Annotated in this window: 342 protein-coding genes, 4 tRNA genes, 4 rRNA genes, 2 other RNA genes, 21 pseudogenes, 1 CRISPR repeat array and 1 riboswitch (1 of these 375 only partly in view); of the genes and pseudogenes, 105 read left to right on the forward strand and 268 right to left on the reverse strand. The window is 55.8% G+C overall.

The features are described from left to right. The 5 genes from BBCT_RS05670 to BBCT_RS05690 all read right to left on the reverse strand — a co-directional run. Positions 1-179: the 5' portion of a helix-turn-helix domain-containing protein gene (locus BBCT_RS05670; protein ID WP_003834459.1), read on the reverse strand. It extends 10 nt beyond the left edge of the window; 179 of the gene's 189 nt are visible here — the first part of the coding sequence; its start codon is at positions 177-179; its stop codon lies beyond the left edge, outside the window. 204 nt (positions 180-383) lie between these two features. Beyond that, positions 384-1,592: an MFS transporter gene (locus tag BBCT_RS05675; protein WP_003834457.1), complete on the reverse strand. Its 1,209-nt coding sequence runs from the start codon at positions 1,590-1,592 to the stop codon at positions 384-386. Positions 1,593-1,800: 208 nt separating this feature from the next. Beyond that, on the reverse strand, positions 1,801-4,152 hold the full coding sequence (locus tag BBCT_RS05680) for a DNA gyrase/topoisomerase IV subunit B (protein WP_003834455.1): 2,352 nt from the start codon (positions 4,150-4,152) through the stop codon (positions 1,801-1,803). A 121-nt stretch (positions 4,153-4,273) separates the two neighbouring features. Then, entirely contained in the window at positions 4,274-5,647 is a 1,374-nt protein-coding gene (locus BBCT_RS05685; protein ID WP_034248547.1) for an RNA polymerase sigma factor, read from the reverse strand. Positions 5,648-5,807: 160 nt separating this feature from the next. Beyond that, on the reverse strand, positions 5,808-6,467 hold the full coding sequence (locus tag BBCT_RS05690; protein ID WP_033513090.1) for a DUF4192 family protein: 660 nt from the start codon (positions 6,465-6,467) through the stop codon (positions 5,808-5,810). Between the two features lie 206 nt (positions 6,468-6,673). Here BBCT_RS05690 and BBCT_RS05695 point away from each other — a divergent pair, with 206 nt between their 5' ends. After that, positions 6,674-7,762 carry a polyprenyl synthetase family protein gene (locus tag BBCT_RS05695; protein ID WP_033513092.1) on the forward strand — a complete coding sequence of 363 codons (1,089 nt, stop codon included), beginning with the start codon at positions 6,674-6,676 and terminating at the stop codon, positions 7,760-7,762. A gap of 136 nt (positions 7,763-7,898) precedes the next feature. Further along, the gene (locus BBCT_RS05700) at positions 7,899-10,103 is read left to right on the forward strand and encodes a Stk1 family PASTA domain-containing Ser/Thr kinase (RefSeq protein WP_003834445.1); all 2,205 of its coding nucleotides are present in this window, start codon (positions 7,899-7,901) and stop codon (positions 10,101-10,103) included. 138 nt (positions 10,104-10,241) lie between these two features. Here the strand turns inward: BBCT_RS05700 and BBCT_RS05705 are convergent, their stop codons facing one another. Then, positions 10,242-10,952, reverse strand: a complete 711-nt coding sequence (locus BBCT_RS05705; protein ID WP_003834443.1) for a lysophospholipid acyltransferase family protein — start codon at positions 10,950-10,952, stop codon at positions 10,242-10,244. Between the two features lie 51 nt (positions 10,953-11,003). Here BBCT_RS05705 and BBCT_RS05710 point away from each other — a divergent pair, with 51 nt between their 5' ends. Then, positions 11,004-11,579: a hypothetical protein gene (locus BBCT_RS05710; RefSeq protein ID WP_033513109.1), complete on the forward strand. Its 576-nt coding sequence runs from the start codon at positions 11,004-11,006 to the stop codon at positions 11,577-11,579. Between the two features lie 172 nt (positions 11,580-11,751). Here BBCT_RS05710 and trpD read toward each other — a convergent pair whose 3' ends face one another. Then, positions 11,752-12,807, reverse strand: a complete 1,056-nt coding sequence (trpD, locus tag BBCT_RS05715) for an anthranilate phosphoribosyltransferase (RefSeq protein ID WP_003834440.1) — start codon at positions 12,805-12,807, stop codon at positions 11,752-11,754. A gap of 373 nt (positions 12,808-13,180) precedes the next feature. On the opposite strand from trpD, the gene BBCT_RS05725 reads away from it, so the two are divergent. Further along, on the forward strand, positions 13,181-13,669 hold the full coding sequence (locus BBCT_RS05725; RefSeq protein WP_128805873.1) for a hypothetical protein: 489 nt from the start codon (positions 13,181-13,183) through the stop codon (positions 13,667-13,669). 112 nt (positions 13,670-13,781) lie between these two features. Then, positions 13,782-16,265 carry a glycoside hydrolase domain-containing protein gene (locus BBCT_RS05730; protein ID WP_003834433.1) on the forward strand — a complete coding sequence of 828 codons (2,484 nt, stop codon included), beginning with the start codon at positions 13,782-13,784 and terminating at the stop codon, positions 16,263-16,265. A gap of 72 nt (positions 16,266-16,337) precedes the next feature. Here the strand turns inward: BBCT_RS05730 and BBCT_RS05735 are convergent, their stop codons facing one another. From BBCT_RS05735 to BBCT_RS05755, 4 genes are all read right to left on the reverse strand, one after another. Beyond that, positions 16,338-16,889, reverse strand: a complete 552-nt coding sequence (locus BBCT_RS05735) for a hypothetical protein (RefSeq protein WP_003834429.1) — start codon at positions 16,887-16,889, stop codon at positions 16,338-16,340. A gap of 637 nt (positions 16,890-17,526) precedes the next feature. Next, complete coding sequence (locus BBCT_RS05745) at positions 17,527-19,374, reverse strand: AAA family ATPase (protein ID WP_003834425.1); 1,848 nt, start codon at positions 19,372-19,374, stop codon at positions 17,527-17,529. A 5-nt stretch (positions 19,375-19,379) separates the two neighbouring features. Next, positions 19,380-19,790 carry an ABC-three component system middle component 2 gene (locus BBCT_RS05750; protein ID WP_003834423.1) on the reverse strand — a complete coding sequence of 137 codons (411 nt, stop codon included), beginning with the start codon at positions 19,788-19,790 and terminating at the stop codon, positions 19,380-19,382. Further along, complete coding sequence (locus tag BBCT_RS05755) at positions 19,783-20,829, reverse strand: ABC-three component system protein (protein WP_003834420.1); 1,047 nt, start codon at positions 20,827-20,829, stop codon at positions 19,783-19,785. Before BBCT_RS05755 ends, BBCT_RS05750 begins: the two co-directional genes overlap by 8 nt. Positions 20,830-21,296: 467 nt before the next feature. Here BBCT_RS05755 and BBCT_RS05760 point away from each other — a divergent pair, with 467 nt between their 5' ends. Continuing rightward, entirely contained in the window at positions 21,297-21,887 is a 591-nt protein-coding gene (locus BBCT_RS05760; protein ID WP_003834419.1) for a sigma-70 family RNA polymerase sigma factor, read from the forward strand. Positions 21,888-22,239: 352 nt separating this feature from the next. On the opposite strand, the gene secA is transcribed toward BBCT_RS05760, so the two are convergent. Both secA and hpf read right to left on the reverse strand, forming a co-directional pair. Beyond that, positions 22,240-25,116, reverse strand: a complete 2,877-nt coding sequence (secA, locus tag BBCT_RS05765; protein WP_033513099.1) for a preprotein translocase subunit SecA — start codon at positions 25,114-25,116, stop codon at positions 22,240-22,242. A 213-nt stretch (positions 25,117-25,329) separates the two neighbouring features. After that, complete coding sequence (gene hpf / locus BBCT_RS05770; RefSeq protein WP_003834414.1) at positions 25,330-25,989, reverse strand: ribosome hibernation-promoting factor, HPF/YfiA family; 660 nt, start codon at positions 25,987-25,989, stop codon at positions 25,330-25,332. A gap of 177 nt (positions 25,990-26,166) precedes the next feature. Between hpf and rnpB the strand changes: the two genes are divergently transcribed. Next, an RNA gene (gene rnpB, locus BBCT_RS08695) (RNase P RNA component class A) lies at positions 26,167-26,529 on the forward strand. Between the two features lie 73 nt (positions 26,530-26,602). Here the strand turns inward: rnpB and BBCT_RS05775 are convergent. From BBCT_RS05775 to miaB, 9 genes are all read right to left on the reverse strand, one after another. Continuing rightward, a complete protein-coding gene (locus tag BBCT_RS05775; protein ID WP_003834413.1) occupies positions 26,603-27,283 on the reverse strand; it encodes a regulatory protein RecX in 681 nt (226 codons plus the stop codon). Between the two features lie 3 nt (positions 27,284-27,286). Beyond that, complete coding sequence (gene recA, locus BBCT_RS05780; RefSeq protein WP_003834411.1) at positions 27,287-28,471, reverse strand: recombinase RecA; 1,185 nt, start codon at positions 28,469-28,471, stop codon at positions 27,287-27,289. A 255-nt stretch (positions 28,472-28,726) separates the two neighbouring features. Then, positions 28,727-28,960 (reverse strand): DUF3046 domain-containing protein, encoded by a 234-nt coding sequence (locus tag BBCT_RS05785; RefSeq protein ID WP_034248537.1) that lies wholly within the window; start codon positions 28,958-28,960, stop codon positions 28,727-28,729. A gap of 90 nt (positions 28,961-29,050) precedes the next feature. After that, positions 29,051-29,563: a helix-turn-helix domain-containing protein gene (locus BBCT_RS05790; RefSeq protein WP_003834408.1), complete on the reverse strand. Its 513-nt coding sequence runs from the start codon at positions 29,561-29,563 to the stop codon at positions 29,051-29,053. Between the two features lie 58 nt (positions 29,564-29,621). Next, a complete protein-coding gene (locus tag BBCT_RS05795) occupies positions 29,622-30,188 on the reverse strand; it encodes a CinA family protein (RefSeq protein WP_003834407.1) in 567 nt (188 codons plus the stop codon). A gap of 7 nt (positions 30,189-30,195) precedes the next feature. Beyond that, positions 30,196-30,876 (reverse strand): CDP-diacylglycerol--glycerol-3-phosphate 3-phosphatidyltransferase, encoded by a 681-nt coding sequence (gene pgsA, locus BBCT_RS05800; protein ID WP_047750652.1) that lies wholly within the window; start codon positions 30,874-30,876, stop codon positions 30,196-30,198. A gap of 67 nt (positions 30,877-30,943) precedes the next feature. Next, positions 30,944-33,742, reverse strand: coding sequence for an FtsK/SpoIIIE family DNA translocase (locus BBCT_RS05805; protein WP_033513114.1), 2,799 nt, complete (start codon positions 33,740-33,742; stop codon positions 30,944-30,946). A gap of 197 nt (positions 33,743-33,939) precedes the next feature. Continuing rightward, positions 33,940-34,923 carry a tRNA (adenosine(37)-N6)-dimethylallyltransferase MiaA gene (gene miaA / locus BBCT_RS05810; RefSeq protein WP_033513116.1) on the reverse strand — a complete coding sequence of 328 codons (984 nt, stop codon included), beginning with the start codon at positions 34,921-34,923 and terminating at the stop codon, positions 33,940-33,942. Between the two features lie 46 nt (positions 34,924-34,969). Further along, the gene (miaB, locus tag BBCT_RS05815) at positions 34,970-36,424 is read right to left on the reverse strand and encodes a tRNA (N6-isopentenyl adenosine(37)-C2)-methylthiotransferase MiaB (RefSeq protein ID WP_003834403.1); all 1,455 of its coding nucleotides are present in this window, start codon (positions 36,422-36,424) and stop codon (positions 34,970-34,972) included. A 132-nt stretch (positions 36,425-36,556) separates the two neighbouring features. Between miaB and BBCT_RS05820 the strand changes: the two genes are divergently transcribed. Further along, positions 36,557-37,285 (forward strand): GTP pyrophosphokinase, encoded by a 729-nt coding sequence (locus BBCT_RS05820; protein ID WP_003834402.1) that lies wholly within the window; start codon positions 36,557-36,559, stop codon positions 37,283-37,285. On the opposite strand, the gene BBCT_RS05825 is transcribed toward BBCT_RS05820, so the two are convergent. Beyond that, on the reverse strand, positions 37,272-38,267 hold the full coding sequence (locus BBCT_RS05825) for a DMT family transporter (RefSeq protein ID WP_003834401.1): 996 nt from the start codon (positions 38,265-38,267) through the stop codon (positions 37,272-37,274). The two genes, BBCT_RS05820 and BBCT_RS05825, sit on opposite strands and share 14 nt — an antisense overlap. 118 nt (positions 38,268-38,385) lie before the next feature. Beyond that, the gene (locus tag BBCT_RS05830) at positions 38,386-39,219 is read right to left on the reverse strand and encodes a Bax inhibitor-1/YccA family protein (RefSeq protein WP_033513101.1); all 834 of its coding nucleotides are present in this window, start codon (positions 39,217-39,219) and stop codon (positions 38,386-38,388) included. Positions 39,220-39,472: 253 nt separating this feature from the next. Between BBCT_RS05830 and BBCT_RS05835 the strand changes: the two genes are divergently transcribed. The 4 genes from BBCT_RS05835 to BBCT_RS05850 all read left to right on the forward strand — a co-directional run bounded on the left by BBCT_RS05835 (position 39,473) and on the right by BBCT_RS05850 (position 45,248). After that, on the forward strand, positions 39,473-41,584 hold the full coding sequence (locus BBCT_RS05835) for a GmrSD restriction endonuclease domain-containing protein (RefSeq protein WP_033513103.1): 2,112 nt from the start codon (positions 39,473-39,475) through the stop codon (positions 41,582-41,584). 114 nt (positions 41,585-41,698) lie between these two features. Then, complete coding sequence (locus tag BBCT_RS05840) at positions 41,699-42,697, forward strand: ABC transporter ATP-binding protein (RefSeq protein WP_003834397.1); 999 nt, start codon at positions 41,699-41,701, stop codon at positions 42,695-42,697. A gap of 30 nt (positions 42,698-42,727) precedes the next feature. After that, a complete protein-coding gene (locus BBCT_RS05845) occupies positions 42,728-43,972 on the forward strand; it encodes an ABC transporter permease (protein WP_003834395.1) in 1,245 nt (414 codons plus the stop codon). Further along, complete coding sequence (locus BBCT_RS05850; RefSeq protein ID WP_003834394.1) at positions 43,959-45,248, forward strand: ABC transporter permease; 1,290 nt, start codon at positions 43,959-43,961, stop codon at positions 45,246-45,248. Before BBCT_RS05845 ends, BBCT_RS05850 begins: the two co-directional genes overlap by 14 nt. 70 nt (positions 45,249-45,318) lie before the next feature. Here the strand turns inward: BBCT_RS05850 and BBCT_RS05855 are convergent, their stop codons facing one another. Beyond that, a complete protein-coding gene (locus tag BBCT_RS05855; RefSeq protein ID WP_331709045.1) occupies positions 45,319-46,386 on the reverse strand; it encodes an AraC family transcriptional regulator in 1,068 nt (355 codons plus the stop codon). A 177-nt stretch (positions 46,387-46,563) separates the two neighbouring features. On the opposite strand from BBCT_RS05855, the gene BBCT_RS05860 reads away from it, so the two are divergent. Both BBCT_RS05860 and BBCT_RS05865 read left to right on the forward strand, forming a co-directional pair. Then, the gene (locus tag BBCT_RS05860; protein ID WP_003834392.1) at positions 46,564-47,208 is read left to right on the forward strand and encodes a sugar O-acetyltransferase; all 645 of its coding nucleotides are present in this window, start codon (positions 46,564-46,566) and stop codon (positions 47,206-47,208) included. 117 nt (positions 47,209-47,325) lie between these two features. Beyond that, entirely contained in the window at positions 47,326-48,705 is a 1,380-nt protein-coding gene (locus BBCT_RS05865) for an MATE family efflux transporter (protein ID WP_003834391.1), read from the forward strand. 88 nt (positions 48,706-48,793) lie between these two features. On the opposite strand, the gene acnA is transcribed toward BBCT_RS05865, so the two are convergent. The 12 genes from acnA to BBCT_RS05925 form a co-directional block, all read right to left on the reverse strand. Next, positions 48,794-51,496 (reverse strand): aconitate hydratase AcnA, encoded by a 2,703-nt coding sequence (acnA, locus tag BBCT_RS05870; RefSeq protein WP_047750655.1) that lies wholly within the window; start codon positions 51,494-51,496, stop codon positions 48,794-48,796. 69 nt (positions 51,497-51,565) lie between these two features. Next, positions 51,566-54,052 carry an HAD-IC family P-type ATPase gene (locus BBCT_RS05875; protein ID WP_033513297.1) on the reverse strand — a complete coding sequence of 829 codons (2,487 nt, stop codon included), beginning with the start codon at positions 54,050-54,052 and terminating at the stop codon, positions 51,566-51,568. Between the two features lie 136 nt (positions 54,053-54,188). After that, a complete protein-coding gene (locus tag BBCT_RS05880; protein ID WP_033513299.1) occupies positions 54,189-54,770 on the reverse strand; it encodes a type 1 periplasmic-binding domain-containing protein in 582 nt (193 codons plus the stop codon). A 2-nt stretch (positions 54,771-54,772) separates the two neighbouring features. Further along, positions 54,773-56,038 carry a class I SAM-dependent RNA methyltransferase gene (locus BBCT_RS05885; protein ID WP_003834387.1) on the reverse strand — a complete coding sequence of 422 codons (1,266 nt, stop codon included), beginning with the start codon at positions 56,036-56,038 and terminating at the stop codon, positions 54,773-54,775. After that, on the reverse strand, positions 56,038-56,784 hold the full coding sequence (locus BBCT_RS05890; RefSeq protein ID WP_003834386.1) for a DUF3159 domain-containing protein: 747 nt from the start codon (positions 56,782-56,784) through the stop codon (positions 56,038-56,040). Before BBCT_RS05890 ends, BBCT_RS05885 begins: the two co-directional genes overlap by 1 nt. 26 nt (positions 56,785-56,810) lie before the next feature. Continuing rightward, positions 56,811-57,641, reverse strand: a complete 831-nt coding sequence (locus BBCT_RS05895) for a DUF3710 domain-containing protein (RefSeq protein WP_033513301.1) — start codon at positions 57,639-57,641, stop codon at positions 56,811-56,813. Between the two features lie 117 nt (positions 57,642-57,758). After that, a complete protein-coding gene (locus BBCT_RS05900; protein ID WP_003834384.1) occupies positions 57,759-58,619 on the reverse strand; it encodes an exodeoxyribonuclease III in 861 nt (286 codons plus the stop codon). Between the two features lie 73 nt (positions 58,620-58,692). Next, on the reverse strand, positions 58,693-60,702 hold the full coding sequence (locus BBCT_RS05905) for a dipeptide ABC transporter ATP-binding protein (RefSeq protein WP_003834383.1): 2,010 nt from the start codon (positions 60,700-60,702) through the stop codon (positions 58,693-58,695). Between the two features lie 21 nt (positions 60,703-60,723). Continuing rightward, a complete protein-coding gene (locus BBCT_RS05910; RefSeq protein ID WP_003834382.1) occupies positions 60,724-61,692 on the reverse strand; it encodes an ABC transporter permease in 969 nt (322 codons plus the stop codon). A 20-nt stretch (positions 61,693-61,712) separates the two neighbouring features. Beyond that, positions 61,713-62,639: an ABC transporter permease gene (locus tag BBCT_RS05915; protein WP_003834381.1), complete on the reverse strand. Its 927-nt coding sequence runs from the start codon at positions 62,637-62,639 to the stop codon at positions 61,713-61,715. A 326-nt stretch (positions 62,640-62,965) separates the two neighbouring features. Further along, on the reverse strand, positions 62,966-64,618 hold the full coding sequence (locus BBCT_RS05920) for a peptide ABC transporter substrate-binding protein (RefSeq protein ID WP_033513305.1): 1,653 nt from the start codon (positions 64,616-64,618) through the stop codon (positions 62,966-62,968). Positions 64,619-64,919: 301 nt separating this feature from the next. Then, entirely contained in the window at positions 64,920-65,846 is a 927-nt protein-coding gene (locus BBCT_RS05925) for a tyrosine recombinase XerC (protein WP_003834379.1), read from the reverse strand. 178 nt (positions 65,847-66,024) lie between these two features. Between BBCT_RS05925 and BBCT_RS05930 the strand changes: the two genes are divergently transcribed. Then, positions 66,025-66,282, forward strand: a complete 258-nt coding sequence (locus BBCT_RS05930) for a DUF6725 family protein (RefSeq protein WP_003834378.1) — start codon at positions 66,025-66,027, stop codon at positions 66,280-66,282. A gap of 4 nt (positions 66,283-66,286) precedes the next feature. On the opposite strand, the gene BBCT_RS05935 is transcribed toward BBCT_RS05930, so the two are convergent. From BBCT_RS05935 to infC, 14 genes and pseudogenes are all read right to left on the reverse strand, one after another. Beyond that, entirely contained in the window at positions 66,287-67,327 is a 1,041-nt protein-coding gene (locus BBCT_RS05935) for a prephenate dehydrogenase (RefSeq protein ID WP_003834377.1), read from the reverse strand. Then, entirely contained in the window at positions 67,321-68,301 is a 981-nt protein-coding gene (locus BBCT_RS05940; RefSeq protein WP_003834376.1) for a prephenate dehydratase domain-containing protein, read from the reverse strand. The genes BBCT_RS05935 and BBCT_RS05940 overlap by 7 nt, the downstream gene beginning before the upstream one ends. A gap of 66 nt (positions 68,302-68,367) precedes the next feature. Further along, the gene (locus tag BBCT_RS05945; RefSeq protein ID WP_003834375.1) at positions 68,368-68,934 is read right to left on the reverse strand and encodes a hypothetical protein; all 567 of its coding nucleotides are present in this window, start codon (positions 68,932-68,934) and stop codon (positions 68,368-68,370) included. Between the two features lie 83 nt (positions 68,935-69,017). After that, positions 69,018-70,949 (reverse strand): translational GTPase TypA, encoded by a 1,932-nt coding sequence (gene typA, locus BBCT_RS05950; RefSeq protein ID WP_003834374.1) that lies wholly within the window; start codon positions 70,947-70,949, stop codon positions 69,018-69,020. 137 nt (positions 70,950-71,086) lie between these two features. Beyond that, positions 71,087-72,367: a cysteine desulfurase family protein gene (locus BBCT_RS05955; RefSeq protein ID WP_003834373.1), complete on the reverse strand. Its 1,281-nt coding sequence runs from the start codon at positions 72,365-72,367 to the stop codon at positions 71,087-71,089. Between the two features lie 19 nt (positions 72,368-72,386). Then, the gene (gene nadC, locus BBCT_RS05960) at positions 72,387-73,271 is read right to left on the reverse strand and encodes a carboxylating nicotinate-nucleotide diphosphorylase (RefSeq protein WP_003834372.1); all 885 of its coding nucleotides are present in this window, start codon (positions 73,269-73,271) and stop codon (positions 72,387-72,389) included. A 36-nt stretch (positions 73,272-73,307) separates the two neighbouring features. Further along, positions 73,308-75,032: an L-aspartate oxidase gene (nadB, locus tag BBCT_RS05965; protein ID WP_003834371.1), complete on the reverse strand. Its 1,725-nt coding sequence runs from the start codon at positions 75,030-75,032 to the stop codon at positions 73,308-73,310. Continuing rightward, a pseudogene (gene nadA / locus BBCT_RS05970) lies at positions 75,029-75,907 on the reverse strand (quinolinate synthase NadA); the annotation flags it as partial. The gene nadB and the pseudogene nadA, both read right to left, overlap by 4 nt. Beyond that, a complete protein-coding gene (locus tag BBCT_RS05975; RefSeq protein ID WP_003834369.1) occupies positions 75,903-76,715 on the reverse strand; it encodes an NUDIX hydrolase in 813 nt (270 codons plus the stop codon). The gene BBCT_RS05975 and the pseudogene nadA, both read right to left, overlap by 5 nt. Before the next feature lie 164 nt (positions 76,716-76,879). Beyond that, positions 76,880-77,719: a ParA family protein gene (locus tag BBCT_RS05980; RefSeq protein ID WP_003834368.1), complete on the reverse strand. Its 840-nt coding sequence runs from the start codon at positions 77,717-77,719 to the stop codon at positions 76,880-76,882. A gap of 87 nt (positions 77,720-77,806) precedes the next feature. Next, positions 77,807-78,760: a site-specific tyrosine recombinase XerD gene (xerD, locus tag BBCT_RS05985; protein ID WP_003834367.1), complete on the reverse strand. Its 954-nt coding sequence runs from the start codon at positions 78,758-78,760 to the stop codon at positions 77,807-77,809. A gap of 150 nt (positions 78,761-78,910) precedes the next feature. After that, positions 78,911-79,294, reverse strand: coding sequence for a 50S ribosomal protein L20 (gene rplT, locus BBCT_RS05990; protein WP_003834366.1), 384 nt, complete (start codon positions 79,292-79,294; stop codon positions 78,911-78,913). 50 nt (positions 79,295-79,344) lie between these two features. After that, positions 79,345-79,539 carry a 50S ribosomal protein L35 gene (gene rpmI / locus BBCT_RS05995; protein WP_003834365.1) on the reverse strand — a complete coding sequence of 65 codons (195 nt, stop codon included), beginning with the start codon at positions 79,537-79,539 and terminating at the stop codon, positions 79,345-79,347. Between the two features lie 18 nt (positions 79,540-79,557). Further along, on the reverse strand, positions 79,558-80,256 hold the full coding sequence (gene infC / locus BBCT_RS06000; protein ID WP_003834364.1) for a translation initiation factor IF-3: 699 nt from the start codon (positions 80,254-80,256) through the stop codon (positions 79,558-79,560). Between the two features lie 312 nt (positions 80,257-80,568). Here infC and BBCT_RS06005 point away from each other — a divergent pair, with 312 nt between their 5' ends. From BBCT_RS06005 to ybaK, 3 genes are all read left to right on the forward strand, one after another. Then, positions 80,569-81,324 carry a thiamine diphosphokinase gene (locus tag BBCT_RS06005; RefSeq protein ID WP_003834363.1) on the forward strand — a complete coding sequence of 252 codons (756 nt, stop codon included), beginning with the start codon at positions 80,569-80,571 and terminating at the stop codon, positions 81,322-81,324. A 147-nt stretch (positions 81,325-81,471) separates the two neighbouring features. Beyond that, positions 81,472-82,527, forward strand: coding sequence for a type I glyceraldehyde-3-phosphate dehydrogenase (gene gap / locus BBCT_RS06010; RefSeq protein ID WP_003834362.1), 1,056 nt, complete (start codon positions 81,472-81,474; stop codon positions 82,525-82,527). 129 nt (positions 82,528-82,656) lie between these two features. Further along, positions 82,657-83,163 (forward strand): Cys-tRNA(Pro) deacylase, encoded by a 507-nt coding sequence (gene ybaK, locus BBCT_RS06015; protein WP_003834361.1) that lies wholly within the window; start codon positions 82,657-82,659, stop codon positions 83,161-83,163. Positions 83,164-83,188: 25 nt separating this feature from the next. On the opposite strand, the gene BBCT_RS06020 is transcribed toward ybaK, so the two are convergent. Beyond that, positions 83,189-84,202 (reverse strand): 4-hydroxy-3-methylbut-2-enyl diphosphate reductase, encoded by a 1,014-nt coding sequence (locus tag BBCT_RS06020; protein WP_033513407.1) that lies wholly within the window; start codon positions 84,200-84,202, stop codon positions 83,189-83,191. A 162-nt stretch (positions 84,203-84,364) separates the two neighbouring features. Between BBCT_RS06020 and BBCT_RS06025 the strand changes: the two genes are divergently transcribed. Further along, positions 84,365-85,315, forward strand: coding sequence for an aldose 1-epimerase family protein (locus tag BBCT_RS06025; RefSeq protein WP_003834359.1), 951 nt, complete (start codon positions 84,365-84,367; stop codon positions 85,313-85,315). Positions 85,316-85,489: 174 nt separating this feature from the next. Beyond that, complete coding sequence (locus BBCT_RS09760; RefSeq protein ID WP_003817083.1) at positions 85,490-85,564, forward strand: 50S ribosomal protein bL37; 75 nt, start codon at positions 85,490-85,492, stop codon at positions 85,562-85,564. Positions 85,565-85,699: 135 nt separating this feature from the next. On the opposite strand, the gene BBCT_RS06030 is transcribed toward BBCT_RS09760, so the two are convergent. Further along, entirely contained in the window at positions 85,700-85,945 is a 246-nt protein-coding gene (locus BBCT_RS06030; protein ID WP_003834357.1) for a hypothetical protein, read from the reverse strand. After that, the gene (locus tag BBCT_RS06035; RefSeq protein WP_231858104.1) at positions 85,942-86,487 is read right to left on the reverse strand and encodes a sigma-70 family RNA polymerase sigma factor; all 546 of its coding nucleotides are present in this window, start codon (positions 86,485-86,487) and stop codon (positions 85,942-85,944) included. The genes BBCT_RS06030 and BBCT_RS06035 overlap by 4 nt, the downstream gene beginning before the upstream one ends. 155 nt (positions 86,488-86,642) lie before the next feature. Here BBCT_RS06035 and BBCT_RS06040 point away from each other — a divergent pair, with 155 nt between their 5' ends. Both BBCT_RS06040 and BBCT_RS06045 read left to right on the forward strand, forming a co-directional pair. After that, the gene (locus BBCT_RS06040) at positions 86,643-88,196 is read left to right on the forward strand and encodes a UDP-N-acetylmuramoyl-L-alanyl-D-glutamate--2,6-diaminopimelate ligase (RefSeq protein ID WP_003834355.1); all 1,554 of its coding nucleotides are present in this window, start codon (positions 86,643-86,645) and stop codon (positions 88,194-88,196) included. A 61-nt stretch (positions 88,197-88,257) separates the two neighbouring features. Then, positions 88,258-89,256 carry a lipid II:glycine glycyltransferase FemX gene (locus tag BBCT_RS06045; protein WP_003834354.1) on the forward strand — a complete coding sequence of 333 codons (999 nt, stop codon included), beginning with the start codon at positions 88,258-88,260 and terminating at the stop codon, positions 89,254-89,256. Positions 89,257-89,411: 155 nt separating this feature from the next. On the opposite strand, the gene BBCT_RS06050 is transcribed toward BBCT_RS06045, so the two are convergent. Then, positions 89,412-90,998 carry a bifunctional folylpolyglutamate synthase/dihydrofolate synthase gene (locus BBCT_RS06050; RefSeq protein WP_003834352.1) on the reverse strand — a complete coding sequence of 529 codons (1,587 nt, stop codon included), beginning with the start codon at positions 90,996-90,998 and terminating at the stop codon, positions 89,412-89,414. A 182-nt stretch (positions 90,999-91,180) separates the two neighbouring features. Here BBCT_RS06050 and BBCT_RS06055 point away from each other — a divergent pair, with 182 nt between their 5' ends. Continuing rightward, positions 91,181-92,782, forward strand: coding sequence for an aminopeptidase P family protein (locus tag BBCT_RS06055; RefSeq protein ID WP_003834351.1), 1,602 nt, complete (start codon positions 91,181-91,183; stop codon positions 92,780-92,782). Between the two features lies 1 nt (position 92,783). Continuing rightward, positions 92,784-93,305, forward strand: a complete 522-nt coding sequence (locus tag BBCT_RS06060) for an NUDIX hydrolase (protein WP_003834350.1) — start codon at positions 92,784-92,786, stop codon at positions 93,303-93,305. A 102-nt stretch (positions 93,306-93,407) separates the two neighbouring features. On the opposite strand, the pseudogene BBCT_RS06065 reads toward BBCT_RS06060, so the two are convergent. Continuing rightward, positions 93,408-93,881: pseudogene (locus BBCT_RS06065) on the reverse strand (ABC transporter ATP-binding protein); the annotation flags it as partial. A 110-nt stretch (positions 93,882-93,991) separates the two neighbouring features. On the opposite strand from BBCT_RS06065, the gene BBCT_RS06070 reads away from it, so the two are divergent. The 4 genes and pseudogenes from BBCT_RS06070 to BBCT_RS06080 form a co-directional block, all read left to right on the forward strand. Further along, positions 93,992-95,194 carry an ROK family transcriptional regulator gene (locus BBCT_RS06070; protein WP_033512471.1) on the forward strand — a complete coding sequence of 401 codons (1,203 nt, stop codon included), beginning with the start codon at positions 93,992-93,994 and terminating at the stop codon, positions 95,192-95,194. Positions 95,195-95,221: 27 nt separating this feature from the next. Further along, complete coding sequence (locus BBCT_RS06075) at positions 95,222-96,121, forward strand: carbohydrate kinase family protein (RefSeq protein ID WP_003834347.1); 900 nt, start codon at positions 95,222-95,224, stop codon at positions 96,119-96,121. Between the two features lie 305 nt (positions 96,122-96,426). Further along, positions 96,427-96,823, forward strand: a transfer-messenger RNA (tmRNA) gene (gene ssrA, locus BBCT_RS08710). 316 nt (positions 96,824-97,139) lie between these two features. Then, a pseudogene (locus BBCT_RS06080) lies at positions 97,140-97,337 on the forward strand (AGE family epimerase/isomerase); the annotation flags it as partial. Positions 97,338-97,601: 264 nt separating this feature from the next. Here BBCT_RS06080 and BBCT_RS06085 read toward each other — a convergent pair. The 12 genes from BBCT_RS06085 to mraZ all read right to left on the reverse strand — a co-directional run bounded on the left by BBCT_RS06085 (position 97,602) and on the right by mraZ (position 111,932). Then, entirely contained in the window at positions 97,602-98,696 is a 1,095-nt protein-coding gene (locus BBCT_RS06085) for a cell division protein FtsQ/DivIB (protein ID WP_034248523.1), read from the reverse strand. Next, positions 98,696-100,261, reverse strand: coding sequence for a UDP-N-acetylmuramate--L-alanine ligase (gene murC, locus BBCT_RS06090; protein WP_003834344.1), 1,566 nt, complete (start codon positions 100,259-100,261; stop codon positions 98,696-98,698). The genes BBCT_RS06085 and murC overlap by 1 nt, the downstream gene beginning before the upstream one ends. Positions 100,262-100,393: 132 nt before the next feature. After that, the gene (locus BBCT_RS06095; RefSeq protein ID WP_003834343.1) at positions 100,394-101,569 is read right to left on the reverse strand and encodes a UDP-N-acetylglucosamine--N-acetylmuramyl-(pentapeptide) pyrophosphoryl-undecaprenol N-acetylglucosamine transferase; all 1,176 of its coding nucleotides are present in this window, start codon (positions 101,567-101,569) and stop codon (positions 100,394-100,396) included. A 129-nt stretch (positions 101,570-101,698) separates the two neighbouring features. Then, on the reverse strand, positions 101,699-102,934 hold the full coding sequence (locus tag BBCT_RS06100; protein ID WP_003834342.1) for a peptidoglycan glycosyltransferase FtsW: 1,236 nt from the start codon (positions 102,932-102,934) through the stop codon (positions 101,699-101,701). After that, complete coding sequence (gene murD, locus BBCT_RS06105) at positions 102,921-104,360, reverse strand: UDP-N-acetylmuramoyl-L-alanine--D-glutamate ligase (RefSeq protein ID WP_172620120.1); 1,440 nt, start codon at positions 104,358-104,360, stop codon at positions 102,921-102,923. Before murD ends, BBCT_RS06100 begins: the two co-directional genes overlap by 14 nt. Positions 104,361-104,456: 96 nt before the next feature. Beyond that, a complete protein-coding gene (gene mraY, locus BBCT_RS06110; RefSeq protein ID WP_003834340.1) occupies positions 104,457-105,554 on the reverse strand; it encodes a phospho-N-acetylmuramoyl-pentapeptide-transferase in 1,098 nt (365 codons plus the stop codon). 81 nt (positions 105,555-105,635) lie between these two features. Further along, the gene (locus BBCT_RS06115) at positions 105,636-107,111 is read right to left on the reverse strand and encodes a UDP-N-acetylmuramoyl-tripeptide--D-alanyl-D-alanine ligase (protein WP_003834339.1); all 1,476 of its coding nucleotides are present in this window, start codon (positions 107,109-107,111) and stop codon (positions 105,636-105,638) included. A gap of 106 nt (positions 107,112-107,217) precedes the next feature. Further along, positions 107,218-108,096 (reverse strand): hypothetical protein, encoded by an 879-nt coding sequence (locus BBCT_RS06120; protein ID WP_003834338.1) that lies wholly within the window; start codon positions 108,094-108,096, stop codon positions 107,218-107,220. Positions 108,097-108,128: 32 nt separating this feature from the next. Beyond that, positions 108,129-109,874 (reverse strand): peptidoglycan D,D-transpeptidase FtsI family protein, encoded by a 1,746-nt coding sequence (locus tag BBCT_RS06125; RefSeq protein ID WP_047750749.1) that lies wholly within the window; start codon positions 109,872-109,874, stop codon positions 108,129-108,131. 53 nt (positions 109,875-109,927) lie between these two features. After that, the gene (locus BBCT_RS06130) at positions 109,928-110,383 is read right to left on the reverse strand and encodes a hypothetical protein (RefSeq protein WP_033512476.1); all 456 of its coding nucleotides are present in this window, start codon (positions 110,381-110,383) and stop codon (positions 109,928-109,930) included. Between the two features lie 2 nt (positions 110,384-110,385). Beyond that, entirely contained in the window at positions 110,386-111,417 is a 1,032-nt protein-coding gene (rsmH, locus tag BBCT_RS06135; RefSeq protein ID WP_003834335.1) for a 16S rRNA (cytosine(1402)-N(4))-methyltransferase RsmH, read from the reverse strand. Next, a complete protein-coding gene (gene mraZ / locus BBCT_RS06140) occupies positions 111,417-111,932 on the reverse strand; it encodes a division/cell wall cluster transcriptional repressor MraZ (protein ID WP_003834334.1) in 516 nt (171 codons plus the stop codon). Before mraZ ends, rsmH begins: the two co-directional genes overlap by 1 nt. Positions 111,933-112,194: 262 nt before the next feature. Between mraZ and BBCT_RS06145 the strand changes: the two genes are divergently transcribed. Together BBCT_RS06145 and serA are read left to right on the forward strand one after the other, a co-directional pair. Continuing rightward, positions 112,195-114,474 (forward strand): HelD family protein, encoded by a 2,280-nt coding sequence (locus tag BBCT_RS06145; RefSeq protein WP_003834333.1) that lies wholly within the window; start codon positions 112,195-112,197, stop codon positions 114,472-114,474. Between the two features lie 10 nt (positions 114,475-114,484). Continuing rightward, a complete protein-coding gene (gene serA / locus BBCT_RS06150; protein ID WP_033512478.1) occupies positions 114,485-115,684 on the forward strand; it encodes a phosphoglycerate dehydrogenase in 1,200 nt (399 codons plus the stop codon). 185 nt (positions 115,685-115,869) lie between these two features. On the opposite strand, the gene nrdR is transcribed toward serA, so the two are convergent. Continuing rightward, positions 115,870-116,322: a transcriptional regulator NrdR gene (gene nrdR, locus BBCT_RS06155; protein ID WP_033512499.1), complete on the reverse strand. Its 453-nt coding sequence runs from the start codon at positions 116,320-116,322 to the stop codon at positions 115,870-115,872. Between the two features lie 312 nt (positions 116,323-116,634). Between nrdR and lexA the strand changes: the two genes are divergently transcribed. Further along, positions 116,635-117,348, forward strand: a complete 714-nt coding sequence (gene lexA / locus BBCT_RS06160) for a transcriptional repressor LexA (RefSeq protein ID WP_003834328.1) — start codon at positions 116,635-116,637, stop codon at positions 117,346-117,348. Positions 117,349-117,462: 114 nt separating this feature from the next. Here lexA and BBCT_RS06165 read toward each other — a convergent pair whose 3' ends face one another. The 3 genes from BBCT_RS06165 to hflX all read right to left on the reverse strand — a co-directional run bounded on the left by BBCT_RS06165 (position 117,463) and on the right by hflX (position 121,298). Further along, on the reverse strand, positions 117,463-118,398 hold the full coding sequence (locus tag BBCT_RS06165) for a cation diffusion facilitator family transporter (protein WP_003834327.1): 936 nt from the start codon (positions 118,396-118,398) through the stop codon (positions 117,463-117,465). Positions 118,399-118,672: 274 nt separating this feature from the next. After that, positions 118,673-119,635 (reverse strand): L-lactate dehydrogenase, encoded by a 963-nt coding sequence (locus tag BBCT_RS06170; RefSeq protein ID WP_003834326.1) that lies wholly within the window; start codon positions 119,633-119,635, stop codon positions 118,673-118,675. Positions 119,636-119,837: 202 nt separating this feature from the next. Continuing rightward, complete coding sequence (hflX, locus tag BBCT_RS06175) at positions 119,838-121,298, reverse strand: GTPase HflX (protein ID WP_128805871.1); 1,461 nt, start codon at positions 121,296-121,298, stop codon at positions 119,838-119,840. A 161-nt stretch (positions 121,299-121,459) separates the two neighbouring features. Here hflX and BBCT_RS06180 point away from each other — a divergent pair, with 161 nt between their 5' ends. Together BBCT_RS06180 and hrpA are read left to right on the forward strand one after the other, a co-directional pair. Continuing rightward, a complete protein-coding gene (locus BBCT_RS06180; protein ID WP_051916907.1) occupies positions 121,460-122,071 on the forward strand; it encodes a class I SAM-dependent methyltransferase in 612 nt (203 codons plus the stop codon). Continuing rightward, a complete protein-coding gene (hrpA, locus tag BBCT_RS06185; RefSeq protein ID WP_003834323.1) occupies positions 122,068-126,168 on the forward strand; it encodes an ATP-dependent RNA helicase HrpA in 4,101 nt (1,366 codons plus the stop codon). The genes BBCT_RS06180 and hrpA overlap by 4 nt, the downstream gene beginning before the upstream one ends. A 108-nt stretch (positions 126,169-126,276) precedes the next feature. Here hrpA and BBCT_RS09475 read toward each other — a convergent pair whose 3' ends face one another. Then, on the reverse strand, positions 126,277-127,059 hold the full coding sequence (locus tag BBCT_RS09475) for an MFS transporter (protein ID WP_407921699.1): 783 nt from the start codon (positions 127,057-127,059) through the stop codon (positions 126,277-126,279). On the opposite strand from BBCT_RS09475, the gene BBCT_RS06195 reads away from it, so the two are divergent. Next, positions 127,032-127,961, forward strand: a complete 930-nt coding sequence (locus BBCT_RS06195) for a hypothetical protein (RefSeq protein ID WP_003834321.1) — start codon at positions 127,032-127,034, stop codon at positions 127,959-127,961. The genes BBCT_RS09475 and BBCT_RS06195 overlap by 28 nt on opposite strands. A gap of 107 nt (positions 127,962-128,068) precedes the next feature. Here the strand turns inward: BBCT_RS06195 and glnA are convergent, their stop codons facing one another. The 16 genes from glnA to BBCT_RS06275 all read right to left on the reverse strand — a co-directional run bounded on the left by glnA (position 128,069) and on the right by BBCT_RS06275 (position 147,225). Next, complete coding sequence (gene glnA, locus BBCT_RS06200; protein ID WP_033500473.1) at positions 128,069-129,406, reverse strand: type I glutamate--ammonia ligase; 1,338 nt, start codon at positions 129,404-129,406, stop codon at positions 128,069-128,071. Positions 129,407-129,518: 112 nt separating this feature from the next. Next, positions 129,519-130,244: a bifunctional 1-(5-phosphoribosyl)-5-((5-phosphoribosylamino)methylideneamino)imidazole-4-carboxamide isomerase/phosphoribosylanthranilate isomerase PriA gene (gene priA / locus BBCT_RS06205; RefSeq protein WP_003834319.1), complete on the reverse strand. Its 726-nt coding sequence runs from the start codon at positions 130,242-130,244 to the stop codon at positions 129,519-129,521. A gap of 126 nt (positions 130,245-130,370) precedes the next feature. Further along, positions 130,371-131,018, reverse strand: a complete 648-nt coding sequence (gene hisH, locus BBCT_RS06210) for an imidazole glycerol phosphate synthase subunit HisH (RefSeq protein ID WP_003834318.1) — start codon at positions 131,016-131,018, stop codon at positions 130,371-130,373. Positions 131,019-131,114: 96 nt separating this feature from the next. Beyond that, a complete protein-coding gene (locus BBCT_RS06215) occupies positions 131,115-131,888 on the reverse strand; it encodes a hypothetical protein (protein ID WP_003834317.1) in 774 nt (257 codons plus the stop codon). Continuing rightward, complete coding sequence (gene hisB / locus BBCT_RS06220; RefSeq protein ID WP_003834316.1) at positions 131,888-132,487, reverse strand: imidazoleglycerol-phosphate dehydratase HisB; 600 nt, start codon at positions 132,485-132,487, stop codon at positions 131,888-131,890. Before hisB ends, BBCT_RS06215 begins: the two co-directional genes overlap by 1 nt. A 59-nt stretch (positions 132,488-132,546) precedes the next feature. After that, entirely contained in the window at positions 132,547-133,722 is a 1,176-nt protein-coding gene (locus BBCT_RS06225) for a histidinol-phosphate transaminase (RefSeq protein ID WP_003834314.1), read from the reverse strand. Further along, positions 133,719-135,101, reverse strand: coding sequence for a histidinol dehydrogenase (gene hisD / locus BBCT_RS06230; protein ID WP_172620121.1), 1,383 nt, complete (start codon positions 135,099-135,101; stop codon positions 133,719-133,721). Before hisD ends, BBCT_RS06225 begins: the two co-directional genes overlap by 4 nt. Positions 135,102-135,224: 123 nt before the next feature. After that, the gene (gene dnaE, locus BBCT_RS06235; RefSeq protein ID WP_003834311.1) at positions 135,225-138,815 is read right to left on the reverse strand and encodes a DNA polymerase III subunit alpha; all 3,591 of its coding nucleotides are present in this window, start codon (positions 138,813-138,815) and stop codon (positions 135,225-135,227) included. 34 nt (positions 138,816-138,849) lie between these two features. Beyond that, positions 138,850-139,788, reverse strand: coding sequence for an RluA family pseudouridine synthase (locus tag BBCT_RS06240; RefSeq protein ID WP_003834309.1), 939 nt, complete (start codon positions 139,786-139,788; stop codon positions 138,850-138,852). Continuing rightward, entirely contained in the window at positions 139,785-140,333 is a 549-nt protein-coding gene (locus tag BBCT_RS06245; RefSeq protein WP_003834307.1) for a signal peptidase II, read from the reverse strand. The genes BBCT_RS06240 and BBCT_RS06245 overlap by 4 nt, the downstream gene beginning before the upstream one ends. A 21-nt stretch (positions 140,334-140,354) precedes the next feature. After that, complete coding sequence (locus BBCT_RS06250; RefSeq protein ID WP_003834305.1) at positions 140,355-142,079, reverse strand: DivIVA domain-containing protein; 1,725 nt, start codon at positions 142,077-142,079, stop codon at positions 140,355-140,357. A 108-nt stretch (positions 142,080-142,187) separates the two neighbouring features. Continuing rightward, the gene (locus BBCT_RS06255) at positions 142,188-142,469 is read right to left on the reverse strand and encodes a YggT family protein (RefSeq protein ID WP_003834303.1); all 282 of its coding nucleotides are present in this window, start codon (positions 142,467-142,469) and stop codon (positions 142,188-142,190) included. Between the two features lie 93 nt (positions 142,470-142,562). Next, positions 142,563-143,042 (reverse strand): cell division protein SepF, encoded by a 480-nt coding sequence (locus tag BBCT_RS06260; protein ID WP_003834301.1) that lies wholly within the window; start codon positions 143,040-143,042, stop codon positions 142,563-142,565. Positions 143,043-143,072: 30 nt separating this feature from the next. Then, positions 143,073-144,314, reverse strand: coding sequence for a cell division protein FtsZ (gene ftsZ, locus BBCT_RS06265; protein WP_003834298.1), 1,242 nt, complete (start codon positions 144,312-144,314; stop codon positions 143,073-143,075). 176 nt (positions 144,315-144,490) lie between these two features. After that, positions 144,491-145,720, reverse strand: coding sequence for a tRNA dihydrouridine synthase DusB (gene dusB, locus BBCT_RS06270; RefSeq protein WP_003834296.1), 1,230 nt, complete (start codon positions 145,718-145,720; stop codon positions 144,491-144,493). Between the two features lie 29 nt (positions 145,721-145,749). Then, positions 145,750-147,225, reverse strand: a complete 1,476-nt coding sequence (locus BBCT_RS06275; RefSeq protein ID WP_003834294.1) for a glycine--tRNA ligase — start codon at positions 147,223-147,225, stop codon at positions 145,750-145,752. 292 nt (positions 147,226-147,517) lie between these two features. Continuing rightward, a riboswitch (TPP riboswitch) is annotated at positions 147,518-147,627 on the forward strand. Between BBCT_RS06275 and BBCT_RS06280 the strand changes: the two genes are divergently transcribed. The 10 genes and pseudogenes from BBCT_RS06280 (at position 147,618) to BBCT_RS06325 (ending at position 159,115) form a co-directional block, all read left to right on the forward strand. Further along, positions 147,618-148,487, forward strand: coding sequence for a hydroxyethylthiazole kinase (locus BBCT_RS06280; protein WP_003834289.1), 870 nt, complete (start codon positions 147,618-147,620; stop codon positions 148,485-148,487). Its footprint overlaps the riboswitch before it by 10 nt. A gap of 129 nt (positions 148,488-148,616) precedes the next feature. Further along, positions 148,617-149,360 (forward strand): annotated as a pseudogene (locus BBCT_RS06285) (thiamine phosphate synthase); the annotation flags it as partial. Between the two features lie 77 nt (positions 149,361-149,437). Beyond that, complete coding sequence (thiD, locus tag BBCT_RS06290) at positions 149,438-150,280, forward strand: bifunctional hydroxymethylpyrimidine kinase/phosphomethylpyrimidine kinase (protein WP_003834286.1); 843 nt, start codon at positions 149,438-149,440, stop codon at positions 150,278-150,280. 59 nt (positions 150,281-150,339) lie between these two features. Continuing rightward, positions 150,340-150,705, forward strand: a complete 366-nt coding sequence (locus BBCT_RS06295) for a thiamine-binding protein (RefSeq protein ID WP_004220731.1) — start codon at positions 150,340-150,342, stop codon at positions 150,703-150,705. 97 nt (positions 150,706-150,802) lie between these two features. Next, positions 150,803-151,846 carry a LacI family DNA-binding transcriptional regulator gene (locus tag BBCT_RS06300; RefSeq protein ID WP_047750662.1) on the forward strand — a complete coding sequence of 348 codons (1,044 nt, stop codon included), beginning with the start codon at positions 150,803-150,805 and terminating at the stop codon, positions 151,844-151,846. A gap of 282 nt (positions 151,847-152,128) precedes the next feature. Further along, positions 152,129-153,454 (forward strand): MFS transporter, encoded by a 1,326-nt coding sequence (locus BBCT_RS06305; RefSeq protein WP_047750664.1) that lies wholly within the window; start codon positions 152,129-152,131, stop codon positions 153,452-153,454. A 164-nt stretch (positions 153,455-153,618) separates the two neighbouring features. Continuing rightward, entirely contained in the window at positions 153,619-155,175 is a 1,557-nt protein-coding gene (locus BBCT_RS06310; RefSeq protein WP_003834253.1) for a glycoside hydrolase family 32 protein, read from the forward strand. Between the two features lie 271 nt (positions 155,176-155,446). Further along, positions 155,447-156,295 (forward strand): ABC transporter permease, encoded by an 849-nt coding sequence (locus BBCT_RS06315; RefSeq protein ID WP_003834251.1) that lies wholly within the window; start codon positions 155,447-155,449, stop codon positions 156,293-156,295. 319 nt (positions 156,296-156,614) lie between these two features. Beyond that, positions 156,615-157,682, forward strand: coding sequence for an ABC transporter substrate-binding protein (locus tag BBCT_RS06320; RefSeq protein ID WP_003834249.1), 1,068 nt, complete (start codon positions 156,615-156,617; stop codon positions 157,680-157,682). Positions 157,683-157,870: 188 nt separating this feature from the next. Then, positions 157,871-159,115: a nucleoside hydrolase gene (locus BBCT_RS06325; RefSeq protein ID WP_003834246.1), complete on the forward strand. Its 1,245-nt coding sequence runs from the start codon at positions 157,871-157,873 to the stop codon at positions 159,113-159,115. Between the two features lie 59 nt (positions 159,116-159,174). Here BBCT_RS06325 and BBCT_RS06330 read toward each other — a convergent pair whose 3' ends face one another. From BBCT_RS06330 to BBCT_RS06355, 6 genes are all read right to left on the reverse strand, one after another. Further along, a complete protein-coding gene (locus tag BBCT_RS06330; RefSeq protein WP_003834244.1) occupies positions 159,175-159,966 on the reverse strand; it encodes an isoprenyl transferase in 792 nt (263 codons plus the stop codon). 5 nt (positions 159,967-159,971) lie between these two features. Continuing rightward, positions 159,972-160,700 (reverse strand): DNA repair protein RecO, encoded by a 729-nt coding sequence (recO, locus tag BBCT_RS06335; protein WP_003834243.1) that lies wholly within the window; start codon positions 160,698-160,700, stop codon positions 159,972-159,974. Between the two features lie 90 nt (positions 160,701-160,790). Continuing rightward, a complete protein-coding gene (locus BBCT_RS06340) occupies positions 160,791-162,503 on the reverse strand; it encodes an alpha/beta hydrolase family protein (protein ID WP_003834241.1) in 1,713 nt (570 codons plus the stop codon). A gap of 108 nt (positions 162,504-162,611) precedes the next feature. Continuing rightward, positions 162,612-163,808 (reverse strand): flavodoxin-dependent (E)-4-hydroxy-3-methylbut-2-enyl-diphosphate synthase, encoded by a 1,197-nt coding sequence (gene ispG, locus BBCT_RS06345; protein ID WP_003834239.1) that lies wholly within the window; start codon positions 163,806-163,808, stop codon positions 162,612-162,614. An 87-nt stretch (positions 163,809-163,895) separates the two neighbouring features. Further along, positions 163,896-165,074, reverse strand: coding sequence for a 1-deoxy-D-xylulose-5-phosphate reductoisomerase (gene dxr / locus BBCT_RS06350; RefSeq protein ID WP_003834237.1), 1,179 nt, complete (start codon positions 165,072-165,074; stop codon positions 163,896-163,898). Between the two features lie 90 nt (positions 165,075-165,164). Then, the gene (locus BBCT_RS06355) at positions 165,165-166,730 is read right to left on the reverse strand and encodes a DivIVA domain-containing protein (protein WP_003834235.1); all 1,566 of its coding nucleotides are present in this window, start codon (positions 166,728-166,730) and stop codon (positions 165,165-165,167) included. A 209-nt stretch (positions 166,731-166,939) separates the two neighbouring features. Here BBCT_RS06355 and BBCT_RS06360 point away from each other — a divergent pair. Further along, positions 166,940-167,013 (forward strand) — tRNA-Val (locus BBCT_RS06360). A gap of 266 nt (positions 167,014-167,279) precedes the next feature. Here BBCT_RS06360 and BBCT_RS06365 read toward each other — a convergent pair. After that, entirely contained in the window at positions 167,280-167,705 is a 426-nt protein-coding gene (locus BBCT_RS06365; protein WP_003834234.1) for a DUF3052 domain-containing protein, read from the reverse strand. Positions 167,706-167,792: 87 nt separating this feature from the next. Further along, positions 167,793-168,695 (reverse strand): YlbL family protein, encoded by a 903-nt coding sequence (locus BBCT_RS06370; RefSeq protein WP_003834231.1) that lies wholly within the window; start codon positions 168,693-168,695, stop codon positions 167,793-167,795. A gap of 57 nt (positions 168,696-168,752) precedes the next feature. Here BBCT_RS06370 and BBCT_RS06375 point away from each other — a divergent pair, with 57 nt between their 5' ends. After that, positions 168,753-170,330 (forward strand): zinc-dependent metalloprotease, encoded by a 1,578-nt coding sequence (locus BBCT_RS06375; protein WP_003834229.1) that lies wholly within the window; start codon positions 168,753-168,755, stop codon positions 170,328-170,330. 22 nt (positions 170,331-170,352) lie between these two features. Here BBCT_RS06375 and BBCT_RS06380 read toward each other — a convergent pair whose 3' ends face one another. Continuing rightward, positions 170,353-171,852, reverse strand: a complete 1,500-nt coding sequence (locus tag BBCT_RS06380) for an ATP-dependent helicase (RefSeq protein WP_407921700.1) — start codon at positions 171,850-171,852, stop codon at positions 170,353-170,355. A 217-nt stretch (positions 171,853-172,069) separates the two neighbouring features. Between BBCT_RS06380 and BBCT_RS06385 the strand changes: the two genes are divergently transcribed. Next, a complete protein-coding gene (locus BBCT_RS06385) occupies positions 172,070-173,608 on the forward strand; it encodes a phosphotransferase (protein ID WP_003834224.1) in 1,539 nt (512 codons plus the stop codon). Positions 173,609-173,667: 59 nt separating this feature from the next. Further along, positions 173,668-173,892, forward strand: a complete 225-nt coding sequence (locus tag BBCT_RS06390; RefSeq protein WP_003834221.1) for a DUF3107 domain-containing protein — start codon at positions 173,668-173,670, stop codon at positions 173,890-173,892. A 176-nt stretch (positions 173,893-174,068) separates the two neighbouring features. Here BBCT_RS06390 and BBCT_RS06395 read toward each other — a convergent pair whose 3' ends face one another. Continuing rightward, a complete protein-coding gene (locus tag BBCT_RS06395; RefSeq protein ID WP_003834219.1) occupies positions 174,069-174,947 on the reverse strand; it encodes a PHP domain-containing protein in 879 nt (292 codons plus the stop codon). Positions 174,948-175,040: 93 nt separating this feature from the next. Here BBCT_RS06395 and BBCT_RS06400 point away from each other — a divergent pair, with 93 nt between their 5' ends. Continuing rightward, complete coding sequence (locus BBCT_RS06400; RefSeq protein WP_162014318.1) at positions 175,041-175,706, forward strand: vitamin K epoxide reductase family protein; 666 nt, start codon at positions 175,041-175,043, stop codon at positions 175,704-175,706. A gap of 154 nt (positions 175,707-175,860) precedes the next feature. Here the strand turns inward: BBCT_RS06400 and dapF are convergent, their stop codons facing one another. After that, the gene (gene dapF, locus BBCT_RS06405) at positions 175,861-176,760 is read right to left on the reverse strand and encodes a diaminopimelate epimerase (RefSeq protein WP_003834216.1); all 900 of its coding nucleotides are present in this window, start codon (positions 176,758-176,760) and stop codon (positions 175,861-175,863) included. Between the two features lie 98 nt (positions 176,761-176,858). On the opposite strand from dapF, the gene murI reads away from it, so the two are divergent. From murI to BBCT_RS06415, 3 genes and pseudogenes are all read left to right on the forward strand, one after another. Continuing rightward, positions 176,859-177,635, forward strand: coding sequence for a glutamate racemase (gene murI, locus BBCT_RS06410; RefSeq protein ID WP_033512504.1), 777 nt, complete (start codon positions 176,859-176,861; stop codon positions 177,633-177,635). 43 nt (positions 177,636-177,678) lie between these two features. Further along, positions 177,679-177,882, forward strand: a pseudogene (locus BBCT_RS08910) (DUF6363 domain-containing protein); the annotation flags it as partial. A 143-nt stretch (positions 177,883-178,025) separates the two neighbouring features. Next, complete coding sequence (locus BBCT_RS06415) at positions 178,026-179,675, forward strand: peptide ABC transporter substrate-binding protein (RefSeq protein ID WP_407921701.1); 1,650 nt, start codon at positions 178,026-178,028, stop codon at positions 179,673-179,675. A gap of 128 nt (positions 179,676-179,803) precedes the next feature. Here the strand turns inward: BBCT_RS06415 and BBCT_RS06420 are convergent, their stop codons facing one another. Further along, a complete protein-coding gene (locus BBCT_RS06420) occupies positions 179,804-180,742 on the reverse strand; it encodes an isoaspartyl peptidase/L-asparaginase family protein (RefSeq protein ID WP_003834208.1) in 939 nt (312 codons plus the stop codon). 153 nt (positions 180,743-180,895) lie between these two features. On the opposite strand from BBCT_RS06420, the gene BBCT_RS06425 reads away from it, so the two are divergent. From BBCT_RS06425 to BBCT_RS06440, 4 genes are all read left to right on the forward strand, one after another. Continuing rightward, the gene (locus BBCT_RS06425) at positions 180,896-181,744 is read left to right on the forward strand and encodes a patatin-like phospholipase family protein (protein ID WP_034248505.1); all 849 of its coding nucleotides are present in this window, start codon (positions 180,896-180,898) and stop codon (positions 181,742-181,744) included. Positions 181,745-181,757: 13 nt separating this feature from the next. Beyond that, a complete protein-coding gene (locus BBCT_RS06430; RefSeq protein WP_003834205.1) occupies positions 181,758-182,774 on the forward strand; it encodes a LysR family transcriptional regulator in 1,017 nt (338 codons plus the stop codon). Between the two features lie 184 nt (positions 182,775-182,958). Further along, complete coding sequence (locus BBCT_RS06435; protein ID WP_003834204.1) at positions 182,959-184,185, forward strand: MalY/PatB family protein; 1,227 nt, start codon at positions 182,959-182,961, stop codon at positions 184,183-184,185. A gap of 136 nt (positions 184,186-184,321) precedes the next feature. Next, positions 184,322-184,978 carry an alpha/beta hydrolase gene (locus tag BBCT_RS06440; protein ID WP_033512510.1) on the forward strand — a complete coding sequence of 219 codons (657 nt, stop codon included), beginning with the start codon at positions 184,322-184,324 and terminating at the stop codon, positions 184,976-184,978. 169 nt (positions 184,979-185,147) lie between these two features. Here the strand turns inward: BBCT_RS06440 and BBCT_RS09825 are convergent, their stop codons facing one another. The 12 genes from BBCT_RS09825 to BBCT_RS06490 all read right to left on the reverse strand — a co-directional run bounded on the left by BBCT_RS09825 (position 185,148) and on the right by BBCT_RS06490 (position 202,641). Continuing rightward, entirely contained in the window at positions 185,148-185,459 is a 312-nt protein-coding gene (locus BBCT_RS09825) for a VG15 protein (RefSeq protein WP_003834198.1), read from the reverse strand. Between the two features lie 39 nt (positions 185,460-185,498). Next, the gene (locus BBCT_RS09170) at positions 185,499-185,801 is read right to left on the reverse strand and encodes a hypothetical protein (RefSeq protein WP_128805868.1); all 303 of its coding nucleotides are present in this window, start codon (positions 185,799-185,801) and stop codon (positions 185,499-185,501) included. Positions 185,802-185,857: 56 nt separating this feature from the next. Next, positions 185,858-187,900: direct repeats of the CRISPR family, unit length 29 nt; unit sequence GGGATCATCCCCGCGTATGCGGGGAACAC. Between the two features lie 55 nt (positions 187,901-187,955). Further along, positions 187,956-188,315 carry a type I-E CRISPR-associated endoribonuclease Cas2e gene (cas2e, locus tag BBCT_RS08915; RefSeq protein ID WP_003834183.1) on the reverse strand — a complete coding sequence of 120 codons (360 nt, stop codon included), beginning with the start codon at positions 188,313-188,315 and terminating at the stop codon, positions 187,956-187,958. Next, positions 188,309-189,256, reverse strand: coding sequence for a type I-E CRISPR-associated endonuclease Cas1e (gene cas1e, locus BBCT_RS06450; protein WP_033512546.1), 948 nt, complete (start codon positions 189,254-189,256; stop codon positions 188,309-188,311). The genes cas2e and cas1e overlap by 7 nt, the downstream gene beginning before the upstream one ends. Positions 189,257-189,345: 89 nt before the next feature. Then, positions 189,346-190,047 carry a type I-E CRISPR-associated protein Cas6/Cse3/CasE gene (gene cas6e, locus BBCT_RS06455; RefSeq protein ID WP_003834179.1) on the reverse strand — a complete coding sequence of 234 codons (702 nt, stop codon included), beginning with the start codon at positions 190,045-190,047 and terminating at the stop codon, positions 189,346-189,348. Positions 190,048-190,069: 22 nt separating this feature from the next. Continuing rightward, positions 190,070-190,819 (reverse strand): type I-E CRISPR-associated protein Cas5/CasD, encoded by a 750-nt coding sequence (gene cas5e, locus BBCT_RS06460; RefSeq protein WP_033512520.1) that lies wholly within the window; start codon positions 190,817-190,819, stop codon positions 190,070-190,072. Between the two features lie 18 nt (positions 190,820-190,837). Further along, positions 190,838-191,953, reverse strand: coding sequence for a type I-E CRISPR-associated protein Cas7/Cse4/CasC (gene cas7e, locus BBCT_RS06465; RefSeq protein WP_003834175.1), 1,116 nt, complete (start codon positions 191,951-191,953; stop codon positions 190,838-190,840). Between the two features lie 49 nt (positions 191,954-192,002). Next, the gene (gene casB / locus BBCT_RS06470) at positions 192,003-192,650 is read right to left on the reverse strand and encodes a type I-E CRISPR-associated protein Cse2/CasB (RefSeq protein ID WP_047750756.1); all 648 of its coding nucleotides are present in this window, start codon (positions 192,648-192,650) and stop codon (positions 192,003-192,005) included. Between the two features lie 37 nt (positions 192,651-192,687). Further along, entirely contained in the window at positions 192,688-194,340 is a 1,653-nt protein-coding gene (casA, locus tag BBCT_RS06475) for a type I-E CRISPR-associated protein Cse1/CasA (RefSeq protein ID WP_003834171.1), read from the reverse strand. Between the two features lie 220 nt (positions 194,341-194,560). Next, on the reverse strand, positions 194,561-197,698 hold the full coding sequence (locus BBCT_RS06480; RefSeq protein WP_003834169.1) for a CRISPR-associated helicase/endonuclease Cas3: 3,138 nt from the start codon (positions 197,696-197,698) through the stop codon (positions 194,561-194,563). Between the two features lie 267 nt (positions 197,699-197,965). Further along, complete coding sequence (gene ileS / locus BBCT_RS06485; RefSeq protein WP_003834167.1) at positions 197,966-201,277, reverse strand: mupirocin-resistant isoleucine--tRNA ligase; 3,312 nt, start codon at positions 201,275-201,277, stop codon at positions 197,966-197,968. 353 nt (positions 201,278-201,630) lie between these two features. Further along, the gene (locus tag BBCT_RS06490; protein WP_003834166.1) at positions 201,631-202,641 is read right to left on the reverse strand and encodes a LacI family DNA-binding transcriptional regulator; all 1,011 of its coding nucleotides are present in this window, start codon (positions 202,639-202,641) and stop codon (positions 201,631-201,633) included. Positions 202,642-202,760: 119 nt separating this feature from the next. On the opposite strand from BBCT_RS06490, the gene BBCT_RS06495 reads away from it, so the two are divergent. Further along, on the forward strand, positions 202,761-202,967 hold the full coding sequence (locus BBCT_RS06495) for a hypothetical protein (RefSeq protein WP_156178463.1): 207 nt from the start codon (positions 202,761-202,763) through the stop codon (positions 202,965-202,967). A gap of 47 nt (positions 202,968-203,014) precedes the next feature. Here BBCT_RS06495 and BBCT_RS06500 read toward each other — a convergent pair whose 3' ends face one another. The 4 genes from BBCT_RS06500 to BBCT_RS06515 form a co-directional block, all read right to left on the reverse strand. Beyond that, positions 203,015-205,063, reverse strand: coding sequence for an ABC transporter ATP-binding protein (locus BBCT_RS06500; RefSeq protein ID WP_003834162.1), 2,049 nt, complete (start codon positions 205,061-205,063; stop codon positions 203,015-203,017). 13 nt (positions 205,064-205,076) lie between these two features. Further along, positions 205,077-206,888: an ABC transporter ATP-binding protein gene (locus tag BBCT_RS06505; RefSeq protein WP_003834160.1), complete on the reverse strand. Its 1,812-nt coding sequence runs from the start codon at positions 206,886-206,888 to the stop codon at positions 205,077-205,079. A 38-nt stretch (positions 206,889-206,926) separates the two neighbouring features. Beyond that, positions 206,927-207,640, reverse strand: a complete 714-nt coding sequence (locus tag BBCT_RS06510; protein ID WP_227572412.1) for a MarR family winged helix-turn-helix transcriptional regulator — start codon at positions 207,638-207,640, stop codon at positions 206,927-206,929. 194 nt (positions 207,641-207,834) lie between these two features. Then, positions 207,835-210,081, reverse strand: a complete 2,247-nt coding sequence (locus BBCT_RS06515; RefSeq protein ID WP_003834157.1) for an exo-alpha-(1->6)-L-arabinopyranosidase — start codon at positions 210,079-210,081, stop codon at positions 207,835-207,837. Between the two features lie 254 nt (positions 210,082-210,335). On the opposite strand from BBCT_RS06515, the gene BBCT_RS06520 reads away from it, so the two are divergent. Both BBCT_RS06520 and BBCT_RS06525 read left to right on the forward strand, forming a co-directional pair. Continuing rightward, complete coding sequence (locus tag BBCT_RS06520) at positions 210,336-210,914, forward strand: TetR/AcrR family transcriptional regulator (protein ID WP_033512525.1); 579 nt, start codon at positions 210,336-210,338, stop codon at positions 210,912-210,914. Positions 210,915-210,969: 55 nt separating this feature from the next. Next, on the forward strand, positions 210,970-212,172 hold the full coding sequence (locus BBCT_RS06525; RefSeq protein WP_003834154.1) for a glycerate kinase family protein: 1,203 nt from the start codon (positions 210,970-210,972) through the stop codon (positions 212,170-212,172). On the opposite strand, the gene BBCT_RS06530 is transcribed toward BBCT_RS06525, so the two are convergent. The 3 genes and pseudogenes from BBCT_RS06530 to BBCT_RS06540 all read right to left on the reverse strand — a co-directional run. Further along, positions 212,147-212,425: a hypothetical protein gene (locus BBCT_RS06530; RefSeq protein ID WP_003834153.1), complete on the reverse strand. Its 279-nt coding sequence runs from the start codon at positions 212,423-212,425 to the stop codon at positions 212,147-212,149. The genes BBCT_RS06525 and BBCT_RS06530 overlap by 26 nt on opposite strands. A gap of 72 nt (positions 212,426-212,497) precedes the next feature. Continuing rightward, a complete protein-coding gene (locus BBCT_RS06535; RefSeq protein ID WP_128805826.1) occupies positions 212,498-214,840 on the reverse strand; it encodes a glycoside hydrolase family 3 N-terminal domain-containing protein in 2,343 nt (780 codons plus the stop codon). 174 nt (positions 214,841-215,014) lie between these two features. After that, a pseudogene (locus tag BBCT_RS06540) lies at positions 215,015-215,311 on the reverse strand (TetR family transcriptional regulator); the annotation flags it as partial. A gap of 122 nt (positions 215,312-215,433) precedes the next feature. Between BBCT_RS06540 and BBCT_RS06545 the strand changes: the two are divergent. Then, complete coding sequence (locus BBCT_RS06545; RefSeq protein ID WP_003834150.1) at positions 215,434-216,672, forward strand: MFS transporter; 1,239 nt, start codon at positions 215,434-215,436, stop codon at positions 216,670-216,672. Between the two features lie 39 nt (positions 216,673-216,711). Further along, entirely contained in the window at positions 216,712-217,899 is a 1,188-nt protein-coding gene (locus tag BBCT_RS06550) for an ATP-grasp domain-containing protein (RefSeq protein ID WP_003834148.1), read from the forward strand. A gap of 324 nt (positions 217,900-218,223) precedes the next feature. On the opposite strand, the gene BBCT_RS06555 is transcribed toward BBCT_RS06550, so the two are convergent. The 6 genes from BBCT_RS06555 to BBCT_RS06580 form a co-directional block, all read right to left on the reverse strand. Continuing rightward, positions 218,224-218,859: a TetR/AcrR family transcriptional regulator gene (locus tag BBCT_RS06555; RefSeq protein WP_003834147.1), complete on the reverse strand. Its 636-nt coding sequence runs from the start codon at positions 218,857-218,859 to the stop codon at positions 218,224-218,226. A gap of 47 nt (positions 218,860-218,906) precedes the next feature. Next, positions 218,907-220,106 (reverse strand): glycoside hydrolase family 5 protein, encoded by a 1,200-nt coding sequence (locus BBCT_RS06560; RefSeq protein ID WP_033512529.1) that lies wholly within the window; start codon positions 220,104-220,106, stop codon positions 218,907-218,909. Between the two features lie 222 nt (positions 220,107-220,328). Next, the gene (locus tag BBCT_RS06565; protein ID WP_003834142.1) at positions 220,329-221,975 is read right to left on the reverse strand and encodes a glycoside hydrolase family 43 protein; all 1,647 of its coding nucleotides are present in this window, start codon (positions 221,973-221,975) and stop codon (positions 220,329-220,331) included. A 62-nt stretch (positions 221,976-222,037) separates the two neighbouring features. Then, positions 222,038-223,246, reverse strand: a complete 1,209-nt coding sequence (locus tag BBCT_RS06570) for a glycoside hydrolase family 5 protein (protein ID WP_003834141.1) — start codon at positions 223,244-223,246, stop codon at positions 222,038-222,040. Positions 223,247-223,520: 274 nt separating this feature from the next. Beyond that, positions 223,521-225,077 (reverse strand): alpha-N-arabinofuranosidase, encoded by a 1,557-nt coding sequence (locus BBCT_RS06575; RefSeq protein WP_003834140.1) that lies wholly within the window; start codon positions 225,075-225,077, stop codon positions 223,521-223,523. A gap of 156 nt (positions 225,078-225,233) precedes the next feature. Beyond that, positions 225,234-226,490: an MFS transporter gene (locus tag BBCT_RS06580; protein ID WP_033512531.1), complete on the reverse strand. Its 1,257-nt coding sequence runs from the start codon at positions 226,488-226,490 to the stop codon at positions 225,234-225,236. Positions 226,491-226,717: 227 nt separating this feature from the next. On the opposite strand from BBCT_RS06580, the gene BBCT_RS06585 reads away from it, so the two are divergent. Next, positions 226,718-227,449 carry a TetR/AcrR family transcriptional regulator gene (locus tag BBCT_RS06585; protein WP_003834136.1) on the forward strand — a complete coding sequence of 244 codons (732 nt, stop codon included), beginning with the start codon at positions 226,718-226,720 and terminating at the stop codon, positions 227,447-227,449. A 216-nt stretch (positions 227,450-227,665) separates the two neighbouring features. On the opposite strand, the gene BBCT_RS06590 is transcribed toward BBCT_RS06585, so the two are convergent. Continuing rightward, complete coding sequence (locus BBCT_RS06590; protein ID WP_003834134.1) at positions 227,666-229,009, reverse strand: glycoside hydrolase family 30 protein; 1,344 nt, start codon at positions 229,007-229,009, stop codon at positions 227,666-227,668. A gap of 384 nt (positions 229,010-229,393) precedes the next feature. After that, the gene (locus BBCT_RS06595) at positions 229,394-230,719 is read right to left on the reverse strand and encodes an MFS transporter (protein WP_003834132.1); all 1,326 of its coding nucleotides are present in this window, start codon (positions 230,717-230,719) and stop codon (positions 229,394-229,396) included. A 355-nt stretch (positions 230,720-231,074) separates the two neighbouring features. Between BBCT_RS06595 and BBCT_RS06600 the strand changes: the two genes are divergently transcribed. Next, positions 231,075-231,701 carry a TetR/AcrR family transcriptional regulator gene (locus BBCT_RS06600; RefSeq protein ID WP_003834130.1) on the forward strand — a complete coding sequence of 209 codons (627 nt, stop codon included), beginning with the start codon at positions 231,075-231,077 and terminating at the stop codon, positions 231,699-231,701. Between the two features lie 33 nt (positions 231,702-231,734). On the opposite strand, the gene BBCT_RS06605 is transcribed toward BBCT_RS06600, so the two are convergent. The 6 genes and pseudogenes from BBCT_RS06605 to nrdD form a co-directional block, all read right to left on the reverse strand. Then, entirely contained in the window at positions 231,735-233,861 is a 2,127-nt protein-coding gene (locus BBCT_RS06605) for a beta-galactosidase (RefSeq protein WP_003834127.1), read from the reverse strand. Positions 233,862-234,272: 411 nt separating this feature from the next. Further along, a complete protein-coding gene (locus BBCT_RS06610) occupies positions 234,273-234,902 on the reverse strand; it encodes a TetR/AcrR family transcriptional regulator (RefSeq protein ID WP_003834126.1) in 630 nt (209 codons plus the stop codon). Between the two features lie 180 nt (positions 234,903-235,082). Then, positions 235,083-236,354: a glutamate-cysteine ligase family protein gene (locus BBCT_RS06615; RefSeq protein WP_003834125.1), complete on the reverse strand. Its 1,272-nt coding sequence runs from the start codon at positions 236,352-236,354 to the stop codon at positions 235,083-235,085. A gap of 323 nt (positions 236,355-236,677) precedes the next feature. Next, a pseudogene (locus BBCT_RS06620) lies at positions 236,678-241,400 on the reverse strand (acyl-CoA dehydratase activase-related protein). Positions 241,401-241,647: 247 nt separating this feature from the next. Beyond that, complete coding sequence (gene nrdG, locus BBCT_RS06630) at positions 241,648-242,361, reverse strand: anaerobic ribonucleoside-triphosphate reductase activating protein (RefSeq protein ID WP_003834120.1); 714 nt, start codon at positions 242,359-242,361, stop codon at positions 241,648-241,650. Positions 242,362-242,495: 134 nt separating this feature from the next. Next, the gene (nrdD, locus tag BBCT_RS06635) at positions 242,496-244,895 is read right to left on the reverse strand and encodes an anaerobic ribonucleoside-triphosphate reductase (RefSeq protein ID WP_003834118.1); all 2,400 of its coding nucleotides are present in this window, start codon (positions 244,893-244,895) and stop codon (positions 242,496-242,498) included. A gap of 324 nt (positions 244,896-245,219) precedes the next feature. On the opposite strand from nrdD, the gene xseA reads away from it, so the two are divergent. The 3 genes from xseA (at position 245,220) to BBCT_RS06650 (ending at position 247,010) form a co-directional block, all read left to right on the forward strand. After that, positions 245,220-246,500: an exodeoxyribonuclease VII large subunit gene (gene xseA, locus BBCT_RS06640; protein ID WP_003834116.1), complete on the forward strand. Its 1,281-nt coding sequence runs from the start codon at positions 245,220-245,222 to the stop codon at positions 246,498-246,500. Positions 246,501-246,502: 2 nt separating this feature from the next. Then, positions 246,503-246,787: an exodeoxyribonuclease VII small subunit gene (locus BBCT_RS06645; RefSeq protein WP_003834114.1), complete on the forward strand. Its 285-nt coding sequence runs from the start codon at positions 246,503-246,505 to the stop codon at positions 246,785-246,787. Between the two features lie 150 nt (positions 246,788-246,937). Continuing rightward, positions 246,938-247,010, forward strand: a tRNA-Arg gene (locus BBCT_RS06650). A gap of 51 nt (positions 247,011-247,061) precedes the next feature. On the opposite strand, the gene BBCT_RS06655 is transcribed toward BBCT_RS06650, so the two are convergent. After that, on the reverse strand, positions 247,062-248,159 hold the full coding sequence (locus tag BBCT_RS06655) for an endonuclease/exonuclease/phosphatase family protein (protein WP_003834112.1): 1,098 nt from the start codon (positions 248,157-248,159) through the stop codon (positions 247,062-247,064). Between the two features lie 282 nt (positions 248,160-248,441). Next, a 5S ribosomal RNA gene (gene rrf / locus BBCT_RS06660) occupies positions 248,442-248,558 on the reverse strand. Positions 248,559-249,043: 485 nt separating this feature from the next. On the opposite strand from rrf (BBCT_RS06660), the gene BBCT_RS06665 reads away from it, so the two are divergent. After that, complete coding sequence (locus tag BBCT_RS06665) at positions 249,044-249,778, forward strand: DUF4391 domain-containing protein (RefSeq protein WP_033512536.1); 735 nt, start codon at positions 249,044-249,046, stop codon at positions 249,776-249,778. A gap of 6 nt (positions 249,779-249,784) precedes the next feature. Here the strand turns inward: BBCT_RS06665 and BBCT_RS06670 are convergent, their stop codons facing one another. The 3 genes from BBCT_RS06670 to BBCT_RS06680 all read right to left on the reverse strand — a co-directional run bounded on the left by BBCT_RS06670 (position 249,785) and on the right by BBCT_RS06680 (position 252,624). Further along, positions 249,785-250,756 (reverse strand): Ppx/GppA phosphatase family protein, encoded by a 972-nt coding sequence (locus BBCT_RS06670; protein ID WP_033512558.1) that lies wholly within the window; start codon positions 250,754-250,756, stop codon positions 249,785-249,787. A 147-nt stretch (positions 250,757-250,903) separates the two neighbouring features. Further along, positions 250,904-252,109: an aminotransferase class I/II-fold pyridoxal phosphate-dependent enzyme gene (locus BBCT_RS06675; protein WP_003834105.1), complete on the reverse strand. Its 1,206-nt coding sequence runs from the start codon at positions 252,107-252,109 to the stop codon at positions 250,904-250,906. Between the two features lie 131 nt (positions 252,110-252,240). Then, complete coding sequence (locus BBCT_RS06680; protein WP_033512538.1) at positions 252,241-252,624, reverse strand: very short patch repair endonuclease; 384 nt, start codon at positions 252,622-252,624, stop codon at positions 252,241-252,243. A gap of 274 nt (positions 252,625-252,898) precedes the next feature. Between BBCT_RS06680 and BBCT_RS06685 the strand changes: the two genes are divergently transcribed. Continuing rightward, the gene (locus BBCT_RS06685; RefSeq protein WP_047750671.1) at positions 252,899-253,903 is read left to right on the forward strand and encodes a Gfo/Idh/MocA family protein; all 1,005 of its coding nucleotides are present in this window, start codon (positions 252,899-252,901) and stop codon (positions 253,901-253,903) included. A 459-nt stretch (positions 253,904-254,362) separates the two neighbouring features. Beyond that, positions 254,363-256,078, forward strand: coding sequence for a UvrD-helicase domain-containing protein (locus tag BBCT_RS06690; protein ID WP_231858047.1), 1,716 nt, complete (start codon positions 254,363-254,365; stop codon positions 256,076-256,078). A 366-nt stretch (positions 256,079-256,444) separates the two neighbouring features. On the opposite strand, the gene BBCT_RS09340 is transcribed toward BBCT_RS06690, so the two are convergent. The 3 genes from BBCT_RS09340 to tnpA are packed head-to-tail and all read right to left on the reverse strand — an operon-like array spanning position 256,445 to position 258,057. Beyond that, the gene (locus BBCT_RS09340; protein ID WP_003834096.1) at positions 256,445-256,675 is read right to left on the reverse strand and encodes a zinc ribbon domain-containing protein; all 231 of its coding nucleotides are present in this window, start codon (positions 256,673-256,675) and stop codon (positions 256,445-256,447) included. Positions 256,676-256,684: 9 nt separating this feature from the next. After that, entirely contained in the window at positions 256,685-257,617 is a 933-nt protein-coding gene (locus BBCT_RS06695) for an RNA-guided endonuclease InsQ/TnpB family protein (RefSeq protein WP_003834095.1), read from the reverse strand. After that, a complete protein-coding gene (tnpA, locus tag BBCT_RS06700; RefSeq protein WP_003834094.1) occupies positions 257,614-258,057 on the reverse strand; it encodes an IS200/IS605 family transposase in 444 nt (147 codons plus the stop codon). Before tnpA ends, BBCT_RS06695 begins: the two co-directional genes overlap by 4 nt. Positions 258,058-258,480: 423 nt before the next feature. Here tnpA and BBCT_RS06705 point away from each other — a divergent pair, with 423 nt between their 5' ends. Then, a complete protein-coding gene (locus BBCT_RS06705) occupies positions 258,481-258,903 on the forward strand; it encodes a hypothetical protein (protein ID WP_003834093.1) in 423 nt (140 codons plus the stop codon). Between the two features lie 131 nt (positions 258,904-259,034). On the opposite strand, the gene BBCT_RS06710 is transcribed toward BBCT_RS06705, so the two are convergent. Then, positions 259,035-259,484: a PH domain-containing protein gene (locus BBCT_RS06710; RefSeq protein WP_003834092.1), complete on the reverse strand. Its 450-nt coding sequence runs from the start codon at positions 259,482-259,484 to the stop codon at positions 259,035-259,037. A 349-nt stretch (positions 259,485-259,833) separates the two neighbouring features. On the opposite strand from BBCT_RS06710, the gene BBCT_RS06715 reads away from it, so the two are divergent. Next, on the forward strand, positions 259,834-261,135 hold the full coding sequence (locus tag BBCT_RS06715) for a DUF6880 family protein (protein WP_033512540.1): 1,302 nt from the start codon (positions 259,834-259,836) through the stop codon (positions 261,133-261,135). A 74-nt stretch (positions 261,136-261,209) separates the two neighbouring features. Here BBCT_RS06715 and BBCT_RS06720 read toward each other — a convergent pair whose 3' ends face one another. The 16 genes from BBCT_RS06720 to BBCT_RS06795 all read right to left on the reverse strand — a co-directional run bounded on the left by BBCT_RS06720 (position 261,210) and on the right by BBCT_RS06795 (position 296,552). Next, positions 261,210-262,187 (reverse strand): aldo/keto reductase family protein, encoded by a 978-nt coding sequence (locus BBCT_RS06720; protein WP_033512542.1) that lies wholly within the window; start codon positions 262,185-262,187, stop codon positions 261,210-261,212. A 247-nt stretch (positions 262,188-262,434) separates the two neighbouring features. Next, positions 262,435-265,563, reverse strand: coding sequence for an alpha-mannosidase (locus BBCT_RS06725; protein WP_033512544.1), 3,129 nt, complete (start codon positions 265,561-265,563; stop codon positions 262,435-262,437). 278 nt (positions 265,564-265,841) lie between these two features. After that, a 5S ribosomal RNA gene (rrf, locus tag BBCT_RS06730) occupies positions 265,842-265,958 on the reverse strand. Between the two features lie 222 nt (positions 265,959-266,180). Next, positions 266,181-269,254: ribosomal RNA gene (locus tag BBCT_RS06735) — 23S ribosomal RNA — on the reverse strand. Between the two features lie 453 nt (positions 269,255-269,707). Beyond that, a 16S ribosomal RNA gene (locus BBCT_RS06740) occupies positions 269,708-271,235 on the reverse strand. Together the 16S, 23S and 5S rRNA genes form the textbook arrangement of a ribosomal RNA operon. 629 nt (positions 271,236-271,864) lie before the next feature. Beyond that, on the reverse strand, positions 271,865-273,433 hold the full coding sequence (locus BBCT_RS06745) for a hypothetical protein (protein ID WP_003835373.1): 1,569 nt from the start codon (positions 273,431-273,433) through the stop codon (positions 271,865-271,867). 570 nt (positions 273,434-274,003) lie between these two features. Beyond that, complete coding sequence (locus BBCT_RS06750) at positions 274,004-274,660, reverse strand: peptide deformylase (RefSeq protein ID WP_003835375.1); 657 nt, start codon at positions 274,658-274,660, stop codon at positions 274,004-274,006. Between the two features lie 63 nt (positions 274,661-274,723). Beyond that, positions 274,724-276,106: a phosphoglucosamine mutase gene (glmM, locus tag BBCT_RS06755; protein WP_033501614.1), complete on the reverse strand. Its 1,383-nt coding sequence runs from the start codon at positions 276,104-276,106 to the stop codon at positions 274,724-274,726. Positions 276,107-276,531: 425 nt separating this feature from the next. Then, positions 276,532-279,141, reverse strand: coding sequence for an aminopeptidase N (gene pepN, locus BBCT_RS06760; RefSeq protein WP_003835378.1), 2,610 nt, complete (start codon positions 279,139-279,141; stop codon positions 276,532-276,534). A 194-nt stretch (positions 279,142-279,335) separates the two neighbouring features. Beyond that, entirely contained in the window at positions 279,336-281,390 is a 2,055-nt protein-coding gene (locus BBCT_RS06765; protein WP_003835379.1) for a ribonuclease J, read from the reverse strand. Positions 281,391-281,563: 173 nt separating this feature from the next. After that, the gene (gene dapA, locus BBCT_RS06770; protein ID WP_033512825.1) at positions 281,564-282,469 is read right to left on the reverse strand and encodes a 4-hydroxy-tetrahydrodipicolinate synthase; all 906 of its coding nucleotides are present in this window, start codon (positions 282,467-282,469) and stop codon (positions 281,564-281,566) included. A gap of 275 nt (positions 282,470-282,744) precedes the next feature. Next, positions 282,745-285,624 carry a heavy metal translocating P-type ATPase gene (locus BBCT_RS06775; protein WP_003835382.1) on the reverse strand — a complete coding sequence of 960 codons (2,880 nt, stop codon included), beginning with the start codon at positions 285,622-285,624 and terminating at the stop codon, positions 282,745-282,747. A 200-nt stretch (positions 285,625-285,824) separates the two neighbouring features. Then, positions 285,825-286,577, reverse strand: coding sequence for a 4-hydroxy-tetrahydrodipicolinate reductase (gene dapB / locus BBCT_RS06780; RefSeq protein ID WP_003835383.1), 753 nt, complete (start codon positions 286,575-286,577; stop codon positions 285,825-285,827). A 163-nt stretch (positions 286,578-286,740) separates the two neighbouring features. After that, positions 286,741-288,105 (reverse strand): MFS transporter, encoded by a 1,365-nt coding sequence (locus BBCT_RS06785; protein WP_172620100.1) that lies wholly within the window; start codon positions 288,103-288,105, stop codon positions 286,741-286,743. Positions 288,106-288,294: 189 nt separating this feature from the next. Beyond that, positions 288,295-292,491, reverse strand: a complete 4,197-nt coding sequence (locus BBCT_RS06790; protein WP_003835386.1) for an ATP-dependent DNA helicase — start codon at positions 292,489-292,491, stop codon at positions 288,295-288,297. Further along, positions 292,488-296,552: a PD-(D/E)XK nuclease family protein gene (locus BBCT_RS06795; protein WP_003835387.1), complete on the reverse strand. Its 4,065-nt coding sequence runs from the start codon at positions 296,550-296,552 to the stop codon at positions 292,488-292,490. The genes BBCT_RS06790 and BBCT_RS06795 overlap by 4 nt, the downstream gene beginning before the upstream one ends. 234 nt (positions 296,553-296,786) lie before the next feature. On the opposite strand from BBCT_RS06795, the gene BBCT_RS06800 reads away from it, so the two are divergent. From BBCT_RS06800 to BBCT_RS06830, 7 genes are all read left to right on the forward strand, one after another. Beyond that, the gene (locus BBCT_RS06800) at positions 296,787-298,211 is read left to right on the forward strand and encodes a serine/threonine-protein kinase (protein WP_033512811.1); all 1,425 of its coding nucleotides are present in this window, start codon (positions 296,787-296,789) and stop codon (positions 298,209-298,211) included. Between the two features lie 105 nt (positions 298,212-298,316). Further along, a complete protein-coding gene (locus BBCT_RS06805) occupies positions 298,317-304,346 on the forward strand; it encodes an Ig-like domain-containing protein (protein WP_033512823.1) in 6,030 nt (2,009 codons plus the stop codon). Positions 304,347-304,427: 81 nt separating this feature from the next. Then, on the forward strand, positions 304,428-305,738 hold the full coding sequence (locus BBCT_RS06810) for an AAA family ATPase (RefSeq protein WP_003835390.1): 1,311 nt from the start codon (positions 304,428-304,430) through the stop codon (positions 305,736-305,738). Positions 305,739-305,828: 90 nt separating this feature from the next. Then, positions 305,829-307,049 (forward strand): DUF58 domain-containing protein, encoded by a 1,221-nt coding sequence (locus BBCT_RS06815; protein ID WP_033512809.1) that lies wholly within the window; start codon positions 305,829-305,831, stop codon positions 307,047-307,049. Next, positions 307,046-309,562: a DUF3488 and transglutaminase-like domain-containing protein gene (locus BBCT_RS06820; RefSeq protein ID WP_003835392.1), complete on the forward strand. Its 2,517-nt coding sequence runs from the start codon at positions 307,046-307,048 to the stop codon at positions 309,560-309,562. Before BBCT_RS06815 ends, BBCT_RS06820 begins: the two co-directional genes overlap by 4 nt. After that, positions 309,525-309,734 carry a hypothetical protein gene (locus BBCT_RS06825; RefSeq protein WP_128805903.1) on the forward strand — a complete coding sequence of 70 codons (210 nt, stop codon included), beginning with the start codon at positions 309,525-309,527 and terminating at the stop codon, positions 309,732-309,734. Before BBCT_RS06820 ends, BBCT_RS06825 begins: the two co-directional genes overlap by 38 nt. A gap of 102 nt (positions 309,735-309,836) precedes the next feature. Then, complete coding sequence (locus BBCT_RS06830) at positions 309,837-310,445, forward strand: variant leucine-rich repeat-containing protein (protein WP_050776544.1); 609 nt, start codon at positions 309,837-309,839, stop codon at positions 310,443-310,445. Between the two features lie 190 nt (positions 310,446-310,635). Here BBCT_RS06830 and BBCT_RS06835 read toward each other — a convergent pair whose 3' ends face one another. The 5 genes from BBCT_RS06835 to BBCT_RS06855 form a co-directional block, all read right to left on the reverse strand. Further along, entirely contained in the window at positions 310,636-311,205 is a 570-nt protein-coding gene (locus BBCT_RS06835) for an FHA domain-containing protein (protein ID WP_033512807.1), read from the reverse strand. 209 nt (positions 311,206-311,414) lie between these two features. Further along, complete coding sequence (locus BBCT_RS06840; protein WP_033512805.1) at positions 311,415-315,428, reverse strand: DNA-directed RNA polymerase subunit beta'; 4,014 nt, start codon at positions 315,426-315,428, stop codon at positions 311,415-311,417. Positions 315,429-315,519: 91 nt separating this feature from the next. Further along, positions 315,520-319,080: a DNA-directed RNA polymerase subunit beta gene (gene rpoB / locus BBCT_RS06845; RefSeq protein ID WP_033512821.1), complete on the reverse strand. Its 3,561-nt coding sequence runs from the start codon at positions 319,078-319,080 to the stop codon at positions 315,520-315,522. A gap of 163 nt (positions 319,081-319,243) precedes the next feature. Next, on the reverse strand, positions 319,244-319,888 hold the full coding sequence (locus BBCT_RS06850; protein ID WP_003835399.1) for a hypothetical protein: 645 nt from the start codon (positions 319,886-319,888) through the stop codon (positions 319,244-319,246). Positions 319,889-319,939: 51 nt separating this feature from the next. Next, positions 319,940-320,884 (reverse strand): HhH-GPD family protein, encoded by a 945-nt coding sequence (locus tag BBCT_RS06855; RefSeq protein ID WP_172620101.1) that lies wholly within the window; start codon positions 320,882-320,884, stop codon positions 319,940-319,942. Between the two features lie 19 nt (positions 320,885-320,903). On the opposite strand from BBCT_RS06855, the gene BBCT_RS06860 reads away from it, so the two are divergent. Beyond that, the gene (locus BBCT_RS06860; protein ID WP_003835400.1) at positions 320,904-321,569 is read left to right on the forward strand and encodes a tRNA (cytidine(34)-2'-O)-methyltransferase; all 666 of its coding nucleotides are present in this window, start codon (positions 320,904-320,906) and stop codon (positions 321,567-321,569) included. Between the two features lie 412 nt (positions 321,570-321,981). On the opposite strand, the gene BBCT_RS06865 is transcribed toward BBCT_RS06860, so the two are convergent. The 5 genes from BBCT_RS06865 to BBCT_RS06885 all read right to left on the reverse strand — a co-directional run bounded on the left by BBCT_RS06865 (position 321,982) and on the right by BBCT_RS06885 (position 327,259). Then, the gene (locus BBCT_RS06865) at positions 321,982-323,346 is read right to left on the reverse strand and encodes a PFL family protein (protein WP_003835403.1); all 1,365 of its coding nucleotides are present in this window, start codon (positions 323,344-323,346) and stop codon (positions 321,982-321,984) included. A 66-nt stretch (positions 323,347-323,412) separates the two neighbouring features. Further along, positions 323,413-323,685 (reverse strand): ACT domain-containing protein, encoded by a 273-nt coding sequence (locus tag BBCT_RS06870; RefSeq protein ID WP_003835404.1) that lies wholly within the window; start codon positions 323,683-323,685, stop codon positions 323,413-323,415. A gap of 232 nt (positions 323,686-323,917) precedes the next feature. Further along, positions 323,918-325,168, reverse strand: coding sequence for a galactokinase (gene galK / locus BBCT_RS06875; RefSeq protein WP_003835405.1), 1,251 nt, complete (start codon positions 325,166-325,168; stop codon positions 323,918-323,920). Between the two features lie 31 nt (positions 325,169-325,199). Beyond that, positions 325,200-326,450, reverse strand: coding sequence for a galactose-1-phosphate uridylyltransferase (gene galT / locus BBCT_RS06880; protein WP_003835406.1), 1,251 nt, complete (start codon positions 326,448-326,450; stop codon positions 325,200-325,202). A gap of 5 nt (positions 326,451-326,455) precedes the next feature. Continuing rightward, positions 326,456-327,259 (reverse strand): DeoR/GlpR family DNA-binding transcription regulator, encoded by an 804-nt coding sequence (locus tag BBCT_RS06885; RefSeq protein WP_003835407.1) that lies wholly within the window; start codon positions 327,257-327,259, stop codon positions 326,456-326,458. 189 nt (positions 327,260-327,448) lie between these two features. Between BBCT_RS06885 and BBCT_RS06890 the strand changes: the two genes are divergently transcribed. Next, positions 327,449-328,597: a quinone-dependent dihydroorotate dehydrogenase gene (locus BBCT_RS06890; protein WP_003835410.1), complete on the forward strand. Its 1,149-nt coding sequence runs from the start codon at positions 327,449-327,451 to the stop codon at positions 328,595-328,597. 150 nt (positions 328,598-328,747) lie between these two features. Here BBCT_RS06890 and BBCT_RS06895 read toward each other — a convergent pair whose 3' ends face one another. The 12 genes from BBCT_RS06895 to BBCT_RS06950 all read right to left on the reverse strand — a co-directional run bounded on the left by BBCT_RS06895 (position 328,748) and on the right by BBCT_RS06950 (position 343,641). After that, entirely contained in the window at positions 328,748-329,884 is a 1,137-nt protein-coding gene (locus BBCT_RS06895) for an NADH:flavin oxidoreductase/NADH oxidase (protein ID WP_003835412.1), read from the reverse strand. 220 nt (positions 329,885-330,104) lie between these two features. Beyond that, on the reverse strand, positions 330,105-332,381 hold the full coding sequence (locus tag BBCT_RS06900; RefSeq protein WP_003835415.1) for a transglycosylase domain-containing protein: 2,277 nt from the start codon (positions 332,379-332,381) through the stop codon (positions 330,105-330,107). A 101-nt stretch (positions 332,382-332,482) separates the two neighbouring features. Beyond that, on the reverse strand, positions 332,483-333,208 hold the full coding sequence (locus tag BBCT_RS06905) for a Crp/Fnr family transcriptional regulator (protein ID WP_003835416.1): 726 nt from the start codon (positions 333,206-333,208) through the stop codon (positions 332,483-332,485). 170 nt (positions 333,209-333,378) lie between these two features. Then, entirely contained in the window at positions 333,379-334,521 is a 1,143-nt protein-coding gene (locus BBCT_RS06910) for a lipoate--protein ligase family protein (RefSeq protein WP_003835418.1), read from the reverse strand. Then, positions 334,521-335,114 carry a TM2 domain-containing protein gene (locus tag BBCT_RS06915; RefSeq protein WP_003835419.1) on the reverse strand — a complete coding sequence of 198 codons (594 nt, stop codon included), beginning with the start codon at positions 335,112-335,114 and terminating at the stop codon, positions 334,521-334,523. Before BBCT_RS06915 ends, BBCT_RS06910 begins: the two co-directional genes overlap by 1 nt. A gap of 173 nt (positions 335,115-335,287) precedes the next feature. Further along, complete coding sequence (locus BBCT_RS06920) at positions 335,288-336,328, reverse strand: 3-isopropylmalate dehydrogenase (protein ID WP_003835420.1); 1,041 nt, start codon at positions 336,326-336,328, stop codon at positions 335,288-335,290. A 132-nt stretch (positions 336,329-336,460) separates the two neighbouring features. After that, the gene (locus BBCT_RS06925; protein ID WP_128805911.1) at positions 336,461-338,911 is read right to left on the reverse strand and encodes a S9 family peptidase; all 2,451 of its coding nucleotides are present in this window, start codon (positions 338,909-338,911) and stop codon (positions 336,461-336,463) included. 163 nt (positions 338,912-339,074) lie between these two features. Continuing rightward, positions 339,075-340,310, reverse strand: a complete 1,236-nt coding sequence (locus tag BBCT_RS06930) for an App1 family protein (RefSeq protein ID WP_003835423.1) — start codon at positions 340,308-340,310, stop codon at positions 339,075-339,077. A 145-nt stretch (positions 340,311-340,455) separates the two neighbouring features. Then, positions 340,456-340,860, reverse strand: a complete 405-nt coding sequence (gcvH, locus tag BBCT_RS06935) for a glycine cleavage system protein GcvH (RefSeq protein WP_003835425.1) — start codon at positions 340,858-340,860, stop codon at positions 340,456-340,458. A gap of 56 nt (positions 340,861-340,916) precedes the next feature. Further along, positions 340,917-342,005: an NAD(+) diphosphatase gene (nudC, locus tag BBCT_RS06940; RefSeq protein WP_003835426.1), complete on the reverse strand. Its 1,089-nt coding sequence runs from the start codon at positions 342,003-342,005 to the stop codon at positions 340,917-340,919. A 119-nt stretch (positions 342,006-342,124) separates the two neighbouring features. Further along, positions 342,125-342,973, reverse strand: coding sequence for an alpha/beta fold hydrolase (locus BBCT_RS06945; protein ID WP_003835427.1), 849 nt, complete (start codon positions 342,971-342,973; stop codon positions 342,125-342,127). Positions 342,974-343,020: 47 nt separating this feature from the next. Beyond that, the gene (locus BBCT_RS06950; protein ID WP_033512802.1) at positions 343,021-343,641 is read right to left on the reverse strand and encodes an NUDIX hydrolase family protein; all 621 of its coding nucleotides are present in this window, start codon (positions 343,639-343,641) and stop codon (positions 343,021-343,023) included. 190 nt (positions 343,642-343,831) lie between these two features. On the opposite strand from BBCT_RS06950, the gene trxA reads away from it, so the two are divergent. Together trxA and BBCT_RS06960 are read left to right on the forward strand one after the other, a co-directional pair. Next, positions 343,832-344,197 (forward strand): thioredoxin, encoded by a 366-nt coding sequence (trxA, locus tag BBCT_RS06955; RefSeq protein WP_003835431.1) that lies wholly within the window; start codon positions 343,832-343,834, stop codon positions 344,195-344,197. 245 nt (positions 344,198-344,442) lie between these two features. Beyond that, positions 344,443-345,441, forward strand: a complete 999-nt coding sequence (locus BBCT_RS06960; RefSeq protein WP_033512800.1) for a G5 domain-containing protein — start codon at positions 344,443-344,445, stop codon at positions 345,439-345,441. Positions 345,442-345,627: 186 nt separating this feature from the next. On the opposite strand, the gene BBCT_RS06965 is transcribed toward BBCT_RS06960, so the two are convergent. The 4 genes from BBCT_RS06965 to BBCT_RS09765 form a co-directional block, all read right to left on the reverse strand. Then, the gene (locus BBCT_RS06965) at positions 345,628-346,128 is read right to left on the reverse strand and encodes a hypothetical protein (RefSeq protein WP_003835436.1); all 501 of its coding nucleotides are present in this window, start codon (positions 346,126-346,128) and stop codon (positions 345,628-345,630) included. A gap of 281 nt (positions 346,129-346,409) precedes the next feature. Continuing rightward, positions 346,410-346,688 (reverse strand): hypothetical protein, encoded by a 279-nt coding sequence (locus BBCT_RS09180; RefSeq protein ID WP_155812148.1) that lies wholly within the window; start codon positions 346,686-346,688, stop codon positions 346,410-346,412. A gap of 191 nt (positions 346,689-346,879) precedes the next feature. After that, positions 346,880-349,507, reverse strand: coding sequence for a glycoside hydrolase family 31 protein (locus BBCT_RS06975; protein WP_033512817.1), 2,628 nt, complete (start codon positions 349,505-349,507; stop codon positions 346,880-346,882). Between the two features lie 314 nt (positions 349,508-349,821). After that, complete coding sequence (locus BBCT_RS09765; RefSeq protein WP_157835508.1) at positions 349,822-349,917, reverse strand: excalibur calcium-binding domain-containing protein; 96 nt, start codon at positions 349,915-349,917, stop codon at positions 349,822-349,824. A 111-nt stretch (positions 349,918-350,028) separates the two neighbouring features. Between BBCT_RS09765 and BBCT_RS06980 the strand changes: the two genes are divergently transcribed. Continuing rightward, the gene (locus BBCT_RS06980) at positions 350,029-350,394 is read left to right on the forward strand and encodes a YccF domain-containing protein (RefSeq protein ID WP_003835441.1); all 366 of its coding nucleotides are present in this window, start codon (positions 350,029-350,031) and stop codon (positions 350,392-350,394) included. Between the two features lie 299 nt (positions 350,395-350,693). On the opposite strand, the gene BBCT_RS06985 is transcribed toward BBCT_RS06980, so the two are convergent. The 3 genes from BBCT_RS06985 to BBCT_RS07000 all read right to left on the reverse strand — a co-directional run bounded on the left by BBCT_RS06985 (position 350,694) and on the right by BBCT_RS07000 (position 353,277). Continuing rightward, positions 350,694-352,088: a hypothetical protein gene (locus BBCT_RS06985; protein ID WP_003835443.1), complete on the reverse strand. Its 1,395-nt coding sequence runs from the start codon at positions 352,086-352,088 to the stop codon at positions 350,694-350,696. A 198-nt stretch (positions 352,089-352,286) separates the two neighbouring features. Next, a complete protein-coding gene (locus BBCT_RS06995) occupies positions 352,287-352,778 on the reverse strand; it encodes a type II toxin-antitoxin system death-on-curing family toxin (RefSeq protein WP_003835447.1) in 492 nt (163 codons plus the stop codon). After that, complete coding sequence (locus tag BBCT_RS07000) at positions 352,771-353,277, reverse strand: Panacea domain-containing protein (RefSeq protein ID WP_003835450.1); 507 nt, start codon at positions 353,275-353,277, stop codon at positions 352,771-352,773. The genes BBCT_RS06995 and BBCT_RS07000 overlap by 8 nt, the downstream gene beginning before the upstream one ends. Positions 353,278-353,789: 512 nt before the next feature. On the opposite strand from BBCT_RS07000, the gene BBCT_RS07005 reads away from it, so the two are divergent. The 4 genes and pseudogenes from BBCT_RS07005 (at position 353,790) to BBCT_RS09830 (ending at position 356,172) form a co-directional block, all read left to right on the forward strand. Continuing rightward, positions 353,790-354,191, forward strand: a complete 402-nt coding sequence (locus tag BBCT_RS07005; protein WP_033512795.1) for a DUF2513 domain-containing protein — start codon at positions 353,790-353,792, stop codon at positions 354,189-354,191. A gap of 152 nt (positions 354,192-354,343) precedes the next feature. Continuing rightward, positions 354,344-354,526: a DUF3847 domain-containing protein gene (locus tag BBCT_RS09770; RefSeq protein WP_033512793.1), complete on the forward strand. Its 183-nt coding sequence runs from the start codon at positions 354,344-354,346 to the stop codon at positions 354,524-354,526. 127 nt (positions 354,527-354,653) lie between these two features. After that, positions 354,654-354,856, forward strand: a pseudogene (locus tag BBCT_RS09675) (MobA/MobL family protein). Positions 354,857-355,230: 374 nt separating this feature from the next. Next, positions 355,231-356,172, forward strand: coding sequence for an IS3 family transposase (locus tag BBCT_RS09830; RefSeq protein ID WP_231858048.1), 942 nt, complete (start codon positions 355,231-355,233; stop codon positions 356,170-356,172). 30 nt (positions 356,173-356,202) lie between these two features. Here BBCT_RS09830 and BBCT_RS07020 read toward each other — a convergent pair whose 3' ends face one another. From BBCT_RS07020 to BBCT_RS09515, 10 genes and pseudogenes are all read right to left on the reverse strand, one after another. Further along, the gene (locus BBCT_RS07020) at positions 356,203-357,351 is read right to left on the reverse strand and encodes a glycosyltransferase family 1 protein (RefSeq protein WP_003835459.1); all 1,149 of its coding nucleotides are present in this window, start codon (positions 357,349-357,351) and stop codon (positions 356,203-356,205) included. Between the two features lie 101 nt (positions 357,352-357,452). Next, positions 357,453-358,301 carry a sugar transferase gene (locus BBCT_RS09485; protein ID WP_003835461.1) on the reverse strand — a complete coding sequence of 283 codons (849 nt, stop codon included), beginning with the start codon at positions 358,299-358,301 and terminating at the stop codon, positions 357,453-357,455. A gap of 60 nt (positions 358,302-358,361) precedes the next feature. After that, positions 358,362-358,955: a hypothetical protein gene (locus tag BBCT_RS09490; RefSeq protein ID WP_231858049.1), complete on the reverse strand. Its 594-nt coding sequence runs from the start codon at positions 358,953-358,955 to the stop codon at positions 358,362-358,364. Positions 358,956-359,049: 94 nt separating this feature from the next. After that, on the reverse strand, positions 359,050-359,241 hold the full coding sequence (locus BBCT_RS09495) for a hypothetical protein (protein ID WP_003835466.1): 192 nt from the start codon (positions 359,239-359,241) through the stop codon (positions 359,050-359,052). Positions 359,242-359,270: 29 nt separating this feature from the next. Next, on the reverse strand, positions 359,271-359,900 hold the full coding sequence (locus BBCT_RS09500; RefSeq protein WP_003835467.1) for a DUF4012 domain-containing protein: 630 nt from the start codon (positions 359,898-359,900) through the stop codon (positions 359,271-359,273). Beyond that, positions 359,866-360,341: pseudogene (locus BBCT_RS09775) on the reverse strand (DUF4012 domain-containing protein). Before BBCT_RS09775 ends, BBCT_RS09500 begins: the two are co-directional and overlap by 35 nt. A gap of 204 nt (positions 360,342-360,545) precedes the next feature. After that, positions 360,546-360,731 (reverse strand): hypothetical protein, encoded by a 186-nt coding sequence (locus tag BBCT_RS09510; protein ID WP_229027298.1) that lies wholly within the window; start codon positions 360,729-360,731, stop codon positions 360,546-360,548. A gap of 487 nt (positions 360,732-361,218) precedes the next feature. Continuing rightward, the gene (locus BBCT_RS07035) at positions 361,219-363,012 is read right to left on the reverse strand and encodes a DUF4012 domain-containing protein (RefSeq protein ID WP_128805906.1); all 1,794 of its coding nucleotides are present in this window, start codon (positions 363,010-363,012) and stop codon (positions 361,219-361,221) included. 87 nt (positions 363,013-363,099) lie between these two features. Continuing rightward, positions 363,100-364,440, reverse strand: a complete 1,341-nt coding sequence (locus BBCT_RS07040) for a hypothetical protein (protein ID WP_003835473.1) — start codon at positions 364,438-364,440, stop codon at positions 363,100-363,102. Between the two features lie 87 nt (positions 364,441-364,527). Then, a pseudogene (locus BBCT_RS09515) lies at positions 364,528-365,783 on the reverse strand (ISL3 family transposase). Between the two features lie 177 nt (positions 365,784-365,960). Between BBCT_RS09515 and BBCT_RS07050 the strand changes: the two are divergent. After that, positions 365,961-367,973 carry an arsenate-mycothiol transferase ArsC gene (locus BBCT_RS07050; RefSeq protein ID WP_035136308.1) on the forward strand — a complete coding sequence of 671 codons (2,013 nt, stop codon included), beginning with the start codon at positions 365,961-365,963 and terminating at the stop codon, positions 367,971-367,973. A 128-nt stretch (positions 367,974-368,101) separates the two neighbouring features. Here BBCT_RS07050 and BBCT_RS07055 read toward each other — a convergent pair. After that, positions 368,102-368,592, reverse strand: a pseudogene (locus BBCT_RS07055) (IS3 family transposase); the annotation flags it as partial. 63 nt (positions 368,593-368,655) lie between these two features. Here BBCT_RS07055 and BBCT_RS09780 point away from each other — a divergent pair. Beyond that, a pseudogene (locus BBCT_RS09780) lies at positions 368,656-369,780 on the forward strand (IS3 family transposase). A 13-nt stretch (positions 369,781-369,793) separates the two neighbouring features. Here BBCT_RS09780 and BBCT_RS07070 read toward each other — a convergent pair. From BBCT_RS07070 to BBCT_RS07095, 7 genes and pseudogenes are all read right to left on the reverse strand, one after another. After that, positions 369,794-370,282 (reverse strand): annotated as a pseudogene (locus BBCT_RS07070) (IS256 family transposase); the annotation flags it as partial. 100 nt (positions 370,283-370,382) lie between these two features. Then, positions 370,383-370,769, reverse strand: coding sequence for a hypothetical protein (locus tag BBCT_RS09535; RefSeq protein WP_003835480.1), 387 nt, complete (start codon positions 370,767-370,769; stop codon positions 370,383-370,385). Then, positions 370,766-371,011, reverse strand: a complete 246-nt coding sequence (locus BBCT_RS09540) for a transposase (RefSeq protein WP_231858050.1) — start codon at positions 371,009-371,011, stop codon at positions 370,766-370,768. The genes BBCT_RS09535 and BBCT_RS09540 overlap by 4 nt, the downstream gene beginning before the upstream one ends. Positions 371,012-371,144: 133 nt before the next feature. Further along, the gene (locus BBCT_RS07085) at positions 371,145-372,008 is read right to left on the reverse strand and encodes an SGNH/GDSL hydrolase family protein (protein ID WP_003835482.1); all 864 of its coding nucleotides are present in this window, start codon (positions 372,006-372,008) and stop codon (positions 371,145-371,147) included. 4 nt (positions 372,009-372,012) lie between these two features. Beyond that, positions 372,013-373,095, reverse strand: a complete 1,083-nt coding sequence (locus BBCT_RS07090) for an acyltransferase family protein (RefSeq protein WP_160245613.1) — start codon at positions 373,093-373,095, stop codon at positions 372,013-372,015. Between the two features lie 68 nt (positions 373,096-373,163). Beyond that, a pseudogene (locus tag BBCT_RS09190) lies at positions 373,164-373,322 on the reverse strand (IS256 family transposase); the annotation flags it as partial. 124 nt (positions 373,323-373,446) lie between these two features. Beyond that, complete coding sequence (locus tag BBCT_RS07095) at positions 373,447-373,773, reverse strand: hypothetical protein (protein ID WP_003835485.1); 327 nt, start codon at positions 373,771-373,773, stop codon at positions 373,447-373,449. Positions 373,774-373,881: 108 nt separating this feature from the next. Between BBCT_RS07095 and BBCT_RS09375 the strand changes: the two genes are divergently transcribed. From BBCT_RS09375 to BBCT_RS09790, 3 genes and pseudogenes are all read left to right on the forward strand, one after another. After that, positions 373,882-374,328, forward strand: a complete 447-nt coding sequence (locus tag BBCT_RS09375) for a transposase (protein ID WP_003835486.1) — start codon at positions 373,882-373,884, stop codon at positions 374,326-374,328. Between the two features lie 153 nt (positions 374,329-374,481). Next, positions 374,482-375,549 (forward strand): annotated as a pseudogene (gene istA, locus BBCT_RS09785) (IS21 family transposase); the annotation flags it as partial. 252 nt (positions 375,550-375,801) lie between these two features. Beyond that, a pseudogene (locus BBCT_RS09790) lies at positions 375,802-376,281 on the forward strand (ATP-binding protein); the annotation flags it as partial. Between the two features lie 42 nt (positions 376,282-376,323). Here BBCT_RS09790 and BBCT_RS07110 read toward each other — a convergent pair. Together BBCT_RS07110 and BBCT_RS07115 are read right to left on the reverse strand one after the other, a co-directional pair. Beyond that, positions 376,324-377,217, reverse strand: a complete 894-nt coding sequence (locus BBCT_RS07110; RefSeq protein WP_003835488.1) for a DUF4012 domain-containing protein — start codon at positions 377,215-377,217, stop codon at positions 376,324-376,326. A 26-nt stretch (positions 377,218-377,243) separates the two neighbouring features. Then, on the reverse strand, positions 377,244-378,095 hold the full coding sequence (locus BBCT_RS07115; protein WP_003835489.1) for a hypothetical protein: 852 nt from the start codon (positions 378,093-378,095) through the stop codon (positions 377,244-377,246). Between the two features lie 188 nt (positions 378,096-378,283). Here BBCT_RS07115 and BBCT_RS07120 point away from each other — a divergent pair, with 188 nt between their 5' ends. Both BBCT_RS07120 and BBCT_RS07125 read left to right on the forward strand, forming a co-directional pair. Continuing rightward, on the forward strand, positions 378,284-379,435 hold the full coding sequence (locus BBCT_RS07120) for a glycosyltransferase (protein WP_003835490.1): 1,152 nt from the start codon (positions 378,284-378,286) through the stop codon (positions 379,433-379,435). 517 nt (positions 379,436-379,952) lie between these two features. Beyond that, complete coding sequence (locus tag BBCT_RS07125; protein ID WP_047750677.1) at positions 379,953-380,327, forward strand: glycosyltransferase family 2 protein; 375 nt, start codon at positions 379,953-379,955, stop codon at positions 380,325-380,327. Between the two features lie 902 nt (positions 380,328-381,229). On the opposite strand, the gene BBCT_RS07135 is transcribed toward BBCT_RS07125, so the two are convergent. From BBCT_RS07135 to BBCT_RS09380, 16 genes are all read right to left on the reverse strand, one after another. After that, positions 381,230-382,192, reverse strand: coding sequence for a glycosyltransferase family 2 protein (locus BBCT_RS07135; protein WP_033512963.1), 963 nt, complete (start codon positions 382,190-382,192; stop codon positions 381,230-381,232). A gap of 164 nt (positions 382,193-382,356) precedes the next feature. Continuing rightward, on the reverse strand, positions 382,357-383,892 hold the full coding sequence (locus BBCT_RS07140) for a lipopolysaccharide biosynthesis protein (RefSeq protein ID WP_033512965.1): 1,536 nt from the start codon (positions 383,890-383,892) through the stop codon (positions 382,357-382,359). Positions 383,893-383,965: 73 nt separating this feature from the next. Next, entirely contained in the window at positions 383,966-384,088 is a 123-nt protein-coding gene (locus tag BBCT_RS09645) for a hypothetical protein (RefSeq protein ID WP_003835496.1), read from the reverse strand. An 85-nt stretch (positions 384,089-384,173) separates the two neighbouring features. Continuing rightward, positions 384,174-385,184, reverse strand: coding sequence for a glycosyltransferase family 2 protein (locus tag BBCT_RS07145; protein ID WP_050776546.1), 1,011 nt, complete (start codon positions 385,182-385,184; stop codon positions 384,174-384,176). An 11-nt stretch (positions 385,185-385,195) separates the two neighbouring features. Further along, positions 385,196-386,224: a glycosyltransferase family 2 protein gene (locus BBCT_RS07150; protein WP_003835498.1), complete on the reverse strand. Its 1,029-nt coding sequence runs from the start codon at positions 386,222-386,224 to the stop codon at positions 385,196-385,198. Beyond that, the gene (locus BBCT_RS07155) at positions 386,221-387,366 is read right to left on the reverse strand and encodes a glycosyltransferase (protein WP_003835499.1); all 1,146 of its coding nucleotides are present in this window, start codon (positions 387,364-387,366) and stop codon (positions 386,221-386,223) included. Before BBCT_RS07155 ends, BBCT_RS07150 begins: the two co-directional genes overlap by 4 nt. Next, entirely contained in the window at positions 387,363-388,562 is a 1,200-nt protein-coding gene (locus tag BBCT_RS08965) for a glycosyltransferase (protein ID WP_081450285.1), read from the reverse strand. The genes BBCT_RS07155 and BBCT_RS08965 overlap by 4 nt, the downstream gene beginning before the upstream one ends. Beyond that, positions 388,559-389,545 (reverse strand): glycosyltransferase, encoded by a 987-nt coding sequence (locus BBCT_RS07170; protein WP_003835501.1) that lies wholly within the window; start codon positions 389,543-389,545, stop codon positions 388,559-388,561. Before BBCT_RS07170 ends, BBCT_RS08965 begins: the two co-directional genes overlap by 4 nt. Continuing rightward, the gene (locus BBCT_RS07175) at positions 389,542-390,525 is read right to left on the reverse strand and encodes a glycosyltransferase family 2 protein (protein WP_003835502.1); all 984 of its coding nucleotides are present in this window, start codon (positions 390,523-390,525) and stop codon (positions 389,542-389,544) included. The genes BBCT_RS07170 and BBCT_RS07175 overlap by 4 nt, the downstream gene beginning before the upstream one ends. Continuing rightward, on the reverse strand, positions 390,525-391,628 hold the full coding sequence (locus BBCT_RS07180) for a glycosyltransferase family 4 protein (protein ID WP_003835503.1): 1,104 nt from the start codon (positions 391,626-391,628) through the stop codon (positions 390,525-390,527). Before BBCT_RS07180 ends, BBCT_RS07175 begins: the two co-directional genes overlap by 1 nt. After that, a complete protein-coding gene (locus tag BBCT_RS07185) occupies positions 391,628-392,824 on the reverse strand; it encodes a hypothetical protein (protein WP_003835504.1) in 1,197 nt (398 codons plus the stop codon). Before BBCT_RS07185 ends, BBCT_RS07180 begins: the two co-directional genes overlap by 1 nt. A gap of 14 nt (positions 392,825-392,838) precedes the next feature. Continuing rightward, positions 392,839-393,996, reverse strand: coding sequence for a glycosyltransferase family 1 protein (locus tag BBCT_RS07190; RefSeq protein ID WP_003835505.1), 1,158 nt, complete (start codon positions 393,994-393,996; stop codon positions 392,839-392,841). Next, positions 393,989-394,480 carry an acyltransferase gene (locus tag BBCT_RS07195; protein WP_033512970.1) on the reverse strand — a complete coding sequence of 164 codons (492 nt, stop codon included), beginning with the start codon at positions 394,478-394,480 and terminating at the stop codon, positions 393,989-393,991. Before BBCT_RS07195 ends, BBCT_RS07190 begins: the two co-directional genes overlap by 8 nt. A 51-nt stretch (positions 394,481-394,531) precedes the next feature. Further along, positions 394,532-395,953 (reverse strand): polysaccharide biosynthesis tyrosine autokinase, encoded by a 1,422-nt coding sequence (locus BBCT_RS07200; protein ID WP_033512971.1) that lies wholly within the window; start codon positions 395,951-395,953, stop codon positions 394,532-394,534. A 521-nt stretch (positions 395,954-396,474) separates the two neighbouring features. After that, positions 396,475-396,819: an integrase core domain-containing protein gene (locus tag BBCT_RS08970; protein WP_003835508.1), complete on the reverse strand. Its 345-nt coding sequence runs from the start codon at positions 396,817-396,819 to the stop codon at positions 396,475-396,477. A gap of 132 nt (positions 396,820-396,951) precedes the next feature. Beyond that, positions 396,952-397,521 carry a hypothetical protein gene (locus tag BBCT_RS09380; protein ID WP_192816174.1) on the reverse strand — a complete coding sequence of 190 codons (570 nt, stop codon included), beginning with the start codon at positions 397,519-397,521 and terminating at the stop codon, positions 396,952-396,954. Positions 397,522-397,733: 212 nt separating this feature from the next. On the opposite strand from BBCT_RS09380, the gene BBCT_RS07210 reads away from it, so the two are divergent. The 3 genes and pseudogenes from BBCT_RS07210 to BBCT_RS07220 form a co-directional block, all read left to right on the forward strand. Beyond that, on the forward strand, positions 397,734-398,915 hold the full coding sequence (locus BBCT_RS07210) for an acyltransferase family protein (RefSeq protein ID WP_003835510.1): 1,182 nt from the start codon (positions 397,734-397,736) through the stop codon (positions 398,913-398,915). Positions 398,916-398,946: 31 nt separating this feature from the next. After that, positions 398,947-399,276: pseudogene (locus BBCT_RS07215) on the forward strand (transposase family protein); the annotation flags it as partial. A 63-nt stretch (positions 399,277-399,339) separates the two neighbouring features. Then, a pseudogene (locus BBCT_RS07220) lies at positions 399,340-399,704 on the forward strand (helix-turn-helix domain-containing protein); the annotation flags it as partial. 105 nt (positions 399,705-399,809) lie between these two features. Here BBCT_RS07220 and BBCT_RS07225 read toward each other — a convergent pair. From BBCT_RS07225 to BBCT_RS09550, 8 genes and pseudogenes are all read right to left on the reverse strand, one after another. After that, positions 399,810-400,442: an ATP-binding protein gene (locus tag BBCT_RS07225; protein ID WP_229027290.1), complete on the reverse strand. Its 633-nt coding sequence runs from the start codon at positions 400,440-400,442 to the stop codon at positions 399,810-399,812. A gap of 86 nt (positions 400,443-400,528) precedes the next feature. After that, positions 400,529-402,102, reverse strand: a pseudogene (gene istA / locus BBCT_RS08980) (IS21 family transposase). Positions 402,103-402,656: 554 nt separating this feature from the next. After that, positions 402,657-403,385, reverse strand: coding sequence for a hypothetical protein (locus tag BBCT_RS08985; protein ID WP_160245615.1), 729 nt, complete (start codon positions 403,383-403,385; stop codon positions 402,657-402,659). Further along, complete coding sequence (locus tag BBCT_RS08990) at positions 403,273-403,989, reverse strand: hypothetical protein (protein ID WP_003835516.1); 717 nt, start codon at positions 403,987-403,989, stop codon at positions 403,273-403,275. Before BBCT_RS08990 ends, BBCT_RS08985 begins: the two co-directional genes overlap by 113 nt. A gap of 508 nt (positions 403,990-404,497) precedes the next feature. Further along, on the reverse strand, positions 404,498-406,165 hold the full coding sequence (locus BBCT_RS07235) for a sugar transferase (protein WP_033512973.1): 1,668 nt from the start codon (positions 406,163-406,165) through the stop codon (positions 404,498-404,500). Between the two features lie 337 nt (positions 406,166-406,502). Next, positions 406,503-406,772 carry a hypothetical protein gene (locus BBCT_RS09545; protein WP_003835518.1) on the reverse strand — a complete coding sequence of 90 codons (270 nt, stop codon included), beginning with the start codon at positions 406,770-406,772 and terminating at the stop codon, positions 406,503-406,505. After that, the gene (locus BBCT_RS08995) at positions 406,769-407,662 is read right to left on the reverse strand and encodes a DUF4012 domain-containing protein (RefSeq protein WP_231858052.1); all 894 of its coding nucleotides are present in this window, start codon (positions 407,660-407,662) and stop codon (positions 406,769-406,771) included. Before BBCT_RS08995 ends, BBCT_RS09545 begins: the two co-directional genes overlap by 4 nt. 35 nt (positions 407,663-407,697) lie before the next feature. Beyond that, entirely contained in the window at positions 407,698-408,027 is a 330-nt protein-coding gene (locus BBCT_RS09550) for a hypothetical protein (protein WP_231858053.1), read from the reverse strand. A 181-nt stretch (positions 408,028-408,208) separates the two neighbouring features. On the opposite strand from BBCT_RS09550, the gene BBCT_RS07245 reads away from it, so the two are divergent. After that, on the forward strand, positions 408,209-408,532 hold the full coding sequence (locus tag BBCT_RS07245) for a hypothetical protein (protein WP_003835521.1): 324 nt from the start codon (positions 408,209-408,211) through the stop codon (positions 408,530-408,532). Positions 408,533-408,550: 18 nt separating this feature from the next. Here BBCT_RS07245 and BBCT_RS07250 read toward each other — a convergent pair whose 3' ends face one another. After that, positions 408,551-410,110 carry an MDR family MFS transporter gene (locus BBCT_RS07250; protein ID WP_003835522.1) on the reverse strand — a complete coding sequence of 520 codons (1,560 nt, stop codon included), beginning with the start codon at positions 410,108-410,110 and terminating at the stop codon, positions 408,551-408,553. Between the two features lie 651 nt (positions 410,111-410,761). On the opposite strand from BBCT_RS07250, the gene BBCT_RS07255 reads away from it, so the two are divergent. Continuing rightward, positions 410,762-411,574 carry a GGDEF domain-containing protein gene (locus BBCT_RS07255; protein ID WP_157835509.1) on the forward strand — a complete coding sequence of 271 codons (813 nt, stop codon included), beginning with the start codon at positions 410,762-410,764 and terminating at the stop codon, positions 411,572-411,574. Here BBCT_RS07255 and BBCT_RS07260 read toward each other — a convergent pair. Beyond that, the gene (locus tag BBCT_RS07260) at positions 411,571-412,833 is read right to left on the reverse strand and encodes an Nramp family divalent metal transporter (protein WP_147522594.1); all 1,263 of its coding nucleotides are present in this window, start codon (positions 412,831-412,833) and stop codon (positions 411,571-411,573) included. The two genes, BBCT_RS07255 and BBCT_RS07260, sit on opposite strands and share 4 nt — an antisense overlap. A gap of 122 nt (positions 412,834-412,955) precedes the next feature. Here BBCT_RS07260 and BBCT_RS07265 point away from each other — a divergent pair, with 122 nt between their 5' ends. Together BBCT_RS07265 and BBCT_RS07270 are read left to right on the forward strand one after the other, a co-directional pair. After that, positions 412,956-413,810, forward strand: coding sequence for an aldo/keto reductase (locus tag BBCT_RS07265; RefSeq protein WP_033512999.1), 855 nt, complete (start codon positions 412,956-412,958; stop codon positions 413,808-413,810). Between the two features lie 50 nt (positions 413,811-413,860). After that, positions 413,861-414,667 (forward strand): HNH endonuclease family protein, encoded by an 807-nt coding sequence (locus BBCT_RS07270; RefSeq protein ID WP_003835526.1) that lies wholly within the window; start codon positions 413,861-413,863, stop codon positions 414,665-414,667. Between the two features lie 89 nt (positions 414,668-414,756). On the opposite strand, the gene BBCT_RS07275 is transcribed toward BBCT_RS07270, so the two are convergent. From BBCT_RS07275 to BBCT_RS07310, 8 genes are all read right to left on the reverse strand, one after another. Next, positions 414,757-415,833: a LacI family DNA-binding transcriptional regulator gene (locus BBCT_RS07275; RefSeq protein WP_033512997.1), complete on the reverse strand. Its 1,077-nt coding sequence runs from the start codon at positions 415,831-415,833 to the stop codon at positions 414,757-414,759. A 159-nt stretch (positions 415,834-415,992) separates the two neighbouring features. Next, positions 415,993-418,074 (reverse strand): beta-galactosidase, encoded by a 2,082-nt coding sequence (locus BBCT_RS07280; protein WP_003835528.1) that lies wholly within the window; start codon positions 418,072-418,074, stop codon positions 415,993-415,995. A 245-nt stretch (positions 418,075-418,319) separates the two neighbouring features. Continuing rightward, positions 418,320-419,324 carry a carbohydrate ABC transporter permease gene (locus tag BBCT_RS07285; RefSeq protein WP_047750682.1) on the reverse strand — a complete coding sequence of 335 codons (1,005 nt, stop codon included), beginning with the start codon at positions 419,322-419,324 and terminating at the stop codon, positions 418,320-418,322. Positions 419,325-419,382: 58 nt separating this feature from the next. Beyond that, positions 419,383-420,318: a carbohydrate ABC transporter permease gene (locus BBCT_RS07290; RefSeq protein WP_034248304.1), complete on the reverse strand. Its 936-nt coding sequence runs from the start codon at positions 420,316-420,318 to the stop codon at positions 419,383-419,385. Positions 420,319-420,590: 272 nt separating this feature from the next. Continuing rightward, on the reverse strand, positions 420,591-421,952 hold the full coding sequence (locus BBCT_RS07295; protein WP_033512738.1) for an ABC transporter substrate-binding protein: 1,362 nt from the start codon (positions 421,950-421,952) through the stop codon (positions 420,591-420,593). Between the two features lie 504 nt (positions 421,953-422,456). Next, positions 422,457-423,200, reverse strand: a complete 744-nt coding sequence (pdxT, locus tag BBCT_RS07300) for a pyridoxal 5'-phosphate synthase glutaminase subunit PdxT (protein ID WP_003833790.1) — start codon at positions 423,198-423,200, stop codon at positions 422,457-422,459. A 124-nt stretch (positions 423,201-423,324) separates the two neighbouring features. Next, positions 423,325-424,200, reverse strand: a complete 876-nt coding sequence (gene pdxS, locus BBCT_RS07305) for a pyridoxal 5'-phosphate synthase lyase subunit PdxS (protein WP_003833792.1) — start codon at positions 424,198-424,200, stop codon at positions 423,325-423,327. 405 nt (positions 424,201-424,605) lie between these two features. After that, complete coding sequence (locus tag BBCT_RS07310; RefSeq protein WP_033512739.1) at positions 424,606-428,499, reverse strand: ABC transporter ATP-binding protein/permease; 3,894 nt, start codon at positions 428,497-428,499, stop codon at positions 424,606-424,608. Between the two features lie 634 nt (positions 428,500-429,133). Between BBCT_RS07310 and BBCT_RS07315 the strand changes: the two genes are divergently transcribed. Then, positions 429,134-430,957 (forward strand): AMP-dependent synthetase/ligase, encoded by a 1,824-nt coding sequence (locus BBCT_RS07315; RefSeq protein WP_003833798.1) that lies wholly within the window; start codon positions 429,134-429,136, stop codon positions 430,955-430,957. A 127-nt stretch (positions 430,958-431,084) separates the two neighbouring features. On the opposite strand, the gene araA is transcribed toward BBCT_RS07315, so the two are convergent. The 13 genes and pseudogenes from araA to BBCT_RS07375 all read right to left on the reverse strand — a co-directional run bounded on the left by araA (position 431,085) and on the right by BBCT_RS07375 (position 446,395). Then, positions 431,085-432,599, reverse strand: coding sequence for an L-arabinose isomerase (gene araA, locus BBCT_RS07320; protein ID WP_003833805.1), 1,515 nt, complete (start codon positions 432,597-432,599; stop codon positions 431,085-431,087). Positions 432,600-432,681: 82 nt separating this feature from the next. After that, positions 432,682-433,374: an L-ribulose-5-phosphate 4-epimerase gene (locus BBCT_RS07325; RefSeq protein WP_003833806.1), complete on the reverse strand. Its 693-nt coding sequence runs from the start codon at positions 433,372-433,374 to the stop codon at positions 432,682-432,684. 23 nt (positions 433,375-433,397) lie between these two features. After that, on the reverse strand, positions 433,398-435,035 hold the full coding sequence (locus BBCT_RS07330) for a xylulokinase (RefSeq protein WP_003833807.1): 1,638 nt from the start codon (positions 435,033-435,035) through the stop codon (positions 433,398-433,400). 220 nt (positions 435,036-435,255) lie between these two features. Next, on the reverse strand, positions 435,256-436,374 hold the full coding sequence (locus BBCT_RS07335; RefSeq protein ID WP_033512704.1) for a LacI family DNA-binding transcriptional regulator: 1,119 nt from the start codon (positions 436,372-436,374) through the stop codon (positions 435,256-435,258). Between the two features lie 77 nt (positions 436,375-436,451). Next, positions 436,452-437,519 (reverse strand): annotated as a pseudogene (locus BBCT_RS07340) (Maf family protein); the annotation flags it as partial. 113 nt (positions 437,520-437,632) lie between these two features. Further along, a pseudogene (locus BBCT_RS09795) lies at positions 437,633-437,924 on the reverse strand (Maf family protein); the annotation flags it as partial. After that, the gene (gene thrB, locus BBCT_RS07345) at positions 437,921-438,925 is read right to left on the reverse strand and encodes a homoserine kinase (RefSeq protein ID WP_003833813.1); all 1,005 of its coding nucleotides are present in this window, start codon (positions 438,923-438,925) and stop codon (positions 437,921-437,923) included. The gene thrB and the pseudogene BBCT_RS09795, both read right to left, overlap by 4 nt. A gap of 197 nt (positions 438,926-439,122) precedes the next feature. Next, positions 439,123-440,439, reverse strand: a complete 1,317-nt coding sequence (locus BBCT_RS07350) for a homoserine dehydrogenase (RefSeq protein WP_033512706.1) — start codon at positions 440,437-440,439, stop codon at positions 439,123-439,125. 203 nt (positions 440,440-440,642) lie between these two features. Beyond that, complete coding sequence (locus tag BBCT_RS07355; RefSeq protein WP_033512708.1) at positions 440,643-442,223, reverse strand: diaminopimelate decarboxylase family protein; 1,581 nt, start codon at positions 442,221-442,223, stop codon at positions 440,643-440,645. Positions 442,224-442,228: 5 nt separating this feature from the next. Continuing rightward, entirely contained in the window at positions 442,229-444,019 is a 1,791-nt protein-coding gene (gene argS, locus BBCT_RS07360; protein ID WP_033512710.1) for an arginine--tRNA ligase, read from the reverse strand. A gap of 31 nt (positions 444,020-444,050) precedes the next feature. Further along, the gene (locus tag BBCT_RS07365) at positions 444,051-445,433 is read right to left on the reverse strand and encodes an amino acid permease (protein WP_128805849.1); all 1,383 of its coding nucleotides are present in this window, start codon (positions 445,431-445,433) and stop codon (positions 444,051-444,053) included. 334 nt (positions 445,434-445,767) lie between these two features. Next, on the reverse strand, positions 445,768-446,157 hold the full coding sequence (locus BBCT_RS07370; protein ID WP_003833824.1) for a Rid family detoxifying hydrolase: 390 nt from the start codon (positions 446,155-446,157) through the stop codon (positions 445,768-445,770). Between the two features lie 162 nt (positions 446,158-446,319). Then, a tRNA-Arg gene (locus tag BBCT_RS07375) sits at positions 446,320-446,395 on the reverse strand. A gap of 230 nt (positions 446,396-446,625) precedes the next feature. Between BBCT_RS07375 and BBCT_RS07380 the strand changes: the two genes are divergently transcribed. Then, complete coding sequence (locus tag BBCT_RS07380) at positions 446,626-447,264, forward strand: CYTH domain-containing protein (protein WP_003833827.1); 639 nt, start codon at positions 446,626-446,628, stop codon at positions 447,262-447,264. Between the two features lie 95 nt (positions 447,265-447,359). Here BBCT_RS07380 and BBCT_RS07385 read toward each other — a convergent pair whose 3' ends face one another. The 3 genes from BBCT_RS07385 to BBCT_RS07395 form a co-directional block, all read right to left on the reverse strand. Next, on the reverse strand, positions 447,360-448,322 hold the full coding sequence (locus BBCT_RS07385; RefSeq protein ID WP_003833830.1) for a tetratricopeptide repeat protein: 963 nt from the start codon (positions 448,320-448,322) through the stop codon (positions 447,360-447,362). Between the two features lie 103 nt (positions 448,323-448,425). Beyond that, positions 448,426-449,424, reverse strand: coding sequence for a hypothetical protein (locus tag BBCT_RS07390; protein ID WP_003833832.1), 999 nt, complete (start codon positions 449,422-449,424; stop codon positions 448,426-448,428). After that, positions 449,424-450,659 carry a hypothetical protein gene (locus BBCT_RS07395; protein ID WP_003833834.1) on the reverse strand — a complete coding sequence of 412 codons (1,236 nt, stop codon included), beginning with the start codon at positions 450,657-450,659 and terminating at the stop codon, positions 449,424-449,426. The genes BBCT_RS07390 and BBCT_RS07395 overlap by 1 nt, the downstream gene beginning before the upstream one ends. An 81-nt stretch (positions 450,660-450,740) precedes the next feature. Between BBCT_RS07395 and BBCT_RS07405 the strand changes: the two genes are divergently transcribed. After that, entirely contained in the window at positions 450,741-451,697 is a 957-nt protein-coding gene (locus BBCT_RS07405) for an FKBP-type peptidyl-prolyl cis-trans isomerase (RefSeq protein WP_172620102.1), read from the forward strand. 60 nt (positions 451,698-451,757) lie between these two features. Here BBCT_RS07405 and nucS read toward each other — a convergent pair whose 3' ends face one another. The 10 genes from nucS to BBCT_RS07455 form a co-directional block, all read right to left on the reverse strand. Further along, positions 451,758-452,462 carry an endonuclease NucS gene (gene nucS, locus BBCT_RS07410; protein WP_033512712.1) on the reverse strand — a complete coding sequence of 235 codons (705 nt, stop codon included), beginning with the start codon at positions 452,460-452,462 and terminating at the stop codon, positions 451,758-451,760. 184 nt (positions 452,463-452,646) lie between these two features. Next, positions 452,647-452,925: a F0F1 ATP synthase subunit epsilon gene (locus BBCT_RS07415; protein ID WP_003833843.1), complete on the reverse strand. Its 279-nt coding sequence runs from the start codon at positions 452,923-452,925 to the stop codon at positions 452,647-452,649. Further along, a complete protein-coding gene (gene atpD / locus BBCT_RS07420; protein WP_003833845.1) occupies positions 452,925-454,406 on the reverse strand; it encodes a F0F1 ATP synthase subunit beta in 1,482 nt (493 codons plus the stop codon). Before atpD ends, BBCT_RS07415 begins: the two co-directional genes overlap by 1 nt. 8 nt (positions 454,407-454,414) lie before the next feature. Beyond that, positions 454,415-455,335: a F0F1 ATP synthase subunit gamma gene (locus tag BBCT_RS07425; RefSeq protein ID WP_003833846.1), complete on the reverse strand. Its 921-nt coding sequence runs from the start codon at positions 455,333-455,335 to the stop codon at positions 454,415-454,417. Positions 455,336-455,338: 3 nt separating this feature from the next. Next, positions 455,339-456,967: a F0F1 ATP synthase subunit alpha gene (atpA, locus tag BBCT_RS07430; protein WP_003833848.1), complete on the reverse strand. Its 1,629-nt coding sequence runs from the start codon at positions 456,965-456,967 to the stop codon at positions 455,339-455,341. 71 nt (positions 456,968-457,038) lie between these two features. After that, the gene (locus tag BBCT_RS07435; RefSeq protein WP_003833850.1) at positions 457,039-457,866 is read right to left on the reverse strand and encodes a F0F1 ATP synthase subunit delta; all 828 of its coding nucleotides are present in this window, start codon (positions 457,864-457,866) and stop codon (positions 457,039-457,041) included. Positions 457,867-457,895: 29 nt separating this feature from the next. Further along, a complete protein-coding gene (locus BBCT_RS07440) occupies positions 457,896-458,417 on the reverse strand; it encodes a F0F1 ATP synthase subunit B (protein WP_003833852.1) in 522 nt (173 codons plus the stop codon). Between the two features lie 56 nt (positions 458,418-458,473). After that, complete coding sequence (gene atpE / locus BBCT_RS07445) at positions 458,474-458,701, reverse strand: ATP synthase F0 subunit C (protein ID WP_003809874.1); 228 nt, start codon at positions 458,699-458,701, stop codon at positions 458,474-458,476. Between the two features lie 56 nt (positions 458,702-458,757). Beyond that, complete coding sequence (gene atpB, locus BBCT_RS07450) at positions 458,758-459,567, reverse strand: F0F1 ATP synthase subunit A (protein WP_003833854.1); 810 nt, start codon at positions 459,565-459,567, stop codon at positions 458,758-458,760. A 497-nt stretch (positions 459,568-460,064) separates the two neighbouring features. Continuing rightward, on the reverse strand, positions 460,065-461,099 hold the full coding sequence (locus BBCT_RS07455; RefSeq protein ID WP_003833856.1) for a homoserine O-succinyltransferase: 1,035 nt from the start codon (positions 461,097-461,099) through the stop codon (positions 460,065-460,067). A gap of 191 nt (positions 461,100-461,290) precedes the next feature. Between BBCT_RS07455 and BBCT_RS07460 the strand changes: the two genes are divergently transcribed. After that, a tRNA-Met gene (locus tag BBCT_RS07460) sits at positions 461,291-461,367 on the forward strand. The last annotated feature ends 6 nt before the right edge of the window (positions 461,368-461,373 follow it).

Consider the following 461,373-nt stretch of genomic DNA (forward strand, 5'->3'; position numbering starts at 1 on the left):
TCGCCGTCAACCCATTCGAGCACTTCTCCCGATTGACAATGCAATGTCACGCATATGGCATCAAGCGTGGAAAACCATATCGCCTTGGCCCGTCCGTTCTTCAACACCGAAACATTGACCGGCGTTATGCCTATAGCCTCCGCCAGTTCACTGACGCTCATTTTTCTTTTGGCGAGCATCACGTCAAGTAGTTCAATATGAGGTGTTGAACGCTTTTCGTGATTTCAATCCGATGGCGCTCACTCTTCACATCATGTTCATCGTATTGCCGTGGCCGTACTGCTTATCGCATGGTATGTTGCACTCGGTTTTAGTAACCCTAACCGTATATGCGAAATCTACAATGCTGCTCACGGCATCGCAGACGCAGTGGCGGCAACGCCCTACCAGCCGATGGTCTGACCACCGCACTTTTTACGCAGGCTCTCGTGCATGATCACCATAAGCACCAGGAAAACCAACATGTACAGAGGGAACCACAGTACACTGATATGCTGTGCGATCAAGCCGAATACCGGCGGCATGCACATCGAGCCGACGTATGCGCATGCCATCTGCATGCCGACGATCGCCTGCGATTTGTCTTCGCCGAAATATGCCGGCGTGGAATGAATGACGCACGGATAAATCGGAGCGCAGCCGAGACCGATGATCATCAGCCCCACAATAGTGCCGATATTGTGCGGCAACGGCAACAACATGCTAACGATACCAGTCAGCACGAGCGCCTGGCCTAGGCGAATCATAGTCGGATCGTTGAACTTCATGGTCAGAAATCCACTCGCCAAGCGGCCTACGGTGATGCCGATGCAGAACAGACTGGCCCACATGGCGGCTGTGGTCTTGTCAATACCTTTGCCTAGCACCATGTAGCTACTACCCCACAGCATGGCCGTGGATTCCAACGCACAGTAGCAGAAGAACATCACCAGGATTTCTTTGGCACCGCGAATGGCAAGCACGCCTCGTACACCAAGCGGTTTGCGAGTTTCATCATTGGCCGTTCCGTCGGATTCGCCGGAAACTTCGCCCGTCTTTGCCTCGGAGCGCTTCTTCCACAGTGGCAGGCTGAAAATAAGAATGGCGGTGAGCGCAACCTGCAGTATGGAGATGTAACGGTAGCCCCACGGCCAGCCTTGACCCGCACCCAAGGCAAATCCCATGACGTATGGGCCAGTCAATGCGCCGATGCCCCACATGGCGTGCAGCCAGCTCATATGACGGCTCTCGTAGTGAATGGCCACATAATTGTTGAGGGCCGCGTCAACTCCGCCCGCTCCCAAACCGTACGGGATGGCAAGCAGAATCAGCACCCAATAGTTCGGAGCCACCGAAAAGCCAAACAACGCCAACGCCGTCAATGCCACGGAAACCGCGGTGACTTTGCCCGCTCCAAAATGCAAGGTCATACGGTCGGAAAGCAGCGCAGAGACAATGGTTCCAGCAGAAATCGTCATGGAAATGCCGCCAGCCCAAGAGATGGGTGCACCCAAATCGACACTCATCGTCGGCCATGCGGCACCCAACACAGCATCCGGCAAACCAAGACTGATGAACGCCACATAGATTACGGCAAGCAAAAGATTGACCACGCCCCACTCCCTCTTGACTGATAGCTGCAGAAGACAATATCAGTCGTCATTGTAAACATATCTATCTACCGATCGGTAACTGCTCAATTGCACTACTTACCGCAGAATCTTCAATCCCTATCTCGCGAAACCATATACCGTCTTCGCTAAGAAAACGCCCTCCGCAACGTCTTTGACGCAACGGAAGGCGAACCATCGAAAACACCGATCAGGTATCGATCTTGGAACGGTCGAAGTCATCGGCATTCTCAACAATGAATGCCTTTCGAGGAGGCACATCGTCACCCATCAGCAAGCTGAAGATCCGACTGGCCTGTTCGGCATCTTCCATACGAATACGGCGCAACATGCGCGTACGTGGATCCATGGTGGTGTCAGCCAACTGATCGGCGTCCATCTCACCAAGACCCTTGTAACGCTGGATGTCTTCGTTATAGCCGATGCGCTTCTTGTCAAGCTCCGCCAATTTTCCGGCAAGCTCATCGTCGGAATACGTGTAGATGTACTCCCCCTTGCGAGCTCCGGTCAAGGCGATGCGGTGCAACGGAGGCACAGCCGCATACACATGGCCATGCTCGATAAGCGGCCGCATGTAACGGTAGAACAAGGTGAGCAGCAGAATGCGGATATGCGCACCGTCAACATCTGCATCGGTCATCATAATGACTTTGTTATATCTTGCCTGCTCAATGTCGAAGCTTGCACCGGAGCCAGCACCGACCACCTGAATAATCGCCGCGCATTCCTTGTTCGACAACATCTGCGACAGCGATGCCTTCTGCACGTTAAGGATTTTGCCGCGAATCGGCAACAACGCTTGGAAGCCGGAGTTACGTGCGGCCTTAGCGGTACCGAGTGCGGAATCACCCTCCACGATGAACAGTTCAGCTACATCGTCATTACCCGGCTGGCAGTCAGACAGCTTCGGAGGCATGGACGCCGATTCGAGCGCATTCTTGCGACGGGTCACCTCTTTGGTCTTACGTGCCTGAATGCGGGCATGCATTTCGCCGACAATCTTCTCAAGCACGCGACCGGACTGTTCCTTATAGCCGCGCTTGGATCCGGTGATCATCTCGCCGAACTGCTTGTCGGTCATTTTGCTGACGATCGGCTTGACCTGCGCGGTGCCAAGCACATCCTTGGTCTGGCCTTGGAACTGCGGTTCGGCGATACGCACGGTGATAACGGCCACAAGACCGGACAGAATATCATCACGTTCGACCTTCATGTTGGAATCTTTGAGATTCACCTTGAGCTTGCGCGCATTGTCTTCAATGGCCTTACGAATCTGCTTGGTCATTCCCAACAAGTAGCCGTCCACATGCGTGCCGCCGCCGGGGGTCTCCACCACATTGACGAAACTGCGCATGGTGGTGTCGTAACCGTTGGTCCACCGCATGGCGATGTCAACGGCGCACTTTCTTGTAACCTTCTGCGCATGCAACTCGCCGCCGTCGCCAACGGCCTGGGTTTCTTCAACGTACGTGTCTTCGCCAGTAACGCGCCAAATGTCGGAAACGGCTTCACCCTTGGACAGGTAGTCCACGAAATCCCTCACACCACCGGTATGGCAGAATTCCTCGATACGGGCATGCGTGTATTTCGATTCCTGAGGTTGTGCCACGGCATCGGTTTCCACCGTCTGACCTGCGACGGCATTTCCAGCATCGCCGCTTTCGTCGCTTTTCTGCGTTTGCGCATCGTTATCCGCTACCGGTTCCTGAGATTGCGCAACTTCCTGCGTTCCTTCAAAATCCTGAGATTTGTCGTCCGCAGTATTCGTAATATCGTCGACTTCCAGCATTTCATCGATGGATTCATCGCCGGTTTCCGGAATATTCTCGTCGATGACGGTGATTTTCAATCCCGGCACCAGGAAACTGGTTTGCCTGACACGGTCGATCAGCTGCTCGTAGCTGAATTCTGCGGTATCGTTGAAAATCTCCGGATCAGCCCAGTAACGGATGCGGGTACCGGTGGTCTTCGGACTGACCTTGCCAATGATCTCGAGTTCGGTCGGACGGTTCTTGCGCGTGCGCTTAAACGGCGCGTCCGGCGACGGATGCTCCGAATCGACGTCGGTATATACCCCCGGATGACCCTGATGGAATGACATGTGATGGGTTTTGCCATCACGATCCACTTCCACATCAAGCCTAGAGCTCAACGCGTTCACCACGGACGAGCCTACACCATGCAGGCCGCCAGAGGCGCCGTACGAAGAGTTGCCGAACTTCGCGCCGGCGTGCAGCTTGGTCAACACCACTTCCACGCCGGTAAGCTTGGTCTTCGGCTCAATGTCGACAGGAATACCTCGTCCGTTGTCGGCGACTTCCACGGAACCGTCAGAATGCAGCGTCACGATGATATGGTTGCAGACACCAGCAAGGGCCTCATCGACGGAATTATCGATGATCTCCCATAAACAGTGCATCAAACCTTGGCTATCGGTGGTGCCGATATACATGCCTGGACGCTTGCGCACCGCGTCAAGACCTTCGAGCACAGTAAGACTGCCTGCGCCGTAGTTGTCCTTGTCCTTCGCCATTTCCCTCATTCCGACTTGCTTATTCGCTTCGGTTTTTCAAAAACATAAAAACGTCTTGTAGATGTAAGAAGTCGAGAAATTCGACATTCCCGCCGGATTTCTCGACTTCATTCACACACGTATCGTCTGATCACTGATCAAGGAAGTCACGCAACGTCTGCGAACGAGACGGGTGACGCAGCTTCGACATGGTCTTCGACTCAATCTGGCGAATACGTTCACGGGTTACGCCATACACGCGGCCAATGTCGTCGAGCGTTTTCGGCTGACCATCTTCCAAGCCATAGCGCATTTTGATCACACCGGCCTCGCGCGGAGACAGCGTCTCAAGCACCTGCCTGAACTGTTCCTGCAACAGCGAGAAAGCAACCGCATCGGACGGTGCGATGGCGTCGGTGTCTTCGATCAGATCACCGAACTCGGAATCGCCGTCTTCGCCCAGCGGGGTATGCAGGGAGATAGGCTCACGACCGTACTTCTGCACTTCCTGCACCTTCTCGACTGGCATGTCAAGCTCGCGCGCAAGCTCATCCGGCGTAGGTTCGCGGCCAAGATCCTGAAGCATCTGGCGCTGCACACGGGATAGCTTGTTGATCACTTCGACCATGTGCACAGGCACACGAATGGTACGCGCCTGATCGGCCATGGCTCGGGTAATGGCCTGGCGAATCCACCACGTGGCGTAGGTGGAGAACTTGAAGCCCTTCTTCCAATCGAACTTCTCAACAGCGCGAATCAAACCAAGGTTGCCTTCCTGAATCAAATCCAAGAACAGCATGCCGCGTCCGGTGTAGCGCTTAGCCAGCGACACCACGAGTCGCAGGTTAGCCTCCAACAGGTGGTCCTTGGCACGCCTGCCATCGTTTGCGGCCCACTTAAGCTCGCGCTTGCGCTTGAAGTCCATCTGGTCGGATTCGGTGTCCAGCAGGTGCTGGGCATACAGACCAGCCTCAATACGCTCGGACAGGTCGACTTCCTGCTCCGCGTTCAGCAGGCTCACTCGACCGATCTGCTTCAGGTAATCCTTGACAGGATCGGCGGTCGCTCCTGCTGCGATCACACGACGCTTCGGGTTGCCGGACGGAGTCAGATTCTCATCATCGTCATCGTCTCGAACCACGAAAGCGCCCTTTTCCTTGGGCTCTTCCGGCTTCTTGCGTTCTTCCTCGTCGTCATCATCCTCCGGCTCGGATTCCTCGTCATCATCGAGATCGTCATCATCATCCGAATCGACGTCATCGAGATCGTCATCGAAATCATCGAGATCGGGGTCATCCACCTGAGCGTCCTCATCGTCAAGGACGTCATCCTCAATCTGCTCCTCTTCCTTCTTGGCGGGGGCGCTCTTCTTGGCGGTGGTCTTGCGAGGGGTCTTCGTGGCAGGGGTTTTCTTCGCTGCGCTTTTCTTGGTGGAGGCTTTACGCGTGGCGGCTTTCTTCGTGGAGGTGGTCTTTTCGGTCAGATCAGCCTGTTCCATGCTTGCCGTCGTTTCCTTGGTGGCCAAACTTATCCTCCTATTGATCCTGCCAGAAGCGCATACCACAAGGACCCACTTCTGGCAAGGGCAAATCGTCAACTATGTGAGTAAACCATCTTGCAAGGACGATTATTCCCGCATAATGAGGCCTTCACGCGCAAGTCACGCCACTTTACGGCGTGTTGTTTTAGGTTTCCGATGTCCAGGCAGGCCCGATATGCCGTTCGACCGCCGAACATACGATCGCCGCTAGCGAACACCGATCATCTATCGCGAGCGCGCTGATGGCTGCCGCTATGGCGCCTTCCTGACCCATCCACCACATGATGTAGCTGATTACGGCGAACGGCTGCGCCCGATATGGTTTGGGAATCATATCGATGATGTCAAACAGCATGTTGATCGCTTGGTCGCAACGTTTCATATCGGGCCTGGCTGATGGGTCGCGGAATGCATCGCTGAGCAGCTGTTCCAAACGTTGCGCATTGCTTGGCTGCTTGGGTCGTTCGGCGAAATCCATAAGGAACTCCCGACTGGCGCGTTGCTCATCGACTATGGCGGAGATGAGGAACGCATCGCGTATGGACAGCATTTCGTCCATGCCCACTGTAATTCGTATGACCGTGTCCCTATCGAGGCTGCATTCGGTACGTGTCACGCTTACTCGGCATGACTCGTCATTTTCCGCCGACGCCTGTTCGAGAGCGTCCATCCATATGAGAAACGCCTCTGATATGAGGGAGCGCACCGCTTTGCGCGTGCCATTCGATCGGCGATCTTGTTCGAATTGGTTGATGGTTTCTTTCATTTCCGTTCCGGTGATGCGTACGGTCCTGTCGACTGTCATTGTTCTGTCCTCCTTGGCATGGTTGATCGGCTTCTCTGCGCGCCGCTTGTATGGCACTATGTCTGATGTGCTGAGGCGATGCGCTGTTTTTCGGGGCTTGTGGTCGGAGGATGGGTCTTTCGGCGTTTCGCAAAATGGTTTCGGTACCGCAACTATTGCAATCATTGAGCTTTGGTCTTGTCGAACGCCTGTGGATAACTGTTGGTATGACTAGCTCTTCCGATTTGGAACAGATTGAATCGCGCATTGTTTCGTTAGTGAAGGATTTTGCGTTCCTTCATGTGGACGATTCGGTTGCCTCTTCCTGCAAGCCCATCGCAGACATGGTCGCCATGCAAGCGGTCACTTCAAGTGAGGGCGGCAAGCGACTTCGCGCCTTGCTGACGTTGGATTCGTTCCGCGCGTTCGCTTCGGAGGATGTGCTGGAACGCGATTTCGATGCGCTACTTGATTTGGCGTGTGCCGTAGAGGTTTTTCAGACCGGCGCCCTGGTGCATGATGACATCATCGATGATTCCGATCTGCGTCGCGGCAAGCCATCCGCGCATCGTGCGTTTTCCACCGATACGCATAGCGAGACTATCGGCCATGGTTTGGGCATCATGCTTGGCGATATGTTGGCCACGGCGAGCGTGGATATCGCGGATAAGGCCGCATCCAAGCTTACTTATGGTTCCAATGTGGTTGCGGCGTTGCTTAATATGCACCGCGAGGTCGAGGTTGGCCAGGTACTTGATTTAGCGGTGGAGCTCAACCCGTTGAACGATCCGAACGAGCTGGTGGAGGCTTCGTTGAACGTATTCCGTTGGAAGACCGCCAGCTACACTACCATCGCCCCTCTGGAATTCGGCATGCTTGCCGCTGGTTTAAGCAAGGATGATGCTCGAAGGCACGCATTGGCGGTCGGGTTGCCGCTCGGTTTGGCATTCCAGCTTGCGGATGACCTTTTGGACGTTGTCGGATCAAGCAGGAATACCGGAAAACCTGTTGGCGGAGATATTCGCGAAGGCAAGCGTACCGTGCTTCTCGCCGATGCCATCAACGCTGCGGATGATGGGCAGCGACGTGAGCTTATCGACATGTGGGAAGCCGATTCGCGTTCCGAGACTCAAGTGCAACGCGCCATTGAACTGTTCAGACAGACGGGAGCCATCGCGCAATCCCGCAACAGAATCGCAGATCTGTGGCATGCGTCGAAATCGGCTATCAATGCGCTTGATCTTTCTGAGTATCGCAAATCGCCGCTCGTCAAGGCTTGCGCACGTTTTGTACCTGACGTACGTGCAAATGCGTGACGAGATCCGCGTGTCTTCTGACTGGTATCCAGACAGGACGCGCGTTCGTTGCATAATCCGCAAACCTCTGCTTGTAGACTACAAATGAGAACATTCAGCGTGAAGCGTTTTGAAGAAGGAACCGCAGCAATTAACCATGAGTGAAGCTCCACACGCCCCCGAAGGTCAGGTCATCGAAGGCCGGTATCGGGTCGTCAGCAGAATCGCCGATGGTGGCATGGCCACGGTGTACCAGGCGGTAGACGAGCGCTTGGGGCGCACAGTCGCCATCAAAATCATGCATACGCAGCTGGCTCAGGGACCGCACCGTGACCAATTCGTGGAGCGTTTCCACCGCGAGGCACGCTCCGCGGCCGCCATCGCCAACCCGCATATCGTGCAAGTGTATGATACCGGCGAATTCGACGGTCTTGACTACCTCGTCATGGAGTATGTTCACGGCGTGAATCTGCGCTACGAAATGAACCAGCAAGGCACGTTCAGCGTTCGTGAAACGTTGCGCATCATCGGTGAAACGTTGGATGGCCTTGCTTCCGCACACCGTGCGGGCGTGGTGCATCGCGACATCAAGCCGGAGAACATTCTGCTCAACGACCGCGGCCACGTACAGATTACCGATTTCGGTTTGGCCAAAACGGTTTCGCAGGCGACGCTTTCTTCCACTGGCATCCTGCTTGGAACGGCCGCATATCTGGCGCCGGAAATGATTGAGAGGAACCAGGCCACGCCTCAAGGCGACTTGTACTCCGTAGGCATCATGGCTTGGGAAATGCTCGCAGGCAAGGTGCCGTTCACTTCGAACAATCCGGTGACATTGGTATTTAAGCATGTTCACGAGGATGTGCCAAGCATCGTTACCGTCTGTGAGGGCATCAATGCCAATGTGGCTGCATTCATCGCTCACCTCACGGCGCGCGCGGTCGAAGCACGACCCGCAGACGCTTCCGCTGCACTGGCCGAGTTGCAGCGACTGCAATCCATACTCGCGGTCAGCGATTGGCAGTATCAGCTTCCCGCGGCAAACGTCAACATATCGCCCAATACCACACAAGCGGAAGATGCCGCTGCCCCGATGAATGAGGGTAATCCGGCTCCACCCACTCCCCCGGCCCCGCCAACGCAACAATTCGACGATCGTACACGCAAGCTGGACAGAGTCAAACCGAACATGACGACCGTCATGCCAGTGCAACAACAGAACGTTGATCCCGAGGCGACAACGCGCTTCTCGCTGCCGCTGGATGGAGACGTCAATACCGCAGACGGCAGTACGAGGCCGCAATCCCCTGCCATGCAGAACGGCGATTACGGCAATGCGGGAAAGGACGAATCTTCGAAAAGGCATCGTACGCCGCTGATCGTCGCAGGTGTGGCTGCGTTTCTTCTGACGTGTGGCGCAGGCGGCTGGGCATGGTGGTGTTACCAGGGGCCTGGCAGTTATTGGACCATGCCTCAGCCGGATGGCATGTCGTGCAGCGATTCCGTAGCCTGCCCCATCACTGGTGTGAAATGGAGCGACTACGAGAGTCTGCTAAAGGTTTCTGATATCGAATACGAAGTGTCGGAAAAGTATAGCGATTCCATAACGGAAGGCGATATCATCTCTACCGATCCGGCGAATGTCGGCGATCGTGGCAGCAAGCGTCGCGGTCAAAAGGTCAAGGTCGTGGTTTCCAAGGGAGTCAGGCAGGCGACGGTTCCCGCCGACATTCTCGACGCGACCAGCGCATCCGGCAAGGATCCGATCAATGCGTTGAAGAAGGCCGGATTCGATAATGTCGAGCAGACCACTGCTTCCGATGACACGTATTCCATGGAGGTGCCGCAGGGGGCATTGCTGTCGTTAAGCGTGGATCCCGGTGCCACATTGCCGCATAATACGACGATCACCGTCACCGTGTCGCAGGGACCAAAGCCAGTAACCATGCCTAATATTGTCGGCAAGACGAAGGATGAGGCGCAGCAGACGATGGATGACCTCAAACTCACCGCCAATTGGACGGAATCCTTCGACGATAAGATTCCGCAAGGCCAGGTGATTTCCACTTCCGTCAGCAGCGGCAATACGCTGCATTGGGGAGATAGCGTCGACGTAGTGGTCTCCAAGGGACCGGAAACCATAACCTTACCGAATTATGTGGGTCAGAAAGCCTCTGACGCCAAAGCTGCGTTGGAGAAGCTTGGATTCACGGTCAAAGTGAGTTCGCAGCTCACATTGAACGCCAGCCAAGATAAGAAGGTCGCTTCGCAGGATCCGGTAGGTGGCACCGAAGTACGTATCCGAGACGAAAATGGAACCCCGACCACCATCACATTGAAAATGTATTCCTCACTGTTCTAAAACGTGGGGGAATCGCCGGATCCGACAACGCGTTTCCCCACAACAGAGTGAGCCCGTCCGATTTCCCGGATGGGCTCACTGATGACGTTCCGTCTCCGCTTTCAAACCATCTTTGCAGCTGCGTGACAACGACGAAATTCAGCCCTGCTTCGACTGCTCTTCCGCTTCCTTGGCCGCCTTAAGCTGTTCCTTGACTTTTTGTGCGTATTCGTTCACATATTCCTGACCACTCATCTTCTGAATCTCCATGGTCACACGGTCGGTAAGCGAACGCAGGTCGTCATGCGTGATCTGGTCCAACGGTTTTTTTTCAACCTCGATCGGCTTGCCGTAAATCACCATGGTCTTGCCTTTGTCGGGAATGACCTGCCCTGGCTTCTGCAATTCTCGGGAGCCGATGATAGCGGTCGGAACAATCGGGCATCCGGTTTCGAATGCCAGACGCGCCGCACCGGTGTGGCCTTTATAGAGACGCCCGTCAGGACTGCGGGTGCCTTCGATGTGGATGCCGAACAGGTGGCCGTCCTCAATGATTTCACGGGCATGGTTCAGCGCGCCCAACGACTTGGAGCCACCGGAACGATCCACGGGGAACACGCCAACGGATGTGAACCACCATTTCTTGAACTTGCCTTTGATGCCTTTACCTTCGAAATATTCGGCTTTGCCCATGAAGTGAATCATGCGTGGGCTGGTCAGCGGCAACAGCGCGTCGTCGATGACGGCAAGATGGTTGGCCGCAATAATGGCACCGCCTTCGCGAGGAATGTTTTCAAGCCCTTTTGTGGTCGGTCCCAAACGGTGGATGGCGATCGGTCCTAGGCCTTTAACGAAAAACCAGTAGAGCATTCTTCACGGTCCTCCCAGCGGATGGGCATCCGCTTGATTAAAGTTATCAGTATGACTGACCTCAACAATAGCAATGCCGACGAAGAACGCCCAAATGCCGAGTCGCATGGTGGAGGGAATGTTCCCTCCTCTGATGCGAACGATCTGGATGCCGCTTGGGCAGAGTTCGCCAGTTCCCATGCCGACGATTTGAAGGCCGTGGAACACTCACGGAATGCGAAGCGTTTCGAGAAGCATGCGCAGCGACGTGAAAAAGAGGCGCTGCTATCGATTCAGGATCTGGATCAGGGTACATTCACCGACGATATGCCGCAAGGTCGTGGACCACGCGATTTCACGGGTTCCAGCTGGTTGGACACCGATAGCGTGATGGACCGTTATGGAGATGATTTCGTGCCTCCGAGTCCCGAAATCGGACATGTCAAGCTTTCGAAACTCGTGTTCTGGGCGTTGCTGGTCGCCGGAGTCATCGGCATCATCGCTTCCGCATTCATGCCTGCGTTGGCGGCGATTCTGGGATCGATTTTCGGCTTGTGTGCATTGGTTGGCGCCGCAGGGCTTATTGTGCAGCACAAGGGACACTCGCAGACTCGCTTTGATGAGTTTGATGATGGCGCGAGGGTCTGATTTCGACCTTTTCTTCATCGAGCATATTTTCAGAACATCATAAGAATCCTGGCAACGAGTTTTCCATATCGAAAGCCTCGCATCAAAAAATGCGTGTGCAGCACCGGATATTTCGATGCCGCACACGCATTATTATTCAGTTATTGGCAAATATCGATCAGAAAGTCTTGAATCAGGCATTTTTCTTCGACTGAGCGGTGGCGATCCACTGATCAAGCAACGCGGATGCCTTACCGGAGTCGACGGTCTCTTCGGCGATGGCGTAGGCCGCTTTGAAACGATCGGCGAGGCTGGCTTCCGTTGGCACCAAATGTCCATCGGCGACAATCGCGGATGCCGCATTGAGCAGAGCGGTGGTACGGAACGGTACGTCCTTGCCTGCGAGGAAGTCACGGAATAGTTGGACATTAAGCTCCGGTTCACCACCCTTGAGGTCGGCGACGGTCACTTTGGAGAGACCGAGTTCAACGGTTGGATCAAATTCGTTTTCCGTGACCTTACCGTCCTTGAACTCCCAGATGGATACCGGGCCAGTCGGAGCCATCTCATCCAAGTCTTCGTTGGAGGTGTAGACCATACCGGTCTGACCGTTCGCCGCATATACTTCGGCCATAATCGGGCTCATCTTGCGATTGGCGCAACCGACCGCCATATGCTTCGGAGCGGCAGGATTAGTCAGCGGGCCCAGCACGTTGAACACGCAGGGCACTCCCAGAGCGGCACGAATCGGACCAACGAAGCGCATCGCCGGATGGAAGGTACGTGCGAAAGCAAAAGCGATGCCACACTCATTGCCAACTTGGGCAACCTGCTCCGGCTCCAGATCAAGAGGCAGTCCCAGTGCCTCGAAGCAATCGGCAGTGCCGCACTTGGAAGAGGCTGCGCGATTGCCGTGCTTCACGACCTTCACTCCGGAGGCGGCGGCCACCACCGCACCCATGGAAGATAGGTTCACCGTTGCAGCACCGTCACCGCCAGTGCCGACAATGTCAGTAGTTTCGCCGGAGACATTCAATGGGATGGCGTGCCCCACCATCGCCTTGGCCGCGCCGCGTACCTCATCGGCGGTCAGGCCGAGCTGTTGCTGCGTGGCGAGCACCGCGCCCACGGCGGCGGGATTGGCGTTACCCTGCATCAGATCATCGACGAACCATTCCGATTCTTCCGCGCTCAAATGGTCTCCCCCAACCAGTTTGGTGAGAATCGACTTCCATGTGATCTCGGCCATAGTATCCTCCCCCTGGCTTCACGCCAAGCGCTTCGATTGTGTTTCCGCCGCATATTCTAACCGCCGGATATTGCGTAAACCGTTCCCGTCCGCATGACGGAATGATTCATAACTTCCGCCCACCATCCTGTGGTTGTCCAGAGCGCTTCCCATTAGTTATGCGAGGTAATTATCCAAGATAACCAATATCGAGGCATCATGAGCAAACCCGCGGAGCGCAACGTCCACAACGCCGACACACCGGACTTCAGTGTGCCGAACGACGGCCACGGCACACCGACCTCCAACACGATTGGCATCCTGCTCGACGCCTGCCAGACCGCCAAACGAATCACGGAAGCCTTGCTGCCGCGGTCGCCGGCACCAAGGACCAATGTCCTGGCGCGAGCACGGCGGGAAACCGTCCCATCTTTTAGACATGTCCCACCGCACGACTTTCCGCTCCGCCGAAACGCCGTGCCGGACGACCAGGATTCCATCGTCGCCCGTATCGGTGGCGATGGGGAGCATCACACGAGCAGGAAGAAAGGAACATCATGGCCGCATCATCCACCACATTCGAGCGCACGAACATACGCCGCCGGAATTCGGCATCGACGCGGCGACCGTGCAGTGGCTCACCACCGGCTACATGCTGCTGTTGGTGGCGATCGGCCTGGCATCGCTCATCATGGCGGTGAGTTTCTTCTCCGAATGGAACGGCGACTGGCTCGTATGGGCCTTGCTGGTCGTCTGCGTGGCGGCGTTGGCCGGGTTCGCACGCATGCAGCTGAAGATCAGCCATCCGTTAACCGGCATTTTCCGTCGTTCGCCGCCGTGGCCGATGCACCTATATCCAAGTAATGGCCTCCCTCCGTCATAAACCTCTGATATGGCGATGGGAAGTTAACATTCTGCGATGTCGCGGCAGTACCAGTGAAGGCGAGCAACCGCCCGCCCGAACAAAATCATCGTTTTCCTACAAGGAGAAAATTATGACGGACAAAATGGTACTACGAACGCAGCAATGGCTGAATCAAACCTACGGTGGTGATTCGCGTTTCAACAAGGTCGCCGAGGATGGGCAGACCGGCTGGTCGACGATTTACGGGTTGACCCGTGCATTGCAGATCGAACTGGGTATCCAGAACACGGCGGATAATTTCGGCCCGTCCACGCAACGTCTGTTCGTCCAGCGGTATCCGAATGGTGTGCAGGAGCAGAAATCCGGCGATACCGCCACGTCCAACGTGTATTCCATCATCCAGGGAGCACTCTGGTGTAAGGGATACTCTGCCGGAAGTGACGAAATCACCCAGCATTTCTACGGCGGCACCGGCAAGGCAATCAAGAACCTCAAAACCGATATGGGCATTGGCGGCGATTCCAGCGTTGACGTGGACATCATGGGTGCCCTGTTATCCATGAAACAGTTCGTGCTGCTCGAATCGTATGGCGGCCTCAACGCCATTCGGCAAGCGCAGCAGCAGATCAATGGCAATTACCGTGATTACACGGGCATCATTCCGACCGATGGCCTGTACGGGCGCGAAATGAACACAGCGCTCATCCAGGTGCTTCAGGCCATCGAAGGTTTTACGCCCAGCGAGGCCACCGGCAATTTTGGTAGTGGGACTAAGTCTCGTCTCAAAACCATCAGCGCCAGCAATGGTACCGGCGATAACCCGCAGTGGGTCTGGTTGGCGACTGTGACTTTGGTGTGTAACCGCATCGCGGCGGTCATCAGAACCAGCTGGCACACCGGTCTGTCCGATCAGGTCACGGACTTTCAGCGGCAATATGGGTTGCCACAGAACGGTACCGTCGATCCGACCACGTGGATGAGCCTGCTTACCTCCAAGGGTGATCCGAACCGGCCTTGTGTGGCGTGCGATACCCGTTTTGAAATCACCGATGCGCGACTCGCAACGTTGAAGGCCAACGGATACCAGATCGTGGGACGGTATCTGACCGAGCCTGGGCAAAGCAGCTTGGCACCTGCCGATTATTTCAAGGCGATTCGTCCGGGCGAGCTGGAACGCATCACCAAGGGCGGCATGAAGTTCTTCCCGATCTTTCAGGAATACTCCACCAAGCTGGCACACTTTACGCCCGCGAACGGTGCTGCTCATGCCAAGTCGGCACGTGAAGCGGCGCAGCGGTTGGGCATCCCGCCGACGCATATCTATTTTGCCGTGGACTTCGACGCCACTGACGACCAAGTCACCAGTAACATCCTGCCGTATTTCAGGGCGGTTTTGGCTAATCTCGGAGGTGGATATAAGGTCGGTATTTACGCATCCCGTAACATCTGCACTCGCGTTATCGAGGCCGGTTATGCGGGTTATGCGTTCGTGTCCGACATGTCCACCGGGTTCTCCGGCAATCTGGGGTTCCCGATCCCAGATAATTGGGTATATGACCAGTTCACTGAAATCAGTGGTTATCAGGGACAAGGCTGGGATCTTGACCGCGTTGCCTATTCCGGCAAAATGCCTGCTGTATCCTATGTGAAGCAGACGTCGGCTGGTGGAACGACCATCGATCAGGGAACTAACTACGATCAGATGGGGCCGATTGACCTGATCTGGCATCTTGAGAAACGGTTCGATGAACTGCGCGCTCAAGGAAAGGTGGGGCAGGACTATGTGGCCAGTGGAACCACTGGAACTTGGGTGACGGTCCCGACATGGCGATGCATGCTGAACTACCTGTCCAAGGATTACCTGCGCGACGGAGGAAATGGTTCAACTATCGAATGGTCGGTATCAGCCGAAAGTTTCCGCAAGGCGGATGCCGCAATCCTCGAACAGGATGCTACGGCGTCTGCAATCATCAAGTCGTTGGATCGCTATATCGGTTCGTGGCGGCAGTCCATGATCGATGTCAATGGGGAAAGCGTGGATTTGCCGCATATGTGCGTCACGACGCTGGGATATCTCAATGGACTGGTCGTTCCGGATACGTGGACCGGCTGGGCAGGCGACTTGGGTTCGGCCATGAGTAACATTCAGAAAGCTAAGGATTGGAACCCGCAGGCCAGCATTGATGTCATCGCCGAAGCCTTGGTAGGTGCGGACGACAACTATCGGCAGCAGGGCGCTCTTCAGGGGCTTACGCTTGACAAACAGGTGGATGGAACATGGCAGACCGTCAGCAATACCTGCAATCGTGACGACCTGTGCTGTGATGGCGATGCCATTTACTTCGCCGACACGCTTAAGAACGGTAACGGCAGCGACTCTCACCTGTTGTCCCAGACCATGCGCAGCTACTATAACGCGCCGAACCAGTTGTCTGACCGTTTCAAGCGAATCGCATGGAGCATGGGTGCCAGTGATAAGGCGGCGGCAGTAAGTGCATTCCGCGGTGTCGATTGGCAGCAAATGTTTACATGTTGGCTCTTGACCCATTCATACGATACCCCTGATTCCGTGATTGATGCGGCATGTTCGGCATTGGCGGAGTTCATCTTCTAATCGATACGGTTCCGATGTGGGGCTGGTTTGCGACAATGTGTGCGATAAAGCCAGCCCCACGCCGGTCCTTTGTTACCGATTGTGTCTATTGTCGTATGCGCGGCAGATCAGGTATAAAATGTAGAAGATGGTCGGGATGCTGTATCCGCCCATGGAGACTATGAACAATATTCCATTCGTAAATGAGCCAGTCAGTAGCTCTATGATGGCGGTCCACAAGGTAAGCCTTGATGATATGAGCGTTATTGCCTCCGCTATGCTGACCAGTGTTGTTGCGTAGGTAAGTATAGCGGTGCCGGCGAGCCACAGAGGATTCCACAGAGTTCGGATTTTGCGCGTCAACAGCAGGGCCGCGAAGGGGATGAGTATGCAACCGGGGATGGCGAGTATCACATACGCAAAATAGGTAAATAAACCAATAGCGGTATACAGCACGCATATTGCAGCAAACACAATCGCGTATATCACGGCCGCTATCACTGGATTCCGCATGAGTGGGTTCTTCTGGTCCGGTGAGTTCTGCGCGAACGTCACCTGTACATCCGGGTCGCGCCCGGCCGAATCGTGTTTGTCTGTGGCCATGCAGCCGCTGTTCTTGCTGTCATTCCCGTCGTTCCCTGCCATGATGCCCCTTGTATGTTTTCAATGTATCTGTTCCGCAATGTCTGTGCATGAATTTCGCCTTTACCGTTGCCCGGCGCCGGTTCTTTGTTACCGATTGCGGCTGTTGTGGTATGCGCGGCAGATCAAGCCAAGGATGTAGAAGATAGTCGGAATTGTATACCCGCCCATGAAAAGCTGGAACGATAGTATGTCTGCAAATGAGTTGGTCAGTATTTTTACTATGCTAAACCATAGGGTGGCTTTGGGAGGTATGAGCATTAGCAAGGCTGCCATGCTTACTAGTGTCATCGCGTAGGTGAGCGCGGTGGTGCCGGCAAGCCACAAGAGATTCCATGAGGCGTTGATTTTTCGTGTCAGTAGCAGGGCTATGAAGGGAACGATTGCATAGCCGGGAAGTATTATCAGTAAAAATCCCCAACAGGCGGATAAGATGCTGCTATACAGTGCGCATGTCATGGTAAACACGCCTGCATATATAATGGCTGCCGACACCGGGTGTGGTGCATGTGCGTTGTCCTGTTTCGGTAGTTCGAGTCCGGCTATACACTCGCTGTCGCTCTTACTGGGTTCTGGCATGATGTTCTTCCCGTGTGAACAATCCGGCTGTTTTGTGATGTGTCTGTGCATGGCCTGATGTTTACCGTCGCCCAACGCCGGGCCTTTCCGCTACGTCGACCACGCCGTCCAGATATCCGTAACGCCCGTCAGTCTGGTCTTTGGTGAAGGTGATGACGTTGACGTTTCCGCTGAAATCCAGTTCGCCGATATGATCGGTGTTTTCCAATATGATGATCTGCTGGTTTGCCGCCTGCAGTTTAAGATGCTCGAACAGGCCGCTTCTTAGAGAACCGTTCGCTGTGTACGCGCCTTCGTCGAAGCCCAGCAACGGGGTATCGATGAGCAACCATCCTGGAGCATGAACCGAACGGCGGTTCAAGTAATCATGGAATGCCAGCATCATAACCGTATTGAAGAATGCACAATATCCTTTTCCCTGCTCTTCAGCCTTGCTGTATCCGCCGATTTCGATGTCGAATGTTTCCCGGCTGAAACCGACGTTATCGGTGCCGGAAAAGCCGGAATCCTTGAGGATTCCGCGTATGGTGGCACCCATCGAATAATAGAAATCCTCGTGGAACCATTCTCTTGGCCGATATTTCTTGTAATCGACCTTTTCCTCGTCGGCACCATCAAGAGTAGCTTGAAATCTTTTACGCAAAGCAGTCAGCTCGGCATATTCTGCACGAATTCTTTCTGACTGGGCAAGCCCATCAAGTCGTTGTCGTATTGTTCGGGCCTCCGGCTCAAGATTCCGGTGCAGCTGTTCCATATTGGACTGATGGGCGTTTTGCGCTTCGTCGATGCTCTGTGTCACTTGGATTCTTGCTTGGCGTAAGGATTCCTGATCCTTGGCCACACCATTACGAAGTTCGCGAATGCGGGACATTTCATTTTCCCGAGCACGAATGTCTTCTTCACTCGGTGGATCGATATGGACGGTGCTGTGGCAGAACTGACAAACATCGGGATAAGGTTGTTCCCGGTTATGGCGCATTGCCTGCAACTGCAGATCAAGGCGTGCCAAATCGGAATCGTATTGCCCCAGTAGGGTTTCACGCTGGGCGAGCAATACGTCCAGACGCTCGTTTTCCTGATGCAGTGCGCTGATGTGTTCAACGAGTTCCGCATCTTCATCAATGGTTTTTCGACGCTGTTGTTCCAATTGCTGTAACGTGTTGCGCAGTTTCTCAATATAACTATCGACGGTTTTGCCTTCGGTAGCCGCGTCCCGTTCAAGTTGCTCAAGCTGTTTGATGCGGGGCTCGATGATATCGAGTTGGCTGAAGATGAATCGTTCCACCGCTTGCCTGCGTGCATGGCGCTCGGCGGAACTTTCCTGTCTTGCCTCATCATTGAATGTTTCATCTTGAGCGAGGACCAGCAAAGCGGACAGGTTCTGCGTCATCGTTGTGTTGCTGGTGGTTTTGGGCAATAGAATCGATGGTTCGGGGCGAACGATCTGATCTTCGGGAACAAGCAGCAAATGTCGGATGGCATTCCAAGTAAAGGCCACGGTTCTGTAGGCCTCATTGACTGCGATTCTTCGTGCCTCATCAACGTCCAGCATTGTTAGCAGTACCGAGTTGATTGGTCGTTTGTTTTTGCCTCTGCGTGCAACCGTATAATCTCCCGGTTCCACATCTGAGTCAGTCGAAGAGACCTGAATCGTTTGCGAAGCCAACGAGCGTTGTAATGTCACTTCTCCGTGTTCGGTACTGAAGGTGACGGATGCTCCTGCATATCCGGTGACATCCGTGAATGGTATGACGTTTCCGCCGCATACGAAGCTGATCGTTTTCGCAATCCCGGTTTTGCCGGTATTCGACGGGCCGATGATGCAATTCAATCCCTGCTGCAAATCAATGGTTGAGGCATTGCCATCGTTCCGAATCGCCTTGACTTGACGAATCCACATTTTCCCCATCTTGGTTACCGGCTTTCCAGTATTTGTTCTATTATCGAATCGTAATTCAGCGTCGCCAATGTTTCGATGGCATGACGATAAGCCATGACATATTCTCCATGTAATTCGTTGGCGAATTGCATGCACGTCGGGCTTGCGGAATAACTGGATCCGGCATCTTCGGTGATGGCGAAGCCTATGATTACCAGCCTGTTCAGCCCTCTTCGTACACGTTTGCGCCTGGCATCATACTCTGCTGTGGCATAAGGGTTATCCCCGTGAAGGTTACTATTGCCAAAGCCCATGACCTTCATGTAAGTTGCGGCAAAATCCATGACCGTGATTTCATCCAATGTTGCAGGGTGTGGCAATAAGGACAGGCATAGCGTAAGACGGGTTGCGGTTTCGCTCGGGGTGTTGAACAGGGAATCACTCATCGGCGCTCACCCATTCCAGTCGAGTGTCATTGACCAGCATGTGGCATATGCCTTTCTTCTCCGCGGCTTTGACGATGGTTGAAAAACGGGTGATGACGGAACCGGAAAGGGGAAGAATCGCAGCTTGGTTCAAGGTTGCCAGCATTCTGGCCAGCCCATCGTCATATTCTTCGTTGCATACGTCGCAGACTCCATCGTAGAGGTCGTCTTTCATCGCATGGAACTCGGTTTCACCATCATCGATGACATCTCTCATGTTCCGCCGCAGTCCTTCTGCATTGTAAAAATACCCACGCTGCCGGTCATATTCCTTGCGCTGTCGGTCGGGCAAATCATCTCGGGACCGGATTTGCCTGTGCAAGTGTTCGGCGTAGGCCGATTCCATTTGTGCAAGATACGTTCTTTCCACATTGAAATCCGGTGATTCTGGTGGGGATGGAGATTTCCGCCATGCCACGGCTGAACGACCAAGATGGAGCTTCCCTGATGAGATGTGTCCTTCGGCCAGCGGCAGATCATCCAGCAATTCAAATTCCGGCTGAAATGCGGTGCCGTCCACCAGAAGATCACGATTGTCGGCATTCGCTTCCAAGATCTCGAACAGCCAAGTGCTCACTGCGGATGGGAGTTTGTCAATTGACGGGGCTTTGATGTTCACCTGACCGAGACAACGCTGAAACTGCGATAGCGCGTCAATACCAATATCGTCAAACAGGCTTTCCACTCGGGCCTTATCCAGATGCTGAAAGAATTCAGAGGCCTTCCATTGCGGTAGTTTTCTGCATCCGTTGAAGAACTTCACCAAATCCGTTTGGTTGATACCCGCCCATACGCCTTCATTGATTGCCGTCTTCGCCTTTGAATAGTGCCTTTTGTTTACGTCTGATGTGTCTGTTGCGCTTGATTCAAGGATGACATCGAAGAAATCTTTCATGAACCCTTTTTTCTGTGTGCTGATTCCGCGGCTTTCCCCACTGACGTAGGGCCGAACGAATGTGCAGAACACTCCTAAAGCATATGTGCCGTTGGGCTTATCCATCGTTCGTCTCCTCCTCGCCTTACGTCGTCTTATTTCGTCTTCGGTTCTGATAGGTCAATTTCCTACGATGAAAACAGATGCGGATGAAGCCTTGTCATTACTGGAATTACGGCCAGTATACGACGAATCAGCCGCATTCGTTTCGGAACTCTGCCGAATGGCGAAAGGAGATGGACATGTAAATCAGTTACGACCGTGAATTCTTATTGCTAAGGCTCGTATTCGGAAACGGCCGTTCGAATATCAGTGACTTATGTATGGCGTAATCGCTGTCTGCATTTTTACTCCACGGCGAAGCTGGCTGTGGTTCACAATCCGTTTTGAGACCTGCTTATCGATATCGGGCGAGATGCCGTCTGTCAGTGTGCATATAACTGGCAGACACATCTCGCTTCATTGTTTTCAAGGCTGGTCTCATATTGCGTCAGCAGGTCTTGAGCAACTTTATATGAGCAAGGCCCAAGAACATGAAGCTTGTTTTTAAGCATGAGGCCCCTATTGCGGGCAATGCATCCGTTACTGAAACATATGAACTTACCCAGGAGGAACTGCTTCCGATGATTAGACGCGATCGTGCGCTGCGTGCTGCGGCTGAACACCGCGACGAAGAAGAGCTGGAATTCCGTGCGCCGCAATGCATTTTGCAGGAACTCTGGAATGCCGAAGAGCGTGTGGCGCACTCCTGTCACCGTTCCGATCGCGTTGGTGGAAGCGCATGGTCGTATGAGGAAATAGCCGGCATCAACCGTGAACCGCAAGAGCATTCGTTATCTCCGGAAGAGCTGCTCATCGAATACGAGACGGCACAAGAACGGAAGCAAGCCGTTCGCCGGGTTCTTGAAGCTTTGCGGACGCTTCCCGATGGACAGCGGAAAGCTGTGGAAAATGTGTACTTCCGCAACCTATCCCAATCCGATGTAGCTCGCAGTAGTGGGATTTCACGTGCAGCCGTTTCCAAACAAATCAATGCTGCTATCAAGAAACTGCGGCGAGTCTGCGACGTATCTGTGAAAGTACGATCGCTTCAAGGTGACTCTGACTTGACTGCATCGAAATAATCTGGAGGCAGGCAACGTGGTATTCGTTTCAGCATTCTCCATACTCGGGAAATCGTTTCGGCGGATGCCGAAGCGTCACCCGAAAAAACAGACGATATGACAGCAAATAAGACAGTGGGCAGTGGGTCGTTGCCGTGGACGTATTGGCTATGGAGATGGAGACCTCGGTCCCTTTGTAAAAAGACCTGTTTTCAACTGGATTTGCGGACCGGAGGTGCGCATTCCAGCCACAGAGGCCATGGACGACATCGATTTTGGGGAATGACATCCGCTGTGTGAACCCCTGATATGGCGATGGCCCAGACAGTATGAAACACACCGACGGGGCCATCGCCTTGGCTTATGCGAAGCGTCACGCCTCATTCTGGCCGTGGCACATCTTGTACTTGCGACCGGAGCCACACGGGCACTGGGCGTTCTTGCCAGTTCCCGGGAAGGTACGGCCATCCGCCCATGGGGAGTGCAATTCCGCGCTCTTCGGACGCTTGTTGGCCGGAACTTTGCCTTCGGCGTGGCTGATCGGCTGCATGCCAACGATGCCAGGTTCGTTCTTCTGCTCGTCGGCCAGTTCGTCGATGACGGTCTTTTCGGACTCATCATCGGTTTCCGGCTCGGCAGGAGCAATTTCGCCGGTAGGTTCGGTCTCGCCTTCCAGTCCCATCACCGCTTCAGCCGCGTTCACGGCCTCATCCTCGTCAGATTCGGTGTCGGTGTCTTCGGTAGTGGCGACACGATCGATATCGACATGGAATAGCAACTGGATGGTCTCCTCCTTGATCGCTTCGATCATGGAGTTGTACATCTGATAGCCCTCGCGCTGGTATTCGACCAACGGATCGCGCTGACCCATGCCACGCAGCCCGATGCCATCCTTGAGATAGTCCATCTCATACAGGTGTTCGCGCCACTTGCGGTCAAGAACCGCGAGCACGACACGACGTTCCAGCTGACGCAGACCCTCTTCACCAAGCTTGCCTTCGAAGTCGGCATACTGGTCCTTGGCGTCGGAAACGATAAGCTCCTGCAGGGCCACGACGGCCTTGTCTCCCTTGAGCTTGGAGACAGCATCCTTGGCTGCTTCTGAATCAACGGCAATCGGGTACACGGCGTTCAGAGCCTTGAACAAGCCTTCCCAATCCCAATCCTTCGGCTTGTCAGAGCCCTTGTTGGCACCCTTGATGTAGCTCAATACCGTCTCGTCGATGAACTTGAGGATATCCTCGTGGATGTCCTCGCCCTTCAGTACGGCCTGACGCTCGGCATAGATGACGGTACGCTGCTTGTTCATCACATCGTCGTACTTGAGCACGTTCTTACGGATTTCGAAGTTGCGTGACTCCACAGCCTTCTGTGCGGTGCGTACGCCCTTGGAAACGCTCTTCGCCTCGATCGGCTCGCCTTCCGGCATACCCTTGGCCATAACGCGGGCCACGAGCTGGGTGTTGAACAGACGCATCAGATCGTCTTCGAGCGACAGGTAGAAACGGGACTCGCCCGGATCGCCTTGACGTCCGGAACGTCCACGCAGCTGATTGTCGATACGGCGGGACTCGTGACGCTCGGTACCGAGCACGTACAGACCACCGAGCTCGACGACCTCTTCATGCTCGTCCTTGACCTGCTCCTTGATTTCGGCCAAGGTGCCCGGCCAACGCTTTTCGTACTCGTCCGGAGTGTCATCCGGAGAGTAGCCTTCGGACTTAAGCTTCGCATCGGCGAGGAATTCGACGTTGCCGCCGAGCATGATATCGGTACCACGGCCTGCCATGTTGGTAGCCACGGTGACGGCGCCCTTACGGCCTGCGACGGCCACGACGGCGGCTTCCTTGTCATGCTGCTTCGCGTTCAGCACCTGGTGGGGAATGTTGGCAACGTCAAGCAGGGAAGACACGATTTCGGAGGATTCCACGGAAGCGGTACCCAGCAGCACCGGCTGGCCCTTCTTGTGACGCTTGGCAACATCGCGCACGATGGCGGCAAGCTTCTCCTTCTTGGTACGGAAGATCAGATCGTCCTTGTCTTCACGAATCATCGGCTTGTTGGTCGGAATCGGGAGCACACCCAGCTTGTAGGTGCCCATGAACTCCGCGGCCTCGGTTTCTGCGGTACCGGTCATGCCCGACAGCTTGTCATACATGCGGAAGTAGTTCTGCAAGGTGATGGTGGCAAAGGTCTGATTCTCAGCCTTGACTTCCACGTTTTCCTTGGCTTCGATTGCCTGGTGCAGACCTTCGTTGTAACGACGACCCGGCAGGATACGACCGGTGTGTTCATCGACGATGAGCACCTCGCCGCCGGTCACCACGTAGTCGCGGTCGCGCAGGAACAGTTCCTTGGCCTTGATGGCGTTGTTCAGGTAGCCGATCAGTGCAGTGTTGTTCGGCTCGTACAGGTTGTCGATGCCGAGATAATCCTCGATCTTGTTGATGCCTGGATCGAGAATGCCGACAACCTTCTTCTTCTCATCGACCTCATAGTCCTCGTCACGGGTGAGCTTGAGCACCAAACGAGCGAACTGGCGGTACCAACGGGTCACGTCGCCTTCGGCCGGACCGGAGATGATCAACGGGGTACGAGCCTCGTCGATGAGGATGGAGTCGACCTCATCGACGATGGCGAAGTGGTGGCCGCGCTGTACCAGATCGGACTTCTCCCATGCCATATTGTCGCGCAGGTAGTCGAAACCGAACTCGTTATTAGTGCCATAGGTGATATCGGCGTTGTACTGCTTACGACGCTCCGGCGGCTTCTGGTTGGTGATGATGCAGCCGGTGCTCATGCCGAGGAAGCGGTAAACACGACCCATGAGTTCGGCCTGATAGCTTGCCAGATAGTCGTTGACGGTGACGACGTGCACGCCCTGGCCATCGAGCGCGTTCAGGTATGCCGGCAGAGTCGCCACGAGGGTCTTGCCTTCACCGGTCTTCATTTCGGCGATGTTGCCCCAGTGCAGCGCCGCGCCGCCCATGAGCTGCACGTCGAAGTGACGCAGGCCCAGCGTGCGCTTGGAGGCCTCGCGCACGGTGGCGAAGGCTTCCGGCATCAGCTTGTCGAGGGACTCGCCATTGTCGAGACGCTGCTTGAACTTGGCGGTCTGGCCCTTGAGCTCCTCGTCATTGAGCGCTGCAATCTCGTCTTCCAGCGCATTGGTTGCCTGAGCGACAAGCTCAAGCTTCTTGATCTGTCGGCCTTCGCCCATTCGCAGAGCTTTGTCAACGATATCTACCACAATCACTCCCTTTGTGTATGCGAGTTACCTCGTCCGAGATTAGTCGCTGTTTAACGATTTCTGAAAAACACCGTCCATTTTACGTAACTTTCAGCGTGTTGCGGCTTTCTACCATTCGGCATACCGTCTGCAGTCATGAAAAAGAGGCCCGCACATACACTGTGCGGGCCCCATTCGGTCAGATTATCTCCCTATCCAACCACGTTGCATGTCTTACTTCGCCACATTCTCCGGGGTGTCGATCTCGAAGACGCCATAGCTCCAACCGTGACGATGGTAGACGACGGACGGACGACCGGTCTCCTTGTTCACGAACAGGAAGAAGTCATGTCCGATCAGCTCCATCTCATACAGCGCCTCATCGATGGTCATCGGCTCCGCGATATGCAGCTTGCGACGGATGACAATCGGAGTGTCGCCTACCTGGACCTCGACGGACTCGCCCGGACCCAGCTCAGCGGCGACAGCATCGGCCGGGCTGTTATTCGGCTCTTCGACCGGCTCCTCGACTTCCGGAGTCGGCTCGACGACGCCAAGATCGACCGGGACCGGATCGCTGTAGCCACGACGATGATCCTTGCGACGATCACGGGTGCGACGCAGACGGAGGGTCAGCTTGTCGAGAGCCATGTCCAAGGCGCTGAACTCGTCGGCGCTCGAAGCCTCGGCACGCACCACGGTACGACCTGCGATGACAGTGATCTCAACGCGCTTGGCAGTATCGGCCTGACGCGGATTGCCCTCATGCGACAGCACAATCTGAACACGCTGCGCATCCGGGGCGATAGCGGTCACACGATTCATCTTGCTTTCGACAACGTCACGGAACCTTTGCTTGATCTGCGTATGACGTCCGGTAACGACGATTTCCATGTGGACCTCCCTAGACTCAAGCGGTGTTACCCGCTATATACGGACCAAACAGCTGCTTCGCTGTTCGGTAGTCATCATTGTAGCCGCAACATTGTGATTTCACTGAAAAGTTGATGCAAGAAAAATAAAGTTTTTTTGATTTTCCTTTCGTCCGTTTTCTTGCTATCATAGTGAGTTTGAGACCTCTTGATGGCCGCGACCGATCCGTCGGTTGAGGAACTTCCGGGCTCCATAGAGCACGATGGCGGATAACGTCCGCCCAGGGCGACCTGAGAGATAGCGCAGCAGAGAACAGACCGCCTATCGGTTTCGACCGATAGGTAAGGGTGAAACGGCGGTGTAAGAGACCACCGGGCCGCTGGTAACAGTCGGCCGCATGGCAAGCCTCATCGGGAGCAAGGCCAAGCAGAAGGCGTTTGAGGGCTGCTCGCCCGAAGCCTTCGGGTAGGCTGCTAGAGCCTGGCGGCAACGTCAGGTCGAGATGGATGGCCATCCGTGCCTGAGGCACGACAGAACCCGGGGTATAAGAGGTCTCACTCTCTTACCACACCGACCAACCCCTGTGGCGAAACAGTGTCCGAAAACCGCATAGCCACTACGCGAATCAGCCGTTTCAGACGAACAATTCCTGTGCGATTTCTCGCAGAACTTCAGGATCATGGCCTTTCCGCCCACCAGCACTCCAGAACCGTCTTTTACGCACTTCGACATCCAACCCAGCAGTTTTTCTTGCTGTCCGACGTCCTAGCTCCCATGCAGCTTCGGCGAACACGCCTTGGGATTCGGCCTCATCGCACACATGTCGCGCAAGTTGGCGGTTCACACCTTTTCGTTTAAGCTCCATAACCGCTCCCCTATACCCCATCAGCCGTGATGCGCAGTACCGCACCGCGGACTGAGCGTACGCCTCGTCGTCGATGAGACGAACCCTAATCAGCCTGGCAATCACATCGTCCACTACTTCAGGAGCGTACCCTTTGCCAACGAGTCGCTCTCTCATCGCACCTGACGGACGCGGTGCCGCATCAAGCAACCGGAGGGCGGCCTCCCTGCACGCATCCAGATCATTCGGATCGTCAGGGGTTCGCGACACGCCAGCCACGACACGCCCTGCGTGTCGCGCGTGTCGCGTACGCTTCGGCGTGTCTTCCTCATCATTGCACAAAACCTGTCCGCAGCCGGATTCGATTCGGCCGTCCTGCAGTCGCCTGCCAGAGGAAAGGGCAGAGCCCCCAGCCTCGGACAATACCGGCTGGAGGCCTTGCTGTTCAAGAAATCGCTCGACACTGATCATATGTCATGCCTTGTCGGCAGGCTTGGAAGACTTTGCCGCACCCTTGGCCGTTTCCGGCTTGGCAGTACCAGCTTTCGCCTTTTCCTCGCCTTTCACATCCTTCGCCGACACATCGTCACCATCCTCGGCGAATTGGTCGGTAGGTTCAATGAGTCCAAATTCGGCTTTCACCTTATTCTCGATCTCTTCAGTGAGCTCCGGGTTGTCTTTGAGGAACTGACGCACGTTCTCACGCCCCTGCCCCAGTTGGTCGCCATCATACGTGAACCACGATCCGGACTTCTTCACGACATTGACCTGCAACGCCATGTCAAGCACAGATCCTTCTTTGGAAATCCCCTCGCCGTACAGCACGTCGAACTCAGCAGTCTTGAACGGTGGAGCCATCTTGTTCTTGACGACCTTGACCTTGGTACGGTTGCCCACAGCCTCATCGCCGTTCTTGATGGTCTGGATGCGACGAATATCCATGCGGACGGACGAGTAGAACTTCAACGCCTTGCCACCGGTGGTCGTTTCCGGATTGCCAAAGAATACGCCGATCTTCTCACGGAGCTGGTTGATGAAGATGGCCGTGGTGCCTGCCTGAGCCAAAGCGCCAGTCATCTTACGCAATGCCTGGCTCATCAGTCGCGCCTGCAAACCGACGTGGCTGTCGCCCATTTCACCTTCGATTTCGGCCTTCGGCACCAATGCCGCCACGGAATCGATGACAATCACGTCAAGCGCACCGGAACGAATCAGCATATCCGCGATCTCCAGCGCCTGTTCGCCGTTATCGGGCTGGGAGACGATCAGCGAATCCGTGTCGACGCCAAGCTTGCGCGCATAGACAGGATCAAGCGCATGCTCCGCATCGATGAACGCGGCGACCCCACCGCTTTTCTGGGCATTGGCCACCACATGCAGCGCCAGCGTGGTCTTGCCGGAGGATTCCGGGCCATAGATCTCCACAATACGGCCCTTCGGCAAACCTCCGATGCCCAATGCCATATCCAACGCTAGTGATCCGGTTGGAATCACCTCGACATCCTGCTCGGGACGATCGCCTAATCGCATGGCCGACCCTTTGCCGAAACTCTTCTCGACCTGCGCAAGCGCCGTATCGAGCGCGGCCTGACGACGCGGGTCGATGCCGTTCGCGGACTTGTTCTGTGCGGCTCCCTTTACCGTGCTCGTCTGTGCCATGACTACTCCTTTTGCCGACTATGACGAATGGTGGCTTCACCGTAAGGCCACAGCATTCGTTCTTGCAAATCCAACGACCGCTGTGGTCGGAAGACGTGCGATCCAACGAGCCATAAACCAACATTCCTTGGAAAATCAACGTTCTCACGCGACCTGAAGAATTTGGAGACAGCCCGTTTAGGTTGTTGTCTGTGGATAACTATATCCCAATATGCGAACATCTGTTCGAAGAGGTGTGTTGTGTTCGAAAAAGGCTCAACGAACCGGCATGGGAGGCGCGTTATGATCTTTGCCCCAACGTTGGGAATCCGGGATACCCATCTGGTCGCAGAGCACATTCCACACCACTCGAGGCTCCTCACCTGCACTAAGCGCGTCGACCACCGTCATACCGCCAAGGCGATCAAGCACCTGATCACGCGCCAACGATCGACCGTAGCTGCGTCCGAGCACTTCCTCAAGCAGCTGCCAAAATTCACGTTCCTGCACGCGCCCCAGTGTACACAGACTTGATTTATATGAGAAAAGAGAAACGCCCGGCGAACAATCGCCGGGCGTCATCATGCCATATTTCACGAATCAGGCAGTCACGGAATCAAGATAGTCAGCCACCATGCGAAGCATCTGGGCTGTGGACAGCCCCAAAGACTGCGCGATGGACGACAGCAGTTCGGAACTGGCTTCCTTCTGCCCGCGTTCCACTTCGGAAAGGTATCCCAGCGACACACCGGCCTTTTCGCTGACCTCGCGAAGCGTCTTGTGGTCTCGCGTGCGCAGGTCACGCAGCACATGGCCGATGGCTTCGCGCAACGAAACCTCCTTGGCCTCATCAGACTGCTCTGGAGCATGCTGCACGGCATGCGCGCGCACACGCTCGGAGTCCTCTTCCTGCCACATTCGCGTCAACGCGGCCTGACGCTCGTCCTTGGCTTTCTTGGCCGCACGCGCACGGAGCACCTGCTGCTGCGCGAACATCACCGCGCGCCTCTGAGCCGGCGTGAGCTCCCTGACACGAGCCCCGGTAGCCTGCGCGGTCGCAGGGGCCATAGCCTTGAGTTCCCGCTGTTCTTTGGTGAGTGTCATCATTTCCATTCATCAGCCCCTTTTTCGTGCGTATCTGTCCACTATGGTCAACACTCATCTTTGTGGATTATTCCTGTGAATCCGCTGAAAGCTCCCTCAGTTTTTGCAGAATACAATACACGACGCCACGCCGTATGCTTTCCCTATCTCCCTGCAGGCGAAGTTCGAAAGCCTCCGTTCGCCTAGAGCGAACAGATCCAAACCCGCTTGGTAGGGAACAGCCGACGTAGGCAAGTCCCGCAGGCTTGTCTCCGTCAGGTCTAGGACCTGCCACACCGGTGGTCGACAATCCGACGACACGATCGCCGTCCTCCTGCTGCCGGTACAGCCTCGCCGTTCCGAAAGCCATCTGGCGCGCCACTTCGGGATGAACAGCCCCCTCTCGGCGCAACAGCTCGGCATCCACACCAAGAATCGACGCCTTGGCACGAATGTCGTATGTCACAGCGGAGCCAAGAAACACTTTCGATGCCCCCGGCACACGCACGAAAGCATCGGCCAGCAAGCCTCCCGTCAACGACTCGGCCGCCGCGATTTTGAAACGATTGGTCTCGCAATATGCAAGAACGGCCGCAGCCAATTCATCGCATTGCGATTGGTTGGCGGCAGCCGTCTGGTTCAAGGATTCAATCATGAATACCCTACTTGGTTTCTTTTCCAGTCTTGCCCGCGGGCTTCTTACGACCGCCGAAAGTATTAACCAGATACTCGCCGCCGGAATACAGGCAGAGAATCAGCGCAAGATAAATCAGCGCATACGTGATGATGTAGTAGACGGTCATCCACATCGGGGTGTCGCCTAACCCTTCCGGAGTCAAGCTCCACATAGGCAGCATCAACATGGCCAGACCGATGCACTGGCAGAGCGTCTTGTACTTGCCCGCCTGGGACGCGGCGATGACCTTGCCGCCCGTGTCGATCACAAAGAAGCGCATGACGGTGATGCCGATCTCACGAATCAGGAACAGGGCGGTTACGACCCAGCCCAGCACCGGATTGACGAATTCGTTGAAGATGGCGGCAACCATCAGTGTGCCGCAGGTGAGCAGTTTGTCGGCAATCGGGTCCATCAGCTTGCCAAGTTCCGTGACCTGGTTGTATTTGCGGGCCATCCAACCGTCAAGCTTATCGGTGCAGGCCGCGATGATGAAAATGACCGCGGCAACCCAACGCATGGTGACGTTGTCCATGCCCCACGCGCCGGCTTTGGCGTACAGCGCCAAAAACACGATGACCAAGATGATACGAGAGAAGGTGACAAGGTTCGGCGGCGCGTTCCAACCGTCAAGCAACGATGATTTGCGTTCTTCTTGCTTTTCCATACCGTTCACGTTACCCTGACACTTCTACTTGCTGACCAATTTGTGTTTCATACGGAGCGTTCCCCAGTCACATCGCCACTTCGGAATCCGCTGTCGAAGAAGCTCCCGAATTCAGCGACGAGGTCTCGCCCTTGATGAAGGCGAGCACCTGCGGAAGGTCCTGGGGCTGCACCAACACCTCGCGCGCCTTGGACCCTTCGGACGGCCCCACGACGCCACGCGACTCCAGCAGATCCATGAGACGTCCCGCCTTGGCGAACCCGACGCGCAGCTTGCGCTGCAACATGGACGTCGAGCCGAACTGCGATGTGACCACCAGTTCCGCCGCCTGCAACAGCACGTCCATATCGCCGCCGATATCTTCATCCGGTTCGATGGCCTTCTTGTCGGCTTCCTTAGCCATTTCCTCGATATCCTCACGGTAATGCGGCTTACGTTGGGTGCGCACGAACTCCACCGCACGACGAATTTCCGATTCGTCGACCCATGCACCCTGCACACGCAACGGTTTGGCCTGTCCCATCGGCAGGAACAGCGCATCGCCCTGCCCGATCAGGGTTTCCGCTCCGGTGGAGTCGAGGATGACTCGAGAATCCGTGGCGGACGAGGTCGCAAAAGCAAGTCGTGAAGGAATATTCGCCTTGATCAGACCGGTGACCACATCAACCGACGGACGCTGGGTGGCAAGCACCAGATGCACACCTGCCGCTCGCGCCAGCTGCGTGATGCGCTGAATGGAGCTTTCCACATCATTCTTGGCCACCATCATAAGATCGGCCATCTCGTCGACGACCACCAGGATGTACGGATATGGGGCAACCTTCCTTTTCGACCCGGCCGGCGCATGCACTTTGCCCGCACGCACGGCCGCATTGAAATCCTTGATGTGGCGGAATCCGAAGAATTCAAGATCGCCGTAGCGAGCATCCATCTCCTTGACCACCCATTCAAGCGCCTGCGCGGCCTTCTTCGGATCGGTGATGATCGGCGTGAGTAGATGCGGGATACCCGCGTATGCCGACAGTTCCACTCGTTTCGGATCAACCATGATCATGCGTACTTGGTCAGGCGTCGCCCTCATGATCACAGATGTCAGCATGGAGTTGATGAAACTGGACTTGCCGGAACCGGTGGCGCCTGCCACCAAAAGATGCGGCATCTTGGTAAGGTCAGCCGTTACAAAATGGCCTTCCACATCCTTACCCACGCCTGTGAGCATCGGGTTCGGATCATTCCTTGCCTTGTCCGAGCGAAGCACGTCGCCAAGCACCACGGTTTCACGGTCGGCGTTCGGTATTTCGATGCCGATGGCGGACTTGCCTTCGATCACCGACAGGATGCGCACGTCGGAGCTGGCCACCGCGTAGGCAATGTTTTTCTGCAGATTGGTAACCTTCTCCACTTTCACGCCAGGACCAAGCTCCACCTCGTACATGGTCACGGATGGGCCTCGCAGAAAGCCGATGACTTTGGCATCGACATTGAATTGCTGGAAGGTGACCGTAAGCGCGCGAATCACACGATCGTTCTCCGGCGTGTGCACGGCGTGCGGCGCACCTTGCTTCAGCATGCCGAGGTCAGGTAGATGGTATGGACCTTCCGGAATCCCGTCGGATTCATCGGAAACGCCTTCTTCGCTCAAGCCGCCATTCAGATCGTTTACGACCTCGTTGGTCGCCGCATCGACCATAACCTGCGTTCCGTTGGATGTGCCGTTCTCATCGATGACCGCCCACGGATCGTCCGCGGCCACGCCGACTGACTTGATTTCACTAGATGGTACCGCTCCAACCATCGCGGGGACGGTTTCTGGAATTTGCGGCATGGTGCCGCTTGCCGTTCCGATCGGGTCTGACGAAAGGGAACGCGCCACAGGCATCTGAGGCATGACGACGGTTCCGCCAGAATCCTGAGCGGAATGTTCACTGGATGAAATGCTGCGCGGCTGCGAAACGCTCTGATATGGTTCGTCAAGCATGGTTTCCGCCGTTTCGCCATGTCGTTCGGCGGCATTGCGAAACGCCTCATCGCCGTCATAGTATTCGAGTCCGTCTTGAGCGCCCTGCTTCTTGGTTTTTGATGATATCAACTGCCTTAAGCGAGAAAGCAGCATCGGCTTCTTCTCTTCGGCTGCCGCATTGTCGGTCCCATCATGCGCCGGCACTCCCTCGGCAAAGGACAGCGTGGCATCTCCGATGCGCACCTCATTCGGGAATTGCTCGGTCTCGTCATCGTCCGCCTTATTTGCACTGAAACCAAAACGGGACATCAACGAGCATACCTTGTCGGGAATCTCATCAACCCGCGTATGGGTGATCATCAACAGCGAAAACAGAATGACGACCACGAAAATAACGATGGCGAACGCTTTGGAAAGCCCCCATGCCAACGGGCAACCAAGCACGTAGCCGAGCAATCCTCCCGCTTTCTGCAGCAACGCCATATCGAAACCTTGGATGTCAGACGCAAGCGCCGCGTCAAGTATGGAACAGATGGACCACAAGATCATGAACCATCCCGTAGCCATACGCGCATTGTCGCTTTTGCGCTGGGTCTTATGCATAAGGCTGAACACCACTAGCATTAGGAAAACCGGCAGAATGACGCTCATCAGGCCAAACAGTCCGGAGGCCATGGCATGGAGCACCTGACCGAACGCACCTTGCACCCGGAACCATTCCGAAGCACAGAACAGTACCGCGAGAATCACCAGAACAAAACATGCGATGTCACGCCTGTACTTGGTCAAGACGCCCATCACTGGCGATGGTTCGACCGTGTCCATGACCTTGGTCTCGCCGGAACGGGCTTTGCCCGCGGACCTTTTGCCGCTGGATTTCGTGTTGGAAGATGCTGTTCGTGCCATAACGGTCATGATTTTACCCATGGGATGCGCCATGACATGACATTTCCTCGAATCGCACACATCTTCTAACTTAGGTGAACACGCAATTTCACTGATTGGATTCCGCCAAGATCGTCACCGTCAAGCTGGGTGCCAAGCCGGAGAAGACCGTGGATAAGGCGGAAAGTTTCGACGAATACGGCAGCGGGGTTTTCATTTCAGGCGAGGTCTCCGAGATGATGCTGGGTGTAGGCGTCCGCCTGCGCGTCTATGGCGTCATAGGCACCTGCATCGGCATGTTCGATGATGGCCATCGCATTGTCCAGCAGCGCCGGATTGAGCGCTTGGAGCCAGTGGATGCGCGGATCGCGACCGAACCATCCCATCTGTTTACGTGCCAGACGCTTCGTTTTCTGCGCGATGTCCATGAACGTGTCGTTCAGGTCACGCAACCCGTCCAAATAGTCGACGACCTGCTGGTAACCGAGCGCTTTGGCCGCGGTGATGCCCAGTTTGGGGCGTATGTGCTCCACTTCTTCGATGAATCCGCCTTCAAGCATCTGCTTGGTGCGAATGTCGATACGACGGTCCAGTTCCTCACGGGACAGATCGAGACCGATTTGCACGGTGGGAATGACGTACCGATAGTGCGGAAGGCTTGCCGAATAGGGGCGTCCCGTCACTTCGATGACTTCCAGCGCGCGGATGGTTCGTCTCGGATTGTGCGGATCCATGCGCGCCGCCGCTTCGGGATCCTTAACCTTCAGCTCGTCGAACAGCGCGCCCGCGCCTTCGGCTTTCTCCCGTTCCTCAAGCGCCTTGCGCACTTGCGGGTCGGTGCCGGGGAAGGAGATGTCGTCGATGGCCGCCCGTGCGTACAGGCCGGAACCTCCAACAAGGATCGGACGCACTCCCCTGGCCTGTAGTTCGGCTATTTTCTCGCGGGCGAGCTCTTGGAACCGCGCCACGGACATGGCATCGTCCGGTTCGATTATATCGATGAGATGATGCCTGACCTGCGCCTGCTCCTCCGGGCTCGCTTTGGCCGTGCCGATATCCATGCCCCGATACATCTGGTATGCGTCGGCGTTGATGATTTCCGCCTGTTCGCCTTTGCACGCCAACGCTTTGGCGACGGCAATGCCCAACCCGGTTTTGCCGGATGCGGTTGGTCCGACAATGGATACGACCTTACGCTGCATGGCAGAATAGGCGTCCCCTGTTTCGCCTGTTTTCTCAGAGGTCTGCTCAGTGTCGAACGGCATAGGTCTGCCCCGCCTTCAGATCGGGATCGGCAATGAGGTTGTGGCGCCCCGCATGGGTGATGGTGGCGGTCACGAAATCGCCTACCTGCGGCATCGGCTCGCCTTCGGGCACACCGACGTGCACGAGCACGCCGGTTTTCTCGCGCCCGGTGACGCGATGGGTCGCGGCGTCCTTCTTGCCGGATGCGCCGGTGACCATCACTTCGACGTCACGGCCTTCGAAGGTTTTGAGATTTTCTTCGGTGATGCGTTCCTGCAATGCCACGAGTCGTTCGAACCGGTCTTGGACCACATCGTGCGGCACCTGCTCCATTTCAGCGGCCGGAGTGCCTGGGCGCGGCGAATAGATGAAGGTGAATGCGGACGCGAATCTCGCCTCCTCCACCACGCGCAGGGTTTCTTGGAAGTCCTCTTCGGTTTCACCCGGGAAACCGACGATGATGTCGGTGGAGATCTGCGCATCCGGCATGGCCTCACGTATTTTGCGCAGAATGTCAAGGAACTTCGCGGAACGATACGAACGGCGCATGGCGCGCAGGATTCGGTCGGATCCGGACTGCAGCGGGAAGTGCAGCTGGTGCATGACATTGGGCGTTTCGGCCATGGCTGCGATCACGTCGTCGGTGAAGGCGGCGGGATGCGGCGAAGTGAATCGCACGCGCTCCAATCCTTCGATCTCACCGCATGCGCGTAGTAGCTTGGAGAAGGCGAAACGGTCGCCGATGCCGTAACCGAACGAGTTCACGTTCTGGCCGAGCAGCGTGACTTCCTTGGCTCCTTCGTCCACGCACTGGCGGATTTCGGCAAGAATGTCTCCCGGGCGACGATCATGTTCCTTGCCTCGGGTGGTAGGCACGATGCAGAATGTGCAGGTGTTGTTGCATCCGACGGAGATGGCCACCCAGCTTGAAACCTTCGACGCACGGTCGGTGGGAAGCTGGCTTGGGAAGTAATTGAGTTCCTCTTTGACCTTGACCTGGGCGTGACCTTCGATACGTGCCTGATCGAGCAGCTGCGGCAGTGAACCGATGTTCTTCGTGCCGAACACGGCGTCGACCCATGGCGCTTTTTTTGCGATTTTCTCACGGTCGAGCTGCGCCATACAGCCGCCGACGGCGATCTGCAGGTTCGGGCGCTGGCGCTTCCTTTCGGCCCACAGGCCGATGGTGCCGTACATGCGCTCCGCCGCGTTTTCTCGCACCGCGCACGTGTTCATGACGATGAGATCCACGTCATGGTCAAGGTATTGCTCTTCGGTGGCGGGCACGTAGCCGTCCGCTTCAAGCACGCCTGAGATACGTTCGGAATCGTGCACGTTCATCTGGCATCCGAGGGTGTGCACATAGAACACGCCTTTGCCTCGCGTGGCGGTGTCTCCCGTGGTGGGTTCCGCAAGTTTCGAGGCGCGCTCCGCCTCGGTCATCATGTCTTCGTTCATAATGTTCCATGCTATCGGCAGGGATTCCCAGCACGCGCCGTACTATGCGTGGCATGTTGAAAGATTGAAGGGATAACGTTTTTTCAGCGCTTTTTCAGTTTTCCATGCCCCTTTTGGGTACACTATGGAACCGTGATACTTGATAGACAAAGCCGCATCAATACCAGTGAACTGCAGGCGCGATTGAAATCGGTAAGTTTCGACGACGGTCCGTTGCCATCCGATCAGATCACCGAATTCATCGATCAAATGCAGGTGTACGAAGGTGCGATGTATGAGATTAGCACCAAGTTGGAGATTCTTGATTCCGAATTCCAAGTGCGTTTCTCCCATAACCCCATCCATCATATGGAACGCAGGTTGAAGTCCGTCAATTCCATTCTCGGCAAGTTGAAACGTAAGGAGCTGCCGCTGACGGTGGAGTCGGTCAAAGACAATCTGTTTGACGTGGCCGGCATTCGTGTGATCTGCAATTATCGCGATGACGTGTATTCAGTATCGAATTATCTGTCTGCCCAGAACGATATTCAGGTGTTGCGCGTGAAGGATTACATCAAGAATCCGAAGCAGAATGGTTACCGTTCGCTGCATGTGATTTACGCGGTACCTGTTTTTCTGTCTTCCGGACCGCATTACACGCCTGTGGAAGTGCAGTTCCGCACTATCGCCATGGATTATTGGGCGAGTTTGGAGCACGCGCTGCGCTATAAGACGGATCTGCCTGACACAAAGCTGTCGGAGCATTCGCAAACGCTGCTTGATTGCGCGAGGAGTCTGCAGAATATCGAAACGCAGATGCAAAACATCCACCGCGACATTAATGGCGCGCCTCAGGTTGGCGAGGCTCCTAAGGCCGATTGACGTCCACCTGCCTGCATTTGACCGCGTGCAGAAGCTGATCGATGGGCAGCTGGGCGAGTATGGTGCCCGCGAAGATGAGCGCGCAGCCGATGTAGGCTCGGGTGGTCATGATCTCGCCAAGCAGGAGTGCGCCGCCGACCGCGGAGAAGAACGATTCGAGCGACATGATCACGGACGCTCTGGTCGGAGGCACAAGTCGTTGCCCTATAACCTGAAGCGTATAGGCTACGCCAGCGGAGCAGACGCCCGTATAGACGATGGCGATCCAGCTTTGCGCGGCACCGGCCCAGTCGATGGATCCTTCGATGATAGAGCCAATCCAGCTGAGAATCGCGGTGGTGGTGATCTGCCCGAATGAAAGCAGGATGGGGTCCATGCCTCGCCCGAAGGTGTCTATGACGAGGATATGCCCTGCGAAGAGGACCGCGGTGAACAGCAGCACCATGTCCGCCAGGGTGATAGATCCGAATCCATCGGTGACGCACAGTAGGTAGAAGCCGATAACGGAGATGGCGACGCTGATGATGACGCTGAGGTGCACTCGTCGACGCAGTATGACGAAGGCAAGCAGCGGAGTCATAACGATGTATAGCGCGGTGATGAAGCCGGATCGTCCCGCCGACCCAGAGTAAAGAATGCCGTATTGTTGGACGGTACTTGCGGTGAAAAGCACGATTCCGCAGGTGATGCTGACCACGATGGGATTGCCGGTCCATTTCGGCATGGCAACGATTGCGCCGTTGCCGAGGGTGATGGACGGTTTTCCTTGGGTTTCACGGCGTTTACGCTCTTGTTCCGCTATGGTGTTGCGGCGAAACCAAAGCAACGGTATCAACGAGATGGACCCAAGGGTGAATCGGGTAGCTCCGAAGAACAGCGGTGTTGTGGAGTCCATGCCTTGCACTTGCGACACGAATGCGAATCCCCAAATGAGGGCCGCCAGTACGAGGCACGCCATTCCGCCAATCTCTTTTCTTTGCATGATCACCCACCGTAAAGCATGTCTTTTACCAACGGATAAAGCCTGACCACATTCTGGTCAGGCTTTATCCGTTACGTCGACTGAGGAGCAATGCCGGGAACGCTCCGTCATTTGGATTTCAGTCGCGATTGCCAAGGAGCTGGAGAATATACATGAACATGTTCACGAAATCCAAATACAGATTCAGCGCGCAAAGGATGGAAACCTTCTTGATCATTTCGGGTCCTTGGGCGGAATACTGTTCAAGCATGGCGCGGGTGGCTTGGGCGTCGTAGACGGTCATACCAGCGAAAAGCAGGAGGCCGATGGCGGAGACGATCATGAGGGTGGTGTTGCCGGGAGCGAAGATCATGAGAATCACTTCGGCGAAGATAAGCATGATGAGGCCGACGAAAAGGATGGGGCCGGCCTTGAGCATATTGATCTTGGTGGTGCGTCCGAGCATGGTAAGCGCGAAGAAGAAGCCGGCACACAATGCGAGGGAAATGCCGATGGTACCAAGATCGTAGGCCATGAAGATGGTGCTAAGGGTGAAGCCCATGAGCGCCGCATACACGTAGAACATGACGTATGCGGTGGAGACCTTCATCTTATGGATGCGCGCGCCAAGGTATATGGCAAGCACGATTTCAATGATGGCGGGGGCGAAGATGCCGATGATGCCCGTGGTTTGGATGAGTGCCAGGTACGCGCCGCTCATTTGGGTGATAATGGCGACCACGGCGGTGACGATCAAACCGAGAGTCATGTGCGTGTATGCGCTGTTGACGGAACTGCGTTCGGCCTGCTCGTAGGAATAGCTGGCCTGCACGTTGACTGCGGCGGTACCGTTGGGCGCGTAGGCATATTGCGGCTGCGCATTGTACTGGTTGTACTGTTGGTTGTACTGGTATTGATTGTTGAAGCCGTTATTCTGGGCGTTGTTGCCCTGGGGCTGCTGACCGAATGCCATAATCGCTCCTTTTTTGCTCGATTGCGCATCACGATACGGCATTTTCCTGACGATTTCATGAATATTGGCTTAATCTCGTATTTTCTTCAAAGCCTGCATAGGTTTCGCATTCGACACGGGGAGTGCGCCGAACGCGAAAGACTGGGATCGAAATGAAGCTCAGCACCAAACCGAGCGCGCCGACCTGCCGCCACGACTATGACATCACACACTCGTACACTTGAACACAGAGCAACGCAACGAGGGGAACGCCATGTCAATCAACGCAACGGAAAAACCATTAGGCAAGATTTTCACTTCGGATTACCGATTCGTCATCCCATCATTCCAACGCGCGTACACCTGGCAAACGGAAAACATCGCGCAACTGGTCACCGATCTGCAGGATGCATGTCACAATCCAGGCACACCGTATTTCCTCGGATCGCTAATCCTCGTCTGTGATGGGCAAACCAAATACCAGGTCATCGACGGACAACAACGCCTCATCTCACTTTCCATCATCATTTCCGTACTGCGCGAACTGGAAGACGACCCCGAACTCATCGAAAGCCTCAACGACCTCATCGTCGAACCAGGAGACAAACTACGCGGCATCAAAGCCGAGCCACGCCTCAAATTACGCGAACGCGACACCAATTTCTTCCGCATGTACGTACAGGAAGGTGATCTGGAGGGACTGTTCGACCTGCGCGACAACGACATCGAATCGCACGCGCAACGCAACATCGCCATCAACACCAGACAAGTATTCGACGAACTCGCGAAAATGCCAACCCAAGACCGCCGCGCATTTGCCTCATATCTCGTCAACGAAGTCACCCTCGTCATCGTAACCACCGATGACCTCGCCGGCGCGCACCGCATCTTCGACGTCATGAACATGCGCGGAGTACCCCTCACCGCATCCGACGTATTCAAAGCAAGAACCATCGCGGAAATCTCCCCAGCCGCACGCAACGCCTACGCCTCCCGCTGGGACGACATCATGGACCCGCTCGGCGATGACGCACAAACACTTGAAGCGTTCTTCAGCGACATCCACCTCATCATCTCGCATAAAGCCGTCTGCACGCAACTGCTTGAGGAATTCCACAAAGACGTGCTCAAACCATACGCCAAGAAACAGAACGTCATCTCCTTCATCGACGATCTGCTAGCCCCCTACGCTAACGCCTGGCGCATCATCGACCACCCGACCGACGCCAACCTGCCAGATGACATCATCGGCCAACTCGTCGCACTCAACGACTATCAGACCACCGACTGGAAACCGGTGGCCATGTGGGCGCTCGTCAACTCCATCCGCAACCTCGGCAACCCCGGCACACGCATATTCTCCACTCCAGGCACACACGCGCCAACAGCCACACGCACCTCGAAAAAAGACCTCGAAGAACCACAGCTGCACGACCTCGAACGACTCCACGACGTACTCGTGGCCCTGGAACGCGCAACCGGCGTAGATAGTCTCAACAGACAAACCCCACTCAGCCGCCGCACACGCTCAGCCAGCACCATCCGCGACCTCGACAAAAACCACACCATCCAACAAATCCGAGGACTGCTCATCACCGACGAAGACCGTCGCAGCGCGCTCGCCCACCTGCGTGGCGAGTTGCAGACCAGTCCCGCCATGAGGAAACTGCTGCTGGTACGTGCCAACGAGCAGCGGGCCGGGCATCGTATCATCCGTCCACGTAGCCTCAATGCTTTGCCGATCATGCCGGAGCAGGTAGTTTCCGATTCATCGTTCGCCACATGGCCTGAAGCGACGCGCGACCATTGGGCCAACCGCATCGGCAATCTTGCGCTCAGCCAAGCCAACGACAAGCAGATTGCAGAATTGGTCTCTTATGAGGACCGTCGTGACCGCATGCTGCTGTCTCCGAGTTCCAAACGATTCCCACTCACCGCGGAGCTGGCCGACATCGCGGACTGCACGCCCCAAACCTTGCAGTATCGACAGGATGAGACCGTTCGTCTGATCGCCGACTATTGGAATATCCGCTATGATGCCGAACGCAATGATCTGTCCACGCTCAGCGAGGAATCGTTGAGCGTTAAGGATACGTCCACCTCGCCGACGTCCAAACGTGTGTCCATCGCGCAGGTGCTTGAGGCAGGTCTGCTTATTCCCGGCGAGACGCTGGTGTGGGATCGGCCTCGCAAGGGCGAACGTTGGGTGGCGACCGTCACCGCGGAAGGCAAGCTGCGCATGGATGACGGCAACGAATATTCCACGCCGACCGCGGCCGCACGCGCCGTCGGCGGCAGTTCGGCGGGATTGACCGTATGGAAACGCACGTCGAACGGCCAAAAGCTCAGCGACGTGTGGAAGACCTATCGTCTGCGCACACGCTGAGGCCGGTGTCCGTTGGCCGCTTGCGTGGGTTTGCCATTGGCCATCGGAGAGAATGGAATCATCATCGAACAACGACCGCCATCGTCGGTGGAACATGTGAGGTAAGGAGTTGCTATGAACGGGCATATGGAACGCGTCACTGATGAGCGTTTCGGCAGCGCGGTCAAGGTGTCGAAGCTGGTCAAACGGTATGGAGATATGCTTGCGCTTGACTATTTCGACCTTGACGTGCGTGAAGATGAGATTTTCGGTTTGCTTGGCCCGAATGGTTCAGGCAAGACCACTGCGATCAATTGCATTCTCGCGTTGCTCACGTTCGATGAGGGCACGGTGCGCGTGTTCGGCGAACCGATAGGCCCGACCAGTTATGCGCTGAAACGTCGCATTGGCATTGTGCCTCAGAATGTTGCCGTGTTCAACGAGCTGACTGTTGAGGAGAATATCGATTATTTCTGCTCATTGTATGTTCCCGACAGGGCTCGTCGCCATGCGATGGTTGAGGATGCGCTGGATTTCGTGGGCTTGCGCGATTACCGCAAGTTCCGTCCGTCGAAACTGTCGGGAGGTTTGCTTCGCCGATTGAACATCGCATGCGGTGTGGCGCATAAGCCGGATCTGATTTTCTTCGACGAGCCGACCGTTGCCGTCGACCCGCAAAGCCGCAATGCGATTCTGGAAGGCATTCAGCGGCTTAACCGCGAAGGCGCGACGGTGATTTACACGAGCCACTACATGGAGGAGGTCGAACAGATCTGCGACCGCATCCTCATCATGGACCACGGCAGGCATCTGGCATTAGGCACTGCCGACGAGTTGAAGACGATGATTGACACCGGCGAACGTATCAACGTGGAAACCGATGACTTGGGCGGTACTCACGATGAGCCCGGCACAAGGAAGACGTTGGAAGAGCTGAGAGCGCTGCCATGTGTGGTCGGCGCCGATTATGACGGTCACGAATTGACGGTGCGTTGCCGCAGAGGCGATCACAATCTTCTTGACGTACTGACGTTGCTGAAAACCAACGGCACGAATATCGGACATCTTTCCTCCCGGCAACCGACGCTGAACGACGTGTTCCTCGAGCTGACCGGCACCGCGTTGCGCGACTAATGGAAACCATAATCTGAAAGGTCTGTCATTATGCTGCAGACACTGCTGGTCAATCTGAAACTTCATTTCAGGGAAAAGTCGCAACTATTCTGGCTGTTCGCTTTTCCCATCATTCTGGCGACCATGTTCAACGGCATGTTCGGCAATATCGCAGAAAGTTACGAATTGCGCACGATCGATGTCGTCGTGGTCGATAATGACGATTGGCGTGCCTCCCCTGGCGCGCAAACGTTAGTTGACGGCATTTCGTCCGACGCCAACGGCGATTATGAAAAGGCCGATAGTGATGATGGTGCCATGCCGAAGCTCATCACGGCCACGAAAACCAGCTCAGTGCAGGCCGCGAATCAGCTGCTTTCCGATGGGAAGGCGCAAGGCGCGCTATCAGTCGACGGCGAAGGGAAACTGCAGTTGGCCATTTCGCAGGCCATGCAATCGTCCGTCACGGATGTGATGGCATCAAGCGGCAGTTTGGACATTTCCCTGACAGTATTGGGCAATATCGTGGACTTGTACAATCGCAACACCAACGTGGTGGTCAATACCGCGCAGCATAATCCGTCGGCTTTGCTGGACGACGCATTCACCGGCAGTATCGGATCGTCAAGCGGGTTCACGAAAGAAATCCAGTTGACGAATTTCAAACCGAGCAGCACCGCACGCTACTATTACGCGCTGCTTGGCATGGCTGCGATGATGGCCATGAGTTTCGCCGTGAATGCGGTGTCGATGGCGCAGGCGAATCTTTCGGCGCTTGGCATCCGACGTTCCGTCGCTCCCCTGCCGAAATTGCAGCAGTTGCTCGCCGGTTTCCTTTCCAGTTGGATCTGCTCGTTCCTGAGTCTGACTATGGCCATGCTGTACATCCGTTTCGGCTGTCAGATCTCCCTTGGCGGCCGTGAATGGGCAGGTTTGTGCGCATGTTTGATGGCATCGTTCGCCACGAGCGCGTTTGGCACGTTAATCGGCGCATTGCCGGGTATTCCCACAGGTGCCAAGCAGGGATTGTGTACGGCCCTGGCTTGCATCCTTTCACTGTTTTCCGGTTTGTATGGTTCGTTCGCCATGGATCTGAGCGATCAGATAGCGCAGCACGCGCCCATATTAAGCACATTAAATCCGGCACAGCAGGTAACGAACCTGTTCTACGACATTCTGTATTACGACAGTTTCCAGCCGTTCCTCACCACGGTGGGCGTGCTGGCTGCAATGAGCTTGGTCTGGCTTGCTGTGACGACCGTTCTGCTGAGGAGGCAGCGTTATGAACACCTGTAAAGCCGCGATGCGCATTCTCAAGGCGCGCAAATTGTATGTGATCATCTACTTGGTGCTGATCGGCACAATGATGTTCTCCCTCAGCTGGCAGATCATGCGAGGCTCCTCAGCTGCCGGAGCATCGACGTATGAGCCGAAACCAGCCCGCATCGCAGTGATCGACCGTGATAATAACGCTGAGCATGTGACGGAATCGTTGCGTTCCTATCTTGCCTTGGATGGTGAGATAGTCGACATTGACGACGATTCCGTATCATTGCAGCAGGCTGTCGCATCGAATTATGTTGATTTGATCGCGATCGTACCAGAAGGTTTCGCCGAACAGTATTTACAGTACGCGGACGGCTGCACGGATACGCAGCCAACCATCGATACTGTGGTCAGCTATGCTTCCGGGGCTGGATCCCTGGCTCAGCTGGAAGTCAACGAATTCCTTTCTTTGACGCGTACCTCCTATCTTGGTCTGCCGCAATCGCAACGTGAACTCGGCACCGCCATGACAACGGTGTTGAATGTTGCCAACGACGATACGAAACAATCGCATATCGCCGTGGTGCCTTCGTCTTCCAAAGATGAAAACACAGCCACGCTGGGTTCGCCGGTATTCGCGAGCACGATCAAAACCGGCCTGTATCCGCTGCTGCTGGTCATGCCGGTATGCACGTTCTTGGTGGTCAGCACGTTCAACGACAGTGAGATCAGGCGCAGACTCTACTCGTCGCCCGCACGCACGGTATCGTTGGAAGCGCAGCAAATGTTGACATGCGGAGCGTTCGGCCTGCTGGTATGCGTGGCCTACACTGCGGTGACGTTCCTGCTGATGATGTTGGCCAGAGTCTCCCTTGACGGGCTCACCATCATGAATGTCGGACTGTCATTCGTGTCGCTGCTGACTTACACGTTCATGGCGATCGCATGCGGCTTTCTGCTGGGATCGGCAGGCTTCAACGAAATGGCGACGAATGGCTTCGTCAACGTGTTCGCTCTGCTGGTCATGTTCACCTCCGGCATGGCATTTCCTGTGGACATGATGCCGGATCCCATGATCACCATCGGTAAGCTGTTGCCTGGATGGTGGTTCTGCACGTCAATCGATCAGGTGTTCGGCATTGGCACCGCAGCATCCACCGGCGTGAATATCGGACTATGGGCATCATCCATTGGCTTGGTGGCACTGTTCGAAGTGACTTTTATCTGTCTTGGCCTCACTTTTGGACGCATTCGACGCACAAGGCCAACACTCGCCTCCCCCGCTACCACACAACTCGCCAAATAACATAGGCAATCACATATGTCTTCAGCATTGCGCTGATCACGTACCCCGTCGGCCTACCGCAAAAACGCGTTTATCTGCGCATGCTTCTGCGGTAGGCCGATGGCGTAACATGCATATATCGTTGAAACACTCGCGCAAAAAACGACGAACGTGAGAATCCCACCCGCACCGCAATCTCCGCAACCGGCAATTGCGTGGTCGCCAGCAATTCAGCGCCAGCGCGAACGCGCACATCATTCACAAACTCAATCGGCGACTGCCCAACCATGTTGTGAAACAACACCGCGCATTGCGTGCGTCCCACACACCCCGCAGCAGCAATCTGCGCCAACGTAACCCGTTGATGATAATGCTGTTGCACATAATCAATCATGCTGCGCAACGCGGCAATTTTCGCCTCATCAACGCCACCAACATGAGAACCATCCCCTTCTCGTTCCTCCGCAAACGCCGTCAATGCTCGTACCATGGCATAGAAACAACTCAGTACAGTCAACGATTCACTATCGGACCACAGCTTTCTATACAGCATGTCAACCGGTTCGGATGAAACGAATTCAGAAGAAACCGGACCAGACAACGCCGGATGTTCGTTGCATGTCGAACAGCCGAATTTCGCGCGATGGATTCGTCTGATGCCGTCAACCAGCGCATTACCATATTCACTGTCGGCATCGAACACGATATATGGCATTGATGAATCCGTCAGAATCGGCGCTATGAATCGTTCGTATACCGCATTGGGCGCGCCCATTCGCGTGGGATTGAGCAATGTGCATGAGAATTCGCATTCCGCATTGTCTTTGGTGAAACCGTAATGCAGTTGTCGCGAGTTAACGAATATGCCTTGCCCTTCATCGAGGCGGATTGTTTCGCCATTCACGAAATACCACATATGGCCGCGCATAATGTAAGTGAATTCGAAATCGATATGCCAATGGCATTCCGCACGCATGTTCGGATATTGGCTCAATAACGAATGCTCGGTGAATGAGAAGAACATCGGAGCGTCGTATTGCACCATTTCCGCACCATTGGGCAAACGTCCCCATCCAGTGATCGGCATGCATACACAAGAAACGTTCAAACCGCCTGTTGCCGCGCTTTCTGCTTGCGTCACGGTCATGTCGCATGCCATATCATTCACCACTGTATTCCACCATTTCGGTAAATAATGCAAATTCTGGGAACGATAATACAGGCAGATACTGTGTTGCCGGGCAATCGTGCCATTGAATGATATGCGTAAGACCATTATTGACCAGAAGGGGCGTGCGGCATGCTGTCGCACGACTCATAACACAGGAGCATTACCATGGCAGATACTGCAAAGCAGCCAGCGGCAGATGAGTGGGAGCGCATGCTCTCCGGTGAACTGTATGTGGCCGATAGTCCACAACAGCATGCGAATATGCGCAAACGTCGCTTGGTGCAGGCCATCAACACATCCAAGTACGACGCGTTCAAGGAACGTGACGAGCTGTTTCACGAATTGTTCGGTGCCTTTGGAGAAGGCGGATTCGTAGAGCCACCGTTCAATTGCGATTATGGATGCAACACGTTCATCGGCAAGAATTTCTATGCCAATATGGATTGCATTTTCCTTGATGTGGCACGCATCACCATCGGCGACCGCGTTTTTTTCGGACCTCGCGTGAGCCTGTACACGCCGTATCATCCGATTGATGCGGCCGTACGTTCCTCTGGGCCGGAAGGTGCACGCCCGATCACCATCGGCAATGATGTCTGGTTCGGCGGCAATGTGGTGGTCGGTCCCGGCATTACCATCGGTGATGATGTAGTGATCGGCGCGGGATCGGTAGTGGTCAAGGATATCCCTTCACATTCGGTGGCAGTCGGCAATCCATGCCACGTGATCCGTGAGATCACCGATGCCGACCGCGAATATTGGGAAGGCAAGGCAGCGGAATATCACGCTTGGAAGGATTCGATTCAGTAAATCGTTAGTTCACGCACCACAATTTCACTCGGGTACGGGCATTGGCTATCATCGCCCACACCCCATCAATGTATTTCTCGTACATTTCCTACACGCACCAACCATCCTCACATCATCATGCAATCTTCCATCACTTTGCGCGAGTTTCTTCGACAGACGTTGACGCTCGCCCTGCCCATCGCGTTTCAACAACTCATGCTGGCGCTGTCATCGTGCGCCGACACTCTTATGCTGACGAACGTTGGTCAAAACGAGCTGTCGGCAGTGTCTCTTGCCACGCAGTTCCAGTTCATTTTCAGTTTGTGTCTTGCCGCGCTCACGCTTGGCATGAGTATTCTGGTGGCCCAGTATTGGGGTGCGGGCAACACGAATGCCGTCGAACGTGTATTGGCGTTCATCATGCTGTATGCCGGCGGATTGTCGCTGGTGTTTTTCGCATTGACGCTACTCATTCCGGAAACGTTGATGTCGATTATGACGAACGACATAACGCTGATTGCCATCGGCTCACAGTATTTGCGGGTTTCGTCGGTTTCGTACCTGTTCATCGGTTTGTCGCAGATGTATTTGTGTCTGATGAAGAATGTGGGTGCGGCGGTCACCGGAATGACGATAAGCACGGTTGGCGTGATCGTGCATGTTGCGCTGAACGCGGTGCTGATCTATGGTTGGTTCGGTTTACCTGCATTAGGTATTTTCGGTGCGGCAATTTCCACGGTGATTTCCCGAGCCATCGAACTGGTGTGGTCTGTGCTTGTAGCCAGCCGCAATGGTCGCCCACGTTTGCGGTTGTCGATGATGCTGCATCCGGATGTGGTGTTGCAGAAGGATTTTTGGAAGTATAGTCTGCCCGTGCTTGGCAATGAGCTGGTTTGGGGTTGCGGTTTCACCATGTACACCGTGATTATGGGTCATCTTGGTACGGATGCGGTGGCGGCCAATTCCATTGCGAATATCGTCAAGGATCTGTTGGTCTGTTTGAGTCTTGGCCTTGGCAATGCGGGCGGCATTCTTGTCGGTAATCTGCTTGGCCGCAATGCTTTCAATCAGGCGAAGGTTATGGGCGATAGGCTCTGTGTACTGGTGGCGGCAGTTGGCGTTGGAACCGGCCTGTTGATTATCGCGGTACGTCCTTTGGCATTGCAATGGGCGGGATTGACGCCGCAGGCCACGCATTATCTGTCAATTATGCTGTTTATCTGCGCCTATTATGCGGCATGCGGGTGCATGACCAATCTGACTATCGCCGGTATTTTCCCTGCCGGAGGCGATTCCCGGTTCGGACTTGTCTGCGATGCGATCGTTATGTGGCTGATTGTCGTACCGGTCGGTCTGTTGGCGGCTTTCGTGTGGAAGCTGCCGATATTGGCGGTCTATGCTTTGCTGAATACCGACGAATGCATCAAGATGATTCCTGCTTTGCTGCATTATCGAAAGTATCGTTGGGTCAATAATGTGACGAGACAGACCAATTCCGCCGTAGTATCAAACGCATGAAAAACCGGTATCAACAAAGCCCGTGTCATACTGCATTGCATAGTGTGACACGGGCTTTGTTATTTGCTGATCTCAATCATGTGATTATTTATTTCATGAGATTGCGCAGCACATACTGGAGGATGCCTCCGTTGCGGTAGTAGTCGGCCTCACCTGGGGTGTCGATGCGCACGACCGCGTCGAATTCGGTTGCGGAACCGTCTTCGTGGGTGGCAGTGACATGCACTGTCTTCGGAATAATGCCATTGTTGAGTTCTTCAACGCCGGCAATATCGTATGTTTCAGTACCGTCAAGGCCGAGGCTCTCATAGGATTCGCCTGCGGGGAACTGTAACGGCAGCACGCCCATGCCGATCAGGTTCGAACGGTGGATACGTTCGAAGCTTTCGGTGATAACGGCTTTGACGCCCAGCATGACGGTTCCCTTGGCGGCCCAATCACGTGAGGAGCCGGTGCCATATTCCTTACCGGCAAGTACCACCAGAGGCACATCGTGTTCGATGTAGTCTCGGGACGCCTCGAAAATGGTGGTCGGCTTCTGGTCGAGGAAATCGTAGGTGAAACCGCCCGGAGTGACCTCTTCTCCCACGGACGCGAGCAACTGGTTGCGCAGTCGGATATTGCCGAACGTGCCACGTACCATGACCTCATGGTTGCCTCGACGGGAACCATAGGAGTTGAAGTTCTTCGGTTCGACGCCGCGGTCGGTCAGGTATTTGCCAGCAGGACTGGAAGCTTTGAACGCGCCGGCCGGAGAAATATGGTCGGTGGTCACGGAATCACCGAGCAGCGCGAGCACGCGGGCGCCATGAATGTCTTCGACGGGATCCGGAGTGGCCTTCATGCCATCGAAGAACGTCTGCTTACGCACGTAGGTGGAATCCTCATTCCATGCGAACAGTTCGCCTTCAGGAACGTCAAGTCCTTTCCAACGACGGTCGCCTTCGAATACGGAAGCGTAATCCTTCAGGAACATCTCACGGCTGACGGTACCATCCACCACGGAGGCGACTTCGCTATTGGTGGGCCAGATATCCTTCAGATACACATCATTGCCGTCCGAATCCTTGCCAAGCGACTGGGTTTCAAAATCAAAATCCATGGTGCCTGCGAGCGCATAGGCGATGACGAGCGGCGGGGATGCCAGATAGTTCATCTTGACGTCCGGGCTGATGCGGCCTTCGAAATTGCTGTTGCCCGACAGCACTGAGGTGACGGTCAGATCGTTGGCATTGATGGCTTCGGAGATTTCCGGCAGCAGCGGGCCGGAGTTGCCAATGCAGGTGGCGCAGCCGAAACCGACCAGCTGGTAACCGAGCGCGTCGAGATCGTCTTGCAAGCCAGCCGCCTTAAGATAGTCGGCCACAACCTGGGAGCCCGGTGCGAGCGAGGTCTTGACCCACGGCTTGGGCTTCAAACCCTTGGCATGAGCGTTGCGTGCAATCAGGCCGGCTGCGATCATCACGGACGGATTGGACGTATTCGTGCACGAGGTGATGGATGCGATCGCCACATCACCGTTCGTGATGTCGAATTCGCCGCGGAAGTCCGTGGAAACGGCAACCGGCTCCTGCACGGTCTTGTCCGTTTCGTACGCGGGCAATGTTTCGGCGAATTTCGCTTTGGATTCAGACAGTTTGATGCGATCCTGCGGGCGCTTCGGGCCTGCGATCGACGGCACGACAGTACCGAGGTCGAGTTCCAGGTATTCGGAATACTGCGGTTCGACGTAGTTCGGATCGGTGGTGTCGCCCCACAGCTTGTTCGCCTTGGCATACGCTTCGACCAATGCGATCTGGTCTTCGGAACGGCCGGTCAAGCGCAGATAGTCGAGAGTGACGCCGTCGATCGGGAAAATGCCACAGGTGGAGCCGAATTCCGGCCCCATGTTGCCGATGGTGGCACGGTTGGCCAGCGGCACCGAGGCGATGCCGTCACCGTAGAATTCCACGAATTTGCCGACCACACCATGCTGACGAAGCATGTCAGTGATGGTCAGCACCACGTCGGTGGCGGTGACGCCTTCGGGAATGGAACCAATGAGTTTGAAACCGACAACACGCGGCACCAGCATGGAGATCGGCTGGCCAAGCATGGCCGCTTCGGCTTCAATGCCGCCAACGCCCCAGCCGAGCACACCCAAGCCATTGACGGTGGTGGTGTGCGAGTCGGTGCCCACGCAGGAATCAAGGTAGGCAAGAGTCTTGTCACTGTTTTCTTCGACCTTGGTCATGATGACCTTGGCGAGATATTCGATATTGACCTGGTGGATGATACCCGTTCCCGGCGGTACCACGCGGAAGTTCTTGAATGCTTGCTGGCCCCAACGCAGGAACTGGTAACGTTCGCCGTTGCGCTGGTATTCGATGTCCATGTTTTGTTCGACCGCGTCGGCGATGCCGTACTTGTCAATCTGTACGGAATGGTCGATGACCATGTCGGACTGCACCTGCGGGTTGATGACCTCGGGGTCTCCCCCAAGATCCTTGACCGCATCACGCATGGTGGCAAGATCCACAATGCAGGGCACGCCGGTGAAATCCTGCATGACCACGCGGGACGGGGTGAACTGGATCTCATGGCTCGGCTGTGCAGCCGGATCCCAATCCAACAGTGCCTTGACATGATCATCCGTAATGTTGGCGCCATCGATGTTACGTACCAGGTTCTCGACGAGAACCTTCAACGAATACGGCAGATGATCGATGCCCGGCAGATCTGCGATGCGGTAATATTCATAATCCTCGCCGTTCACCTTCAAGGTGTCGAGCTGGTCGTCGCGCACAGACATGCTACCTCCGAGCTTCTTGGCTGTATAACACAGCTGATTATTCGTTGCCTACGATACAGCCAAGTTAATTCAGCTCTGGCGTGTCTTCTTAAAGTATGGGACAATACTCAGAATTTTCGGTACCAAACGCAAACACACCAAGAACACGAGCGCCGAAAGCACCATTGCCACCATCGTCGCAGCCAGCATCTGCCCAGTCGGCACCACCAGCGCGAAGAAATCCGCCACCGGTTTTACGAGCATGCCTCCGAATCCAATTGCGGCAAAGGCCAATACCAATATGCCACGCCAAGAATGCAACGGCTTTGCCACACGCGCAAGCACAAACACTCCCATCATGAGCAGAATAATCGCGTTGACTCCACGCAGCATCGCCAACTGCGCACCCGAATCCTGCACATCCCACTTCATGAATATCGGCAGCAGCCACGACGTGGACAAAATCGACAATCCAACCGCCACACCGCAGGGCACAGCAAAATGCAGCACGCGTTTCAGAAATCCTGGAATATAACGACGCGTGTTCGGTGCCAACGCAAGAATGAACGCCGGAATGCCAATCGTCAATCCGCCCACATATGTGATGTGGCGAGGCAGATACGGAAATGGTATCTGCGTCAACACCACACCCAACGAAATCAGTGCGGAATACACGGTTTTCACGAGGAATAGGCTTGCCACACGTTCCATATTGGCCATAACCTGACGCCCTCGCGCCACCACATCGGGCAGATGTGAAAATTTCGAATCGACAAGCACCACCTGCGCCACGGCCTTGGTGGCGGGAGCAGCATTGCCCATAGCAATACCCAGATCGGCCTCTTTGATGGCGAGCGCGTCGTTCACGCCGTCGCCGGTCATCGCTACCACATGCTCACCCGCATGCAATGCCTCCACGATCGCCTTTTTCTGATCGGGCAGCACACGCCCAAGCACATCCACGTTTTCCAGTACTTGTGCCAGCTCCGTAATGTCGGCAGGCAATTCACGCGCGTCCATGAATCGTGGTTCATGTTCGCCAGTCAGATGCACTTTTCTTGCGATCGCGCCGACGGTTACAGGATTGTCGCCGGAGATGACGCGGCAACGCACACCCTGTTCACGGAACCATGCAAGCGTTTCTTCGGCATCGGCGCGAATATGTTCGGAACAGCACACCAATGCGATAGGGCACGATGCCGGATTGAGTTTTGGATTGGTTTCGTAATCGTCGGGCGCTGCACCGTCAATTCGCGCGACCAGCAGCACACGGTTGCCGTCGTTGGCGAAATCATTGACTTGCTTGAGTATGTCGGCATGGTCGCCATCGATTTGGGAAAGAATGACTTCCGGCGCACCCATCGTCCATACTGCGTTGCCGTCATAGATCGAACTCCACTTGCGCGCCGACGAGAACGGTACTCGTGCCTCGACAGTGCCGTCCACAAATCCCTGTTCCCGTAGTCCAGACAGAATCGCTTGCCCTGTACCGTTGGGCTGCCCTTCGTTCGATAGGTCGAATAGAGCCTGTCTGACGTCATGCTCATTCACGTTACCGCACATAATGCCGGAGCTTCGAATATCCAGCAATTTCACGGAATCAAGTCGGATGGTGCCGTCGGTGACAGTACCGGTTTTGTCAAGGTTCAGGCAATCCACACGAGCGAGAGTCTCCACGGATTCCAACTCCTGCACCAGCGTGTTCTTACGTGCCAAACGAATGGCTGCGAGCGCGAAATTCAGCGAGGTGAGCAACACCAGGCCTTCAGGAATCATACCGACCACACCGGCCACTGCGGAAATGACCGCGGAACGCCATTCGCCGGTTGAAATGGCCACATTCCAGCCGCCAACAGTGCGTGCCTGCGACCAGATGAGCAGTACGCAGAGCGGCACCACCAGGAAGGTCATGAATTTCAGAATCGTGTTGATGCCCTTGTTGAGGTCAGATACGGTTTTCTTGTAGACCTTCGCCTGTGCGGTAAGTTTGGCCGCGTAACTGTGCTCTCCTACGGCGATGACTTTCACCAATGCCATGCCGGAGATGGCGGTGGATCCGGAGAAAATGTCGCAGCCTTCGCCTTTGCGTACGGTCCGTGATTCGCCGGTAAGCATGGATTCATCCAGTTCCAGTCCCCAAGTGTGCACGATCTGCGCATCCGCGGGTACCTGTTCGCCGGAGCGAATCCACATGAGATCACCGAGCACGATATCGTTGTGCGGTACTTCAACGTCTTTGCCGTCGCGATGCACAAGGTAATCGGAGGCCACCAGAATCGATAGTTTGTCAAGCGTACGTTTGGCTTTCAGCTCGGTACAGATGCCGATACCGGTATTGATGATGATAATCAGACCGAACACCGCATCTCTCCACGACCCGGTAATCAGCACCATGACCATGGCGGCGAAAATGATGCCGTTGAACAGGGTGAACACGTTGGCTCGCACAATGTCGACAAGAGAACGCGAGGTCGATGCTTTGACTGTGTTATTCAGTCCGCTTTCTCTGAGGGCAATCACTTCGCCTTGTGTGAGCCCCGTCTCTTCGATGGGAGGCATTGTTCGACTTTCGCTCATAACTGCCAGCCTACCGTCACAGTCCTGTTTTCTGGGCAACTTCTTGTGAAACACAGGTAAAATTCAGGGAATTTTCAGGGTACTCGCCGAGCGCTGATTTGACATCCATCTCGCGTAGGCGGGTCACAGAGCCATGTCAGTGGTCGATTGTAGTCACCAGCATCTCACGGTCGTGGGGATCGTTGTTGGCTACGGCCATGACCGCGTCGTCGAGCGGTGTCGCGTCGGCCATGCGGTCGTTGATGGTCATGGTCGCCGCATAGAGTTTGTTGTCTTCCGGCACGGCGATAGGATTGAGAAGCGCCACTGGAACGCCCGCTTTTCTTGCGGTTTCCAAAGCATCATTCCAGTTTTCGGCATTGACTTCGTTCACGTCGATTCCTGCGACGATAATGAGGTCGGCCTTGCGTTGCACCATGTCACGCACGCCTTGCTGCGCGGTGGATTGCGCGTCCACTGTGCCTGAGACGGTAATGTACACCGGCTTGAGTTTACCGGCTTCCATGGCACCCATTGCCATGGAATCGGCGGTGACATCATCCGATCCAATCATGGCTATGGACAGGCTGTCACGATCCTCCATGGAGTGTGCCACCGCAGTATCGGGAGATTGAGTATCCCCCATCGCGGCATTCGACGGCACGCAACCAGATAGCGCCACGCAAGACAACGCAATCGCAGTCATTCCAAAAAACGCATGACGTGCGAATAACGGCATGCTCACTGCTCGTGCTTTCTGAACAGCGCCACAGTCTCCACATGATGGGTCATGGGGTAAATGTCGAACGCGCGAATATCCGCCAATTCGTAGCCAAGTGACACGAGGGTGGCGGTGTCTCTGGCGAGGCTTGCCGGATCGCATGCGATATAGACCGCGCTTTTCGCTTCGACTTCGGCAATCTGCCTGCACACTTTCGCGCGAGCGCCGGCACGAGGTGGATCAAGCACCACCACATCTGGCTTGGCGAGATCATTGCGTACGTTGGCAAGTGTTTTCGCCACATCGCCCACACGCGCATCGACGTTGCCCAGATGAATATGCCTCAAATTACGTTGCGCGTTCCTTACCGCGGTTTTGCCGCCTTCGACGCTCAACATGCGAGTGCGCTCTGCCGTCAGCGTGGCCAACGGCAGCGTGAACAGACCCGAACCGGAATACAAATCCCACAGGCATGCGGATTTGGCACCGTCAAGCTCGCCTCGTACCAAATCAATCACATGGTTGGTCAAAGCGATCGGCGCATGCCTATGCATCTGCCAGAAACCGCCTGCATCCACGTTGTATTCGAATTCATGGCCGGCAACAGTCACCTTTTCCGTGAGCTCACGGCTTCCAGCAACCACCTCGCCGTTCACAAGCACTGCGTAATTGTCTGAAATCGGCGCATTATCGCGAGGTTCCGGAACGGATAGACGAATCTGGGAACCTGGTTCGAAGCTCCCCTCCCACACATGCTCACGTTCGGCCACTTCCAGCAACGTACGGCTGGCCAACGGCATGGTATCAATCGGAACGCGCACATGCGTGCCTCGACGGCGCATCGACGGACGCCCGTCAACATCAGCGATCATCTCGATACGAGTACGCCAATGCAGACCTTGCTCCGCATCGTCTTCCGGCATACGCTCAATGGGCACTTCCACGTCGACGTGGCCGAGTCGTGCCATCTGTTCGGCCACCGACGTGGCTTTCCACTTCAGTTGCCCGGCAAGCGACACATGCACCAAGTCAGCGCCGCCGACACCACCGCCCATGGCAAGGGGGCCGGCCAACGACCATATTGGATCAGTACGGTCTTCGCTCGCTTCGAGCACTTCCACCACTTCGCCTGTCCAGAAGCGGTCCTCACGATCATGCGGCTCGTCCAATGCGACACGGACCAGTTCTCCGGGCAATGCGAATCGCACGAACACAACACGTCCGTCAATATGACCGACGCAACGACCCTGGTCGGCGTACCGTTCAATGCGGATGGTCGATTCCATCAGTGCTCTTCCCTCATTTCAGTGTTTTGTGCTACCTCAGCATCGCCTTCAGAAGTTTTCTGCACCATCTTATGCCGGTGCATTGGCGTCGCCACGATCAGATACGAAACCCAAATCGCGAGTGCCCAGAACGGAATGCCCATCAGCAGACGCGCCGTTCCCAGCCAGCCGACGTGATTGCCGAGATAGAGCGGCACTTGCACGATCAGACGCAGCGCGAACACGCCGATCCACAGCGCGGTGATGATGGTATAGGCGCGATTGAGCGCCTTGTCACCTCGCCAATCGGCAAGCCAGGCACGAAAATGTTCGGTCGGTAACGTTCTGATGAACTCGATAACCAATCCTAAGCCAGGCACTCGGGCCAGCAGTGAAATCGTCAGCAAAACAACGTAAAAGGCGTTGGTGAGGAATCCGAACATGTAATAGTTACGAGCTTCGTGACTGTTCCATGCCCAAATCAGGCAGATACCTACTGCCAGCAGGCCTGACACCGCTCCCATGACGGACTGTCGTTGGCACAGGCGCACGATCACCTGCAACACGGCCAACGCCGCGGACACGCCGATGGTCAGTTGCAAATTGGACGTGATGACGAACAGCACCACGAACACGACGCCCGGCAGCATCGATTCGATGACGCCTCTCGGACCTCCGATGGCGTCGATCACGGAAAAATCGTCAGTATTACCGGCGTCGGCAAGCGCACCAAGACCGGTTCGTTTTTTCGCTTCAGTTTCAGCCATACGTATTAGCTATCGGTTCAAGTGGCTCAGCGCACTTCGGAGAACATCGGTCCACGAGACAGCGTGGTCTTGACCTCAACCTGCTGGTCGGAGTCGAATGGACCCTTCGGCTTGCCTGGAATCTCAGTCTTCTGCTCAGCCTCTTCCGCAGCGGCCTTTGCCGCCTTGCGTTCAGCTGGAGCGACTGGCGGATGCATGGGAATAAGGTCACGCGGCGCCAACGGATTATCGCCTCGTTCCACCACAATATCGGCGAAGAACTGGTTCAATGCCTTTGCTTCCTCACCCTCAGGATCGGTGGCAGCCTTGCCGGAGAAGATGCCACGTAGCATCCAACGCGGACCGTCGACACCTACGATGCGGGTAAGCACCTTGCGTCCGCCCTTGACGGTAACCGGCAATGCCAGTTCGGTGCCGAACACGCCTTCAACTTCCTTCGCGTCCTTATTGGCTTCAATCAGGTCGGCACGAACGTCATCCCACAATCCGAGCGTCTTCGGGGCCGCGAATGCCTCAATCTCCACGCTGGAGGAACCGTAGGTGATGGTGGTGCCAAGAACCTGCTGGGTGGCACGGTTGGCCTTCACGCGCAATTCAATGCCTTTCAGGAACGGCAGATAATACGATCCCATATCGAGGTACTCATCGTAGTCGGGAACGTTCTCATCTTCCACATCCCACGGACCACGCTCGTCACCGCGGCCCTCGTATTCAGCGGAAGACTCCGGAAGCGCCACGACTTCCTGAGCTTCGTCAACGTTTTCAGCTGCGTCAACAGCCTCTTCGTTTTCTTCGGCGGCCGCTTCAAGAGCTTCCTCGCTCTGATGCTTCTTCTTACCGAATCCAAACAATCCCATGATGTTCCTCATTTCATAACGGTTGCAACCGTGACAAGCCTAGCACCCATGCTTAATATGAGCTGGGAATCGGGGCGTGATATTCCAATTCCCAGTCTGTTCACGGTAAAAGATGGCTTAAATGTCATACATAATGCTGAGCGGCGCATGATCGGACCAGCGCAGGTCGTAGGTCGGAGCCTTATCGATCACGAATCCGCAGGCCGTTTCCGCCAGTTCCGGTGTTGCGAACTGATAGTCGATCCTCCAGCCAACATTGTTGTCGAATGCACGACCGCGCTGGCTCCACCATGTGTACGGCCCTTGGATATCTCCGGCAAGATCACGCATCACATCCACAAACTCCAGTTCTCCCAGCCATTTGTCGACGTATGCGCGCTCTTCGGGGAGAAATCCGGCATGCGTTTCGTTGGCTTTGGCGTTTTTGATGTCGAGCGGCGTGTGTGCGATGTTGAAATCACCGCAGAGCACCGCTTGTTTTCCGCCGTGTGCCGCCTCGTCACGCAACTGTTCCATGCGTGCCAGCATGGTGTCGAGAAAACGGTATTTCTGCTTCATTTTTTCCGGATCATCGGTATTTCCCGCATGCACATACACGCAGGTCACGGTAATGACATAGCCTTGCGGAGTTTGCACATCCGCTTCGATCCAGCGTCCGGAATCGACGTCTTCCTCAAGTCCCGGCAAACCATACCGCTTTTCGACAACAGGCAATGTCGACAGTAAACCGACGCCGGCACGCCCTTTGATACGGCAGATTTCGTTCATGCGATTGAGTTCGCTTTGGTCATCGACGCGTCCGGCGGTCGCGTATTCGAAACCGAATTCGTCGAAGATGGGATCGATTTCGTTTTGGGGGGCACGTACCTCCTGCATGCACCATACGTCCGGCGTGTTTTTCGCAGCCCATTGCTCGATGCCTTTGCGTTTCGCCGCGCGGATTCCATTCACATTCGAAGTCGTGATTGTGATCGTCATAACGTCTTAGAGTAGCCGGAATACAAGAAAACCTCCCTCGGAAGGAGGGAGGTTTTCCAGACGGCGGACGCGATCAGTCGAGTCCGAGCTGCAGCTTGCCGCCCGGGATGGCGTCCAGCAAATCGCGAGTGTACTGCTTCTTCGGATGGTCGAAGACCTCGTCGGTGGTGGCGTGTTCCACCAGCTTACCGTGCTGCATCACCACGACTTCGTCGGCGATCTGGCGTACCACCGCCAGATCATGGGTGATGAACAGGTAGCTCAGTCCCTTTTCCGCCTGCAGGTCGTTGAGCAGGCGAAGCACCTGGTCCTGCACCAGCACGTCCAATGCGGAGACGGCTTCGTCGCAGACGATCACATCCGGGTCGAGGGCCATGGCGCGCGCGATGGCGATGCGCTGCCTTTGGCCGCCGGAAAGCTCGTTCGGGTAACGGCTCATCACCGATTCCGGCAGTTCCACCATGTCGATGAGTTCACGCACTCGCTTGGCACGGCTCTTCTTGTCTCCGATGCCGTGGATGCGCAACGGCTCCTCGATAGACCGGTAGATGGAGTACATGGGGTCGAGCGATCCGTACGGGTTCTGGAATACCGGCTGCACGTGACGTCGGAAGTCAAGCAGCTCCTTGCCTTTGAAGCCGGAGATGTCCCTGCCGTCATAGGTGACGGTGCCGGCGGTTGGTTCGAGCAGCTTCAGCACCATGTTGGCCACGGTGGACTTGCCGGAACCGGATTCGCCGACGATGGCCAGCGTGGTGCCCTTCTTGATGGAGAAGCTCACATCGTCGACCGCCTTGAACATCTCCTTCTTGCGCGGCAGCTTGAATTCCTTGGTCAGATGGTCCACCGTGATGATGGCTTCGCCCTTCTTCAGGGAATCCTCGTTCACCGCGTGTTCCATGACCGCGGTGGCATCGCCGCCATGCTCCTTGACAGAGATAATGCGCTGAGAGGCCAAGGACGGCGCCGCGGCGACCAGACGCTTGGTATACGGATGCTGCGGATGCTGCAGCACTTCCAGGGAAGGACCGGATTCCACAACCTGGCCCTTGTACATGACCACGATGTGCTGGGCGCGTTCCGCGGCCAGACCGAGATCGTGGGTGATGAACAGCACCGCGGTTCCCAGGGAATCGGTCAGCATGTGCAGATGGTCGAGGATCTTCTTCTGCACGGTCACGTCGAGCGCGGAGGTCGGCTCGTCGGCGATGAGCAGTTCCGGACGGCAGGCCAGACCGATGGCGATCAACGCGCGCTGGCGCATGCCGCCGGAGAATTCGTGCGGGAACTGGCGGGCACGGGTGGCGGCGTCAGGCAGGCCGGCCTCGGACAGCAGACCGGCGATGCGGTCGTCCATGGTGGAGCCGACCACATACTTCTTGGCGATGTACCATGCGTCATCGTCCTTCACGCCGGCTTTGATCAGGCCATCAGCCACACGCCAGCGGGTTTCGGATCCCGGAACCCATTCCTCGGCGAACCGGGCCATGATCTTGTCAAGTTCGTCACCGCTCTTGCCGATCTTGACAAGAGCTTCCTTGGCTGCGGCGGTCAGATCAGGCAGTTCCTTGGAGCCGAGGAAGGTCTCGTCGTCATTGCCCTTGAGCTCCACTTCGTCGTCGGCCAAAGCCTTGGCGAATTCGGAACGCTTTTCGTGGTCGATGTCCATGTTGTTGGCCACCAACGCTTCCTTGACCTGGGTGCCGATGCGCCACACCGGGTTCAGGTTGCTCATCGGATCCTGCGGGACAAGACCCATCTTGCTGCCACGGAGCTTGTCGAAGTCCTTCTGCTTGAAGCCGGAAATCTCCTGTCCATCAAGCTTGATGGAGCCGCCGACAACATGGCCGGTTCCCGGAAGCAGGCCAAGCACGGCCATGGCGGAGGTGGACTTGCCGGAACCGGATTCGCCAACGATGGCCACCCACTGACCAGGATACACGCTGAAGGACGAGTTGCGCACGGCATGCACGGCCTTGCCTTCATCAGTGGTGAAGTCGACCTGAAGGTTCTTGACCTCCAACAGCGGCCCGTGGGCGCGCTGCATGGCCTCGAGGTTGTTCTCGGTATTCATTTCAGTCATCGAATATCCCTTCACTTACACTCAGGCCGTACGGCTCTTCGGATCGAGCGCGTCCTTGACGGCGTCACCCATCATGATGAATGCCAGCACGGTGATGGCCAGTGCGGCGGACGGGTAGAACAGCACCATCGGGTCGGTACGCAGAATGGACTGCGCGTTGGAGATGTCTCCGCCCCAGCTGACCGTGGTGGTGGGCAGACCAACGCCCAGGAAGCTCAGCGTGGCCTCGAGCACGATGTAGGTGGCCAGCGAGGTGGTGCCGACCACGATGATCGGGGCCAGCGAATTCGGCAGGATGTGACGGAACAGGTTGCGGATCGGGGTGGATCCCAGTGCGGTGGATGCCGTGTTGAATTCGAGGTTCTTGGCTTCCATCACCGCGCCTCGCGCGATTCGTGCCACGGAGGTCCAGCCGAACAGCGTCATCACCAGGATGATCTTCCAGATGGAGCTGCTCGTCTTGAACATCTGGAGCACCACGATGGCGCCAAGCAGAATCGGCAGCGCGAGGAAGATATCAGTCAGTCGGCTCAGCACGGCGTCGACCCATCCTCCGAAGAAGCCTGCGATTGCGCCAATCAGCGTTCCGAGCAGCACCACCAGCAGTGTGGCGAACACGCCGACGCTCAACGAGGTGCGGGTGCCGTAGACCACACGGGAGTAAACATCGCAACCTTGCAGGTCGAAGCCGAACGGATGGCCAGCGGAAGCCGGATCAAGGGAATTGTCGAGCGTGCAGTAGTTCGGGTTCTGCTTGGTCAATACGCTCGGGAACAGCGCCACGAACACGATGAAGATAATCAGCAGTCCGGAGATGATGAACAACGGGTTCTTACGCAGGGTGCGCCACGCATCGGCCCACATGCTTGAGGCCGGAGCGGATTCATCCATCGAGTCGACGGCCTTCAGAGGCGTCTCATCGAGCGGTGCCACATAGCGTTCCTGTCCCGGAAGCACGGTGAAAGGATTGGTCTCATTCATTTCGGTCATTTCTTGTTACCTCCCTCAACTCACGCGTAACGGATTCGCGGATCAAGCGCGGCGTACAGCATGTCGACCAGCAGATTGCAGACCACGAAGATCAGCATGAGCAGCGTCACGATGGACACCACCAGGTTGCCTTCACCCTTGAGGATGCTCTGATAGGTCAGGTAGCCGATGCCATGCACGTTGAAGATGGTTTCGGAAATCATCGCGCCGCTCATCAGTGCGCCAAGATCCTGGCCCAGATAGGTGACGACAGGGATCATGGAGTTGCGCAACACGTGGCGCAGCATGACGGATTTGTTGTTCATGCCTTTGGCGCGCGCGGTGCGCACATAGTCGAGGGCGATGTTGGACGAAATCTCCGTACGGCTCAGACGAATGATGTACGCCATCGATACCGAGCCAAGCACCATGGCCGGCATCAGCAGGTCGAGGAAGCCTGGATTCGATCCGGCGGTAACCGGCAGCAGACGCCATTTCACACCAAGGAAGTACTGGCACAGGAAGCCGGTGACGAAGGTCGGCACGGAGATGAGCAGCAGTGAGAAGATCAGGATGACGGTATCGCACCACTTGCCCTTCTTCAGGCCGGAGATCACACCGAAGATCACACCGAAAACCGCCTCGAACACGAAGGCCATCAGGGCGAGCTTGATGGTTACGGGGAAGGCACGGCCGATCACGTCGATGACAAGCTGCCCAGAGAAGGTCTTGCCGAAGTCGAGGGTCAGCGCGTTCTTCAGGAACAGCAGATACTGGACAATGAACGGCTTGTCCAGATTGTATTCGGCACGGATCTGGGCCGCGACCGCTTCGTTGACCGGCTTATCGCCGAACATCGCCTTGACCGGGTCGCCCGGCAACGCGAACACCAGGGCGTACACCAGAAGCGTCGTGCCGAGAACCACAGGGATCATCTGCAGAATGCGTCGCAGAAGATACTTGCCCATTGGTTTCTCCTTTTGATTACTCACTCGTTCGCCAGCCGTTTGCGGCTTCTCCCCTAACGTTCGCACGTATAGGTCAGGGGCCCGGGGCGGCCGGCGCTTGCCCCGTTACGTATCAGTGATACTGCACCACAGTGCTCTATATTACAGTTTCATGAAAGACAGTTGAAAATATACCCCATGCGCGGACATCTTCTGTTGATGCCGCATGTCCAGCCGTCATCGGACCTCCGATGGAAGTCCTGTTTATTACGCGGAAAGGAAGGAACGGATATTCGAATCCGTCCCTTCCTTCATACCGATCCTACGAAATCAAATCAGAGAACGGCTCACTTGCCAGACTTGGTCATGTTCTCGTAGACCGGCAGGTTCTGCCAGTTCATCTCGAAGCCGGAAACACCGGTCGAGGCCACACCATAGGCATTGGCGTAGTACAGCGGAACGGCCGGCAGGTCGTTGAGCAGCACTTCCTGCGCCTTCTGATACAGCTTGTTGGCATCATCAGTGGTCTTGGAGGCGGCGGCCTGGTTGCACAGATCGTCGAACTTGGAGTTCTTGTAATCACCGTCGTTGGAACCATTGCCATCGGCGGACGAGGACGCGAAGTTCTGCATCAGGTAGTTTTCGGCAGACGGATAATCCGGCTGCCAACCGCTACGGAACGCACCGTTCACCTTACGGTCGGACACGGCGGTGCGGAAATCGTTGAAGGTCGGGTACGGGTTGGTGGCGGCAACACCGTCGCCCAACACGTTGTTGATGGAGTTCACGACAGCGGTGTAAATGACCTCGTGACCGCCATCGGCGTTGTACGCAAAGGTGAGCTTGTCGTCAGCGGTCCACGGGCTGATGGCGTTTGCCTTATCCCACAGTTCCTTGGCCTTCTTCTCGTTGTACTTCAGGTTGTCGGAACCGGTGAGGGAATCGGAATAGCCCGGGGTCAGCGGGGACGTGAAATCGGCGGCCGGAGTGCCCGTGCCGTTGAGCACCTTATCGCAGATGTTCTGGCGGTTGATGGCCATGGAGATGGCCTGTCGGCGCAGGGTGCCTTCTTCGGTACCGGCCTCGAAATGCTTCACATTGGACGGAATAGTGAACTGCTGAATGACGGAACCAGCCTTGTTATAGGCCTGCACGGTGGAGTCCTTTTCGAAGGTCTTGGTGGCAGAGGCGGGAACGGATTCCATCACGTCAAGGGAACCAGACTGGATGTCAGCGTAAGCGGCCTCATCCTTGGTATAAACCTTGAAGGTCACGCCGTCGTTCTTCGGAACGCGATTGCCTTTGTAATCGGGGTTCTTCACCAGCACAATCTGGTTGTCATGGTCCCAAGACTGGAACTTGTACGGACCATTGCCAACCGGCTTCTCGCCGAAGGCCTTCGGATCCTTGAAGAAGGATTCCGGCAGAGGGGCGAACGCGGTATAGCCGACCTTGATGGCGAACACAGAATCGGACTGGTTCAGATCGACGGTGAATTCCTTATCATTGACGACCTTCAGACCCTCGAGCTGTTCATCACCCTTGAGCTTGTCTCCGTCCTGCAGCGCGTCATAGCCCTTGATGGTGGAGAAGAAGGAGGAGCCGAGCTGGGCGTTCTTGGCGTTGGCCGTGTAGCTCCATGCCTTGGTGAAGGATTCGGCGGTCACCGGGGTGCCGTCGGTAAACTTCCAACCATCCTTGAGCTTGATGGTGTACTGGGTGGCGTTATCGTTAGCTTCGATGGATTCCGCAACCTCATTGGAGGCATTGCCTTTGGCATCGAAAGAAATCAGACGAGAGAACAGCAGGTCGAGCGGCTTGCCGCCGCCGGTCTCGTTGCAGTCGCCCGGGATGAGCGGGTTCTGCGGTTCGGAATTGTATGCGGTGATGACGTTGGAACCCTTGTCAGCGGTGGAGTCACCGTTGGAAGAGCCGCACCCGCTGAGCAGCATACCGAATGCGCATGCGGCCGCAGCGAAAGCCAGAGCTTTCTTCTTCATGGAATTCATATTCTCCTTATCCATTATTTCCAGAGCCGTAAGACCCTGTTCAAAAAGAAGGCGGGCGTCAATACCGTGGCATCAACGTCCGTCTTCGTTCTGATGGTGGGTTCATTATCACTCGATTGAGGGACAACCACTCCATATCCGAGGGAGGCCCATGCAAAATAGTCAAATCAAAACTCATCATCTGATAAAACAACCGTTTTTCCCGCTTATCGCCGGAACAACTTATCCGCATCGTGCGTATGGACGGACACGGATATATCTGTTCGCTGTCAGCGTACTTTGCCGATTCGTGTCATGCCCGTGGAAACGCCTGTCCGTAACGGGCTTTCAACTGTTCGATGGAGACATGCGTGTACCGTTGCGTGGTCTTCAGCGAGGAATGTCCCAGGAGCTCCTGCACCTCACGCAAATCAGCTCCCCCGTCAAGCATATGTGTGGCGGCACTGTGCCGCAGAGCATGAGGACTAATGTCGGGAACGCCGGCATCACGCGCGCATGCGTGCACCACACGACGTACCATCCGCTGATCAATGCGTTTGCCTTGTCTCCCAAGAAACAACGCAGCTGCGGACTGCTCCCCCACCAACAGGGGACGCCCATCATCCAACCACCGACGTATCGCTTTTTGCGCCGGAGCGCCAAATGGCATGACTCGTTGTTTGTTGCCTTTGCCGGTCACTTTGACCGTCCGATTGGAAAAGACCACATCCGGTACATCGAGTCCCACCAGTTCAGCCACACGCATGCCCGTCGCATACAACAGTTCCAGCATTGCAGCGTCACGCAGCTCAATGGCCTGCTGCTTCATAGTCCGTTCCTTCGGCTGAGACGTTTCACTGTCCTCGTCCACGCGTTCCATCAGCTGTTCGGCCTGTGATTCGCTGAGCACATCCGGCAACGTATCAGGTATTTTCGGAGTCATGAGCACACAAGCCGGATCCGTCGTCGTCACGCCATGCTCATGCGTCCACGCGAAAAAACCACGTACCGCCACGGTTTTTCGGGCCATGCTGCTTTTCGCATGTTTTTTCGATGATTCCGCCATCCACATGCGAAGATCTTCGATGGTCACCTCGTTAAGGTTCCTGCATCCAAGCCGTTCCAAGGCAAGCAGACATTCTTCGACATCGCCTCGGTATGCCTTCCGTGTGTTTTCGCTCAATCCACGGTTGGCTTTCAGATATGTGTCGAATGCCTCTACGCTCTCATCGAACAGCATGCCGATCAGCCTTTCCCGAGCTCAATAGCAAGCCCAAATCCATGAATTTCTCTCCATTATGTGTCCATTCTCCGATAGAAACCGAAATTCCGGCACAACTTGAAAAGAGACCAACTATGCTGTCCAGTAGCGTTCGCTCAGCGAATCCGTCAATAATCGTCTATTCGAAGGGGAGATTATGCCGATTCCAAACGAAATTCCAGCAGGTGCACGCATTGTGGTGCGCACCTGCGAAGGTGTCGATCCAAAGGACCAGCGCATGAAATTCCGAGATTATGTCGGTCACGTACGTTCTTGGGACGGGCAGACATTGGAAATGACGCGCGATGCGGCAGCTAACGGTTCGCGCCCGGAGCAACGTGTCAGTATTCCCGCCGACACCATCGTCACCGTCAAACCGGTTCCGGAACGTTCCATGACAAGGCCGCGCCTATAACGCGTCACACTGAGGAACGCACCTGTGCCATAGCTTGACGGTAGCCGTCGAATCGCACAATATGCTCTCCCCTACGCGCCGATTCCAGAAGCATCTGCTGCCAACCGGTCTCGGGAATTGCCAGTTCGATCGTTTCGCAATGTTCTGCGAAATCAGGTTCTTTGGTGAGAGCCTTGTACTCACGGAATGGCTGCCCCTGTACGAAGAAACGCGCCATTTCCTTATCATCGCCCGCAGTGGGCGCGCCCTGCTGCGCGGCCATGCCATGCAGCACATTGGCCATAAGCGTCAAGCGATTGGCCATGTTGCGCAATAACGCTTCAACATTGGCCGCATCCTCTTCCACCATTGCACGGGTACGGTTCGGATCGGTCAGCGCAACACGGGTCATGTCTCGCCACGAGCCGGCGGCGAGCGCTGCCGCGATGTTTCGATTGGGATTGGCCACCAGCTCGTTGATCATGGCCGTGGAAATGACGTGTGGCATGTGAGAGATCAGTGCCGCGCAACGATCGTGGGTCGTGTCGTCGAGCACGATGAGACGATTCGCGCAATGGTCGACGATCATTGTCGCAACGGCACGGAAACGCTGATATTCAGTGTTTTCATCCACGGTAATGGCCCAAAGAGCACCGTCGTAAAGCGTTGGATCCGACGATTCCCACCCAGATAGCTCATTGCCGGCCATGGGGTGCGCCCCTACATAGCAGTGTTCCAACCCTACGGCCCTGACCTGTTCCCTAACCATTTCTTTGACGCTGCCTACATCGGTGAGCGTGGTGACGCTCGGATCGATCAGCGGTTTGAGTGCACCCAGAATTTGCGGCATGGCTTTAAGCGGATTGCATAGCACAAGCACGTCAGGCTTTGCATCGGCAAGCACAGCCAGCGTGGGCACGCATCGTATGCCGTCCGCCTCCGCGGTTTCATATGGCCGATCGTTATGGTTCCATGCGACGACCTCGCAGCCCGCATTGACGAGCCTGCGTGCCAGAGACCCTCCAATAAGTCCGAGACCCACGATTGCGATACGTTGCTTCACCACATCAGCTCCTTTTTGACCGTTTCACTGTTCTGCCAATCGTCTGGCAGATGCCGTTCGTCAAGACGTACGCCTCCCTGAGGCAGCATCCATGAGGTGACTGGAGGATTAGGGCGTTCTCTACGCGGATATACGGCCAGAGTTTTGGCCCAGTCGCCATGTTCTGCGATTTCGACCAGAGCATCGTGGAAACGTTGTTCCCACGGCGCCGCATCAAGCGTCGCGATAAAACTGTAGGTGCCTGTACGTCCTTTGATTGGCCGTGAGATGAAGCTTGTCATGTTGAGTCCTGCGTCGCGGAATACGTCCAGCAGGTTCGCAAGTACGCCAGGGCCGGTGACGAGCGGGATAAGCGTCAACACGGACTCGTATTCTATACCGGATTGGGAACGTGGCTGTTCCAACAGTTTCTCTGCTTCCTTGCGCGGGGCGAGCACAAGGAAATCAGTTTGCGCGCCTTGATAATCCTGCACGGCGGTGCCGATGCATGTGACGTTGTAAAGTTCACCGCAGATGCTTGGCCCAAGGGCTATTTCGTTCGCTTTAATGTCTCGACATGCGGCGGCATTGGATGGTGCTGGAACCGGCCGCAAACGATGTTCCGCGATAAAACGTTTGCATTGCGCGAGTCCATGCGAATGCGCGGTGGCTACGGTGGCATCTTCCGGATCGGATCCCGCACGCACGTACGCGTCAAAAGTAACGTCGACGCCCACGCGTGCGAATCCGGCCAGGTCTTTGGCGTCGATCAGCGCGTCCAAATTCGGTACCACGTAGCCTTCGACATTGTTTTCCCATGCCACGACGCCCCAGCCCTTACCCTGCTGCACGGCTTCGAGAATCTGCGGCACATCGTCCAAAGCCACCAATTCGAACCCTTCGGGTTCGAGATGGGCCAGCTCCTGCGATGCATTGACCGCGGCCTGATGGGTGAAGGTGCCTTGCGGACCCAGATAGAACAGCTTGCGTGCGCTCATTCAACCCCATTTCTTTTCTTGGTGTTTCCATGCACCTTATCTCATTGACATGGAATCAGCTGCTAATCATTTCACTGGCTGAGCGCTGCCAGACGTTTCGGGCCCTCTCGTTTGGGGGTAGACAACAAACGCATCATCATGCGTTTTCTTGCGCGGAGGCGTAACGAACCAACATTTCGGTAATACCAGCATCACGATCGGAATGAGCACGACTCCATATAACCAAAAATATCCCGCTTGCTCACTGAAGAACGGCATGGAATCGTCTCCGCCGAATCCAACGGGAATCATGGCATCTCCGCCAGGACCATACCCAGCCATCACCGTCCAGACCGCCAGGGAAGAACCAATCAGATGCAATGCGAGGCCTGAAACGCCGTCACGCGATCGAGCGGACCATGTTGAGATGATTACCATGAGATAGGCGATCAGTAATCCGTAGGGAATGTTCACGGATGCCCCCATACGGTGAGCCATGGTTCCTATCATGCCAACTATGATTCCAGAAGCCAGATCGATCAAGAATCGTCCCCATATCGGTAGTCGGTACGACCATGGCATCAATCGTACATCAGCCACCATCCGTTGATTGGATTCATCCGTACCGTACGATTGCTTCATCTGTTGCGTCATATTTCTACTATCTCTCGCTAACCTGAAAAGAAAAAGAGATACGTGAGAACACGTATCTCTTTTCGCAAAAACAACGCAAAAAATCACTTGTTATTTTGAGCGTTGTTCTGTCGACGCTGCTTGGCGCGCCACTTATACCAGTCCTCACGGCTGAGAATGATCTTGCGCACACGGATAGATTCCGGGGTGACTTCCACACACTCGTCCTCGTTGGCGAAGTCCAAGGACTCTTCGAGGCTCATCTTGATCGGCGGAGTCAGGGTTTCGAGCACGTCTGCGGTGGAGGAACGCATATTGGTCATATGCTTGGCCAATGTGATGTTCACATCAAGCTCGTCCGGCTTGTTATTTACGCCGACGACCTGGCCCTCGTACACCGGAGACTGCGGCTCAACAAAGAAGTTGCCGCGCGCCTGCAGACGCTGCATAGCGTACGGGGTGGCGATACCCTTACGATCGCAGACCATGGAGCCGTTCTGACGCGTCACAATCTGACCGGCCCACGGAGCGTAGCCGGCGGAGATGGAGGATGCGATACCGGTGCCGCGGGTGGCGGACAGCAACGCGGTACGGAAGCCAATCAGGCCACGGGACGGGACGATGAACTGCAGACGGACCCAGCCGGTGCCGTGGTTGGTCATGTTCTCCATACGGCCCTTACGGTCAGCAAGCAGCTGAGTGACGGTGCCCATGTACTCTTCCGGAACGTCGATGGTGGTGTTTTCCATCGGCTCGTTAATCACGCCGTCAATGGTCTTGGTGACCACCTGCGGACGGCCGACGGTCAACTCATAGCCTTCGCGACGCATCTGCTCGGCGAGCACGGCCAGTGCGAGTTCACCACGACCCTGGACCTCCCAAGCATCCGGACGCTCGGTTGGCAGCACCTTGATGGACACGTTGCCGATGAGCTCGCGGTCGAGACGATCCTTGATCATGCGGGCAGTAAGCTTGTGGTCTTTGCCTTCGGTGCCTGCAAGCGGGGAATCATTGATGCCGAAAGTCATGGAGATGGCCGGGTCATCAACGTGAATCAGTGGCAACGGACGCGGATCAGACGGGTCGACGATGGTCTCGCCGATCATGATGTCGTTCACACCTGCGACTGCGACGATGTCGCCAGGACCTGCGGAATCAACCGGAGTACGCTCAAGGCCCTGCGTACGCAACAGTTCGGAAACACGGAAGTTTTCAATGGAACCGTCCACACGGGACAGTCCATAGGTCTTACCCTTTTCAAGGGTGCCATTGTAGATGCGCACCAAGCCGAGTCGTCCAAGGAAGTCGGAGGAATCGATGTTGGCGACGTGTGCCTGAAGAGGAGCGCCTTCCTCATATTCCGGAGCCGGAATGTTCTTGATGATGGCCTCGAATAGCGGTTCGAGATCTTCATTGTCTGGCAGACCGCCATTTTCCGGCTGGTTTTCGGAAGCATAGCCAGCCTTTGCCGCACAGTAGATGACCGGAAGGTCGAACAGTGCGTCTTCATCGAGGTCAATACCTTCCTCGATAACATCCTGGGCCAAGCCGAGCAACAGGTCAGAGGATTCACCCACGACTTCTTCAATACGGGCATCCGGGCGATCAGTCTTATTCACGCACAGGATAACCGGCAGTTTAGCTTCCAGCGCCTTGCGCAGCACGAAGCGGGTCTGTGGCAGCGGACCTTCGGAAGCGTCGACAAGGAGCACAACACCGTCCACCATGGAGATACCGCGCTCGACCTCACCACCGAAATCGGCGTGGCCAGGGGTGTCGATGATGTTCAGGGTGATGCCTTCCGGATGCCCGTACTTGGCGGCCAGCGGACCGGTGTACTGCACAGCAGTGTTCTTGGCGAGAATGGTAATGCCCTTCTCACGCTCCAGATCGTTGGAATCCATCACACGATCCGGGACTTCCTCACGCTCGTTGAACACGTGGGACTGTGCCAGCATGGCATTGACCAGCGTGGTCTTACCATGATCGACGTGTGCCACAATCGCTACATTTCGAATATCGCCGCGAACCGCCATCGAAACCTCTCTTAGTATTGCTGTTCTCTTGCGTAAACGTTCGGTACGTACATGCTGTCGGTACTTGAAAAATCGTACTTACACACAAACCGAACCAATATTAGCGAAGCGTTGCGACACCTTCGCCGGTGCCGCATTCAGGCGAGCGCCTGTTGCGCTTGGACGTTAATCGACGGATCGCTGACCGTCGAAGCCCCACGCAATGAGTTGCAGGATTCCTCCACTACCGAGGCGATCTGGTTGATCTGCTCCAGTGTGAGCGGCTCACGGAAGGTCATGCGAATGGCTGATTTTGCTACTGCCGGATCATATCCCATCGCCAACAATGTGCCAGGCGCTTCGTGACGGCCGACAGCACAGGCCGAGCCGGACGAGCAAGCGATGCCCCGAGCGTCCAAATCGACCAGCAAAGCTTCTCCGGAAAGTCCCGGGAAAACGAACGACGCATGTCCCGGAAGCCGTCGTTGCGAATCCCCCGTAAGCTGTGCTCTGGGTTCCACACGCAGCACCGCATCGATCAGACGATCCCGGGAAGCCACCAGCGCGCGTCCAATCTCATGCATTCGTGTGTTCGAGTCACGCAACGCAACGGCCAATGCGACCGCACCGGCGACATTTTGCGTGCCTGACCGTAGGGAGCGTTCCTGCCCACCGCCGCTCATCAACGGCTCGACAGGAACTCGGGAACGTAGCAGCAGTGCCCCCAGTCCCTTCGGTGTGCCGAATTTGTGTCCGGACAAGCTCAACGCGTCCACATCCCATTCGCGCATACGGATGGGGATGAGTCCCGCCGCCTGCACCGCGTCCACATGCAGTGGCACGCCATGTTCGTGTGCGATGCGTGCTATTTCATTGACGGGCTCCACTGTGCCCACTTCGTTATTGGCAAGCATCGTCGATACCAGCAGCGTGCAGTTACAAGGTTTTCCGGACGTTCCGGAAACGCTGTCGGAGCTGCTGTCAAGATCGCTCTGAGCCAATTCGGCCCTCAACGCGTCCAAATCGATATGCGCTTGATGGTCGACGGGAATCTCCACCACTTCGCAGCCGAACCAACGTTCCATCCAACGGGCCGATTCCAACACCGCCGGATGTTCGATCGACGACACAATGATACGCGGACGCACCTGCTCGCCATACGATTCGCGCAGCAAACGTATGCGGGCCATCGCAATACCTTTAATCGCAAGATTATCCGCTTCGGTGCCGCCTGAAGTGAAGATCACGTCATCCGGACGCGCGCCCAAATCGGCTGCGATAGACCCGCGTGCAGCTTCGAGGGCGCGTGCAGCGGTTTTGCCCGCGCTGTGCACGCTCATCGGATTCGCGTACGCTTCGGTCAGAAACGGCATCATCACGCTGATGACGTTGCCGCCGACCGGCTCTGTGGAGGCGGCGTCCAAATACAGGTGTTCCATCAGTCCTCCCTGCGCTTCTTCAGTTCCAATCCAGTCCAAGGTCGATGCTGCTCACGCTGTGGGTGAGCGCGCCAACGGAAATCACGTCCACACCGGTGGCGGCCACCTGCGGTATACGTTCCAGCGTCATGTTACCGCTGGCTTCCACAATGGCGTTGCCTGCGATAAGGTCAACTCCCTTGCGTGTGTCTTCCAAGGAGAAGTTGTCAAGCATGATGGTATCGGCGCCGCCTTCAAGCGCGGCTTTGATCTGCTCCAAACGGTCTACTTCCACTTCGATATGCGTGGTATGTCCCACTTGTTCGCGGATGTGGCGAATCGCCCCGGCCATATCGATGCCTTGTTCGGCGAGTGCCGCGAGATGGTTGTCTTTGACCATGACGGCATCGGACAATCCGTAGCGATGATTATGTCCGCCGCCGCAGGTGACGGCGTACTTTTCGAACGGACGCAGTCCCGGAGTCGTCTTGCGCGTGTCCACGATACGGGTGCGCGCATAGGTGCGCGGCTTTCGATAGTCCGTAGTTTCTACGGCTTCGTCCGCCGCTTTGACGAAGGCCGCCGTCATGGTGGCAATGCCGCACATACGTTGCGCGAAGTTCAACGCCACACGTTCCGCTGTGAGCAGGTCGCGCACAGAGCCTTCGACTTCGGCAAGCGTCTGTCCAGCTTCGAAACGTTCGCCATCTTTGATGGTGGCGAGCACACGAATCGTAGGGTTCTGCGCGGCGAATGCCGCTTCGAACACGGCGATGCCGCTCATCACACCTTCCTGTCTGGACACGAGTCTTGCAGTGCCGTGGACTTCGGCGGGAATGGTGGTTTCGCAGGTGATGTCACCGTTGGGTGCATCTTCCTCAAGCGCGGCTTCGACGGCCGTGCGAATGACCTGACGGGTCAGCATTTATGGTCCTTTCCGCTGTCTCTCGTCGCGCAGCAGTTATGACATCTGGTAGGCGATGGAATGTGCGATCGTCGGATTGTTGGTCGGATAATCCTGCCGTGTGTGCGCGCCGCGCGATTCGCAACGGTTGCTTGCCGCAACCGCAGCAACGTATCCCACGGTAAGCAGGTTGCGGTTTTCCCACATGATGATTCGTTCCGCATATGTTGTCGGCTGGACGATGGTTTTCGACATATCCGCACTGTCCGCCGCATTCGCCATGGAGAGCGCTTCGCCAAGTTCACGTACGCCTTGGGACAAGCTGTCACCGTCACGAATCACGCCGACGTGCTTCCACATCACGTCTTCAATGCGTGCACGGTCCCATGCTAGCGATTGCGCAACATTCGGCTGCGTTGTGGCATCCGGCATATGCAGCAGCATCGGCTGCTGGCAGACCGGCATGTTTTCGATCGCACTGTTGTCGAAATCCTGCGGTTGCCAAACGGTACCGTCGGTGTCATTCGCAGCGGCAAGGCCGGCGCGATATCCGTAGACCATGCCTTCAAGCAGCGAGTTCGATGCGAGACGATTGGCACCCTGCACACCAGTTCTGGCGCATTCGCCGGCCGCATAGAGGCCGGGGATGCTGGCTCGTCCGAACAGGTCGGTGCGGATGCCGCCCATCCAGTAGTGGGCCGCGGGAGCCACGGGAATGGGTTCCTTGCTCCAATCGAAGCCGAGCGAACGTGTGTAGGCGTCGATGGTCGGGAACCTGTGGCGTAGGAATTCCGCCAGATCAGGGTTCTCTTTGCCCATGGGTGAAACGTCGAGCATGATCGGCTTGCCGCCTTGCGCCTGCATGGTACGGAAGTTGGCTCGCGCCACCACGTCGCGCGGTGCGAGTTCCGCCTTGGGGTCGATGTCGGCCATGAAACGGTGCCCATGTTCGTCGAGCAGTACCGCGCCTTCGCCACGCACGGCTTCGGAGACGAGGAAATGCTCGCCGATAGCCAAAGCCGTGGGATGGAACTGGTAGAACTCCAGGTCGGCGACCTGCGCCCCTGCACGAATCGCAGCGGCCAGGCCGTCGCCAGTCGCCACCGCGGGATTCGTGGTGTACGGGAACAACCGTCCCGCGCCACCGGTGGCAAGAACCACACGGTCCGTATCGACGACACGTGTCTCAACACCGTCTTGAGCGTCACGAACCGCCAGACGCACGCCGGCAACATGACCGTCACGCACCAGCACATCGTTCAGGAACGCATGTTCCAGCACGGTGATATTCGGATTCTCCCGCACCATGGCGGAGACGTCGAGTTCCAAGACCTTTCCGGTGGCATCTCCCCCAGCATGCACCACGCGGGAACGGCAATGCGCGGCTTCGAGCCCACGCAGCACATGTCCTTCGCTGTCGCGATCCACGTGCCATCCATCGCCGATAAGCTCACGTACGCGACGTGCGCCCTCGTCGGTCAGAATGTCGACTGCGGTGCGATCGCACAACCCATGACCGGCAGCCATAGTGTCGGTCGCATGCAACGCAGGCGAATCGTCATTGAAAATCGCAGTGGCCACACCGCCTTGAGCGTGGTATGTGTTCGATTCGACGAACTTATCCTTGCATACCAGCAGCACTTCCTGCGGTCGGTATGTGCCATTCTTCGGAATCGACGCGCGTCCGCCGGCGGACAGTCCTTCGCTGCCAAGACGGCTGTCTCCGGCTGCCGCGAGCGCCGCACACAGTCCGGCGATACCCGCTCCGACTACGACGATCATGGGTGTACCTCCAGCATGCGCTGCAATGCGATTTTGGCGTCACGCGCGGTGTCCTCGTCCACGGTGATGCGGTTAACGATATTGCCTTGCTCGATGTTCTCCAACGCCCACGCCAGATATGCGGGGTGAATGCGGTACATCGTGGAGCATGGGCAGACCACCGGATCGAGGCAGAACACGGTCTTGTCCGGATACTGCGCGGCGAGACGGTTGACGAGGTTGATTTCCGTGCCGACTGCGACGGCCGAACCAGCCGGCGCGTTGGCGATCTCTTTGACGATGTACGCGGTAGAGCCGGTGCCATCCGCCGCGTTGACGACGTCCATCGAGCATTCGGGATGCACGATGACTTTGACGCCCGGATACGCCTTGCGTGCACGCTCAATTTGGTCGACGGTGAAGCGCTGGTGCACAGAGCAGAAGCCTTTCCACAGGATCATCTTCGCGTCGGCGTACACGGACGGGTCTTCGGCACCACCGGCAGGCTTGTACGGATTCCACACTGGCATCTGGTCAAGGCTCATACCCATGGCGAGAGCGGTATTGCGGCCAAGGTGCTGGTCTGGGAAGAACAGCACGCGCTTGCCACGGGCGAAGGCCCATTCGAGCACGGCATGCGCATTGGATGATGTGCAGACGATGCCACCGTGGCGTCCGCAGAATGCTTTCAGTGCCGCGGAGGAGTTCATATATGTGACCGGCACGATCTGCTGCTTGCCGTCGGCATCCGGATTAGTGCCGCAGATTTCTCCGAGCTGTTCCCAGCAGTCCTCAACCTGGTCGATGTTCGCCATGTCGGCCATCGAGCAGCCTGCGGACAGGTTCGGCAGTGTCACGGTCTGTTCGGGCGTGGACAGGATATCGGCGGTTTCAGACGGTTGTCAGTGCGGCGAGCACGTCGTTGCCGGTTGCATGGCTTCCGTGATTAGACTGATTGACGCTGTAATCCCATGATGAAAATTGTCGCAACGCGCTTTGCACGTACCGGTATACGGCGGCCGGACGATTGCGCCCGACGCGCAGTTTTTCGCCGGTATCCTCCAACTGGCCCGATGAGAGCATTTTCCGGCGAAAATTCGCCAAATCGATGGCTTCGCCCGTTACGGCTTCATATACGTCGTGCAGTTGGCTCAGCGTGAATCGTTCACCGACCAGACGCGTGACGACCTGGGGATATTCGATTTTCCCCCGTAGCCGGCTTAAGGCGTAGTCGATGATGGCACGATGGTCGAAAGCAAGTTCCGGCAGATTATCGACGGGAAACCATTTGACGTTGTTGCCTTCGACAGGTTCCGTTTGCGCATCCGCTCCTCCGACCAGCGCCCAGTACACGATGGATACCATCGGCAGCCCGCCATGCGAACGTGCCGGATCGCCAAACGTATACAGCTGCTCGAGATATCTCGGATGAAGCGACGTAGTCGATTCCAGTGCGGCATACGCGGACTGCTCCAACGAATGGTCTGCGCGCAGACCGCCTCCTGGAAGCGCCCATTGGCCAAGAAACGGTTGGCGCACACGCTTGACCAGCGGCATCCACAGCATGGACCCTATACCGTTCGGAGCGGTGTCCATCCCATTTTCATTCCCGGATCTTTGGACCGGCCCTAAAGCAAGAATAACCACGGAAACACCCACCTGCGGCGGCTGTTTGCGCCGTTCCGAGACATTTCCCATGATCATCGCGACCCCACTCTCTCAAATTCTCGTCAATACGAATTGTTCCGAAACCACAGTGTATCACTTATAGTCAACATGACCATAAGTTGGGTGTTCCACCAATCAATCATTAAAATCCAGCGCACATGCGGCTAACAAAAAAGGCCCCACAAGGGAGCCTTGAGCATCTATGCGATAACGCCTTGGAAAATCAGTTCCCGGGCAACCTCACGGTATTCCTTCGCCGTCTTGTGATTCGGCGCATATATGGTGATTGGCGCAGCGGCAACCGTTGAATCCGGCAACTTGATAGACCGCGAGATCACCGAGTGGAAGACCTTGCCTTGGAACGCCTCATAAATGCGCTGCAACACCTCATCGCAATGCAGAGTATGCGTGAACATGGTGACGAGCACTCCATACACTTCCAGACTCGGATTGATACGGGACTGCACCTTTTCTATGGATTGCATCAGCAAAGCCACGCCACGCAACGCGAAGAACTCGGCAGCCACGGGAATGATCACACCATCCGCCGCGGTCAGCGCATTCACCGTGAGCAAGCCCAACGAAGGCTGGCAGTCAATGATGATCACGTCATATTCATCCTTGACCTGTCGCAACACGCCAGCCAGCACCTGTTCACGTCCCACTTCGGTGACCAGCTGCACTTCGGCGGCAGATAGATCGATATTGGACGGCATGATGTCGAGGTTCTCGAAATCGGTATGCTGAATCACAGCATGTACATCCATACGCGGATTGAACAGCGCGGTGTACACCGTATCTTCCACGGCATTGGCGTTGATGCCCAGTCCCACCGTGGCGGCACCCTGCGGGTCGAAATCGACGATAAGCACACGACGACCGTACTGGCTCAACGCACCGGCGATATTAATTGAACTGGTTGTCTTACCAACGCCACCTTTCTGGTTGCACATGGCGATGACCCTTGCCGGACCGTGCGTCTGCAGCGGCTCCGGAGCGGGAAACGTCTCATAATCTCGTCCAAGCAAATCCGTAGGCATACCGTTTACCTTACCAACATCCTTGTGTCAACTTTCACTGTAATCCATGCTAGTCCATTGCCGCCGTTCAAAACGGCAGCAACACCATCATCTGGCGCGGGGATGAGACGTCAGATACGTTTCAATCAGGTTTTCGGGACTGACGTGCGTGTATATCTGCGTGGTGGTGACGCTTGCATGCCCAAGCAGCTCCTGCACGGTACGCACGTCGGCACCGCCTTGGATAAGATGCGTGGCGAAAGAATGACGCAACGTATGAGGATGCAACGGCTTGTCGATGTGCGCACGTTCCCCCGCAACCCTGATGATCTCCCAAACCGACTGTCTCGACAATCTTCGTCCGCGCTTGTTGAGAAACAGGGCGCGACGCTCCTGAGGACCTTTTGACTTCGACTCCAGTATTGGACGCCCCGAACGCACATACCGGCTGATTGCCTCGCATGCGTAGCTGCCGACAGGAACCAGACGTTGTTTTGAACCTTTGCCCATCAGTCTGGCGATTCTGGATTCCGTATCGACATCATCAAGATTCGCTCCGCATGCCTCCGACACTCGCGCGCCGGTCGCATACATGAATTCAAGCAACGCCTTGTCTCGAAGCATCACAGGATCATCCGAGACCTCCAACGAAGCGTCGTCACAAGCTCTGTTCTGGGAAACGGGAATCGCTTCCAACAATCTGGCGACCTCATCAATAGCCAGCACATCGGGAAGAGTACTTGCACCCTTGGGAGCTTTCACCTGCGCGGATACATCGTCGGCGACGCTATGTTCGTCCACGGCGAAACGATGGAACGCGTGGATGCTGGCCAACCGGCGGGCCTTGCTTCGGGCGGATTCCCCGGACTCGTCAAGAAAAGCGACGTAGTTTTCCACATCCTGTGTCGTCACGGACGTAATGTCATTAATCCCCCGATTGGCAAGCCACTGCCGATATTTTTTCAGATCGGCGCCATATGCCGACACCGTTGCTTTTGACAATCCTCTCTCAACATCGATGTGTGCAAGAAACTGTCTGATCATCCGCTCGAAATCGTTCATCGCCCTCCTTCCGCCGAAAGTTGCCTGTTCGCATCGTATACCGCCGTTGCCATGGCTATGAGATAGATGGTTCCTGACGTGCAACACAAGAACCCCCGCCCATTGCTGGAGCGAGGGTTCCCATCAGTCACGCTGAATCAGCGAAGAAGCTCAGGCTTCCTTCGGAGCGTTCACATCAGCCGGAAGAGCAGCCTTGGCCTGCTCGACGATGGCCTTGAAGGTCTCCGGATCGGAGATGGCCAGCTCGGCGAGAGCACGACGATCCAGTTCGATGCCAGCGAGGTGCAGGCCCTGGATGAAACGGTTGTAAGTAATGCCCTCTGCGCGGACGGCAGCATTGATACGCTGGATCCACAGCTTGCGGAAGTCGCCCTTGCGAGCCTTGCGGTCGCGGAAGTTGTAGGTAAAGGAGTGAAGCAGCTGCTCCTTGGCCTTACGGTACAGACGGGAGCGCTGGCCGCGGTAGCCGGAAGCCCTCTCGAGAACGACGCGACGCTTCTTGTGGGCGTTTACTGCGCGCTTGACACGTGCCATATTTGATTCCTCAGCTTTCTATTAAGTCTTCTTATTAGCTCTCGCTATGCTCAGCGACCGAGCAGCTTCTTCATGTTCTTGCTCTGGGAAGTAGCCAGAACGCCGTCGGCCTTCAGTGCGCGACGCTTACGAGCGGACTTGTGCTCGAGGTTGTGGCGCATTGCGGAGCCAGCGTGCATCAGCTTGCCGGAACCGGTCACGCGGACGCGCTTGGAAGCGGCGGAATTAGTTTTCATCTTCGGCATTGCTGCCCTCCTTGTTTGTTACTTCGTTTCGGAAGTCTTCGGTTTGTCGGACGTCACTGCGGCCTTGGCTTCGGCCGCTGCCTGAGCCTGGGCTTCCTGCTTGGCCGCCAAGCGTGCGGCCTGACGAGCCTGACGTTCGGCACGGGACTGATCACCACGACGACGCTGCTCGGACTGGGTGTGAACCTTCTTGCCCTTCGGCGCGAGCGTCATGATGATGTTGCGGCCCTCCTGCTTCGGAGCAAATTCGACAGTACCGTATTCCTCCACTTCGCCAGCAAGACGCTGCAGCAGCTCAACGCCACCAATTGGACGGGACTGCTCGCGACCGCGCAGCATGATGGTGACCTTGACCTTGTCTCCGCCATTCAGGAAGCGCACAACATGGCCCTTCTTGACCTCGAAGTCGTGGTCGTCGATCTTCAGACGGAAGCGAATTTCCTTGATTTCCGCAGTGCTCTGGTTACGACGTGCCTCGCGAGCCTTAATCTTCTCGTTGTACTTATACTTGCCGTAATCGATGAGCTTGGCAACCGGAGGCTTCGCGTTGGGCGCCACCTCGACGAGATCGAGGTTCGCTTCCTTTGCCAGGTTCAGTGCGACGGAAGTCGCGATGACTCCCACCTGTTCGCCGTTCGGGCCGATCAGACGCACCTGGGAGACGCGAATCTCGTCGTTAATGCGTGGTTCGTCGCTGATGATGACTCCAATCCTCATGTTCCATTCAACGGAATGTTCCCAGATTGGCAGTTCTTCAACGTCTCAAAAGTCCATGGCATGCCAAACGCACCTATAAAGGCACACTGAAGAACGTTCTGATACGCTCTCCACTTCACTGTTTCACCACAGTGACAAGGCATTATGCCCGAACCCGAGGCCCTGAAAGGCTTCCAGGTGGGGATATCCCGCTTTCTTGATTTCTCAAGCCTTGTAGATAATACCACACACCACGACTACCGCGTGTCGTATTTGCAACCAGTTAAAGCGCACCTTACAACAACGCCGGCCAGCATACTACACTGACCTTACATGACAAATAATTTCGATACCTGTGTGATTTTCGCGGCAGGTGAATATTACGGAGAAACACCAATAGTTCCAGCGGGCTCGTTCGTCATCGCTGCGGACGGCGGGCTCGATCACGCCCGCGCCCTTGACGTAATGCCCGACGTGGTGGTAGGTGATTTCGATTCGATCACGGGCAAACGCCCCACACCAGACGAGCGCACCGTCGAACTGCCGCCGGAAAAAGACGATCCGGATCTGTTATCCGCCCTCAAAATCGGATGGTTTCACGGTGCGAGGCTTTTCCATATCTACGGCGCGCTCGGAGGGCGAATCGACCATACGATATCCAACATCCAATTGATGGCATTGCTCGCCAATCATGGCGCCATCGGTTTTCTACATGGCAATGATTCCATTGTGACAGCGATATGCGATGGGAATCTTGACTTCGCAGCAAACGATGTCAAACCGGGTCGCATGATCTCCGTCTTCTCGCATTCCAACACTTCCGTCGGCGTTTGCGAAAAAGGCTTGAAATACGAAATAAGCGACGCGCTCATGACCAGCACCAAGGTTAACGGGGTCAGCAATGAGTTCCGGCATGGCCTGCCCGCGCATGTCGGGGTTACCCAAGGCACGCTCATCGTGACATTCCCAGCCGAAGCTCCTTTACCACAGGTCTCCTGGCATCATGCGTTCAAGGGCGATCTCGGCCCATTGGATACCCAAATCTCGTCTGCGCTTGTCGAACGCGGTCTGAAATCACATGCAGCGTGAGCGCTCACAGAAAATACGACGTTTTCTGAAACACACGTGCGAATGCGTTGCCTTAAGTACAGGTGACGCACTAAAGTGGGTGACGTTGGTAAACAATGGCTTCTGTGTGCCCAGCACACGTGTGGCCTACCCTAAAGGGAGAATTACATGACAGTTAAGATTGGTATTAACGGCTTTGGTCGTATCGGTCGTCTGGCTTTCCGCCGCATCTTCGAGCTGCAGGCTCGTGGCGGCCAGGCCGGTGACATTGAGGTCGCTGCAATCAACGATCTGACCACCCCGTCCATGCTGGCCTACCTGCTGAAGTACGACAGCACCCACGGCACCTTCCGTCATGACGATGGCACCCCGGTTGAGGTCACCTCCACCGAAGACTCCATCGTGGTTGACGGCAAGGAATACAAGGTTTACGCCGAGAAGGATGCCAACAACATCCCGTGGGTCAAGAACGATGGCGTTGAGTTCGTGCTCGAGTGCACCGGCTTCTACACCTCCGCTGAGAAGTCCCAGGCTCACATCAACGCTGGCGCCAAGAAGGTCCTGATCTCCGCTCCGGCCAAGGACGAGACCACCCCGACCGTCGTCTTCGGTGTGAACCACAACATCCTGAAGGCTTCCGATGTGATCGTGTCCGCCGGTTCCTGCACCACCAACTCCATGGCCGCTATGGTCAAGCTGCTGGACGAGAACTGGGGCATCAAGGCTGGCTTCATGACCACCATCCACGCCTACACCGGCACCCAGATGATTCTCGACGGCCCGCGCTTCCCGAAGGCTCGCAACAACCGCGCCGCCGCGATCAACACCATTCCTCACTCCACCGGCGCTGCCAAGGCCATCGGCAAGGTCGTTCCGTCCGTGAACGGCAAGCTGCAGGGTCACGCCCAGCGTATCCAGGTTCCGGATGGCTCCGTCACCGAGCTGACCACCGTTCTGAACAAGGAAGTCACCGCTGACGAGATTAACGCCGCATTCAAGGCCGCATTCTCCTCCACCGAATTCTACGGCTACAACGAGGATGGCATCGTGTCTTCCGACATCATCGGCGACACCCATGGTGGCGTGTTCGATCCGACCCAGACCGACGTCAACACCGTTGACGGCGTGACCATGGCTCGTACCGTTTCTTGGTACGACAACGAGTACGGCTTCACCTGCAACATGGTGCGCACCCTGCTGTACTTCGCTGAGATCTCCGAGTGAATCAATAGCGGAACAATCCGCACGATTCTAAGTAGAACTTAGTGCAAGGGCTTTCGCTTCACGGCGGAAGCCCTTTTGTTAACCGACGCAAATACGTACCGATACAAATACGTTTTAGAGTAGAGCAACATGGGTAAGAAAAAGCATGAGAAGGGAGCCGGTTCAACACCGGCAACAGTGCAACTGGAACAAGCGGGAATCCCATTCAAGACTTACGAATACGCACATTCAAACGACCATATGGATGACGGCTATGGGGTCGAAGCCGCCACCAAACTGGGCTTTGACGAGCATCAGGTGTTCAAAACGCTTATGGCCGATACCGGCTCCGAACGCGTGGTAGGCGTGGTTCCTGTAAGCGGACACATGGATCTGAAGGCGCTGGCCGCAGCGGTCGGAGCCAAAAAAGCCTCCATGGCCGATCCAAAGGTCGCCATGCGCGAATCCGGGTATGTGGTTGGAGGCATCTCACCGCTCGGTCAACGCACACACCACAAAACCGTACTCGACGAAAGCGCTTTGCAATATAGCGAGATACTGCTGTCGGGAGGCAAACGCGGCTTCTCAATCGGCATCGATCCCAACGATCTGCTCAAGGTGCTTGACGGCGTAGCCGCGCCTATCGGCACTCGGTAAAGTACTCGACGCTCGTAAAGTCCAATCAGCGGACCGGTTTCTTACGAAGTTCACTGGGAAGCACGAAATGCATGTTTTCCTTAATGGTTTCAATGGTGGCCACATCATTGAAACCTTGGCTTTGCAGCGATTCAATAACACCTGACACCAATTCGTCAGGTACGGATGCGCCCGACGAGATTCCCACGGATTCAACACCATCGAACCATGCGGGATCAAGCTCGGACGCATCATCCACACGGTGGGCCTTTCCGCAAGCACCATCAAGTACACCGCCAAAACGCGTGTTCAGCCCCTCCTGTGCAACCTCCATCAAGCGTACGGAATTTGACGAATTCGCCGAGCCGACGATCACCACGCAATCCGATTGCTCGGCAACGAGTTTGACCGCAGCCTGACGATTCGACGTGGCATAGCAGATGTCGGAATTCGGAGGCATCTCAAGCCATGGGAAACGCTCCTTCAACGCGGCGATAGTGCCTGCCGTCTCATCCACGCTCAGCGTGGTCTGCGAAAGCAACACCAACTTCGTATCCGAAGAAAAATCCAACGAATCGACATCCGACTCATGCTCAATCAGATGCACATGTTCCGGAGATTCGCCGACCACGCCAACGGCCTCATCATGACCCTTATGTCCGATGTAGATGATTTCGTAGCCTTCTTTGACGAAACGTAACACCTCACGATGCACCTTGCTCACCAAAGGGCATGTGGCGTCAACAACATGCATGCCCCGAGCCGCAGCCTCAGCCTTCACCGCAGGAGACACGCCGTGCGCAGAGAAGACAATCGGAATTCCTGCGGAAGCCGCGGAATCGGGAATCTCAGCCAATTCCTGCACGAATACTGCACCCTGAGCCGACAGTTCTTCAACAACATGCTTGTTGTGCACAATCTGACGACGCACATACACCGGCGGCAGATCGTCAGTCCGAGATGGATTGGCAGCCTTGAGAATCGTCTGCACAGTCAGAATCGCCCTGTCGACGCCCGCGCAAAAGCCACGGGGATCCGCCAGTACGATGCGCTTGGTCATGATGGCCGCCTTTCGTTGCTTTGTGAAAACCTCATCAATACTAAGACATGGGCGGCACGCCGAAGAAACAGCATCGTCATACGGCATGAAACAGGTAAACTGTGGTGTTAGCCGGTAACGCTACCGTTACCGGAACCTATCCAACGGCACTATGGAGTGACTATGACCTGCATTAACCTGCCTGCCCGTACCGGACAGCAATTCTCCATCTCCCACGGCGACTATGAAGCCGTCATCACCGAACTTGGCGCAACTATGCGCAAACTGACCTATAAGGGCGAAGATCTGACCGTCGCCCTTGGCCCTGATGATCTGGTGACCTGCTGCCACGGCCAGATCCTCATTCCGTTCCCGAACCGTATCGAGGGCGGCGAGTACACGTTCGAAGGCAAGACCTATTCGCTGCCAATCGACGAACATGACCGCAACACCGCCATCCACGGCTACGGTTACCGCTCATTCTGGAAGCTGATCTCTCTTGCCGAAGACGCAGTGACCCTCGCCTGGCGTTCCCCCAACATGGTCGGTTATCCGTTTGACCTGTATGTCACCGCCACCTACAGCCTCGCCGATGACGGCATGCACTTGACCGTCAGCGCCTACAACAATGGCGACACGAACGCGCCGTGGGCTTTGGCCATTCACCCGTGGCTCGCCAACAGCCTTAACGGCTATGGAGACGAAATCGACGAGCACAACGCCAAGTGCAGCCTGACGCTGCCGGCACGCACACATGTCACCGTGGATGAAAACCTTATTCCGACCGGTACTGAGCCCGTTGACGGCACCAAGTACGACCTACGCAAAGACACACTGCTCACCGAGCAGCCGTTCGATGACGCATGGACCGATCTGGAGCACGCCGAAGACGGTTCCGTCACGGCAGTGTTCACCCGCGCCGATGGTAAGAAGGTCCGCGTCGGTGGCGACGAAACCATCACCTCGTTCCAGGTATGCACAGGCACCAAGTTCCCTGCATTCCAGCATCCCGCCGGCGTTGCCGTGGAGCCGCAGACCGCCTATGCCAACGCATTCAACACGGGCAACGAGCTGATTGTGATCAAGCCGGGCGAAACCACCAGCACCTCGCTATTCCTCGGTATGGCCGAGTGAACATGCGAGTGAACGTGACCGAGTAATCCAATCGGTTAAACCGACTGATTCTGGTCATATAAAAACCGAAGGATAAGCCTGAGTGGCCACCTATCGAACACCGGATTTGGCAAACGTCTCGCTCGTGTGCGATAATCCCGAAGGCTTATTAATCGTAAGTAAAGGAGTCCAATCATGGGCATGCGCGGACGTAAGCGCAAGGATCGTCGTAAGAAGGCCGCCAATCACGGCAAGCGTCCAAACGCCTGATCCCTGCCAGCGTGAATAACGCTACAGAACATTGAAAACCCCGCCGAATCACCATTGATTCGCGGGGTTTTCTCATACTTCTTCAGCCTGCCATAGAGCCTGCCACAAGTCCATTGCCGGGGAACATGCACGGACTTATTCTCCGCAGCAATGGTCAAGCGTAGCTTCAAGACGGTCAATCAGACTCTGCGGGGCATGCTGCGGGCGCAGATACGCACGCATGGCCGCAATCAATGCCCGTTCACGCTCGTCGCAGCAACGTTCGGGGTCGAAACAATCACCGGAGGCGCTAACGCGCACACTGGTATGCGTCACCCGGGTCACAGTGCCGTCCTCGCCGGTGGCGACAGTGGTGGTATGCCGTTCGATCGATTCACTCATGCGCTGTCCTTCCCTGCCGTGGCATAGCCACGTTCCTTCGCATAGTTGGCAAGTTCTCGTTTCAACTGCGTACGCGCACGATTGAGACGACTCATCACCGTGCCGATCTTCACACCCTGTTCGTCAGCCACCTGCTGGTATGACTTGCCATCAATCGCAGCATCGATGAACACCTGACGGCGTTCCGGCGAAAGCTTGGCGAGCGCCGCCATGATTTCCTCGGGCGCATAGGCATCCAAATATTCCTGTTCCGCGGATTTAAGTTCTTCCGAGGAATGCTCCGAAGCCGAATAAATGTCCCAATCGTCATATTCACCGGTGGAATCGTTAGCCCGCTGCGGTCTGCGTTTGGCTTTGGCATACTGGTTGAAATAGGCATTCCGCTCGATGGTCGTCATCCACGCGGCGAAATTCGTTCCCTCCTGAAAGGAGTCGAACGCCTTGAATCCCCGTTCGAAAGTATCCTGCACCAAATCTTGGGCATCATCGGGATTGTTGGTAAGCTTCATCGCCTGCCGGTACAACGCATCGACCACAGGCATGGCGAGTTTTTCAAAACGCGCCCTTTTACCTGCCGTAGTTTCCGTTCGTACTTCAGTCACAGCTTTATTGTAACCACCCAGACTTCCACATGCCATGCACATAGCTGACGGTAGAATGGCTGTTCGGTATCCGAAGAACAGGGAGAACACGAAATATGGCTTTGACTTTGGCATCAGCAGCACGTTTGCTCAGTGAGCATGGATTGTTGCGCGAAATCATCCAAGGAGACGCCTGGACGCTTGACGCGCAAACCATCAACGGATTCGACAAGCCATTCGGTTCAATCACCTATGACACCAGGCAGGTCGTATCTGGCGCGCTCCTGTGCTGCAAAGGCCGTTTCAAAGCGGAATATCTCGATGGCATCGATGATCGTGGACTTGCCGCATACGTTGCGGAAAACGACTTCTCCGCGGCGACGAAAGCTCCGGGACTTATCGTGAATGACGCGCGCAAAGCCATGAGTCTGCTGTCCGCGGCATTTTATGGGTACCCGCAGAACCAACTGAAAGTCATCGGCATTACCGGAACCAAGGGAAAAACCACTACCGCCTACCTCACCCAAGCCATGCTCAACGGCTGTTCCGACGGCAAATGCGCTTTGTTCTCTTCCGCAGACAATTGCCTTGACGGACATACCTATGTCGAGTCCGATTTGACCACACCGGAGTCCATGGATGCGTTCCGTATGATGCGCGAAGCCGCTGATAACGGCATGAAATACCTGGTTATGGAGGTTTCGTCGCAGGCGTACAAAGTCGATCGCGTTTTCGGACTTACTTTTGACGTCGCCGCATTCCTTAATATCAGCCCGGACCATATCAGCCCCATCGAGCATCCGACATTCGAGGATTACTTCCACTGCAAACGGCAGATTGTGAAGAATTGCCGTTCCCTGGTTCTCGGCACGGCATGCGCACATGCCGATCTTATTCGTCAGGATGCTGCAATCGCCGATATTCCCGTCACCACGTTCGCTCTTGGCGAAGCATCGGCCGCGGATGTGACCGCATGGCCGGAATCCGCCGACCATAGCCGTTTCGCCATTGCGGTGGAAGGTGAACAGATCGGCTCGCTCAGCCTGCAATTGGATGGCGATTTCAATTATGCGAACGCCGCCGCGGCCATTGCCATTGCGCATGCCGTTGGATTCGATTTCCACGAAACCGCCGCGAAGGAAGCACTGCGCAATATGGAACCGGTACGTATCGCCGGTCGTATGGAGCATTTCCACGATACGAAGTCGAACACCATCGCCATCGTTGATTATGCGCACAATTATGCTTCCGTAACGGCGTTGCTTGACTATGTCGACCAACGCTACGGCAAGGACGATCCTGAAGTCACGCTGGTCACTGGATCCGCAGGCAATAAAGCGTATGATCGCAGATCGGAAATCGTCAGGGCCGCACAGAATCGCGTCAACCATCTGATTCTCACCTTCGAAGACACGGATGACGAGCCTGTGGAACACGTCTGTCAAAACATGCTCGACAGTGTCACCAATCCTGATCTGGATGCGAGGATCATTCTCGACCGTACGGAAGCAGTGGAGTCGACCGTAGCAATCGACCGCAAGAATCCCAACCGCCTCCATATCATCCTTATCATCGGCAAAGGCAACGAGCGCTGGTTCAAGAACCACGGCAAGCATATTCCCTTCGAAGGCGACGACCACATTGTGGAACGTATTTTTGGGCTTGTCTGACCTGCGGCAACAGCCAACCATCATCGAGTAATCACCAACCATAAGGAACAATCCAACAATCATGATCACTCTTGAATTCACCGACGCAGCCACCATGGAACAGCAGGCCGTGCAGGCGGGTCTTACCCTGCCCATCGAACAGACCGCAGTGTGGGCCAAATATCAGAACACCATTGACGGACGTACGCCGTGGGGTGCGTATGTGGTGAAGCAGGACGGCGCTCCGATCGCATTCATCGCGCTCATCGATTACGAAACCCATGGCTACCACTATTTGAGGTCCGTTCATGGTCCGGCTTGGCTTGACAAGCCTTCCGCGCAGCTGGAAGCACAGGTTCGTGACCTGCTTGTTGAGGACGTACGCAAACGCGATAAAAACGTTGTGTTCCTGCGTATCGACTTGTGGGATTTCGAAGGCTCGTTCCCGGTGCTTTCCACCGTTCCTTACAACGAGACCGTGTATGTGGACCTCACCGGTGGCGATGAGGCGGTTCTTACACGCATGAAGAAGCGTGGCCGCCGCGACGTGCGTAAGGCGTTGAGGGAAAGCCCCGCCGCTTGCGCCGATGAGACCGCGCAGGCTATGGCTGATTTTTCCGAATACTACGAGGTCATGGTTGATACCGCCCACCGTGATGGCTTCTCCCCCGCTCCGATGAGCGACTATGTCGATATGATCAGCAATCTTGGCCCTGATCATGCGCGCGTGTTCGCGGCACGTATCGACGGCAAGGTTGTGGCATGGTCCATCATCACCATCAACGGCGATCACGCGGTCTATTACTATGCGTGCATGCGTACGGAAATCATGCGCCAGCATGTTCCCGACAAACTGATTTACGTTGTATGTTGCGCACTTGGAGAGCGGGGCTGCACTGTTCTCGATTTGATGGGCATCGGCAACGATTTCGCGCCTTCATTGAAGAGTTTGAACGGATTCAAGACGAAATTCTCCGAGAATATCGTACAGGTTTCGGCAGGTCGTGACATTCCGGTCAAGAAGGCGTTCTACCGTTCGCTCACGCTGCTGCAGTCGCTACGTCGCAAACTACGCAAGTAATAATCGCGCCTCACGACGGATAGCGCAAAATATCGTGCAAAGGAGTATGCAGCGAATCGATATCGCTACATACTCCTTTGTATTGCATTACAAGTTGTTGTATCGATGGATCGTCGACAACAACCGACAATCCATCATCGCCATGCATTATGCGATTACTGCACATCTTCAGAAGATGCAGCATCCGCATGCTCAACTTCGGAAGCATCTTCTTCGGAACCATCAGTATCTTCATCTTCAGCAAGATCTGGACCGACACTGCCGAAATCGTTGATATCGAAATCAGGATTGGCGTCAGATTCGAAATCGAGATCCGCCTCGTCCTGATCCTTACGCGGTTCCGGCTCAACAGCCGTCTGGAAGACACGTTCCGACTTCGGCTTCTTCAAATCGGGATTGACTTTCTCTTCCAGCATGAGACGTGCATCGCCAGCCGTGGTGAAGCTACCGCAAATCAGCACGCCGTGACCATAGCCAACACCAAGCTCATCATCGGCGTCAACCATATTAACAGCCTCCTGAATGGCATCCGGCAGCTCAGGAACACACGTAACCCTTTCCGCACCAAACACGCGTTCAGCAACCGTTTTCAGGTCTTCCGCGGGCATCACACGATCACGCCACGAGTTTTCAGTGACAATCACATGGCTCAGTAATGGTTCGAGCACGCCCAAATACTCTTCGACCTGCTTGTCTCCCATCATGGCGATCACGCCGACGAGCTGCTGGAAATCGTAATTTTCCTCAATCGCGGCACGCAACGATTCTGCCGCATTCACATTATGCCCGCCATCCAGAATGATCGTTGGCGATGTACGAATCTGCTCGATGCGGCCTGGAATCCTCACCGTGCTCAACGACTCAGCCACAAGATCACCGTCAAGCGCACCGTTGACGGGAATCACCACTTCCGCCGCGCACAGGGCCGCGAGCGCATTATGCGCCTGATGTTCGCCGAATTTGGCGACCGGCACTTCTGCGTACGTGCCATTCGGCGTACGCAGGGTCACAACCTGACCGCCGACTGCCGGAATGCGGGTCACGACTTCCGCTTCGATGCCGTCTCGCACCAGATTGGCATGGTTTTCCGCCGCCGCTTCCTCGATAATCGGCATGACGGCCTCTTCATGCGGTTGACGCCCAATAACCGCGGTGCAGCCCGGCTTGATAATGCCGACTTTTTCGGATGCGATCTGTTCCACGGTATTGCCAAGCCATGCCATATGGTCCATGTCGATCGGTCCGATAATGGCCGCATCGGCATCGAGCACGTTGGTGGCGTCCCAGCGGCCGCCCATACCGACTTCAACGATGGCCACATCGACCGGAGCGTCGGCGAACTTCCAGATGGCCATGGCGGTAAGCACTTCGAAGAAGCTCATTTTTGGCTTGTCGAGTTCTCCCATCTTCATGTCGACCATGGCTACAAGGTCTTTGATTTGATCCCAGGTATCAACGAAATCATCGTCGGAAAGCTGCTGTCCGTCGATGGCGATGCGCTCGTTGACATGTTCAAGATGCGGTGACGTGTACAAACCGGTTCGCATGCCGTAGGCGCGGCAGATCGCCTCGGTCATGCGCGCGGTAGACCCTTTGCCGTTGGTTCCGGTGATGTGAATCACACGGAACGACTGCTCGGGATGTCCCATGATGTCGAGGATCATCTTCATGCGTTGCAGGTCAAGATTGGTGGTATTGCGCTCTGATGGGCGGCTCATGATGTCGCGTTCGACGTCGATCATGCTTTCATTGTTGCGATTCGGATGTTCGAATGACATATTCTTTCGGATTCCTCCCCTACCTTGGGATTGCTCACTCAATCTCCCTTATTCTATGTGCTTGCATGAACGTTGCGCGGCGCAAAAAGTTATAGGATGGTTTGCGGTAATTGCGTAAGCATGGATAACCATATTCAGGAGATGTGATGAACGAAGTCATTACCGCTAAAGACAAGGAGTATGAAGCCATGGAGCAGTCCAGCGCCCCCGGCCCTGATCAGGCGATGAGCGACCGTGTGAACAATCGTTCGCTGCGCCCGCGTTCCGAGGCGTTCAAGGAGTTCATGACCACCGGTTGGGATGATAATGAGCCGGCTATTGAACCGTTGGAGTCTTCCCATTACATTCAGGCTCGTCTTGACACGCTGGGCAAGGCTTTTCCTGGAGATCGTATTGTGATTCCGGCCGGTCAGCCGAAGGTGCGCAACAATGACTGCGACTATGCGTTCCGTCCGGATACGACGTTTTCGTATTACACCGGTTTGGGTGAAGACTACGAGGCCGGTGCAGTGCTGGTGTTGAATCCAGTTGATCCTGATTCTCCGGAGGCTGCGGCCGGCAAGACGCATGTGCCGGAATTGTTTGTGGCTCCGCGTGCGAACCACTACACGCAGGACTTTTTCATGAATGCCCATTATGGAGAGTATTGGGTTGGACCTCGTGCCGGCTTGCAGGAGATGACTGCAATGACCGGTATTGAGACCAATGACATTGCACAGCTGTCTGACGCATTGAGCAAGGATGTCGGCTCTGAAGCTGGTGCCGTGCGTGTGCGTGTGATTCGCGAGGCTGATCCGCAGATCACCGAAATGGTGGAGGACATTCGCGAGGCGAACGGTTTCGCCGATCCGGATGACAATACCGATGCCGATGACAAGCTTCATGAGTTTGCCGCCGAGGCTCGCATGTGCAAGGACGAATATGAGATTCGTGAAATGCGCAAGGCCGTTGCCGCAACCAAGCATGGTTTCGACAATATTCTGCGCAAGCTGCCGTCGTCGCTCGACAAGCCTCGTTCGGAACGTATGTTGGAAGGCGCGTTCAATGCCATTTCCCGTGAGGAAGGCAATGAGGTCGGCTACGATACGATCATCGCTTCCGGCGCTCATGCGCCGATTCTGCATTGGATGCGTAACACCGGTACCGTGGAGTCCGGCGATCTGCTGCTGATTGATGCCGGTGTGGAAGTCAATAGCCTGTATACGGCCGACATCACGCGCACGTTCCCAACCAACGGTAAGTTCACTGATTTCCAAAAAAAGTTGTATCAGGCGGTTTTGGACTCCCAGCAGGCTGGTTTTGAGGCTGCCAAGCCGGGTGCCACGTATTCCGACATTCATCATGCGTGCATGCGTGTGATCGCTGAACGCCTGCACGAATGGGGCATTCTTCCGGTCGATGTCGAGGAGTCGCTTTCTCCGGAAGGACAACAGCATCGACGTTGGCTCGCCTGTGGTGTGGCCCATCATCTTGGTTTGGATGTGCATGATTGCGCTCAGGCACGTTATGAGTCGTATCAGGGCGCTGCAATTCGTCCAGGCATGATTTTCACGATTGAACCGGGTCTGTATTTCCGTGAGGATGATCTGTTGATTCCACCGGAGTATCGCGGCATCGGCATTCGCGTTGAAGATGATGTGCTGATGACTGAGGATGGTCCGGAATGGATTTCCGCCGGCATTCCAAAGCAGATCGATGAGGTCGAAGAGTGGATGGCCAGCATGGCTGCCGAAGGTGCAAAGGCCTGATATGCCAACGCCTGAATTCATTCTCGAGTTACGCAAGAAAGTCGGTCACGATCTCCTGTGGCTGATGGGCGTCTCCGGCTATGTCGAAGACGAGCGGGGTCGTGTACTTCTTGGCAAGCGTTCCGATACCGGCGAATGGGCCATGGTGTATGGCATTAATGAGCCCGGCGAAGAGCCTGCCGACACGGTGGCACGTGAAGTCAAAGAAGAGACTGGCGTGGATGTCATCGTCACCGATTTGGTGTCGGTGAAGTCCTCCCATAGGGTGCTTACGTATGCGAATGGCGACAACACCATGTATATGGATCACCTGTTTATATGCAGGCCGGATCCAAATGGCAATACCGAACCGTTCGTAGGTGACGAGGAGAGCCTCAACGTAGGCTGGTTCTCCCCCGACGATCTGCCTCAGCCCCTGGCCGACACCACAGTGGAACGCATGGGCTACGTGCGTGAGTACATCAAGAACAAGGCGAACGGCGACGCACACGCGCAATTCTCCTTCAACGGTACGATTCGCTGAACACAGTCACAATTGAATATATACACAAGAGCTGGTGTGACGGTTCATGATCGTCGCACCAGCTCTTGTGTATGTCAGGAAGCCGCGAAACTCACTCCGGCATCAAATTCCTTTGGCGAGCAACTCGTGCAGCTGAGCGCAATGTTCTCGCTGTTCACGCGGATCAGGCACCGGCAGCGATGCCAACAACTTCTGCGTGTAGGGATTCTGCGGGTTATTCATAACCTGATCGGCATCACCATGTTCCACAATCTCACCCTTATGCATCACCATAATGCAATCGGCCAGCATATCGACCACGGCAAGATCATGGGTGATGAACAGGCATGCGAAACCTATTTCCGCCTGCAGTTTCTTGAACAGCTCCAACACCTTCGCCTGTACCGGCACATCCAATGCAGAATTCGGCTCGTCAGCGATAAGCAGGCTCGGCTTAAGAACCAACGCTCGTGCCAAGGAGGCACGCTGACCGCCAGAAAGCTCATGCGGGAAACGGTTCATATATACCATTTCGAGCAGATCTCCCACATAGTCGCTCGCTTCCGACACAGACGAGTACTTTTTATGCACGATCAATCGACATCCTTTATGACACGCCGAAAGACAGAACTTGCGCCAAGTAATTAACTACGTTAATATATCAACAGGTTCAACGAATGGTCCGTGCACTGGCGCAAGGAGGTGTTATGAGTAATTACAGTGCTCAGCAATCATCGATTTCCGAGAATAATCGATCCCGCATCTTGCAATACCTGTATCACAACGGCATCTGCTCACGTGCGCAAATCGCAAAGGCAGTCGGATTGACTCCTGCGGCAATCACCAAAATCACGGCAAAACTGCTCGCACAGAACATCATCGAAGAAACTGGCGACATGGAAGGCGATAAGAATCGTCGTTCCATCGGGTTGAATCTCAACTGCGGAAAATACCATGTGATTGGCTTGAAATTCGCACGCAGTTTGGTGCAAATCGGTCTGTTCGATCTTAAATGCAACCGTATTTCGCTTACCGATCTTCCGACCGTCAGCGAAGAAAACATCAACGAGACAGTCAAACAGATCCACAACACCATTCGTCACCTCATCGCCAAAGACGAGAAAATCGTGGCAGTCGGCATGGCAGTCCCCGGACCATACCTTATCGAAGAAGGGCATACCGCACTCGTCTCCTCCATGCAGGGCTGGCGCAAAGTCAATTTCATCAAGGAATTCAGCGAAGCCTTCGACGTACCTGTGTTTGTAGAGCAAGATGCACGCGCAGGCGCCTTGGCACAGTTCCTGTTCAATCCGGAACTGTCCGAAGGATCCCTCGCCTACTATCTGCTCGGCGAAGGCATCGGTCTTGGCATCATCGACAATGGCACGATCTATTACGGTGCCCACGGCACCGCCACCGAAATCGGACACATCTCCGTTGACGTCAATGGCAAACCCTGCGACTGCGGCAATTACGGATGTCTCGAACGTTACTGCTCGGCCAATGCAATCCACGAAATGCTCAACAAGCAACCGTATATCGTTCCCGGATGCGAAACCATGACGCACGCACAGGCATGTGCCGCGCTATTCGCCAAAAACGCTGCCGGAGACGAAGCAACCGCGGAACTCACCTCTGAAATCGCACGATATATCGGATACGGCGCAGTCAACATCATCAACGCATTCAACCCGACGCATATCGTACTTGGAGACATCGTTTCCCAAGCCGGGCAGCCGCTACTTGACGAAGTCAAGCAGGTCGTTCGAGAACGCACCATTCCCGAAGTCAGCTGCAATACCGAAATCACCTTATCCACACTACCCACTGATGCCACCGTCACCGGTGCCGCCGCCGTGGCCATCACCAATTTTCTAGAACATCCTTCGATGTTCTTTGACGTCGCATAGCACGCCACAACCAAAGAAAGGAACACCATGTCCAAGCCAATCGTCATCTCTCTCGGCGAAATCCTATGGGATATGCTCCCCACCGGCAAACGTGCCGGCGGCGCACCCGTCAATTTCGCATATCATGCGTCTCAGAACGGCGCGGAAAGCTTCGCCATCAGCGCGGTCGGCAACGACGAACTGGGCAATGAGCTGCTTGCAGACGCCCACAAGGCCGGCATCAACACGCTGGTGCAGACCAACGAATACCCGACAGGCACGGTTGACGTGGCTCTGACCAACGGCATTCCGGAATACACCATCGTCGAAAACGTGGCATGGGATCACATCAAGCTCACCGACGAGCTCATTGAAGCCGTATCCAAGGCCGACGCCGTCTGCTTCGGCACCCTCGGCCTGCGCTCCCCTGAATCCCACGACACCATCGTCGAGCTGCTCAAGCACACCAAGGAAGGCGCACTGAAGTTCTTCGACATCAACCTGCGCGCCAACTTCTACTCCAATGAACTCATCGAAGAGCTGCTCAGCTACGCGAACATCTTCAAGATCAACGACGAAGAGCTGATCATGATGCGCGACATGTTCTCCATTCCTGCGTGCAATGACGAAGAGGCATGCAAGTGGTTCATCGACCGCTTCAACCTCGAGTACATCATTCTGACCGGCGGTGCCACGTTCAGTACTATCACCACCAAGGATGGCGAGATTTCCACCCTGCGGACCCCGCATGTCGAGGTTGCAGATACCGTCGGTGCCGGTGATTCCTTCTCCGGCTCCTTCACCGGCAAGCTGCTGACCGGTGCTCCGCTCAAGGAAGCCCATCGTGCCGCCGTGAACACCGCGGCCTACGTGTGCACCAAGGAAGGCGGCTGGCCGACCTACCCGGCGGAAGGCGTTCCGGATTATCTCGCCGAAGCCGGTAAGTAATCCCAGTTTTTCCTTTCATCATCACCAACGAGGCCATGTCTGCCATCATGGCCTCGTTTTTCATACTCATATTCAATCCGCAACTGGTGCAATCTCGGACTCCTATGCCCGCCCATGGTTCAGCTGGGCCAATATGATGTTATGCGAATTGGTCATGGATTATTTCGACATTCGGGTCAGGCAGTAAGCCCATGTTCCGACTTCGCTCACAGCACAAGAAAAGCAGTATATGATTTGCGATTATTGACATTCCGTGATATCTTGAAAAGTCCGGCCTTGTACCGGATGTTTGATAATTCAAGATTGGGGATGATCGGTTTCGACGGTGACCTGTTCGTCGCAGGGAAGCGTGCCGAGAACGTAGGGTCCGCTCGTGGATGCCCCCTACAAAAGAATAAGTGCTAAATCTAACCGCACTGAGTTCGCTCTCGCTGCCTGAGCTTCGCGCCAGGATTAACCAGTGAGCAGCCGCTCCGTTCACTCCTTCTCGTCTTTGGGAGGATGTTGAGCGTCGTTAAGAAGACTTGCTTTGTCGACTGAGCCACAGGGCCGGCAAGGGACTTTTACTGTAGATATGCTCGCCATCAGTTGTCTGCGACATCGATGGGGGCAGAAAAACCGCCGCACGGCCAGCAGACTACGCACGTAGAAGACTGAGGGTTCGGTTATCGGACCGGGGTTCAATTCCCCGCATCTCCACGGATTGAAAGCCGCCAGAAATGGCGGCTTTTCTTTTATTTCCAACGGTTTTCAAAAGATTCCTGAGTTTACCGCACATTACCCCCGATGTATCGGATATTCTAAAAGATGTTGCTGGAAATCCCCTTCTCGTCTTGCTTGGTCTCACACACCCCGCCCCATCACAAATCACATATAATCGCAGCATCAAATTCCGCGTGTCGGCTTGCATTAACCGCTTAAGTAGTTAATAAATCAACCTAGTTATCGCGTCACAGCAGACGACGTCAAGGAAGGACTTGATCGATGACCCGCACTTACTCTCCTGAAGCCTACGTATCATGAAGCAGGCAAGGTCTGTTACGCTCACGCTTTCGTGATTCTTGCTGCCACTTCTGCCAAGCTTATCGTCCGTCCGGGCGCTGACGAGCTGCTCGAAGAGGCTCTGACAACCTACGACAGGCATTTCTGGGATGATGAGATCGGCTTGGCCGTCGATACGTGGAACACGGAATTCACCAAGCTTGACTCCTACCGTTCGACACCGTCTGGCCAGGTAAGCCCGACCTGTACCACGCCACGCAGTGCACACTGATTCCGAGTCTCGATCCGTCGGTTTCCGTCGCTCCGGCGATGAAGGCCAATCCAAACGCCTGACGGCACGCAATAATAAAACTTCTCCTTTTTCTCCTCCTATTCGCGAAGAACCCCGGTCACTGCACGAGGCAACCGGGGTTCTTCGTATATCAAACCAGATTACTCAGCGTATGCAATTCACCTATTTTCAGCCACGTCTTCACCACTATTTGATGATCGGCCGTAGAGGCGCGGACACGTCGACGTTGTGTTTGTCTCCGATCACATTTGGATCGTTGATGATCTTGTCGACAACAGCTTTCTTCAACTTAAGATCGGAAGAGTCACCCCATACGATCACGCGGTCCCCCCCATTGATTTCCGTGGTGATGGAATCCTGAGTTTCAGCCGTCACCTTGGTAATGGAGTTACGCATCGATTCAGGCAACGAGCTCAGAATCTTCAGCGCCTCCTTAATAGAGCGGTTACTCAGACTCGTATCGACATCCTTCACTTCGATGACGGGAATTCCATCCACGGAGGCACCGCTGACGGAATTCAATATACGAGCCTTGCTATCGACCGCGGTCATGCTGTCTTCACCTGTTTTAAGCATCGCAGCCGGCTTTTGCGCTTTGATGGTCACTTCAAGGGAGTTCGGAAGTTGCTTCTTGGATTGCGCGGAAGTGACTCCCGGTATCTCCTTGATTTTCTTCTCCACATCGTTATTTGATACCAGCAGAATCGATTTACCGGCCTGCTGACCGGCAATATCCAATACCTGCGACTCGCTCACCCATTCGTTGGCCCCGACAACGGAAATATTGCCAGGTTCAAGACGAAACACCGACGAGAAGAAAAACAACCATGCCAACGCCACCACGACGGCCGCAACCGCGGCCGACACGAAGGCCCGCATCGCCACAACACGCGTATTCGCCTTACGTCGTTCTTTCAACCGCGCGCTGAAATCAACCACTTTCGGACGGGTGGCCACCCCCAAAGTGCCAGTGGTTTCCTCCAACGTCTTCGCAACGAAATCCTCACCTGCAAGATTGCGCGCATCCACGAAGTCACCCGACCGGGAACGACTTGTCTTGCTCTTGCCTCCATGCTCCATTTCGGCTTCCGCCTGCGCATGGTTCACGGAGGAAGACGAGCGTCCCGTTCCTCCGGCAATGGAACGACCCTTCGGCTGAGGCTGAGCCAAAGAGTCGGAATGATTCCGGCTTTGAATGGTCCTGCCGTGCGACGCATGCTTTTCAGACGTCGTTGCAGAACCATCCGAACCCGTACCAGAGCTGACGACCCTTCGCGCCATCAGCCCTCACAATCCCAACGATGAGCCTGAAGCGCGTGCAATATCACCTCGTCCATCTGCGTGATATCACCCGCGCCAACGGTGAAGATGACATCACCATGATGGGCACGCATCACCATCATCTGCGCCGCGGTGTGCATGTCTTCCACCCCACGGATCCAATCCTCGGCAGGCGTGTGGTCGAGCTTAAGAGCCTCATCCACAATGGTGTCCGGGCCGACCGTCGGATAATCCTCCTGCTTTTCACGTGCGGGGAAAATGCCAGTGACAATCACATCATCCGCCTTGGCCAACGCCTCCGCGAATGCTTCCGCGAAGAACTTGGTGCGAGAGAACAAGTGCGGCTGGAAAATCACACGAATCGCCGATTGCGGATATTTGCGGCGGGCAGCATCCAGTAAAGCCGAAATCTCAGTGGGATGATGCGCGTAATCGTCGACGACGGTCACCTGGCTGACAGTGCCGCGCACTTGGAAGCGACGGGCTGCGCCAAGGAACGACGTGGTCACTTCGGCGGCCTTCTCAATGTCGACTCCCAGCAATGCGGCCGCGATAATCGCCGCGGAAGCATTGCGCGCGTTGTGAATGCCTGGAACGGTGAGCGTCACGGGAACCATACGTTCCTGTCCGTCCAGCAGTCCCGCAGGCACATGCAAGGTGAAATGTTCAGCGCCGCTTTGCGCGCTTTCGCTTTCCGATTCGATATGTACGAACGCCGCACCGTTCAGATCACCCAACGAAGCCTCATCCTGCGTCGCATATACGACCGTATGTGCTGCCGCAGACGCATCAAGAGCGCGCAACACAGCCAGATTCCCTTCGTCATCGCCGCACATCACCACCGATTTGACGGCGTGCTGAACATGATCCACGAAAGCCGCTCGATAGTTTTCCTGCGTTCCATAATGGTCGAGATGATCAGCTTCGGAATTGGTGACAATCGCGATTTCCGGATGATATTTGGCAAAGCTTCCATCGGATTCGTCAGCTTCCGCCACAAGCACATCGCCTTGGCCTGCATGGCCTCCGTCAAGCATCACGCCGTCCTTGCCTTGGATGGATCCACCAATGGCATAGCTTGGATCAGCCAGATTTCCCTCACCGGCATGGGTGAGAATATGGGCGAGCATGGAACTGGTCGTGGTTTTGCCATGGGCTCCCGCAACCGTTACCGCACGTTTCGTATTCATCAGCAATGAAAGAATGTCGCTGCGGTGCACGATGCGTTCGCCCGCCGCATGTGCTGCGACGATTTCCGGATTGTCAGGCTTGATGGCGCTGGAAAAAACGATAGTTTGTTTGCCTTCGACATTTTCCTCGCGCTGCCCGAATTCGACGGCAATACCAAGCCCCTGCAAACGATCGGTTTTGGCGCTGGGCTCACGATCTGAGCCATCCACCTCAACTCCCTGCTCGTGCAGCATCTCGGCAAGTACGCTCATACCTGCGCCTCCGATGCCGATGAAATGGGTGGCTCCCAGATCGTTCACGCCTTCCTGCTGGCTGAATGACACATGGGTTGGATCAAGAATAATGGTACCGGCTTCACGCTGGTTGTCAGTCACGACTGCTCCTCTTGCATATTATGTTTAGCTTGTTCCATTATGGTCTCACCCATAGTCTCGTATTTGGCCAATCATGGGTGAGATTCGGAACGCGACTTCAAATGCGACGGGCGCATCTGCCGTCGCTACGGCTTACCTTTCGTCAATCATGGAAAGCACACGCCTAGCCATGACTTCGGCGGCATCTCTAATACCGTATTTCCAAGCGTTATCGCCATATCTGGCAAGCGCATCCGAATCGGCTAGCAGATTCGGCACATGACGTTTGACCCATTCGGAAGTAAAGTCAGCGTCCGCCACCATCAGGCCACCTTCCGCATCGACAACCGGCTGAGCGTTGAAACGCTGCTCGCCGTTGCCGATCGGTAATGGAACATAAATCGCAGGAAGTCCCAAAGCAGTCAATTCCGAAACGGTACCCGCTCCGGAACGGCAGATAATCAGATCGGCGCAAGCGAACGCAAGATCGATACGTTCCAGATAAGGCGCGACTCGATAATCACCGTCGTTGACATGTTCTGACCCAAGCCCACCAAGCACCTGCTCTCCAGCACTCACCGACACCAACGAACGCACCTCATCGTCTTTGTCTTTTCCCGTCAGGTGAATCACCTGCGCATGTTCCAGCAATTCCTTGGCGGAAGCCGCCACCGCACGGTTCACGTTCACAGCACCCAACGATCCTCCGGTCACCACCACCAGAGGACGGTTCGGATCGACTCCCAGCTGTGCTGCAGCCGTTTGCCTTGTGGCGGCACGGTCATGTTCCATACCTTCGGCTATTGCCGCGATTTCAGCACGCAACGGCAATCCCACACGTTCGGTTTCAACACCCTTGCGTGGTTTCAAACCGGTTTGCGCGTACGCGGTGCCGATCATGGACGCCCAGCGTGCGCCCAGCTTGTTGGCCATGCCAGCACGAGCGTTCTGCTCATGCATCGCAATCGGAATGCCCATCTTGTGCGCAGCCGCATATACGGGAGCCGACGTGTATCCACCGAATCCGACGACCACCTGCGCCTCGTGACGGGTGAGGATGTCCCGGACCTTAGCCGTTTCAGCCTTCCACTGCGCGGGAAACTTCAATGCCGCCATATTGGGCCTACGGGGGAAGGGCACCTTCTCAATGGTTTCCAGCTCGAAGCCCGCTTGCGGAACCAACTCGTGTTCCAAACCGACTGCGGTGCCCACCACCGCGATATCGGCATCCGGTTCAAGCTCGCGAATCACATGTGCCACGGCGAGCAGAGGATTGACATGACCTGCCGTGCCACCGCCGGCTAGAACGATATGCTTCTGATTGCTCATAATGTACGAGCTTAGTCCACGACGTCCCGGCACACCATGCGCCATACCGATGCTCGCAAGGATACTCACATTTCATCTACGTTTGAGTGCCGCCGCATACGACAGCACCCCGCAGGCAACAGTAGCTTTTCAGGCCCGCTGAATCTCCGCTTGAATCTGCGGCTGCTGTTTCATCATGCTGACGGTCACGCCTGCGGCACCCAAACACAGAATCAACGACGAACCACCGGCCGACACGAAAGGCAAAGGCACACCCATCACAGGGAACAGCCCCACCACGACACCAATATTCACAAACGCCTGTCCGACGATCCACACGGTAATATTGGCCAGCACCAAAGTGATATATCTGTCATGTGCCTGGATGGCCACCACCAGCATGCACCATCCAAGCACAAGGAACAGCAGAATCACCAACGAAGCGCCAACGAAACCCGTTTCCTCACCAATGATGGCGAAAATGAAGTCGTTGTGCGCTTCCGGAAGATATCCCCATTTTTCTCCGGAATTGCCGATCCCAACACCCAGCAAGCCTCCGGAAGCCATGGCGTATTTGCCATGCACCGCCTGATAGCAGACACCCTGCATATCGGCTGTGGAACAAGTCTGATATGTAGCCATGATGCGACCAAGTCGATTCGGACTACTGATAACAAGACCGCCAACCAAAGCCACACCGCCACATGCCACAATAGCCAGCCATTTGCCAGGAAAATTTCCCAGTAACAACGCACTTCCCGCAATCGCAAGGAGAATCATGGCCGTACCAAGATCCTTGCCACCCACAACCAACAGCAATGCAAGACCAAGCCACACAATCAACTTGCGATATGCCTTGAATGGCTCCACCTTTTTTATCTGCTTCTGCGCGTCAATCAGCTCCCGAGGCAGCCATACGCATAGCGCAAGCTTGACGACCTCCGCCGGCTGGAAGGTAAATCCAAAAACGCCGATCCAACCTTTATTGCCCTGAACATCAATACCTAACGGAGTAAACGTCAACGATTGCAAGCATAGGGCGACGAACAGAAAAGCGAAACTGACTTTTCTGATAAGCTCCGCCGGAACCATCATGCAGGCCACACCCACAATAAGTCCGAGAACGCAGAATCCACCCTGCTTAATCGCTTGCGACCACGGAGATTGGCCATTGGCGATCATATTCACCGAAGAACTGGAAAACACCATGATCACACCGAAAATGGTGAGGATAATCACAGAGACCCTAAACCCGTGAAAACACCAAATCGGATTAAGCAGACTCCGCAGACCGACATAACCACGAAAATCGTCGACCCGTTCTTCAGCAGCGGTCTGCCTTTTCTGACGGGTACCGTCACTCTGCTTGGTTCTAGGCTTCCCCATACTCATTCACCCAACGCTGAGCCTGCTGCGCGAACTGGTTTCCACGATCGGCATACGACTTGAACTGATCCATAGATGCGCAGGCAGGTGCCATCAGCACCACATCGCCGGATTGGGCATATTCACCCGCAGCATCGACAGCCCGTTCCATAATGACATCATTATTTGCCGGATCGATGATGGTCAACGGAATGTCGGGAGCACTCGCTGCGAATGCGTCCAAGATAGGCTGCTGATCTTTGCCGATGATGACCGCGGCTTTGATGGTGTGCGCCTGTTCTGCCACTAACCGTTCGAAACGGCTGCCCTTGGCCAATCCTCCAGCGATCCACACCACGGATTTGTCTGCAAAACTGTTGAGCGATGCCTTGGCCGCATGCGCATTGGTCGCTTTGGAATCATCCACGAAACGGATGCTGCCCCCATCTTGCGTGGTGGCGGTGGCGACGGTCTGAATGCGGTGCCCGCCTGGCGTGAATCGTTTCAGAGATGCGATGGCTTTCTCTTTGTCTGCGCCAAGCCCCAGTACCAACGCCAATGCGGTCAACGCGTCGGCAAGCAAATGCGGGTACACCGTGCCATCAGGCTCAGTCAGATGCGTGAACTCAGACACCTCGGCAACCTGTTCCGGCGTTCCGGGCTTGCCACCTGCGATGCCGGACATATCGACGATCCAGCCGTCCTTCACACCAATCTGACCATCTTGCGGCTCAGACAGAGTGAATCCGACCTTGCGGCAGCCTTCCGCCGTCTCGGCGGCGAACGCCAGCCTAGTCACACGCTCGTCATCAGCGTTGTATACCAAAGCCTTCTTGACGCGGTGGAAAACCTTTGCCTTATCCGCCGCATAATTATCAATGCCGCCATGCCAGTCAAGATGATCATCCGCGATATTGGTGATCGCAGCGCAATCCAAAGCCAGCGAATCGGTGAAATGCAACTGGAAGGAACTCAGCTCAACGCATAGCACATCATTTGCCGGATCGACTGCGGCATGGGACACCGCCTTGCCGATGTTGCCGACAGCCGGTGCCGTCAGACCGCAAGCCGTCAGCATTTCCGAGGTCATTTCCGTAGTGGAGGTTTTGCCGTTGGTGCCGGTGATGCCGATCCATTGCGCTGGTTCGCCGGTAGAATCGCAATTCACTCGCAGCTGCCAAGCAAGCTCAACCTCACTCATCACAGGAATGCCACGACGTTGCGCCTCAAGAATAAACGGAGTCCTCGGATTGAACACCGGCGAAGTCATAACCAAATCAACATGATCCCAGTCGATGCGATCAAAGGAGTGCAAATCAGCATCGGGCTTCTTTTCATCCACGCCAAGCACTTTTTCGGCGCGGGAACCCAACACTTCCATCATGCTTTGTCCAGAAACTCCAAGACCCGCCACAATCACGGTCTTACCGCTCATATCCATATCCATCATCCTTCGATTGTCGGAACCTCATATGCCTTGATATTCCTTACATGTCACAGTCGTATTGCAGCCGTTCGGCATATTAACGGAACGCAACAGCCGTCACAGACCGGAACGGGCGACCCAATCGCCGTAGAAAATCACCAAAGCAACTAACACAAACAGCAATTCAATCATCCAGAAGCGAATCACAACCTTGACTTCCGGCCACCCCTTCAATTCGAAGTGATGATGGATCGGAGCCATCTTGAACACACGCTTGCGTGTCATCTTGAAATAGCCAACCTGAATAACGTCACTCATAGTTTCAATCACAAACAGGCCACCAAGGATAATCGCCAGAAATTCCGTATGCGTGGCGATGGACATGGCCGCGAACAGGCCGCCAAGCGCCAGAGAACCGGTATCTCCCATGAAAATGGATGCCGGATTGGAGTTGTACCACAGGAATCCGAAGCACGCCATCACCGTACAGGCCGCGATGATGGTCAAGTCAAGGGGATCGGACACCGCGTAGGCGAAGCCTTCATGCCCCGAGCCCTTAAGATGGTAGAACTCCCAAAAAGCAATCACCGCATATCCCATGAATGCAACCATCGAAGAACCAGCGGCCAATCCGTCAAGGCCATCGGTCAGGTTGATGGCATTGGTCCATGCGGTCATCAGGAAGTTCACCCAAATCACGAACAGCACGATGGCCACGGCTTTGCCTGCGAACTCGAAACTGAAAAACGGCTTTTCAATGAAGCTCATGCCGGCCTGTGCGCTGGGGAAACCGGATTTCGTCGGCAGAATCAACGCCAGTACCGCATAGATGGTGGCAAGAATGAACTGGCCGATGAATTTACCTTTGACTGTCAGACCTTCACTCTGCTTTTTGCGAACCTTCGCGAAATCGTCGATGAATCCCAGCATACCCATCGACAGCATGGCGAACAGCACCAGCAGTGCCGACCATGACGGTACCTCTCCCCTAGTGACGAAGCGATACAACGCCGACGAGCCCCAGCCCAACACAACCGCCAGATTGATGACCACGCCACCCAACGTAGGCGTGCCACGCTTGACCAGATGGGACTTCGGACCATCTTGGCGTATGTACTGCCCGTAATTAAGCTTGTGTACCAAACGAATCAGCAGCGGGGTTCCCACAATCGTCACACCCAGCGATACCACAATTCCGATGATGAGCGAAATCACCTGATGTTCTCCGTTTCAGTCAGACATTCTTCAGATAACGTCGATTATTCGATTATTCAAATCTTGCTAAATGCTTTTATTCTATTGTGCGGCCAGGGCCTGCCAACGTTCAGCCAGAGCACTCAATCCGGAAGCGTGGGAACCTTTAAGCAGCACCACGGCACCTGGATGTTCGACGGCGAGTCGAGTCACAAGACGATCGGCCTCATCGATATCGTGGACCCAATCGACATGAGAAGCATCTCCCGCCAAGGATGCGCCGTCAGCCATGGCACCTGCCAGAGCATCCAGAGAGGCATCGGATGCACTGCCAACCGTCAGCAACGCATCAACCCCGCCTTCCAACGCATACCGGCCAATACCAACATGCAAATCCTTTTCATCCGGACCAAGCTCAAGCATGGTGCCCAACACCGCAATACGGAATGGCTGGCTTTCGGAACCAGCCTTCCAACGCAGCAATCCGTCAAGACCAGCTTTCATGGAATCAGGATTGGCGTTGAATGAATCATCAATCAGCGTGAATGACGTTTCCTGCTTGTTCACGGTGGAAACAGCCATACGATGGGGGCTGATGGTCGTCACATCCGACAATGCCGATGCGACCTCGTCAATCGACATTCCCAAACGCATCGCCACCGAAGCGGCGGCAAGCGCATTCATAACATTATGCTGACCGCAGATGCCCAAGGTGACTTCGGCATGCTCGCCATCACCATTTTTCAGAGTGAAAGACGGATGATCCAACTCGTCGCAACGCACATGCTGAGCGGTGATCGCAGGATTGCCACCATCACCATTCGGAAGTCCGAACCACATCACATCGCCCGGAGCGAAGGCGCTCATCGCAGCCACATGCTCGTCGTTCGCATTCAACACGGAAAGACCCCCAGGAACGAGGCCATGAATGATTTCCGACTTGGCCTGCGCGATGCGTTCCGCAGAGCCGAATTCGCCCAAATGCGCGACGCCGACTTTCAGCACAACCGCGATGTCCGGCGGCACCAGCGACGTCAGATTGGCGATTTCCCCAACATGGTTGGCACCCATTTCCGCTACCAGAAAACGAGTTTCGGCATTTACTTTGAGCGAGGTCAGAGGCAGGCCGATTTCGTTATTGAACGATCCGACCGGTGCAACCGTCGATCCCATATGAGACAGCAACGCCTTCATAAGATCCTTGGTGGTGGTCTTGCCGACGGAACCGGTGATGCCGACCACCGTAAACGGAGTTCCCAGCGCGCGACGGCGCTCGATATTGTGTTTGGCCAACAACCCCAAGGCCAGCACCGTATCCTCCACCACAATCTGAGGCACATCGGCGTCGGCGATCTCATGGTCGACTATCGCAGCAACGGCACCTTGAGCGCCCACGTGCGGCACGTAATCGTGACCGTCCACACGCTCTCCGGCAATCGCTATGAAAACCGAGCCTTCAACAATCTGCCGTGAATCGGTGAATGCGCTGGTGGCCACCGGCGTATTCGCCGCCGCAGTTCCGGCAACCAGCCGTCCCTGAACCGCCTGGGCGATCTCCTCCAAGCTCATTGGCATCATGGTCAGGCTGCTCACTGTGATTTCTCCTCTGTATTGCTGTTCCGTTTACTGTTCACGTTGTTTGCGATTATCGCGTGTGTGCTTTACGTATCCGTTCCAATTGAAACTAGTTCAGATCTCGGGATACGCGCAAAGCGCTTTTGATATTGGCCTTGCGTACACCCGCCGCAAGCACCATCGATATGGACAGCGACAATGCGCTGCTGTTCGTCTGCCCGTATGCCGCTGCCGCTTGCGATGCGAGCGCATCGGATTCCTGCGTACGGACGGCGATATGGGTCCGCTTTCCGACAGTGCATCCGAATCGCGCAACCGATTTGACAATCTCGGCTTCGCCTAGACCATTGTCACCGCAACCAAGCACATCGACACTTACCGACTGCAATGCGTCGTCTTTCAACGTCTCCTCGCTCAAAGCGAGAATCACAGCAGCAGCACCGTCTTCAGCGCACACAGCCATCGTACGCTGCACATCAAGAATCGACAATGGATAGTTCAGATCGAGATATCGTTCCAACGATTGCGAGTTGCCCGAGCTGATCACGCCAACCGGATTACCAAGCATATGCAGGAAATCAGCAAGATCCCTCACTCCCTGATCCACCGCCTGCGCATCGTTTCCCGCCACGGCGAACACCGCCAACGAATCGGACGGGCTACCCGCCATTTCGCTGGCAAGCCTACCCAACTGCGGTGCGGTCGGCTCGGCATAGATCACAGGAATCTGTATACCTTCCGTCTTACCACGCAACGCATGAGGCACCACCGCACCATATGCGCCAAGCGTCTGAGCCTGACGCAACTGTTGCACATCCACCGGTGCGGACGGCATGAACAACGATCCCGGCCGCACCGAATCAATATCGTCTGCAATGGACGTGATCGTCACTTCAGTGGCAAACGTAGGATCCAAGTCAAAGCCATATCTGCTGGCAAGCAGACCCAATGTCATTCGTCTGTTCATGGACTCACTGACCGCGCTCATCTTTCCACCCTCCGTTCTTCATACTCGCATACTCACCAAGTTACTGGAATAGCATCAGTTCGCGGACTTGACGCCGGCACTTCATACTTCTGCATAAGGAATTCACCAATCTCCGCGGTTACCGGACCTGCCGTCAGACCACCAAAACCGCCTTGCGGATCCTTCAGCACCACCGTGACGATAAAGCGAGGATTGTCTGCAGGAATAATCGCCGAATAATCACTGATAATCGACGACAGTCTGCCATCGGCACCAGCGACTTCCGCCGTACCGGACTTTGCTGCGACACGATAACCATCCACCTTGACGAACTGGGAGTAATGGTCGGACACGGATTCCATGGCGTTCATCACCTGAGAGGCCACCTGCTCGTCAATCACGCGCGTCGCCTCACCCTCGGGCTTTTGCTCTTCGGAATGTCCCTCGGCATCGCTGATCGTCTTGATGATGCGCTGCGGCTTCTTAACGCCCTTATTGGCAATCACGGCGACCGCATTCGTCAGCTGAAGCGCATTGGTCGTGTAAGCCTGGCCGAACAACACGGTGTTCTGGGTTCGCAGATCCCATTGATCGGACGAATATAGCAAACCATCCGATTCGCCAGGAAATCCGAGCCCATTGTCTTGGCCGACACCGAATTTTCTGATGAAATCGTATCGCTGCTCGTTAGACATCTTCTCCCCTGCGATGATCATGCCAACGTTCGACGATTGCTCGAGAATGCCCGCAAGGGTCCAGTGTTCGTCACCGTGGGTGGTCGCATCGCTGTAGGTCTGCCCGTTCACCGTGATATGGTCCGGCACAGTGAATTTGTCTGACGCCTGATGCAATCCGAGCTGGATCATGCCCGACATCGTGAAGACCTTGCCGATGGAACCAGGCTCAAACGTTTCGCCGACGGCCCTGGAAACCGTCAGCTTCGCCTGATCGCTGCCGGCTTCGATCTCGTCACTGTCGGCAAGCGCAAGAATATCCCCCGTCTGAGTGTCCTGCACCACAGCGATTCCCCATGGCGAGCTGTATTTCTCACAGCTATCTCTCAGTACTTTTTCGACATACCACTGCACGTCGTGATCGATGGTCAATGTGATGTCGGATCCATTGACCGCATCTTTTGATTCGGTCATGGTTCCTGGGATTTCGACGCCGTTGTTGCCTTGTTGGTAGACCTGGTATCCATCTTCGCCGGTCAGCGTCTTGTTTTCCATTTGTTCGATACCGGCGACGCCTTTGCCTTCGCTATCGACGCCTCCCAGCAATGCCCCCATCAAAGTTCCATTGGAATAGATGCGTTCGTTGCTGAGTTCCGCATAGACGATACCACCCAAATTGAGCTTGGAGATTTTGCGTTTAACCGCCGGCGTCACGTCTTTCTTCAGCACCGCGTATTGGCCTGTCCCCGAGAGCATGGCACCCAATTCGGTGGCATCCATGTCCAGCACCGGGGCGAGCAGCCTGGCCACGGCCGCGGCTCCTGTGGCACCTACCGGTTTGCCGTCGATCTGGTGGCAGTTGTCTCCGGTCTGTTTGGTGCAGGTTGTTGGCGTGAAGGCCTGCGCCTCCTCGGGATTGCCGATGATGGTGTATCGTTCCACGCTCTGCGCGAGGATCGAACCGTTCGTATCCATGATTTTACCGCGACTCGCCTTTAATGTCACGGTGATGGTTCGGCTTTGCGCCGCGGCCTGCGCCATGCTTTTGCCGTTGACCAGCTGGACGTTGGCCAATTGGATAAGGCATGCCGTGCCCATCAGCGCCAGAATGACGCCGATGGCCATGGTTTTTGTAAGCAGCTTCTTATGGAAACGCGCGGACGTGCTGCGAAAAGGATTCACTGAACGTCGTCTCCGCTTGGCTGATAGCCATTCAGATCAATCGTCAAGGCACCTTTTTGAGGCACCATACCCATTTCCTCGGCTTTGCTTGGCAACGAGGCTTCAAGCTCGTCAAGCTTGGTCTGGTCATCTTCCACGTCTTGCGTCAAACGGGTGATGTTCGACTCAATCTGGTTCGCTTCGAAGGAATGTTGCACCATTTGGGTACGTAGCATCAAGGATCCCATAAGGCAGACTCCAAGGAAAACGACAGCAATGACCAAATGCAGCAATGGGGTGCTTCTGGTGCGAGTCCATGTGATAAGCTGTTCGACTCCCCGCTTGACACCATTGCCTTCGGCACGTGATCCTTTGACGACATGCAATTCAGGGCGAGTGGTGCCTGCGGTTTCGTTTTGGTCCCGACGTCCTGCGGGAGCCGCGTTTGATGCGATCGTTCTTGATGCGGACACGTTCAGCCCCTCCTTCCTTGTCGTTTCATGCTTGCGTAGTCATTGCCCTGTTCGAATCGTTTTCGCCAGCGTTCGGGAATCGGTCTGGTCAGTTCCACTGCACGCAATCGTACGGAAGCCGACCTCGGATTCATGGCGATTTCCTCGTCGCCAGCTTTGATAGCGCCTCGCGTGAGTTCCTTGAAGAACGGCATCATATCCGGCGGAATTACCGGCATGTCCGCAGGCACGTCAGCTTTCAGACCTTGATTCATGAATGTTTTGACGGTTTTGTCTTCCAGCGAATGGTACGACTCCACCACCAAACGCCCTCCCACCGCGAGATGGTTGGCGATCTGGGGCAATGTCCCCGCCAATTTGTCGAGCTCACCATTGACTTCGATACGCAGCGCTTGGAACACTCGTTTGGCAGGATTTCCTGCAGGACGGTGCGCCTGCGGCACAACCTCATCCACAAGACGGTTAAGCTGCCCTGATGTGGTCAACGGCTCGATCTCACGCCTACGCACGATTGCACGGGCGATCTGCTTGGAGAAACGTTCTTCACCATACGTACGGAAAATGCGCGCCAAATCAGCAAACGAATAATCGGCAAGCACCTGCTCAGCGGTCAATGGCTGGGTCACGTCCATACGCATGTCCAAAGGCGCATCGTGGGAATACGAGAATCCCCGCTCCGTCTCATCGATCTGCAGACTTGACAATCCCAAATCCATGAACACGGCATTCACTTGATCGATTCCCTGATCATCAAGCACTTGCGCGAAATCGTCGAATGCGGCATGCACAGGTATGAAGCGATCGGCAAGTCCTTCCATCTGCATTCGCTGCGTGGCAAGCGCAAGGGCCTCAGTGTCTCGGTCGATGCCAATCAGGCGAGCATGCGGGCTCGCTTTAAGGAATGCCGTGGAATGCCCGGCCAAGCCAAGCGTGCAATCCACGGCGATCGACCCCGGATTCGCCAATGCAGGCGCCACCAGATCCACGCAGTCACGCAGCAACACTGGCTGATGAATCGTTGTCACATCTGTCATCAGAATTCCACCGCCGGTAATACGTCATCGGCAATATCGGAATATCCCTGCTCCTTTTCGGCGAGATAATCCTCCCATGCCTGCTTATTCCAAATCTCCGCTCGGGTTCCCACACCAATCACCACAATGTCGCTTTCCAAATTCGCGTAATCGCGCAACATCTGCGGCACGAGCACACGTCCTTGCTTGTCCGGCTCCTGGTCAACGGCACCGGAAAGAAATACGCGCAAATAGTCGCGCGCGGCCTTGTTGCCCATGGATGTGCGCTGAATCTGCAACGCGATCCGGCGAAATTCCGATTGGGGCAGCAGGTAAACGCAGCGTTCCTGACCTCTGGCCATCACCATGCCCGATCCCAATTGACTGCGAAATTTCGCAGGCAGTGCCATGCGTCCTTTGGCGTCGATTTTTGGAGTGTATGTTCCCAGCAGCAATGGCGGCAATCCCGCCATCATGCTGCCCGCCTGCATTGCATCGTCCTCGGAGAATGGCGTGGTTTCAACGCTTTGAACCATCACCACACCTCCTTATTCAACACACAGAAACACCTCAGGCCCAAGACTCTTTCCCCACTCTACCCCACGGGTCACCATAAATCCCCACATAAATGGAAAAACAGCAAATAAAAGTATGTTTCTCCCCACAATGAACAAACTCCATCGAAATTCATTCGTCATCCTGTCCTAGAAACATCACTTTTTTCGCTTGGCAATAACGTTTTCGTAGAAGCCTCGGGGTACATTGGAGTGCCTAAGTTTTGTGAGGAAGGGATTGTAGATGTCGAGTTATTCCACCCAGTTGCGTGAAGAACAACAGGCCGTCAGCCGTGCGTATGGTCGCTTGGACGACCTACGGGCTCAAGCTCGCGCCCGTCTCGACACCGTGCGCGCAGCTGGCTCGCACGGTTCGCCCACGCAACGCACCGAACGCGACTCTTTCGCCACCATGTACGAGGACCGTCTCACCCAGTTGCGTGCGGTCGAAGACCGTCTGGTGTTCGGCAGGCTTGATGATGTTCACGGCGCGCACCGGTACATCGGTCGCATCGGATTGTCCGACGAGCACCATGAGCCGATCCTCACCGATTGGCGAGCCGACGCGGCACGCCCATTCTATGAGGCGACGCCTTCGCATCATGGCGATATCGTGATGCGTCGCCATATCACGCTGAGTTTCCGTGAAGTGGTCGGCGTCGAAGATGAAGTACTCGATGTGCATTCCGACCAAGTGGGTCAAGCGTCCTCGGACGGCACGCTAACCGGTGAAGGCGCGCTGCTTGCATCATTGAACGCCAAACGCACTGGCAAGATGACCGACATCGTGGCCACCATCCAAGCCGAACAGGACCGTATCATCCGTGCGGACCTCAATCAGGCCGTGGTGGTACAGGGCGGTCCGGGTACCGGCAAAACCGCCGTCGCCCTGCATCGCGCGGCATATCTGCTCTACACTCATCGAAGAATGCTCGAACGTTCCGGTGTGCTGGTAGTCGGCCCGAGCTCCACGTTCCTGCACTACATCGACCAGGTGCTACCCTCCCTTGGCGAGACCGGAGTGGTCAGCCGCACCATCGCCGATCTCATTCCCGGCGTAGTCGCGACAGCGCATGATGATCCGTTCGCGGCAAAACTCAAGGGCGACCGACGCATGGCCAAGGCCATCGCCAACGCCGTCGCAGCAAGGGAACGTGTTCCTTCACAGTTGCCGTCGATTCGCATCAACGGATTCACTGTGCCCATCGTGCGCACGGATATCGAGCAGGCCATCACCGATGCCAAGCGCACGCGACAGCAACACAACAAAGCACGCGAAACCTTCGTACACAGCATGCTGATCGCCATGCGCAACCGTTATGTGGACAAGCTTGATTACGAGCCGGAACAGGCCGAGTTGACGGATGTGATGCAGCAGCTACGCATGAACGATGCACTGCGTAAGACGTTGAATCTCGCCTGGCTGCCGATGACCGGCGAATGGCTGGTCGACCAATTGTTCTGCAAGCCGCAGCAGCTTCGCCGTTTCGCACCTTGGCTTGAGGAACGAGACATCGAAGCGTTAACGCGTCCGAAGGGATCGCCGTTCACAGTCAGCGACGTCCCCTTGCTAGATGAAGCCATGGAGCTGCTTGGTCCCGACCCGAAGGCGATCGCCCGTCAAAAGGAGTTGGACGCCAAACGTGCCGAAGAAGAGCAATTCGCGCAAGACACGTTGGCGCAGGCTGGCATCGGGTCCGGCATCGTCACCTCGCAAATGCTGGTGGACAACATCAATGGTATGGACGCTGAACTCACCGCACAGCGCGCCGCCTCGGACCGCGAATGGACATATGGCCATATCGTCGTCGATGAGGCTCAGGAGCTTACCGCCATGGATTGGCGGATGCTCATCCGCCGTTGCCCATCACGTTCGTTCACCATTGTGGGCGACGTAGCGCAAACGTCCGCGTTGGGCGGCACCCGTTCGTGGCGACGCATGATGGATTCTCTGTTCGGACCTCACAACTGGCAACTCAACGAATTGACGATCAACTACCGTAATCCAAAGGAAGTATCGCAACTCGCCTGCGATTTCGCGGCCGCCGAAGGTTTGTACATCTCCACCGTCAATGCGGTTCGCGGCGTGCCTGATTCAGTCAAGCGTCTTACCTTGGCTGATGAAAGTCTGATTTTCGACGCCGTGGCGCAGCAGACCGTCGATCTGGTTCGTTCGTACATATCCGCCGACGGCACTGGACGTGTGGCCATCATTGCGCCTGATGATATGGTCAAGCCACTGCGTAGGCGCGTGTATGAACAGTTGCGTGAAACATTGCCGGCAAAGGAATTCGACCGTCTTGATGCTCAAAGCTCCTGGGATGAGCAGGTGACCGTCTGCTCCACCCAAATGGTGAAGGGACTGGAGTATGACGCGGTGATGGTGGTACAGCCGGGAATCATCGAGGAGAACGCTCCTTCGCGCATTGTGGCAGCCGCCGATCTGTACGTTGCCATGACCAGACCGACGCAACGTCTGCTTATAGTCCGGACAAATGCTGACGAAAAACTGCTCAAGCTATAAGGTAGGAATCATGCCTAAAGCATTGTTACTTGAAAACATTCATCCCGACGCGGCGCAGTCGCTGCGTGACCACGGCTTCGAAGTCGAGTGCCTCAAGGGCGCCCTCAACGAAGACGAACTCATCGACGCTCTGGAAGGCGTTGACCTTCTGGGTATTCGATCCAAAACCAGCGTGACCCGCAAGGTCATCGATGCCCGTCCGACGCTCACCGCGGTCGGATGCTTCTGCATAGGTACCAATCAGGTCGATCTTGACTATGCGGGCAAGCATGGCATCGCCGTGTTCAATGCCCCATATTCGAACACCCGTTCCGTGGTGGAACTGGTCATCGGCGATATCATCTGCCTGATGCGCCGCATTCCCGCGCACACCCATCACATGAAGCATGGCATGTGGGATAAATCCGCTTCCGGATCCCACGAGGTGCGAGGCAAGACGCTCGGCATCATCGGCTACGGCAATATCGGTTCCCAGCTTTCCGTCATCGCCGAGGCGCTTGGCATGCGTGTGGTGTTCTACGACATCGAAGAGAAGCTTGCCATGGGCAATGCTTACCGTTGCTCCACGCTGAACGAGCTGCTTGAGCAGTCCGATGTGGTCACTTTGCATGTCGATGGCCGCAAATCCAATACCGGTTTCTTCGGTGAGGACCAGTTCGCCCATATGAAGCAGGATTCGATTTTCATCAATCTGTCCCGCGGTTTCGTAGCAGATTTGGACGCGTTGAAGAAGCATTTGGATTCCGGCCATATTTCGGGCGCTGCGGTGGATGTGTTCCCGGTCGAGCCGAAGAAAAGCGGCGATGAATTCTTGACGAACCTTGCGGATGAAGACAATATGATTCTGACCCCGCATATTGGCGGTTCCACGCTTGAAGCACAGAAATCCATCGGCCAGTTCGTTTCACAGCGTCTTGAGGATTATTGGTTCAAGGGTTCCACGATGTTGTCGGTTGATCTTCCGCAGATCACCTTGTCCGATATCCGTTCGAACTTCCGTATCGCGCATCTTCATGCGAATCTGCCTGGCGTCCTCGCCAAGGTGAACCACGTGCTCGGGGAAGAGAACATCAATATCGCAGCCCAGGCGCTTGGCACCGAAGGCGAAATTGGCTATGTGGTCACTGATGTGGCGCAGCGCCCGAGCCAGAAGGCTTTGGACGAGCTTGCAGCCATTGAAGGCACGATCCGCATGCGTGTAATCAGCTGACGGTCTGCAATACGGCATACGTCAATACTGCATTTGTGCATTGTGGGGGTTCCAACCTAAGCGGCTGTAACCCCCACAATGCACATATCTTCATGTCATTGCCGTAATCGCCCAACTTTTGCGTCACCTAGTCCATCCTTGACAAGACAACGCATTGCCGCACGTTTTAATAACGACTGCCTGAACTACTGCAGCGCGTCAGCTTTCAGCTCATTAATCGCGTTCTGAAAATCCCCAAGATTCTCAAAGTTCTGATACACACTGGCGAAACGCATGTAGGCGACCTCGTCGAGATCACGCAACGGTTTCAGAATGGCTTTGCCGACCTCGTCGGACTTGACTTGGGCAAGTCCCCGAGCACGAAGGTCCTCTTCAACCTGCTGACCGAGCGCCTTCAAATCGTCTTCCTTGATTGGGCGACCCTGGCATGCTTTTCGAACGCCGGAAATCACCTTGTTCCTATCGAACTGTTCGACGTTGCCGGAACGCTTCACCACCAACAGCATGGTGGTCTCCAGCGTGGTGAAACGCTTGGAACATTTCGGGCACTCTCGCCTACGGCGAATGGAGTGGCCGTCATCGCTGATGCGGGTATCGACCACCTTGGTATCTGAATTCTGACAAAACGGGCAATGCATGGTGTTAAGAATAGCCTGAGCCATTGAACTAGGCCAACCCCACGTGAGTCACACCTCGCCAGGAACGATAAGCCTATGCCCGGCCCTTAACGAAACAGAGTCCAGATCATTCATCCGCCCAGACCTTGCAATCAATCCAATGAGCCTTCAACACACAAATCATCGCACCACTCCTTCTCGAACAGCCATTCCATCGAACACATGTTCTAAGCGTGGCACATGTGTTCGATAATTGCAAACACACCTCGAACAGATGTTTGATTTTCTCGGCGTTTCGCGTTATGCTTACCTGAGACCTGAAAGGAGCCCACCGTGAGCACCGTCCCATTCATACCCAAAAAGGATGCTGAGCGTCCGGATGAGAGCACGCTGACCGATCGTCAGCGCAAGGTGCTTGGTGCGATTAAAAAGCATCTGGCCGAACAAGGTTTCGCCCCTTCGTTCCGCGAAATCGGCGAAGCCGCAGGGCTGAAAAGTCCGTCATCCGTCAAACACCAGCTGCAGGTGCTTGACGAAAAGGGTTTTATTCGCATGAACGCGAACAAGGGCAGGGCTATTGAAGTCGTAAGCTTTGACGATACATCCTCATCAAGCAAAGCGACACAGGTCATTCCATTCCCAAGCCAATCCGATTCCAGCGGCTCCATCATGGCCTCACGAGATGTCCCTTTGGTGGGGCGCATCGCAGCGGGAGTGCCCATCACCGCCGAACAGCATGTGGATGATGTGATGCGACTGCCCGAACGACTCACCGGTACCGGAAATCTGTTCATGCTTGAGGTGCACGGCGATTCCATGATCGACGCAGCCATTTGCGACGGCGATTTTGTGGTGGTACGCGAGCAGAACACCGCAGAGAACGGGGATATTGTGGCAGCACTGCTCGACGATGAGGCCACGGTGAAGACGTTCCGCAAGGATCATGGTCACGTCTGGCTCATTCCGCACAATCCCGCTTACTCCCCCATTGATGGCACACATGCTGAGATCATGGGCAAGGTGGTTACCGTACTCCGCAAGATCTAAGGCATAGAGATCGCCTCGTCGTTTACGGAACCGCGCTCTTGAACGCGAGAAGTCAAATGTTTGATTTCACATCCAAGAGCGCGGTTTTTCATAACACAGCAGAATCCCCGTTAGTCAGGAATGCATTTCGGATTTGCTCACCGAACTGTATCCCTCCGGTTCGAGCTGGAAGGTAGTGTGCGGCACCGATATGGGGAAATGTTCGCGCAGGCAGTCCTGTAGTTGGGCGAGTATTTCCGCGGCCTCCTTCATGGTGAGGTCTCGTTCGACCACGACATGTGCCATGAGGATCGGCATGCCGGTGGATACTGTGCTGGCGTGAAGGTCGTGCACGGCAATAACATGTGGCACTTGCTCCAAATGGGCCCGTACTTCGTCAAGGTCAAGTCCGTTGGGTGTTTCTTCCAAGAGCACGCGGACCGCGTTGCGCAGGAGCTTGATGGCGCGTGGAATCATCATGAGCGCGATGATGCCGCCGGCAACCGCGTCGAAGCCGACCCATCCAGTGCAGATGAGCACGATTGCCGATACGATTACGGCTACGGATCCCAAGGCATCGTTCATGACTTCGAGGAACGCCGCTTTCATGTTCATGTTGTCTTCGCTTTGCGATGCGAGGATGAAGATTGATCCGACGTTGGCAGCGAGGCCAAGTATGCCCATGAAGAGCAACAGTCGCACGTCGCTTATTTCGTCAGCAGACCCTCCGAAGAGTCTCATGCCTGCTTCCACGAGTGCATAGATGCCGACGATGAGGAGTACGAGGGCTCCGACTGCCGCAGTGAGCACTTCGAGTCGTGCCCATCCCCAAGTGCGTTTGTTGCTGGGTTTGCGTTGCATCAATATTGCGGTGACGGTTGATGCGATGAGTACGGACATGTCAGTGAGCATATGGCCTGCATCTACGAGTAGTGCCAATGATCCGGTGATGATTGCGCTGACGACTTCCGCTATGAATACCGTCGAGGTGAGCCCCAGTGACATCATGAGTCGTTTTTGATGTTCCGCTCCCGTGTTCGCCGTTGTTTCGTACGTGTGGTCGTGTGCCATGCATGTAATCCTTCAACCTAATTGATTGAGGAACTTATTGAAATTGTTTCTCAATACCATTTTCATTGCTTGTAAAACGCAAGAAACCCCAGCCAAAGGCTGGGGTTTCCGTTACTTCTGCTTGCAGTCTAACGACTCATCATCCGTCTGTCAATACCCAAAATCAAACAAAAAACGCGACAACGCGTGCGGCAGCAAGGTACACAAGACGAAGGCGCACAAAAGTACGTCGCATTCCGTGTAACGCAGCTGACACTCCGCTACCGCGTTTTTATCAGAAGCCGAATTGGGCGGCGGTTTCCTTCAGCGTCTCTGCAGAGCGCTTAAGAGCCGCGAGCTCGCGGTCGGACACCGGGGTGTTGATGGCGGTGTTGACGCCGGAGCGGTTGAGGAGGGTCGGCACGGACATGCAGACGTCGGAGATGCCGTGGAAGTCGTGGAGCATGGAGCTCACCGGCAGGATGCGGTTGGAGTCGCGCATGACGGCTTCGATGATGTCGACGCCGGACATGCCGATGGCGTAGTTGGTTGCGCCCTTGCCGTTGATGATCTTGTAGGCGGCGTTCTTGACGTCCTGGTGGATCTGCTCACGGACTTCGGCGTCGAGCGGGGCATGGCCCGGCAGCGGAGTCCAGTCGCACATCGGGACGCCACCGATGGTGGCGGAAGCCCACAGCGGCACTTCGGAGTCGCCGTGTTCGCCGGCGATGTAGGCGTGCACATTCTTGACGTTGACGCCGGTCTGCTGGGCGATCAGGAAGCGCAAACGTGCGGAGTCAAGGTTGGTGCCGGAGCCGAAGACCTGGTTTGCCGGCAGGCCGGAGATCTTCTGGGCAACATGGGTTGCGATGTCGACCGGGTTGGTGATGAGCATGTAGATGGCGTTCGGAGCAACCTTCACAAGACCCGGAATGATGGCCTTGAGGATATTGATGGTGGCACCAACCAGTTCGAGACGAGACTGGCCCGGCTTCTGACGCGGACCTGCGGTGATGACGATCATGTCGGCGTCGCGGCAGATTTCCGGATCGTCGGAGCCTGCGATGGACACGGTCGGATAGAAGCTGGAGCCGTGCTGCATGTCGAGCACTTCGGCTTCGACACGTTCCTTGGCGATGTCTTCGAGCACGATCTCACGTGCGACGCCACGCTGAGCGGCAGCGAAAGCGAGAGTGGAGCCGACTGCACCGGCACCGATGATAGCGAGCTTTGTGGGCTTGATTGGTGAATCCACCATGTGCTTACCTCTCTTACAAGAAAAGAATGTCCCGCTGGTAGCAGGTTTCCTCTTAGGATTTCATCTTTACTCTATCCACACAGCATGACGTTTTGACGCGTTGTAACACGACTTGCAAGTACTGAAAAAGTGATTTGCCTCACAAAGTATGTGAACGCTCACAAACGCTGTGCCAGTTGCGTTGCACTGTTTTGCAAGGTTTTCAGCCGATTGACTGTTCCACGATTTGCGCAGCCAAATGATCGTCCACTTCCGCTTCGAGCATCATGCCGTCGTCACGGTATTCGACGTTGATCACCTTGCCGTATTCACGCACGCGCGACACCAGCGAACCGGCAGTGTATGGCAGCAACGCCTCGACATGCACGTTCGGCGCCGGCAGCATGGATTCCACCTGCATACGCAGCTCGTCGACGCCGTCGCCGGAAAACGCCGACACGATGTACGCTTCCGGCATTAACGCCTCGATACGCTCGCGTGTGGCCTCATCCATACGGTCGGCCTTGTTGAACACGATGATCGTGGGAATGGTTTCGACGCCGTCGATGTCGGCAAGCACATCGTCGACCGCGTCGATTTGCGAGAACGGATCCGGATGCGAGCCGTCCACCACATGCACGATCAGATCGGCTTCAGCGACCTCCTCCAGTGTGGATTTGAACGCTTCAATCAGCTGCGTGGGCAAACGGCGTACGAATCCGACAGTATCGACGTACGCATATCGGCGTCCATCTTTGGCCCGCGCCCTGCGCACCGCGGTGTCCAAGGTGGCGAACAGCGCGTTTTCCACCAGTTCCGCGGAACCGGTCAGCCGATTCGTCAACGATGATTTTCCTGCGTTCGTATATCCGACCACGGCAACGGTGGGCAATCCGAAACGGCGACGAGCGCCACGTTTGACGTCACGCGCGGGAGCCATCTGTTCGATCTGTTTGCGGAGTTTGGCGATTCGGCTGCGAATTACGCGGCGGTCCATTTCGATTTTCGTTTCGCCAGGTCCTCGCGAGCCGATGCCCGCATCCCCCGCGGCTCGTCCGCCTGCCTGGCGTGACAGTGATCCGCCCCAGCCTCGCAGTCGCGGCAGCATGTATTCAAGCTGCGCCAGTTCCACTTGGGCTTTGCCCTCGCGTGAGGTCGCATGTTGGGCGAAAATGTCGAGGATCACGGCAGTGCGGTCCACGACCTTCACTTTGGTGGCATCTTCCAAGGCGCGGCGTTGGCTTGGCGGTAGGTCATCGTCCACAACGATGGTGTCGGCTTCCTCTTGCGCCACGATTCCGGCAAGTTCACGGGCTTTGCCGGAGCCAACATATGTGGCTGCGTCCGGTTTGATACGATGCTGCAGCAGGCCGTCGCATACTACGGCACCGGCGGTTTCGGCGAGCGCAGCAAGTTCTCGCAATGATTCTTCAGCCTGTGCCTGTGTGGTTTCACGACTGGACCACACGCCGACGAGCACGACGCGTTCGAGACGGACTTTTCGGTATTCGACTTCGGTAACGTCTTGCATTTCGCCGAGTCCGGACACATGCTTCAACGCATTGCGGGATTCGCGTTCCTGCCATTGTTCGTCATGGGATTCGTTGAAATGGTTCTCGCCGTTGGTATCAAGCAGCACTTCGGACTGGTCGGCGAGCACGCCTGACACGTCATTGGCACTCATGCTATGCTCGATGTCGTTTTCTTGGCTCAATGGCACCTCTCACGGTTAAACTATGGTGTCTTTATTATCATCATTCTCTAGAGACATGGGTATCGGGCATTCGCCACGTGGACGAGCGTGGCTTGCGTGGTGCCGTAGGCGAGCGTTTGCAAGGAGTGGGTATGGCACAGGCCGAACAGTATTTCACGGCTGATCCGCAGTCGAAGGATGTACGTAAGAGGCTGCATGTTGTGTTGCGCGGCAATGAGGCCGATGTTGAGGTTTCCAATGGCGTGTTTTCCGGCAATCGCGTGGATTTGGGAACGTCCGTGCTGCTTCGTCAGGCTCCGGAGCCTCCTGAGGAGGGTACGTTCCTTGATTTGGGTTGCGGTTGGGGTCCGATTGCGTTGACACTTGGTTTTGCTTCGCCGAAGGCTGATATTTGGGCGTTGGACGTGAATGAACGCGCGTTGGATCTGACTCGTCGCAATGCCGAGCTCAATGGTGTGAGGAACGTTCGTGCGGTCACCGCCGATGAGATCCCTTCTGATGTGACGTTTGATCTAATTTGGTCGAATCCGCCGATTCGTGTTGGCAAGGATGTGCTGCATGAGCTGTTGATGACATGGCTGCCACGTTTGAATGCGGGCGGTGCCGCCTATTTGGTGGTGCAGAAGAATCTGGGGTCGGATTCGTTGATTCCGTGGCTTGCCACGCAGCTTGGCAATGGTTATGAGGTAAGTAAGTACGCGAGTTCGAAGGGCTTCCGCGTTATCGAGGTTATGAAGGCATGAAATTCGAATATCCTTCCCAACTGCCGGTTTCCGCTGCACGTAGTGATATTGCCGAGGCGGTGAAGTCGAGCCAAGTGGTGATTGTATCTGGTCAGACGGGTTCCGGTAAGACCACGCAGCTGCCGAAGATTCTGTTGGAATTGGGCCGTGGATCGCATGGCAGGCAGATTGTGCACACGCAGCCGCGTAGGTTGGCCGCTCGTACCGTGGCCGAACGTATCGCCTCGGAGATGGGCGTGCGTTTGGGCGACGAGGTCGGCTATCAGGTGCGTTTCACCGATGAGAGCTCACCGAAGACCCGTCTTCGCGTGGTGACCGACGGTATTCTGTTGGCGCAGATTCAACGCGATCCAAAACTGATGCAATACGATACGATCGTTATCGACGAAGCGCACGAACGTAGTCTCAATATTGACTTTCTGCTCGGTTATTTGACTGCGCTATTGCCGAAACGCCGTGACCTGAAATTGGTGATCACGTCGGCGACGATCGATTCGGTGAAGTTTCAGGAGCATTTCGAACATGCTTTGCATACGAAAGTGCCGGTTATCGAGGTTTCGGGGCGAACCTACCCCGTGCAGGTCGTGTATGAGCCGCTGGGCACTGCTCCGGCGTTGATGCGTTCCGTACCCGGTTTTGAAACGGGCGCGATGCCGGGCGATGCCGACTATGAGGCGTTGTCGTCCGCTCCCGACGCGAAGGATTCCCGCGAGCCGAACGTTGACATGCCGACGGCTGTGGCGCGTGCCTGTGCCGAGTTGGTGATTCATTCGAGTCATGACCGTGGCCCGCGTGATATTCTCGTGTTCGCTTCGGGCGAGCGCGACATTCATGATTTTGAGAATGCGCTGCGCCATCATTATGGTCCGCGTGCCATTGATATGCGTCGTCCTGATGCGATTGAGATCGTGCCGTTGTTCGCGCGGTTGTCCGCTAAGGAGCAGCATCGCGTGTTTGAGCCGCATGATCATCAGCGTATTGTGATCGCTACGAATGTGGCCGAAACGTCATTGACGGTGCCGGGCATTCGTTATGTGGTCGACCCTGGCACCGCCCGTATTTCACGTTATTCGAAGAGCGCGAAGGTGCAACGGCTTCCGATTGAACCGATCAGTCAGGCGAGCGCGAACCAACGTTCGGGTCGTTGCGGACGTATTGCCGATGGTATTGCGATTCGCTTGTATTCTCGGGAGGATTTCGAGACGCGCCCGGAATTCACGGAACCTGAGATTCTGCGCACGTCGTTGGGTGCGGTCGTGTTGCATATGCTGTCGGTGGGTGTGGCTCGTACCGCGCAGGATGTTACGGATTTCGGCTTTATCGATCCGCCTGACATGAAGGCGGTGTCTGACGGTTTCAACGAGTTGACCGAGTTGAAGGCTGTGGCGCGCAAGCATGGCGAGGTTGTGCTGACGCATACGGGTCGCATGCTTGCACGCATTCCAATCGACGTGCGTTTGGGCCGTATGATTATCGAGGCCGCGAAATCGACTACGCCAAACACGTTGGCCGCGGTGCTGGTGGTGGTCGCGTTCTTGAGTTTGCAGGATCCTCGCGAACGTCCGGATGAGAATCGTGAGGAGGCCGACCGCATTCATAACCGGTATGCTGATCCGTCCAGTGATTTTCTGACCGCGTTGAACTTGTGGGATCGCGTGTTCCAAGCCGATGGCGAGCCAAGCAATTCCGCGCTTCGTAGGATTTGCAAGACTGAGTATTTGAGTTGGCTGCGCATCCGTCAGTGGAAGGATCTGGTCACGCAGTTGCGTGAGATGTGCAAGGAATTCAAGTTCAAGGTTGGCGATCCGATTCCGGCTTCGCGTCCTCCGCTTGAGATTCGTCAGCTTCCGTTGAATCAGCAGGCCGCGCATTCGTTGTGTTGTTCATGGGATGCGCAGGGTATTCATACGTCGATGCTTTCGGGCTTGTTGTCGATGATGGGCATGCAGATCGTGCGTGAGCCGAAGGCATCTGATTTCGCTGGTTTGAAGGGCGCTGCCCGTGCGCGTGCCATGAAGCGTGCGCAGAAGATGGCGAAGAATGATTATCAGGGTGCGCGTGGCACGCATTTCGCATTGTTCCCGGCTTCCGCGGTTGCCAAGTCGACACCACAATGGGTAATGAGCACGGAGTTGGTGGAAACGAGCCGCTTGTGGGCGCGATATTCCGCCCAGATCGATCCTTCTTGGGCTGAACCGTTGGCGGGTTCATTGACGCGAACCACGTATGCGGATCCGCATTGGTCTGGTTCGCGTGGCTCCGCGGTGGCGAGCGCGAAGGTGCTGTTGTATGGTTTGCCGATCGTGCAGGATCGTACGGTGCAGTGGGGTCGTATCAATCCGCTGGAGGCCCGTGATTTTCTGATTCGTCAGGGATTGGTCGAGGGTGATATTCAGCAGCGGTTCTCGTATGACGATTTCATTGCGAAGAATCGCGATGTGTTGGAGGATGCCGCCGACGATGCGAGTCGTACACGTCAGATGGCGCAGACGGTCAGTGATGAGGATCTGTTCGATTTTTATAATTCGGTGATTCCCAATACTGTCACGTCGGTTGCGGATCTTGCGAAATGGTGGAAGTCGACGCGTGATGAGCAGCCGGATTTGTTGGATTTTGATCCGGAGAAGGTGGAGCGTCTTGCTGATGCCGAGTCGGTGTCGTTGGCTGATTATCCGGATCATTGGCATACGTTGGGTACGGACGGCTCCCCTATCGATTTGCGGTTGAGTTATGTGTATGATCCGCATGATCCAAACGATGGCGTGACCGTGCATGTACCGTTGAAGGTGTTGTCTCGTTTGACACCGGAACAGTTCACGTGGAATGTTCCCGGATTGTTGGATGAGTTAATTGTCGGCATGATCAAATCGTTGCCGAAGACGTTGCGCGTGCAGTTTGTTCCCGCTCCTGATACGGCTCGTAAGATTCGTGCGTGGATTGATGAGAGGTATCCGGATCTGCCTGGTTCCGGTAGCCAGCAGAAGCCGAATCTTGCTCCTGCCAATGCGGAGGGTGTGGCCGCGTGGCCGGATTTGCCTCATGTGTTCACGCAGGCAGCCATCAGCATTGTTGGTGCGCAAATACACCCTGAAGTGTTGAATGGTGAATTGTGGAGCAGACTCACGCCGTATTTGCGCGTGACGTTCTCGGTGGAGCAACAGTTGCCTCCGAGTCGCAAAAGTCAGCATGGCAGGCGTCATGCGCGGGGCCCCGTCAAGGTGCTTGGCACGGGCAAATCGTTGGTGGAATTGCAGCGCAAGTTTGCGGAGCAGGCCGAGGCTTCCGCACGGCAGATGGTGAAGAAGCAGGCGGAAAACGCTGGGAATCAGGGCAAGCTTGTGGAGCAGGCCAATCTGCTGCACAAGGCTGGTGCCACTACTGAAGCTCGTTCCACCATGCTGTGGCGCGGTGCGCTTGATGTTTTGCGTATGCCGAGCGAGCGTATTTCGTCGCGTTGGTTGGGTGCGGAGGCGTTGATGTTGGCGTCCGCGCCATATCAGTCCACGAAGGATCTTACTGAGGATCTGCAGTTGGCTGCGGTGAAGCGTTTGCTGCCAAATGTTGACGAAATGCCGGATGATGAGGCGTTGGCGAATGCGGTGCTTGATGTGCGTGAAGTGTTCGAAGATACCGTATATGCGGTTGCGCATGATGTGATCGTTATTTTGAAGCGGTATGCGGAGGTTGATAAAGCCGTGTCAGGCAAGGCTGATCTGCCGATGTTGAGTGTTTTGCAGTCGATTCGTGAGCATATCGCCACGCTGGTGTATCCGGGATTCATTGGTAAGACTCCCCCAGATGCGTTGGCGTCGATTGAACGGTATTTGCATGCTGACGTGCTTCGTTTAAATAAGGCGAAAAACGACAAGAATCGTGATGTACGTTGGGCTTGGGAGGCTGATGAGGCCAAGCAGTTGGCTGACAAGGCCATGGCGAAGGCCGAACGTGAGCCTGCAGGTCCGCGTCATGAGGCGTTGATGAAGCAGGCGGCCACCGCACGTTGGATGCTTGAGGAATTCTACGTATCACTGTGGGCGCAGGAACTCGGCACGCCGAAGCCGATCAGCCTGCAGCGCATCAAGAAAGCGTTGGGCTAACGCATATCATCTTTCGCATTCCATTGCCGTCGATACTTGCAGTTTTCCAGTATCGACGGCAATGGAACCTAACGAAATCATCCTCAACCGAACCATGGTTAGCGATGGCTAGCGTTGCTTGAAGAAACGGAACAACTGCGTTTCACGTATCGTCATACCGACGAGCATGCTTGATACCATCACTCCAGCGAATATCGCACATGGCGTGCGCATCGCACCCAACCATACGGTCATCGCATCGGCGCTGCTCATGCGAACGCAATACGCGCTCAACAGAGCGGCTGAAGAGGCACACGCCAAACCGCTCCAAATCATCGTTTCCGCAGTGATTTCCAGCAATTGAGCACCTTTGGACTGTCCTGAATGCAATGCGCCAGCGTATTCCAATCTACGACGACGTACGCTGAACGCGCCAAACACCACGTCAAGCACGCCCAGCTGAATACGACGATCGAAAAACAGGCGGAATTGCGGCAGAAAACCAATCTTCACAATATGGCTGTTGCGCGGCAGCACCATCACCATGAGCACAATAAGTGCCATCGCAAGCACGTTCACCAAATGGAACGCCCAACGCCAGCCGAACGTGTTCGCAACCCACGTGCCAACCGGCACACCCACCACGGATGCGATAGAGAAGCCGGAAAACACCCATGCGATGAACTTCGTGCGGTACCGTTCAGCTGTCACATCAGGCGCGTACGTCATGGCGATGGCCACCAGCGTGCCAGATACCAACGCGATGAGGATTCGCGCCACCACGAGCACGCTATAATTCGGCGCGAACGCGCACAACACATTGCCAGTAAGAAACACCCCAACCAGCGTCAGATGCGTGGCAAAACGCGATACAATGACGCGCGATGACACGCAAGACAACCACCACAGCAAAAAACAACCGCAAACCCAAGAAAAACAACCAGCCAAGCCTCACTAAACTCCGTAACGCCTGGGAAAAAGCAAACACCCCAAAACGCATCCTCATGGTCGGTGAAACACTGATAGCCAGTATCGTCGCGCTCGCGTTGATCGTTGGATTGGTGCGATTCGTCGGCTGGCGTGTGCAAGTAGATGAAGCGGTCGCATCGCAGGAACAATTGCAGACGAAATACGATTTCAATCCGGGCAACATCATTTCAGATGGTTTGTTCTTCAACGGGAACGCGTTGAGCGAGCAGCAGGTGAACGCCATCATCGAAAAACAGGGTGCCGCATGCAGCGGCGAGAAATGCTTGAAATCCATGACGTTTAGCACCGAATCGCAACCTGCCAACGAATACTGCGAAGCATATGAGGGAGGGCCGAACGAAAGCGCCGCGGCGATCATCTACAAATCGGGAAAGGCGTGCGACATCAGTCAAAAAGTGTTGCTCACCGTGCTGCAAAAGGAGCAGCATCTGCTTACCGCCACCGATCCAAGCGATTTCCAATTCAAGTCGGCCATGGGATTAAGCTGCCCGGACGACGCGAACTGTGACCCGGAATATGCAGGTTTCTTCAAACAGGTGTATGGCGCAGCGAAACGCTACCAGTATTACGTACAGCATGAGGATCGCTACGGATACCATGCGGGCACGCTCAACTATATTCAATACAATCCGGACGCCAGCTGCGGCGGCAGCAACGTGTACATCGAAAACAAGGCGACCGCACTGCTGTACATTTACACGCCTTATCAGCCGAATACAGCCGCATTGGATGCAGGAGTCGGCGAAGGCGACGCCTGTTCGACCTACGGCAATCGTAATTTCGCGATCATCTACAATTCAATGTTCGGTTCCCCACGCGGCTGATCAGCAATTGTAAATACAAGTTTTCAGGCATATAAAAACCCGCTGTGCGATCATTTTCGACCACTTCAGCGGGTTTTTGATATGCGATTTTCGATTATGGAAAGCCGCTACAGCTTCGGCAGGTACTTCTTCAGTTCGAACGGAGTGACCTGCTTGCGATACTCCTCCCATTCCTGACGCTTATTGCGCAGGAAGTATTCGAACGCGTGCTCGCCGAGCACGCTGGCCACGAAGTCGGACTTCTCCATAACCTTCAACGCCTCGTCAAGAGACTCCGGCAGCGGCTGGATGCCCATGGCCTGCCGTTCCGCATCAGTAAGCTCCCAGACGTCATCGCTGGTCGGCTCACCCAACTGCATCTGCTTGTCGATGCCATCGAGCCCCGCGGCCAAAAGCACGGAGTATGCGAGGTACGGATTGGCGACAGGATCGAGCGCACGGAATTCCATGCGGGCGGAATTGCCCTTGCCTGGCTTGTATTGCGGAATACGCAGCAACGCGGAACGGTTGTTGTGTCCCCAGCAAATGTAGCTTGGAGCCTCATTACCGCCCCACAAGCGCTTGTAGGAGTTGACATACTGGTCGGTGACGGCGCAGATTTCAGCCGCATGGTACAGAATGCCGGCGGCGAACTGGCGCGCGGTGACGGACATGTTGAATTCCTGACCCGCCTCATAGAACGCGTTGGAGTCACCTTCGAACAGGCTCAAATGCGTGTGCATGCCTGAACCTGGAGCGTCGGAAAGCGGTTTCGGCATGAAGCTGGCATGAATGCCGCGCTCCAGCGAAATCTCCTTGACAACGGTACGGAAGGTCATGATGTTGTCGGCCGTGGTGAGCGCGTCCGCATAACGCAGATCGATCTCGTTCTGGCCTGGACCCGCCTCATGGTGCGAGTATTCCACCGAAATGCCCATCTGTTCGAGCATGTTGACGGTGGCACGGCGGAAGTCCATGCCAGGGCTGCGCGGTACATGATCGAAATAGCCGCCCTCGTCAATCGGAGTCGGCGTCTGGGACCAATCATCCTGCCTTTCGAACAGATAGAATTCGATTTCCGGATGCACGTAGAAGGTGAAGCCCTTTTCCTTGGCTTTCGACAGAGCCTGCTTCAGCACATGACGCGGATCGCCCAACGACGGCTCGCCATCAGGGGTGAGCACGTCGCAGAACATGCGCGCGGTGCCCTGCGGACCGCCGCGCCACGGCAGAATCTGGAAGGTCGATGGATCGGGTTTGACGATCATATCGTCTTCGGACACACGGGTGAGGCCTTCCACCGCGGAGCCGTCGAATCCGAGCCCTTCCTCGAACGCAGCTTCCAATTCAGCCGGTGCGATAGCCACGGACTTCAATGTTCCCAACACATCCGTGAACCACAAACGAATGAAGCGCACGTCGCGTTCTTCGACTGTGCGCAAAGCAAACTCTTGCTGTTTATCCATAGTGCCCCATCGTTCCATGCGCATGTTACGAAAGTCGTTAACACGCGCCGCAATACGATAGGACCGTCCACGTTGTGGACGGTCCTATCATCATTGTCTTGTCGAGCAATGTTCAGCGTGCGACTTCGAGCGCTTCTTCCAAGGTGAAGGCGCGTGCGTACAACGACTTGCCGAGAATGGCGGAGTCCACGCCTAAGTCGGCAAGCTCCTTGATGGCACGCAGGTCATCGAGCTTGGAAATGCCGCCGGACGCAGTGACCTTCGCATCGGTACGTTCCGCGACTTCACGCAGCAAGTCGATGTTCGGGCCGCTCATCATGCCGTCACGAGCCACGTCGGTGACCACGTAACGAGAACATCCGACGGAATCCAGGAACGCCATGGTTTCGAACAGGTCGCCGCCTTCCTTCACCCATCCGCGTGCCGCGAGGGTGTGGCCGCGCACATCGAGGCCGACTGCCACGCGATCACCGTACTTCTTGATGACGGAAGCGGTCCAATCCGGATTCTCAAGAGCGGCCGTGCCAATGTTCACACGGGCTGCTCCTGCTTCCAAGGCCGCATCGAGCGATGCATCGTCACGCACACCGCCGGACATTTCAATATTGACCTTGTCGCCCAGTTCCTTGACGATGGCACGCAGCTGGTCACGGTTGTTGCCTGTGCCAAACGCGGCGTCAAGATCGACCAGGTGAATCCATTCCGCACCGGACTCAACCCATGTGCGAGCGGCCTCCAATGGCGAACCGTAGTCGGTTTCCGAACCGGATTCACCTTGGCGCAGGCGAACGGCCTTGCCATCACGAACATCGACGGCAGGAAGCAACGTCAAAGACATGTCTGTACCTCTCTGTGATCAACCGATCGCCATTACATGGCAATCGCATGGATGTGCATCAAATAAGCGTGTATCAATCGTATATATGAAGTCATCGTCAAAACGAGCGATGACGATCTCATATCATCAGAATGTCGCAACCCAATTACGCAGCAGCTGCGACCCCGCTTCGGCGGACTTTTCAGGGTGGAACTGCGTGGCGAACAGCGGACCGCGCTCGTAGGCTGCCACGAAACGGCTGCGTCCGTACGTGCACCAGGTCACGCGCTCCTCGGCGTCACCGAAATCAAGCTGGTCGTCGGACGTGTCGGCGGGAGCGGCGCTCATCGCGGCGAAGGAATGCACGAAGTAGAAGCGCTCGTTCTCCACGCCCTTCATGAGCACGGAACCTTCCGGCGCCTCGACGGTGTCCCATCCCATGTGTGGTACCACATCGGCGTCGAGCAGTTCCACGTCGCCCTTGATCAGACCAAGGCCCGGAGTGCCGGTGCCATGCTCCATACCACGTTCGAACATGATTTGCTCGCCCACGCACACGCCAAGCACCGGTCGGCCGGCACGCAGACGATCCTTGATCACGGTGTCTCCGCCCACTGACTTGAGGCCTTCCATGCATGCACCGAAAGCGCCCACGCCGGGCACCACCAGACCGTCGGCTTCCAAGGCCTGCCGATGGTCGGAAGTGAGGGTCACGTCAAGGTCGAGATTGGCCAGCGCACGAACCATGGAACGCACGTTGCCGAAACCATAATCGAAAACCACCACGGAAGTCATGGGCGTTCTCCTTCTTGTGTCATTCGTTGTTCTATGGCGTGAGTCGTCTTGTGTCGCATAACTCATGTTCAGCAGGATGACTCACGTTTGCCGTCGTTAACTGATGCTTGATGTGCCGCGTCCGAACCGCGTATGCTCGGCGATAATGCTCATTGCCGCATCCCGATCGAGGTCGGCGGAATCGAAAATGGTCATATCCGCCTGTTCCAGCGCGTTCATATCGGTGATGCCAAGCATGAGATCCTCAACGAACGGTGCGGTGGAGGTGAATAGCACCGGCGGAGCGAAAGTTTTGCCTGCCTTGCCTTCCACGTACATCGTCGCTTCGAGCTTGTCCGCACGGTTGACGGCAAGAATCGCAGGCATGCCGGCAACGACGATCGTCATGTCTTTGACCGCCGCTTCCGGACCGTCTCCGTCGAGATTGCGCAGCACCGCGACAGCACCTTGCGCCGATCCTATGCATTGCGCGGAAATATCGGACAATTCGCAGAATGCCGACAGCAATCGTGGCGAGGTCAGTCTGGTGATGATCACCGCCACTTTCGCACGATTGCCAAGCAGTCCCTGCAGTTCGTCTTCGAATTTCAACGAATCCTCAGCTGCGTTGAGCATGTCGTCAATTCCCGAGGATTCGGAGGATTCCGCATTGCCGGAAGCTTCAGAAGAATCGGAAGCTTCAGATGACGGATTGTCCGCCCGCTCATTCTTGGTTGCTTCGGCATCTTTGAATTCCTGCTCGAAACCGGCCATGGCCGCTTCCAATTCTTCTTCGCTGAAATGCATGCCGTCAGCGTTGAGGTCACCGAAATCTTTTGATCCGTCGAAGCCTTGGAAATCGTCGAAATCGTTATTTCGATCGTCGCTCATCACAGAGCGCCCTTCGTGCTCGGAATACCGTCGACACGCGGATCCGGCTCGATGGCGAAACGCAGCGCACGCGCCAAGGCCTTGAACTCGGCTTCGGCGATGTGGTGCGGATCACGGCCGGAGATCACCTGCAGATGCAGGCAGATTCCGGCATGCATGGCGATGGATTCCATAACGTGACGCACGAGGGATCCAGTGAAATGGCCGCCGATCATGCAGTATTCGAAACCTTCCGGCTCGCCAGTGCACACACAGTACGGACGTCCGGAAATATCGACTACAGCCTTGGCGAGCGCCTCATCCAACGGCACGGTAGCGTCGGCGAAACGACGGATGCCGCGCTTGTCTCCCAATGCCTGCTTCAACGCTTCGCCGAACACGATGGCGATGTCTTCGACAGTGTGGTGCGCGTCGATGTCGGTGTCACCGGTGGCTTTGATGGTCAAGTCGATCAGCGAATGCTTGCCGAGCGCCGTCATCATATGGTTGTAGAACGGCACCGAAGTGTCGATGTCGGTTTTGCCCGTGCCGTCGAGATTCAGGCTCAGTTCAACTTTGGATTCGCTGGTTTCACGAACGATGGTTGCGGTACGCGCCATGTTGCGACTCCTTTTGGAAAATGTTCGGTCCTGTTGTGTTGGTTCGATCCCGTATGTGCTCAATCTTGTTCCACAATACGCAACACTTCGACCAAGGCTTCACGGAAACGTGCCATTTCCCCGTCGGTGCCCATGCATACGCGCATCCAGCCGTCAGGGCCGACGGTGCGGATGAGCACGCCACGCTGGAGCAGCTCGTCGAAGATACGGTCGCGATTGTCGAAATGCCCGCCGAATAGAATGAAGTTTGACTGTGTTTCGGCCACTTCGAGCGGCTGGCCCTTGTAAGTTTGTTCCTTGAGCCATGCTGCGGTCTGATTGCGGATGTCGCGCAGGTGTGCCACACGGCTGAGCTGCTCGTCGGTATGTTCGAATGCGGCGAGGGCGGCAGCCTGGGTGACGGCCGACAGGTGGTACGGCATACGCACGATGCGTACGCAGTCGATGATGCCCTTGTTGGCGGCCAGGTAGCCGACTCGTGCGCCTGCGAAGGCGAACGCCTTGCTCATGGTTCGACTCACTGCGAGGTTCTCGTACTCGCCGATGAGTTCGAGCGCGGTGGGCGTGCCTGGATCACGGAATTCGATGTAGGCTTCGTCCACCACGACCACCGGATGCACGCCTTCGGCGGCACCTTCGACTTCAGCGGTTTTGGCAGCGTCGAGCACGCGCTTGAGATCGTCCATCTTCAGCGGGGTGCCGGTCGGATTGTTCGGACTGGTGAGCACGATCATGGCAGGCTTGACGTTTTCGATGGCTTTGATGGTGGCGTCGACGTTCAGAGAGAAATCCTCGTTGCGGTGCGCAAGCTTCCATGTGGTGAACGTGTCGCGGGCATATTCCGGATACATCGAATACGTCGGATCGCAGCTGAGCGCAATGCGCCCTGGACCACCGAAAGCTTGGAACAGCTGCAGCATAATCTCGTTGGATCCGTTGGCGCCCCACAGCTGGTCGACTTCCAGCTTGACGCCAGACTCGCGTTCGAGATAGTCGCAGAATGCCTGACGCAACGCGATATGCTCACGATCCGGGTAACGGTTGAGAGTCGGGGCGATTTCCTTGACTCGCTGTGCGATGGTTTCGACCACTGCCGGTTCCGGCGCATACGGATTCTCGTTGACGTTGAGGCATACAGGCACGTCCAATTGCGGCGCACCGTACGGCTCTTCGCCGATCAGATCGTTGCGCAGCGGAAGATATGCCGGAATGGCGTTGCTGGAAGTCTCACTCATCGAAGGCCTGCCTGCTCTTCCTGTTCCTTGATGGTTTCCTTATTGTATGGATCGTCGATGAAGCGGCTTAGCACGCTTTCGCCGTGTGCCGGCAGATCTTCAGAAACGGCGAAAGCATTTACGCGAGCAGCGAGGGTCTTCAGACCCTGCTCGTCGTATTCGATGACTTCGACCGGCTTCATGAAGGTGTGCACGCCCAGACCGGAGGCGAAACGTGCAGTGCCGGAGGTCGGCAGCACGTGGTTGGAACCGGACATGTAGTCGCCCAGCGGCACTGGAGAGTACGGGCCACGGAAGATGGCACCGGCGTTGCGGATCTTGGCGATCACGGCATCCGGGTCGGCGGTCTGGATCTCAAGGTGTTCGGCGGCGTACGCGTTGGCCGCGTCGATGGACTGTTCGATGTCATCGGTGAGGATGATGCCGGACTGACGACCACGCAGCGACGTGTTCACACGCTCGGAATGCTCGGTGCGAGGCACGCGGTACTTGAGATCCTCCTGCACCTGTTCGGCAATCTCTTCGCTGTCGGTGATGAGCACGGAACCGGCGAGTTCGTCATGCTCGGCTTGGCCGATCAGATCGGCGGCCAGCCAGCTCGGGTTAGCGCCCTTGTCTGCGATGATGGCGATTTCGGTCGGTCCTGCCACGGCGTCGATGCCTACAATGCCCGACACCATGCGCTTGGCGGTGGCGACGAAAATGTTGCCCGGACCGGTGATCTTGTCAACCGGATCGCACAGGATCTCGCCGTCCTGCGGTTCGGAACCCTTGGCACCGTAGGCGAACATGGCCACAGCCTGAGCACCGCCGACCGCATACACTTCGTCAACGCCAAGAATGGCGCAGGTGGCGAGAATGGTCTTGTCGGGCAGACCGTCAGCATTGTTACGGCTCGGCGGGGTTGCGATGGCGAGGGATTCCACGCCGGCGGCCTGTGCCGGAACCACGTTCATGATGACGGAGCTTGGGTAGACGGCCTTGCCGCCAGGCACATACAGACCGACACGCTGCACTGGAATCCAACGTTCGGAAACGCGGGCACCCTCAGCCAGATCGGTGTGGAACGGTGCCGGCACCTGGGAAGCGGACACGGCGCGGGAACGACGCACGGACTCTTCGATGGCGGCACGCACTTCCGGATCCAACTCGTCGACGGCGGCCTTCATGGCTGCCACCGGCACGCGCAGATTCTCCGGACGGATATGGTCGAATTTCTCCGCGAAGTCACGCAAGGCCGCAGCACCGCGGGCCTTCACATCGTCAAGAATGGGCTGCACGAGTTCGGTCGCCTCGTTGGTGCCCATCTCGGCACGGGGCATAGCCTCCAGCATTTCAGCTCGGGTCAGCTTCTTACCACGCAGGTCAATGATTCGCATATAGTTTTCTTCGCTCATAACGCCCCATGGTAACAACGTGATGTCACGAGAACGCCCGCACGTCTCAAGTTCAGCCGCATAGTGAGATATTCACCGAACTTTCGGCATCATCCCCACGACCGGTCAGCCCAAAGGCAGCGAACTGGGACCAAAAAGGATTTTGATCTCAGCGAACAGACTCGTGTCGCGGCGCACGCGGAAACGGTCGCCGAACGTCAGCACCTTGGCATTGCCCTTATCGTCCATCAACGCGAGCTTCACTTCGCAAGGTCCAGGATGATTTGAGAGAATCTGCCCCAACTGCTGCACATGCGATTGGTCAAGCGCGATCGGCGGCAGCATAATCGTCACCGGCTTCTCATCCTGCGCCTCTAACGTTGGCACGTTAAATTCCGTGGCACGCATGCTCACCGTCTCATCACGTTTTTCAACCTGTCCACGAATCTGCACCACCGTATCGACCGCCAGTTCGGGAGCGGCGGCCTCATATACCTTGCCGAAGAACATGCACTGGATGGAGCTTTCCAAATCCTCAATCGTCACAATCGCCCAAGGATTGCCCTTCTTCGACACGCGACGATCCACATTCGTGATCAAGCCTGCCACCGTCACCTGCTGGCCGTCAGGCATATTCGCGGCACGATCGATCAGATGCGCGATTGACATTTCACTCAACGACACCAGAATCGACTGCATACCGCTCAACGGATGGTCGGACACATACAAACCAAGCATTTCACGCTCGAAATTCAACTTGGTTTTCTTATCCCACTCCTCCACATCAGGCACACTCACCATGGCATCACCCATGCCGGCATCATCTTCGCCGGAATCCTCCAAATCAGCGAACAAATCAAACTGGCCCTCAGCCTGCTTACGTTTCAAACCGACCACCGAATTAATCGCAGCCTCATGAATCGTAAACAACGCACGACGGTTCGGATCAATCGAATCAAACGCACCAGCCTTGATCAACGATTCAACCAATCGACGATTCAACGCCTCCATCGGCACACGCTTGATGAAATCAGGGAAATTCACATACCTGCCATGACTGCCGTCACGTTCCTTGACAATCGCATCAACCGCAGCCTTGCCAACATTACGAATGGCGCCAAGGCCAAAACGCACCACATCGCCAACAGCGGAATACTCATACACCGACTCGTTCACATCAGGCGACAACACCTGAATGCCCATGCGGCGAGCCTCACCCAAATACAACGCGGTCTTGTCTTTGTTCGTACTCGCACCCTGCAGCAAAGCCGCCATGAACTCCACCGGATAATGCGTCTTCAAATACGCGGTCCAATACGAAATCAAACCGTATGCGGCCGAATGCGCCTTATTGAACGCGTAACCTGAGAACGGCACCAAAATATCCCACACGGCCTGAGCCGCCTCCTGGGAATACCCATGCTCCTTCATGCCCGCGAAGAACGGCACCTTCTCCTTGGCTAGTACCTCAGGCTTCTTCTTACCCATCGCTCGACGAAGCACATCTGCCTTGCCCAACGAATAACCAGCCAAAATACGCGCAGCCGACTGCACCTGCTCCTGGTACACAATCAGACCATACGTCTCATCAAGCACTTCCTTCAGCGGCTCAGCCACCTCAGGATGAATCGGCGTGATCTTCTGCAAACCATTCTTACGCTTCGCATAATTCGTATGCGAATCCATATCCATCGGCCCAGGACGATACAGCGCGATCAATGCGGAAATATCGTTGAAGTTATTCGGCTTCAACGTCTTCAGCAACGAACGCATACCATCGGAATCCAACTGGAACACGCCAAGCGTGTCACCTCGCGACAACAGATCGTACGTGGCACGATCATCCAACGGAATCTTCGTATGGTCGATACGTTCCTTGCCATTCGCCTCGATATTATTCAACGTATCGCGAATAACCGTTAAGTTGGAAAGACCAAGAAAATCCATCTTGACCAAACCAAGCGTTTCACACGTATGATACTCCAACGTGGTCGTAACCGTACCATCGGTACGTTCCAGCAGCGGCGACGTATTCGAAATCGGCTCGCTACCCATGATCGTGGCGCACGCGTGCACGCCGGTCTGACGAATCAGACCCTCAATGCCCATCGCCTCATCCGTAACACGCTTCGCATCCGGATCGGAATCATACAATTCACGGAATTCACGAGCCTCCGCATAACGCTTCGACGTCGGCTCGAAAATATCACGCAACGGAATATCCTTGCCACCCGTCTGCGCCGGCGGCAACGCCTTGGTGATGCGCTCGCCCATGGAGAATTCGTAGCCCATGATTCGCGCTGAATCCTTCAGCGCCTGCTTGGTTTTGATAGTGCCGTAGATCACACATTGCGCGACCTTGTCTCGACCGTACTTGTCGCCAACGTAATCAAGCACACGGCCGCGGCCATCCGGATCGAAATCGACGTCAATATCAGGTAGTGACACACGTTCCGGGTTAAGGAATCGTTCGAAGATCAGGCCATGTTTGATTGGGTCGAGTTCGGTGATGCCCATGGCGTACGCCACCATGGCTCCTGCCGCCGATCCACGGCCCGGTCCCACCATCACGCCATGCGATTTAGCCCAATTGATGTAGTCGGCCACCACGAGAAAGTATCCGCAGAACTGCATCTGGCAGATCACACCGCATTCGTAATCGGCTTGCTTGAGCACTTCGATCGGCGGATGCCCGTCATAGCGCTGTTCCAAGCCTTCCTCGACTTTCCGCAGGAACAGCGAGGTCTCATCCCAGCCTTCCGGGCAGTCGAATTGCGGCATGAACGCGCCATCCTCATGATCGTCGAACATGACGTTGCAGCGTTCGGCAATTTCCAACGTATTGTCACACGCTTCGGGAATGTCTTTGAACAGTTCGCGCATTTCTTCGGCGGATTTCAGATAGTAGCCGGTTCCATCGAATTTGAATCGTCCCGGCTCGTCCAGCGTGGAGCCCGAGTTGATGCATAGCATGGCATCCTGCGAGCCCGCGTCTTCAGCACGCACGTAATGCGAATCGTTGGTGGCAAGCAGCGGCGCGTTCAGTTTTTTCGCGATATCCAGCAGACCGTCGGTCACTTGCTTTTCGATCTTCAGACCGTGGTCCATGAATTCGATATAGAAATTGTCACGTCCGAAAATATCCTGCAATTCCCCCGCGGCGCGCAATGCTTCGTCGAATTGGCCGAGCAGCAGTCGCGTTTGTATGATTCCTGACGGGCATCCGGAAGATGCGATGATGCCTTTGGAATATTTGGCAAGGATCTCCTTATCCATTCGGGGGTATCGCATGACACGGCCCTCAAGATTCGCGTCGGTGGACGCTTTCATAAGATTGACGAGGCCTTCGTCGGTTTCGGCCCACATCGTAAGGTGGGTGATCAGGCCGCCGCCGGATACGTCGTTGGGGTTGCGCCGGCGATGCTGCGGATCGATATCGGGATTCCAATTGGTGTCCCAGCTGACGCGGGTTTGGTCCTGTCGCGCGGTTTCCGGCGTCACATACGCTTCGATGCCGATGATCGGTTTGACACCCTCTTTGACCGCGGTGCTCCACATTTCGTATGCACCATGCATGTTTCCGTGGTCGGTGATGCCGACGGCGGGCATATTGAGTTCTTTGGCGCGCTTGACCAGATCCGGAATTTTCGATGCGCCGTCAAGCAGCGAATAATGCGTATGATTATGCAGTTGTACGAAATTTCCGGAAGTAGCCATGCAGTCCAATCTACCGGTGATTGGTGACGTGTGCTCACGCTTCGGGCTTATCTTGTGTGTCGTGCCTTCCGTGCATCACATCAAGCGCATGTTGCAAATCAGCTGGATAATGCGATTTCACCGTAGTCCAGACACGGGTTCGCGGATGGCGGAATTCGAGTTGCATCGCGTGCAACCACTGCCGTTCCAGTCCCAACGTTTCGCTCAGTTGCGGATTGGCGCCATACATGGCGTCTCCGGCAAGCGGATGCCCGATGGATGAGAAATGCACGCGAATCTGATGCGTGCGCCCGGTTTCAAGGTTCACGGAAACCAGTGTCGCCTCGCCGAAACGTTCCATCACATCCCAATGGGTGACGGCCTCTTTGCCGGCAGGCGTCACACAAAAACGGAAATCGGAGACTTTGGCGCGACCGATCGGCGCTTCGATGGTTGCTTTGTTTTCCCTGAGATTGCCCTGCACGAGCGCATGATAGGTCTTCACGACTTCATGTTCGGCGAATTGCCTGCGCATTTCCACGTAGGCGAGATCGGACTTGCACACGAGCATCAAGCCAGATGTGCCCACGTCGAGACGGGATACGATGCCTTGACGCCCTGCAGCGCCATAAGAGGTGATATGCACTCCCCTGTCAAGCAGACTGCCAAGCACCGTCGGACCGGTCCAGCCGACAGAAGCATGAGCCGCCACGCCCACCGGCTTGTCAACCACCACCACATCGTCGTCTTCATAGACCACGGCCATATCATGCGCGATTGGTTCAGGCTCGGTTCGTTCCTCGACAATATCAAATTCCACGGTTTCGCCTGATTGCAGGGTCGACGATTTGGAAATGTCACGACCAAGCACACGCGCCTGCCCGCCTTCGATGAGTTCCGCTGCCTTGGCACGGGAAATGCCTAGCATTTTGGCAACGGCGACATCGAAACGTTTGCCGACAAGCGCATCGGGTGCGGGAACAAGACGGCTCATGCGCTCTTCTCTCCAGCCGTTCGTTCCATCTGTTCCTTGTTCCGTTCGTCAAGTTCCTTCTGGCTGAACGGTTCTCCTACGAACAGCAGCACGACTGCGGCAACGCCCGCCACCATCAGGAAAATGTCAGCGACATTGCCGACCGACCATCCGTAGTTGAGGAAGTCGACGACTTTGCCGTTGAGGAAACCTTCGGCATATGCCACACGGTCGATGAGATTGCCTAACGCTCCGGCAAACGCAAGAGCGAACACCACCGTCCATTTCATGGAAATGGTACGGATCTCCAGCCCCACAAGTGCCACGCAAGCCACAATGGCAAGCAGAGAAATCAACCACGTCATGTTGGAGCCCATACCTAAGGACGCGCCCGGATTATGCACCAACGTGAATGAAAGAATCCCCGGAATCACACGTACCGTATGCCCATCGGCAAGCGCCGACTGCGCCCATGCCTTGGTGATCTGATCAAGTACCAGCGCCGCAACGGCGATACACGCAAAGACGGCCACGCGAGTGCGCAGCCGTCTTTGATCATTTGTCATGATGTCAGACACAGCCTAATCTCAGTCGTTCTGGGAATCCTGATCATAGTTGTTCGTGTCAGACACCTGCGACACAAGCTGGCCGAGGAATTCGGTAAGACGCGCGCGGTATTCGGTTTCGAACTGCTTGAGACCCTGAATGTTGCCTTCGATGACCTTGGTCTGTGCTTCGAGATTGTCGCGGACCTGCTGGGCATAGTCGTCGGCCGCGGTACGGGTCTTCGAATCGTAGTCGAAGGCACGCTTCTGCACTTCGGACTCGTATTCGTCGGCTTCGTTGTGCTTCGTGGAGAAGTACGTATCACCATCCTGCGTCTTCTGCACAAGGTAGGCGTCACCTTCCTGAGTCTTCTGATCCAAGTAGGTATCGCCCTCCTGCGTCTTCTGCGCAAGATAGGCGTCACCTTCCTGAGTCTTCTGATCCAAGTAGGTATCGCCCTCCTGCGTCTTCTGCGCAAGATAGGCATCGCCATCCTGAGTCTTCTGATCCAAGTAGGTATCGCCCTCCTGCGTCTTCTGCGCAAGATAGGCATCGCCTTCCTGAGTCTTCTGATCCAAGTAGGCGTTACCCTCCTGAGTGCGCTGTGACAGGTAGTCGTCGCCTTCCTGAGCACGCTTGGTCAAGTACGCGTCACCCTCCTGGGCACGCTTGGTCAAGTACGCGTCACCCTCCTGAGTCTTCTGGTTCAGGTAACCATCAGCCTTGGCACGAGTGTCGGCCGAATACTGATCAGCATCGGAACGGGTGCTTTCGGAATAGTTGTCAGCCTCGGAACGAGTACGGTTGGAGTAGTCGTTGGCATTGCCGATGAGCTCGTCGTACTTGCGCTGGGACTCGTCGGTGATTTCCTTGGCCTTGGCTTTGCCCTTGTCGACATACTGGTCGTGCAGCTGCATGGCCAAGGTCAACATGGCAGTGGCGCGCTCCGGCTCCGTATTGGCGCTGGCTGCAGCTCCTGCGATCTTCTGCAGGCTGCCGGTTTCGGTGCTTGGCTCAACCTTGGCGACCTGTTCGCGCAGCTGGGCTTCACGCTGCTGCGATTCCTGCAGCTGCTGGGCAAGCTGCTGAATCTGCATGGCCTGCTGCTGGGCACGCTCATCCTGCTGCTGGGCCTGGGCGACTTGCTCCTGGGCTTCATCAAGCCTTGCATTGAGCTGCTGAATCTCAGCGGCCTGCTGCTGGGCCACCACAACCTGCTGCTGGGCGGAAGCCAGCTGACGGGACAGGTCTTCGGTCTGTGCGCGGAATGCGTCGCGCTCATGCTGCATGGCGGTAAGCTGCTCGCCCAAATCCGCCTGGCCTGCGGCTTCAGCCGCCTGAGCGGTAAGCTGGTCAACCTGGGCGGACAGGCGATCCACCTGACCTTTGAGCTGTTCGTTCTGGGCCGACAGAGCACGGTTGCTTTCCTCAGCCTCGGTGAGTTTGGCTGCTGCGACCTGTGCGGCCTGAGCTGCCTGATCACCAGCGCCGGCTGCCTGCTCGGAGGCGGACTTCAATGTCGCGTTCTCCTGCTGCAGGGACTGAACCTGAGCGCTGAGCTCGGAAATCTTGGAGTTGAGCCCCGCAACATCCGGGCCGAGGGACTGAGTAGCTTGGCCGCTGGCGACCGCCTGCTTGCCTAGAGCCTCCACCGTCTCGGTTACCTGATCGAGAAAATCGTCGACTTCGTCGACATCATACCCCTCTTTGAACCTTACGGTCTGGAAAGTATGCTCTCTGATATCTTTCGGCGTCAACAGAGCCATAAATCTTACACCTCGCTTTGGGCTTGATGCCTTGCTGTTGTTGCTTTCATTTGTTGACTCTAGCACGGAACCACCGATTTTTTGCGAAAAATCGGCATTTGACATGTATTAAATGAGGAAATCAATAACAATGAGAATGAAATAAAGAACAATGAATGCCACATCGAAGTAGATGGGACCCATTGGAATAGGGCGGATATATTGGCGTAGCCAGCGCAGCGGCGGTTCCGTCAGCTGGTAAATGGCGTCGATCAGCGATGCAGCCAACCCCCGTGGACGCCACAACGGAGCCAGCACGGCAACCCAATCGAGAATCATGCGAATGAACAGCACCAGAATGTAGGCATTAACCAGAAAGTGGACGATGCTACCAATCAAAGACAGAATCATGGAGTACCACCATAGCAACAGAACATAACAAAGTCTCCATCATGGCTGATGGAGACTTTGCACAGTCTGCTTTCGCAATGGCTTTCGTCTACGTCAGTCGACGAACAGATCGTGCGACGAGTTATTCGCTTGCGGCTCTTCGACCTTGATGTTCACCTGGGCTGGGCTCAGCAGGAACACGCGCGGAGTGACACGCTCGATGGAGCCACGCACGCCGAAAACCACGCCTGCGGAAAAGTCCACAATGCGATACGCAACGGCCTCGGCAACGCCAGTTAGGTTCAGCACCACCGGAACGCCGTCACGAATGGCACGCCCGACCAGCTGCGCGTCCTCATAGGACTTCGGGTGAATCGTGGTGATCCGGCTCACCCTTCCTCCTTGGAACGGGTTGGCTTTGGTCTGTTCGCGCGGAACGGACGTCGCGGCAGGCGTCGAAGCCATCGGGGTCACGGAATGGTCGGAATCGAACGAGGTTGCACTGCTCTCATCCTCCTCGCTGAAATCCTCGTCACCCTCAGCAACGTCGGTCATGCCCAAATAGGACATCGCGCTTTTCATAAAACCTGCCATAAACGATCCTTTCGCGTCTGCGCGTTGCTTTTAGCGCAGGAAATCCGGAATATCCAAATCGCCGGCGTCGCTCGAAGACACCACCTCATGCTCGGTGGTCTGATCGAATGACGGAACGACGGGTTCCGGAGTGGACGGAATATAAGTGGACAGCGGCTGCACCTTCGGGGCTTCCGGAGTCTGAATGAGCTGAGGCTGAGGCTGAGGCTGAGCCGCCGCTCTCGGAGCCGCGGACAGCGCCGACAGCGGAATCGTGTTTTCCGCAGACTCGGCCTGCTTCTGGGCCTCGGTCTGAGCCGCCTTCTTGGAGTTGGCGTCAAAGCCTGCGGCGATGACGGTGACACGCACTTCGTCGCCATAGGCGTCGTCGAGGGAAAGACCCCAAATGATCTGCGCTTCCGGGTGGATGGCCTTGCCCACCAGCTGGGTGGCGGCGGCCGCTTCCTGCAGCTTCAGATCGGACGGACCTGCGATGTTGATCAAAGCGCCGTGAGCACCCTCGATGCTTTCTTCCAGCAGCGGAGAGCTGATGGCGATTTCGGCGGCCTGGGTAGCGCGATCCTCGCCCCGAGCGGAACCGATGCCGAACAGTGCGGTGCCCGCTCCACGCAGAATGGCGTTGACGTCGTTGAAGTCGACGTGAATGTACGAATTGGAAGAAATCAGGTCCGTGATGCCCTGCACGCCTGCCAGCAACGCGGTGTCGGCGGTCTTGAACGCATCGACGATACCAATGGTGCGATCAGAAAGCTCAAGCAGTCGATCGTTCGGAATCACGATCAACGCATCGACTTCCTTGCGCAGATTCTCAATGCCAAGTGCTGCGGAAGCCGCACGCTGGGGGCCTTCAAAGCTGAACGGACGGGTAACCACCGCAATGGTCAACGCACCCTGCTGGTGTGCGGCACGAGCCACGATCGGGCTTGCGCCAGTACCGGTGCCACCACCCTCACCGCAGGTCACGAACACCATATCGGCGCCCTTGAGCGATTCCTCGATATCAGACTGATGATCCTGCGCGGCCTTGGCGCCCTTCTCCGGGTCAGCACCGGCGCCAAGACCACGGCTAGTGGCATCGTTCAAGGAGATCTTGACATCAGCGTCGGAACGCATCAGATCCTTCGCGTCGGTATTGATCGCAATAAATTCAACACTTTGAAGACCCTCGGCAATCATGCGATTGACGGCATTACCGCCAGCTCCACCAACACCGACAACCTTGATGTTCGTCTTGTCATTGAAATTGTCAGTCTGGGCAATCTCGCTCACCATAGTCTCCTGTCACTCGCGTTTACGCACAACTTTATCGCAGACGCGCCGTAATACGCGCGCTTTTCGTCGTGTGTAACGACGTTTTTTCACTTTTTTACTGCTAACGTGTTCATTTCGCCTGAGATGTATCTTCTTTCGGCGCCCCCACACAATTTAACCACATCAGCATGTCATGTTCAATAACTGGCATCCATAGGATCGTCACCGAACAACGCCTGACGTTCATCGTGCGTCGTTTCCCGTGATTCCAACCACCCGTAAGGCAAATGCACTTTCTTTGCGAAGCGTACGCGCCCCCTTGGCTTGTCGACCACTCGTTCGGGGAAACGGGTGTCTGGATCCAGCTTGCCTATTTCGGTTCTGACATCCTCAAGATTTTCACATTCCATGAACGCGCGACGGGTGGAGCCCCCAACGGGGAATCCCTTGAGATACCACGCGATATGCTTACGCAGATCATGCACGGCCATCTGCTCATCGCCATCATAGAATTCAGTCAACAATTCCGCATGACGTTCAACTACACGGCACACGTCTCCCAGCGTAGGGTCGACACGCTTCTCACTGCCAGCGAACGCGTTCTTAATATCGGCAAACAGCCACGGCCTGCCTTGGCAACCACGGCCGATCGCAACGCCAGCGCAACCGGTTTCGGCAACCATGGCAAGCGCATCGTTCGCACCCCAAATGTCACCGTTACCGAACACTGGAATATCAAGCGCCTCGACCAATTCGCCGATTCTGCTCCAGTCGGAATGCCCACCGTAATATTCGGCGGTAGTACGCGCGTGCAAGGTAACAGCCTTGCAACCTTCCTCCTGCGCGATATGCCCGGCTTCAAGGAACGTCTCATGCTCGTGGTCGATGCCGACACGAATCTTCGCCGTAACGGGCACATTGGCCGCGTCGCAAACCTTGACTACGCGTTGGATGATCTCGCGGAACAGATCCATCTTCCATGGCAACGCCGAACCGCCGCCGCGTCTGGTCACTTTGGGCACGGGACATCCGAAATTCAGGTCGACATGGTCAGCCATGTTTTCATCGATGACGATTTTCGCAGCCTGTTCCACGATTGCTGGATTCACGCCATACAGTTGCAGCGAGCGGATATTCTCGCTGGGAGCGAAATGACATAACCGCAATGCTTTGGGATTGCGGGCAACCAACGCGCGCGCGGTAATCATTTCAGCCACGTACAGACCGTCCGGCCCGTAGCTTTCGCAAATCACGCGGAACGGCCAGTTAGTCACTCCCGCCATAGGCGAAAGAACCACCGGCGTTTCAACATGCACCGGCCCTAAATCAACAGGCTTAATAATCGGAGGAACCGACGGCCTCACCGCGTCGGTACGCGGGTCGAGCACGTCGGATTCCTCGCAAGCAGTCACAATGCTATCTGGCATAAGAACGCTATGGTAACCAGTAACCAGCTTTAGTACAAGCCACCGGCTTCGGCGATTTTAACGGACTCAGGCCAAGCCTCGCCGCCCATCTCAACCGGTAGCTGCGGATAGCGCACATGCTTCTCGCCAATGCGTGCAGCCACATAATCGGCCACTTTGTCGAGTGCGACGCGCTCCTGCTGCATGGTGTCACGTTCACGAATGGTGACGGCCTGATCGTCAAGCGTGTCGAAATCGACAGTGATGCACAGCGGGGTGCCGATTTCGTCTTCACGGCGGTAGCGACGGCCGATCGCACCGGCTTCGTCGTAGTCGATCATCCAGTCATGCTGACGCAGGTCGGCTGCCAGATCATGTGCCACGGTCTGCAGTTCCGGCTTCTTGCTCAACGGCAGCACGGCGGCCTTGACCGGAGCCAGGCGAGGATCAAGGCGAAGCACAGTACGCTTGTCGACGCCGCCCTTGGTGTTCGGTGCCTCGTCAACGTCGTAGGCGTCAACGAGGAAGGCCATGAGAGAGCGGGTCAGGCCTGCGGCCGGCTCGATGACGTACGGCACGTACTTTTCGCCGGTGGCCTGATTGAAGTAGCTCAGATCCTCGCCGGAGTGCTTGGCATGCGCGGAAAGGTCGAAGTCGGTACGGTTGGCTACGCCTTCGAGTTCGCCCCAATCGGATCCCTGGAAGCCGAACTTGTATTCAATGTCGACGGTGCGCTTCGAATAGTGAGCCAGCTTCTCCTTCGGATGCTCATAGTGGCGCAGGTTTTCCGGCTTCACGCCAAGATCGATGTACCACTGGGTACGTGCATCGATCCAGTACTGGTGCCATTCCTCATCCGTGCCCGGAGCCACGAAGAATTCCATTTCCATCTGTTCGAACTCGCGGGTACGGAAGATGAAGTTGCCCGGGGTGATTTCATTACGGAAGGACTTACCCATGTTGGCGATGCCGAACGGCGGCTTGGAACGAGAAGAGGTCATCACGTTCTTGAAGTCCACGAAAATGCCCTGCGCGGTTTCCGGGCGCAGGTAGTGCAGCGAGTTTTCGTCTTCGACCGGTCCGAGGTGGGTACGCAGCATCATGTTGAAGTCGCGCGGTTCGGTCCAGTTGCCACGGGTGCCACAATCCGGGCACACAATATCTTTAAGACCGTTTTCCGGCAGCTTGTCGCCATGCTTTTCGGCATAGGATTCCTCAAGCTTGTCTGCACGGTGGCGCTTGTGGCAGTTGAGGCATTCGATCAGTGGATCGTTGAACACGGACACGTGGCCGGAAGCCACCCACACGGCCGGCGGAAGAATGATGGACGTGTCAACGCCCACCACATCGCCACGGGTGACGACCATGGAACGCCACCATTCACGCTTGATATTGTCTTTCAGCGCGACGCCGAGCGGACCGTAATCCCACGCGGAACGGGTTCCGCCGTAGATTTCACCGGCGGGAAAAACAAAGCCACGACGCTTGGCGAGGGATACGACTTCATCGAGTTTGGATACAGCCACAATGCACCTTCTGGTTTGAACGGTTTGGGGTCTTTACAAGCGCAAAGCCTACCTTTACGCGGTGACAGAACGCCACCCGCGTTACTGTTTCGTGGCGTTCTCGCCTTCAACAGTGTCGTTGTCAAGCAGCAGCGGCCAGATATTGCAGTCAATCATCACGGTTTTCTTATTCAGATTTGCCTATGAGATTTACGTACGCACCTAATATTTACGAGAACGTGCTGCATTCACCTGATCCCGGAATCGACTGGACCGCTCCAGTGTCAGGGCCTTTGTATAGGTTGAGTACGTTATGTACATGCAGGGGGGCTTTCCGACGAAAGTGGAAGCTGAGATAGGCGGATGCCTGACCCTTTGAACCTGTTGGTTAGGACCAACGTAGGGAGCAGACAATGAGCGATGACTCATTTTCGGCAACGCTGCGCAAACAGATTGTGCAGGCAGTCAACAGAGTACGAGAGACCACGCCTTTGGCGCAGTCGTTTACCAATTTCGTTACGATGAATCTTGTGGCCAACGCGCAGCTTGCCGCCGGAGGTACTGCCGCCATGAGCTTTCTGCCGGACGATGTAATCGACACTGCGGAAATCGCCGGATCGAACTACATCAATGTGGGCACGCTGCTGCCGTTCTTCAAAGATGCGCTGCCGGAAATCGCCTACAAACTGCACAAGAACGGCAAGACGTGGGTGCTAGATCCGGTCGCCGCGGGCATCGGCAAAACCCGTACCGCCATTCTTGAATCGTTCCGCACCTATACGCCAACCATCGTGCGTGGCAATGCGAGTGAGATCATCGCACTCGATGCGATGTGGGGCCTTGCTCAAAACGATTCTACCGTTCCCGGCACGCGTCCGGCAGGCGTGGAGGCTGTGGACGAGGTCGATGCAGCCGTTGATGCGGCCAAGAGGCTGGCCCGCCATCTTGTGAAACGCTCCCCCATCGGCGCTGGTGCGGTGGCTGTTTCCGGTGCGGTTGATTTGGTGACCGACGGCGAGCATGTGTTCCGTCTGCCAGGCGGCAGCGCGATGATGACGAAGATCACCGGCGCTGGCTGCTCACTTGGCGGCGTGACCGCAACATATTTAGCCGTAGCGGAACCGTTGGTGGCTACGATTTCCGCTTCGCTGCTGTACAACAGAGCTTCCGAAATCGCCGAAGCCAAATCTTCAGGCCCGGGATCCTTCCAAGTGGCGCTGCTTGATGCGCTTTGGAACGTCACCGCCGAGGAAGTCGCCGCCTCCGAAATCATCATCGACTAGACTTTGCCGCTACTCTGCATACCATGCGGCATGTTATGCAGAGTTCGGCAATTGCGTATGCGGAAAAACGGACGAATGCCGGTTTCACATTGTAGGCTTTCCGAACCACTTACCGAGAAGGGTGATTATATGGACAATTATTCATATGCATCGATGCGCGATACATTCGATATGAGCGCCTACTTTGTGGTCGGCCCGCAGGATTGCAAGGGACGACCGATTACCAGCGTGGTTGAGGACGCGCTGCGCGGGGGCGCAACGTTCATCCAGCTGAGGGCCAAAGATACCGACGCGAAAGATATCACCAGCATGGCACGCGATATCGCACAGGTTATCGAACACAACAGCAAATCCGATTCCGTGGCGTTCGTGATCGACGACCGTGTGGACGTAGTCTGGCAAGCACGGCACAAGGGCATCAAGGTTGACGGCGTGCATATTGGGCAAACTGATTTGGAACCGCAGGAAGCCCGCGCGCTACTTGGGGAAGATGCCATTGTTGGCTTGTCTGCCGAAACGGAAAGCTTGGTGAAGCTCATCAACGAGCTACCTGCCGGCTGCATCGACTACATCGGGGCAGGTCCGTTGCATGTGTCCATCACCAAGCCGGAAGCTTCCGTGGGCGGCAACGACGGTTCCGGACATACGCTCGACGAGGCACAGATCAATGCGATCTGCGATGCGAGCGATTTTCCGGTTGTGGTCGGCGGTGGTGTGAGCGCCGACGATATGGAGATGCTCGCGCATTCGAAGGCAGCCGGTTGGTTCGTTGTGTCGGCAATCGCCGGCGCAAGCGATCCGGAAGAAGCGACCCGCAATATGGTTTCGCGGTGGAAGGCCGTGCGCGGCGACGCAAAGCACGGGCACGTGCCGCACAAGTAAGAATCACGGATCACGAGTATTTCAAAACTTCAGATCATAAGTAAGCAAGAGCAAGTAAGGAGTCATTCATGACCAGCACATTGCCACCGGTATTGAGCATCGCGGGATCGGATTCCTCCGGCGGCGCCGGTATCCAGGCGGACTTGAAAACCATGCTTGCCAATGGCGTATTCGGCATGACCGCCATTGCGGCGCTGACCGCGCAGAACACCACAGGCGTGACGATGGTTACGAACACGCCTGTGGAAATGCTGGCCGCGCAGATCGACGCCGTGTTCGACGATATTCCGCCGGTCGCGGTGAAGATCGGCATGGTGTCGAGCGTTGAGCTCATCAATGTGATTGCCGACCGTTTGACCGCTCATGATGCCGAAAATATTGTGCTTGATCCAGTGATGGTGGCAACGTCCGGTGCGAAGCTCATCGAAGATGACGCGATCGCCGCATTGACTTCCAAGCTGTTCCCGCTCGCCACCGTAATCACACCAAACATGCCGGAAACCCAAGCATTGTGTGAGCTGGCTGTTGAGCAGGGCGCCGATGCGATCGACTATGAGAATGGCGAAAGCATCTCCAGCGAAAACGACATGGTGACGGCAGGCCATCTGCTTGCCGGCCATTTCGGCTGTGCGGTGCTCGTCACTGGCGGCCATGGTACGCAGGACGCCAGTGATGTGCTCGTCGAACCGAGCGGCAAAGTCACTTGGTTCCGCGCGCGCCGCATCGACAATCCGAACACGCATGGCACCGGATGCACGCTGTCGTCGGCGATCGCATCACACCTGGCACTCGGCGAAACGTTGCCGGAAGCCGTCAATAGTGCCAAACTGTATCTGACGGGCGCTTTGGAGGCACAGCTTGACCTCGGACACGGATCCGGACCGATGGACCACGCTTGGAAATGGCGCTGATCGCCGCTCAACAATCCAAGCCATATCAAGCCGATAGGAACGCAACGAAAGGAATGCACATGACCCTTGATCGCAATGCGGAAAAGCAGGAAGTGCCGATCAACCCGGAAACCGGCAAACCGTATATCAACACGCTTGCTGCGGTCGCCATCTCTCCCGCTGGAGCAAGTCCTGAAAAGTCCACGTACGTAGCGCAAGCAGTCGACGTGATCCGCCAATCCGGACTGCCGAGCGAAACCAACGCCATGTTCACCAATATTGAAGGCGACATTGACGACGTGCTCAAGGTGATTCGCGACGCCACCATGAAACTCGCCGGTCAGGGCTATCGCACCGACGTGGTGATCCGTCTCGACATTCGTCCCGGTTTCGAAGGCCAAATCCACGCCAAGCAGGCGCTTGTGGACGAAATCCTGTCGGAATAAATCCGGGATGGACCAATAGAGTATCGAGTAACAAAAAAGCGCGCTATTTACAAAAATAGTGCGCCTTTCTTATTGATTTAGGTATAGTGTAACGGCTATGACTACGATGAAGGAAATTGCCGAAGCGGCAGGGGTGTCCATTTCCACCGTTTCCCTGGTACTTAACGGCAGAGATGCGGGACGTGTGAAAGCCCCGTTGGCCGCGCTCATACGTGAGAAGGCGGACGAACTCGGCTACACGGTCAATCCTTTGGCGCGCAGCCTACGCACCTGCCGCACACCAATTCTCGGTTTCATCAGCGAAGAAGTCGCCACCACCCCGTATGCAGGCGGCATCATTCTGGGTGCGCAGGATGCGGCAAGCACCTACGGATATATGATCATCACGGTCAGCACCGACGGCAAGGCAAGCGAAGAGAATGAAATAGCCACATTGAAACGGTATGGCGTGGACGGTTTCTTCTATTCGAAGATGTCGAACCGCATTGCGACCGTGCCTGCGTCTCTCGGCGATTATCCGGTGGTGATGGTGGATGCCACCGATGCCGACAACCAGATACCCAGCATCGAGCCAGACGAATTCCAAATCGCCTACGATGCCACGAAACGGCTGATCCAAGCCGATTGTAAGAGGATCGCCTATCTCGGATGTTCGGAAAACATGATTGCGCAGGACGGTCGTTTTGCTGGATATCAGGCGGCATTGCAGGATTCCGGTTTTGCCTACGATCCTTCGTTGGTGTGCAATGTACTCCATAATGGCCCGGCGTTGCGCGCCGTCGATAAGCTGTTCGATGAACGCAATCCCGACGGTTTCTTCTGTTTCAACGATGCGCGCGCGTGGTATGTGTATGAATGTGCGGCACGTCGTGGACTGACTGTCGGCAAGGATATTTCCATCGTCGGCGTCGACAACCACCGCGTGTTTGCCGAAACGCTGGAACCGCAGTTGACCACAGTGGAGCTGCCCCACTATGAGATGGGTTATTGGGCCGCTTGTAAGCTGATTTCACTGATCGAACGCAAGCCCGTCGACAGCTCGTCCTGGCCGAGCACCACCGCTCCCCTGCCACCGTTGGATTCGCCGATCCCCGCGAAGATCCATTGCGCGCTGATAGAAAAGGGGTCAGTCCGAAGCTGATTTCCTTGATTTGAGATCATGCAAGAAGGTCTTTTGACATGCCTGTCGCGACACGCCGAAGGCCTTCTTTTTATACCTCATTTCGGCTTAATTACAACGCTTCCGAGAAGTGCTGTAATTATTGACGTCAATCGATTGACGTCAATCGTTTGACACGCTATTATTAAACCATGTTCATTCACTTGGCACGGCAGCTGGGTGAATGACGGCATAACACGGCATCGGCCAAACAATGAAGTGCTGCGCGGCAGTGGCACCAACAAAAAGAAACAGAGAAACAACATGACAAGCAACACTCGATCCGCATGGAAGAATCCTTCCTATCTGCAGAGTTCCTTCGGCATCTTCATGTTCTTCTGCTCGTGGGGCATCTGGTGGTCCTTCTTCTCCCGCTGGCTCACCGACCCGACCCACGGCCTGGGCATGACCTCCGCAGAGCAGGGCCAGATCTACTCCATTAACTCCTTGGCAACCCTGGTCATCATGTTCGCCTATGGTGCCATCCAGGATCAGCTGGGCATCAAGCGCAAGCTCGTGATCTTCGTTTCCGCCATCGCAGCGCTCGTCGGCCCGTTCGTACAGTTCGTGTACGCCCCGATGCTGACTGCCGGCGGCACCACCCGTTTCATCGGCGTGCTCATCGGCTCCATCGTGCTCTCCTCAGGCTTCATGGCCGGCTGCTCCCTGTTCGAAGCGCTCACCGAACGCTACTCCCGTAAGTTCGGCTTCGAATACGGCCAGTCCCGCGCTTGGGGCTCCTTCGGCTACGCCATCGTGGCACTGTGCGCAGGTTTCCTGTTCAACATCAACCCGCTGCTGAACTTCTGGGTCGGCTCCATCTGCGGCCTTGGCATGCTGTGCGTCTACGCTTTCTGGGTTCCGGCCAAGCAAAAGGAAGAGCTCAAGAAAGAAGCCGATCCGAACGCGGCTCCAACCAATCCATCCTTCAAAGAGATGATCTCCGTTCTGAAGATGCCGACTCTGTGGGTGCTCATCGTCTTCATGCTGTTCACCAACACCTTCTATACCGTGTTCGACCAGCAGATGTTCCCTAACTACTACGCTTCCCTCTTCCCGACCACCGAAATCGGCAACGCCACCTACGGCACCCTGAACTCCTTCCAGGTGTTCCTCGAGTCCGCCATGATGGGCGTCGTTCCGATTATCATGAAGAAGATCGGCGTTCGTAACTCCCTGCTGCTCGGCGCAACCGTGATGTTCCTGCGTATCGGCCTGTGCGGCGTGTTCCACGATCCAGTCAGTGTCTCCATCGTCAAGCTGTTCCACTCCATCGAGGTTCCGCTGTTCTGCCTACCGGCATTCCGCTACTTCACCCTGCACTTCGACACCAAACTGTCGGCAACCCTGTACATGGTGGGCTTCCAGATCGCTTCCCAAATCGGTCAGGTGATCTTCTCCACCCCGATGGGCGCCCTGCATGACGCCATGGGCGACCGTCCGACTTTCTTCACCATCTCCGGCATCGTGCTGGCCGCCCTAATCTACGGCTTCTTCGTGATCAAGAAGGACGACCAGGAAGTCGGCGGTGATCCGTTCTACACCGATAAGCAGCTCAAGACCCAAGCCGCAGCTAAAGCAAACGCCTGAGCGTAACCGCCAAAATCGGCAAGAACACAACTAAATCGTGCTGCCCGAAGCGTTTCCCCTTTTTCCGTTTCGGGCAGCATTCTTAAAACTTTTATGTAAAAATTAAATAAGCAACATTTCAACAATCGCAAGATTCAACAATCATTAAGAAAGGCTATTCAACGATGACTGGCTTCACTCCGGACGCACCCGTCCTCCACGAAATCAAGAACCACAGCGAAGCTCTGGCACAGGCGGAAGCAGGCGTTGCAGCCATGGCCGCCAAACGCAACAACCGCTGGTACCCGAAGTTCCACATCGCATCCAACGGCGGTTGGATCAACGATCCGAACGGCCTGTGCTTCTATAAGGGCCGCTGGCACGTGTTCTACCAGCTGCACCCGTACGGCACCCAGTGGGGTCCGATGCACTGGGGACACGTCTCCTCCACCGACATGCTCAACTGGAAACGTGAGCCAATCATGTTCGCCCCGACCCTTGAAGAGGAGAAGGACGGCGTATTCTCCGGTTCCGCAGTAATCGGCGACGATGGCAAGCTCAAGTTCTACTACACCGGCCACCGTTGGGCCAACGGCCACGACAACACCGGCGGCGACTGGCAGGTGCAGATGCTCGCCGAGCCGGACAACGACGAGCTGACCAGCGCCACCAAGCGCGGCATGATCATCGACTGCCCGCTCGACAAGGTCGATCACCACTACCGTGACCCGAAGGTATGGAAGACCGGCGACAAGTGGTACATGACCTTCGGTGTTTCCTCCGCTGAAAAGCGCGGCCAGATGTGGCTGTTCTCCTCCGACGACATGGTTCGTTGGACCTACGAGCGCGTGCTGTTCGAACACCCGGATCCGAACGTCTTCATGCTTGAATGCCCGGACTTCTTCCCGATCAAGAACGCCGAAGGCAACGAGAAGTGGGTTATCGGCTTCTCTGCCATGGGCACCAAGGCTTCCGGCTTTATGAACCGCAACGTTTCCAACGCCGGCTACATGATCGGCACGTGGACTCCAGGGGAGGCGTTCCAGCCGGAAACCGAGTTCCGCCTGTGGGATTGCGGCCACAACTATTATGCTCCGCAGTCGTTCAACGACGGCGAACGCCAGATCGTATACGGCTGGATGAGCCCGTTCGTTGAACCGATTCCGATGCAGAATGACGGCTGGTGCGGCAACCTGACCCTTCCGCGCGAGATCACGCTGGGTGCCGACGGCGATCTGCACACCGCTCCGGTTGCCGAGATGGATGGCTTGCGCGAAAACACCACCGATTTCGGCACAATCTCACTTGGTGTCAATGGCGAGCAGACCATTACTGATGATGCTGAAGCCGTGGAAATCGAAATGACCATCGATCTCAACGCCTCCACTGCGGAACGTGCTGGGCTGAAGATTCATGCGACTGAAGATGGCGCTTACACGTACGTGGCGTTCGACGATCAAATCGGTCGTGTGGTAATCGACCGTCAGGCCGCAGCCCAGGGTGATCGCGGCTACCGTGCCGCCCCGCTTTCCGCCGAGGAACTGGCTTCCGGCGAACTCAAGCTGCGCGTGTTTGTGGATCGCGGCTGCGTGGAAGTGTATGTGAACGACGGCCGCCAGGCCATGAGCTCTTTCAGCTACGCTTCCGAAGGCCCGCGCGCCATCAAGCTTGTTGCCGAATCCGGCACGCTTGAGATCAAGTCCTTGAAGCTCCACACCATGAAGTCCATCGGACTGGAGTGAAGCTGATCCAGGGCAGTAGCAAGGGGTAAATAGTAAGGTGGGTTCCGTGTCAGGCAAGATGCGGAACCCACCTTGCGTTATGCCGCAAGTTGTGACTTACGTTTTGGTTTGAAAAGCGATTTTCGTTTCAGAACGTGGTTTAGGGAGTGCTTTATACTGGCACCCCGGTAATGAACTTTTCTGACCGGAACGCGGACAGGCTCCTCACCTTACTGATTTCTCGCCACCGGTCACGTGCGCGCCCACTATGGCGCAGAAAGCAAGGTGAACGATGGCGGCTTCGCACGTTCAATACGTACACTCTGAGCATGCTCAGTCAGTAATCTCACGATATTTCTCCACTGTTTTGAGCATCTGCAGGCGCAGCATTCCCACAGTCATCGCAGTAGTGTTGCTGTTGGCGGTTTGGGAGACGTGGGTTCGTATCGGCAATGTGCCCAGCACTATGATTGCCGCGCCGAGCGAAATCGCGCAGGCCACCGTCGAAACCTGGTCGACGTTATGGCCCGCCACCCAAGTCACCCTGATTGAAGGCACCATCGGTTTTCTGTTCGCCGTACTGTTCGGCATTCTTATCGGCATATTGTTGTACTGTTCGCGCATTGCGAACGCCGCCTTGTTCCCGTTACTTTCGGCCGCGCAGACCATGCCGTTGATTTCCATCGCTCCCCTGTTCTTGATTTGGTTCGGTTTTGAAATTTCCGGAAAAATCGTGATCGTAACAGTATTCGGCTTATTCCCGATTGCAGTGCAGACGATTCGCGGTCTTGAAGCGGTCCCCCAGTTTTATTCGGATGTTGCGCTGACTTGTGGTGCCACGAAAACATGGACACTGTGGCATGTGAAGTTGCGTGTTGCCGCTCGTCAGATTTATGGCGGTATCCGCGTTTCCGGCGCATACATTTTCGCCACTGCTGCCACCGCAGAATATTTGGGTGCACGCAAGGGTCTTGGCATTTGGCTGCAGGCCGCCTACAACTCGTTCCGTACGCCGTTGATTTTTTCGGCAACGCTTGTCATCATCGTCATCACTGGCATTTTGATGTGCCTAGTGAATCTCAGCGAACGCGTGCTGCTCGGCCCTACCAGCGACGACGAGGATCCAGACGCCCAGCAGTGAGCTCCGCGCCGTGGATGGTTGTCGATTTGGATGGAATCAGGGCGGAGGCCGTCCAAATCGACAGCCATTTGCAGCAAACAGCATCCGAACGTTCGTCCTGCCACGTCAGTGCACACCGTATAATGAAACTCGCTGTTTAGCCAATGCGTGGCAAACCGGCAATGTTCCATGTCTCCCAAACGAGACGCCACAAGGAACGCCGGGGGCATTGGACGAGCGGGGGCCTTAGGCCCTTCGTATCGTTTTCTGCCCGAACCCCGCCCGCAGCGCAATCCCTAGAAAACGGTAGAGAAGCAAGATTCAAGGGAAATCGCAAGGTATGAAGAACAGCATCTTCAGCAAAGCAATCACGATCCTCGGCGCAATCGCCATGCTTGTCGGCGTGACCGCATGCGGGCAAAGCAACGACTCCACGAAGGCCACGACCGACGGCAACGGCCTGAAAAAAGTGACGTTCATGCTCTCTTGGGCGCCCGACACCAATCATATCGGCGTGTACGTAGCCAAAAACAAGGGCTACTTCAAGCAGGCTGGGCTTGACGTGGACATCGTTGCCGTGGCACAGGCCGGCGCCGAACAGGCCGTGAACAACGGCATGGCCGACTTCGCCCTATCCAACCTCACCAATGTGGGCACATACACGCTGAAAGGCGCAAAAATCAAGCAGGTGCTGCAGGTACAGCAGAAACCAAGCGCCATCTGGTGCTCGCTTGCATCGAACACTTCGATCAAGTCTCCGAAGGACTTCGACGGCAAGACTTTCGCCACGTTCGGCTCGAACGAATCTGACGCGGTGATCCGCCGCATGATCCAGACCGATGGCGGCAAGGGCACGTTCGACAAAGTGACGGTCGGCACATCCACGTTCCAGACGCTGTCGAGCGGCAAAGCCGATTTCGGCGGATTCTACGCCACTTGGGAAGGCGTGCAAGCAGATATGTACGGTCCGAAACTCAATTGCTTCACCGAACCCGATTATGGCGTGCCGGGCGATGCGGACACCATCGGCATCATCACCAACACCAAAACCATCTCCTCCAATCCGGATCTGGTGAGGAAGTTCACGCAGGCTGCCAAAAAAGGATACGAATACGCCTACTCGCACCCGGACGATGCCGCTGAAATCCTTGTAAAGGAAGCTCCAGACGCGAATCTCAAGCCGGCTTTCGTCAAGAAGAGCATGAAGACCATCGTGGATGGCCAGTATTGGGGCGATCCAGCCAAGATCAATGATGGCTCGTTCGTGTTCGGCACCAACGACACGAAGGGGGCACAGCAATACTTTGATTTCATCGCCGAAGAAAATGCCTACACCGACTCGCATGGCAAAGTGGTGCATACCGCTCCGCAAGCCAAGGATCTTGCCACCGACGAATTCCTGAAATAATCGGGCTTGAACGAGTAGGTTTGTAACCCGTTTATGTGCGAATAATCGAAATATTGGAATACGGCATCCTGCATTTTTATTTCATGTCCAACACTGCTTGCTCAGTATGGGTTGAACATGGTTTGTGGGATGCCGCACCATTATGCGTTGCATTTGGCTTCATTGCACGAGTTTGATTAAATACAAATATGACACGACTGATTCTTGATGTGGACACCGGTATCGACGATGCGCTGGCGTTGGCATATCTTGCGACGTTCGACACTGTTGACGTGCTCGGCGTGATCGGCACGTACGGCAACGTTTCCGTCGACACTGCGGTTCGCAATACTTCGTATGTGCTGGAACGGTTGGGGTTTCGGCACATTCCAGTGATACGTGGATCGTCGCATCCTTCATGGGCTCGGTGTTTCATTCCGGATGCAGGTTGTGCACAGTTTCACGGCACGGATGGATTGGGAGGATTCGGCCCGGCTCGCGATAGTTCGTCTTCGAATACTGCATTTCCAGATAATTTTTCGGATAATTCCGGTTCCGATACTGTTTTTTCTCGCAATTACCGTAGTCTGATTTCCGTTGGCGGATATGCGTTGGATGATGTTCATGCGAATCCTGCGGTTGATTCGTTTGAATTGTCACTTACTACGGATTCGGCTTCTTCTATTCATGCTGATGATTCTTCCGCCGATTCGGTTTCCGAAGGCGTGCGGTTCATTATTGATCAGGTTCGCGCTTATGGTTTCGACGTCGCTGTGGTTGCGACTGGTCCGCTGACCGATATTGATGCTGCGATCGCGGCCGCACCGGATATTGCCGGCAAACTCAAACTGGTGATGATGGGCGGCACGTTGACGCAGGAAGGCAACTGTTGGGATCTGACTGCGGAAACGAACATCATTCAGGATCCGGAAGCCGCAGATCGCGTGCTCCATTCCGGTGCCGACATCACCATGGTCGGCTTGGACGTAACGCATCAATGCCTGATGGGTTCCGATGCGACCTGTACTTGGCGTGAAGCAGCGAATGCTGACACACTTGGTGGTTCAGCAGGTAATTCGAATGCAGCTTCAGCTCGAACCGCGAGTTCAGACTCAAGCCCATCTGCTTCCGATGTGCGCGTATTCCTCGCTGACATGGCTGATTTCTCCATTGCCGCGAATTATAAAGCCGATGCACGCCTGTTTTCTCAAGGCATGCCTTTGCATGATCCGCTGGCCGCAGCCGTCGCCGTGGATCCGTCACTAGTGACCTGCATTAATCTGCCAATGAAAGTCGAACTCGAAACCGGCGATTTTCACGGCACACGAGGTCGAACCATCGGCGATCCCGCCGGCTTAATCGACCCCAACGCCCCTCGCATCCACGTGGCCCTTCAAGTCGATTCCCACCGTTTCGTCTCCGACTTCACCACCCGCATCAAGTCTCTGCAGTAATACACTGTGGGAAAAGCCTTATACTCTCCCCACAGTGAACGCGATCAATTAGGCAAAAACTACTTTTTGACGCCGCCGAAACGACGGTCGCGGTGAATGTAGTGGTCGATCGAACGCCATAGCACGTCTCGACCGCAATCGGGGAACAGTTCCGGCACGAAATCAAGTTCGGCATATGCTGCTTCCCACGGCAGGAAGTTCGACGTGCGCTGTTCGCCGGAAGTACGAATCACCAAATCGCAATCAGGGATATCGGGATTGTACAGGTGTTCGGCAATCATTTTTTCCGTTACGCGATCGCCGGAGATCTTTCCGTCACGCACTTCTTTTGCGATTGCCGCGCAAGCATCCGCGATTTCGGCACGTCCGCCGTAATTCAGGCAGAACACCACGTCGATGATCGTGTTGTTTTTGGTACGTTCCTGTGCTTTTTCCAATTCGTCGATAACGGATTTCCATAGTTTCGGACGGCGGCCAGACCAGCGCACACGCACGCCCCACTCGTTCATCTGCTCCACACGACGGTGGATAATGTCACGCGAGAAGCCCATCAGGAAGCGCACTTCCTGCGGGCTGCGTTTCCAATTCTCAGTGGAGAACGTATACAGCGACAGGTAGCGCACACCGGCTTCGATGGCACCTGCGATGGTGTCGAACACCACCGGTTCGGCAGCCTGATGCCCGTCGGTGCGAATCAGCCCACGCTGCTGCGCCCAACGACCATTGCCGTCCATAATCACGCCGATATGGCGCGGAACCTTGTTCTTCGGAAAATCAGGAATAATCGACGGGTCAGAAAATGGTGCCGCCGGAATGTCAAGGGACTTGTAATCCACGTTCTCAAAAGCCATACCCGCTAATCTAGCAAGCGCATGGAACGAATCGGACGTTCCAAATAGTATTCGCCCCATTTTTCCACCATTTGGCGGGTTTCCGAAAACAACGCCGTGCCGTCCAGCTCTCCCCAATCGCCATCTACAAGCGCCTGCAACTGGCAGATCGCATTCCACGAAACGTCAAACGATTCACGAATATGATCGGTCGAACACATCAGTCCGCCCGCGGAAATCGAGAAAAACCATGTACGATCAGCAGAAATCGGATCCCCGCACACCACGCAGGCACGCAAACGCGGCGTCCAACCAGCGATCGCAAGAGCACGCATCACGTAGGAATCGCCAATCACAGCAGCCTCATGCGCATGCTTGGAAAGAGCATTCAATGCTCCCAACACCAGCCGATACTGCGCCACGGAACGCTCATGCTCCGTCACCACCAGCTTGTCAGCGGTTTCGCAAATCACATTCGCTGCGGTATACGCCTTGAAATCGGTGCAGATGCCTCTCGCATACGCCGACACCGACTCGGCTTGGGAAATCACATCAAGCGAACGTCCCTCCGCAATAAGCAACGAGACACGCATGAAAGGCTCCAAACGACCTCCGAAACGCGATTTGGTTCGGCGCACGCCTTTGGCGACGGCACGGATTTTGCCATGGTCGCGTGTCAGCAAAGTGACGATACGATCAGCTTCGCCAAGTTTGACGGTGCGCAAGACCACGCCCTCGTCCTGATACAACGGCATTCACACATCTCCTTCGCCTCGCCTTGTTTTCCCAACGGAACTATCTATACTTTCCGCACATTCTCGCGCCAGCCGCACTCTCCCGCGATATCAGTAAATAAACAATCCCCAGAACGCGAATACCAACAGCACATACAGCATGGTGACCGCCGTAATCCAAAACATCACACGTCCGAATCGCGTCGACGCGAGCACCGGCTGGCGACCACTCACAATCGCGCCTATAACCCCCTTACGCGGTGGCCATTGTGCAAGACCACGATTCGTCGCCTCCTCGATAAGACGCATGAACACGCGGGACCACGCCCACACCACAACAACGCACACCATTTGGATAACCGGCCAACTCCAATACATCATGCCTGGATTCTCGGCGGGAGCGCCACCCCACGCTAGCTTGACCACGCCCATAACCACTTCGCCCAATCCTGCACCAAACAGCACAAAAGTGGCCATGGTGGCAACGGCAAGCGTAATCAACGCGTTTTTGAACACAGGTCTCAGCCCCAACACATATCGACGTCGATGCGCACGCGCCCAAATCTTACGTACGAATACAATCAACCACAGTACGCCGATCACCAGTAGCAACAGCACCATGCTGGCATGCAACACCACCAGATAGATGGTCAGCCCACTATTCGCCCGCAATTCCGATGGAACCGCGATCGACTGGTACAGGTTGGTGCCGGCTACACGTTCGCTGGTCTGTTCCAGTCCTTGCGTGGTACCGACGGCCCAACTGATCACATCATCCACGTAGGCATCGGCGAACGGAGTGCCGTTGTTGGACTCGTCGCCGAGCCGGAGCACATGGTTGGCGATCGGATATGTGCGCACGGTCACGTCCCAATTGCCCGCCTTATGCGCCATATCGATGATTTTCTCCGTGCCTTCCACCTGCGCTGTCATCACATCTTTGGTGCCGTACGCCACAAGCGTGGGAATGGAATAGGCTTGAGGATTCAACGTGTCGAGGTCGAGATTGGTCAGGCCGAACAATTCCGCATCGATGTTGAACGCGCGACGCACAATGGACTGGTATCCATCATGCGCTCCGACCAGCGCGAAATCCTGCGCTGCAAGGAATCCCAACGAATATCGTGGCGAATACACCATTGGGCTCAACAGCACTTGGAACGCCACATCAGGATCTCGCCCAAGCAGGTATGAGGAAATCCATGTGCTTTCGGAAGTCGCGTAAATGCCAACATTCGAAGCGTCAACGTTGTCGAAATCACGCAACATGTTGATGACCTGATCGTAGATGGCTGCGGAGCCTGGATAGTCACGAGTCGCATCGTTGGTGGACCACACCGGCTTGTCAGGCACGGCCGTCACGAAACCCGCGGATGAGAGCGCAAGCGCCATGTCTCCGAAGGAGTTGTCGCATGTGCCATAGCCTGCTCCATGCATGAACACCACGCCAGGCCGACTATTTCCTGCGCCTTTCGGCTCACGGATCAGCACTTTGATATGTTGGATTTCACCAGTTGACGGTTGTTTGGCATCGATGGTGACATATCGTTGCGTCACTTCGTAATCACCTTGTTCGGCAGGGGTTTTGCCCGAAGGATTGTCGAAGGTCACGGACGTGTCGGAAGCCAACGTTTCGATGGTTTGCCCGGTCGGCTCGTAATTCCATGATGATGCCGTCAGATTGGATACCGATACCAGAATGCCCAACAATATGATAAAAATGGGCAGACTGACCATCAGTCGTTTGCTTCTCGTCCACTGGCTGGATTGGATTTCCCCGCTGGACATGACTGACTGACGTTCCTGATCTGACACGCCGTTCATTGTACCGGCCCCAGCTGAAATGACAATCAACAGCCAGCGAAAATCAGCAGGCGGTCGATCACAATCTGTAATCGACCGCCTGTAACCAACGAATCAGCACTCAACGAATCAGCAATTACCCTGTGTCACCGGCACCACTACAGGGCCGGTGGCATTGACTGGCACTTGCCCGTCCGCTTCCATCTGTGCGGCAATTTCCTGCGCTTTGGCCAGCAACGTTTCCACAATCTGATCTTCGGGAACGGTCTGAATAACCTTGCCCTTGATGAAAATCTGCCCCTTGCCGTTGCCGGATGCCACACCCAGATCGGCTTCGCGTGCCTCACCTGGACCGTTCACGATACAACCCATCACGGCCACACGAATCGGCGCGGTCACGTCCTTCAATCCTTCGGTCACGGCATTAGCCAGCTGAATCACGTCAACCTGGGAACGGCCGCAGCTCGGGCAGGATATAATATCAAACTTACGCGGGCGCAATCCCATGTATTCCAGCAGTTTGCAGCCGACTTTCACTTCTTCGACGGGCGGTGCGGACAGTGAAACACGAATCGTATCTCCAATACCTTCAGCCAGCAGCGCACCAAATGCAAGACAGCTTTTGATCGTACCCTGCCATGCGGGACCCGCCTCGGTAACGCCGAGATGCAGCGGCCAATCGCCTTTGGACGCGAGCAGACGGTACGTCTCCACCATAGTGATCACATCATGATGTTTGACGGAAATCTTGAAATCATGGAAGCCGACGTCTTCAAACATGCGCGCTTCCTTCATGGCAGACGCAACCAACGCTTCCGGCGTCGGGCCGCCATATTTCGCATACAGTTCCTTATCGAGCGAGCCCGCGTTCACGCCGATGCGTAACGAAATGCCCGCATCAGTGGCGGCCTTGCAGATGGAGGGACCAACCTCATCGAATTTGCGAATGTTGCCCGGATTCACGCGCACCGCGGCACAGCCCGCATCAATAGCCTGAAACACGTATTTGCTTTGAAAATGAATATCGGCGATTACCGGAATCGGCGATTTCTTCACGATTTCCGGCAGTGCGTCGGCATCATCCTGGCTTGGCACGGCCACGCGCACGATGTCGCATCCGGCTGCGGTCAGTTCGGCGATCTGCTGCAATGTTGCGGGCACATTGGCGGTCAGCGTGTTGGTCATGGATTGCACCGAAATTGGGGCTCCCCCACCTACCGGTACCGGTCCGACCATGATGCGGTGGGACTTGCGGCGCGGATGCAATGGGCTTTCGCTGATGGCTGCCTCACCGGTTTTACGGAACGGCTTTTCGATTTCTGGCATACGTCAAATCCTTGCAATAACAAGGCTCCCAACACAGGGAGCCTTGTGTCACTCACGTTTCGTCTGTTTGTCTTGTTTCGTTTTCCGTTACTTGTTTATCAGGTTGTCGGCACGATGGCGAGCTTCCAGCTCGAGTTGGCTCATTTCCTCCACGGAAGCGAAGAGCGGATTGCCACGCAGCTCCGCGTCCATTTCGTCCAACACTTCTCTGACGGTATCGACGATGCCGAGATATGGCAGACGATGTTCAAGGAAGGCATGGACAGCCTGCTCGTTGGCAGCGTTCAACACGGCCGTATGCTTTTCGGAAGCTTCCAGGCAGTGTCGAGCCAAGCTCACCGCGGGGAACGCCTCATCGTCGAGCGGTTCGAACGTCCAAGTCGCGGCTTTTGTCCAATCGCATGCCACCGCGATATTGCCAAGTCGTTCCGGAGCGGACAGTCCAAGCGCGATCGGCAGGCGCATATCAGGCGGCGAAGCCTGCGCAATGGTGGCACCGTCGCGGAATTCCACCATGGAGTGCACGATAGACTGCGGATGCACGGTCACGTCAATGCGGCTCGGAGGCATGTCGAACAGACGACTCGCCTCAATGACTTCAAGTCCCTTGTTCATCAGTGTGGACGAGTTGATGGTCACCACCGGACCCATATTCCAAGTGGGGTGGTTCAACGCCTGTTCCGGTGTGATATCGGTCATCTGCTCGCGTTTCCAACCGCGGAACGGCCCGCCCGAAGCGGTGACAACCAGCTTCGACACTTCACCGTGCGTGCCTGAACGCAACGACTGCCAGATGGCGGAATGTTCGGAATCGACCGGATTGATCTGCTGGGCACGCACTTGCGCGTCGAACAGCAAATGCCCACCGGCCACTACGGATTCCTTGTTGGCGAGTGCCAACTGCGATCCTGCCTGCAGCGCCGCGATGGAAGGTTCAAGTCCAATGGATCCGGTGATGCCGTTCAATACCACGTCGGCTCCGGATCCGGCCATGGCGACCACAGCCTCTGGTCCGGCTGTGATTTCCACATTGCCTGCGCCGGCTTGTTCTAATGCCTCACGTAGTGCTTTTGCCGCACTTTCTTTGAAAACAGCGACTTTTGAGACATGGAATCGTGCCGCCTGCTGGGCCAGAAGTTCCACGTGGGAGCCACCTGCGGCAAGTCCGACCACGTCGAAGCGGTCAAGATGGCGGGAGATGACGTCAAGGCCTTGGGTGCCGATGGATCCGGTGGATCCGAGAATGACTACGGTTGAGGTTTGCATGGGTTATGCGTGTGCTCCGTATTATTTTTGTTTGCTCATGTGAACGTGAAAACAGGCTGACGGTCACGCCAGCCTGTTCAATGCGATTGCTTAGTCAAAAGAGGGGAACGACAGGTCGGGAATGTCGACATCCAGATTGCTGTTGGTCGGTCCGAACATCGGATTGGTTGCCGGCTTGGTTTCGTTCTTCTTCTCTTCCACTGTCGGCTTCGCCGATTCAACGGGAGTTGCCGTTGTCGAGTGATCTGCGGAGGTTGCTGGTTCCGGTGTGAAGGAGGGCGGGACGGTCGGCAAGGTTCCGAGATTGATCGATTCGGTATTAACCTGCGGAAGGTTCGGCGTCGACAGGCTTGGCATGCGCGGGGTAAACGTGTCTTCGACCGGATTGGGAGCGTCGATGTTCTGAGCCATCTGCGCCAAGGCAGCCAACGAAGAATCAGGAGCGATGTTGATGCCGTGAGACTCTTCTGGCTGATGCACGACCGGAGTGTCTGGAATCACAGGAGCCGCAGGCGCGGACGGAGCATCATAGCTCGGCGTGTCATCATCGGAAAGCGGATTGAACGCTTCGGTTTCCGTTCCTGCGGAAGATGGCTCCTCGGCAACCGCATTGGACGCTTTGAACAGGTGTGCCAACGACTGTTCCGGAGCTGCTGGAGCAACCGGAGCAGCCTGAGGTTCCGGCGTTACAGGAGCTGCCGGAGTTACCGGAGCCGGCGGGGTGCTGATGGTTGGCTGGAACACAGGCGGAACCACAGGAGCATGCGTCGGCGCAGCGGTCTGCGCGGCCGGAATGCTCACCGGGGACGTTGCAGGCGTGGTAAAAATTTCACGTTCCGCCTTATTCAAAGCGTCGAAGGAGTCAGTGCTGTTTTGAACCTGAGCGGGCTGCGCAATAGGTTCTGCGGAAACGGCTGGAACGGCGAATAGCGGCGAGACCACCTGCGTCTCTTGGGATGCCAGACTGGTTGCGGACGGATTTACTGCGGCCATCGCGCTTTCGGAGGGCTCGCCCACGAAGTCGGCCACACGCGCATAGGATTCGAGTCTGGTCAGCAGCTGCACGCATTCGTTCAGGTAATAATCCACCTGACGCTCGTCATAGCCGCGCTTGCCCTTGCGTTGGGTGAAGATCACATTCGCCACGGTCTGGGAGTTCAGATCGACGAGCTTCTCGGCATCGTCTTCCGACACTTCCTCCACGCCGAGTTCGCCAGCGGCCTTCGTCAGGCACTGATCGACGATGCGATCCACCTGCTTGCGGTCATAGCTCGGGTCTTTGCCTTCTCCCGGCTTGAAACGTTCGCCGTGCTCACGTTTGGAGTGAGCGTCAAGCTGACTGAACAGGGTTTCGGTCTGTGCCTTCCACGCCACGCGTCCATGCTGCGAAATCTCCCATGTGGTCTGCTTATCTACCACGGCACGCTCCAGCCGGGCAAGGGCCGCGTCTACCTGAGCGATCACGTAACCGCCCTTGACCAAATCGAAAGAAACATTTTGAATATCATGCTGGGTGAGTTGCGCTCCCTCACCTTCGTATAGCATGTGCGCACGCTCAAGAAAAGCGTCCACCTGTTCGGAATCGTACCCCCACTTGCGCTTCGAAGTACGAGCGACCCCCGATGCGTTTCTCTCGGATTCAGGTTCCTGCGCCATTGGCTATCGACCTCCTACTGCACTACTCAACGCAACTACTTTACGTGATTGATTCGACGCTTGCCTTTTTCGTGTAGAAAAATCAGTGAATCGACACTCAAATCGCACCGTTTTTTTCACGCATGCTCCATGGGAGGAACCTCTTACCTGGCAACGCGACACACGTTGAGACTGTCGCTGGCAACGAATACTGTACAGTAGAGCTTTGCGGGCGATTAGCTCAGTTGGTTAGAGCGCCACCTTTACACGGTGGATGTCAGGGGTTCGAGTCCCTTATCGCCCACCTTTTGTTTCCGCAGAAGATAAGCCGTTCCGGCTCTTCTGATATTCCCAATTGTCTCGCGTGCACGTCAGCAAAGTCATGACTTTTGTCAAGGTTTTGCCAAAGCCTCCGTCAACGCTTACCAATTCAATATAGACAATTTCATGGAAACATCTTCTTCGACCGCTTTCGCAAGTAAAAAAGGCTTGGAATCGTGTGATTCCAAGCCTTTATATGAGCGCCCGACCTTGGCCATGCATGCCGCGAGGCGGGCAAAACGAATACGATCAGCGGCCTTTACCGAATGCGCGCAGATGGATGCCGTTCCAGTCACCACTGACGGTCAGCGGCGTGGCTGCATTCATGCCGGCAGTCTTCGCGGCGGACTGTACGGTGCTTGAACTTGCCGCGCCCGGACGTCCCGGCTTCGGGGTGAGCACCCACAATGGACCATCGTCTCCAAGGACCGCATACGCATCGACGATGGTGTCAGACAATTCGTCTTCGTCATCGCCGTCGCGCCACCAGATAATCACGCCATCAACGGCGGAATCATAGTCCTCGTCGACCAGCTCCTCACCGGTCAGATCCTCGATCTTGGCGCGGATCGAGTCGTCCACATCATCGTCCCACAGCCATTCCTGTACCAGGTCGCCGGCGTGGAAACCGAATTCTTCAGCGTTATCAGATGCCGTTTGATTCACGTTCGTCAATATACCAACACTGCTCGAACATATACGTTACGAACCGTAGAATTGCCCACTTTGCGAGATTGTTTTTATATATGCGTTAAGAATGCGTCACTCTTCCGCGGAGCATTGCGGCAAGGATGCACCCTTGCCGTCTCGGATGGCGATCAGCGCATCGTACGCCTCCTGCAAAGTGGACACCTTCACCACGTTCAAGCCTTCCGGAATATGTCCCACAACGCTGGAACAATTGGATTCCGGGGCGAGGAACCAGGTTGCGCCATCGCGTTTCGCTCCTAGCATCTTCAAACGGATGCCTCCGATTTCACCGACTTCACCTTTGTCGTTCATCGTGCCCGTTCCCGCAATGATCTTACCCCCGGAAAGTTTTTCACCAGTCACCTTGTCGATCAGACCAAGCGTGTACATCATGCCCGCCGACGGTCCGCCAATGTCATCCACATGCATGGACACCTTCATGCCGGACACGTCATAACCATGCTCTTCCAGGAACTTTTTCGCCGCCGCGGTGGCAGAATCCTGCGATGACGTCATCTCCTTGTCGCTGGAATCCTTGTATTCCTCTGCGGTCTGCCCAACAGGAACCACCGCCTCCTGAGGTATCACCGTGGATTTCGAATCGGCCCACGCCACCAATGCCTGCGCGTTCGACACCGGGTATCCTGGCACACCTGAAGCATTGACCGTGACCAACAGCAGCTGGCCTGAATCCTTATACGTTTTCACACCGGAAACGGCGACGACCTGCTTGCCGGAAACCTCCCCGAGCACATTCTGCGTCGGACCGGGCATCTGCACCACATATGCGCTGGGCATAATCAACACCAATACGCACAGTACCGCCACTACCGGCCCTGCAAGATAACGCCATGAACGCGCGGACAGCCAACCTTCCGCGTTTATCAGCCATCGTTTGACACGTCCCGGAGCACCGTTACGTGTGTTTTTGCCGTAAATTCGTCGTGTTTCCTTCATCTTGGGCATACCTCCCATAGCATAGTATGGAACCAACCAAACTTGAAAAAACGCTTAGGAAAAGGCAGGGCCGGCATGGACGAGAACGCGATCCGCCAATGGTTTATCGATTGTTTCGGACCAATTCAAGGCGAGATGGCATGGAACCAGTTTTCCAATATGCCGGAAGAGTTGCGCGACCAGCTGATGAGTCAGGATGTAAGCAAGCTTCCCAAACCGGCTGAAGTCAGGTCTATGATGCAGGCGTTCACCGCGGGCGGACTCAACACTTTCGGAGACATTCAGCACATTACCGAAGAAGGTCCAATCAACGTCAAATTGGCGAAATCATTGGCATTGCAGCAGGCCAATGGCGAGGGATCTGAAACCAGCGTGAGCGCGGAATACGGAGAGATGGCCCGCCGTGCCATCAGCGAGGCGAATCTGTGGCTCGATACCGCCTGCGAGTTCAATCCCGCACAGGGCGAGACGCAGGTGCTCACCCGCGCTGGATGGGTGGAAGGCTGTATCGATTCCTGGGCGCAGTTCGCATCTCCCATAGCCGAGTCGATGAGCGACGCACTGGCTTCGATTTTGTCTCAGCGCTTTGGAGATTCGGAGTTTCATACGGAAGTTTCCGGCATTTTCGCTGGTCCGGTGCAGATTCCGATTCCTGATGATATGAAGGATCCGGCAAAGCTGATGCGTTTCGTCGGCAACACGTCGTTTGCCATGCAGCTGGGACGCGCTGCCGGTGATCTGTCGCATGAGGTGCGCGGCAGTTTCGACCAAGGTATTTCGCTGCTGAAGAATCCGGCTGGCGGCCTGATCGTACAGAACATCGTCGAATACGCCAAATCCTTGGAAATCGACGTGACCGAGGTAATGAGCTATCTTGCATTGCAGGAGCTCGCCCATTCGCGCCTGTATGCTTCCGTGCCGTGGCTGATGCCACGCTTCGAAGCGCTGTTGGGCAAGTATGCCCGTGGCACCAGCATCGATTTGGACGCCATGGAGGAGCAGATCCGCGATGCGCAGTCCGTCGATCCGGATTCCATGGCCGACGCAGTGAACATCACCAAGGTGGCGTTCCCCGACACGCCTGAACAACAGCAGGCCATGAAATCGCTGGAGAATCTGCTCGCCTTGGTCGAGGGCTGGGTAGACACCGTAGTGTGGCGCGCCGGCATGGCCCATATTCCGCATATCGAACAGCTTCGTGAGATGCTCCGCCGCGAGCGCGCCATCGGAGGCCCTGCGGAACGCACCTTCGAAAGCCTGATCGGCTTGCAATTACGCCCGAAGCGTATGCGTGAAGCGGCCGCATTGTGGGATAACATCTGCGCTACGGAAGGCGCACAGGCACGAGACGCGAAATGGTCGCATCCCGACCTGCTGCCGCAACTGCCGAATGATGACGATGGCAACGCCTCACAATCGCAGAACAACGGATCATCGGAAAACACGGAAAATACGACGTTCGCCGCTTCCAACGCAACCGGCACGGCACCACAACCCCTTGGCGATGCCGATGGCATGACCATCGATTGGGATGCCGAACTCAGCAAGCTGCTTGACGAAGAAGAGCACAAGGGCGGCGAATCCGATACCAATGGCAGCGACTCTGACGATTCCGCAGAATCTGGCAGCAACAACGAAACTGACGCCGAATAATCACGCTATTCCGTTAGCAGTATCAGCGGAAGAAGCGTGACACCCGTCGTGCCCTTTCGCCCTCATTGCCTTCACGGGTGCGCGCATATGAAACGTCAAGCGTGTCCTCAGCGCGCGTCACAGCCACATACATGAGTCTGCGCTCCTCTTCAAGCACTTCGCCCTCCTGCGGGGCTCCATACGGTATGAGCCCTTCCGAACAGCCGATGAGAAATACGTGTTTGAATTCCAAGCCTTTGGACGCGTGGATGGTGGAAATGGTCACGCCGCTCAAATCCGCGCCGACGCCCAATGCTTCCAACATGGCCAATCTGGTTTGTGCATCGTCGGAAAGCGCGGAATTCTGCCATCCGCTATCCCTGCGCACGCGGTATCTTAGATGCTGTTCGCCCAATGCCTTGCACAGGATTTTCTGCTGTGCGTTGACTCTGGTGAGAATCGCGCAATCGGCCGACGACTCCCCCGCATCCACCAGTTTGCGAATACGTGCCGCTACGCCTTGTGCCTCTTCCCAATCACTGCCGTATATGGTTTCCGCAACCCTTCGCCCTTTGCTCCTTTCAGAGCTGAGCTTCAGATAATCGGCCCGTTGCGGCGATGCCGCAAGCACACGATTGGCATAGTTGACGATCTGCGGCGTGGAACGGTAGTCGTTGTTGAGGTTGATGTCTGCGGTGAGCGGACCGAATTCCGAAGCGAAATTGAGCAGACTGTAACTGCTTGCGCCTGCGAACGAGTAAATGGTTTGTGCGGGATCTCCTACCACGCAGATATTGCGGTTTGAGCCGAGCCATCGGGTGAGCAAGCGGTGTTGCAGTGGCGAAACGTCCTGATATTCGTCGACGGTGAGCCATGCGATATTGGAGCGGATGGCTGAGGCTACGTCTTCATCGCTTTCCATCAAATGGCATACAATCAGCAGAATATCGTCGAAATCGATTTCGTTGCGATTTGTTTTTTCCGCTTCATACGCTTTGTATACGTCTACGAATTGGCTTGGTTCAAGACCTGAAGGCGGTTGACGATGCATTGCCGCGCAAACGCGCGCGTAATCTTCCGGCGAGATCAGCGAGATTTTGCACCAGTTGATTTCCGTCTGCAAGTTGCGTATGGTGTCGTCATCCACCTGAAAGGTGGTGACGCGACGCAGCGAACGCTCCACCAGTTCCCGCGGATTTCGACAGATGAATGGCATAGGCCCTTCGCACACGTCCGGCCAAATCTGGCGAAGCTGGTGGAGGGCCGCGGAGTGGAAGGTCGCGGCTTTGACGTCAGCTGCGACATCAAGCTTCGACAGTCGGCTGCGCATTTCCGCCGCCGCCTTGACGGAGAACGTGACCGCCATCGTGCTTCGTGGATTCCATGCTTTGGTTGCGCACGCATAAGCGATTCTGCGGGTTACGGTTCGCGTTTTGCCAGCGCCCGCGCCCGCGATGATGCGCACCGGACCGTCCACTGCCGTTGCGGCAGCCCGTTGCGCATCATCTAATCCGTCGAGAATTTCTTCCACTGTTGCACTCATGCGTTCCATTGTGGCAGATTGCCGTTATCGGCGCATGCGTTTTCATGAGATGTCATTGCATGTCTTGCCTGGCTGCACCCAATATGCCCGTCATGACGGCGCAATATGATGCAACGTCGATTTACTGGCGGTTGGCCAGCAGTTTTACGGGCAAGTCGGCGCCACTTCGCCCCTACTGTGTATTAAGGTTGGAACTGTGACCGAACGAAGCGAATTTATGATGGCTGCCCTGACCAGCGCGACAATGCCCAATGCCGCCATTGCCGGCGCGCGCGCCAGCGAACAGACCAATCCGACCGACGAAGGGTATGGAGTAGACCATGCCGTGGTTCAGGATGCGGCAGGCAAACTGTATGACGTGTTCGCATCCAACACACCTGAAGGCCGTAAACGTCTTGCCGGTCGCGTGCGCGCTGCGCAGACGCTCGCGCACGCCCGCGAATTAGGCGGATTAGGTTTTGCCGTCGATCGCATAGTGGCTTTTTCCAACGGCGATTTGAAGCATTCCTCCACTGGAGACACGTCCGTGCTCGTAGCCATCCATCATGTGGGTCAGGCGCGGCCGCTGGAGCTGCTGACTTTGGATGATTGTTCCAGCGTAGGCACCGCTTTGGGGGCGATTCATCGCCTTCGCCCCGACTTCTTGCAGGAAGCGGGCTATCCGACGTTTGCCACCGGCCAGATTCGCGCACAGCTGACCGCCTGGATCAAACGGTTGTGCCAAGCCGGGCATGTTCCGCAGGAGATCACCACCAGTTGGGCGAATATTCTTGAGACCGACGGACTATGGTCGTTCTCCACTTGCCCAGTGCACGGCGGATTGCGTGACGGCGATTTACTGTTCTCCGGTTCGTCCATCACCGCGGTCACGAATTGGCAGGACATGCAGGTAAACGATCCTGCCCGCGATTTGGCTTGGATTTTCGCCAAACTTGATGAGAATCACCGTAACGCTCTGCTTTCCGCATATGGTCGCATGTTGGGCAACCGTTTGGATGATCTGATTATGCTGCGCGCCAATCTGTGGCTGCAGATGGAACAGGTCGGCGATTTCATTTCCGCTTTGAACAAGGCGGACAACGCCAAGATTATGCAATTCAAGGCGCAGGTGGAACGTTTGGCACACCAGTTGGGTGTCACCACGGCGAAGAATCGCGCACAAACCAAATCGAAGCAGGAAGCCAAGGATCGTCCCCAGCGCCCGCCGAGCACAATCACCGTAGGCACGTTGCTGAACGAATCGGAGCGTCGCCGTAACGCGGCCGCGCAGCAGAATGATTCCGACACGACCGGTGAACGTCATATCGATGCTGTGAATATGGATGATTCCACTGGAGATTTCGACGTAACCGGCGATTTCGACGCGACCGACTCCCAGCCGGTCCGCAAGACGAAGAAAATCGTCAACGATGCGACGGAAGCGTTTGTACCGGCCGGAACCCAGCAATCACAAGCACCGTCAGACAGTACGAATGAGCGTGAGGCGACCTCGGTCAGCACTTTCATTCCGGAACGTTCCGCAAAAGAACGGCACGAATCCATGCCGTCAAGTTCCACCATGGTAATCAGCAGGCTGGAAACGGCCGACGGCAACGACGATACGAATGAGGAATCGATTCCCGCATCGCACAGCGAGGCCGCGACCGTACTCATTCCTCTGTTGGAGCGAGATGAGGCGACCATGCAGAAAGCGCAGGCGCAGATTAATCGATGGGAGACGGAAGACGCCACCGATGAGAAGCCACGCGTAGAATAGGCGCACATACCCGTACATACACGTGCGCATGCATTGCACATTATTACGAAGGAGCATCCATGGATATTGAACTCGGCATTCAGAATGTGGCCCGCACCGTCACCTTCAGCACCGAACAAAGCGCCGATGAGGTCAACGCGGCCATCGCCAACGCCGTGGAGAACGGCAAGACCATCAATCTGACGGACGACAAGGGTCGTCGCATCGTGGTGCCGGCAGGCTCGCTTGGCTACGCCATCATCGGTTCCGAAACTAAGCACGCTGTAGGTTTCGGCAACCTCTGACCCGTTCGCTTCACCAGATTTCAGCTTCGAGCTGAAACACACGTTTTCGACGTAGCAAGAAAAGCCAGACGTTCGCGCCTGGCTTTTCCATTTTGAGAGATCAACTCGTTCCTGGTTTCATATCGCAATTACGCATCGATGATTGCGTGTCGGTTTTTTATTTTCTCCTTCGACGATTATTTGCTCAAGAGAACGCCTCGATTGATGATTTCTTGAACCGTTTCGTCATCGGTGAGGTTCTCCCCCAGCGCATTCGGTTTGCCTTTACCATGCCAATCGGATCCGCCAGTCACCAGCAGGTCGTGCCGGCGCGCAATGGTGAGCAGCCGTTCGCGTTGTTCTGGCGGATTGCCACGATGCCATACTTCCAAACCATCCAAACCTTCGGTGATGAGAGATTCAATTTGCCGGTCGGTCAGTAATGTCCGATTGCGTCGAGGGTCTCCGGCGTGGGCGATCACCACCACCCCGCCCGCACCCTTGACCGCGGCCACCACATCATGCGTGGTCGGTGATGGCGTGGGAATGTAATATTTCGATGTTGCGCTCACCGCGTCGGAAAACGCGTCGGATCGTGTTTCATACACACCAGCCGCCACCAATGCGTCGGCGATATGCGGCCGGCCGATCGTGGTACGCTTGCCTTCACGCACCTGTGCAAGCACGTCATCCCATGTAATCGGAAAATCCTGCGCCATCAGTTCCACCATGCGTTTGGTGCGCCGCAATCTCGCATCGCGAGTAGACGCGAACATCTCGCTGATATCGGCATTCAGCGGATCGTATTGAAACGCGAGCATATGCACGGATACGTTCTCATCGACGGCAGTGATTTCCGTACCGCGTAACAACGGCAATCCAATCTGCCGCGAAGCATCCAACGCATCCTGCCAGCCGGAGGTCGTATCATGATCGGCAATCGCAACACCATGCAATCGCAATGATCGTGCCTCTTTCAGCAACGTACACGGCGTTTCCGTACCGTCAGAAAAAACGGTATGGCAGTGAATGTCCCAACCTTCAGCGGGCGGTGCCGCAGTACCTACGCGAATCATGTACCCATCGTAAGCCGTTCTTCGCCGCAACGCGGCACAATACCGCGTAAACTAGGCGATGACAACGTTTGTATTTTGATTCAAGGATGCATGATGAGCGATTTTCCCGGCGAACTGGTTGCCGACGCCACTCTCGACGATGCTTATACAAAGCCGCGCGGCTGGCGTCACGGCGCCACTTGGACGTATCTGATCATGCTGGCCGCTTCGGCGGTCGCGCTGGTCGTATCGTTCGTGCTTTCCGCAGAGACACTGAAATTGGCTCGTAATCCCGGTCAGAAGCTCAGCTGTGATGTGAATGCCGTGATGTCGTGTTCCACGGTTGCAGAATCGTGGCAGGCTGAGATTGTGAGGTTCGCCGGTTTGAGTTTCCCGAATGCGTTCTTCGGCATCGCCGCGGAATCAGTGTTCGTAACGATCGCAGTGATCGGCCTGACGAAGGTTGCCGTGCCTCGCTGGTTTGCGTTGTGCACATGGCTGGGTGGACTGGCCGCGCTGGCTTATTCGTATTGGCTGACCTCGCAGTCGCTGTTTGTAATCAACGCGCTATGCCCGTGGTGCCTATGCCTGATGTTCTCCACCACCGTGCAGTTCATGGCGTTGTCTCATGCCACGGCGGTGGTTCAGGAGATTCCGGCCAAAGGTGCGGGCGTGCGCACTTACTACCGTCTTAATTACGATCTAATGGTCGATGCCGTATGGATTGTGGCATTGATCGTGATCATTCTCGTCAAGGATGGCCCGATGCTGTTCAGCTGACGTTAGGTCACGTTCAATCAGCAGTAAGGATTCGCTTGCTTACAGAAGAAGCCGACTGAAAACAGCCGACTTCTTTCTTTATGCTACGTATTCGTGGATTTCAGTTTCGCATATGCGGTTCATGCGCGAGTTCCGCACGAACCGCATGCGCAACTCACAGCAGTTCGATCTTCCCGACGATAGTGGCCGATCCGGTGAGTTTCACATCGTCGTCGGTCACGTCGACGCGCAAAGTACCGCCACGCACGGTGATTGTCCAATGGTCGATGCCTGTTTTGGCACGCAGAGTGATGGCGGTGGCGCACAGGCCCGTGCCGCACGACAATGTCTCACCGCAGCCGCGTTCATTGACGCGCATGGTGGCGCTGCCCTCGTTGTCGCCTTCGCTTTGTTCGTCGATGCGCACGAATTCAACGTTCTGATCGCTTTCGATCTGGGGTGAGACGACCGGCTTGGTCACCAGGTCAAGCTGTTCCACGGTCGGCAGGCTGGAGAACGCGTCTTCGATAACGGCGACCACGTGCGGATTGCCCATGTCCACGAACGTGCCGCGTGCGGAACCGGCCGTGCCGGGAATCGTCACTTCGTATCCATCAAAATCGCCACACTTCCATGAACCCATCTCAACCTGGAACACGTCATTGCCAAGAGCCGGCACATCGCCAAGCGAAGTCAGAACCTTCACACCGGCACGGGTGCCGAGACGGAACGGTTCACCGCCCGGCTGACCGGCAATACCCTGCCGTTGCGCGAACAGGGTGATCGCACGCGTGCCGTTGCCGCACATCTCAGCCAACGAGCCGTCCGCGTTGCGGTAGTCCATGAACCAATCCGCATTGCCAACAGCACAAACAGCAATCTGCTTGTCGTTCAAATCGGACACCGCCTGCGGATGTGTAAGGCGGATCAAACCGTCGCCACCGATACCGAAATGACGGTCGCACAGGAATCGCACTTCATCGGCGGTAGGCTCGTACGTGCCTTCGGCATCTAGATACACCACGAAATCGTTGCCGGTGGCGTGTGCTTTGTAAACAATGCTTGGAATGCTCATACCGATTCACTCTACACGCGGTAGGCTATTGAAGGAGTTAGACGCAACACGTGTGCGTTATGTTGCAGTATGTTTGCGTGCGGAACAAGGGAGGACGTATGACTTCAACGGCACCAATCGGCGTTTTCGATTCCGGTTTGGGCGGGATTTCCGTGGCGCGCGAAATCCGCCGCGATATGCCGAACGAACGCGTGCTGTATTTTGGCGATTCCGCGAACGCTCCGTACGGAACCAAATCACCTGAACAGGTACGCAAGCTGTCCGACGCCATTGTGAAACGTTTCGTGGAGCAAGGAGTGAAAGCGGTTGTCATCGCTTGCAATACCGCCACTTCCGCTGCAGCCAACGAATTGCGCGACAAATACGACATTCCGATCATCGGCATGGAACCAGCGCTGAAGGTGGCATGCGATCGAGGCCATGGCAATCGTCAGCGTGTCATCGTCGCAGCTACTCCCCTGACGTTGCGGGAACGCAAGTTCGCCGTGCTGATGGATCGTTTCAAAACAGACCATACGATCTTTCCGGAACCCTGCCCCGGTTTGGTGGAGATCGTCGAGCACGGCCAACTCGACGATCACGATGTTGTGATGCACACGCTGCACCAGTATTTCGACCAATACGATCTGTCAACAATCGACTCCGTCGTGCTCGGATGCACGCATTTCGTGTTCTATCGCGACTATTTCCGCGAACTGCTGCCCGACACAGCGGCAATCATCGACGGCAACGAAGGCACCGTGCGCCATCTTGGCGTGGTGCTTGAATCGTTGGGCAAGCTCTCTCCGGAAGACGCGGAAGGTGGCATCGAGCTGGCCAATTCCGACACTTCCGCGCAAATCGCGCAATTAGCGCAATCACTGCTTGGTCGCTGATCGCGAATGTTCCGATAGACCGCGCGAAGCCAATTGAAACCCGCAAAAACTGCTCAACCGTTATCAGACGTACAACGACGAAGTGGCGCTGGCCAAGGAATGCGAGCAGGACGGCCGCGTGCTCATCCTCGCGCCGGAAAGCCTGTACGGCCTGAACACGTTGAGCAAGTCGTTCGAAGGTTTGGAATGCATGTACCGCGCGGGCTATGCGGCAGCCGAGGCCATTCCCGCATTCCTAAAAAGTTGAGGATGGCGTCCGTATCCATTACCTGCGAGCGGTTCATGTCCAAATTGAGACATAACGCGAAAATTTTATAAAACTCCTATATTGTGTCCTATTGTTTTTCGTCGACATAATCGACGGAAATGTTGACATTAAAGGAGAATGAAATGAAGAACAACGCGTTCCGTCGCCTGCTGGCCATGGCCGCGGCGGGTGCCATGCTGACGTCGATCGCCGCATGCGGCTCGTCGTCCGGCGATGACACAGCCTCCAACGGTTCCGATAGCACCTCACTGATTTCAGTGAACAACAGCGAACCGCAGAACGGTCTAATTCCAAGCGACACCAATGAAATGGGCGGCGGCAAAGTTATTCGATACCTGTTCGAAGGTCTGGTGAGCTTCGATGCAAAAGGCAAGCAACATCTCGAAGTCGCCGAGAGTATCACCCCGAACGAGGACGCCACCAAGTACACGATCAAGTTGAAGGAAGGCTGGAAGTTCACCAACGGCGAGGCAGTAACCGCCCATTCCTTCGCCGACACCTGGAGTTTCGCCGCCAATGTGAAGAACGCGCAGAAGACCGCAAGCCGATTCTCCACCATCAAGGGATATGACGAGCTGCAGGATCCGAACGTCGATCCGAAGGCCACACTTTCCGGTCTTTCCACCCCGGACGACTACACGCTGGTCGTCGAGCTGAACAAGCCTGATTCCGTATTCCCGACCAAGCTCGCGCACCAATCCATGTTCCCGCTGCCAAGCGTGGCATTTAAGGACATCAAGAAGTTCGGTCAGGCTCCGATTGGCAATGGTCCGTACAAGTTCAAGTCCTGGTCCCACGACAAGAACATCATCATCGTACCAAACAAGGATTATAAGGGCAGCCGCAAGGTATCCAACAAAGGCATCGAATACCGCGTCTATACGAATGAGGATTCCGCTTACTCCGACGTGCTGTCCGGCAACCTCGACGTGATGGATCAGATTCCACAGTCCGCGGTGAAGACCTTCCGTCAGGATTCCGGCGTGATCGCCTACAGCCAGGCAGGATCCTCATTCCAGTCCTTCGTCATTCCGGAACGTCTTGAGCATTTCGGCAACGACGAAGAAGGCCAGTTGCGTCGTCAGGCCATTTCCATGGCCATCAACCGCGACCAGGTCGTCAAGAAGGTTTACAACAACACGAAGACCCCGGCCACCGATTTCACTTCACCGCTCGTCCCCGAATATGTGAAGGAACTGGAGCAGAACGGCGGCAACCTGAAATACAACGCTTCCAAGGCCAAGGAACTCTGGAAGAAAGCCAATGCCATCAAGCCATGGTCCGGCAACTTCCGAATCGCCTATAATGCCGATGGCGGCCATAAGGAATGGGTCGATGCCGTGTGCAACCAGATCAAGAACACGCTCGACATCGACGCCGCTGGCGAGCCGTACGCCACGTTCAGCGACGTGCGTAACCAGGTGACCAACCGCACCATCAAAACCGCGTTCCGTGCTGGCTGGATGCTGGATTACCCGTCCGCTGAAGATTATCTCAATCCGCTATATGCCTCCAGCTCCGCTGACGGTCATGGTTCGAACGATGGTGATTACAAGAGCGCGGAATTCGACGAGCTCCTGAACGCTGCACTTGCCCAGACCGACGTAAAGAAGCGAACCGAGGACTTCACCAAGGCGCAGGAAGTGCTGGCCAAGGATCTTCCGGTGATTCCGCTGTGGAACGACAACGTCGCCGCCGCGTCCGCGACGAACGTGAAGAACGTATCGTTCGATTACACCAATCTGCCTACCTACAACACCATCACTAAGTGATGTTTCCGGCCGGTGGACGAACGATTCGCCGGCCATATAGGGAGCTAAAGTAAGTGGGGTTCGAATCCTTCATGGATTCGAACCCCACTTACTTTTGTGGCCTGTTTTGCCGGTTTGCCACTACAGCATCAACTCTGCACGTAGCTGCCCTTCGGAGACTTCCAACCGCAGTTCATCATCTCGCTATTGAACACCATTGCGCCTTCACCATGAGCCGGAACGACGATCATACCGCCATCGCCATGATGACGGGCGACACCATCCAGCGCCGCCTTCGCGGCCTCGATTGGCTCCTCCTTGGCGTACAGAACACGATCGGAAACCTGATGCGCAGCGACTTCCTTGACGAACGCCTCACCGATGCCGGTGCAGGAGATCGCGACGGAATCGTTGTTAGCATAGGTACCACAGCCCGGCAGAGGCGAATCGCCGACACGTCCCGGCATCTGGTTGGTGATGCCACCGGTGGAGGTGCCGGCAGCGATGTTGCCGGACGAGTCACGGGCGACAGCGCCGATGGTGCCATGCTTCTCCCACTCGTCGCCGTTGGATTGCGCCTCGCGCAAGGATTCCTGACGTGCCGGAGTGATGAAATAATCACTGTCGCACAGTTCGATTCCCCACTCCTTAAGCAAATCATTACCAGGCTTGGCAAACATGACATGCTTAGTCTTTTCCTTGATGGCACGCGCTACGTTGATCGGATTCTTAGACGTGGTCAGACCACATGCGGAACCAACCTCGCCATCGATACCGGTCATCAGGCAGGAATCCATGGATACGATGCCTTCGCTTGTCAGCGCAGCACCACGGCCAGCGTTGAACTCCGGAGCATCCTCCATGACACGGATAGCCGCGCACACGGCATCCTCCGCCGGAGCCCCCTGCTCCAGCAACGCATAGCCAGCTTCAAGAGCCCTGTTCAAATCCTGCTCCACCTGGGCACGACGTTCTGGCGTATCCTTTTTGCCACGATTGCCGGCACCCGCGTGAATCACCAGCAGAATCCCGTCCGGATCAGCTTGGGCGATATGGACCGTCGACTGAGGCAGTGCAGCTTCGTTCATTGATATCTTCTCCACTCCATTTTTATTGATTATTCGCAGATATTTTACGTCGTCCTTCGCTAAGAAATGACCGAATACGCAAAAATACGTCAATTAGACCGCGTAAAGTCAATTGAAACCCGAAAGGACGGACGACGAAAGGACGGGGCGCATATGGCTCATAGAACGGCAATGATCGACGTCGGCGGCGGTTTCCGTGCGATCTACGGTGCGGGCGTGATGGACCGCATGCTTGAGGACGGCATCAGCGTCGACCATTGCTACGGCGTTTCCGCCGGCAGCGCCAACATGGTCTCGTTCATCGCGAAGCAGCACGGGCGCAACCACACGTTCTACACGCAGTACGCGTTCCGCAAGGAATACGCGAGCTTCGACAGCTACGTCAAGAACCATAATTTCGCCAACCTCGACTACGTGTATAGCACGCTCAGCAATCATGATGGTGAAAATCCGGTTGACTACGCGGCTTTCGAAGCCAACCCGACCGATTTCACCGTGGTTGCGTGCAACGCCGAAGACGGCTCCACGAAGTATTTCAGCAAGTCCGACGTGGGCTACGACAATTTCGACATCCTGAAGGCGTCATCAGCGGTGCCGGTGGCTTGCGAACCGTATGAGATCGATGGCGTCCCCTATTACGACGGCGGCATCGCCGATCCGATTCCGGTGCAGAAGGCCATCGATGACGGCTACGACCGTATCGTGGTGATACTCACCCGCCCGAAAGACACCGTACGCGAACAGAAGAGGGACATCGGCCCGGCCAGGATTTTGAAGCGCAGCCACCCCGAAGCCGCGGAAAAACTGCTCAACCGTTATCAGACGTACAACGACGAAGTGGCGCTGTCCAAGGAATACGAGCAGGACGGCCGCGTGCTCATCCTCGCGCCGGAAAGCCTGTACGGCCTGAACACGTTGAGCAAGTCGTTCGAAGGTTTGGAACGCATGTACCGCGCGGGCTATGCGGCAGCCGAGGCCATTCCCGCATTCCTAAAAAGTTGAGCACTACCCTCATATGAACACTCCAGCCGATAGCAACACGCGCGAAAACGCCAACACGAACACCGACATCAGCATCACCGCGAATGCCACGGGATTCAGCACGAAAACACTGAACCCGCAGATTCTCGTGACCTTGTGGAATGTGGAACGTTTGGGCTCGTTCTCCGCGGTCGCGCGCGAAACCGGCTGGTCGCAACCGGCCATCAGCCAACAGATCCGCAAGGTCGAACGCGAACTTGACGCAAAACTCGTGCAGCGCACGTCGCATGGGGTGGGATTAACGCCGATCGGCCGTATTCTGGCACGCCACGGGCAGCTCATCGACAATCGCGTCACACAGGCCGTCAAAGATGTGGAGGAATACCAGCGCAACGGATCGACGCATATTCGCCTAGTCGCTCCCCCATCGGTATGCTCGTCGTTCGTGGCACGCGTACTCGTGCATATCAGCAAAACGTCCGATATTCGCGTGAGCCTCATGCAGATGGAGCCACCTGAGGCCATGGACGCGTTGGAACAGGGGCTTGCCGATTGCGCGATCATTTTCCAATACAATTCACTGCCTGCCTTAGTTGGTCCGGACGATTTGGAAGTCTCCCCCTTCGGCATCGACCCGCTGATGCTGCTGATCAGTGCGAACAACACGATCACACGCCAGTATGAAAGCTCGCATCTGCCGGTCCAGCTGGTTTCGGCACGCGGCGAACAGTGGATCGCCGGCTGCGAGACCTGTCGGGCGAATCTGGTGTCGTTAGCACGTACCGCCGGTTTCACGCCGGAGATTACGCATTCGACCGACGATTATTGGGCCACGCAGAATCTCGTGGAAGTCGGCATGGGCGTCTCGATTGTGTCCCGCTTGGCTACAACCGCCGGAACGCAGCCTGACTTGGCCGCGCTTCCGATTGCCGACGACAACGCGTTCCGCACAGTCTGTTTCGTCACGAGAAAAGCGGATGATCGCCCAGCGGTCGCCCGCGTCAAGGACGAAATCGAAAAAGCGTCGCACCAGTATTTGGAAAGCATCTGATTCACCGATTCCCCGATAGCAGGATGCTGACGCAAGCGAATGTTTCTTATTTTTCAGCATCGACATAATCAGATTAATAATTGAATAGCAAAAGCATCTGATATAAGAAAACTTCATAACCATCTCTGCTTTCAGCACAAGAACACACTGTTCTTTCACCCAACGCGTACGTCATGCTGGAATCATGGAAGAAATCATGGATATCAAGCATCGTACCGATTCCGGCTTTAACGCCGACGCCATCGACCACACCACCGCAGCCGACCTTGCCGAAGTCGGCTCCGACAAGTGGACACGCTACCCCGGCTGCATCGGCGCGTTCATCGCCGAAATGGACTACGGCCTAGCACCCTGCATTCAGGAAGCCATCGACAACGCTTGTGACCATTGCAAACTTGGCTACATTCCCGACCCTTGGAAGCAGCGCGTGGCAGAGGCATGCGCAGGCTGGCAGCGCACACATTACGGCTGGAATGTGGACCCCAGTATCATTCGCGTGGTTCCCGACGTGCTTGAGGCATACGAGATCTTCCTGCGCGAACTGGTCGGCGCAGGCAACAGCGTGATCGTGCCGACACCTGCCTACATGCCGTTCCTAAGCGTGCCGAAACTCTATGACGTCAATGTGATCGAAATCGAAATGCTGCAAAGCGGCGACACTGAAACCGGTGAGGCGCAGTGGCTGTTCGATTTCGACGCCATTGAACGCGCGTTTGCGGCCGGATGCCATGCGTTCGTGCTTTGCAATCCTCATAATCCGATCGGCAAAGTGCTTACTCTGGAGGAAGAGCTGCGCCTAAGCGATTTGGCAGCGCAGTACGATGTGCGCATTTTCAATGATGAGATCCATGCTCCGTTTGTATTCGAAGGCAAGCATATTCCATTCCCCACCATCAGTGAACAGGCAGCATTGCAGTCGATGACCGCCACCAGCGCGTCGAAGTCGTTCAATATTCCAGGCACGAAGTGTGCGCAGGTGCTGCTCACCAATCCTACGGATCGTGACATGTGGGCAGTCAAGGCGGAGTGGAGCGAGCATCAGACCGCCACCATCGGCGCGATTGCCACCACCGCAGCATACAACGAGGGTGACCCGTGGTTCCAAGACGCGCTCGCCTACGTACGCAGGAATCTTGACCTTTTCGACGAACAAATGCGTGAACGGTTCGCTGGCGTCGGCTACATCAAGCCGCAGGGCACCTATATTACATGGCTTGATTTCGGTCCGCTCGGCATCGACGATCCAGCCACATACTTCCTTGAGAAAGCGCAAGTGGCGTTGACCGACGGGCGTTTATGCGGCGAGGCCGGCGCCGGCTGCGTGCGCGTGAATGTGGCGATGCCTTATCCGCTGCTTGTGGATTGCTTGGACCGCATGTATGGCGCGTTGCATGCGGATGGATTGCTGTAAACTTCGCCACATATTCAGTGTTTCCTTCAACCAACGGCAGCATGACGGTGAGCATCGCACCCTTGTCCAATTCGCTATCCACCGTTATGGTGCCGTTGGAAATCCGCATACTATCGACATGCGATGGAAGGTTGATATGCGTTTGAACGTGAGTACCAGCATTGATGTGACAGCCTGCGAAACGGACGGCGATAATCTGCTGTTCTTGGGATTTCATGGATTCAGCAATGATGAAAATGAGATGATCCGCATCATTGATGCGATTTATGATGTTCCGAAGCGAGACGTATCTTCAACGGACAACTCCATTGCTTCTGCCCAGCATCCGAATTATCTGTCGTTCCGAGGCACGTATGAACGTCCTTACATCGGAAGCTACTACTGGTATCCAGATGGATGTTCCGTAGGAGAGCGTCGACGTGAGTGCAGTGCCGTGGGCGATGCCATCGTACGATTGCTGGATTCGCCCGCATATGTGCGGTTTCGTAAAGTATTAATTGGGTTTTCGCAGGGTGGATACCTATCGTATCGCATGATTGCGGAACATCCCGATGTGTTCGATATGGCGATTTTGATGAGTCCGTCATTCAAAGGTGAAACCGCTGATCTCTTGCCCGCGACCGGACGCACGCGATTCGCACTCTGTTACGGCAGCGAAGACCGCACAATTCCACTATCCGACCAACAGTGTGCGCGCAACAAACTCGCGCAAACCGGCAATCTCACCTACTTCGAATATCCAGGAATGGCTCACGACATCTGCAATCAGGAAATTCATGACCTACGCGCCTAGCTAGGATTGTGATATGCGCTGCGTGAGGAGTCCTGCGCATCTGAGACCCCGCATGCGTGCCCATAAACTCGCTTTCACCCCTCGGATTGTCATTGAAACCAACTCGGAACTCTCGATACACCCTAATATTTGTCTCCAGGCATAGCAGCTTCATAATCGCTCAATCGTCTCAACTCGTCTTCTGATGGGCGGATGCGCTCATAATCCCATGAGACATCGGGCTGCGGAACCACGCCATCCCTGAATTCACCGAGATGTAAACGGCGCATCTCCCTGAGGGAGTCGCGATAGGAAGTGCCCCTGCCTCCAGCAGCTCCTTTGTCTCCTCATACCATCGCTCGTATTTGCGCCAGTCGTAGTTCGGCAGTGTCTGCTCGCCCCATGTCGGGATGATGCGGCAATCGCAATCGTGGTGGAATGCGTTGCCCTCGCCGCCTGCGACCTCCTGGCTGGTGTATGCGAATCCTCGCGAGGCGAGCATCGCGCAAAAAGCGCACGTCCTGCCCTGCGGCACTCGGGCTCATCGTGGATTGCTCGGATCCAGCCGAATGTTACGCTGTGTCTGCAGGCGTAGCGCATTGCGCATCATATCGACTATGAATTGTTGGGCGTCGTCCGGATTGGCCAGGTTTGGCCATAAGTCACTCATGGTGATGACGGCCTTGCTGTTTCCGGTTTTCACGTCCCGGTATTTCAGACCGTTCCAGTCGGTGTTGGCCAAGCCGCCCCTCATGGCCCATAGTACCCGGTCGACGTCAGTGAACCCGTATCGTTCGAGTGCCGGAAGGCTCACTCCGGCATGATTGGCCCATGACTGGCGCACACGATGGTAGTAATCATCGGCAAGCTGGATGGCGATATTGGTGTATTCAACTATGAGGGATCATCCCCGCGTATGCGGGGAACACCTTCCGGCGTCGTCGGGTTCGTGTACAAGGCGGGGATCATCCCCGCGTATGCGGGGAACACTGCAAAGGAGTCTTGATATGTGGTATTTTATTGGGATCATCCCCGCGTATGCGGGGAACACCCAGTCAAACACAATGCGCGGCGCGTCCGTCTGGGATCATCCCCGCGTATGCGGGGAACACGGTGACAATAATGAAGAATCCATCGAAGACTTGGGATCATCCCCGCGTATGCGGGGAACACGGTGACAATAATGAAGAATCCATCGAAGACTTGGGATCATCCCCGCGTATGCGGGGAACACCTTACCGGCAACCCGTACTTGCTCATGGTGCAGGGATCATCCCCGCGTATGCGGGGAACACTAGGCTTCAGCGTTACCAACACGAACGATGCCGGGATCATCCCCGCGTATGCGGGGAACACTGTGAGGGCTTGTTCGTTGCGTCTGGTGATGTGGGATCATCCCCGCGTATGCGGGGAACACTTCGACCACAAGGGCGAGACGCTGCCTGCCCAGGGATCATCCCCGCGTATGCGGGGAACACCAGTCCGGTGCCCCAATCCAATTCGTCGGCCTCGGGATCATCCCCGCGTATGCGGGGAACACTTCATTCTCGGAATTTTATAACACAGTTGACCGGGATCATCCCCGCGTATGCGGGGAACACCTCATGATGTCTTCGTCGGTGAGTGCCATATCGGGATCATCCCCGCGTATGCGGGGAACACTTTCCGTCCGGTAATGGTTGGTGTTCGCCCAAGGGATCATCCCCGCGTATGCGGGGAACACGCGCTGTTAGCCAATGCCAACGCTGAGCCGTTGGGATCATCCCCGCGTATGCGGGGAACACAATCCTCAAGCGCAAAATCTGATTATCGCCGTGGGATCATCCCCGCGTATGCGGGGAACACCGAATTCCACCTTACTATCTCGCTCAAGTCGAGGGATCATCCCCGCGTATGCGGGGAACACCGTAAGGAAACCTTCTTCAAAGACATTCAAGAGGGATCATCCCCGCGTATGCGGGGAACACTTGCCATTGTCTCGTACTACGATAGCGACGTGGGGATCATCCCCGCGTATGCGGGGAACACGTTCTTCCTTCCTCCGTCGCGTAGGACGGTTTGGGATCATCCCCGCGTATGCGGGGAACACCCCTGGATGCTGCCGACCTTGCCTATAGTGGCGGGATCATCCCCGCGTATGCGGGGAACACCGCCCTGCCGGCCTCATCAGCGACGGCCAGCAGGGATCATCCCCGCGTATGCGGGGAACACGTAACGTATTTGCCTGACCCTATGCGTGAGGAGGGATCATCCCCGCGTATGCGGGGAACACTTGCGGGTCAGGACACCGGTTTGGCACTCCCTGGGATCATCCCCGCGTATGCGGGGAACACATTGGCGTCACCGACTATGCGGATAATGCGCCGGGATCATCCCCGCGTATGCGGGGAACACCAGCTTCAGCGAGTTTTACAACACTGTTGACCGGGATCATCCCCGCGTATGCGGGGAACACCCAATCATCAGAGGCGGCTTGAGGTCCCGTATAGGATCATCCCCGCGTATGCGGGGAACACATGTGGCGTAGCGTGTTGGCGTGCGTGTGCGCGGGATCATCCCCGCGTATGCGGGGAACACGTACGAAAACGGCTGAACCGTCGTAAAATACCGGGATCATCCCCGCGTATGCGGGGAACACGCAAGCCATCGGAGAAGTATGGCTAAGGTACGGGGATCATCCCCGCGTATGCGGGGAACACTGGCATATCTGAGACATGGTGATAAAACACCTAGGATCATCCCCGCGTATGCGGGGAACACATGGGCATTAACAATGCTTACGCACAGGCTCAAGGATCATCCCCGCGTATGCGGGGAACACTAACCGTTGTCGGGAGTGTGGGTTTTCCGATTGGGATCATCCCCGCGTATGCGGGGAACACAAAAGACTACCGCAAACACACACCATACGTCCGGGATCATCCCCGCGTATGCGGGGAACACTCTAAGAGACTAGCATAATTTCGCGGTTTTTGAATTCATGTCATTCGTTTTTCATTTAGTTTGAATACTTCTTCGCCTGCCGATACTTACTGGCATTACTCCATCCACGGTGAAGAGCACCACCAAACGACACTTCCTTTGGGCCAGAAGGACGTTTTACAAGCTCTAAGCCTTCACAGTCTGTCGGAGACCATTCAGCTCCATGCACTTTAAAAGCAAGATGTTGCTCATTTCGAGCCGAATAAACCATAATGGCACGACCGTTTTTTGAAAGTTCAACGATTCGCTCCCACAGTTTTTCACGAACACGTGCATCCAAATGTCCCACAAACACACCTGGCGATATTTCCAATAGCCACCGAGTAAGGTCACCGCGCAAACCCACCGGGCATGCCGTTAAAACAATAACTACCATTCCTCATATCCCCACTCATCATCGGCATAGGATTTCCCTGCAGACACTTCTCCCAACCGTTCATCCCACAGGCCGACATGATCCTCAGCGCCCCGAACACCATCGGAGGAAGATTCCCCCAGTAACACGCGAATGTCTTTCACCATTCGTCTCAGCAAACTAAGATCGTACACCGCATCGCGAATGCTATGCCGTATTGCCGATCCAATATCTTCTGGATGAGTCGCCGCCGTTTCGAATGCAACCGGAATCGACAAGTCAGCCTTATAAAGATCGGCTATATCGTAGACGAACGACCGCTCATGACCTACATGCACGAAACCTAACCCCGGAGAGCAGCCCAGCGCCACTATTGCGGCATGCGCCAGACCATACAGACACGTATGGGCAGCAGACAAGGCTTTGTTAATCTCCGAGCCAGCCATAAAATCATCATGATCATACGTTCTTTTGTCCCACTCCACCCCGGCACGAGCGGAACACTCACGGTACACCCGTCGTATACGCGCTCCCTCGCGACCCCGAAGCTGCTGCATAGTCAAACCACTCACATCTTCGCCTGGGAAACGCATTTGGTACATCTGACGCGCAACATTCAATCTCTTCCTTGTGTTAGACACGAGAGCCGCCTGCCTTTGCAGCAGCACAGAAGAATGCGTCAATGGTTTACCGAAGGCATACATACGAATACCCCGCTCCCCCACCCAGATCACAGTCGCACCATTCTCCCCTATGACCGTCATCGCCTGATGCGTCACGCGCGTTCCAGGCCCCAGCATCAACACGCTCAGCGTCGCCGCAGGAATGTGAGTAACACCGGTACTATCCGTTGCGGTAATGGCATTGTCATCACGCCCGATGGTGCAATGCTCAAAATACGCAAACGACAAACGGTCTTCCGCACGGACAAGTTCACTGATCTCTGGTGGCGGAGTACCCATATGAGAGTATCCGGTTTTCTTCGGCTGACGCTCCGCTGCCTCAGCATAATCGTCCGTAGGCTTGTCGTCGTCTGTCGTTTGTGTATTCATCATTCGTCCTTATTGTTCAAATCCGGAGCAATTGTCAGCAATCCGCATCCAAAACCTTTCGCTCTTCCTATACCTTGGCAAAGGGCCTTGCGGAACAGTTCCGCATCGGTGACTTCCAAGCGGCCTTCAAAAACCGCAGTGACCAAAGTAACGGTGGCATCGGCACGTTTGAAATTTTCCTTATGCCGCTCCTTCACCACCACGTCAGGCTGATCATTCTGATCGTTCAGAATGGTGAAGCCATGGGATGCCGAACGATCAATCAACCATTGCAGTTGCTGATCAACGGTAATGTGGCCTTGCACCTTGCCGACGATTCCATCGCTTCTATGTCTCCGACCTTTATCCTCCTTTGCCTTTCGAGCGGGATTCGCACGAAGCTTGAAATGCCACTGCTGCCCTTTTGCGATACGCTCAAGCAACGGCTCATAGTTCTTTGTTTCCCATTCCACATGCGTCGGCCAACCAGCTTGTTCGACGATATGCATGAAGTCAGGTTTTTCCGGACTCACCACATAGAGCCAAACAGCGTTATCATTTACGGACGTGTCCAGCCTCCACAGGATACGTCCTTCATCATTGTTCCGAACCGCATTGGGAGGGAACGCGCATTCCACTGCTGCATGCAGCTTATATGGCGAACCGATAAGCTGACGAGCCCCATATCGCGCTTTGTTCAAGGGTATTCTCGAGATAAACATCGCTGTCTTTCCTATCTCCCACCTAGATGAAATTCATCGGATCCGATTCACCGGTAGATTCAAAGGAAGGAGGTCGTATACTATCCTTTGCGCCTTTTTCCACGGGCTTATCAGGGTTAGGAATGCGGTAACGGTGCACCGCACGATTCGCATAACGCCGGCCTTCTCGGCTGAAGCTTAACGGCAAGTCAGATTGCGTCGTTATGTTTTCGCCTTTCTCCGCGTCACAGACAATTTCCAGATCCGGGTACCTGTAACGCCTCCGATACCATTCCGAAGCGTGCCACGTCTCGGAATTCAGAGCCTGACGAATATCCTCATACTCATCATGGATGCCCAACGACAGCGGATAATTCGGCGGGCACGAACGTCGACCTAGATACAACGGCCATTTCGGCGAATGAATCGCCTCATCCAACATTTCCAGAACTGAACGATCGGCACCGAGCGCGACCAGAAAACAAGCATCAGCCAGATAATACCGATAAGTCAGCGGCATCTCCTTGTCGAACTTTCTGGAGTTACGTTTCCTTGTCAAGGATTTTTCGGTCTGCAAATCACGGATTACCCTGCCACGTTGCTCCACACGCACACCAAACGATATGCCTAGCAAATCCTCTATGGGATCCTCCCGGGTACGCCCTTGCGCCGAAGCTAGCATGCCAATCACACCGCTTTTGGTTGGTTCGCTACGAGTCTCGCGCCGAACGAATCGCGAAGAATCGCCCCATGACTGCAATGGGCCGGCCAATTGCAATAACAGAACGCTCATTTCAACTCCTTCCGAGCATCACGCGGAATACGCGGCGCTCAGCGTTTCTCGCAAGCCCTGCTCAAGCTCCGGCAGCGTAACCTGTTCGCTCCATTCATCCAGACTGTGCACAGAACCACCGGACACAACATGCCAAGCCTTCACCGGTTCCTCGCCGTAGTTGATACGAATCTCGTTCAACCTGTCACCCAGTCGTTCGATACCTTGTCTGGAGACCGAAATCCCATCCTTCCTCTTGATGGGGTCCTCAAAGGCGTCAGCTGCGCTAATCGGCTGCGAATCGCGAAGCACGATCACAATATCCTCAGGCAACGTGTGGTTGGCGAACGTGTTCTGCTTGCCGGACGGCATGGATTTGATAAAGGCGTCCACGAAAGCGGCAACTCCCTCCACCGCTGCGTTTGCATCCTGCAGCTGATCCTTCAACGCATCAACATTCACCGTCGCGTAGCGATACAAGGTCGAGGAGTTGAAGCCAATCGTATCAATCATGGCAGCACCGGCATTATCATCCGATGCGCAATCATCAACGGCGGTGAAGTAGTCATATTCAGGCGTGATCTGATCGATGGAGAACGCATGGGCGACCTGAGCCGAGGCATCCGTATTCAGATCCGGAGCATCGGCCAGCATACGACCAAAGCATGCGATATCGATAGCCTGCTCGCCATGGAATACTGCGGCTACTTCCTTCTTCATCTTTGAGGGATCCTTCCCCTCATCGAATGCGGTAATCGCAATATCGGCCAGCTGTTCAACTTCACGGTTGGCGATGAAGATCAGGTACTCCGTGGCAGAGGAACCTTTGTCCGCTCCCGCACGGTCAGACGCCTTAACCTTGACACCCGTAGCAGCCAGCACTTTCTCTGCCAGACTCTTGGATTCTTCCACCAAATCCGGCCTTTTCTCAGCGATAACACTGCTGATCAACGCCACCGCGCTCTTAGTACGCTTCCCCAACTTGCTGCTGTCCAACTTACTGCTGAACATTTCACGCATGGCACGCTTCCAGGACTGGCTGGATACACGAGCTCTCAGCGCCCCACCAACATATGCAGTCTTCGGACTGCCGGTATCGTCTCGATTAATGTTGCTCGGCGGCACCTGCTGAAGGCAATGGATATCTACGAACATAATTTTCCTCCTAATCGGTTTATCGTGAAGTTTTTGAAAAAATAGATAGTTACTTGTCAGTCTTTTGACCGTTTTGCGTTGACGGAAGCTTGGCATAGTAATCCCTGCCCCATCGCTGGAACACAGGTCCACGGCTATCAGAGAACTGCAACAGGTACAGGTCACTGGCCAAGGAACCATAATCAACCTGAATATCGGTGTTGCGCATCAACATAATGAGAGCACGTATACTGCGAACGATTCCATTGAAATCGGGAGCATTCTCCGCGACCCTCAGTCGTCGCAGAATGCCTTTAGCATTATCAGTATCAGGTTCAATCCTTCTGCATGCGCGTCCAAAGGTCATACGTAGGCTTGGATTGCTCTGGAACTTTTGTGCGACTCCCTGTTTTTTCGAACGCTGATGAACTGCGTATAACCCCAACGCGGCTCTGATTGCATTGCTCTGGCGTTCGAATTCAGGCGAATTATCTGCTGGCGCATCAAGCTCAGCCGGCCAATTCGAAAACAGTTCATCACCGATTAGCATCCAAGACGGAGATACCCCGTCCAGGTCTCGGTGCAGCCTCGAGAGTCGGGCCCTACCTCTCGCGCTGCTGCCGCTGCCTGAAACGTACTCGCGTTGCACATCATAAACCAGACTGGCAGCATATTTCCCAACAGCTTTCGCCTTATCGTATCTTGATAACGACGCCATAGTCATTTCCTCCTTTGGTCAAATGCGGTCGAAACCCCTAGTCTGAGATACGACCAAGTTCCTTGTTTAGCGATCCGCGGAACAACAATTGCGCAAGAGCGGCACTCATCACGCCGAACCTTCCGGATTCATGTTCTTCGAAAACCGGTACCGGCGACTGACTCAAGTAATCCCGTCCCATCGTCAACAGCAACCGATGGACCTCATCCAACCATGCATTGGAGTACGTCACGGGGTCTTGAGACTCATCAAAGTTCGCCAATCTGTCACGGAAAAGCAAGTCAAGGTCCGCATACGCGCTCTCACGAATCTGGTCGGCTATCTCTTGGGTTTTTCCACTATGGTCACCCGCCGCCGATCGCAGATTCCGAACGAACATCGTCAAAGCCGTCACTGCTTTATCCGTGCTCTTAACCACATCCACCACAGCGGCGATACCCGCATAATCATGACGGAACATCACCATGCTGAGAGACAGCTTGTCATCGATGCCGGTTTCGAACACACTGCTTTGCGTGCCATAAGTCATGCCTTGAGCATGAATCGTCACCATATTCAGCACATGCTCCTCTGAGTCAAGCACCTCGGTGCGAATTTCCTCCAGCCATCTGATAATTCCAGGACGGAAATCACCATCATCTCCCACACATAGGATGGGTTCCAGACCACGCCACAATGCCTTGCTCGCATCGTGGGTAACAGGCATATGCGGAGGAACCGGAAGTCCTAACTTCTTCTGCTGCGGAATGCTTCTCCTCCAAGCAGTCATCTTTTCGAAACCGTCAGTGTTGTATTGAGTTACGGCATCTCCGTAACAGTTCACAACGCCAATGACTCTCGTGCAGTCTTCATTCGGCACCAGTCGAATACGACGCGACTGCCATGTCATCGCTTGAACGGGACCGGCAAAACTGTTTTGATCATCCATATCCGCAGAAGGAACTTCATTCTTCTCCCATACTGGAATATCGTTCGTGTTGCCGAACAAACGATAATATTCCGAGTCATACCGATCGTCATACAGGACCCAATTGAGCATCAGTGTCTCGAAGAGGTTCGCTCCTTCCGCATACACACCGCCGACGCCACCGAGCCAACCGGTACCCAGAAAGCCCTTGAGAGGGTAAATCTTCCCCTTATTAATATGAGTGTTCCCTTTCACTGGAGTTTTGATGCCCGCCGTATCAAACGACTGCAAATACACCAGCCAACGTGCGGACTCCGGTAGGGAAAGCGTATCTGTAGTCCCCAAACCGCGCATGGCAAACAGGTACTTTTCAGGCTTGGGCATGTCCGCAATCATCTCGGAAACGGGATCATATGGCTTCTGCCCAACATATTCCAGTCCGGAAACTTGGAAGAAGGGCCTGTCCCCAAACAGGAAGAATCTATCGCCCCATTCATCAAAATAGTCCTCCAAGATATCCAAATCGAAGTGCCCTATGCGGAATATGTCATCCCACATGTCTCTCATTTGTTCCTCGCTAGGATTCTCAACGTAATACGCGCGATACAAAATGCCGAGCGCCAACCGAAGTATCGCTATCGCCTGCTGAGGAATATCACCCCGTATTTCCTTGATTTTCCAAGCATCCTCAAAAAGCCGTCGAAGCGACACTTCATCAGGATGCCCATCGACATAGGAAACCGGAATCCAACCATCATCGAGTAACGAGAAGTTTCTATCCATTTCCCCCGACTCCTTTACACATCAGCCTTGATTGCAGGTTCTTTTTTAGAGCATATACCCAAAGATTAAACCTGTCAACATAAAAGAGTTCGTTTTTGTGAATTTCCAGAGACGCAGCGGGAAAGCATGAAATCAGCAATCCCGTTGATCCAACCCCGCAGACGCGGGGAACACTACGAATCCCAAATCTTTTATGGGATCATCCCTAAATGAGGACATTTCAATTATCCTCTTTCTTCGTATATGTCAATCCGTCGCCACGCGAATACGAAATCGTATATCCACACAATTCATCTGAGGACAGATGCTTTTCCGCATCCTCATGAAGGAACAAAGCAAGCTTTCCCGCAAGCCAAGGCGATTCCTGCCAATACGCAGCCTCAGTCCCACAGCCTTCCTCCAGCGCAGCAATCAACGAATCAATCCGCCCGTGCGCACACAACGCCACGGGCAGTCTCACGGAACACTGCGCGGCAACTTTAGCCACATCATCACAAGGAACTGTATCGACAGGAATAACCGCTCCTCGTTCTATACCGTTACGCTTATCACCGATCCAAGGCAGCAAACACACTTCTCCATCGTGTTTGCAGAGCAACATCACTTCCACAGTGTCCTGCGTATCTCTTACGGCACGTTGTCCCTTGTCATCATCAGTCTCATCGATCTGAGGAGAAAACCAGTCCACCAGCGAGCGTTTCCGATTCATGACAGCTACCGATTGAATGAGATAGCTGTGAGCATCCGCTCTCTTCTTCTCTTGCTTGTTCGCCCGCTCCTCGCAGCCTTTGTCATATTGCATATTCCACGCCGTAGGCACGAGGCTCCGAACGTCATTGCCATATGCATTCCTTACGGTACGAGCTATGTCCTTCGGCAAACATTGCGTGCAGAAAGCGGAAGAACCAGTCAATTCCAGAACCGCAAGCGATTCCATCAGAGAGGCCACGTCATATACCGCGTCCACCCCCTTAGCGAACTCGGGGCCATTATCATTCCAGAATGCAATGCCTCGGATGTAGCATGCCGCTTCCCGCAAGAGACTTGGACGGTCGCACTCGTTGTTACCACGCCTGTGACGATGCACCCTTCCAAGACGCTGCATAATCAAATCAACCGGCGCGATATCCGTCACCAGTGTGTCGAAATCAATATCCAACGACTGCTCCAGCACTTGCGTCCCAACTACGATCATACGTTGAGGACGCTCGCCATTCCCAACAGTGCTATCCGGCCCTAGCAACTGACGTAGTTCGGCTTCATTGGACATACGGTCGATATCCATGAACCGCGAATGTGTCAACTTCACATACTCACTGCCGAAATAATCACTTAGCAGTTTCGCCGCATGCTGTGCCCTACCGACCGTATCGCAAATCACTCCTACACAACCGCCATCTTCAAGTAGGCGATCAAGTAAGCTAATCAGCGCTTCATCGCTGTCATCAACAATCTGGCAACGCACGTTCATCGATCTGCCAGAAGGTTTCACATCCATGTGTTTGATTTCCGTATCGGAAGTGTATGTCAACACCGGATACGCAGACGAGACCTTGTGGACAGATGAAATTCCCCTTTCTTGAACCAATTTAGGTTCGTTGACGTATACTTTCTCATTCTTCGCCGCAAGCTGCCTTCTTTTAAGTTCCTGAATTCCTCCACGCTTTGCTTCCGACGGAAGCTCAAGCTTGCTGTTCCTCCATCCTTTCAAATATGCCTTCGCCATTTCCTCGCGCTGGCTCTCCGGCAATGTTGCAGATAACAAAATGACCGGAGTTCTGGTACTACCAAGCCATTCCAGTGCCATCTTGAGATACTCGCGCATATACGCATCGTAAGCATGGCATTCATCGACGATGACGACCTTGTTTGCCATCGCAAGTTGACGCAGCACCACATGCTTCATTTGCAGAGCGCCCATCAACACCTGATCGACCGTGCACACAAGAAAATTGGCGAGCGCTCCTTTCTTGCGTCCCCATATCCAATCGGAGACAACGGTTTCAGGAGAAATCTCACCATGTTTCCTTGAGTACGGTTCATCGGTATCATCCTGACCAACCGAAGAGAAATGTCGACGCGAAGCCGCGATAATGCCTTGGAAATCGTCGTTAAGTTTTGCTTTGCCATGTGCCAGCCAAACCGTTTTCTCATCCGTAGAATCACAGGACGGCAAAGCATCCAGCCACCGATGCACTCGTGAGAACATGGCATCCGTGGTAGCCATCGTCGGCAACGCTACGCATATGCCGCCCCTGCCTGTACGCTGCGCTAGGATTTCCGCAGCGGCGAGGGCGGCCTCAGTCTTCCCCTCGCCCATCGGCGCTTCGATTATCAGCAGTCCCCGAGCGTCTGTATCACGAGCAACACGAACAGCTTGTTCTTGAACAGGACGCGGCTGCGCGCCTTCGGGCAGTCTGAATCTAGTCGAGAAAAGATCTTGGCAGGATGATGGTATATTCGCCGGCTTCCACGCATGTGGCAATTGCACACACGCCCATGCGCGTTCCGCTCTTCTTTGTAGCCCTGACCATGACTGAATATCATCGTATTTTCGCTCTGTCATGCCGAAAGGCTCATCATCGTCCCACAGAGGATGCACCCGCACTAAGGGAAACATATCAGCATCACTGTTACTGGCAATCCAATCGGCTATAATGACCAAGCCCGTTGCAAGCACAGCGGACTGAGCGCTGAATCTCTTCTTGGAGAGCAATTTCCACTCTTCATCCCCTATGCCAACGGTTCCGGCAATGAATTCTATAAGCTCATTCTGAGTTGTCGTCCATACTTCTGAGTCCAGACCGGATTCCGTTTTCCCTAATCTCGCGCTTTCAAGCTTGCTTTTATCCGGCGGAGTTCCGTGATGGCCTCCCACAACGCAAGCGTATTGTCTCGACTCTCTTTCACCCCATTTATGAACCAGTGAAAAATATCTTTCGAGAATGACCTGCCCGGCAATGGGATGAGTGGGATGACTGGTATCCCTAAGTCCCGCGATCATAGGAAGCCCTGCTTGTTCCGGCTTCCAGGCAAGGCTTTCCGCATCAGGACCGAATGAAATGGGTTTAGCCTGAAACACAGGCGTCGCCTTGCCGATGTCATGCACGCCGGCAAGGAAAATCATTAGTTTTCTTGCCAAATCGTCATCATTACCAAGGTCACGAGATATTATTGATTTCGTTCCATAAGGAACCCAAGTATCCCAAATTCTCACTGCCATCGCAGCCGAATCCGCCATGTGCACATATAGGGGCAACCATTCAGTATCATCCACTCGATTCGTTTTGCCCCAGAGCGATTTTGCACGGTCAGATAGCTCTATTTCTCCATCGCACATAACATCCTCGTTTTCCACAGCACGACTCCGCAAACCAGTCGTGCGCGTTTATCATGACATGCAACATACCGCATGCTAGCAAAATAACCTCCTAAGAATTGCTGTATATCCACAAATCACAAAAAGAAACACATGTCTGCATAAAGATCTGCATAAAGACTATTAAAAAGGTCCCGAACCTTCTGGAGTAATCCATCGGATTCGGGACCTGTTATGTTGGCGACCGTTCACCGGCTAACCGGCATTAGTCAGCTTTCAGCCGTCAGTTTTCATCCATTAGCCAGATCAGGCCTTGGCAACCTCAACGTTCAGCTCATCGCCGGCCGTCACTTCGAAAGAGGTGGCAAGCGTTTCGGAAGAGACGAGTTTCTTGAACTGTTCGACCTTGGCCACGTCTTCGGCGGGCACAACGAGCTTCAGGGCGATGCGGTCGGAGATTTGCAGATCGGCGGCCTTACGGGCATCCTGCACAGCGCGAATCACGTCGCGCGCATAGCCTTCGGCGATCAGATCATCGTTCAGCTCGGTGTCGAGGATCACGAAGCCGCCGGTCGGCAGCGCGGCGGAAACGGAGTTGGCGGCCTCTTCGGCGTTCTTCTCCTCCACGCTGTTGATCAGCTCATATTCGCCTTCCTCAAGCACGATCTCACCGTTCGGAGTCTCACATACCGGAGCGCCTTCGGCGTTCACATGCCATGCGCCGGACTTGGAAGCCTTGATGGCGAACTGCACGTCCTTGCGCAGGCGCTTGCCTGCCACGCGAGCGTTCACACGCAGCTCGTTGATGATCTTCAAGCCTTGGGCTTCGGCATCTTCAAGCGTGCACAATTCAACGTTCTTCACGTTCAGTTCGGATTTGAGAATCTCGTCGTATGCGGCCACGGCGGCAGTGTTTTCTACCACAACGGTCAGCTTGGACAGCGGCTGGCGCACGCGAATCTGCTTCGTCTTACGCATAGACAGGGTGCCGGACACGACCTCGCGCACCTTCTCCATCGCATCAACCAGAGCCGGATCGTCAACAAGCACACGGCCCAGTTCGCTCGCTTCGCCAGTCTGCTCGTCGGCAAGGAACGGCCAGTCAGCCAGATGCACGGATTCGCCACCGGTCAGGCCACGCCACACGGCTTCCGCTTCCATCGGAGCAAGCGGTGCGATCACGCGCATGAATGCTTCAAGCACGGTGTACAACGTGTTGAACGCGTTCGCATCCTCGTTCCAGAAACGGTCACGATTGTTGCGGATGTACCAGTTGGTGAGCATGTCGATGAAATCGGACACGGCTTCACATGCGTCGGAAATCAGGAAGTCATCCAGCGAATGCTGCGTCTTCTCGATCAGTCGGCGGGTACGTGCCAGCAGATAACGGTCCATTTCCGGCAGTGCGGCAACCTCATCGGCATGCAGCGCACGAGCATCGAACCCGGCACCATTATTGGCAGCGTTCGCATACAGGGTGAAGAAGTAGTACGAGCTCCACACCGGCAGCATGACCTGACGAACGGTGTCACGAATGCCATCGGCGGTCACGATCAGATTACCGCCGCGCAGAATCGGCGAGCTCATGAGGAACCAACGCATGGCGTCGGAACCGAAATCGTTGAACACGCCGTTCACGTCCGGATAGTTGCGCAGATGCTTCGACATCTTCTGGCCGTCGGAGCCAAGCACGATGCCGTGGCAGATCACGTTCTTGAATGCCGGCTTGTCGAACAGTGCGGTCGCCATGATGTGCTGCACGTAGAACCAGCCACGGGTCTGGCCAATGTATTCCACGATGTAATCGCAAGGGAAATGCTGTTCGAACGTTTCCTTGTTCTCAAACGGGTAATGGTACTGGGCGAAGCTCATGGAACCGGATTCGAACCAGCAGTCCATCACGTCGGTGATGCGGTGCATGTGGCTCTTACCGGTCGGATCGTCCGGGTTGACGCGGGTCAATTCGTCGATGTACGGGCGGTGCATGTTGACATTGCCGTCCTTATCGCGCGGATAGTCGCCGAAGTCGGCCTTCAGCTCGTCCAGCGAACCGTACACGTCAACGCGCGGATACTTCGGATCGTCAGACACCCACACCGGAATCGGCGAACCCCAGAAACGGTTGCGTGAGATCGACCAGTCGCGGGCATTGGCAAGCCACTTGCCGAACTGGCCGTCCTTCACATTGCCCGGAATCCAGTTAATCTCCTGGTTCAGTTCGAGCAGACGGTCCTTGATTTTGGTGACGGACACGAACCACGAGCTCACCGGCTTGTAGATAAGCGGCGTGGCGCAACGCCAGCAATGCGGGTAGGAGTGCACGTAACTCTTCTCTTGGAAGAGAATCGCGCGCTGGTCTTCCGGAATACGCTCCAGCGGGCCGTCGCCGGCACGCAGGTTACGCAGAATCGGCTTGTTCGCATCGAACACGTACATGCCCTCGTAGTCCGGGCACAGCGCGGTGAACTTGCAGCCCGCGTCGAGCACGTCAACGCTCTTGATGCCCTTAGCGTTAAGCGTGTTCATATCGTCCTCGCCGTACGGAGCCTGATGCACGAGGCCGGTACCTTCAACGGTATCGACATAGTCGGCGGTGAAGATCTGGTAGCCTTCCGGACCTGGGACCTTGCCTTCGATGGCGTTCTCGTCGCCTGCGAAGTACGGGAACACCGGGTAGTAGCGCCAGCCTTCCATTTCGGCACCCTTGAGTTCGCGCACGATCTCATAGTTCTCGCCGAGTTCCTTGGCGTAGGAGCCGAGCAGCGGCTTGCCCAGATAGAACTTCTTGCCAGCGAACTTGCCTTCAGTCGGACGCACTTCCACATAGTCGATGTCTGCGCCGACCACAATGGCGAAGTTGGTGGGAACGGTCCACGGTGTAGTGGTCCAGAACACCGCGTAGGCGTCTTCCTCATCGCGCAGCTTCACGGCCACGGACACGGTGGTGTCTTGACGATCCTGATACACGTCGGCATCCATGCGCAGCTCATGCGCGGAAAGCGGCGTCTGATCCTTCGGGCAGTACGGCAGCACGCGGTAGCCCTGATATGCGAGGCCCTTGTCATACAGCTGCTTGAACGCCCACATCACGGATTCCATGTATGGAATGTTCAGCGTCTTGTAGCCATGCTCGAAATCGACCCAACGTGCCTGACGGTGCACGTAGTCCTTCCACTCGTTGGTGTACTTGAGCACGGAGGCACGGCAGGCATCATTGAACTTGTCGATGCCCATTTCCTTAACCTGATCGACCGAATCGATGCCCAGTTCCTTCTGGGCTTCAAGCTCAGCCGGCAGACCGTGCGTATCCCAACCGAACACACGATTGACCTTGTGGCCCTTCATGGTCTGGTAACGCGGAATCACATCTTTGGCGTAACCGGTCAGCAGGTGGCCGTAATGCGGCAGACCGTTGGCGAACGGAGGGCCGTCGAAGAACACGAATTCGTTCTGGCTGTGATCGCCGGAAGGACGGCGTTCAATGGACTTCTGGAAAGTGTCGTCCTTCTCCCAATAATCAAGGACGGATTCTTCCAGCTTCGGGAAACTGGGGTTCGGCGCTACATTGGCGCTCTGCTCACCCGCAGCTGCCTTCGGATACACGTTGTTTTCGCTCACCGTATCTCCTCGTAGGTTCTTACTATTTGTCTCCTACGAGGACGATGACTATAGCGCCTGCTGGACGCCGCCACCGCGGTACCACCTCGTTTGCCATGCTTTTGTTACGCGCACGACCGCTCGTATGTTCGGCTGTTCGGGCCTTCCCGCCGGGTCTAATAAGCCGCTGACACGACCGTTCTTCCGGAAGCTCCCCGCTGATAACGGATCATCGCTCGCATTTCGGTTGTCACTATAGCATGCGGCGCGAACTATTTCGCTTGTTTTTTCATGATTATGGACGATTCTTAAGTAGGATTCACAAGAATGTAAAAGTAAAAAGAATCACTAGACGAGTAACGTTTTAAGCATCACTATTTCGCCGGAACGAAACTGTCACGCACCACCAATGACGTCGACAGATACGCATGCTGGCGAATCGTGCGCTTGCCGGAAATGGCGTCGCCCAATGCCAAGGTCGCCACACGCGCAAGCTCGTTCTGATCGATGGAGAAGGTACTCAACGGCGGTGAGGTCAACTGCGAAATCGTCTGATTGTTGATGCTGATCACGCTGATGTCGCGCGGCACCAGCACGCCGACCGCATTGAACGCCTGCAGCACGCCCACCGCAATCACATCGGCGGCGACAATCACGGCATCCGGCAGCACACCATTATGGTCATGCACGAACCGCTCCCCCAAAGCACGTCCGTTACTCACCGTGAACAGTCCGTCGGAATACACGAGCCCGTCCGACTGAATGCCGAAACGTCTCGTTTCACGGCGGAAATACGTAGCGCGGTTCTCCTCATCGACCTCATAGAAGTTCATCAGGCAGCCCTTGCCGCCAATAAACCCGACACGCTTCATGCCCTTGGCCGCACACGCCGCAACCGCATCATGTATGGTCTGCTGCAAATCAGGTTGCACGGAATCAAACAGATTCGGCGCCGGATTCACATCAATGAACACGCCATATGGCATGGCTTCATGCAACCGCCCCAAGTCCTTTTCACTAATTCGGTCAGCGCCGATCGCCATGAAGCCGTCGAATTTGGAACTGCGCGCAATCATGTCATCAAGGTCGTGGAACACCGTCATTTCCATGCGTTGTTGCTCAGCATTGCGTTCGAGCGCTGAACGCAAATCAGTGTAATAGGAGTCACGCAACGCTTCTTCAGACTCCTCATTATCAAGCAATGCGACCTTGTGAGGAACGACGATGCGTTTGGTCTGCATGCTGTAGCCGAGATCTTCGCTTGCCTGAATGATCTTACGACGCGTCCCCTCACGCACGGAAAGGGTGGGATCCCCATTCAGAAGTCGAGACACCGTAGCTTGAGAAAACCCGGTACGCTGCGCAATTTCTTTAATCGTCGCCATGTCTCGCTCTCCAATTTAGTAAATCGTTTACCTCATGAAAGAATAGCCTATTATTGAAATAACGACAAACCAAGCAAGATTCGCGCAACGATTACGCAAGCCAATTATAATCGTTGTTCGTGCAGCAGTCTCATGAACGTATGATGGAACATCCTTCGCCGAAGGCAGGCTGGCCGCAGCCGAATACCATGCATGCCAAAGGCAATATGAAATCCCTTGCTTCAAAATCGCAATTTCAAAGCAAGGGATTTTCCAGAGGATCCATGCCGTTCAAGGCCACCGGCCATAAGGGCGGTATCAGCCGACAGGGCTCGAAGCGCGGCTAGTGTAGCTAGCGTGTGCTCGCATCGCTCCAATTCAGGAGACTATTCGACTATTCGAGTTCTACGGCACCTGTGTAGAGCTGGTAGTACTCGCCCTTCTGTGCGATGAGCTCGTCATGCGAGCCGCGTTCGATGATGCGGCCATGGTCGAGCACCATGATCACGTCGGAATTGCGCACGGTGGACAGGCGGTGTGCGATCACGAACACGGTACGACCCTTCATGAGGTTATCCATACCGGCCTGCACCACTTCCTCGGTACGGGTGTCGATGGACGAAGTAGCCTCGTCGAGGATCATGGCCGGCGGATCGGCCACGGCTGCACGAGCGATGGAGATCAGCTGACGCTGGCCCTGAGACAGACCAGAACCATCACCTTCGAGCACGGTCTGGTAGCCGTTGGGCAGCATGCGGATGAAGCCGTCGGCGTTCGTAAGCTTCGCAGCGGCAATGCATTCCTCGTCAGTGGCGTCGAGCCGACCGTAACGGATGTTGTCCATCACCGTGCCTGTGAACAGATTCACGTCCTGCAGCACCACACCCAGCGAACGACGCAGATCCGGCTTGCGGATGCCCTTGACGGAAATGCCGTCGTACAGAATCATGCCGTCTTGAATGTCATAGAAACGGTTGATCAGGTTAGTCACCGTGGTCTTACCGGCACCCGTGGCACCGACCAATGCGATCTTCTGCCCGGGCTTGGCGAACCAAGTGATGTCATGCAGCACCGGCTTGTTGGGATTGTAGCCGAAGGTCACGTCGGTGAAGCGCACATCGCCCTGCAGCAGGGTGAGGCGTCCATCCGGCGAAGTGATAGCGGTTTCACGGGCCTTCATCGCTACTTCTGCAGCACGCGGGCTCAAGGACTGCGCGGCCTTGAGCGAACGAGTGCCATCGTCGCCCTCCTCGCGCTTCCACGCCCAGTGACCGGTTTCATGGTCGACTTCGGTCATGGTGCGGCCGTCTTCGCCGAGTTCCACATTCACCAAGGTCACGGAACCGTCGTCATCTTCCGGCTGTTCGTCCATGAGCGCGAAGATACGGGATGCGCCGGCGAGCGCCATCATCACCATGTTGAACTGCATGGACACCTGACCGAGCGGGTTCACGAAGGAACGAGACAGCGTCAGCAGAGAGACGAGCGTGCCCAAGGTGAGCTGTCCGGCCCCGGACAGGCCGAAGTTGCCGAGTCCGGAAATCGCCGCGAATCCGCCAAAGATTGCAAGCAGAATGTAGAGCAGATAGCCCATGTTGCCGACGATCGGCATAGTCACATTGCCCCACGTGTTCGCTTCGGCGGAAGCTTCGAAGAGTTCTTCGTTCTTCTTGTCGAAAGTGGTTTGGGTGGCGTCCTCATGGTTGAAGACCTTGATGACCTTCTGGCCGTTGACCGCTTCTTCCACGAATGCGTTCACATCGCCGATGGCGATCTGCTGCTTGACGAAGTAACGTCCGGAACGGGAAACGACCTTGCGCACCACCACGAACAGAATTACGGTGAATGCGAGCACAAAAATAGTGACAGGCACCGACAGCCACAGCATCGACACGAGCGCCGCAAGCGCGGACACCGCGGACGAGAACATTTGCGGGAACGATTGGCTGATGGCCTGGCGCAATGTGTCGGTGTCGTTGGTGTAACGGCTCATGATGTCACCGTGTTCGTTGGTATCGAAATAACGGATCGGCAAGGTCTGCTGGTGAGCGAACATGTCGTCGCGGATCTTCTTCAATGTGCCCTGTTCCACGGCGACGATGATCCACTGCCATAGCCAGCTGCAGAAAATGCCGGCTGCATACAGGCATGCCATGAGTGTCAGCGCACGCAACAGCGGCATCCAGTCAGGGTTGGTGGCACCAACCATGGGCAGAATGTAGGTGTCGATCAGCGACTGCAGGAACAGTGACGATCCGGCCTGCGCTGCGGCTCCGACAAGAATGCACACTACTACGAGCGCCACGCGCCACTTGTATTGGAAGATGTAGCCGAAAATACGCTTGGTGGTGCCCGGTGCGGCTTTCTGCATTGGTGGCTTCGGCTGTTTGCTGGCCACGTTGTTGTTTTCCTTGGATTTCAATGCGGAAGTTTGTTCAGTCATCTGTTGCCTCCTTTCACTGCAGTTCCTCAGGTTGAGCCTGATTCTTGGTTTGCGATTCGTAGATGGAACGGTATTCGTCGCAGTTTTCGAGCAGTTGTTCATGCGTGCCGGCTGCCATGATGCGACCGTGGTCCATGACGAGAATCATGTCGGATTCCTGCACAGAGGCCACACGCTGGGCGATGATGATCTTCGTGGTGTCGGGAATCTCATGATGGAATGCGGTACGAATCAGCTGATCGGTTTTGGTGTCGACCGCGGATGTAGAATCGTCGAGGATCAGGATTTTCGGCTTTTTCAGCAACGCACGCGCAATGCACAGACGCTGGCGCTGGCCGCCGGAAACGTTGGTACCGCCCTGTTCGATGTACGTATCGTACTTATCGGGGAATTCCTGAATGAAGCCGTCAGCCTGCGCAAGCTGGCACGCGTGGCGAATCTCTTCATCAGTGGCGTTTGGATTGCCCCAACGCAGATTTTCGGCAATGGTTCCGGAGAAGAGCACGTTCTTTTGCAACACCATGGCAACCTGATCACGCAATACTTCCAAATCGTAATCACGCACATCCACGCCGCCGACCTTCAGCGAACCTTCGGTCACGTCATACAAACGTGGCACAAGCTGCACCAGACTGGACTTTGCGGAACCGGTGCCGCCGACGATGCCGATGGTCATGCCGGAACGAATCTTGAAATCAATATCGTCAAGCACCGGCTTTTCGGAAGTGGCGGAATAACGGAAGGTGACATGGTCGAAATCGATATCGCCATTCTTTACTTCCTTGACTGGATTAGCCGGATTCGTAACCGTGCTTTCCTCGTTCAGCACCTGGCAGATACGTTCGGCGGAAGCCTGCGAAATAATGCACATCACGAAAATCATGGAAAGCATCATCATAGCCATGAGGATCTGCATGGCGTAAGTGACCAGTGCGGTCAGATCGCCGGTGGTCAAGCCTAGGGCTGCATTGTTGCCGGACGCCACGATCTGCCGGGCGCCCATCCATGCGATGAGCAGCATGGACACGTACACGCACAGCATCATAAGCGGATTGTTGAAGCTCATAATGCGTTCGGCCTTGGTAAAGTCCTTGAAGATGCGCTGCGAAATGCGGTTGAACTTTTCGGTTTCATGGCTTTCGCGATTGTAGGACTTGACCACGCGGATGCCCTGCAGGTTCTCGTCGACCACGTTATTGAGCTTGTCGTATGTGTGGAACACACGCTCGAACACCGGGTGCACCAGCACCGCCAGGCCACACAAGCCGATGGCGAGCACCGGAATGCAGGCGAGGAACACCAAAGAGATGGATGGGCTGATGCGGAAGGAGAAGATCCACGCCACAATCACCATGATCGGAGCGCGCACACCCATGCGGATAATCATCGAATACGCGTTCTGCAGGTTGGTCACATCGGTGGTCAGTCGTGTGATGATCGAACCGGTGGAGAAACGGTCGATATTGGTGAAGCTGTAACCTTGCACCTTCTCAAACTGATCGTGACGCAGATTCTTCGCGAATCCGGCACCTGCGATAGCCGAGAACTTTCCAGCCAAAAAGCCGGATGTCAGCGAGACTACCGAGCAAATCAACAGAATCAAGCCGAATTTCAAAATCGCCGGCATGCTGCCACCGCTGATGCCCTCATCAATCAGCGATGCCATGACAGTCGGAATAAGGATTTCCAGCACGCTTTCCACGGCTACGAATGCCGGGGAGAGCAGACTGACTTTTTTGTATTCGCGCAGGGATTTGCCCAGTGTGCGAATGACATGCTGCTTTGGTTTCGGCGTTGCGGACGCCGTTGCGTTTGCCGTTGTCACTACTTGCCCTTTCCTTTTATTTTTACCTATGACGTGTGTTACTTGCGATTGCGCGCGATCGCCATTTCCTGCGATATCCGCAGTACGTGCGAGACATACTCATCACGAGCATCGCGATTATTCGAGGCATAGTCATCGCATGTTTTTTGCGGAACCTGCGATTCTTGCGGAACCTGCGATTTGCTTGCGTCCTGTTCCTGTATTTCCAAACTTGGATATCGACTTTCGTCTCCGATCAAACCTGTTTTCACCAGATTCGTCTGCATGACGTCGAGCACGTGCATGAATTGGCGGATCTGATCGTCTTCAAGGCCTTCCAGCAGGATTCGTTCCATGTTTTTCGCATTGTCGCGCAAGACTTCGGCGATATGCCTCGACTTGTCCGTCAACACGATTTTTTTCAGTCGTGCGTCGCGTTTCACCGGTTCGCGCGCGATCAGGCCCTTCTGTTCCATCAGCCCCAGCACCCGGCATGATGTGGATCGGGTCACGCCGAAACGTTGCTCGATGTCTTGAGGAAAGATTTCCTCGTTGTCATGCCGTGCGAGATACACGATGACGTCAACGTTGCCGTTGCTGATGTCTTCCGCCGCTTCAGGGCGGGTGACGCGCAGATACCGGTTGACCACGTTGTGCAGCGAGCGAATGGCCACGCTGGGGGGCTTTGCCAAGCCGCTTTCCCAGACTTCGAAGAGTCGTGAGCCAGTCGGTTCCTTGTATTGTTCGTTCGTCACTTCCGTCACAGCATACATAGTAAACCGTTGTATATACAACTGTTGCATATGCAACAATTGGCATGTCGTACGTATCCGTTTGCCCTGAAAATCGTCATAAAGCAACAATCCCAGAGCAACCTTCCAACAATGCAAAGGCCGAGGAATCAGGTCCGCACCGGTTCAGAGTAACGGATCAGATTCCCCGACCTTAAGTCTTGAATCCCGCGAAACTACTTGGTGAGTTCAGCGTATTCGGCAAGCATGTATTCGAAGATCTGCTTGCCATCGGCACCCATCAGCACCGACATGCTGTTGATCGGCATGGAGTCGAGGAACAGACGGGTCATGTCATTGTCGGGCACGATCGGCATGCGGCCGGCTTCACCTTCGGCACGCAGCTTCTCGAGCACCTTGGAACCGAGCGGATCCTTACGCCATTCCATGAAGTTGGACCACTCGGTGAGCGGCTGGGCCTTACCGTCGCCATCGAGCTCCACTACCGCGGAACCGGCGATGTCACGGCTGGACGTGCCGACTTCGATGGCGTATTCGCCGCTCTCCACATGCCAGTCGTTGAACTTCTCAGACCAGTAGGCGAAGGCGCGATCGTCGAGATCGAAGGAGACTTCGGCGGATTCGCCGGCTTTGAGGAACACCTTCTTGAAGCCTTTGAGCTCGTGCTTCGGGCGGGCCACGTCAGCCTTGCCAGGAGCCACGTACACCTGCACGGTTTCGGCGGCGTCAACGTTCGAGGTGTTCTTGACCACTGCGCTGACGGTTGCGGTGCAGGCACCGGTCTTGACGGCCTTCACGTCGCTCACTTCGAACGTGGCGTAGCTCAAGCCGAAGCCGAACGGGTAGTCGACGGCCTTGTTGTAGGTGTCGTAATAGCGGTAGCCCACAAACACGCCTTCGCCATAATCGACATGCCCCTCTTCACCCGGCCAGTTGATGGTGCTCGGATCGTCGTTGATGTCGAAGGGAATGGTCTGCGCAAGCTTGCCGGACGGGCTCACCTTGCCGAATAGCACGTCGGCGAGCGCCGGACCGCCAGACTGGCCGAGCAGCCAGGATTCGAGGATGCCCTTGGCGTTCTTGGCCCATGGTGCCACGGTGACGACGGAGCCGTTGGAGAGTATGACCACAACGTTCTTGTTTTCGGCTGCGACGGCTTCGAGCAGTGCGATCTGCTTGGCCGGCATGTCGAGGGTCTCACGGTCGAAGCCTTCGGATTCGGCCGCTTCAGGGAGCCCCAGGAACATGAGCACCACGTCGGCGCCCTTGGCAGCTTCGACGGCTTCGGTTTCGAGTGTTGGATCGGCCGGTTCGAGGTCGAGGGTGAATCCTGGGGCGAACTTGGCATCCACGCCGCGTTCGGTGAGGGCGTCAAGGAAGCTGGTCATCTTGGTTGGGGTGATGTGCGAGGAGCCGCCGCCCTGGTAGCGCGGAGTACGTGCGAATTCGCCGATGACGGTGACCTTGGCATCGCCAGCGACTGGCAGAATGGCGTCATCGTTCTTGAGGAGCACCATGGATTCGACGGCGGCCTGATGTGCGACCTCATCGTGGGCTTCGATGTCGAAACGATAGTTTTCGACGCTCATGGCTGCGCGGGTCTTGTTGACCAAGTCGATCATGCCTTGTGCCATGCGGTCGAGCTGTGCCGGCTGGATGCGGCCGTCGCGTGCGGCGTAGACGATTTGGTCGTCGGTGTAGCTTGGCGGCATTTCGAGGTTGAGGCCCGCATTGAGGGAGGCCACGCGGTCGTGGTCGGCGCCCCAGTCGCTCATGACGATACCTTGGAAGCCCCATTCGTCGCGCAGCACGTCGGTGAGTAGCCAGCGATTCTGGGCGGCATGCACGCCGTTGATGCAGTTGTATGCGCACATGATGGTCCACGGCTGGGCTTCCTTGACGATGTGTTCGAATGCCGGGAAGTAGATTTCGCGCAGCGCACGCTGGGAGATGTTGGCGCTGATGCGCAGCCGGTCGGTCTCCTGGCTGTTGGCGGCGAAATGCTTGAGCGAAGTGCCCACGCCCTTGGACTGCACGCCTGCGACGATGCCGACCGCCTCATGACCCGCCAGATACGGGTCTTCGGACCAGTATTCGAAGCAGCGGCCGCCAAGCGGGTTGCGCTTGATGTTCACGCCGGGACCGAGAATTACGGCAACCTTCTCCTGAATGCATTCTTCGGCCATGGCTTCGCCGACCTGGTGGATGAGTTCCGGATTCCACGAGCTGGACAGGCCCGCGGCCGGCGGGAAGCAGGTGGCGGGCACGGAGTTGTTCAGATCGACTTCGCCGGTGGTGGCCGAGTTGGACTTGCGCAGGCCGTGGGGGCCGTCGGTGATCATATAGCCGGGAATGCCCTTGGCTTCAACGCCTTGCAGATGCCAAGCGTCGCCGCCGGAAGTTAGGGATGCCTTTTCTTCAAGCGTCAGGTCATTGACGGAAGGATAGGTGTTTTCGCTCATACGTTCCTCTTTCGCATCGTTTTCTTGAGTTCGTATCGGTTAACCGGCCTGTGGAATCTCAACCCCGAAATCTTTACTAACCGGTCGGTAGGTACTTTATCAAAATCAACATCACAACACGCCAATCATCTTTGAAAAATCAGTTAACCGACCGTAAAGTAACTGCAGTATTTACGACTTGAGAGAAATGACGATTCATAAGCATTGCAGCGCACATGAATCGCCATTCATGGAAGGCAAGAAAGGGAATCATCATGGCCAACGAAGAAGTCGACCGAAGAGCGGCGATTCTCAATGCGGCCGTCGAACTGTTTGGAACGCTCGGCTATTACGGCACTTCCCTGCAGAAAATCGCCGATCGCGTAGGACTCACCAAGGCTGGCGTGCTGCATTATGTCGGCAGTAAGGAAGGACTGCTCACAGCCGCGCTGGACGAAGTCTACGATTCCGAAACGGAAGACATTCTTACCGACATAGTACGTGAGCCACGACCGTTGATCGCTGACATGTGGCGCAGAATCGTGGCGGTGAACGCACGCAGACCGATTCAGGTGCACATGTTTTCCACGTTGAGCGCCGAAGCGATCGACCCGAACCACCCCGCACACGAGTATTTCGCCAACCGCGAACTGCATAATGCCGACACCGCACTCAACATCCGTTGGCAAGTGCCTGAAGGTGTTGATACGCGTCGGCTGCTTAATGCGGGATTCGCCATGATGGACGGCGTGCAGCTGCGTTGGCTGCGCACGCCCGGCCAGGACCTGAACGCCATGTGGGCGGAATGCGAAGACGCCCTGTTCCCCCTGCCCATGTGGGAGGGTTACCGCTAAGCCTCTGCCCCGGCACTGCATTAATGTATAGATGCAGACGTAAAAGGAGGCATGTATGCGGATTCTGCTGGCACCGGACTCGTTCAAGGAAGCCGCTTCGGCTGAAGCAATCGCACAGGCGATGGCTCGCGGCATTAAGCGTGGCAATCCGCAGGCGGAATGCCGGCTCATGCCTCTTTCCGATGGCGGCGAAGGATTAACACAAGCCTTGGTTCATGCCACCGCCGGCACGTTGCACAATGTTGAGACAGTTGATGCGATCGGCCGCCCGATTACCGCTCAGTTTGGCTTTCTTGGCAATAATCGTGCTTCTTGTATTCTCCACACCGCCGTAGTCGAGTTGGCTTCGGCAAGCGGACTTGAACGGGTCTCCCCCGCCGACCGCAATGCGTTGTCTGCTTCCACGTTCGGCACCGGCTTGCTGATTCGTGCTGCGATTGACGCTGGCGCGAATCGTATTGTGCTTGGTTTGGGCGGCAGTGCCACTACGGATGGTGGCACGGGGTTGGCTCGCGCGCTTGGATTTCGTTTTCTTGATACGGCAGGTCATGATATTCCGCTTGGTGGCGGTTCTCTTGTTGATTTGGAGAGGATTGACGATTCGGAAGTTCCCGATTTTGTAAAAAATGTTCCGATTGTTCTCGCCTGCGATGTCAGCAATCCTTTGACCGGACCGGAAGGTGCTGCGCATGTGTTCGCTCCGCAAAAAGGCGCGAACACAGCACAGGTCGAACTCCTCGATCAGGGACTCGCGAATCTCGCACACGCGATCATGCAATACAATGGCCGCGATATTGAGCGCATTCCCGGTACAGGCGCCGCGGGCGGTACCGGCGGCGGGATGCTCGGCCTGTTCAATACAACAGTACGGCCGGGAATCGAACTTGTGCTCGATCTTGCGCATGGTCGAGAAGCATGCGCATGGGCCGACGTCATCATCACCGGCGAAGGTTCCATCGACAGTCAGACACCGTACGGCAAAGTGCCGAGTGGCATTGCGAAACTGGCGCAATCGCAAGGAAAACCAACTATTGCCATTGGCGGAACGGTAACCCGCGATCCACACACCATCGAAGCGTTGAACGAGACCGGCATCGTCGCAACGTTCGGCATTGCGCCCGGGCCGGCTGATCTTGCGACGCTGATCGCCAACACGGAACGCAATGTCGAGATCACGTGTGCCGCAATCGCCGGCACACTGCGCGTTGCTTCGGCTACTGCAGTAGCTGCAACTACTTCACCTTGCGAATCAGCATGATGAACACCGTGCCCAGTAGCACCGCAACCACAGCGATCGGGAACAAAGCCGTATAACCGCCAGTGGCAAGCACAATCGCGCCGGCAAGCTGCTGTATGGCGTTCATCCCCGCGGAACAGTCGGCGTTCATTGACGATGGCAACTGGTTCAACGCATGCGTCTGATCAGGCACCAGTACGAATCCGGAAGCAGCCATAAATAACGCGTATGCCACGGCAATGGTCCATTCATGTGAGCCGCCCACGATCGGCATTTCGTAGGCGGCTCATATCAGACTAGCGTGTCGATTATTGGGTTCTGCGACACGGCTTATTTCGTTTCGCTTTTACGCGACGGTGAAGGTAGTGCGCTTCAAGTGTTCGCGACGGCTGGAATGGCCGATAAGCACTTCGAATTCGCCCGGTTCGACAATTCGGTTAGCTTCCGAATCGACGATGGTGCAATCGGAAACCGGAATGTCGAAGGCAACGGTCTTACTTTTGCCTGGTTCGAGTTCCACGCGCTGGAATGCTTTGAGTTCACGATCAGTCCAGCTGTAGGAGGTCACGATGTCGCCGATGTAGAGCTGCACTACTTCCGTGCCCTTGCGATCGCCCGTATTGGTGAGGGTGATTTCGGCATGCACGGTGTCGGTTTCGGCGAATATGCCGGATTCCGGAACGTTGGTGATGGTCGGATCTCCGTATTCGAACGTGGTGTAGCTCAGACCCTCGCCGAATGCGAATGCCGGATTCTGCGTGAGGTCGGCGTAACGGTTGCCGTGCTGGCCTCGAATCTGGTTGTAGTAGACCGGCAGCTGTCCTGCGTGACGCGGGAAGGTGATCGGCAGGCGTCCGCTCGGTTCGGTTTCGCCAAGAATGATTTCGGCGATGGCCTGGCCGCCCTTCATGCCCGGGCTTGGAGCCCACAGCAGAGCCGAAGTGCCTTCGGCTGGAGTTTCGCCAACAATCACGCCGTTGGTGCCGATCACGGATGCCGGCAGCACTTGCGGCTTGGAGCTGACGAGCACCACCACGAACGGCTTGCCGGTTTCGCGAGCCACGTTCGACAGTGCATCGATCAGCGTATTCTGTCCGCCGAGCAGTTCAAGCGTGGCGGTGGAGCAGCCTTCGCCAATGGCCTGGATCACATCGCCCACCACGGCCACGATCAGGTCGCTTTTGCGTGCGTTTTCCACGGCTTCGTCAAGCAGTGCGCGATCAATCTTGGCGGAAACGCCGATCTTCGGGCGAGGCTGTCCATCCGGGTAGAACTCGCCTTCCGGATCGGGCACCAAATCCACGATGTTGGCACCGCGAGAGTACACGACCTCGCAACCTTCCGGAGCGAGCTGCTTGAAACCATCAAGCACGGTGGTGATCATTTCACGCGGGTGGCCGTCAGGCATCCAGTTGATCTGGCCGGAACTGCCTGCCCAGTCGCCCAGCTGGGTCTGGGCGTCATCGGCGAGCGGACCAACGACCGCGATACGCTTCGCACCGGCTACGTTGAACGGCAGTGAACCGTCGTTCTTCAGCAATGCCACGGCTTCGCGAGCCACTTCAAGGTTGAGCTGCTGATGCTCTTCGGAACCGATCACTGCATCGATACGCTTCTGGTCGGGCAAGCGTGGATCTTCGAACAGTCCAAGACGGAACTTCAGTGCGAGAATACGAGCCACGGCGGCATCGATCAACGATTCGTCAAGCAGACCGGTCTTCACGGCTTCGATCGCACCCTCGTAGAACTTTGGCGTGGTCATCACCAAGTCGTTGCCGGACTTGACCGCATCGGCAGCAGCCTGCACATAGTCAGGCTTGACCTTCTGCTCCCACACGGAACGGCCGACGTTGTCCCAGTCGGTGATGAGCGTGCCCTGATAGTTCCAAGCGCCACGCAGTTTGTCGGAAAGCAGCCACTTGTTGAAGGTGACCGGCACACCTTCGATGGATTCGTAGCCGAGCATGAAGGTGCCGCAGCCTTCCTTGGCCACGCGTTCAAACGGCGGCAGGAACCAGGATTCCAGCTTGCGGTGGCTCAGGTCGGCTTCGGAAGCGTCACGCCCTCCCTGTGTTTCGGAATAGCCTGCGAAATGCTTGGCGCATGCGAGGATCGCGTCTTTGGCGAGCGGCTCGCCCGCCTTGGCTCCACCTTGATAGCCCTTGACAATGGACGATGCCATTTCGCCAATCAGGTACGGATCTTCGCCAAAGGTTTCGCCCACGCGGCCCCAACGGGTGTCTCGCGCGATGCACAGCACCGGGGAGAACGTCCAATGCACGCCGGTGGCTGACACTTCCTCGGCGGTGGCACGGCCCGCGGCCTGTACCTTTTCAGAATCCCACGTGGTTGCCATGCCTAGCTGTTCCGGGAAAATGGTGGCTCCCGGCCAGAAGGAATAGCCGTGAATGCAGTCGTCGCCGATCACCAGCGGAATGCCGAGACGGGTTTTGGCGTTCACCGTTTCCACGGCTTTCGGCAGATCGGACGGCGAGGTGTGCAGAATGGAACCAACGTGCTTGTTGACGATCAGATCGTCCAAATCGCCGCTTCGCGCGTCAAGCTGCATCATCTGTCCGACTTTTTCCTCAAGGGTCATTCGACCAAGCAGATCGGCGATGCGTTCCTCAGTAGGAAGTTCCGGATTCCTATAGGGCAGATTTACAGTATTTTCAGTGGTTTCGGCCATGGATTGCTCACTTTCCTCATTGAAGCGATTTTCTTTAATTACCAATTGGTAGTTTAGTATATCATATGCACATCCGCAACTCGACATAACCCTGTCAACGCAAAAGGCGAGGGACCATCAGACCCTCGCCTTTTCGCACGCGCATGCAATGCCAATCTCAACAAGTATTCAAAATCAACGATATGCATCCCACAACGGGGATGGAAACAGCATGTTTTCCATCTGAGCCCACTCTTTGCATAAATCAACTTCAGGCTCGCGCAACCACCATAATTGCACACCATCCATGATTTCCATGGCTTTACGCACCACCGGTCGCATGCTCGACTTCCATGAACCCAATTGCGGAGGAATCAGCCAAGGATATTGCGAATAGTTCTCCCAAATATCGTCCATACGAGCAGTGAATTCATCATGCAACGGATGTTCAGGATTCAACGATTCCACAGAAAGCACGGTAAACTTTGAAACAGACACCCCCAAGTATGCCAAAACCAAGCGTCACTATATGTGGACGCAGCAATGAACAATTCCCCTATGACAACTAGCATGGGGAGACATTATTTGTAAAGCATAAAAGAAGGTCCATTCAAATGGAGAAGCCGAACGATATTAAAAGAGACTCCATATCAGTGAATTACTTTTTGAATACTGCTGCGTACAGCGGTCTCTTCTCCCTTCTTTCGGTTATTCTCACCGGCCAAGTTTCTGCGGCGTCATCGCTATATGTTGGGCTGGCGCTCGGAATTTTATCTCTTTTTTCTAGAGGCAGTACTGTTTTTATAGGTAGCCTGATTGAGCGTTTCTCAACGGTATCCCTCACCGAGGCCGGTTTCGGATTCATGGTTTTTTCACTTTTGCTGCTACAACCGGCAATGGGTGGTTTTATCGGCTTCCTTTTTGCGGATTTGGCTTTGCTGGGACTCGGTCTTTCATTGGTTAATTTTGCCCTACGAGGGCATATCATCGCTACAGTAAAGGATAAAAAAATTCAGGCTTCTTTGTTTGCTTTAGTGACTATGGCAGCCAATCTTGGATCCGCGATTGGACCTCTGGGCTCGAATTACATATATAAAGCTTTCGGACAAACGCTCTTTATTGCAATCATCGTCGGACTCTATGCTTTTTCTGCTTTACTAGCTCCAATAGCGCTGACTCATCATGTCTTCATACGCAATGAGAAAAGCGGCGAGGAAAACACTTCCTCCATCGTGAAGACCATTACAGACTCGCTGAAAAGTCCCGGTACGGTTCTTGCCATCCTGGCGGTGTTCGTGGGCAGTATAATGAATGGTCAGCTTTTTGCCGGAATGGCATTGGAATTCCACTCGTTATCCGATAGTCCAGTCATAAGAGGATTGTTCTATTCCATTGATGCCATATCGGTCATAGCACTGCAAATGCCGGTAAGTAAGATCATCTCGCGCAATATGACCAAAGAACATAATGCCACCTCATTCATAGTCAAAAGCCTGGGGATTTATGGAATTTCCTTCGCACTATTCGCCTGCGGAGTCTCGTCGTACTGGTGGATATGCATCATTTCCTTGGTTGTGTTCTCCATTGCAGAATGCATCTATGCGCCATTAATCAATATTGCTCTGGTAGAGGCACAGCCAGATAAGCCTTTGGTGGACATTCTGAACTATCGGCTGATAATTGCAGCCATTGGTGAATCGGCAGGCTCATTCCTTGGCGGTTGGATCGTTCCGGCACTACGTCCTGCAGGATTGACGGCTTGGTATTGGTGTGCACTGGCGTTAGTGGGAATAATGCCTGCAGTCGTCACTAATCAAATTAGAAAACGTGGACAAAGAATCATTCGTCATTGAAAGAAAAAGTCTTGGTGAGTACACCGGAAGGGGAATGACATGAAAGTATTATTGCTGCAACAGCCCAAATCTTTCTCAAATTATCCTAAATGGATTGAGGAAATCCAAGAACGTTTCGATTGTTTAGAAGTTATGGTCTTCACCTCGAACGATCGAGCCGCACACCATAGTTGGCCGAGCTCCGTCATCAAGGAAATCGAGGTTTCCGATTATTCCTCTGATAGCGCTACCGCAAAATTCTTTGATATTGTCAGGAAATTTAAACCAGATAGGATAGTTTCCAGCTCAGAGGAAGACGTACTGAGGGTTGCAGAGGCGAGAAGTTTATTTGGAATTCCCGGTTTACAGCATGAACTGGCGTTAAGCTGTCGAGATAAAGTCACGATGAAACAATCGGCCCTTGATGCCGGATTAAAGATTATTCCCTATACCACCTGCCAAGGCTTTGGAGATATTATTTCGGCGTTCGATCGTTGGGAGACGGTTGTTCTCAAACCTCGATGGGGCGCAGGGTCTGCAGGCATTACGATATTGCATTCGAAAGATGACCTGCCTGCTTTAGCTACCAAGCCGGAATTCATACGAAACGTGCATTCAAACCAGTATTACTTAGAGGAATATTGTTCCGGTTCCGTCTACCATGTGGATGTAGTCTATATCAATTCCGGTTCGATTCTGATCTCACCATCACGGTACCTTGTCCCGCCACTGGATTTCGAGAAACAAAACACCGGTTCCGTGATGTTGGATGAGAACGGTGCCGACTATTCCGAGCTGCTCCGACTGACAAAGCAATTAATTGCATCTTTCAACGATCAGACGATTCCGAATGTGATGCATATCGAATTCTATAAGAATGAAACCGGTGATTTCGTATTCGGGGAAATGGCGGCACGCAGAGGAGGCGGTCTCATCAAGCAGGAGCTGGCAGCCGCCTATGACATAGACCAAAGCAAGGCCAACTTCCTATTGGAACTTGGTCTTGTCGATGCGGATGCGAATATTACGCGATCATCTCAGTATGGCATACTGCTGGAAACCGCTGGATTGAACTGGCCAAAGGAAAAAGAAATCCCGGATTGGGCGGTTTTGGAATCTGTGGGCAAGAAAAAAGGTATCGCTCATAACTCTGTTGATTCTGACAGGAAATTTCTTATTTCCGGCAAGAATGAATCTGAGATTATTCAACGTTCTAATTATCTTATAAATAGTCAATATAATGAGTAAAATTAACTTTTTACAGAGGGACAATTGTAACTAATTCTGCAGCAGGTTCTATATATGACGAATTATTATGTAGAATTGGTAATTCTACTGAATCTAGACTCTTCCGTAAAATAATGATACTAGTATCGCTAGGGATGTTGGGAGCCAGCATTGGCGTCTATACGGGAAGCGCAGCAGGTAGTCTGACTGCATCAAAATGGTCGACATCTCAAGAAACCAGCATGTCTCTTTCAGCAAACTTTTCAGGCACTACCACAATAGAAGATAAGCAAAATGAGGGTGGCCGTCAGGTCACCCCCGAACGTATGCGGAACACACATAAAATCAGCGGCATGCATCCCAGAGGGGCGCGGGAAACAGCAGATTCTCCATTTCGGACCATTCCTCACACAAGTCCACTTCCGGTTCGCGCAGCCACCACAGCTGAATGCCATCCATGATTTCCATGGCTTTGCGCACCACTGGCCGCATGCTGCCGGCCCATGCGCCCAATTGCGGCGGAACCACCCACGGGTATTTCGAGTAGTGTTCCCAGATGTCCTCCATGCGTCCCATGAATTCGTCATGCAATGGGTGATCCGGGTTCAGGGATTCCACCGACAGCACGGTGAACAGCTGCACCATCATGCGGCGGCGCGAGTTGTGTTTCACCAGGTAGCGCAGATACGCGGGAAAATGCGGCGCGGACGGGTCGCTGCCCGGCATGCCCGAAGAGAAGAAGTCCTCCGGCGTGCCGGTCTGCCCGTAGTATTCGTCATATACCAGCGCCAGCATTTTGTCTTTGTTGTCGACGTATCGCAACACGCCTTGTTTGGAGATGCCGACCCTGTCGGCCACGTCTTGGATGGAAATGCCATTGAATCCACGCTCACTGATCAGCTGAACAGCCGCATCCAGCACTTCCGCTCGACGCTCCTGCGGTGATTTTCGGATACGTTTCGAAGTCTCTTCCTCTGCCATGATTCCGAGTCTAATGCACCTTGCGTCGATTGCCGTTGATTGACTGCCTATGGCACGTCATCGTGAGAGGTATCCGCCCGAATCCATCCATGACGCCATACGCGAGTCAGATCCCACGCCTCAAGATTGCCGCCGTTGCGAGGATCCCGCGGCGGTTTCCCTTCGCCACTACCCGGTTTCGCGGAGCGCGCAAGCTGGTAGCTCCAATAGATCTGCCCCGCCGACACGTCCCATGCCGCGCGTTGCAATCGTGACACTTGGCGGTATGCAGCCGATCGGTTTTGGCTGTGTAGGGCCCACTGATTCTCCACGCACCACTCGCCCACCAGCACGGGAATACGACGGGCCGCCGAACGGATGGCGATGCCACTCGCGCCCACCAGCATCCGGTACAGCCATGGCAGTCGCCGCGATCGCAGGTACAGCCGGCGTGCCGGTCCCGAAAACAGCGGATCCTCCATCGCGATGAGATACTGATGGGTGTCGAGCATGACGTTGCGCATGCCAGCACGACGGAACCAACCACCCCAGCGGAGCAGTCGGAAACCGTCATGGAATACGATCACGGTTTCCGGACGTAGCACGGCGCGCAACCGGGCGTAAGCGTCGCGGTAGAAGCGCTTCAGAAAACGCAGTGAGACATACGTGCTACCGGAAGCCTCATGAGAGTCTTTCGCCGTGTTCGACGTGCTATGGAACACTGACCAGCTCACTGGTTCGTTGAGTACTTCGATGCCGTGCAGGGCCGGTTCGTCGCGGTATCGGCGAGCCAATCGCTCCAGCACGTTCAGCGTGTACTCCACCAAGTCCGTATTCTGCGCCCATTTGCACACACCCGTCAGACCGCCGTTGTCGAAACCATTCTGCGAGCCGGGCACGGTATGCAGGTCGATCATGATCTTCAGTCCCGTCTCCCGCGCCCAACGGAACGCGCGGTCGAGGTACGTGATGCAGCCCGGATGCCCGGGCCAGTCGCCGAAGATGAAATACGGTATGGGAATGCGTACGAGGTTGATTCCGTGGTCGGCGATGATACGAAAATCCTCCAAGGTGATGTAGGTTTCGCGGTGCCGGCGCAGTTCCTCGGCTAGATTCCGTTCGGACCAGAGGGATACGTGCGTGCGGTGCATCCAGATTTCATCGTCTTCGGCGCTGCGGGTGAACGGTTTCGGATCCATCCATTTCTCCAGCACCAGCCAGTTGCCGAGGTTCACGCCGTCGATTCGCTCGTCGATGCCTAGCACCATGCGTCTCACCGCCCTTACGTTCGGGGGTTGCCCGACTTTTCGTTTCCGCCCATCACAACCCATGGCAAAACCCATTCGGCCCAATGGGCCAAGGAACCGCGCGTCATTCGCAACGTTCCTTGGTCCATTGTATGCGCCCCGCGAGCGGCCACGCGGCCGCTCGGAATCGGATCACAGCCGGATCAGGGTCGTTGAATGATCGTGGTGGCCGGCCGGGCGGGATCAGTCGACGGGCTTCGTCTCGTCCGCCTCGTAGTCGAAGAAGTCGAAGTCGGCGGTCTTCTCGTGCAGAGCGGCGTCGGTGACGGCGATGCCGACCATAGTGCCGGTGAATTCGCCGTACTTGCAGTATTCGTCAGAGAAGGTGGTAGTGTCGAAATCCGGGCCAATCTTGGTCCAGTTCTCGCCATCATAACCCCACTCGAACCAAGTACGACGACCTTCGATATTCAAACGGAAATAGATCGGCTTGTCTTCCACAGCAACGCGAGTGTCAAGCATTTCCGTCTTTTCACCGTTTTCGAGACGCACAATCGAAATCGCGCTGCCGCCAAGCGTCTGTGAATAATACTTGCGCAGGAAAATATTATTCATGTTGTCGTAGTAGATGGTCAAGCCAGCGCTGTGCTGGTAGACTTCCGGCTCGAACTCCATCTTCGTGGTGACGGTGGCGTACACGCTGGTGAGTTTGCGTGCGATCAGGCTCGTGCGGTTGAGCGATGCCAACGATTCCTCGCCGCGGATGCGCAGCCAACCGGGGCGTTCCGTCACGTTGGCGAAGGTGGTCGGCATCTGCCGCGGCGAATAATACCAGTTGCCGATCGCGCCGCCGTCGAAGTCGTCGTGCCCGGGAATCTCCGGCATCGGCGCATCCGGCAGATCCGGCTCTTCGACTTCGAGTTTGGCCAGATTGGAGCCGTCCGCCATGCGCAGCCAGCCGTCATTCGTCCATGTCATCTTCTGAATGGCGGTTTCACGGCCAAGCGTACAACGTAATTCCGGCACAAACGGACGGCTGGTCAGGTGCACAAGATATGTCTCGCCGTTCGGCAGATCCACGTAGGAGCCGTGCCCGGACTTCTGCAGCACGGAATCCGGGTTGAAATAGCGCGGCTTCAAATGATCGTCATCAGCACGCTCGTTTGACTCCTTCGGCTGCGAAGTGACGAGCGGACCATTCGGATCCGGCTCATACGGACCCCACACATTGCGGGAACGGCCCATGGTCACGGCATGGTTGTAGCCAGTGCCACCCTCGGCGCACATAATGTAATACCAGCCGTCACGCTTGGTCAGATGCGGAGCCTCAATGCAGCCACGATCAGTAGCGCCACGCCATATACGCTTCGGATAGCCAACCACATGCTTGGTTTCCGGATCATATTCCACACAGCAGATCACGCCCGGCTTCTCATAGCCTTCACGGGTCTCCCACTCCAAGCTGACGATGTACTTCTTGCCATTGTCATCATGTAAAATGGACGCGTCGAAACCAGAAGATGTCAGATATACCGGCTCGCTCCACGGACCTTCAATGCTCTTTGACTTAATCAGATAATTATTCACGTCGAAATAGCGTGCATTCATGGAGTTCATAACGCCGTAAATCACGTAAAACATGTCCTCTTCCTCACAATACGTGAGACATGGAGCCCAAATGCCCTTAGCGCTCGGCAGCTTGGTGAGGTTCGGCTTCGTATCATCAGTAAGCACGTGGGTGAGCAGCTCCCAATGCTTCATATCCTTCGAATGGTAAATCGGAATACCCGGGAACCATTCGAATGTAGAGACAGCAACATAGTAGTCGTCGCCTTTACGGCAGATGGCCGGATCAGGATTGAAGCCTTTGAAGATCGGATTATGCAGCATTGTCGTTCCTTAATGTTCTTGATATCACGCGTTGCTTTGTACGATTCTTGCGTCCGACGGAATCACTTTTGGACGGGGAACCAGTTTTGGGCGATGCAGCGTCCAAGGTCCCATGCGTCCCAGCCGATCCAGCCGGGAGTGTTGACAGTGTCAGTGAGCAGCTTGTAGTTCCAGTAGTAGAAGCCGCTGCCCTTGCTCCATGCGGCGAGCTGGGATTCGGCTAGGCCCCGGTACAGCGAGCGCTTCTGTTCGGCGGTCAGGGTTTCGACCTGAGCCCCTTCCTCGCCGTTGAGCACGCTTTGGCCGCCGTGGGTGTCCACACCGCAGCCGACGGAGTTGAACAGGCACCACTCCCCCACAATCACCGGGAAGTATTCGCTCATCTCGGCGATCATCGGCGCATAGGTATTCCTCACGAAGTCGTCGTAGCCCTCCGCTGTCTGCGGGCAACCCATCGTTTCGGCGGTCATGAGGTATTGGTGGGTATCGAGGACCACGTTCTTAAACTCGGGCGCGAGCTTGCCGTCGGGGCCGCGCATGAAGTCCTTCCACTGTTCGATGTCGAAACCGTCGTGGAACACCACGACTTTGTCGGTCGGCAACGCGCCCTTGTCAGCGTCGCGCAGACGGTGGTAGGCGGTGATGTAGAAGTTCTTGAGCCAGTCGAATGCGATCGGGCCGGTGCCTTCGGCGAGTTCCGGATCGACCGCCTTGTAGCGTTCGGTCACGTTCGCCATCGGCCAGCAGGTGGTGGTGTTCGGCTCGTTGATGATTTCGATGCCCATCAGCGCCCGACGATGGCCGTACCGCTTGGAGAGGCGTTCGAGCACGGACAGCACGAATTCGACTTCGTCGGGCAGCTGCGCCCACTTGCACACGCCGGAGATGCCGCCGTTGTCGAAGCCGTTTTGGCTCATCGGTGCGGTGTGCAGATCGATAAGGATGGTCAGGCCGTATTTCTCGGCCCAGTTGAAGGCCTTGTCGAGTTCGTCGATGCAGCCGATGAACGGCGCGCGGTCGCCGAAGATGAAGTACGGCACGGGGATGCGCACGGAGTTCAGTCCCCACGATTTGATGGTGGCGAAGTCGCGCTCGTTGATGTATTCGGCGCGGTGGGTCCTGATACGGGCCTCGTAGACGGCCGGATCAAGTTGCGTCGGCAGATAGTATTCGTCATCGGCAGTGGTTCCATCGAATAATGCCGGGTTCATCCACTTTTCCAGAACCAGCCAGTTACCCAGGTTCACGCCCTTGATGTAATTAAGGTCCATATGCACTCCTTCGTACGCTTTCAATCATATTTTTTATTACTTAGTAATTACTAAGTTAGATGATAGTACATTTTTCTCCTCCCCGCAACTCGTCTCGGACATCTCTCCGAACCGCTGTCGCACTATTTCGCATAAAGCACCCTTTGCGAAAATCGTGGGACCGACAATCAAAATCGTGCAGCAATTTCACAGAATCATGCGATTAATCATAAGAAAAAAGCCTCTTTCTTGCGGGAAGAAAGAGGCAACCTGCAGCCGGAGAGACGATTACTGCTTATCGCTGGCGAATCGTTACGTGCAAGGCACTCACCGAGGCAGCGGGCAACGTTACCGTCAGCTCGGCACCGCCGGCAGATTCGTGCACGCTCACGGCACTATCCACGTCCACGGCATGAGTGCGCACCAGATCCGAATGCTCCACTGTGTTGCAATCATGCGGATCTTCGGAAGCAAGCGTTTCCATCGAATCAACCTGAGCGCCGCACGGCAAATGCAGCCGCACTTCGGCACCATCGTTCATATGCGCATTGGTGAGATTAATCAGCAGCTGCGTGCCATCCTCATTACGTGACGCAAACGTATACACGGCAGAATCCTCGGAATCGTTACGCGCCACATCAAGTGCGGTCATGCCACGATGCGCCTTATACATCATGAACACATCGTAGTTAGGCGTAAGGATGGTCCGATCGCCTTCAGTCAAGATCAGTGAGTTAAGCACATTGATGGTCTGCGCGTTACACGCCATGGTCACCTTGTCGCAATTACGCTGCAGCAGATCCAACGTAAGCGCGGTGGTGATGGCGTCACGCATGGTCACCTGCTGCTTGAGCGCAGGGCGTGCGAAGAATGCGGTCTTGTGCCAATTGCCCCATTCGCCGATGATTAGATCGACATGCGCGAGCTTGGAATCCATAGCCACCTCCGGCTCATGAATAAGCGCCAGGCCGTCATTCATCAAACGCCACTGATCACGCAGAATATCTTCAAGTTCGAGGCATCCCTCAATCACCGCATTCCAGCCGTCTTCATCGAACCGGGTGGGAGTGTCGGCATCGTTGTCCACATTCCAATTGTAGAAGTGCAGATCATAGCCGTCGATATTCGGCTGACGATATTCGGCAAGACCACGGAAGAAATCCTGGGTCCACTGCACGCGTTCGCGCGGCTTGTTGCCGTCAGGACCACTCGCAATAGCATACATTGGGGTCGGCGCGAACACATCGGTGGTGAAGCTCGGCATGGCGGATGCGAACCTGCGGTATTCATTGAGGTAGGTCCGCGGAGTCATGGTACCGCCGCCAGCCCACACTTCGTTGCCGATCCCCCAATATTTCACCCCGTAAGGTGCCTTATGGCCGTTAGCCTCACGTTCCTTGGCAAGATCAGTGGGCTGCGCACGATTGCAGTACTCCATCCAATCCTTCATTTCGGCGACTGTGCCGGAAAGCATGTTGATATTGATCCACGGTTCAGCGCCGAGCATTTCACACAAACGCAGGAATTCGTCGGTGCCGAAGCTGTGATCGTCCAGCTCATAGGTGGCGAAATTCTCGTTGAAAGTGGTTTTACGTTCGCTTTGCGGGCCCACACCGTCACGCCAATGGTAGGTATCCGCATAGCATCCGCCCGGCCAGCGAATAACCGGCGGCTGCAATGCACGCAAAGCATCCAATGTGGCCTTGCGGTAGCCACGCTCGTTTTCGATCGGGGAATCCTCTCCCACCCATAGACCTTCATCAATGCATTCGCCAAGGAATTCAATGAATTGGCCATGCAGTTTCGGATCGATACGACCAATCGTACTGTTCGGGTCAATGCAGACAACCATGGTTTGCTCCTTTTGCCGTAGTGCTCACATCTGCAACGTTCGTAATTCGTATGGTTCTTGTAGTTATTGTGCCGCACAATATATGCGAAATGGCCGAAGATTCCAGGAGAGATAATGAAAGAATCTCCGGCCAAGTTATTTCGAAAAGCGCCGACGCTACTTCACCTTTTTAATCATCAGAATGAAGATGCAGGCGAGCGCCACCATAATGATTGCCGTCGGGAACACCAGTCCGTACGAGCCGGTAGCTACCACAATGGCGGAGGTGACAATCGGGCCGACCATCTGACCGAGAGTAGTGGCAATGTTCAAAATGCCCAGATCCTTCCCGGCCTCTTCTTCATTCGGCAGAACGTCAACATTGAGCGCCTGATCGACGGAACCGTACATGCCGTAGCCGAAGCCACCGATGGCGGAGAAGAGAATCATGCCCAACGCGTTGTGCATGAGCCATGGCAGAGCATAACCGATGGCGAGCAGCACGCTTGCGGCCACAACCGGAATCTTACGGCGACCGATTTTGTCGGAAATCGGACCTGCGGAAAGCGCGGAAATCAGGGAGACAACCATCAGCACCAAGCTCATGGTAGAAATGGTGGCCGCGGAATCTTCAACACTTTGACCAATGTAGTCCTGCAGAATATACAGCTGGTAGTTGAGAATCATGTAGTAGCTGAACAGCAGCAGGGAACGGCCGATAAATGCCAGCCAGAAGTCGCGAGCGCCTTTGGTCGGCGGACGGAAGCTCATGATAATACCCTTGAAATCAACCTTTTCCTTAGGCATATCCTTGCTGGACTTTTCCTTCGGCCAGAAGACCACGGCAAGCACACCGGAAAGACCCATAGCCACACCGGACACGATGAAGCCCGGGAGCTGCAGGGTGATGAACTGCGCACCAACAATCTGACCAAGAGCAGAACCGAACAACGTACCTGCAGAGATAAATGCGGACATGGTGCCGCGCATATCTTCAGGAATACGGTCAGACAGAGATGCGATGACCGGTGCGATCATCATGTTCAGACCAACCATGGAAATGCAGTAGCTGATGCCAATGCTCACACCGTCCGGCAGAATGCCGATGAGGAACAGCGAAATGCCCGCAACAATGCCGCCCGATGCGATCCATGGCGTACGACGTCCGAAGATCGAGCGCGTACGGTCAGACATGTTGCCAACCACGAGGTTGGAAATCAGCGAAGCCAATGCCGTGGCCGAATTCAGCACGCCGAAAATGGCGTCTTTGCTGTCGGGCGCGATATCAGCCAAACGCTGCGGCAGCAGCACTGCAGCAACGATCTGTAACGCCAGCATCCATGCGAACGAGAACACGAAGAACGCTACGCAGAAACGCGTTTTGTCGATTTTGGAAAGCTCGTTGGCATGTTCCGCAGGCCGTACGTCAGTCATGCTTGTCTCCTTATCTTTCTTTTTCAAAGTCAGCCCTCTACGTTTTTTGCCGAATCTTCAATGATCATGCAAACAACAGGCAAGAGAGGCGTTGTGTTGAAGTCAACTCTCATCGGCTTCGTCAGTTATCTTATATCTTAAAGATATAAGATAACAAATCGGCGTGTCGAGCAACGACCTACTTTCAAGCACAGCAATCAACCGCATAACCGCAATATCGAAACCACATGAAAACGCATGTGGACAGCGGCAATAGTATTCTTCAAATCAGTATGGAATCACAGGAAAACACATCAGCAAACAGCATCAAGAGCCGTCCAATCAACCAAAGAAAACGACTCTCCCCAGCGCAGCGACGAAAACAAATCACACAAGAAGCGGTAACCCTAATCACGCAATACGGGTCATACGGCTTCCCAATGCAAGCATTAGCCGATGCAGTTGGCATGACCCTGCCCGGACTCAACCATTACGTCAAAAACCGAGAAGAATTACTCTCATTGGTCATCGAAACGTTCTACGACTCCGAAGAAGGCAATGCCCACACGACATTGGGCGCAGCCATCAGCCACTGCGACCAAACAGATTCAGCAACCAAAGAACGCCGACATCTGCCCGGCACATTGCACGAAACCGTGCGCTTCAACGCCAAACGTCCCGAACTTGTCGCACTGTTCATGCGCCTCGCCATCGAAGCGTCCGATCCAGAACACCCAGCCCACGAGTTCTACCAGAACAGACACAATTCGATTTTGATCGACATGACCAGCGTGGACTGGGAACTACCGGAAGAATACCGCGATCCAGAACGCCTGCATGACCTCATCGTCACCGCGTTCTTTGCCATGGACGGCGTGCAAATCCAGTCGTTAACCAATCCCAACGAATCCATGATGCAGCTATGGGAACGCGCAGAACGCATCCTATTCCCCTCCCCCACATGGGACGGCTACCGCTGAACAGAGCGCAAACAAGCAAAGACACCGCAAAAGCAAAAAGGCGTTTGCCTGCGGCGACCAGTAACCGATCACCATAGGCAAACGCCCCGCAACACAACACCGGCTTGCGAAGATGGCAGGAAGAGAAGGGAAACCTGCCATCCGGCATTCAACAAACCGCTGCCACAACCAAGCCGACGCGTTACGCACACATTCGCATCAGCCAGGCAGCTCCCGTCAGTCCAGCACAAACGTGTTGAACGAACGCGGAGCAAGCGTCACCTTGATACCGCGATCGGCATTGCAAGGATCGGCAAATTCAAACGGACGCTCCTCTTCGAGAGCGTTCTGGGCCACCACCACAATGGTGCCATCCGGATTACGGAACGCAATAGCCATCGAATTGAAATGACCCGTAGTGCCAAGCACATGCGCACCCGGCTTAACGAAATGCAAGAAATGACGCATCACATAATATTCCGGATTACGGCGAACCTCATGCGTATCCGCAGTAATGGTGAACAGTGAATTCTGCCACCACCCCCACGTAGAATCCTGATCGTCAAGAATCATATTCCAATAAGTGTAAGCAGTCGCGCCATTACGCAAATAATGGTTGATCAAGTGGAAAATATACTCCGCATATTCCCACGTATTATCGCCCATACCGCATTCGGATTCAGACTGAATCAGCTCGATTTCAGGCCAGGATTCATGCGTACGCGCAATACAGTTCTGGCCGGCCCACTGGTAAGCGATGCCCTTGATGTACTTGCGAGCGCCATCGTCGAACAGAATATTGTCGACAAAACGGTTGTAATTATTCAGCTTCATGCCGTAGCCGCCGGTCCACGCCATATCTTCCGGACCATTCAGCGTACCCAGCCAAATATCGGTGTCAAGACCAGCTTCGTCAAAAGCAGGTCCAAGATAATCGCGGATGAACACCTTGAGCGCTTCGGAATCCCACAATGCACTCGGGAACTTCTGATCGGCAAACACCTCATTCTGCACATGCAGCTGATTCACGGTAATGCCATGCTCGGCATAAGCTTGAATGTACTTGACGAAATACTTCGCATATGCCTTAAGATTCTCAGGCGTCTGCACCAAACGACCATAGTTATAAGCCTTCGGACGCTTCATCCATGTCGGCGGGCTCCACGGGCTGGAGAACAGTTGCATGTTCGGCTGCCATTCCTGCGCGCGATGAATATACGGAATCAGCGTCCGCTCATCATGTTCGACGGAGAAATGCTCCATCTCATAATCGCCGTCGGTCTCGTTATAGCTATACCAATGATCGGCGAAATCATTGGCACCGACCGGCGCACGATTGAAGGTGAAGTTCATCTCATCCGGGCTGAACAGTTCCTTGATGATCTGATCACGTTCCTCTTCAGTAACCGTCTGCAGAGGAAGCCAGCCAAGCTCGTTGAAGCAGCCGCCGAAGCCACGCAATGCCTGATATTCATTGCCATCAAGCTGCAGATCGGAAGCGGAAGTGGCATGCGTGGATTCAATTTCGGATGATTTGTCGGCAAGCTTGTTGTCTTGCGTTGTCGCGATCCAAGTAGCCATGGAAAGTCCTTAGTATTGTCGCTGATTCTTTGGATTTATATTTATTCGTTTTTTTGAGTTGTTTTTATTTGATTATTGGGATTTAGTTATCGATATTTAGTTTTTGAGATTGAATTATTGAGATTGAATTATCGGCAACGCAATTTCATTTCAGTAAGCGCAAAAACCGCAGGACGCCGCGATAATCTATTCACGACACGCTCCAGGCCGCTCTAGCCAAGTCTTTACGGTCTTAAACAGATTATCGCGGCATCCTGCTCGTAACGCTATGACGTTACGTTTGCACTGTTATTTAGTTTTGCATTGTTGTTCAGTTTTGGAAAACTTCCTATTACCTCTCTTCCTCTCCTCTTTCGAAATTGAGGGGAGGGGGAAGGGATGGGGTTACTTGACCTTCTTGATGGCCATGATGAAGAAGCAGCCGATGATGGCCAAGGCGATGGCGGTCGGGAAGGCGAAGTTGTAGCCGAGGGACACCACGATGGTGGACATGATGACCGGGCCGCACATCTGACCAAGGGTGGTGCCCATGTTCAGAATGCCCAGATCCTTGCCAGCCTCTTCCTTGTTCGGCAGCACATCAACGAGCAGAGCCTGATCGACCGCGGAGTAGACAGCGTAGCCGAGGCCAGCGATGCCAGCGAACAGGTACATGCCCAGGGTGGACGGGATCAGCCACGGCATGGCGATACCGATAGCGAAGAGCACGGAAGCCACGACAACCGGAGCCTTACGACGGCCGATGAGATCGGAAACCGGGCCGGAGATGAAGGAGCCGACCAGAGACATGACCATCATGAGCATGGCAACGACGGACACGGTGACAGCGGATTCCTTGACGGACTGACCAATGTAGTTCTGGATGATGTAGAGCTGGTAGACGTTGATCATCTGGTAGCTCATGAGCATGCAGAAACGGCCGGCGAAAGCCTTGTAGAAGTCGTGGGCGCCAGCGAACTTCGGCGGACGGAAGGATACGAGGACGTCCTTGAAGGAGCCCTCTTCCTTCGGCAGGAAGTCAGCGGACTGTTCCTTCGGCAGGATAATCACGGCGACGATACCGCCAAGGAACATGAGCACGCCTGCGACAGCGAAGCCGGCAGTCAGGTTTTCGATGAAGAATGCGCCGATCATGGTGCCGATCGGAGTACCGATGGTGGAGCCTGCGCCATAGAAGGCGGACATGGTGCCGCGGATGCCAGACGGCACGCGGTCAGACAGCACGGCGACCAGCGGGGCAATCATGCAGTTGAGGCCGAACATGCAGGCGCAGTAGAAGATGGTGAGCAGCACCGCGTTGTGCGTGGTGCCGGTCAGGAACAGGGTGACGCCACCAAGCACCGCACCGAAAACGATCCACGGAGTACGACGACCGAACCTGGAGCGGGAACGATCGGAGAAGTTGCCGAACATCAGGTTGGCAACTAGGGATGCCACTGCGGTGAACGCATTGACGATGCCAACGAGAGCATCCGGATCGGCGCCTTCGATGGTCTTGTAATGCATCGGCAGAAGCACGGCGGAGACGATGCCGAGACCCGACATCCACAGCACGCCGAACAGCAGGAAGCCCGCACCGAAACGGATGGTGTTGACCTTGCTCAGTGGCTTGCCGGTTTCAGGAGACAGCTGCGGATCCTTGTCTGCAGCGGCGATGTTGGCGTTATAACGCACCAAACGCTCCTCTTTGCTTGCGATTGCTTCACTCATGAAACTCTCTCCTTCGATTCATGTTTCAGTAGTGTTTTCTGTGATATTCCTGTTTTCCGATAGGGCTTCTCTGCCCAATCAACTAACTACCACTTGGTAACTAGCTGGTTTTCATCATAGATGCCCTTTCGAAAGAACGCAAGTCAGACGCGAATTTTTCCGACGGCAGCGTTTTTCAAATAGCAATCCACAACGATTCGCCCCATACGGCAACTTTAGTTTTTATTCTTAGTAACTACTTAGTTAAAGCATATTACAATCTCTTGTGTCTGTCATTTTCCGGCGTGTCCCAACGTTTCCAACACACTTCCTCTCCCCCTTCTTGTAACTTAGTAAGCACAAGAGAGGAGAACGCATGCGTCGCCGCACCGAAAGCAAAACCAAGAAACGAATGAGCGCAGAAGACCGCAAGAAAGCGATTCTCGAAACCACGGTCTCTTTCATCTCACAATTCGGATTCTGGGGATTTACCATTCGCGACGTGGCACAAGCTCAGAACATCACCGAAGCAGGCCTCCTTTACTACTTCAAATCCAAAGAACAACTCCTTGAAGCGACACTCAAATACGCCGATCGCACTAACCAAATCGCCATTGCAGAGCATCTTGGCGTCGAAGGCGTGACCGGCGAAGTCTTGCAAGACGGCATCGCATACCATTGCGATCTCGGACTCAAGGCCATCTCCACGGGAACCGTGGAAACCAACGCAGGCCGACCCGAAATGGTTCGCCTCTACACCCTGCTCGAAAGCGAGGCCCTAAGCAAAGACCATCCGGTGCACGAGTATTTCGAACAGCGCGAAATCAATCTGCTGAAGGAATACACGTTCGCAGCCAAACGAGATGGCGTCGCCGATCCGGAACGCACCGCACTGCAGGTGCTATCCGCCATGGAAGGCTTGCAATTGCGGTGGCTCAACGGATCTCACGATATCGATTTCGTTGGAGAATGGAAGGCCCTGATCGACCTTCTCATTCCCTAAACGTTCTCTTCTCGAGTTCTCTTATCGCAGATTTCAGCCGGCGATCACCGCAACATTCCAGCGGCCGATCGTCAACGGATCACCCTGCTTAACGGCTGCACCTTCCTTCAGCACGACTTCAGCATTTGCAACCTCATCAATACTGCCGTCGGTGGCGATGACGACCGGAGCGACCACTACTTCACCCTCAATCGGGCTTGCAACAGTAACTTCGTCGGCGGAATAGTTGAGCAGATACGTCACGTTCTCGCCGCGGGCATTCACACCCTGGCGAACCGCGACCTGTCCCGCGAGCGCGGTTCCAGCGCCCTCGACGCCGGCATGCTCCACGGCCTCTCGCATAACCGCACGAATGGAATCGGCGTCAAGCAGTGTGGCGACCCACTCGGCATCGCCCTTGCCGAATGCGTGACGGGTGACTGCGGCGTAATCCTTCCAAGCGTAGTGTCCATAGGATGCGAGCACCTCAGTATCGGCGTCGGCGTTCAACAGTTCGATCAGCGACTGAGCATCGGTGGACGCGGTTTCGGCGAGCGCACCTGCGAATTCCACGGAAACGTGGCCGTTTGGGCGGGTGAACTGGTTGTACGTCATGCCGAACACGTCGGTGAGGTTGTGCGGCGCGCGGTCGTGCCATACGGTCACCTCGTCGTCGGTCACGAAGGAGCGCATGGTGGAGACGAGGTGTCCGCCGTTTTCAACGAACGTACGCAGGCGATCCGTAGTTTCCTGAGATGCGCAGTAGAGCGCCGGGGTCACGATCATCTCGTATCTGGCGAGACGTTCGGCCGGAGCATCGGACGGCACGAAATCGCATTCGACGTTGAGCTCGAACAGCGCGTCGTAGACATTGCGCACCACGTCGTTGTATTTGAGGGTGCCGCCGAATGGGAAGCCGGCTTCGATGAGGAACCAGTCGAGCGCGGTCAGCGATTCGTTGCTGACCATGATGGCTACTTTGTTGTGCTTCTTCAGGTGGACGAGCCGCTCCCCCACTTCCGGTTTGGCGATCTCGCGACCGAATACGCCGGCTTCGCGGTACGTGGGGTTCGGTTCGAGGTCGTGGCTCAGCAGGCCCTTCCAATATGTTTCAAAGGAATTATGGATGGAGTGCCAATGCCAGTATTCCACCATGTCGGCGCCGGAGGCGAGGTGGGAGTAGGCCTGCAGGCGCAACTGGCCAGGGAATGGCACCCAGCCGTGCTGGCCTTGGGCCTCGGTTTCGAGCACCAGGTAGTTCTGGCCGTTCTTGGTGGAGCGGGTCATGTCGCCGCCGAAGGCGATCTCCTTGCCGGTCAGGTCGTCTTCGGTCGGGTGGTAGATGTCCACGCCGGTGATGTCCACTGCGGTCGCGGCCTTGAAGTGGTCGACGGCCGGCTGCACACCGAAGGAATAGCCACGCCATTCGAAATCGAAATTGTGGGTGATGAACTGGTCATCGTGGGCGTATTCGCGCACAATATCAGACTGCCACTGCAGGAAGGCACGCACCTGATCGCGACGGAATTTGTCAAATTCGCCGCCCAGGGACTCGTTGATGGTGGCGGTCACGTTCGGGAAGTCCTCCCAGGAGTCGATGCGGTTGGACCAGTAGTCGAGGCCGAAGTGGTGGTTCAGCTCATTCAGATCGCCATTGAACTTCTCATGCAGATACTTGACGAACAGACGCTGCATGTCGTTGGACACGGAATCGTAGTACTTGGTTTCATTATCGACTTGGTAGCCAATCACCGCCGGATGGTCGGCAACGTGGGAGATCAGCTTGCGGATCACGCGCTCACCGTAGAAACGGTAGGTGGCGTTGACGATGTCCATGATCTGGCGGGCGCCGTACTTGCCTTCGCCGTTCGGGGTGACCGCGAGCACGCTCGGATCGATCTTGACGAGCCAGCTCGGCACCGCGTAGGTTGGAGTGCCGACGATGACATCGATACCGGCACGCTGTGCCGCGTCGAGAGCACGATCCACATAGGTGAAGTCGAACGCACCCGGCTGCGGTTCGCAGGTGCTCCATGTGGATTCGGCAATACGGATAACGTTCAGTCCCGCTTCCTTCATCATCCTCATGTCTTCATCGACACGGTCGATGCCTTTCATCATGAGATATTCGTCGTAATATGCGGCACCGAAAAGAATGTGATCTGCCTCGTAACGACCCATGGATCCTCCATCGTCTTCATTGACTTGTTACTGATTGCTACTGTTTCTGCGTCTAAGGCTGTTCTTCTGCGATATCCCTGGGATATATCCTTGGATGCATCCTCGGAACTCTCATATCTAACAACCATTAGATATGAGAAATATAAATCTTCTAGATTCACTTGTCAAGAACCGCAAAATTTCATGGCGCGTCTTACCTAACAACCATTAGATACAGCGTTTCCCCTTGACCAAAACCAACCAATCACCGCACGCCACACAAAATGCTATCCCAGCAGGCAAATCCATCCAGCCACTGGAGGAATCACCCCGCCCGAAACCTTCCAAAAGCCCTGATTTTCTTCCAGCGAGTGGAAGAATTGGGACGCGAAAGGCTATAGAAACACAGCCCGCAAGAGAGTTGCACACGGCTTAGCGGTAGCTGTCCCAAACAGGTGAGGGGAAGATCATCTTTTCGAAGGCAAGCCATTCATCGTAGAAATCGATGGGCGGCTTACGCGTCCAACGCAGTTGAATGCCATCCATCGCTTCCAAGCTTTGACGCACAATCGCACGCATATTCTCCCAACCACCGATTTCAGGCGGCAATTTCCATGTGTACTGGGAATAGTGTTCCCACACGTATTTCGGACGATTCTCGAAATAGTCGTGCAACGGATGGCCCTCGCTGAAAGATTCGGTTTCCAGCACCATGTATAGCTGCAGCAAGCTACGTCGACTCTCATTGTAACGTACCAAAAAACGCAGGTATGCGGGAAACAACATGCCTTCCGGATCGCTGCCCGGCAATCCGGATTTTGCAAAATCAGCCGGAGTGCCTTCCTGATCATAATTGTCGGTGACTAGCAGCGACAACAACCGTTCCTTATTGCCGATGTAATGCAGCAGTCCAGGCTGGCTCATGCCGATCGCATCAGCAATGTCTTTCAATGACGTTCCGTAATACCCCTTTTCCCCGATAAGACGGCTCGCCGCAGCGATGATTTCCTTCTTACGTTCCTCAGGTGATTTACGAACACGTTTCTTCCCCTCATTACCCATAAGGAACAGTGTACTATCTACCGTTCATTAGACAGGCAAAATCGTATCGGACCGTTGCATTTCCACTCGCCACACAAAAACGAGCCGATCTTCAACAGACCAGCTCGAAATTACATTCAAAACCACTTCGAGATCACATTCAGCCAGCCTCGACCAACCAAAAATATTCGAAAAGCAGTTTTACTTCTGGAACACGTCAGGGTGTTTCGGATCACCCGGTTCGTCGGCGAGGACACCCTCGAGCCCGAGGAACTCCTGCCAGAATTCCAGCGAATTGCCGTACGGAGCTGCCTGATGGCCGCGCGCCTGCAGGTTCGCCTTCGCCTCGAACACATCCTCCTCGCGGATGCCATCGAAATACGATTCGAGACGCTCACGGTTCGTCGGATCATAGAACAGCGATCCGATGATTTCCGTCAGTCGTTCCGCACGCGCTACCGGCAGCGAATCCCAGTGACGGAATTCAATGAAGTTCTTCAGACGGACATCGTTAAAATGCGTGGAAATCACATGATTGATTTCGTATGCGTTGAGTTCTCGATCGGGATACACGTCGTTCGCATTCTCATAGAACGCAGGATGATGCAGATCAGTTCCGGGAGTTTCTAACGCTTCCGGAGTGTGCGTCAGATCAGCGAACATCATCGGCGTGCTCAACACGTCGACCGCATAATCTTCCCAACCGAAGCGAGGATCAAACAATCCCGGAATAACGTTCGTGCGCTGCAAATCCAAATAATCCCACATGCGTTGGCGCAGCAGCGGATACGGATTCTCCTGTCCCTCGAAATACGGGGTGTTACGGAAGAACCATGCGAGAATCGGGCCGACCACCGTACCCAAACGCAGTTTGGAAACCGCGTCCTGTTCGGAAACATAGTCGATGCTGACCTGCGTCGAAGCGGAGCAACGCATCATGCACGGACCGAACTGGCCGACGCGCCCCAAATACGCGGTCATCGCCTTGTAACGGTCCTTCGGATTGACGGGAATGTCGGCATAGCCGGACTTCGGCTGATACCCGTAATTAACCAAGCGGAAGCCGAGATCGTCAAGCACGGGATCGACTTCGCGGCGGAACGCACCGTAAATCGTGCACAGATCTTCCGGCTTGTGCAGTATACCCAGCGAGCATTCCAGCTGACCGCCCGGCTCAAGTGACACGGAAATACCTTCGCGGCCAAGACCAACAAGCCTGCCGTTCTCCCAGTATTCCTTGCTTTCGTCGTAATATGGGCGAATGCGGTTCAGCAACGCCTCGGTACCGTTCTCCTCGTAATAGTTCACGGCGGTATCATCGCTGTTATGCACCGGCAGATGCTCGATTTCCACACCGAAACCACCGGTTCCACGCTCTTGGCAGCCTGATTCGAAGAATTTGACCAGACTTTCCACATGCTTCGGATTCGGCTCGGTAAGCAGGTGCGCATAAGAAATTCGTGGCGTTGTCATGTGGCAATCCTATCGAAACTCGTTGATGAGCACGGCGTGATTGCTATACGAAAAACTGATAGCCAACTCTTGCGTATATCGAATCGAATACACATTTTCGGTTAAAACAGACATGCTCTGCAAAGCCGACCAATAATAATTAACAGCTATTAATAAGGTCAGAAGCAATTACCACTATTTGAAAAATTGTTTGTATAAATCAAATAAAAGTACCGACGCTGAAGATGTTGTCAGCGTCGGTATTTTAGTCAATTCCAGTCAGTGCTTATTGATTTATTCGCCTATGATCAGGCGGCTTTTTCGCTTTGCACCGTCTCACCCTGTTACGCAGCCTTGTGAGCCTTCTTGGCGGCTGCGATCATCAGTTTGATGCGGTTGAGCTGGTTCGCTTCGGATGCGCCCGGATCATAGTCGATGGATACGATGTTGGCTTCCGGATGCAGGCGGCGAATCTTGCCGAACATGCCTCGACCGGTCACGTGGTTCGGCAGGCAGGCGAACGGCTGCGCACAAATCACGTTCGGGCAGCCGGATTCGATGAGCTCAAGGATTTCCGCAGTTAGCAGCCAGCCTTCACCAGCCTGCACGCCCACGGAAGTGACCTCGTCGGCCTTCTTCACGAGTTCCGGCATCGGCAAGTCCTGGGAGAACTTGCCGTGCGCCAAATCGATCGCCTTGCGTACAGGAGCGTTATACAAGTCAAGCGCCTTGCGCATCAGCGCGTAGCCAAGCTTGTTGCCGCCCATGCCGAGGTAATGCTCGTTCCAGTCGGAAATGTACGGGCGGGTGGTCATGAATTCCATGATGCCCGGCACCACAGCCTCGCAATTCTGCGATTCGATCACGTCGACCACATGGTTGTTGGCGTCCGGCTGGTACTTGACGAGAATCTCGCCCACCACGCCGACGCGCACCTTGCGCGGTTCGTCCTTCAACGGCAGTGAATCGAACGATTTGACGATTTCTTTGACGAGCGTCGAATATGGCAGGTATCCCTTGCCAATGAACTTACTTGCCGTCTTCGAGCGACCGTGGTTCTCGAGCGTTTCACGCACGATGGTGTTCCATGTCTTGTACAGCTGATTCGCACTGCCCGGCGTCACCTCGTACGGGCGCACGCGGTACAGGCATTTCATCAGCAGGTCGCCGATGATAAGCGCCTTGATGACGCGATGAAGCAATGCCGGCGTCGCTTTGAAGCCCGGATTGTCTTCAATGCCCTGCGTGGAAATGGCGATCACTGGAATTTGCGGATATCCGGCATCGATCAGCGCCTTGCGAATCAGGCCGAAATAGTTTGTGGCTCGGCACATGCCGCCGGTCTGCGTGATGGCGAGCGCGGTGTGCTCCGGATCGTATTTGCCGTCCAAAATCGCGTCCACGAGCTGGCCGATAACCATGATGGCCGGGTAGCAGGCGTCGTTGTTGACGTATTTGAGGCCGGTTTCCACGTTTTCGCGGCTGGCGTGTTCGAGAATGTCGAACTTGTAGCCGCCGGAGCGGATCACGGATTCCACTAGGGAGAAGTGAATCGGGCTCATCTGCGGAGCCACGATGGTGTAGTCCTTCATGTCTTTGCCGAATGGCACGCGGTTGGCGTATTTCGACATGGTGGCGGAATTGTGTGCGGACTTCTTCGCTTCGCCGACGCCGTTTTCCGCGGCACGCTTGGATGCGGCTTTAACGGCTTCAGTGAGTTTCGGATTGGCTTTCATCACGGTGTCAAGCATGACTTGACGGCCCGGAGTCGGCGCTTCGGTTCCGGTTTTGCGGAATTCGCCCTGCTTGTTGGACACGCTGTCTTGCTTGTTGGGCATGGCTGTGCCGATTTCACGCTGTTTGTTGCGTTCACGCTCTTCGACGGCTGCCTTGAGTGAACGAAGGCGGATTTTCGCTGCACCTAGGTTGGAGACTTCGTCGATTTTCAGCATGGTGTACACGTCGGCCTTGTCGGCGAGGATTTCGCCTACCTGGTCGGTGGTGATGGCGTCAAGACCGCAGCCGAAGGAGTTGAGTTGTACGAGTTCAAGCCCTGGGTAGGAGGCCACGAAGTTGGCTGCCGAGTATAGGCGTGCATGGTAGGCCCACTGGTTGGTGACGCGCAATGGCATTTTGGTGACCTTGCGGTCTTCCACATGGCGGAAGCCGTCTGCATTCTTCTTACGTGGATCGTCTTCATCGGCGGCGAGGAATTCGCTCAGGTTGAGCTTCTCCCCCGGCTGCAGTTCGCAGATCGAATCTTCAGACAATACCACCATACCGAGCGAGCATATGGTTTCCGGAATGCCATGGTTGACTTCCGGATCGATATGGTACGGGCGGCCTGCAAGCACGATGCCTCGGCAGTCGTGTTCCTTCATGTAGGCGAGTGCCCTGAGGCCTTCCATTTGCACGTCGTGTTTGAAGACTTCGTTTTCGGCATATGCCGCTTTGACTGCGGTTTCAGCTTCTTCACGGGTCACGTTGGCCCAAGCGAATTCTTCGACGATACGGTCGACCATGAGTTCATGGTTGGCCATGTTGAAGTATGGGCGCATGTAGCGGATGCCTTCTGCGCGCAGTTCGGGCATGTTCGCGCCGATGACCACGGGATAGTTGGCTACCACCGGGCAGTTGTAGTGGTTGTCGGTGTTGGGTACCAGATTCTCTTCGTAGCTGACGCACGGGTAGAAGATGTTTTTCACACCCTTGTTCAGCAGCCATTTGATGTGTCCGTGCACAAGTTTGGCCGGATAGCAAATGTTTTCGGATGCGATGGATTCAATGCCCGTTTCGAACAGTTCGTGCGAGCTTCGTCCGGAAATCATCACTTTGAAGCCGAGCGAGGTGAGCAGTGTGAACCAGAACGGATAGTTCTCGTACATGTTGAGTACGCGCGGAATGCCGATTTCACCGCGGGTTGCGTTCTTGTCGGTGAGTCTGCGGTAGGCGAAGCAACGCTTGTACTTGTAATCGTAGAGGTTCGGGCGATCGGAACGCTTCTTTTTCGCGTCTCCGCCTCGTTCGCAGCGGTTGCCGGTCACGTAACGGGATCCGTCTTGGAAGGTGGTGATGGTGAGCTTGCAGTGGTTTTGGCACAGCTTGCACACGTCTCGTTCGGAGGTCATCGACAGGTTGTCGAGTTCTTCGCCGCTCAAAATGTTCGATGCGGTATGACGTACGTCTGCGATCACCGCTTCTTTGGTGTCGGTGGTATCGACGTCTTCGTCTTCCGCTTCGTCGGCATAGTGCATGCGTGCGGTCAGTGCGGCACCGTATGCGCCCATGAGTCCTGCGATGTTCGGTCGGGTCACCTCACGTTCCGTGAGCAGTTCGAATGCGCGGAGCACAGCGTCGTTGAGGAACGTGCCACCCTGCACTACCACGGTGTCGCCAAGTTCACCGGAATCACGCAGTTTGATCACCTTGTAGAGGGCATTGCGCACCACGGAATAGCACAGGCCTGCGGCGATGTCTTCGATGGACGCGCCTTCCTTTTGCGCCTGCTTCACGGACGAGTTCATGAACACGGTGCACCGGGAGCCCAAATCGACCGGATGGGTGGAGTTAAGCGCCGCTTGGGTGAATTCCTGAATGGTCAGGCCCATGGAAATGGCGAACGTTTGCAGGAACGATCCGCAGCCGGACGAGCATGCTTCGTTCACTGCGATGGAGTCGATCACACCATCGTTGATGGCGAGATATTTCATGTCTTGGCCGCCGATATCAATGACGGCGGTGACTCCCGGGCTTACCATTTCGGCACCACGATAGTGAGCCATGGTTTCCACTACACCTTCGTCAAGGTGCAGGCCGGTGGTGATGAGGCCTTCGCCGTAGCCGGTCGCACAGGATCGTGCGATCCATGCGCCTTCGGGTAGTTCGGCTTGGATTTTTTTAACGATCTGCACGGCTGCCGTCAACGGACTGCCTTCGTTGGTCGCATAAGAGGACCATACAATTTCTCGATCGTCGTTCACCAATGTCGCTTTGATGGTGGTGGAACCGGCGTCGATGCCCAGGAAGTGCGGTCCTTGGGCCCCTTCGAGCGTGCCTTGATGGATATGCTCGCGATGATGTCGTTCGTTGAATGCGGTGCGATCCGCTTCGGTAGCGAACAGCGGAGGCATGGTCGGAGTGTTGGACGGCAGGTTTTCCAGTTCGTCCAGTCGCGCCAGCAGGTCGGCGCAGGTTCGTGCTTCGTAATGCTTAGTCAAGGTCGTCACCATCCTGATCGGCCTGCAATGCGGCACCGTATGCCACATACAGGTGAGCATCGGTCGGAACAATGAATTCGTCCACTTTGCCGTCGAGCGCCCGCTTGAACGCGGCTCGCAGCTCGGACATGAAGAACAACGGACCCCCCAGGAAGATCACGGTTCCGTGAATCGGGCGTCCGGAGGCAAGGCCTGCAATGGTTTGCGTGGCCACTGCGGTGAAGATCGATGCGGCCAGATCCGGTTTGGCCGCGCCATCGTTGATAAGCGGCTGCAAATCGGTTTTGGCGAACACGCCGCAACGTGATGCGATCGGATACAGGGTTTCGTATTGCGCGGCCATTTCGTTCAGACCAGCGGCGTCGGTGTCGAGCAGTGTTGCCATCTGGTCGATGAATGCGCCGGTACCGCCTGCGCAGGAACCGTTCATGCGCTGTTCCGGAGTCGGCTTGAGATAGGTGATTTTTGCGTCTTCACCACCAAGCTCGATGATCACATCAGCCTGCGGATATTCCTTGTCAATGGCTTCGGTTTCGGCGATGACCTCCTGAACGAAGGGCACGTCGAGGCTGTCTGCAAGAGCAAGACCGCCTGAACCGGTAATGGCCAGACGAATCGGCTCGTCGCCTCGGCCAAGCTTTTCCAATTCTTTGTGGATGTCGGCCAGTAGTCCGGCCACGGTGGCGCGCACATTTGCGTGGTGACGCCGATAATCGGAGAACAGCGCGTCCGCGAGCGCGTCGGACTGATCGAGCACCACCGCCTTCACAGTAGTGGAACCGATATCAAGACCTACACGCAACGGCTTTGTGCCGTGCGTTTCGGTCACGGCTTCTGCTGCTTCAACCATGTATCAACCTCTATCGTTCTATCCGCCGGGCTGCATTCCATGGCAGGCATGGAAGCCCCTACCCCGGTTATCCAATCATGTAATCGTAGTCTGTGCCCACGCCTAAGCGCTTCGTGAGTGCTCGCAATCAGCATAAAAGGCACGAAACAGCGCATAAACTAGACAACCAATCCAGTAAATGTACCTAATTATGCATCCGGACACTCAACGAACGTCGAAATCGCAAAACCACCCAAACATTTCCATGTCAGGATGCGCCGCCTTCCCCAGCAGAACGGTCTTTGCCATATATTTCGGGAATGAATCGTGTTTGATCATGTAATTTCGGCCAAATCACCACTCGCCCGTTTTCCAGTGATTTCGGCACGTCGATGATGCGTTGGTTGCCGCTTCCGCGGAATTGCAGCAGGGAATCATGTAATTCTTTGATATAACGGCCGTCCACTAGAATGTCGATCAGTTCGAGCAACTCGCGCTTGTCGGGGCTTTCGCCTTCGCGCATGAGCTCTTCCCACGTGTAGCCGGTCCAGCACCAAATATCTTTGGTATTACCGAACCGTTCGCGGATTTTTCGCGCGAGAGGCAACAGCACGCCCGTATTGAGCAATGGTTCGCCTCCGAGGAAGGTGATGCCTTGCACATACGATTGGCTTAAGTCATCCATGATTTGCGCTTCGAGCTTGTCGTTGTATTCGTGGCCGGCTTGGAAATCCCAGATTGATGTGTTGTAGCATTCCTCGCAATGGAACGGGCAGCCGGACACGTACAGCGAGCATCGGATGCCTTCTCCGTCGGTCATGAGGAACCGTTTGTAGTCGGCGATCATATTGCGGCTCATGCGATTGGTCCATTGCCCTGCTTTGGGATTGTTGGAACGAGTTGTGGGGATGAAAGGCCCGCGATTGGTTTCGTCCGCCGCAAAGTCACGACGTTGAATTGCTGGATTCGCGCTGCTGATCATACGTTGTCCCTTCACATTTTGCCGTTGCGTCGCGTTTTTGCGATTGCTGCTTGCCTCATGATTGTCACAGAATGAAAGAGGGTGGAAATCCACCCTCTTTCATATTTCGTTTATGTTTGCTGCTAATGCGGCCCTTACTTGGCTTCCTCGAACCATTCACGTTCGGAACCGTCGCTCAAGGTGACATGACCGGTTTCGCCGCTCATATGCTTAACGCGGTGCGCGATCTCCTCGTGACGTCCGTGCACCATCGGGCGCTGCACCGGGTTGCCCAAGTAGCCGCAGGTGCGCTTGGTCACGTTGCAGTGGTCCGGATCGGAGTTGCCGCACTCCGGGCACTTGAAGCCTTCCTCAGTGGGCTCGAAGTCGCCCTGGAATCCGCAATCGTAGCAGCGGTCGATCGGCGTGTTCGTGCCCAGGTAGCCGATGCCGATGTTGTAGGCGTAATCCCACACCGCTTCGAGTGCCTTGGGGTTGGACTGCAGGCACGGGAACTCGCAGTAGTTGATGAAGCCGCCGGACGCGTAGTACGGGAAGTCCTTCTCGTAGTTGAGCTTTTCCATTGGGGTTGGCTGCAGCCAGACCGGGTAGTGGAAGGAGTTGGTGTAGAAGTCGTGGTCGGTCACGCCTTCCACGTCGCCGAACTTCTCGCGATCCATACGGTTGAAGCGATCGGTAAGGGATTCGGCCGGCGTGGAGTACACGGAATAGTGATAGCCTTCCGCATCGCTCCATTCCTTGCACAGCTCGTTCATGCGCTTGACGATGGACAGTGCAAATTCCTTGCCTTGCGGATCCCAGCCGTGGTCGCGCATCCAGTTCTTGCCGTAGAACACGCTGGTCGCCTCATACAGGCCAATGTAGCCTAGGGAAACGGTGGCACGTTCGTTGCGGAACAGCTGGTCGACGCTGTCGTTGGCGCCGAGACGACCGAAGGCTCCGAAACGGAACAGGGTCGGCGCATTGACCGGCGCGGCCTGCTTGCAACGCATGATACGGAATTGCAATGCCTGATGAGCCACGGCCATACGCTCGTCGAAGATCTTCCAGAAGCGATCCTTGTCGCCGTGGGATTCCAGTGCGATACGCGGAACGTTCACGGTAACGACGCCAAGGTTCATGCGTCCGTCTTCCACATCCTTGCCGGTCGCCGGATCAATCCAACCCTGCAAGAAGGAACGGCAGCCCATCGGGGCTTTGAAGGAGCCGGTGATCTTCACGATGTTCTCGTAGAAGATCACGTCCGGATACATGCGCTTGGTGGCGCATTCGAGGGCGAGCTGCTTCAGATCGTAATTCGGATCGCCCGGATCGGCGTTCACACCATGCTTGATGGTGAACACGAGCTTCGGGAAAATGGCGGTGTGGTGTTCGGAACCGAGGCCGCGGATACGGTTCAGGAAGATGGCACGCTGAATCTCGCGGGCGAACCAGTCGGTACCCAAACCGAAGCCAACGGTCACGAACGGGGTCTGGCCGTTCGACACACGATTGGAGTTGATCTGGTATTCCATGGTCTGCATGGCGTCGTAGATGGCCTTGCGGGTCTGGATTTTCGCCCACATCTCACGCAGCTGCTGCAAACGGCTGGCATCCTTGTTGAACGGCTCGTCCATCGGCAGGGCCGGACGGTCCTTTTCGAAATGCAGACGCTTCGGTTCGACATCCTTGGCCAAGCGCACCTGACGTTCGGCGATTTCGATCGGCAGGTCGTCAGGCATGATCTCATGGGCCTGCTCAAGGAATTTATCGTAATCTTTCCTGGCATATTCAACGAAGTGCTCGTCGGCACGGTTGGCGGTCTGGCCGCCGTATTGGCTGGAAGCCACGTCTTTCATGATCTGGGTGATCTGCGTGGCGGCGATGGAAATACTGTTCGGCGATCCCATCGGCGCGTTGCCGAGGGTGAAGCCGTTGGCGAGCATATCCCAATAGTTCGGCAGAGAGCAGTTGGACTGCGCGGTGAACGGCGAGTAATCGGCGTCGTGGAAGTGGATGTCACCCTTCATATGGGCGTTGGAGACCGCATCCGGCAGCATGGAGAAGGCGGACGCCTTGGACACCGCGCCCGCCAGCAGATCGCGCTGGGTGGAGTAGACGTTGGAATCCTTGTTGGCGTTCTCGCGCACCAGAGCCTCGTCACGGTTCACCAGACGCTTGACGGCTTCGTTGATGTCGGTGGCCTTGGCACGTTCGATGTCTTTGTTCAGACGGTAGTTGGTGTACGTGCGCGCCACATCATACAGGTGATCTTCGATCAGGCCGTGTTCAACGAGATTCTGGATGTCTTCGATCTTGGCGGGACCGTTGTAACGATCCTTGATTTCGGCTTCGACCTGATTGGCGATGTCACGGATCAGCTGCTCCTCCTGCGGCCCAATCTTCTTATCAAGGTCAGCGAAGGCTGACTTCACCGCGCTGATGATGTTGATCGGATCGAAGTCGACCACACGACCGTCGCGCTTCTCGACGAGCACCTTACCGGTTCCCGTTTTAACGGTTGCGGAGACGGCATTCAGAGCCTGCGTTTCCATTCATCATCCTTTCCGGGTCGGACCCCATCCGACCAGGTTTTCATGCTTTGTTTCGCATGCCATACGTTTTCTACGTCCATAGACTCTACGCCATAGCCAGCACTAAATGTAGTAGAGGCACGCCGACGTTAAGACTATATATTCCATTTTTGGCTTGATTCCGCCATTCCTTAACCTGTGTGACAAAGGTAACGATTTTGCCACGGAGTGTCGCCTGAGTGTCGATTTGACGCAGGCACCGAAGAGGGACTATACAAGGCGGGGTACCCTCACACGATTCGAACATGTGTTTCATTTGTCCGCAAGATGATGGAATCTTGAACTATGACTTGGAACCAGGATTACACACCCCCGGCAGCGCAGCCGAACAGCAAACCGCTGCCGCGACTGGCCGGCGAAACCACCGCTGACAACCCCTGGCCGGTAAGTCTGCTCAGCGAGAAATTCCATATGGCCGTTGAACGGTGGCCATCGGTTTGGGTGGCCGGGCAGATCACGCAGATCAATACCAGACGCCAGGGCAGTGCCTACATCACGTTGCGCGATGATTATCAGGACATTGCGTTGGAGGTCAACGGTTTCGGACAGTTCGCCGCAGCCGCCACGCCTTTTGTGCAGGGCGATCGTGTCATCATCCACGGCAAACCGAATCTGTGGATGAAACGCACCTCCCTGTCTTTACGCGGTGACGCCATCATCGCCGCAGGCGCGGGCGGCAGCCTGAAAGCCATGATCGACGAATTACGCAAGAAGCTTAAAGGCGAAGGATTGTTCGACGCCGACCGCAAGCAGCCACTACCAGAGTTTCCGCATTGCATCGGTCTGATTTGCGCCCCGCAGGCTCGCGCCGAAGGCGATGTCATCACCAATGTGAGATTGCGTTGGCCTGTCGTTGACTTCAAAGTAACGCATGTGCATGTGCAAGGCGAGCAGTGCCCTTCCGATGTGATCAAGGCAATCGCGCAGATGGATGCCGATCCCGACGTCGATGTAATCATTGTGGCCCGTGGCGGCGGTGCCTTCGAGGATCTGATCGGATTTTCCGACGAAGGCGTGGTACGTGCCGCGGCAGCCGCTCATACGCCTCTGATTTCCGCGATCGGTCATGAAGATGATTGGACATTGCTTGATTTGGTCGCCGACTTGCGCGCATCCACTCCAACGGATGCGGCAAAGAAAGTCGTGCCAGACGTTCGCGAGCAGATGCAACTCATCAATGTGAATATCGAACGCATGCGCATGCGCATCGACGCCACCGTCAACAATGAAACAAGACTGATCGAAGGCTATGCGAACCGTCCAAGCCTCACGCAGCCGCTCACCATGCTGGAACCGCATCAACGTCTCATCGATGACGCAAGAACCCGCATGAGAATCGGCCTGACACGTATTCTTGACGATGCAAGTCTCACCATCGAAAAAGCGCACGCCTCACTGACTGCGCTCAGCCCGCAATCCACCCTCAACCGAGGCTATGCCGTGGTGCAGGGAGCGGACGGTCATGTAATCGACGATGCGAACGCCGTGAACACCGGCGACCAGCTCACCATGACATTGAAGCACGGCGTGATCGTGTCCGAAGTCACCACCGTAACGAAGGAGTAGCAATGACCAACGAAACCACCCCCGCATCCAGCCTGACCGACAAGGAACGCGAAGCCATCGCACAAATGCCTTATGAAGAGGCTCGAGATCAGCTTATTCAGGCTGTGCAGGCACTTGAAGCCGGCGGACTCAACCTTGACCAGTCCATGCGCCAGTGGGAGCTTGGCGAAGCCCTCGCCAAGCGCGCCCAAAGTCTGCTCGGCGAAGTGCGTGCCAAGCTTGACGCAGCACAGGCGGAACAAGCCACTGCGGCCAATACCGCTGGAACGCAAGACAATCTGGCCTGAGCATCCCAAAATACCGTCAATATAGCATTTTCATGACTGTGCGCCACACGTTTTACAAGGCGTTACATGGCGTACAGTCATACCGAAATTTCAGATTTCTTCGTTTCGGCACCATACTCGTCCGGAATGTGTGTAGAATGAAGATTCGTTGCCTCAGTAGCTCAGTGGATAGAGCACTTCTCTCCTAAAGAAGGTGTCGTAGGTTCGATTCCTATCTGGGGCACTTTATTTTATGCGGATACGCAGCCGATACGTAGTTGTGCCAACACTCTTCTCACACGTCGAATTGCACGGTTGCCAGCAACGCCTTGTGATCACTTCCATCGATTTTCAACGATTTGACCCGACCGGCCAACATGCCGGAATCCAATACGATATGGTCAATGCCCGCAAACGTCGGCACATAATCGATATTCGCAGGCCACGTGAACACCAATCCCCCAGCCGCCTGCTTGGCCGCATCCGTAAACCGCGCTCCCAAGAAATTGCGGAACGGCGTATGATCGTCGGTCGCATTGAAATCACCCATGAACACGTACCTGCGAGACGTATCGTATCGAAGCCGTCCAAGCTCATCCAACGAACGCTTCCACTGCTGCCAATACCCATCGGTCGGAGACGTGGTATGCACTGAAACGAAACGAATCTGCGTCTGACCATCATCGAGCGCAACCGTGGCCCCTGGCATGAACGACGCGCTCGAATCAACATCATCATCAGCCGGATCACCAAGCGGGCTTGCCGACCACAAACCATTGCCATACACGCCGTCTGAACTTGCCACCTGCGCATACGGCAGCAAATCGCCAATACCAGCCTTGTTCAACTCATCCACGAAAGCATCGGTCGTTTCCTGCAATGCCAACACTTCCACGCGCTCGCTACGTACCACATCAACGATTTCCTGAGCGTCGGCATGCCCTTTAAATACGTTGCACGTCATCAAACGGGCGTAATCATCCTGAGTATTGGCGGACGCTCCTGAAACCGCCGCGATCGCAGCACGCGGAAGCTTCGTCTCATTGTAGAAAAACGGATACTGCCACCATACTTGCAACGCGATCGCTGCAATCGCAAGCAATACCGACATTGTTCGTTTCGAAACAATACCGCAAACCAACGCGATTACTGCAAGAATCGCAAACCAAGGTACCAATGAAACGATAATGGGAACATACGGCCACGCTTGAATCTCAGCAGGCAGTATGTGCGAAACCGTGCCCAGCAAAGCCGCGATCGACAGAATACCAGCCAGAAAACCGCATATGACATTACGTACGCGATGCGACTTAGCTTTCTTCAACGTGCGAATAGGCTTAACAGCCTTCGCCTGCGCTATACGCGGTTTCACTGGCGCACCCGACCGTGCCATACTTCCTCCAATATGGGCATTGCGTTCAAACAGTCGTCAAGGCCAAGCCCCTAGACGAACGCCATCGATAATAATGCGTTTTACGGTAGCACCGTGCCCATGAGCGCTCTCTCGTAACAGCATCTCCAAAACCGACGGCATTGTTCTGTTGGTGGTTTTCGCTGCCTGAGCGCCGCAATCAGTGATTGCCGGATTCGCCTTCGCACATAATTGGACTTGCACGAATCGAATAATGAAAAATCCCGAGGAGCGGCGCTCAACTCGGGATTCAAAAAAGTTTAAGTGCGGCGACGTGCTACTCTCCCACACCCTCTCGAGTGCAGTACCATCGCCGTGCTAGGCCTTAGCTTCCGGGTTCGGAATGGGACCGGGCGTCTCACCTAGGCTCTGATCACCGCAAGATGAAATAATACGCACACATGCCTCAATCACCAAATCACGGCGTGTCGCAGATTGCAATCGTCTATCGCAGCCGCACGGCATGGCGCACGGGTCCCTCCGGCGTACGCTTGCGCCGATACGCCATCCCACTTGCGTCGCGGATGTCGGATCGGTGGTGGCGGCACGCGTGCAGTCGGCGCCGTTGGCCGCACAGGAGGTGAATTTGGGTGTTCCCCGATCGTCGACCGGATCGCCGCAACCGGCTTTGACCAAAGAGGCGACTTGCACACTGGAGGTGACGGGCTTGACGAACGATCCGCCGATACCGGTTCCCGCGGTGGCCGAAAAAATGCATTCTTTTGCTCAATATATGGAGACATCATCCACGCGCAGTTTTATAGATTCCCACCAGTCACATACCGACGCGCCGTTATCAAAATTTGCGGCTCTTGCGACTACTGTTGCCCCAATAACCGATATGAAAGCACGAAAGAAGGCCAGCAATGACGATCGCCTCCTGCGGTTCCGTTTCCGCACTCACATTGGGTCTGCCGAACTCCTCTGCGGTTCCCGCAGAAAAGGCAACGTTGCCGAAAGGCCTGTTCGTGGCGAGAATACCGGTTTCAGCCAAAACAAAACAACGATTGGCGAACGACATCGAGACGATCACCATGTTATCTCTGCTGCGGCCAAGCAATACACGGCTTGCCGTCGGAACACGCATTCCGGAAGTACTGGCAATCGGATTGCGCCTGCATGCCAAGAACGCTGCCATACCGACGGATATCGTCGAGCTGATTGCCATGCAACGCAAGTCGGGAATCGTATTCGTATGTGTGCGCGACGCCGACTTCGAAGGTACGAAGCGGCAGGAGTGCGCGTTCGCCGTGCGACGCGCGCTGCCGGGACGCGCCGGCCACACACCCACATTCAAAGTGTTCGTCTCAGATTGGAAACCGGCCGGCGAAGCGATGCTGGACATCGGCGATCCTGCGGTCGATTCCATCGACGCGCTGTGGGAGTCGTTGTGCTCGCAGGTGATGCTCGGCAGCGCCTCTCCCACGGCACTGGACGCGCGCATGACACGGCGTATGCAGGCCGCACAGCTTGCCGAGCAAATCGATAAGCTCACGCGCGATCACCAACGGGCGAAGAATCCCGAACAGCGCAACGAAATCTTCACCAAGCTGCACAAGGCGAAGAACCAGTTGGAGGAACTGAGGAAGCTGGAAGCCTAGGAACCGCTAGAAACCAAGGCGCGTGCGGCCAAACTGGTCGAGCCAGCGCAGAATAGCCCCTTCCCGCAACGCCCATGGGCAGATTTCCACTTCCTTGACGTCAAGCGCCTTCATGATCTCGTCGATCACCAAGCCGCCACCGACGATCTGATACGTGCGCTCCGGCGTAACGCCCGGCAATGCGGTACGCTGGTCCGGCGAGATGGCCGCAAGACGGGGAAGCCAATCCTCAAGCTGGTCAATCGTCATGATCGAAGTGTCCACGCGGCCGGGCTGACGCACCACGGCACCGGCGAGACGAGCCAGGGAACGAATGGTCTTCGATGTGCCGACGGCATGCATCGGGTGCTTCGATTTCGGGAACGCCTTGACCATCGGTTCAAGAATCTTACGGATGTTTCTGCGCGCGTCTTCCAAATCCCTATCATTCGCAATACCGTTTTCCGGTAGGAATTCACGGGTCACACGACCGGCACCTGCCGGCACGGACAGCGCCACTGTGGGATCCTCATCCGAACCCATGGCCACCTCGAGAGAGCCACCACCGATATCGATGACCAGCAGCCGACCGGCATCCCAACCATACCAGCGGCGAGCTGCAAGGAAGGTGAGTCTGGCCTCATCCACACCGGACAGCACCGTGACCGGCTGGCCGACGACGTTTTCGATTCGTTTGAGGATCCTGCTACCATTCGGAGCCTCACGCAATGCGGATGTGGCCAGCACGAGCAGTTGGGTAATCTCATATTCTTTGACCAGCCCCATGGCCTTTTCCACAGCTGCGACCACAGCTTCGACTCCGGCCTTTTTGATTGTGCCATCGGCCTTGAGATATTGCATCAATCGAACAGTGCTTTTCGTGCTGGCCTCAGGTTCCGGACGGGCGCCAGGCGCCGCATCGACGATGAGCATGTGAACGGTATTGGATCCAATGTCAAGCACGCCAAGACGAGTGACATGCGAATGTAAACTAACCATGCTTTCAAGCATAGTGACATCGCACTCCCCCTTTCACCTGACATTACATTGACAACCTTTGCAAATATTCGAGTGGCCATCCTATTCACCCAGGATGGCCACGCAACATTCACAGCGCCGACAACGATTGCAAAGCGCTCACAAACATCATCCGTGCAGTTCGGCTACGAAATCTCCGATTCGCCTCAGACCCTCACGAAGCGCCTCACGGGAGGCCGCATACGAAAGCCGCACATGGGTGTCGGCAGTGGCCTCGCCGAAATCACGGCCCGGCGTCAACGCCACGTGCGCTTCCTTTAACGCACGTTCGCAGAACGTCCACGCGTCGAGACCGGTGCCGGAAATGTTGAAGTACGCGTAGAACGCGCCATTCGGCTCAACCTCCAACGGCAGACCGATTTCAGCCAATCCGTCGACCACAATACGGCGACGTTCCAGCAGCTCCTGACGGCGTTCCTCGCACACGGCCAACGTTTCCGGAGTGAAGCACGCGAGCGCCGCATGCTGGGTCGGCGTGTGCGCGCACAGGAAGAAGTTGGTAGCCAGATCATCCATGGCTTCAAGCGCGTATTCAGGCACGACCATCCAGCCGAGGCGCCAGCCGGTCATGCCGAAGAACTTGGAGAAGCTGGAGCAGACGATGGCGTCCGGATCGCAGGCGAGCACGGATTTCACATCGGAGCCGTCTGGTTCACGGTCGGCCAAGTCAAGGTAGGTTTCGTCGACGATGCGCCATGCGCCGCGTTCTTTCGCCAGGTCGCACACGGATTTCAGGGTGTCGAAGGCGATGGTGGTACCGGTCGGGTTCGACGGCGAGGTGATCATCACCGCTTTGGTGCGGTCCGACCAGTATTCGCGGCACAGTTCCGGCGTGAGATGGAAGCGGGTGGCCGCGTTCGTCGGCACGTCCACGACTTTGCCGCCGAACGCGCGGACCAGTTCGCGATTGCACGGGTACGACGGGTCGGCGATCAGCACCTCGTCGCCTTCGTTCACCGTCAATGCGGCGGCAAGCAGCAGTGCTGTGGAACCTCCGGCCGTGATTGCAATACGTTTCGGATCGACGTCCACATGGTGGCGTTCCTTGTAGAAATCGGAAATCGCCTGACGTAATTCCGGCAAGCCCATTGCAGCGGTATATGGCAATGGACGGCCATCATACTGTTCGCGCATTGCATCACGCACTGCGGGTGGAGCACCGAAATCCGGTTCCCCCAAGCTCAACTTGACCACATCGGTGCCTGCGGCGATCATCTCGTCGGCCATCGCACCAAACACCATGGCACGGAACGGATTAGCAATCTGGGCGCGGTGCGACATCTGTGGCAGCGCGCTGTTCTCAGCATTTCCCATAGTTCGTTTGTATTCTTCAGACGCGACAAATCGCGAACACCGTCCCACTGCCGTTACACCTCGTTTCGAAAACAGAAAATCACATGTCACGTAAAGCTGGAACCACGCGCATCATGCGCCAGCGGTAAGAGTCACGATTCGACGATTTCACAGTACAGTCTCTCCAACCGTTTCTCACGCACTTTTTTGGCGAGCTCACATTCCCACACCACAATCACTTTCCAGCCCATCGCTTCAAGTTCGGCATGCTGTCTGACATCTCGTTCATGATTGCGCAGCAGTTTCGCACTCCAGAATTCCACATTCGATTTCGGTACACGTGTGGCTTTCGGACAGTTTTCATGCATATGCCAGAAACATCCGTTGATGAACACCATCGTGCGGTATTTCGGCAACACCACATCGGGATGCCCCGGATACCGCTTGTCGTTTTTACGGAATCGTAGGCCTTTCGAAAAAAGAAAACTGCGTACCATCATTTCGATGGATGTGTCTTTGCCTCGGATATGCGACATGATGTAGCTTCTCGTACCACGCTCGTATTTCTCTATTTTTGCGGATTTCCGAGGTTTTCCGGTCTTCTTAACGTGTTCCTGCGCTGCCACAGCACACCATTATGGCAAGATCCGGCAAAATACGGCAAATCGGAAAAACATCCGGACAAATGCGATGCAAGTGCGATACGAATCAACGCGCGTTGCAATCACGCATGGCGTACGCTGGAACTTGCAACGCAGCAATATAAATGAATAACACTATTCAGACAGTTTACGAAAGATGGGGTTTGATATGGCTCGTATTCGTATCGCGATTCTCGGCGCAGGCCGGATCGCACAACATATGGCTGACACGTTGGTGAAAATGGCCGCGGACAGCCGTTATGCGGATTTGGTTGAACCGTATGCTGTCGCCGCACGAGATGCGGGGCGTGCGGCTGATTTCGCCACGAAATACGGCTTTCCGGTTTCATACGGTTCATATGAGGAACTTGTGTCCGATCCGAACGTGGACTTGGTGTACATCGCTACGCCGCACAATCTGCATGCGGAACAGGCGATATTGTGCATGAAAGCCGGCAAGGGTGTGCTGGTGGAGAAAGCGTTCGGCGCGAATGCGGCACAGACCCGTGAAATGTTAGCCGTTGCAAAAGAAACCGGCATGCTGTGCGCAGAAGCGATTTGGACGCGATACATGCCATCGCGCGGCATGATCGACGACATCATCGCTTCCGGCATCATCGGCGATGTGCAGGCTATCGACGCGAATCTGTGTTACCCCACCACCGCGAAGGCGCGAATCACTGATCCCGCGCTTGCCGGTGGCGCATTGTTGGATGTTGGTGTATATCCAATCAATTTCATCGACATGATCATGCATAATGCACCAATCGCTCGCATTGAATCGTCGATGCGGCCATACGAAACCGGTGTGGATGCGCATAATTCCATGACGTTCTATTACGAGAACGGTGTAATGGCGACCGCGCAAAGTTCGATTCTATGCCATAGCGACCGCATGGGATCCGTATGGGGAACCGATGGTTATATGGTGTGCCAGAACATTAATAATGTTGAGGCGATTGACGTGTATGACGGCAATCATACGATTGTTGCACATTACGATGTTCCCGCCCAGCTCACCGGCTACGAATATGAAGTGGCGTCGGCCGCAAAGGCTCTGCTTGAAGGACATACCGAATGCGCGGAGATGCCGCATGCCGATACGATGCGCATTATGGAACTCATGGATTCCCTACGACGCGACTGGAACCTCACCTACCCCTTCGAACGTTGAGCTCCAATATTAGTTTCAGCGTCGGTGGATTGCGATTCCGTTCAAGCAGCCGACGCTGAAGCATTCATTGGCAGCACATATAATTTCTCCTTGCACTGGTTGAGGAGGAGCATTATGGGATTACTGAGCAAGTTCATGAACGCACTTGGCGGAGAACCGCCTGTCTCCAAACCGGCGACTCAGCCCGTCCTCAGGACCGCGCAGCAAAACGTTCCCAAGCCCACGCAACAGCAGACGACGCAACACAAGTCCACCGCACAATCACGTCAAGCGCAACAGCCTACGCAGCCATCCCAATCATCACAATTGGCGCGATCGTCATACCGCGCGCAAACACAAACCACAGCTCGCAATACTTCCGTCACAACGAATCGTTCGCGAGCGCAATCTCATGCCAATTCACAACCGGCGCAGAAGCTTATGCCGCAACCGTTGCTTCCCACCGATCAGATTGAGCGGATGCAGAATATCATCGGCAAAATCGAAAAGCACGATTTGAGCGACGAGCAAATCAGTGCAATCGCAGGAGCGGGCCACAATACCCTCGTGCTCGCGGGCGCGGGAACAGGCAAAACCACCACCATTATCGGATATATCGCATGGCTGCTCGCCACGAAGCGCGCCGCCCCTGAAGAAATTCTTGTACTGTCGTTCACCAAGGCGTCCGCGGGCGACATGTCGCAACGTATCATGGCAAGCACCGGCAAAACGATCCGCGCATGCACGTTCCACAGTCTCGGCTTGGAAATCTGCCGCGCGGCCACCATCGCCAACCGTCCCATCATCGACGGGCACACGTCGAACACGGTGGTCCGCAACACATTCGAGCAACTGCTTTCGAAAAACATCGGCTACCGTCTGCTGGCATTCAAACTCATGTCGAAGGAACTGCTCGGCAAATACGGCAAAGCCGCGAAAAGCGAGGATTTCCAGCTGCCGACGGATGATTACGGCTTCAACCAGTACAAGCAGAATCTCATCGAAAACGCGCAGACCATCATCCAGCATATGCGTCAGAACAGCATCGGTATCGACGGTATGCGCGAGCTCAACGAACGCAGCGGCGGCAAAAACGTCGGCCGCAATCGCGAGATGTTGCAACTCATCGAGCCCCTCTACAACGCGTACATCAGCAATTTCCGCACGACGCATGGCATTGATTTTCCCGGCATGATCACCGACGCCATCCGCTGCATACAGCGCGGCGCCTACCGTCACCCATACAAGTACGTGCTCATCGACGAATACCAGGACATGTCGCGACCGCGCTACGAACTGATCCGCGCATTGCGCGAGCAGAGCGATTTCACGCTGTTCTGCGTGGGCGACGACTGGCAGTCAATCTACCGTTTCGCCGGCAGCGACATTCATCTCATCCTTGATTTCGCCGAAATTTGGCGCACTTGGGGCCCGACGCGCATGTTCCAGATCACCACCACGCGACGATTCCGACAGAGTCTCATCGACGCGAGCGGCGCGTTTGTCATGCAGGACAAAAGCCTGTATGTCAAGCATTTGCATAATCCATCCGATAAGAAGGATTATTCGCTGAAGGCGCTTGGCGGCGCCACGCAGGAGGAGCGCTTCGACGCGATCATCGAGCAGTTACGCAAGCTGCCGAAAACCGCGTCGGTACTTATGCTGGGACGTTACAAAAGCGATCTGAATCTGCTGTCACGCAACGATCGCGACGGATTGTTCCAGATTGACGAGCACACTGGTGGCATTGTGTTCCTTGAGAAGCCAAAGATGGATATCGAGTTCATGACCGCGCATAAATCCAAGGGTCTGCAACGCGACTTCGTTTTTCTGCTGTGCTGTTCCGGCGGTTTGAAAGGCTTCCCGAGCGCGATTCCCGAAGAGCCGCTGCTCGGTCTGCTGCTGCCGGAAGTGGAACGGATGCCGCATGCGGAGGAACGTCGCCTATTTTATGTGGCGATGACGCGCTGCCGGAAGAAACTGTTTTTCGTGGTCGACCAGTCGCGTCCATCGCGGTTTATGTACGAATTGCATGACAGGATCTGCCCGAACATCTTCCGTGGCGTGAAACTGCCACCGCAGTGCCCAAATTGCGGAGAAGCCTTGCGATTGCGGCATGCCGGCTCCGACCCGTCGCGCAAGTTCTACGGTTGCACCGGTTTTCCAAATTGCCGGTACACGCAGCAGTGCAAGTAGGAGTGACGACAATTCCAGCGAAATCATGCCCCTCTTTCGAAATACGACATGTTTTATGGCCATGTGGTCGTTTTCGCCAACCCGATACCCCCTGTCGTTTTTTGTCCTAGTTTCGCACCCCTCTTCCTTGAGACGCGTTGTATCCTGGATCTGATTCACCAATCAGGAGAAAGCCATGACAGTAGTCGACCAGCCCCACCAACGATCCTCGCATCAAACGCCGAGACGCATCTTGACACTCCCGTGGTTGAAACCACGGGATTCCTGCGAACTGGGCTTGCTTGGATTCAGACGATACGTCTGAATCCAGAGGCTTCCCATTTTTAGCGGGCTATCCCCGGTTGTCGGCCGGTTCCTCTTCTTTTGTCATGCTTTTTCTCGGCTGAGCCGCAATGCCTCGTCGCGAATGTTCAACGCGGCGTTCACGTCCCTGTCGTGTGGGATTCCGCACCGTTCGCACACCCATTCGCGTTCGGACAGCCGCAATCCCTTGTACTTGTGCCCGCAGTCATGGCAGAGTTTCGAGCTTGGATAGAACCTGTCCACTTGGACGAGGATACGACCATACCATTCCGCCTTGTAGGAGAGCTTGTCCACGAGGCCGCTCTACCCGTCGCGGAGTATGGAACGGTTCATCGCGCGTTTGCGCGACTGGCCGTTGCGCATGGGCATGCCGTCCGCGTCCAGCCTCTTGCGTGCCTTCCGCGTCATGTTCCGTACCATCAGGGTCTCCATGCCGATGAATTGGTTCTCTTCTATCAGCCTGTGGGACAGTTGGTGCTGGAAGTTATCGCGGTAGTGGCGGAGCTTGGCGTACGCCTTGGCCACGATCGCCCTCTGTCTGCGGTAGTTGTTCGACCCTTTCGTTCGACGGGACAGTTTGCGCTGCTCCCGTTTGACATCCTCCTCCAATCGGCGTAGCCGGTTCGGATAGTCGATCTTCTCGCCGGTGGACAGCGTGAGGAGATCCTTGACGCCCAAGTCGATGCCGATACGGCCCTCGGCTCGTGTTTTCGGCTGGATGTCCACGTCGAACAGGAGCACGAGACAGTACGTCCGGTTCTCACGTTTCACCGTCCAGCTGGACAGGTTCTCGATTGGATAACGCAGCCGGTCGCGTTTGCGGATGCGCACCGAGCCAAGCTTCCTGGACAACGGGTACCGGTTGCCGTCCATACGGCGTATCGGCATGGTATTGCGGAACGATTGGATGTTGTCGTTCCTTGAGGCGAAACGGGGACGATGCTTCCCGTACTGGGCTTTGCGAAAGTACGCCGACCGCGCCTTGCGGAAGTCCATGATGGCGTTGCTCAACGCGTTCGACGGGATTGGACTGTCCCTGAGCCACCCGTTCGCGTTCTTCATGCCGGTCACGTTCGGATATTCGGGGTTCGGGTTCGTCTCCTTGTCGTACGCGTTGAACGCCTCGACCTGCTGGTTGTAGGCGAAACGCCTGTCGCCGAAACACCGTTCCAGCAACGCGGCCTGAGTCCTGGACGGCGTGAACGGTATGCGCTGCGCCACCTTGCGCATGGTCATTGTGATTCACGCTCCTTCGACCGTTGGTCGTCGATGTATTTGGCCACCGCCCGCTCGTTGACCGAGCCGATGCTTTCCGCGAAATAGCTGGGCGACCACAGGCTCCGTTCGCCCTTGCGTTTCCAGTATTGGCTTTTCAGTTCGGGGTGCATGGCGAACAGTCGGAGACTGGATGTGCCCTTCAACTGTTTGACGATGCTGCTCACGCTGATTTTCGGTGGCGCTGACACGAACAGGTGGATGTGGTCGTCCAAGCCGACCTCCATGCGGGGAATGCGGTAGCCGTGCTCGTCGGCTATCTCCCTAAGAATCGTCTTCAAATCCGAGTCGATTCCGTTCTTAAGCACCTTGCGACGGTATTTCGTGCACCAGATGATGTGGTAGTTCAGATTGTATACCGAAGTCCTACCATGTGCGAACCGTTCATCGCTTGCGCCCATGGGAATAATCGTAGCACATCCGCTACCATACGCAAACTTCGGTACGCCCTAACCCGTCATTGAAATACCGGGTTTGCGGGCTAAAAAATCTCATCAAAATCAGACACATTCACACAGACCATAATCAACTACACATGTTCATATGAACACTAGAGCAACACGAATTTCCAAAATAAAAAGAACACGCTCAATGTTATATTTTTTCATTTCTTTTACTCCATGGCAGATTGCCTATATTGCAACGAATTAACGCACACAACCACAAATATAGCTTATTTTCAGCGATTACAACGCTCATTAATCGTGATATCGTTATTCATGGACAGAAAAACTATCCACCACACATGTTCGCTTTTCATCTAAAGAGAACACGAAAAACAAACATTACTTATGTTCGTAAATACAAGGTAAAAGGACAAAGCCATGGCCGATAAGAACCCCATCATCACCGTAGATCTCAACATGTTCAGCCAAGACGCCGAGGCGAAGACCACCGAAGCCAACAAAGTCGCCAAGAGCCTCGGCATCAGCGACGAGGCACTCGCCAAAGTCGAAGACTTCAAACAAGCGCTTACCGAGCATAACGCCTGGGATCTGCCGTTCATGGGCTACGTGAACGAGGACGGCTACGGCTACGCCTACGTACCGGACGCGGCCATCACAATGAATCCCTATTGGGACGCGCATAAGGAATTCATGAATCTGCCCGAAGACGTGCAGACCGCCTTCGCCATCCGCATGCTATTCACGCATCGTCCGGTCGATCGCTACGGCGCGGATATGTTCCTGCACTACCACCGTGGCTTCCAAGTGAACTTCATCGGCTCCGGCGCCAACAAGTACTGATCGGGATCGCCCGAATAGTTCTCGCGCACAAAACCATTCCGAAACAGACAACCCAAACGACAAGGTGGTTTGCACATATATCGGACATATGCGCAAACCACCTTCATCGACTCATTTCGCGCCGATACAGCTTACTGACCGTCCGCATAGGCACCCGCATCAAAACCGTCGACATCCAGACCATCTGAACCAGGACCAAATTCCTGTCCACCCGGGACTCCGAGGAACTCACGAGCGGACATGCCATTCTCCTTCCGGGACGCATCCACAGCCTCCTGCAGCACCTGACGCACCTCGAAACCGTTAATCACGTTCTTCAGTGCCACCACGCCGTTGCCAGACGACTGGTCACGCGTATCCAGCACAAGCGTGCTCATACCGAAGATACGCTGCAGGAACGTACGCTCCACACTGATGTCAACGATACGAAACAGCTTGATCAGGTTGAATCTCTCATTCAAGATACCGGTTTTGACGCTCAATTCCCGATCGGTAAGCGTGTATACGGTGAATGTGAATGGCGTACGGCACCAATTACGCTTACGCTGCCGCCACAGGACATTGCCACTTGCAACCTTCATAGGTAATTCTCTTTCTTACCTGACCATAACGGGCCTTTATGGCCCCGCCTAAGTCCACGGAATACGCCGCGACTACGTGACGTATGCAACAACAATCGCAATTCTACTGGCCAGGACACCCAACTTATCTCGAATCACGGAGACAGCGGCAACGGCACGAATCGCAATCACGACCAAGAGCTCATAATAAGCGCGCAGAAGTGTTTCACAGAATGTTTCATGCATCGAAACTGGAACTTTCGGCACAAGCGCCATATCATGCTATAGGCTTGGGCGTCAGTAGCGAACCGATAAGACATATTCAACCAGCAACACCGCCTCACCTAGATGCGCAATGGAAAGGCATGCAATGGATTCTGGACAGGGCAGCTTCAATCGCAGGCAGGATGCCGACGATCTCACCGATTACGTCAACAACGGATGGCTCAGTTCCAACGAATTCGACGGACCGACCTTCCTGTGGAACCACATGATACGCGAAGCCAGTCGAGAAGGCTCTGACCAACGTAACGATGTGCCGGTCGCCAATCTTTCCGACGCGGACACGGTCATCAATATGCCTATGCAATGGTATTTCGACGCTCTCGCATCCATGGTGCCTACCGCGGAACGCACTGACACTGGCGTGGAAATCCCACGCATCGACATGCCGACGTTTTCACTGGATTCGCAGGCATTGTCCGGCGTGGACGCGGTGGTCGGCAATGCAGTGGCCAGCACACGTTGGCTTGATGCGGTCGGCAACCTCGCCAAGGCCGTGGAAATGACGGCTCGCTTCGTTGGCAATGTGGCCGACCGCGACAACGAGGGTTTCGACTATCTGAAGGATCTGATTCAGACAGTGCGCGTATACATGGATGCCGTCGCCTGCAATGCCGATCCGATGACGGGCGAGCAGGCACTGCGCATGATCACACAGGTGGCTTGCAATGAGGATTTTCGACTCAACGCCATGCAAATGGTTGAACTGCTCTCGTGCGGATTGTCGTTCGCACAGTGGGACGATACGCGCATGTTCGCTTACGATGCGTTGAATAAGGGCATTGCCACGATGAGTGATTTCGCCTCGTCTGCTTCGACGTTGTCAAACTCGGCAGATGATTCCAACAGCCGCGACATACAAACTGATTCGCAGCCTGTTGCGCAAGCGAAAACCGATTTGAGTTTGTTTGAAGACGATGATTCCTTATCCGCAGAAGATTTGAATAATCTCGCGATGCTTGATCCTGCTTTGCTTTCGGAAAAGGAGATTGCGCAGGCCGCGCAGAATCAATTCGATCATGCCGTGCAGTTTTTGCGGCATGACTTGCTGCGGATTAGCGGTGACATTGATGAGGCTGATCGTTTCCTACGTGACAATCATACTTCCGAACCGCTCGCCGATGCATATGCGGCGCGATTGATCGCTTCGGAACGGTGGCAGGATCTACTGAATTTCGTCGACTTGGTGGAACGTGACACGCCGAACCAAACCACGGTGATGTTCCCCGAAGAAGTGGTGCCCTACGAGTGGGAGACGATTCGAGAGGCCGCTTTGGAAGCACTAGGACGTCGCGACGAATTGATTGCGATGTATCAGGAACGTTTAGATGACACATATGACCCCAACACCGCACTCAATCATCTGAAACTTCAGGCATGGCAAGACTAAGAGCTAAGAGCCAACAAGGCTGAGGGGCAAGGCAAAGAAACTCACCTCAGTCCTCAGCCATACGCATCCTACGTTCAGCCGATATGCCGTTCAAACCGGCGGAATCCCAGAATTCCGTCAATCTGCTGCAATACATCGTCAGGCAATTCCACTCCAGACGCGGCAAGACTGGCGTCCAGCTGCGAAGGCTTGGACGCACCGACGATCACCGAACTGACAGTAGGCAAACGAAGAATCCAAGACAAGGACAGCGTAGCCATTTTCATACCCAAACCATCGGCGAGCCCTCTCAGAGCCTCAACCTTGTCCAGGTTCTCATCAGTAAGCAGATCATTGATCTGATGATCGGACTGCCATGTAGCGCGTGATCCAGCCGGTAGCGGCTGCCCCTTTCGATACTTGCCAGTGAGCAAGCCCTGCGCAAGCGGGGAAAATGGCGTAATGCCAATGTTATAGTAGTCGCACACATCCACAATCTCATGCTCGATATACCGGTCCATCATGTTGTATTCCGGCTGGACAACGGTCAACGGATGCAATCCCCGTTCGGAAATGATACGCTGAGCGCGTTCCAAACGTGCCGCGCTCCATTCCTCGCTCACACCGTAATAAAGAATCTTGCCTTGATCCACAAGGTCACTTAGCGTCTGCAGAGTCTCCTCCATCGGCGTATCCGGATCAAAGCGATGGCAATAGTATAAATCAATGTAATCAGTGCCAAGATTCTTCAGGCTTCGATCACAATTATTGAGAATATGTTTGCGACTCAGACCACCGCCATTGACCGAATTGCCGGTTTTGAAAAACACCTTCGATGAAATCACCACGTCTTCGCGAGGCAGATCTTTGATGAACCTGCCAAGGAACACTTCCGCATCGCCTCCGGAATAAGCGTCGGCGCAGTCAAAGAAATTCACTCCGGCATCAAACGCCTTATGCGCGATATCCATGGCAATGTCCACTGCCGCGGCGTCCTCGAGTCGAGTCATCCAGCTGCCTAGCGCGATCTCAGAAACCTTGAGTCCCGACCCGCCCACATTGCGATATTGCATGTAATTACTCCTTTTGTAATGGTCATGGATGATCAGAAAGGTTATATCAATTATGTCAAATATGCCATGGCCAAATCCATCGACGAACCATGGGTCACCCCCGATTCCACTGGTCACGCCTGCTCCCGAACGAGGCCTTTACGCCACCGGACACCACAATATCGTAAACATTCCGGGAACCGATGAATGGATCATTGCGTATCATCGCTTCGCATTCGATGCCTCAGAATCGAGTCAAACACCGGAGTCAGTAGTGCGAGATACGCAGCGTGGCCAACTGGAACGGGGCGAGATGGATATGGGCGCCTTGGGCAGGCACCGGTTCGCGGGATTCGAGACAAATCGGCAAATCCTCGGGCAATCCGTCGCCTTCCATAACATCGGTTTCTCTTATCAGGCCGCCACCAATCGCTTCTGTCAGATGCAGCATGGCTTCGGCATGGCCTCCCGCGGCCTCATACAGTCGTATTACAAGATCTCCCGAACCATCATCAGCCAATTTCACCCAATCGATGATTGGCATGCCAGACACGGTTTCCAAAGATACTAAAGGATCGAATACAGGAACATTGCCAATTATCGGCGCATTAAGCTCCGCTGCTGCGTGAAGAGTACGGGCCAGACTCGCGTCAAGTATGACGGACCATTGAAAATCATGCGGTCCGATATCCTCTTTTGGATCCGGAAACACCGGTGAGGATAGTAACGACAGTCGGAACATCGTACCGTTCACACGACCGGTAGATCCATTTGTGGCGATGGACGTCACATCGGAACCATATATGGAACCGTTGGCAATCGCTACGGAATAGCCCGGCTCGTTGAAACGTACAAAACGACGCGTGCAGCTTTCGTATTTCGCTTCGTCGGAAGGAGTGTTGCGATGTATCGGCCGCTCAATCAGACCATATTGGCAATCGTACTGCGCGATGGACGCAACAACAGACAACGGAAAACCGACTTTGAGGAAACGCTCCCGCTCGTGCCAGTCGACGTGAGCGGCAAAATCAAGCTGTTTGGCTTCACTACGCAACGTTATCGTAGTGTCGATACGGCTCTGACCAAATTTGGTGCGCACAACCACATAGGCCTCGTCATCCCCTGTTTCCGTGGAAATGATGCAGCCACTCGCCAAGGTTTCATAACGAAGAAACGCATCGCGCTCAATCTCCCAAGCATCCCAAACGGACGGCTCGTCTTTCAGCAATTCGTAAGAGCCAAGCCTCATGCCATCGGGGACGAGCTCACGGCCAGCCTGAACATCCTTCAAAGATGAAACGGTGCCGTCAGGCTCGATGACGGTCTCGACAAGACCATTGGACAGGATGACACCTCCTGTAGCGGTATGGGTCAACGAAACTTGCGTACCAGCCACAGGTTCGGCGGGAACCGCCCTCCATGCGTTGCCATCGACCCGATATTCTGCGATTCGCGCACGTTCCAGCACAGGAGCGTCCGGTCTGGCGCAACGCAGTACCGCACATGCCGAATCAGCAATCATTTCAAGTCGTTTGATATCACGCGCATAATCCGCACGGGCTTCACGATGCACCCATGCGATTGCGGAGCCGGGAAGGATGTCATGGAACTGGTTGAGCAGCAGCGTTTTCCAAATATCGTCAAGTTCGTCGGTTGGATACGTGTAGGATGAGTCGGCAATGGCCGCGGCGGCGCACAAATACTCCACCGCCCGTAGCCACGTTTCCTCGTTACGACATCCGCGCTTCATCTCTTGCTGGGAGGTAAGCGTGCCTCGATGCAGCTCCAGATAAAGCTCACCATGCCATATTGGACTTTCTTCACCTGCCTCGTCTACAATCTGCTTGCGTATCATATCGAAAAGTTCGTCAGGCCCACTGGTTTCGACTTTAGGTAAACCCTCAAGATCATGAAAGCGTTTCAGACGGCCCAGCATCTCACGCGTGGGACCGCCGCCGCCATCACCATAACCGAACAACATAAGGGCGCAATCGGAAAGATCCTTATCACGGAAATTGTGTTCCGTATACATAAGTTCTTCCGCAGTTACACAAGCCGAATAAGTATCAGAAGGCGGGAAATGCGTAAGGATACGCGTACCGTCGATGCCCTCCCATTGGAAGGAATGGTGTGGAAACTCAGTAGTATCGTTCCATGAAATTTTCTGCGTAAGAAACCAGTCGTATCCGGCCCTTCGCGCGATCTGAGGCCATGCACCCGTATAACCGAAACTATCTGGCAACCAGATGCCATGTGGTTCAACTCCCAGATGTTCACGGAAATACCGTTTGCCATAGGCAATCTGGCGAATCAATGATTCTCCGGCTGGGAGATTGCCATCAGACTCAACCCACATGCCGCCCACGGGAATGAACCGTCCCTGTTTAATACGTTGCAGCATGCGGACGAATAGGTCCGGATGGTCCTGTTCAAGCCAGGCGTACTGTTGCGCCGAACTCATCGCGTATGTGAAATCAGGATACTTATCCATCAATGCGAGCACATTCGATACGGTGCGTGCCACTTTGCGGCGGGTCTCACGCACCGGCCACAACCATGCGGAATCGATATGAGCATGTCCTACCGCACTGACGTGCAAAGCGGAAGCGTTAGCCGGCTTAGACAGCACTTCAGACAACGCTTCACGTGCTTCGACAACGGTATCCGGATGCTGTTCATCAAAGATGTTCAAAGAACGTTGCAAAGCCTTGGCTAGCTGGTAATAGCGTGTGGATTCCTTATCCGGCAAAGTTTTCATCAATCCTTGGATAGCATCTAAATCCAAGTGGTATTCTTCGAAGCGTTCATCGTATTCAGTAAGTTCAGCGGCTCGGAATACATATTGCGTCTCAGGTTTTCCAGTGGCATGATTCCCCAGCCCGGTTTCATCGAAAGTGGTGACACCAAGTATCAGCGGATTGCAGGCCGCTTCAACATACACGGTGAACATGCCATCGTTCCCGATTGCCATATGACACGTTCCATCGGCATCAATGAACGGCACCCAACGATTGCGCGGATGCAATGCTTTGAGAACCGTGCCATCTGACCGATAGACCATGCCTTCAACATGTCCACCTACCGAATGATCAAGCCAACCTAAATCAATAGACAGTTCCAAGGGCTTGCTTTTCGGATATCCCATTGGCAGTTTTCCTCTCAGCCGAAACCAAGTGGTACCCCAAGTGGTTCCCCATACGGAACCTACAGCGAACGGTCGGAATGGCACATCGCCTTTGGATTCATGTACGAAAAAATCTGTCGCAGGCATAGGCTCTCCGGGAATGTCAAAGGCTTCAATGGAGAGAGGCTCTATGGTGCGATGAATATGTGGGCGGACACGTTGCCGAATAACTCGTTCACATCGTGCAAGCTGCTGATCGATGTTCAGGAACATCGTTACCATCCTTACCGATTCCGTTCCACAAACCGTATTCAGAAAACCGTATCATATACCGTGTCAAAAGCACGTTCCGAAAAAATATCTGTTCACCAGAAGTCTTTGTGGAATAACAAAAATTCCCTTTGGAAGCCCGAAACAGACCGAGCCGACCGGGAACGGGAAAGGCCCGACGGGAACCCCCGGGCAACGTGCTTCGGCCGGCGGGCCGGCACAACAAACAAAAAAAGGGGGTTCCCGGAGCGTTACGCTCGACGGGAACCCCCAACATGTGAATGCGGCGGCGCGCTACTCTCCCACACCCTCTCGAGTGCAGTACCATCGCCGTGCCAGGCCTTAGCTTCCGGGTTCGGAAAGGGACCGGGCGTCTCACCTGGGCCATGACCACCGCAAAACCACTCTAAACGGCCAACCCCCAACCGGGATCGGCCGGCAACGGAACCAGCCACACGACCGATTCCGGTCGTGGCGGTCCGGGAACCGGACAACGGACGCAAGCAAATCAAACGCCTTACCAGTATCGTCGTCGTGACCACAAGAAACAGCGTTCCTTGCCATCCAACGAGAAAACCACCACAGGACGAGACCCAATCCCCAACCAGGGGATCGGAAAGAGTGTGCCGCGTTCGCCCGTTAGTACCGGTCGGCTCCATCCCTCGCGGGACTTCCACCTCCGGCCTATCGAACACGTGTTCAACATGCGGGCTACAGACACCGAAGTGCCAAGGAATCCTAATCTTGGAGCAGGCTTCCCGCTTAGATGCTTTCAGCGGTTATCCCTCCCGAACGTAGCCAACCGGCCATGCCGCTGGCGCGACAACCGGCATACCAGAGGTCCGTCCACCCAGGTCCTCTCGTACTATGGGCAGGCCTCCTCAGGATTCCAACGAGCGCAGAGGATAGAGACCAAACTGTCTCACGACGTTCTGAACCCAGCTCGCGTGCCGCTTTAATCGGCGAACAGCCGAACCCTTGGGACCTGCTCCAGCCCCAGGATGCGACGAGCCGACATCGAGGTGCCAAACCATCCCGTCGATATGGACTCTTGGGAATGATCAGCCTGTTATCCCCGGGGTACCTTTTATCCGTTGAGCGATGCCGCGCCCGTGCGCCGGCACCGGATCACTATCTCCGACTTTCGTCCCTGCCCGAACCGTCGTTCTCGCAGTCAAGCCCGCTTGTGCGATTACACTCGAAACCCGATTGCCAACCGGGCTGAGCGGACCTTTGAGCGCCTCCGTTACTCTTTGGGAGGCAACCGCCCCAGTTAAACTACCCGCCAGGCACTGTCCCTGAACAGGATGACTGTTCGAGGTGAGACGTCAAACGAGAACAGAGCGGTATTTCACCTTGCGGCTCCACACGGGCTGGCGCCCGCGCTTCGAAGCCTCCCGCCTATGCTACACAATCCGCGCCTAACGCCAATACCAAGGTATAGTAAAGGTCCCGGGGTCTTTTCGTCCTTCTGCGCTTAACGAGCATCTTTACTCGTACTGCAATTTCGCCGAGCTCCTGGTCGAGACAGTGGGGAAGTCGTTACGCCATTCGTGCAGGTCGGAACTTACCCGACAAGGAATTTCGCTACCTTAGGATGGTTATAGTTACCACCGCCGTTTACCGGGGCTTGAATTCACCGCTTCACCCGAGGGCTGACGGATCCTCTTAACCTTCCGGCACCGGGCAGGCGTCAGTGCATATACAGCGGCTTGCGCCTTCGCATGCACCTGTGTTTTTGGTAAACAGTCGCTACCCCCTGGTCTGTGCCACCCCCGAAAGCTCCGGAAGCAAGTTCCATCACCATCAGGGGTCTCCCTTATACCGAAGGCACGGGAGTGATTTGCCGAGTTCCTTGACCAGGATTCGCTCGATCGCCTTGGTATTCTCTACCTGACCACCAGTGTCGGTTTGGGGTACGGGCGGCAACGCCCCTCGCGCCGAGGCTTTTCTCGACGGCCTGGACCACCGGATATCGCGCCTGAAAGGCGCCCATCATCGCACCTCACCCTGCATGTCCCACGGATTTGCCTATGGGACGGGCTGCGTGCTTGACCACGGAAAACCACCTCCGCGGCCGGCTCCCATTCCGTGTCACCCCTGTGCGCTAACCTACCAGGACTACATTCCCAACAATCGCGCGCCCCGAACCCCGAAGGGAACGACGCCACGCGACCGGAGGTTAGTACTCATCCGTTCGGCTCTTGCGGTTCGCTGCCGGTACGGGAATATCCACCCGTTCATCCATTCGACTACGCCTGTCGGCCTCGCCTTAGGACCCGACTCACCCGGGGACGACGAACGTGGCCCCGGAACCCTTGGTCATCCAGCGGACGGGATCCTCACCCGTCTCTCGCTACTCATGTCTGCATTCTCACTCCCCCGAAGTCCACGGCGCGCTTGCGCGGCCGCTTCGCCCCTCGGGGGACGCTCTCCTACCCAACAGCAAAAAACTGTTGCCGCGTCTTCGGTGGTGTGCTTGAGCCCCGCTACATTGTCGGCGCGGAACCACTAGACCAGTGAGCTGTTACGCACTCTTTCAAGGATGGCTGCTTCTGAGCCAACCTCCTGGCTGTCTATGCGACTCCACATCCTTTCCCACTTAGCACACGCTTCGGGACCTTAGACGACGATCTGGGCTGTCTCCCTCTCGACGACGGAGCTTATCCCCCGCCGACTCACTGCCGGAATACACATCAACGGTATTCGGAGTTTGGCTGCTGTTGGTACCCCATACGGGCCCGCAAGCATCCAGTAGCTCTACCCCCGCGATGCAATCAACCGACGCTGCACCTAAATGCATTTCGGAGAGAACCAGCTATCACGGAATTTGATTGGCCTTTCACCCCTAGCCCCAGGTCATCCCCCCGGTTTTCAACCCAGGTGGGTTCGGTCCTCCACGCGGTCTTACCCGCGCTTCAACCTGCCCAGGGCTAGATCATCCCGCTTCGGGTCCAGGGCACGCGACTCAAAACGCCTTTTGAGACTCGCCTTCGCTACGGCTCCCCCACGACGGGTTAGCCTCGCCACGCACCACTGACTCGCAGACTCATTTTTCGATAGGCACGCCGTCACCCCACTTGAGGAGGCTCCGACGGATTGTAGGCGCACGGTTTCAGGAACTCTTTCACTCCCCTCCCGGGGTGCTTTTCACCTTTCCCTCACGGTACTGGTACGCTATCGGTCAGACAGGTATGCTTAGACTTACCCCACGGTCGGGGCCGATTCACACGGGATTCCACGAGGCCCGCGCTACTTGGGACACATGATCGGAAGACGGCAAGCTTCCAGGTACGGGGCTGGCACCCTCTGCGGCCAGGCCTTCAAGCCTGTTCCCCTGGCAAGCCGTTTTATGACTCCCGCCCGGTCCGTCGGAACCGGGACACACGCTCCCGCAACACCACGGACGCAACCCCCGACGGGTATCACGCGCCCATGGTTTGGTCTGATCCGCTTTCGCTCGCCACTACTCACGGAGTATCCCTTCCTGCAGGTACTGAGATGTTTCACTTCCCTGCGTACCCCCGGAACAACAAGGTTCCGTGCCGGCCCATGACGGCCGGCGGGTTGCCCCATTCGGAAATCCTCGGATCGAAGCCATGTTGGAGGCTCCCCGAGGCTTATCGCATCCTCAAACGTCCTTCATCGGTACTGTCTGCCAAGGCATCCACCATACGCCCTTCAGGGCGGCACACGCCCCGAAAAAACCTAATGATAGCTTTTCTACGCCAGACGACAAATCATCACACTGTAAAAAATGATCACAAAACGATCGATCTCGAAACCAGACTCCAAAAAATAGAGCCTGGCGAAATCGCGATAAAGCAAACGATGACATCAAAATCATCGCATTGCTCGCGTCCACTATCCAGTTCTCAAACCACCACGCACCCAAGAAACGATCCGGACACGGCACACCGGCCGGCCGACCGCCCCAAGGGGACATCCGGAAAACCGCACGCGACCAAGTCGCGGGTGGCGGTCCGGGAACCCAAAAGCATACCCATACCACTGCCCGCAGGCCCCCAAAAGAACCCGCGAAGCCAACGATCTCTTCCACACCAGCACGCCCACACCACTCCGGGAACCGTTCCCGGCATGTGGGCCACACGACGGACGCCAGACCGGCGTCCTGAAAACTCCGTAGAAAGGAGGTGATCCAGCCGCACCTTCCGGTACGGCTACCTTGTTACGACTTAGTCCCAATCACGAGTCTCACCTTAGACGGCTCCATCCCACAAGGGGTTAGGCCACCGGCTTCGGGTGCTACCCACTTTCATGACTTGACGGGCGGTGTGTACAAGGCCCGGGAACGCATTCACCGCGGCGTTGCTGATCCGCGATTACTAGCGACTCCGCCTTCATGGAGTCGGGTTGCAGACTCCAATCCGAACTGAGACCGGTTTTCAGGGATCCGCTCCATGTCGCCATGTCGCATCCCGTTGTACCGGCCATTGTAGCATGCGTGAAGCCCTGGACGTAAGGGGCATGATGATCTGACGTCATCCCCACCTTCCTCCGAGTTGACCCCGGCGGTCCCCCGTGAGTTCCCACCATGACGTGCTGGCAACACAGGGCGAGGGTTGCGCTCGTTGCGGGACTTAACCCAACATCTCACGACACGAGCTGACGACGACCATGCACCACCTGTGAACCCGCCCCGAAGGGAGACCGTATCTCTACGGCTGTCGGGAACATGTCAAGCCCAGGTAAGGTTCTTCGCGTTGCATCGAATTAATCCGCATGCTCCGCCGCTTGTGCGGGCCCCCGTCAATTTCTTTGAGTTTTAGCCTTGCGGCCGTACTCCCCAGGCGGGATGCTTAACGCGTTAGCTCCGACACGGAACCCGTGGAACGGGCCCCACATCCAGCATCCACCGTTTACGGCGTGGACTACCAGGGTATCTAATCCTGTTCGCTCCCCACGCTTTCGCTCCTCAGCGTCAGTAACGGCCCAGAGACCTGCCTTCGCCATTGGTGTTCTTCCCGATATCTACACATTCCACCGTTACACCGGGAATTCCAGTCTCCCCTACCGCACTCCAGCCCGCCCGTACCCGGCGCAGATCCACCGTTAAGCGATGGACTTTCACACCGGACGCGACGAACCGCCTACGAGCCCTTTACGCCCAATAATTCCGGATAACGCTTGCACCCTACGTATTACCGCGGCTGCTGGCACGTAGTTAGCCGGTGCTTATTCGAAAGGTACACTCACCCGAAGGCTTGCTCCCGATCAAAAGCGGTTTACAACCCGAAGGCCGTCATCCCGCACGCGGCGTCGCTGCATCAGGCTTGCGCCCATTGTGCAATATTCCCCACTGCTGCCTCCCGTAGGAGTCTGGGCCGTATCTCAGTCCCAATGTGGCCGGTCGCCCTCTCAGGCCGGCTACCCGTCGTAGGCTCGGTGGGCCGTTACCCCGCCGACTACCTGATAGGACGCGACCCCATCCCATACCGATGAAATCTTTCCCGACACCCCATGCGAGGAGTCGGAGCATCCGGCATTACCACCCGTTTCCAGGAGCTATTCCGGTGTATGGGGCAGGTCGGTCACGCATTACTCACCCGTTCGCCACTCTCACCAGGCAGCAAGCTGCCTGGATCCCGTTCGACTTGCATGTGTTAAGCACGCCGCCAGCGTTCATCCTGAGCCAGAATCGAACCCTCCACAAAAAAATTTCATGAAGAGAACCAACATGTGACTCTCAAAAAATAAGAAAATTGACGATCGCCTTATAAGGAAAGGCGCATCGCACGAAAACCCCACCGTCCTTCAAAGGCCTCCCGGCCACTCCCCCACACGGGAGAAGCGGACGATGGACTGGCAATCATTGACTATAAAGAAGTAGTACAAATACGCTCTTGAGTTCTCAAACCACCACCACTCACCCACCTTACGGAACCCCGACCGGGGAACCACTCGCTGAGCGGCAGCGAAGAGTTAATTTACACGAACCCCGGCAATCACGCAACCCGGCCCCTCACGGACACCCCGCGAACCCTTGGAAGACAACGCATCCACCGGCGTGTCGAAAACACGGGAAAACGGGCGGCGAACGCCACCGCACGGCACAAGACCGCCGGAAAAACCCCACCACAAACCAACACCCGGGCGTGTCGTAACCACGGTGAGTGAATGCGCGCGGCTAAAGAACAAATACAAGACGGCCAGCAGTCAAAACATCCAGAGGGAAAACAACACGACTACGCTTGGCACACATTCAGCAGCGTCAATTCACCCATCCAGCTTGCGTTATGCCATCCAGCTTGCGTCTTGCCTCACCATTTGCGAGACACTCCGCCTACGCCCACCAACGCTTGCCGCACCGTTTACCGCCATTGCCTGGTCTTCCGGCTGCGCTCCAAGGCCCGCGACCCTCGGCATGCAGCACACCAAGATGATGTTTCATAGCGACCAGCATGATATGCGTATCTTCCAAGCCAAGATGCCGTTCATTTTGGGAAGCGTCCAACGCGCCCTGACGTTTGGCATACGCATCCAACGTGTTATTGCCATACGGATGCTCATCATCGGGAATCGACCCCTCATCCCAACGACGGCTCATCGGCAACGTGTCGATGATCGTAATATTGCCAGCACGATAGCTTTCCGCATATCCGGCAACGTTCAACATGAAAAAGCTGTGCTCGAACCGGGCGTTGTGTGCAACGTACGGCTGCTGTTCAAGCCGTTGCAGCAATCCGACCTGTGCTTCGGGCCATTCGTCAAACAAACGAAAGTCCATGCCGGCACGATCGCGCACGTCAATACCGGTAAGGTCGAGAATCAGAGGATTGCCGAGCAGTGCGTTCTGTGCAGGAACTCCGAAGGAAAGACGCGCCTGGCCGTACGCGTCGCCAGCCTCGTAATAGCCCTGTTCGTAGCAGTAGCCCGAGGGCTCGCCGGCCGGACGTGGCGAGATCATATTCATGAATTCGAACCCGGCGTCGATGATGTACACACGGGCCGGATCCGTGCCTGTGGTTTCAATATCAATGCCCATCACCGTGTCGAGGTCACGTCCAGGGAGGTAGGCGTCACGCCAATCCGACTTTTTGTAATCCGCCAAACGTCGAGCCTGCGCGTCCTCCGCCGAGTCAGCGGAACTTCCAAAAGAGCCAAAAGAACCGCTTGAACCCTTGCCAGTAGAGTCAAGGGCCCCATAATCGAACACGCGCGAACTTCCCGGACTCGTCACCCCGCTCAAGTTCGCGCGCGACATGGCGTAATCGCTGGCACGCTTCTGTTCACGTTCTGCGGCACGACGTTCGGCACGGCCATTGACGATCTGTGCGGTGCGATCCTGAATATTGTCGAGGTTCACACGGTTGTCCGCTCCAGCAACAGGCTGCAGCACGGGAACCGTCACCCGTCCCCGGCGTTCTTCGGCAATGGTCCACAAGCCCATCGCAACGCCAATTCGACGCAACATGGCGATTTCGTCGCACAACCGACGGTTCGCATATGCGAGCGCACGAGGCAAACGGTAAGAAGCGATCAAACGGTCGAAATCCGTCATGAAAGCGGTGTTACATTGCGCGATGATGGATTCGAGACGGTCGCGTACCGCCAGATCCTTTTTCAGCAGATTATGCAGCTGCTGGACGGATAATACCGAATCCTGCATGGAATCCGTTGTCTCCGGAGTCGGCAAAAGCGCGGTATCGGCGGCGTTCAATACGGCAATCAGGTCAATGTTTTGGCTTTGCGCGGCTCCAATGCCGTGTTCCAAGTCGAGGGATGCGACCCACTGCCAGTCGATAAGCTGGTTGTCGGCGTTTTTCGGCATCGATGCCAACCATTGGTTGATGTCTTGCTTGGCTTCAGTAAGCCAGGAACGGCCCGTCTTTGCTTCGTTCATACTTTGCATGGTAGCCGAGAGGGGGCGCAGTACACGTCGACGCCCATGAAAAACATACTGCTTCTCGGATAGCGCAATCTCCTTTTTTCAAGATTCGAAAGCGTATCTTTAATTCGTTTATTCCGCTAAATTCAATACAGAAAAGAAATTAATGTTGCAAAAAACGATTATGTTCACAAAAAATACCATGCTTGACTGTGTCCATGCACGTTGCGCACGTAGTACGACGTCACGTACGAAATCGTTTCGCCATGATGATGACGCAGATGGTGCTGAAAATATCACGCGATATAACGCTGTGAAAAATAATCTTGCGAAATGCAAACATGGTTACCTACATACGTGCGTGTGCCGTGGGGAATGCGATACGTGCGCACATCGCACGGGATATACGAACGATGGCATGACGAAAGAATGATGGTATGACAAAAAAGGGAGAGGCTCGTAGGCCTCTCCCCCTGCTGGGTATTCACGGATTTCCGCAACGATCGGATTCGTAACAACCGGATCCCGTGTTGATTGGATTCCACAACGCCTTTGCCGCACATTATGCGCTTACAGCGGCGCTTACCCCCTGGTTTACAGTTCGAATCCGAGTTCGGCTGCGGCTTCGTTAGGAACCGGATCGTCGCACCAGAAATCCTCAAGATTCTCGTTGGTGGCGAGGCTGCGGATTTCCGCCTTGTCGATATACAGTTCACCGCTTAAATGGTCAGTTTCGTGCTGGAAGATGCGGGCCGGCCAGCCGTGCAGATGCTCCTCGTGCTGTTTGCCGTCTTCATCTTGCCAGCGGGCTGTAATGTCGAGCCAGCGTTTGCGTACCGCCTGATAGCCGTCGAAACTCAGGCAGCCTTCGTAGAAGCTTCGGGTTTCGGTGCCGATCGGCTCATAGCTGGGGTTGATGATGACATGGAACGGGAATTCAGCCGCTTCACGCGGATCATCGTCATCGTCGTCACGCACATGGTCTTCCACCACGGCGAGGGCCAGTCCAAGACCGATCTGGGTTGCGGCAAGGCCTACGCCCGGCGCTTCGATCATGGTGACGCGCATGGTCTCGATGAGTTTGTCGAGCGTTTTGCGGCTCAGCTGGCCTTCGTAGGCTGCGGTCTGCTGACGTAGTACCGGTTCGCCTGCCTGCACGATGGGGAGCAGTTGTTCCTTGCCGCCAGTTTTAATGAGTTTTTCAACCTCGCGGTTGAGTTCGAGGTTGACTTTCGAGTTGCGTCCAAACATAGGTTTCCTTCGCATATTGGTTCGGGATTTTGGATTGCCGAATGATGTGTATCGGCAGTTTGGTTACAGGGCAAGTTCTTCGGCTACGACTTTGGCAAGACGGTCGCAGACCTCGTCAGCCTGCTGTTGGGTTTCCGCTTCGGCCATGACGCGCACGAGCGGTTCGGTGCCGGATGGTCGCAATAGCACGCGGCCGGTGTCGCCGAGCATTTTCTCTTCGTGTTCGACGGCCGCCTGCACTTTGGCATTAGTTTTGGCCGCGAGCTTGTCGACGTTCGGCACGTTGATGAGGGTTTGCGGCAGTTGTGGGAAGTCGGATGCGAGTTCTTTGAGGCTTTTGCCGGAGTTGACCACTTCGTTGCATAGGGTCAATGCGGTGAGGGTGCCGTCGCCGGTGGTGGCGAATTCGCGGTTGATCACGTGTCCGGACTGTTCGCCGCCGAGCGAATAGTCACCGCGCAGCATTTCCTCAAGCACGTAACGGTCACCCACGCCGGTTTGCACGGTTTTGATGCCCATGGAACGCAGGGCGAGTTTCAGGCCGAGGTTGCTCATCACGGTTACCACGAGGGTGTCGTGGTTGAGCTTGCCCGCATTCTTCTTGGCACGCGCAAGAATGCCCATGATTTGATCGCCGTTGACCATGGTGCCGTCTTCATCTACGGCGAGGCAACGGTCGGCGTCACCGTCGAAGGCCACACCCAGATCGGCTCCGGAGGCCTTGACCATGGCCTGCAGCTGTTCGGGGTGTGTGGATCCGGCGTTCTTGTTGATGTTGTAGCCGTCTGGCGAAGCGTTGATCACGATCACGTCTGCACCGGCGCGGCGCAACGCTTCCGGCGCGACCACGGAGGTGGCGCCGTTGGCGCAGTCGGCCACGACTTTCAGTCCTTTCAGCGGTGTCGGCTGGGACTTGTCAGGCCCAATGGGGGCGATGGTGGACACCAGATGGTCGATATACAGGTTGGTTGCGGTTGCCGTGTCGTGGCTGATACGGCCCACACCGGCACCGGTCGGACGTTCCCAATCCTGGCCGAGCACACTTTCGATTTCGTCTTCTTTGGTATCAGGCAGTTTGAAACCGCCACGTGCGAAGAATTTGATGCCGTTGTCGGGCATGGGATTATGGGATGCGGAAATCACGGCACCCATTTCCACATTCAGCACGGAAGTCAGGTATGCGACACCCGGAGTTGGAATAATGCCCGCGTCGATCACGTCAAATCCGCCTGCGGACATGCCTGCAGACAGTGCCGCTGCAAGAAAATCGCCGGAAACGCGAGTATCGCGGCCGACCAGTGCACGGCGACGACCGTCGAATTCGCTTTTGTCTCCGTCATCGCCAAGCACGCGCACCGCAGCATCGCCCAAATCCAACGCAAGCTGTGCGGTCAAAGCCCTATTCGCCAATCCTCGAACACCGTCTGTTCCGAACATACGTGGCATGAGTCTCAAGTCCTCGCTATCTCAAGTTATATTGCCGTGTACCATCGTACTCAACGGGTTCACCATTCAACGAAATAGTCGACAGCATGTTGCGATACCTGCAAATCACAGTATGCGATGTCAGGCAAACCGCAGTATGCAATGTCGTGAGATTTCCACAATCTCAAGTTTCTTGCAATCTCACTCCCATCCTCCGATTCCGACCGACTGGGCCATTATGGGCCCGAAAGACCCACTGTCCATAACCGTTATGGGACCGGCTTTTGTTCGGGATGGCTTGTCTGGAAGCAAACAAGCCCGGACTGGCAGCGAGATAAGTCACGCCGTCAGTCCGGGCTTGTGATGCAATATCACAGAGTGATATCAGATGCAGTTACCAAAAGTAGCTACCAAAAACAACTACTGTAGTGGTGTCAGGAACGGCATCAGAGGGACGCGTTGAAATCGCGCACCTTGAGCGTGCGATGCGACGATTCAACATTGCCGCGCACAATGCGCTGCAACGCGTTGTCGGCGTCCGCATGTGAAGCCAGCCAAGCATCACCGAGATCCACCAGCGTGGCCGGATCGGCATAGCTCGGGTACAGGCCTTCCAGCAGAGCCTCAGCCATGTGGAAGGTCTTGTTCTTCCAAATCCAGTCAGCAACCTCGAAATACTTGGCCGCATACGGTTCAGCCAAGTCGGCACGTGGAGTGGATGCGAAGCCGCGGGCCACGGATTCCAACTGCATGTTGGTCAGCTCGTCGTTGTGCAAAGCCTCGTTCCAAGCCCATTCCTTGGCTTCCGCAATGCCTGCGACCGCACGTGCACCCAATGCGAACTCACGGTTCTCAGTGGTTTCGCGCTTGGCAAGTTCCGCGTCGATGTCGCTCTGGCCAATGGCGTTGATCGTGCTCAACGCGTTGATGATGGTCCAACGGAAATTATTGTCAATCTCCAAGCCGTCAAGCTTCACGGAACCATCGAGCAGACCCTTCGCATTCGCTTCGAACGCAGCATCGCCCGGCTCACCATAACCCAAGTAAGCGGTGATCAGCTGGAACTGCTCGTCGGAACCGGCTTCGGCAGCCTGAGCTAGCTTGAACAGTTCGGCAGCCACATGCTCCACCACTTCGGCACGGTCGGCCGGAGCGGTGTAATGCCATGCGGTGGTGCTGACCTGCGCCAAAGCGTAACGGAACGTGGTGGACTCATGTTCCGTGGCGAGCGCAGCCAAAGAGGTTTCGATGAACTGCTTTGCCGGCAATTCGCCGTCACGAGTCATATCCCAGAATGCAAGCCAAATCACGGAACGAGCCAGCGCATCGTCGAAACGATACAGGTTCTCTGCAGCGAACTTGAGGCTCTTCTCATCGAAGCGCAGCTTCGTGTATGTCAAATCGTCGTCATTCACCAAAATCAGCGCCGGACGTGCCTTGCCGGCAGCCGCTTCGACAATCGTCAGTTCGCCGTCAACATCAAGTTCGAACTGGTCGGTACGCACGATCTTGCCGGTCTCCGGATCCTCATTGTAGAAGCCGACAGCCAGACGATGTGCACGCAGCACCGGATGTTCAGCCGAAGCGGACTGGCGCAACGCAAGCTGCCGAATCGTACCATCCTCGTTTTCCTCAACTTCGGTAGCGATGGTGTTGATGCCGGACTGTTCAAGCCACTGGGCGCTCCACGCCTTGAGATCGCGGCCGGACGTCAACTCGAGTTCAGCCAGCAGATCGGCGAGCGTAGCGTTGGAGTACGCATGCTTGTCCAAATAGTTGTTGATGCCCTTGAAGAACTTCTCACGACCCACATAGAACACGAGCTGCTTCAGCACGGAAGCACCCTTGGCATAGGTGATGCCGTCGAAATTGACATACGTGTCGTTCAGATCGTTGATCGGCGCGACGATCGGGTGGGTGGTGCTCAGCTGATCCTGGCGCAGTGCCCAGCTCTTCTCGCCGGAGCTGAACGTGGCCCAAGCGTCCTTCCATTCCGTGGCTTCGGCAGTGGCAAGGGTGGATGTGAACTCAGCGAAAGACTCGTTAAGCCACAGGTCGTTCCACCACTTCATGGTCACGTAATCGCCGAACCACATGTGTGCAAGCTCGTGCAGCACGGTGACGACACGGCGCTCGGCATACGCGTCGGTGACCTTCGATTCGAACACGTACTGGTCGCGGATAGTGACCATGCCAATGTTCTCCATAGCGCCGGCATTGTATTCCGGCACGTAAATCTGGTCGTACTTGGCGTACGGATACGGCACGCCCCAAGTCTTCGCATAGAAGGCAAAGCCCTTCTTGGTGATGTCGAACAGGTAGTCGACATCCTTGGCGAACGCTTCGGCGAGCGCCTGACGGCAGTACATGGCCATCGGCACGGTGCGGCCGTCTTCGTTGGCGTATTCGGTATGCCATTCGGCGTATGGACCTGCGCAGATGGCGGTGAGATAGGAGCTCATGGTCGGCGTGGATTCGAACACCCACAGTTTGGTGGTTTCGGCTTCGTGCGTGCCGAGCGTGCCTTCTTCGGTAACGGTTTCGTTGTCGGTCACGGATGCGGCAGGCATGTTGGAGGTGACGATCCATGACTTGGCCGCAAGCACGGAGAAGTCGAACACGGCCTTGATGTCAGGCTGGTCGAACACGGCGTACACGCGACGGGCATCCGGCACTTCGAACTGGGAGTACAGATAGATGTTGCCGTCGGACGGGTCGACGCTGCGGTGCAAGCCTTCACCGGTGTTGGAATACTGGCACAGCGCCTTGACGGTCACTTCGTTGTGCGCTTCGAGGTTCTTCAGTTCGATACGGCTGTCGGCGAACGCTTCGGCCGGATCGAGAGTTGCGCCGTTGAGCACGATTTCGCTCACTTCGGTGGCGATCAGGTCGAGGAAGCTGGTAGCCCCCGGCTCAGCGTCGAACGTGATGGTGGTTTCAGAACCGAAATTTTTGGCTCCACGGGTCAGGTCAAGTTTGACCGTGTAATGAACCGGTGCTGCGATAACGCTTTTACGTTCTTCCGCTTCGATTCGGGTGAGATTTGCTCCTGGCATGTCACTCCTTTTTATTGGGAAATTCCTATTTGTGGAATAGGAGACGGCGCAACCGATTGTGCCGGTTACGCCGTCCTTCTTTTGATTATGTAATCAACAATTATTGACGATCTGTCGATATTTCAATATTATTTCAATATTAATTTCGCCGAAATCAGCGATATTGCGAAAAATATTGACTATCTGTCGATTCATCATTGCGCTGCGTTCAATCCCATCGCCTCGTCAACATCCTGCGCAATATCGGCAACGACCGGAACGATCATCGGCTTGCGATGCAGCTGACGTGCGACCCAGCTACCCAACGTACGACGCATGATCTGCTGAAGCTTGTACGTATCGCGCGTACCAGTCATCATCGCATCCTGCAATTGCTCGACGATCTGATGACGGACCTTGTCGAATTCGCTTTCGTCTTCGGCAACCGCGTTGAGATAGATCTTCGGACCTGCGACAACGTCAGCGGTTTCCGTATCGACAACGACGAAGCTCGACACGAAACCTTCCGTGCCTAGAATACGACGCTTCTCAAGCTCTTCCTCGGTAAGTTCGCCAACGGAATCGCCGTCAACGTACACGTAACCGCATGGCACGGAACCGACAACAGCAGCCTGGCCGTGGTACAAATCGACCACGTCGCCATCTTCAGCGAGCACCACATTCTGCGGATCGACACCCGTCTTAACTGCAATCATGCCGTTCGCCACCAAATGGCGGTTCTCACCATGAATCGGCATGGCGCACTTCGGCTTGACGATGTTGTACATGTACAGCAGTTCACCCTCATTGCAGTGGCCGGACACATGCACGGCGGCATTGTCTCGATTGACCACGCGGGCGCCAAGCTGCACCAGCTTGTTGATGATCTTGTACACGCCATGCTCGTTGCCTGGAATCAGGGAGCTCGCAAGAATGACCGTGTCGAATTCGTTGATGGTGATGTCGCGATGGTTGCCGTCGGCGATGCGGCCAAGTGCGGCCATCGGTTCGCCTTGGGAACCAGTGCACATGTAGACGAGCTTGTCGTCTTGCACGTCATGAGCCTTCTTCAGGTCGATGACCGTGTCTTCAGGAAGCCTTAAGTAGCCCAAATCCGCAGCAATGGACATGTTGCGAACCATGGAACGGCCCACGAACACCACCTTGCGGCCATACTTGTGAGCGGCGTCAACAACCTGCTGCACGCGGTGCACATGGCTGGAGAAGCTGGCCACAATGATCTTGCGCGTGGCCTGGGCGAATGCCTGATCAAGCGCTGGACCAATGGTGGTTTCCGGCTTGACGAAGCCTGGAACCTCAGCGTTGGTGGAATCCATCATCAGCAGATCCACGCCCTTTTCACCAAGCTTGCCGAACTCCACCAAATCGGTGATGCGATGGTCGAGCGGCAGCTGATCGAGCTTGATATCGCCGGTATCGATGAGGCTTCCGGCCGGAGTCTGCACGAACACAGCCAAAGCGTCCGGAATGGAATGCGTGACGTTCACAAACTCAAGATTGAACGGACCGACCTTCAGCTTGTCGCGTCCCTTGACCTCAACCAGTCGCGGATTGATGCGATGCTCCTTGCACTTGGCTTCAACGAAAGCCAACGTGAGCTTGGAACCGATCAGCGGAATATCAGGACGAAGCTTCAGCAGATACGGCACGCCACCGATATGATCCTCGTGGCCGTGGGTGAGCACCAGAGCATCGACCTTGTCGAGACGATCCTTGATGTAATGGAAGTCAGGCAGGATCAAATCAACGCCCGGCTGCTCCTCTTCAGGGAAAAGCACACCGCAGTCGATGAGCAGCAGATGGCCGTTGTATTCGACCACGTTCATGTTACGGCCGATTTCACCAAGACCGCCAAGGGGCACGATGCGCATGGAACCCTTGCGGTACTTCGGCGGAGCGATCAACACGTCATCCTGCTGGGGTGCGGTAGTCTGCGGGGCAAGACGGGAATTACGACGGTTGCCGGCAGAAGAGCTTGCCGCATTAGCACTCTTGGAGTTCCTAGAAGGCTTGGTGCCTTTCGCTTTCTTGACGTTCTTCGCACCCTTGGAGGAGCCACTACCATTGCCGCGGGAACCGCCACGACCAGAAGACTTCGTCCTCTTGGAAGTCGTTTCGGCCTTGTTGGCCTTCTCGGAGCTTACAGACTTCGCAGATTTCACATCCGCGGTCTGGGTATTTTCAGTGCGCTTGGCAGCTTTGCTGCCGCGCTTGTGCGTAGTTACTGTTTTGGTTTCTTCTATAGCCATTTCCTAGTTGGATTTCTATTACTAATTGTCTCCGCCTGTGCGGAAACGAGGAATTCAGTAAGTTTGCCGCATTACGGCAAACCGGTAGTCGCAATGCTTGCCGTAATCACCATTGCAAATCAGTGCCGTAAACATCGCTACCGCAGGTACGGCAATCATCGCAATAATCACAATCACAGCAAGCCGGAAGCGCGCATGCCATCCTCCGCGCGCTTAATCTCAGCTTCGCCCGGACCGACGTTTGGCAAACGCATCGTCGTGGAATCGAGAACGCCACGCACCTTCAACGACGCCTTCGCCATAACAGCTTGGAAACCGTTGCCATTCATCGCTTCGACCAGCGGGGCAAGCTGCACGGCAATGCGCTGCGCCTCATGAATGTCGCCACTATCGAACGCAGCAGCCAAATCACGCATCGGACCGGATGCGACATGCGCGATCACGGAAATAATGCCGACCGCGCCAACCGAGAGGAACGGCAGGAACAGACCGTCATCGCCCGAATACCAAGTTAAACCGGTTTCCATACGCTTACGCACGGCACCCGCGATATCTCCAGTAGCGTCCTTGACCGCCTTGACATGATCAAGTTCAGCCAAACGGCGGTAGGTTTCCAACTGAATGTGCAAACCGGTACGGCCAGGCACATCGTAAACGATAATCGGCTTGTCGGCGGAATCATTGACCGCCTTGTAGTGACAGAACACGCCTTCCTGCGACGGGCGCGAATAGTACGGAGCGACCACAAGCACCGCATCGGCGCCCGCCTCCTGAGTCTGCTCCACCATGCGCACAGTGTGGGCGGTATCATTGGAACCCGCGCCGGAGATGACCGGCACGTCCACGACCTCCTTGACCGCTTGTACCAGCTCGACCTTCTCCTCCATGTGGGTGGTGGGAGACTCGCCCGTGGTGCCATTGACCACAAGGCCATCAGCACCATCGGCAACAAGCTGCTTCGCAAGCTTCTGTGCGGCCTCAAAATCAACGGAACCATCGGCCTTCATGGGGGTGACCATGGCCGGAAGAATACGTCCGAAAGGAGCAGGATCAAGAAGATGCATAGTACCGTCAGTCATGGTACCAACGGTACTTCCCGCCACGGACGCCGAAGCGTCCGAGTTCGTGACCATGTCGCAATATGAACTACCTCCCCGAGACCAAAATCCCCCAGCAAGTGGAAGAATCGGTACGCTTAGCCGCATACTCAGGTGGATTCACGCCAAATGACTTCACGATTTTGATCTGGTGACCGCACGATTTCGGAATATCGCACGATTTTGATTTCCTGACCGCATGACACTCCAAAACAGTGCGGTCACCAAGAGGGAAAAGTACGGCCACCAGAACAAACTCAGGCAAGGTATTGGGTGGGGTTCTGTTCGAACTTGGCGGCGCAGCCCGGGTTGCAGAAGTAGTAGGTGGTGCCGTTGTACTCGCGGGTAGCCGCAGCGGCGGCCGGATCGACGCTCATGCCGCAGACCGGATCCTTGGCGAGCACGCTCTGGTCGGCGCCGGCAGTGTGGCCGCAGCAGGAGTGCGCGCCGCCCATGCCTTCCATGCCCTCGTGCATACCTTCCTTCTTGGCCTTGTGATCGCTGAACAGTCCCATGATGAATCCTTTCTGACTATGGTTGTTGTGATTATTATCGTTCGGGTTCGGCTGGCGAACCTGATACGTCCTGTTTGCGGCACGCACCGCCTTGTCTGGATCGAACAGGCGCAGTCGGCTCGCATTCGTCACCACGCACAGCGACGAGAACGCCATGGCAGCGCCCGCGATCATCGGATTGAGCATCATGCCGGTGAACGGGTAGAGCACGCCCGCCGCAATGGAAATGCCGATGCTGTTGTAGCCAAGAGCGAATCCAAGATTCTGCGCGATATTGCGCATGGTGGCATGGGTCAGATCAAGCGCATGCACCAAACCCATCAGAGAGCCGTTCATCAATGTCACGTCCGCGGACTGGATCGCCACATCCGTGCCCGTTCCAATGGCGAATCCCACATTCGCACGGGCAAGCGCAGGAGCATCGTTGATACCGTCGCCCACCATGGCCACCGTATAGCCTTGCGCCTGCAGTTTTGCGATTTCATCCGCCTTGTTTTCCGGTCGCACTCCAGCGATCACGTTGCTGACGCCAACTTGATTTGCCACGGCATGTGCCGTTGTTTCGTTGTCTCCGGTGAGCATCACCACGTTGACGCCATGCGATTTCAAAGCTGCGATGGCCTGTTGCGAATCGGGTTTTACCGTGTCGGCAACGGCCACGATTCCCGCAAGCTCGCCGTCGACCGCTGCAAGCATCGGCGTTTTCCCTTCCGCCGACAGCCGTTCCATAGTCTCGATGATGTCATCGAGATCCTCGTTGCCGACGCTCGGCATGGCCACGTCAAGATCGTCGATCAGATCGGTATTGCCAACAGCGATACTATGTGACGCGACGTGCGCAGTGACTCCCTGCCCGGAAATCGCACGGAATTGCGTTGCCTCGCCTAACGTAAGATGCTTTTCTTGCGCTTCAGCAACGATCGCGGCGGCAAGAGGATGTTCGGAATCCCGTTCGGCACTGGCTGTGATCGCCAGCAAATCATCTGGCATTTCACGCCATTTTCCAAGCGGAAGCACGTCGGTCAACGACGGTTTACCAGCGGTGATCGTACCTGTTTTGTCAAGCACGACAGCATTGATTTTGCCGCACGTCTCCAATGCTTCGGCGGAACGAATCAGCACACCCATTTGCGCGGCGCGACCGGTCGAAACCGTTACGGAAAGCGGTGTGGCAAGACCCAATGCGCACGGGCATGCAATCAGAAGCACCGAAACCGCCGCCACCAGCGCATGCACCACGCGCGGTTCCGGCCCAAACGCAAACCACAATGCGCACGACCACACGGCGATCAGCACCACAATCGGCACGAAAATACCGGAAATCTTATCCGCCAGGCGCTGTACCGGAGCTTTGGAACTTTGCGCGGATTGCACCAATCCAATGATCTGCGCGAGCACCGTGTCTTTGCCGACTTTTGTGGCACGATACCGCAACGATCCGGTACCGTTGATCGTGGCACCGGTCACATTGCCGCCAGCCTGCTTCAGCACCGGCATGGATTCGCCGGTGATCATGGATTCGTCGACAGACGATGAACCGGAAATAACCGTGCCGTCAACGGGAAGTTGTTCGCCCGGACGAATCGCAATAATATCTCCGACCAACACCTGATCGACCGGAATTTCCTCTTCGATTTCATTACGCACCACGCGAGCGGTTTTCGGCTGCAGTTTCGCCAATGCACGCATGGCTTCTCCCGTACCGACGCGAGCGCGCGCTTCAAGCAATTGCCCGACCAGCATCAGCGTGATGACCACACCAACCGCTTCAAAATACGGTTCTCGAGCATTCTCAGGCAGAATCTGAGGCACAAACGTGACCACACACGAGTAGGCAAACGCGAATACCGTACCCAAACTGACCAATGCGTTCATTTCCGGAGAGCGGTGAATGATCGCAGCGAAACCGCTACGAAAAATCGGTAATGCGGCATAGCACATCACCGGCAGCATCAGTATGAACTGCGCCCAATTCGGCATCGGATACAGCATCAACATCGTAGAAGCGAATACCGGAATCGTAACGATGGCAGACACAATAAGCCGCGTAACCAATGCTCGCATTTCACGAGATGCGGAAAAATCATCTGAAGAACCAGCAGAAACAGAAGAAAAATCAGAAGAAGTATCAACGGATTCATACGATGTTTCATCAACAGCAGTCTGTTGCGATTGCATAGGAACATGAGATTCTGCATTATTCGGATTTTCTTCCGACGCTGAATGCTCGTCCTGCATTGCAGCATGATGTTTTCCCGGCAACACACGCAACGTGCCATGCAGCATGTTCATACCGCACGCAAAACCGTACTCCCCCGGCCTATCAGGATGAATCGTCAACGTCGTTGTACGGAAAGGAGGTAATGCAAGATCGACGCCGAAATCGGAGAACACTACGTGCGACGAGCATTCGCCGTCTTCTTTTCGATCGAAGATCAACCGCAAAGGCAAACCAGCCTCGGCTTCGATGACTGCCGGACTGTACCCGCCTTTGACTTCGACGACCGCCTCTTGCACGCCGTTGTCAGCACGGGCGCGGAACGCTTTGCGCGGCGCGAAAAAGAACCACAAAACGGCTACCGTCACAGCCAATGCGACGATGATGGCAATCAGAGCCTGCATGTTTCACCGGTTTCCATATTGCATTCGTTTCGATTCGGACAGTCACACTGTATACCAGCACTTGAGCTAATTGCCAAGAGTCAGCGCACAGCTTTATTACGTAGGTAGGTACGACGATATGAATAATCCCCAAATCGCCGATGCCTGAAATAAGCCAACATCAGCGGCTTGGGGACCATTTACCGTTCAACTGTAAGGATTTACAGGTCGAGGAAGTTGTCGAGGCCGACGGTCACACCCGGGTATGCACCAGTGGAGACCTTGCGAACGGCCAGCAGCACGCCCGGCATGAAGGAGATGCGGTCGAAGCTGTCGGCGCGAATGGTCAGCTGCTCGCCGTCGTTACCAAACAGGGCTTCCTCATGGGCATTGAGGCCACGCAGACGCACGGCGTGCACATGAATGCCGTCAACCACTTGGCCACGGGAACCACCATCGGTTTCGGTGGCATCCGGAACAGGGCCAAGACCCGCTGCCTTACGAGCTGCGGCAATACCCTGCGCGGTATGGAATGCGGTGCCGGACGGAGCATCCACCTTGTTCGGGTGGTGCAGTTCAATCACTTCGGCGGATTCGAAGTACGGAGCCGCAACCTTGGCGAAATAGTCGGCAAGCACGGCGGAAATAGCGAAATTCGGCGCTATGAACACGCTCTGGCCCTCGCGAGGCGCGGCAGCGAGCGCGGCACGCACCTGATCGAGCTTCTCTTCGGTCCAACCGGTGGTGCCCACCACCACGTCAACACCTTGCGCCACGAGTGCGCGCACATTGTCAAGAGACACGCTCGGCACGGTGAACTCCACCACCACGTCAGTATTTTCGGGGGTAATTTGGCTCAGGTCGTCGCCAGCGTCAAGCGCGAGCGCCAGTTCGGTGTCGTCCGCGTTGTTCACAGCGTCAACCACGTGGGAACCCATGCGCCCTTTGGCGCCAACTACAGAAACCTTGATCATTGCAACTCCTTCAGGCGTTCTGGCTGCATCCATCTGTAACAGCTTTCTATGATTCCAACGAATCCAACAATAGAATACAATTGCCCGAACATAATCCTCACGATCATTTTCGGGCAATTTCTGGAATGCTTAATCCACATAGTATCTATGAATCACAGATCATCTATGAATGCTGTAAAACATTTCGACGCGTGATCACCCAGCCGATCAGGGCGAACGGGATCGAGGCGAGCACGAAAATCCACGGCAGCATAAGGCTCACGTCGGGTGTGGCGTGATCCAGTATGATACCGGTGATCATCGAGCCGAATGATGCGCCGACAGTTCCCGCAGTGCTCACCCAGGAAAGGCCTTCGGTCAACGACTCTTCAGGAACGGTTTCTTTCATCACGAGGTTGCCCGATGCGAACACCGGCGAAACAGCCAGACCGGTGAGAATTTCCACAATGCCTATTACGATCAGATTGCCTTGGCACAGGTGAATTACAAAGAAGCCGGCTGTGATCGCCGCAAGGAACATGATCATGTAACGCCAACGGGATCCTTTGAGCTCAAGCGTTCCGAAAACCAGCGCGCCCATACACGAACCGACCGCTAGCATCGCCAGCTGCACGCCGAGCACGGAATCAAGATGCAACGATTTCATGACGGCTGTCATGGACGTGTCGAATGCGGTGAAACTCATGTTGAATATGATGAAAACCAGCAGCAACGGAATCACGCCAGCATAAGTGAAAATGCTGCGTTTCTTGCGATTACCACTCGTCTTCAATTGCGCAATGGTCAGCCTGTTGCGCAGTGCGGAACCTGAATCGCCGGTATTGCTGGCATCGCCATCGATAGTCAATCGCACATCGGCATCGTCTAAAGAGGCCGAAACGACCTTGACTTCATGCACGACCGGCGGCTGCGTGTCTTTCAATGTGAAGAAAATGGTACCGCCAAGGGCGCAGGCAATCGTTGGCACGAACAACTGCGAAACAGGGTGCACAGAAGCTGCAAGGAACGCTGCGAGAATCGGTCCGAAAATGAATACGATTTCGTCAATGGCGGATTCCATGGCGTATGCGGTGTTCAATAGTTCGCCGTTGCCGGTGCGGTCGAGCACGTACGTCCAGCGGGTACGCACGAGCGCGCCGAACGAGAATTGCGTAAGACCCATCACCACGGCCAGCATGAACAGCAATGGAATCGGCACGCGCACCAGTGCGGCGAATGCGAAACCAAGCATGGTGATGATTTGCACGACAAGCACCATCGAACCGACCTTACGCTGGCCGAATCGGTCGAACAGTCGCGCGTACAGTGGCGTGACCGCTGCGGTGGCGAGCACATATGCGGCGCTCATCACGCCTGCGATCGTCCAATTGTCGTACAGGTGGTTGAGTGCGAGAATAATGCCGAGGCCCATCATCGACATCGGCAGTCGCGCCAAAGCTCCGGAAGCGCAGAACGCTTTGGTTCCCGGAATGGAGAACAATACGGAATATGGCGACTTCGGGGTTTCGGTTGCGCTGGTGGCAGCCATGCTTATCGCTCCTTAACTTTCGTTGCGTCCGGCACGTGTGCCCGCCCACACATGCTGCACGAGGGTAGCGGCGCTCCTCCACAACGCTGCACGTAGTGCGTTACCCTACGTGCAGGCTGGAAAGCGCCGCTTTTCAACGATGATCAAGAACAAGCAGGATGCATACACGCGTCCTTTGGCGCACCAGCACTAGTCGTTGTCGGATTGTTTCGGAATTCCGTAGCTCAACTCGGCAAGGATCTCTTCTTCTGTTTTGTCGGCGGCGTTCAGCTGCCGATTGCCCTCAACGGGCTCACTCAGATAGTAGAGGCAGGCGTCGATAGCATCAAGCGGCACGCCTTCCATTGCCGACAGCAACAGCCGATACATATCCAACTGCACTAATTTTTCTTGTATTTCTTCTTTTTTCCTAGGTTTTTTTCCAGTTTTCCAATCGACTATCGTATATTGTTTCGATTGGTCCTTTTCGTTGAGACCTCCGAAGAACACCGCGTCAAGCTTGCCGTTGATGATGGTGCCCAATTGCGGCATATTGACGACGATCTGCCGTTCCGCCCACGCGGGCTTACGTTGCGCCCATGCCGACGTGGCAAGACGCTGCTGCCAATCGAACAATGCATTGTTTTCCATCGCATTTTCCGCTGCATTTTCGACCGCCGCATTATTTTCTTGAGATTGCATCCCATTGTTGCGTTTGATTTCGGCAAGCATCGACGATCTCGATTCAGCTACGCGCGTATTTCCGTTGCCTTCAGCACCGCCGACGATGCAAGCAATATCCACATCGGCCATAATGAACCGTTCCGCCCACGCATGGAACTGCGTACCTAGCTGCGCGGCTGGCGACGCGACATTTGGAATCGGACGCACGAGCCCACGCCAGTAGGCGCGGGCGCCACGATCGTTCATCATGCCCGCGCGCGCCTGCAGGGAGGTGACGTTCTGACGGCCGGACGCAAGAATCTTCTCGCCTTGCGCACGCACCGACCGGTCGAACGCATCCTGCGATGCGTCGGCCAACATGTCGGGCATGAGATTGCCATCATCGACCAACAGCTGCGCGCAATGCAGCAGCGAACCGGCCGAACCGAGCGCAACGTCATCAGCAACAGCATCCACGCCCACGCCGGTATCCAGGTCCGCAGCGCCGGCGACCATCGCATCACGCACCTGATCGGCGGACGAACGCAACATTTCGCAAGTCTCTTCAGTCAAAGCGCACGGCCATGGCAGGAATCGCTCGCCTTCCAGAGGCTCAAGCGGTGCGTTCCAGGCGTCACCGACCACCGCATCCTCGAAATCGCAGGCATGCTCGCCCACGAAATATCCGCTTGGCAATGGCGCACCAATCGAATGCAAGCTGGAAATGCCATTTTCGGAAGCATTATTCCCGGAAATACCATCTCCAGAAAAAACGGCATCCGCACCATCCTCAACTTCCGCGATATCGCCCAGATTGCTCGGTTCATCCGCTCTGGAAACGATATTGTGCATGGAGTCATACACTTCCTGCCAGAAATTCGACGGTTTGGCCACTTGTTTACGCTCACCCACGGCACGCGGATCACGGCTTTCCACATTCGTTTCGCTATAGGTGAGCAGCGCCTCATGGCGGGCGCGGGTCAACGCCACGTATGCGAGACGACGCTCGTCGGCATGCAAGCGGCGGCCATATTCCTCGCTCTGCGTCAAATACAGTCCGTCCGGATCGACGCCTTCCATATCGTCAACATTCATGGTGCGCAGAGTGCCGAACACTTCATCATCGATGATTTCCGCATCTTCCAACGCTTCCAAGGCCTCCAATGGATTCCAGCCGACGAGCGCGTCATGGGGGAATCGCGGCAGAATATCCGCATCCACGCGCACAGGAACAGGCACCGCGGCAGGATTCGTCAGCCATGTTTTGGCGTTTTCATGGTATTCAGGCGGCGTCCATACGCCATCTTGGAAACCATTGAGATGCGTTTCGTCAACGACAACGCTCAGGTTGTCGCCCTTGTTACTGGGAAATCCACCATCGGTCATGCCGACCACGGCCACGGCATCCCATTCAAGCCCCTTCGACTGGTGCACGGTCATCAACACCACGTCGACGGGCACATCGGGGGCCACCGCGTTCTCTTCGGAAGCGTCACGCAGCGAATCCACCCATGAGATGAACGCACGCAGGCTCGGCAAGCCTTGCGATGCGATCTCCTGCATGTACGTGTCGACGAGTTTCATCACAGCGTCGATCGGCGACTTGGCGAGCGCCACGTGGGAGGCGTCAAGCATGGCCTCGGCATGATCGGCACGCATATGCCGAGCCAGCAGCATGTCGATGTCAAGATTCAACGCCGTAATGGCTTCGCGCACCACTTCCGGCAGCGGGTGGCCGAGCACGCGCTGCACTTGGCGGAGTGTATCCGCGGCACGAAGCACCGCCTGCGCTCCCCTGCGGCTCAGCCTGCCATCGATGAGTTGTTCAAGATCGTCTCGTAGCATGAGATCCACCAGAAAAACAGCATTCGGCACTTGGTCGCGATATTCGCGCACAATGGATCGGATTTCAGCATTCGACAGACCAGAATCGGAAATCGTTTCGCTATTTTCGGAATTACTGGTTTTCCTGGAATCACCGGAATTTATAGAATCACCGGAATTCCCAGCTTTTGTGGTCTGTGCCGGAACAATTCCCGCCGATACGAGCGCACGATACCGGTACACCGTATTCACTCTCTCCGCCGTGTCCGCAAGCGCCTGCAGATCGTCGGCTTCAACGGCGAATCGTGGCGTCGCCAGCAGTCGCATAAGCGCCGCACTGTCGGTATGGTCGCTGACCACGTGCAGCAGGGCGAACACGTCCCGCACTTCCGGACGTTCCAGCAGGGCCGCCTGCCCCACGACCAGCGTGGTCAGCCCGGCCTGCTCGAGCGCTTCCGCGTATTTCGACATGGTTCCTTTGGATCGGAACAGCACCGCCACATGCGGGCGATTGTTTTTCGCGCCATGGTCGAGGTCACGCGCAGAGGGCGTATGCAAGGCGATCGCATGTTTGGCGAAGCGCACGACCGCGTCGACTTCCTGGCCGAATGTGGCGAATCCGAGCACGCCAATCGTGCCTTCGGGGGCTTCTTCGATGTTGGAGAGTGCAGGCACGTCGACTTCGCGCATCAGCGAGCTGCTGAGGCGTCTGGCTGGCAGGCGCAACGGTTTGGTGAGATTGTTCGCCGCTTCGAGCACCATGCGCGAATTGCGCCGTGTCACCGTCAATGCGAACGGTTTTCTGGTGGCATCCATGCCGAAATCGTGTTGCAGCATGCGGAATGCGCCCGGGCTTGCGCCTCGCCATGCGTAGATCGATTGGAAGGGGTCGCCGACCGCGTTGACCGCGCTGCGATGCGTATCGTCAGCGTGGAACAGCGCGCTCAGCAGTGCGGCCTGCGTGGTGGAGGTGTCTTGGTATTCGTCGAGAAGCACATGCGAGTAGCGTTTGCGGTACGTTGCACCGATGGATGGGAATCGGGAGACCAGTTGGAATGCCGCGATGGTGAAATCGCTGAATTCCGCCATATTGCAGGCGCGTTTTTCGGCATGATAATCAAGCACGAGGTCGAGCAGCAGATTGCGCTGCTTGGCGACGGATGCGAGTTGCGTACTGTTGAATACGCACATGCTGTGCCCGAGTTCGCGATATTTCTCCAGTTTCTTTTCGTAATCCGCATCGGAATCCTTTTTCAGCCGTTTCGGCGGTTTTGGGGATTTCGGCTGCTCAGTTGGCACGGTTTCGCCGTCAAGCGCCTTATCAACCTGTCTGATGAACGCTTCATCCCAGTCGCGCACACGTTGCACCGCCTCGTCGAAGCTGGTGCAGCCGCTGCCGATCATAGCTCCGGAAATGGCGTTAGACAGGGCGAATACGTTGCCCGCTATGGTGTTGAACGATTTCAGATCGCCGTCGAACGCCATGAGATCGACCATATGCTTGTCGAGCACGGTGTGGATGAGCTGCATGGCTCCGGCCTCGCTCAATGGCTGCGTGTTTTGGTCGAAGCCGACAAGCAGTCCGTATTGACGCACAATGGATTGGAAGAAAGCGTCGTACGTGGAGACTTCCGGTTTGAGGAACGTCATATTCGCCGATTTCAGCCCACGTTCACGCTGGTTGCGGCTCACGGCCGCGGACACGCGCGACAGCAGTTCCGAAGCCGCTTTGCGCGTGAAAGTCAGCCCGAGGATTTTTTCGGGGCTCACGCCTTGTTCGATCAGTGTGATGATTCGCCTGGTCATTGTGTAGGTTTTGCCCGATCCGGCACCGGCGACCACCACCACATCCTCATAGGAGGGCGCTTGGATAACGGCGGCCTGCTCCGGACTGTCGGTGAATTTCATGGTTCCGCTCATGCCGTTCTCCTTTCGAATACGGTGTTCTGTTCGCCCGCGCAGGCCGGGCAGACCGCAGTGTTCCTGCAATATTTCATATGTTCCGATGTTGGCCTTGCCGTGATTTCGTTTGCCCTGCTGGCTGCGGCCGCGTAGAAGACCCTGGCGATCATGGTGAGAGACCATACCGCCATGGTGTTTCGCAAGCCGACGAATTCACTCCAATGCTCGTCGCTCACTTCCATCGGTGGAAGCATCTCGTCGAGTCCGTCTTGGAAATCCTTGTCAAGTTTTTTGATGTAGTAGCGCGGCACGAATGCGCCCGTATTTAGGCTTCCGTTCGCGAACAACGCCTGCTGCATATGCGATTCGGCGGCAGTGTTGCCATATGGTGCCGGGAATGCATGCTTCGTTACGTGGAACAGCGCGCTTTGCGTGATGTTCGGCGCAGCAGCCACCGCCTGCGCCCCATGCAGACCGCTTCCTTCGGGGAACACGAGTCCCAGCTGGTAGCAGACGAGCTGCAGATCGTTGAACAGGCCTTCGCCGTTCGGACTTGCACCGGTTTTGTAGTCGATCAGACGCACTTGCTGCGTGCCGTCCGCCATATCACGACGTTCCACACGGTCGATTCTGCCGGTCAAGCGCACGGTGAGATGTTCGCTCATGCCTGTTTGAGGCCATCCTCCAACCAACGTTCCCATAATGGCGATCAATTCGTTTCGTGAAATCGCATGAATGCCGTCCATCGCATTGTAGGCTGCGAGAATATCGTCGAAATCGAATTTTGCGGTGAATTTCAGTTCAGGTTCAGCTTTCGTGAGTTTTCCAACGCTGAACGCATCATTGTTTTTAATTGGATAATCACCATGATTCGATTGAACGAAATACGTGGCGATGTTACGCAACGCATCCTTCGCCTGTTCATCTTTTTTCAATGCCTGATATCGTTGCGCGGGATCGGTGATGCCGTTCAGATCGCCGCGTAGACGCTCATATTCGGCATACATTTGCTCGGTGATCGCGTCGATGTTGTCCATATCGCTGATGGCGGTGTGCTGTTCCGGCATGTCAAGTCCGGCTTCGGTGGCCTTCTGCGCCACCGTGTGGATCAGCGAGCCGAAATTCGTGGCGACGCTGCCCATGCGCGGGCCGGAGAAACGGTTTTCAAGCATCCAGCACACCGGGCACGCCCACAGATTGTCCACCGCGGACGGAGACAGGGTCACCACGTCGGATTGCCGTGTCTTGCCATCTTGAATCGTTTCCCGTTCAGCGAGTGAAACAGGCTCCTCCACGAACGGCCAACAATCGGGATCAGCCGCCCTAATGCCTCGAGAGGCCAGCAATGCCAATGTTTCAGCGGCGTCACGGGCCTTCGGGCTGTTCGACGGTTCCATCGCAAGCACGCTTCGCGCGGCCGCGATCAAGCCACGGGGATCGGATTCAAGTCCCGCATAATCGCCCTGACTGCCGATCGCCGCATATTCGCGCCGTTCCATATCGGCGTCTCTATCGCGGTCAAACCATTCCGGCACATATCCGTACAGAAAATCAGATGGCACGTGGTCGTCGTTCAGCACGGCGCTCATCACCGCGCACTCATCGGCACGGGTCAACGCCACCAGGAAGCTTTTCTGCTCGGATGCGAGCACGGCAGCCAATTGCGCATCCCGCTTGCCCGTCGAAGTGGTGACGGTATCGGACAGCTCGCCATGCAACATCACATCGGCGAGTTCCTCACCGCCGAACAATGTGTTACGTGGCGTAAGATTCGGCCATTGCCCTTGCTGCAAGGACGGCAGAAACACCAGGTTCCAATGCCTTCCCGCCGCGCCTGCGGGCGTGGTCAGCGTCACTGCCTGGTCGATGGGCGCGGTGTGAGCCAACGAATCCGCCTCGATAGTCAGCGAGCGCACCTGTTCCATGAACGCTTCAATGGTGCGTGCGGCGAACTCGCCGCTTGATTCGCCGCCGGAAGCGTAGTTGAACAAGCGCATCGCCGCATCAAGTCGGTCGTTCGCGGCACGGCCGGCCGCCGAATGCTCCAAGGCTACGCGCTGCCAGATTTCCGCCTTTCCGCAGGCACGCCATGCGCAATCCAACACGTATTGCGGTTCACGCAAAACCAGCTTGTGTTCCGCCTCGCACGTTTTGTCAAGCACTTTCCACAATGATGCGAAAGCCTTGACCTGTGGATCCGAGCCCGTCACGGAGGCGATCGTGTCGATCACACGATCGGTGTTTCCTTCCAAAAGAAGCACGTATAGAGCGTCCATATCGAACACGGGATCATTCTGGTCTCCATCATGCCCACCATCATGTTGACCTTCGTCGGAAATCGCATGGCATTTCGCCATGTATTCATGCCAATCCGCCATCAAACGCAGCAGCGACGACTGCTGTTCGACGTCCGTCTTCGCCATGTTCGCAGAATCCTGCGCGCGAATCTCATCATCGCCCACAATCTCAGCGAGCGAAGCCAACGCATGCATCGCGGATTCCACGGACGCGAGACGGGCCGGGCGCCCTTCATGCTGCCTGTCGCCGCCGACCGTAATCAGCGGGGATGCCATGATCGACGCCACACGTGAACGAATATAGGATCCGGCCGCCTGCGGGTCCATACCCGAAGCCGCGATTGTCCGCCTTTTCAATTCCGCCAATTCAATCAGCGCGAACAGGCCTTGCACGAACGGTTCGTCCTTCAACGGCCGTGTCACGCTTGAATAGCGCACGGGAACGCCGTCGGCACGCAGCCGTTCGCCGAACGCGCGTACGGTGGCATTGTCATGCGTGATCACAGCCATGTCGTTCCATTCGCGGGAACGTTGCAAATGCTCGGTTTTGATCTTCCACACCACGTCATCGAGCTCTTCGGACGAGGAACGGTACAGGGCCGTTTCCACACTGCCGTCGGCAGGCATGACACAAGCATCCGTATTGCCGGACGGCAATGCTTCGATAGGCATCGCCCCCGGTATGTTCCGCATTTTGCCTGGTCGCTCCGGCAGAGGCACGTCAGTCGGTTCCGTGCTTGCGATCGACAGGCTTACGCGAGTCGCGACAAGAGTGCGATAGTCGTCATGCACGCTTTGTCTGTTCGACGCGTTTCGAATGGTTTGCGCGCCATCATTTTCGCATGCGGCATACAGGTTTTCGATGCGTTCCAATCGCGCTCCCATGCGCGACTGCGCCTCGTTGAACAGATATTCCGGATACGATCCGCGGAACGTCTGCACTGCTTCGTCGGGATTGCCCACCAACAGCAGGCGCGTCCCGCGATTATGCAAGGCCTCAAGCAGGGCGAAGCCAGCCAACGTCGCATCCTGGAAATCGTCGACGATCAGCATGTTTGGAATATCGGCATCCCGTATGTCAGACACGGCCTCGGTGGCGTCGATCATCAGTTGCGACGCATCAAGACGGTATTCGCCGGAATAGGCTGCACGAATCGCCGCATTGTATTCCTCACGCAGCGCGAAGGCGAGACGCCATTGGGTGCGCAGGCGTTCGCGACGCGCGTCAAGCTCGCCATTCCTGCTGGCCGCGCGGGCGATGAGCATGTTTTCAAGCTCCGGTTTCGCACCGATCTCGTTCATGCGTGCAAGCATGTCTCGCAATTGGTTGGCGAATGCGTCGGTGGAATCGTCGGCCACCAGTCCGGACCATTCGGAAACAGCGAAATAGACACGCAGCAGATCGCAGGTGTCGCACTCGTCGCCATGCTGCCTATGTTCCACATGCGATGCAAGCACCTTGCGGATGATCACATCCTGTTCGGCGCCGTTCAACAGTTTCGGCAACGGTTTGCCCTGTGCGGATCTTGCGGCCGTCAGCAGGCGGAATGCGACGGCCGACAATGTGGTGACCGGTCGAGCCTGCGAAACCGCCGACAGTTCACGGATCGCGCGATCGCCCAACATGTCGGCGATCTGTCTGCCGGACACCGTCATCACGGCATTCGCATCACCATACCGCTTCATCGCGGCGATCAGCATGTCCAACGCAAACTCGGTTTTTCCACTGCGCGGCGCTCCCGCAACCAACGTGACGTGAGCAAGATCTTCCAAATCCATCATGCCTCCCAACACTACTAGTCTCGCCCTCCCTTACCTGACAAATCCGGCAATGGAGGAAACTCATGCTGGAAGGCTCGGTGGCCGCGAAAGGGCGGGATATGGGAACACCTCGGATGCCCGTCTTCGCATACGGATATTCAACCCCTTACTGGTAGGTTTCCGGGTTGGTCTTCGGATAGCATGGCCTTCAGAGAAGGCAGTGAAAAGCATACGCATTACGAGGAAAGAGAGCATATGGAAGCCATGGATAGCATTCCCCCTCAAATCCCTGGGTACACATTCGCCCAGAAGTTGGGGTCCGGTTCCGAAGCGAACGTGTACTTGTATCAGCAGCTTTCCCCCAACCGTCAGGTGGCCATCAAAGTCAGCAAGGGAATGCTCGACCCGCGCGCGGCGGCAAGATTCCGTTCCGAAGCGAACTTCATGGGCAAAATCTCATCACACCCTTACATTCTTTCGGTGTATGAAAGCGGCGTCACTACCACAGGCAACGGCTACACCGTGTTCGAATACGCTCCGGGAGGCAATTACAAGACCTTCCTGGAATCCAACCGTCTCAACGCAGACCAGATGCTCACCGTCGGCATCAATCTGGCAAGCGCCCTTTCCACTGCGCATCGCGAAGGCATCATCCACCGCGACATCAAGCCCAGCAATATTCTCATCAACACGCACGGCATGCCCATGCTTTCCGATTTCGGCATCGCGGGAACGATTTACGGACGCCCCGGCATCGGCTACACCATCGCGTGGGCTCCGCCGGAAGTGCTTGCGAAGAACGGCGGAGGCAACGAATCCTCCGACATTTATTCTCTGGGGGCGACGCTGTTCGCCATGCTGACAGGCCAGTCGCCGTACGAATACGGCTATTCCGAAGCTCTTGGCGCAACCCGAGGCAAAGAACGCGGCACCCTACTGAGGAACATCATTCTCACCAATCCGCTGCCCAAGCTCAACAGTCCGGATGTTCCTCCACAAGTGGAGCGGATCCTGCGCAAGGCGTTGAATGAAACGCCGGAGGACCGATATTATTCCGCATATGATTTCGCGCGCGACATGCAGCGTGTACAGCAGGAATTGTATGGCCATGCCACGCCGACCACGGTTGAGGGGGAACCGCCGTTCCCGCAGAACCTGTATGCACAGTCGCAGGCGAACATTCAGGTTTCGCCAACTGCCCCAAAGCAGCGTAGCATTTGGGCCAAGTCTCTTGTGATCGTTGTTTCGGTGGTCGCCGCGATTGCAGCCGTCGAGCTGGTGTTCGCGTATGTGATCATGCCGAATATGGATTCCGTCTCAGACAACAGCAGCGTGCAGATCAAGAATCCGGAAACGTATGATCAGGAGAACGATTCGCCTGATTCGGCCATCACCACCGGCAGTGTGCCCAGTATCGAGAATCTGACCGGGTCATATTCCGCCGATGGCGGCAGTGTGCAGTTCACTTGGGCAAATCCCGACCCGCAGAACGGGGATTCATACGCATGGTCGATAGTCGGCGATGCCGGTGTTAATCCGAATACCCAGGGAACCACCACCGACACGCATATCAGCATCGAACCCGCCGACGGCTCGCAGACCTGCATTCAGGTGAGCCTCATCCGAGCCGACCGTCAGATGTCGCAGAATCCTGCGATCGCGTGCGCAGCCAAACCATAAGCATCACAGCACTTCATAACAGGGTTGGCCAACGGCATTATTCAATCGCAGGCGATGTCCGGAACGAACACAACGACCATCGAAACGCTCAAGGAAGAACCGAAAATGGGCAAACGCAAGAACGCAGCCAATCAGTCGGCACAATCGCACGAACGACAATTGCGCTTCGGACCGATGATGCGCAAACTGCTGTTGCCGTCGAGAAGCAGACGGTGGATCACACCGATCGTCATGCTGCTTCTGCTGCTGGGCATCATCGCAGGCGCGTTCATCGTCAGTTCGGTAACACAACAGCATGTACAACTTGACGACGGCACCGTGTGGATCACTTCGCTGAAGGACCGCAAGGCCGCACGATTCAATGCGAAAAACAAGGATGTGGACGCTGGAGTCTCGTCCACAGCCTCCCGTTTCGACGTGGCCCAACATAATGGCAGCACCGTGATTTCCGAAGGTACGAAAGCCAGCAACATCGCAGCTTCCACAATCAGCGAAACCGGCAACACCGCCATCAAAACGGATATCGAAACCATTGTCGGAGGCGATACCGCAGCGTTCATCAACGTCAAAACCGGCAATGTGTGGGTGGGATCCGCTTCCGATGTGAAATCCGTCAATCCCACCACCGACAAGCCGAAAATGAAACTGGGATCCGGTGGAAAAATCACGGTGACGCATAACGGAACCGTGTACGGATATCGTGCTTCCGATGGCGCGGTGATGAGCATCGACAAGTCGCAAGGCGCGTGCGAGCAAGTTGGCACGATAGGAGGCGCACCGCATGCCGAATCGTTCACCGTCATCGGCGAAACCCCGGTCGTGGCGGCGAAAGGCACCGTGTATTGGCCGCAGGGAAGCGCAGCCATCAATCTGCAGGGCAGCATGACCTTGCAGGCCCCTTCCACGGACGGCAAACAAAACGGATGGGTGGCCGTGGCGACACCACGCGGGCTCGCAACGGTGAACCTCAGCACCAAGAAAGCCTCTGAAACACCAAATTCCGGCAAGGGCGAGCCCGCCCAGCCGGTATCCACAGGCGGATGCGTATTCTCCGCGTGGGCGCAGAAAGCCAACAATTACGCCAAAGTATGCTCCGCCGACGGTTCGGACATGGCGTTCGACACCCTGACCAACATCAACGCCACTTCGGAACTGATATTTCGCACCAACCATCGTCTGGTCATACTCAATGACGTGGTCAACGGCAACGTCTGGAATCCGCAGGAATCCACCAAAGTCATCAAAATCCAATGGAATAAGGTGGAAACCAAACAGTCGAAGCAACAGGAACAGAACAACGACAGTGCCAACAACCAGCATAATTTCAGCAAAACCTGCTCGTCGCAATCCGGGCAGATCAAAGCGGAAGACGATTCGTTCGGCGCGAGAACAGGATCGCAGCAGATCCTCGACGTGCTTCGCAACGACGAGCAGACCGACTGTTCCGTACTGCGCATCACCTTGGTAAGTGCCCCGGACGGAGCCAACATCAGCGTCTCGCCCGTATACGACGGACGATATCTGCAGCTCGACGCATCCGCGACAGCCGAAGGATCGGCATCGTTCAGCTATGAGATTTCCGACGGGCGCGGGCAGACATCCAACGCCAAAGTGAACCTCACCTTGGTCGGAGGCGACGACAACGCGCCCCAGCAAACCGATACGCCACCGGAAATCGACGTGGAGCAAGGAGCCACCTACACCACTAACGCATTGGGCAGCTTCTCCGACCCCGACGGCGATCCGCTCACGCTCGTATCCGCAACCCCGCAGAACACCGACCAGGTGACCGTCTCCACGCGAGCCGACGGGCAGCTCGTATTCAACGCGGGATCCATGTCTTCCGGACGCGCCGGCATCGAAGTAACCGTTTCCGACGGCCAGCAGACCGGCACCGGCATGGTGTATTTCTCAGTGAAACCGGCCAACACGTTGGCCGCGGTAATCGATCCGGTAGTCAAGCAGACCACGCCAGACACGCGCGCCACCGTCTCACTCAAACAATACGTGCACGGCACCTCGGCCGAGCCCGCGCAGCTGACCGCCGTGGAAACCCCATCCGGCGCATCCACCACCATGAACGCCACCGACATGTCGTTCACCTTCAGCGCACCCAACCCCGGCACCTACTATGTGCCCTACACCATCACGCAAGGATCCATTCCCGCGACCGGCCTGGTTCGCATTGAAGTGCAGACCGTGGCCGGAGACTCCGCCAAGCCCATCGCCGCCAACGACGTGGCGCTGCTCGGTGCCGACAACACCGCGATCGTGGAACCCCTGGCCAACGACGTCGACCCGATGGGCGGCGTATTGTCCGTGACCAACGTGACCGCCGACGCGGAAAGCGGCATCAAAACCGGCGTCGTGAGCAACAAGCGCGTCTACATCACCGCACGGCAGGTACCGACCGAACCCGTGCAAATCAAATACGGCGTAGCCAACTCGGCAGGCACGTCGACCGGCGTGATCGTACTGCAGCCGCCGGCATTGACCACCTCCAACTCCGTGCCGAAAGCCGACAACATCACCACGCAGGTACGCACCGACGGCATTGTTTCCATCAACGTGCTCGACCACGTTACCTATGCCGACGGCACCACGGTAAGCCTGCAAAACGACCTGCAATACGACAAGAACACGTTCAAAGGACTCGTATTCGTATCAGGCAACACCGTACGATACCAAGCATCCGACCGAACCGGATCCTTCCCCGTAACGTACACGGTCAAAGACAATCTCGGCAACGCGGCATCCGCCACAATCACCATCAACGTGCATCAAAAAGACGCCGAAAACAAGGCGGCGCCAACACCATCCGACGTTGAGGCACAGGTTGCGGCAGGGCAGAAAGTCCAGATCCCGATCACCTTGACCGGCATCGACTCCGATGGCGACGACGTGCAGCTGCTTGGTCTTGGTAACAAGGCTCCGACGCTCGGACGCATCAGCGAAGTCGGAGCCACCTACCTGGTATACGAAGCATATGCCGACTCCGCAGGAACCGACACCTTCTCATACGCCGTCGAAGACTGGACCGGTCAACGATCCCAAGCGCAGATCCGCGTGGGCGTGTTCAAATCCGGCACCGACTCGGGCGTGTACGCACGCGACGACGAAATCACATTGCGTCCCAACACCGCGGCAACCGTACCCGTGGCGCAAAACGACATTTCCGGAGACAGCACCGACCTGACCGTCAGTGAAGACATCGAATCGCAAGACATCAGCAATGTGACCGTAGCGGATAATGTGCTCGCCTTCACCACACCGCAGCAGGTGGGCACCTATTACATGGTGTATACGGTCAAAGACAAAGCCGGATTGTCTGACACCGCAACATTGACGGTGAACGTCGATGGCAACGCCACCATCGAACCGCCGACCGCATACGACTATCGTGTGCCTTCTTCGGCGACGATCGACAAGAAATCGGTCGACGTGGACGTTTCGCAATGGATCGCGAACCCTTCCGGCAGCGCCGACGAACTGCACGTGGCCGTTGATGATTCGGCCACCGACCATGCGCATGTCAAGAGCGGAGACAAGTCCACGACCATTACCGTGGAATTGACGGACGAGGCGCGAGCCGTGCCATACACCGTGACCAACACGACGTATGACATCACATCCACGGCGTTCATCCAAGTGCCCGCATACGGCGTGTTTCCGCCGATCCTTCGACCGAAAGCGCCGGCTTTGAAGGTGAACGCACGCGAGACGATCACCATCAATATCGCCGATTACGTGCGCGTGGGCGCAGGCAAGACCGCGTATGTGGACGGCGCCGATTCAGTGAGCGCCACGAAGGCTGCGGACGGCGACCTGTATGTGAACGACCAGATGTTGAAGTTCACCGCGCCGAAGGATTACTCCGGCCCCGCATCCATTACCTTCACCGCGGTCGATGGCAAGCGCGACAAGAACGACAAGGTGAAAATCATCAATTCGGCGGTGCTGACGTTGCCGATCACCGTAATCGGGCGCGACGTGCCCGCGCCGACATTCTCTTCGTCCACCATCGACGTGGTCGCCGGCGAAAGCGCCACCACCATTGATCTGACCGCGTTGACCCATTCGGCGTCCGACCTGTACGACGATGAAAAGCGGTACACGTATTCGGGTGGCGCTGATTCCGACCAGGTGAGCGCCAATGTGAGTTCGAACGGCAAGCTGACCGTGTCCGCCGACAAGACCACGTCGCCGGGAACTACGGTGAGCGTGCCCATTTCGATCCAATATTCGAAGGGCACGGTGAGCGCAGGCGTCACGGTTCGTGTGACGGCATCCAACAGGCCTTTGGCGCGCATCAACGCGAAAACCCTGAAGGTCAAGGCGGGAAGCAGCGAGGAAGTGAACCTGCTTGCCGACGCGTACAATCCGTTCCCCGATTCCACGTTGACCGTGACCGGATGCACATCCGACGGCGCGTCGAAGCTGACCGTGGACTGTCCGGCCAACGGTGTGGTATCGATCAGCGCAGCTTCCGACATCGGCGCGAGCACCAACAAGGTGATCGTCAACGTGCGTGATGCCACCAATACGAAGGAACGTGAGGTGACAGGCACCATCAGCATTTCGGTAATGGACAAGCCGGATGCGCCTCTGCTCTCCCCCATCGCGGGAGACCCGCAGGATGGCGCGGTAAATTTGAGTTGGACGGCCGGCTCTTCGAACGGCAGCCCGATCAGCGAATACAAGGTGACGTGGAGCGGCAACGGTTCCGGCGAGAAATCGTGCGGTTCCGTGACCTCCTGCCAGATTACCGGTTTGAAGAACGGCAAGACGTACTCGTTCAAGGTGCAAGCCAAGAATGAGATCGGCTGGTCGAAGGAGTCGAACGGTGTGGAAGGCACGCCTGACAAGCTTCCGGACGCACCGACCGATGTGAAGGCCGAAGCCGGCAAGAACACCGTTGTTGTCACATGGAAGGCTCCGGAAGGCAATTTCTCTGCCGTCGACGGCTATGAGGTGACATTAAATGGGTCCAATATGGCGAATCCGACGCAAAAGGTTGAAGGTACAAGCTTCACGTTCAAATTCAACAACAATGCGATTACCAATGGCGCATCCTATACAGCCACGGTCAAGGCGCATAACAAGATGAACTGGAGTCAACCATCCGCCACATCCAATGCCGTTTCACCTTGGGGCACGCCCGACGAACCGACCATCTCAGCAGTGCAGAATAGCGACAAGATTGTGGTGAGCGGGCGAATCAATGACGCCCGCAACTCGAAATACCAGTCGATTACGGTAAGTATCAGAAACGAAGACAAATCCGTGGAGACCAATGCCACGAACTATTCCGTCGAATTCGACATCAAGAACGAGTGGTATTACGAAGAGATTAAGCCGACGATTACCGTGGTCACGGAACACAGTGGCTCATTGAGCAGCGAAACGTCCGTTTCGCCCTTCACGGCAGTCGATCCCCCAACCAATGTGAAGCTGGAACTCAACAACAATATATGTGTGGCAACCTGGTCCAAAAAAGGACGCGTCACGGGCTTTGTTGTAAAGGCCAAGGATTATTACAATGATGATGTTCACGAGAACAGGGCAGAGTGGCCGCTTTCCGGTAATTGGAGCACCTGCGATACGGTAAATGTCCAGCAATACTTCATTGATACGTCGCATATCAGCACCCCTGAAACTGCCAGCAGCAATACCGTAGGCAACAAAACCAGGGCGGAAATCACTACCATGCCGACCCTTGCCTGGGATGCCAATGCCACGAATCTCATCAAGGTCGCCGGCGGATCGGTGAAAACGTGGAATCAAATTGGCAGCTACTCCTTCGTATTCACCGGAGGTGGCAAAACATACGAAATCCCTTGGACCCAAGGTACCAGTCAGTTGAACGCCGAAAAGCTGCCAACGGGGGTCGACTACACATGGAAGTTCAAAGTCACCGGTCCAGACCCGGCACTCAACAACGAGGTAGACGGATCAACGATCAAAGACTCCGACCGCTATAGCGAGCCGACCACTGATCCTGAGACTGACCCCAATCTAGACCAGTCGGAATCAAAGCAAAGTAACACCCCTACGGCTTCATCCGTAGCTCTTTCCACCATCGATGGAAAAAGCAAGCCGTGGGTGAGAGGCTTGGCCTATTACGCCAATCGCTAGCCGGTACGGCAATCTCGACGAACAATCCAATATCGACAGCCAATCATCAATACGACCAACAGAAGCAAACAAGGAGCACCCATGAGCAACGACAACGACGACGCCACCCAACTGGGTTCTATCCGGCACCATATGAACAAGCCGCAACAGCCCGGCAATCCGCAGGCGCGCCCCGCATTCCAAGCTCCAAGCCTGCCGACACATCCGCAGAAGCAAAGCGGCGACGATGAAGGCACGGTACTCAGCGCATACAATGCAATGCCCTACAGGCCTGCAATGCCTACGGTTCCAACAACGCAACCCTTGAAGGCGCAACCGGCACAGCCTGTGCAGATGCAACAACCGTTACCGCAATCGCAGCCAATTCCGGCAGCGGCATCGCAAGCCAAGCCCGCGCAGCCAGCCGCAACCTCGTCCATGATGTCCGCCCCACAAGACGACATCACCGAATTCCACAACCAGTTCACCAAACTGGTCGACAGCGTCTCCCAGGTTGTGGTCGGCAAGGAGCAGCCGATCCGCCAATGTGCCACCGCCATGATCGTTGGCGGCCACATTCTGCTTGAAGACAACCCCGGAACAGGCAAGACACAGATGGCCCGAGGCCTCGCCAACTCCATCGACATGTCGTTCAAGCGCATCCAGTTCACTCCGGATCTGCTGCCTTCCGACGTGGTCGGCGTAACCTACTACGACCAGAAGAACAGCGAATTCGAATACCGCGAAGGCCCGATTTTCGCTTCCGTCGTGCTTGCCGACGAAATCAACCGAGCCTCGCCGAAAACACAGTCCGCACTGCTCGAAGTCATGGAAGAGCAGAAAGTCACCGTCGATGGCGAAACCCACGCGGTACCGCAGCCGTTCATGGTCATCGCCACCCAGAACCCCATAGAACAGCTCGGCACCTACAAACTGCCGGAAGCGCAGATGGATCGTTTCCTCATCAAAACAACCATCGGCTATCCGAGCCACGACGTGAGCGTGAGCATTCTCAAACAGGTCAACGTCACCGACCGTGCATCCACCGTGCATGCGGTGCTCACCGGCAACGACGTGCTGCGCATGCGCGCCATCAGCGAAACTGTACATCTTGACGACGCGATCCTCGAATACATCGTGCGCTTGGTGGAAGCGACGCGCCACAACGAACGCATCCAGGTCGGATCGTCCATGCGAGGCGCACTCGCGCTGACCCGATGCGCCCGCGTGTGGGCGGCGTCCAACAATCGCGGATATGTGGTGCCTGACGATGTGAAGCAGCTGGCTGTCGCTGTGCTCGCGCACCGCATCACGCTCACCGCGGAGGCCACGTTCGCCGGATCCACCCCCGAACTGATGATCGAACAGATCCTCGGAAACGTACCCGCACCGACCGTAGGCGCCATCGCCTGAAGCGCATACCCAACGCAGCTGCACTGCACGCGCAGCAAGACAGAAGCACGCAATCGCACGAAACGTTCGTAAACACCCGAAAGGTCAAGTATGCGACAATCCAAAACTATGCAACGCAGGAGAACCATGCAACGATCCCTGCGACGCATCAAGCATCGCATCAAACGACTGGTCACCTCATATATGTCACCGCTCGGATGGGCCGTGACCGGACTCACCATCGCCTCACTCATAACGTTCACGATTCTCGGATGGCATGAACTGTTGGCCATGGCGATCGTGTTCGCCTGCATGATGGTCGCCGCCATCCTGCTGTCACTCGGCAACACGTCATTCACCGCCACCATAGACGTGTCCAGCAGACGAGTCACCGTGTCAGACACCGTAAAAGTCGACATACGCATCGACAATCCAGGACACACGCCAACCACATCCGCGCGAGGCGACCTGCCTATCGGCGACAACCACGAACGATTCTCCATCCCCATACTCGCCGCCGGCCAATCACGCCAAACAACCGTGGAATTCACCGCCGTCTCCCGCGCAGTGCTGCCGATCGGACCGCTTTCCATACGCAAAGGCGACCCATTCGGACTCGTACGGCACGAAAAGAAACTCGTCGACCAAATCAACGTGTTCATCCACCCTCAAACCGTCATGCTGAACACACTCAACGCCGGAATTCCGCGAGACCTCGAAGGTCAGCCCAGCGGCGAAATCGTCGACGATGACCTCGACTTCTACGGACTGCGCGAATACGAGCCGGGCGACGACGTGCGCAACGTGCACTGGCTCAGCTCCGCAAAAACAGGAACGCTGATGATCCGCCAATACGAAGCGACCCGACGCACCGACACCGCATTGACCATCAGCGTGAACCCAGACGACTACCTCAGCTCCGACGAATTCGAACTGGCGGTATCCGTCCACGCATCCATCGGCGTACAATGCCTGCTCCAAAACCGCCCGGTAACCGCACATGCAGGAAACGAACACGCCGTGCCACGCAACTCCACGGAATTCCTCGACGGCTGCAGCGCCATCACCCCCGACATCAACGATGATCCGAACCTCGCGCAAACCACCCTCACCCACACCCCCGACTCATCGTTCTACTACATCACCGTCGGCAGACTCAAAAGCATCGACGAGATCAAACACATGGCGCTTGCACTCCCCCGATCCGCAACCTGCGTGGTACTGCAAACCACCATCGGGCAACCACGTGCCATCAAACGATACTCCGACTTCACCCTGGCGACCGTAGGAAGCCTAGACGACCTCCCAATAATCATGGGGGTACTGGCATGAGCACCACAGGATTCAGCAAACACAACGCCAACGCCAATACCGACGAGACCAGCACCGGACACACCACCGGATTCGGCAACACCTTCACGGGAACAGGCACCGGAACAGGTTCATGGGCCGACTCCACACACTCCGTCATCTGGATGTCACGAGACAGCAAATCGCAAGCCCTACCCTACCTACGCCGACCACGCGCCTCACAATACGCAAGCCTTCTCGTAGCAGCCCTACTCACCCTCGCCGCAGCCAGCAACCTCATCGATGTCTACGGATCAGTCGCATCCTGGGCCCTCGCCGCCATTCCAGCCACCATCATCGGATCCCTCGTAGCGCTCGCAGGCACGGTTCCCATGCTCCGTCTCTGGTGGCAAATGCTGTTCATGGCCGTCGCACAACTGGTTGTCGGCCCGGTTCTGTTCCTCAACGACACCACCATCGCACACTTCGTTCCAACCCTGCGCACGCTTACGCAAGGTTGGGCGCAGATGCTTGGCTCCTTCAAATTCATTCTGTCGGTCGAGCCTCCAACCGGTACCGCGGACGGCTGCCTGCTTGCCGTATGGACCATCTGCCTGTGGTCCGCGCTGCTCACCGGCATTTTCGCAGTGACGGAAGATGGCCGATTCACCATGATCGCCATCATTCCCGTCATCGCCAATCTTGCGATCTGTGCATTGCTCGGCTCATCTTCCGGCTATTACCGCATATTCGTCGGCACCGCGATGGCGCTTGTGCTCGTGATTTGGATCAGCGCACGTTGGAAATTACTGGAATTGGGACGTTGGATCAGTTCCATGACAATCGTGGTTGTTTGCATCGCATTGGCGATTGGAGGATGCCTTGCCGTCGGTCAGGACCGCACCATTCTGCGCGACCATTACGATCCGCCGCTCAGCCCGTACGATTACACAAGCCCGTTGAGCGGCATGCGTTCGTACATCAAAAACAGCAAGGACGACGTGCTCCTCACCGTCGAAAACCTGCCCGCAGGATCGAGCGTGCGACTAGCGGTCATGGACCGTTTCGACGGCAACGTATGGAACCTGTCCGATTCCACCATGTCGTCGGACTCCTCCAATTACCATCGCGTCGGCACCTCCATCACCAACAACGCCGAAGGCAAAAAATTCACCGCAACATTCACCGTGAACAAAGACCTGAGCGACTACTGGCTACCCATTGCCGGAGCCGCATCCAGCGTGACCTTCGACAACAGTGAAAACGTCGACTCGTTCTATTACAACAGCGACACCATGTCGGCCATCTACCCCTCACGCACCTCCGAAGGCCTCACCTACACGGAAACCGGCATCATGCCAGCAGTTCCCACCGACAAGCAAATCACCAAAGCCAACGCAGCCTCCATCATCCAGCCTAAAGCCGAAGACGTGCCCGACTGTGTGGACAAACTCGCCACAGCCATAGCCGGCGGCCAATCCAAAGGCGGCGAAGCAGCCCAGGCCATCGCCGAAAAACTCAAGGAATCAGGCTGGTTCTCGCACGGCTTGAGCGGCGATTACCCGTCTACCGCCGGCCACGGCAACTACCGTATCGACCAGCTGCTCGCCGGAATGGCCATGGTCGGAGACAGCGAACAATACGCCTCCGCAATGGCACTCATGGCACGCAGCCTGGGACTTCCAAGCCGAGTGGTGCTTGGATTCATACCAAAAGACAATGAAGGCGAAATCAGCGAAAACCGCACCGAAAAACAAGGAAAAAACACCGTCATCGAATTCACCGGCAACGACGTGACCGCATGGGTGGAAATCAAACTGGACGGCTACGGCTGGGTGGCATTCTACCCGACGCCAAAGGAAACCAAAGTCCCCGACGAAAACCAGAACCTCACCCCGCCGAACCCGCAAACCCTGGTACGTCAACCCCCAGTACCCCTCACCGACCCGCTACGCGACGACACCCAAGCCAAAGGCAAGTCCTCAATCGGCGGAAGCATGGCTGATGAAACGTCAATCAACCTCTTCTGGCAGCATTTCGGCAGAATCGCAAGAAAAGTAGCCATCTACGGAAGCCCCCTGTGGACGCTGCTCATCGTATGCGGCCTCCTGCTCGCCATCAAAGCGATCGCACTGGCACGGTCAAGAAAACACGGCAGCGCGCAACAGCGAGTGGCGGCAGGATGGCAATCCGTGGCGGCGCTCGCTCGGCAAAGCGGACTCGACATTCAAGGCACGCGCAGCGAACAAGCGGTCTCCATCGCAAGCCAGATGGATATTTCCTGTGAAACGTTGCTTGCCTTGGGCACACAAGCCGATTACGCTGCCTTCTCCGGTAATACCATCAACGAGGAGCATGTGCAGCAGTATTGGCATGATATTGCGCAGGAACGCAAGTACATACTCAAGTCATTGCCGACATTACGCAGATGGCGCGCCAAACTTTCACTTGCCGACGTTTTCCATTTTCGAGGCAAACACGGCGGCAGCGTACGACAATCCGCAAGTCGCCGCGGAAATGCTAGTGCAGTCCGCGCTCGATGCCGACGGCAATGACAATGTCACGGCGATCGTGCTTGACCTGCGCGACGATTCAGCGAATAACGCAGCCGATATGGCAACAAATACTACGGTTGACATCGATTGGAACGTCAGCAAAATCGGAGATTATGAAGATATCGGCGATTTGCAGGAAGGCACATTGCAGACGTTGCGAACCATTCAATAACACGCATGTTCCCGCAATGGCAATCGTTGATAATCAGATTGACCACTTTGTTATCAGCGCATTCAATACAATATTTACAGAACACGAGATAAGGAGATCATGATGGTCGATTTCGATACCGCGGCTGCAGCCGTGCAGGATCCGAACGCAGATCCCGTGTTTCTAGCGAAAATCGCTTACGAAAATCCGGAATTCGGCGCGAATGTGGTTGCCAATCCACGTGCGTACCCGGGTCTGAAACGTTGGGTCGCCCAATTCGGCGATGAGCGCGCACGCCAGCAGCTGGTCGCGATGGGGTGGCCGGTTCCGCAGGAAGGCGTTATGCAGAGGAATACCGAAACCGCTCCGGAACCGGCACAGCAATTCCAAACGCAAGCGCAGTATCAGCAGCCGCAGCAATCGTCGGAAGTGCAGTATCAGACGCAATACCAGTCGCCGGCAACCGACCAATACCAGCCTGAATCGTTCATGGAAGTGCCGGCATCGAATACGGCGAACGACGTTTCAACGGAATATCTCGACCCGTACACCAATCCAGCGGAATTGGCCATGACCACGCAAGACAAGATGCTGATGGCTCAAATCGCGAGCGAGGCTCCGGAGCTGCGCCCCTTCCTCGCACGCAATCCGAATATCTACCCGGATCTGCTTGACTGGCTTGCCAGTCTCAATGATTCCGCCGTCAACGCGGCCATCCGCCTGCGCAAGTAGCAAATAGCCAGTCAGCAAGCGCCAGTCGGTAGGCAGCGAATCGCAATAGTCGAAGAGGGGTGTACGCGCATCCTCACGTGTACAGCTCTCTTCGACTCTCGGCATCGTTCATTGTCGCACCGTCATTTCAATATATTCCAAACCTTGCGGTTTGACGGCATACTTGGCGATACGCAACACAACATCTCAATCAGCGCTGTTCGAGAGTAAAGAACTGATCTCCGATACGAATCGTGCAAGGTGCCTCAAACTTTATCGGCTTGTGCTCGACCTTGGTCTCCTCATTGCCTTGAATAATGTACGTGCCATTAAGCGATTCGTAATCCTCAATCCACAACGTGCCATCCTGATCGAAGCTGATCGCCGCATGATGGCGTGAAATCGTGCGCGTCGGATCCTCCAATTTCACGTATTTAGCACCTTCCGGCACTTCAACGGACGACTTGCGTCCCAGCAGCACGCCCATGTCGATAATCACTTCCTGACCGGTCTGCTCATTGTAAAGCGTGTATTCTAGCTTCAGCTGCTTCATGGTGAAGGCCGAAGACAGCACTGTGCCATCCCAATCGATATCATCATCGTTGGCCGGTTCGTCGTTGACCGACTCGTCATTGATTGGTTCCAGCAACATGGAAACCTGCTCCATCGGCTGAGATTGCACCGTTCCCGGCATTGCAGAATCGGCGAAGGAAGGCATTGCGGTGGCGTCATCGTCGTACCAGCCTGGTTCAGGCGGCGGCGGATATGGAAGAAAGCTCATACCCTCATTGTAATTTGACGTTTGATTTGCGATAGTGAATTCGCTCTGCAATACAGGCAGTTTCGTAATATGCCGACTGTTGGCATAATGATCGCAACAATAGTGTTTTTTCGTATTAAAAATGGGGATCAGCTGTTTGAAGCCAATCCCCATTTTTATGTCTATCGGATGATTTCAGACGTTACGTCGTTCCATCATCGCCTTTCGGATCACAGGTTGTCGCCCAAATCCATCTGGCCGCCATTGTCGTCCAGGAAGTCATCCGGATTGAAGTCGTCGCCTAGCTTCAGATCGCCGAAATCGATGTTGGAGAAGTCGACTTCGGACAGATCCGCGTCGCCGAAGGCAGCATCGGACTCGTCGCCACCCAAACCGAAGTTCGGGTAGATGGTGTCGCGAATGGCCTTGTCGGGCTCGACCACGGCGTTACGGTAACGGGCAAGACCGGTACCGGCCGGAATGAGCTTACCGATGATGACGTTCTCCTTGAGGCCCTTCAGGTCGTCGACCTTCTGGCTCAGGGCGGCTTCGGTAAGCACGCGGGTGGTCTCCTGGAAGGAGGCTGCGGACAGCCAGGAATCGGTTGCCAGCGAAGCCTTGGTGATGCCCATCAGCTCCGGACGGCCGGCGGCAGGCTTGCCGCCTTCCTTCACGGCCTTCATGTTGGAGGCCTTGAAGCGGGCCTGATCCACCAGTTCACCCGGAAGCAGGTCGGTGTCGCCGGAGTCGATCACGGTGATACGACGCAGCATCTGGTGCACGATGACCTCGATGTGCTTGTCGTGAATATCCACGCCCTGGGAGCGGTACACGGTGTGCACTTCCTCCACAATGTTCACTTGGGCGGCGCGCGGGCCGAGGATGCGCAGGATCTTCTTAGGATCGACGGAGCCTTCGATCAGCTGGGTGCCAGCTTCGACATGCTCGCCGTCCTTGACCAGCATCGGGGCGCGACGGGTCACCGGGTAGACGATCGGTTCGACGGATTCGTCGTCCGGCTTCAGCATGACCTGACGGCCGCGCTCGGTGTCTTCCACCTTGACCACGCCTGCGAACTCCGCGATCGGAGCCTCGCCCTTCGGGGTACGAGCTTCGAAAAGCTCGGTAACACGAGGGAGACCCTGGGTGATATCGGATGCGGAAGCGACGCCGCCGGAGTGGAAGGAACGCAGCGTCAGCTGTGTACCAGGCTCGCCGATGGACTGTGCCGCTACGATGCCAACGGCCTCACCGACGTCCACCAGCTTGTTGGTGGCCAGAGACCAGCCATAGCACTTGGCGCACACACCGCGCTTGGAGTCGCAGGTGAGCACGGAACGGGCCTTGACTTCTTCCACATCGTGAGCGACGAGATCGTTGAGCACGTCCATGGACAGTGCGTCGCCAGCCTTGTACAGCACGGTTTCGCCGTCGGCCGGATCGATCACGTCAGCTGCGAGCAGACGGGAATACGGACCACCGTCGGCAGCCTTGACAAGATGCAGGTTGCCCTCAGCGTCACGCTCGCCGACCTTCATCGTCAGGCCGCGCTTGGTGCCGCAATCCTCTTCGCGCACAATCACGTCCTGGGAGACGTCCACCAGACGACGGGTCAGGTAACCAGACTCTGCGGTACGCAGTGCGGTATCGGCCAGGCCCTTACGCGCGCCGTGCTGGGAGATGAAGTATTCCAACACGGACAGGCCGTCGCGGTAGTTGGACTTCACAGGTCGAGGAATGATCTCGCCCTTCGGGTTGGCCACGAGGCCTCGCATGCCTGCGATCTGGTTGATCTGCATCATGTTTCCTCGTGCACCGGACTGCACGATGATAGCCAGGTTGTTCTTGGAGTCGAAGTGTTCCTCGACAGCCTCGGAAACCTCGCTGGTGCACTTGGTCCACAGGTCGATGAGTTCTTGGCGGCGCTCCTCTTCGGTGAGCATACCGATTTCGTAATTCTCGTTGACCTTTTCAGCTTCGGCTTCGTACTTCTCGATGAACTCGTCGCGCTCGGACGGCTGGATAACGTCGGAGAACGCGAAGGACACACCGGACCACGGTGCGCGGGTGAAGCCCATATCCTTCAGAGCATCCAGCGTTGCAGCCACCTGTGCGGTGGAGTAACGGGTTGCGATGTCGTCGACGATCTTGCTCAGGCGCTTCTTCGGAGCCTGATCGTTCACGAACGGGTAGTCGACCGGCAGCGTGCTGTTGAACAGGATGCGGCCGTAGGAGGTTGCGAAAAGCACGGAACCATCGTGGAAACGCTCTTCCTTCACCACCGCCGGGCTGCCCGGTTCAGGATCGACGACTTCGATTTCGCTCGGTTCCCAACCCTTCGGAAGCACGAAGTCTTCCGGAAGGCGGATAAGCACCTTGGCCTGCATGTCAATCTCGTGCTTGTCGAGCGCCATTTCGGCCTCTTCAAGCGAGGAGAACACACGGCCCTGGCCCTTGGCGCCGTCGATGACAGTGGTCAGGTAGTACAGACCGAGAATCATGTCCTGGCTCGGCATGGTCACGGTGTGGCCGTCTGCCGGCTTCAGAATGTTGTCGGAAGCCATCATCAGGGAACGGGCCTCGGCCTGGGCTTCGGCGGACAGCGGCAGGTGGACTGCCATCTGGTCGCCATCGAAATCGGCGTTGAATGCAGCGCAGGCAAGCGGCGGCAGGTGGATGGCCTTGCCTTCCACCAGGATCGGCTCGAACGCCTGAATGCCCAGACGGTGCAGCGTAGGTGCACGGTTCAGAAGCACCGGATGCTCGGCGATGACCTCTTCGAGCACGCCCCACACTTCGGAATCGCCACGGTCCACAAGACGCTTGGCGCTCTTCATGTTCTGCGCGTAGTTGAGGTCCACAAGACGCTTGATGACGAACGGCTTGAACAGTTCGAGGGCCATCGGCTTCGGCAGACCGCACTGGTGCATGCGCAGGGACGGACCGACCACGATCACGGAACGACCGGAGTAGTCCACACGCTTACCCAGCAGGTTCTGGCGGAAACGACCCTGCTTGCCCTTGAGCATGTCGCTCAGGGACTTCAGCGGGCGGTTCGAAGCGCCGGTGACCGGACGGCCACGACGACCGTTGTCGAACAGGGAGTCGACGGCTTCCTGAAGCATGCGCTTTTCGTTGTTGAGCATGATTTCAGGAGCGCCGAGCTCGATCAGTCGCTTCAGACGGTTGTTACGGTTGATCACACGACGGTAGAGGTCGTTGAGATCGGAGGTGGCGAAACGGCCACCGTCGAGCTGCACCATCGGGCGCAGATCCGGCGGAATGACCGGGATCACGTCGAGCACCATGGCTTCCGGCTTGTTGCCGGTGGTCAGGAAGGCGTTGACGACCTTCAGACGCTTCAGGGCGCGGGCCTTGCGCTGGCCGGTGCCGGTGTCGATTTCCTCACGCAGCTGCTTGGAAGCGGCCTCGAGATCGAAGTCCTGCAAGCGCTTCTTGATGGCTTCGGCGCCCATGCAGCCTTCGAAGTAGTCGCCGTAGCGGTCTTCCATTTCACGCCACAGGTCGACGTCGCCTTCCATGTCGCCCGGCTTCAGGTTCTTGAAGCGGTCGAACACGGCGCTCAGACGCTGGATCTGCTCGTCGAAACGGATGCGGATCGCGGCCATTTCACGCTCGGCGCTGTTGCGCAGCTTGGCGCGTGCGGAGCCCCTGGCTTCGCCTTCGGCCTCAAGTTCGGCCAGATCGGATTCGACCTTCTTGGCACGCTCTTCGATTTCCGCGTTGCGACGCTTCTCCAGGTTGGCGATGTCGTTGTCGAACTCATCCTGCAGACCCGGAAGATCCTCGTGACGCTGTTCCTCATCGACGCTGGTGACCATGTAGGCGGCAAAGTAGATGACCTTTTCCAGATCCTTCGGAGCGATGTCCAGCAGGTAGCCCAAACGGGACGGAACACCCTTGAAGAACCAGATGTGGGTCACCGGAGCGGCAAGCTCGATATGGCCCATGCGCTCACGGCGCACACGGCTCTTGGTGACTTCCACACCACAGCGTTCGCAGACGATGCCCTTGAAGCGTACGCGCTTGTACTTGCCGCAGGCGCACTCCCAGTCACGGGTAGGTCCGAAGATCTGTTCGCCGAACAGACCGTCTTTCTCTGGCTTCAGGGTACGGTAGTTAATGGTTTCAGGCTTCTTGACCTCGCCATGGCTCCAATTACGGATGTCATCGGCGGTGGCCAGGCCAATCCTCAGTTTGTCAAATGCGTTGACGTCCAGCACTCTATTGTCCTGTCTATCGATTCTTAATGCTTAATCACGTTTCGTCAGACTGGTCGCGCCACGTTTTCATACGACGCGACCAGCCATGGGATCACTGGAATTCAGGTTCTTCCACAACCTGGTCAGCCTTGGCGACCGCGTCGGGACGCGCGCCAATGTTGAAGCCAAGATCGTCGGAGGAAGCAGACGGATCGTCATCCTCGTCCTTCATGTCGATGGCCACGCCTTCCGCGTTGAGCACTTCGACGTTCAGGGACAGGGACTGCATTTCCTTAAGCAGCACCTTGAAGGATTCCGGAATGCCTGCCGGCGGCAGGTTGTCACCCTTCACAATGGCACCGTAGACACGCACGCGGCCGTCGACGTCATCGGACTTGGTGGTCATCATCTCGTGCAGCGTGTAGGCGGCGCCGTAGGCCTCGAGGGCCCACACTTCCATCTCGCCGAAACGCTGGCCACCGAACTGGGCCTTGCCGCCCAACGGCTGCTGGGTGATCATGGAGTACGGGCCGGTGGAACGTGCGTGAATCTTGTCGTCGACCAGGTGGTGCAGCTTCAGCATGTACATGTAGCCAACGGAGATCGGCTTCGGGTACGGTTCGCCGGTACGACCGTCGAACAGCACGGCCTTGCCGTCGTCTCCGACCAGCTTGTTGCCGTCGCGATCCGGCAAGGTGCAGGAAAGCAGGCCCTTGATGGTTTCCGGACGAACGCCGTCGAACACCGGGGTTGCCACCGGAGTGCCCGGCTCGCCCTTTTCGGCGCCCTGCGGAATGTTCTTCTTCCAAGCGGCTTCAATATCCGGGTCGAGGGAGATGTCCCAGCCGGCATGCGCGATCCAGCCCAAATGCAGTTCCAGCACCTGTCCAAGGTTCATTCGAGAAGGCACACCCAGCGGGTTCAGCATGATGTCGACCGGAGTACCATCTGCGAGGAACGGCATATCCTCTTCCGGCAGAATGCGGGAGATAACGCCCTTGTTGCCATGTCGGCCGGAGAGCTTGTCGCCCTGGGTGATCTTACGATGCTGCGCAATGTAGACGCGGATCATCTGGTTCACGCCGTTCGGCAGCTCGTCGCCGTCTTCTTCGGCGTCTTCGCGGGTGATCTCCTTGACGTCAATCACCGTACCGGTCTCGCCGTGAGGCACACGCAGCGAGGTGTCACGCACTTCGCGGCTCTTCTCACCGAAGATGGCGCGCAGCAAGCGCTCTTCCGGAGTCAGCTCGGTTTCGCCCTTCGGGGTGACCTTACCCACCAGAATGTCGCCGGCTTCGACTTCGGCGCCGATGCGGATAATGCCACGCTCATCGAGGTTGGCCACCGCGTCTTCGCCGACGTTCGGCAGATCACGGGTGATCTCCTCGGCACCCAGCTTGGTTTCGCGGGCGTCGATCTCGTATTCCTCGATGTGAATGGAGCTTAGGGTGTCGTCCTGCACGAGACGCTGGGAGATGATCACAGCATCCTCGTAGTTGTAGCCGTTCCACGGCATGAAGGCGATGAGCAGGTTCTTACCCAAAGCCATTTCACCCTTCTGGGTTGCCGGGCCGTCGGCCAGCACGGTACCGGCTTCCACACGTTCGCCGTCGTGGATCAGCGGCACCTGGTTGTAGCAGGTGGTCTGGTTGGAACGGCGGAACTTGGCCAGCTTGTAGGAGCTGGTGGTGCCATCGTCGTTCATCACACGGATAATGTCGGCGGAAACGTAGGTCACCACGCCCGGCTTCTCAGCCAGAATGACATCGCCGGAATCAACGGCTGCACGCCATTCGGCACCGGTGCCCACCAGCGGGCGCTCGGATTCGATCAGCGGCACGGCCTGACGCTGCATGTTGGTACCCATCAGCGCTCGGTGGCCCTCATCGTGCTCCAGGAACGGGATCAGGGATGCACCGACGGAAACCATCTGGCGCGGGGAAACGTCCATGTAGTCAACGGAGCTGACCGGCACATCGACCGCTTCTTCCTCGCCGACTCGGGCCAGGGCCTGCTTCTTGACGAAGTTGCCGTTATCGTCGAGCTCCTGATTGGCCTGTGCGATGACGTGCTCGGCATCGCGGTCTGCGGTCATGTATTCGACCTCGTCGGTCACATGGCCGTTGACGACCTTACGGTACGGGGTCTCGATGAAGCCGAACGGATTGATGCGACCGAAGGTTGCCAGAGAGCCGATAAGACCGATGTTCGGGCCTTCAGGAGACTCGATCGGGCACATACGGCCGAAATGGGACGGGTGCACGTCTCGCACTTCCATGGATGCACGGTCGCGGGACAGACCACCAGGGCCCAGAGCGGACAGACGACGCTTGTTGGTCACACCTGCCAGCGGGTTGTTCTGATCCATGAACTGCGACAGCTGGGAGGTTCCGAAGAACTCCTTGATGGTAGCGTTCACCGGGCGGATGTTGATCAGGGACTGCGGGGTGATGGCCTCCGGATCCTGAGTGGTCATACGCTCGCGGACCACGCGCTCCATACGGCTCAGACCAGTGCGCAACTGGTTCTGGATCAGCTCGCCGACCTGACGGATACGACGGTTGCCGAAGTGGTCGATATCGTCGACGTCCACGCGCAGATCCACATCCTGACCATCGCGCTTGCCCGGGAACTTTGTGTCACCGGCATGCAGCGTGACCAGATACTTGATGGTGGAGATGATGTCTTCGCGAGACAGGCTGCGATCGTTGATATCCTTCTCCAAGCCAAGCTTGCGGTTGATCTTGTAACGGCCGACGCGGGCCAGATCGTAACGCTTGGTGTTGAAGTAGAAGGAATCCAGCAGATTGCGGCCAGCTTCCGGCGTCGGAGTGTCGGCCGGGCGGATCTTGCGGTACAGATCGGTCAGAGCCTCGTCCTGGGTCTGCACGGTCTCCTTGGCGAGCGCGTCCATGACCAGCGGGTAATCCTTGAAGGCGTCGGCGATCTCATCTTTGGTCATGCCGATAGCCATGAGGAACACGATGGCGGACTGCTTGCGCTTACGATCCACGCGCACGCCGAGCACATCACGCTTGTCGATCTCAAACTCGAGCCATGCGCCACGGCTCGGAATAATCTTAGCGCCAAAAACTTCCTTGTCGGAAGTACGATCCTGGCTACGGTCGAAGTACACGCCCGGAGAACGCACCAGCTGCGACACGATCACTCGCTCGGTACCGCCGATGATGAAGGTGCCGTGCGGGGTCTGCAGCGGGAAATCGCCCATGAACACAGTCTGGGATTTGATTTCACCGGTGTCGCCGTTCTCGAACTCAGCGTTCACGTACAGCGGAGCAGAGTAGGTGTAATCCTTCTCCTTGCACTCCTGCACGGTGTGGCGCGGTTCCTCGAAATACGGATCGGAGAAGGTCAGGCTCATGGTCTGAGCGAAGTTCTCGATCGGAGAGATCTCCTGGAAGACCTCGTCAAGACCAGAAGTGTGGGACACGGTGTTGGTGCCGTTCTCCAGATCCTTCTCGACACGCTTCTGCCAGCGCTCATTGCCGATGAGCCAGTCAAAGCTGTCAGTCTGTACACCCAACAGGTAGGGTACATCAATGGGCTCGCGGATGGAGCCGAAGTTCACACGGTCCGACGCCTTGTGCAGATCAATATCGTGCTGGTCGGCGCGTGCGATGATGGTGGTGGTGTTCGTCGTAGCCTCAGCCAATGGACGTTCCTTATCGCTCGCTAAATCGTTTCGATATGTTTCCCCGGAAGCGCTCCCATTGGCCACCATATGCCTAGTACGCGGGCGCTTCTTCCTTGTCAGCGTGCCCGCTATATGACACGCATGTACGCAAAGTCATAAGAATAACATATCCTGTAGATTTTTATTCGACGGTTATGCCGACCGGATCGGACTTGGCCTTGGGATGTCCCTCAATCGAAAGCTGCGCCGAATACACGCCCCGATCCACCTTCGGTAGGGTGGATTCCTCCACACACTCACTGCCGGTACGCGTTCCCGGCCAAGTGATCGTCTGCTTGACCTTGTCGCCCTTCGCCAACAGACGATAATCCGCATCCACTGGGCACACATTAGACTTCCAAATCACATCATCGCCCGATTTGATCGTCAACACAACGTTGGAAGCAGATATATCGACCAAACAGCCTACCTTGCTGGAACCGTCATATTTGATATCCGTCGTAAAATCCATCGAACCGCCCACGCCGAGACTCGACGCCGCAGGAGTCAACGAAAGCGCAACATTCGTCGCATTGCAATCCGGCACCCCGCTTTTCTTCTTCTTCGTCGGGGACGGCACTTCCTTACGGGAAATCGCATACGCATCCGCATGATGAATCTCCCGACTCACCGCGACAATCCCCCTAGACAGGGAATACAGGCAAAACACCAGAAAAGAGACCAGCACCACCACCGCAATACCGACGACAATGCGACGACGACGAAATATCGCCTGCTGCTCTTTCGAACGCTTCTTGCCGGATTTCGAGGACGTCTTCTGTGCCATGATTCCACAGTCTAGCGTGCACGCATCCAAAGAACGTCAGCACCCGCCTTTTCATACCGGAAGACGCACATCCGCATGCGGCAGGATCTCAATAAGACCATCCTCATCCAACGACGCGATGCAACGGTCAAGTTGGATATGATCATCCCACAATCGTTCAAGCGACTTACGGTCGACGGCAATCTCACCTTCCGGCAGATTACGCAACGCATTCAGCACCAGCCCACGCACCTGACGATCCGTACCTTGGAAACGCTGACGCGGCCTTGTACGACGCTCCCCCAATCCCGGGCGTCCATCACGCAAAAACACACACCGCGAAGAAACCGGACACGCCTCACACAACGGCGATTTCGCCGTACACACAATCGCACCCAATTCCATAACCGACTGATTCCACACCACCGAAGAACGGTCGAACCGTCTGCATTTCGACACACTATCCTGCGGCAACACTTGCTTCGCCAACGCACGCTCAGCAGGGCTCGCAGCACCACCAAGCGACTCCACACCAAGAAAAACCCTCGAAAGCACCCTGCGAATATTCGTATCTACCACCGCGATGCGCTCTCCGAACGCGAAACTCATCACCGCGCTGGCCGTGTAATCGCCGATACCCGGCAGAGCCAACAGCTCATCGTATGTTTGCGGTAGCTCATTGCCATAGTCGGAAGCGACTACACGAGCGCATTCCTGCAATCGCAACGCACGCCGAGGGTACCCAAGCCTGCCCCAGGCAGTGATCACATCAGATTTCGCAGCACCTGCAAGCGCAGCCGCATCAGGCCAACGCTCCATCCAATCGTTCCAATACGGCACCACACGGCTCATCTGCGTCTGCTGGCTCATCACCTCGGAAACAAGCACACCCCATGGCGTGGCACGGCCGAATCGCCACGGAAGGTCACGCGCCGAAGCATGCCACCATTCGGCAAGCGCGACCGCCACAGCTTCGACATTTTCGATTTCTGCATTATTCCCGTTCGTGTCGTTCATCGTACCTATTCTTGCATTCATGACGAACGAAGAGCATACCAATGACGCGCAAGGCGCAAATGCAGCGGAAGCCAAAGTCGAGAAAATGTTCGAATACGGCTATCGCAAGTCGAATTACGGTCCGGACGAACTCGTGACCGACGCGCACGGCAATCCGATTTCTGTAATCGACGCAATGCTGTCGGCCGAAGACGCGGCAAAAGCCGAAACTTCCACGCCCCACCTGTGCTACTACTCCCCCCGAATTCCAGGCAACACCGGTTCGGCAATCCGCCTGTGCGCGGTGACCGGCACGATCCTGCATTTGGTGGAGCCGCTTGGATTCAATCTGCGCGATACGAAGCTGCGCCGCGCCGGATTGGATTATCACGATATGGCGCACGTGGTATTACACCCGAATTTTGAAAACCTAGTGGAATCCATGCCGAATTCACGCATCATCGCGTTCACTGCACACGCCACCAAACTGTATACCGACATCGAATACAAGCCGACCGACATTCTGCTATTCGGCCCGGAGCCGGGCAACATTCCCGATCCGATGGATATTATGGCCGGTCCGCACGTGGCCGAACAGGTGCGATTGCCAATGCGCCCGAGCCTGCGTTCCCTGAACCTCACCAACTGCGCATCCATCGCCATCTACGAAGCCTGGCGCCAACTAGGCTTCGCCGGCGGCCAGTAATCCCTCCCCTGCCTGCAACTTCTAGGTTTTTCAATAATTTACTTGCTTTTTGTATAGTAAGTTCCGCTGGAGAGGCGGCGGGGTCTATTCCCGACACGCTCCAGGCCGCTCAGGCCAAGTCTTTACGGTCTGAAACAGACCCCGCCGTCTCTCCAGCTACGCTGAGTTCAACTTAAGTAAGTTTTCTTTTCTTTTATGCAAGACACAACGAAATGTACGAAAGCGAGCAGAAGAGCGGGATATTCTGTTCGAGACCGTAAGCTTGGCCGAACGGCCTTGAGTGTGTCGCGAATAGAATATCCCGCTCTTCTGCGACCTCCCCATTACAGCAGCTTATGCACCCAACGCAAGCACAAATCGCAAGAATGAATCGCACGCGACAAGCATGCATCGGGAAGAGGGAAGGGAGGGGCTAGTTTTTGAAGCTGTGGATTGGGGCGGGGATGCGGCCGCCACGGGTCACGAAAGCTTCGCAGCTGGTCTGGTTCACCGGAATGATCGGCGCATAGCCCATCAGGCCGCCGAAGTTGGCCATCTCCCCTACGCCTTTGCCTTCCACCGGAATCACGCGCACGGCGGTGGTCTTCTGGTTGACCATGCCGATGGCGGCCTCATCGGCGATGATGCCGGAAATGGTGGATGCGGTGGTGTCTCCCGGAATGGCGATCATGTCGAGGCCGACGGAGCACACGCAGGTCATGGCCTCAAGCTTTTCGATCTTCAGGCAGCCATTGGTTGCCGCGTCAATCATGTTCTTATCTTCGGAGACAGGGATGAACGCGCCGGAAAGTCCGCCGACGTAGGAGGACGCCATGATGCCGCCCTTCTTCACCTGGTCGTTGAGCATGGCGAGCGCCGCGGTGGTGCCCGGTGCGCCAACCTGTTCGAGGCCAATCTTTTCAAGCACTTCGCCGACGGAGTCGCCTACGGCCGGGGTTGGCGCGAGGGAAAGGTCGATGATGCCGAATGGAATGCCGAGGCGACGGGATGCCTCCTGTGCCACCAGCTGGCCGACGCGCGTGATCTTGAACGCGGTGCGCTTGATGGTTTCGCACAGGAATTCGAAGTCTTTGCCCTTGGCTTCGTCCAGCGCGCGGGAAACCACGCCGGGGCCGGAAACGCCGACGTTGATGACCGCGTCGCCTTCGGTCACGCCATGGAAGCCGCCTGCCATGAACGGGTTGTCGTCGGGGGCATTGCAGAATGCCACGAATTTCACACATCCGTAGGAATCGTTATCTGCGGTAGCGTGTGCGATGTCTTTGATGATGTGGCCGAGCAGCTCGACGGAGTTCATGTCGATGCCGGTTTTGGTGGATCCCACATTGACAGACGAGCAGACAATGTCGGTTTCGCTCAGCGCCTTCGGCAGGGAGCGGATGAGCAACTCTTCGGCAGGGGTCATGGACTTGGATACGAGCGCGGAGTAGCCGCCGATCAGGTCGACGCCGACCTTCTTCGCCGCACGGTCAAGCGCATGCGCAATTTTCACGAAATCGTCCGACGTTTTGCACGAGCTTGCGCCGACCAGAGAAATCGGGGTGACGGTGATGCGCTTATTGACGATCGGAATGCCGTAGTCGCGTTCGATGGCCTGGCCAGTGGATACGAGATCCTTGGCATACGTGGTGATCTTGTTGTAGATGTTGTCGCAGACTTCGTCGACGCTGTCGGCCGCGCAGTCCAACAGGCTGATGCCCATGGTGATGGTGCGCACGTCGAGCTTCTCCTGCTCGATCATCTGGTTGGTCTCGTGGACCTCCATGATATTCAGCATGGTTTTTCCTTACGATTAGTACGATTCGTGGCTTCGATTACTTGCGTGACTCACGTATGCCGCGGATCAGACGCGGTGCATCTTGGTAAAGATCTCCTCGCGCTGGCAGCGGATGCGCACGCCAATCTCCTCGCCGAGCTTGTCGAGATCGTCCACGATCTCGCCGAATTCCTTGTCGGCGTTGGAATAATCCACGATCATCATCATGTTGAAGAAACCGTCGATGATGGTCTGGGAAATGTCAAGCACGTTGACCTGATGTTCGGAAAGGTATGTGCAGACGCGTGCGATGATGCCGACAGTATCCTGACCGACGACGGTGATGATTGCCTTGTTCATGGAACTCCCTAAATGTTAGGTGCGAATATCCAGTTGCCGTCTCGGCGAATTGCCGGACGTGCCCTCAAGTATAGGAAAGGCACGTGCCAAAACACGTGCCTTTTCCGTAATTCCGTTACATATTGAGATGGCCGTTGCTTACGGTCCCACTCGCGGTCTTCCGCGATGCAATCGTAAGTATATATTCATACATGCCTCATATATACACTACGATTCGTCGCGGAAACTGCGATCAAGCCTCGCGGCTCGCGGAAGCCGCAGCGAACGCCGGCAAGGCGCGAGGCGCGTTGAAACCTTCCTTTTCGAAGCGGTCAGCAATCTTCTGTGCGATTTCGTGACCCTGGCCCTTGTCCACCAACGCGATGATGGAGCCGCCAAAGCCGCCGCCGGTCATACGTGCGCCGTACGCGCCGTTGACACGAGCCACATCCACGGCAATATCCAACTCGGGCACAGTCACTTCATAATCCGCTGCAAGCGAATCATGAGACGCGTTGAACAGTCGGCCTGCCTCGTCGATCTTGCCGTTGGCAAAGGCACGCACGAAGGAATTGACACGGGCGATTTCGGTGATGACGTGGCGCACGCGCTTCTTCATCGTGTCGTCTTCCAGCTTGTCGAGCGTTTCCTTAAGTGCCTGGAACGGATCCTCGGATTTAGCGATTTCGTCGGCAACCACACGCAGGTTGGCCACGCCGAGGATTTCGGCGGCCTTCTCGCAAGTGGCGCGACGCTGGGCATACTGGCCGTCGTTGAGCTGGTGCGGAGCCTGAGTGTCAAGCACCAGCAGTTCCAGACCGTACTTGTCGAGATCGAATTCCTGCTGGGAGACATTCTCCAGCGGGCTCAGCTCTGGACGGCAATCAAGACGCAACGCATGGCCGAAAGTGCAGCGCATGGATGCGTTCTGATCGAGACCACCGGTGGACGCACCCGCCATGTCGTTTTCCGATTTGATGGCGGCGTTAATCAGTGTCACACGACCGGCATCGGATGCGCCATAACCCAAACCATACACGTCATCCAGCGCCAAGGCGGTGGAGCAGGTCATGGCTGCGGAGGAGCTCAGACCGGATCCGAGCGGAACGCAGGAGGAGAATGCCGCGTCGAAGCCCTGCACCGCATCGAAGCCGGCTTCGCGCAATGCCCAGGCAACGCCTACCGGGTAGGCGGCCCAGCCTTCCACACCACCGGCCTGCAGACCATCGAGGTCGGCTTCGGTAACGTTTTCGGAATCAACGTCGGAAACCACGCGCACCTTGGTGTCTTCACGCGGCTTGAGCGCGATGAACGTGCGGTGCGGCAGTGCGATCGGCAGGCACAGGCCCGCGTTGTAGTCGGTATGTTCGCCAATCAGGTTCACACGGCCCGGTGCGGCCCATACGCCAGCCGGTTCCTCACCGTAGGTGGCTCGGAACAGGTCGGTCGCGTTCTTCACACCCTCGTCGTGCGAGAGCGGCTCAATGAATTCAACAGCAGTCATTGGTGTTTTGTCCTTTGGGTTTTATTGACTTTCAGCCTTCGATATCGATTGGTCCGAGCTCGTGGAAGCGCTTGGCGATGAGTTCCGGCGTGGTGTCGGAAACCCATGCGGCCATGCCGGATTCGGATCCGGCCAGATACTTGATCTTGTTGGCTGCGCGGCGGAACGAGAAGAACTGCAGATTCAGACGGTAGTTTTCACGGCGTGCGTCGTGGATCGGAGCCTGGTGCCATGCTGCGATGTATGGCAGGTCCATGCCCTTGCCGTCGCCCTTGTCGAAGAACGCGTTGCCGCGCTTGAGCAGGGTGGAGTACATGACGGCCAAATCCCAACGTTCCTGGTCATTGAGCTCGTCGAGGGTGAGCACGTCGCGTACCGGAGCCACATGCACCTCGAGAGGCCAGCGGGCTGCGGCTGGCACGTAGGCCACCCAGCTGTGGTTGCGCATGACGATGCGCTCCCCGGCTTCGATTTCGGAGTTCATGAGATCCTTGAGCAGGTTGCCGCCGGTCTTCTCATGGTAGGCTTCGGTCTGCTTGAGTTCGGCTTCCATCTTCGGCGCGATGAACGGGTAGCAGTAGACCTGTCCGTGAGGGTGCGCCAGGGAGACGCCGATTTCCTGTCCGTGGTTTTCGAACGGGAAGATCTGTTCGATGCCTTCCATCTTGGAGATTTCGGCGGTACGGAACGCCCATGCTTCCACGACGGTACGCAGGCGGGAGACCGGCAGGTCCGCCGGCAGGCCGTCTTCGTCCGGGTCGAAGCAGATCACTTCGCAGCGACCTGCGGCGAGCTTCTTCTCCCACAGCGGGTTGCCATTGACGTATTCCACGGCTTCGGAACGGCCCGGCACGCGAACCATCGATGGGAAGCGGTTTTCGAACACGACCACGTTGTAGTCGGTGTCCGGTACTTCGCCGTCCTGGTACGGGTCGCCCGGCTTGCGTGCGGCCAGCGGGTTGCCCTTGGCGGTGGCGCCCGGTCCTGCGGTGATCGGGCGGTTCATGCGTGCGGTCGCCATCGGAATCCAGTCGCCGGTCAGTGGATCGCGACGCATTTCCGGAGCGGCGTACGGCACCTCCTCACCGGCTGCGTTGAGCTGGTTGGAGAAGCGGTATGCCAGCTGACGAGGATCGTTCAGTTCGCGCGTCTTCGCGCCGGAAACATATTCCGGATCATCGTCGAGGTAGAAGAACGCACGGCCATCGGCGAGCGTGGTCGGCGTGATGCGAATGTGTTCCTTCGCGTACTCTCCCGGAGTGTAGTTTGCGAATTCACTCATTATGGTTATTCACCTTCCTGAATAGGCTCGGTCTGGTGCGCCAGCACGAGCTCTTTAACCAAATCCCTTGTTTTCCCAACCGAATCGGGGTCTAGTCCATCATCGGTAATGACCGTGTCCACTTGGTCGAAGCGTGCGAAAAGCGACAATGATGTGCAGCTCCACTTTGTGTGATCGGTCAAAATTATAGTTCGATCGGCAATGTCCATCATTGCCATATCGGTCGCGGCCTCAAGCGAGTTCGGCATGAGGAAGCCGCGCGGAATGGACACGGAATGCGTGCCCAGGAAGACCGTGTTGACGCGCAGAGAAGCCACCACCTTGTCAGCGATCGGCCCTACGAGCGAGTTGGATCGGGTGGTCACGCCGCCGGTCACGATGACTTCCACGTCTTTCGATTCCAGCGCCTGCACCAGTTCCGCCACCGGAATGGAGTTGGTGAGAATGGTGATGCCCGATGACTGCTGCGATTCAAGCAGATGTTGCGCGAATACGTATGCCGTGGTGCCGCCGCCGACGGCGATCACGTCGCCGGGCGCCACATATTTGATGGCTTCCTGCGCGATGGCGTCTTTGAGGCCGATGTCCATCTGCGACTTTACAGAGAACAGCGGCTCGCTCAGCAGCGTGCTGGTAGTGACGGCACCGCCGTGCACTCGTTTCAGCAGACCCTTGTCGGCCAGATCGGCGATATCGCGGCGGATAGTCATGGCGGAAACGCCCAATTCCTTGGACAATGCGGTGATACGCACCGCACCGCGGGTACGCAACCTGCTCAAAATCAAATGTTGACGTTGTGACGATATCATTCGAACATTATCGCACATGTTCACTCAAAATAAAAACTGAGATGATCGCTTCGCGTGTTTTACTTGCAAAAAATGTACTTGAATATCCCATAATCTTCCGAATCGCACAAAAACGAACGTCGACGTTCCGTCAATGCAACCAATCACCATGTTGCCTTCTTGCGGCAAACGGTGCGAGAATGGTGAACCATGACGTACGTTTCTGAGAATTTTTGGCACGATGCGGTGAACAAAGCCACCACCGATCTCTTCACCTTCGGCTACAAACACATCATCAAGCCGTATTTCATCTTCAATCAAACGCCCGACGTGGCGCATGACCAGATGATCCAGTTCTGCAAGATCACCAAGAACATCCCTCCACTGATGTGGGCGTGCCGTGAAATGCTCAACTATTCCGACCCGGTGCTGGAAACCAATGTGATGGGCATCGACTTCGTCAATCCGTTCGGTCTTTCCGCCGGTCTTGACAAGAACTGCGAGATGCCGGTCTTGCTCGACAATGCCGGTTTCGGCTTCGAAACAGTCGGCTCCACCACGTCTCGCCCCTGCCCCGGCAATCCGAGGCCATGGTTCCATCGTCTGCCTGAATACGATTCGATGATGGTGCACGTCGGTCTTGCCAATGAGGGATCGGAAATCGTGGTTCCTCGTGCGGAGCAGGCTTGGACAAAAGCTCACGACATGCAGATTTCCGTGTCCATCGCACGCACGAACGACAACAAAACCGGCGATTTGGAAGAAGGCATCGAAGATTACTGCATTTCGATGCGTCGCGCCACCGGCCGCACCGCCATGGTCGAAGTGAACATCTCCTGCCCGAACACCATGGCCGGCGAACCGTTCAACGAAAGCCCGGAGGCGCTCGACAAACTATTCACCGAACTCGACAAGATCGAACGCCCACAGCCCACACTGGTGAAACTGCCGTTGAACAAGAGCTGGGAAGAGTTCAAGGAACTGCTTGACGTGCTTACCGGGCACAACGTGCAGGGCCTGTCGATCGCGAACCTGCAGAAGGATCGTACCGGCATGAGCATCCCGCGTGATTGGGAAGGCGGATTGTCGGGCTCGCCTTGCTATGCGGCCAGCAACGAACGCATCAAGCAGGTGTACCGCGAGTACGGCGACCGTTTCACGATCGCAGGCATCGGCGGCGTGTTCACTCCGCAGCAGGCCTATGAAAAGATCCGTTCCGGCTCGTCGTTGGTGATGTTCATCAGCTCGCTGATGTACCGAGGCCCGCAGCAGATCACCGTGTTGAAGCGTGGTCTCGCCGAACTGCTCAAGCGCGACGGTTTCGACCACGTCAGCCAGGCCGTCGGCATCGACGCCTGATTTCAGCCGGATTCCCGATAAACGAAAGCAGCAAAATAATGCGCCCCGCAACCAATACCCTGGTACGGGGCGCATTATTTTATTGCGATTGCCGATACTGCCTATTTTTATCTGATATTTATCTGACGATAATCCAATCTATCGGCTCCATTAATACGCGCCTCGCACGTATTGCGGCTGATAGGGCGCATTTTCGGTTGGAATATCAAGCTTGGCTGCGGCACGCAACGGCCAGTTCGGATCACGCAATGCCGCACGTCCGATTTCGATGGCATCGGCGGCGCCGGATTTGAGGATCTTCTTGGCCCGCTTCGGCTTGGTGATCAGACCGACCGCCGTGGTTGGGATTCCAGCTCGCGAACGCACCTGCTCCGAGAACGGAACCTGATAGCCGGGCTTGACCGGAATGGCCACACCCGGAATCATGCCTCCGGTGGAAACATCCACCAGATCGACGCCATGCTCCTTCAACACTTTGGCAAGGTCGACGGTCTGGTCGAGATCCCAACCGCCGGCGGCCCAGTCGGTTGCGGAAACGCGCACCAGCACCGGCATGGTGTCGGGCACGACGGAACGCACGGCGTCCACGACCTCGACCAGCATGCGAATGCGGTTTTTGAACGATCCGCCATACTCATCCTCACGCTCGTTGATCAGTGGATCGAGGAACTGAGACAGCAGATAGCCGTGGGCCGCATGAATTTCCACCGCGTCAAAGCCGATATCATAAGCACGCCAAGCGGCATCGCGGAACTGGTCGACAATGGCATGGATCTCGTCAACGGTCAACGCGCGAGGCTTAGTCAGCGAGCCAAACGCGTTGGCGCTTGGCCCCACGGTCTTCCAACCGCCCTGCTCCTCCGGCACGCTCTCATGCTCGAAACCAATGGAGAAGCAGCCGGTGGAGGCCTTGCGTCCGGCATGGTTGAGCTGCACCGCCATGGTGGCGCCGGCGGCCTTCGTATCGGCAACGATCCAACGCCATGCATCCATCTGCTCGTCGGCCCACAATCCCAAGTCGCACGGCGAAATACGACCCTCCGGCGCCACTGCGGTGGCTTCCACGATAATCATGCCGAAACCGCCCATGGCACGCGACACATAATGCTGATAGTGGAATGGCGTGGGCAGGCCATCCTGGGCCAACGCGGAATACGTGTCCATCGGCGGCAGCCAGATGCGGTTGCGCACGGTCACGCCACGCAAGGTCATAGGATCGAACAGGCCAACCGTACCACTGGTTTTGGCCTTCTTCGACTGCTTCGCTTTCTTTTCGTCTTCGCTCATCGTAGTAGCTCCCCTCCGGTCGCGTCTACTGGCTTCATGCCGATCAGCTGAACCTTCTTCTTGTATTTCCCTTGTGCTTCTCTGGGAATCTCGTGCCATAGAACCGGCACTATCTGCATTCTACGCAGAACGCCCGCCGAACATGGCGGGCGTTCATTGATTGTTCACTTCCATTCACTGAATTGCGGAAGCGTCACTCATCTTCAGTCTGCTGCTGATCCTAATCATCCTGCTGGTCGTTCTGCTGGCTTTGCTGCTGAAGCGACTGGTTCTGCTGCTGAATGATTGTGCTTTGCTGCTGCGTGGCATTCTGCCTTCCACCGCCGATCCTGGTGACTGTGCTGGATGTTGCGGAATACTTGGCCGCAGGCTGCCCATAACCATTGTCAATCGGCAGCTGTTTGCGTTCAGCATAAGCATTCATAAAGTCACGCCATGCCGGGGCCGCGATGGTAGAACCATCCCAATAGCTGTGGTATTGGCCGTTGATAGCGATATTCGCAATCGGGTGTCCAACCGGGTTCTGCACGTCACCGACGAGCACGAATGTAGCGATCTGGTTCGGAATGAAACCACCTGTCGTAACTAGCTGATCCTCGTGGGTACCGGTCTTGGCGAAGGTCTTACGTCCATTGGCCAGCTGTGCCACACCGCCTGCGCCGTCAGGACGAACAACGCCTTGATTCATGGCCCAAGCAAGCGTTTGAATGATTTCCGGATCAACCGCCTGATGGCAGTTCGCAGAAGGCACCTTGATATCATTGCCGTCCACATCAGTCACCTGCTTCAGCGCAATCGGATTGCACTGCACGCCATTGGACGCATATACAGCGAAGATGCTTGCCATCGTCAGCGGGGACACGTTGACGTTGCCGACCATCATGGCAGGCACGAACGATGAGGTCTTGTCGAGCGTCTCACCGGTATTCGCATCATGATAGCCAAGTTCAGTTGCGGTATCGGCAATCTTGCACAAGCCGATGATGGATCCCATGGAAGCCTGCGTGGTGTTATGAGACCTTGCCAAAGCCAATGCCGGCGTTTCCGGATTCACCGTTCCATTGGTTATTGCGTTGGTGACGTTCCACGAATCAGTGCCGCCGGTATAACGATCGCATGCGAACAACGAGGTCGAATACCTCGTGGTCGTCTGCAGGTTCTCGTTGACGGAATGTCCCGCTTCCATCCATGCCACCAGATTGATAGGCTTCCACGACGAGCCGATGGAGAAGCCCATGCCGCCGCCGTCTTCTCGGTCCACGGCATAGTTCATGGAATCCCTGGTCTGGTCGTTCTGCGCCGCTTCGGTGGCATCATACGTTCGATTCAGACCGAAGCCCAACACTTCTCCGGTGCCCGGTTTGACGGACGCCATCACGATTTCCATGCCGGAGGAATCTTCCGGTGGAATGGTGTTGCGCGCGGTTTCGTTCAACAAGGTGTTGGCATCGATATCCAACGTGGTGACGATCTTCAGACCGCCCTCTTTCAGCAACCTTTCCCTATCCTCGCTGGTCTTGCCGAATTCCTTGGAATTCAAAATCTTATGCACCACATAATCGCAGAAATAGCCCGCATCATAATCCGCGGCCATGCAACCGGTGGAAATAGGCTGGACATCAAGCGTATCTGCGAGTGGAGTATTGACCGCCTCCTGATATTCCGCATCCGAAATATAGCCCTGCTCGTTCATCAGCTGCAGCACGATATTGCGTTGTTTCTCGGATTCCGGCTGGTTCGATTCGACGGAAGGATCGTACGCGTTCGGATTCTTGGTGATTGCCGCGATGGTGGCGGACTGCACGATGTTCAGTTGGTCTGCGGTGGTGTTGAAATACCGCTTCGCAGCCGCCTGCACGCCATAGAGGCTATTGCCGCCGAACTGTGCGATATTGAGATATCCCTGCAAAATCTCAGGCTTGGAATACTGCTTCTCCATTTGCACGGAAATCAGCATTTCCCTCAATTTTCGTGCAATGGTATCTTCCGACGCATGGTATTGCGCAATCGGATCGTTATCCTGCTGCGCCTGCAGGATCAGCACGTTTTTGACATACTGCTGGGTAAGGGAGGAACCGCCCTGATGGTCGCCCTTCATGTATGTTTGGACGAACGCACGGAACACACCCTGTACATCCACGCCGCCGTGAGTGAAGAATCGTCTGTCTTCACGCGAGACCACGGCCTGCTGCATGTATTTGGAAATCTTCTTCAAGGGCACGACTTCACGATTCTGATCCCAGAATTCGGTGATTTTCGTGGTGCCATCGGAAGCGTACATGGTCGACTTCTGCGGCAGGCTGGTCACATCAAAATCAATACCTTCGACCGACAGCGACGGAATAACCGCCTTGGCGACGCTGTTCGCGCCGAAAACCGCCGGTAGGAGGAACAAACTGGCGGCCACGCCGCCACCCACACTCAGCGTGATGTAGGCAATCACGAGTGCGAGCACACGTTGAACGGTCAAAGTCTTCTTTTCGGGCATGGTGCCCATTCTAAAGTGGTGGGTCTACTAATCAACCGCTCGTCAGCAGGTGTCACGGGTTTCTCACAAACAACCGTAAAACTTGAAAAACGCTGGAAAATAGTCGAAAATTATCGTCTCGATCGCCGAATAAGCATACCCGGCTGGTAGATGATGATGGAACGGCCCTCACGCGCAATCCATCCGCGGTTGGCGAAATCCATCAGCGCCTTGTTCACCGTCTCGCGTGACGAACCAACCAGCTGCGCCATTTCTTCCTGCGTCAGATTATGCGGCACCTTCAGCCCCGCCTCGACCGGCTCACCGAAACGTGATGCCAGATTCAGCAGCGTTTTTGCCAAACGTCCCGGTACGTCCATGAACACAAGTTCCGAAATGCGCTCGTTGTTGTCACGCATGCGATGCGCGAGCACCTGAAGCATGTCGACGGCCACGCGCGGATGCTCGTCAAGCCATGCGAACAGGGCGTCATGCTCAAGCCACACGACTTTCGTGTCATTGGTCATGGCCACGGCGGACGCGGTGCGCGGCCCACCGTGCGGATCGAACACCGGAATCTCACCCAACACTTCGCCGTACGCATGAATGCTCAACAACTGCACACGTCTGTCGGACGATTGCCGGATCAGTTTGACTCGCCCGCGTTCCAGCAGATACATGCGATGATCGGTGTCGCCTTCGCGGAAAATATAGTCGCCCTTGTTATATTCGGCATGCTGCAGATGCGGTAGCAGTTCCTCCGCCTCTTCGGAAGAAACCTGCTTGAACAACGCGGTATGCAGCAACGTCGCGCTTTCGCCACTGGGTCCACTATTGGTCTCGTTTGGCGTAGCCATTTGTCGCACCTCCGTTCATAGGCACATCCTCTGGGCACGCCGACAGGCGTGTTGCCAGGCGCGCTGCCGCGGCTTCGAAAGCTTGCTACGATTCCACATGCCCTCACGGAACACCAAGCTTTCGTAACGTTCTCATCGCCCTTGACATCAGGGCGGCTTCGACCATCGGGCTACATTGTAACTCGCCTGGCGGCGTCGAGCAGCCGTTCAACCACGTCTTCACGGCTCATGCCCGTCTGCGAGCGCATTGGATCGACTCGTTTTACCGCTGATTTCACCGCTTTGTCCGACATTTTCTCGCGTGAGGTGTTCAACACCCGCCCCATTTTTTCCGCGTCGATATCGTAGGCGAGGGTCACGTGGTGCAGTATGGCGCCAGGCCCTCCCTCTGCTGGCGTGAAGCGACGTTGCGCGGCTCCGCCGAGTTTGCCGTATTGCGTGGCGATGTCGTTGAGGCCGGCGAATCGTACGTCGAGCCCGAGTTCCTTAAGCGCGCGCACCAGCCAGAAATCGCAGAGCCGGTATGATTCCTCGATACTTATGCCTTGGGCGAAATCGAGCGGCGCGTATAGCGAGTAGGTAATGGTGTTACCCGGTTCGATGAACATCGCCCCGCCGCCAGTACAACGTCGGACCACGGCGAATCCTTCCTTCTGCGCGACCGCCGTGTTGACTTCGTCTTCGAGCGACTGGAATTTGCCGATGACCACCGCCGGAGCGGCCCATTCCCAGATCCGCAGCGTGGGTTCGCGTTTGCCTGCCGCCACTTCGCGCGCCCATGCGATGTCGGTTTCCATTTGTTCGTTTGGATTTCGCGGTTTGTCGTGGATGACGGTCGGTTTCAGGACCCGCCAGCGTTCCAGATATTCCTCTTGTGTCAGCGCATTATGCATTTCCGGTTGTTTCCCGGAATATTGTTTCGTAGACCGCGCGATATTTCCGTTGTTCGTTGCATCTTCCGCATTGCGCGATTCGCTGCTTGTGATTGCGCGGAGGAAAGCGATGGCGATGCCTTCTTCCGTCATACCCACCAATCGCACGTTCGGATAGTTCGCGGTAATCGCTTGCAATCGTCGCGTAATGTCGCGTGCGGACGCGCTTTGCTGGCTTTGCAGCAAATTTTCCAAATCCTGCAATAGTCGGCGGGAATCCTTGTCATCGCCGTCAAGAAAGAAATCGCCGTCGATCCGGCATTGTTCCACGGATTGGGTGGAACTTGCGCATTCGCGGGAATATGCTGGAACGGCATCAGAAAGCCGGACGGAAACCCCTACGAGTTTTCCGCCCGGCTGCTTGTACAGGCCTCTGCTCATCAATCTTGGAGCTCTTGGCCGCGCCCATCGCGGTGCCAGTTAGACCCGTAACTGGAGCACAGGATGAGGACGGATTCGATCAGAGCCCAGATTCCGGAAATGATCGGTCCGATAAGGATGATCCATCCGATCAGGGTCAGCAACAGCTGAGCCACGGCCTTGCCGGTGTATCCCAGATAGAAGTTATGCACGCCGAGGCCACCGAGGAACAGGCCGAGCAAGCCGGCGACGATCTTCGACTTCTGCGCGTAACCGTAGCCGGGCTGCTGTTGGGCCGCCTGATAGTAGGTCTGCTGCGCGTAGATTGGTGGCTGATTGTATGAGGGCTGCTCGTATCGGGGCTGCGCCTGCTGCTGATAATAGGGGGGCTGCGCCGATTGTGTGTAATCCGGCTGTCCGTACGTCGGCTGTCCGTAGAAGGGCTGTGCAGGTTGCGCAGGCTGCTGCGATGCATACGGGTTGGGATTGTACGGTTGCGCTGCAGGCTGATTGCGGCCATCCTGGAATTGTCCGAAATCAGCTTGGGCCGAATTATTCGAAGCGTAATAGTTGTCTTGGTCGGAATCGTTGTAGCCGGCATTGTTGTCACTCATGGTTCCAACATTATCCCATAATTTGCCTTATTTCCTTCATCCACCCTGAAAGCAATCCCTGAAATCTCCCTGAATATGCGTGAAGCCCGTCGAATCGAGCGTGAAACTCGATTCGACGGGCGTCTCAACAGGCAAACAGATCCGGCAAAATCATATAATCCGGATCATGACCGTCACATACGGGCCAGAATGTCGCGTCCGACCTCGTCGGTGGAGCGAGTGGTGGATCCCAGTTCCTCAATGTCGGCTTCGACGGCCGCATCAATCTTGGCTGCGGCTTCGTCGAAACCGAGGTGGCGCAGCAGCATGGCTGCGGAAAGGATCGCGGCGGTTGGATTGGCCTTGTTCTGGCCTGCGATATCCGGTGCGGAACCGTGGATCGGCTCGAACATGGACGGGTATTCGTCGGAAGCGTTGATGCATCCGGAAGCGGAATAGCCAACGCCACCGACCACGGCACCGGCCTCGTCGGTGATGATGTCGCCGAACAGGTTGTCGGTGAGGATCACATCGAAGCGAGACGGATTGGACACCATGAAGATGGTAGTCGCGTCGATGTGCAGATAGTCGTGGGAGACTTCCGGATATTCCTCGGCAACCTTGTCTACGATGCGCTGCCACATGTCGCCCGCATTGACGAGCACGTTCTTCTTGTGCACGAGAGTCACATGCTTCCTGCGCTTCATGGCCAGCTGGAAGGCGTAACGTACCACGCGCTCCACACCGTAGGCGGTGTTGATGGAGACTTCGGTGGCCACCTCGTTCGGAGTACCGCGACGCACCGCTCCGCCGGCACCGCAGTACAGGCCTTCGGTGCCTTCACGCACCACAACGAAGTCGATGTCGCCCGGATTGGCGAGCGGGGAGGTCACGCCCTTATACAGCTTGGAAGGACGCAGGTTGACGTACTGGTCGAGATCGAAGCGGAGCTTGAGCAGCAGGCCACGCTCCAAAATGCCGGCCTTGATACGCGGATCGCCGACGGCACCCAGCAGAATCGCGTCGGTCTTCTTGATGCGCTCCTCTTCCTCTTCCGGAAGAATTGCACCGTCACGCAGATAACGCTCAGCACCAAGATCGAAATTCTCGTAATCGAATTCGGCGACGCCCTCGGCCGCTTTCTCCAGAGCCTTCTGAGCCCACGGAGTCACTTCCTTGCCAATGCCATCGCCCGGAATGACGGCGATGGTGTACTTCTTTGCAGAATCACTCATAGCACGCGACTCTAGTCAACGAATCAGCACGTGGACGCATAACGCTCAACTAATGGACACTCCATGCCGCTTTCCTGTACGAAACACACGAAAAGCATGAATCATACGAATCTCACAAATCGCACAACCTAATCAGCTGGTAATACCCATCACGCCAAGGCACCAGGCATTCTCATAGGAGATCTCCTCCCACTGCTTGTACCTTCCGGACGTACCCCCATGACCGGCCTCGACCTCAATCTTCGCCACAGCATCCACACCAGCACGCTGCAGGCGAGCCAACCATTTCATCGGCTCCACATACAGCACACGCGTGTCATTCATCGACGTGGTGATGAAAATCTTCGGGAAAACCGCAACTCGAGCATCATTCGCATCAGCCGGCGCATTCTCATACGGCGTATATCCCTTCATATACCTGTACACGTCCGCATTATGCAACGGATCGCCCCATTCATCCCACTCCGTAACCGTCAACGGCAACGACGGGTCAAGAATCGACGTCAACGCATCCACAAAAGGCACATCCGCCTCAATACCGGCAAAACATTCAGGAGCCATATTCGCCACAGCACCCATCAACAAGCCACCGGCGGAACCGCCATCGGCCACCGTGCGAACAGGCGACGCCAAACCGGCACGCTGCAATGCACGCACGGCATCAACGAAATCCTCAAACGAATGCTTCTTATTGAGCAAATGCCCCTGCTCATACCAGGCACGACCCATCTCACCGCCGCCGCGAATGTGCGGCACCGCATAAAGCACACCACGATCAAGCATACTGATACGAGACACCGAGAATCCCGGATCCGAACTGATCTCATACGCGCCATAACCAGTAACGAACATCGCCGAATCACAAGCAGGCACGTCACGACGCCACACCAAGGAAACGGGAATGCGCTCGCCATCGCGGGCGGTAACCCACACTCGGCGCTCCATATATTCGCGCGGCTCAAATCCACCAAGCACGGTGGCACGCTTCAACAGGCGATCCTCGCCGGTTGCCGGATCGATATCATGCAGCTCACCGGGACGCGTGTAACTGGCGAACGAGTAGCGTATACGGGGCGCATCATATGAAGGATTACCTCCCAGACCGATCGAATACAAGCGCCGGGTCTCCCCCGGCATCGCATCGGCGGTCGCGCCATCCGACGAGGTCATCGCCTTGCGGGAAATCCCATGCACGGCCGACCCTTCGCCTTGCGCAGCGGCCAACTGGTCGAGTGCGCCCCACACTTCGGCACGCTCCACGTTGATCTCGTCCACCGACTCGTCAACATCCCAATCGCCTTCCAACGCGTGCGGAACCAACTCGGTGAACCGCCACGGTCGCCCTGCAAGAAAATCCTCCGCGGCCGCATTCTTCGTCATCACCGCGATATGCGCCAGACTTTCCGCACGGTACTGCAACGCCACATAATGCCGGTGAATCGAAATTCCCTCGATACCAAGACCGTGCGCACCCTGCAAAATGGCGGGATTGCAAGGATTCGAATACGGAGTGCCAATCGGCATCGAAGAAGCGCCCGGTTCGACATCGTCACCATGCTCGCATCCATACGGCGAGCCAACGGCCACACGCACACCCTCACCCAAACGGTATGGGGGCTCATGCAAACGCATGTCGATCACATCGATTTCAAAATTCGGGTTCAACGCATTATGGTAGACCACAGCGAGCGGAATGTCCTCGCCATGCTCGCCGGCACCTTCAAAACGGCTGAAGCTCACATCGTATTCCACATCCGGCTCGCGCGGAATGAACGCACGGAATTCACCTTCCGGATCGTCGGTGGAAAGCAGCAGCACTTCGGTGGTGGTTTTCGAACCGGTGCCGATCACCAGATTGCGTTCGTCGAACGACAGGCCGATGCCCACCCAGAATCGTTCGTCCTGTTCGCGATACACCTCCACATCGTCGGTTATGGGAGTGCCAACGCGGTGACGCATCACCGCATATGGACGCCATGCGTCGTCGAGCAGCACATAGAACACCCATTGCGCGTCCGGTGTGAAGCAGGCGCCGCCGATGCCTTCGAACACTTCCGGCAGCTCATCGCCGGTTTCGATGTTGCGAATACGGAAATCGTAACGTTCGTCGCCGCTGGTATCAGTGCCGTACAACATCCAACGTCCATCTTTGGAAATATCCATGCCGCCGACGCGGAAGAAATCGTGGTCTTGCGCTTCGGCATTCGTATCGAACACCACTTGCTCACCATCCATGGGCACGCCGATCTCAATGGTCGGCGGATCCCAATCGTCTGCGCCTCGAATCGGCACACGGCATTGCACCGCATACTGCTGGCCTTCCTTGGTGCGTGTGAAATACCAGTAGCCGTCCATGCGCGTCGGCACGGACATGTCAGTTTCCTGTACGTGCGATTTGAACTCGTCGAACAATGTGGTACGTAGGTTTTTCAACGCTTCCATGCGCTGTTCGCAATACCGGTTCTGTGCGGCGACGTAATCCTGCACGTCCTGCGATTCCTTGTCGCGCAGCCATTCGTACTCGTCGATGAAGGTGTCGCCGTGGAACACGCGCTTCGTTGGCACGCGTTTCGCGATCGGCATCCCGCATTCGTCCAGACGGCCCTGACGGCTCTTGCCGCTTTCCTGCGCGCCCGTTGCGCCCTGTTCACCCCGAAAATCAGTCATGCAGGCGATTATACCGGCATCGCGGTCCCAATCCAGCGCAACGCGCATCCCCCCTTGCTGCAAGTTGAAAGAAAACCCGTCAGACGCCCAGCTGTTGTTTCAGGAACGGCAGCATGGTTCTCATCAGATTCGATCCGGTCGTTCCCGTGAATACAGGAACGTCGGTGACTGGAATCGGCTGCGTGGCCGCACGCCCCGCAACGGTGCCGAGATTACCGGCGGCCTCACGTGGAGACAGCTGCCGAATGCCGATCGCAAGCACACGACCCGGATACCGACGCGCGATCGTGGCGTACGTGGTCGGATCCTTCTGCCCATCATCGCCGATCAGAATGAACTTCATATCAGGAAAATCAGCCATCAATTGTTCGGCATACTCGAGTTTGTGCTGCACTCCGGTAGGAATGAACGTTTTCGGGCGGGGATCGAGGTCACGCAGCAGCAGCGGTCCTTCCGGGAACCCATGGTCGGCGATGAAATGCCTAATCGAGCTTTCCACGTTCCACGGCGACGTCGACAGGTAAAAGAACGGGGCGTCCGGAAACATGTCCGCAATGCGGTTGAACAGCAGGTTCATGCCCGCAACCGGCATTTTCTTCTTCGGATCGAGCAGCAGCAGATTGTAGGCCGCTTTCATCAGGCTTGGCGCCTGCGTGACCATGACGGTGTCGTCCACGTCGGAGATCACACCGACTTTCGTACCACTGGGAATGGTGAACAGGTTGGCTTTGACCGGCTTGCGGCTGCGCACCTTGTATGACACGTCGTGCACGCCCGGTTCGAGCGAATGCTCGGCCACGAGATCGAGATAGCCTGCTGAATCGGATGCGACGAATTCGCTGGAAACATTGCGCTGCGCATCCACTTCGTCATACACTTCCGACATCCCCACCTGCACGGTTTCCAGGGGCATGCCGTCGATGGCAATGCGCACCTTCGTATGCGGCGAGGGGATGGTGAGCATGGCACGTATGCCTCGGGTCAGACGGCCCGCCTGTCGTTTGAATGGGCCGTACACGGTTCGGCAGATTAGGCGCGAGTAATGTTCGGTGCCATAGCCGACATACGGTTCCACGCGCGGATACCAGTTGAGATTGCGTACCATGTTTGTCGAGACCGTCACCCATCCGTTGAACGCTTTGGTGATGGTACGGCGGAACAGCTGTGTCAGCGGAGGCTTGACTTCGATGCGCTCATGTTTCGAGGCGGCGTCGAAGGTGGTGACCACCTTGCGTGCGGGAATGGGCACGGTCGGCATGTCATCTTCGGATATGGCATCCGGTTCACGCTGGGGCAGCGGCTGTGGTTCAGTCATATCCCCACTATAAAGGCGATTGCCGAACTCCTTGGTGCCCCAGCCGTGAAAATCAGGGATTATTCAGGGAACGGTAACGATTTCATACCTGATTTCGCATGCGGTTCCCTGTTTCTAGATGTTTCGAGACGTTTTGCCAAGCCGTTTATTCCGCCACGATGTTGGCGTATTCTTCGGAGGAAAGCAGTCCCGGTTCGTCATCCTCAAGCTCGATTTTAAAAATCCAGCCTTCGCCATACGGATCGCCGGTAACGATGCCCGGATCGTCGGCCGCTTCGCTGTTCACATAGCGGATTACGCCAGCCACTGGAGTGACCAACGGCGTAACGGCTTTGGAGGATTCCAATTCCGCCACTTCGTCGCCGGCCTGCACTTCGGTGCCGACTTCCGGCAGATCGATGTATACGAGTTCGCCAAGCTGGTCGGCCGCATATTCGGTGATGCCCACCATGGCCGGTTCGGTGGAGGCGTCCACCCACACATGCTCGTCGGAGTATTCGAGATGCTCGGGAACGTCCAGATTCGGCTTGTTTTCGTTTTCTTCACTCATGAAAACTCATTCTACGTCAATCACGTGCATTTCCCTTAGCGCTGGACCGAAACTTGTTACGGCAGATCGTGGCCGAGCCATTCTTCGATCATGTAGCGGGCTATGGTGGCCTTTCCGGGGGATTCCATACGCCCTGCTACCAGCTCGTTCATATACTCGTCTCGGGTCATCCAACGCGCCTGCAGGGTCTCGTCGCCGTCCACGTGCACGTCGGTGGTATTGGCCACGCCTTTGAACGCCATCATGAGCGAGGCTGGGAATGGCCATGGCTGCGATCCCAAATATTTGAGTTCGCCGAGGTCGATGCCGACCTCCTCTTTGGCTTCGCGCCGGCATGCGTGCTCCAGGTTCTCACCCGCCTCCACGAAGCCTGCGGACACGGAATACAGGCCGGTATTGCGCCATGCACTGTTGTGCTGCAGCAGCAGACGATCCTCATGGTCCACGATCGCCGTGATAACGGCCGGTTCCACTCTGGGGAACAGCAGCCGTTTGCCATCCGCTTCGCTGGTGCACCGCTGCGCCCATCCGCCCAACGCGGGTTCGGTCGGGGCGCCGCATGTGGGGCAATGGCGTTGACGCGCATGCCATACGCTCAGCGAGATCGCCGTTGTGGCCTGGCCTGCTTCGCGTGCGCTGGCGTGCGGGGCGAAGCCACGCAGGTCAACCCAGTCGAATCGTTCCGCCGCGTTTTCCAACAGCGATTTCGACGTTTTCTCTTCCGGTTCGCGCTGTTCGTCGAACGCGTCGTCCGCGCCCATATGCTCGCTGCTCGCAGCCACCGGTTCTACAGCCTTCACACGAGACACGTCAACGGCCACCACATGCTCGTCACGCTTGCCGCCATATGAGCCGAGGAATATGGCGAACGCCGTCGGATGCGTGTGCAGTTCCGCCGCCACGTAGTCTCCGGGCAGCTGTGCCAAACGCATGTGCACGTTGGCGTAGTCCGCGATGGCACCTTGTCCGTGTGGCACCGCCACCATGCCGTCTTTGATGAGAATGACTTTCGTGGCAGGTTCCAGCAGCACCGTGTCGAACAGGTCGGGTTCGTCGCGTCTTGAAACCTCATAGTCGATGTCGCCTTGTGCAAGTGGCAGGAACGGCAGTGCCTGGGTCAGCGCCAGTGGCGAGAACACGCTCATCGATTGCTTCTTTCCTTGAATACGATATATGGAAGATATATTTTTCTATATAAATCGTATTTTCTTTATATTTTTTGTATATCTGATTGCGCTATTGACGGTAGCTGCGGGAATATCGGCTACTGCACTCTGCGCACCAATGCAAGCAGCGCGTCGGCGACCGCCTGCGGATGCTCATAAGCGCTGAAATGACCGCAATCAAACACCACCGTCATATCCGTGCTCGTAGCCGTCATCGCATCGGCGATCGGTGCCATCACGCTCGGTGGGCTCGACGGATCCTTGTCGCCGCAGATCACAGCGACCGGCGCTGTAATCGTCGATAGCACATCGTTCAGGTCCGGGCGCCCGGCCGCCATGCGTTCACGCCAAGCGATGCCTTCGGCTGGCTGCTCGTTGATCCATGCAGTGAACTGTTCGCGGTAGGCGTCCGACTGTTTGATGGTTGAATCCTCAGACGTGGCGGCGGCGAATCCCATAACCGGTTCGTGCGTGCCCGTCGATTCGCATTCCTCGGCGATCGCGATGCGTTTCGCACGCATCTTCTCGGAATCAGCTGCGGCCTTCGTGTCGCATAATGCCAGTGCGGCGACGGCTTCGGGGTGCAAACGCTGAACGTCGAGGATCAGGTAGCCGCCCATCGAAAGACCTACCCAAATCGCCTTGTCGTATCCGGCAGCGTGCAACAGGTCGACGTAAGCGTCGGCCATACGGTCCAAACCATTGAGGAAAGCGCCGTCCGTGTCTTTGCCTCCACTGTTCTCGTCGGAAGGAATCGGCCCTTCTCCCGCGCCGGGCATGTCTGGAGCCCAAATCGGGAACTGTTTCATGCCATGTTCCGCAGCGGTCGTTTTCAACGCATCCGCGCATTCGTTCCACATGCGGTGGTCCACGGGGAACCCGTGCACCAACACCACAGGAATCCCCTCACCCTCGCAATACACATTGTTATGCAATTCGATTGTCATATGCGCTCCTCCGTTGCTCTCCCCTGTTGTTGCATGTATTCGCATGCCTATTTGCCGGTCCAAGCGATCGCCTGACGCACAATCGTGCCATATCCGTTGCTCATCTGGTTGACGAAAGTGTCGAGGATCTCACTGTTCGGATTGACCCATTCCACGTCGAGCGTCTCGTCCTGCGGCTTGCAATCGCCTGCAATTGGCACCACATAGCACAATGCGATCGCATGCTGACGGGAATCGAAATAGTCAGACAGTCCGGGCGTCGGGAAAAATTCAGCCACGGTGAACGGCTGCAGGCTCACTGGCAACTGCGGCAGCGCGATATCTCCCAAATCCTTGGCGATATTGCGTGCCACGGCCTCACGCAACGATTCGTGGTAGAGCACGCGGCCGGCGATCAGCGTTCGTTCGATGCTGCCATCGTCAGACACACGCAGCAGCGATCCGACCTGTGAGACGCGTCCCAGATCGTCGGTACGCACCGGCACCACGAGCACGTATGGGATCGGCATTTCACCACGCATACGGTTGATCTCGTCGGAAGCAAGCCATCCTGGAGGGTTTCCTATTCCACGGATGAAATCCTCCGGCGTGATGTCGTCGAATTCTCCGCGACGGCGGCCTGCATCGAAATCGCCCTCGTCGGGCACTTCATCATTCATCACTGGCATAGTCCCATTATCACGCATCTTGTGTGAATTGGCTGGAAAAGCATGCGCTGGAAGACGATTCCTCTGATAGCGGATCTTGCGCATGCCGGGAATACGTAGGGTTGGGGCACGGTTATATACTCCAAAGCAATCGCACACGAAAGGCGTAGCCCGTCACGCGCGTCGATGGCACGAACAGCAAGGAGCAATCATGGCAACGCATGCAGTCACTTCCAAGGATTTCAATCAGATTGTGGAATCCAACGATCTGGTATTCGTGGATTTTTGGGCGACCTGGTGCGGTCCGTGCCGCGCATTCGGTCCGACGTTTGAAAAGGCGAGCGAAGCGAATTCCGACATTTACTTCGCCAAGGTCGATATCGACCAGAATCCGGATCTCGCTTCCGCGGCCAAGGTACAGGCTGTGCCGACGTTGATGGTGATCAAGAACCAGCAGATCGTGTTCCAGCAGGCCGGTGCGTTGCGTGCGTCGGATCTGGACGATCTGATCGCGCAGGCCAAGGCGTTGGACGTCAACGCGGCCGCTGCCGAAGAGGCTGAGGCGCAAGCGGAGTAGGCTAAAAATTACAACGATTTCAGAGGTGTCGTTCGATGGGAAACATCAACGGCACCTTTGTTTTGCACGCCTATTGCCTACGCTTGCTCTGCTCGTCTGTTACATATACGCCCGCCCGGTTTCCATGGCGTGAGGTAAACTCGTTCGTTAGATGCGCGCTTTCCGGCGAAGCCCCGTGTGGCAGCGCGCCGCATGCCGAGCATGCGTGAATTCGTCGAGGATCTGAACGCGCGTATAGGAGCAGAATGGCTAACCACAGCAAGCACGCCCGATCATCTACCTTCGTCATGCCGAGCAAGTCCTCGCTGATGAAGATCGCCGCAACGGTTGCGGCGGTGGGCCTGTTGGCTACCGGCGGCATTGTGTCGCGCAATCTTTACACGTCCGCGAAGCAGAATACAACCAATCAGGCCACAGCTTTCTCCGTCACGGATTCCGCGGAGGCGTCCCGTGGTAATGCCCGCGAGCTGCTTAATGGAGACACCTCGTACGTTACCGTGAAGATCAACGGCAAGTCGCGCGTGGTGCCCGGTGCCAATTTCACCGACGTGAAGTCCGTGCTTGACGCGGGTGACATCACGCTCGAACCGGAAGACACGGTCTCCCCCTCGCTCACCACCAAGGTCGATGAGAAAACCGTGATCACCATTCAGCGTGCCGGCGCGAGCGTCGAGGTTTCCGACACCGCCATTGGCTTCAATGTCGTCAAGAAGGAAACCTCAAGCCTGCCGGAAGGCCAGGAGAAGGTCGAGACGGAAGGCGAAGAGGGCGTGATGGAAACCACGAACCTCGTGACCAAGTCCGGCGACACCGTGGTTTCCTCCAACATGATCAGCTCGTATGTGAAGAAGGCTCCGGTCGACAAGGTCATTCTCGTCGGCACCGGCTCCACTTCGTCATCGTCCTCCAACGCTTCCACGTCAATCGGCACCACTGTGCCGGCTGGCGAAATGCAGCAGTGGGCGCACGATTATCTGCTGTCGAACGGCTACACCGAAGCCGATTTCACCGCCACCGTATACATCATCACCCACGAGTCCGGCTGGAGCGTCACCGCAACGAATCCAAGTTCGGGTGCCTATGGCCTGCCCCAGGCATTGCCTGGCAGCAAAATGGTGAGCGAGGGTGCTGATTGGGCCACCAATTATCAGACCCAGCTCAAGTGGTTCTGGGGCTATTGCGCGCAACGTTACGGTTCCATCCAGGGAGCCTATTCGTACTGGCTCGCCAATCACTGCTACTGATCTGCATTGCCATCTGATTTGATTTCAATCAGATGGCAATGTTCGTATTGAAATGTTTACGTTGATTAGTGATTAATATTCAATTTACGTAATTCACCGCATATAGTTTGAGCCCCGTAATATTCGAAGATATTACGGGGCTCAAACTATATTGTGATTCGAGATATCATCAAAATACTATCAGTTTCACAGGGCGTTGTTGGCGCCGATCACCGTAGCTTCCTTGACATCGTCAATCTTCCTGCGCTTGCGGCCGCCATGTCCGGCCTTCGGACCGCGCTTGCCGACGGTGCCGCTACGAACCCCGTTCTTGGCGTCGAAGAGGATCACGCGCTCATCGCTGTGATATTCGCCTTCCAAGGCGAAGTAGGCGATCTTGTCTGCAGGCACTTCCGGGAAAGTGAAGAACTTCTGCGTTGCAACAAGCAGGTCAAGATTGCGAGTGGTCACGGAAGCCGGACGATCAGCGTTCGGATTGTTGAACTGAACCGCGAAATCGTCGTTCTCGTCGCACACCTGGATTGCGAACTTGCCGCGCTCGTAATTCACCAGCAGCTTGACGAATTCCGGACGGCCGAGCACTTCGGAAACACCCTTGGAAAAACGAACAGATTCAAGCATGACCGTCATGGTCAACTTGCCACCCGTTCTTTCGCCAACTTCTTTGAAACCATCAAGAACGGACATGTAAATCCTTTCTTTATTGTAAATAACTACGTGAAATACTGTACCTCATTGCCGGCAATAAAACGAATCGAATCTTAGGGAATATATATGTATTTTCAAGAACACAACATAATACGAAAAACATAATGAGGCCATCTCACGTAACCACTTTTGTAATCAGTTTCTTTTTTAAAATGTTTTCCCAGCAACGATTTTCATTGAAATTCCGCCATTTCTTGGCACTTTTTACACTCCAATTGAAATAGAACATACACTACACGGTTACAGCATCACAAGCGCAATCAAAGAAGATGGAACCCCGTCGCAAAGCAGGATTCCGACATTGCTAACAGCGTGGCGGAATCCTTGAGCAATGTGGTGGAAAAGTCGCTGCACACTTCCAGCAAAGAGTCACCGATGAAGCTTTCCATGGTGCAGCGCACCGCGGAGCCCGTAGCCCCCAGCTTCCCCCGAAGGCGGCAAGAAGAGCCAAAGGAGCCGAAAGAAGAGCAAGCACAAAAGCTGACCTTGAGGCTTCTCAACCAAAAGGGGTTATGGGTGAACCTTGATGATTCGCCCATAACCCCTTTCTCATGCCCGCCCGCATATTGGCTACATATCTGGCCTATATATGGCAGATTTCGTGTCTTGACATGAGACATCTCGCTTATATATATATGGCAGATTACTGCCAGAAAAAGCCCAGCAGAGGGCATGTTTTCGCACTCTTTCGCCACTTCGTCTGCCATATATAAGCGAGATACTCACCTAATCAGCTGCGGAGGAGGATTTCTTCTAGGGCGCTGATTACCGAATCAGGCATGCCGGACGTGACGAACAGTTCTTTGCTGAAGCGGGGCGCAGTATCGAAAGTGCGCAGAGCACCGAGCGAGCGCACTCCTTGCTCACGAATCGCCTGCATCGCATGCTCTTTGGAAATGTATGGCATTTGCGCGTGCAAGAGCACGTCGAGTGAGTCCTGTTCGACTGGATTCTCGGCAATCTGCAATCCATTTGCAATCGTAACGTTCAAACATGCAGTAGACGGCACGTCGCGCACAACGACCGACAGACTCAACGTCTGCTGATCGTATGTAATTTCTGTAGTATTGCAAGCTTTACCGTCAATTTCGATACGAACGTTCTGCGTGTCTGTCTGCGCAACTCCACGGAACACAATCTCCCAGCTACGCTGTGCCGGAATGGCTTCAGCACAGCCTTCCACCGGACTGATGGTGAACTGCGTGGCATTGCCCGCATTCTTCCAGTCGAAGCTCATGTGCGTATCGGCAACATGAGTTTGGCCATCGCAAGACTCGGCAGATGCAGAGCCGGAAGCAGCAGAAGCCACAGAACCGTCGTCTTCCTTGAGTGTGAACGAACCGTTCGCACCGGGGAACACCAGCACCTGCAGGGACTCCGGATTGCCCAGATCATTCACCTTATTGCCCTCGCCAAGCTGCTGTAACGGCACAATACCGCCAGCCTTGGCAAACACCGGCATACGGTCAATCGCACGCCACACTTCCAAACGACGACCGGACTTCCCTGCCGAAACGTAACGGCGACCGTCAAAGAAGTCATACCATTCGCCTTGTGGCAGCCATACTTCCGTACTACCAAGATGCGCAGAATCGTCATTGTCAGAAACGATTGGCGCAACCAGCAGCTCAGTGCCGAAACGGAATTCGTCCGGCACCTCGTACGCCTGCGGATTATTCGGCTCCGCCCAATACATCGGTTCTACCAATGGCATGCCCTCGAACGCGGCACGATAGTTCATGGTGTACAGGTACGGCAGCATCATATGGCGCAGTCGCAGCGAACTCACCATGGAATCGCGCACTTCCGCAGAGAAATTCCACGGTTCCTTGCCCATGAACTGCGAATTGCTGGAATGCAGGCGATTGATCGGGCTGAACGTGCCAAGCTGATACCAGCGGGCTTCCAAATGCTCGTTGCGGTACCCACACATGTGACCGCCAATATCGTGACTCCACCATCCGTAGCCGATATTCGACGCGGTAGCAGTGAAATACGGCTGGAATTGCAAGGATTCCCACGTAACAATGGTGTCTCCCGAGAAGCCAACTGGGTAGCGGTGCGAACCCGGACCGGCATACCGCGAGAAGGTGAGCGGCCAACGGTTATTGCATTCCGCACAACTCACGTTACGTTTGGATTGCTCGATATGCATTTCATGTTCATCGCGAGCGCCCGGCTCAGTGCACTTTTCGCATTCGCAGTTTTCCCCTGCGTTGCGTTCGGAAGAAGTCGCGCCGCGCCCGGAATCCAGGTAGTGCAAGTGGTTGAGCACCCACAGCGGGTCGAGTCCCGGCTGACGGGTCACGCCGCCCTGCTGCCAGTCGAGCCACCAGAAGTCAACACCTTCAGCTTCCATGCGATGATGCATGTCGAAGTAAGCGCTCACGAAATCCGGATTCGTCAGGTCGAATTCCACCGCCTCTTCGGTTGCAGGATCGATGCCGACGCGCTTGGCCACCGCCGCATAGTCGTCTTCGAACGCGCGCACGCCGTCTCGCGGATGCACGTTCAACGTGGTTTTCAGGCCGCGCTCGTGCAAGTCGCGTAAGAACGCCTCGTGATCGGGGAACAGCTGCTTGTTCCACGAATAGCCGGTCCAACCGGAACCGTATTTCGGATCGACATCGTCCACGCGGTGCCAGTCCATGTCGATCACGGATGTGGTGAATGGAATGCCTTCGCGCTTGAACCGGTCCATGAGCTGCAGGTATTCGTCTTGCGTGTAGCGGTAGTAGCGGCTCCACCAGTTGCCGAGTGCGAAGCGCGGCAGCAGAGGCGTTGGTCCGGTCAGCTTGTAGAAGTCTTGCACAGCTTCGGTGTAGCGGCGGCCGTAGCCGAAGAAGTACAAGTCGGTTTCCTTGTGAGCGCGCGGTTTCACCCAAGCCCCCAGCGGATTCGACTTGCCGTCCACTTCGTGTGCTTCCACGATCACGTTTGCGGCGGAATCGTCGAGCACTGCCCAACCGTCTCGCGAAATCACACCATCGTCCAGAGGAATTTCGCCATTCGCCTCGTCGAGCGTGCGCGCGGTGCCTTTGAGATTATGCTTCGGCTCGTCGCCGTAATGCCACGTATTGAACTGGGTGTCGGCCACGCCCTTGACGACCACGTTTAAGCCTTCTTTGCTGAACGGCTTGCCATCGTACGTCACATATAGTGCGGGGGTGTCAACAATGAGCAGTCCGTCGCGATGTGTCACCGTGAATTGCGGATCGGCGCCAAAATCGCGGTTGACCACCATCTGCGTGAGATTGTCTTCAAATTCGCCGGAATCTGACCATTCGAAACGGATCAGCGATTCCGTTAGAATGCCGATCCTCCAATGCTCCCCCTGCAGGATCGACGCTTCTCGCATATTCGGCCGCGCCTTGCGCACATACCTCACAAACGGCCCATCCGACGCGTTCGCAGCACTGTTCACAGCGTCATTCACCGCGCTCTCTGCATCCGTTCCGATGTCTGACATAATAACTCCTTACGTTTCTGCCATAATAGCGCGCCCTGCAAAAGACCCACGTGCAACTTTTCTTATGCCGTTCGATGTACTTTTCTTCACACGCATGTACGTTTAATCTTCTAAAGCACCGATACGAATCAAACACACCAATGCTCGCACCGTCAACGGCATACGCCAAGCCAATAGCACGGACTCAATCCAAACCACTAACATCAGTAGTTTGGCGGATACTCGCACGCATAGCCGTCGCCATCCGCCTCAAGTTTGGAACGGTATCCCAAATCGTTCCTAGTTATGCCATGCCCCAATACGTCCCAGACAGCTTTGCAATTCTTGTAATATGCGCCGCCAGCACTGCCGCCTGAAGCCGAATTTCCTGAATATGTTGACGATTCCTCAGTGTTCGTTAGGATGGCCTCGTGAGACTTCTTGGCAATATTTTGTGGCTGATTTTGGGCGGGCTGCTGCTCGCCGCCAGTTGGGCGATTATCGGCCTGGTGCTGTGCGTCACCATTATGGGCATTCCGCTAGGCATTCAGGCGTTCAAAATGGCAGGTTTAACGCTGACCCCGTTCGGCAAAACCGTGGTGTATGGCGGCGGTGTGGGATCGGTGCTGGCCAATATCGTGTGGTTTGTGTTGGCCGGTGTGTGGATGGCGATTGGCTATGTGTGCGCCGGGCTGCTCAACTGCGTCACCATCATTGGTATTCCGTTCGGCATTCAATCGTTCAAGATGGCCAAATTAGCGCTATGGCCGTTCGGCTCGCAAATCCGCAGCTTGTAAATCACTTCAGATCACTTCACCCAACATAGACGGCCATCGACTGCCGTCTTGCATATAAGTATCGAGGAGCTGCGGTCCGAACAGGCCGTGACCACTGCACCCTAAGCAACGAAACACGTCTCATTTCGCTTATGGCAGCTCCAGAGCGGCAAGGCTCAAAAACTGAACAGTCGAACATTACCTACCCAAATGATTGCTAATGCCAACCGCCTTGTGGACAGGTTAAAGAATACTTGCGATAGCGGCTTCTCTAACCGTAAGTTATCTAGAAGAAGACATCCGTACCCCGTCAAATATGGTTACTTGCGCAGCTTGCTTGCCGCGAAGATAAACAATGGCAGCGCGGCGAACGCGTAGTTCTCGCACTGGATATACAGGTACACGATCAGGACAAGCCAGCAGATAACAGTCTTGCTCCAAACACCATGCTCGGCAGCTGCCGTATCGAAGACACGCGTCATGGAAACTATGGAAGCGATGACCAGCAGAACCAGGCCGATCAATCCGTATTCGGCGACGACGCTGGTATACGCACACATCGTCCATACGGTGTCTGCATTCATGCCAGTCGCGAATCCCACCGCAGCACTTCCATTCATGCCCAGGCCATTCAACAATCGTTCCGCATGCTTCGCGCCGGCCCATACCGCGTTGATGATGTTGCCGGAGCCATATCCGGTAAGCACCGTCCACGGATGGGCGAGCAGCCCGCATATCGGGTCAAGACTCTGGTAGATTCGCGCGAAGAACGATCCGTCTCCTTCGGCACCGTTTTCCGCAATCGAAGATAGTCGGGAATCGGCAAGCACGCCCATCAGACCAAGCATAACCGCACCCAGCAGCTGCGCAATACCACGCACACGCTGTTTCTTGTCGCACCACGAATTATGCGCAATAATGGCAACCAGCAACGCCACCACCGAATCAAGGACGATCCGGGTGCCGGCCTGCATTAGCACAGCGCCAATCGCATACACAACGATGAGGTTGCGCAACCGCTTGGCATAGATACGGTCGCGCCCACGCATAAGCCACATAAGCGGCAGCAATACGCCGAACAGATGCATGCCGATATAGCTGGGCTCCGCGAACAGGAACTGCGGGCGACCACCGCCCCACACCGAGCTTTCATTGATGTACTGCCGGTACATGAGGTGCGCGAAATAGTCGGTCAGCGGCTTGATATGCAGATGGATGGATAGCCATTGCACCACGCCCACGCCGAAGGAGAACCAGTAAGAAGCGATGAGAATCCGCAATGGCGTACGCCATGGAATGCGTTTGATGCCGAACGCAATGGCGATCGCCCCCAAAGTGGCGAGCACGCCCAATAATCCGGTGATGCTCATGAACGCGGCGTTGAGATGAATGCCGAAGCGCAGCCACCCGGGGATGGACAGGATGATGCAAGCGACCGGCAGCAGGAACATAGGCAGGTACCGGTTGGCTGCGATGCGCAGTTGACGCCAATTGCATAGGCAGTACACGGCGAACAGCGCCGGACTGATTGGCGACCAGAACGGCGCGTACAGGCCGAGCGTAGTGCCGTCCACCGGAAGAAAAGCGATGGCCAGCAGCAACCAAACGACGTTGCGTTCCTGCGTTGTCAGAAATTGCAGGAACGGCCAGTATTGCGGCCGGCCATGATGGTTGCCCGCGTCGATGGTGTCATTGTGTACGCATGCCTGGTTCATGTGATTCCCCCTCCCCGTCAACCTTACTCGTTCATCGTGATGCATGATGCCACCCGTTGTTCATTTGTAAGCGCAACGCCTTCGTCAGGCTTGTAGGCCTGGCGGTTCGTCGGCGAATGGCTCGGCGGGCGTGCGGTAGCCGAGCATTCGCATGGGCCGGTCGACCTTGCGCTGTAGCGGACAGGCGGCAGCCCGTCATCATTCATCGATTAAACGTCCACTTCTCCTCAGGATTGCGGCAAATTGTTCTTCCGTGATTTCTTCTGTCACCAGTCTGGAAATGAGTTTATATAGGGTATTTCGTTCTGGCTCTGGATCATCATCGATATCCAAATCAATTCTTTCCATTTTCAGGATGGCCAAGGATATAGCCATTGCGGTGCGCTTGTTGCCATCAGCGAAATAATGATTTTTGGCTAGGTGAAAGGTAAAATGCGCCATTTGTCGAAACAAATCTTCGAATCGTTCTTTCGGCGATTGACCGAATACCGGCAGAAACGTTGAATCAACAACGCTGCTTACGGAACCGATGTCGCTGGTTCTTTCCACGGTAAATCCGCCGATGTCGTCAAGTTGCTTCCTGTGTACTCGGACGATTGCTTGTGTCATTGCTTCTGCGAAATCATCAAATGGAAAAACGAGTGGTGACGCTTGGATATGCCACCACTCGTCAGTGTATTGCTCAGGCATTGCGCAGAATCCTGAAGGTGTTCTGCCATTTTGCATTTACTTCATCCAAACTAGATGCAAGAGTGTTTTTGGGGAAGGTCAGACCGTCGTCGGATGCGAGAATGGCATCGTTGGTGATTTCGACGTTTTCTCCTTCCCTGTAGACATTCTTCCAAGCGGAGTTCTTTCGATGGGAGAATCCCACAAGATCGAATGCCGTCAGAAAACCATATTTCTTTGCCGTCCCATCTACGACGGATAAGGCCTGTTCATCCTTTGCGGTTTCGCCCTCGGGCTTGAGAATCCTGTTGCGTCCGTATTTTTGGAAAGTGAAATAAACGTTCCTCTCAACCGGACCGTAAGGCCACGCTTCAATCTTGTCTTCGAACAATGGTTTCCCGGTTGCGCGCAGAGACTCGACTTGTGCGAAATAAACGAGCTTGTTCAGCACAAGATTCGTAATGTCGATATCAGAGCCATGGCGAAGAATGAAAGCATTCGCTACTTGTATTGACTTCATGCCCCTCCTCTGTCATGGAAATTTCTATGTTCAGATATATGAAGCTTGCTTTCGAAAGGATGTATATTACCAGTCCTTCTCTCAAAACACAAAGGCAGCATTCAATAATGCATTTGTCAGACGCTGTAAGAAATCCTGCATTTTCAGTTTGCTGGGTATATATAGTACAGAATACGAAAAGGCATCATCAATCATTGCTTCAAATATCCGAAAGGCAATTTGTCATATTGATGAAGGCTTGTATCTTGAGGATTAGGCGGTGCTATAAATCCCTTTGGAACAAAGGGCGCACTTCTATACAGGGGCAAGCCATGCATGTGCGCTCTGCAAGGCAAAACAGCCCAAACATACGAATATTCGGGCTGTTTTGCGCCACTCCGTTCCGTACAAGGGGCTGCGCCCCTTGCGTCGCTAAGCGGCTATCCCTGCGGACTTGCTATCTACGAACGATTTAACAAACCATTCGCAGATAGCAAGTATGATTAAAAAGAGCATCCATGAAAGGAGCATCCATGAAGCGAGACATGGAGCTTGTTCGTCTCATTCTTTTGAAAATTGAAGAAGAATACCGTTCAACAGCGATTTATAATTTGAACATTAGTGGCTACGACATGGAAACTGTCGCCTATCATTGCAAAATATTAAATGAGGCTGGGCTGATTTCTGATTACGGTGCCCGGTATGCGGATAACAGTTTATGGAGCTTCGACGTAGGTTCTTTAACATGGGAGGGCAATGATTTTCTTGATAAAATCCGAGATAACTCCCAATGGAAAAAGGTTAAAGATGTAATTGTGCAAAAAGGACTCCCCCTTGTTATCGAAACAATTAAGACCATTTCCTCTGCGTTTGTGACAGCCGCAGCAGAGGGAGTAGCAAACTCCATCATTAAAAACGGTGGAATGCCGCAATAAAAAAACTATCCTCTATAGTTACATAGACCGTCTACAAAAAAGTAGGCGGTCTTTTTATATCCCTACATCAAAATCAAGGAGGTCATGCATTATGGCAAAACAGAAAACTATCCCCGAACTGGAAGCGGAGAAAGCGGAAAGAACGCAAGCTCTTGCAGCTCCAACACAAAAAGCAGCAACTTGAAAACCGTGCCGCATACTACGAAAAGGGAGATCTGCGCAAGCGGGCACATCATCTTATCACCCGTGGCGCAGCTATTGAAAGCGTTGCATCGCTGACAAAGGTTTTGACCGAAACCGAGTTTTACACCTTTGCGGAAAAGCATTCGCCTTGACGGAAGTCAAGGGTCTGCTCATGGAGGCCATCAACGAGCACAACAAAAATGAGTTTGGGGGTGATTGACTATCGCACTGTATCATTTTCATGCGACCCGGATTAAGCACAGCGCCGGACAGTCTGCTGTGGCTGCTGCCGCCTATCGCTCCGGCGAAAAGCTGCACAGTGAGCATTACAGCGAGGACAGCGATTACGCCAAAAGGGCGGCGTAATCTGTTCCGAAATCCTGCTGCCATCTCATGCTCCACCCTCTTTCTCTGACCGCGAAACCTTATGGAACGAGGTGGAGAAGCAGAACGGGAAAAGCGCAGCTTGCCTACAGATTTGACATTGCCTTGCAGAACGAGTTTTCCATGCAGGAGAACAGGGCGCAGACGTTTTCTTGGAGACTGAGCGAAAGGATTATCATATGTCCGGTCCCGAGGAACGACAGCGCGCGGTGGATCTGTACTCCGCCACGCCGATGACCACGGCCCAGGTGGTGAGGCATCTGGGATACCCGACCAGGCAGTGCCTGGAACGCTGGCTGGCAAAGGATCCCGGGTATGCCGGCCATATGGCGAAACCCATCATCCTAATGGAGACGAGGGCCAAGGCGATCGAACTGGTGCTGGGCGGCATGCGCGGAAGCAGGCCGCCGAACGGCTCGGTGCGGGCATCGGAGCGGTCCGCAACCGGGTCAGGGCGTACCGCGAGGGCGGCATGGCCGCGCTGCGACCCAAGAACAGGAACGCCGGCCAGGCCGACAGGCCAGCGATGCGACGGGATCGATCCGCCGGCGACGCCGAGGCCCCGCGCCGCAGGGTCGAGGAGCCGGAACTGGGGAACGCGTTGATGCGGGAGGTGGCGGAGGCGTTCGCCTCTTCCAGGGGAAGGTACGGGTACCGCAGGGTCAGGGCCGTGCTCCGAACCCGCGTCTCGGAGAAGGCGCTCCGCAGGATCATGGCCGAGGATGGTCCGACGGCGCATGTTCCCGAACGACGCGGGTACGGCTCATACGAGGGCGAGACCACGCCGGCTCCCGGCGACCTCGCCGACCGCGATTTCACGGCTGAGATGCCGAACGAGAAATGGCTCACGGACATCACCGAGATCAAGGCCAGGGATGGGAAGGTGTACCTCTCCCCGCCGATCGACTGTTACGACGGCAAGATCGTCGCGTACACGGCCGGGCCCGGTCCCAACGCGGAGCTCGCCAACAGGATGCTCGTCAAGGCCATGGAAACGCTGCCGGAGGGAGCGAGGCCCCTGGTGCATTCCGACCGCGGATGCCACTGCCGGCGGCCCGGATGGCTGGCGCTCATGGACCGCTACGGCCCGGCGCGGTCGACGGGCGCCAAAGGCCGTTCCCCGGACGACGCCGCCGCGGAGGGGTTCCTCGGACGCATGAGGACGGAGCCCGTCTATCCTGGGCATTGGGGGGGGGGAGCATACCCGCGACGGGGTGCTCGTCCCGATCGACGACTGCATCCGCTGGCACGACCACGAGCGCATCAAACGGTCGATTGGTTGGATGAGTCCGGTACAATACCGTCAGAACCAGGGAATGGCTGCGTGATCATCTCCAAGAAAACGTCCGCAGCTCCCTTATCACACTTGTCACACATTCATGTAGATAAGGCTCAATATTATATACAGGTATGACAACTAAAACTAGCGGGTCCATATTGCTTTTCATTTCTTCTCAAAAAGTTTCAAGTAAATTGAAGTCAGTTCCCGGGCATTCTCGGAAATATCATAGTCGGAGAACGCTTTATCGGAGGAATCGATTCGTATCCCCGGTTCCAATGCCAGTATAGAAGAGCTCCATTCTTCATGCGATTCTATGGGCATGAATTTAGATGTGCCTGTTACATCAACTTCTCGTGTAATTGCGTCGGAGAACAGGCATGGGAGACCAGCGCGCTGCGCCTCAACGCCAACTAAGCAAAGTCCCTCATATAGACTAGGCAGGCAGAACACGTCAAATGCTTGGTATAGACGATTGACATCAGATCTCTGTCCCAGAAACATCACATGATCAACAACACCAAGCTCTTCAGCATGCTGTTGAACATCCGCCTTATCAGGTCCTTCTCCCACAAAGGCAAGCATCGTATTAGGCCTACTAGGCAGCAGATCCGCAAGCATGTCAACCAAGAAAACCTGGTTCTTTTGAGGCATAAAGCGGCCAACATGCCCTATCAGGAATGTGTCATCGGCAATACCGAATTCTTCGCGTACCTTTTGACGAACTGTAGAATCAAAACGGAATTTATCCAGCTCAATGGCGTTCGGAATTACAGTAAAATCATGGTTTTTGCCAAACAACCATTCACCCGCATAATGTCCGCACGCAAACCTTACTGTCGGGTACACATTTGCGAACGGCCTCAATACAAGCTTCATCGCATTCTTCGCAAACTCGCCTTTGCCCATGGTTGAATGAGAATGCGCGATGCGGGCAGGCACTCCCATTTTCTTCGCTGCCGACAATGGGAATACACTCAGAGTGTTGATGTTGCTGTGCACAATCGGCCACTGCTGTTCGTGCATCAGACGAATCAGCTCACGACGGTAACGAATCGGATGCTGGTACGGCGGTATGCGGAATACACGACCACCCAAAGTAGTGATTTCCTCTTCAGGAACGCGCGTGGAATCCTCATCGACAAGGAAATCAAACTGCACTTTGCTGCGGTCGATATACCGGTAGTAGTTCATCACTACAGATTCAACACCGCCGCCAACCATTTTGCCGACAATCTGAGCCACGCGAATCGGCTTTTGCGAACCATTCACGCCGGTTTTCGTATTATGCGATTGCGTATCGACCATACTCATATCACGTATTGCTTCCCTTGTACTTCCGAGCTTACCCAGCACCTGAAACTGCCGTTCCCCTGATGGAATCCCTTGCTATGTCTCATCTCCATCAGAACCTATCAATATGCACCCTTGTGAGTTACAACGGCGCCGACGGTGCGGAACAGTAGCACGATGTCGCCCAACATGGACCAGTTCTGCACATAGCTGACATCCAAGGATTCAGACTCCTCCCGGCTCAGATTGGAACGGCCGGACACCTGCCACGGACCGGTGATGCCGGGCTTGACCAGCATACGAGTGGCATATGTCTGGTCGTACTGCGCCACTTCCTCAGGCAGCGGCGGGCGCGGTCCCACCACGCTCATATCACCCTTCAGCACGTTCAGGAACTGCGGAAGCTCATCAATGGAGAACTTGCGAATGAACTTGCCCATCTTGGTAACTCGCGGATCGTCCTTCATCTTGAAAATGAAACGGCCCTTCTGTCCATTTTCCTCGGCCAATTCCGCCTTCATCTTGTCCGCGTTCACCACCATGGAACGGAACTTGATCATCTTGAACGTCTTGTCACGGCGGCCCACACGGGTCTGCATATAAAAAATCGGCCCACCATCGGTGAGCTTGATGGCGATGGCGACGGGAACGCTGACAATCGCGGAAACCAACAGCGCAATCAGCGACACCACAATGTCGAACGCGCGCTTCTTGCACATGGCCCACGGCGAATACTGCGTCAGGCTGATCGTCATCACCGTGGTGCCTTGGAGCACGCGGATATTGGTCTCATGGCCACTCACATCCACCGCGGAGGTGACAACTGCGATCTCCAGATTCATGGATTCCAGATCCAACACGAATGTGTTGAAATTATCGGAAAAACGCTGCATCACATCGGTGACCATCACCGTCTGCACACCCACGGCCACGGCACGTTCGGCGAAATTCTTGCAATACGGCAACGTCACGATATTTCTGCCGCTAATCTCATGGATCCGCTGCTTGAACCCCTCGGGCGCGCCGACAGCCTACACAAGACCGTTCTTCTCGTTCAATCCAATCGGGCACACCGCAACGACATGATAGTTTAGCTGGCTTTTCTTGCTCAGGAATTCCAAGGCATGTTCAATGCCCTCGGGAGAGCCTACCAGTACGGTGCCGTACGAATACGCGCCCTTCTCACGGCTGAACAGCACGAACTGACGGATGATGAGACGTTCGACAATGGTAACCAGTAACGCACACAGAAGCGCCAAACCGGTGGTCACCAACGGTACGTACACGTTGAGAATGGAATTCAGCGCGCAAACCATCAGACCCGCGAAAATCGCACCTTTGACCAAAAACGCATTGAGCTGGTAGCCGTCACCCATCACATGACGGTGGTACACGCCCACACTGTGCAGGCAATATATCCAAATCAGCGAGCCGACAAGCGTATACACCCATAAAGCAAGGTAGAAGTGGAAACGCGTGGAGTACAGGTCTCCCGCATTCCGCACCACGTATACAATCGCCGAGGCAATGATGAAGGCGGTCATATCACACAACACCAGCAAGGCGTTGACGAAGAACCGCCAGTAGGCGACGCTGAGCACATACTTCCGGGATGTCTCGCTCAACTTCTCCTTAGTGTTGCCGCTATAGGTCATTTTTCTCTCCAAACTAAAAACCCTTGCCTCCCCCGCTTGTTAGGAGCGATAATTTAGCTTACTCTCACATCCATATAAAGGGGGATTTTTCTTTCAGCTCGACACGCCCACCAGCCTTCGATAAGCGGAGTCTGCGGACAGTGAGGACTTCCTCAGCGTCCGGAGCGGATTGCACATGCAGGGTGATCTCATACTCCTCCCCCGGTTTCAGCGTGACCTTGCCGACGGCGAGCGTCAAACCATCATGCACGGTCATGCCCTGGTAATCATTTGGTTCTGGAACTTCTAATCCACCAAACGGCCATTCGCCGGCGCATATAGGAACAAGGCCGTTCTTATGTCTCCGGGCTCGGTCTCGTTCGTGCCACCGGTCACATAGTTCGGAGCCGTGGCCAGTTCCTCGACGGTTATCAGGTTCTTCAGCTTGATATGCACCGTATACTGGTTAGCCCCATTCGCCACCACTTTCTGGAATTTGGTGGTCACCTCGCGATGCAGATACCAGTCCATCTTCGGCTGCGTCTCGTCGGAAATGTACACGCCGATCTGAGGCTTGGCACCCTCGGTAATGGGACGACCCAAAATCTCGGATTCGGCAATCAAGTCCTGCTCGCCCTCGTGCGCGCTCCGCAGCAGCAGATGCCCCTTCACGGACCGGGAAAGCGCACCAATATAGGCTTTTGGATCATCGGCATTCTGGGTGATGTGGTTGAACGCAGCTTGCGCGGCATCTGCGAAATGCCTGTCCTTTTTCTCCGGCGTCATCTTCGCATACACAATATTCAACAACATCTGCGCGGTATTCGTACCGTCCAATACGGAACCGTCGGGCATGGTCACACCGCCGGTAACGGCAAGCATGTTCTGCAGAAACAGCGGGTCAATAGCAATCACGCCATCCCATCTGGACGCCATATTGTATGGCCCACATTGCACGTACGATTTCGCCGGTACGCGGGAAGTCGGGAGTGAAATTCACGTCGCGGATATCCGTGCCCAGCTTGTCGGTGAACAGCATCCGCTCCTCGGCGGTGAGCTCCACCACCGGCTCGCCAGACTTGGGATCTCCATATCCGAGACGAACGGCTGCAAGCTCAGATGGCCGCCCTGTACGGTGATTACGCCAAGCAAACCGGTCAAACCGCCGGAAGGACGAGCCTCCGCGTTGGCCTGCGCCAGAATCAGGTAGTTGCGCGGAGCGTCAATGGCATGGCTGTCCGTGCCGAACATGCTGGGCAGCAACTGCGCCAGTGTGCTCATACCATGAACCGTGTTACTGAGCTTCACGCAACTGGCTTTGACTGCATTGATAGCGTCGGTCACTTGCCGTATTTTCGGCTGCTGCGCGGATTTCATCTCGCGCACGGCATCATCAATCACATCATCGGCAGCATTCTTCTGCGCATTCTCCAAACCGGGAATGCCGACAGTGCCATCCTTTACCTGAATCTTGTTCAGATTGATGCTTCCCGAAGCCTGCACCAGCTGAGGCAAGGCCTGCGAAGAGATGTCTTCCAAAGCTCCGACCGTGTCCCGGACCGCGGAAATATCACCACCCGCCTACGGCAGACGCGTGGCAACCGACCATATCGATGAAGATGTTTGCGGATAAGCCTTGTCAATATGCGCGGAGAGCTCCCCCACACGCTTTTCCATCTTCGACTGGTCGGCATCGGCAATGACGGACTGCAGATGTTTTGCACCATCAGTGGCCTGTTGCAGTTCACTCTTCGCTTTCAACGCCAAGAAAGCGAACACCCCCAGCAACGGCTGCAAACGCCAGCAGCACGATGAGCACGACAACCAGGATGCGAGGGTTACGGCGTCGACGCTTGATACGGCGGATGTGCTCGGCGCTCATCCGCCTGCGGACCCGCCGACGATGCGGCTCGCCGTGCTCGGGATTCTAATTGGCATCTCGTAGAATCGGAATTCGGAGCAGCATCCAAAACACCTGAAATGCCCGAAGCATTTGAATTGCCCGAATGGGATTCCTGCCCGGAAACGGAACTGTCAAGTATGGACGGGAATGCCAGACCGTTTTCTTCAGGGCTTTTCTGGTTCTCTGACCCTGGACGATCGATCGTCCATGACGGTTGATTCCTCTCCGCTTCGCTACTAATTCGTACACATTCTAATACATGAGGGGAAAACAAGCGAGATTACGAATCCACCCCGAATCATTACCCTCATGCCCTTCGATATCTTAGCAATGATGGCCTATAACGGTGGTTCAGTAATGATAGTCCACATCGTTCGTCATTTTTCCGGATGGGGACTGGTCGATGGTCAGATCGGTCTTCGCCTTCGTGGAAGTGGTCACGTCGAATTCGAACGTCACACTTTTCCCGGGTTCCAGATACGCGACGTTGGTGGTGACGTTCTGTCCGTCCATCGTGGTTGTACGCTGATCCTTCACATCGCCGGTCGAAGTTATGTCTCCGATTGTTCCTCCCGCCGGAGCATAGAAAAGCATACGCTGCACGGAAATGCCGGAGCCGCCCACGATTTGTCCGTCGACTCCGCTTTGCACTCCGCCGAGAATATACCAGTTGCAGGTTGCCTGTTCCGCTTCGGTCAGCGTATTGGTCAGCGTGTAGCGCACATGATAGGTGCGGGCGCCGTCCTTGGTTCGTCCGGTCGCCGTCACCATGGCCTTACGATCGATGTACCAGCCCAGCTTCGACGAGTTCTGTTCGTTGAGATATATACCCACCTGTGGTTTGTCCGCGCTGCCGGGAGCGCTTTTCGCGGTTCCGGCACCTTGGAAGTGATCAGCCTCGTCCTCATGGAACGTGTATGCGTACAAGTGACGTTCCTGGGCCATTGAGCCAATAATCTGCCCCATATTCAGCAGTTTCTCCACGCTCATGCTGTTGAAGGCGTTGTTCAGCACCGTCTGCGCCACGTAATTGAAATAGGCGTCCTGTTGTTCCGCCGGCACGCTCTTGTAGATTGTGTTCAGCAGATACTGCGCGGTGTTGCTACCGTTGAGCACGGTACCATTCTCAAGCCGCACGTCGCCGCTGATACCAACCATCTCCTGGATGAACACCGGGTCGACCGCCAGTAGACCATCGATATTGCAGGCGTACGGCGAGCGCTGCCAAGTAGCGTTCAGCATTTCCGCGTTGCGTGCTATGTCAGGCACGGCGAATGTGTCGCGCAGGTCGAAGGAGAATGCGAGCGGGCCGTTGAAGACCGCTTTTTCCTCGGCATTGCCGTTATTACCGTTGAGCAGCGTGCCGTCGGGGTGGAGTTCGCCGACCGTCACTGTTCCTTGATCGGCGTGGAATGTGCCGAGAGATCCGACCAGTCCGCCTCCGGAGCGTTGTTCGGAGGGAGTTTGGATGGCTAGAAGGTATGTTCTCGCCCCGTTTTGGCCGAGCAATTCGGGGACCATTTGCATCGCACTGTTCATGCCGTCCACGGTTTGCGCGAGATCGTCGAGTTTGTCGCGTCCCTGTTGGTATGCGGATGCCACGATTTTGATTTTTGGCGTGGGCAGGTTGCCGTATTTTTCTCGTTGCTGCTGGAGCTGCTGGTTAGCTTTGGCGAATTCGTCTTGCATGTCAGCGATGGCCTGCAGGTTGAGCTGTCCGTTGGCGTTGTTCAGCTGCGTCGTACTGATCTGTTGCGCGATGCTCGTGAAACCGGGAAGCGTGTTGCCGGTCAGGTCGTCCATTACTTCGGTCATGCCGCGCACTGTAGTGACATCGTTGCCCATGTACGGCATTATGGATGCGACCGTCCACAATGGGTTATGCGAAATTCGTTTGGCTTCCACGGTATGCTGCTGCGCTTGGGATACGGTGGCTTGCAGAGAGTCCGCATTCTTGAGGATATCTTCGTTCAGCCCAGAGAGGGCGGAAACCGCCTGTTGTTCCTCATTTTTCACGGTCTGAGCCTGCTTGTAGAACAGCAGTCCGGCCACTGCAACGGAAACTGCGAGCGCGAGGCAGAGGATTACGATGGCCAGTGCCACATGCACGGCGGTGCGCTTTTTCGTATGCTTGCTTCTTGGCAAAATCGTCTGCTCCTTGTTTCAGCATGCGCTGGTTCGCATGGTTGCGGGACGCGAATCGGACTGTTCGGTTGTTTCCGCTGTCTGAGTCTACTCTGTTTTCGATGGCTGTGCGGAGCTGGCAGATTTCGGGGGTTGGATTGCGGCCAGTTTGGGGAAGCCGGTTGCCCAGATGTAGAGCCATAGGGCGTAGAACGCATAGCCTTCGAATTGGATATAGAGGTAGCACAGGAGGATCAGCCAACAGATTGTGGTTTTGTTCCAGGCATGGTTGCAGGTCACGTGGGCCAAAAGCAGTATCAGGAATGCGGCCAGCATTATTATGCCGAATTCGGTAATGAAACTGACGTAGGCATTCATGGTGAAGTAGTAGGTGCTGTTGTCCGTGTTCGCTATCAGTCTGATCTCGACATTGCCAGACGGGTCTCCGCCTCGGGCGATGATGACGTTTCGGGCGTCGTCATATCCTTGCAGCATCGCGTTTTTGATGTTGCCCATGCCGAAGCCGAATACAAGGTGCGCAGGGGCATGCAGACCGGCGAGCATTGGCGCCAGCGAGCGGAAAATGCGTGCGAGCATGGAGAAGTCTCCCTGCATCAGGCCGTGCTGCAGCAGGCTTTGCACGCGCGCGTTGCGCAGTAACATCAGTGCTCCGCCGATGCTGATCGCTCCGATGCCGACGAATGCCGCAATGATGTTGCGCGCACGGTTCCACCGGATTTCGATTACCGCCCACAGCAGCAGCGCAATCACCGTGTCGATTAGGATGCGCACGCCAACCCCCATGCATGCCGAGCCGAAGGCGAACACGAGTACGAGTAGGGCCAATGACTTGCGTCTGGTGAGCCAGAACAGGGGCAATAGTACGCCGAATATGTGCATGCCGATGTAGCTTGGTTCCGCGAACAGGAATTGGGGCTTGCGCGGCACGTAGTTGCGTTCCATGAGATGTTGGGACAGGAATGTGACTGGTTCGATGCCGTATCGGGAGTCCAACCATTGCAGGACACCCACCATGAATGCGATCCAATACACGATTACGACAATCGTCACCGCCCTGTTCCAATCGAGTCGTTTCAAGCGGAACGCGATATCCAATGATGCCAGACATGCAAGGCCTGAGACCAGCGCGAACATGGTCTGGAACACGTACATCCTGTGGAATCCGACGGTCAGCCATCCGAAGAATGATACGGCCACCAGCAGGGGCAGGAACAGGAAGAATCCGAGATGCTGGCGCATGGAACGCAGGAAAAGGCGTAGATTGCATAGGACATACAGCGTGAAGAACACGGGGGCGATAGGTGTCCAGTACGGCATGATGACGCCAAGCCTCGTGCCGTCAACCGGCAAAGTGATCAACGCCATCACCAGCAACACATCGCTCGCGTTCCGTATCAGACCGCTGTTTCCATGCTCCATATATCTCATGTCCCCTCTTTACAATCCTCTACGAGGATAGCGCCCCTCCCCGAATGCCCAATGCAATATATACGAGGCTTCTGCTGTTGTCGTGGGTTAGAGGACGGGGACCGGCAATCGGATGGGTAGGCCGGAGCATCTGAGTTTGATCATGGCGATGAGGTTGTCGACGTGGTGGAAGCCGTAGGCCATGCGTATGGTGACTTTGATCCTGTTGTTGAACGCCTCCAGGCGCGCGTTGGAGTAGCCGAGTCGGATGGTCCTGAGGATGCCGTCCCGGCGCCCGCGGATCTTCCTGCATAGTTCGACGATCTCGGGGATGCGCGAGTGGCTGGCCCAGTTGATCCATCGTTTGAGTTCCCCCTCGGCTTGCCGGCGGGCTGGTGCAGGAGCGTGCGCAGGAGCTCCTTGAGCTGCCAGGAGCGGTAGAGCTGGCCCTTGGGATCCACGCCGGCGAGCGTGGCGAGGGCCGTGGATTGGCGCTCGGTCAAGTCGCCGGGGTTTCCGAGCACGGCGTATTTCAGGCCCTTCATCGCCTCCGCGGCCGTCTTGTCCTTCGTTCGCCTGGCCTGGTTCCACAACCGTTTCCCGACCCGGTCCAGGCAGTCGGTCATCCAGGAGACGATGTGGAATGAGTCGAGCACGCGCTCCGCGTTCGGGCGGTATTCGGCGACGGACGAGTCGATCCACCTGGCGCTGTCGCCGGTGACGATCCTGATGGAGGCGCGCTGCTCCAGCGTCAATTCTTCGAAGAACAGGTCGAGGACCTGTTTGCCGTATCCGTCGTGCGCCCAGACCACCCGCTTGCGTTCGTGGTCGACGACGACGGTGACGTACGTGTGGCCCTTCCTGTGGCCGGTCTCGTCCACGCCGATCGCCGTGAGCCCGTCGAACATGCATGGCATGCCGGATTCCAGCCGGCCGACGACCCGTCCGGCGATGTCGCCCGCGGTCCTCCACGCGACATGCAGAAAACCGCTCACGGTCTTCCTGTTGGCGACCGTCATCAGCCACGTGCATTCCATCTCGAAGTCGCGCGTGAACCGGCTGCCCGGCTCCGCCCACGGAACCCGCGACACCACCACGCCATGCACACGGCATTCCACACGCGGAGCCGGACCCACGATCTCGACCCGATAGCAGCCGAAGTCCTGGTGCCGCCAACGCCTTTCGCCGCCCCCGTCGTCGTATTTCGGGCATTTGCGCCCGCAGCGCGAGCAACGCAACGCGGCCTTCCTGCACCTGACGCGCGCCACCAGGACCGGAACGTCGCGCAGCGGGGAATCGTCGATGGACACGTCCTCGACGACCATGCCCTTGACGTTGAGCAAACGTTTGAATATGTTCTTCATAAGGCGTTTTCTGTGGTTCTTTTTCTTGGTCGAAAAACAAACCTACAGGAAACGCCCCTCACACCCTCATAATCAACGGCTCAACGACGAGACGACACCCACGAAAACAACACAAGAGCCATATATATACTGTTTCTAGCCTATTTTCGCATTTCGATGGTTGAAGGATTCAAAAACATGCGCGTCCTGTTCATCTGCACCGGCAATATCTGCCGGTCACCAATGGGGGAACTCCTTTTCCGCACATACACGCAGGGCACTTCCCTCGAGGTCGGCAGCGCTGGCACCCATAGTTTAGCCGGCCACAGCATCGATCCTTCCAGTAAGGCACTGATGGATGCCGTCGGAATCAACTCCTCACAGTTCCGTTCCACGCAGCTGACACAGGACATCGCGGACAATTCCGATTTGATTCTGTGCTTCGAACCGGAGCAACGGCACAATATCGTCGTCATCGCCCCGACCGCACTACCGTACACGTTCACGCTCACCGATTTCTCCAATATGTGCGCATACTGCGCGCAGCACAACATGATCACGGGCGTCACCATCCAAGAACGCCTGCAATCGGTAATTGACCAATCCATGCAGATACGTCCAATGCTGCCCCCCTCGGCCACGATTCCGGATCCCTACCGTAAAAACTTCGAAGCGTTCAGGTCGGCCGCGCGCGCCACCAATGACGCAATCCGCAATATTCTGCGCTCAATCAGTTACAACACCACGCCCGCCGTCCAAAGCGTCAAGGAAACGGTCCAACTAGGAAATCCTCCCCATTTCCATGGCGACGTGGTCCATGGCGACTGGCCTCTGCCCGACCTCTCATTTGACAACGCGGTGGCGCCCGCGGACATCGTCGTCAAAGACAATACGGAGGTTGAAACCGCCAATACGAAGTTGATCGCTCCGGACGACCTGCCCGATGATGTCCAATCCGATGAAAGCAGCGATCAGGATGAGATGCCCGTCGTCGTAGAGGACACTTCCATTCGAGACAAAGCGGCCGCTGCGGAGAAGAAGTCCAAGAAGCGTAAGATCATCATCATCGCCAGTGCCGCGACCGTGGCCGCTTTGCTGGCCGTAGGCGGAACCGTGGCTTGGCATGTCACATCGGTCAACGCCCAACGTGACGCCTTCTCGTCCTGCAAGCAGTCAGCGACCCGATATGCCAAAGTGAAGAAGCGCTACGACGCCGCAATTCAGAACGCGAACCTGCTGGTGAGCGTGCCGTCCGACCAGCTCGCGGATAGCAAGACCGCCAGCACGCTGAAGGACGCGCTGTCGAACGCGTATGATTTCATTCCGACTACCCAATGCGTGGCTTCGTTGTCCACCGAGAATCTGACACGAGCAGCCAAACAAAACAATAAGAACGCCAAGGCGATGGAGCAGTCCCTCACCACGCTGACCAAGGCCTCCGATGCGCTGTCCAAGAGCCGCAATGCTAAGGCCGATTCCAGCGTGGAAGCCGCCAAGCAGTCATTGAAGACCACGCTGGAACAGGCCAAGAGCCTTATGGACAGCAGCAAGGACAATGTGTCGGACGAGAAGACGCGCACCTCCCTGCAGCAGGCCATCGACGCAGCCAATCAGGTGCTGAATGGTGAGGGTCCAAGCATCAATGCGCTTTCCAAGGCGCGTGAGAACGTGGAGAGCGCCATGAAGGCGGTCGCCGATTCCGTGGCGAAGCACAATGCGGATTCCAAGGCGTACGAGACGGCGGAAGACGATTCGGATTCCAGCTCGAGCAATCGGGTCTATTACAATCCGAGCATCTACGCCCCGGCACTGAAGCAGAATGCGCTTACCAACACTGGCATCAGTGGCGATTCCAGCAGCAAGAATGAGTCCGGCAACAACTCCGGCAGCAGCTCCGGCGGCAATGGCAATTCCAACAACAAGCATGAGTCCGGAAGCAATAGCTCCGGAAATGGTTCCGGTAATAGCGGAGAAACGAAGCCCACACCGACCCCAACTCCGGATCCGGACCCAACACCAACACCAGACCCAGATCCGACACCAACACCCAATCCGGACCCAACACCAACACCAGACCCAGATCCGACACCAACACCCAATCCGGACCCAACACCAACACCAGACCCAGATCCGACACCAACACCCAATCCGGACCCAACACCAACACCAGACCCTGGTAGCGGCGGAGAGTCGACACAGACCGCTGAATAGCCTGGTCTTATATGGGCTGATTCGATGGCCGTCGAATGTAGCAGCCACCGAATCAGCCCGGAATAGCATAAAAGCCGCGTCTCTGAACTGCGCCCCGTTTGTTGGACGTTGTTAATTAGGATACAGCCCTAGACCGCGAGGGACATGCTCCGGAACTCCTCCGGGGTATGTCCCTCGAGTCGTATCTGGCGCCGTCTGGTGTTCCAATGGATGATGTAGGCGTCCAGTTCGCGTTTGAACTGTTCGTACGAGTCGAACTCTCCCGGCCTCGGTAGAACTCGTCCTTCAAGTGGCCGAACACCTGCTCGGCGGCGGCGTTGTCCAGGCAGTTGCCCTTGCGGCTCATGGACTGGCGGATGCCGAGGCGTTCGAGCTCGCCCCGCCACCATTGGTGCTGGTACTGCCATCCCATGTCCGAGTGCAGGATCGGCTCCACGCCGGCGGGCAGGCGCTCCGCGAGCATGACGAGCAGGCGCTTCTGCTGCCCGAGGTCCGGACTGCGGCTCACGTCCCAGGCGACGATCTCCTTGCTGGCCATGTCGTACACGGGCGCGAGGTACGCCTTGGAGCCGGCGACCTTGAACTCGGTGACGTCGGTGCCGAGCTTGGAGAACGGACGGATTGGCTACAATGTATTAGACAGTCCGATGAGGGACGAATGACATGAGATTGGAGGCCGACGATGGCCGACCCGAAGCATCCCCGCCACTACGAGGAGTCGTTCAAGCGGCAGATCGTGCAGCTTTACGAGAACGGCAAGCCGGCGCGCGAGATCAAGGACGAGTACGACATCTCGCATTCCACGCTGCACCGTTGGGTCCAAGGCATCCGCAACAGCGGCTCCACGAAAGCCGCCGACAACCGCACCCCTGAGCAGAACGAGCCGGTCGAGCTGCGCAAGCGCAACAGACAGTTGGAGATGGAGGTGGACGTTTCAGAACAGGCGGCGCTGATATTCGCACGAAAGTAGCAGTGATACGGGCCAACGCCTCCCGTTATCCGATATCGGCGCAGTGCAGAATACTGGGCGTTCCCCGCTCCACCTACTACTGGATGATCGAACATCCCGAAGCAGGGCGGGTGGACCCGATCGCCGGCGACGTGCACGCGGTCCGGCGCGACAGCCATGAGCGTTACGGCGCCAGGAAGATCAAGGCCGCGCTGGAGCGGAGGGGCGTCACCGCCTCCAGAAGGCGCATCGTCAACATCATGAAACGGCGGGGCATGACGAGCGCGTACGCGCGCAGAACGTTCAAACCACACAAGACGCGGGTTAACGAGGCCAGGCTCGCGAACATCCTCGACCGCGAGTTCGACGGCTACGAGCCGCGCACCCACCTGGCCAGTGACCTGACGTACGTGCGCGTCGGCGGCAAGTGGGCGTACGTGTGCCTGCTCATCGACCTGGCGAACAGGAGCATCGCCGGCCACAGCGCCGACACGAGCCGCACCGCCGACCTGGTCATGGCCGCGTTCGCCACGCTCGACTTCCCCCTGACCGAGGTGGAGGTGTTCCACACGGACCGGGGGCAGCGAGTTCGACAACGCGAAAATCGACAAGCTGCTCGACGTGTTCGACATCAGAAGATCGCTGTCAAGGAAGGGCAACCCGTACGACAACGCCGTGGTCGAATCCACCAACAGGCTCCTGAAGAAGGAGCTCATATACCGGAACCGCTACACCAGCTTGGAACAACTACGCTCCGACCTCAACGACTATGTGTGGTGGTTCAACAACCAAAGACTCCACTCCACCCTCGAATACCGGAGTCCGAAGGAACTCACCGAACAGGGACTCGTCCTCTAAGAAACCGTCCAACACGCTGTTGCCAATCCACGCCGTCCACGAACACGTACGGGTATTCGGATTCCAACGGCCTCGTGCGCCACTGGTCGATCTCCCCGTAGATCCTTTTGAGCTTGTCGCTCAATGTCTGCGAGGGCATGCGGTCTCCCCACAGCAATTGGCTGATGTCGTCGACCTGGCTGGTGCTCACGCCCGCCAGGTACATGTCGATCAGGGATTCCTCGACGCTCTGCTCGCGCCGCCGGTAGCGTTCGATCACCGCGGACTCGAACAGGGCACCCTTGAGTTTCGGCACCTTCAGCTCGAGCCTGCCGGCCTTGGCGGTGAGCTTGCGTTCGTAGTGGCCGGCCCTGTACGCCTTCCGTCCCACGCTGCGCTCGTATCTGGCGGCCCCGGTGATCTCGTCGGCCTCGGCGTCGAGCATCGCGTTGAGGATCTGCGTCATCTTCTCGGTGATCAGCCGGTCGAGCCTGGTCCCAGGCAGGTTCTGGTCGATCTGCATGATGTTCGAGGGTCTTGGTTCCGTCTCCTGGCTTCCAATCGCGGTTTTTTGTTTTGGCGAATGAAAATCGTACACAGGACGCGGGCCATGCCCTCTTACGTCAGGGCCGGAATCCGAAAGTGCGCAAGAATTCGGGCGTTATCCTGCTCGGCGCGATGCCGAGCAAGCATGTCATCGAGCTGAGCGAATACGCCGGTCTCAGATGGTCGATCAGCAGCGTCTTCTCCCTGTTCGACAGGCACCGCAGATCGGCGCCTGGGTCTTTTTTTATGACCTCCACCACCTCCCGCGTCGACGCGTTCTCCAGCTCCAACTCCTCGACCCTGCGACGCAACGCCTCCGCGTCATCGCAGACGGCTCCGGCGTTCCGGCTTCGCCGCGGCGCTGGCTTGTTGGCCTGGCTGGCGTTCCTGTTCTTGGGTCGCAGCGCGGCCATGCCGCCCTCGCGGTACGCCTTGACCCAGTTGTGGACCGCTCCGATGCTCACGCCGAGCTGTCGGGCGGCCTGCTTCCGCGCATGCCGCCCAGCACCAGTTCGATCGCCTTGGTCCTTGTCTCCAGTGGGATGATGGGTTTGGCCATATGGCCAGCATACCGGGGATCCTTTGCCAGCCAGCGTTCCAAGCACTGCCTGGTCGGGTATCCCAGATGCCTCACCACCTGGGCCGTGGTCATCGGCGTGGTGAAGTACAGCTCCACCGCGCGCTCCCGTTCTTCGGGACTGAACATACGAAAATCCTTTCGCTCAGTCTCCAAGAAAACGTCCGCAGCCCCTTATCCAAACAATCACTCGGTTGGATACACTCATGGTACAATACAGACAAAGTCAGGGAATGGCTGCATCTGTATCTCTAAGAAAATATCACCGCTTTGCGTGCTTCGATTTCTGTTTACGAGATATAATTAGCACAACTGCAATCGCTATAAGAGCTATAACGATGAATAGAATAAGTGCAATCTGTTTATAATTTAGAAAAATATTCTTGGAAACACTAACAGTAGCATTTTCAGTATTAGCCGTCTTCCCTGCTTGCTTCTTACCTGAATCAATTTGTGCTACAAGAGATTCGACTTTTTGTGCAACGATTTCATGCCCTTTTGCATTAGGATGAGTTTGATCACTTTGCCACGTGTCACTCGAGTCTTTCAACCAATCAATACAGTCATCAGCCACATATACACCATTGATGCTTTGAGCTGTGTTAATCAGTTCTTTTGAAACTGGAAGCATTGCAGGAAGAAGACTCAGATTCTTAGGAGATGGTGCGGCGATCTCTGGTATATAGATGAGCTGCGCCTCAGGAAGATCTGCATGTATTTTTGTAAGCAAATCTTTCATCCTAGTCTTGATATCTTGCACAGAGGTTCCGCTTTCAATATCGTTGACGAAACCAACAACAAACACTCTATGAACGTATTGTGCGTTATCCCCTAACTCATTACGAGCTTTTTCATATTGATCAGCATATGTTCTACCATCATGCACCCATTCCGTGTCCCCCCAACCGGAACCTCCAACTGCATAATTAACTTCTTGCGCATTGTCTTTCTCTGAAAATAATTTGCTCCAACGCTGGGTATCGGACACGCCGATGGCAGAAGTAGTGGAATCGCCCAAGAACAAATCGATTTTATCGGCTTCTCCTGTTTCAGCATATGCTGCCGTGGGCAACAGAGAGAGAACAAATACAGTAATCGCAACGATAATAGATTTAACAACTCTCATTTATTCACCTTTTTGAAGATTTGCTGCCTCTTCCCCCAAGCAGCAATTTTAACGGGCTAAAAGGAAGCGAATTTAATATTTTGCAAATAAGCAAACAGAACAAACAAAGAACTATTGGCAGTATGCAATATTCAATTATAACAAGGACTGGAATTTGAGGAATAATCAAAGAAGCTATTTTTCTAAAGAATCGCAAAAAGTATTCGTGGAAACAAAATATTCCAAAAGACCAAGGAGCAATTTTTAACAAATATTTATCATGCTTTTTATCGATAAGATAATATCCTATTCGTAAACATAATATATTTGCCACAATGACTAGCGGAAAAACTAATACGTAGTATATACATTTAAATGGAATGGAGAAACATGAGATAATTGCAATATAACCCACAAGAATTAGACCAATATTTATATTGTCGACTTTCTCCAATGAAATGTCAAATTTAACAACGTAATACCCGAGAGTAAAACTAAATAGAGTTAATCCATAAGCACCGATTTGCATTAATGCTATTGACATAGCTAGTAGAACAATCCCGGAAATATAGGGGTTGGAATCTACTGCTTTTTTTATTAAACTAGCGAAAATATTAACTAGAAATAAATCACGAATAAACCAGAATGGATAAACAAAAGGGGCTCCATGGACAAAACCAGTATATGCGTCGAACCAATCTAAAAGCGACCACTGAATAACGGGTTTACCCCAGAGAACAACCTGACTATCGAAATGGAAGAGCGCAAGAAGCGGATCGTAAAGTTGCATCACGAATACAACTAATATCCAAAATGATATAAAAGCCACATAAGGAAGAAGTAACGATGAGCACTTCTTTCGGAAATTGCTTTTAAATGCAAACTCTTTTTTATATGTCAATATTGACGACAAAAAGAAAAATAAAGCTATGCCAGAAGTTCCGATAGGACCTCGCATAAGAGATGCAAAAGCAGTGATTATTGGAGAGTCGATTGTATCTAGAACCGGTATAGTATGTACATATATCACCCCGATAATCATGATCAGCCTAACGACATTAATCATTTGCGATGTACGCAGGGAAATATGATAAACTTCTTCTCCCATTCGTCTTCCCAATCGGTAGTGTCTGATAAATTGTGCACTTTGAATCATGACAGTTTATGGTGCAATAATCAGCTAACCCCCTCAAGTTTGTCATCAAACCGGGACATGTCCAGGTAGCAACGGGTTGACCATTCCCTCGCGACGGCGTATCGGATGCACTAGCAGACGAACATCAAGGCGCTATTCCAGTCGGGGAAACTACCGACGACGCGGGTATGCCGCCTGATTCCCCAGATCCAGCTGATTCATTCATCTCCCACAGTCCCGATGCTAGGAATCTATTGAACTGCCTCAGACCTGACAAAGCAATCACCGATTATTTGAAGGATTGGTGACTTCTCGCGTTTTTTGCTAGCCAGTCTTGGGCCACGAAGCACCGGTCGCCTGTATGGCTGTCTGAGCAAGAATTCTTTGACATTCTGAAAGAGTCTCTTCATCACGCATCCGATTAAACTCGACGGCTCTTGTCAGCAACAACTCAATAGCATCGAATTGCTGTGTAAGGTGGTCATGGACGCTCTCCTGATTGTGATACCAATCACAATGGCGTTGCATACGCTTGACAAAAATCTCAATCTGTTTAGCGACACCAGTACGCATACCAGTGCTCTGGACTAGATTGATATGAGCAATCAAAACGCAGGCAAAATCATGAATCAAAGGGTCTGCATCAGCCAATTTTAGCGTCTTTGCAAGCTCTTCATCATCAGACAGGAACGCTTTTAAAAGCGCATCAAGAGCTTCTGTTCGCTTGATTGTTTCCCGAGATGGAATCAGCAGACAATTATGACCGAGGTGGTGACGTTTTTTGGACTTCCCGACCGGGAGGAGAACCCCCTTATGGCGAAGTACAGCAAGGAGCAGCGCGACAGGGCCGTGGACCTGTACATCAAATACGAGCACAGCGCCGCGGACGTGATACACGAACTCGGCTATCCCAGCAAGGGCGCGTTGCTGTCGTGGTACGCGGACCGGCTCGAGGAGGAACGCACCGGCGTCCCCTCCAGGCGCGGGGAACGCTACAGGCGCTACAGCGACGAGCAGAAACAGGCCGCGGTGGACCACTACCTCGAATACGGCAGGCGGCCCGGCCGTACCATGCGGATGCTGGGATATCCGAAAAGCAAGGAGCTGCTCATGGCGTGGATCGACGAGCTCGCGCCCGGCCGGCGCAAGCTGAGGCACGGGCCCGTGCCCGAGGAACTGAAACGAGAGGCTGTTTGTGTTCAATAAGGAATTAACGATTTAGTCACGAAATTTTTTCGGGTTTAGGCAAAGAGCATGCCGACCACCCGCAGGCCTTAACTGGATGGTGCTTCATATCTCCAACAGAAAGGGCCGGAAAGGCAAATGATCAGCATGCCCCAGATACAGTCTATCCGCCGTATGAGAAGGAACGGCGAATCCATAGCGTCGATAGCGCGCAAGCAGCACGTGAGCGAGCCCACGGTGCGAAAGTATCTTCGGATGGATGACCTGTCCGAGAAACCACCCGTAAGGAAACGACGCGGGTCGGTGATCGACCCGTACCTGCCCCTGATCGAGCAGTGGCTCGCGGGGGACCGCGGCAACTGGCGCAAGCAGCGGCACACCGCTACCCGGATATGGGAGCGTCTGCGCGACGAGCACGGCGTCGAGGTGTCGCTGTCGACCGTGACCAGGGCCGTGGCCAGGCTCAGACGCGAATCCGCCGTGGAGCCCCGCGACGCGTTCATGGATCTGGTATGGCATCCGGGCGAGGCCCAGGCCGATTTCGGCGAGGTTGACGTGATTTACAGGGGCGCGGTCCAGCGCATGCGCCATTTCGTGCTGGACTTCCCGTACTCGAACATCGGCCTGGCGCAGCTCATGCCCGGCGAGAACGCGGAGTGCACGTGCCAGGCGCTGCTGGACCTGTTCGAATGGCTCGGGGGCATGCCCGAACGCATCGTGTTCGACAACGCCGCGGGCGTGGGACGCAGGTCCAGCGGCGGGATCCGCTGGACCCGCCTGTTCCAGGCGTTCCAGGCGCACTACGGATTCGACTGCTCCCTGTGCTCCCCGTACGCCGGACACGAGAAGGGCGCGGTCGAGGCGAAGGTCGGCATGATCCGCCGCAAGCTCTTCGTTCCCAAGCCGAACGTGTGGAACCTGGAGAACTTCAACTCCAGGCTCCCGGGCAGATGCCTGGAACTCGGCAGGAAACCCCACCACGCCAAGGACGAGGAGGAGGTCTGCCTGTTCGCGGAGGACCGCGGCGCACTGCTGTCCCTGCCCGCCAAGCGCTTCGACGCGGTCGCGTGGAGGCGCATGAGGACCGACAAGTACGGCGTGGTCACGCTCGACGGCAGGCACCGCTATTCCACGGACACGTCCCACGCGCGCTGTGACGTGCTCGTCGGCCTGCGTGCCCTCGAGATAGAGATACTCGACGTTGAGGGGACCCGCCTGGCCGCGCATCCGAGGGCTTACGGCCAGGCCAGCACCAGCAGCGAGGATCCGTCCATGCAGCTGGCGATGCTCTGCAACAGGCCGAACGCGTGGCGCAACAGCCTCGTACGGCAGATGCTGCCCGACCCGTTGCGCGAATGGCTCGACCTGCAGGACGAGACGGCGCGGCGCGGGGCGTTGCAGACCCTCAAACGCGTGGATCGGGAATCCGGCTGGGCCAACGCGGTCGAGGCGATGCTCACGGTCCTCGAATCGACCGGCGGGGCAGACAAGGCAGGCGTCACGATCCTCGCGATTGGGCTGGGCATGAGGGCCGTGGAACGGGGCCTGAACGTGCGGTTCCACCAGACCGCGGAGCTCGTGCTACAGCTCGGCAAGGCCAAACGCGACGGGAACCTCGACGCGATGCTCAGGGACGTCGGCAGGGCCGACCTGATCATTCTGGACGAGTTCGGCTACGTGCCGTTCGACATCGACGGGGCCCGCCTGCTCTACCAGATAATCGCGGGCAGCTACGAGAGGCGGAGCATCGTGTTCACCACGAACATCGAGTCCGGCAAATGGGGCACGATATTCGCGGACGACAAACTCGCGGCCGCGATCATCGACAGGATCATGCACCACGGACGTCTGCTCGAGTTCACCGGGCAGAGCCGCCGCGTCAGCGAGGCGCTCATGTTCGGCAGGACGCCCACGGAGCTGGCGTCCGGATCCAAAGAGAAAACAAAGGAACAGGCCGGAGCGCTCCTTGACTAAAACCGAAAATTTTTCGTGACTAATCACGAAACGCCAACTTGACTAAATACACTTCGTCTTGGTCACCACGGCATTGCGTTTGGCGTACCAATCCATCTTCGACCAGCCCATTTCGTTGACGAACAATCCGGTTTCCGGCTGCTTGGGATCATCGGACAGTTCGCCGTTCCATCCGCTCTTGCCGTCCTTGACTTCCAACGATCCGACGGAGCCGGGAACACCACCGGCGGCTTGCGCCTCAGCGTTGCTCTGTACCAGAATCAGGTACTTTCCTTCCCCTCCGTTCGTCAGTTGGGAGAACATGGATACGACCTTGCTGATTTGGTCGCTCTGATCGGCCAGTTTGGCGAACAAAGTTTTGCCTGTTGACAAAGCGTCACGAACTTTGCCAATATGCGGCGTAGGCGCGTTCTCCAAGGCTTTGGACTGCGTCTGCACTGCCGCGTTCGCCTTCACGATCGCATTCGCAGCCGATGACAACGACTTGATATCCAGTGTATTGCCCGCGGCGCTGTTTTTCTGCAGGTTGGTCAGCGAATCGGATACTGCAGGAATCACGTCATTGGAAACGGTGTCCAAAGCCGTCACGGCCGTGCGCGCGGCTGACAAGTCATCTCCGAAATAGGGAATCACCGTACCAATCCGCCACACAATGCCATCAGTCTGTGATCGAGCAGCCTTGGTTTCCTGCTGGAGCTGCGCTGTTTTGCCCGTCAAAGCGGACAAGTCGGAAGTCATATCGGAACCGATATTGGCCGATTGGACGATGGACACCGCTTGGGTGAGGTGTTTCTTCGCTTGCAGCACGCGCCCAACCAACAACGCGCAATAAACGACGATGACACCAAGAATGGCCACCACCGCAATGGCGACCTTCTTCCCCGTACTCCCCTTTGCTTGGCTCTTCACCTGAGCATTATCCGCATGGTTGGCCATGCTTCCCCCTCGTTATTCCTCTTGTATTATTGAGCGATTGCCGTCGCGTTGAGCTTGTCGATGGCGTTCTGCAATTTACTGGTTTGCTTAAGGTATTCGTTCGGATCGGCGGAAGAGGACATAATAGCCATCTGCTGTGAATCGTTCAATGCAGCGGATAGATTCTGCCTGGCATTCAAATCATTGGACTTCACCGTGCCAAGCACGCTTTGGCCCTCATTGACTTTGTTGACCAGATCAGCCTTGGCCACGGAAACGTCACGAGCATTCTTGGAACGTTCCACCGCGGCCTTGGCACTGAGAATCGCTTCGACCTTGTCTCCCAATCGACGAGTGGCCTCGGTAATCTTCTCATCACTGGACTGGTTGTCCTCGACCGAAGCCGACGCATCGCAGCTTGCATCGATTTTCGTCTTGTCGTTGCCCGCATCCACTGCAGCATGCAGTGCCGTCACAGTTTTCGGATCCTGCACCTGGCTCTCCGCAATCTGCAGATCATCAGCAGCACCATCGACGGTTTTCTTCAAGCGTTCCGTATTGGCCTGATAGATGCTCACGGATTGCTGACAGGAACTCAGCACCTCTTGACTGTCGACGTGCTGGCGGAATCCCCAAGCTACACTCGTAACAACCGCAACAACCGCAACAACCGCAACAATCCCCACCAGCTCACGACGGTGACGATATACGAATCCTCGCTGCGCCGCTTCCTCCACAGTCCCCTCGATGCTGCCAATCGAAAGACCTCTGGAAACTCCCTCCCCAGCAAGTCTGTCTTCATCGGTCAGAGGGAAATCGTAGGTTCTTGAGCCACTAGCACCATGAGTCCCATTCGGGGTACGCACTTCCGGCCATTCCCTGAACTCGTTTTCCGCCATGTTCCCAGTATTCCCTTCGTTCTATTTCCATCCGTGCTCCCTCATCCTATACGAATGGCAAGTCATAAAGAGGGAATCCCTCCAATCCAAAAAACATACATAGGGGAGGGTATGATACCGGACAGCAAGTGTCAACCACGTTCACGCATCAAAATGCCTGAAATAATAGGGGGGGTGGGAGCACGGCCATGGAGGAGAGGAAACGGCTGCTTATCGTCCAAGAAGCCATGGGCGGCTGCGGACGTAACGTCGTGGATATTGTCAACGGCATCGACCACAGCAAATTCGATGTGACCGTCGCCTACGGAACCAGCCGAATGGATGACTACTATCGCAACGCAATCCCCGAAATGGACCAGCACGCGACGCTCATTCCCGTTCCCGAACTGGTCCGAGATCTCTCCATGAGCAATGATGTCAAAGCCTGGCTGCGCATACGTGGGCTCATCAAGAAAATCAAACCCGACATTCTCCACTGCCACAGTTCGAAAGCCGGCATCATCGGACGTTCGGCGGCCTTTGGAAGACATGTGCCAAAGGTGTTTTATACACCCCATGCGTACGCATTCCAAGCATGGGAGTTCTCCGAGTCAAAGAAGCGCTTCTTCGCTTTTCTCGAACGTATGTGCAGCCATTTTCTGACTACATGCACGTTCAACGTGTCGAAGGGCGAGCGCGACATCGCTTTGCAAAATCGGATTGACAAGCCCGATAAGTTCAAGGTCGTGTATAACGGCATTCCCGACATCACGTTGCCTTCACGCGACGAGGCCTTGGAAATGCTGGGCTTGTCCGATCTGCCGCATGGGGCCGTTGTCATCGGTTCCACCGTGCGCCTTGCCAAGCAGAAAGATCCGATGACGTTCGTCCGGATTGCCAAAACAGTGGTCGAGCATAATCCCCTCGCGCATTTCGTCTGCGTGGGAGATGGCAACCTGCAAGATGATGTGTCGCGCTTTGTCGCGGATCATGGTCTCGGCAGCAACGTGCATCTGCTGGGTTACCGTGATGATGCGGAACGTATCGTCACTGCGTTCGACGTGTATCTGCTGACCTCGTTATACGAGGGTCTGCCGTATTCGCTAGTCGAGGCATTGCGTGCCGGCGTGCCCATTGTGGCTACGAATGTGACCGGTAGCAACGAGGTGGTGCGGCCTGGCGTGAACGGTTATCTTTTCAACGTCGGCGACGTGGAAGACGGCGTTCGGCAAGTGAAGCGTGTTATTTCCGAGCGTTCCCACGATGGAAAATTCTCCTACGACATCATTCGCAGCACGTATCTCGATAAGTTCACATCGCAACGCATGCTTGACAGCGTGCAGGAAAGCTATCTGGGCTGAACGGATTTTGCACGGGTTACAGAAATTTCCGAATCGACCATCTCTTCGCTAGAAGGTTCCGCAGCATGCCGACCGTCCAGCTTACGGTCTCTTCGTGAAGCGTGATGCCGGCAAACAGCCATACCATGCAATACGTAATTATGCCGAGCATCGTCTGCCATGCGCACCTCATCGCAGGAGCGCCATACAGCAATGTCAGCAAGGCCGCCGTCGCGCATATATGGCGACAGCCTATTGTGCGAGCCACCCCAGACCGACCAACTCTCGTAGAACCCCGGTGTCTATTTAGAAGTGCAACGCCCATATTGGTCCTGCAATTCTAGCAGTTCGTCGGCAAACGCCTCAGCGGCAGCCTCGCACCAAGATGCTTGCGGCATAATAGTACGGCGATTTGACGATGGTAATCGTCGACACGTTGAAAACGAAGTACCGGCTTGCCCACCCTTTTACCGACGAGGCAGGAGCGTACTATATCTATAAGCAATTGCATTAAATCTTTCAAAGGAAATAGCGAGCCATGCCCCCTACTTTTCATCCTGATATTGCAGTAATCATCCCTGTGTATAACGCCATACAGTATCTTGACGAATGCCTAAACAGCATTGTCAGCCAAACATATCGCGAATTAGAAATCATTCTCGTTGATGATGGATCAACGGACGGAAGCGAAAAAGTCTGCGACCAATGGTCGGCTAAAGATAATCGAATCTCCGTCATACATCAGTCGAATTCCGGTGAAGCAGCCGCACGTAATACCGGGATTTCACACGCTCATAGCGGACTTATTGCTTGGGTAGACAGTGACGATACGATAGAAACTTCATATATTGAGCATTTGTATAATACGAAAAAAAAATCATGCCGCTTCTATCGCAATAGCCAATCCGCGTAGTAAACAATCCATCAAACAAGATGGGGAATATGTCTATTCTGGTCAACATGACATTATCCGCGCATGGCTCTATAACGAAATCCCTTCTTATATGTGGTCTTCGCTAGTCGACAAATCCCTATATGACGGTTTGCAGTTCGAATCATTCAGAGTACGCGCCGACGCATTAATGATGGGGAAATTATGCACTCGAGCATCGAGAATAGTGGTATATAGCGATAACGGCTATCAGTATCGAGAACACGCTGATTCAACTTCCCATTCCGCTTCTAGTCCTTCAGTGAATCTCAATTCATGGATGGAGTCCGGAGAAAAAGAATATGAATATTTTTCGTCGTTTTTCCCTAATTTCCGCAAGCAGGCCTCTTACCATATCATGCATGAGCTGGTCGTAGTGTACTTCTGCATCAAGCAGCTGCCTGACGGCCGTGAGAAAAAGCTTCTATGCCATACACTGCAAAAACTAATGGCACGGCACCTACCACACCTGCCATGGGCGCACTTGGGAGCCAAGCGTTTTAGAGAAATGCTGGCAGGACTCAAAGCATTCATACTGTTAACTGTATATCTGATGAAACATTCAAGGAATTACCGATAAATGCAACAACCTGTATTCCACGCAGAAGTTTAAATAGCGTCTCAGCATCAGCACCTCGACGGAACGACACTCAGCAGTGCGTACGACACTGTCTTATGTTCTAAATACTACTTTCATTACTGATGGTAGTGCGCAACTTTTCGGGCACTACCAGATAATTTCCATGCCGAGATACGTTTTCAGGACTCCTTAATAGTTCAGCCGCATCTTTCGAATCGGCAATCTAAATCCACCTTCCCAGATACTGTTCAAACGGCAATTTTATGAGCTTCCTGCCTCAAAGGGAGATTCAAGAAGCCTTCGCTCACAGATGCTTGGCCTTCCTCAACACCCATTCCGTAAGGAATGGGACAAACCATAGACCGAGAAACTGCACACACCGCTTAGTGGATAAGAATGACCCGGCGGAGAGCGGCACATGTCTTAACTGCGCGAAAATCTCACCAAGCCTGGCATGAATCGCCCGATCTGACCAGTCCAGCCCGGATGCGAAATCAAGATCCTCGATGAACTTGTCAAAGGTCAAAGCCGCGCATTGCCGATAGTTTTTGCCCACGCAGTGCTCCAGCCGCTGCACCAAGGCCTCCAAGCGGTCAAGGTTCCTGATACTAAAACCGCTATGCGTGATGCTGTTATCCGTAGAAACATAGTGGTAGAGCCCGTCCGGCAATACATTGATGTTCTTACATCGGCCCACCACTTGGTGCAGCACATACTCGTCTTCATGGACGCGCCCGACCGGGAAACGCAGCTGATTCCAAATCGAAGCCGCATACAGCTTGTTACAAGCGACTACCAGCCGCCAATCCAATAAGGCATGGCGCAAATATTCCTCAGAAGATACAGCGGACCGCTTCTCCGTAATCGGTTCACTTCCCTTCCGCAACTTTCCAGCGGAGTCCTCGCAGATGATGGAGCACACAGACATGTCGGCATCAGCGATGCCGACATACAGACTATCCACATAATCCGGCTCCACATAATCGTCACTATCTACGAACGCAACGAAATCGCCATGCATGACATTCAAACCAGCATTCCTAGCATCGGACAAGCCACCATTGGGCTTGTGAACCACCCGAATACGATCATCCTGTCCAGCCCATTCATCGCACATTCGCGGGCACTCATCTGGGGAACCGTCATCGACCAGAATTATCTCAAGATGCCGGTAGGTTTGTTCCGTTATGCTGCGTACGCAACGATCCAGTGACCGCTCCACGTTATATACGGGCACAATAACGCTGATCAACGACTGTTCGCTCATGTTTCCACCTGTTTGTTCCCTCTACATCTCTAATTACCTTAGCATCTCTAATTACCTTAGAAAGGGATATGGGCTTTGCCGGCCAGTCATCACGATTAGCTTTCCAAATTTGGCCGTTCGCACCCTCTCACACTGTCGAGAGAATCGCCATTAATTACTTTCCGCTAAGCAATATGAAGTTTCCTCTTCACCATATCAGACAATAGAGAACGCTCCTTCTGCCCCAGCAGCAGGCACATATCTACACACAGCGTAACTAAAGCATATAGGCAGCACGTCAGAATCAATGAAATCCAATTATCAGCGATAAGGCCAAATATGCTCCTAATTCCCCAGCAAGCCACAGCCGCCACTGCAGTAGAAGCGAAATACCGTATATAAATCGGATAGAATTCGAACTTCCTGACATGCAAACATCTAGCCGCATATACAGGCACAAATGTCACATTAGCAAAGAATTCGAATAGAGGTGGAATTGCAGCCACGAGGAACACACCCCATTTCGGCAAAATCTCGATAGAGGTAATCAGCACGACCATGGATATCGCGCTGTAAACAAGCCATCCAATAGAATATTTCTTCAAACGGTTAACAATCAGCGGTAGATTTTGCAATGTCACAGCAACTCCAGAAGCCAGCAATCCTAACATTGTCAATGTGAGCAGCTCGTACAATAGAGTTGTATCTTGACCATGTTGCCATAGACGCATGAAATCATAACCCACAACCAGAAGTACCACAAAAACGATATTGGTGAAGAAGCCAGATACTTTCATACCGGACTTAATATCATCAACTAATTCATCACGCTTGCCCTGCGCATAATATTTTGTCTGTTCAGGATAGAACAGGCTTGCCACAGTAATCGTCAGACTGCTAATCTGATTCGGGACAGTCTGCGCGACAGATAACATGCCCATAAGATATGGACTAACCATAAGATTTGCCACCAATAATTGCAGGCCGAACATCATAATCTGCTGTAACTTAGTAACGACATTCCAGATTCCAGCCTCAAGCATCTCGCGGACACTTGCCCACGATACTAAATTCCAACGAAACGATATATCAGGAAGCAATACACGCGTATAGAATCGATTCATTATTGTCAATACCGCAGACGCCAAGCATACGGCCAGACCTACATAGCAGACTTTCGGAGGCAACATGCCAAAAAGCACAACCATGACTGCTACACGCACAAAAGAAAAAACCAGGTTAGCGATGCTGCTCAGATAAAGTTTGTTTTTTACGAATGTAGCTACAGAATATACTGTGGATATTGTTGTGATGACAAACTGCAAAAATATAAAAGTGAACAGCATCTTCACGTCACCAACAAGGTGGGGAGAGATATTTACCAATTTGTCGAGAAACAGGATTACTGGAATTGCAATTATCGTAAGTGCAAATACCATAACAGCATTGGCCGCAAGAGTGGACGAATAATATCGGTTCGCTTTAAGTTCGTTCCCCTCATGATATGCAACCGTAATAAAACGTCCTGCCACTGAGGTAAGTGCAACAGTGAACAGCTGCGCATAACCCACAAACGTGCTGGCCAATCCGACAAATCCATATGCCTCTGCACCGATATTATGCACGACATACGGGGTAAGAAATAAACCGATGCCGATGGAAACCACAAAATTCACCAAGCTCGCAATCATATTTACGAGCAGTTGTTTTTTATCTCCCACAATTCCACCTATTGCTTATTGATTATTTGCCAATATTCAGCAATGCGTTACATCTCTTGATTACACGTTGCCGTCAATATATCTCTTTCACAATTCGTTTCAGATTCTTAGCGATGTTCTCCAGACCGGACATCTTCTTGCACACGTCGTAGAAGTACTGCTGACGCGGCATAAAGGAGTCGATGACTTCGCTCAATAGCTTTCTACGCGGCAAATGCCTGCGGAAACGAATACTTATTCGTTGTGATATGGAGTCGTATGTTAAATGGTCAGTGAGGTCTTCATTGCGTATCCCCTTTCACGGCACCTTTCTCGCCGTATGTCTTGCGTCCCCAGAACAAAAACGGGCAGAGTCGTGTTCCCATATAATTGACCTGATCTTTAAAAGGCAAGTACCGTATGCTACTCCATGGAATTGTACGGAACATCCGGAACAATTCCTTTAGCCTCTTATGCACTTGGGCATCCGACCAATCCAACTGCCTTGCTTTGTATATCGAATCCTTGAGCTGGCTGAAGAACACAGGGAACAGATCCATGGCCCCCTCATCCAGCAGAAAACGCACTTTGCCAATCAACGCTTCGATAATGTCAAGGGATTGCAAGGTATACTTGGTATGCATGATGCTGCCGGTACGTTCGATGTAGTGGTACAGACGTTCCGGCAACAGCACTGCCGTACGTGTCCGTCCGAAAATCCTATATGTCACGAACTCATCCTCGTGCAGTTTCCCTACTGGATATCGGAGGTCTTTCCACAGCTGGCACCGATACAGTTTGTTCCACGCCACCACATTGTCCACACCGTTTTCCTCACCACGCTGCCTCATGCAATCTATGCCAGAACATGTCCTGAGCGTGTCCGTTATCGGCGCGTATTCCTTACGACGGACGGGAGCGGTCTGCTCGATGGCGTTTCCGTCAGCGTCCTCATGGAATACCGAGCACATAACGAGATCAGCATGATTCTTCTGTGCGGCGTCGATCATGGTGGCGATGTAATCCGGTTCCACGTAATCGTCGCTGTCAACGAAGGCGATGAACTCGCCAGTCGCCATATCCAATCCGGCATTACGGGCAGAGGAGAGACCGCCGTTGGGCTTGTGAATCACCTGAATACGCGAATCCTTATTGGCCCAAGCATCGCACATTGCCGGGCACCGGTCTGTGCTGCCGTCATCTACCAGAATAATCTCCAAGTGAGCATACGACTGGTTCACCACGCTACGGACGCATCGGTCGAGATACTGTTCCACCCCGTATATGGGGATGATGACGCTTACTAAATCCATAGTGAGTTCCTTCACCGTAGATACCATTTCCATAGCGATGTCATGTTTATAGCGAATGCGATTTTGGTTGACCTGTTAACGGCCGCATTCCTGAGCTCATGCAAATACACATTCCGATATGGCGATGATGCCACATGCCGTACGAAACGCAGCAATTCCGTTTTATCGACCGTTCCCGCAGCTTTGCAGGCATCGTGAATCGCCCACAACGCGTCATTCGCCAACCGCAAATACAGGTGGCATCTGTTCGTCTCACTAATCAGCATATCTCGATAAAACGCCAGATGCTTTCCATGGGCATACTCCAGCTCCTGGGCTTTCCCGAATCGGAATCCCCGGACCAAACTGCCCATATGCTGCCGGTACACGTACAGGCACCGTTGCAGAAAAGCCATACGGATGCCACGAGTGAGCAGATCCAGAACGAACAGCATGTCCTCGCCGAATGCAATATTCTCGGCAAATCGCAAATCCCCGATGCTTGAACGACGATACAGTTTCCCCCAACATTGGTAGAGCAGCTCATCGTTGTCGAGTGCACATAGCTGATTCGCCACGGTTTTCTCATGACGTCGCCGCGTGTCGATTACATTCTGTTGCCGTACGGTTTTGCTTTCTTGCTCGGTGACGCTGCCGTCGGCATGTTCTTCGATGACGTCGTATCCGAATACCACCATATCGGCCGAGTGCGTAATTGCACATCGAACAGCCTCGGCAACTGCCTCACGACGCAAACTGTCATCACTATCCACGAAGGTCACGAATGCTCCCGTAGCCGCATCCAATCCGGCATTACGGGCCGCGGACACTCCTCTGCATGGTTGATGAGTCACGCGAATCCGCTGATCGGTTTGTGCCATGGCGTCGCAGAGTTCCGCCGACCCGTCCGTGGACCCATCGTCGACCAGTATGATCTCAAGGTCCGGGTAGGTCTGCGAGCGCAGACTGTTCACACAATCATCGAGGTAATGTTTCGAGTTCCGTATCGGCACGATGATGCTTACAAGCGGCGATGAGGACGGTTTGGTCTCGTCTGTCATGATCTTTTCGCGTTCCTCACATAGAATTCCTGCAGTTGCGCGGCTACGTCGGACATCTCGTATCCCGCGACTTTCACTTCGGAGCTTCGGCTTCTTCGTTCGGGCGCGTGTTTGAGTATGTCATCCAATCGTGTTGCCCAAGCGTCCGGTCCGTTTCCCAGACGTTCGAAATGCATGAGGTCGCATACACGGGCCGACTCCGGAACTACGTCAGCGGAACCGAGGCAGGGCAGTCCGGCGCATTGCGCTTCGATGTATACGATGCCCAGTCCTTCGGCGACCGAAGGAAGTACGAAGGCGTCCATGGCCTGGTACAGTTCCGCGACATCGGAACGTTGTCCAAGCAGCTGCACGCATCCATCCAAGTTCTTTTCGACAATTCGACATTCAATTTCGTCACGTAGAGGACCGTCGCCGACCATGACCAGTACGGAGTCTGGGTGAATCGCATGGTAGCGTTCGAACATGTCCAGCAGGAACAGAGGATTCTTCTGTGGCCGAAAACCACCGCAGAATCCGATGACTGTGGTGTGGTCGCTGAGCTTCAATTCGCGACGTGCTTTTTCCCGTGCAGCTGCATTATATGCGAATTGCGCCCTGTCGATACCATTGCGGATCCAAGTGTAAGGCTTGTTCGGGAACATGAAATTCGCCGCCAGATCCGAGCAAGCGAAGTAATGCGTAGGGTATCGGTCGATGTCTTTGGCGATGGCTTGGCCTCGCATGTCCCAGAGCAATGCGCGTAGCGGATTCTCGTGGTGTTGGTACTCCTCGATGTTATGGGAGTGCAGGATGCGTAGTCCGATGCCCGCACGCTGGGCATATTTCAATGGCAGCGCGTACGGGAAATTCGCGTGCATGTGGACGCCCATGATTTCGGGATGCTGTTGGAAGAAGCGCGGCAGACATGTGCGTGACCGGATCAGTGAATCCCGTTGTGGCACAAGGACCCGGCATATGTTGCCGCCCATGGATTGGATTTCGTTTTCGAAATGCAACGGCCCGTCATGGTAATCCTGCAGGAAATCGAATTGCACTTTGGTCCGATCCATGTGCCGATACACGTTCATGATGAAGGTTTCGATGCCGCCCAAACCTGTGGTCATGCCCCATTGGAGGATGTGGATAGGTTGCGTCGTCATGGTCTTGTACTCCCCTTGGCATCGTCGATGAGTGTGAAGAGCCGACGAACTTGATCCTCATAGTCGAATCGTCCGCCTTGGAGGTTGGAGCTCAAGGTGGCGCACAAGGATTTGTCGTTCAATAGTCTGATGATGCCTTCAGCCAACGCGGTTTCATCGGGGCGGACCAGAATCCCATCGTGTCCATCGGTAATTTGTTCGCGCGAGCTGGGTATGTCGGTGGCAACGATTGGTTTGGCCAGAATTCTTGCCTCCTGCAATGCCAGACTGTATCCCTCGTATCTGGACGGCTGCACGTAGATGTCAGTCGCGGCGACATATGGGTATGGGTTTGCGACGCGACCTTTCAGTATGAAATGGTGTTCGAGGCCGTACGCGTGAATCATGGTTTCCAGTTCGGCCCGCTGGTCGCCCTCGCCAAGTACCAGCCATGTAAAGTCCAGTCCACGTTGGCGTAGCAAAGCGGCCGCCTTTACCGCGATGTCAATGCCTTTCTGAGAAAGCAATCTTCCCAATGTAACCAATTTGTTGGGACGTTCGGCGAAATCGTCTGGCACCGGTTGCGAGGCCTTCCGCCTGATATCGTCGGCATCCAGCACGTTGTACAGCACCTCGGCCTTATCCGCGTACGCGGAAGCCTGCTCCACGAATCTGTGTTTCACCGATTCGGATACGCAGAAGACTTTGTCGTATCCATGCAGGTATGGCATGGCCAACGGCAGCCATTCCATCTGTTCGTCGTGCATCCACGTCGCATGGAAGTCCGCATCCAGTTGCACGCCGAGCGTAGTGGTCAACGATCCGTAGCCTCGAAAATCGAGCACCGCGTCAAAATGCTCTGTTGGCAAATCATCGATGTGGGAAGAAGCGTAGTCGTACACCAGATTGCGTTTGTCGTTGCTGGCGATGGTTAGGAGCTTGCGCCCGAGGCGGTAGAGACTGCGGCGAATCGTGCCACAGTCAGAAAAGTCATTGACTCCGATGGCATACGCGAAAGCGGAAGTGAAATGGCAGTGCCGGACCGCAACCTGATCCGGGAGCATGTTCAGCAAGGGTCCTTGGCGTTCTGCCGTCAACAATGTCACGGAAACCTGGTTGTAGTCCAGATCTTGCAACAAACGAACCAAGGCGATTTCCATTCCGCCATCGCCTAGACCGCACAAGACGGCGATACGTTTACGAGATGCATCAATCACGATATTTTCCCCTTTACGCGGTTCCAGATGGGGTAGAACAGTGACGGGCAGAAGGTTCCGCCAAGGATGCGTATCCAATATCGGGGCGAATGCAATCGCTTCAACGCATGCCACCAGTATTTGCACAGAATCTTCCTATATTCGTCCCGATGCGACGGATCGTTAATGGCGTAGGTACGTAACAGTAGTTCCTCCGCCAAAATAGCATAGGAAGCTAATACTGAGGACCTTGACTCTTTCGGTACGATGGTCATCATGTGTTCGTGTGCCTCCAGACAGGTCGCCACGGATTCCAAGTCCACCTTGTGGGATGTGGAGTTAGGATTATTGCGGTAGTTGTATAGGCACCGGTCAGTGCTCACCGTCACTGCAGATAACGACGCGTATTCCACGTCGAACAGTAAATCTTCGCACATGCTGATTCGCGAATCGAACCGAAGATTCTCCCGCTCAATCAACGCGCGTGAGAAGAACTTGTTCCACACATAGCCTTTCACTCCGGAATAGGCGAGGATGCAATCCAATGCGTCCTTGCGGGAAAGGACGCCGGAAGGAATCCGGTAATCAGGTTCCTGAGCGTGCACGGCGCTTGGGGTGGCGTCAGCCGGCACACTTCGGTAATTGAATATGGCCATCTGCGCATGCCTGTCATGGACCAGCTCAAGCAGTTCCTCGACGGTTTCCTCTTCAAGCCAATCATCGGCATCCACGAATTCCAGCCAATCGCCATCCGCCGCGTCAAGTCCGGCGTTTCTCGCCGCGGAAACGCCGCTGTTGGCACGGTGAATCACCATGACGCGAGCGTCCTTGTCGGCCCATGCATCGCATAAGTCGGCACTACCGTCCGTGGAGCCATCATCCACGAGAATCACCTGAATATCTGCATGTGTCTGATGCAACAGGCTGTCGACGCACGTGTCTAGATAGTCGCGCGCATTGTATACGGGAACGATAAGGCTGACCAGTTGGTTCTTCTCGTTCATGGGCGGCCTCCGGACACCCGTTGCAGCATACGGTACGTTCTGGGCGCGAAGGACAGGAACAGCAGTTTAGCCTTTCTTGAAACCGAAACTCTGTCATCATGGAGCACCGGACGAAGAAAATGTCTCATATCGCGCGCAATACGATGGTATATCACGGCCGGCGCGTCACTTTGGAAAATATTGAACAGCACATCGGCACGTCCCTGAAGACGGAAGTAGTCCATGGCTTTTTTGTCGGAGTAGCCATGCTGGGTAAGGTAATCGCAGCATAAGTCAGAAATCTGGATCTCGTCGCACGAATGGTCGTTGAACACGCTCATATGGACGATAGAACCTTGTCTGATGCTGTAATGGTACAGAGGTTCCATCCGTACGAAAATGCTGTTCATCCGCAGGAACACCTGTGTGAGCACGTAATAGTCCTCACTATTCAGTCCTTCATGGAAGCGAATGCCATGGTCACCTTTGAAAAGCCGAGCGTCGAACATCTTCCCCCATACCGGCCCTGCCAATGACAGGTGGTATAGGAATTGGATCATGGCTTCCTCACTGTCCATGATTCCTTCGGGCGTGCTTCGCGTGTCGGCGACCACACTACCATCCTCCAAATCATGCAGACATGAGCACATCACCACATCCGATCCGCTTTGCTCGTGCCAGCTCAACAGTTCGGAGATGTAGTTTGGTTCCACATAATCATCGCTGTCCACAAAGGTGACCAGATCGCCAACGATGATGTCCAATCCCGCGTTCCTGGCCGAGGCCAGACCTCCATTCTTTTTATGTACCACGCGTATGCGGGAATCGCGGGCTGCCCATTCATCACACAATTGGGGGCAACGGTCCGGTGAGCCATCATCCACCACAACAATATCCAATTGCTTGTAATCCTGTTCGACGATGCTCTTTATGCATCTGTCGAGGTAGCGTTCCACGCCGTAGACGGGAACAATCACGGAAACTATCTGTCTACCGTCCATCAGTCCAACACCATCCCATTCGAATCGAACGCCTGCAACAATGACAGCCAATCGTTAAGAATCGTAGTCATGTCATAACGTTGAGCGTTGTTCTCACTCATGCTGGAATATTTGACACGCTTGGCGCAATCATCAATCAGCTCATTGATGGCCTTGGCCATGGCGTCGATGTCTTCCAACAGCACGAGGGCTCCGTTGATACCGTCTTCGACGATTTCGGCAGGGCCTGTCGGGCAATCGAAGCTCACCAATGGCAGACGATGTGCTTTAGCCTCGAGCAACACCATTGGCAGTCCTTCGAAGCGGGAGGTCATGACGAACATGGCGGACCGCCTGTAGTACGCGTCCACGTCATCGACTCGACCTTCAAGTGTCAGCCGGCCGTCCAGATGAGCATCATGAATCTTCTGCTCGAGCGACGGTCTGTCTTCGCCTTCTCCAAGAATCTTCCATTGCCAGTCCGGATGGTCCGGCAGCACTTTGGCGGCGACGTCGACCAGCAAGTCGAAGCCTTTCTGGTATGCCAGTCGGCCAGAGCTCAGAATCAGCTTGGAATCCACGTCATATGAGACAGGGCCTTCAGGCGCCTGCATGGGGTTCGGAATGGCAATGACCGGACATCTCAACGTGAGATTGGTCTCGTACAGCTTCTTGTCGGTTTCAGTCAGAGTAACGATGGCGTCCGCGCTGCGGGCGGCCCACCGACGAGTCAACTTACGATATGGCACATCCGGATTCTGCAGGTAATTAAAGTGTTCCCAGGACACTACCTTTACGCCAGTTTTCCTTTTGAGCGGGAGGGAATACATGTCCAGAATGCCGTCGATGTCAATCACTACGTCGATATGCTGTTTCACAACGATGTTCCGCAGTCGTTTGCAGGTATCGAAATAATGTTGGATACCGTGTGTCACCGTCGGATACAGACTGAATCGCTGGATGTTCGAGTCAATCGGGAAAAACGGACTGTCATGCTCCTCGAAAAGGCTGATGAAGGAGATTGTGTAATCAGTGCCCGCCGAAAGTGTGTTGGCGAGCATGATGGACACATTCTCCGTGCCTCCTGAACGGGTGATGTCACCGGAGAAAAAACCGACGTGCATCAGACATCCTCTCTTGCAACGCTGTTCGCGTGCTTTCCGACGCGTCCTTTGATTTTTTTGACATCCCGTTTCCACTGGGACAGGCGCTGGTTCGGGGAGAACACCAGCAAATGCAATACAGGGAATGTGGCCGCTTCATGACGGACCCATGATCCGAAGTCCGGTTCGAACAGCACCGAAGCAAGCACATAGCCCAGGAAAATCGAAATGGCCAGGAACTGCGTGTCATCCTCGATCTCATCAAGCTTGCCGAACAGGTGCACCAGATACACGGTGACAGCCACTTGGAAGAGGCAGAACGGCAGATACTGAACACCTTTCACCGCCAGCTCGAACGGAATCATCATGCGGACCGCGTTGATCAGATAGTTCAGCAGGAACAATGGCAGGCTCGTGGAGTTGTCTCCACCCACCCAGTTTTTGATGATGGTGACGCTGTCGGCGTCACCTTCTCGGCCACTCAAACTGTAGTCACGGACATCCATAATCTGTTGGTATTCGTCAGGCATGAGCACACTGGCCACCACCATCATCGCGCATACCAACAAGTACATCGTGGCTACCGTGATAGCAATCTTAGCCGCAGGAGGAATCCTGCGAATTTTACGGAAAACCACGAGAATGCAGTAGATGGCAAGAACAAATGCGGCGATCAGTATGTAATACGAACGGAACACCTTGCTCTCAAAATACAGGACCACCGCTGCAAGAACGATTTTCATGAAGGAGTTCTCGATTGGTATCAGCAGTACCAGATACACCGCCATGAAGAACAGGAACTGGATGACGTCCTTGCCGATGTTGAAAACATAGATATTCAGCAGACCGATACAGGACAACAGGAAAATGGTCTGTACCATATCAGGCTCGGGAAGTCTCAACACCATGAAAAACACAACCAACGTCAGAGATAGACCAAGGAACCAGCTCCATTGGCTCATCGTGGTGAAACTGAAGACGTTAATGTTTTTGAAGAAATTGGCGGCAACGATGTAAGTGCCAGCCCAAGCGTGCACTCCTACATCCTCATTAGCCATGCCCAAAATACGATTGTTGTCATAGAAATATTTCGCCGGGAGCAACATGGTCAGCAGCTTGGCCGCCAACATCACGACAAAGACAAGGATAAGAGTCGCGTTCTTGTTTCGGTTCTCCCACCAACCGCCTTTATCCGCCAGTTCAAGTTCATCGTTCATGAATCAGAATCACCTCAGATGCGTTCGGCCTTGGCTAGCGCATCCACATAGAATTTTTGGAGCCATTCCGCATTGGCTTTGATATCGAACCCCGCATCGGTCACAGTGTCCGCACCGGAAGCGCGATCCGTTCCGGCATATGCGGCATGCTGGTTCAGGATTCGCTTGGCCCATTCCGCTGGAGACTCATCCAAGCCAATGACCTGCACATTGCCTGTCACGTCGCATTGCTTGGGTACGCGGTCGGAAATGGTGCAGGGCAGACCGGATGCCTGCGCCTCGATCATGGTGACCGGCAGCCCCTCATACAGGCTTGGTAGAATGAAGGAATCCATGCCCTGCAAAACCCGGTTCACGTCGGAACGTACGCCGAGGAACCTCACTGCGTCATGCAGACCAAGCTCATCCACCTTGGCCTTGATTTGGTTTTTCAATTCGTCGTTCAGCTCGCCGCCGCCTACGAGCCACAGGACGCTGTTCGGGCACTGCTTGTGGACTTCGGCGAAGATATCGATCAGGAATGTATGGTTCTTCTGCGGGAAGAACCTTCCCACATGTCCAAGCACAAAGGTGTCTGGGTCGGTGACGCCGAATTCGGCACGCACCTTCGTGGCAAGGGATGAATCGTAGCGATAGGCGGAGGTGTCAATCGCGTTGCGCTGCTGAATCACCTTGCTCCGGTTCTTCTCACCGAACAGCCAATCCCCCGCTTCAGTGCCGCATGCGAACATATGTGTGACGTATTTCGGCAACCTCATGCGGAAATACTCGCGGAATATGGATTTCAGGTCGAATCCGACCGGACGGTTGTGCGCGTGAGCGATGCGGACAGGAACGCCCTGCTCTGCAGCTATCCGCAAAGGGAAGTAGCTGCGTTCCTCAAGATTCGAATGGATAATCTGGTATTCCGGATGCTGTTGGAGGAAAGCACGGAATTCACGCTTGTACCGTCCGAAATACTGCGGGTACATCGGGCACATGCGGTAGATGCGTCCGCCCAACGCCTCGATCTCATCCTCATAGGCCGCATGGTAATCGCGATTGACCAGAAAATCATAAGTGACCTGCTCGCGGTCGAAATGACGAAGGTAATTCATCATCATGGTTTCGGCACCACCACGGTCCATAACCGTGTCGAGTACCAATACGCGCAACGGGGAATGCTCAGGCATGACGAACCTCTTCCTTGATCAACCGTTGTTCCAAACGCACCACGGTATCGGACGGAATCGGGGAATCGATCACGCAGCCCGCACCGATCACGCAGTTGTCTCCGATGGAGGCGCCTTTGATGATGGTCACATTGCTGCCGATCCAGCAGTGTTTTCCGATCACAACCGGTGCCGTGGAATAGCCTTGGCCTTTGATGGATTCATCCGCGTTGACGAAACGATGGTTGTGGTCGTAGATACGCACGTTTTCACCGAAAATGGTGCCGTCTCCGATGCGGATTTCCTCGATGGCATGCACGGCGCAACCGTTGTTGAAGAACACATTGTCGCCGATGGTGATGGTTCCGCCCAATTCAGCGGTGAGCTGCAGTCCCTTACGGAAATGCAACGCCTTGCCCCAACGGATGGATCTGCCGTAAATGACCCTGTACAAAGCTTTCAGTAGCGCTCCGGTAAACCGGTACCACAGCTTCACTACTACCACCGACTCTCCCCCGTTCTACTCACTAGTCCGCTTGGAATAACCACTGAGTGTTCAGTGCTTGCTCTTGGAACGGGAGATGCCCGACTTGGACTTTCGCTTGGAGGAAGAGCCGGCATCCTCATGATCCTCATGGTAGTAATAGCTGGAACGGCCGGCATTGTTCACGGACACCATGTTCAGCACCACGCCCCGGATGGCGGTCTTGGACATGCGGAATTCCTTCACGACCTCACGCAGCGCCTTCTTCTGCGCGACGCCTTGGCCCACGACCAGCAGCAGTACGCCACCCTTTTCCGCGAAAACGGCGGCATCGTTGGCGACCGTCATCGGGGCGGTGTCGACGATGACGTAATCGTATCGTTCGGCGGCCTGGTCAACCAGCTGACGCATGGCGTCAGATCCCAGGATGATGCCGGATGGTGTCTTCTGCTCTTCGGCGGGAAGAACCTGCAGATACGACTTCCAATACGGCTGGATGGCCTCCTTCGCGGAAACCTCTCCGGCCAGCAGGGAGACCAGGCCGACGCCGCTGTTCATGCCAAGGGCCTTGGCCACCGACGGATGGCGCACATCGGCATCGATGAGCAGAACACTCTTGCCTTTTTCGGCGAATGCGGCAGCCATATTCACCGACACTGTGGTCTTGCCCTCGCGAGGATTGGTGGAAGTCACGATAATGACGTTCTGCTGCTTCAAGTCCTTCGGAGTGACGAAGGAAATATTCGTAGTCAGACGGCGGACTTCTTCAGCAGCACGGCCACGTGGCTTGGTGATAACGGCGGGGACGCCATTGGACACAGTGTGAGCCTTCGGCACGGATGCAAGCACGGGATCGCGGACAACGGTCTGCACGTCAGAAACGTCATTGACGCCCTTGTCGAACATCTCGCGCAGAACAGCGCCCAGCATCGCGATGATAAGACCAGCAACGATACCGATGGCAAGATTCGCCTGGACGTTCGGCGATGACGCGACCCGAGGCTCCACCGGCGCCTGGATGGTGGCGAAGGAAACATTGATGTCGGGGCCCGCCATGGCGGAAACCTGCTTCTTCAGTTGCTTTACCAACTCTTTGACAATACGCACGGTCTGTGCTGGATTCGAATCAGTGGCATAAATGTAGACAATGGGAGATGAATCATTAGTTGCCGCCGAAACATTGGAACGCAATGCAGTCGGCGTGGTGTGCAGACCCAAGTTGTCAATAACGGACTGCAGAATCTCATCAGATTGGACAAGATCGGGATACAGGCTGGCCAGCGAGCTGCCATTCGCATATTGCTGCTGGTTCGTCGTAGTCGAGCTTTCACTGGATGATGCGGAATCATACTGCGTCAATATCTCAGTGCTTGCTGTATAGATAGGTGTGGCGGCGAATGTCGTCCCCGCGACAACGCCCACCACCACGCAGAACAGCACGATTTCCACAATCCAATGCTTCTTGATAGCTCTCAGCACGTCCGAAATAGTCATGTGTTCCCTCTCATTCTCACACTGAAGCGAGCGCTCCACCCCACTTGCCAAGAAACGCTCAGCCATTTCGTAAGCTATCTTACCGTTTCCCCCGACAAGGATTGGTAGCGGGCTGCGGGTGTTTTCTTGGAGACCGAGCGAAAGGATTATCGTATGTCCGGTCCCGAGGAACGACGGCATGCGGTGGAACTGTACTTCACCACGTCGATGACAACGGCCCAGATGGCGAAGCACCTGGGCTAACCGACCGTGCCCGGAACGCTGGCTGGCGGCGGATCCCCGGTATACCGGCCATATGACCCAACCCATCATCCCACCGGGGACAAAGGACCAAGGCAGTCGAACCGGTGCCGGGTAGCATGCAGAAGAAGCGGGCCGCCGAACGGCTCGGCGCGGGCGTCGGAGCAGTCCACAACTGGGTCAAGGCGTACCGCGAAGGTGGAATGGCCGCGTTGCAGACCAGAAACAAGAACGCCGCGCAGAACGGCAGATGGATTGGCAGCGGTGTGTTGGACGGTTTCTTAGAGGACGAGTCCCTGTTCGGTGAACTCCTTCGGACTCCGGTATCCGAGGGTGGAGTGGAGCCGCCGGTTGTCGGACCACCACACGCAGTCGTCGGGGCCGCGCCTCAGCTGCCCGATCGTGGCGTAGCTGTTCCGGTACACGAGCTCCTTCTTCAGCAGCCTGTCCATCGATTCGACCACGGCGTTGCCGTGGGGGCCGCCCCTGCGCGGCGGCGATCCTTTGACATCGAACACGTCGAGCGGCTCGTCGATCTCCGTGTCGTCGAACCCGCCGCCCCGGTCGGCGTGGAACACCTGGACGTCCGTCAGCGGGAAGTCGAGCGTGGCGAACGCGCCCGGCACCAGGCCCGCGTACCGTGCGGTTCGGACCGCTTGCGCGTGTACGCGCCCGTCATGCCCTGTTCGCGCATGATGCCACCGATGCGCCTCCCGGACGCGGTGACGCCAACAGCATATCAACAATATCTTGTCTCGTCATTCCGACTCGAGGGATTGCCAATTATCTGGAGGAAGATCTAGTTTAAGATATTCATATGAATTCGTTTTGATTTCAGAAAGAACGCCTTTAGCGTTGCGAATCCAGTTGTTACCCTTATTGTCTCGAAAGGCAATAACCGATTCAACACGAACATGCATTCCTTCGCCCGGATAAGGAACATAAGTCGTAAATCTCCCAGGAGGAACGGTACCTACACAAACAGTATTATTTGTCCCGCTCAAATAATCGGCGCCAGCCCCTTGATATGTTCCAGAAGTTAAAACGACATCATAGATCGGCTGATCCGAACCATTATTGACGGAAACCTTCATTAATGGAGAATTCTCCACCATCTGAACGCCGCCTTTCGAATCATGTACCACCCAAGACGATATCTCATTCGCTTGTTCAAATTTGGCGATCTGCCGGTCATGATTCTTCACATAGTCATATGACATAAAAGCAATAACGATGGAAATCACGGAAATACCAAGCGTGAATATGTCTGAAACATTGGTAAGCCCCGGATGTTCGGTATTCAAAAAAGTTCCAATGGCTTTAATCATTCCACTAACCTTTTGCCGAATATAGTTCATACATTAATCTCTTCCCCGCCGAGACAATATCCCCGTTCTCCGACTCACACCTATCTAATCCTCATCGGCAGCATACCACACACTCAAACATTTGTTCGATTTTATCTTTTCGTAAAATATCCCAGTCGGCCTGGACATGTAGGATTCGGGGGGAAAGAGAGACCACAGACTAGAGAAGAATTGTGAGCGAGAAGAACCAGGCCACGGAGAACGACAACCGCGTAAACGTCAAACACGGCGCACCGGCACATTCCCGAATCGCAAATAGGGAGGGGCAGAGGAATTCCAGCATCGAGCTGCTGCGCATCATCGCGATGTTCATGATCCTCATGCACCACTTCGTCGTTCACAACGGCTACGACGAGCTGAATCTTCCCCTGGGGCCGGAGCGGATCTTCTTCCAGCTCGTCATGGCCGGCGGCGGCAAGGTCGGCGTGGTCATCTTCTTCTCCATCTCCGCATGGTTCTTCCTCGACAGGGAGCAGACCATCAAATCCAACCTCAAGCGCGTATGGATCATGGAACGCGAGCTCCTGTTCTGGAGCCTCGCGCTTATGATGTTCTACCTCGTGTTCGACCGAGCCGACCTCGGACCGAAACTCATGGTCAGAAGCCTCGTACCCCTGAGCACAGGCATCTGGTGGTACGCCACCGCCTACGCCATCTTCCTAATGCTCCTCCCCTTCCTTTCCAAAGGTTTGAAGGTGCTCAGCCGCGAATACCACCTCGCGCTGGCCGCGACCGTGCTGGTCATATGGGGATTGACCAGCTTCATCCCCGGAATGATAGGAATCAACGACGGCTTCTTCGGGTTCATCTACCTGTTCATCCTAATCTCCGCCTACAAGTGGTACATGGAACCGTTCACCACCAGACAGGTCTGGCTGATGATTGGCACAGGTCTCGGTTTTTTCCTGTTGTACACCTGCGCCTCCATAACATTGTCGCTGCTCGGGTACGACATGGGAATATACATCACCGGCGATTGGAAGCTGCCCGTCATCATGGTCGGCTTCGGCATGTTCCTGCTGTTCGACCGCGTCACCTTCCACAATCGGACCATCAACCGGATCGCGCAGTCCGCGTTCGCCGTGTACCTGATCACCGACTACGCGGCCTCCAGGAAACTGTTCTGGGTCAAGTTGTTCAATCTGCAAGACCTCTACCAGCAGCCATTCGCGATTCTGCAGATCCTCGGCATACTGCTCACGATTTACGCGATCTGTATCCTGATTGATTTCGCTCGTCAAGCACTATTCGCCTTTACTATCGACCGACGCCACGGACATTGGTTCGACTTACTGTGGAAACGAAGCATCTCATTTAAGGGCCTTTCGCTGTTTGGTGTGGGTGAAGCGGGTTAGGCGGTGACGACGGTCGGGTAGTTTTGGTGGCATGGATACCACGATGCTGTTCACCGCTGCCCTGCAACTCGTCGACCCCTGGCACGTCACCGATGTGGAGTTCCGCGATACCGACGCGGGTGAGCGGGAGCTGCACATCACGATTAGGTACGGGCCCGGCTCCCGTTTCCACTGTCCCGAGGCGTCATGCCCCGAGGAGGCGCGCCCGGTGCATGACGTGCGTGAGCGTGTATGGCGGCATCTGAATTTCTTCCAGTGCAAGGCGTTCATCCACGCCTCCGTGCCGCGCGTGGCGTGCCCGGAGCACGGCGTGAAGACTGTGACGGTGCCGTGGGCGCGTCCGGGCAGCGGGTTCACGCTGGATTGGCTACAATGTATTAGACAGTCCGATGAGGGACGAATGACGTGAGATTGGAGGCCGACGATGGCCGACCAGAAACATCCCCGCCACTACGACGAGGCGTTCAAACGGAAGATCGTGCAGTTGTACGAGAGCGGCAAGCCATCCCGGGAGACCGGGGCCGAGTACGACATCGCGCGATCGACCCTGCGGCGCTGGGTCCAAGACATCCGCAACAGCGGCTTCACCCGGGCCGCGGACGACCGCACGCCCGAGCAGAACGAGCCGGTCGGGCCGGGGAGACGCGACCGACAGTTGGAGATGGAGGTGGACGTTTCAGAACAGGCGGCGCCGGTACTCGCACGAAAGTAGCAGTGATACGGGCCAACGCCTCCCGTTATCCGATATCGGCGCAGTGCGGGATACTGGGCGTTCCCCGCTCCACCTACTGAATATTTGTAGCTTTTGAGGCCACTGGTTATTGTGCTTGGGGACCAGCATTATGGCGGGAGAAGGCCGGTGGCGGATTGGTTAGAAGCCGTCGGCCTTCGGGGCTAGTTGTCGAGCATGGCTTGCCCGTGGCGTTGCCTCATGTTGTACTCGCCTGTATTAATCCAGATCGCGTTGTGCACGATGCGGTCGAGAATCGTGTCGGCGATGGTGTCGCCGCCGAGCTGACGGTGCCATTCCTTGGTCGCCAGCTGCGTGGCGAACGCCGTGCTGACGGTGTCGTACCGGAGCTCCATGAGCTCCAGGAGGAATCGTTTGAATAGTTCGTCGGGCTTGTCGACGAGCCATTCGTCGATCGCGAGCAGGTTGTAGGTGGCGTATTTGCGCACGAGCTTGGGCACTCCTCCTGGCTTGTTCGACGCGACCGTCACCTGCTCGGCCAGGTCTGGCATTCGGACGTAGACTGCGCGGTACCGTGCCCGGCACGCGGATTTCACCAACGCGCATAGCAGGTGGGATTTGCCCGATCCCGTGGCTCCCTGGAACACGACGTTCAACCGTTGTTCCAGATAGTTCCCGGCGTCGAGACCGGCGATCACGCTCCGGTCGAGCCTGCGTTCCTCCCCCAGGTCGATGGTTCTCAGGTCCGCCTGGGGGGGGGTAGCGCAGACCCGCGCGTTTGACGAGGCGTTGGATCTTGGCGTCCATGTGACCGGAGTGGGCGTTGTCGACCGCAAGCCTGACGACCTCCGTGTGGCTCATGGGCGCCGTCGTTCGCTCGTCGAGCCGTTCGAACGCGTCAAGCAGATCGGATGCGTTCATCTCACGCAATTTGCGTTTGGTCTCGGTGTCGATGATCATCGCGCGTCCACCTTCCCATGTCCGCGTAGTAATCGCCGCCGCGCACCCATCCGACGTCGTCAACGGCGCCGTCGGGGATCCCGCCCGTGGCGTCCTGGCCGGATTCGAGGATCGGTCTGATGTGCGAATACCGCGGCGAAGCGATCGACCGCAGCGACAGCGAACACGCGTTCTCCAAACGTTGGGCGGAATAGCGTTTCGACAGCCGCAGGATGCTCGTCGAGGCGTTCCGTGGCGAACAGCCTGCCGATCACGGCGGCGCAGCCGGGGCCTATTCGCTGGGCCCATTGCTCGCAACGTTTCCTGTCCCATGGTCTCCACGCGGCTTTGCCGGGCAGGTCGGACTCGTTCGTGGACCACTGGTTGGATGCCGTCGCCGGCAGGAGCCGGTGCGAGCACAACCGCGTGTTCCCCATGCCAGACCTCGAGCATGCTCGCGCCGATCCGCAGGTCCACCGTGGAACCGATGTACGCGTACGGGACGGAATACCAGTTGCGCGCATACGCGACGTGGCTGTTGGCCTGCACCCTGCGGCCGTATACCCAGTCCGCCACCTCGTAAGGCATCAGCGGCAACGTGATCAGCAGCGGTTTCTCCTCCGATTCGAACACCGACGACCGGGACCCGTCGCGCTTCTGGAACGCACGGGAATTGTATTCCGCCAGCCAGGCGCGTATCGCGGCCCGCAGTTCGTCAAGCGATCCGAACTCGTGGTCGCGCATCGCGCCGACCAGCGCCATCGTGACGTGCCACACGGTGTTCTCCGCGGACGGCTTGTCCTTCGGCTTCCTCACCCGTCCGGGCAGTACAGCGGCCGAATAGTGCTCGGCCATGCCCCGGTACGCGTCGTTCAACACGATCTCGCCCTCACGTGGATGCTTGATCACGCCGGTCTTCAGGTTGTCGCACACCAGGCGCGGCGTGGATCCGCCGAACCATTCGTACATCGCCACATGGGCCCGCAGCCACGAATTCTGCCCCATATCCAGGGTGGGTTCCACGAACGCGTACCGACTGAACGGCAATACCGCCACGAACAGGTACACGGTCGACGAATCACCGGTGACCGGATCGACGATGCGCATGGTCTTGCCGGCCCAGTCGACCTCGATGGTGCGGCCGGCCTTATGTTCCACCCTGCTTGTCACGCCGAGTCTCGCCACGTACGCGGCGTACAGCTTGCAGAACCTGTCATAACCCATATGGGGCCTACCCGACTGCCGGCATTCGTCCACATACTCGCCGTGCAGAATCCTCAACGTCACGCCGACACGGGCCAACTCCCGGTGGACCTTGCCCCAGTCGGGTTGCTCATACACGCTCTCACGTTCCCCGCGCCCGGGGAACAGCAGCGCGTATACCTCGTCGTCCGGCCTGTTAGCGACGTCATCCCAGCCGATGCCGGCGGCCTTCGCTGCGTCCAGCACGTCGGCCACGCTCCGGCGCGACATGCCTTGGGACCTTGCGATCGCGCGTCCCGATAACCCCTGGCCATGCAAACGCAGGACCAGTTTCGCCTGTATTTTCCGTACCATTGCTGGCAGCTCCTTCCACCACACGTCCCTCGCATGGTGAAATCGGAATTCTGAAACTTCCAATCCATCAAGCGGCCATTCGCCGGAGCATACAGGAACAGCACGGTTCTGATGTCACCGGGCTCGGTGCCATCCATGCCACCGGTCACATAATTAGGGGCTGTTTTCCGGTTCCTCAGCAGTCATAAGTACGGAAAAACGTATACACCCAACGGAAACGCCTTCACAGCCTCCGCCAAAGGTTCTTCTCTTGCAGCCCAAGAGAAGAACCTAGCGAATCAGTGAAGACGTCAACAAACGGACCGGCCCCGCGCGCGACAGCACCACATCCTGTTCTTTATTCCAGCCTTGCCATAGGCATAAGAGGCATAAGAGCCTTCTTCCTCCAAAGGAGAAGGGTTAACGGTGTATCTCAGCACTTCGAGAAGCCAGATCGCAGAGCAACACTCCGATTATCGGATTGAAGAAATTCGGATCCGATGATCGGAGTGCGGTTTCACGTCTGCATTACTAGCGTTTTGCGTCTATACAGCTCAAGAAAAGGGCGGAAAATACTAGTTGTGCAGATACGACGACCGCAGATGGGCCGTTGCGTATACGCAAATTGCGGAAGCGATCACCAGTAGCAGCGAGATGATGGCGAGCGCCTGCACTGCGGATCCGGAGCGAGGCATTTCCGGCTTCTCCGGCTTTTCTGAATCGCCGGGTTTGCCAGGTTCTTCTGGTTCATCTGGCTCGGCGACGGCTTTGATGGTTACCGTCACTTGGGCGCTTATGCCATCATGGTCGGAGGTGCGCAACTGTATGCCCGCTCCCCTACTCGAGTTTGCATCTATAACACCATCCGCACCATTGCGCACGGCGCTGATGGTGATGTTCTGGCTCACGGCTTCGAAGGCTTTCCTCTTCCCAACCGCCTGCATTGCGCGATCGATCTGATCGTTCAACGCCTGCAATTGGTCACTATCCACCACAAGACGGTAGTCAGCGATGCCGTTCAGTTGCGTTCCCGTCAAGGTCAGTAGGTCGTCAGCACTCAGCTGCTGAAGGCCGCTCGCCGGATCCAATTCCACCAAAGTCTGCTTACTGGAGATCGCCAGATCGCCGACATGGAACATTCCGTCACCCGTACCATCACCGCTAGTGCCGCCTGGAATCAGCCCAAGCGAGTCAGCCAAGTACGGCGCAAGATTCGACAAGTCGGAGAACGAGCCACTCAACAAGGCGAGCGTGTTCAGTCCAGCTGGGATCATACCCCGGTATTCGCCACCGCGAACAGTCATAGCCAAGATTTTTAGCGTCATCCAGCAGGTTGAATAGCGTCGGCGCGGTGAACGTTCCGCCCGAAAAACTGCCTTGCGCGGAAGTCTCATCCGTTTCGGCAAAGCGCATCAGCGTCGCGTCTGAAGTGAACGTGCCACTTTCCACGCGCAATGTGCCACGGCAATCGACTGCAGGCTGTGTTCCGCCAGCAACCGTTCCCGGGCCGACAATGGTGAGCTGCATGTTCGCAGGCACAGTGATCGCAGCAAACCCAGCAGCTCCACCGGATTCAGCGGCTTGCAGCGTATGCCCGTTCAGGTGAAACGTTACGTTTCGTACGCCTTTCGGTGGCGTAATCATAACGCTTTCCGTCACGTCGGCTAGCAATGTGACCGTCGTATTCTTCAACGTTGTTCGCCCAATCGCCTCCTGTACGCTCGCGTAGGTTGTGTTGCCCACTTGCGCGACCGCCTGAGATTCGGCGGCATCGGCAACCGTATCTGTAGAGAACAGCAGCGTTCCAAACAGCGACGCGATCGCGAAAACAGCGGTCAGCACCACCGAAACCAAATACTTACCTTGCGTTCGCGGGCACATGTTCACCCGCTTCTCATGACTACGCATGATTATTTCCTTTTATAGGTTCTATTGCATATTTCAATCCGCACCGAAGTGCGTGGGACCACCCTCAGCTGTGAGGGATGACGTTACAGAAATCATGGCGCCACGTTGCATTAATTATCTCATAATACGCGAAGGAAAGCAAATTACCTATTTTGAAAATCCAAATCTTATATGAGATATATCAAAAGACAATCTTTAGTTATAGTGGACCTGATTACATAAGTTGAATCTGTTTCACATGAGTATTACAATATTACCCATAAAAATAAATCCATCATATAAACTACAAAAATATACGTGTGACAAATAATTGTTTCCCATCAAGAAACAAGTGAGGCTGAATCCAAACAAGCGAAGCCATGGCTAAAAACAGCGCGGTCGCAACCAAACAAACTCCACCACACAAAAACACATCCTCCGTCTGCACAAGTCAGGAAATACAAAAAGAGCGCTCCGGGAGTAAGCGCTCTGATTTGCACGACGATTCGTGCGAAAAGTACCGCTGAATTTAGTAAGATCCGGTGCCGCGGAAGACCACGAGCACGGTTTTTGCGAGAATCGCAAGATCGCCTGCAATGGACCAATTTTCGATATAGGAAACGTCCAGATATTCGCTCTGCTCCTGCGAAAGATCCGAACGGCCGGAAACCTGCCAAGGACCGGCAATACCAGGCTTAACCAGCAGTCGCGCGGAATAAAGGGAACCATAGCGGGCAACCTCTTCCGGCAAAGCCGGGCGAGGACCAACCAAAGACATGTCGCCCTTCAAAACGTTGAAGAACTGTGGGAATTCATCCAACGAAGTCTTACGAATAAAACGACCAACCTTCGTAATTCTCGGATCATCCTTCATTTTGAAGATGAAACGATCGGTCTGTCCATTTTCTTCGGCAAGTTTCTTCTTCAATTCTTCCGCATTGGTAACCATGGAACGGAATTTATACATGGTAAACGGCTTGCCATGCAAACCGATACGCTTCTGCGAGAAGAAAATCGGACCACCGTCATCAAGCTTGATGGCGAGCGCCGTACCCAACATCAGCGGCGAGAAAATCAGCAGCGCGAAAGCCGAACCAACGATATCCAGCAGGCGTTTAATCACGTACGTCGTATTCGTATACTGCGGCAAACTGGCCAACAATACAGGCTGTTCGGCGGTATTACGCAAGTACAGGCGATGACCGCTCACATCTGCCAGAGACACGGCCAACGCAAGCTCCATGCCAAGGGATTCGACCGCAAGCGAAATGCCATGCAGCATTTCGGAATCACGGGAAAGCACGTCGGCAACGTACACTTCCTGCGCACCCAAGCTTTCGCACGTACGCGGGAAAGCGGCATTGAACGGGATCACCTTCAGTTTGTCGGCACCTTCAATGGAAGGATCAGGCTCGAACGACGTGACCACATAAGCGTCTTTCTCATTACCGTCAACTTCGATCGGACACACGGCAATCGGCGAATACCCCCAATTGGAGTAGTCCCGCATGGTACGCAACGCACGATTGATACCGTCGGAAGAGCCGATCACCACGGTCTTATACTTACAGGCACCCTTCTGACGGCTGCGATGCTGCCACTGACGCATCTGCCAACGGGCGATGACTTCTAGGAAGAATGCAATGATCGGAGCGACGATAAGCGCGGTTCGCGGCAAGGAAAGATTGAAAATAAAAGCAAGCGAGCAGTAAGTGATGATGGTGAGCAGCGACGCATTGATGATTTTCGCATACAGCTCGTAGCCTTCCGCCATCACATGGCGATGATACGTTCCAGCAAAAGTGAGACTCAACACCCAGATGAAACTGAAGCAGACGAGGAACAGCCAGAACGGCATAGCCCCATTGATGGCATTATATGCGGCATCATTGACCCAAAGACTGATGGACAGCGAAATCAGCATGACCGCAAGATCGACCATCACCAGGCAAGCGACAAAAAAATAACGCCATGCGGGCACAACCTGACTCCGCCTGCCCTTGCGTCTTCCATCTTCACCAACGGAAAATGGCGTGTTCGAAAACGTCATCGGCTCAAACTGAGGGCTGTTGTTTTGTGACTGATGCCGCTCCTGCTTCTGATCCTGATGACGAGAGTCAGAAGAGACGATATGGATTTTCTGGGTTCTCACTACTTGATCCGAATCCTGCTCAGAGCTGCGGAAACCACCTTGCATGACTTCTCCTCCCACCATCCCCACCCCACCCTCGAAAACAGGGGGGTATTCTCTCTGCGAAGGAAGCATACTATAAGCCCCGTACCTCCAACTCGCTTTTGCGGTTAAATCACTATTGGAAACACTTGCTTTTGACGAGATACCGCGAAACGCGCAGCAAGAACGGATGAAAAGTTGACGTCCGTTCCGTAAACGTGAGATTGCATGCGCATATACCCACATATTCTCCATACTCCCCTGTTGCAAGATGGCTTGTTAGAGCCGCTTGCTTGACGATTTGGCCGTTTTACGGCCGCCTGTTTGGCTGCTTAAGCTGCCTACGGAACTACGGAACTGTCTAGCGGCCTTCAATCAACGGGGTCTGACGAAAGGTGAGCGGCTCATCCGTATCCGGGGCGGACTGCACGTGCACGGTGATCTCATAGGATTCGCCGGGCTGCAAGGTCACATCGCCCACGCCCACGGTCAGGCCATTATGCAAAGTCACACCCTTGTAATCGTCGGCATTCTGAAATTCCCAATCCACCAAACGACCGTTCGCAGGCGCGTAAATGAACAATGCCGTCTTGATCTGGCCCTTCGGAACGATATTTCCGCCACCAGTCACATATTAGCCGCTTCTTCCGCCGTCATGGTGTTCTGCAACTTGATATGCACCGTATACTGGTTCGCGCCGTTTCGCGCGACCTTCTGGAATTCAGTGGTCACTTCGCGATGCAAATACCAGTCCATTTTCGACTCGGTTTCGTCGGAAATATACACGCCGACCTGCGGTTTTGCACCTTCCGTAATCAATTTGCCGGAAATAGCGGAATCGGCAATCAGATTCTGCTCATCCTCATGCGCGCTCCACACCACCACATGTCCCTGCTCAACAGACGTGGAAAGCGCCTTGACATACGATTTGAAATTGCCCGCATTCCGCATGATATGGTCGAACGCAGACTGCGCAGCAACCGCGAAATACTCGTCCGTCTCCTGCGGAGCCATGCGCGCATACACGTCATGCAGCAACGTTCGGGCAGTATTCGCACCATCCAACGTCGAACCGTCAGGCATGGCAACGCCACCGGTCACCGCCAGCATGTTCTGCAGGAACAGCGGATCAATGGCGATCACACCATCAACCGCAACGCCATACTGGCGATTCCACATGGCGCTCATAATCTCGCCGGTACGCGGAAAATCAGGCGTGAAATTCACGTCGCGAATATCCTTGCCAAGCTTGTCGGTAAACAGCAAACGTTCCTCGGCAGTCAAATCCACAACCGGCTCGTCGGCATTCTGAATTTCCGAATCGGAAACGAACGGCTGCAAGCTCACGTGACCGCCCTGCACCGTGGCCAGGCCGAGCGATCCCGTAAGACCACCGAACGGGCGAGCCTCCGCATTCGTTTGCGCAAGAATCAAATAATTGCGCGGAGCATCATTCGCATGGCTTTCCGTACCCAACATGCTTGGAAGCACCTGCACGATGGAATTCAAGGAATGCACCATGCTATCAAGTTTTTCGCAATACGTTTCCGCGGTTTTCAGGGCGTCCACGATCTGCGCGACATACGGGGTTTCACGGCTTTCACGGTTTTCACTTCCCGCGTGGCCTTGTTGATCGTATCGTCCGCGATCTGGAGCGGCCGCTGAGACGCTTCCAATCCGGAAATTTCAATCGTGCCATTTTCCACGTGAACATTATTCAGATCATTATCGTAATGCTGTAATTGAGCTATGGAATCCAAACTTTTGTTCCATAATCCCTGTTTGCTTGGTCGTGAAGAAAACGGGTGAATGGAAGGCATGATCGCGACAATCAGAGGCACGTAACGTTTACCATCGAGGCTGTTCGGCAGCATGCGCAGAAGCATCGCGAACACGATGACGGCGAATACGAACCACAGCAACGCCGTAAGCAGTAAAGCGCGCATTTAGGATGACGCCTTCACGAGAGTGCCATTATATGGACACTTTCCGGCATTTGGAATCGTTCTGATACGTTCATCCGATAGTCTATAAGTTACAAAACGGCGCTTAATAAAAGAGGTAGTCATGAGCGAAGAGGCAATGCGAGAAAAAGTGGCGCAAGCTGTGGAAGTGGCCGCAAACAAGGCCGCCGAAGAGGAAATCAGCAAGCTGACTGAATTCGAAAGCGCCATCGACGAGACGCTCGCCTCCGGATATTTGGACGATACGCTCACCGTCACCGACACAAACGGTGTAGCGCAAGTGCTGCCGGTGCTTGATTCCGAGCCGATCTCACACCTAGTGGAAGGCTTAGAAGCCGTAGGCGGGAGCGCCAATGTGTTCGTGCACACCAGCGCAGGCGTGGTGGCCCTCAGCGTAGTGGAATACAAGCCCAACGAAAAGGAGTAGCCGTCGCAGCATGCACGGTCAGGCGGCACGCCTACGGTTGAGGGCGCGTTGCACGGTTTCATGCGTGGAACCGGCACCCTGGCCGCGCACGCCGAAGAACACCATCAGCACCATCACGAAGCAGATTGCCGCGCTGATACGAAGCGCCCACTGAATGCCGAACACGTTGGCAGCCGCATACACGGCTTTTTTGCCACCGAGCGCAGTCCAACGAAGAGACGTGAACGTCTCCATCAAAATCACCAACACCGGAGCGCCAATCGCGCCCGCAATCTGACGAACCGTATTCGTCACCGCGGATCCGGCGCTCACCTCTTCCGGTTCCAAACAATTCAGTGACCATGTGGTGATCGGCATCAACACGAAACCCATGCCGATCTGGCGCACAAACTGCCAAATCGACACCCACCAAATCCACGAGGTCACGGAAATCAAACTCATCATGACCGTGCCGAAACACAAGGTAATCGTGCCTACCAACGCCACCGGGCGTGCACCGAAACGGTCAAGCACCTTACCACCGAAAAACTGCGAAATGCACTGGCCCAAAGCACCCGGAAGCATCACCAGGCCGCTAATCGCAGCAGAATAGCCACGGCAATCCTGAATGTACAGGGGCATGATCACCATAATCGAACTGAACGCGAAGAACGAGAGCGCGGCCGTGATCGTGCCAACAGTAAAACTACGATTCTTCAACACGCTCAAATTCAACAGTGGCGGCTGCGCTTCAGGATTTTCAATCTGCCTGCGCGCGCCATGAATCTGGCGAAGCACAAACCAAATAATTCCCACAACGCCAATCACCATTGGCAGCCAAACCATAGGATTTACAAACGAATACGATTCAATATTCGTAAAGCCGAACATTAGCCCGCCGAAACCGAAAATAGACAGTCCAACGGAAAAAAAGTCAGCCTTCGCGGTTTTATCATTCTCACCGAAATTATGCAATCCAAAATAGGCAAGAAGCAGCGAAATTACGCCGATAATGGTCAACGTGAGGAAAATTGAACGCCAACCGTTCAAGTCCGTCTGCACACCGCCAAGCGTCGGACCGATCGCCGGAGCCACGCTCATCGCCACACCAACCGTACCCATTGCGAAACCACGGCGAGACAGCGGATAAATCGAAAACACCGTAATCTGCAACACCGGCCACATCACACCCGTGCCAACCGCCTCAAGCAAACGCCCGATCAGCACCATCAAAAAAGTTGGACCAAGCCAAGCGAACAGTGAACCGATCGTGAACACAACCATGGAAACAAGCACGATTTCGCGCGTCGAAAAACGTCTCGTAAGGTATGCCGTAAGCGGCACCATCACGCCCATGACCAGCTGGAAAATCGACGTCAGCCACTGACCGGTCGTAACGGAAATACCAAAATCACTGACGATCGTCGGCAACGCGGCGCTCAACTGCAATTGTGTGAAATTACCGACGAACGTAATAAATGTAAGAACCGCAATGGAAATAAACGCCGTGCGCGTTAAATGACCGTTCTGATACGATTCCTCTCGAGCAAGCGCTCGGGACATGCTCCGCTTCGCTGACATCAACCACCTTCTCCACATTCAAACGCACAAACTATATGATAGCCCGTATGACAGAGGCATGGATATTCACCTGCGGATTCCTGTTTTTGTCATTTCTGGGTAACGCTCCCTATTTAGAGGTATCATGACACACGAAAGAGATAGGCAGGTTTTCGGCGCAGGCAGCGTCGGGGGGGGGTGATGACAGTCAGGGCCATGTTCCACATCTGCATGGAGTTGTAGGGTGTTTTCATATGCCTGATTTTCGCAGGCTGAATTTTCATTGCAACACCACAAAAAACCAGACGAACTCGCATCAAAATACTCATGCAGATCGCCTGCATGCTTCTTCTTGGATTCGACGCGCTCAGCTGGTATTTTCACGCAAATGCAGACGAAACCGCATACTATATGGTTCGCATAAGCAATTTCTCAGTATTCTGCATCAACTATATTTTCATGAGTTTCTTCGCAACCTATGTTTGGTTGACAGTGAGCAAAAATCAGCATCGCAAACCAGCCGCATTGCATACCGTCTACGCATTATCCGTAATTGGAATTCTCTTACTTATCATTACACAATTCACTGGTCTTTTCTACTATTTCGATGACCACAATCTTTACCATCGCGGTAATTTCTATCTTCTTTCGCAAGCAATTGCGGTCTCGGGAATCGCATTATGCCTCTTCATGCTGATCTCATATCGCAAGAATCTTGATCGCATTACTTTCCTTTCCGTGATGTCGTTCTCCGTACTACCAGTATTGGCGACCATCTACCAAGCACTGGCATACGGTTTTTCATTGCAATGTTTGGCGATCGTGATTTCCACACAGATTATGTTCATCATGGACACCGTGGAACTGAACCTGCGATTCTACTCGCAACAGGCCGCCTACGAAAAAGCAAGGTACGAAGCCGAACATGACGGCATGACCGGTTTGCTGAACAAAGAAGCGGGATATAAACGCATGCGCAAATACTTCGACCGCATGGATTCGCACGACGAAGCGATACTGATGTTCGTCGACATCGACGATTTCAAAACCATCAACGACACATACGGACACACAGTCGGCGATTTCTGGATCCGCGAGGTCGCATCCCAGCTTCGGCACATCTACTGGCAAGATGACATCATCTGCCGATACGGCGGCGACGAATTCATAGCACTCATCCGAAACACCGCCAGCGAACAGGTGCTCGAAACCACGCTGGGCATGTTCTTCCAACAGTTGACACGCGCCTCGGAACAGCACGGGCAAGACGTGCATTGCAGCGTAGGCGTGTGCCGCATTGCCGCCATCCGCATCAGCGGAAACAGGGATATCAGCAGAAACACGGATGGAGGAAACGGCGAAGATACCAGAGGCGGCGTGGATTTCGGCCAATGCGTCAAACAGGCCGACCTGGCGCTGTACGAAACCAAGCGATTCAACAAAGGAACATTCACCGTCTACAATTACGACCGTCCCCAGCCAGCATCCGCAATCTGCACCTAGGAGCGGCCGGAAAGCGTGAGGAAGACGAGAATCACATTAAGCGCAACAATCAGCGAAACAACCATCATATTGATCGCGAATTTCACCGGACCATCCACATAATCGCCCATTAATGAGCGATCGTGAGTGTATTTCATCAGCGGAATGATCGCGAACGGAATACCGATCGACAGTACCACCTGCCCTATGATCAGCGCCTCCGTCGGATTCTTCGCAAACCACAGTACAACCAATGCCGGCACAAGCGTCACCACGCGGCACGCCCACATCGGCGCTTTGATCCGCAACAGTCCATGCATGATTTCGGCACCGGCGTACGTGCCGACCGATGTGGAGCTCAGGCTGGAAGCCAGCAGTCCGACCGAGAAAATCGTGCCGATCACCGGCCCAAGCACCTGTTCGATGGCTTGTTGCGCACCTTCGATCGTATCCGTACCGGTCATGCCATGCAGTGAATTTGCTGCAAGAATCAATAGCGCAAGATTCACCGATCCCGCAAGCAATAATGCCCAAAACACGTCTATTTTACTGCCGTGCAACAGAGTTTTCACACTCGGTTTTGGCTGTCCTGGCGCATAATGATCGTTCACCAGCGTGGAATGCAGGTAAATCGCATGCGGCATCACCGTGGCACCCAGCATGGAAGTCGCCATCAAAACCGTTTCCGTTCCTTGAAAATGCGGAACAAGACCTTGCAAAACTTGCACTGGATTTGGTGGATCAATAAAAAGTCCTGCAATGAAACCAAACGTGATCACTAGCAGTAATCCGATTATCATTCTTTCGAAAATATGATGCGTCGCACTTTTTTGAAAAATTAATAGTACTGTCGAAATAATCCCGATTATGCATCCGCCGACAAAAAGTGGTAGTCCAAATAATAGTTTCAGTGCGATTGCGCCACCAATTACTTCTGCAAGATCAGTTGCGATGGCAATAACTTCCGCTTGCATGAAAAACATGAATCGGCCGCCGTCGCCAAGTCGTTCCCCTAAGATTTCCGGAAGACTATTTCCTGTGACAATGCCAAGTTTCGCGGATTGATATTGAATAAGCACGCTCATGCAATTGGCGAGCACCAGCACCCATACCAACAAATAGCCGTACCGCGCGCCGGATGTGATATTCGCAGCCACGTTGCCTGGGTCCACGTAGGCGACGGCCGCCACAAAAGCGGGACCAAGCATGCCAGCAAGCGCATGCCCGTAATGCTGGTGAGATTGTGGTTGCGGAGTAGTTATTGCATTCTTTGAATCCATATCGTCCTCCATATCCGCGCAATGTTATAGCGCGCTTACCTGCATGGAATTGTTACGGCCGTTACGCCTCCCGCTAAACTGGTGTGGAGAACATCGCATATTCGATTCAAGGGGTTGTTTCCATGGCTACTTTCCATACTCCGATGGTTACGCTTTCCGACGGCAATCTGATTCCGCAGATCGGTTTGGGCGTGCTGCGCATCGACGATGAGGGCGTTACTCCCGTAGTTGAGAGCGCGCTGGAAGCCGGCTATCGGCACATCGACGGTGCCGCGGGATACAACAACGAGGCCGGTGTGGGGCGTGCGCTGCGCAATGCGGGCTTCACGCAAGGCGAGCATCGCAAGAATCTGTGGGTCACGACGAAGCTGCGTGATTCCGAGCAGGGGTATGACAGCGCGCGCAAAGCGTTCGACCGCCAGCTTAGTCTGCTACAACTCGACTATGTCGACATGTATATGCTCCATTGGCCAACTCCGTTCGACTGGCGTTCCGGCGAAACGTGGAAGGCATTCACTGAGTTTCGTGCGGAAGGACGTGTGCGCACACTGGGCGTGTGCAATTTCATGCCCGAACATCTTGACCGCTTGCATGAGGAGACGGGCGAGTATCCGGCCGTCAACCAGATCGAACTGCACCCGACCTGGCAGCAGCGCGAGGTTGTGGAATACTGCAAGGCGCACGGCATTGCAGTGGAAGCGTATTCGCCGATGGCCCGCGGCGCTGATTTGAACGCTGGAAATGGCACGATCGAACGTATCGCAGCTGCGCACGGGGTCACCCCGGCACAGGTGATTCTGCGCTGGCATATCGAAAATGGAACAATCATCATCCCCAAGTCGACGCATGCGGAACGACAGAAGCAGAATCTCGATCTGTTCGGTTTCGCGCTTGCTCCTGAAGAGCATGCCGCGATTGACACGCTTGATGGTCCGACGCGCGCAGGTCATGATCCAATGACGTTCACCTACGCCTGATATTCCCAATTCCGCAATTTCAGTGTGTTGCATGTATTATTTCAATACTTATGGCACGAAAGAATAATCGTAATTCTTATAATTATCGGAATATTGAGCAAGATGTGCGTGATATTCAGCGGGCTGGCAAACGGTTCAAAAAAAGTTGGATTAATGCTGACGGTCCGCTGGAACGCATTCTCATTCTGCTGGTCGTCGTTGCGGTAATCGGCGTCACTATCGGCATGCTTCTGCCGAAAGTCAATCCGACCGTAGGTGAGATTACCGGCGAATACACGGCAACCGGCACTGCCGCGGAAACGTTGGAAAAACTTACGGTTGACGACAATCCCAGCAAAGCCGGATATGATCGCGACGCGTTCGGATTCCGAGAAACCGACAACGACGGCAATGGTTGCGACGTGCGCGAAGATGTGCTCGCCCGCGATTTAACGGACGTGCAATATAAGAACAGCCGCAGCTGCCAAGTTGCGTCGGGTACACTCGATGACCCATATACCGGTCAGACCATTCAGTTCGTGCGCGGAGTGAAAACGTCTTCGGCGGTGCAGATCGACCATGTGGTCGCGTTGGAGAATGCATGGCAGTCGGGCGCGAACACGTGGGATCATACGAAGCTGTACCAATTCGGCAATGACATGTACAATCTACTGGCCGTGGATGGGCCGGCGAATCAGCAGAAGGGTTCCGCTTCGGCCGCATACTGGCTACCGACGAACAGCGAATACCGTTGCGATTACGTGGCTCGGCAGATTGGCGTGAAAGACAAGTACGGACTGACCGTCACCACGCAGGAAAAGCGAGCGATGCTTTCCGTGCTGCACGGCTGCCCCGCACAGGAATTGCCGGCAAACTGAAGCTAATTCCTGTCTAAACAAGCCCTGTTCTGCGTCTGCGCAAGTCCGGAATTGGCCTTGAAATCGGAGTTGTGCAGGCGTCAGGTCAGCTACACGCGAGTGGTGGCGCGGGCGATCACGCGCGACTGCACGGTGATGCAGCTCGGTTCAAGCGTGCGCGTGCCGTCAATCCGGTCGAGAATACGGCTGACCGCAGTCGGCGCAATCCAGTCAAGGCAGGAATCCATGGTGGTCAGCGGAGGCTGAAAATAGGCGGCTTCTTCAATGTTGTCGAAGCCGATCACCTGCATCTGGTCGGGCACGGAAATGCCGTTCGCAGCCAAGGTGAACAGCGCTCCCAACGCAAGCTGGTCGTTGAATGCCACAATCCCGTCGAACGGAATTCCGGAATCGATGAGCTGTTGCGTAATGCGAGCGCCGGAGCCGATCGTCCAATCCTGGCCCGTGTTCATCACCAATCGCGAATCGAATTCGATACCTCGCACGGCGCATGCTTCAAGCACGCCGCGGAGTCGCAGTTGCGCGTTGCCTTCAATGGCGTCTCGTACGGAATCAATGTGTTCCGGTTCGGTTCGAGAACCCACCACCGCGAGTCGAGTTGCTCCATGATCTAACAGGTATTCGGCAGCAAGGCGGGCTTCCTGAATATCGTCGGGGGTAACGTGGTCGGCTTTGCCGTGCGTGGATCGCGCGCCTACGCATACGAGCGGATAGTCCACGTCTAGGTCCGCCGCCTCAAGGTTTTCTACTTCGGAGATCGATAGAATCATGCCGTCGGAGACGGTGGTGTTGAAGTTCCGCAGTAATGATTGCGCACCTTTGGCGGATCCCTCGGCATACGTGGTGACATATACGGAATAGCCGTAGCCACGGGCCGCATCGATCACGCGATTGGCGAGCTCCGACAGGTAGGGAGCGGTTAGGGTTGGCACGGCGAGTGTGATGAAGCCGGTTTTGCCGCGGTTGAGATTTCGTGCGGCCACGTTCACGCGGTATCCGAGGCGGTCGATGACTTCCTGCACTTTTTCTCGCGTGGAGTCGGTCATGCGCCCGGAATGGTTGATCACGTTGGATGCGGTTTTGAGCGAAACGCCCGCCTCTTCGGCCACGTCTCGCAGGGTGACACGCTTCCTATCCGCTTTCGGCCCCAGCTTTGACTCGCCCATGTTCATCTCCAGGATCATTCGATATGCCGGTGAAAGTTTACCAGTTATAGCAAGCCCGCCACCTGAAGTTTCAGTATGGCGGGCCTGGGTTATGTGAGGTTGGTGAGATTGGTGAGATTACGTGAGGTCACGCAATCAATCACGCGGAATCATGCGGGATTACGCGCGCTTTACGACGAGCACGCCGTTGCGATGCACGGTATAGCTGCCCGCCCGCTCCCCTGCTTCCGTTTGAAACAGGTAGACCGGTTCGCCGTCGATGCCCTGCAATGCGATTTCCTTCTTGCCTCGCGGAAGGTAGAAATCGAAGGTTGCGTCTGCGGACTTGCGCACGGTGTGCAGCACGTCTGGATTGGCCGGATTTGCGGAATCTTCCACGATATTGGCGCTCACGAATTGCGTGAGATCAGCCACGTTGAGGTCGCATCCAACGAAGTACGTTTCGCCGGAACCGTACGGATTGCAGGTGATTGCGGCAGTGCCGTCGAGCTCCCATTCGTCGGCTTCCTCACCTTCGTAGGTGGCCAGCACTTGCGTATGTTCACCGTCGACGTTCACGTCGTTTTGCCACAGGCGGGTGACCGCTCCGGAACTCAAACGAATCTCAGCGGGATCACCTTCGGCTTCGGTGCCGAGAATATTGAATTCTTCGCCGCGAATGCCCAGCATTTCACGCAGTAAGCCATCGCCGGCTCCCGGGTATCCGCCGAGCCAAGTGTGGAAGTTCTCGTCAATCAGTCCGGTTGCATAGCCGATGACCACACGGCCACCTGCGGCTGCGAAATCGGCCAAACGCTGCGTGTCTTCGGCACTGAGCATGATCACAGTCGGCAATATGACGGTCTTGTACGAGCTCCAATCGTATTTCAGAGGCACAATGTCGGCGCGGGTGCCCGCGTTGAGGAACGCGCGGTACCAGTCGCGTACGTCATGCCAATGGTTGAGTTTCATGCTTGGCAGGGTTTCGGAGCGCGTGGCCCATTCGGATTCCGCGCTGAACAGGATCGCCGTGTCGGAGAGTTCCAGTTCGGTGCCTTGCACGCCAGCGTCACCGAGGGTTTTCAGCGCTGCACCCAGTTCGCACACCTGACGGAACAGTTTGGTGTTTTCGCCCGCATGGGGCACGAGCGCGGAGTGGAAGGATTCGGCGCCGAATGCTGAGGCACGCCACTGGAAGAAATTGATGGCGTCGGCGCCCATGGCCACGTGCGCGATGGAGTCTCGTACGGTTTCGCCCTTGCGCTTGCGTGCGTTGAGCGGCTTCCACTGTACGGCCGAAGTGGAGTGTTCCATCACATACCATGGCTTGCCGAGCGCGAGGGAATCCATCAAAGCGTCGGAGCAGAACAGTTCGTCGATATGCGATTCGCCCTCGTGGAAGTAGTGGTCGTTCGACACGAAATTCACTTCGTTGGCCCAGTCAGCATAATCCATGCAGCACTGGTCGGTGGAAACCATGAAGTTTGTGGTGAACGGCTTGTCGGGGCAGATTTCGGCGATCGCGTCACGTTCGGCCTTGTAGAAGTCGAGCAGCATATCGTTGCCGAAGCGTTCGAAATCAAGCTTTTGACCGGGGTTCACCATGGAATCGGCACCCATGAAGCGCGGGATGAGCACTTCGTGGAATCCATTCATTTCCTGACCCCAGAAGGTAGTGCCCCATGCTTTGTTGAGGTTTTCGATGGTGCCGTATTTACGTTCGCACCACAGGCGGAATGCGTTGAGCGCGTTGTCGGAGTAGTCATAACGGTTGTTCCAGCCGTATTCGTTGCCCATATGCCATGCGGTGACGTACGGATTGGTGCCGTAGCGTTCGGCCAGCTTGCGGCACAGGGTGAGCGCATATTCCTTGAATACCGGGCTTGTTGGGCTCCAGGATTGGCGGGATCCAGCATTGACGGGGTGACCGAACTTGTCTTGCGGAAGCACTTCCGGGTGCTTTTCGTACAGCCACAGCGGTGCGGTTGCGGTTGCGGATGCCAGGTCAACCGCAATGCCGGCTTTGCCAAGCTTGTCGATGATACGGTCGAGCCAGCCGAAATCCCAACGGTTTTCTTCCGGCTGAATGCGATCCCAGCTGAAAATTGCCACGGCCACGGTGTTGACACCGGCCTGCTTCATCAGGCGGACGTCGTCGTCCCACACGTCTTCCGACCACTGGTCGGGATTGTAATCACCGCCGTATGCGATGCCTTTGCCGTTGTCGGTCAGCAGTTCCGGCCATTTGAACGTGCGATGCATGGATTACTCCTTTGTGTGCGTATGGCATCCGCTATAACGCTGAGGATGCCAGCTCGACAGCTTCCCTTCGAAAGCTTTCGTAAAATCTTTTTATAAAATCTAGTATATATATTTATTAAGATATTTGAGATGGTCCCGGGGATGTTCACGATGACACCCCCGAGGTCTTATTTTTTGTTCTTTTCGGACGATTGCCGAAAAATCGGTATGCGCTTTACCGAAATTTCAGCATGCGACCGTTGCGATCATTCCTTGACCGCGCCCGCGGAGAGGCCGGACTGCCAGTACTTCTGCAGGCACAGGAACGCGATGACCAGCGGGATGATCGTGATCAACGAGCCCGTGATCACCAGGTTCTGGATCGCCTGGCCGCCAGCGGTGCTCGCCTGGTCCTTCCACTGGTTCAGACCGATCGTCAACGGATACCAGTTCGAATCCTTCAGCATGATCAACGGCAGGAAGTAGTTGTTCCACGTCGCCACGATCGTGAACAGGGCCGTCGTAACGATGCCCGGAGCCAACAGCGGCAGGGACACCTGGAAGAACGTGCGGAACTCCGAAGCCCCATCGACTCGTGCGGCCTCGAGCAATTCCGTCGGAACCGCCTGCTCGGAGAAGATCCACATCAGATACAAACCGAACGGGCTGATCAACGATGGAATGATCATGGCCCACGGCGTGTTCGTCAGGCTGAGCTTGGCGAACAGCAGGAACTGCGGGACCGCCAACGCGATGCCCGGCACGCTGATCGCGCCGATGATGACCGCGAACACGGCCTTGCGGCCCGGGAAACGAAACTTCGCCAGCGCGTAGCCGCCCATGATGGCCAGCAGCGTCGCGCCGCCGGCGCCCACGACCACGTACAGGAGCGTGTTGAGCAGCCAGCGCCCGAAGATGCCGTCCTGGTAGGTGAACACGGTCACGATGTTGTCCCACAGGGCGAACGTGTGGCCGAAACCCAGCCCGAACGTCGAAGTGAAGTCGGCCTGCGTCTTCGTGGCGTTGACCAGCAGGTACGCGAACGGGAACAGGCAGTACACCGCGAAGATCGCGCATACCAAGGTCAGCAGCTTGCTGCGCCTCGGGTTCGACACGTTCGCGAAACCGGACTTCGCCGCGCGTTTGCGTTCCGCCTTCTCATCCATTTCCACGCGCTTCAAGCGCGCCCTCTCGGCCTTCTTCGCGGCCCGTTCCTGCTCTTTAAGCCCTTGGGGAGTCATATACCCCGTCGACATCGCAGCATCGCTCATGATTGTTATGCTCCTTGAAAAATCCATGTCCCATGCGGATGACGTACGCCCCAAGGCGTTACTTCATCTGCTCCTTCATGCTGTTGAGCTGCACCGCGTACGCGATCGCCATCGTGATCACGGCCATCGTGATCGCCAAGGCAGCGGCGTAGTTCGACTGGCTGCCCGCGAAGGACAGGTTGTACGCGTACATGTTCGGCGTGTAATACGTGGTGATCGAGTTGCCCGGCACCATGTTCTGCAGGATGCTCGGCTCGTTGAACAGCTGGAACGAGCCGATGATCGAGAAGATCACCGTGATCGCGAGCGATCCCTTCAATTCGGGCAGCTTGATGGACTTGATGATCTGCCATTCGCTCGCGCCGTCAATGCTGGCGGCCTCGTACAGCGAGTGCGGGATCGTGGACAGCGAGCTGTAGAAGATCAACATGTTGTAGCCGGTGAACTCCCAGGTCACGATGTTGCCGATCGCGGCGAGCAGCACGTTCGGGCTCAGCACGTCGAGGTTCGTGCCCAGCCAGTCGTTCAGGGAGCCGACCAGACCGTATTTCGCGCCGTACATGAAGCCCCACACCAAGGTCGACACCACGGCCGGCACCGCGTACGGCAGGAACGTGGTGATGCGGAAGAACTTCGCGCCGTGCAGCTTCATGGAATCCAAGGCCAAAGCCATCGCCGCCGACAGGAACAGCATGATGGGAACCTGCACCATGGTGAACAGGGCCACGCGCCATACCGAACCCCAGAACTGCGGATCATGGAACAGACGAATGTAATTGCTGATCCCCACGAACCTCGTGCCGCCGATCATCTGCTTCTGGAAGAAGCTGATGTAGACCGCGTACAGGATCGGGATCACGAACACGAACACGAACACCAACGCGAACGGCCACATAAACTTCCAACCACGCCAATCCGCACGGTGACGGTTGACGCGAACCCGGTCCGCAGGCGTATGCAGCGCATCCGCCGCGACTGCTGCTTGCTGAGACATGCTTCCTTCTTTCTATATGCTTCTTGCTCTATTGATCGCACAACCATGTGCGATTGTTAATCCGCAAAATCTTTTATTGTTTGAATTACAGGATTGCTATTTTTTTGAAATCTTTTTCTATTGTAAGATTTCGTTTTTGCGAAGTGAGGCAGGCGGGTCACGTCAGACGATTCCCACCTGCCGTCGATCTTCATGGTTGCGATGATGCGTTGCGTATGGCGGATCGCATTATCGCGTTTTTCGTTGTGCCGCACGGCAGCGGCTGGGCGCCGTCAGTCCTTGCTGGTGACGGTGTAGCCCTGCTGGTTGCCGTGATCGGTGAGCGCCTTGCTGTAGTTGACGAAGGCTTCCTCCAGAGTGATGTCCTCGCTGTAGGCCTTGGAGATCTGATCGCCGAAGGTGGACTGCGCGTACGGGTTGTACGGCAGGTACTGGAAGGCGGAGACCTTGCGCTGGGCGGCTTCGGAGAGAATCTCGTTCACGTTCTGGCCGCCGAAGTAGTCGTTGACCTTCTTGTTGGCTTCAGTGTTCGGATTGGTGAAGGAGTCGGAGGAGAGGATCTTCTTCAGGCTCGGGAAGGTGCCGGTGTCGGCCATGGTCTGGGCGCCGGCGCCGTGGGTCAAGTATTCGACGAACTTGTAGGCCGCGGCCTGCTGCTTGGACTGGGAGACGACCGCGAGTGCGGAGCCGCCGTCTTCAGCGGAGACCTCGTCACCTTCGTTCCACTGCGGGAGCTGGGCCACGCGCCAGTTGCCGGCCTGGTCAGGAGCGCCGTTCATGAGGTTAACCGGCATCCATGCGCCGATGGTGAGGGTAGCGATGTCGCCTTCGTTGAGCGCACGGTTCCAGTCGTCGGACCAGTTGGCGATCTTGGTGTCGACGAGGTCTTCGTCGATGAGCTTCTGCTGGAATTCGATGTACTTCTTCATGCCGGAATCCTTGGTCATGTCAATGGTGATGTTCTCGCCATCAACCTTCCACGGCTGCGCACCGGCCTGCCATGCCTGGGCGGTGAAGGGCTGGTATTCCATGGAGGAGCCGGAATTGTTGGTCATGTAGGCGCCGATGGCCTTGACCTTCTTGGCTGCCTCGTAATAATCGTCCCAAGTCTTGATCTGGGAGCCGTCGACGCCGGCCTTCTTGAGCACGGCATCGTTGTAGAAGAAGACTTCCGGGCCGGAATCGATCGGCAGCGCGTACGGCTTGCCATCATACTGTAGCTTGCTCCACGGGCCTGCGGAGAAGTCGTCTTCGAGCTTATCGGCACCGTAGGTGGTGAGGTCAACGAGGTCGCCGGTAACCGCGAACTGGGTGACGGTCGGGTCTTCCAGCATGACCACGTCGGGGGCACCCTTGCCTGCCGCGACGGCGTTGCTCAGTGCGGTCTGGGTGTCGGATGCGGTGCCGGTGTTGTTGAATTTGACGGTGATTCCGGGATTGGCCTTTTCGAAGTCGGCGATCAAGGCCTTCATGGTGTTGCCGGTGTCCCAGCCCCAGAAAACGAGATCCGCCTTGTCTGCGTCTCCGGCGTTGGCCTTGGCGTCGTTGCCGCCGTCGCTGCCACCGCAGGCCGTGAGGCTGGCGAGGGTTGCCACTGCTGCTACCGCTGCGAGAGCCTTCTCCATGTTGCGCATGTTCTTTTCCCTTTCTGCCATCCGCTTCGCATGCTGATTGCATGTCAGTCGCATATGTTTCGGAACATCCGCCGCGGAATGCACATGCCGTGCTTTCCACTTGGTGATGTTTGTATGTTCGCGCCCTGCCGAACAATACCCCCGTGGTGATATTTGGACTGGTAAGATGGCTTTGTTTCCTTTCTGATACAACCGTGTACCATTAGCTCCGATGATACACGGTTGTATCAAGGTGTCAAACAAACCGGTTCGATAGCCCCCCCCTGCAACTGTTGTGCGCAATTGAAGCGCCAACGAAATCATCGGCGTTTCGCACAAACAGAATGACATCGTTTGCACAATAATCTGCGATTGTCCGCGCATCTCAACCAAAAAATGGATCGCAAGAAAGCTACCTCACAAGAGAAAACATATAAAGAACATATAACAAGGAGGTCTGCGAATCGCAAACCTCCCAAAACAACACATACGGCGAAGAGACGGACTCCGCACCGCGCGATGAGCCTACAAACTGAGGAACAGCTCGTGAATGCGGGTATCGTCGGTCAGTTCGGGGTGGAACGCCGTAGCGAGAATCTTGCCCTGACGCAAACCGACCACATTGCCGTCGACCGACGTTTCGACCGTGGCCCGCTCGCCAACCTCGGCAACGAACGGTCCGCGAATGAACACCAGAGGGAAATCCTTGAGCACCACCGACATATCCGAAGCCTCGGAAGCCCCCTCCTCACCAGCAGCCGCGGAAATCGCGGAAGAGACAGACTCCCCCGACGCAACCACCACAGCATCCGCATCGTCGGAAGCGCCGAAATCGGCGGTCGCAACGAACGAACCCAGCTGACGGCCGTACGCATTGCGGCGCACGACAGCGTCCAACGCACCGAAGTAGACGTTCGAATCGTTATCCAGCTTGCGGGCCAGCAGAATCATGCCCGCGCACGTGCCGAACACCGGTTTTCCGGCGGCGATATGTGCTGCGATCGGCTCAAACAGGCCGGTCGAACGCAACAACTTGCCCTGCGTGGTGCTTTCGCCGCCAGGCAGAATCACGCGATCGATTGAATCGTCGAAATCCTCGGCGGCACGCAGCAGTTTCCACGGTGCGCCAAGCCGATCCAGCATCGCGGCATGCTCGGCGAACGCGCCTTGCACCGCGAGAATGCCAGTCACGCCATGTTGCGCGGAAGCTGCACCTTCGGCAACGTCGGCCGATTCTTCCTTCGAAATGTATTCAACGGCAACAACCATCGGATCTCCTTACCCAAACCCATCGAGACCATCACGAATCACGCGAAACGGGCGGCATAAGGCAGCCGATAGTCACACCCCATCCGCCCGCAATACGTGAAATTACAGCGAAATCACAGCGAAATCACTCGCCGCGGGCGGCCATGATGGTTTCGATCTCATCTTCGTTGATGCCGACCATGGCCTCACCGAGGTTCTCGGAAAGACGTGCGAGCAGATCGGCGTCCTGCCAATTGGCGGTGGCCTGCACGATGGCGGCGGCACGCTTGGCCGGGTCTCCGGACTTGAAGATGCCGGAACCGACGAACACGCCTTCGGCACCCAGCTCCATCATGAGCGCGGCATCGGCCGGAGTGGCCACGCCACCGGCGGCGAAGTTGACGACCGGCAGACGGCCATTGTCGTGCACGTACTTGGCGAGATCGTACGGCACGGCCAGCTGCTTGGCGGCCTCGTACACTTCGTCGTCGCGCAGGGAGACGAGTTCGCGGATCTGCTTGTTCATGGTGCGCATGTGGCGCACGGCCTGAATCACATCGCCGGTGCCCGGCTCGCCCTTGGTGCGGATCATGGACGCGCCCTCGGCGACACGGCGCAGCGCTTCGCCCAGGTTCTTCGCGCCGCACACGAACGGCACGTCGAACTGGTTCTTGTCGATGTGGTACACGTCGTCGGCAGGGCTCAGCACTTCGGATTCATCGATGTAATCGATTTCGATGGCCTGCAGAATGCGAGCTTCGGCAACATGACCGATACGAACCTTTGCCATGACCGGAATAGACACGGCTTCCTGAATGCCCTTGATCATGGCCGGATCGCTCATGCGGGAAACACCGCCGGCAGCACGAATATCGGCCGGAATGCGCTCGAGCGCCATCACCGCGCACGCGCCCGCGTCCTGTGCGATCTTCGCCTGCTCCGGGGTGGTGACGTCCATGATTACGCCACCCTTGAGCATCTGTGCCAGATTCTTGTTCAGTTCGTTCCTGTTGTTGGCCATCGCCAGCCTTTCGTCGAATCGTATTCCACTCTTCTACAGAGCGGATATCTCTTGACACAGATACTAACGATTTTCCATTACAAAATCATGTGAAATGAATATTTGCACGTCTCAAAAAGTTGCTTTTCTTAAATTTTGACAATCATTTTCATGATTGTTTCATTTTCTTACGATTTCGATTCCGTCGACGATTCCACGATTTCGCCCGCTTTTCTTACCTGTCATACGTTGTTTGCTTTCGATTCGTGCGCACAGTGCCTTTCGGCAGCGCTTTCGACGCACGTTATAAGAAATACGGATGACGCACGATTTTCATACGACCACATTGCGGACAGGGGTGCGATGCGCACGTACTTGCGTAACACTGCATGCCACCGCACACGCCGCATAATGCTGCGAAGAGCTCTAGATACGCAATATGCGATCGGCGACGCGCATGGTGGAATCGCGGTGCGACACCAGCACGACGGCACTCCCCTGCTCAGCTAGATTGTTGACCGATCCAAGAATCACCGACTCGTTATAGGCGTCGAGACGGCTCGTCGGCTCGTCGAAGAGCACCAAATCGGCGTCACGCAGGAACATGCGGGCCAATCCGATGCGCTGCTTTTCGCCCTCCGAAAGGCGGCCGCCCAGCTCGCCGACCTGCGTATCCAAGCCGTTCGGCAGCGCATCGACCAACTCGAGCGCGGATGCCTTGGCGAGCGCCTCGCGCAATACGGAATCGGGGATGGCGGACGCTGCGGAATCGGCAGAATTGCAGGCAATGGTGAGATTCTCTCGAATCGTACCGTCAAAAAGGTAAGTTTCCTGCCCCATCATCGTCTGCACACGGCGACGCCAGCCAGCGTCAACCTGAGGCAATGGAATATTCGATAGCGAAATCGTGCCGGAATCCGGATCCCAATAGCGCATGAGCAGCTTCAGCATCGTTGATTTTCCACGGCCGGACGGGCCTTGAATGCCAAGAATGCCATGCTGTGGAACATCGAGTGAAACATGGTCGAGCACGGGTTGAGAGGCACTGTCGGAAGTGCGGACGCCGGAAGTATGGGCACTGGAACCGTAGCCGAATGTGACATCGCCCATTGTCATACCTTGATATTCCGGGTGTTCGGCACCCTGCTCAACCACAGCGGGAGTCTCATCCATCAACGCAAACAGGCGACGCGCCGAAGCGAACGTTTGCGTCAAATTCGCCGGCAGCGCGCTCAATGCAAGCGTCGGGCCAAACGAGCTGGTAAGCAATACGAAAGCCGCAACCAACGCAGGAGCGTTCGAATCCACGGAGCCCATCCAAATCAGGCCTTCCGGCATATCGGCGGCAGTGGAAACCGCAGTGCACAACGTCATCACAAGGAAAGCAGTAATCGCGGTAAACAGCATCACCAATACCGCATCCAATCCTGCAAAACCACCATTCTTCGCACTCAATCGCAAACGTTTGCCCCACAACGAAAGGGTGCGCCGAGCGATGGAAGCGAGTCGGGCACTACCCTGACCGAAGCGGATGATTTCGCCGATACCACGCATATCGTCAAGCATTTCGTCGTCGAGGGCAGCGGATTCCTTGCGAAGTTCCGGACCGATGCCTCGCACCGCCGACGCGAACAACTTTGGCAGTACGACGCCGACTGTGAGGTGCGCGATGACCAGCGTCACCGCGAAGGGTGCACTCAGGGTGAGCAATGCGAGTGTGTAGACGACGGTGGTCACAACAGCGATGACGATCGGGCTGATGGTGTGCGCGAAGAAGATTTCCAACAGCTCCACGTCGGTGGTGACCAGCGCGATCAGGTCGCCCTTACCTTTGCCCGCAAGTTTGGCCGGGGCGAGACGCCGCAGGGCCGCGAAGGCTTTTGTACGGAACAATGCGAGCAGCCGGAACGCCACATTGTGGTTCATGAACTGTTCGGCATAGCGCATGCCGCCGCGGATCAGCGCGCAGACGGCCATGGCGGTGAGCGCTGCGGGAACGCTGAGATTCCAGATGGGCGAGCCGACGGTCGCGAAAGCCGCCGCAATGCCGAATACCGGCAGGAAAGTGGCGGCGAGGTGGCCGAGCGTGCCGCAAACGCATGCGACGATCATGTACTTACGCAGCGGCCCGACTTCCTTCAGCAGCCGCGCGATAAGGCGCGACGTAGGCACACTCTGTATGTCCGATTCACCAGAATCGGACATACAAGGCACGGTTTCGGTACGCTGTCTGTCCGATTCGGGAGAATCGGACATGTTGGGTGCGCAAGCTGAAGTTACGTCGGTTGCGGATGTGAGCTGTTGGGTTTGCGTCCGCATTCCTACGTTTTCCACGGTTTGCTGGGCGTGGAACAGTTTGGTGTATGTTCCATTGGCACGCATGAGTTCAGCGTGCGCGCCTTGTTCCGCCACGCGCCCGCGTTCGAACACCACCACATGATCGGCGTCGGCTGCATTCGCCATGCGATGTGTCACCATGATCACGGTTTTACCGCGATTAGCAAGCGCACGAATGGTTTGCAGAATCAGGGTTTCGCTTTCCACATCAACGCTGCTGGTGGCTTCGTCGAAAATGTAGACGGCAGACTCCCGCAGCAATGCGCGTGCGATGGCGATGCGCTGTTTTTGACCTCCAGACAGGTTGCTCGCGCCCTGTTCGATGGCCAGATCAAGTTCTTGCGATTGCGCACGCACGAATTCGTCGATATGTGCTGCCTCCAGCGCTTGCCACAGTTCGCTTTCGGTGGCATTCGGCTTGGCCATCAGCAGATTGTCGCGCAACGTTCCTGCAAAAAGGTGGCTTTGCGCCGCCACGATGGCGATTTCCCTCGTAAGGGATTCAATGGAAAGATCGTTGATTTGGTACCGTTGCGTCGAGCTTTTTCCTGCATTTCCGGACAGCAGCCACATACATCCTTCATATCCGGAAAGATTTCCGGAGAGCAGTTCGACGGCGGTAGATTTGCCGGATCCGGACGGACCGACGATGGCGGTCACCTGCCCACGCCGCGCAGTGAAAGAGACGCCATGCAATGCGACGACCGAACCATCGTCATCCTTCGACATGCCTGTTTTTCCAGCACCAACCACACCGGACTTTTTCCGGGGTTTTCTAGTTTCCCCAGTTTCCGCATCCGCCGTCGCAGCCGTATCCGCAGCCACACTCACAGCCGCCGCAGCGTCCGCGCCCACGTCCACATATCGGAACGACACGTCATCAAAGCACACGTCTACACCGTTATCGGAAGCACCGAATTCCGGCATTTCCTGCATACCATGCGCAGGAATCGGCGTATCAAGCAATGCGAAAATACGCTTGGTTGAAGTCATGCCGTTCATCGCAACATGGAAGAACGACCCCAATTGGCGCAGCGGAATGAAGAAATCCGCGGAAAGAAGCACTATCAGCAGCACGCCGGCAAGCGGCAATGCGGCACCGTTCGCATACTGCCAGATCGCCACGCCCACGCCGGCCGCAGCACCCCCGTATGCAACGATGTCCATGGCAGTGAGCGAGCGCAGCTGAATTTGCAGAACATTCATGGTCATTACACGGAATTGTTCCGCCTGCTCGTTCATTTTCTTGGCGGCATGCGCATCCGCATCAAAAGTTTTCAGCGTTTCAAGACCTTGTACATTGTCAAGAAACACAGATCCCATGTCAGTGTATTTTCCCCAATATTTTTTGAATACTCGGGATGCGCGCATTGCGACCATGCCAACAATCAATACAATCAACGGCGCGCATACAAGCAATGTAGCAGCCGTCAGCATATTAATCGGCGCAACTATAAAAAATAACGTTACCGGCGCGAGAATCGCATAAAACAGTTGCGGCAGAAATAATTCGAAGAAGCTTTGGATTTGTTCGATGCCTTCACCGGCAGATTGCACCACGTCGGCAGTACTGATATGTTGCGAATATGATGGTCCGATCGCAAGCATTTTATTGAATAATTGTTCACGTAACGCGAGTTTGACACGCTCGGCCGCTTCCGCGCCGAAATAGGCCGCGGCGCGCATCATCAGAAAACGCAGCACCGCGCAGACCACGATCGCCAGTACGCATCCGACGTACGTTTCCGCGCTGAAACCGCCGTAGCCAAAGCCGACGAACAGGCGGGAAATCAGGCCACTATCACCCATGGAGAACATGGGATCGAACGCCGATTCCACCATGGCAAGCGCTGGTGAAAGCATGAGCACCATCGTCACCACGAACACGACGTTGGACAGTAACCCGATCCATTGGCAGAGCACTTTCGCCGCAACCAACCGTCCTACGCCGGGAGCGAGGGAAAACAGCCGTTTGTCAAACATCGAAATCCTTTCCTTCACATTCACGCGGTTCAATTTGCGCGCCCGCATCACCATGTCTCTCAATTCAGCCTATCCGCCCGGAAACAGAAACGTCAAGGGCTCATCGCACATAGCAATCGCAAACGCATCTCCAGCAAAAACACACGAACCAAGCACACGTGCGGCCCATGCCACACGACCAGCGAAACGGCGAAAGAGTAAAAGGCTGGATGTTCGCCGTTGAGCAGGCAGCCCTCTGACGCAAGGGGTAAATTGCGTCACTCGTGAGTGTACTCGATAAAAATCGCTCGCACCACCATTTCTTCGTATTTCGCTGGTTTTACGGTCATTTCGGGGATATATGGGAAGCATGGCAGCTCCCCCGCAACCGTTACGTCAAGCCTTTTTTCGAACGGATATAGCGCGACATCAAACACTTGATTTTTGACGGAATATCACCATTTGTCAGTTCATACAAAGTTGATGAAATATTTCTTGTCGCTTCTTACAATGCAGACTTACGGTCCCGTAACTTAGAATGTGCGAGGTGCGCAAGGGGTAGGAAACGCGGACACACGGTTTGCATCGCTCCCGCACGCATCACAAGCAGAAATACGCGGAAATAACGCAAAAACCGCGAGAAAGAGAACGCTTCATGCTCACCGAGTACACCGCACCGGGCGAATCCGTCGAGGTCGGCGACGACGAATCCATCTATTCCCTGCTTACCGGACGCATCGCGCGCACTGGCGAGGATACCGTGATCGCGGAACGCAAAACCGCCCCCGGCCAATGGATGAAGGTCACTACCGGCGAATTTCACAAGGATGTGATCGCCGCCGCCAAAGGTCTCATCGCGTTCGGCATCGCCAAAGGCAACGCCGTCACCATCTTCTCCACCACCCGCTACGAGTGGGGTGTGCTCGACTTCGCACTGGCCGCAATCGGCGCGGTCAATGTGCCGATCTACGACACTGATTCCGCAGCGCAAGCCGAGCGCATCCTCAACGATTCGGATGTGAAACTGGCCATCGCCGACAATCGCGAGCGCTTCGACCGTCTCGACTCCGTAATCGACCGCTGCCCGTCTCTCAAGCACATTCTGATGCTCGATTCCAACGCCATGGGCGCGTTGGAAGGCTTGGGCGTCACCGTGTCCGACGAGGAGCTGGAAGCGCGCATCGATTCGGTGCATGCAGACGATCTGGCTACCATCGTGTACACGTCCGGTTCGACGGGAGCCCCAAAGGGCGCCGAGCTATCACACCGCAATTTCATATCGATCACGCGCGCGGGCAGTCTGGCGTTGCATGAGATCATTCTCGAAGATCATCCGCGACTGCTCCTCTTCCTGCCGCTCGCCCACTGTTTCGCACGGTTCATCCAGTACGCGTCGATTGCTTCCGACGACGGTGTGGTCGGCTATCTGCCGGATACAAAGACGCTGCTGCCCGATTTGCGTTCCTTCGAACCGACATATCTGCTGGGCGTGCCACGAGTGTTTGAGAAGGTGTATAACGCGGCCTCCCGCAAGGCCGGCATGGGTTGGAAGGGACGCCTGTTCCTCAAGGCTGCCGAGGCCGCACGCGATTGGTCGCACATGCAGCAGGCTGGTGAGAAGCCGACCATGAAGCAGACCGCCGAACATCTCTCGTATGAGGCTTCCGTATACCGTACCGTGCGTGGCGCCCTCGGCCCGCGCATCCGCTACGTGGCATGCGGTGGCGCTCCTCTGGACGTGTCTCTGGCGCATTTCTTCAACGGTATCGGCCTGCCGATGATTCAGGGTTACGGTATGACGGAAACCGCTGCGCCGTTCGCAGCCAACCGCGTCACCGACAACGTGATCGGCACTGTTGGCCAACCGGCTCCGGGATCGTCTGTACGCATTTCCGATGATGGCGAACTACAGGTCAAGGGACCAAACGTGTTCAGAGGCTACCATAATCTGCCTGAGAAGACGGCGGAAGCGTTCACCGAGGATGGATGGCTGAAGACGGGCGATTTGGCGTCGATCGACGACGAGGGACGCATTACGATCACTGGCCGTAAGAAGGACATCATCATCACTGCCGGCGGTAAGAACGTCTCCCCGATTCCGATGGAACAGGAGATCGTGAAATGTCCGATTGTGGAGCATGCGGTAGTTGTTGGCGACAATCGCCCGTTCATCGGTGCGCTGGTCACACTGGATCTGGAGGGATTGGCAGCTTGGCTGCCGTCCGTGGGATTGTCTGCAGACACTCCGCTCGACCGCATCGCGACCGTCGCTGCCGTACATGATGAGATTCAGAAGTATGTGGACAAGGCGAACGCAACGGTTTCGCGCGCCGAATCCGTACGAAAGTTCGTAGTGCTAGATACCCAGTTCACGCAGGAAAACAAGTGCCTGACCCCGTCGCTGAAAGTGGTGCGTCCGGCAGTGAACCGCGTGTTCGCACAGGTGATCGATCAGCAGCTGTACTCCGGCAAGCGCTGAATGGGGCGATCGTAGAGAAAAATACGGGCCGTCGTTGGGATTTCCCAGCGGCGGCCCGTATTTTTTATTGCATCTTCGATGACGCTCGCAGCGTCATCGAAGATAACGTGCGCAACGCTCCGTTATTTCAGTGACGGTTGTTGAGACGGTGGTACATTTCGCTCAGCTGCAGTTCCTTCTCGAACTGGCGGGCGGTGGTGTTCTCGTCGATGACGGCGAGCTCGACACCGGCGATACGGGCGAAGTCCTCCCAAGCCTCACGACCGACGGAGGTGGTCATGCAGGTGTGGTGGGAGCCGCCGGCCGCGATCCAGCACTGCACGGCAGTCTTGAGGTCCGGCTTCGGCTTCCAGACAGCACGTGCGCACGGCAGGTTCTTGAGGGAGCCCTGCGGCTCGACGATGGAGACCTCGTCCATGAGCAGACGGAAACGTTCACGCTCGTCGGCCATGGAGATCACCACGGCGTCGGCCGGCTTGCCGGAGAACACCAGACGGACCGGATCGGACTTGCCACCGATGCCCAGCGGATAGATGGCCAGCTTCGGCTTTTCGATGGTACCGATGGACGGGGAGACTTCCAGCATGTGGGAACCCATATCGAGCTCGTTGCCGGCGGTGAAGTTGTAGGAGTAGTCCTCCATCAGGGATGCGCCGCCTTCGAGGCCGTAGCCCATCACCGCACCGATACGCACCAGCACGGCGGTCTTCCAGTCGCCTTCGGCGGAGAAGCCCCAGCCGTACTCGGACGGGAATCGCTGCGGGCCGACACCCGGCAGCTGCGGCAGGGCACCAAGGTCTTCGAAGTTGTCAACGCCGGCGGTGCAGCCGTTTTCGCGCATCATGTTGACCATGGCGCACTCTTCCTTGGCAGCGATGAAGAGCTCGTCGTAGCGGGAGTCGAGCAGCTCGGGAGCCACGTCGTACTTGGCCTTGTAGTCCTCGATGAGGGCCTTGACCTGATCGTCCTTGACCTTGTCGTAGGCAGCGACGAGTTCGTTGACGGCCCAGGTGTTGATGGAGGCGCCGAACACGCGTTCGGCCTCGGTCTTGTCGCCCTCGGTGACGGCGACGTTGCGCATGTTGTCGCCCCAACGCATGACCTTCATGTTCTGGGATGCGTTCCAGCCGGCGCAGGCGCGTGCCCAGGTGCCGACCTTTTCGGCGACTTCCGGATCGGTGTAGTGTCCGACGACGATCTTGCGCGGAATGCCGAGGCGGGACACCATGTAGCCGAACTCACGGTCGCCGTGGGCGGCCTGGTTGAGGTTCATGAAGTCCATGTCGATGGTCTCCCACGGAATTTCCTTGTGGTGCTGGGTGGCCAGCTGCAGCAGCGGCTTGGTAAGCACTTCGAGGCCACGGATCCACATCTTGGCCGGGGAGAAGGTGTGACACCAAGTGATCACACCGATGACGTTCGGGTTGGCGGAGGCTTCGGTCATGAAGGCCTTGACGCCGTCGGACGACTTCAGGGTCGGCTTAAGCACGATCTTGGCCGGGATCTTGCCGGTGTTGTTCAGGAAGTCGACTATTTCGCCGGTCTGCTGAGCCACCTGGCGCAACGCTTCCTCGCCGTACAGGTCCTGCGAACCGACGCCGAACCAGATTTCCTTACCTTCGAACGGGTTTTCCATTGCCATCGTTGTTTCCTTACTTCATTGTGTTGGATAGAGGTATGTGTTATGTGGCAGAGCGGAACCATGCAGGATCCGCTCCGTCAAGTCAGTGCTGTCCGTAGACGTTGGTGTAACGGTCGTTAAGCTTGTCGATGTCTTCCTGGGCAATCGGGATGATGTCGCCGATCTGCTTGGCGGCCCACATGGTGCGGGCGACCTCTTCGGTCATAGCGGCCGCCTTGACGGCGCCTTCAGCATCCTTGCCGATGGTGAACGGGCCATGGTTCTGCATGAGCACGGCCGGGGACTTCGGATATTTCTTCAGGGTTTCCACCACGCCTTCGCCGATAGCTTCGGAGCCGATGAGACGGAACGGACCAACCGGCACCGGACCGCCGAATTCGTCACCCATCATGGTCAGACCGCAAGGAATGTTCTGACCGGTGGCCGCCCATGCGGTGGCATAGGTGGAGTGGGTGTGCACTACACCGTAGACGTCGGGCATGTGGCGGTAGATGTAGGCGTGGGAGGCGGTGTCGGAGCTCGGGGCTTCGGAACCGTCCACCACGTTGCCGTCGAGGTCGCAAACGACCATCGAGCTCGGGGTGAGGTACTCGTAACGCAGGCCGGAGGGCTTGATGACCATCAGGTCGGCGGTGTGCAGACGCTGGGAGACGTTGCCGGCGGTCCACACCACGAGGTTCCACTTGATGAGCTGCTCGTGCAGGGTGGCCACGACTTCGCGCACCTGCTTGACTTCGGCGCGTACTTCCGGGCCGTAATCAGCCAAAGTTGCCATGATATGTTTCCTTTCTACAAAACTTACTTGGTTTCCAAGGGAATATTTGCGATTGCCGTGTGTTCAATCGCCAGCCCCTTGCGGAAGCGATCGAAGAATTCCTCGAATCCTGCAACATCGCTTTCATCCGGATTTTCCGTAGTGGACGCGGCATCGGCGAACACGCGAGCGTCAAGGAATTCATCGAGCGGCTGATCGGCGTGCCACAGATAATCGGCGAGCACTGCCATGCCCCATGCGCCGCCTTCGGCAGCCGTAGACATGACCTTGATCGGGGTGTTGAATGCGGCCGCAAGAATCTTCTGGGCGACCTTCGGGGTGGTGAAGATGCCGCCATGTCCGACGAGGGAGTCGACTGCGACACCTTCGTTCTTGGTCATGACGTCCATGCCGATCTTGACCGGAGAGAACGCGCTGAACAGCTGGGCGCGCATGAAGTTGCCTAGACTCATACGGGCTTCAGGGCCACGCACGAACAGCGGACGGCCTTCCGGCAGACCTGCAAGGAATTCGCCGGAGCGGAACGGATAGTTGATGAGCCCGCCGCAGTTGGCATCGACATCGTCCGCGATCGCGGCACGGAACAGCGTGCCGTACAGGTTGCCCGTATCGACGGGCGTTCCCAAGGCGGCCGCGAACTGGCCGAACAGACCAACCCACGCGTTGAGGTCGGAAGTGAAGTTATTGGCGTGGCTCATGCCAGCGAGATCGCCGGCCGGAGTGGTGACGAGGTCGACTTCCGGGTGCAGAGCCTTGAGCTTGTGCTCAAGAACAACCATCGCGAAGATGGAGGTGCCTGCGGAGACATTGCCGGTACGTACGCGCACGGAGTTGGTGGCGACCATGCCAGTGCCCGCGTCACCTTCCGGCGGCGCGAGGACAATGCCCGGCTGGAGGGTTCCGGTCGGGTCGAGCAGCTTGGCGCCTTCGGCGGTCAGCGTGCCGGCCGGGGTGCCTGCGACCAGCGGTTCCGGCAGCAGGTCAGAGAGGTTCCACGGCTGTTCGGCGACTTCTGGCAACGCGCTGAACTTCTCGATGAATTCGGTTTCGTAGGCGTGGGTGGTCGGATCGATCGGGAACATGCCGGAGGCATCACCGACGCCGAGAACCTTCTTTCCGGTGAGCTTCCAGTGCACATAACCGGCGAGCGTGGTGAAGTACGCGACCTTGCCGATGTGCTCTTCCTTGTTGAGCACCGCCTGGTACAGGTGGGCGATGGACCAGCGTTCCGGAATATTGTACTGGAACAGTTCGGAAAGCTTCTCGTGCGCTTCGGAGGTGTTGGTGTTCTGCCAGGTGCGGAACGGCACGAGCAGCTCGCCGTTCTTGTCAAAGGCAAGATAGCCGTGCATCATGGCGGAGAAGCCGATATGTCCGACTCGCGCGAGCTTCTCACCGTATGCGGCTTCCACATTCTGAGCCATCGCCGCGTATGCGGTCTGCAGACCCTTCCAAATCTCTTCCTGGGTGTAGCTCCACAGACCGTTCTCGAGGTGGCTGGCCCAACCGTAATCGCCGGCGGCAATCGTATGGTAGGTATCATCGATAAGAACGGCCTTGATTCGGGTGGAACCGAATTCGATGCCCAGACTCGTTTTGCCGGCCCGAATCTTTTCGGCAGTCAACGCAACCTGATCGTCAAGTTCTTGCTCTTGCGCCATAGTGTCAAACTCCTTGTGTCCAAGCGCCTACACAACCACTCTGTCAACCGAATGTTAGCGCTCACTGTTAACGCTCACTATTTTAAACGCAAATTACGAACCGCACAAACTCGCGTGTCAAAGAAACAAACCGTCAACGCAATCGTCCGAAACAGCGAACCGGTGCCGAGTCCGCACTCAGCACCGGTTCACGAAATCACAGGAAGAGAACAACCGACCATCAACGCCGCCGCACGGGACCGATCGAACTGCGCTTGATCAGTTCCGCCGACACCAAACCGACGCCATGCCGGGACGCGGCGAACGAATTCTCGTCGCTCTCCCCCAACAGATACAACGCTTCACGCATCGCAGCCACACCCAACTGCTCGAAACCAGGACGAACCGTGGTCAGCGGAGGGAACATGTTGTCCATCGCAGGCATGTCATCGAATCCAACCAAACTCACATCCTGCGGAATCCGTACGCCATGCTCATGCAATGCGCGTGCCACTCCAACAGCCTGACTGTCGTTCGCACACACCATGCAAGTTGGCAAACCGCCGCCGGCGCGGCCGACGTTGTCGAGGATATGATTCATCTTGCCGTACGCCTCGGAGGGTTCCCAGGTCTCGCACTGCACCGTCACGGAATTGACCGAATTGGCCGCGCACAGCTTGTTCCATGCCACCAATCTCGTAGCCGCATCACGCCAATCTTTCGGACCGGCGAAATACAGTACGGAACGATGCCCGTATTCCACGACGAGACGCATCACGTCGGCCATCGCGGACCATTGGTCCACGCCGACGACGGATACGCGACGGCGATCGGCGGAAGACATCAACCGCAAACCATCCTGCACGCCGATACTGCCATGCGTGGAAGTGACGATCACACGCGGCTGCATGACCTGCGTACGGCAAGCCGCCGAAAACATGACGTCAGTCGGCGTGAGGAAGATAAACGCATCAACGTTCATCTCATCGAACGTACGGCATAAGTCGTCGAACTCAGCCTGCGTACACAAGGCCTCGTGCACCATGCTCACCGTCATGAACAGACCATGCTGTCGAGCCATCGATTCTATCGACGAAATCGCGGAAATCGGTCCGTAAAACCGTTGACCGCCAGCGATGAGCCCGATGGTGCGGGAACGATGCGACGCAAGTGCGCGGGCAGAGTTGCTGGGACGATAGCCAAGTTCGTCAATAGCCTTCTGCACCTTCTCACGCGTCGCATCGGAAACGTCCGGCGAATGGTTGATGACCCGGGATACGGTCTGATGGCTCACTCCCGCGAATTTTGCCACTTCGAACATCGAAGGACGTTTTTTGCCTGCATTGCGCCTGCCTGCCATGCCCCGTCGCCTTTCGCACATTACCGTTGTTACTTTCGACTTATTCTACACGTAACTTCGGTTAGCGCTAACAGACGCTATTTTTCAGCCATTTGAGCAAGTCGTGCCGCGAAATTCGGCCAGTCGGTACGCATGGCGGTTAACAGTTTACGATTGGGGACTTCCTCAATCGGCACCCATTCGATTTCCATGCTTTCGTCGTCGTTGGCCTTCGGCTCCACACGGTGTCCCGGCTTTTCGAAAGCGAACACGGTGGTGTAGGCCCACGGTCCGTGGTCTTCGCAATACGAACCGACCACGTCGATATCTTCGGGGGTGATGTTGGCTTCCTCGTACGATTCGCGCAGCGCGCCCTCGATCGGGCTTTCACCGTCGGCGGTGGCACCTCCTGGAATGCCCCATGTGCCACCTTCCGCGCTCCACACCGCGCGATGTTGCATGACAACGTGCGTCACTTCGCCGGTCTGTTCGCTTCGGCGGGCCAGCAGCACACCGGACGCGCCGTTCGTGCCCCAATGCTTGCGGCCGCAATCGCAATCAATCCAACCATCACCCGGCTGATGCACGTTTTCCTTGGGAGGAAGCGGTTTTGCGGCACCGGTTCGTGAATCGTGTTCAACGTCCGGTTCTTGATCGGCTCGCGTCACGTTCCACAGATCAGTCCATTCCACGCCAAGCTCGGCGGCCAAACGGCGCGCCAGCGGAAGACTCAGTCCGATAATGCCGTGCGGATCGCCTTCGATGGAGTCGATGAACGCTCCGCCGAAGCCCTCAAGCGTGAAGGAACCAGCCACTTCCAACGGCTCTCCGGTAGCGATGTACCGTTCGATATCGGTGTCGGAATATTCGCAGAAGTGCAGCGTAGCCCTGCTCGCACCTCGCGCGATACGCCCGGTGGCGAAGTCAATCAGGCAATGGCCCGTCCACAATTCACCGGTGGCACCACGCATGGCACGCAGCCGTTCCCGAGCCACCTCAACACTATGCGGCTTGCCGTAGCATTCGCCGTCAAGTAGGAACATGGAATCGCAGCCAAGAATCAGCGGGCCGACTTCCGCACGGGTCAGGCTCGGCTTGCCATCAACGAAATCAGCAATCGATTCAGTGACCGTAGGAATGGTGATTCCCGAAAAATCACGGGTATTTACGTCGGAGGAGGACTGCACTTCGTCCGCACGCAATGTAATACGAGGATGTTCTAAAGATGCAGAATCTCCAGTATTTTCAGCATTATCTGAATGTTCGGAAGATTCGGCAACGGCTTTCAGCGGATATCCGATTATGCGATTGCCGTGCGCCGCCGCAGCGGTGGCGGCAACGTTACGATACGCCTGATGCACGGCTTCGGCTTTGGCCGTAGCGAGAATCATCACCCGCTGCTCCACGCTCAAATCGCTTACGGCAACGCCCATGGCGGCTGCCTCACGTTCAAGCGCTGCCGGCTCGTCCACGTTCGATACACGAATCGTGGGGCAAATACCAGCCGAGAAAAGCACGTCACGACGAGGCTTGGATTTGGAGGCGAGAATCAGCGGAACGGAGTTGTTCATACGCGTTCCACCTGCACGCCCTTGGTGTCGACGCCCAAATGCAGCACACGCCAATGGCCGGAAGCGAGCTCTTCGGAAGCGAGCTGTTCCAGCTGTTCGCGGGCGTCGCCATGATGCAGCACGAGCACGCATGGGCCGGCACCGGAAACCATGGATGCGAAACCATGGGAACGCAGCTTTTCGATCAGCGCCCATGACGGTTCCATCAAAGGAGCGCGATACGGCTGATGCAGACGATCCTGCGTGGCTGCGAACAGCAACGCATTGGCGTTCTGATGCTGGCCAGTCGCCAGCATCGCAGGATTCATGGCGGCCGGCAGTAGGCTCACACGAGACACATTGTGCACGGCATCCTTGAACGCCAGCTGACCCGGCAGCGCCTGACGCGCCTTTTCGGTGGACAGCTCATAATCCGGCACGAACACGGCTGCGGTCAGATCGTCGGCAACACGATAGTTGATGGTGTGGAAGCCCTTGTGCAGCGGCTCGCCGCCCGGAATCGGCACGGAACCGACACCTTCGGGGGTTTCCATGTCCCAAGACATGGTGAGGCCGCCATACACGGCAGGAGCCACATTGTCCGGATGGCCTTCGATGGCGGCGGCAAGCTCGAACACGGCATCACGGTTGAGTTCGTCGTCCTGCGCGAAGGCGGCCGCGGCTGCAATGCCCGCCACAATGGCCTCTGCAGAAGAGCCCATGCCTCGTGCCTGAGGAATGTTGTTGTGAGCCTGAAGAATGAAGCCTACACGGCCCAGCCCGAAGGTCTGGCATGCGCGGCGGAACGTGGAAACCACCAAGTGGGTTTCGTCACGCGGGAGGGTATCGGCGCCTTCGCCTTCGATCATCACCTGAGCCGCAGTGTTCACCGGATCGGCGCTCAGTGTGAATTCAAGTTCGTCGTGGTAGTCCAGAGCGAGTCCGACCGTATCAAAGCCAGAACCAAGATTGGCGCTGGTAGCCGGAACACGCACGCGTACTTTGCGAGTAACTGGAGTCATATCTCGTCGTCCTTCGTCGCATCTTCTTTACAAGTCAAGCACCGTATACCCGAAAGGGTACAAGAGTCAAATTCAAACCCATAATCGGCAGACAATTCAGTAAACAATCGGCAAGCAATTGCCTAAAACAACAGCCGGAATATGAACAAAGAGACGGCCGCCCAATCGCAACGATTTGAGCAGCCGTCTCATAACTGTTAGTTGAGCACGCGGAGGATGGAAGGCTCGCCGACCACGCAGTCGAGTGAGCACACGTCCTTCACGGTTTCACGCAGGGTCAGCTCGTCAGTCATGTGCGTGACAAGGCGCAGCTGCTGCAGTTCGCCGTCGTAACCCGGATCCTTCAGCGTGGGCTTGAGATCCTGGTTCACACCGTTGATGGACACGCCATGCTCGGCGAACTTGGCCGCAATGGCCGCAAGCACGCCCGGGTTGTCGTGAATCACGAAACGCACCGCGAACTCGGCCTTGGAAGCCTCGATCGGAGCCTTCTTTAGATCCTTGTACAACGGAATGGTCGGTCCGGTGCAGCCCTGAGCGATGTGACGCGCTTCGGTCACCACATCGCCAACCACCGCGGAAGCGGTCGGAGCGCCGCCAGCGCCACGGCCGTAGAACATCAAATCGTCGGCCGCTTCGGCCTTCACGAACACCGCATTGAAGGAACCATGCACAGAAGCCAGCGGATGCTCGTTGGAAATCAGCGCCGGATACACGCGGGCAGACACTCCGGCCTCGCCATTTTCCACCACGGCCAGCAGCTTGATGACCTTGTTTTCGGCGGTCGCGGCGGCAATATCGTCGGCGGTGATCTTGGTGATGCCCTCAACGGACACGTCGTCGATGGTCACATTGGTATGGAAACCGAGCGTGGCCATGATGGCTGCCTTGTTGGCCGCATCGTAGCCTTCGATGTCTCCGGTCGGATCCGCTTCGGCGTATCCCTTAGCCTGAGCGTCCTTCAGCACGTCGTCGAAATCAAGACCCTTGGTGGTCATTTCGTCGAGAATGTAGTTCGTGGTGCCGTTGACGATGCCAAGCATGCTCGTCACCTTGTCTCCGACGAGGGATTCACGCAGTGGCTTGAGGAATGGAATAGCACCGCCCACGGAAGCCTCAAAGTAGATATCGACGCCCTTGGCTTCGGCAGCCGCATAGATCTCCGGACCATACTTGGCCAGCAGCGCCTTGTTGGCCGTGACCACGGAAGCGCCGGATTCGATGGCCGCAAGCACGAACTTGCGGGCCACGCCGGTTCCACCGATCAGTTCGACCACAATGTCGGCATTGGTGGCCACGCTCATGGTGTCGGTGGTCACCACGGACTTGTCAATCCACGGGAACGGGTCGGTTTCCGATGGATCAAGGCAGGCGACGCCGGTCAGTTCGATCGGTCGTCCGATGCGTGCGGCAAGCTCATCCTTCTGCTCCACCAGCAGACGTGCGGTCTGAGAGCCGACCGTGCCCGCGCCCAACAATCCAACGCGAATCGGCGCAACATCTTCCTGTGCCAAGGCATCCTCCCTTGAATGTGAAGTATTGGTGTAACCCTGCCTATTGTACGGTCCCGATATGACGTAAGACCGCGAAATCATACGAAAATGGACGGTTTCTGAGCTTTGCCCCGAAAACCGCCCATACTACATCCATGTTGCGTCCGCAATTTGAGACGAATCACCATGAACAATACGAAACACGAGCGAAACGCCACGAATCGCTATTCACTCACATCCCAATCCAGCAGATCTTCGACCGTCTGACGGCGAATCATCACATGCGCGTCTTGCTCGGATACGGCAACAACCGCAGGAATCAGCGCCTGATTGTAGTTGCTGGCCATCGTACGACCGTATGCACCCGTAACAGGCACCGCCAGCACGTCACCGCGCTGAATATCGGCAGGAAGACGCACCTCGTTGACGATGATATCGCCCGATTCGCAGTGCATGCCGACCACACGGCACAGCTTGGTTTCGCTGGAACCCTCACGATTGGCGATTTTCGCAGTGTAATCCGATCCGTACAATGCCGGGCGAATATTGTCGCTCATACCGCCGTCGACAGACACGTACACGCGTTCCGTAACCGGATTGCCAGCCTTGTCTTTCGCGGTTCCAGCAAGCTGCACCGGCTTGACCGTACCCACGCGGTACAGGGTGACGCCGGTCGGGGCGACCGTCCAACGGCCCGGTTCGAACGAAATGACCGGAGCGGGCATGCCGAGCGCACGGTTCACGGTGGTGACCGCGCTGGCAAGACGAGCAAGTTCCGTATCGAGGTCCATGGAATCCTCACCATCGGTGTAAGCCACGGAATAGCCGCCGCCCAAATCAACCTCCGGCAAGGTGTATGCGTCGGTAGCGTAGAAGGTCTTGCGTAGCAGCATCATGCGCTTCGCGGCCTGGATAAAGGCGTCCGCATCGTGAATGTTCGATCCGATATGCGAATGCACGCCAACCAATTCGAGCACGTCCTGATGGCGGTAGATTTCCTTCAACACGGCGAGCGCGGGGCCATCAGCCACCATGGTCATGGCTTCGGCGAGTTTGCGGTCGCCTTCGGAAACCTTCTCATGGCTCATGTCGTACGGGTATTTGATGTCGTACTGCAGCTGGCGTTCTGCGCTTTCGCCCGGAGTGGTTTCGCTTTCACCTAGGCGTGCGTTCGACCCCGCAGGGGTCACGTCAGTCAAATCGTCAAGCACGTTCAGCTTGCTTGCATCGGCACCAACCGGCAGCAAGGCAACACCGAACTTCTGGTCCTCATGCGCGGTAGACACGAACTCGTGGCCGCCCGCATGAATGCCGGACGTAACACGCAACATCACGCGAGCGCGCTTGCCGAGACGCTTGGCGATCTCGGCGATACGGGCCGGCTCGTTCGGCTCGTCCACCACGATTTTGGCGAAGCCTTCGGTAATGGCGAGTTCGATTTCCGCATCGGACTTGTTGTTGCCGTGCAGCACGAGTCGCCTTCCGGGAACGCCTGCGGCGAGCGCGATGCGCATCTCGCCCATGGTGCATGTGTCGATCAGCATGCCGGATTCGGTGACGATACGGCAGATTTCCTTGGAAAGCAGCGCTTTTCCTGCGAAACTGACGTGGGTTACGGTGTTGTTGAATGCATTTGCCGCGGATTTGACGAATTTGGTGGCACGGACTCGCACATCATCGGTGTCGATGACGTAGAGCGGTGAGCCAAATTCGTTCAGCAGGCTTTCGGCAGTGCGGCCATGGAACGTGATTTCACCTTGCTCGTTCACGTTGGAGCCGGCTGGCCAGATGGGGGTGACTGCCATGGCGATCACATCCTGTCTGGGGCTGCGACGCCAAGCAGGTCAAGACCTTCGGCGATAACCGTCTTGACGGCGTCATTGAGCTTCAAACGTGCGGCCGCACGAGCCGGTTCCGGAGCCTTGGCGATGCGCAGGGCTTCGGCCTGTTCGCCGCGAGCTTCCGGCTCGGTGAGTTCCATGGGAACCACGCGTTCCACGTTGTACCACTTGTGGTAGGTGGCTGCGAGGTCTTCCAAGTAGTGGGCCACACGGTGAGGGGCACGCAGGTCTCCGGCTTCGCGCAGCAGGGCCGGCCACTGGGCGAGTGCGGCAAGCACTTCGCCGTCGGCGGCAGTGTCGAGCAGGCTCACGTCGGCGCCCTCGTAGGTGATGCCGGCAGCAGCCGCATTGCGGTCCACATTGCAGGAGCGGGCGTGCGCGTACTGCACGTAGTACACCGGATTCTCGTTGGAATGCGAAGCGAGCAGGTTCAGATCGATATCGACCGGGGAATTGTAGTCGGTACGTGCCAACGAATAACGAGAAGCATCCACGCCAATAGCGTCGGTCAGATCGTCGATAGTCACCACGTTGCCGGCGCGCTTCGACATGCGCACTGCCTTGCCGTCCTTCAGCACGTTGACGAGCTGGCCGATAAGAATCTGCATGTTTTCGCCAGGTTCGTCGCCGAACGCGGCGCACATGGCCATCATGCGGCCGATATAGCCGTGATGGTCGGCACCCAGCATGTAAATGGCGATGTCTGCCGGATCGTTGTCACGATGGCGCTTGTTGCGATAGTAAGCAATATCAGCTGCGAAATACGCGTAGTTGCCGTCGGATTTGATGATCACACGATCCTTGTCGTCACCATGCTTGGTGGACTCGAACCAGGTTGCGCCGTCCTTTTCGTAAATGTCGCCACGTTCGCGCAAATCAGCGATCGCCTTGTCGACTTCACCATCGGAATACAGGCTGTTCTCATGGAACCATACGTCGAAGTTCACACGGAAATCCTTCATGGATTTGCGGATTTCTTCGAACATCATCGGTACCGCACGCTTGCGGAACTCCTCACGCTGTTCGGAATCGCCCTCACCCAACGGATTGCCATCGTTGTCAACGCCACCGTCGACGCGCGGCAGGTCGAGGATCGCAACACCGTCGGCATTTGCCTCATCGATAACGCGACGCGCGATCTCATCGATATAAGCACCCTTGTAGCCGTCGATCGGGGTTTCCTCACCGTGAGCGGCCGCAACCAGCGACTTAGCGAAACGGTTGATCTGCTCGCCGTGATCGTTGAAATAGTATTCGCGCACCACCTTGGCGCCGTTCGCTTCAAGCACGCGGGCCATGGAATCACCGACCGCAGCCCAACGGGTGCCGCCGATATGGATCGGACCGGTCGGATTGGCGGACACGAATTCAAGATTCAGGGTCTTGCCGGAAAGATGGTCGTTCTTGCCGTAGTTCGTGCCCTCGCCAAGCACAGTGTCAACCACGGCTGCGGCGGACGCGGAATCAAGCACAATGTTGATGAAGCCGGGGCCGGCCACTTCCACGGACTTGATGCCATCGGCATTGGCAAGTTCCGCAGCGAACAGTTCGGCGAAATCGCGAGGCTTCATGCCGGCCTTCTTAGCCAGCTGCATGGCCGCGTTCGACGCCCAATCGCCGTGCGCGCGGTCCTTTGGACGCATGACGGCGAATTTAGCCTGCGGAGGGATGAGATCGGTGGTCAGGGTGCCTGCCTTGCCTTCATTCACAAGGTTGTTGGCAATATTGAAAATCAGTTCACTAAGCGCTTCTGGACTCATTCCTCCAAGTCTACCGATTATGCAGACAGAATCAGCCTTGCGTACCGCCCCGCGTACCATCCTGCAGTTCGCCATGCTTTCTGCGCCAAGCCACGGAAGCGTAATAGCCGATATAGCAGATCGCAACGAACGGAATCATATACAACAATGTGGAGCGCTGCGACGGATCGCAAATTACCAAAACCAATGCGCCAATACACATCACAATCGCAGCGATCGGCACGAACGGAAAACCGGGGGCACGATACTTCAAATCGTCAACCGAATGGCCTTGAGCAAGCCACTGCTTGCGGAAACGCAAGTGGCAGACGGAAACCGACGCCCACACCACCAGCGTGGCCAAGCCGGAAACCGCAACCAACGCCAAATACACCGTCGAAGCGGCAACCACAGAAGACAGCAACGCCAACAACGATCCAGCCATACTGAAGAGCACCGCGAACACGGGCACACCATGAAAATTCGTCTTGCCGAGCACGCGCGGAATCATACCCTCCTGCGCAAGCGACCAAACCATACGCGAACACACATACAAGCCGGAATTCGCAGCGGACAGCACCGCCGTCAACACCACGAAATTCATCACATCGCCGGCAAACGGCATGCCGATCGACTGGAACACGAGCACAAACGGACTCGTGTCGACACCCGACTGATGCCACGGAATCAGCGCGGACATCACCGCAATCGAACCGATGAAGAAAATCGCGAGACGCAACACCGTGGTATGCACGGCCTTCGGAATCGCCTGCGCCGGATCCTTCGTCTCCCCCGCCGCAACACCAACGACCTCAGTGCCCGAAAACGCGAACACCACCGTCAACAGCGTCGAAAAAATCGGCAGCACACCATTCGGGAGCCAGCCGTCATTATAAAAATTCTCAAACAGCGGAGCATGATCGTAGCCGGCAATCGGAATCGCACCAAACATGGCAAGCAAGCCGACCACAATGAACGCGATAATTGCAAACACCTTAATGGATGCGAACCAGAATTCCGACTCGCCATACAGCCTCACCGACAGAATATTGAGCATGAACACCACCGCAATAAAGGCGGCGGACCAAATCCACGCGGGCGAATCAGGAAACCAGCGTTGCATCAGCAGACCGGCTGCCGTGAATTCCGAAGCGAGCGCCACCGCCCAATTCAGCCAGTACAGCACGGCGATGGTGAACGCGGTGCCGGGGCCGATGAAACGCTTCGCATACAGGTGGAAACTGCCCGCATACGGCATAGCCACCGACAGTTCGCCGAGGCTGAGCATCACAAAATACACAAGCACGGATCCGATGCCATACGCGATGATCGCGCCAAGAGGGCCGGCTTGGTGAATCGTGTAGCCGGAGCTGAGGAACAAGCCAGTGCCGATCACACCACCCAGCGAAATCATGGTCAGATGGCGGGTTTCCATCTTGCGTTCAAGACCACCCTGCTCGGCTTCAGCGGATTCAGCGGCGTCAGTGCCTGCAGTGGATGCGTTGACTTGCGATTCGGCCATGCGCGACTGCTCCTTCATATTTGGATGGGCGCGTTCTTGCGTTCTTGCGTTCTTGCGTTTGCACAATACCCAATCGCATTACTATACGGAAATCGGTGGAACCATGTTGCCTGCTGTTCACTTTTAGCGGCAATCCTTTAGCGGCAATCCTGAGGTTGCATAAACAAAGCAGGCTCGCATGCAGCGTAAGAAACCGCATACGAGCCTGAAAAGGATTTCCTGGAGATTTGCAATCAGCGCACTGAAATCAGAGCACAGCGATGGCGTCGATCTCAACGAGAGCGCCCTTCGGAATGTTGTTGCCGCCGAACGCGACGCGGGCCGGCTTCACGGAGCCGATGAAGGCCTGCGCATACACGTCGTCGATCTCGTGGAAGTCTTCGACGTTCTTCATGTAGATGGTGGCGCGGCAGACGTGCTCGATGCCGGTGCCTGCGGCGTCAAGAATGTGCTTGATGTTCTTCAGTGCCTGGGCTGCCTGCTCGCCGGCGGTTTCGCCGGCCAGTTCGCCGGTGGCCGGGTCGATGCCCAGCTGGCCTGAGACGAACACGAAACCGTTGGCCTTCACGGCCTGGCTGTATGCGCCCAGTGCAGCCGGGGCTTCAGAAGTCGCAACCGCTTCCATCTTCTCGCTCATAATGTTCTCCTTTGAAGAACGTGTTATTGCATCTTGTTTGCGTTCAGGCCGTGGCAAACCACGACAACGCAATCTCAAGCAATCACTGTACCCATGGAATCGACGTGCATTGTCCCATGTTCCAAATACCGGCTCTGCGCCCCGGCCCTTCACATATCTTTGTGGTGGGCTTGATGGGGATCGAACCCACGACCTTCTGTTCCGGAGACAGACGCTCTATCCACTGAGCTACAAACCCGTGCGTCAACCTACTTTACACTGCCTTGAGATGAAAGCGACACTTTTTACGGAAAAATGGTCTTTGAATCTCAATCATTATGTTGGCAAAATAAGCATGGATGGGGTTTCGGCAACGCACCCAACCATGTAGGGGATTCGACGGGTGCAAAACGGGGAACGAAGAGTATTACATCATAATTTACGGCGCAATAACGTTATTTACCGCGTCTTTTCCACTAGACTGAAAATATGGTTGAGGATTCAGGCAGAAATATAGGCGATTTCGAATACACGCGCCGTTTTTTCTGCCGTGCCCTGCCGACGCAGTTGGATGACAGTGATAGTCCGACATTAATCGTGCAAAGTTATTACGTTCATCAAGATAATTACGCGCTGCGCGTGCGATTAAAAACAAAGTCCGTTCGCATCGCCATGACTCCGGACCTCGACCCGCTGGCCGTGCTCGAAAAGTATCGCGACGAATTTCGGATTGGATCAGTCACCGTGAAAGGGCCGTCCGTGGGAGGCACGCGCTATGAGGCGAGCCGCGACTTGGATTCGCGCATCGCCGGGGAGCTCATCAAACGCGGCGGACACGTAACCATCAAAAACCGTTTCACCGACTGGATCGATGAGGACGGCTGGAACATCGACGTGTTCGGAGGCACCAACGCTCCCCTGATCATTGCGGAAGCGGAACGCATCGGTCCAGTCACCAATCTGGTGATTCCGAAATTCTGCACCACCGAAATCACCGACCAATCGCGGTTCAGCAATGAAGGGCTTGCCGCGAATCCATATTCACGATGGAAATCCGAATTCGAAGACGAACTGGAAGCAGACGGACCGCAATTCCTCGACTATTTCGGCACCAATCGTATGGAATAAGTTTTTAAAAAACAACCGTAGGCCGCAAAAAACGATTTGGTTGTGCAGCCTACGGTTGAACGGTACCTAAAACGGCATCTAAGTCAATAAACGAATCAGTACATGAGCGTGGCAAGGCGACGGCGGGCGCGCTTCAAACGCTCGTCGGTCGGCTCAGGAATCGTGAAATATTCCAACAGACGCTTGCGAACAGGCTCAATATCAGCCTTGTGACCGGCTGCGACGAAATCAAGCAAACGGTCGAACGCATCCTGAATCTGACCGCCGATCATATCAATGTCGGCGACGGCAAGCTGCGCTTCAACATCATCGGGATTGTCAGCAGCGGCGGCACGCACCTCACGCACGTTCGCATTGGCGGAACGGGCCAACAGCAGCGCTTTCGCACGCTCGCGGGCGGCACGCGCATCGTTCGGATCGGCTTCAAGCACCTTCTCGTACGCGGCTGCGGCACCAGCGTAATCGCCCTGCTGTGCCAACATATACGCCTCCTGATGCTCCGGAGGCACCTGCTCCTGGGCGCCGGCGGCGGAATTCGCCGCATCGGAATCCGGATCGCCCGAATACGGCGCGGAACCGGTCACGCCAGCCTGTTGGGCGGCGGCAACCAGATTCGGAATCACCGCGTCCACAAGCTGCTGCATTTCCTCAGCGGACGGCAAGCCCTGCAGAATCGGCATCGGACGGCCGTTGATCAACGCGAACAAAGCGGGAGCACCCTGCACTTGGAACGCCTGCGCAATCGACGGATTCGACGCGATATCGATACGAGACAGCTGAATCTGGCCGTTCAGCTGGTTCACGGCATCGCCCAACTGGCGTGCCATGTCGAACAGGCGATCATCGGTCGGCACCCACAACAGCAGCAGAATCGGGAACGTGGCCGACGTCTGCACCATGGCCTGGAACGTGTTCTCCGTAGTGTCGATCACGTAACCGCCGGCGGCCGGAGCGCCTCCAGCCTGCCCCGGCTCAGCCTTCACCTGATGCTTCAACGCTTCAAGATCGACGGCTCCCGCCAAGGAAACTCCCGGATTAAACGGCCTTTGACCTGCCATGCTTGCCTCCTAAATATCAACAATCAACAACATTAAGCGCCCAGCGCAACACGCATTGCAAACGTTCGCCCCAAGCTTACGCGCAATCGCGCAACCGCCACGATTACAGCGCCTCAACCTTGACCGGCTGACGTTCGGAACCGACTGCGGTGATCTTCGCGTCAGAATTCGCCGGGGGCACGTACAACGCGATCACATTCACATACGTGGTCTTCATGGTGCTGGTGGCCCGACCGTCGCCAAACAGCGCTTTTTCCGCATCGGAAGCGGGCTGCGACTCACGGCCGGAGCCCGCTGAGCGCGTCCATTCGGAATTGATCCGCGCCACTACCAAGTCGCCACCATCCGCGGAACGCATAACGCTGATGGCACCGTCAACCGGCGTGAACACCTGCTGCTGCGATCCCTCGTTCAGCTCCATGGCCTTCTGCACCTGTCCGGTCAGATCGGCAAGCTTCGCACGCAAATCGTCGTCGGCAAACTTCTGCGCATACTGGCTGGACGCACCGTTCTGCAACACGTCGGCATATGCAGCAACCGCATCCTTCGGAGTCATGACCAGACCGGTGTCTTTTTCCGTTCCCTGTGCGCTACCGGTTTTGGAAATCTCAAAACTCGGCATTTTCACGCCCGAGAACAGTCGTGCCACACCCCACAATTTGTAGTTCTGGCGTGCGGAATCCTGGCGGAATACCAGCAGACGCTTGGACTGCTGGTCGTCTGTGGTGGAAGTGATGGAAAACACCGAACGTGGCCATCCACTGTCCGTGGAGATCACGGCCTGTGCCAAATCGGTTGGAATCGCGGTCTTACGATCAAGATTGCCCGTGACCTGCGCCACATGAAGTTCGCTTGTGCGAATCTCAAGTTCCGGCCCCTCCAGAATTGAGCCGAGGGCGTCGATATTGCGATCGTTATTGCACTGGTCAAGCGTTTTGAGAATATTCGTGCGGATGGTTTTCTCCTGCTTGGCGGTCAGATTCGGCGCATCCTGATGTTGCGTGGCTTTCGGCTGCGGCAGCTGCCCCTCGCATCCGCACATGCCAACGACCATTCCCAATGCGAGCACGACCGCCGCGATTACGTTGAAACGCTTCTTCATCACTTGGCCTCCTCGTTGTCGGATTCGTCGGATTTGTCGTTGTCGGATTCGTCAGATTCATCATTTTCGGATGTTTCGTTGGATTCGGCCGGCTCGGCCGTTACGGCCATTTCGTCGACTTCGTTGGGCACGTTGATTTCGTCGGATACCGCAAATTCCACAGATCCTGAGGACGCTGCGGCCGCACTGCTTTCCTCTTGTGCGAGACGGGCGAAATATGCGGCAAGCTCGTCTTGCGAGATCACGGAAGTCTGTTCGAAATCGTCGTTTTCACCAACGCCATCAGTGGCAGCATTCTGCTGGTCGGCAACCAAATTTCGCGCGGAAGGATCGACAATCGTAGGTTGCGCCATCTCGTTTTGCATGTTTTCCGAACCGGTCGCACGATGGCTCGCATGGCGACGACGCTTACGATTCGTCCCACTCTTATCACTACGGGCGGCACTCGCTTCGGCGTTCTTCACCCATGCGGCAACCTCGTCATCGTCACCCTGCGTGGAACCAATGCCGTCAACCATGGCGAACGCGCGCTTGTTACGGCGCTTATGCGGAGGCATGGCGAACACGGAAGCCGAAAGCACCGCAAGTATTGCCAGCAATCCGCCGGAAAGATAGAACGGCATGGCGAAATTCAGCATCGAACGACGGGTCCAATCAAGCGTGACCGAGCCTCCCTTGCGATTGCCGTAATCGATAATCGCAACGGAATCCACGGCATTGTTCGTATTAGCACCCTTGATCTGCATATCAACGGAACCGGCATTGCATTTGACGGTGCGCCACATGTCGGAATCCTGGAACGCGACCTGGCCTTCGGAATTATCAGCAGTGCCCTGAGCCGTGGCCTTCAGCGTGGACAGGGTAGACCAGTCGGACAACCCGGTGACGCGCACGTATTTGGATCCCGCGATCCATCCGGCAACATCACGGGCGGAACCGATGGCGATGCAAACGTTCGCGGATTTGTCTCGGGACTTCGCCGAAATGGTGACGCGATCGTCGACCAATTGCAGCACATTCGGATCGGTGACCACATACTGTGGTCCCGTGACCGTGGCGGACGCCGAGACCTGTGTCGAGGGCTTCCAGATCGTCGCATTCAAGACGCCAAGCACGATGCAAGTAATGGCAAGCAAACCGAAAATAGGCGTGACAATACCGCGCATGATCTTGGCGTGTCGCGTGGGACCCACCTTGGACTGCGGCTTTTCCTGTTCTTCCTGCAATAAAGTCATAGCATTCACTATTCTACATTGCCCCTCTGCAAAAGCCTGAAAAAACTATGAAAATCAATGATTGCCACTAAGGTGGAACCTATGCGCAAATCTACTCTTTTCAAAGCCGTCGCAGCCGCTTGCACAACGATCATGTGCCTGGGATTCGCGGCATGCGGAAGTTCCAACGCGAAGTCAGATTCATCTTCCGATTCGTCATCGTCTTCCTCCAACTCCTCGTCGAAGATGAACCAGATTGCCGGCGTGACCGCCACGGGCGAGCCTGGCAAAAAGCCGACCGTCTCCTTCAAAACCCCTATGACGGTGGAAGACAACAGCTACGTCGTACTGCAGAAAGGCAACGGCGACCAAATCGAAGACGGCGACCGCATATGCACGCAGGGCATCGCCATCAATGTCAAGGACGGTTCCGAATTGGCGAGCACATGGGAGAACAATACCCCCGACTGCTCCACGGTGGTCACTTCCGACACCAGTCAGATGACTGAGAATTATTACAACATTTTCAAGGATCAGAAGCTTAACGCCACGATTGCGTTCGGCGTGAACGATTCAAATTCCGCAGGCACATCATATTTGATGGTGCTCACGATCGTGTCGAAGTCGAAGGATCTGACGAAGGCAACGGGCACGAAGGTGCATAATGTGCCTACCGATCTACCGAAGGTCACGCTTGCAAAGGATGGCAAGCCGTCGATCGACATGAACGGTTACAAGGGTTCCGACACGTTGGTTTCGCAGGATTTGATCAAGGGCGAAGGTGCCGAGGTCAAGGATACGCAGACCGTAGTGGCGCATTACACCGGCTGGCTGCTGGACGGCACGCAATTCGATTCCTCGTGGGATCGTGGCAAATCCTCCACGTTCTCGCTTGACGGCGTGATCAAGGGATGGAAGCAGGGTCTGGCCGGCCACACCGTCGGTTCCCAGGTGCTGCTGGTGGTGCCACCGAGCCTCGGCTACGGCAGCGAGGCGAAGGATAAGATTCCGGCGAACTCCACGCTGGTCTTCGTCGTCGACATCCTCGCCGCCTACTGATCTACATCACGATTCGTGCATAAAAAACTCCCTGCATAACAACAGGGAGTTTTTTATAAGCTAGAAGAGTCGTAAGGAGTCGTCTTCGGTGCCCTTCATCTCGTCATAGTCGAGGATCAGGCAGTCGAAGCCGCGGTCTTGGGCAAGCACGCGGGCCTGCGGAGTGATGGTCTGCGCGGCGAAAATACCACGTACGGGAGCCAGCAGAGGATCGCGATTGAGTAGTTCGCAGTAGCGAGTGAGCTGCTCGACGCCGTCGATACCACCGTTTCTCTTGATTTCGATGGCAACATGCTTGCCGCTGGCGTCGATGGCCATGATGTCGACCGGTCCAATGGCAGTCGGGTATTCGCGGCGCACGAGCGTCGCTCCCTCGCCGATGCGTTCGATCTGTTCAGCCAAGTATTTTTGCAGATGGTCTTCGACGCCATCTTTGATCAGTCCCGGATCTTCGCCCAAATCGTACGTTTCATCGGAATAAATATGCTGCAAGGTTACTTCGAGCACGTCATTGGATTTATCTGCCGAAGCGCGGATGACTTTCTGTGGAACTTCCGTTTCGACATCGTCGTCGGCATGGTCCGGAGTGATGTCTTTGATGGTGCAAGGCGCTGCCATCCAATTAAGCGGCTTGTATGATCCAAGTTCGGAGAAAATCAGCAGACTGTTGTCGGCTTTGATGAGCAACACGCGCTTGGCAAGCGGCAGGGACGCGTTCAAACGTCCGGAGTATTCGGCAGAGCAATCAGCAACAATAATTCGCACGAGGCACTACCCTACCATGATTGTCGTAAGCCCCGAATCAGTGATAAGGCAATCTTTTTTTTATTTTGATTAATACCGTTTTTTGAAAAGAAAAACGGCCTGTCCACTACAACTGCATCACTCGCAATCATATGCAATTGCTGCAATCGCAACAGACAGGCCGTCAGAAGTATGCTACCGAGTGCTACTCAGTCATCTTGACGTCACGTCCACGCTCAACCGCAACGGTGAGCTTGTTCGAATCGAAGGAGATGAAACCGTCGGTCACTTCGAAGGAGCGACGGCTGCCATCTGGATCCACCACAACGATGGTTCCTTCCTTGATTACGGTCAATACAGGCTCGTGGTTGGGCAGGATGCCCATTCCGCCTTCAAAAGCCGGAATGGTGACGGACTTCGCCGTACCGTGCCACACGGGGTGGTCGGCGGCGACGATGTTCACCTGCATTGTCAATCCGGCCATCACGCACCGTATTCCTTCTGCATGTCGTGCCACTTCTTTTCGAGGTCGTCGATGCCACCGATGCCGGAGAATGCCTGCTCCGGAACGTCGTCGTACACGCCGTCGCAAATACGGGTGAACGCTTCGATGGTCTCGTCGGCCGGCACGTAGGAACCCGGGCGACCGGTGAACTTTTCAGCGACGTAGAAGTTCTGACCGAGGAACTGCTCGATCTTACGAGCACGGTTCACAGTGGTCTTGTCTTCTTCGCCGAGCTCGTCAATACCGATCAGGGCGATGATGTCCTGCAGTTCCTTGTTACGCTGCAGGATTGCCTTGACGCGGTTCGCGCACTCGTAGTGAGCCTGGCCCACGTAACGCGGATCAAGGATTCGCGAGGTGGAGCTCAGCGGGTCCACTGCCGGGTAGATACCCTTGGAAGCGATGTCACGGGAAAGCTCGGTGGTTGCATCCAAGTGGGCGAAGGTCGTTGCAGGAGCCGGGTCGGTATAATCATCAGCCGGCACGTAGATGGCCTGCAGCGAGGTGATGGAGTGACCGCGGGTCGAAGTGATTCGCTCCTGCAGGGCACCCATTTCGTCAGCCAAGTTCGGCTGGTAGCCCACTGCGGACGGCATACGGCCGAGCAGGGTGGACACCTCAGAACCAGCCTGGGTGAAACGGAAGATGTTATCGATGAACAGCAACACATCCTGATTCTGCACGTCACGGAAGTACTCTGCCATGGTCAATGCGGTCAGCGGCACGCGCAGACGGGTACCCGGCTGCTCATCCATCTGGCCGAAGACCAGTGCGGTCTTCTCAAGAACGCCAGCCTCATCCATTTCGCCGATCAGATCGTTACCCTCACGGGTACGCTCGCCGACGCCTGCGAACACGGACACACCGCCGTGGTTCTGGGCGACTCGCTGGATCATTTCCTGAATAAGCACGGTCTTGCCGACGCCTGCGCCACCGAACAGACCGATCTTGCCGCCCTGCACGTACGGGGTCAGCAGATCGATGACCTTGATACCGGTTTCGAACATCTGGGTCTTGGATTCCAGCTGATCGAATGCCGGCGGGTTGCGGTGGATAGGCCAACGCTCGGTGACCGTGATGGTCTCGTCATCCTTCTTGTTGAGGATGTTGCCGGACACGTCGAACACGTGGCCTTTGGTGACATCGCCAACAGGAACGGAGATCGGACCGCCGGTGTCAAGCACGGTGGCGCCACGAACGAGGCCGTCGGTCGGCTTCAATGCCACGGTACGCACGGTGGAGTCGCCGAGGTGCTGTTCGACCTCAAGCGTGATCTTCTTCGTGGTTTCGCCCTCTTCGTTGGCTGTGTTGGTCAGCTCAACGGTAAGTGCGTTATAAATGTCGGGCAGGTGGCCCACCGGGAATTCGACGTCGATAACCGAACCCTGAATACGCGTGACGCGTCCAGCGGTCGGCTCTGCAGCCGTCTCGGGAGCCGCTGTGGTCTGATTCTCAGCCATATGCGTTCCTACTCTTCCTTCTTATTCAGCGCGTCGGCGCTGCCGATGATTTCGGTAAGTTCCTGGGTAATCGAAGCCTGTCGCGAAGCGTTGAGCTTGCGGGTCAGGTCGTCGATCAGGCTGCGGGCATTGTCTGTAGCCGTATGCATAGCGTTCTGTCGGCTTGCAGTCTCGGATGCCGCCGCGGTGAGCAGGCATTCATGAATACGGGACTGGATGTACTTCGGCAGAATCGCGTCAAGCACTTCGTCGACGCTCGGCTCGAACGCATAAAGCGGGGTCGCGGCATCGGCATCGGATTCGGACACAGGACCGGAATCCTGCTGTTCCGGAAGCACGAGTTCAACGGGCAGCATACGCAGCACGCGCACCTTCTGAACAACCATATTCACGAATTCGGTGAACACGATGTAGAGTTCGGAAACTCCACCCTCGCTCGCCGGCTTCATGTAGGCGTCCATCAGTGCCTTCGAGATGGACTCTGCGACTTCTACGCCGGGCTGGTCGGTATCGCCTTCCCAAGTACCGGCAACATCACGATTGCGGTACTTGTAGTACGTCACACCGCGACGACCATACACATACAGTTCCGGCTGCTTGCCTGCCGCATCGAGGCGGGCCAGCAGCGATTCCGTTTCGCGGATGATCGAGGAGGTGTACGGTCCTGCCATACCACGATCCGAGGTGAGGGCGAGGACAGCCACGCGAGGGTTGTCCTCGTCCTTCTTCACGATCGGATGGTCGATATGGGTATGGGCCACCAGCGCTTGCACGGCGTCGAAAATCGCATCGGTATACGGCTTCGCGTTCAAGGCGACGTCACGTGCCTTGGCGATGTGCGAAGACGCGATCATCTCCTGCGCGTTGAAGATTTTCTCCAACGACGCGGTGGAGGCGATCCTAGATTTCAATGCGAGTTGCGAGCCCATGGATCACTTCTCTCCTGCGACGATCTTTTCCTGCTCGACCGGAGTAGCGTTTTTGATGTCAGACTTCTTCTCGACCAGCGGCTTGCCCGCGCTGGTTACGAAGGTCTCACGGAACGCTTCCACAGCCTTGTCGAGGGCAGCCTCGGTGTCGGCGGTGAAGTCTTCGGTCTCGCGGATGGTCTTGAGAATATCGGTGTTGTGGTCCAAGTAGTCCAGCATGGCCTTCTCGAACGGCAGCACGTCGTTCAGCGGCAGGTCATCCATCTTGCCATGGGTGCCGGCCCACACGGAGACGACTTCCTGTTCCATGGAATACGGGGAGAACTGCGGCTGCTTGAGCAGCTCGGTCAGGTGGGAGCCGCGGTTCAGCTGGGCCTTCGAAGCCGCATCCAAGTCGGATGCGAACATGGCGAAGGATTCCAGGGAACGGTACTGGGCCAAGGAGATCTTCAGCGTACCGGAGACCTTCTTCAACGCCTTGGTCTGTGCCGCGCCACCGACTCGGGACACGGAGATACCGACGTCGACAGCCGGACGCTGGTTCGCGTTGAACAGGTCGGACTGCAGGAAGATCTGACCGTCGGTGATGGAAATCACGTTGGTCGGAATGTAAGCGGACACGTCGTTTGCCTTGGTTTCGACGATCGGCAGGCCGGTCATCGAACCGCCGCCGAGGTCATCGGAAACCTTGGCGCAACGTTCGAGCAGACGGGAGTGCAGGTAGAACACATCGCCCGGGTATGCCTCACGTCCCGGCGGGCGGCGCAGCAGCAGGGAAATCGAACGGTAAGCCTCAGCCTGCTTCGACAGATCGTCGAAGACGATGAGCACGTGCTTGCCGTTGTACATCCAGTGCTGTCCGATGGCGGAACCGGTGTACGGTGCGATGTACTTGAAGCCTGCGGAATCGGAAGCCGGTGAGGCCACAATGGTGGTGTACTCCATGGCACCGGATTCTTCGAGGGACTGCTTCACCGATGCGATGGTGGAGCCCTTCTGACCGATGGCCACGTAGATGCAACGCACCTGCTTCTTCGGGTCGCCGGATTCCCAGTTACGCTTCTGGTTGATGATCGTATCGATTGCGATAGCGGTCTTACCGGTCTGGCGGTCGCCAATGATAAGCTGGCGCTGGCCACGGCCGATAGGCGTCATTGCGTCGATGGCCTTCAGACCGGTGGACATTGGCTCGTCAACTGGATGACGATGCATAACGTCAGGTGCCTGGGCCTCGAGAATACGACGGCCTTCGGTCTTGATCTCGCCAAGACCATCAATCGGGTTGCCTAGCGGGTCCACGACGCGGCCAAGGTAGCCGTCGCCGACGGGCACGGAGAGCACTTCGCCGGTACGACGCACTTCCTGGCCTTCTTCGATACCTGCGAAGTCGCCGAGGATAACCACACCGATCTCGCGGGCGTCAAGGTTGAACGCCAGGCCAAGCGTGCCGTCTTCGAAGGTCAGCAGCTCATTGGCCATGCAACCAGGCAGTCCCGTCACGTGCGCAATGCCGTCGCCAGCAGTCGCGACATAACCGACCTCCTGGGTCGGGGTGTCCGACGGCTTGTACGACTCGACGAACTCATCGAGCGCCTTGCGTATCGTGGTGGGATCAATGGTAAGTTCTGCCATGATCACTCCTTATTGTTGTTTATAAATTCAGTCAAGTCTTGTTTCAGGCTTGTTCACCGTGCGGCGAACCGTCAGGCGGTTGCCTTCACCGTGCGCTGAAGATGCTGCAGCTGTGCGACCACCGTGTTGTCAGTGACCTCGTCGCCCACCTGGATGCGCATGCCACCCATGACGGTCGGATCGACCACAGAGTTGATGTGCACCGGATGGTCGGTCTTCGCCGTATAGATGGCGATGAGCTTTTCCACCTGCTCCTTGCTCAACGGCGTTGCCGTGGTAACAGTGACCATCGATTCGCCCATATGTCGGGAGAACTTGTTGATCAGCCACTGAATGGTCTGCAGGTAGCGACGATTGCGCAGATTGCAGGTCGCGTGCTCAGCCAGACGCTTGGTCACCTTGGTGAAATCCGCGTCACCAATCAAGCTGTACAGCAGCTTGATACGGGCTTCGCTGGAAACGGTTGCGTCATACAGCTTGGTGCGCACGACCGGAAGGTTGAGCAGTGCGGAATGCAACTCGGCAAGCTCGACGGAGACCTGCAAAGTCGTATTGGTGTAGTCCGCGTAGTACATCATGCCGTCAACGCCGAAATCCTCAACGGCATTGGCGATATCAGACACGCGGCTCCAACGACGGGACACCAGATCGGACATGATCTCCATCACCAGTGGATGGGCTTGACTCCCGATCAGGGTCTTGACTACCGCAACCTTGTCTTCGACTGGGCGCGACGGGTCGGTGAGGGCACGTTCAAGCTGGATGTTGTGGTCAAGCGCGCTGGTAATCGTGAACAGCTCGTTCCCGATACGCCATGCGTCCTCACCGCTGTTACACAGCTTGGGGGCCAGCGAGTCACGCGAAACGCGATCTGCGATACGCGATGCTTCTCCTCGCATTGGTCACCTCCCTTTCTTGAAGGTTTCGATCACTTCTTGTCGCTGTCCATGTCGGCGATCATCTGGTCGATCATCGACGACTGCACATCGTCATTCTCGAGCTTGCTACCCAGGATCTTGCCGGCCAATGCCGTTGCCAGCACGCCGACTTCACCTTTGAGGCTCACCAGAGCCTGCTGCTGCTGCGATTCGATGGAACGCTGGGCAGTAGCGGTGATCTGCGCCGCATCGCTTTCGGCACGGGTACGTGCGTCCGCGATGATGTGCGATGCCTCCGTACGTGCGTCGTCACGGATCTTGGATGCATCGACGCGCGCCTTGCTCAGCTGAGCCTCATACTTCGCTTTGGCTTCATCGGCATCTTTCTGGGCCTGTTCGGCCTTGGCGATGCCACCTTCGATCTTGGCAGCGCGCTCATCGAACACGGCCTGGAACTTCGGCAGGAAGAACTTGTAGAAGAACACGGCGACGATGATCAGAATGACCAACGACCAGAAAATGTCGTAGCTTTTCGGAAGGAACAATTCCATTTCGCTAGCTGCGGTCACCATAGTGTCTTCCTCCTTTCATGTTCGTTTGCGTCTTCGGTGTTACCTTGAATCAAGTCTTACTTGATGAAGGCGAGCACGAAGCCGAGCAGTGCCAGCACCTCAACGAATGCCAGACCCAGGAACATGAGGGTCTGCAGACGGCTGCCGAGCTCAGGCTGGCGAGCGGTGCCTTCGATGGTCTTGCCGATCAGGATGCCCAGACCGATGCCAGGGCCGATGGCGGCGAGGCCGTAGCCAACGACGTTCAGGTTGCCGGCAACCTCAGCGAGGGTAACGATATCCATGATTGTTTCCTTTCTGGTTATTGCTTGACAAGAAGCAACAATTAAAAAGCCGGCGGTCAGTCGATCTCCGGATAGCTCATGTTGATGTATGCGGTGGTCAGAATGGCGAAGATGTAAGCCTGCAGGCAAGCGACCAGCGCCTCGAACAGGAACATGAACATGCCAGCTGCGAAGGTGACGACGCCGAATGGCATAAACACCTTGTTCACCACATCAATGAGGAAGTACTGCGTGGCCGAAAGGCACAGCGCAAGAATCAAGTGGCCCGAAACCATGTTGGCGAACAGTCGGATCGTCAACGAGAATGGGCGAATAATCAGCAGCTCAAGCAGCTGAATCGGGGACAGCAGAATGTAGATCGGGGCCGGAACGCCCTTCGGGAAGATCTCATCCCTCAGGAAGTGGCCGAGACCCTTTTCACGAATGCCTGCAATCCAGTATTGGCAGAAGCACCACATGGCGAATACCAGCGGCAGCGTAATCGTTGCGCTTGCCGCGATATTGAAGCCCGGGATGATGCCACACAGATTGAAGACCAGCAACGTGCAGAACACGGTGGTGATCATCGGCACGTAACGCTTGCCGCGCAGCTCGCCCATCACCTGATAGACGATGTTGTCGCGGACGAATTCGATCAACCATTCGACTGCTCCCTGCCAACGGCTGGGGATGAGCTTTGCACGGCTTGCCGTAATTCCGAGAACCAGCAGCATGATGACGGTCGCAAGAATGCGAACGAGGATGATGCGGTTAATGGCGAACGGCGTGCCCTGAAAAACGAACGGATCGGGAAGGAAGTCATCGACACTGGGCATCTCGGGACCATCAGCGATGGTCAGCATGCCTTTTCCCAATGCACCAATCATTCACGCCTCCTGCTCTTGTGTCAGCTGTTAGTTTAACCCAACAACCGAGTCGAATGTGACGTTCTGGTTACTTAACCAAAGCGTACTTCGAAGTGTGCATCGACGCGACCGGAGTCCCGTGCGACGCATTCGACTCCGAATGGCTGGATAGGATTATTAGCCCGTGTCTAGACAACGTCCACACACCTAGGGTTTTCCTTACTGTCATTTGGTTTTTCCGGCGTTTCGCTTCAAGCTGGATTAACTAGGCACGGCTTTGTGATTCGTCGGATAGCCGACGTTATCCAGCATACCGCATGTTGTCAGTAAAACGTTTCACCATATCTATCGAGTGTCAGAAATTTTTGAGCTGATTCAGCTCAACACCGATAAATCGCAGACGAATACGACTGACGCAAACAAAAAGATGCACACAATCATGCGATTCGCATCACGCGAATTATCTGCATATTCAACGCATCGATGGCTTCCGCAATGTTACGGAAGGGACGTTGGATTCAGCTATGGATCACACCGTAGCCGTCGCGCACGAACGGCGCGAACGCATCGACACGCGGCAAACCCGGCTGATGGCGAATCGAACGATCCGTGCCAAGACGCTTCTGCGCACGAAGCTGCGGAACCTCGCTCAAATCGTATGGCGTGGTCTGATACACCCAATTCAGCCAATTACGCCATAACAGATTCGCGTGGGCACGCCACGCGAACACCGGCTCAAGATGCGAATCGTCATGCGGGAAGTAGTTTTCTGGGAACGGCACGTTCGTCATCCCCTTCTTCATATCGCGCTCATACTCCTCGGCCAAGGTGTACTTGCCGTACTCCCAATGGCCAAGCGCGAACACCTCCGAAAAATCGCGGGTGGCGATCAGACCAGGACCGGATTTTGGACCCCACGTAAGCACCTGCAATTCGGGATTGCGGGCGACATCACCTTCGTTTACCCCCGCAAGGCGAGAATGCGGCTGCAGGCAGATCTCGTCGAAACCGTTCGTCAGGAAGCAGTATTCATCCTGCAAATACTGTGGGAACACACCGAAAATCTTCTCCGGAAGATCCTCTTTACGCACGTTATAGCGGTAATTGAGCGCACCCATCGCACCCCAGCACAAATACATGGTGGAGAACACATGCGTGGAAGCCCAGTCGAGAATCTCCTTGAACTCATCCCAATAATCGACCTGCTCGAAATCAAGATGCTCGACGGGAGCACCCGTCACCACGAAGCCGTCGTAATAATTGTCTTGGAACGCGTCGAGGTTTTCATAAAACTTTACTAAATGGTCGGCGCTCACATGCGTACCCTCATGCGTGGAGGTCTTCATGAAATCGATCTCCACCTGCAGAGGACTCTTCGAAATCAGGCGGAGCAGCTGTGTTTCCGTTTCAACCTTCTTCGGCATGAGATTCAGGATCACCAGCTTGAGCGGGCGCACACGCTGACGCTCCGCTTCGGGCTTTTCTAGCGCGAAAATGCGCTCGGAGTCGAGAATGTCTCTGGCCGGAAGGCCGCTGGGAATCTTGATAGGCATACTTCTATTATGGTGCGGAGTCGGATATGGCGCACTCCCCTGCGCCGGCGATCGGTCGAAACGGGTATAGGAAAAATGGATAACGCGCTATTTGTGACGCTATTTCACACGGTCGAACGAGTACGACACGCCGATTTGACATATTTGAAAGTAATCGTAAAGTTAATAGAGCTGTCTTGAAGACAAGCCGACGCGGGGTGGAGCAGCTCGGTAGCTCGCTGGGCTCATAACCCAGAGGTCCATGGTTCAAATCCATGCCCCGCTACCAATTGAC

This window comes from Bifidobacterium catenulatum DSM 16992 = JCM 1194 = LMG 11043, assembly GCF_001025195.1.
Taxonomy (GTDB): domain Bacteria; phylum Actinomycetota; class Actinomycetes; order Actinomycetales; family Bifidobacteriaceae; genus Bifidobacterium; species Bifidobacterium catenulatum.

What these genes read in the sequence shown, in the direction of transcription:
- BBCT_RS05680 (WP_003834455.1), bottom strand. Translation starts at nt 4,152, where the DNA reads ATGAGGGAAATGGCGAAGGACAAGGACAACTACGGCGCAGGCAGTCTT.
- BBCT_RS05690 (WP_033513090.1), bottom strand. Translation starts at nt 6,467, where the DNA reads ATGACAGTCGACAGGACCGTACGCATCACCGGAACGGAAATGAAAGAA.
- BBCT_RS05695 (WP_033513092.1), top strand. Translation starts at nt 6,674, where the DNA reads ATGACTAGCTCTTCCGATTTGGAACAGATTGAATCGCGCATTGTTTCG.
- BBCT_RS05700 (WP_003834445.1), top strand. Translation starts at nt 7,899, where the DNA reads ATGAGTGAAGCTCCACACGCCCCCGAAGGTCAGGTCATCGAAGGCCGG.
- BBCT_RS05705 (WP_003834443.1), bottom strand. Translation starts at nt 10,952, where the DNA reads ATGCTCTACTGGTTTTTCGTTAAAGGCCTAGGACCGATCGCCATCCAC.
- BBCT_RS05710 (WP_033513109.1), top strand. Translation starts at nt 11,004, where the DNA reads ATGACTGACCTCAACAATAGCAATGCCGACGAAGAACGCCCAAATGCC.
- trpD (WP_003834440.1), bottom strand. Translation starts at nt 12,807, where the DNA reads ATGGCCGAGATCACATGGAAGTCGATTCTCACCAAACTGGTTGGGGGA.
- BBCT_RS05725 (WP_128805873.1), top strand. Translation starts at nt 13,181, where the DNA reads ATGTCCTGGCGCGAGCACGGCGGGAAACCGTCCCATCTTTTAGACATG.
- BBCT_RS05730 (WP_003834433.1), top strand. Translation starts at nt 13,782, where the DNA reads ATGACGGACAAAATGGTACTACGAACGCAGCAATGGCTGAATCAAACC.
- BBCT_RS05735 (WP_003834429.1), bottom strand. Translation starts at nt 16,889, where the DNA reads ATGGCAGGGAACGACGGGAATGACAGCAAGAACAGCGGCTGCATGGCC.
- BBCT_RS05745 (WP_003834425.1), bottom strand. Translation starts at nt 19,374, where the DNA reads ATGGGGAAAATGTGGATTCGTCAAGTCAAGGCGATTCGGAACGATGGC.
- BBCT_RS05750 (WP_003834423.1), bottom strand. Translation starts at nt 19,790, where the DNA reads ATGAGTGATTCCCTGTTCAACACCCCGAGCGAAACCGCAACCCGTCTT.
- BBCT_RS05755 (WP_003834420.1), bottom strand. Translation starts at nt 20,829, where the DNA reads ATGGATAAGCCCAACGGCACATATGCTTTAGGAGTGTTCTGCACATTC.
- BBCT_RS05760 (WP_003834419.1), top strand. Translation starts at nt 21,297, where the DNA reads ATGAAGCTTGTTTTTAAGCATGAGGCCCCTATTGCGGGCAATGCATCC.
- hpf (WP_003834414.1), bottom strand. Translation starts at nt 25,989, where the DNA reads ATGGAAATCGTCGTTACCGGACGTCATACGCAGATCAAGCAAAGGTTC.
- BBCT_RS05775 (WP_003834413.1), bottom strand. Translation starts at nt 27,283, where the DNA reads ATGATCAGTGTCGAGCGATTTCTTGAACAGCAAGGCCTCCAGCCGGTA.
- recA (WP_003834411.1), bottom strand. Translation starts at nt 28,471, where the DNA reads ATGGCACAGACGAGCACGGTAAAGGGAGCCGCACAGAACAAGTCCGCG.
- BBCT_RS05790 (WP_003834408.1), bottom strand. Translation starts at nt 29,563, where the DNA reads ATGGAAATGATGACACTCACCAAAGAACAGCGGGAACTCAAGGCTATG.
- BBCT_RS05795 (WP_003834407.1), bottom strand. Translation starts at nt 30,188, where the DNA reads ATGATTGAATCCTTGAACCAGACGGCTGCCGCCAACCAATCGCAATGC.
- pgsA (WP_047750652.1), bottom strand. Translation starts at nt 30,876, where the DNA reads ATGGAAAAGCAAGAAGAACGCAAATCATCGTTGCTTGACGGTTGGAAC.
- BBCT_RS05805 (WP_033513114.1), bottom strand. Translation starts at nt 33,742, where the DNA reads ATGGCACGAACAGCATCTTCCAACACGAAATCCAGCGGCAAAAGGTCC.
- miaA (WP_033513116.1), bottom strand. Translation starts at nt 34,923, where the DNA reads ATGCAGCGTAAGGTCGTATCCATTGTCGGACCAACCGCATCCGGCAAA.
- miaB (WP_003834403.1), bottom strand. Translation starts at nt 36,424, where the DNA reads ATGAACGAAGACATGATGACCGAGGCGGAGCGCGCCTCGAAACTTGCG.
- BBCT_RS05825 (WP_003834401.1), bottom strand. Translation starts at nt 38,267, where the DNA reads ATGCAAAGAAAAGAGATTGGCGGAATGGCGTGCCTCGTACTGGCGGCC.
- BBCT_RS05830 (WP_033513101.1), bottom strand. Translation starts at nt 39,219, where the DNA reads ATGGCATTCGGTCAGCAGCCCCAGGGCAACAACGCCCAGAATAACGGC.
- BBCT_RS05835 (WP_033513103.1), top strand. Translation starts at nt 39,473, where the DNA reads ATGTCAATCAACGCAACGGAAAAACCATTAGGCAAGATTTTCACTTCG.
- BBCT_RS05840 (WP_003834397.1), top strand. Translation starts at nt 41,699, where the DNA reads ATGAACGGGCATATGGAACGCGTCACTGATGAGCGTTTCGGCAGCGCG.
- BBCT_RS05845 (WP_003834395.1), top strand. Translation starts at nt 42,728, where the DNA reads ATGCTGCAGACACTGCTGGTCAATCTGAAACTTCATTTCAGGGAAAAG.
- BBCT_RS05850 (WP_003834394.1), top strand. Translation starts at nt 43,959, where the DNA reads ATGAACACCTGTAAAGCCGCGATGCGCATTCTCAAGGCGCGCAAATTG.
- BBCT_RS05855 (WP_331709045.1), bottom strand. Translation starts at nt 46,386, where the DNA reads ATGGCATGCGACATGACCGTGACGCAAGCAGAAAGCGCGGCAACAGGC.
- BBCT_RS05860 (WP_003834392.1), top strand. Translation starts at nt 46,564, where the DNA reads ATGGCAGATACTGCAAAGCAGCCAGCGGCAGATGAGTGGGAGCGCATG.
- BBCT_RS05865 (WP_003834391.1), top strand. Translation starts at nt 47,326, where the DNA reads ATGCAATCTTCCATCACTTTGCGCGAGTTTCTTCGACAGACGTTGACG.
- acnA (WP_047750655.1), bottom strand. Translation starts at nt 51,496, where the DNA reads ATGTCTGTGCGCGACGACCAGCTCGACACCTTGAAGGTGAACGGCGAG.
- BBCT_RS05875 (WP_033513297.1), bottom strand. Translation starts at nt 54,052, where the DNA reads ATGAGCGAAAGTCGAACAATGCCTCCCATCGAAGAGACGGGGCTCACA.
- BBCT_RS05880 (WP_033513299.1), bottom strand. Translation starts at nt 54,770, where the DNA reads ATGCCGTTATTCGCACGTCATGCGTTTTTTGGAATGACTGCGATTGCG.
- BBCT_RS05885 (WP_003834387.1), bottom strand. Translation starts at nt 56,038, where the DNA reads ATGGAATCGACCATCCGCATTGAACGGTACGCCGACCAGGGTCGTTGC.
- BBCT_RS05890 (WP_003834386.1), bottom strand. Translation starts at nt 56,784, where the DNA reads ATGGCTGAAACTGAAGCGAAAAAACGAACCGGTCTTGGTGCGCTTGCC.
- BBCT_RS05895 (WP_033513301.1), bottom strand. Translation starts at nt 57,641, where the DNA reads ATGGGATTGTTTGGATTCGGTAAGAAGAAGCATCAGAGCGAGGAAGCT.
- BBCT_RS05900 (WP_003834384.1), bottom strand. Translation starts at nt 58,619, where the DNA reads ATGACGATCACAATCACGACTTCGAATGTGAATGGAATCCGCGCGGCG.
- BBCT_RS05905 (WP_003834383.1), bottom strand. Translation starts at nt 60,702, where the DNA reads ATGACTGAAATGAATACCGAGAACAACCTCGAGGCCATGCAGCGCGCC.
- BBCT_RS05910 (WP_003834382.1), bottom strand. Translation starts at nt 61,692, where the DNA reads ATGACCGAAATGAATGAGACCAATCCTTTCACCGTGCTTCCGGGACAG.
- BBCT_RS05915 (WP_003834381.1), bottom strand. Translation starts at nt 62,639, where the DNA reads ATGGGCAAGTATCTTCTGCGACGCATTCTGCAGATGATCCCTGTGGTT.
- BBCT_RS05920 (WP_033513305.1), bottom strand. Translation starts at nt 64,618, where the DNA reads ATGAAGAAGAAAGCTCTGGCTTTCGCTGCGGCCGCATGCGCATTCGGT.
- BBCT_RS05925 (WP_003834379.1), bottom strand. Translation starts at nt 65,846, where the DNA reads ATGCTGTTCGATGAGAGCGTAGAGGCATTCGACACATATCTGAAAGCC.
- BBCT_RS05930 (WP_003834378.1), top strand. Translation starts at nt 66,025, where the DNA reads ATGCCGATTCCAAACGAAATTCCAGCAGGTGCACGCATTGTGGTGCGC.
- BBCT_RS05940 (WP_003834376.1), bottom strand. Translation starts at nt 68,301, where the DNA reads ATGAGCGCACGCAAGCTGTTCTATCTGGGTCCGCAAGGCACCTTCACC.
- BBCT_RS05945 (WP_003834375.1), bottom strand. Translation starts at nt 68,934, where the DNA reads ATGACGCAACAGATGAAGCAATCGTACGGTACGGATGAATCCAATCAA.
- typA (WP_003834374.1), bottom strand. Translation starts at nt 70,949, where the DNA reads ATGGCGGTTCGCGGCGATATTCGAAATGTAGCGATTGTGGCACACGTC.
- BBCT_RS05955 (WP_003834373.1), bottom strand. Translation starts at nt 72,367, where the DNA reads ATGGAACACCTGTATTTGGACGCCGCCTCCACAGAGCCGGTCGGCGGC.
- nadC (WP_003834372.1), bottom strand. Translation starts at nt 73,271, where the DNA reads ATGCTGACCCGTCAGGTCATTCGCACGGCCGTCGAAGCCGCGCTTGAG.
- nadB (WP_003834371.1), bottom strand. Translation starts at nt 75,032, where the DNA reads ATGATCGTCGTAGTCGGAGCGGGTATCGCCGGACTGTGTGCGGCGCTC.
- BBCT_RS05975 (WP_003834369.1), bottom strand. Translation starts at nt 76,715, where the DNA reads ATGATCATGGGAAATGTCTCGGAACGGCGCAAACAGCCGCCGCAGGTG.
- BBCT_RS05980 (WP_003834368.1), bottom strand. Translation starts at nt 77,719, where the DNA reads ATGCCTACGGATTTGCTTGGACGAGATTATGAGACGTTTCCCGCTCCG.
- xerD (WP_003834367.1), bottom strand. Translation starts at nt 78,760, where the DNA reads ATGAACGATTTCGAGCGGATGATCAGACAGTTTCTTGCACACATCGAT.
- rplT (WP_003834366.1), bottom strand. Translation starts at nt 79,294, where the DNA reads ATGGCACGTGTCAAGCGCGCAGTAAACGCCCACAAGAAGCGTCGCGTC.
- rpmI (WP_003834365.1), bottom strand. Translation starts at nt 79,539, where the DNA reads ATGCCGAAGATGAAAACTAATTCCGCCGCTTCCAAGCGCGTCCGCGTG.
- infC (WP_003834364.1), bottom strand. Translation starts at nt 80,256, where the DNA reads ATGAGGATTGGAGTCATCATCAGCGACGAACCACGCATTAACGACGAG.
- BBCT_RS06005 (WP_003834363.1), top strand. Translation starts at nt 80,569, where the DNA reads ATGACAAATAATTTCGATACCTGTGTGATTTTCGCGGCAGGTGAATAT.
- gap (WP_003834362.1), top strand. Translation starts at nt 81,472, where the DNA reads ATGACAGTTAAGATTGGTATTAACGGCTTTGGTCGTATCGGTCGTCTG.
- ybaK (WP_003834361.1), top strand. Translation starts at nt 82,657, where the DNA reads ATGGGTAAGAAAAAGCATGAGAAGGGAGCCGGTTCAACACCGGCAACA.
- BBCT_RS06020 (WP_033513407.1), bottom strand. Translation starts at nt 84,202, where the DNA reads ATGACCAAGCGCATCGTACTGGCGGATCCCCGTGGCTTTTGCGCGGGC.
- BBCT_RS06025 (WP_003834359.1), top strand. Translation starts at nt 84,365, where the DNA reads ATGACCTGCATTAACCTGCCTGCCCGTACCGGACAGCAATTCTCCATC.
- BBCT_RS06030 (WP_003834357.1), bottom strand. Translation starts at nt 85,945, where the DNA reads ATGAGTGAATCGATCGAACGGCATACCACCACTGTCGCCACCGGCGAG.
- BBCT_RS06035 (WP_231858104.1), bottom strand. Translation starts at nt 86,487, where the DNA reads ATGCCTGTGGTCGATGCGTTGTACCGGCAGGCGATGAAGCTTACCAAC.
- BBCT_RS06040 (WP_003834355.1), top strand. Translation starts at nt 86,643, where the DNA reads ATGGCTTTGACTTTGGCATCAGCAGCACGTTTGCTCAGTGAGCATGGA.
- BBCT_RS06045 (WP_003834354.1), top strand. Translation starts at nt 88,258, where the DNA reads ATGATCACTCTTGAATTCACCGACGCAGCCACCATGGAACAGCAGGCC.
- BBCT_RS06050 (WP_003834352.1), bottom strand. Translation starts at nt 90,998, where the DNA reads ATGATCGACGTCGAACGCGACATCATGAGCCGCCCATCAGAGCGCAAT.
- BBCT_RS06055 (WP_003834351.1), top strand. Translation starts at nt 91,181, where the DNA reads ATGAACGAAGTCATTACCGCTAAAGACAAGGAGTATGAAGCCATGGAG.
- BBCT_RS06060 (WP_003834350.1), top strand. Translation starts at nt 92,784, where the DNA reads ATGCCAACGCCTGAATTCATTCTCGAGTTACGCAAGAAAGTCGGTCAC.
- BBCT_RS06070 (WP_033512471.1), top strand. Translation starts at nt 93,992, where the DNA reads ATGAGTAATTACAGTGCTCAGCAATCATCGATTTCCGAGAATAATCGA.
- BBCT_RS06075 (WP_003834347.1), top strand. Translation starts at nt 95,222, where the DNA reads ATGTCCAAGCCAATCGTCATCTCTCTCGGCGAAATCCTATGGGATATG.
- BBCT_RS06085 (WP_034248523.1), bottom strand. Translation starts at nt 98,696, where the DNA reads ATGGCGCGAAGGGTCGTCAGCTCTGGTACGGGTTCGGATGGTTCTGCA.
- BBCT_RS06095 (WP_003834343.1), bottom strand. Translation starts at nt 101,569, where the DNA reads ATGAGCAATCAGAAGCATATCGTTCTAGCCGGCGGTGGCACGGCAGGT.
- BBCT_RS06100 (WP_003834342.1), bottom strand. Translation starts at nt 102,934, where the DNA reads ATGGGGAAGCCTAGAACCAAGCAGAGTGACGGTACCCGTCAGAAAAGG.
- murD (WP_172620120.1), bottom strand. Translation starts at nt 104,360, where the DNA reads ATGGATATGGATATGAGCGGTAAGACCGTGATTGTGGCGGGTCTTGGA.
- BBCT_RS06115 (WP_003834339.1), bottom strand. Translation starts at nt 107,111, where the DNA reads ATGATGCCAATGAGCTTGGAGGAGATCGCCCAGGCGGTTCAGGGACGG.
- BBCT_RS06120 (WP_003834338.1), bottom strand. Translation starts at nt 108,096, where the DNA reads ATGAGCGCGGTCAGTGAGTCCATGAACAGACGAATGACATTGGGTCTG.
- BBCT_RS06125 (WP_047750749.1), bottom strand. Translation starts at nt 109,874, where the DNA reads ATGGCCATCGGCGTCATTCTGGCGCTGATGGGCACGGCATGCCTTATC.
- rsmH (WP_003834335.1), bottom strand. Translation starts at nt 111,417, where the DNA reads ATGACAGATGTGACAACGATTCATCAGCCAGTGTTGCTGCGTGACTGC.
- mraZ (WP_003834334.1), bottom strand. Translation starts at nt 111,932, where the DNA reads ATGGTTCAAAGCGTTGAAACCACGCCATTCTCCGAGGACGATGCAATG.
- BBCT_RS06145 (WP_003834333.1), top strand. Translation starts at nt 112,195, where the DNA reads ATGTCGAGTTATTCCACCCAGTTGCGTGAAGAACAACAGGCCGTCAGC.
- serA (WP_033512478.1), top strand. Translation starts at nt 114,485, where the DNA reads ATGCCTAAAGCATTGTTACTTGAAAACATTCATCCCGACGCGGCGCAG.
- nrdR (WP_033512499.1), bottom strand. Translation starts at nt 116,322, where the DNA reads ATGCATTGCCCGTTTTGTCAGAATTCAGATACCAAGGTGGTCGATACC.
- BBCT_RS06165 (WP_003834327.1), bottom strand. Translation starts at nt 118,398, where the DNA reads ATGGCACACGACCACACGTACGAAACAACGGCGAACACGGGAGCGGAA.
- BBCT_RS06170 (WP_003834326.1), bottom strand. Translation starts at nt 119,635, where the DNA reads ATGGTGGATTCACCAATCAAGCCCACAAAGCTCGCTATCATCGGTGCC.
- hflX (WP_128805871.1), bottom strand. Translation starts at nt 121,298, where the DNA reads ATGAGTGCCAATGACGTGTCAGGCGTGCTCGCCGACCAGTCCGAAGTG.
- BBCT_RS06180 (WP_051916907.1), top strand. Translation starts at nt 121,460, where the DNA reads ATGGCACAGGCCGAACAGTATTTCACGGCTGATCCGCAGTCGAAGGAT.
- hrpA (WP_003834323.1), top strand. Translation starts at nt 122,068, where the DNA reads ATGAAATTCGAATATCCTTCCCAACTGCCGGTTTCCGCTGCACGTAGT.
- BBCT_RS06195 (WP_003834321.1), top strand. Translation starts at nt 127,032, where the DNA reads ATGACACGCAAGACAACCACCACAGCAAAAAACAACCGCAAACCCAAG.
- glnA (WP_033500473.1), bottom strand. Translation starts at nt 129,406, where the DNA reads ATGGATAAACAGCAAGAGTTTGCTTTGCGCACAGTCGAAGAACGCGAC.
- priA (WP_003834319.1), bottom strand. Translation starts at nt 130,244, where the DNA reads ATGTCTTTGACGTTGCTTCCTGCCGTCGATGTTCGTGATGGCAAGGCC.
- hisH (WP_003834318.1), bottom strand. Translation starts at nt 131,018, where the DNA reads ATGACTTCCGTGGTGGTTTTCGATTATGGTTTCGGCAACGTGCGTTCC.
- BBCT_RS06215 (WP_003834317.1), bottom strand. Translation starts at nt 131,888, where the DNA reads ATGAGCGACGATCGAAATAACGATTTCGACGATTTCCAAGGCTTCGAC.
- hisB (WP_003834316.1), bottom strand. Translation starts at nt 132,487, where the DNA reads ATGGCGCGTACCGCAACCATCGTTCGTGAAACCAGCGAATCCAAAGTT.
- BBCT_RS06225 (WP_003834314.1), bottom strand. Translation starts at nt 133,722, where the DNA reads ATGAGTGAGACTTCCAGCAACGCCATTCCGGCATATCTTCCGCTGCGC.
- hisD (WP_172620121.1), bottom strand. Translation starts at nt 135,101, where the DNA reads ATGCGAATCATTGACCTGCGTGGTAAGAAGCTGACCCGAGCTGAAATG.
- dnaE (WP_003834311.1), bottom strand. Translation starts at nt 138,815, where the DNA reads ATGGCTACTTCCGGAAATTTCGTACAACTGCATAATCATACGCATTAT.
- BBCT_RS06240 (WP_003834309.1), bottom strand. Translation starts at nt 139,788, where the DNA reads ATGAGCCGTCTTGTTCCCGCACCCGATGCGCTTGTCGGCAAACGTTTC.
- BBCT_RS06245 (WP_003834307.1), bottom strand. Translation starts at nt 140,333, where the DNA reads ATGACAAATGATCAAAGACGGCTGCGCACTCGCGTGGCCGTCTTTGCG.
- BBCT_RS06250 (WP_003834305.1), bottom strand. Translation starts at nt 142,079, where the DNA reads ATGGCTCTGTTGACGCCGAAAGATATCAGAGAGCATACTTTCCAGACC.
- BBCT_RS06255 (WP_003834303.1), bottom strand. Translation starts at nt 142,469, where the DNA reads ATGATTCTGTCTTTGATTGGTAGCATCGTCCACTTTCTGGTTAATGCC.
- BBCT_RS06260 (WP_003834301.1), bottom strand. Translation starts at nt 143,042, where the DNA reads ATGGCAGGTTTTATGAAAAGCGCGATGTCCTATTTGGGCATGACCGAC.
- ftsZ (WP_003834298.1), bottom strand. Translation starts at nt 144,314, where the DNA reads ATGGTGAGCGAGATTGCCCAGACTGACAATTTCAATGACAAGACGAAC.
- dusB (WP_003834296.1), bottom strand. Translation starts at nt 145,720, where the DNA reads ATGCCAGATAGCATTGTGACTGCTTGCGAGGAATCCGACGTGCTCGAC.
- BBCT_RS06280 (WP_003834289.1), top strand. Translation starts at nt 147,618, where the DNA reads ATGAGCGATGACTCATTTTCGGCAACGCTGCGCAAACAGATTGTGCAG.
- thiD (WP_003834286.1), top strand. Translation starts at nt 149,438, where the DNA reads ATGACCAGCACATTGCCACCGGTATTGAGCATCGCGGGATCGGATTCC.
- BBCT_RS06295 (WP_004220731.1), top strand. Translation starts at nt 150,340, where the DNA reads ATGACCCTTGATCGCAATGCGGAAAAGCAGGAAGTGCCGATCAACCCG.
- BBCT_RS06300 (WP_047750662.1), top strand. Translation starts at nt 150,803, where the DNA reads ATGACTACGATGAAGGAAATTGCCGAAGCGGCAGGGGTGTCCATTTCC.
- BBCT_RS06305 (WP_047750664.1), top strand. Translation starts at nt 152,129, where the DNA reads ATGACAAGCAACACTCGATCCGCATGGAAGAATCCTTCCTATCTGCAG.
- BBCT_RS06310 (WP_003834253.1), top strand. Translation starts at nt 153,619, where the DNA reads ATGACTGGCTTCACTCCGGACGCACCCGTCCTCCACGAAATCAAGAAC.
- BBCT_RS06315 (WP_003834251.1), top strand. Translation starts at nt 155,447, where the DNA reads ATGGCGGCTTCGCACGTTCAATACGTACACTCTGAGCATGCTCAGTCA.
- BBCT_RS06320 (WP_003834249.1), top strand. Translation starts at nt 156,615, where the DNA reads ATGAAGAACAGCATCTTCAGCAAAGCAATCACGATCCTCGGCGCAATC.
- BBCT_RS06325 (WP_003834246.1), top strand. Translation starts at nt 157,871, where the DNA reads ATGACACGACTGATTCTTGATGTGGACACCGGTATCGACGATGCGCTG.
- BBCT_RS06330 (WP_003834244.1), bottom strand. Translation starts at nt 159,966, where the DNA reads ATGGCTTTTGAGAACGTGGATTACAAGTCCCTTGACATTCCGGCGGCA.
- recO (WP_003834243.1), bottom strand. Translation starts at nt 160,700, where the DNA reads ATGCCGTTGTATCAGGACGAGGGCGTGGTCTTGCGCACCGTCAAACTT.
- BBCT_RS06340 (WP_003834241.1), bottom strand. Translation starts at nt 162,503, where the DNA reads ATGAACGGCGTGTCAGATCAGGAACGTCAGTCAGTCATGTCCAGCGGG.
- ispG (WP_003834239.1), bottom strand. Translation starts at nt 163,808, where the DNA reads ATGCCAGAAATCGAAAAGCCGTTCCGTAAAACCGGTGAGGCAGCCATC.
- dxr (WP_003834237.1), bottom strand. Translation starts at nt 165,074, where the DNA reads ATGCAAACCTCAACCGTAGTCATTCTCGGATCCACCGGATCCATCGGC.
- BBCT_RS06355 (WP_003834235.1), bottom strand. Translation starts at nt 166,730, where the DNA reads ATGGCGCAGGAACCTGAATCCGAGAGAAACGCATCGGGGGTCGCTCGT.
- BBCT_RS06370 (WP_003834231.1), bottom strand. Translation starts at nt 168,695, where the DNA reads ATGGGAGGTATGCCCAAGATGAAGGAAACACGACGAATTTACGGCAAA.
- BBCT_RS06375 (WP_003834229.1), top strand. Translation starts at nt 168,753, where the DNA reads ATGGACGAGAACGCGATCCGCCAATGGTTTATCGATTGTTTCGGACCA.
- BBCT_RS06380 (WP_407921700.1), bottom strand. Translation starts at nt 171,852, where the DNA reads ATGAGTGCAACAGTGGAAGAAATTCTCGACGGATTAGATGATGCGCAA.
- BBCT_RS06385 (WP_003834224.1), top strand. Translation starts at nt 172,070, where the DNA reads ATGATGGCTGCCCTGACCAGCGCGACAATGCCCAATGCCGCCATTGCC.
- BBCT_RS06390 (WP_003834221.1), top strand. Translation starts at nt 173,668, where the DNA reads ATGGATATTGAACTCGGCATTCAGAATGTGGCCCGCACCGTCACCTTC.
- BBCT_RS06395 (WP_003834219.1), bottom strand. Translation starts at nt 174,947, where the DNA reads ATGATTCGCGTAGGTACTGCGGCACCGCCCGCTGAAGGTTGGGACATT.
- BBCT_RS06400 (WP_162014318.1), top strand. Translation starts at nt 175,041, where the DNA reads ATGAGCGATTTTCCCGGCGAACTGGTTGCCGACGCCACTCTCGACGAT.
- dapF (WP_003834216.1), bottom strand. Translation starts at nt 176,760, where the DNA reads ATGAGCATTCCAAGCATTGTTTACAAAGCACACGCCACCGGCAACGAT.
- murI (WP_033512504.1), top strand. Translation starts at nt 176,859, where the DNA reads ATGACTTCAACGGCACCAATCGGCGTTTTCGATTCCGGTTTGGGCGGG.
- BBCT_RS06415 (WP_407921701.1), top strand. Translation starts at nt 178,026, where the DNA reads ATGAAGAACAACGCGTTCCGTCGCCTGCTGGCCATGGCCGCGGCGGGT.
- BBCT_RS06420 (WP_003834208.1), bottom strand. Translation starts at nt 180,742, where the DNA reads ATGAACGAAGCTGCACTGCCTCAGTCGACGGTCCATATCGCCCAAGCT.
- BBCT_RS06425 (WP_034248505.1), top strand. Translation starts at nt 180,896, where the DNA reads ATGGCTCATAGAACGGCAATGATCGACGTCGGCGGCGGTTTCCGTGCG.
- BBCT_RS06430 (WP_003834205.1), top strand. Translation starts at nt 181,758, where the DNA reads ATGAACACTCCAGCCGATAGCAACACGCGCGAAAACGCCAACACGAAC.
- BBCT_RS06435 (WP_003834204.1), top strand. Translation starts at nt 182,959, where the DNA reads ATGGAAGAAATCATGGATATCAAGCATCGTACCGATTCCGGCTTTAAC.
- BBCT_RS06440 (WP_033512510.1), top strand. Translation starts at nt 184,322, where the DNA reads ATGCGTTTGAACGTGAGTACCAGCATTGATGTGACAGCCTGCGAAACG.
- BBCT_RS09825 (WP_003834198.1), bottom strand. Translation starts at nt 185,459, where the DNA reads ATGCTCGCCTCGCGAGGATTCGCATACACCAGCCAGGAGGTCGCAGGC.
- cas2e (WP_003834183.1), bottom strand. Translation starts at nt 188,315, where the DNA reads ATGGTAGTTATTGTTTTAACGGCATGCCCGGTGGGTTTGCGCGGTGAC.
- cas1e (WP_033512546.1), bottom strand. Translation starts at nt 189,256, where the DNA reads ATGGGTACTCCGCCACCAGAGATCAGTGAACTTGTCCGTGCGGAAGAC.
- cas6e (WP_003834179.1), bottom strand. Translation starts at nt 190,047, where the DNA reads ATGTTTATCTCGAGAATACCCTTGAACAAAGCGCGATATGGGGCTCGT.
- cas5e (WP_033512520.1), bottom strand. Translation starts at nt 190,819, where the DNA reads ATGAGCGTTCTGTTATTGCAATTGGCCGGCCCATTGCAGTCATGGGGC.
- cas7e (WP_003834175.1), bottom strand. Translation starts at nt 191,953, where the DNA reads ATGTTCGTAGATATCCATTGCCTTCAGCAGGTGCCGCCGAGCAACATT.
- casB (WP_047750756.1), bottom strand. Translation starts at nt 192,650, where the DNA reads ATGGCGTCGTTATCAAGATACGATAAGGCGAAAGCTGTTGGGAAATAT.
- casA (WP_003834171.1), bottom strand. Translation starts at nt 194,340, where the DNA reads ATGGATAGAAACTTCTCGTTACTCGATGATGGTTGGATTCCGGTTTCC.
- BBCT_RS06490 (WP_003834166.1), bottom strand. Translation starts at nt 202,641, where the DNA reads ATGGCGACGATTAAAGAAATTGCGCAGCGTACCGGGTTTTCTCAAGCT.
- BBCT_RS06500 (WP_003834162.1), bottom strand. Translation starts at nt 205,063, where the DNA reads ATGACTGAACAAACTTCCGCATTGAAATCCAAGGAAAACAACAACGTG.
- BBCT_RS06510 (WP_227572412.1), bottom strand. Translation starts at nt 207,640, where the DNA reads ATGTATGCTGTGACGGAAGTGACGAACGAACAATACAAGGAACCGACT.
- BBCT_RS06515 (WP_003834157.1), bottom strand. Translation starts at nt 210,081, where the DNA reads ATGAGCGAAAACACCTATCCTTCCGTCAATGACCTGACGCTTGAAGAA.
- BBCT_RS06520 (WP_033512525.1), top strand. Translation starts at nt 210,336, where the DNA reads ATGGCCAACGAAGAAGTCGACCGAAGAGCGGCGATTCTCAATGCGGCC.
- BBCT_RS06525 (WP_003834154.1), top strand. Translation starts at nt 210,970, where the DNA reads ATGCGGATTCTGCTGGCACCGGACTCGTTCAAGGAAGCCGCTTCGGCT.
- BBCT_RS06530 (WP_003834153.1), bottom strand. Translation starts at nt 212,425, where the DNA reads ATGCCGATCGTGGGCGGCTCACATGAATGGACCATTGCCGTGGCATAC.
- BBCT_RS06535 (WP_128805826.1), bottom strand. Translation starts at nt 214,840, where the DNA reads ATGGCCGAAACCACTGAAAATACTGTAAATCTGCCCTATAGGAATCCG.
- BBCT_RS06545 (WP_003834150.1), top strand. Translation starts at nt 215,434, where the DNA reads ATGGAGAAGCCGAACGATATTAAAAGAGACTCCATATCAGTGAATTAC.
- BBCT_RS06550 (WP_003834148.1), top strand. Translation starts at nt 216,712, where the DNA reads ATGAAAGTATTATTGCTGCAACAGCCCAAATCTTTCTCAAATTATCCT.
- BBCT_RS06555 (WP_003834147.1), bottom strand. Translation starts at nt 218,859, where the DNA reads ATGGCAGAGGAAGAGACTTCGAAACGTATCCGAAAATCACCGCAGGAG.
- BBCT_RS06560 (WP_033512529.1), bottom strand. Translation starts at nt 220,106, where the DNA reads ATGGTGCTAGGCATCGACGAGCGAATCGACGGCGTGAACCTCGGCAAC.
- BBCT_RS06565 (WP_003834142.1), bottom strand. Translation starts at nt 221,975, where the DNA reads ATGCTGCATAATCCGATCTTCAAAGGCTTCAATCCTGATCCGGCCATC.
- BBCT_RS06570 (WP_003834141.1), bottom strand. Translation starts at nt 223,246, where the DNA reads ATGGACCTTAATTACATCAAGGGCGTGAACCTGGGTAACTGGCTGGTT.
- BBCT_RS06575 (WP_003834140.1), bottom strand. Translation starts at nt 225,077, where the DNA reads ATGGTTGTCTGCATTGACCCGAACAGTACGATTGGTCGTATCGATCCG.
- BBCT_RS06580 (WP_033512531.1), bottom strand. Translation starts at nt 226,490, where the DNA reads ATGACTGACGTACGGCCTGCGGAACATGCCAACGAGCTTTCCAAAATC.
- BBCT_RS06585 (WP_003834136.1), top strand. Translation starts at nt 226,718, where the DNA reads ATGAAAACGCATGTGGACAGCGGCAATAGTATTCTTCAAATCAGTATG.
- BBCT_RS06590 (WP_003834134.1), bottom strand. Translation starts at nt 229,009, where the DNA reads ATGGCTACTTGGATCGCGACAACGCAAGACAACAAGCTTGCCGACAAA.
- BBCT_RS06595 (WP_003834132.1), bottom strand. Translation starts at nt 230,719, where the DNA reads ATGAGTGAAGCAATCGCAAGCAAAGAGGAGCGTTTGGTGCGTTATAAC.
- BBCT_RS06600 (WP_003834130.1), top strand. Translation starts at nt 231,075, where the DNA reads ATGCGTCGCCGCACCGAAAGCAAAACCAAGAAACGAATGAGCGCAGAA.
- BBCT_RS06605 (WP_003834127.1), bottom strand. Translation starts at nt 233,861, where the DNA reads ATGGGTCGTTACGAGGCAGATCACATTCTTTTCGGTGCCGCATATTAC.
- BBCT_RS06610 (WP_003834126.1), bottom strand. Translation starts at nt 234,902, where the DNA reads ATGGGTAATGAGGGGAAGAAACGTGTTCGTAAATCACCTGAGGAACGT.
- BBCT_RS06615 (WP_003834125.1), bottom strand. Translation starts at nt 236,354, where the DNA reads ATGACAACGCCACGAATTTCTTATGCGCACCTGCTTACCGAGCCGAAT.
- nrdG (WP_003834120.1), bottom strand. Translation starts at nt 242,361, where the DNA reads ATGATCAGCAGCGCGAATCCAGCAATTCAACGTCGTGACTTTGCGGCG.
- nrdD (WP_003834118.1), bottom strand. Translation starts at nt 244,895, where the DNA reads ATGGAAACGCAGGCTCTGAATGCCGTCTCCGCAACCGTTAAAACGGGA.
- xseA (WP_003834116.1), top strand. Translation starts at nt 245,220, where the DNA reads ATGACTTGGAACCAGGATTACACACCCCCGGCAGCGCAGCCGAACAGC.
- BBCT_RS06645 (WP_003834114.1), top strand. Translation starts at nt 246,503, where the DNA reads ATGACCAACGAAACCACCCCCGCATCCAGCCTGACCGACAAGGAACGC.
- BBCT_RS06655 (WP_003834112.1), bottom strand. Translation starts at nt 248,159, where the DNA reads ATGGCACGGTCGGGTGCGCCAGTGAAACCGCGTATAGCGCAGGCGAAG.
- BBCT_RS06665 (WP_033512536.1), top strand. Translation starts at nt 249,044, where the DNA reads ATGACGATCGCCTCCTGCGGTTCCGTTTCCGCACTCACATTGGGTCTG.
- BBCT_RS06670 (WP_033512558.1), bottom strand. Translation starts at nt 250,756, where the DNA reads ATGGTTAGTTTACATTCGCATGTCACTCGTCTTGGCGTGCTTGACATT.
- BBCT_RS06675 (WP_003834105.1), bottom strand. Translation starts at nt 252,109, where the DNA reads ATGGGAAATGCTGAGAACAGCGCGCTGCCACAGATGTCGCACCGCGCC.
- BBCT_RS06680 (WP_033512538.1), bottom strand. Translation starts at nt 252,624, where the DNA reads ATGTCGCATATCCGAGGCAAAGACACATCCATCGAAATGATGGTACGC.
- BBCT_RS06685 (WP_047750671.1), top strand. Translation starts at nt 252,899, where the DNA reads ATGGCTCGTATTCGTATCGCGATTCTCGGCGCAGGCCGGATCGCACAA.
- BBCT_RS06690 (WP_231858047.1), top strand. Translation starts at nt 254,363, where the DNA reads ATGCAGAATATCATCGGCAAAATCGAAAAGCACGATTTGAGCGACGAG.
- BBCT_RS06695 (WP_003834095.1), bottom strand. Translation starts at nt 257,617, where the DNA reads ATGACCATGCGCAAGGTGGCGCAGCGCATACCGTTCACGCCGTCCAGG.
- tnpA (WP_003834094.1), bottom strand. Translation starts at nt 258,057, where the DNA reads ATGGGCGCAAGCGATGAACGGTTCGCACATGGTAGGACTTCGGTATAC.
- BBCT_RS06705 (WP_003834093.1), top strand. Translation starts at nt 258,481, where the DNA reads ATGGCCGATAAGAACCCCATCATCACCGTAGATCTCAACATGTTCAGC.
- BBCT_RS06710 (WP_003834092.1), bottom strand. Translation starts at nt 259,484, where the DNA reads ATGAAGGTTGCAAGTGGCAATGTCCTGTGGCGGCAGCGTAAGCGTAAT.
- BBCT_RS06715 (WP_033512540.1), top strand. Translation starts at nt 259,834, where the DNA reads ATGGATTCTGGACAGGGCAGCTTCAATCGCAGGCAGGATGCCGACGAT.
- BBCT_RS06720 (WP_033512542.1), bottom strand. Translation starts at nt 262,187, where the DNA reads ATGCAATATCGCAATGTGGGCGGGTCGGGACTCAAGGTTTCTGAGATC.
- BBCT_RS06725 (WP_033512544.1), bottom strand. Translation starts at nt 265,563, where the DNA reads ATGTTCCTGAACATCGATCAGCAGCTTGCACGATGTGAACGAGTTATT.
- BBCT_RS06745 (WP_003835373.1), bottom strand. Translation starts at nt 273,433, where the DNA reads ATGCAAAGTATGAACGAAGCAAAGACGGGCCGTTCCTGGCTTACTGAA.
- BBCT_RS06750 (WP_003835375.1), bottom strand. Translation starts at nt 274,660, where the DNA reads ATGTTTGGACGCAACTCGAAAGTCAACCTCGAACTCAACCGCGAGGTT.
- glmM (WP_033501614.1), bottom strand. Translation starts at nt 276,106, where the DNA reads ATGCCACGTATGTTCGGAACAGACGGTGTTCGAGGATTGGCGAATAGG.
- pepN (WP_003835378.1), bottom strand. Translation starts at nt 279,141, where the DNA reads ATGCCAGGAGCAAATCTCACCCGAATCGAAGCGGAAGAACGTAAAAGC.
- BBCT_RS06765 (WP_003835379.1), bottom strand. Translation starts at nt 281,390, where the DNA reads ATGGCTATAGAAGAAACCAAAACAGTAACTACGCACAAGCGCGGCAGC.
- dapA (WP_033512825.1), bottom strand. Translation starts at nt 282,469, where the DNA reads ATGACTGACGGTACTATGCATCTTCTTGATCCTGCTCCTTTCGGACGT.
- BBCT_RS06775 (WP_003835382.1), bottom strand. Translation starts at nt 285,624, where the DNA reads ATGCAGGCTCTGATTGCCATCATCGTCGCATTGGCTGTGACGGTAGCC.
- dapB (WP_003835383.1), bottom strand. Translation starts at nt 286,577, where the DNA reads ATGATCAAGGTTTCTGTAGTTGGCGCCAAAGGGCGCATGGGTTCCCAC.
- BBCT_RS06785 (WP_172620100.1), bottom strand. Translation starts at nt 288,105, where the DNA reads ATGGCTGCCACCAGCGCAACCGAAACCCCGAAGTCGCCATATTCCGTA.
- BBCT_RS06790 (WP_003835386.1), bottom strand. Translation starts at nt 292,491, where the DNA reads ATGAGCGGAACCATGAAATTCACCGACAGTCCGGAGCAGGCCGCCGTT.
- BBCT_RS06795 (WP_003835387.1), bottom strand. Translation starts at nt 296,552, where the DNA reads ATGATGGATTTGGAAGATCTTGCTCACGTCACGTTGGTTGCGGGAGCG.
- BBCT_RS06800 (WP_033512811.1), top strand. Translation starts at nt 296,787, where the DNA reads ATGGAAGCCATGGATAGCATTCCCCCTCAAATCCCTGGGTACACATTC.
- BBCT_RS06805 (WP_033512823.1), top strand. Translation starts at nt 298,317, where the DNA reads ATGGGCAAACGCAAGAACGCAGCCAATCAGTCGGCACAATCGCACGAA.
- BBCT_RS06810 (WP_003835390.1), top strand. Translation starts at nt 304,428, where the DNA reads ATGAGCAACGACAACGACGACGCCACCCAACTGGGTTCTATCCGGCAC.
- BBCT_RS06815 (WP_033512809.1), top strand. Translation starts at nt 305,829, where the DNA reads ATGCGACAATCCAAAACTATGCAACGCAGGAGAACCATGCAACGATCC.
- BBCT_RS06820 (WP_003835392.1), top strand. Translation starts at nt 307,046, where the DNA reads ATGAGCACCACAGGATTCAGCAAACACAACGCCAACGCCAATACCGAC.
- BBCT_RS06825 (WP_128805903.1), top strand. Translation starts at nt 309,525, where the DNA reads ATGCTAGTGCAGTCCGCGCTCGATGCCGACGGCAATGACAATGTCACG.
- BBCT_RS06830 (WP_050776544.1), top strand. Translation starts at nt 309,837, where the DNA reads ATGGTCGATTTCGATACCGCGGCTGCAGCCGTGCAGGATCCGAACGCA.
- BBCT_RS06835 (WP_033512807.1), bottom strand. Translation starts at nt 311,205, where the DNA reads ATGAGCTTTCTTCCATATCCGCCGCCGCCTGAACCAGGCTGGTACGAC.
- BBCT_RS06850 (WP_003835399.1), bottom strand. Translation starts at nt 319,888, where the DNA reads ATGGCACAGAAGACGTCCTCGAAATCCGGCAAGAAGCGTTCGAAAGAG.
- BBCT_RS06855 (WP_172620101.1), bottom strand. Translation starts at nt 320,884, where the DNA reads ATGAACGACACGAACGGGAATAATGCAGAAATCGAAAATGTCGAAGCT.
- BBCT_RS06860 (WP_003835400.1), top strand. Translation starts at nt 320,904, where the DNA reads ATGACGAACGAAGAGCATACCAATGACGCGCAAGGCGCAAATGCAGCG.
- BBCT_RS06865 (WP_003835403.1), bottom strand. Translation starts at nt 323,346, where the DNA reads ATGCTGAATATCATGGAGGTCCACGAGACCAACCAGATGATCGAGCAG.
- BBCT_RS06870 (WP_003835404.1), bottom strand. Translation starts at nt 323,685, where the DNA reads ATGAACAAGGCAATCATCACCGTCGTCGGTCAGGATACTGTCGGCATC.
- galK (WP_003835405.1), bottom strand. Translation starts at nt 325,168, where the DNA reads ATGACTGCTGTTGAATTCATTGAGCCGCTCTCGCACGACGAGGGTGTG.
- galT (WP_003835406.1), bottom strand. Translation starts at nt 326,450, where the DNA reads ATGAGTGAATTCGCAAACTACACTCCGGGAGAGTACGCGAAGGAACAC.
- BBCT_RS06885 (WP_003835407.1), bottom strand. Translation starts at nt 327,259, where the DNA reads ATGATATCGTCACAACGTCAACATTTGATTTTGAGCAGGTTGCGTACC.
- BBCT_RS06890 (WP_003835410.1), top strand. Translation starts at nt 327,449, where the DNA reads ATGACGTACGTTTCTGAGAATTTTTGGCACGATGCGGTGAACAAAGCC.
- BBCT_RS06895 (WP_003835412.1), bottom strand. Translation starts at nt 329,884, where the DNA reads ATGAGCGAAGACGAAAAGAAAGCGAAGCAGTCGAAGAAGGCCAAAACC.
- BBCT_RS06900 (WP_003835415.1), bottom strand. Translation starts at nt 332,381, where the DNA reads ATGGGCACCATGCCCGAAAAGAAGACTTTGACCGTTCAACGTGTGCTC.
- BBCT_RS06905 (WP_003835416.1), bottom strand. Translation starts at nt 333,208, where the DNA reads ATGGCTACGCCAAACGAGACCAATAGTGGACCCAGTGGCGAAAGCGCG.
- BBCT_RS06910 (WP_003835418.1), bottom strand. Translation starts at nt 334,521, where the DNA reads ATGAGCAGAGGCCTGTACAAGCAGCCGGGCGGAAAACTCGTAGGGGTT.
- BBCT_RS06915 (WP_003835419.1), bottom strand. Translation starts at nt 335,114, where the DNA reads ATGAGTGACAACAATGCCGGCTACAACGATTCCGACCAAGACAACTAT.
- BBCT_RS06920 (WP_003835420.1), bottom strand. Translation starts at nt 336,328, where the DNA reads ATGAGTGATTCTGCAAAGAAGTACACCATCGCCGTCATTCCGGGCGAT.
- BBCT_RS06925 (WP_128805911.1), bottom strand. Translation starts at nt 338,911, where the DNA reads ATGCCGATCGCGAAACGCGTGCCAACGAAGCGCGTGTTCCACGGCGAC.
- BBCT_RS06930 (WP_003835423.1), bottom strand. Translation starts at nt 340,310, where the DNA reads ATGACTGAACCACAGCCGCTGCCCCAGCGTGAACCGGATGCCATATCC.
- gcvH (WP_003835425.1), bottom strand. Translation starts at nt 340,860, where the DNA reads ATGAGTGAAGAAAACGAAAACAAGCCGAATCTGGACGTTCCCGAGCAT.
- nudC (WP_003835426.1), bottom strand. Translation starts at nt 342,005, where the DNA reads ATGAGCGTGTTCTCGCCACTGGCGCTGACCCAGGCACTGCCGTTCCTG.
- BBCT_RS06945 (WP_003835427.1), bottom strand. Translation starts at nt 342,973, where the DNA reads ATGACAATCGAATTGCATAACAATGTGTATTGCGAGGGTGAGGGGATT.
- BBCT_RS06950 (WP_033512802.1), bottom strand. Translation starts at nt 343,641, where the DNA reads ATGCCAGTGATGAATGATGAAGTGCCCGACGAGGGCGATTTCGATGCA.
- trxA (WP_003835431.1), top strand. Translation starts at nt 343,832, where the DNA reads ATGGCAACGCATGCAGTCACTTCCAAGGATTTCAATCAGATTGTGGAA.
- BBCT_RS06960 (WP_033512800.1), top strand. Translation starts at nt 344,443, where the DNA reads ATGGCTAACCACAGCAAGCACGCCCGATCATCTACCTTCGTCATGCCG.
- BBCT_RS06965 (WP_003835436.1), bottom strand. Translation starts at nt 346,128, where the DNA reads ATGTCCGTTCTTGATGGTTTCAAAGAAGTTGGCGAAAGAACGGGTGGC.
- BBCT_RS09180 (WP_155812148.1), bottom strand. Translation starts at nt 346,688, where the DNA reads ATGGGCGAATCATCAAGGTTCACCCATAACCCCTTTTGGTTGAGAAGC.
- BBCT_RS06975 (WP_033512817.1), bottom strand. Translation starts at nt 349,507, where the DNA reads ATGCGAGAAGCGTCGATCCTGCAGGGGGAGCATTGGAGGATCGGCATT.
- BBCT_RS06985 (WP_003835443.1), bottom strand. Translation starts at nt 352,088, where the DNA reads ATGAACCAGGCATGCGTACACAATGACACCATCGACGCGGGCAACCAT.
- BBCT_RS06995 (WP_003835447.1), bottom strand. Translation starts at nt 352,778, where the DNA reads ATGCCTGAGCAATACACTGACGAGTGGTGGCATATCCAAGCGTCACCA.
- BBCT_RS07000 (WP_003835450.1), bottom strand. Translation starts at nt 353,277, where the DNA reads ATGAAGTCAATACAAGTAGCGAATGCTTTCATTCTTCGCCATGGCTCT.
- BBCT_RS07005 (WP_033512795.1), top strand. Translation starts at nt 353,790, where the DNA reads ATGAAGCGAGACATGGAGCTTGTTCGTCTCATTCTTTTGAAAATTGAA.
- BBCT_RS09830 (WP_231858048.1), top strand. Translation starts at nt 355,231, where the DNA reads ATGGCCGCGCTGCGACCCAAGAACAGGAACGCCGGCCAGGCCGACAGG.
- BBCT_RS07020 (WP_003835459.1), bottom strand. Translation starts at nt 357,351, where the DNA reads ATGAGTATGGTCGATACGCAATCGCATAATACGAAAACCGGCGTGAAT.
- BBCT_RS09495 (WP_003835466.1), bottom strand. Translation starts at nt 359,241, where the DNA reads ATGACCGTGCATGATGGTTTGACGCTCGCCGTCGGCAAGGTCACGCTG.
- BBCT_RS09500 (WP_003835467.1), bottom strand. Translation starts at nt 359,900, where the DNA reads ATGGCGTCCAGATGGGATGGCGTGATTGCTATTGACCCGCTGTTTCTG.
- BBCT_RS07040 (WP_003835473.1), bottom strand. Translation starts at nt 364,440, where the DNA reads ATGAGATATATGGAGCATGGAAACAGCGGTCTGATACGGAACGCGAGC.
- BBCT_RS07050 (WP_035136308.1), top strand. Translation starts at nt 365,961, where the DNA reads ATGCGCGTCCTGTTCATCTGCACCGGCAATATCTGCCGGTCACCAATG.
- BBCT_RS09540 (WP_231858050.1), bottom strand. Translation starts at nt 371,011, where the DNA reads ATGTTCAGTCCCGAAGAACGGGAGCGCGCGGTGGAGCTGTACTTCACC.
- BBCT_RS07085 (WP_003835482.1), bottom strand. Translation starts at nt 372,008, where the DNA reads ATGAGAGTTGTTAAATCTATTATCGTTGCGATTACTGTATTTGTTCTC.
- BBCT_RS07090 (WP_160245613.1), bottom strand. Translation starts at nt 373,095, where the DNA reads ATGGGAGAAGAAGTTTATCATATTTCCCTGCGTACATCGCAAATGATT.
- BBCT_RS09375 (WP_003835486.1), top strand. Translation starts at nt 373,882, where the DNA reads ATGACCGAGGTGGTGACGTTTTTTGGACTTCCCGACCGGGAGGAGAAC.
- BBCT_RS07110 (WP_003835488.1), bottom strand. Translation starts at nt 377,217, where the DNA reads ATGGCCAACCATGCGGATAATGCTCAGGTGAAGAGCCAAGCAAAGGGG.
- BBCT_RS07115 (WP_003835489.1), bottom strand. Translation starts at nt 378,095, where the DNA reads ATGGCGGAAAACGAGTTCAGGGAATGGCCGGAAGTGCGTACCCCGAAT.
- BBCT_RS07120 (WP_003835490.1), top strand. Translation starts at nt 378,284, where the DNA reads ATGGAGGAGAGGAAACGGCTGCTTATCGTCCAAGAAGCCATGGGCGGC.
- BBCT_RS07125 (WP_047750677.1), top strand. Translation starts at nt 379,953, where the DNA reads ATGCCCCCTACTTTTCATCCTGATATTGCAGTAATCATCCCTGTGTAT.
- BBCT_RS07135 (WP_033512963.1), bottom strand. Translation starts at nt 382,192, where the DNA reads ATGAGCGAACAGTCGTTGATCAGCGTTATTGTGCCCGTATATAACGTG.
- BBCT_RS07145 (WP_050776546.1), bottom strand. Translation starts at nt 385,184, where the DNA reads ATGGATTTAGTAAGCGTCATCATCCCCATATACGGGGTGGAACAGTAT.
- BBCT_RS07150 (WP_003835498.1), bottom strand. Translation starts at nt 386,224, where the DNA reads ATGACAGACGAGACCAAACCGTCCTCATCGCCGCTTGTAAGCATCATC.
- BBCT_RS07155 (WP_003835499.1), bottom strand. Translation starts at nt 387,366, where the DNA reads ATGACGACGCAACCTATCCACATCCTCCAATGGGGCATGACCACAGGT.
- BBCT_RS07170 (WP_003835501.1), bottom strand. Translation starts at nt 389,545, where the DNA reads ATGAACGAGAAGAACCAACTGGTCAGCCTTATCGTTCCCGTATACAAT.
- BBCT_RS07175 (WP_003835502.1), bottom strand. Translation starts at nt 390,525, where the DNA reads ATGGACGGTAGACAGATAGTTTCCGTGATTGTTCCCGTCTACGGCGTG.
- BBCT_RS07180 (WP_003835503.1), bottom strand. Translation starts at nt 391,628, where the DNA reads ATGCACGTCGGTTTTTTCTCCGGTGACATCACCCGTTCAGGAGGCACG.
- BBCT_RS07185 (WP_003835504.1), bottom strand. Translation starts at nt 392,824, where the DNA reads ATGAACGATGAACTTGAACTGGCGGATAAAGGCGGTTGGTGGGAGAAC.
- BBCT_RS07190 (WP_003835505.1), bottom strand. Translation starts at nt 393,996, where the DNA reads ATGCCTGAGCATTCCCCGTTGCGCGTATTGGTACTCGACACGGTTATG.
- BBCT_RS07200 (WP_033512971.1), bottom strand. Translation starts at nt 395,953, where the DNA reads ATGACTATTTCGGACGTGCTGAGAGCTATCAAGAAGCATTGGATTGTG.
- BBCT_RS09380 (WP_192816174.1), bottom strand. Translation starts at nt 397,521, where the DNA reads ATGATTAAAGCCATTGGAACTTTTTTGAATACCGAACATCCGGGGCTT.
- BBCT_RS08985 (WP_160245615.1), bottom strand. Translation starts at nt 403,385, where the DNA reads ATGACTGTTCGCGGTGGCGAATACCGGGGTATGATCCCAGCTGGACTG.
- BBCT_RS08990 (WP_003835516.1), bottom strand. Translation starts at nt 403,989, where the DNA reads ATGCGTAGTCATGAGAAGCGGGTGAACATGTGCCCGCGAACGCAAGGT.
- BBCT_RS07235 (WP_033512973.1), bottom strand. Translation starts at nt 406,165, where the DNA reads ATGCAAGGTGGTTTCCGCAGCTCTGAGCAGGATTCGGATCAAGTAGTG.
- BBCT_RS08995 (WP_231858052.1), bottom strand. Translation starts at nt 407,662, where the DNA reads ATGGTGCATTCCTTGAATTCCATCGTGCAGGTGCTTCCAAGCATGTTG.
- BBCT_RS09550 (WP_231858053.1), bottom strand. Translation starts at nt 408,027, where the DNA reads ATGCTTCTGCGCATGCTGCCGAACAGCCTCGATGGTAAACGTTACGTG.
- BBCT_RS07245 (WP_003835521.1), top strand. Translation starts at nt 408,209, where the DNA reads ATGAGCGAAGAGGCAATGCGAGAAAAAGTGGCGCAAGCTGTGGAAGTG.
- BBCT_RS07250 (WP_003835522.1), bottom strand. Translation starts at nt 410,110, where the DNA reads ATGTGGAGAAGGTGGTTGATGTCAGCGAAGCGGAGCATGTCCCGAGCG.
- BBCT_RS07255 (WP_157835509.1), top strand. Translation starts at nt 410,762, where the DNA reads ATGCTGATCTCATATCGCAAGAATCTTGATCGCATTACTTTCCTTTCC.
- BBCT_RS07260 (WP_147522594.1), bottom strand. Translation starts at nt 412,833, where the DNA reads ATGGATTCAAAGAATGCAATAACTACTCCGCAACCACAATCTCACCAG.
- BBCT_RS07265 (WP_033512999.1), top strand. Translation starts at nt 412,956, where the DNA reads ATGGCTACTTTCCATACTCCGATGGTTACGCTTTCCGACGGCAATCTG.
- BBCT_RS07270 (WP_003835526.1), top strand. Translation starts at nt 413,861, where the DNA reads ATGGCACGAAAGAATAATCGTAATTCTTATAATTATCGGAATATTGAG.
- BBCT_RS07275 (WP_033512997.1), bottom strand. Translation starts at nt 415,833, where the DNA reads ATGGGCGAGTCAAAGCTGGGGCCGAAAGCGGATAGGAAGCGTGTCACC.
- BBCT_RS07280 (WP_003835528.1), bottom strand. Translation starts at nt 418,074, where the DNA reads ATGCATCGCACGTTCAAATGGCCGGAACTGCTGACCGACAACGGCAAA.
- BBCT_RS07285 (WP_047750682.1), bottom strand. Translation starts at nt 419,324, where the DNA reads ATGAGCGATGCTGCGATGTCGACGGGGTATATGACTCCCCAAGGGCTT.
- BBCT_RS07290 (WP_034248304.1), bottom strand. Translation starts at nt 420,318, where the DNA reads ATGTCTCAGCAAGCAGCAGTCGCGGCGGATGCGCTGCATACGCCTGCG.
- BBCT_RS07295 (WP_033512738.1), bottom strand. Translation starts at nt 421,952, where the DNA reads ATGCGCAACATGGAGAAGGCTCTCGCAGCGGTAGCAGCAGTGGCAACC.
- pdxT (WP_003833790.1), bottom strand. Translation starts at nt 423,200, where the DNA reads ATGGTTGTTGCCGTTGAATACATTTCGAAGGAAGAATCGGCCGACGTT.
- pdxS (WP_003833792.1), bottom strand. Translation starts at nt 424,200, where the DNA reads ATGGCCAACAACAGGAACGAACTGAACAAGAATCTGGCACAGATGCTC.
- BBCT_RS07310 (WP_033512739.1), bottom strand. Translation starts at nt 428,499, where the DNA reads ATGTTTGACAAACGGCTGTTTTCCCTCGCTCCCGGCGTAGGACGGTTG.
- BBCT_RS07315 (WP_003833798.1), top strand. Translation starts at nt 429,134, where the DNA reads ATGCTCACCGAGTACACCGCACCGGGCGAATCCGTCGAGGTCGGCGAC.
- araA (WP_003833805.1), bottom strand. Translation starts at nt 432,599, where the DNA reads ATGGCAATGGAAAACCCGTTCGAAGGTAAGGAAATCTGGTTCGGCGTC.
- BBCT_RS07325 (WP_003833806.1), bottom strand. Translation starts at nt 433,374, where the DNA reads ATGGCAACTTTGGCTGATTACGGCCCGGAAGTACGCGCCGAAGTCAAG.
- BBCT_RS07330 (WP_003833807.1), bottom strand. Translation starts at nt 435,035, where the DNA reads ATGGCGCAAGAGCAAGAACTTGACGATCAGGTTGCGTTGACTGCCGAA.
- BBCT_RS07335 (WP_033512704.1), bottom strand. Translation starts at nt 436,374, where the DNA reads ATGGCAGGCAGGCGCAATGCAGGCAAAAAACGTCCTTCGATGTTCGAA.
- thrB (WP_003833813.1), bottom strand. Translation starts at nt 438,925, where the DNA reads ATGACTCCAGTTACTCGCAAAGTACGCGTGCGTGTTCCGGCTACCAGC.
- BBCT_RS07355 (WP_033512708.1), bottom strand. Translation starts at nt 442,223, where the DNA reads ATGGCAGTCACCCCCATCTGGCCAGCCGGCTCCAACGTGAACGAGCAA.
- argS (WP_033512710.1), bottom strand. Translation starts at nt 444,019, where the DNA reads ATGAGTCCAGAAGCGCTTAGTGAACTGATTTTCAATATTGCCAACAAC.
- BBCT_RS07365 (WP_128805849.1), bottom strand. Translation starts at nt 445,433, where the DNA reads ATGGAAACCCGCCATCTGACCATGATTTCGCTGGGTGGTGTGATCGGC.
- BBCT_RS07370 (WP_003833824.1), bottom strand. Translation starts at nt 446,157, where the DNA reads ATGAGCGAGAAGATGGAAGCGGTTGCGACTTCTGAAGCCCCGGCTGCA.
- BBCT_RS07380 (WP_003833827.1), top strand. Translation starts at nt 446,626, where the DNA reads ATGGTTGAGGATTCAGGCAGAAATATAGGCGATTTCGAATACACGCGC.
- BBCT_RS07385 (WP_003833830.1), bottom strand. Translation starts at nt 448,322, where the DNA reads ATGGCAGGTCAAAGGCCGTTTAATCCGGGAGTTTCCTTGGCGGGAGCC.
- BBCT_RS07390 (WP_003833832.1), bottom strand. Translation starts at nt 449,424, where the DNA reads ATGAAGAAGCGTTTCAACGTAATCGCGGCGGTCGTGCTCGCATTGGGA.
- BBCT_RS07395 (WP_003833834.1), bottom strand. Translation starts at nt 450,659, where the DNA reads ATGACTTTATTGCAGGAAGAACAGGAAAAGCCGCAGTCCAAGGTGGGT.
- BBCT_RS07405 (WP_172620102.1), top strand. Translation starts at nt 450,741, where the DNA reads ATGCGCAAATCTACTCTTTTCAAAGCCGTCGCAGCCGCTTGCACAACG.
- BBCT_RS07415 (WP_003833843.1), bottom strand. Translation starts at nt 452,925, where the DNA reads ATGGCCGGATTGACAATGCAGGTGAACATCGTCGCCGCCGACCACCCC.
- atpD (WP_003833845.1), bottom strand. Translation starts at nt 454,406, where the DNA reads ATGGCTGAGAATCAGACCACAGCGGCTCCCGAGACGGCTGCAGAGCCG.
- BBCT_RS07425 (WP_003833846.1), bottom strand. Translation starts at nt 455,335, where the DNA reads ATGGGCTCGCAACTCGCATTGAAATCTAGGATCGCCTCCACCGCGTCG.
- atpA (WP_003833848.1), bottom strand. Translation starts at nt 456,967, where the DNA reads ATGGCAGAACTTACCATTGATCCCACCACGATACGCAAGGCGCTCGAT.
- BBCT_RS07435 (WP_003833850.1), bottom strand. Translation starts at nt 457,866, where the DNA reads ATGCGAGGAGAAGCATCGCGTATCGCAGATCGCGTTTCGCGTGACTCG.
- BBCT_RS07440 (WP_003833852.1), bottom strand. Translation starts at nt 458,417, where the DNA reads ATGGTGACCGCAGCTAGCGAAATGGAATTGTTCCTTCCGAAAAGCTAC.
- atpE (WP_003809874.1), bottom strand. Translation starts at nt 458,701, where the DNA reads ATGGATATCGTTACCCTCGCTGAGGTTGCCGGCAACCTGAACGTCGTT.
- atpB (WP_003833854.1), bottom strand. Translation starts at nt 459,567, where the DNA reads ATGATTGGTGCATTGGGAAAAGGCATGCTGACCATCGCTGATGGTCCC.
- BBCT_RS07455 (WP_003833856.1), bottom strand. Translation starts at nt 461,099, where the DNA reads ATGCCTATCAAGATTCCCAGCGGCCTTCCGGCCAGAGACATTCTCGAC.